Source organism: Streptomyces sp. NPDC002209 (genome assembly GCF_042890265.1).
Taxonomy (GTDB): Bacteria; Actinomycetota; Actinomycetes; order Streptomycetales; family Streptomycetaceae; genus Streptomyces.
The window spans coordinates 420,427-794,138 of sequence record NZ_JBIARX010000001.1 but is presented as its reverse complement, the minus strand read 5'-3'; the positions used below and the strand labels follow the sequence as shown (position 1 = coordinate 794,138).

Annotated in this window: 340 protein-coding genes, 6 tRNA genes, 1 other RNA gene, 5 pseudogenes and 1 riboswitch; of the genes and pseudogenes, 183 read left to right on the top strand and 169 right to left on the bottom strand. The window is 72.3% G+C overall.

Annotated features, from left to right (window positions below):
- The first annotated feature begins 370 nt into the window (after positions 1-370).
- The 5 genes from rplU (at position 371) to galE (ending at position 5,359) form a co-directional block, all read left to right on the top strand.
- Entirely contained in the window at positions 371-691 is a 321-nt protein-coding gene (gene rplU, locus ACFYXK_RS03720) for a 50S ribosomal protein L21 (protein WP_030159347.1), read from the top strand.
- 13 nt (positions 692-704) lie between these two features.
- A complete protein-coding gene (gene rpmA / locus ACFYXK_RS03715) occupies positions 705-959 on the top strand; it encodes a 50S ribosomal protein L27 (RefSeq protein WP_008738950.1) in 255 nt (84 codons plus the stop codon).
- Positions 960-1,136: 177 nt separating this feature from the next.
- Positions 1,137-2,582 (top strand): GTPase ObgE, encoded by a 1,446-nt coding sequence (gene obgE, locus ACFYXK_RS03710; RefSeq protein WP_389409645.1) that lies wholly within the window; start codon positions 1,137-1,139, stop codon positions 2,580-2,582.
- Positions 2,583-2,659: 77 nt separating this feature from the next.
- Positions 2,660-4,279, top strand: coding sequence for a glycosyltransferase family 2 protein (locus ACFYXK_RS03705; RefSeq protein WP_389409644.1), 1,620 nt, complete (start codon positions 2,660-2,662; stop codon positions 4,277-4,279).
- A 78-nt stretch (positions 4,280-4,357) separates the two neighbouring features.
- A complete protein-coding gene (galE, locus tag ACFYXK_RS03700; protein WP_389409643.1) occupies positions 4,358-5,359 on the top strand; it encodes a UDP-glucose 4-epimerase GalE in 1,002 nt (333 codons plus the stop codon).
- An 84-nt stretch (positions 5,360-5,443) separates the two neighbouring features.
- Here galE and ACFYXK_RS03695 read toward each other — a convergent pair whose 3' ends face one another.
- Entirely contained in the window at positions 5,444-6,637 is a 1,194-nt protein-coding gene (locus ACFYXK_RS03695; protein WP_389409642.1) for a glycosyltransferase, read from the bottom strand.
- The gene (locus ACFYXK_RS03690) at positions 6,634-9,522 is read right to left on the bottom strand and encodes a CDP-glycerol glycerophosphotransferase family protein (protein WP_389409641.1); all 2,889 of its coding nucleotides are present in this window, start codon (positions 9,520-9,522) and stop codon (positions 6,634-6,636) included. The genes ACFYXK_RS03695 and ACFYXK_RS03690 overlap by 4 nt, the downstream gene beginning before the upstream one ends.
- A 158-nt stretch (positions 9,523-9,680) precedes the next feature.
- Here ACFYXK_RS03690 and ACFYXK_RS03685 point away from each other — a divergent pair, with 158 nt between their 5' ends.
- The 7 genes from ACFYXK_RS03685 (at position 9,681) to ACFYXK_RS03655 (ending at position 16,048) form a co-directional block, all read left to right on the top strand.
- On the top strand, positions 9,681-10,709 hold the full coding sequence (locus tag ACFYXK_RS03685; protein ID WP_389409640.1) for a glycosyltransferase family 2 protein: 1,029 nt from the start codon (positions 9,681-9,683) through the stop codon (positions 10,707-10,709).
- 3 nt (positions 10,710-10,712) lie between these two features.
- Entirely contained in the window at positions 10,713-11,135 is a 423-nt protein-coding gene (locus ACFYXK_RS03680) for a GtrA family protein (RefSeq protein ID WP_383515622.1), read from the top strand.
- A gap of 89 nt (positions 11,136-11,224) precedes the next feature.
- Positions 11,225-12,352, top strand: coding sequence for a glutamate 5-kinase (gene proB, locus ACFYXK_RS03675; protein WP_389409639.1), 1,128 nt, complete (start codon positions 11,225-11,227; stop codon positions 12,350-12,352).
- Between the two features lie 61 nt (positions 12,353-12,413).
- Complete coding sequence (locus tag ACFYXK_RS03670; RefSeq protein WP_078613336.1) at positions 12,414-12,833, top strand: hypothetical protein; 420 nt, start codon at positions 12,414-12,416, stop codon at positions 12,831-12,833.
- A gap of 94 nt (positions 12,834-12,927) precedes the next feature.
- A complete protein-coding gene (locus tag ACFYXK_RS03665) occupies positions 12,928-14,205 on the top strand; it encodes a glutamate-5-semialdehyde dehydrogenase (RefSeq protein ID WP_389409638.1) in 1,278 nt (425 codons plus the stop codon).
- A gap of 77 nt (positions 14,206-14,282) precedes the next feature.
- A complete protein-coding gene (locus ACFYXK_RS03660) occupies positions 14,283-14,831 on the top strand; it encodes a hypothetical protein (protein ID WP_389409637.1) in 549 nt (182 codons plus the stop codon).
- Between the two features lie 68 nt (positions 14,832-14,899).
- Positions 14,900-16,048, top strand: coding sequence for a hypothetical protein (locus tag ACFYXK_RS03655; RefSeq protein WP_389409636.1), 1,149 nt, complete (start codon positions 14,900-14,902; stop codon positions 16,046-16,048).
- On the opposite strand, the gene ACFYXK_RS03650 is transcribed toward ACFYXK_RS03655, so the two are convergent.
- The gene (locus ACFYXK_RS03650; protein ID WP_389409635.1) at positions 16,032-17,123 is read right to left on the bottom strand and encodes a M48 family metallopeptidase; all 1,092 of its coding nucleotides are present in this window, start codon (positions 17,121-17,123) and stop codon (positions 16,032-16,034) included. The two genes, ACFYXK_RS03655 and ACFYXK_RS03650, sit on opposite strands and share 17 nt — an antisense overlap.
- 141 nt (positions 17,124-17,264) lie before the next feature.
- On the opposite strand from ACFYXK_RS03650, the gene ACFYXK_RS03645 reads away from it, so the two are divergent.
- The 14 genes and pseudogenes from ACFYXK_RS03645 to ACFYXK_RS03580 all read left to right on the top strand — a co-directional run bounded on the left by ACFYXK_RS03645 (position 17,265) and on the right by ACFYXK_RS03580 (position 31,360).
- A complete protein-coding gene (locus ACFYXK_RS03645; protein ID WP_389409634.1) occupies positions 17,265-17,432 on the top strand; it encodes a hypothetical protein in 168 nt (55 codons plus the stop codon).
- Between the two features lie 67 nt (positions 17,433-17,499).
- Positions 17,500-18,117, top strand: coding sequence for a nicotinate-nucleotide adenylyltransferase (gene nadD / locus ACFYXK_RS03640; protein WP_030297205.1), 618 nt, complete (start codon positions 17,500-17,502; stop codon positions 18,115-18,117).
- Positions 18,118-18,141: 24 nt separating this feature from the next.
- Positions 18,142-19,815, top strand: coding sequence for an LCP family protein (locus ACFYXK_RS03635; RefSeq protein WP_389409633.1), 1,674 nt, complete (start codon positions 18,142-18,144; stop codon positions 19,813-19,815).
- A gap of 119 nt (positions 19,816-19,934) precedes the next feature.
- The gene (rsfS, locus tag ACFYXK_RS03630) at positions 19,935-20,381 is read left to right on the top strand and encodes a ribosome silencing factor (RefSeq protein ID WP_053786810.1); all 447 of its coding nucleotides are present in this window, start codon (positions 19,935-19,937) and stop codon (positions 20,379-20,381) included.
- The gene (locus tag ACFYXK_RS03625; protein ID WP_389409843.1) at positions 20,378-21,034 is read left to right on the top strand and encodes a histidine phosphatase family protein; all 657 of its coding nucleotides are present in this window, start codon (positions 20,378-20,380) and stop codon (positions 21,032-21,034) included. Before rsfS ends, ACFYXK_RS03625 begins: the two co-directional genes overlap by 4 nt.
- Positions 21,035-21,146: 112 nt before the next feature.
- Positions 21,147-21,219: transfer RNA gene (locus tag ACFYXK_RS03620), tRNA-Ala, on the top strand.
- A 143-nt stretch (positions 21,220-21,362) separates the two neighbouring features.
- Complete coding sequence (locus ACFYXK_RS03615; RefSeq protein WP_008738908.1) at positions 21,363-21,596, top strand: hypothetical protein; 234 nt, start codon at positions 21,363-21,365, stop codon at positions 21,594-21,596.
- 173 nt (positions 21,597-21,769) lie between these two features.
- Positions 21,770-21,842 (top strand) — tRNA-Ala (locus tag ACFYXK_RS03610).
- A 248-nt stretch (positions 21,843-22,090) separates the two neighbouring features.
- Positions 22,091-24,961, top strand: coding sequence for a leucine--tRNA ligase (gene leuS, locus ACFYXK_RS03605; protein WP_389409632.1), 2,871 nt, complete (start codon positions 22,091-22,093; stop codon positions 24,959-24,961).
- A gap of 163 nt (positions 24,962-25,124) precedes the next feature.
- Positions 25,125-25,889, top strand: coding sequence for a hypothetical protein (locus tag ACFYXK_RS03600; RefSeq protein WP_389409631.1), 765 nt, complete (start codon positions 25,125-25,127; stop codon positions 25,887-25,889).
- Positions 25,890-26,051: 162 nt separating this feature from the next.
- Positions 26,052-26,897 (top strand): DegV family protein, encoded by an 846-nt coding sequence (locus tag ACFYXK_RS03595; RefSeq protein WP_383515649.1) that lies wholly within the window; start codon positions 26,052-26,054, stop codon positions 26,895-26,897.
- A 98-nt stretch (positions 26,898-26,995) separates the two neighbouring features.
- A complete protein-coding gene (locus ACFYXK_RS03590; RefSeq protein ID WP_389409630.1) occupies positions 26,996-27,973 on the top strand; it encodes a helix-hairpin-helix domain-containing protein in 978 nt (325 codons plus the stop codon).
- A pseudogene (locus ACFYXK_RS03585) lies at positions 27,970-30,342 on the top strand (ComEC/Rec2 family competence protein); the annotation flags it as partial. The gene ACFYXK_RS03590 and the pseudogene ACFYXK_RS03585, both read left to right, overlap by 4 nt.
- A 136-nt stretch (positions 30,343-30,478) precedes the next feature.
- Positions 30,479-31,360 carry a YceI family protein gene (locus tag ACFYXK_RS03580; RefSeq protein WP_389409629.1) on the top strand — a complete coding sequence of 294 codons (882 nt, stop codon included), beginning with the start codon at positions 30,479-30,481 and terminating at the stop codon, positions 31,358-31,360.
- Between the two features lie 27 nt (positions 31,361-31,387).
- Here ACFYXK_RS03580 and ACFYXK_RS03575 read toward each other — a convergent pair whose 3' ends face one another.
- Positions 31,388-31,630 (bottom strand): hypothetical protein, encoded by a 243-nt coding sequence (locus ACFYXK_RS03575; RefSeq protein ID WP_389409628.1) that lies wholly within the window; start codon positions 31,628-31,630, stop codon positions 31,388-31,390.
- Positions 31,631-31,706: 76 nt separating this feature from the next.
- On the opposite strand from ACFYXK_RS03575, the gene holA reads away from it, so the two are divergent.
- Positions 31,707-32,702 (top strand): DNA polymerase III subunit delta, encoded by a 996-nt coding sequence (gene holA, locus ACFYXK_RS03570; RefSeq protein WP_383515660.1) that lies wholly within the window; start codon positions 31,707-31,709, stop codon positions 32,700-32,702.
- 229 nt (positions 32,703-32,931) lie between these two features.
- On the opposite strand, the gene rpsT is transcribed toward holA, so the two are convergent.
- Positions 32,932-33,198 carry a 30S ribosomal protein S20 gene (gene rpsT, locus ACFYXK_RS03565; protein ID WP_030297183.1) on the bottom strand — a complete coding sequence of 89 codons (267 nt, stop codon included), beginning with the start codon at positions 33,196-33,198 and terminating at the stop codon, positions 32,932-32,934.
- 211 nt (positions 33,199-33,409) lie between these two features.
- On the opposite strand from rpsT, the gene lepA reads away from it, so the two are divergent.
- The 4 genes from lepA (at position 33,410) to ACFYXK_RS03545 (ending at position 39,381) form a co-directional block, all read left to right on the top strand.
- Complete coding sequence (gene lepA / locus ACFYXK_RS03560) at positions 33,410-35,275, top strand: translation elongation factor 4 (RefSeq protein WP_383515664.1); 1,866 nt, start codon at positions 33,410-33,412, stop codon at positions 35,273-35,275.
- Positions 35,276-35,523: 248 nt separating this feature from the next.
- The gene (locus tag ACFYXK_RS03555) at positions 35,524-37,413 is read left to right on the top strand and encodes an AMP-dependent synthetase/ligase (RefSeq protein ID WP_389409627.1); all 1,890 of its coding nucleotides are present in this window, start codon (positions 35,524-35,526) and stop codon (positions 37,411-37,413) included.
- An 80-nt stretch (positions 37,414-37,493) separates the two neighbouring features.
- Positions 37,494-38,726, top strand: a complete 1,233-nt coding sequence (gene hemW, locus ACFYXK_RS03550) for a radical SAM family heme chaperone HemW (protein WP_389409626.1) — start codon at positions 37,494-37,496, stop codon at positions 38,724-38,726.
- A gap of 100 nt (positions 38,727-38,826) precedes the next feature.
- Positions 38,827-39,381 carry a Uma2 family endonuclease gene (locus ACFYXK_RS03545; RefSeq protein WP_383515672.1) on the top strand — a complete coding sequence of 185 codons (555 nt, stop codon included), beginning with the start codon at positions 38,827-38,829 and terminating at the stop codon, positions 39,379-39,381.
- 6 nt (positions 39,382-39,387) lie between these two features.
- Here ACFYXK_RS03545 and ACFYXK_RS03540 read toward each other — a convergent pair whose 3' ends face one another.
- Together ACFYXK_RS03540 and ACFYXK_RS03535 are read right to left on the bottom strand one after the other, a co-directional pair.
- Complete coding sequence (locus ACFYXK_RS03540; protein ID WP_389409625.1) at positions 39,388-40,188, bottom strand: DUF3097 domain-containing protein; 801 nt, start codon at positions 40,186-40,188, stop codon at positions 39,388-39,390.
- Positions 40,189-40,216: 28 nt separating this feature from the next.
- Positions 40,217-40,942, bottom strand: a complete 726-nt coding sequence (locus tag ACFYXK_RS03535) for an MBL fold metallo-hydrolase (protein ID WP_389409624.1) — start codon at positions 40,940-40,942, stop codon at positions 40,217-40,219.
- A gap of 149 nt (positions 40,943-41,091) precedes the next feature.
- On the opposite strand from ACFYXK_RS03535, the gene hrcA reads away from it, so the two are divergent.
- From hrcA to ACFYXK_RS03505, 6 genes are all read left to right on the top strand, one after another.
- Complete coding sequence (hrcA, locus tag ACFYXK_RS03530; protein WP_383515680.1) at positions 41,092-42,108, top strand: heat-inducible transcriptional repressor HrcA; 1,017 nt, start codon at positions 41,092-41,094, stop codon at positions 42,106-42,108.
- Positions 42,109-43,248, top strand: a complete 1,140-nt coding sequence (gene dnaJ, locus ACFYXK_RS03525) for a molecular chaperone DnaJ (protein WP_030297168.1) — start codon at positions 42,109-42,111, stop codon at positions 43,246-43,248.
- 147 nt (positions 43,249-43,395) lie between these two features.
- Positions 43,396-44,487, top strand: coding sequence for a nitronate monooxygenase (locus tag ACFYXK_RS03520; protein ID WP_383515686.1), 1,092 nt, complete (start codon positions 43,396-43,398; stop codon positions 44,485-44,487).
- Complete coding sequence (locus ACFYXK_RS03515; RefSeq protein WP_389409623.1) at positions 44,484-45,230, top strand: 16S rRNA (uracil(1498)-N(3))-methyltransferase; 747 nt, start codon at positions 44,484-44,486, stop codon at positions 45,228-45,230. Before ACFYXK_RS03520 ends, ACFYXK_RS03515 begins: the two co-directional genes overlap by 4 nt.
- A 100-nt stretch (positions 45,231-45,330) precedes the next feature.
- Entirely contained in the window at positions 45,331-45,690 is a 360-nt protein-coding gene (locus ACFYXK_RS03510; protein WP_383515691.1) for a histidine triad nucleotide-binding protein, read from the top strand.
- A gap of 3 nt (positions 45,691-45,693) precedes the next feature.
- Positions 45,694-46,599, top strand: a complete 906-nt coding sequence (locus ACFYXK_RS03505) for a ribonuclease Z (RefSeq protein ID WP_389409622.1) — start codon at positions 45,694-45,696, stop codon at positions 46,597-46,599.
- An 11-nt stretch (positions 46,600-46,610) separates the two neighbouring features.
- Here the strand turns inward: ACFYXK_RS03505 and ACFYXK_RS03500 are convergent.
- Positions 46,611-47,825: pseudogene (locus ACFYXK_RS03500) on the bottom strand (MFS transporter); the annotation flags it as partial.
- Positions 47,826-48,036: 211 nt separating this feature from the next.
- Between ACFYXK_RS03500 and ACFYXK_RS03495 the strand changes: the two are divergent.
- From ACFYXK_RS03495 to ACFYXK_RS03470, 6 genes are all read left to right on the top strand, one after another.
- Complete coding sequence (locus ACFYXK_RS03495; protein WP_389409621.1) at positions 48,037-49,134, top strand: PfkB family carbohydrate kinase; 1,098 nt, start codon at positions 48,037-48,039, stop codon at positions 49,132-49,134.
- A 154-nt stretch (positions 49,135-49,288) separates the two neighbouring features.
- Positions 49,289-50,335, top strand: coding sequence for a PhoH family protein (locus ACFYXK_RS03490; protein ID WP_389409620.1), 1,047 nt, complete (start codon positions 49,289-49,291; stop codon positions 50,333-50,335).
- Between the two features lie 13 nt (positions 50,336-50,348).
- On the top strand, positions 50,349-50,846 hold the full coding sequence (gene ybeY, locus ACFYXK_RS03485) for an rRNA maturation RNase YbeY (RefSeq protein WP_384712571.1): 498 nt from the start codon (positions 50,349-50,351) through the stop codon (positions 50,844-50,846).
- Positions 50,843-52,147, top strand: coding sequence for a hemolysin family protein (locus ACFYXK_RS03480; RefSeq protein WP_389409619.1), 1,305 nt, complete (start codon positions 50,843-50,845; stop codon positions 52,145-52,147). Before ybeY ends, ACFYXK_RS03480 begins: the two co-directional genes overlap by 4 nt.
- Positions 52,144-52,497 (top strand): MmcQ/YjbR family DNA-binding protein, encoded by a 354-nt coding sequence (locus tag ACFYXK_RS03475; RefSeq protein WP_389409618.1) that lies wholly within the window; start codon positions 52,144-52,146, stop codon positions 52,495-52,497. Before ACFYXK_RS03480 ends, ACFYXK_RS03475 begins: the two co-directional genes overlap by 4 nt.
- An 82-nt stretch (positions 52,498-52,579) precedes the next feature.
- A complete protein-coding gene (locus ACFYXK_RS03470; protein WP_389409617.1) occupies positions 52,580-52,936 on the top strand; it encodes a cytidine deaminase in 357 nt (118 codons plus the stop codon).
- A gap of 31 nt (positions 52,937-52,967) precedes the next feature.
- On the opposite strand, the gene ACFYXK_RS03465 is transcribed toward ACFYXK_RS03470, so the two are convergent.
- Positions 52,968-54,272 carry an MFS transporter gene (locus ACFYXK_RS03465; RefSeq protein WP_389409616.1) on the bottom strand — a complete coding sequence of 435 codons (1,305 nt, stop codon included), beginning with the start codon at positions 54,270-54,272 and terminating at the stop codon, positions 52,968-52,970.
- 71 nt (positions 54,273-54,343) lie between these two features.
- On the opposite strand from ACFYXK_RS03465, the gene ACFYXK_RS03460 reads away from it, so the two are divergent.
- From ACFYXK_RS03460 to era, 4 genes and pseudogenes are all read left to right on the top strand, one after another.
- Entirely contained in the window at positions 54,344-55,336 is a 993-nt protein-coding gene (locus ACFYXK_RS03460) for a GlxA family transcriptional regulator (protein WP_389409615.1), read from the top strand.
- Positions 55,337-55,478: 142 nt separating this feature from the next.
- The gene (locus ACFYXK_RS03455) at positions 55,479-56,756 is read left to right on the top strand and encodes a beta-xylosidase (protein ID WP_389409842.1); all 1,278 of its coding nucleotides are present in this window, start codon (positions 55,479-55,481) and stop codon (positions 56,754-56,756) included.
- An 89-nt stretch (positions 56,757-56,845) separates the two neighbouring features.
- Positions 56,846-57,229, top strand: a pseudogene (locus ACFYXK_RS03450) (WxL protein peptidoglycan domain-containing protein); the annotation flags it as partial.
- Between the two features lie 501 nt (positions 57,230-57,730).
- Positions 57,731-58,681 (top strand): GTPase Era, encoded by a 951-nt coding sequence (gene era, locus ACFYXK_RS03445; RefSeq protein ID WP_037635384.1) that lies wholly within the window; start codon positions 57,731-57,733, stop codon positions 58,679-58,681.
- Between the two features lie 147 nt (positions 58,682-58,828).
- Here the strand turns inward: era and ACFYXK_RS03440 are convergent, their stop codons facing one another.
- From ACFYXK_RS03440 to ACFYXK_RS03430, 3 genes are all read right to left on the bottom strand, one after another.
- Complete coding sequence (locus ACFYXK_RS03440; RefSeq protein ID WP_389409614.1) at positions 58,829-59,500, bottom strand: class I SAM-dependent methyltransferase; 672 nt, start codon at positions 59,498-59,500, stop codon at positions 58,829-58,831.
- Positions 59,501-59,652: 152 nt separating this feature from the next.
- Complete coding sequence (locus tag ACFYXK_RS03435; protein WP_362628510.1) at positions 59,653-59,922, bottom strand: protealysin inhibitor emfourin; 270 nt, start codon at positions 59,920-59,922, stop codon at positions 59,653-59,655.
- A 27-nt stretch (positions 59,923-59,949) separates the two neighbouring features.
- Complete coding sequence (locus ACFYXK_RS03430; protein WP_389409613.1) at positions 59,950-61,014, bottom strand: M4 family metallopeptidase; 1,065 nt, start codon at positions 61,012-61,014, stop codon at positions 59,950-59,952.
- A 364-nt stretch (positions 61,015-61,378) separates the two neighbouring features.
- Between ACFYXK_RS03430 and leuA the strand changes: the two genes are divergently transcribed.
- Positions 61,379-63,142 (top strand): 2-isopropylmalate synthase, encoded by a 1,764-nt coding sequence (gene leuA, locus ACFYXK_RS03425; RefSeq protein ID WP_389409612.1) that lies wholly within the window; start codon positions 61,379-61,381, stop codon positions 63,140-63,142.
- A gap of 61 nt (positions 63,143-63,203) precedes the next feature.
- Here leuA and ACFYXK_RS03420 read toward each other — a convergent pair whose 3' ends face one another.
- Positions 63,204-63,962, bottom strand: coding sequence for an SDR family NAD(P)-dependent oxidoreductase (locus ACFYXK_RS03420; RefSeq protein ID WP_389409611.1), 759 nt, complete (start codon positions 63,960-63,962; stop codon positions 63,204-63,206).
- Between the two features lie 203 nt (positions 63,963-64,165).
- Between ACFYXK_RS03420 and ACFYXK_RS03415 the strand changes: the two genes are divergently transcribed.
- From ACFYXK_RS03415 to ACFYXK_RS03395, 5 genes are all read left to right on the top strand, one after another.
- The gene (locus ACFYXK_RS03415) at positions 64,166-64,861 is read left to right on the top strand and encodes a TerB family tellurite resistance protein (RefSeq protein ID WP_266667189.1); all 696 of its coding nucleotides are present in this window, start codon (positions 64,166-64,168) and stop codon (positions 64,859-64,861) included.
- Between the two features lie 474 nt (positions 64,862-65,335).
- Complete coding sequence (locus ACFYXK_RS03410; RefSeq protein WP_389409610.1) at positions 65,336-66,910, top strand: nucleobase:cation symporter-2 family protein; 1,575 nt, start codon at positions 65,336-65,338, stop codon at positions 66,908-66,910.
- Between the two features lie 85 nt (positions 66,911-66,995).
- Entirely contained in the window at positions 66,996-67,742 is a 747-nt protein-coding gene (gene recO, locus ACFYXK_RS03405; RefSeq protein WP_383515734.1) for a DNA repair protein RecO, read from the top strand.
- Between the two features lie 11 nt (positions 67,743-67,753).
- Positions 67,754-68,578 (top strand): isoprenyl transferase, encoded by an 825-nt coding sequence (locus tag ACFYXK_RS03400; protein ID WP_389409609.1) that lies wholly within the window; start codon positions 67,754-67,756, stop codon positions 68,576-68,578.
- Between the two features lie 78 nt (positions 68,579-68,656).
- A complete protein-coding gene (locus tag ACFYXK_RS03395; protein WP_389409608.1) occupies positions 68,657-69,226 on the top strand; it encodes a YcxB family protein in 570 nt (189 codons plus the stop codon).
- On the opposite strand, the gene ACFYXK_RS03390 is transcribed toward ACFYXK_RS03395, so the two are convergent.
- The 4 genes from ACFYXK_RS03390 to ACFYXK_RS03375 form a co-directional block, all read right to left on the bottom strand.
- Positions 69,223-69,657, bottom strand: coding sequence for a Fur family transcriptional regulator (locus ACFYXK_RS03390; RefSeq protein WP_383515741.1), 435 nt, complete (start codon positions 69,655-69,657; stop codon positions 69,223-69,225). The two genes, ACFYXK_RS03395 and ACFYXK_RS03390, sit on opposite strands and share 4 nt — an antisense overlap.
- Positions 69,658-69,759: 102 nt before the next feature.
- A complete protein-coding gene (locus tag ACFYXK_RS03385) occupies positions 69,760-70,626 on the bottom strand; it encodes a metal ABC transporter permease (RefSeq protein WP_389409607.1) in 867 nt (288 codons plus the stop codon).
- On the bottom strand, positions 70,626-71,417 hold the full coding sequence (locus ACFYXK_RS03380; protein WP_389409606.1) for a metal ABC transporter ATP-binding protein: 792 nt from the start codon (positions 71,415-71,417) through the stop codon (positions 70,626-70,628). The genes ACFYXK_RS03385 and ACFYXK_RS03380 overlap by 1 nt, the downstream gene beginning before the upstream one ends.
- Before the next feature lie 23 nt (positions 71,418-71,440).
- On the bottom strand, positions 71,441-72,433 hold the full coding sequence (locus tag ACFYXK_RS03375) for a metal ABC transporter substrate-binding protein (protein WP_389409605.1): 993 nt from the start codon (positions 72,431-72,433) through the stop codon (positions 71,441-71,443).
- Between the two features lie 156 nt (positions 72,434-72,589).
- Between ACFYXK_RS03375 and ACFYXK_RS03370 the strand changes: the two genes are divergently transcribed.
- Positions 72,590-73,972 (top strand): glycine--tRNA ligase, encoded by a 1,383-nt coding sequence (locus ACFYXK_RS03370; RefSeq protein ID WP_389409604.1) that lies wholly within the window; start codon positions 72,590-72,592, stop codon positions 73,970-73,972.
- Between the two features lie 101 nt (positions 73,973-74,073).
- On the opposite strand, the gene ACFYXK_RS03365 is transcribed toward ACFYXK_RS03370, so the two are convergent.
- From ACFYXK_RS03365 to ACFYXK_RS03350, 4 genes are all read right to left on the bottom strand, one after another.
- Positions 74,074-74,721: a VC0807 family protein gene (locus ACFYXK_RS03365; protein WP_389409603.1), complete on the bottom strand. Its 648-nt coding sequence runs from the start codon at positions 74,719-74,721 to the stop codon at positions 74,074-74,076.
- 219 nt (positions 74,722-74,940) lie between these two features.
- Positions 74,941-75,534, bottom strand: coding sequence for a TetR family transcriptional regulator (locus ACFYXK_RS03360; protein WP_389409602.1), 594 nt, complete (start codon positions 75,532-75,534; stop codon positions 74,941-74,943).
- Between the two features lie 21 nt (positions 75,535-75,555).
- Positions 75,556-76,584, bottom strand: a complete 1,029-nt coding sequence (locus ACFYXK_RS03355) for an aldo/keto reductase (RefSeq protein WP_389409601.1) — start codon at positions 76,582-76,584, stop codon at positions 75,556-75,558.
- A 57-nt stretch (positions 76,585-76,641) separates the two neighbouring features.
- Positions 76,642-76,986: a DoxX family protein gene (locus tag ACFYXK_RS03350; RefSeq protein ID WP_389409600.1), complete on the bottom strand. Its 345-nt coding sequence runs from the start codon at positions 76,984-76,986 to the stop codon at positions 76,642-76,644.
- 91 nt (positions 76,987-77,077) lie between these two features.
- On the opposite strand from ACFYXK_RS03350, the gene ACFYXK_RS03345 reads away from it, so the two are divergent.
- On the top strand, positions 77,078-77,533 hold the full coding sequence (locus ACFYXK_RS03345) for a MarR family winged helix-turn-helix transcriptional regulator (protein WP_389409599.1): 456 nt from the start codon (positions 77,078-77,080) through the stop codon (positions 77,531-77,533).
- A gap of 24 nt (positions 77,534-77,557) precedes the next feature.
- On the opposite strand, the gene ACFYXK_RS03340 is transcribed toward ACFYXK_RS03345, so the two are convergent.
- Complete coding sequence (locus ACFYXK_RS03340) at positions 77,558-79,012, bottom strand: MFS transporter (protein ID WP_389409598.1); 1,455 nt, start codon at positions 79,010-79,012, stop codon at positions 77,558-77,560.
- 64 nt (positions 79,013-79,076) lie between these two features.
- On the opposite strand from ACFYXK_RS03340, the gene dusB reads away from it, so the two are divergent.
- The 3 genes from dusB (at position 79,077) to ACFYXK_RS03325 (ending at position 84,747) form a co-directional block, all read left to right on the top strand.
- Positions 79,077-80,219 carry a tRNA dihydrouridine synthase DusB gene (gene dusB, locus ACFYXK_RS03335; RefSeq protein WP_389409597.1) on the top strand — a complete coding sequence of 381 codons (1,143 nt, stop codon included), beginning with the start codon at positions 79,077-79,079 and terminating at the stop codon, positions 80,217-80,219.
- Between the two features lie 376 nt (positions 80,220-80,595).
- Positions 80,596-83,304 (top strand): pyruvate, phosphate dikinase, encoded by a 2,709-nt coding sequence (ppdK, locus tag ACFYXK_RS03330; RefSeq protein WP_389409596.1) that lies wholly within the window; start codon positions 80,596-80,598, stop codon positions 83,302-83,304.
- Between the two features lie 390 nt (positions 83,305-83,694).
- A complete protein-coding gene (locus tag ACFYXK_RS03325; RefSeq protein ID WP_389409595.1) occupies positions 83,695-84,747 on the top strand; it encodes a helix-turn-helix domain-containing protein in 1,053 nt (350 codons plus the stop codon).
- A gap of 77 nt (positions 84,748-84,824) precedes the next feature.
- On the opposite strand, the gene ACFYXK_RS03320 is transcribed toward ACFYXK_RS03325, so the two are convergent.
- A complete protein-coding gene (locus ACFYXK_RS03320; protein WP_389409594.1) occupies positions 84,825-85,985 on the bottom strand; it encodes an alkaline phosphatase PhoX in 1,161 nt (386 codons plus the stop codon).
- Between the two features lie 218 nt (positions 85,986-86,203).
- On the opposite strand from ACFYXK_RS03320, the gene ACFYXK_RS03315 reads away from it, so the two are divergent.
- Together ACFYXK_RS03315 and ACFYXK_RS03310 are read left to right on the top strand one after the other, a co-directional pair.
- Positions 86,204-86,668, top strand: a complete 465-nt coding sequence (locus ACFYXK_RS03315) for a group III truncated hemoglobin (protein WP_389409593.1) — start codon at positions 86,204-86,206, stop codon at positions 86,666-86,668.
- Between the two features lie 131 nt (positions 86,669-86,799).
- Complete coding sequence (locus ACFYXK_RS03310) at positions 86,800-87,204, top strand: VOC family protein (protein WP_389409592.1); 405 nt, start codon at positions 86,800-86,802, stop codon at positions 87,202-87,204.
- A 37-nt stretch (positions 87,205-87,241) separates the two neighbouring features.
- Here ACFYXK_RS03310 and nirD read toward each other — a convergent pair whose 3' ends face one another.
- Genes nirD through ACFYXK_RS03295 form a run of 3 tightly spaced genes read right to left on the bottom strand, consistent with a single transcriptional unit; the run spans position 87,242 to position 91,457 of the window.
- Entirely contained in the window at positions 87,242-87,586 is a 345-nt protein-coding gene (nirD, locus tag ACFYXK_RS03305) for a nitrite reductase small subunit NirD (RefSeq protein ID WP_389409591.1), read from the bottom strand.
- On the bottom strand, positions 87,583-90,135 hold the full coding sequence (gene nirB, locus ACFYXK_RS03300; RefSeq protein WP_389409590.1) for a nitrite reductase large subunit NirB: 2,553 nt from the start codon (positions 90,133-90,135) through the stop codon (positions 87,583-87,585). Before nirB ends, nirD begins: the two co-directional genes overlap by 4 nt.
- 2 nt (positions 90,136-90,137) lie before the next feature.
- Positions 90,138-91,457: an NAD(P)/FAD-dependent oxidoreductase gene (locus ACFYXK_RS03295; protein WP_389409589.1), complete on the bottom strand. Its 1,320-nt coding sequence runs from the start codon at positions 91,455-91,457 to the stop codon at positions 90,138-90,140.
- A gap of 168 nt (positions 91,458-91,625) precedes the next feature.
- Here ACFYXK_RS03295 and ACFYXK_RS03290 point away from each other — a divergent pair, with 168 nt between their 5' ends.
- Together ACFYXK_RS03290 and ACFYXK_RS03285 are read left to right on the top strand one after the other, a co-directional pair.
- Positions 91,626-92,921 carry a ferric reductase-like transmembrane domain-containing protein gene (locus ACFYXK_RS03290; RefSeq protein WP_389409588.1) on the top strand — a complete coding sequence of 432 codons (1,296 nt, stop codon included), beginning with the start codon at positions 91,626-91,628 and terminating at the stop codon, positions 92,919-92,921.
- A 395-nt stretch (positions 92,922-93,316) separates the two neighbouring features.
- On the top strand, positions 93,317-94,093 hold the full coding sequence (locus tag ACFYXK_RS03285) for a sulfite exporter TauE/SafE family protein (protein ID WP_389409587.1): 777 nt from the start codon (positions 93,317-93,319) through the stop codon (positions 94,091-94,093).
- Positions 94,094-94,124: 31 nt separating this feature from the next.
- Here ACFYXK_RS03285 and ACFYXK_RS03280 read toward each other — a convergent pair whose 3' ends face one another.
- The 4 genes from ACFYXK_RS03280 to ACFYXK_RS03265 form a co-directional block, all read right to left on the bottom strand.
- Positions 94,125-94,745, bottom strand: coding sequence for a class F sortase (locus tag ACFYXK_RS03280; RefSeq protein ID WP_389409586.1), 621 nt, complete (start codon positions 94,743-94,745; stop codon positions 94,125-94,127).
- A 139-nt stretch (positions 94,746-94,884) separates the two neighbouring features.
- The gene (locus tag ACFYXK_RS03275; protein ID WP_389409585.1) at positions 94,885-95,427 is read right to left on the bottom strand and encodes a hypothetical protein; all 543 of its coding nucleotides are present in this window, start codon (positions 95,425-95,427) and stop codon (positions 94,885-94,887) included.
- Positions 95,428-95,602: 175 nt separating this feature from the next.
- The gene (locus ACFYXK_RS03270) at positions 95,603-96,877 is read right to left on the bottom strand and encodes an ATP-binding protein (RefSeq protein WP_389409584.1); all 1,275 of its coding nucleotides are present in this window, start codon (positions 96,875-96,877) and stop codon (positions 95,603-95,605) included.
- Positions 96,874-97,650: a hypothetical protein gene (locus ACFYXK_RS03265; protein ID WP_389409583.1), complete on the bottom strand. Its 777-nt coding sequence runs from the start codon at positions 97,648-97,650 to the stop codon at positions 96,874-96,876. Before ACFYXK_RS03265 ends, ACFYXK_RS03270 begins: the two co-directional genes overlap by 4 nt.
- Positions 97,651-97,793: 143 nt before the next feature.
- On the opposite strand from ACFYXK_RS03265, the gene cutA reads away from it, so the two are divergent.
- Positions 97,794-98,144, top strand: a complete 351-nt coding sequence (cutA, locus tag ACFYXK_RS03260; RefSeq protein WP_389409841.1) for a divalent-cation tolerance protein CutA — start codon at positions 97,794-97,796, stop codon at positions 98,142-98,144.
- Positions 98,141-98,560 carry a gamma-glutamylcyclotransferase family protein gene (locus ACFYXK_RS03255; RefSeq protein ID WP_389409582.1) on the top strand — a complete coding sequence of 140 codons (420 nt, stop codon included), beginning with the start codon at positions 98,141-98,143 and terminating at the stop codon, positions 98,558-98,560. Before cutA ends, ACFYXK_RS03255 begins: the two co-directional genes overlap by 4 nt.
- A 7-nt stretch (positions 98,561-98,567) precedes the next feature.
- Here the strand turns inward: ACFYXK_RS03255 and dnaG are convergent, their stop codons facing one another.
- The 4 genes from dnaG to ACFYXK_RS03235 all read right to left on the bottom strand — a co-directional run bounded on the left by dnaG (position 98,568) and on the right by ACFYXK_RS03235 (position 104,112).
- Positions 98,568-100,484, bottom strand: coding sequence for a DNA primase (gene dnaG / locus ACFYXK_RS03250; RefSeq protein WP_389409581.1), 1,917 nt, complete (start codon positions 100,482-100,484; stop codon positions 98,568-98,570).
- A 77-nt stretch (positions 100,485-100,561) separates the two neighbouring features.
- Positions 100,562-101,827: an NAD(P)/FAD-dependent oxidoreductase gene (locus ACFYXK_RS03245; protein ID WP_389409580.1), complete on the bottom strand. Its 1,266-nt coding sequence runs from the start codon at positions 101,825-101,827 to the stop codon at positions 100,562-100,564.
- A gap of 93 nt (positions 101,828-101,920) precedes the next feature.
- Positions 101,921-103,261 carry a deoxyguanosinetriphosphate triphosphohydrolase gene (locus ACFYXK_RS03240; RefSeq protein WP_389409579.1) on the bottom strand — a complete coding sequence of 447 codons (1,341 nt, stop codon included), beginning with the start codon at positions 103,259-103,261 and terminating at the stop codon, positions 101,921-101,923.
- 65 nt (positions 103,262-103,326) lie between these two features.
- Positions 103,327-104,112: a sirohydrochlorin chelatase gene (locus ACFYXK_RS03235; protein ID WP_389409578.1), complete on the bottom strand. Its 786-nt coding sequence runs from the start codon at positions 104,110-104,112 to the stop codon at positions 103,327-103,329.
- A gap of 291 nt (positions 104,113-104,403) precedes the next feature.
- On the opposite strand from ACFYXK_RS03235, the gene ACFYXK_RS03230 reads away from it, so the two are divergent.
- The 3 genes from ACFYXK_RS03230 to ACFYXK_RS03220 all read left to right on the top strand — a co-directional run bounded on the left by ACFYXK_RS03230 (position 104,404) and on the right by ACFYXK_RS03220 (position 108,162).
- Positions 104,404-105,093 carry a vancomycin high temperature exclusion protein gene (locus ACFYXK_RS03230; RefSeq protein WP_389409577.1) on the top strand — a complete coding sequence of 230 codons (690 nt, stop codon included), beginning with the start codon at positions 104,404-104,406 and terminating at the stop codon, positions 105,091-105,093.
- Between the two features lie 17 nt (positions 105,094-105,110).
- A complete protein-coding gene (locus ACFYXK_RS03225; RefSeq protein WP_389409576.1) occupies positions 105,111-105,935 on the top strand; it encodes an SDR family oxidoreductase in 825 nt (274 codons plus the stop codon).
- A gap of 148 nt (positions 105,936-106,083) precedes the next feature.
- On the top strand, positions 106,084-108,162 hold the full coding sequence (locus tag ACFYXK_RS03220; RefSeq protein ID WP_389409575.1) for a molybdopterin oxidoreductase family protein: 2,079 nt from the start codon (positions 106,084-106,086) through the stop codon (positions 108,160-108,162).
- Here ACFYXK_RS03220 and ACFYXK_RS03215 read toward each other — a convergent pair.
- Both ACFYXK_RS03215 and ACFYXK_RS03210 read right to left on the bottom strand, forming a co-directional pair.
- A complete protein-coding gene (locus ACFYXK_RS03215) occupies positions 108,128-109,135 on the bottom strand; it encodes a nucleotidyl transferase AbiEii/AbiGii toxin family protein (protein ID WP_389409574.1) in 1,008 nt (335 codons plus the stop codon). The two genes, ACFYXK_RS03220 and ACFYXK_RS03215, sit on opposite strands and share 35 nt — an antisense overlap.
- Complete coding sequence (locus ACFYXK_RS03210; protein ID WP_389409573.1) at positions 109,132-109,746, bottom strand: hypothetical protein; 615 nt, start codon at positions 109,744-109,746, stop codon at positions 109,132-109,134. Before ACFYXK_RS03210 ends, ACFYXK_RS03215 begins: the two co-directional genes overlap by 4 nt.
- A 174-nt stretch (positions 109,747-109,920) precedes the next feature.
- Between ACFYXK_RS03210 and ACFYXK_RS03205 the strand changes: the two genes are divergently transcribed.
- Positions 109,921-111,006, top strand: a complete 1,086-nt coding sequence (locus tag ACFYXK_RS03205) for an RNA polymerase sigma factor (protein ID WP_383515820.1) — start codon at positions 109,921-109,923, stop codon at positions 111,004-111,006.
- 61 nt (positions 111,007-111,067) lie between these two features.
- Here the strand turns inward: ACFYXK_RS03205 and ACFYXK_RS03200 are convergent, their stop codons facing one another.
- The 4 genes from ACFYXK_RS03200 to ACFYXK_RS03185 form a co-directional block, all read right to left on the bottom strand.
- On the bottom strand, positions 111,068-112,990 hold the full coding sequence (locus ACFYXK_RS03200; protein ID WP_389409572.1) for an ABC transporter ATP-binding protein: 1,923 nt from the start codon (positions 112,988-112,990) through the stop codon (positions 111,068-111,070).
- Positions 112,987-114,720 (bottom strand): ABC transporter ATP-binding protein, encoded by a 1,734-nt coding sequence (locus ACFYXK_RS03195; protein WP_389409571.1) that lies wholly within the window; start codon positions 114,718-114,720, stop codon positions 112,987-112,989. Before ACFYXK_RS03195 ends, ACFYXK_RS03200 begins: the two co-directional genes overlap by 4 nt.
- Before the next feature lie 189 nt (positions 114,721-114,909).
- Positions 114,910-116,364: an FGGY family carbohydrate kinase gene (locus ACFYXK_RS03190; protein WP_389409570.1), complete on the bottom strand. Its 1,455-nt coding sequence runs from the start codon at positions 116,362-116,364 to the stop codon at positions 114,910-114,912.
- Positions 116,365-116,447: 83 nt separating this feature from the next.
- Positions 116,448-116,750, bottom strand: coding sequence for a YtxH domain-containing protein (locus ACFYXK_RS03185; RefSeq protein ID WP_389409569.1), 303 nt, complete (start codon positions 116,748-116,750; stop codon positions 116,448-116,450).
- Between the two features lie 145 nt (positions 116,751-116,895).
- Here ACFYXK_RS03185 and ACFYXK_RS03180 point away from each other — a divergent pair.
- The 3 genes from ACFYXK_RS03180 (at position 116,896) to ACFYXK_RS03170 (ending at position 117,304) form a co-directional block, all read left to right on the top strand.
- Positions 116,896-116,968: transfer RNA gene (locus ACFYXK_RS03180), tRNA-Asn, on the top strand.
- A 5-nt stretch (positions 116,969-116,973) separates the two neighbouring features.
- Positions 116,974-117,046, top strand: a tRNA-Asn gene (locus ACFYXK_RS03175).
- Positions 117,047-117,230: 184 nt separating this feature from the next.
- Positions 117,231-117,304: transfer RNA gene (locus ACFYXK_RS03170), tRNA-Ile, on the top strand.
- 82 nt (positions 117,305-117,386) lie between these two features.
- Here the strand turns inward: ACFYXK_RS03170 and ACFYXK_RS03165 are convergent.
- A complete protein-coding gene (locus ACFYXK_RS03165) occupies positions 117,387-118,553 on the bottom strand; it encodes a glutamate--cysteine ligase (RefSeq protein WP_383515825.1) in 1,167 nt (388 codons plus the stop codon).
- Positions 118,554-118,787: 234 nt separating this feature from the next.
- Between ACFYXK_RS03165 and ACFYXK_RS03160 the strand changes: the two genes are divergently transcribed.
- Complete coding sequence (locus ACFYXK_RS03160; RefSeq protein ID WP_389409568.1) at positions 118,788-120,062, top strand: MFS transporter; 1,275 nt, start codon at positions 118,788-118,790, stop codon at positions 120,060-120,062.
- Between the two features lie 23 nt (positions 120,063-120,085).
- On the opposite strand, the gene ACFYXK_RS03155 is transcribed toward ACFYXK_RS03160, so the two are convergent.
- On the bottom strand, positions 120,086-120,457 hold the full coding sequence (locus ACFYXK_RS03155) for a cupin domain-containing protein (protein WP_389409567.1): 372 nt from the start codon (positions 120,455-120,457) through the stop codon (positions 120,086-120,088).
- 48 nt (positions 120,458-120,505) lie between these two features.
- Between ACFYXK_RS03155 and ACFYXK_RS03150 the strand changes: the two genes are divergently transcribed.
- On the top strand, positions 120,506-121,330 hold the full coding sequence (locus ACFYXK_RS03150; protein ID WP_389409566.1) for an AraC family transcriptional regulator: 825 nt from the start codon (positions 120,506-120,508) through the stop codon (positions 121,328-121,330).
- A gap of 62 nt (positions 121,331-121,392) precedes the next feature.
- Here the strand turns inward: ACFYXK_RS03150 and ACFYXK_RS03145 are convergent, their stop codons facing one another.
- Entirely contained in the window at positions 121,393-122,748 is a 1,356-nt protein-coding gene (locus ACFYXK_RS03145; protein ID WP_389409565.1) for a carboxyl transferase domain-containing protein, read from the bottom strand.
- Positions 122,749-122,818: 70 nt separating this feature from the next.
- Entirely contained in the window at positions 122,819-123,568 is a 750-nt protein-coding gene (locus ACFYXK_RS03140; protein WP_389409564.1) for a LysE family transporter, read from the bottom strand.
- A gap of 71 nt (positions 123,569-123,639) precedes the next feature.
- Here ACFYXK_RS03140 and ACFYXK_RS03135 point away from each other — a divergent pair, with 71 nt between their 5' ends.
- Positions 123,640-124,089, top strand: a complete 450-nt coding sequence (locus ACFYXK_RS03135) for an Lrp/AsnC family transcriptional regulator (protein WP_389409563.1) — start codon at positions 123,640-123,642, stop codon at positions 124,087-124,089.
- Here ACFYXK_RS03135 and ACFYXK_RS03130 read toward each other — a convergent pair.
- Complete coding sequence (locus tag ACFYXK_RS03130; protein WP_389409562.1) at positions 124,086-125,720, bottom strand: GAF domain-containing protein; 1,635 nt, start codon at positions 125,718-125,720, stop codon at positions 124,086-124,088. The two genes, ACFYXK_RS03135 and ACFYXK_RS03130, sit on opposite strands and share 4 nt — an antisense overlap.
- Positions 125,717-126,754, bottom strand: a complete 1,038-nt coding sequence (locus ACFYXK_RS03125; RefSeq protein ID WP_383515838.1) for a rod shape-determining protein — start codon at positions 126,752-126,754, stop codon at positions 125,717-125,719. Before ACFYXK_RS03125 ends, ACFYXK_RS03130 begins: the two co-directional genes overlap by 4 nt.
- A 220-nt stretch (positions 126,755-126,974) precedes the next feature.
- Here ACFYXK_RS03125 and ACFYXK_RS03120 point away from each other — a divergent pair, with 220 nt between their 5' ends.
- Positions 126,975-127,661 carry an esterase/lipase family protein gene (locus ACFYXK_RS03120; RefSeq protein ID WP_389409561.1) on the top strand — a complete coding sequence of 229 codons (687 nt, stop codon included), beginning with the start codon at positions 126,975-126,977 and terminating at the stop codon, positions 127,659-127,661.
- A 24-nt stretch (positions 127,662-127,685) separates the two neighbouring features.
- Here the strand turns inward: ACFYXK_RS03120 and ACFYXK_RS03115 are convergent, their stop codons facing one another.
- Positions 127,686-128,267 (bottom strand): hypothetical protein, encoded by a 582-nt coding sequence (locus tag ACFYXK_RS03115; RefSeq protein WP_389409560.1) that lies wholly within the window; start codon positions 128,265-128,267, stop codon positions 127,686-127,688.
- Positions 128,268-128,345: 78 nt separating this feature from the next.
- Here ACFYXK_RS03115 and ACFYXK_RS03110 point away from each other — a divergent pair, with 78 nt between their 5' ends.
- Positions 128,346-129,065, top strand: a complete 720-nt coding sequence (locus ACFYXK_RS03110) for a hypothetical protein (protein ID WP_389409559.1) — start codon at positions 128,346-128,348, stop codon at positions 129,063-129,065.
- A gap of 12 nt (positions 129,066-129,077) precedes the next feature.
- On the opposite strand, the gene ACFYXK_RS03105 is transcribed toward ACFYXK_RS03110, so the two are convergent.
- Positions 129,078-129,500, bottom strand: a complete 423-nt coding sequence (locus ACFYXK_RS03105) for a MarR family winged helix-turn-helix transcriptional regulator (RefSeq protein WP_053785306.1) — start codon at positions 129,498-129,500, stop codon at positions 129,078-129,080.
- Positions 129,501-129,615: 115 nt separating this feature from the next.
- On the opposite strand from ACFYXK_RS03105, the pseudogene ACFYXK_RS03100 reads away from it, so the two are divergent.
- The 3 genes and pseudogenes from ACFYXK_RS03100 to ACFYXK_RS03090 all read left to right on the top strand — a co-directional run bounded on the left by ACFYXK_RS03100 (position 129,616) and on the right by ACFYXK_RS03090 (position 132,078).
- Positions 129,616-130,634 (top strand): annotated as a pseudogene (locus ACFYXK_RS03100) (NADP-dependent oxidoreductase).
- A 64-nt stretch (positions 130,635-130,698) separates the two neighbouring features.
- The gene (locus ACFYXK_RS03095) at positions 130,699-131,121 is read left to right on the top strand and encodes an organic hydroperoxide resistance protein (protein ID WP_389409558.1); all 423 of its coding nucleotides are present in this window, start codon (positions 130,699-130,701) and stop codon (positions 131,119-131,121) included.
- An 81-nt stretch (positions 131,122-131,202) separates the two neighbouring features.
- Positions 131,203-132,078, top strand: coding sequence for an EI24 domain-containing protein (locus ACFYXK_RS03090; RefSeq protein ID WP_389409557.1), 876 nt, complete (start codon positions 131,203-131,205; stop codon positions 132,076-132,078).
- 6 nt (positions 132,079-132,084) lie between these two features.
- Here ACFYXK_RS03090 and ACFYXK_RS03085 read toward each other — a convergent pair whose 3' ends face one another.
- Positions 132,085-132,828, bottom strand: coding sequence for a hypothetical protein (locus ACFYXK_RS03085; protein ID WP_389409556.1), 744 nt, complete (start codon positions 132,826-132,828; stop codon positions 132,085-132,087).
- Positions 132,829-133,002: 174 nt separating this feature from the next.
- Between ACFYXK_RS03085 and ACFYXK_RS03080 the strand changes: the two genes are divergently transcribed.
- From ACFYXK_RS03080 to ACFYXK_RS03070, 3 genes are all read left to right on the top strand, one after another.
- The gene (locus ACFYXK_RS03080; protein ID WP_389409555.1) at positions 133,003-133,581 is read left to right on the top strand and encodes a DUF1707 and DUF4190 domain-containing protein; all 579 of its coding nucleotides are present in this window, start codon (positions 133,003-133,005) and stop codon (positions 133,579-133,581) included.
- 249 nt (positions 133,582-133,830) lie between these two features.
- The gene (locus ACFYXK_RS03075; protein ID WP_389409554.1) at positions 133,831-135,537 is read left to right on the top strand and encodes a hypothetical protein; all 1,707 of its coding nucleotides are present in this window, start codon (positions 133,831-133,833) and stop codon (positions 135,535-135,537) included.
- A 13-nt stretch (positions 135,538-135,550) separates the two neighbouring features.
- Entirely contained in the window at positions 135,551-137,143 is a 1,593-nt protein-coding gene (locus ACFYXK_RS03070) for a DUF2142 domain-containing protein (RefSeq protein ID WP_389409553.1), read from the top strand.
- 40 nt (positions 137,144-137,183) lie between these two features.
- On the opposite strand, the gene ACFYXK_RS03065 is transcribed toward ACFYXK_RS03070, so the two are convergent.
- Positions 137,184-137,897, bottom strand: coding sequence for a carbon-nitrogen hydrolase family protein (locus ACFYXK_RS03065; protein ID WP_389409552.1), 714 nt, complete (start codon positions 137,895-137,897; stop codon positions 137,184-137,186).
- A gap of 121 nt (positions 137,898-138,018) precedes the next feature.
- Here ACFYXK_RS03065 and ACFYXK_RS03060 point away from each other — a divergent pair, with 121 nt between their 5' ends.
- Positions 138,019-138,669 (top strand): hypothetical protein, encoded by a 651-nt coding sequence (locus tag ACFYXK_RS03060; protein ID WP_389409551.1) that lies wholly within the window; start codon positions 138,019-138,021, stop codon positions 138,667-138,669.
- A 7-nt stretch (positions 138,670-138,676) separates the two neighbouring features.
- On the opposite strand, the gene ACFYXK_RS03055 is transcribed toward ACFYXK_RS03060, so the two are convergent.
- Complete coding sequence (locus ACFYXK_RS03055; protein WP_328621579.1) at positions 138,677-139,255, bottom strand: TetR/AcrR family transcriptional regulator; 579 nt, start codon at positions 139,253-139,255, stop codon at positions 138,677-138,679.
- A 119-nt stretch (positions 139,256-139,374) separates the two neighbouring features.
- On the opposite strand from ACFYXK_RS03055, the gene ACFYXK_RS03050 reads away from it, so the two are divergent.
- The gene (locus tag ACFYXK_RS03050; protein WP_389409550.1) at positions 139,375-141,942 is read left to right on the top strand and encodes a beta-glucosidase; all 2,568 of its coding nucleotides are present in this window, start codon (positions 139,375-139,377) and stop codon (positions 141,940-141,942) included.
- 91 nt (positions 141,943-142,033) lie between these two features.
- Here ACFYXK_RS03050 and ACFYXK_RS03045 read toward each other — a convergent pair whose 3' ends face one another.
- Positions 142,034-142,930 carry an SGNH/GDSL hydrolase family protein gene (locus ACFYXK_RS03045; RefSeq protein ID WP_389409549.1) on the bottom strand — a complete coding sequence of 299 codons (897 nt, stop codon included), beginning with the start codon at positions 142,928-142,930 and terminating at the stop codon, positions 142,034-142,036.
- Positions 142,931-143,179: 249 nt separating this feature from the next.
- Here ACFYXK_RS03045 and ACFYXK_RS03040 point away from each other — a divergent pair, with 249 nt between their 5' ends.
- Complete coding sequence (locus tag ACFYXK_RS03040; RefSeq protein ID WP_389409548.1) at positions 143,180-143,674, top strand: DUF3145 domain-containing protein; 495 nt, start codon at positions 143,180-143,182, stop codon at positions 143,672-143,674.
- 72 nt (positions 143,675-143,746) lie between these two features.
- Here the strand turns inward: ACFYXK_RS03040 and fabF are convergent, their stop codons facing one another.
- From fabF to ACFYXK_RS03015, 5 genes are all read right to left on the bottom strand, one after another.
- On the bottom strand, positions 143,747-145,012 hold the full coding sequence (gene fabF, locus ACFYXK_RS03035; RefSeq protein ID WP_389409547.1) for a beta-ketoacyl-ACP synthase II: 1,266 nt from the start codon (positions 145,010-145,012) through the stop codon (positions 143,747-143,749).
- A 79-nt stretch (positions 145,013-145,091) separates the two neighbouring features.
- Entirely contained in the window at positions 145,092-145,340 is a 249-nt protein-coding gene (locus ACFYXK_RS03030; protein WP_030291417.1) for an acyl carrier protein, read from the bottom strand.
- A gap of 59 nt (positions 145,341-145,399) precedes the next feature.
- Positions 145,400-146,404, bottom strand: coding sequence for a ketoacyl-ACP synthase III (locus ACFYXK_RS03025; RefSeq protein ID WP_383515878.1), 1,005 nt, complete (start codon positions 146,402-146,404; stop codon positions 145,400-145,402).
- 19 nt (positions 146,405-146,423) lie between these two features.
- Complete coding sequence (locus ACFYXK_RS03020) at positions 146,424-147,341, bottom strand: ACP S-malonyltransferase (RefSeq protein ID WP_389409546.1); 918 nt, start codon at positions 147,339-147,341, stop codon at positions 146,424-146,426.
- 89 nt (positions 147,342-147,430) lie between these two features.
- On the bottom strand, positions 147,431-148,636 hold the full coding sequence (locus tag ACFYXK_RS03015) for a PucR family transcriptional regulator (RefSeq protein WP_389409545.1): 1,206 nt from the start codon (positions 148,634-148,636) through the stop codon (positions 147,431-147,433).
- Positions 148,637-148,717: 81 nt separating this feature from the next.
- Between ACFYXK_RS03015 and ACFYXK_RS03010 the strand changes: the two genes are divergently transcribed.
- Complete coding sequence (locus ACFYXK_RS03010; protein WP_389409544.1) at positions 148,718-149,371, top strand: pirin family protein; 654 nt, start codon at positions 148,718-148,720, stop codon at positions 149,369-149,371.
- 18 nt (positions 149,372-149,389) lie between these two features.
- On the opposite strand, the gene ACFYXK_RS03005 is transcribed toward ACFYXK_RS03010, so the two are convergent.
- Entirely contained in the window at positions 149,390-150,208 is an 819-nt protein-coding gene (locus ACFYXK_RS03005; RefSeq protein WP_389409840.1) for a serine hydrolase domain-containing protein, read from the bottom strand.
- A gap of 70 nt (positions 150,209-150,278) precedes the next feature.
- Between ACFYXK_RS03005 and ACFYXK_RS03000 the strand changes: the two genes are divergently transcribed.
- Positions 150,279-150,674: a MerR family transcriptional regulator gene (locus ACFYXK_RS03000; RefSeq protein WP_389409543.1), complete on the top strand. Its 396-nt coding sequence runs from the start codon at positions 150,279-150,281 to the stop codon at positions 150,672-150,674.
- A complete protein-coding gene (locus tag ACFYXK_RS02995) occupies positions 150,671-151,690 on the top strand; it encodes an aldo/keto reductase (RefSeq protein ID WP_389409542.1) in 1,020 nt (339 codons plus the stop codon). Before ACFYXK_RS03000 ends, ACFYXK_RS02995 begins: the two co-directional genes overlap by 4 nt.
- Positions 151,691-151,749: 59 nt before the next feature.
- Here ACFYXK_RS02995 and ACFYXK_RS02990 read toward each other — a convergent pair whose 3' ends face one another.
- The 3 genes from ACFYXK_RS02990 to ACFYXK_RS02980 all read right to left on the bottom strand — a co-directional run bounded on the left by ACFYXK_RS02990 (position 151,750) and on the right by ACFYXK_RS02980 (position 154,641).
- Entirely contained in the window at positions 151,750-152,610 is an 861-nt protein-coding gene (locus tag ACFYXK_RS02990) for a DUF4429 domain-containing protein (RefSeq protein WP_389409839.1), read from the bottom strand.
- A gap of 66 nt (positions 152,611-152,676) precedes the next feature.
- Positions 152,677-153,906: an alpha/beta hydrolase gene (locus ACFYXK_RS02985; RefSeq protein WP_389409838.1), complete on the bottom strand. Its 1,230-nt coding sequence runs from the start codon at positions 153,904-153,906 to the stop codon at positions 152,677-152,679.
- Positions 153,907-153,996: 90 nt separating this feature from the next.
- The gene (locus ACFYXK_RS02980) at positions 153,997-154,641 is read right to left on the bottom strand and encodes a TetR/AcrR family transcriptional regulator (RefSeq protein WP_389409541.1); all 645 of its coding nucleotides are present in this window, start codon (positions 154,639-154,641) and stop codon (positions 153,997-153,999) included.
- A gap of 379 nt (positions 154,642-155,020) precedes the next feature.
- Between ACFYXK_RS02980 and ACFYXK_RS02975 the strand changes: the two genes are divergently transcribed.
- Complete coding sequence (locus ACFYXK_RS02975; RefSeq protein WP_389409540.1) at positions 155,021-155,422, top strand: peptidase inhibitor family I36 protein; 402 nt, start codon at positions 155,021-155,023, stop codon at positions 155,420-155,422.
- A gap of 43 nt (positions 155,423-155,465) precedes the next feature.
- Here the strand turns inward: ACFYXK_RS02975 and ACFYXK_RS02970 are convergent, their stop codons facing one another.
- Both ACFYXK_RS02970 and aceE read right to left on the bottom strand, forming a co-directional pair.
- Positions 155,466-156,284, bottom strand: coding sequence for a potassium channel family protein (locus ACFYXK_RS02970; protein ID WP_389409539.1), 819 nt, complete (start codon positions 156,282-156,284; stop codon positions 155,466-155,468).
- Positions 156,285-156,446: 162 nt separating this feature from the next.
- A complete protein-coding gene (gene aceE / locus ACFYXK_RS02965; protein ID WP_389409538.1) occupies positions 156,447-159,179 on the bottom strand; it encodes a pyruvate dehydrogenase (acetyl-transferring), homodimeric type in 2,733 nt (910 codons plus the stop codon).
- Positions 159,180-159,627: 448 nt separating this feature from the next.
- Here aceE and ACFYXK_RS02960 point away from each other — a divergent pair, with 448 nt between their 5' ends.
- From ACFYXK_RS02960 to ACFYXK_RS02935, 6 genes are all read left to right on the top strand, one after another.
- Positions 159,628-160,053 (top strand): DUF3052 domain-containing protein, encoded by a 426-nt coding sequence (locus ACFYXK_RS02960; protein ID WP_383515902.1) that lies wholly within the window; start codon positions 159,628-159,630, stop codon positions 160,051-160,053.
- Positions 160,054-160,203: 150 nt separating this feature from the next.
- On the top strand, positions 160,204-160,662 hold the full coding sequence (locus ACFYXK_RS02955) for a peroxiredoxin (RefSeq protein ID WP_266633570.1): 459 nt from the start codon (positions 160,204-160,206) through the stop codon (positions 160,660-160,662).
- A 212-nt stretch (positions 160,663-160,874) separates the two neighbouring features.
- Positions 160,875-161,450 (top strand): TerD family protein, encoded by a 576-nt coding sequence (locus tag ACFYXK_RS02950; protein WP_030160471.1) that lies wholly within the window; start codon positions 160,875-160,877, stop codon positions 161,448-161,450.
- Positions 161,451-161,607: 157 nt separating this feature from the next.
- The gene (locus tag ACFYXK_RS02945; protein WP_053688414.1) at positions 161,608-162,183 is read left to right on the top strand and encodes a TerD family protein; all 576 of its coding nucleotides are present in this window, start codon (positions 161,608-161,610) and stop codon (positions 162,181-162,183) included.
- Positions 162,184-162,208: 25 nt separating this feature from the next.
- Positions 162,209-163,324 (top strand): DUF475 domain-containing protein, encoded by a 1,116-nt coding sequence (locus ACFYXK_RS02940; protein ID WP_389409537.1) that lies wholly within the window; start codon positions 162,209-162,211, stop codon positions 163,322-163,324.
- Between the two features lie 145 nt (positions 163,325-163,469).
- On the top strand, positions 163,470-164,210 hold the full coding sequence (locus ACFYXK_RS02935; protein WP_389409536.1) for a Tellurium resistance: 741 nt from the start codon (positions 163,470-163,472) through the stop codon (positions 164,208-164,210).
- A 74-nt stretch (positions 164,211-164,284) separates the two neighbouring features.
- On the opposite strand, the gene ACFYXK_RS02930 is transcribed toward ACFYXK_RS02935, so the two are convergent.
- Positions 164,285-165,067, bottom strand: coding sequence for a TerD family protein (locus ACFYXK_RS02930; RefSeq protein ID WP_389409535.1), 783 nt, complete (start codon positions 165,065-165,067; stop codon positions 164,285-164,287).
- A 204-nt stretch (positions 165,068-165,271) separates the two neighbouring features.
- On the opposite strand from ACFYXK_RS02930, the gene ACFYXK_RS02925 reads away from it, so the two are divergent.
- The 4 genes from ACFYXK_RS02925 to ACFYXK_RS02910 are packed head-to-tail and all read left to right on the top strand — an operon-like array spanning position 165,272 to position 170,488.
- On the top strand, positions 165,272-166,438 hold the full coding sequence (locus ACFYXK_RS02925; RefSeq protein WP_389409534.1) for an HpcH/HpaI aldolase/citrate lyase family protein: 1,167 nt from the start codon (positions 165,272-165,274) through the stop codon (positions 166,436-166,438).
- Between the two features lie 35 nt (positions 166,439-166,473).
- Positions 166,474-168,978 (top strand): phosphoribosyltransferase, encoded by a 2,505-nt coding sequence (locus ACFYXK_RS02920; RefSeq protein ID WP_389409533.1) that lies wholly within the window; start codon positions 166,474-166,476, stop codon positions 168,976-168,978.
- On the top strand, positions 168,975-169,829 hold the full coding sequence (locus tag ACFYXK_RS02915) for an HAD family hydrolase (protein WP_389409532.1): 855 nt from the start codon (positions 168,975-168,977) through the stop codon (positions 169,827-169,829). The genes ACFYXK_RS02920 and ACFYXK_RS02915 overlap by 4 nt, the downstream gene beginning before the upstream one ends.
- Positions 169,826-170,488 (top strand): O-methyltransferase, encoded by a 663-nt coding sequence (locus ACFYXK_RS02910; RefSeq protein ID WP_389409531.1) that lies wholly within the window; start codon positions 169,826-169,828, stop codon positions 170,486-170,488. The genes ACFYXK_RS02915 and ACFYXK_RS02910 overlap by 4 nt, the downstream gene beginning before the upstream one ends.
- A gap of 6 nt (positions 170,489-170,494) precedes the next feature.
- Here ACFYXK_RS02910 and ACFYXK_RS02905 read toward each other — a convergent pair whose 3' ends face one another.
- The 3 genes from ACFYXK_RS02905 to ACFYXK_RS02895 all read right to left on the bottom strand — a co-directional run bounded on the left by ACFYXK_RS02905 (position 170,495) and on the right by ACFYXK_RS02895 (position 172,811).
- The gene (locus tag ACFYXK_RS02905) at positions 170,495-170,698 is read right to left on the bottom strand and encodes a zinc ribbon domain-containing protein (protein WP_389409530.1); all 204 of its coding nucleotides are present in this window, start codon (positions 170,696-170,698) and stop codon (positions 170,495-170,497) included.
- 38 nt (positions 170,699-170,736) lie between these two features.
- On the bottom strand, positions 170,737-171,459 hold the full coding sequence (locus tag ACFYXK_RS02900) for a DUF4383 domain-containing protein (RefSeq protein WP_389409529.1): 723 nt from the start codon (positions 171,457-171,459) through the stop codon (positions 170,737-170,739).
- Positions 171,460-171,566: 107 nt separating this feature from the next.
- Positions 171,567-172,811 (bottom strand): hypothetical protein, encoded by a 1,245-nt coding sequence (locus tag ACFYXK_RS02895; RefSeq protein ID WP_389409528.1) that lies wholly within the window; start codon positions 172,809-172,811, stop codon positions 171,567-171,569.
- 105 nt (positions 172,812-172,916) lie between these two features.
- On the opposite strand from ACFYXK_RS02895, the gene ACFYXK_RS02890 reads away from it, so the two are divergent.
- Positions 172,917-172,991: transfer RNA gene (locus tag ACFYXK_RS02890), tRNA-Val, on the top strand.
- Positions 172,992-173,046: 55 nt separating this feature from the next.
- Here the strand turns inward: ACFYXK_RS02890 and ACFYXK_RS02885 are convergent.
- The 10 genes from ACFYXK_RS02885 to ACFYXK_RS02840 form a co-directional block, all read right to left on the bottom strand.
- Positions 173,047-174,216, bottom strand: a complete 1,170-nt coding sequence (locus ACFYXK_RS02885; RefSeq protein ID WP_389409527.1) for a tyrosine-type recombinase/integrase — start codon at positions 174,214-174,216, stop codon at positions 173,047-173,049.
- On the bottom strand, positions 174,216-174,404 hold the full coding sequence (locus ACFYXK_RS02880; protein ID WP_389409526.1) for a helix-turn-helix domain-containing protein: 189 nt from the start codon (positions 174,402-174,404) through the stop codon (positions 174,216-174,218). The genes ACFYXK_RS02885 and ACFYXK_RS02880 overlap by 1 nt, the downstream gene beginning before the upstream one ends.
- A complete protein-coding gene (gene repSA / locus ACFYXK_RS02875; protein WP_389409525.1) occupies positions 174,401-175,780 on the bottom strand; it encodes a replication initiator protein RepSA in 1,380 nt (459 codons plus the stop codon). Before repSA ends, ACFYXK_RS02880 begins: the two co-directional genes overlap by 4 nt.
- A 90-nt stretch (positions 175,781-175,870) precedes the next feature.
- Positions 175,871-176,203: a SpdD-like protein gene (locus ACFYXK_RS02870; protein ID WP_389409524.1), complete on the bottom strand. Its 333-nt coding sequence runs from the start codon at positions 176,201-176,203 to the stop codon at positions 175,871-175,873.
- A 21-nt stretch (positions 176,204-176,224) separates the two neighbouring features.
- Entirely contained in the window at positions 176,225-176,383 is a 159-nt protein-coding gene (locus ACFYXK_RS02865; RefSeq protein ID WP_107048169.1) for a hypothetical protein, read from the bottom strand.
- 18 nt (positions 176,384-176,401) lie between these two features.
- Positions 176,402-176,593 carry a mobile element transfer protein gene (locus tag ACFYXK_RS02860; RefSeq protein WP_030862311.1) on the bottom strand — a complete coding sequence of 64 codons (192 nt, stop codon included), beginning with the start codon at positions 176,591-176,593 and terminating at the stop codon, positions 176,402-176,404.
- Positions 176,594-176,605: 12 nt separating this feature from the next.
- Positions 176,606-177,247 carry a DUF2637 domain-containing protein gene (locus ACFYXK_RS02855; protein WP_389409523.1) on the bottom strand — a complete coding sequence of 214 codons (642 nt, stop codon included), beginning with the start codon at positions 177,245-177,247 and terminating at the stop codon, positions 176,606-176,608.
- A gap of 76 nt (positions 177,248-177,323) precedes the next feature.
- Positions 177,324-178,661, bottom strand: coding sequence for an FtsK/SpoIIIE domain-containing protein (locus ACFYXK_RS02850; protein WP_389409522.1), 1,338 nt, complete (start codon positions 178,659-178,661; stop codon positions 177,324-177,326).
- A gap of 2 nt (positions 178,662-178,663) precedes the next feature.
- Positions 178,664-179,020 (bottom strand): hypothetical protein, encoded by a 357-nt coding sequence (locus ACFYXK_RS02845; RefSeq protein WP_389409521.1) that lies wholly within the window; start codon positions 179,018-179,020, stop codon positions 178,664-178,666.
- A 139-nt stretch (positions 179,021-179,159) separates the two neighbouring features.
- On the bottom strand, positions 179,160-179,939 hold the full coding sequence (locus tag ACFYXK_RS02840; protein ID WP_389409520.1) for a GntR family transcriptional regulator: 780 nt from the start codon (positions 179,937-179,939) through the stop codon (positions 179,160-179,162).
- 18 nt (positions 179,940-179,957) lie between these two features.
- Between ACFYXK_RS02840 and ACFYXK_RS02835 the strand changes: the two genes are divergently transcribed.
- Positions 179,958-180,425, top strand: a complete 468-nt coding sequence (locus ACFYXK_RS02835; protein ID WP_389409519.1) for an NUDIX hydrolase — start codon at positions 179,958-179,960, stop codon at positions 180,423-180,425.
- A gap of 11 nt (positions 180,426-180,436) precedes the next feature.
- Positions 180,437-180,916, top strand: a complete 480-nt coding sequence (locus tag ACFYXK_RS02830; protein WP_389409518.1) for a hypothetical protein — start codon at positions 180,437-180,439, stop codon at positions 180,914-180,916.
- Positions 180,917-181,739: 823 nt separating this feature from the next.
- Here ACFYXK_RS02830 and ACFYXK_RS02825 read toward each other — a convergent pair.
- Positions 181,740-182,912: an AAA family ATPase gene (locus ACFYXK_RS02825; protein WP_389409517.1), complete on the bottom strand. Its 1,173-nt coding sequence runs from the start codon at positions 182,910-182,912 to the stop codon at positions 181,740-181,742.
- 298 nt (positions 182,913-183,210) lie between these two features.
- Here ACFYXK_RS02825 and ACFYXK_RS02820 point away from each other — a divergent pair, with 298 nt between their 5' ends.
- Positions 183,211-183,426: a hypothetical protein gene (locus ACFYXK_RS02820; protein WP_389409516.1), complete on the top strand. Its 216-nt coding sequence runs from the start codon at positions 183,211-183,213 to the stop codon at positions 183,424-183,426.
- 243 nt (positions 183,427-183,669) lie between these two features.
- Here ACFYXK_RS02820 and ACFYXK_RS02815 read toward each other — a convergent pair whose 3' ends face one another.
- Positions 183,670-184,533, bottom strand: coding sequence for an NgoMIV family type II restriction endonuclease (locus ACFYXK_RS02815; RefSeq protein ID WP_389409515.1), 864 nt, complete (start codon positions 184,531-184,533; stop codon positions 183,670-183,672).
- 51 nt (positions 184,534-184,584) lie between these two features.
- The gene (locus tag ACFYXK_RS02810; protein ID WP_389409514.1) at positions 184,585-185,772 is read right to left on the bottom strand and encodes a DNA cytosine methyltransferase; all 1,188 of its coding nucleotides are present in this window, start codon (positions 185,770-185,772) and stop codon (positions 184,585-184,587) included.
- Between the two features lie 139 nt (positions 185,773-185,911).
- On the opposite strand from ACFYXK_RS02810, the gene ACFYXK_RS02805 reads away from it, so the two are divergent.
- The gene (locus tag ACFYXK_RS02805) at positions 185,912-187,120 is read left to right on the top strand and encodes a restriction endonuclease (RefSeq protein ID WP_389409513.1); all 1,209 of its coding nucleotides are present in this window, start codon (positions 185,912-185,914) and stop codon (positions 187,118-187,120) included.
- 173 nt (positions 187,121-187,293) lie between these two features.
- On the opposite strand, the gene ACFYXK_RS02800 is transcribed toward ACFYXK_RS02805, so the two are convergent.
- From ACFYXK_RS02800 to ACFYXK_RS02785, 4 genes are all read right to left on the bottom strand, one after another.
- Positions 187,294-187,614, bottom strand: a complete 321-nt coding sequence (locus tag ACFYXK_RS02800) for a hypothetical protein (RefSeq protein WP_389409512.1) — start codon at positions 187,612-187,614, stop codon at positions 187,294-187,296.
- A complete protein-coding gene (locus ACFYXK_RS02795) occupies positions 187,611-188,315 on the bottom strand; it encodes a GntR family transcriptional regulator (protein ID WP_389409511.1) in 705 nt (234 codons plus the stop codon). The genes ACFYXK_RS02800 and ACFYXK_RS02795 overlap by 4 nt, the downstream gene beginning before the upstream one ends.
- A gap of 8 nt (positions 188,316-188,323) precedes the next feature.
- The gene (locus tag ACFYXK_RS02790; protein WP_389409510.1) at positions 188,324-188,542 is read right to left on the bottom strand and encodes a hypothetical protein; all 219 of its coding nucleotides are present in this window, start codon (positions 188,540-188,542) and stop codon (positions 188,324-188,326) included.
- 251 nt (positions 188,543-188,793) lie between these two features.
- A complete protein-coding gene (locus ACFYXK_RS02785) occupies positions 188,794-189,072 on the bottom strand; it encodes a hypothetical protein (protein ID WP_389409509.1) in 279 nt (92 codons plus the stop codon).
- A 76-nt stretch (positions 189,073-189,148) separates the two neighbouring features.
- Here ACFYXK_RS02785 and ACFYXK_RS02780 point away from each other — a divergent pair, with 76 nt between their 5' ends.
- The 4 genes from ACFYXK_RS02780 to ACFYXK_RS02765 all read left to right on the top strand — a co-directional run bounded on the left by ACFYXK_RS02780 (position 189,149) and on the right by ACFYXK_RS02765 (position 192,355).
- Complete coding sequence (locus tag ACFYXK_RS02780) at positions 189,149-189,904, top strand: GntR family transcriptional regulator (protein ID WP_389409508.1); 756 nt, start codon at positions 189,149-189,151, stop codon at positions 189,902-189,904.
- 127 nt (positions 189,905-190,031) lie between these two features.
- The gene (locus ACFYXK_RS02775; RefSeq protein WP_389409507.1) at positions 190,032-190,400 is read left to right on the top strand and encodes a hypothetical protein; all 369 of its coding nucleotides are present in this window, start codon (positions 190,032-190,034) and stop codon (positions 190,398-190,400) included.
- Positions 190,401-191,476: 1,076 nt separating this feature from the next.
- The gene (locus ACFYXK_RS02770; protein WP_389409506.1) at positions 191,477-192,106 is read left to right on the top strand and encodes a hypothetical protein; all 630 of its coding nucleotides are present in this window, start codon (positions 191,477-191,479) and stop codon (positions 192,104-192,106) included.
- 15 nt (positions 192,107-192,121) lie between these two features.
- A complete protein-coding gene (locus tag ACFYXK_RS02765) occupies positions 192,122-192,355 on the top strand; it encodes a DUF2277 domain-containing protein (RefSeq protein ID WP_389409505.1) in 234 nt (77 codons plus the stop codon).
- Positions 192,356-192,426: 71 nt separating this feature from the next.
- On the opposite strand, the gene ACFYXK_RS02760 is transcribed toward ACFYXK_RS02765, so the two are convergent.
- The 4 genes from ACFYXK_RS02760 to ACFYXK_RS02745 all read right to left on the bottom strand — a co-directional run bounded on the left by ACFYXK_RS02760 (position 192,427) and on the right by ACFYXK_RS02745 (position 196,393).
- Positions 192,427-192,936, bottom strand: coding sequence for a hypothetical protein (locus ACFYXK_RS02760; protein WP_389409504.1), 510 nt, complete (start codon positions 192,934-192,936; stop codon positions 192,427-192,429).
- A 174-nt stretch (positions 192,937-193,110) separates the two neighbouring features.
- Complete coding sequence (locus ACFYXK_RS02755; RefSeq protein WP_389409503.1) at positions 193,111-193,731, bottom strand: DedA family protein; 621 nt, start codon at positions 193,729-193,731, stop codon at positions 193,111-193,113.
- A 217-nt stretch (positions 193,732-193,948) separates the two neighbouring features.
- Positions 193,949-195,616 (bottom strand): alkaline phosphatase D family protein, encoded by a 1,668-nt coding sequence (locus ACFYXK_RS02750; RefSeq protein WP_389409502.1) that lies wholly within the window; start codon positions 195,614-195,616, stop codon positions 193,949-193,951.
- A 132-nt stretch (positions 195,617-195,748) separates the two neighbouring features.
- Positions 195,749-196,393: an HNH endonuclease family protein gene (locus ACFYXK_RS02745; RefSeq protein WP_389409837.1), complete on the bottom strand. Its 645-nt coding sequence runs from the start codon at positions 196,391-196,393 to the stop codon at positions 195,749-195,751.
- Positions 196,394-196,945: 552 nt separating this feature from the next.
- Between ACFYXK_RS02745 and ACFYXK_RS02740 the strand changes: the two genes are divergently transcribed.
- Positions 196,946-197,539, top strand: a complete 594-nt coding sequence (locus ACFYXK_RS02740) for a TMEM165/GDT1 family protein (protein WP_383515942.1) — start codon at positions 196,946-196,948, stop codon at positions 197,537-197,539.
- A 119-nt stretch (positions 197,540-197,658) separates the two neighbouring features.
- Complete coding sequence (locus ACFYXK_RS02735) at positions 197,659-198,180, top strand: DinB family protein (protein ID WP_389409836.1); 522 nt, start codon at positions 197,659-197,661, stop codon at positions 198,178-198,180.
- A gap of 516 nt (positions 198,181-198,696) precedes the next feature.
- Here the strand turns inward: ACFYXK_RS02735 and ACFYXK_RS02730 are convergent.
- The gene (locus tag ACFYXK_RS02730) at positions 198,697-199,380 is read right to left on the bottom strand and encodes an HAD-IA family hydrolase (protein ID WP_389409501.1); all 684 of its coding nucleotides are present in this window, start codon (positions 199,378-199,380) and stop codon (positions 198,697-198,699) included.
- A 128-nt stretch (positions 199,381-199,508) separates the two neighbouring features.
- Complete coding sequence (locus ACFYXK_RS02725; protein ID WP_389409500.1) at positions 199,509-200,357, bottom strand: peptidoglycan-binding protein; 849 nt, start codon at positions 200,355-200,357, stop codon at positions 199,509-199,511.
- 224 nt (positions 200,358-200,581) lie between these two features.
- On the opposite strand from ACFYXK_RS02725, the gene ACFYXK_RS02720 reads away from it, so the two are divergent.
- Positions 200,582-202,648, top strand: coding sequence for a DHA2 family efflux MFS transporter permease subunit (locus tag ACFYXK_RS02720; protein ID WP_389409499.1), 2,067 nt, complete (start codon positions 200,582-200,584; stop codon positions 202,646-202,648).
- Between the two features lie 46 nt (positions 202,649-202,694).
- Here the strand turns inward: ACFYXK_RS02720 and ACFYXK_RS02715 are convergent, their stop codons facing one another.
- A complete protein-coding gene (locus tag ACFYXK_RS02715) occupies positions 202,695-203,246 on the bottom strand; it encodes a GNAT family N-acetyltransferase (protein WP_389409498.1) in 552 nt (183 codons plus the stop codon).
- A gap of 106 nt (positions 203,247-203,352) precedes the next feature.
- Here ACFYXK_RS02715 and ACFYXK_RS02710 point away from each other — a divergent pair, with 106 nt between their 5' ends.
- Positions 203,353-203,748: a nuclear transport factor 2 family protein gene (locus tag ACFYXK_RS02710; protein WP_389409497.1), complete on the top strand. Its 396-nt coding sequence runs from the start codon at positions 203,353-203,355 to the stop codon at positions 203,746-203,748.
- A 69-nt stretch (positions 203,749-203,817) separates the two neighbouring features.
- Here the strand turns inward: ACFYXK_RS02710 and ACFYXK_RS02705 are convergent, their stop codons facing one another.
- Entirely contained in the window at positions 203,818-204,144 is a 327-nt protein-coding gene (locus ACFYXK_RS02705; RefSeq protein WP_389409496.1) for an antibiotic biosynthesis monooxygenase family protein, read from the bottom strand.
- A gap of 120 nt (positions 204,145-204,264) precedes the next feature.
- On the opposite strand from ACFYXK_RS02705, the gene ACFYXK_RS02700 reads away from it, so the two are divergent.
- Positions 204,265-206,283 (top strand): bifunctional glycosyltransferase 87/phosphatase PAP2 family protein, encoded by a 2,019-nt coding sequence (locus ACFYXK_RS02700; RefSeq protein ID WP_389409495.1) that lies wholly within the window; start codon positions 204,265-204,267, stop codon positions 206,281-206,283.
- A gap of 138 nt (positions 206,284-206,421) precedes the next feature.
- Here the strand turns inward: ACFYXK_RS02700 and ACFYXK_RS02695 are convergent, their stop codons facing one another.
- Positions 206,422-206,805, bottom strand: coding sequence for a DUF6193 family natural product biosynthesis protein (locus tag ACFYXK_RS02695; RefSeq protein WP_389409494.1), 384 nt, complete (start codon positions 206,803-206,805; stop codon positions 206,422-206,424).
- Between the two features lie 204 nt (positions 206,806-207,009).
- Positions 207,010-208,254: a cytochrome P450 gene (locus tag ACFYXK_RS02690; protein WP_383515958.1), complete on the bottom strand. Its 1,245-nt coding sequence runs from the start codon at positions 208,252-208,254 to the stop codon at positions 207,010-207,012.
- A 241-nt stretch (positions 208,255-208,495) separates the two neighbouring features.
- Here ACFYXK_RS02690 and ACFYXK_RS02685 point away from each other — a divergent pair, with 241 nt between their 5' ends.
- Positions 208,496-209,665: a steroid 3-ketoacyl-CoA thiolase gene (locus ACFYXK_RS02685; protein ID WP_363175330.1), complete on the top strand. Its 1,170-nt coding sequence runs from the start codon at positions 208,496-208,498 to the stop codon at positions 209,663-209,665.
- 121 nt (positions 209,666-209,786) lie between these two features.
- Here ACFYXK_RS02685 and ACFYXK_RS02680 read toward each other — a convergent pair whose 3' ends face one another.
- The 7 genes from ACFYXK_RS02680 to ACFYXK_RS02650 form a co-directional block, all read right to left on the bottom strand.
- On the bottom strand, positions 209,787-210,188 hold the full coding sequence (locus tag ACFYXK_RS02680; RefSeq protein WP_389409493.1) for a transglycosylase SLT domain-containing protein: 402 nt from the start codon (positions 210,186-210,188) through the stop codon (positions 209,787-209,789).
- A gap of 388 nt (positions 210,189-210,576) precedes the next feature.
- Entirely contained in the window at positions 210,577-211,425 is an 849-nt protein-coding gene (locus tag ACFYXK_RS02675) for an ECF transporter S component (protein ID WP_389409492.1), read from the bottom strand.
- Positions 211,422-213,365: an ABC transporter ATP-binding protein gene (locus ACFYXK_RS02670; protein ID WP_389409491.1), complete on the bottom strand. Its 1,944-nt coding sequence runs from the start codon at positions 213,363-213,365 to the stop codon at positions 211,422-211,424. Before ACFYXK_RS02670 ends, ACFYXK_RS02675 begins: the two co-directional genes overlap by 4 nt.
- Complete coding sequence (locus tag ACFYXK_RS02665; RefSeq protein ID WP_389409490.1) at positions 213,362-214,738, bottom strand: energy-coupling factor transporter transmembrane protein EcfT; 1,377 nt, start codon at positions 214,736-214,738, stop codon at positions 213,362-213,364. The genes ACFYXK_RS02670 and ACFYXK_RS02665 overlap by 4 nt, the downstream gene beginning before the upstream one ends.
- Positions 214,735-215,376 (bottom strand): SCO2322 family protein, encoded by a 642-nt coding sequence (locus ACFYXK_RS02660; RefSeq protein WP_389409489.1) that lies wholly within the window; start codon positions 215,374-215,376, stop codon positions 214,735-214,737. Before ACFYXK_RS02660 ends, ACFYXK_RS02665 begins: the two co-directional genes overlap by 4 nt.
- The gene (locus ACFYXK_RS02655) at positions 215,376-216,614 is read right to left on the bottom strand and encodes a prenyltransferase/squalene oxidase repeat-containing protein (RefSeq protein ID WP_389409488.1); all 1,239 of its coding nucleotides are present in this window, start codon (positions 216,612-216,614) and stop codon (positions 215,376-215,378) included. The genes ACFYXK_RS02660 and ACFYXK_RS02655 overlap by 1 nt, the downstream gene beginning before the upstream one ends.
- A gap of 136 nt (positions 216,615-216,750) precedes the next feature.
- A riboswitch (cobalamin riboswitch) is annotated at positions 216,751-216,817 on the bottom strand.
- A 121-nt stretch (positions 216,818-216,938) separates the two neighbouring features.
- Positions 216,939-218,051 carry an MBL fold metallo-hydrolase gene (locus ACFYXK_RS02650; RefSeq protein ID WP_389409487.1) on the bottom strand — a complete coding sequence of 371 codons (1,113 nt, stop codon included), beginning with the start codon at positions 218,049-218,051 and terminating at the stop codon, positions 216,939-216,941.
- Between the two features lie 214 nt (positions 218,052-218,265).
- On the opposite strand from ACFYXK_RS02650, the gene ACFYXK_RS02645 reads away from it, so the two are divergent.
- Both ACFYXK_RS02645 and ACFYXK_RS02640 read left to right on the top strand, forming a co-directional pair.
- Positions 218,266-219,729, top strand: coding sequence for an aldehyde dehydrogenase (locus tag ACFYXK_RS02645; protein ID WP_389409486.1), 1,464 nt, complete (start codon positions 218,266-218,268; stop codon positions 219,727-219,729).
- Positions 219,729-219,962, top strand: coding sequence for a ferredoxin (locus ACFYXK_RS02640; RefSeq protein WP_053785199.1), 234 nt, complete (start codon positions 219,729-219,731; stop codon positions 219,960-219,962). The genes ACFYXK_RS02645 and ACFYXK_RS02640 overlap by 1 nt, the downstream gene beginning before the upstream one ends.
- A gap of 91 nt (positions 219,963-220,053) precedes the next feature.
- Here the strand turns inward: ACFYXK_RS02640 and ACFYXK_RS02635 are convergent, their stop codons facing one another.
- Positions 220,054-220,716: a TetR family transcriptional regulator gene (locus ACFYXK_RS02635; RefSeq protein WP_389409485.1), complete on the bottom strand. Its 663-nt coding sequence runs from the start codon at positions 220,714-220,716 to the stop codon at positions 220,054-220,056.
- 260 nt (positions 220,717-220,976) lie between these two features.
- Between ACFYXK_RS02635 and ACFYXK_RS02630 the strand changes: the two genes are divergently transcribed.
- The 5 genes from ACFYXK_RS02630 to ACFYXK_RS02610 all read left to right on the top strand — a co-directional run bounded on the left by ACFYXK_RS02630 (position 220,977) and on the right by ACFYXK_RS02610 (position 225,508).
- Entirely contained in the window at positions 220,977-222,293 is a 1,317-nt protein-coding gene (locus ACFYXK_RS02630; protein WP_389409484.1) for a glycosyltransferase family 4 protein, read from the top strand.
- Between the two features lie 58 nt (positions 222,294-222,351).
- A complete protein-coding gene (locus ACFYXK_RS02625; protein ID WP_030291475.1) occupies positions 222,352-223,086 on the top strand; it encodes a class I SAM-dependent methyltransferase in 735 nt (244 codons plus the stop codon).
- Entirely contained in the window at positions 223,083-224,165 is a 1,083-nt protein-coding gene (locus tag ACFYXK_RS02620) for a prenyltransferase (protein ID WP_389409483.1), read from the top strand. The genes ACFYXK_RS02625 and ACFYXK_RS02620 overlap by 4 nt, the downstream gene beginning before the upstream one ends.
- A gap of 144 nt (positions 224,166-224,309) precedes the next feature.
- A complete protein-coding gene (locus tag ACFYXK_RS02615; RefSeq protein WP_389409482.1) occupies positions 224,310-225,005 on the top strand; it encodes a hypothetical protein in 696 nt (231 codons plus the stop codon).
- 77 nt (positions 225,006-225,082) lie between these two features.
- Positions 225,083-225,508, top strand: a complete 426-nt coding sequence (locus ACFYXK_RS02610) for a hypothetical protein (RefSeq protein ID WP_389409481.1) — start codon at positions 225,083-225,085, stop codon at positions 225,506-225,508.
- Between the two features lie 74 nt (positions 225,509-225,582).
- Here ACFYXK_RS02610 and ACFYXK_RS02605 read toward each other — a convergent pair whose 3' ends face one another.
- The 6 genes from ACFYXK_RS02605 to ACFYXK_RS02580 all read right to left on the bottom strand — a co-directional run bounded on the left by ACFYXK_RS02605 (position 225,583) and on the right by ACFYXK_RS02580 (position 233,487).
- Positions 225,583-228,321, bottom strand: coding sequence for a PKD domain-containing protein (locus ACFYXK_RS02605; protein WP_389409480.1), 2,739 nt, complete (start codon positions 228,319-228,321; stop codon positions 225,583-225,585).
- 176 nt (positions 228,322-228,497) lie between these two features.
- Positions 228,498-229,508 carry an LLM class F420-dependent oxidoreductase gene (locus ACFYXK_RS02600; RefSeq protein ID WP_389409479.1) on the bottom strand — a complete coding sequence of 337 codons (1,011 nt, stop codon included), beginning with the start codon at positions 229,506-229,508 and terminating at the stop codon, positions 228,498-228,500.
- A 156-nt stretch (positions 229,509-229,664) separates the two neighbouring features.
- Positions 229,665-230,474 (bottom strand): hypothetical protein, encoded by an 810-nt coding sequence (locus tag ACFYXK_RS02595; protein ID WP_389409478.1) that lies wholly within the window; start codon positions 230,472-230,474, stop codon positions 229,665-229,667.
- 134 nt (positions 230,475-230,608) lie between these two features.
- Positions 230,609-231,565: an N-acetylmuramoyl-L-alanine amidase gene (locus ACFYXK_RS02590; RefSeq protein WP_389409477.1), complete on the bottom strand. Its 957-nt coding sequence runs from the start codon at positions 231,563-231,565 to the stop codon at positions 230,609-230,611.
- A gap of 167 nt (positions 231,566-231,732) precedes the next feature.
- Entirely contained in the window at positions 231,733-232,374 is a 642-nt protein-coding gene (locus ACFYXK_RS02585) for a class I SAM-dependent methyltransferase (RefSeq protein WP_389409476.1), read from the bottom strand.
- Between the two features lie 282 nt (positions 232,375-232,656).
- Complete coding sequence (locus ACFYXK_RS02580; protein WP_389409835.1) at positions 232,657-233,487, bottom strand: polyprenyl synthetase family protein; 831 nt, start codon at positions 233,485-233,487, stop codon at positions 232,657-232,659.
- A gap of 503 nt (positions 233,488-233,990) precedes the next feature.
- On the opposite strand from ACFYXK_RS02580, the pseudogene ACFYXK_RS02575 reads away from it, so the two are divergent.
- The 7 genes and pseudogenes from ACFYXK_RS02575 to ACFYXK_RS02545 all read left to right on the top strand — a co-directional run.
- A pseudogene (locus ACFYXK_RS02575) lies at positions 233,991-234,347 on the top strand (Scr1 family TA system antitoxin-like transcriptional regulator); the annotation flags it as partial.
- On the top strand, positions 234,307-234,495 hold the full coding sequence (locus ACFYXK_RS02570; protein ID WP_389409475.1) for a DUF397 domain-containing protein: 189 nt from the start codon (positions 234,307-234,309) through the stop codon (positions 234,493-234,495). The pseudogene ACFYXK_RS02575 and the gene ACFYXK_RS02570, both read left to right, overlap by 41 nt.
- Positions 234,496-234,498: 3 nt before the next feature.
- Complete coding sequence (locus ACFYXK_RS02565; RefSeq protein ID WP_389409474.1) at positions 234,499-236,067, top strand: serine/threonine-protein kinase; 1,569 nt, start codon at positions 234,499-234,501, stop codon at positions 236,065-236,067.
- Positions 236,064-237,629, top strand: a complete 1,566-nt coding sequence (locus ACFYXK_RS02560) for a serine/threonine-protein kinase (RefSeq protein WP_389409473.1) — start codon at positions 236,064-236,066, stop codon at positions 237,627-237,629. The genes ACFYXK_RS02565 and ACFYXK_RS02560 overlap by 4 nt, the downstream gene beginning before the upstream one ends.
- Before the next feature lie 79 nt (positions 237,630-237,708).
- Positions 237,709-239,841 carry an acyl-CoA dehydrogenase gene (locus ACFYXK_RS02555; protein WP_389409472.1) on the top strand — a complete coding sequence of 711 codons (2,133 nt, stop codon included), beginning with the start codon at positions 237,709-237,711 and terminating at the stop codon, positions 239,839-239,841.
- 11 nt (positions 239,842-239,852) lie between these two features.
- On the top strand, positions 239,853-241,052 hold the full coding sequence (locus ACFYXK_RS02550; protein ID WP_389409471.1) for a lipid-transfer protein: 1,200 nt from the start codon (positions 239,853-239,855) through the stop codon (positions 241,050-241,052).
- A gap of 44 nt (positions 241,053-241,096) precedes the next feature.
- On the top strand, positions 241,097-241,690 hold the full coding sequence (locus ACFYXK_RS02545) for a hypothetical protein (RefSeq protein WP_389409470.1): 594 nt from the start codon (positions 241,097-241,099) through the stop codon (positions 241,688-241,690).
- On the opposite strand, the gene ACFYXK_RS02540 is transcribed toward ACFYXK_RS02545, so the two are convergent.
- Positions 241,623-242,051 (bottom strand): hypothetical protein, encoded by a 429-nt coding sequence (locus ACFYXK_RS02540; RefSeq protein WP_389409469.1) that lies wholly within the window; start codon positions 242,049-242,051, stop codon positions 241,623-241,625. The two genes, ACFYXK_RS02545 and ACFYXK_RS02540, sit on opposite strands and share 68 nt — an antisense overlap.
- A 118-nt stretch (positions 242,052-242,169) precedes the next feature.
- Entirely contained in the window at positions 242,170-242,586 is a 417-nt protein-coding gene (locus ACFYXK_RS02535) for a DNA-binding response regulator (protein WP_389409834.1), read from the bottom strand.
- A gap of 314 nt (positions 242,587-242,900) precedes the next feature.
- Between ACFYXK_RS02535 and ACFYXK_RS02530 the strand changes: the two genes are divergently transcribed.
- The 3 genes from ACFYXK_RS02530 to ACFYXK_RS02520 are packed head-to-tail and all read left to right on the top strand — an operon-like array spanning position 242,901 to position 245,852.
- Entirely contained in the window at positions 242,901-243,755 is an 855-nt protein-coding gene (locus ACFYXK_RS02530) for a MaoC/PaaZ C-terminal domain-containing protein (protein ID WP_389409468.1), read from the top strand.
- A gap of 34 nt (positions 243,756-243,789) precedes the next feature.
- Positions 243,790-244,869 carry a Zn-dependent alcohol dehydrogenase gene (locus ACFYXK_RS02525; protein ID WP_389409467.1) on the top strand — a complete coding sequence of 360 codons (1,080 nt, stop codon included), beginning with the start codon at positions 243,790-243,792 and terminating at the stop codon, positions 244,867-244,869.
- Between the two features lie 14 nt (positions 244,870-244,883).
- Complete coding sequence (locus ACFYXK_RS02520) at positions 244,884-245,852, top strand: 3-oxoacyl-ACP reductase (protein WP_389409466.1); 969 nt, start codon at positions 244,884-244,886, stop codon at positions 245,850-245,852.
- Here ACFYXK_RS02520 and ACFYXK_RS02515 read toward each other — a convergent pair.
- Together ACFYXK_RS02515 and ACFYXK_RS02510 are read right to left on the bottom strand one after the other, a co-directional pair.
- On the bottom strand, positions 245,849-246,451 hold the full coding sequence (locus tag ACFYXK_RS02515; protein WP_389409465.1) for a hypothetical protein: 603 nt from the start codon (positions 246,449-246,451) through the stop codon (positions 245,849-245,851). The two genes, ACFYXK_RS02520 and ACFYXK_RS02515, sit on opposite strands and share 4 nt — an antisense overlap.
- On the bottom strand, positions 246,448-246,729 hold the full coding sequence (locus ACFYXK_RS02510) for a hypothetical protein (protein WP_389409464.1): 282 nt from the start codon (positions 246,727-246,729) through the stop codon (positions 246,448-246,450). Before ACFYXK_RS02510 ends, ACFYXK_RS02515 begins: the two co-directional genes overlap by 4 nt.
- A gap of 149 nt (positions 246,730-246,878) precedes the next feature.
- On the opposite strand from ACFYXK_RS02510, the gene ACFYXK_RS02505 reads away from it, so the two are divergent.
- The gene (locus ACFYXK_RS02505; protein WP_389409463.1) at positions 246,879-248,057 is read left to right on the top strand and encodes an ROK family protein; all 1,179 of its coding nucleotides are present in this window, start codon (positions 246,879-246,881) and stop codon (positions 248,055-248,057) included.
- A 70-nt stretch (positions 248,058-248,127) separates the two neighbouring features.
- Here ACFYXK_RS02505 and ACFYXK_RS02500 read toward each other — a convergent pair whose 3' ends face one another.
- Positions 248,128-249,186, bottom strand: coding sequence for a hypothetical protein (locus ACFYXK_RS02500; RefSeq protein WP_389409462.1), 1,059 nt, complete (start codon positions 249,184-249,186; stop codon positions 248,128-248,130).
- A gap of 230 nt (positions 249,187-249,416) precedes the next feature.
- On the opposite strand from ACFYXK_RS02500, the gene ACFYXK_RS02495 reads away from it, so the two are divergent.
- The 3 genes from ACFYXK_RS02495 to ACFYXK_RS02485 are packed head-to-tail and all read left to right on the top strand — an operon-like array spanning position 249,417 to position 252,258.
- A complete protein-coding gene (locus ACFYXK_RS02495) occupies positions 249,417-250,274 on the top strand; it encodes a Nif3-like dinuclear metal center hexameric protein (RefSeq protein WP_389409461.1) in 858 nt (285 codons plus the stop codon).
- Positions 250,271-251,014 carry a zinc ribbon domain-containing protein gene (locus ACFYXK_RS02490; RefSeq protein WP_389409833.1) on the top strand — a complete coding sequence of 248 codons (744 nt, stop codon included), beginning with the start codon at positions 250,271-250,273 and terminating at the stop codon, positions 251,012-251,014. Before ACFYXK_RS02495 ends, ACFYXK_RS02490 begins: the two co-directional genes overlap by 4 nt.
- Positions 251,014-252,258 (top strand): bifunctional RNase H/acid phosphatase, encoded by a 1,245-nt coding sequence (locus ACFYXK_RS02485; protein WP_389409460.1) that lies wholly within the window; start codon positions 251,014-251,016, stop codon positions 252,256-252,258. Before ACFYXK_RS02490 ends, ACFYXK_RS02485 begins: the two co-directional genes overlap by 1 nt.
- Before the next feature lie 36 nt (positions 252,259-252,294).
- Here ACFYXK_RS02485 and ACFYXK_RS02480 read toward each other — a convergent pair whose 3' ends face one another.
- Complete coding sequence (locus ACFYXK_RS02480; RefSeq protein ID WP_389409459.1) at positions 252,295-252,495, bottom strand: hypothetical protein; 201 nt, start codon at positions 252,493-252,495, stop codon at positions 252,295-252,297.
- A gap of 83 nt (positions 252,496-252,578) precedes the next feature.
- Positions 252,579-252,980: RNase P RNA component class A (gene rnpB, locus ACFYXK_RS02475), an RNA gene on the bottom strand.
- Between the two features lie 79 nt (positions 252,981-253,059).
- Between rnpB and ACFYXK_RS02470 the strand changes: the two genes are divergently transcribed.
- On the top strand, positions 253,060-253,797 hold the full coding sequence (locus ACFYXK_RS02470; protein WP_389409458.1) for a MerR family transcriptional regulator: 738 nt from the start codon (positions 253,060-253,062) through the stop codon (positions 253,795-253,797).
- Positions 253,794-254,675, top strand: a complete 882-nt coding sequence (locus ACFYXK_RS02465) for a hypothetical protein (RefSeq protein ID WP_389409457.1) — start codon at positions 253,794-253,796, stop codon at positions 254,673-254,675. The genes ACFYXK_RS02470 and ACFYXK_RS02465 overlap by 4 nt, the downstream gene beginning before the upstream one ends.
- A 33-nt stretch (positions 254,676-254,708) precedes the next feature.
- Here the strand turns inward: ACFYXK_RS02465 and ACFYXK_RS02460 are convergent, their stop codons facing one another.
- Positions 254,709-254,975, bottom strand: coding sequence for a hypothetical protein (locus tag ACFYXK_RS02460; RefSeq protein ID WP_389409456.1), 267 nt, complete (start codon positions 254,973-254,975; stop codon positions 254,709-254,711).
- A 239-nt stretch (positions 254,976-255,214) separates the two neighbouring features.
- Here ACFYXK_RS02460 and yaaA point away from each other — a divergent pair, with 239 nt between their 5' ends.
- The gene (yaaA, locus tag ACFYXK_RS02455) at positions 255,215-256,015 is read left to right on the top strand and encodes a peroxide stress protein YaaA (protein WP_389409455.1); all 801 of its coding nucleotides are present in this window, start codon (positions 255,215-255,217) and stop codon (positions 256,013-256,015) included.
- Between the two features lie 100 nt (positions 256,016-256,115).
- On the opposite strand, the gene ACFYXK_RS02450 is transcribed toward yaaA, so the two are convergent.
- The gene (locus ACFYXK_RS02450) at positions 256,116-256,862 is read right to left on the bottom strand and encodes a bifunctional DNA primase/polymerase (RefSeq protein ID WP_383507628.1); all 747 of its coding nucleotides are present in this window, start codon (positions 256,860-256,862) and stop codon (positions 256,116-256,118) included.
- Between the two features lie 204 nt (positions 256,863-257,066).
- Positions 257,067-257,696 (bottom strand): TetR/AcrR family transcriptional regulator, encoded by a 630-nt coding sequence (locus ACFYXK_RS02445; protein ID WP_389409454.1) that lies wholly within the window; start codon positions 257,694-257,696, stop codon positions 257,067-257,069.
- 111 nt (positions 257,697-257,807) lie between these two features.
- Between ACFYXK_RS02445 and ddaH the strand changes: the two genes are divergently transcribed.
- Positions 257,808-258,638, top strand: a complete 831-nt coding sequence (ddaH, locus tag ACFYXK_RS02440; RefSeq protein WP_383507634.1) for a dimethylargininase — start codon at positions 257,808-257,810, stop codon at positions 258,636-258,638.
- 36 nt (positions 258,639-258,674) lie between these two features.
- Here ddaH and ACFYXK_RS02435 read toward each other — a convergent pair whose 3' ends face one another.
- The gene (locus tag ACFYXK_RS02435) at positions 258,675-259,682 is read right to left on the bottom strand and encodes a small ribosomal subunit Rsm22 family protein (RefSeq protein WP_389409453.1); all 1,008 of its coding nucleotides are present in this window, start codon (positions 259,680-259,682) and stop codon (positions 258,675-258,677) included.
- Positions 259,683-259,750: 68 nt separating this feature from the next.
- Complete coding sequence (locus tag ACFYXK_RS02430) at positions 259,751-261,106, bottom strand: Bcr/CflA family efflux MFS transporter (protein WP_389409452.1); 1,356 nt, start codon at positions 261,104-261,106, stop codon at positions 259,751-259,753.
- Between the two features lie 108 nt (positions 261,107-261,214).
- On the opposite strand from ACFYXK_RS02430, the gene ACFYXK_RS02425 reads away from it, so the two are divergent.
- From ACFYXK_RS02425 to ACFYXK_RS02410, 4 genes are all read left to right on the top strand, one after another.
- Complete coding sequence (locus tag ACFYXK_RS02425) at positions 261,215-261,976, top strand: SDR family oxidoreductase (protein WP_389409451.1); 762 nt, start codon at positions 261,215-261,217, stop codon at positions 261,974-261,976.
- Between the two features lie 58 nt (positions 261,977-262,034).
- Positions 262,035-262,895 (top strand): PhzF family phenazine biosynthesis protein, encoded by an 861-nt coding sequence (locus ACFYXK_RS02420; protein ID WP_389409450.1) that lies wholly within the window; start codon positions 262,035-262,037, stop codon positions 262,893-262,895.
- 154 nt (positions 262,896-263,049) lie between these two features.
- Positions 263,050-263,181, top strand: coding sequence for a hypothetical protein (locus tag ACFYXK_RS02415; protein WP_389409449.1), 132 nt, complete (start codon positions 263,050-263,052; stop codon positions 263,179-263,181).
- The gene (locus ACFYXK_RS02410) at positions 263,181-263,612 is read left to right on the top strand and encodes a GNAT family N-acetyltransferase (protein ID WP_389409448.1); all 432 of its coding nucleotides are present in this window, start codon (positions 263,181-263,183) and stop codon (positions 263,610-263,612) included. Before ACFYXK_RS02415 ends, ACFYXK_RS02410 begins: the two co-directional genes overlap by 1 nt.
- 60 nt (positions 263,613-263,672) lie before the next feature.
- Here ACFYXK_RS02410 and efeU read toward each other — a convergent pair whose 3' ends face one another.
- The 6 genes from efeU to ACFYXK_RS02380 form a co-directional block, all read right to left on the bottom strand.
- Positions 263,673-264,551, bottom strand: a complete 879-nt coding sequence (gene efeU / locus ACFYXK_RS02405) for an iron uptake transporter permease EfeU (RefSeq protein ID WP_389409447.1) — start codon at positions 264,549-264,551, stop codon at positions 263,673-263,675.
- 25 nt (positions 264,552-264,576) lie between these two features.
- Positions 264,577-265,884 carry an iron uptake transporter deferrochelatase/peroxidase subunit gene (gene efeB / locus ACFYXK_RS02400; RefSeq protein WP_389409446.1) on the bottom strand — a complete coding sequence of 436 codons (1,308 nt, stop codon included), beginning with the start codon at positions 265,882-265,884 and terminating at the stop codon, positions 264,577-264,579.
- Positions 265,885-265,906: 22 nt separating this feature from the next.
- Positions 265,907-267,055, bottom strand: a complete 1,149-nt coding sequence (gene efeO / locus ACFYXK_RS02395) for an iron uptake system protein EfeO (RefSeq protein WP_389409445.1) — start codon at positions 267,053-267,055, stop codon at positions 265,907-265,909.
- A gap of 196 nt (positions 267,056-267,251) precedes the next feature.
- Complete coding sequence (locus ACFYXK_RS02390) at positions 267,252-268,145, bottom strand: heme ABC transporter ATP-binding protein (RefSeq protein WP_389409832.1); 894 nt, start codon at positions 268,143-268,145, stop codon at positions 267,252-267,254.
- A complete protein-coding gene (locus ACFYXK_RS02385) occupies positions 268,136-269,275 on the bottom strand; it encodes a FecCD family ABC transporter permease (protein WP_389409444.1) in 1,140 nt (379 codons plus the stop codon). Before ACFYXK_RS02385 ends, ACFYXK_RS02390 begins: the two co-directional genes overlap by 10 nt.
- Position 269,276: 1 nt before the next feature.
- Entirely contained in the window at positions 269,277-270,314 is a 1,038-nt protein-coding gene (locus tag ACFYXK_RS02380; RefSeq protein ID WP_389409443.1) for a hemin ABC transporter substrate-binding protein, read from the bottom strand.
- Positions 270,315-270,439: 125 nt separating this feature from the next.
- Here ACFYXK_RS02380 and ACFYXK_RS02375 point away from each other — a divergent pair, with 125 nt between their 5' ends.
- The 3 genes from ACFYXK_RS02375 to ACFYXK_RS02365 all read left to right on the top strand — a co-directional run bounded on the left by ACFYXK_RS02375 (position 270,440) and on the right by ACFYXK_RS02365 (position 274,139).
- Positions 270,440-271,912, top strand: a complete 1,473-nt coding sequence (locus tag ACFYXK_RS02375; RefSeq protein WP_389409442.1) for an HtaA domain-containing protein — start codon at positions 270,440-270,442, stop codon at positions 271,910-271,912.
- Between the two features lie 75 nt (positions 271,913-271,987).
- The gene (locus ACFYXK_RS02370; RefSeq protein WP_389409441.1) at positions 271,988-273,448 is read left to right on the top strand and encodes an HtaA domain-containing protein; all 1,461 of its coding nucleotides are present in this window, start codon (positions 271,988-271,990) and stop codon (positions 273,446-273,448) included.
- Between the two features lie 19 nt (positions 273,449-273,467).
- Entirely contained in the window at positions 273,468-274,139 is a 672-nt protein-coding gene (locus ACFYXK_RS02365; protein WP_389409440.1) for a PhzF family phenazine biosynthesis protein, read from the top strand.
- A 67-nt stretch (positions 274,140-274,206) separates the two neighbouring features.
- On the opposite strand, the gene ACFYXK_RS02360 is transcribed toward ACFYXK_RS02365, so the two are convergent.
- Both ACFYXK_RS02360 and map read right to left on the bottom strand, forming a co-directional pair.
- The gene (locus ACFYXK_RS02360) at positions 274,207-274,854 is read right to left on the bottom strand and encodes a heme oxygenase (biliverdin-producing) (RefSeq protein ID WP_389409439.1); all 648 of its coding nucleotides are present in this window, start codon (positions 274,852-274,854) and stop codon (positions 274,207-274,209) included.
- Positions 274,855-275,075: 221 nt separating this feature from the next.
- Positions 275,076-275,933 (bottom strand): type I methionyl aminopeptidase, encoded by an 858-nt coding sequence (map, locus tag ACFYXK_RS02355; protein WP_030291553.1) that lies wholly within the window; start codon positions 275,931-275,933, stop codon positions 275,076-275,078.
- An 82-nt stretch (positions 275,934-276,015) separates the two neighbouring features.
- On the opposite strand from map, the gene ACFYXK_RS02350 reads away from it, so the two are divergent.
- Positions 276,016-276,255: a hypothetical protein gene (locus ACFYXK_RS02350; protein ID WP_389409438.1), complete on the top strand. Its 240-nt coding sequence runs from the start codon at positions 276,016-276,018 to the stop codon at positions 276,253-276,255.
- A 51-nt stretch (positions 276,256-276,306) separates the two neighbouring features.
- On the opposite strand, the gene ACFYXK_RS02345 is transcribed toward ACFYXK_RS02350, so the two are convergent.
- Complete coding sequence (locus ACFYXK_RS02345) at positions 276,307-276,912, bottom strand: hypothetical protein (RefSeq protein WP_389409437.1); 606 nt, start codon at positions 276,910-276,912, stop codon at positions 276,307-276,309.
- A gap of 115 nt (positions 276,913-277,027) precedes the next feature.
- Here ACFYXK_RS02345 and npdG point away from each other — a divergent pair, with 115 nt between their 5' ends.
- Positions 277,028-277,756 carry an NADPH-dependent F420 reductase gene (npdG, locus tag ACFYXK_RS02340; RefSeq protein WP_383507684.1) on the top strand — a complete coding sequence of 243 codons (729 nt, stop codon included), beginning with the start codon at positions 277,028-277,030 and terminating at the stop codon, positions 277,754-277,756.
- 52 nt (positions 277,757-277,808) lie between these two features.
- On the opposite strand, the gene ACFYXK_RS02335 is transcribed toward npdG, so the two are convergent.
- Positions 277,809-279,899 carry a TerD family protein gene (locus ACFYXK_RS02335; RefSeq protein WP_389409436.1) on the bottom strand — a complete coding sequence of 697 codons (2,091 nt, stop codon included), beginning with the start codon at positions 279,897-279,899 and terminating at the stop codon, positions 277,809-277,811.
- Between the two features lie 254 nt (positions 279,900-280,153).
- Here ACFYXK_RS02335 and ACFYXK_RS02330 point away from each other — a divergent pair, with 254 nt between their 5' ends.
- Positions 280,154-280,339 (top strand): hypothetical protein, encoded by a 186-nt coding sequence (locus ACFYXK_RS02330; RefSeq protein ID WP_266629765.1) that lies wholly within the window; start codon positions 280,154-280,156, stop codon positions 280,337-280,339.
- Here the strand turns inward: ACFYXK_RS02330 and ACFYXK_RS02325 are convergent.
- Entirely contained in the window at positions 280,336-281,136 is an 801-nt protein-coding gene (locus ACFYXK_RS02325; RefSeq protein ID WP_389409435.1) for a site-2 protease family protein, read from the bottom strand. The genes ACFYXK_RS02330 and ACFYXK_RS02325 overlap by 4 nt on opposite strands.
- Before the next feature lie 73 nt (positions 281,137-281,209).
- Here ACFYXK_RS02325 and ACFYXK_RS02320 point away from each other — a divergent pair, with 73 nt between their 5' ends.
- Positions 281,210-284,605 (top strand): BTAD domain-containing putative transcriptional regulator, encoded by a 3,396-nt coding sequence (locus ACFYXK_RS02320; RefSeq protein WP_389409434.1) that lies wholly within the window; start codon positions 281,210-281,212, stop codon positions 284,603-284,605.
- A gap of 59 nt (positions 284,606-284,664) precedes the next feature.
- Here the strand turns inward: ACFYXK_RS02320 and ACFYXK_RS02315 are convergent, their stop codons facing one another.
- From ACFYXK_RS02315 to panB, 3 genes are all read right to left on the bottom strand, one after another.
- Complete coding sequence (locus ACFYXK_RS02315) at positions 284,665-285,516, bottom strand: ABC transporter permease (RefSeq protein WP_389409433.1); 852 nt, start codon at positions 285,514-285,516, stop codon at positions 284,665-284,667.
- On the bottom strand, positions 285,513-286,547 hold the full coding sequence (locus tag ACFYXK_RS02310; protein ID WP_389409432.1) for an ATP-binding cassette domain-containing protein: 1,035 nt from the start codon (positions 286,545-286,547) through the stop codon (positions 285,513-285,515). The genes ACFYXK_RS02315 and ACFYXK_RS02310 overlap by 4 nt, the downstream gene beginning before the upstream one ends.
- Before the next feature lie 112 nt (positions 286,548-286,659).
- On the bottom strand, positions 286,660-287,520 hold the full coding sequence (gene panB, locus ACFYXK_RS02305; RefSeq protein WP_030291569.1) for a 3-methyl-2-oxobutanoate hydroxymethyltransferase: 861 nt from the start codon (positions 287,518-287,520) through the stop codon (positions 286,660-286,662).
- A 340-nt stretch (positions 287,521-287,860) separates the two neighbouring features.
- Between panB and ACFYXK_RS02300 the strand changes: the two genes are divergently transcribed.
- A complete protein-coding gene (locus tag ACFYXK_RS02300; protein ID WP_389409431.1) occupies positions 287,861-288,889 on the top strand; it encodes an endonuclease/exonuclease/phosphatase family protein in 1,029 nt (342 codons plus the stop codon).
- A 91-nt stretch (positions 288,890-288,980) separates the two neighbouring features.
- Here the strand turns inward: ACFYXK_RS02300 and ACFYXK_RS02295 are convergent, their stop codons facing one another.
- From ACFYXK_RS02295 to ACFYXK_RS02280, 4 genes are all read right to left on the bottom strand, one after another.
- Positions 288,981-290,735 (bottom strand): NAD+ synthase, encoded by a 1,755-nt coding sequence (locus ACFYXK_RS02295; RefSeq protein WP_389409430.1) that lies wholly within the window; start codon positions 290,733-290,735, stop codon positions 288,981-288,983.
- 64 nt (positions 290,736-290,799) lie between these two features.
- Positions 290,800-292,029, bottom strand: a complete 1,230-nt coding sequence (locus ACFYXK_RS02290) for a DUF4190 domain-containing protein (protein WP_389409429.1) — start codon at positions 292,027-292,029, stop codon at positions 290,800-290,802.
- Positions 292,030-292,155: 126 nt separating this feature from the next.
- Positions 292,156-293,775, bottom strand: coding sequence for a multicopper oxidase family protein (locus ACFYXK_RS02285; RefSeq protein ID WP_389409428.1), 1,620 nt, complete (start codon positions 293,773-293,775; stop codon positions 292,156-292,158).
- A gap of 112 nt (positions 293,776-293,887) precedes the next feature.
- On the bottom strand, positions 293,888-294,397 hold the full coding sequence (locus ACFYXK_RS02280; RefSeq protein WP_389409427.1) for a hypothetical protein: 510 nt from the start codon (positions 294,395-294,397) through the stop codon (positions 293,888-293,890).
- A 71-nt stretch (positions 294,398-294,468) separates the two neighbouring features.
- On the opposite strand from ACFYXK_RS02280, the gene ACFYXK_RS02275 reads away from it, so the two are divergent.
- Together ACFYXK_RS02275 and ACFYXK_RS02270 are read left to right on the top strand one after the other, a co-directional pair.
- The gene (locus tag ACFYXK_RS02275; protein WP_389409426.1) at positions 294,469-295,179 is read left to right on the top strand and encodes a DUF998 domain-containing protein; all 711 of its coding nucleotides are present in this window, start codon (positions 294,469-294,471) and stop codon (positions 295,177-295,179) included.
- Positions 295,176-296,174: an alpha/beta fold hydrolase gene (locus ACFYXK_RS02270; RefSeq protein ID WP_389409425.1), complete on the top strand. Its 999-nt coding sequence runs from the start codon at positions 295,176-295,178 to the stop codon at positions 296,172-296,174. Before ACFYXK_RS02275 ends, ACFYXK_RS02270 begins: the two co-directional genes overlap by 4 nt.
- Here the strand turns inward: ACFYXK_RS02270 and ACFYXK_RS02265 are convergent.
- From ACFYXK_RS02265 to ACFYXK_RS02250, 4 genes are all read right to left on the bottom strand, one after another.
- Entirely contained in the window at positions 296,159-296,578 is a 420-nt protein-coding gene (locus ACFYXK_RS02265; RefSeq protein WP_389409424.1) for a CBS domain-containing protein, read from the bottom strand. The genes ACFYXK_RS02270 and ACFYXK_RS02265 overlap by 16 nt on opposite strands.
- Positions 296,579-296,701: 123 nt before the next feature.
- Positions 296,702-297,445 (bottom strand): DUF305 domain-containing protein, encoded by a 744-nt coding sequence (locus tag ACFYXK_RS02260; protein WP_389409423.1) that lies wholly within the window; start codon positions 297,443-297,445, stop codon positions 296,702-296,704.
- Positions 297,442-298,095, bottom strand: a complete 654-nt coding sequence (locus tag ACFYXK_RS02255) for a DUF3105 domain-containing protein (protein WP_389409422.1) — start codon at positions 298,093-298,095, stop codon at positions 297,442-297,444. The genes ACFYXK_RS02260 and ACFYXK_RS02255 overlap by 4 nt, the downstream gene beginning before the upstream one ends.
- A 72-nt stretch (positions 298,096-298,167) precedes the next feature.
- A complete protein-coding gene (locus ACFYXK_RS02250) occupies positions 298,168-298,602 on the bottom strand; it encodes a hypothetical protein (RefSeq protein WP_389409421.1) in 435 nt (144 codons plus the stop codon).
- A 173-nt stretch (positions 298,603-298,775) separates the two neighbouring features.
- On the opposite strand from ACFYXK_RS02250, the gene ACFYXK_RS02245 reads away from it, so the two are divergent.
- From ACFYXK_RS02245 to ACFYXK_RS02235, 3 genes are all read left to right on the top strand, one after another.
- The gene (locus ACFYXK_RS02245; RefSeq protein WP_030291594.1) at positions 298,776-300,137 is read left to right on the top strand and encodes a glutamine synthetase family protein; all 1,362 of its coding nucleotides are present in this window, start codon (positions 298,776-298,778) and stop codon (positions 300,135-300,137) included.
- Between the two features lie 610 nt (positions 300,138-300,747).
- Positions 300,748-301,770: a pentapeptide repeat-containing protein gene (locus ACFYXK_RS02240; protein WP_389409420.1), complete on the top strand. Its 1,023-nt coding sequence runs from the start codon at positions 300,748-300,750 to the stop codon at positions 301,768-301,770.
- Between the two features lie 585 nt (positions 301,771-302,355).
- Positions 302,356-303,024: a histone deacetylase gene (locus ACFYXK_RS02235; RefSeq protein ID WP_389409419.1), complete on the top strand. Its 669-nt coding sequence runs from the start codon at positions 302,356-302,358 to the stop codon at positions 303,022-303,024.
- 46 nt (positions 303,025-303,070) lie between these two features.
- Here the strand turns inward: ACFYXK_RS02235 and ACFYXK_RS02230 are convergent, their stop codons facing one another.
- Together ACFYXK_RS02230 and ACFYXK_RS02225 are read right to left on the bottom strand one after the other, a co-directional pair.
- On the bottom strand, positions 303,071-305,161 hold the full coding sequence (locus ACFYXK_RS02230) for a PIG-L family deacetylase (protein WP_389409418.1): 2,091 nt from the start codon (positions 305,159-305,161) through the stop codon (positions 303,071-303,073).
- Between the two features lie 233 nt (positions 305,162-305,394).
- Positions 305,395-308,673 (bottom strand): PIG-L family deacetylase, encoded by a 3,279-nt coding sequence (locus ACFYXK_RS02225; RefSeq protein ID WP_389409417.1) that lies wholly within the window; start codon positions 308,671-308,673, stop codon positions 305,395-305,397.
- 205 nt (positions 308,674-308,878) lie between these two features.
- Here ACFYXK_RS02225 and ACFYXK_RS02220 point away from each other — a divergent pair, with 205 nt between their 5' ends.
- A complete protein-coding gene (locus tag ACFYXK_RS02220) occupies positions 308,879-311,896 on the top strand; it encodes a bifunctional [glutamine synthetase] adenylyltransferase/[glutamine synthetase]-adenylyl-L-tyrosine phosphorylase (RefSeq protein WP_389409416.1) in 3,018 nt (1,005 codons plus the stop codon).
- A 992-nt stretch (positions 311,897-312,888) separates the two neighbouring features.
- On the top strand, positions 312,889-313,992 hold the full coding sequence (locus ACFYXK_RS02215; protein ID WP_389409415.1) for a hypothetical protein: 1,104 nt from the start codon (positions 312,889-312,891) through the stop codon (positions 313,990-313,992).
- Positions 313,993-314,014: 22 nt separating this feature from the next.
- Here the strand turns inward: ACFYXK_RS02215 and ACFYXK_RS02210 are convergent, their stop codons facing one another.
- From ACFYXK_RS02210 to ACFYXK_RS02200, 3 genes are all read right to left on the bottom strand, one after another.
- The gene (locus tag ACFYXK_RS02210) at positions 314,015-315,457 is read right to left on the bottom strand and encodes a hypothetical protein (protein ID WP_389409414.1); all 1,443 of its coding nucleotides are present in this window, start codon (positions 315,455-315,457) and stop codon (positions 314,015-314,017) included.
- A 143-nt stretch (positions 315,458-315,600) separates the two neighbouring features.
- Complete coding sequence (locus tag ACFYXK_RS02205; RefSeq protein ID WP_389409413.1) at positions 315,601-316,830, bottom strand: esterase/lipase family protein; 1,230 nt, start codon at positions 316,828-316,830, stop codon at positions 315,601-315,603.
- A 176-nt stretch (positions 316,831-317,006) separates the two neighbouring features.
- Complete coding sequence (locus ACFYXK_RS02200) at positions 317,007-317,834, bottom strand: helix-turn-helix domain-containing protein (protein ID WP_389409412.1); 828 nt, start codon at positions 317,832-317,834, stop codon at positions 317,007-317,009.
- Between the two features lie 342 nt (positions 317,835-318,176).
- Here ACFYXK_RS02200 and ACFYXK_RS02195 point away from each other — a divergent pair, with 342 nt between their 5' ends.
- Genes ACFYXK_RS02195 through ACFYXK_RS02185 form a run of 3 tightly spaced genes read left to right on the top strand, consistent with a single transcriptional unit; the run spans position 318,177 to position 320,442 of the window.
- Positions 318,177-319,025 (top strand): helix-turn-helix domain-containing protein, encoded by an 849-nt coding sequence (locus ACFYXK_RS02195; protein ID WP_389409411.1) that lies wholly within the window; start codon positions 318,177-318,179, stop codon positions 319,023-319,025.
- Positions 319,022-319,279 (top strand): DUF397 domain-containing protein, encoded by a 258-nt coding sequence (locus tag ACFYXK_RS02190; protein ID WP_389409410.1) that lies wholly within the window; start codon positions 319,022-319,024, stop codon positions 319,277-319,279. The genes ACFYXK_RS02195 and ACFYXK_RS02190 overlap by 4 nt, the downstream gene beginning before the upstream one ends.
- Complete coding sequence (locus ACFYXK_RS02185) at positions 319,276-320,442, top strand: hypothetical protein (protein ID WP_389409409.1); 1,167 nt, start codon at positions 319,276-319,278, stop codon at positions 320,440-320,442. Before ACFYXK_RS02190 ends, ACFYXK_RS02185 begins: the two co-directional genes overlap by 4 nt.
- A 12-nt stretch (positions 320,443-320,454) precedes the next feature.
- Here the strand turns inward: ACFYXK_RS02185 and ACFYXK_RS02180 are convergent, their stop codons facing one another.
- On the bottom strand, positions 320,455-321,060 hold the full coding sequence (locus ACFYXK_RS02180; RefSeq protein WP_389409408.1) for a TetR/AcrR family transcriptional regulator: 606 nt from the start codon (positions 321,058-321,060) through the stop codon (positions 320,455-320,457).
- A 105-nt stretch (positions 321,061-321,165) separates the two neighbouring features.
- Here ACFYXK_RS02180 and ACFYXK_RS02175 point away from each other — a divergent pair, with 105 nt between their 5' ends.
- The 3 genes from ACFYXK_RS02175 (at position 321,166) to ACFYXK_RS02165 (ending at position 324,810) form a co-directional block, all read left to right on the top strand.
- The gene (locus ACFYXK_RS02175; RefSeq protein ID WP_389409407.1) at positions 321,166-322,722 is read left to right on the top strand and encodes an APC family permease; all 1,557 of its coding nucleotides are present in this window, start codon (positions 321,166-321,168) and stop codon (positions 322,720-322,722) included.
- Positions 322,644-324,224 carry an amidohydrolase gene (locus tag ACFYXK_RS02170; RefSeq protein ID WP_389409406.1) on the top strand — a complete coding sequence of 527 codons (1,581 nt, stop codon included), beginning with the start codon at positions 322,644-322,646 and terminating at the stop codon, positions 324,222-324,224. Before ACFYXK_RS02175 ends, ACFYXK_RS02170 begins: the two co-directional genes overlap by 79 nt.
- Positions 324,225-324,396: 172 nt before the next feature.
- A complete protein-coding gene (locus ACFYXK_RS02165) occupies positions 324,397-324,810 on the top strand; it encodes a peptidoglycan-binding protein (protein ID WP_389409405.1) in 414 nt (137 codons plus the stop codon).
- 54 nt (positions 324,811-324,864) lie between these two features.
- Here the strand turns inward: ACFYXK_RS02165 and ACFYXK_RS02160 are convergent, their stop codons facing one another.
- The 4 genes from ACFYXK_RS02160 to ACFYXK_RS02145 all read right to left on the bottom strand — a co-directional run bounded on the left by ACFYXK_RS02160 (position 324,865) and on the right by ACFYXK_RS02145 (position 329,549).
- On the bottom strand, positions 324,865-325,761 hold the full coding sequence (locus ACFYXK_RS02160) for an immunity 49 family protein (RefSeq protein WP_389409404.1): 897 nt from the start codon (positions 325,759-325,761) through the stop codon (positions 324,865-324,867).
- An 88-nt stretch (positions 325,762-325,849) separates the two neighbouring features.
- Complete coding sequence (locus ACFYXK_RS02155) at positions 325,850-326,740, bottom strand: phosphatase PAP2 family protein (protein ID WP_389409403.1); 891 nt, start codon at positions 326,738-326,740, stop codon at positions 325,850-325,852.
- A gap of 68 nt (positions 326,741-326,808) precedes the next feature.
- Positions 326,809-327,855 carry a LacI family DNA-binding transcriptional regulator gene (locus ACFYXK_RS02150; RefSeq protein WP_389409402.1) on the bottom strand — a complete coding sequence of 349 codons (1,047 nt, stop codon included), beginning with the start codon at positions 327,853-327,855 and terminating at the stop codon, positions 326,809-326,811.
- Positions 327,856-327,881: 26 nt separating this feature from the next.
- Positions 327,882-329,549, bottom strand: coding sequence for a glycoside hydrolase family 13 protein (locus ACFYXK_RS02145; protein WP_389409401.1), 1,668 nt, complete (start codon positions 329,547-329,549; stop codon positions 327,882-327,884).
- Between the two features lie 222 nt (positions 329,550-329,771).
- On the opposite strand from ACFYXK_RS02145, the gene ACFYXK_RS02140 reads away from it, so the two are divergent.
- From ACFYXK_RS02140 to ACFYXK_RS02120, 5 genes are all read left to right on the top strand, one after another.
- Positions 329,772-331,046, top strand: coding sequence for an extracellular solute-binding protein (locus ACFYXK_RS02140; protein ID WP_383507790.1), 1,275 nt, complete (start codon positions 329,772-329,774; stop codon positions 331,044-331,046).
- 8 nt (positions 331,047-331,054) lie between these two features.
- Complete coding sequence (locus ACFYXK_RS02135; RefSeq protein ID WP_389409400.1) at positions 331,055-332,083, top strand: carbohydrate ABC transporter permease; 1,029 nt, start codon at positions 331,055-331,057, stop codon at positions 332,081-332,083.
- Positions 332,084-332,085: 2 nt separating this feature from the next.
- Positions 332,086-332,982 carry a sugar ABC transporter permease gene (locus ACFYXK_RS02130; protein ID WP_389409399.1) on the top strand — a complete coding sequence of 299 codons (897 nt, stop codon included), beginning with the start codon at positions 332,086-332,088 and terminating at the stop codon, positions 332,980-332,982.
- 122 nt (positions 332,983-333,104) lie between these two features.
- Positions 333,105-334,772, top strand: a complete 1,668-nt coding sequence (locus ACFYXK_RS02125; RefSeq protein WP_389409398.1) for a glycoside hydrolase family 13 protein — start codon at positions 333,105-333,107, stop codon at positions 334,770-334,772.
- Positions 334,769-335,776 carry a LacI family DNA-binding transcriptional regulator gene (locus ACFYXK_RS02120; protein WP_389409397.1) on the top strand — a complete coding sequence of 336 codons (1,008 nt, stop codon included), beginning with the start codon at positions 334,769-334,771 and terminating at the stop codon, positions 335,774-335,776. The genes ACFYXK_RS02125 and ACFYXK_RS02120 overlap by 4 nt, the downstream gene beginning before the upstream one ends.
- A gap of 735 nt (positions 335,777-336,511) precedes the next feature.
- On the opposite strand, the gene ACFYXK_RS02115 is transcribed toward ACFYXK_RS02120, so the two are convergent.
- Complete coding sequence (locus tag ACFYXK_RS02115) at positions 336,512-337,669, bottom strand: hypothetical protein (RefSeq protein ID WP_389409396.1); 1,158 nt, start codon at positions 337,667-337,669, stop codon at positions 336,512-336,514.
- A gap of 39 nt (positions 337,670-337,708) precedes the next feature.
- Complete coding sequence (locus ACFYXK_RS02110; RefSeq protein WP_389409395.1) at positions 337,709-338,782, bottom strand: gluconolaconase; 1,074 nt, start codon at positions 338,780-338,782, stop codon at positions 337,709-337,711.
- 444 nt (positions 338,783-339,226) lie between these two features.
- Here ACFYXK_RS02110 and ACFYXK_RS02105 point away from each other — a divergent pair, with 444 nt between their 5' ends.
- Both ACFYXK_RS02105 and pulA read left to right on the top strand, forming a co-directional pair.
- Complete coding sequence (locus tag ACFYXK_RS02105) at positions 339,227-340,933, top strand: carbohydrate-binding module family 20 domain-containing protein (protein WP_389409394.1); 1,707 nt, start codon at positions 339,227-339,229, stop codon at positions 340,931-340,933.
- Positions 340,934-341,034: 101 nt separating this feature from the next.
- The gene (gene pulA, locus ACFYXK_RS02100) at positions 341,035-346,377 is read left to right on the top strand and encodes a pullulanase-type alpha-1,6-glucosidase (protein ID WP_389409393.1); all 5,343 of its coding nucleotides are present in this window, start codon (positions 341,035-341,037) and stop codon (positions 346,375-346,377) included.
- Here the strand turns inward: pulA and ACFYXK_RS02095 are convergent.
- From ACFYXK_RS02095 to ACFYXK_RS02060, 8 genes are all read right to left on the bottom strand, one after another.
- Entirely contained in the window at positions 346,364-346,900 is a 537-nt protein-coding gene (locus ACFYXK_RS02095) for a GNAT family N-acetyltransferase (protein WP_389409392.1), read from the bottom strand. The two genes, pulA and ACFYXK_RS02095, sit on opposite strands and share 14 nt — an antisense overlap.
- A 41-nt stretch (positions 346,901-346,941) precedes the next feature.
- Positions 346,942-347,664, bottom strand: coding sequence for a TetR/AcrR family transcriptional regulator (locus ACFYXK_RS02090; protein WP_383507820.1), 723 nt, complete (start codon positions 347,662-347,664; stop codon positions 346,942-346,944).
- 30 nt (positions 347,665-347,694) lie between these two features.
- Positions 347,695-348,741 carry a PDR/VanB family oxidoreductase gene (locus ACFYXK_RS02085; RefSeq protein WP_389409391.1) on the bottom strand — a complete coding sequence of 349 codons (1,047 nt, stop codon included), beginning with the start codon at positions 348,739-348,741 and terminating at the stop codon, positions 347,695-347,697.
- Positions 348,738-349,634 carry a metal-dependent hydrolase gene (locus ACFYXK_RS02080; RefSeq protein WP_389409390.1) on the bottom strand — a complete coding sequence of 299 codons (897 nt, stop codon included), beginning with the start codon at positions 349,632-349,634 and terminating at the stop codon, positions 348,738-348,740. Before ACFYXK_RS02080 ends, ACFYXK_RS02085 begins: the two co-directional genes overlap by 4 nt.
- A 101-nt stretch (positions 349,635-349,735) precedes the next feature.
- Positions 349,736-351,187, bottom strand: coding sequence for a hypothetical protein (locus ACFYXK_RS02075; RefSeq protein ID WP_389409389.1), 1,452 nt, complete (start codon positions 351,185-351,187; stop codon positions 349,736-349,738).
- Positions 351,188-351,345: 158 nt separating this feature from the next.
- Positions 351,346-353,286, bottom strand: coding sequence for a hypothetical protein (locus ACFYXK_RS02070; protein WP_389409388.1), 1,941 nt, complete (start codon positions 353,284-353,286; stop codon positions 351,346-351,348).
- 97 nt (positions 353,287-353,383) lie between these two features.
- Positions 353,384-354,181, bottom strand: coding sequence for a tyrosine-protein phosphatase (locus tag ACFYXK_RS02065; RefSeq protein ID WP_389409387.1), 798 nt, complete (start codon positions 354,179-354,181; stop codon positions 353,384-353,386).
- 86 nt (positions 354,182-354,267) lie between these two features.
- Entirely contained in the window at positions 354,268-354,870 is a 603-nt protein-coding gene (locus tag ACFYXK_RS02060) for a rhomboid-like protein (protein WP_389409386.1), read from the bottom strand.
- 155 nt (positions 354,871-355,025) lie between these two features.
- Here ACFYXK_RS02060 and ACFYXK_RS02055 point away from each other — a divergent pair, with 155 nt between their 5' ends.
- Positions 355,026-355,736, top strand: coding sequence for a hypothetical protein (locus ACFYXK_RS02055; protein WP_389409385.1), 711 nt, complete (start codon positions 355,026-355,028; stop codon positions 355,734-355,736).
- An 88-nt stretch (positions 355,737-355,824) separates the two neighbouring features.
- On the top strand, positions 355,825-357,354 hold the full coding sequence (locus ACFYXK_RS02050) for a PepSY-associated TM helix domain-containing protein (RefSeq protein ID WP_389409384.1): 1,530 nt from the start codon (positions 355,825-355,827) through the stop codon (positions 357,352-357,354).
- Positions 357,355-357,464: 110 nt separating this feature from the next.
- On the opposite strand, the gene ACFYXK_RS02045 is transcribed toward ACFYXK_RS02050, so the two are convergent.
- The gene (locus ACFYXK_RS02045) at positions 357,465-358,061 is read right to left on the bottom strand and encodes a winged helix-turn-helix domain-containing protein (protein WP_389409383.1); all 597 of its coding nucleotides are present in this window, start codon (positions 358,059-358,061) and stop codon (positions 357,465-357,467) included.
- Positions 358,062-358,595: 534 nt separating this feature from the next.
- Positions 358,596-359,615, bottom strand: a complete 1,020-nt coding sequence (gene glnII / locus ACFYXK_RS02040) for a glutamine synthetase (protein ID WP_383507849.1) — start codon at positions 359,613-359,615, stop codon at positions 358,596-358,598.
- A gap of 224 nt (positions 359,616-359,839) precedes the next feature.
- Here glnII and ACFYXK_RS02035 point away from each other — a divergent pair, with 224 nt between their 5' ends.
- Positions 359,840-360,796 carry a Gfo/Idh/MocA family protein gene (locus ACFYXK_RS02035; protein ID WP_389409831.1) on the top strand — a complete coding sequence of 319 codons (957 nt, stop codon included), beginning with the start codon at positions 359,840-359,842 and terminating at the stop codon, positions 360,794-360,796.
- A 16-nt stretch (positions 360,797-360,812) separates the two neighbouring features.
- Here the strand turns inward: ACFYXK_RS02035 and ACFYXK_RS02030 are convergent, their stop codons facing one another.
- The 3 genes from ACFYXK_RS02030 to ACFYXK_RS02020 all read right to left on the bottom strand — a co-directional run bounded on the left by ACFYXK_RS02030 (position 360,813) and on the right by ACFYXK_RS02020 (position 363,470).
- Entirely contained in the window at positions 360,813-361,433 is a 621-nt protein-coding gene (locus ACFYXK_RS02030; protein WP_389409382.1) for a hypothetical protein, read from the bottom strand.
- Positions 361,434-361,551: 118 nt separating this feature from the next.
- Positions 361,552-363,051 (bottom strand): PLP-dependent aminotransferase family protein, encoded by a 1,500-nt coding sequence (locus ACFYXK_RS02025; RefSeq protein WP_389409381.1) that lies wholly within the window; start codon positions 363,049-363,051, stop codon positions 361,552-361,554.
- A 53-nt stretch (positions 363,052-363,104) separates the two neighbouring features.
- The gene (locus tag ACFYXK_RS02020; RefSeq protein WP_383507858.1) at positions 363,105-363,470 is read right to left on the bottom strand and encodes an ArsC/Spx/MgsR family protein; all 366 of its coding nucleotides are present in this window, start codon (positions 363,468-363,470) and stop codon (positions 363,105-363,107) included.
- A 107-nt stretch (positions 363,471-363,577) separates the two neighbouring features.
- Between ACFYXK_RS02020 and ACFYXK_RS02015 the strand changes: the two genes are divergently transcribed.
- Positions 363,578-363,835, top strand: coding sequence for a hypothetical protein (locus ACFYXK_RS02015; protein ID WP_383507860.1), 258 nt, complete (start codon positions 363,578-363,580; stop codon positions 363,833-363,835).
- A gap of 197 nt (positions 363,836-364,032) precedes the next feature.
- Here the strand turns inward: ACFYXK_RS02015 and ACFYXK_RS02010 are convergent, their stop codons facing one another.
- Positions 364,033-365,193 carry a PP2C family protein-serine/threonine phosphatase gene (locus ACFYXK_RS02010; RefSeq protein ID WP_389409380.1) on the bottom strand — a complete coding sequence of 387 codons (1,161 nt, stop codon included), beginning with the start codon at positions 365,191-365,193 and terminating at the stop codon, positions 364,033-364,035.
- A gap of 90 nt (positions 365,194-365,283) precedes the next feature.
- Between ACFYXK_RS02010 and ACFYXK_RS02005 the strand changes: the two genes are divergently transcribed.
- The 3 genes from ACFYXK_RS02005 to ACFYXK_RS01995 all read left to right on the top strand — a co-directional run bounded on the left by ACFYXK_RS02005 (position 365,284) and on the right by ACFYXK_RS01995 (position 368,459).
- Positions 365,284-365,985, top strand: coding sequence for a VIT family protein (locus ACFYXK_RS02005; protein ID WP_389409379.1), 702 nt, complete (start codon positions 365,284-365,286; stop codon positions 365,983-365,985).
- 120 nt (positions 365,986-366,105) lie between these two features.
- The gene (locus ACFYXK_RS02000) at positions 366,106-366,999 is read left to right on the top strand and encodes a TIGR01777 family oxidoreductase (protein WP_389409378.1); all 894 of its coding nucleotides are present in this window, start codon (positions 366,106-366,108) and stop codon (positions 366,997-366,999) included.
- A gap of 203 nt (positions 367,000-367,202) precedes the next feature.
- Complete coding sequence (locus ACFYXK_RS01995; protein WP_389409377.1) at positions 367,203-368,459, top strand: FAD-dependent oxidoreductase; 1,257 nt, start codon at positions 367,203-367,205, stop codon at positions 368,457-368,459.
- Positions 368,460-368,543: 84 nt separating this feature from the next.
- On the opposite strand, the gene ACFYXK_RS01990 is transcribed toward ACFYXK_RS01995, so the two are convergent.
- A complete protein-coding gene (locus ACFYXK_RS01990) occupies positions 368,544-369,998 on the bottom strand; it encodes a regulator (RefSeq protein WP_389409376.1) in 1,455 nt (484 codons plus the stop codon).
- A gap of 173 nt (positions 369,999-370,171) precedes the next feature.
- Between ACFYXK_RS01990 and ACFYXK_RS01985 the strand changes: the two genes are divergently transcribed.
- From ACFYXK_RS01985 to ACFYXK_RS01965, 5 genes are all read left to right on the top strand, one after another.
- Positions 370,172-370,477: a hypothetical protein gene (locus tag ACFYXK_RS01985; RefSeq protein WP_389409375.1), complete on the top strand. Its 306-nt coding sequence runs from the start codon at positions 370,172-370,174 to the stop codon at positions 370,475-370,477.
- A 77-nt stretch (positions 370,478-370,554) separates the two neighbouring features.
- The gene (gene lipB / locus ACFYXK_RS01980) at positions 370,555-371,352 is read left to right on the top strand and encodes a lipoyl(octanoyl) transferase LipB (protein WP_389409374.1); all 798 of its coding nucleotides are present in this window, start codon (positions 370,555-370,557) and stop codon (positions 371,350-371,352) included.
- Between the two features lie 110 nt (positions 371,353-371,462).
- On the top strand, positions 371,463-372,410 hold the full coding sequence (gene lipA, locus ACFYXK_RS01975) for a lipoyl synthase (protein ID WP_389409373.1): 948 nt from the start codon (positions 371,463-371,465) through the stop codon (positions 372,408-372,410).
- A gap of 265 nt (positions 372,411-372,675) precedes the next feature.
- Positions 372,676-372,873 carry a hypothetical protein gene (locus ACFYXK_RS01970; protein WP_030291684.1) on the top strand — a complete coding sequence of 66 codons (198 nt, stop codon included), beginning with the start codon at positions 372,676-372,678 and terminating at the stop codon, positions 372,871-372,873.
- Positions 372,874-372,883: 10 nt separating this feature from the next.
- Positions 372,884-373,582, top strand: a complete 699-nt coding sequence (locus tag ACFYXK_RS01965; protein ID WP_053785114.1) for a DUF4191 domain-containing protein — start codon at positions 372,884-372,886, stop codon at positions 373,580-373,582.
- Positions 373,583-373,712 lie beyond the last annotated feature (130 nt).

Below are 373,712 nucleotides of genomic sequence, written 5' to 3'. Positions count from 1 at the left end.
CACCACCCCGGGGGCGAGGCGCGCCCCAAACACGCCCGGGGCGCCCGCCCCCCCCCCCCCCCCCGCGGCGGCGCCGCCCCCCCCCCCCCGGCCCCCCCCCGGGGGGGGGCCCCCGCCGGGGGGGGGGCCCCACGGCCGCGCGGGGCCCGGTTTGACCCTCCGGAACCGGCCCCGTAACCTAGACCGTCGGCATGTCCTAGATGGTTACGTCTAGTGCGCGTCGCGCTCCTGAGCACCTTCCTCCGGCCGGGCACCGCCCGCAGGAGAGGCCGCTCGTCCAATCCGGATCCGTGCGGACCCCGTCGAGAAGAGGGGCCCGTCTGAGCGGCTGGCTTCAGGAGCATCCGTCCCGAGTGAGAGAGAGATCCGCGTGTACGCCATCGTGCGCAGCGGTGGTCGCCAGCACAAGGTTGCTGTTGGTGACATCGTTGAGGTTGACAAGATTTCCACTGCCAAGGTTGGCGACACGGTCGAGCTCTCGACCCTGCTCGTTGTCGACGGCGACGCCGTGACCAGCGACCCGTGGGTGCTGGCCGGGATCAAGGTCCAGGCCGAGATCGTGGACCACCACAAGGGCGCCAAGATCGACATCCTGCGCTACAAGAACAAGACCGGCTACCGCCGTCGCCAGGGTCACCGCCAGCAGTACACGGCGATCAAGGTCACCGGTATCCCCACGGCTGCGAAGTAAGAGGGACTGAGACATGGCACACAAGAAGGGCGCATCGTCCACCCGGAACGGGCGCGACTCCAATGCCCAGCGGCTCGGCGTGAAGCGCTTCGGCGGTCAGGTCGTTTCCGCTGGTGAGATCCTCGTCCGCCAGCGCGGCACGCACTTCCACCCGGGCGCGGGCGTCGGCCGTGGCGGCGACGACACGCTGTTCGCGCTGCAGGCGGGTGCCGTGCAGTTCGGCACGCACCGTGGCCGCAAGGTCGTCAACATCGTTCCGGCCGCCTGATCCAGCTCCTGCTGATCAGCGGTACGTAACTTCCCGAGGGCGGATCTCAGCTCTTCCCGGCGCGAGCCGGGAAGAGAGGTCCGCCCTCGGCGCGTTGGCACATAGGCACGCTTAGGCACGTTTAATGGGCAGCAAGGCCTGCCTGGGACATTCCCGTATGTATCTGGAGGAACAACCATGACCACCTTCGTGGACCGCGTCGAGCTGCATGTCGCCGCGGGTAACGGGGGCCACGGCTGCGCCTCCGTTCACCGGGAGAAGTTCAAGCCGCTGGGCGGCCCCGACGGCGGCAACGGCGGCCGTGGCGGCGACGTGATCCTGGTCGTCGAGCAGGCGATCACCACCCTGCTGGACTACCACCACAGCCCCCACCGCAAGGCCACCAACGGCAAGCCCGGCGAGGGCGGCAACCGCTCCGGCAAGGACGGCCAGGACCTGGTCCTGCCCGTGCCGGACGGCACCGTCGTCCTCGACAAGGAGGGCAACGTCCTCGCCGACCTCGTCGGCCAGGGCACCACCTACGTGGCCGCCGAGGGCGGCCGTGGCGGCCTCGGCAACGCCGCGCTGTCCTCCGCCCGCCGCAAGGCCCCCGGCTTCGCGCTCCTCGGCGTCCCCGGCACCATGGGCGACATCGTCCTGGAGCTCAAGACCGTCGCCGACGTGGCCCTCGTGGGCTTCCCGAGCGCCGGCAAGTCCTCGCTGATCTCGGTGCTCTCCGCAGCCAAGCCGAAGATCGCGGACTACCCCTTCACCACCCTCGTCCCGAACCTGGGCGTCGTCACGGCCGGCTCGACCGTCTACACCATCGCCGACGTTCCCGGCCTGATCCCGGGCGCCAGCCAGGGCAAGGGCCTCGGCCTGGAGTTCCTGCGCCACGTCGAGCGCTGCTCGGTGCTCGTGCACGTCCTGGACACCGCCACCCTGGAGTCCGACCGCGACCCCGTCTCCGACCTCGACGTCATCGAGGAGGAGCTCAAGCAGTACGGCGGCGGCCTCGAGACCCGGCCGCGCCTCGTCGTCCTCAACAAGGTCGACATCCCGGACGGCCAGGACCTAGCCGACATGATCCGCCCCGACCTCGAGGCGCGCGGCTACAAGGTCTTCGAGATCTCCGCGGTCGCCCGGACGGGCCTCAAGGAGCTCTCCTACTTCCTCGCCGAGGTCGTCGCCAAGGCGCGCTCCCGCAAGCCGAAGCAGGAGGCGACCCGTATCGTCATCCGCCCGAAGGCCGTGGACGACGCCGGCTTCACCGTCACGTACGACGAGGTCGAGGACGTCTACACCGTGCGCGGCGAGAAGCCGGAGCGCTGGGTCCGCCAGACCGACTTCAACAACGACGAGGCCGTCGGCTACCTGGCCGACCGCCTCAACCGCCTCGGTGTCGAGGACGCGCTGAAGAAGGCCGGTGCCCGTGCGGGTGACGGCGTCGCCATCGGCTCCGACGAGAACGCGGTCGTCTTCGACTGGGAGCCGACCATGATGGCCGGCGCCGAGATGCTGGGCCGCCGAGGCGAGGACCACCGCCTGGAGGCCCCGCGTCCGGCCACCACCCGCCGCAAGGAGAAGGAAGCCAAGCGCGGGGACGCGGCGCAGCAGGAGTACGACGAATTCCGGCCCTTCTGATCTGCTGCTTTGCCGTTCTCGTGACCCGGACGGCGGAGTTGAAGTGATGTTTACCCCGGTCGCCTAGGATCCAACGGGTGAGCAGCACCAACACTCCCAGCGTTTCCGTCGTGGTGATCGCGTACAACGACGCCGTGCTCGTGGGCGAGGCCGTTACCTCGGCTCTCGCCCAGGGCCCGGTCGTCGCCGAGGTGATCGCCGTGAACGACGCCTCGTCCGACGGCACCGCGCGGGTGCTGGACGAGCTGGCCGCCGTCCACCCCCGCCTCAAGGTCGTGCACCGCACGGAGAACAGCGGCGGATGCGGCACCCCGCGCAACGACGGGATCGCGCGCGCGACATCGCCGTACGTCCTCTTCCTCGACAGTGACGACGTGCTGCCCCCGGGGGCGGCCGACGCCCTCGTGCGCGCCGCCGAGGAGCACCGCGCGCCGGTGACCGTCGGCGCGTGCGTACGCCGTGAGCTGCCGCAGTACCACGACGTGCCCTGGATGCCCGGGCTGTACACCGCGGGCGATGTGATCGAGCGGCCCGCGGACCGGCCCGAGCTGGTCCGCGACACCCTCTGCGTCAACAAGCTGTACGACCGGTCCTTCCTGGAAAAGCATGCGATCCGCTTTCCCGACGGCCGGTTCGTCTACGAGGACTTCGTCTTCACCGCGCGCGTGCTGGCCGCCGCGCCCCGCATCGCCGTCATCGGCGACCTCGTCTACGTCTGGCACGTGCGCCGCAGTGCCGCCCAGGTGTCGATCTCCCTGGACCGCAAGGACGTCGGCAACTGGCGCTCGCGGATCGAGGCCCACCGCACGGCCTGCCGGATCATCACCGACTCCTCCCCGCAGCTGGGCCTCGCCTGCCAGGTGAAGTTCCTGGAGTACGACCTGCGCATGTACCTGCGCGAGCTCGGCAAGGACCCCGAGTACCAGGCCGCCTGGTGGACGCTGACCCGCGACTACCTCGCCGGGTTCGACGAGGCCGCGATCGAGGCCGCCGGGGCGCACGCCCGCTGGATCGTCCGGCTGCTGCTGGCGACCCCGGCCCCGCCCGCCGACGTGGAGCGGCTCACCCGCTTCGCCGCCGAGCCGCCGCGGCTGCTGCCCCCGTACGCGACCGGCCCGGGCGGGCTGCCCGTGTGGAGCGATGAGCTCCCGGTGGTCCTGGACGGTCTGGCCGATCTGCCGGTGGCCGATCTGCCCGTCAGCATCGACGCCGAACCGGTCGGCGCGGGCCGGCTCCGGATCCGGGTGCGCGACCTGTACGGGCGCCTCACCGAGGCCGGACCGCGCACCGCCCGGCTGCGCTTCGTACCCCGCTCGGGCGGTGAGCCCGTCCTCGACCGGCCGGTGGAACTGCGCCCCGCCGCCGACGGGGACGGCTGGAGTGCCGCGCTGCCGTTCCGGCTCACCGGCGTGGCCGCCGCCGGGCGCCGCCAGGGCCGCCGCGGCATGCAGGCCTGGGGCGTCCAGGTGGGCGTGGAGTTCGCCGACGGGAGCTCCCTGGTCACCTCCCCGCGCCCCCTCGACGACCTCCTCCACCGCCGGGCGCTGCCCAGCAGCAGGTACGGTGTTCTGCTGGCGCAGCCGTTCCGCACGGGCGGAGGATCACTGGCCCTGCGGCTCGCGCCGGGTGCCGCGGGCGCGCTGAGCCTCGTACGCAACCGTCTCCACCGGGCCCGGGCAGGCCGCGGATCGGAGTAAGACAGGCGGCGATCGCAAGGTCGCCCGAGATTTCGGACAGGACCCCGGACCCGGTCCGGGGACCCCAGGGAGATACGCATGACTTTTCTGATCACTGGTGGCGCCGGCTACATCGGCTCCCACGTCGTCCGCGCGATGCTCGCCGCAGGTGAGAACGTCGTCGTCTTCGACGACCTCTCCACGGGCAACGAGGACCGCGTCCCGGAGGGCGTCCCGCTGGTGATCGGCTCGGTCCTGGACCGGCTGAACCTGGACGAGACCCTGCGGCGCTACAAGATCACCGGTGTGGTGCACCTGGCGGGCAAGAAGCAGGTCGGCGAGTCCGTCGAGAAGCCGCTGTTCTACTACCACGAGAACGTGGAGGGCCTTCAGGTCCTGCTGGGCGCGGTGGCCGCGGCCGGCGTCCGCAACTTCCTGTTCTCCTCCTCCGCCTCCGTGTACGGCATGCCCGACGTGGAGCTCGTCACCGAGGAGACCCCGTGCGCGCCGCTGAGCCCGTACGGCGAGACCAAGCTGGCCGGCGAGTGGCTGGTCCGCGCCGCCGGCAAGGCGCACGGCATCTCCACCGCCTGCCTGCGCTACTTCAACGTGGCCGGCGCGGCGGCGCCCGAGCTCGCGGACACCGGGGTCTTCAACCTGGTCCCGATGGTCTTCGAGCGCTTCGACAAGGGTGAGGGCGCCCGGATCTTCGGCGACGACTACGCGACCCCGGACGGCACCTGCATCCGCGACTACATCCACGTCGAGGACCTCGCCGAGGCCCACGTGGTGGCGGCCCGCAAGCTCGTCGAGTGGGGCGCGACCGGGGACTACAAGGACCTCACCGTCAACATCGGCCGCGGCGAGGGCGTCTCCGTACGGGAGATGGCGCAGCTGCTGAACGAGGGCACCGGGCACACCCACGAGCCCGTCGTCGTCCCGCGGCGCCCCGGTGACCCGGCGAAGGTCGTGGCCTCGGCCGACAAGATCGCCGCGGAGCTGGGCTGGAAGGCCAAGCACGACGTCCGAGAGATGATCACCTCGGCCTGGGCGGGCTGGGAGGCCAACCGCAAGGGCGAACTGCCGCACGTCGAGCGCTGAGCCCGTACGCCGCAGCGAACGACACGAAGCCGCCCGCCCCGGATGCGTTCCGGGGCGGGCGGCTTCGTGCTGCGGACGCGGGGCTCAGCGCTCCAGGAACGTGAAGAGCTCTTCCCAGCGGTCGGTGATCTCGGCGCTGGAGTAGCGCTGCACACTGCGGAAGGCGTTGTCGCCGAGCCGGTCGCGCAGCTCGCGGTCCGACATCAGCACGTCGAGGTGCCCGGCCAGCTCCATCGTGTTGCCCAGCCGGGCCAGCAGCCCGTCCTCGCCGTGCTCGACGATCTCCCGCACGCCCGGCGCGCAGTCGAAGGCCGCCACCGGCAGGCCCGTGGCCATCGCCTCCAGCAGGGTGATCGGGAAGCCCTCGGCCCGCGAGGCCTGCGCGAAGACCGAGGCCCCGCGCAGCGCGCCCAGCACGTCGTCGGTGCTGCCCATCCACTCCACGGAGGTGTCCAGCCCCAGTGCGGTCGCGTGCGCCCGCAGCGCCGGCTCCTCCACGCCCGCTCCGTAGATCCGCAGGACCCATTCGGGGTGCTGCGGGGCGGCCTCCGCCCACGCGTCGAGCAGCAGGTCCACGCCCTTCTCGAAGGCGAGGCGGCCGACGCTGGCGACGACCTTCTCCGTACGGGGGGCGGGGGAGTCCGGCATGAACGGCAGCGGGTTCGGCATGCTGCCCACGTTCTCCATGCCGGCCCGGATCCACAGGTCCGCATCCTCGGGGGTCAGCACCAGCAGGCGGTCGACCTCGGGGTAGTACCGGCGGACCCGCTCGCCGCGGGTGGACTTCTGGCTGGCCTCGAACGACTCGTGGCTCATGCCGACGACACCGAGCCCCTTGGTGTCGGCGAGCGCCACCCACTCCATCGCCCAGACCTGCGTGACGATCACGACGGCTCCGGGGCGGGCCGCACGCAGCAGCTCGTTCAGCGTCTCCGCCTTGGCCCGCATCTTCGCCCGCCGGGCCGCCTGGCGGCGCCGCTCGGGGGCGTTCAGCCGGCCCTTGATCCCGCGCAGGCGGCGGGCCTTCGGCGGGTGGGCGTCGTACAGGGTGGTCATCGCGTACGGCAGGTCCTGCGGCAGCTTCTGGCGGATCTCCTCGGCGACCGGGGCGATGCCGACGATGTGCACCCGGTGCCCGCGGTCGGTGAACAGCCGGGCCATCTGGTGCGACCAGGTCGTCACGCCGCCGAGCTCGTCGACGCTGTTGGAGACGATGAAGACGTCACGGCCGCCGGGCTGTTCGTCGCGCGGGCCGGACTCGGCGGTCTGCTGGCTCACTTGCCGCTCCTGGTGAAGAACTTCTCGACGATCTGGCGGGCCGCGTCCCCGCGGTCGTACTCGCCGAACTCGGTGAGGAAGCGCTGCCGCGCCTCCGCGTACTTGGCGTCCGCCTCGTCGAAGGCGGCCAGGGCCTGGAGGAGTTCGTCGGCCGTGGCCACCACCGGGCCGGGCGCCTTCTCCTTCAGGTCGAAGTACGTGCCGCGGATGTCGGTGGCGTACTTCTCGTAGTCGTACGCGAAGAACAGCATCGGCCGGTCCAGGACCGAGTAGTCGAACATCACGGACGAGTAGTCGGTGATCAGCCCGTCGGCGAGCGCCAGCAGCGGGGTGATGTCGTGGTGCCGGGACACGTCGATCACCCGGCCCGCGACCGAGGGCGGCAGCGTGACGCTGTTGAGGTAGTGGGTGCGCACCAGCAGCGTGAAGCGCTCGCCGAGCCGGTCGGCGAACTCCTCCACGTCGAAGGGGAACTCGAAGCCCTCCACCGCGCCGTCCGCGTTCGCCCGGAAGGTCGGCGCGTACAGCAGCACCTTCTTCTCCGGGTCGATGCCCAGCTCGGCGGCGAGCGGACCGCGCACCCGCTCCCCGCTCTGCGCCTCGGCCCGCTGCGCCTCGACCAGGGCGTCGTTGCGCGGGTAGCCCGTGCGCAGCAGCACCTCGTCGCGCAGCCGGAAGCCCTTGGCGAGGGTGCGGGTGTCGTGCTCGGAGCGGATCAGGAAGTGGTCGAAGCGGTTGACGGCCGCCTGGAACTTGTCCTGGCCGGCCTTGCCCTGCGCCTTGGTGCGGGGCTCGTGGAAGCCCATGCGCTTGAGCGCGGAGCCGTGCCAGGTCTGGATGTACGTGGTTCCCTCGCGCTTGGTCAGGGCGAGGGGGAAGCCCTGGTTGTCGACCCAGAACTCGGCCTGCGCCAGCGCGCGCAGGTAGGGCCAGCTCCAGCGGCGCACCAGGGTGGCCTCCTTGGGGAAGCCGGTGGGCTTGCCGCCCGCGTACGACCAGATCGCCTCGAACGGGACGCCCTGGCGGACCATTTCCTCGTAGATCGCCTTCGGGCTGTCGCTGTACTGCTTGCCCATGTGGCTCTCGAAGACGACCGTGCCCTTCTTGATCGGCAGCTTCGAGAAGACCTCGTGGTAGACCTTCACCTTCTGCTCGCCCGAGCCGAGGTTGCGGCGGGCCCGCAGGGCCTTGCGCAGGCCCCGCTTGACCACGCCGGCGGCCTTGCCGTGCATCGCGCTGCTGATCAGCGTCTGGGTGCGGACGGCGGCGGCGCCCTCGGCCGTCAGGACGTAGGAGAGGTTCCCCTTCTTGGTCACCTCCGGCTCGAAGCGGTCGGAGACCAGCCGGGTCAGCCGCGGGCGCACGCGCAGGCGGGCCGCGGATTCCAGGTCGACCCCGCCGACGGAGACCCGGGTGGTCAGGCGCTCGCCGCCGGCGGTCAGCTTCAGGCGGACGTCCCAGACGGCGTCGATGATGCCGAGGGGACGGACGGTGCCGGCGATGTCGGCCGTGGCGGTCCACTCGATCGTGTCACCGGCATGGCGCACGGTTGCCGCCGGGAAGCTGAAGGAGCGCACGCCGATCTGCCGGCGGGCCCGGAACTCCAGCGTGGCCCCCAGTTCCGCTTCCGGGCTGATCCGGCCCAGCGGGTTCACCACGGCGCCCGAGAGCGTGACGGTGCCGCGTCCGTCGTCCTCGTACGAGGTGAGCCGGTTGCCCAGCGAGAGGGAGGTGAGCGGGGTGGTGTGGAAGCCCTGCTCGGTGACGTCCAGTATCCGGCGGGCCTCGGCTGCCTCGGCGCCGTCGGGGTCGTCGATGTGCTGCGCGCACCAGTAGACGCGCCCGTCGCGCTCCGCGAGCGGCGAGGACAGCCGGCCCTTGTTGGTCATGGCGTCGGCGGCCGGGAGCAGGTTGTCCCAGTCCTCCTTGCCCAGCAGGTAGGCGCAGATCGCCTGGAGGTACGTGACGTGCTCGTACGCGGCCGGGTCGATGCCGGCCAGGTAGCCGTTGGCGAGGCGGGCGAACTCCTGGCGGTACGCGTCGCCCAGCAGGGGCAGGTCGCGCAGGTGCAGCACCAGGTCGTGCTTGAGGAACTTGGCGTCCTTGGCGGACTTGATGTCCGTGTAGCCCTTGGCGGCCAGCAGCTCGTCGACGCGGCGGTGGATCTCCATCCGGTGGACGAAGTTCGCGATCTCGTGGCGCCGGTTGCTGATCGATTTCGCCGCGGCCTTCTCGACCACGTTCCAGTAGTAGACGTGGTTCGGGATCAGCGTGATGCGGCGGGCGGCGACGTAGGCCTGCGCGGAGAACAGCAGGTCCTCGTAGTGGATGCCGACCGGGAACTCCAGGCCCTGCTCCAGCAGGAACGCGCGCCGGTAGCACTTGTTCGTGGAGAGGGTGTCGTAGACCAGCAGGTCGGGGTCCTCGGTGATCGACTCCAGCGTGCGGGTGCGGGAGTAGATCCACGGGTACCACTCGGTGGTCTTGCCCCACCGGTTGTCGAGGTGCACGCGCACGCACATGCCGGAGACCAGGTCGGAGCCGGTCCGCTCGGCCGCCGCCAGCATGTTCCGGCAGGCGTTCCGTTCGAGCACGTCGTCGCTGTCCAGGAACATGACGTACGTGCCGGTGGCCTGCTGGATGCCGTGGTTGCGCGGGGCGCCGCAGCCGCCGCTGTTCTCGGGCAGCCGGAAGGCGCGCACCCTCCCCGGGTGCGCAGCTTCGAGCTCCTGGGCGATCGCGTACGACCGGTCCTTGCTGCAGTCGTCGACGATCACGACTTCGACCCCGTGCAGGGTCTGGTCCAAAACCGACTGGACTGCTGTCGGCAGACGCTCTGCGTCGTTGTAGACGATGACGACCACGGAGACGTCAGGCACGTGCACCTCGATCCCTTCGTTCCATTCCGCTTAACCCGTCAAAGCTACCGTGTGCCGCGCTCGGATCCGGCAGGCCGACCCTCGGCGTGCATACTTCTAAGGAAGAGGTGTGTGGCGGGTCCGGTCGCCGACAATCACCCGTTCGGACCCAGCAGGAAGTGTTCATGACGAAGCTGTCCGTAGTCGTCCCTTGCTACAACGAAGAAGCCGTGATCGACAGCTTCGACGTGGAGATCCGCAGGGTCCTGGACTCCCTGCCCGTCGAGTACGAGGTCTGTTACGTCGACGACGGCAGCCGGGACGGGACCCTCGCCAAGCTCCGCAAGATCGCCGCCGAACACGGTGACCGTACCCGGTACGTCTCCTTCAGCCGCAACTTCGGCAAGGAGGCCGGCATGCTCGCCGGCCTGCGCGAAGCGACCGGCGACGCCGTCGTGATCATGGACGCCGACCTCCAGCACCCGCCGGAGCTCATCGCCACCATGCTCGACTACTACCGGCAGGGCCACGACCAGATCATCGCCCGCCGCACGCGCGAGGGCGACAAGAAGGTCCGCTCCGCGCTCAGCCGCCTCTACTACCGGGGCGTCAACCGCTGGGTCGACGTGGAGCTCACCGACGGCGTGGGGGACTTCCGCCTGCTGTCCCGGCCGGCCGTGGACGCGCTGCTGTCGCTGCCGGAGTACAACCGCTTCTCCAAGGGCCTCTTCTCCTGGATCGGCTTCGACACCGTCCACTTCGACTACCGCAACGCCCAGCGCGAGGCCGGCGAGACGAAGTGGAAGTTCGGCTCCCTGCTGAACTACGCCATGGACGGGCTGATCTCCTTCAACAACCGGCCGCTGCGCATCGGCATCTGGGCCGGCGTGTCCCTGGTCGCGCTGACCGCCCTGTACGCCCTGTACATCGCGGTCATGGCCATGACCCACGGGGTCGACGCCCCCGGTTACGTCACGCTCGTGGCGATCATCGTCGGCATCGGCGGCGTGCAGATGATCATGCTGGGTCTGATCGGCGAGTACATCGGCCGCATCTACTACGAGACCAAGCGCCGCCCGCACTTCCTGGTCAAGGAGGCGCACGGCGCGGACGCGCAGGCCCGGCCCGACACCACCCGGGTCCAGGCGGAACGCGAACGCGGCGGCCTGTCCGCCTCGCGCCTGACGGTCTCCGCCGAGCCCGAGGTGCGCTGAACCATGCGCACACAGCTGGGCCAGATCTTCCGCTTCGGCCTCGTCGGCGCGGTCAACACCGGCACGTTCTTCGCCATCTACCTGCTCCTGCACCCGTGGATGCCGTACTTCCTCGCCTACACCCTCGCCTTCCTGCTGGCGATGGTCGGCTCGTTCTTCATGAACACCTACTTCACCTACCGGACCAAGCCCACCTGGAAGAAGTTCCTCCTCTTCCCCCTGACGAACGTCACGAACTACGTGATCCAGTCCGCCGGGCTCTACGCCCTGGTGACCTGGGCCGGGCTCGACACCCGGATCGCCCCGCTCGTGGCCGCCGTCGTGGCCATCCCGTTCACCTTCCTGCTGTCCCGCAAGATCCTGGTTCCGGGCGCCGCCGCACAGACGGAGAACCCGGAGCCGGCCCGCAGCGGGTCCGCGGGCTGAGTCCACCGTCTGAAACCCCTGAGCGGCCGGTCCGGGGCACCCCGTAGATTGAGGTGGCAGACGTACCGGCAAGGGGCAAGGGGACAGACGTGTCAGCGGCTAGGCAAGGTGTCGTGGACGCCCGCAGGATCGTGGTCAAGGTCGGATCCTCCTCCTTGACCACCGCGGCCGGCGGACTCGACGCCGACCGGGTGGACGCCCTGGTCGACGTACTGGCCAAGGCCCGCAGCGGCGGCGAGAAGGAGATCGTCCTCGTCTCCAGCGGAGCCATCGCCGCCGGACTCTCCCCGCTCGGCCTGCGCCGCCGCCCGACCGACCTGGCCCGGCAGCAGGCCGCCGCCAGCGTCGGGCAGGGGCTGCTCGTCGCCCGGTACACCGCCTCCTTCGCCCGGTACGGAGTCCGCGTCGGCCAGGTACTGCTGACCAGCGACGACACCAGCAGGCGCGCCCACTACCGCAACGCGTACCGGACCCTGGACCAGCTCCTGGCCATGGGCGCCCTGCCGGTGGTCAACGAGAACGACACCGTCGCCACGGACGAGATCCGCTTCGGCGACAACGACCGGCTCGCGGCCCTCGTCGCCCACCTGGTCCGCGCCGACCTCCTCGTCCTCCTGTCCGACGTGGACGGCCTGTACGACGGCGACCCGTCGCTGCCCGGCACCACCCGCATCGACGAGGTGCACGGCCCCGAGGACATCGCGCACGTCTCCATCGGCAGCGCGGGCAAGGCGGGCGTGGGCACCGGCGGCATGGTCACCAAGGTCGAGGCCGCGCGGATCGCGGCGGCGGCCGGCATCCCGGTCGTCCTCACCTCGGCGAGCCAGGCCGCGGACGCCCTGGCCGGGCGGCCCACCGGCACGCACTTCCACGCCACCGGCCGCCGCTCGGCGGACCGGCTGCTGTGGCTCCAGCACGCCTCGACCCCGCAGGGGCACCTGGTCCTGGACGAGGGCGCCGTCCGCGCGGTGACCGAGCGCGGCAGCTCCCTGCTGCCCGCCGGGATCGCCGCCGTCGAGGGAGATTTCGTCGCCGGCGACCCGGTGGAACTGCGCGCGCCCGACGGCCGCGCCGTGGCCCGCGGGCTGGTCAACTTCGACGCCAAGGAACTCCCGCAGCTCCTCGGCCGCTCCACCCGCGAGCTCGCGAAGGAACTCGGCCCGGAGTACGAGCGCGAGGTCGTACACCGCGACGATCTGGTCCTGCTGCAGGGCTGAGGTTCGGTAAAACCGCCGCGCGGCGGGCCGGGGACTGGTCAACTGTGAGGGGCGGACAGGCATGGCGCAGACAGGAGGCGGGCTGGTGAGACGAGCGCTGACCAGCATCAGCGGTGGCGGGGACGGCGAGCAGGACGAAGCCTCCCGCCTCTGGCACGTCACCCTGAGCGTCTCGGGCAAGCCGGCGCCGCTGTCGGAGGTCCGGCGCGGGCTGGAACAGCTGGCCCACGACCACCCCTTCCTCCTCACCAGCCGGTACGCCGACGACCATGCCGAGATCCGGTACTGGGAGGAGGCCCGCGACCTCCACGACGCCGCGGCCGTCGCCCTGCGCCTGTGGGGCGAACACCGCTCCTCGGCGCAGCTCCCGCCGTGGGAGATCGTCGGCCTCGAGGTCATCGACCGCGCGACGTACCACCTCCGCGTGGCAGAGGGCTACGGCCCACCCCCGGCCCACCCGGTCGGGGTCCACCCGTACTAGCGGGGAGAGGCCCCGCGCAGCGGACCCCGCGGCCGTCGTCTCGCGGGGTGGAACCCCGTCGGCCGGGACCGGGCCGGGGATTACCCTGGGCGGCATGACCTCGCTCGACGCCTCCCCCTCGCCCGTGATCGCCACCGCGCAGGCGGCCCGCACCGCCGCCGCGGCCATCGCGCCCCTCCCGCGGTCCGCCAAGGACACCGCGCTGCTGGCCATCGCGGACGCCCTGGAGGCCCGTACGGCCGAGATCGTCGCCGCCAACGCCGTCGACACCGACAAGGCCCGCGCCGCCGGCACCAGCGAGACCGTCATCGACCGCCTCACGCTCACCCCCGAGCGCGTCCGCGCCATCGCCTCGGACGTCCGCGACGTCGCCGCCCTCCCCGACCCCGTCGGCGAGGTCGTCCGCGGCTCGACCCTCCCCAACGGGATCGACCTGCGCCAGATCCGCGTCCCGCTCGGCGTCGTCGGCATCATCTACGAGGCCCGCCCCAACGTCACCGTCGACGCCGCCGCCCTCTGCCTCAAGTCCGGCAACGCGGTCCTGCTGCGCGGCAGCTCCTCGGCGTACGCCTCCAACAGCGCCCTCGTCGCCATCCTGCGCGACGCCGTCGAGAGCGCGGGCCTGCCCGCCGACGCGATCCAGCTGGTCCCCGGCGAGTCGCGCGACTCCGTCCGCGAGCTGATGCGCGCCCGCGGCCTCGTCGACGTCCTCATCCCGCGCGGCGGCGCCTCCCTCATCAAGACCGTCGTCGAGGAGTCCATCGTCCCGGTCATCGAGACCGGTACCGGCAACTGCCACGTCTACGTGGACGCCCAGGCCGACCTCGACATGGCCGTGGACATCCTCATCAACTCCAAGGCGCAGCGGCCCTCCGTCTGCAACTCCGCCGAGACGCTCCTCGTCCACCGCGACATCGCAGACGCCTTCCTGCCGCGCGCCCTCGACGCCCTCGCCGACGCCGGCGTCACCGTCCACGGCGACGCCCGGGTCCTCGCGGCCGCCGAGAACTCCAAGGCCACCGCGCTCCCCGCCACCGACGAGGACTGGGCCGCCGAGTACCTCTCCTACGACATCGCCGCCGGCGTCGTGGACTCCCTCGACGACGCCGTCGCCCACATCCGCCGCTGGACCTCCGGCCACACCGAGGCGATCGTCACCACCTCGCAGGCCGCCGCCCGCCGCTTCACCCAGCTGGTCGACTCGACCACGGTCGCCGTAAATGCCTCCACCCGGTTCACCGACGGTGGCCAGTTCGGCTTCGGCGCCGAGATCGGGATCTCCACCCAGAAGCTGCACGCCCGCGGCCCGATGGGCCTCCCGGAGCTCACCTCCACCAAGTACATCGTCACGGGCGACGGTCACGTTCGGTAGTCGGAGCCGGAACACCGGGTGGCCGGATTTCGGCGGACACCCTGCCCAAAGCTGCCCCTCAGGTCTAGGCTGTTGCCGTGCCGGACGACGTGGGGGGCAAGTTCCCGGACGACGGGGAGCCCGACAGCGACGACCGCGGAGGCGCGGATCAGGACTTCGCCTCCGTGGTGTTCGACGAGGACTTCGTCCGGAACGCCGAGATTCATGAACCGAGCGCCGCAGAGCGCCAGCGGGCCGCCGACCGGGCGCGCGCGGAGGCGGAGGCCGCCCGCGCCGTCGCCGGCGGCTGGACCTCCGACGACGACTACGACGGCTACGGCTACGGCCGTCCCGACGGGTACGGCATCGACGAACCCGGCTGGGAACACGGCCCCGGGTACGCGGAAGGCCCGTACGGGGCCTACGGCGGCGCCCTGCGCCCCTACCGGGGCCGCTCGCCCTGGCTGCGCCCGGTCGCCTGGGTGCTCGCCTTCGTGATGGGCCTCGGCATGGTCGCCCTCGCCTTCAGCGCCGTCTACCGCAGCGCCTCGAGCGACGCGGACCACGCTCCCGCGCCCGCCAGCACCCCGCTGACGGAAGTCAGCGGCGCCGGAGCGTTTATGTACCCCGTCGGCCGCCAACCCTGAAGGTACGACCCCACTCGCGTTCGCCGGAGCTGGGGGCTTCTCTGAAGCGGGGACAGCGGGGAGAAGCAATGGCCGTGCCAGGAGATCCACCCGACGGCACCCCCGAGGGCATCGGCGGGGGCGACGAGGAGTTCCGGTCGGACGAGTACCGATCGGTGGTGTTCGACGAGGACTTCGTCCGGGCTGCCCGGCTCCAGGAGTTCTCCGCCCAGGAGCGGATGGGCGAGCACGCGCGGGCCGTCCGCAGCCGGTCCATCTGGTCCGGCGGCGGCTCCTCCCGGCCCCGGACCAGCACGCCCGGCCGGGGAGCCCGTCAGGGCATGCTGCTGGTGCTGCTCATCGCCGTGGCCTTCGCGGCGGCCGTCTACATGGGCCTGAGCAACCCGGCCGTCCCCCCGTCCAGCGACCGGACCGATCCGCTGAGCAGTACGGTCGTGCCGCTCGCGCCGAGCACCGTCGTGCCCGGCGGGCGGCCCGTCGACCTGTACGCGAAGAGCCCGGCGGCCGAGTACCGCGTCGGGGCGGCCGGGATCACCCTGCCGGCCGTGCGGCGCACCCACCACTTCACCGACGGGCAGGTCGTCACCGCCCTGTCCATCGCCAAGGACTACCTGGTGCAGTCCTCGCTCGACCCCGACGTCCTGGCGGGCGCGGCCACCCGGCCCGTGCGCGTCCTGCTCGATCCCGACCAGCTGGCGCAGTTCGACCGCAGCATGACCTCGCCCTCCGGCGACGGCCGGCACGCCTCCACCGGCTGGCTGGTCCGCTTCGACCCGGGCACGGCCGTCGTGGCCGACACCCGGGTCCGGGTGAGCGGAACCCTCTCCTTCGAGGAGGTCTCCGCGGACGTGCTGGAGGTGACCACCGACCACACCTTCGTGTACGCCGTGCGCCCCGCCACCGGATCCCCGGCCGCCGCCGACGGCGCCTCGCTCTTCACCGTCCGGCGCGAGCTGCGGCTGCGCTTCGACCGGGAAGACCTCGCGGCCCGGCGGGCGGAACTGGTCTCGGCCTACGTGATGGCCGGTCCGCAGGACTGCTCCACCGATCCCGCAGGGGGCTTCCGCCCGGTCCTGGCGGGGGCAGGACCGACCACGGTCGGCCCGGCCGCGAGCGACCCGTACGCCAGCGGCACCCCGCGGCGCACCGCCGGGCTGTGCGGGGTGCTCGCGCCGCCCACGGCCGCCGGGACCGACCCCGTCAGCCCTGCTCCGTAGCGGGGCCGCCCTTGTTCTCGGCGCTCGCGCCCGAGCCCGTACCGGCGCCGCCGGCCCCGCCCGTGAACTTGTCGCGCAGCTTGCCGCCGACGTCCGCCGCACCGCCCGCGATGTCGCCGACCAGCTTGAACAGCGGGTCCTTGCTGCTGCGCACCGCGTCCGCGTAGTGCGCGGCCGACTCCCGGAAGGAGTCCGTGACCGAGGTGTCCTTGTCCTCGTCCCGCCGCGGGTAGTGGCCGTCCATGATCCGCTGGTAGTCCCGGTTCTGCGACCACTTCTTCAGCTCGGCCGCCCGCACCGTGGTGAAGGGATGCGTCCGCGGCAGCATGTTGAGGATCTTCAGGACGGAGTCGCGCAGATCGCCGCTCGCCTCGTACTCCTCGGCCTGGGCCAGGAAGGAGTCCACGTTCATCTCGTGGAGGTGGTTGCCGCCCGCGATCTTCATCAGGCCCCGCATCGACGCGTGCACGTCCTGCCCGACCAGCAGCCCCGCCCGGTCCGCCGACAGCTCCGACTTGCGGAACCACTCCCGCAGCGCGGTCACGATCGCCATGATCGCCACATTGCCCAGCGGGATCCACGCCACCTTCAGCGCCAGCCCCGTCAGGAACAGCAGGATCGTGCGGTACACCGCGTGCCCCGACAGCGCGTGGCCCACCTCGTGGCCCACGACCGCCCGCATCTCCTCCTCGTCGAGCAGCTCGACCAGGCCCGTGGTCACCACGATGATCGGCTCGTCCAGCCCGATGCACATGGCGTTCGGCTTCGGGTCCTGCTGCACGTACATCTGCGGGACCTTCTCCAGGTCCAGGATGTAACAGGCGTCGCGCAGCATCTCGTACAGGTGCGGGAACTGCGTCTCGCCCACCCGGACGGACTCCGACAGGAAGAGCAGGCGCAGGCTCCGCTCCGGAAGCAGCCCGCTCAGGGCCTTGAAAACGGTGTCGAACCCGCTCAGCTTGCGCAGCGCCACCAGCGCCGAGCGGTCCGCCGGGTGCTCGTACGCGCGCGAGGAAATGCCGGGAAACCTCCTGCGGTCCCGCGCCGGCACCTTCTCGAACCCGGTCTCCGTCATAACGCCCTCCCCCTTGATCGGCCTGTGCGCTCGTGCGTCTATCCTCTCCAACGCCTGAGTCGGCGTGAGCGTGCCCCAGGCCCCCGCATACGATGTGAGCGAAGTCTCCGCCCGCTCCCCGACTCGATAGGTATCTGCCTGATGAGCCTCTCCACCACCGCCCACAACCTGGTCGTTCTCGCGTCGGAGGGCGCCGAGCAGCACGGCGGCAACCACGACAGCCTGAACCCGTTCCTGACCGGTGGCGGCGCGCTGTTCATCCTGCTGCTGATGCTCTGGGTGACCACGCGCCTGAACCGCGACCGCTGAACCGCGCTCGCGCACACGCTCGAATGCGGGTCCGCACCGCTCCGCCGGGCCAGTAGGCTCTGCGCTCATGGGAGAGCAGGAGATGCCTACCGGCCCGGTCAAGCGCCGGCTCGGCGTGATGGGCGGGACATTCGACCCGATCCACCACGGACACCTGGTGGCCGCCAGTGAAGTGGCCGCCCTGTTCCACCTCGACGAGGTGGTGTTCGTACCGACCGGCCAGCCGTGGCAGAAGTCGCAGCGCGCCGTGTCCCCCGCCGAGGACCGCTATCTGATGACGGTCATCGCGACGGCCTCGAACCCCCAGTTCTCGGTGAGCCGCATCGACATCGACCGCGGTGGCCCGACGTACACGATCGACACCCTGCGGGACCTGAGCGCGCTCAACGAAGACGCCGACCTCTTCTTCATCACCGGCGCCGACGCCCTCGCCCAGATCCTGACCTGGCGGAACGCCGACGAGCTCTTCTCGCTCGCCCACTTCATCGGAGTGACCCGGCCGGGCCACGTGCTCACCGACGACGGGCTCCCCGAGGACGGCGTCTCCCTGGTGCAGGTGCCCGCGCTGGCGATTTCGTCCACGGACTGCCGCGCACGGGTCGCCCAGGGGGATCCTGTCTGGTATTTGGTGCCCGACGGTGTGGTGCGCTACATCGACAAGCGTGAGCTGTACCGGGGAGCCTGAGCTTCCGGAGAGAGGGGCCCCGCGGTGAACGACCGACAGGATCCGTACGACCGGTACGATTCGGGCGCAGCACAGGAGCAGCAGCTCATCGGCTACGACGCGTACGGGCGGCCGGTGTACGGCCAGGTGCCCGCGCAGCCCGCCCAGTACGAGCAGTCGTACGAACAGCAGTACGGCTACGACCGGCAGGGCTACGGCCAGCAGGCGTACTACCCGCAGCAGCCGGCCACCCCGGACTACGGTCAGCAGGAGTACACCCAGGCCCCCGGCTACGGGTACGACGAGCAGCACGCGCAGCAGACCCAGCAGTGGATCCCGCAGCAGGCCGCCCCCGAGCCCCCCGCCCCGGCCCCCGCGGCGCAGCCGCAGCCGCAGCGCCCCGCCCAGGTCCCCGAACCGCGCAGGGCCGAGGGCGACGGGCAGGCCGCCCCCGACTACCGCACCGAGCAGTTCGCGTTCATCGACCAGCCGGACGAGGACTCCGAGGACGTCATCGACTGGCTCAAGTTCACCGAGAGCCGGACCGAGCGCCGCGAGGAGGCCCGCCGCCGCGGCCGCAACCGGGTGGTCGCCCTGATCGTCGTCCTCGCCCTCTTCGTCGTCGGCGGCGTCGGCTACCTCTGGTACGCGGGCAAGCTGCCGTTCCTCGACGGTCCGGGGCAGAAGAAGGACTCCGCGGCCGCCGCCGGACCGCAGAAGCGCGACATGATCGTCGTCCACCTGCACAACACCAAGAAGGGCGGCACCTCCACGGCGCTGCTCGTCGACAACGTCACCACGAAGAAGGGCGCCACCGTCCTGCTGCCGAACACGCTGGGCGTCCCCAAGGACGACGGCACCGCGGCGGCCCTCGGCAAGGCGGTCGAGGACGGCGGCGTGGGCGTACGGGACTCCCTCGACTCGGTGCTCGGCACCCACATCGGCGGCACCTGGCGCCTGGACACCCCCTTCCTGGAGAACCTGGTCGAACTGGTCGGCGGCATCGAGACCGACACCGACACCGCGGTCCCGGCCGACGACGCCGCCAAGACCCCGGCCGTGTCCCAGGGCGCCAAACAGCACCTCAGCGGTGCGATGGCCGTCGCCTACGCCACGTACCGCGGCCAGGGCGAGCCCGAGGCCAAGCAGCTGGACCGCCTCGGCAAGGTGCTCTACGGCGTGCTGCGCAAGGTCCCCGGCGACCCGAAGTCGGCGACCGTCACCGTCGAGAGCATGGGCCAGATCCTCGACCCCTCCCTGAACGCCCAGGCCCTCGGCGCCCTGCTGGCCAGGCTCGGCGAGCACGCCAAGGAGGGCACCGACGCGTACCGCACGGACGTCCTCGCGGTGAAGCCGGACGGCACGCTCACCGACGACGCCAACAAGAACGTCGTCAAGGAGGTGCTCGGCGGCAGCTTCACGGCGGCCCAGGCCGGCACCGCGCCGCGCGTCGGCCTCAAGGACGCCACCGGCGACGACAAGACGCAGGTCGCGGCGAAGGCGGCCCTGCTGAACGGCGGCTACACCTTCGTGGACGGCGGCAAGGCCGACAAGACCCAGCCGGCCACGCAGATCACGTACCAGGACGACGCGCAGCGGGCCAAGGCGGTCGAGGTCGCCAAGACGCTGGGCCTGCCGGAGACCGTCGTGAAGAAGGGCGAGAACGCCGTGAACGCCGACGTCGTGGTGACCCTGGGCAAGGACTACAAACCGTCCTGACCCCGGTCCGACCGGGCCCCGGGCGGTGCCCCGGCCCGCGCGCGACGCTGCGCGCGGGCGGGGTCGGCGGTACATGAGACCCTTGTAAGGATCTGCCCGCCAACCCGAAAGCATGGCCAGTGACCGCCACGGACCGCTCCATCGAGCTCATCACCGCCGCCGCCCAGGCCGCGGCCGACCGGCTCGCGCACGACATCATCGCGTACGACGTCAGCGACGTGCTGTCGATCACCGATGCCTTCCTGCTCGCCTCGGCGCCCAACGACCGTCAGGTCAAGTCGATCGTCGACGAGATCGAGGAGCGCCTGCTCAAGGAGCTCGGCGCCAAGCCGGTGCGCCGCGAGGGCGACCGCGACGCCCGCTGGATCCTGCTCGACTACATCGACATCGTCGTCCACGTGCAGCACAGCGAGGAGCGGGTCTTCTACGCGCTGGAGCGCCTGTGGAAGGACTGCCCCGAGATCGAGCTGCCCGAGGACGCCAAGCTCACCAAGGGCAAGGCGGAGGAGCACGCCAAGCTGCGCGAGGCGGCGGGCGACGACGACCTGGACGGTGATCTGTTCTGAGCGCGACCGCCACCGGGAAGACCGGCCGGAAGATCGTCCTCTGGCGACACGGCCAGACCTCGTGGAACCTGGAGCGCCGCTTCCAGGGCTCCACGGACATCGAGCTGACCGAGACGGGTGTGGCGCAGGCGCGCCGCGCCGCCCGGCTGCTCGCCTCGCTGAAGCCGGACGCCATCGTGGCCTCCGACCTGAAGCGGGCCGCCGCCACGGCCGCCGAGCTGGCCGCCGTCACGGGCCTGGACGTGACCCGCGACGCCGCGCTGCGCGAGACGTACGCCGGTGAGTGGCAGGGCCTCACGCACGACGAGATCATCGAGAAGTACGGCGAGCAGTACGCGGCGTGGAAGCGCGGCGAGCCGGTCCGCCGCGGCGGCGGCGAGCTGGAGACCGAGGTCGCCGACCGGGCGGCGCCGGTGGTGCTCGAGCACGCCGGTCGGCTGCCGCAGGGCGGCACGCTCGTCGTGGTCAGCCACGGCGGGACCATCCGTACGACCATCGGCCGGCTGCTGGGCCTGGCGGCCTACGACTGGGAGGGCCTGGGCGGGCTCTCCAACTGCTGCTGGTCCGTCCTCGGCGAGGGCGCGCGCGGCTGGCGTCTGCTGGAGCACAACGCCGGCACGCTGCCGGAACCGGTGCTCGGCGACGACGACTGAGCCCGCCTCAGGGCGGCTCCCACCCGGATTTCACTTTCCGGCTGGTCACAGGCTAGAGTTCTTCTTGTTCGCAGCGCAGAACACCGGAAACGGGGGGAGCGCAGCGGAGAGCGGGGCTATAGCTCAGTTGGTAGAGCGCCTGCATGGCATGCAGGAGGTCAGGAGTTCAATTCTCCTTAGCTCCACAATCAGGATCCCGTCCCCAACAGGGGGCGGGATCCTTCCGTTTGTTCCTTCGGTGCCTGCTGACCTGCCCCGTACCCGCGTGGCAGAATCGGACCGCCGGAGGGGGAGTCGACGGCCCGATGCGGGAGGGAGTCGCTGACGGATGGGTGCACACCGGCGGCGGTGCGACTGGTGCAACAACGGCACGCCGATCGTGCGGGACATGGACCCGGTCAACCCCGACTACCAGTACTGGTGCGAGGAATGCGCGCGGGCGCTGATCATAAAAGGCGACCCGATCGAGACCTACCGCGAGCTGGAGGGGGAGCCGATCTACGGCCGGCTGCTCGACGAGCACTGCACGCTCAAGCGGTTCTACCAGTTCGCCAGAGCCTAGGGCCGCGGCGCGGAACGGGGCTGAGGGGCAAGGTCCGGAAGGGGACGAACCGGGCAAAGCTAAACGCCCGGAAATCGATTTTTGGACCTGGGCCATGACCGTGTAATGTTCTCGATGTCGCCAGGGGGAACCGGCAAGGGAAACCGAGCAGGGGCCCGGCGGCAGAGAAGCAAGGGGCTATAGCTCAGTTGGTAGAGCGCCTGCATGGCATGCAGGAGGTCAGGAGTTCAATTCTCCTTAGCTCCACAGAAGAGAAGCGGGCCACCCGGATCGGGTGGCCCGCTTCTCGTTGTGCGGAACGGTCGAGCGGCTGCCGGACCCGCTGCGGTACCCTGGCGCCATGCGTGCCGTACGCCTTCTGCTTACCGAGCCGCGCTGATCAGTGCCGACCCTTCGAGACGGTCGGCATCGGCGCGGCGCCCCCTCCTGTGCGAGGGGTTTTTTCGTTTGGGCAGGCAGAGACGGCAGAGACGATCGATGGAGCTTCAGAAATCATGAGCGAGACGAACACCCCGGCCCCCGAGGCGGCCGAGGCGCACCGTTACACGGCTGCCATGGCCGCCGACATCGAGGCACGCTGGCAGGACGTATGGGACGCGCAGGGCACCTACGAGGCCCCCAACCCGACCGGTGACCTGGCCGGGGACGCGACGGTCGTCGCGCGGCCCAAGAAGTTCATCATGGACATGTTCCCGTACCCGTCCGGTGCGGGCCTGCACGTCGGTCACCCGCTGGGGTACATCGCCACCGACGTCTTCGCCCGCCACCAGCGGATGACGGGGCACAACGTCCTGCACACCCTGGGGTTCGACGCCTTCGGCCTGCCGGCCGAGCAGTACGCCGTGCAGACCGGCACGCACCCGCGCGTGTCCACCGAGGCGAACATCGAGAACATGAAGCTCCAGCTGCGCCGGCTGGGCCTGGGCCACGACCGGCGCCGCTCGTTCGCGACGATCGACCCGGACTACTACAAGTGGACCCAGTGGATCTTCCTGCAGGTCTACAACTCCTGGTACGACGCGGACGCGGCCAAGGCCCGCCCGATCACCGAGCTGGTCGCCGCCTTCGAGGACGGCTCCCGTGAGGTCCCCGGGGGCCGCGCCTGGGCCGACCTGACCGCGGGCGAACGCGCCGGCGTGCTGAACGAGCACCGGCTGGCGTACGCCTCGGACGCGCCCGTGAACTGGTGCCCCGGGCTGGGCACCGTGCTGGCCAACGAGGAGGTCACCGCGGACGGCCGCTCCGAGCGCGGCAACTTCCCGGTCTTCAAGGCCAAGCTGAGCCAGTGGAACATGCGGATCACCGCGTACGCCGACCGGCTGCTGGACGACCTGGACGCGCTGGACTGGCCCGAGGCCATCAAGCTGCAGCAGCGCAACTGGATCGGCCGCAGCGAGGGCGCACGCGTCGACTTCGCGGTCGGCGACGACGCCGTCACGGTGTTCACCACGCGCCCCGACACCCTGTTCGGCGCCACCTACATGGTGCTGGCGCCCGAGCACGAGCTGGTCGAGAAGATCGTCCCCGCCGAGTGGCCCGAGGGCACCCACCAGGTGTGGACCGGCGGCGCCGCGACCCCCGGCGAGGCCGTCGACGCGTACCGCAAGCAGGCCGCCGGGAAGTCGGACGTCGAGCGCCAGGCCGAGGCCAAGGACAAGACCGGTGTCTTCACCGGCGCGTACGCGGTCAACCCGGTCAGCGGCGACCAGGTCCCCGTCTTCATCGCGGACTACGTGCTGATGGGCTACGGCACCGGCGCGATCATGGCCGTCCCGGCCCACGACAGCCGCGACTTCGAGTTCGCGCGCGCCTTCGAGCTGCCGATGCGCTGCGTCGTGGAGCCCTCGGACGACCGCGACGCCGACCCGGCCGAGTGGGACGACGCGTTCTCCTCGTACGACGGCACCATCGTGAACTCGACGGGCGAGGGCGTCTCCCTGGACGGCCTGGGCGTCGTGGAGGCGAAGGCCGCCATCACCGCCTGGCTGGCCGAGCAGGGCATCGGCGAGCGCACCGTCAACTTCCGGCTGCGCGACTGGCTGTTCAGCCGCCAGCGCTACTGGGGCGAGCCCTTCCCGATCGTCTACGACGAGGACGGCGTCGCGCACCCCCTGCCCGAGTCGATGCTGCCGCTGGAACTGCCCGAGGTCGAGGACTACTCGCCGCGCACGTTCGAGCCGGACGACGCCACCTCCAAGCCGGAGACCCCGCTGTCGCGGAACGAAGAGTGGGTCAACGTCGAACTGGACCTGGGCGACGGGCGCGGGGTGCGCTCGTACCGCCGCGAGACCAACACCATGCCCAACTGGGCCGGTTCCTGCTGGTACGAGCTGCGCTACCTGGACCCGAACAACGCGTCGGCGCTGGTGGACCCGGAGATCGAGCAGTACTGGATGGGTCCGCGGGAGAGCGCGCCGCACGGCGGTGTCGACCTGTACGTCGGCGGCGCCGAACACGCCGTGCTGCACCTGCTGTACGCGCGCTTCTGGTCGAAGGTCCTGTTCGACCTGGGCCACGTCTCCTCCGCCGAGCCGTTCCACAAGCTGTTCAACCAGGGCATGATCCAGGCGTACGCGTACACCGACGCGCGCGGTGTGTACGTCCCGGCGGCCGAGGTCGAGGAGCGCGACGGCGGCTACTTCTACGAGGGTCAGCCGGTCAAGCGCGAGCACGGCAAGATGGGCAAGTCCCTGAAGAACGCCGTCACGCCGGACGAGATCTGCGAGGAGTACGGCGCGGACACCCTGCGCCTGTACGAGATGGCGATGGGCCCGCTGGACGTCTCGCGTCCGTGGGACACCCGGGCCGTGGTGGGCCAGTACCGGCTGCTGCAGCGCCTGTGGCGCAACATCGTGGACGAGGAGTCCGGCGCGGTCACCGTCGTGGACGGCGAGCCGGGCGAGGACACCCTGCGCGCGCTGCACAAGGCGATCGACGGGGCCGGCGCGGACATGGCGGGGCTGCGCTTCAACACCGCCATCGCGAAGATCACCGAGCTGAACAACGCGCTGACCAAGGCGGGCCGCCCGCTGGAGCGCTCGGTCGCGGAGCGGCTGGTCCTGCTGATCGCCCCGCTGGCCCCGCACATCGCGGAGGAGCTGTGGCACCGCCTGGGCCACAGCGACTCGGTGGTCCACCGGGACTTCCCGGTCGCGGACCCGGCGTACGTCGTGGACGAGAGCGTGACCTGCGTCGTCCAGATCAAGGGCAAGGTCAAGGCCCGCCTGGAGGTGCCGCCGACGATCTCCGACGGTGACCTGGAGCAGCTGGCGCTGGCCGACGCGGCGGTCGTGGCGGCGCTGGGCGGGGCCGAGATCCGCAAGGTGATCGTGCGCGCGCCGAAGCTGGTGAACATCGTCGTCTGAGGCGCCGTGCCGCCGGATACGGTCGATCCGAGCCGATCCGAGCCGATCCGGCTGATCTAGGGGTGTTCCCGTACGGGCAGGTTGGGGGTTCATTTGGAACCCCCCGCCTGCCCGTGGCGTTTACGGTGGAGGGGACGGTATCCGCAGGGGAAGGGAGCCTCTCATGGAGGCGGGCGCGTTGATCATCATCTTTGCCCTGTTGGTGCTGTTCGCCTTCCTGGGGCTGGGTGCCTGGGCCACGGTGAAGGTGGTCGGCGCGGCGAAGCGCGGCGTGGACCGCACCCTCACGCAGGCCCGCCGGACCGTGGAGGACACGGCGCTGAAGGCGAAGAGCTTCGGGCAGGTGGGCGTGGCGGGGGCGCTGGCGCAGCTGCGGCTGGACCTGCGGACGTCGATGCGGGCCACGCAGCAGGCGCTGTACCAGGGGGTTCAGGTGGACGCCTCGCTGAAGGAGTCGATCGGGCTGTTCGAGCGGCTGAGCGCGCACGGGCACGAGCTGGACGACGAGCTGAAGCGGCTGGAGCAGGAGCCGGACCGGGGGCGGATCGGCGGGATGCTGCCGGACCTGAAGGAGCGGACGGCCAAGATCACGCAGGCCGCGGACTCGCTGCGGTGGGCGGCCCGCGACCGGGCCCGGCGCTTCGCGGAGGACGACCTGTCGGCGCTGTCGGCGCAGATCGAGGTCGAATCGGGGGCGCTGCGGGACTGGTCCCGCGAATCGGTGGACGACCTCGCGGCGGCCGCGGCGGCCTGGGACGCCCGGCAGGCGCAGGACGCCCCGCAGGCGGAGTCCGCGGGGCGAGCCACGGAGCCCCCGGCGGGGCGTCCCGGGCGCACCCAGGACCCGCAGCCGGCGGCCCTGAACCCGTCGGCCCCGCCGACCCGCCACCCGTGGCAGAAGACCCCGCGGCCGGAGGCGACGACCTGAGCCACGGGCAGCCGCTCCCCGCCCCGTCCCCGAACGGGTGGGCGGGCGGGAGGCCGGCCCGGGGGCCGCGCGGGGCCCGAGCGGCGGCGCGGCGGCCACTGCGCTCCCTGCGGCCAGGGGCCGGGCTGCCGTCCCACCCCCACTGGCGGTAACCTCCGGCTCATGTCCCGCCATGTCGCGATCGTCACCGATTCCACGGCCTACCTGCCCCAACCGGCCATGTCGCGGCACGGAATCACCTCCGTCCCGCTGACCGTGGTGCTCGGCGACGAGGCCCTCGAGGAGGGCACCGAGATCTCGGCCCGCAGCCTCGCCCTGGCCCTGCAGAAGCGCCGCCCGGTCACCACCTCCCGGCCCAGCCCGGAGGAGTTCGTACGGGCCTACCGGGCGGCCGCAGAGGCCGGCGCGACCGGCATCGTCAGCCTGCACCTGTCCGCCGAGTTCTCCGGCACCTACGACGCCGCCGTGGTCGCCGCCAAGACCGCCCCGGTGCCCGTCCGCGTCGTCGACACCGGCATGGTCGCGATGGCCCTCGGGTTCTGCGCCCTCGCCGCCGCCGAGACGGCCGAAGCGGGGGGTTCCGTGGACGAGGCCGTGGCCGCCGCCGAGAAGCGGGCCGCGGACATGTCGGCGTACTTCTACGTGGACACCCTCGACTACCTGCGCCGCGGCGGCCGCATCGGGGCCGCCCAGGCCCTCCTGGGCTCGGCCCTCGCCGTCAAGCCGCTGCTCACGCTGCAGGGCGGGCGGATCGAGATGCTGGAGAAGGTCCGTACGGCCTCCAAGGCCATCGCCCGCCTCGAGGAGCTGGCCGTCGAGCGGGCCGGGGCGGGCAGCGTCGACGTGGCCGTGCACCACCTCGCGGCGCCCGAGCGGGCCGAGAAGCTCGCGGGGCGGCTCCGCGAGCGCATCCCCGGACTGGTCGAACTGCACGTCAGCGAGGTCGGCGCGGTGATCGGCGCACACACGGGGCCGGGGCTGCTGGCGGCGGTCGTCTCGCCCCGCTGATCACCGGAACGGGTGGCCCGGTCATCCACAACGACCGGGATATCCACCGGAATTGATAAATCCGGACCGCGGCCGGGATTCGTCCCTACCGTCGTGGCATGACTCTTCGCACGCGTACCCCGCACCCCTCCGGAGCCACCAGCGGACCGGGCCGTTCCCGTTTCTCCGACGGGCGGCTGCGCCACCGCCGGGGCCGCGCCCACCCGCACCACCCCGAGCCCGCGGCGGTGCGCCGCCGGGCCGAAGCCCTGCTCGGAGGCAGCGGTCCGCCGCAAGCCCCGCCGCCCGCGGAGGCGCAGCCACGGGAGGTGCCGCCTGCGGAGGCGGTGCCGGGGCCGGGGTCCGGGATCCGGTCCGTGGCCGATCCTCCGCCCGGGCAGACCCCGCTGTCCGGCCGGGTCGCGCTCCGGCTCGCCGTGCGGGAGCGGCTGCCGATGTGGGTGCAGGCCCGGTGCGGGGTGGAGCCGCGCACGGTGGCCGCCGTGGCGGTGGTGCTGGTCGCCGCCGTCGCCCTCGGCGCCCAGCAGTACTGGACGGCCCGGCCGGAGCCCGTGACCGCGCCCCCGGTGGTCACACCGGCGACGACGCCGGCGCCGTTGCCGAGCCCAGGACCTCCCGTCGCCGCCGGAGGCGCCGGCGGGCGCATCGTGGTGGACGTCAGCGGCAGGGTCCGCGATCCCGGCGTGCGGCGGCTGCCCGCCGGCTCGCGGGTCGAGGACGCGCTGGCCGCCGCCGGGGGAGTGCGGCCCGGTACGGACACCACCGGGCTCAACCGGGCCCGGGTCCTGCTCGACGGCGAGCAGGTGGTGGTGGGCGTCCCGGCGCAGCCCGGTCCGGGCGGTCCGGGCGGTCCGGGCTCCGGGGCCGGCCCCGGCTCCGCTGCCGGCCCGCTGAGCCTCGGCACGGCCACGGTGGAGCAGCTGGACGGCCTGCCCGGGGTCGGCCCGGTCCTGGCGCAGCACATCGTGGAGTTCCGGACGGCCCGCGGAGGCTTCCGCTCGGTGGAGGAGCTCCGGCAGGTCGACGGCATCGGCGAGCGGCGGTTCGCCGACCTGCGCAAGCTGGTCCGGCCGTGAACCGCCGCGGGGGCGCGGACCCGCTGGATCTGCGCCTTGCGGTACCGGCGCTGGCCGCCTGGGCGGCGGCCGCCCTGGCCCTCGACGCACCGCCCGGCTGGGCCGCCGCCGGGGCCGGGCTCGCGGTCCTCGGCGCGGGGCTGCTGCTCCTGGCCGGGTGCCGGCGTCCGGAGTCGCTGTGGCGGGTCGGCACGGCCGCGGCCGCCGTCCTGCTCTGCGCGGCCGCCGGTGCCGGGGTGGCGGGCCTCCAGCGGGCCGAGGCGCGGGCCGGGCCGGTCGTGGGCCTGGCCGGGGAGCACGCCCGGGTCCTCGCCGAGCTCACCGTCGGCTCCGACCCGCGGCCCGCGCGCAGCGGGAGCGGCCCGCCCGTGGTCGTCCTGGATGCGGTGGCGACCCGGGTGACCGGACCCGACGGGAGGCAGACCCGCGTCGAGACCCCCGTACGGGTGCTGGCCGGGCATCCGCAGTGGGCCCGGCTGCAGCCCTCCACCCGGGTCTCGGTCGTCGCCCGGCTGGCCCCGGGCCGGGGCGGGGAGCGGGCCGTGGCGCTGCTGCGGCCTGCCGGGGACACCCCGCCCCGGGTGACCGGCGGCCCCGACACCGTCCAGCGGCTGGCCGGGAGGCTGCGGGCCGGGCTGCGCGAGGCCACCGCCGGGCTCCCACCGGATGCCCGGGCCCTGCTGCCGGGGCTGGTGGTCGGGGACACCTCCCGGGTGCCGCCCGACCTGGAGGCGGCGTTCCGGTCCACCGACCTGCTGCACCTGCTGGCCGTGTCGGGGGCCAACCTGACCGTCGTGCTGTTCCTGCTCATCGGCCCGTCCGCCGCCGCGCAGCGCGCCGAGCGGGGCGGGCTCGCACCCCGTCTCGGGCTGTCGCTGCGGGCGACGGCCCTGTGCGGGACGGCGCTGACGCTGGCGTTCGTGGTGGTGTGCCGCCCGGAGCCGAGCGTGCTGCGGGCCGCGGCCTGCGGGGCGATCACCCTGCTGGCCATCGCCACCGGGCGGCGCAGGTCCCTGATCCCCGCCCTGGCGGCCGCCGTCCTGCTGCTGGTGCTCCACGACCCGTGGCTGGCCCGCAGCCCCGGCTTCCTGCTCTCGGTCCTGGCCACCGGGTCGCTGCTCACGCTCGGCCCGCGCTGGAGCGAGGCCCTGCAGCGGCGCGGGATGCGGCCCCGGTTCGCCGAGGCGCTGGGCGGCGCCGCGGCCGCGCAGGCGGTCTGTGCTCCGGTGGTCGCCGTGCTCTCGGCCCGGGTGAGCCTGGTGGCGGTGCCCTGCAACCTGCTCGCCGAGCTCGCGGCCGGTCCGGCGACCGTCCTCGGCTTCGCGGCGCTCGCCGCGGCGCCGCTGTCCCTGCCCGTCGCGGAGCTGCTCGCCCGCTGCGCGGGGGTGCCGGCCGGGTGGATCGCCGCCGTGGCGCGGACCGGGGCCCGGCTGCCCGGCGCGGAGCTGGCCTGGCCGGGCGGGCTCACCGGGGGACTGCTGCTGGCCGCCGCCACCCTGGCCGTGGTGGCGCTCGGCGCACGGATCCGGCACCGGCCGTGGGCGTGCTCGGCCCTGGCCGTGCTGCTGCTCCTGGCCGTGCTGCGGCCGCCGCAGCTCACCCGTACGCTCGCCCGCTGGCCGCCGCCCGACTGGAGCTACGTCCAGTGCGCGGTGGGCCAGGGCGACGCCGCCGTACTCGCCGCCGGGCCGGGCACGGCCGTGGTGGTGGACGCCGGTCCCGAACCGGGTCCGGTGGACGCGTGCCTGCGCGCCCTGGGGGTGAGCCGGGTGCCGCTGCTCCTGCTGACGCACTTTCACGCCGACCACGTCGGCGGCCTGTCCGGGGTGCTGCGGGGGCGGTCCGTGGGTGTGATTCAGACCACCACGCTGGAAGAGCCGGCCGGTCAGGCCGAGTTCGTCCGGCGGACCGCGGCGGCCGCCCGCGTACCGGTCGTGGCGGCCGCGGCAGGAGAGCGGCGCCGGGCCGGACCCCTGGGGTGGGAGGTGCTGTGGCCCCCGCCCGACGGCCCGCGGCCGGAGGGGCCCAACGACGCCAGCGTCGCCCTGCTGGTCCGCGGCGCAGGCCTGACCCTCCTCCTGCTCGGTGACCTCGAACCACCGTCGCAGCAGGCACTTCTGACGGCCCATCCGGAACTGGGGCCGGTCGACGTCCTCAAGGTCGCCCACCACGGCTCCGCGCACCAGGACCCCGGCCTGCAGGCGAAGGTCCGGCCCCGGCTCGCGATCGTCCCGGTCGGCGCGGGCAACCGCTACGGGCACCCCGCACCGGGGACGCTCGCGCACCTGCGGACCCTGGGCGCGACCGTGCTGCGCACCGACACCGACGGCTCGATCGCCGTCGCCGGGAGCGGTCCGCGGATACGGGCTTTCCCCTCCCGCCGACGGCGCCGCCGACACGGGCATACCGGACACCGTCCTTCTGTTTGCCCACAACCCGACAGCATGATCGAATGCCTCTTCGCCAGAGCGGTACGAGTCCACACAGCACGGGGGTGCACCAACCATGTTCGGTCGCCGAAGAGGGACGGAGACGGCCGGAAGCGCCGCTCCCCACACGTCCGCGACACTGACGCTGCCTCATACGGCGCGGCTGCTCAGCTGTCGTGTCCTCGATACCGTCCACCAGCCGGTCAGACAGGCCAAGTTCGAGGTGACCGACCCGATCGGCCGGCGCATCGTCAGCGGCGAGACCGACCCGTACGGCGGGTTCACCGCGGCCGTGCCGGAGGGCGAGTACCGGCTCTCCGTCACCGCCGAGGGCTACGCGCCCTTCCACGGGGCGACGCTGGTGGGGGACCCTGCGCAGCCCGGCACCGGGGAGATCGTCCTCGACGCCGTGGAGCCGCCGCTGCTGCCGGCGCCCGGCCACTGGGAACTCGACCCGACGCATTCGTCGATCGGGTTCACGGCCCAGCACATCGGCTTCGCCCGGATCCGCGGCCGGTTCAACACGTTCGCCGGGGCGGTGCGGATCGCCGACCGCATGGAGGACTCCTCCATGCACGTGATCATCGACGCGGCGAGCATCGACACCGGTGTGCGGTTGCGCGACGACCACCTGCGGTCCGGGGACTTCCTGGACGCGGCACGGCATTCGACCGTCGAGTTCTACAGCGAGCGGTTCATCCACCGCAGCGGCAGCCGGTGGACCGTCGCGGGCGCCCTGACCCTGCACGGGGTCAGCCGCTCGGTGACCCTGGACACCGAGTACCTGGGCCTCGGCACCGGGTTGGAGGGCGAACCGCGCGCGGCCTGCCGGGCCACCACCGAGCTGCACCGCGAGGACTTCACCCTGAACTGGCAGTCCGTGCTGGCCCACGGGATAGCCGCGATCGGCTCGAGCGTGGAAGTGGCGCTGGACATCCAGATCGTGCACAAGGCCTAGCCGTCCCGAGCGCGGGCCGGCCGCGTGCTACGGGGTTTCCAGCCAGCCCTCGTACTCGGCGGCGAGGGTGTCCAGCACCGTGGCGTCGAGCCGTTCCTGCGGGTCCTCGACGACCACCAGCCACTGGGCGTCCTCGGCGTCGTCCTCGCCGGCCAGCGCGTCGCGGACCAGCTGCGGCTCCTCCGGGAGGCCGAAGCGGTCGACGGCCTCCTGGGCCACCTCCTCGGCGGCGTCGCGGTCGGGCAGCACCAGTACATGTCGCACGTTCACGCGGCCATTCTCGGGTACGGGGCGAGGAGGCCCGCGGTGCGGGGGGCTGTCAGTGCGGCATGGGATGCTGGACGCGATGGCCACCAGGAAGAACCCCACCGACGATCCGCTCGCCCCGCTCACCCTCGCGGTGGGGCAGGAGGACCTGCTGCTCGACCGCGTCGTACGGGAGGTGGTGGCGGCCGCCCGGGCCGCCGACGCCGACACGGACGTGCGGGACCTCGCTCCCGAGCAGCTCCAGCCCGGCACGCTCGCCGAGCTGACCAGCCCGTCGCTCTTCTCCGAGCGCAAGGTGCTGGTCGTGCGCAATGCGCAGGACCTGTCCGCGGACACGGTCAAGGAGGTCAAGGCGTACCTCGCGGCGCCGTTCGAGGAGATCGTCCTCGTGCTCCTCCACGCGGGCGGAGTCAAGGGCAAGGGGCTGCTGGACGCGGCCCGCAAGGCCGGGGCGCGGGAGATCGCCTGCCCGAAGATGACCAAGGCGGCGGACCGCCTCGCGTTCGTGCGGGGCGAGTTCCGCACGCTGGGCCGGTCGGCGACCCCGGAGGCGTGCCAGACGCTGGTCGACGCGATCGGGAGCGATCTGCGGGAGCTGGCGAGCGCGGCCGCACAGCTGTGTGCGGACGTCGAGGGCACGATCGACGAGGCCGTGGTCGGCCGCTACTACACCGGCCGGGCGGAGGCCTCCAGCTTCACGGTCGCCGACCGGGCGGTCGAGGGCCGGGCGGCGGAGGCCCTCGAGGCGCTGCGGTGGTCGCTGTCCACCGGGGTGGCGCCCGTCCTGATCACCAGTGCGCTCGCACAGGCGGTCCGGGCGATCGGCAAGCTCGCCTCCGCGCCGCGGGGGGCCCGGCCGGGGGACCTGGCGCGGGACCTGGGCATGCCGCCGTGGAAGATCGACCGGGTGCGCCAGCAGATGCGGGGCTGGTCGGCGGACGGGGTCTCGGACGCGCTGCGGGCCGTGGCCGCGGCCGATGCCGGGGTCAAGGGCGGCGGCGACGACCCCGAGTACGCGCTCGAGAAGGCGGTCGTGGCGGTGGCCAGGGCAGCCCGCCCCCAGCAGCGCCGCTAGGCCGGTTCTCCGGCTTCCGGCCCGGACCCCGCGCCCCGAACGGCGGCGGGGCCGGTTCTAAAAAAGCGAAGGCCCCGGTGCCACCCTGGGGAAGGGCGGCACCGGGGCCTTCGGATACTTCTTGTTGCGCCGCACCCGCGTGGCGAACGCTTCGTGTGCGGCGCGGGGGGCCGGTCAGGAGCGGGAGAGAGGGCCCGCTGGATCCCTTCCGGCGATCACATCAGGGAGCTCAGCCCTGCAGGGAGGCAACCTTGGACGCCAGCGCCGACTTCTTGTTGGCGGCGGCGTTCTTGTGGATGACACCCTTCGAGACAGCCTTGTCGAGCGCACGCGAGGCGGCGCGAGAAGCCACGGTGGCCTTCTCGACGTCACCCGCGGCCACGGCCTCGCGGGCCTTGCGGATCGCGGTCTTGAGCGAAGACTTGACGGCCTTGTTGCGCAGGCGCGCCTTCTCGTTCGTCTTGTTCCGCTTGATCTGGGACTTGATGTTCGCCACGAAAGAGCCTTTTCAGGTTCAGAGTTTGATCTTCGGATTGTGTCCCGACAGCTGAGAGGGCATACGAGACACAGCTGCCCAGGCTACCAGGCACGCTCCGACCGGCCCAAACCGAGCGCATCGCCCCGTCCATGGGACCATGGGAACCTGCGTACAGATCCGACGAGAGCCGGAAACGCTTCCGACTGCGACCCGAGAATCAGGACACTGCGTGCCCGCGATCCCCAGCCACGTGCCCGAGCCGAGCCGTACCGACCCGGCGCTGATCCGCAATTTCTGCATCATCGCGCACATCGACCACGGCAAGTCGACGCTCGCCGACCGGATGCTCCAGCTCACCGGCGTCGTCGACCAGCGGCAGATGCGCGCCCAGTACCTCGACCGCATGGACATCGAGCGTGAGCGCGGCATCACGATCAAGTCCCAGGCGGTCCGACTGCCCTGGGCGCCCACCGTGGGCGAGGGTCAGGGCAAGACGCACATCCTCAACATGATCGACACCCCCGGGCACGTCGACTTCACGTACGAGGTCTCGCGCTCCCTCGCCGCCTGCGAGGGCACGGTCCTCCTGGTGGACGCCGCCCAGGGCATCGAGGCCCAGACCCTCGCCAACCTGTACCTGGCGATGGAGAACGACCTCGCGATCGTCCCCGTCCTGAACAAGATCGACCTGCCGGCCGCCCAGCCGGAGAAGTTCGCCGAGGAGCTCGCGAACCTGGTCGGCTGCCAGCCCGAGGACGTCCTGCGGGTCTCCGCCAAGACCGGCCTCGGCGTCGACGCCCTGCTCGACAAGGTCGTCGCCACCGTCCCGGCCCCGGTCGGCGTCAAGGACGCCCCCGCCCGCGCGATGATCTTCGACTCGGTCTACGACTCGTACCGCGGCGTCGTGACGTACGTCCGTGTGGTCGACGGCCAGCTCAACAAGCGCGAGCGCATCCGGATGATGTCCACCGGCGCCACGCACGAGCTGCTGGAGATCGGCGTCTCCTCCCCGGAGATGACCCCGGCCGACGGCATCGGCGTCGGCGAGGTGGGCTACATCATCACCGGCGTGAAGGACGTCCGTCAGTCCAAGGTCGGTGACACGATCACCAGCCTGCACAACGGTGCGACCGAGGCCCTCGGCGGCTACAAGGACCCGAAGCCGATGGTCTTCTCGGGCCTCTACCCGCTCGACGGCTCCGAGTACCCGGACCTGCGCGAGGCCCTGGACAAGCTCCAGCTCAACGACGCCGCGCTCGTCTACGAGCCGGAGACCTCGGCGGCACTGGGCTTCGGCTTCCGCGTCGGCTTCCTCGGCCTGCTGCACCTGGACGTGGTCCGCGAGCGCCTCGAGCGCGAGTTCGGCCTCGACCTGATCGCCACCGCGCCGAACGTGGTCTACCGCGTCGTCATGGAGGACGGCAAGGAAGTCACGGTCACCAACCCGAGCGAGTTCCCCGAGGGCAAGATCTCGGACGTGTTCGAGCCGGTCGTCCGGGCCACCGTGCTCGCGCCCACCGAGTTCATCGGCGCGATCATGGAGCTCTGCCAGACCCGCCGCGGCACCCTGCTCGGCATGGACTACCTCTCCGAGGACCGGGTCGAGATCCGCTACACCCTCCCCCTCGCGGAGATCGTCTTCGACTTCTTCGACCAGCTGAAGTCCAAGACGCGCGGTTACGCGTCCCTCGACTACGAGCCCACCGGCGAGCAGTCCGGCAGCCTGGTCAAGGTCGACATCCTGCTGCACGGCGACAAGGTCGACGCCTTCTCCGCCGTCACGCACAAGGACGCCGCGTACGCCTACGGCGTGCGGCTCGTCGCCAAGCTGCGCGAGCTCATCCCGCGGCAGGCCTTCGAGGTGCCGATCCAGGCGGCCGTCGGCTCGCGCGTCATCGCCCGCGAGACCATCCGTGCCATCCGCAAGGACGTCCTCGCCAAGTGCTACGGCGGTGACATCTCCCGTAAGCGGAAGCTGCTGGAGAAGCAGAAGGAAGGCAAGAAGCGGATGAAGATGGTCGGCTCGGTGGAGGTGCCCCAGGAGGCCTTCATCGCCGTCCTCTCCAGCGACGAGTCCGGCGGCAAGAAGAAGTAGCCCCAGGCGGTGAACGGTCTCGAATCGCCTTGATCCGTATACGGAACGGGCCCCCGTGCAGCAGCGCGGGGGCCTGTTTCGTTATGAATCGGCGTCTCAAGGGCCCTTACGCGCCAGGCGGAGGGCCCCTAGTCTGATCACTGCCCGTTGGTTACTCGCCAGTTACAAGCCCTGGTTGCAAGCCCTGTTGGAAGCCGTCATTCACCGCCTTGGATGACAGGCCCTGCCGCGTGGTCCGGAGGACGTCCGTGAGCGACACACAGACCTTGATCGAGAACCGCCCGCCCACCGTGGCGGCCCTCTTCCTTGAGCGTGTCGCCGCCACGCCGAACGCCGAGGCATACCGGTTCCCGGTGCCCGCGGCCGGCGGCAGCGGCCCCGACGACTGGAAGTCGCTGAGCTGGGGCCAGGCGGCCGAGCGGGTCTTCGGCATCGCGGCCGGCCTGCTGGACCTCGGCCTGCAGTCCGAGGAGCGTGTCGCGCTCGCCTCCAACACCCGCGTCGAGTGGATCCTCTCCGACCTGGGCGTCATGTGCGCCGGCGGCGCCGTGACCACGATCTACCCGAGCACCAACGCCGAGGAGTCGGCGTTCATCCTCTCCGACTCGGCCAGCCGCGTGCTGATCGCCGAGGACGCCGCCCAGCTGGCCAAGGCCCGCGAGCGCCGCGCCGACCTCCCCGAGCTCGCCCACGTGGTGGTCCTGGAGTCCGCCGACGCGGTACCGGCCGAGGGCGACCCGGAGGGCTGGGTGCTCTCCCTCGCCGACCTGGAGGCGCGCGGCAAGGAGTACCTCGCCAAGCACCCCGAGGCGATCAAGGAGCGGATCGCGGCCATCACCGCGGACCAGCTGGCCACGCTGATCTACACCTCCGGCACCACCGGCCGCCCCAAGGGCGTACGGCTGCCGCACGACAACTGGTCGTACATGGCCAAGGCCACCGTCGCCACCGGCATGATCTCCAGCGACGACGTCCAGTACCTGTGGCTGCCGCTCGCGCACGTCTTCGGCAAGGTCCTGACCTCCGGCCAGATCGAGGTCGGCCACGTCACCGCCGTCGACGGTCGCATCGACAAGATCATCGAGAACCTGCCGGTCGTCCAGCCCACCTACATGGCGGCCGTCCCGCGCATCTTCGAGAAGGTCTACAACGGGGTCGCGGCCAAGGCCCGGGCCGGCGGCGGCGCCAAGTACAAGATCTTCCAGTGGTCGGTGGGCGTGGCCCGCGAGTACGCCAAGGTCACCCAGGACAACTACCGGCGCACCGGCAGCGCCACGGCCCCCTTCGGCCTCGCCACCAAGCACAAGATCGCCGACACGCTCGTCTACTCCAAGCTCCGCGACGCCTTCGGCGGCCGGCTGCGCGCCGCCGTCTCCGGCGCCTCCGCCCTGGCCCCCGAGATCGGCTACTTCTTCGCCGGCGCCGGCATCCACATCCTCGAGGGCTACGGCCTCACCGAGTCCAGCGCCGCCTCCTTCGTCAACCCCGGCGAGGCCTACCGCACCGGCACCGTCGGCAAGCCGCTCCCCGGCACCGAGGTCCGCATCGCCGACGACGGCGAGATCCTGCTGCGCGGCCCCGGCATCATGCAGGGCTACCACCTGCAGCCGGAGAAGACCGCCGAGGTGCTGGAGGAGGACGGCTGGCTGCACACGGGGGACATCGGCGAGCTCTCGCCCGACGGCTACCTGCGCATCACGGACCGCAAGAAGGACCTGATCAAGACCTCGAACGGCAAGTACGTCGCCCCCGCCGAGATCGAGGGCCGCTTCAAGGCGATCTGCCCGTACGTGTCGAGCATCGTGGTGCACGGCGCCGACCGGAACTTCTGCGCCGCCCTGGTCGCGCTCGACGAGCCGTCGATCATGGGCTGGGCCGCCGAGAACGGGCTCGAGGGCAAGACGTACGCCGAGGTCCTGGCCGCGGCGGAGACGAACCGGCTGATCGAGACGTACGTCCAGACCCTCAACGAGGGCCTGCAGCGCTGGCAGACGGTCAAGAAGTTCCGGATCCTGCCCCGCGACCTCGACGTGGAACACGGCGACCTCACGCCCAGCCTGAAGCTGAAGCGGCCGGCCGTCGAGCGTGAGTTCAAGCACCTGATCGACGAGATGTACGAGGGCTCGCGCGAGGCGTAGCGCGGCGGGCGGCGGTACGAGGGGCCCGGGGGCGGCGGCGAGCGGCCGGGCCCCCGGCCGCGGTGCGGGACAATGGGGGCATGCCTTCCGCACTGCCCGACGGTGAACCCATGCCCGAAGACGGCTCGCTGCCGTCGCACGCCCTGGCGGGCGGCGGGGACCGGCCGCTCGGGTTCTACCTGCACGTCCCGTACTGCGCCACGCGGTGCGGGTACTGCGACTTCAACACGTACACCGCGACCGAGCTGCGCGGCACCGGCGGCGTGCTCGCCTCCCGGGAGAACTACGCCGACACCCTGATCGACGAGGTCCGCCTCGCCCGCAAGGTGCTCGGCGACGACCCGCGGGCCGTCCGCACGGTGTTCGTGGGCGGCGGTACGCCGACGCTGCTGCCGGCCGCGGACCTCGTACGGATGCTCGCGGCGATCCGGGACGAATTCGGCCTGGCCGAGGACGCCGAGATCACCACGGAGGCCAATCCCGAGTCGGTGAACCCGGAGTACCTCGCCGAGCTGCGGGCCGGGGGCTTCAACCGGGTCTCCTTCGGCATGCAGAGCGCGAAGCAGCACGTCCTGAAGGTGCTCGACCGCACGCACACACCGGGCCGGCCGGAGGCGTGCGTCGCGGAGGCGCGGGCGGCGGGCTTCGAGCACGTGAACCTCGACCTGATCTACGGCACCCCGGGGGAGACCGACGAGGACTGGCGCGCCTCCCTGGCCGCCGCCCTCGGTGCAGGCCCGGACCACATCAGCGCCTACGCGCTGATCGTCGAGGAGGGCACCCAGCTGGCGCGGCGGATCCGGCGGGGCGAGGTCCCGATGACCGACGACGACGTGCACGCCGACCGGTACCTGATCGCGGACTCGGTGATGGCCGAGGCCGGGTACTCCTGGTACGAGGTCTCGAACTGGGCCACCTCGGAGGCCGGCCGCTGCCTGCACAACGAGCTGTACTGGCGCGGGGCCGACTGGTGGGGCGCCGGGCCCGGCGCGCACAGCCACGTCGGCGGGGTCCGCTGGTGGAACGTGAAGCACCCCGGCGCCTACGCCGCCGCCCTCGCGGAGGGCCGCTCCCCGGGCGCGGGCCGCGAGCTCCTCTCCGAGGAGGACCGCCGGGTGGAGCGGATCCTGCTGGAGCTGCGCCTGGTGGACGGCGTCCCGCTGTCCCTGCTGGCCCCGGCCGGCCTCGCGGCCTCCCGCAAGGCCCTCGCGGACGGGCTGCTGGACGCCGCGCCCTACGAGGCCGGGCGGGCCGTCCTGACCCTGCGCGGCCGGCTGCTGGCCGACGCGGTGGTCCGGGACCTGGTGGACTGATCCCTCGACTGGGTGAATCGATGCGGATACGGGCAGGTGCGGCCTAGCCTGTTCGTAGCCTTCTGTCGCAAGCCCGGCGGCAGAAGTGGAGGGCACGGAGATGACCGCTGTGGACGATCGCCGGATGACCGAGTACTTCGAGAGCTTCGAGGCTCCTGAGGGGGTCAAGGTCGAGCTCCTCAGGGGGGAAATCGTGATGATGGCGGGGCCGGACGTGGTCCACAACCTGATCGTCATGTTCGTGCAGCGCCAGATTCCCGTGGACCGCTGGTACCCGCTCCAGACGCAGGACGTGGACATTCCGGCGGAGTCGTCCGAGCCGCAGCCGGACCTCGTGGTCCTGCCGGCCGACGCGGCGCCGGAATCGGGTCGTCTGCTGCCCGCGCGAACCCTGGCGATGGTGGTCGAGGTCGTCTCGAAGACCAGCAAGCTGCGCGACTACGTGACGAAGCGATCCATTTACGCGGCGGGCGCCATCCCTACGTATTTGATCATCGACCCCTTCCAGGCCAAGTGCGTGGTGCTCACGGAACCTTTCGGTACCGGAGAAGAGGCCGACTACAGGACTGAGCGGACCAGCAAGTTCGGTGAGCCGCTACCGCTTGACGTCCTTGGTGTCACGATCGACACCACGGAGTTCGGCACGTTGCCGTAGCCCGTGTCACGGGGCCGTGACGAAGTCGATCAGTTCCTCCACGCGGCCCAGCAGGACCGGCTCCAGGTCCTTGTAGGACGTCACGCGGGACAGGATGTGCTGCCAGGCGGCCCCGGTGTTCTCCGGCCAGCCCAGCGCCCTGCAGACGCCCGTCTTCCAGTCCTGGCCGCGCGGGACCACCGGCCACGCCCCGATGCCCAGCGCGGACGGCTTCACCGCCTGCCAGACGTCCACGTACGGGTGGCCGACGATCAGGACGTCCGACGACGTCACCGACGCCGCGATACGGGACTCCTTCGAGCCCGGGACCAGGTGGTCCACCAGGATCCCCAGGCGGGCGTCCGGGGCCGGGGCGAAGTCCGCCACGATGGCGGGGAGGTCGTCGATGCCCTCCAGGTACTCCACCACCACGCCCTCGATCCGCAGGTCGTCGCCCCAGACCCGCTCCACCAGCTCGGCGTCGTGCCGGCCCTCCACGTAGATCCGGCCCGCCCGGGCCACCCGGGCCCGGGCGCCCGGGACGGCGATCGAGCCGGAGGCCGTGCGCAACGGGCCCGCAGGGGCCCGTGAGGGGCGGGTCAGGGTCACCACGGCGCCCTCCAGCAGGAACCCCCGCGGCTCCAGCGGGAAGACCCGGCGCCTGCCGAAGCGGTCCTCCAGGGTCACCGTGCCCGCCTCGCAGGCCACCACCGCTCCGCAGAAGTCCGTACCGGCCACCTCGACCACCAGGTCCGGTTCGGCCGCCACCTCCGGTACGGCCTTGGGGCGCTTCCACTGCGGGGTCAGGTCGGGGGAGTACTCACGCATCCGGCCGACACTAGGAGAGGCGCGCCGATCACGCCTCCGACACGCCGAAACGGGCGGCCAGTGTGGCGCGTTGCGCACGCACGAAGCCCGCGTCGACCACCGCTCCGTGACCCGGCACGTACAGTGCGTCCTCCCCGCCCAGCGACAACAGCCGGTCCAGCGCGGCCGGCCACTGCGCCGGCAGCGCGTCGCTGCCCGCCTGCGGCTCGCCCGACTCCTCGACGAGGTCCCCGCAGAACACCGTCTCGCGCTCGCCCGGGACGAAGACGGCCAGGTCGTGCGGGGTGTGCCCGGGCCCGACGTTGGCCAGCAGCACCTGCACCCCGCCCAGCTCCAGCGTCCATTCGCCCGACACGGAATGCCTCGGCACCACCAGCAGGTCCACCGCCTCGGCGGCCTCGGCCTCCGCGAGCCCCTGCAGGACCGCACCGACGCGAAGCTCCTCCCGGCCCGTCGACAGCTCCGCGTCCAGCCCGACCGCTCCGTACACCTCGGCCCCGGCGAACGCCGCGGCGCCCAGTACGTGATCGAAATGACCGTGCGTGAATGCGATATGCGTCACGCGCCGGCCGGTCAGCCGCTCCACCTCGGCCCGCAGCTGTGTGCCTTCGCGTACGCACGAACCCGGGTCGATCAGGAGCACCGACTCGTCCCCCACCACCAGTCCCACGGTGCAGTCCCACACCGGGAGCCGTCGCCGTCCGGTCCGCCCGGTCAGCCGCTCCCAGCCCGCCTCTTCCCAATGCACGTCCATGCCGCGACGCTACCCTGGCGGGCCTCCCTTGCCAGGGTCTTAGTACCCGGCCGTACACTGAGCGGGGGATCTCTGGCACTCGAACGATCAGAGTGCCAGTCGACAGGCAACGACCAAGACAACGGACCAGAGCTGGAGGTGTGCGCGCGATGCTCAGCGAACGCAGACTCGAAGTGCTGCGCGCCATCGTCCAGGACTACGTCGGGACGGAGGAGCCGGTCGGCTCCAAGGCGCTCACCGAGCGGCACCGGCTCGGCGTCTCGCCCGCCACCGTGCGCAACGACATGGCCGTGCTGGAGGAGGAGGGCTACATCGCGCAGCCCCACACCAGCGCCGGCCGGATTCCCACGGACAAGGGCTACCGGCTCTTCGTCGACAGGCTGGCGGGGGTCAAGCCGCTGTCGACGCCCGAGCGCCGGGCCATCCAGAACTTCCTCGACGGGGCCGTCGACCTCGACGACGTGGTCGGCCGCACGGTGCGGCTGCTCGCGCAGCTCACCCGTCAGGTCGCCGTCGTCCAGTACCCGAGCCTGACCCGGTCGACGGTCCGCCACGTCGAGCTGCTGTCGCTCGCTCCGGCCCGGCTCATGCTCGTGCTGATCACCGATACAGGACGGGTCGAGCAGCGGCTCGTGGACTGCCAGACTCCGTTCGGCGAGACCTCGCTCGCCGATCTGCGGGCACGGCTCAACAGCCGGGTCGTCGGCCGCCGGTTCACGGACGTGCCGCAGCTCGTGCAGGACCTGCCGGAGTCGTTCGAGCCGGATGACCGCAGCACGGTGTCGACCGTGCTCGCGACCCTGCTGGAGACGCTGGTCGAGGAGGCCGAGGAGCGGCTGATGATCGGCGGGACCGCCAATCTCACGCGCTTCGGACACGATTTTCCCCTGACGATCAGGCCGGTGCTCGAGGCGCTGGAGGAGCAGGTCGTGCTCCTCAAGCTGCTCGGCGAGGCCAACGAGTCGGGAATGGCCGTAAGGATCGGGCATGAGAATGCCTACGAGGGACTGAACTCCACGTCCGTCGTCTCGGTCGGCTACGGTTCGGGCGGCGAAACTGTCGCCAAACTCGGCGTGGTCGGACCGACCCGCATGGACTACCCCGGAACGATGGGAGCGGTACGCGCAGTGGCACGTTACGTCGGACAGATCCTGGCGGAGTCGTAAGTGGCCACGGACTACTACGCCGTTCTCGGCGTGCGCCGCGACGCATCGCAGGACGAGATCAAGAAGGCCTTCCGCCGCCTCGCGCGTGAACTCCACCCGGACGTGAATCCGGACCCGAAGACGCAGGAGCGCTTCAAGGAGATCAACGCGGCCTACGAGGTGCTCTCGGACCCGCAGAAGAAGCAGGTCTACGACCTCGGCGGCGACCCGCTGTCCTCCTCGGGCGGCGGCGGAGGCGCGGGCGGCTTCGGTGCGGGCGGCTTCGGCAACTTCTCCGACATCATGGACGCCTTCTTCGGCCAGGCCTCGCAGCGCGGACCGCGCTCGCGGACCCGCCGCGGCCAGGACGCCATGATCCGCCTCGACCTGGAGCTGGACGAGGCGGCCTTCGGCACGACCAAGGACATCCAGGTCGACACGGCCGTCGTCTGCACCACCTGCTCCGGTGAGGGTGCCGCCCCCGGCACCTCGGCGCAGACGTGTGACATGTGCCGTGGCCGCGGTGAGGTCTCGCAGGTCACCCGGTCCTTCCTGGGCCAGGTCATGACCTCGCGCCCCTGCCCCCAGTGCCAGGGCTTCGGCACCGTGGTCCCGACCCCGTGCCCCGAGTGCGCGGGCGACGGCCGGGTCCGCTCCCGCCGCAGCCTCACGGTCAAGATCCCGGCGGGTGTCGAGAACGGCACCCGGATCCAGCTCGCGGGCGAGGGCGAGGTCGGCCCCGGCGGCGGCCCCGCCGGCGACCTGTACGTGGAGATCCACGAGCTGTCGCACCCGACCTTCCAGCGGCGCGGGGACGACCTGCACTGCACGGTGACCATCCCCATGACGGCCGCGGCCCTCGGCACCAAGTGCCCGCTGGAGACGCTGGACGGCATGGAGGAGATCGACATCCGCCCCGGCACCGGGTCGGGCCAGTCGATCCCGCTGCACGGGCGCGGCGTCACGCACCTGCGCGGCGGCGGCCGCGGCGACCTGATCGTCCACGTCGAGGTCACCACCCCGGGCAAGCTGGACGCCCAGCAGGAGGAGCTGCTGCGCCAGCTCGCCAAGCTGCGCGGCGAGGAGCGGCCCATGGGCCAGTTCGCGCCGGGTCAGCAGGGCCTGTTCAGCCGCTTGAAGGACGCCTTCAACGGCCGCTGACCGGCCCGCGAGCACGCGCACGAGCCCGGTCCGGGGACGCCCCGGACCGGGCTCGGCGCATGGATCCGGACGCGCCCGGCGGAGCGGACTATGCCAGGCGAATGCGGTGATTCGGCCCGGTGGTCGGGACGTGGCACGATGCAGTGCATGTCCTCCGCACCGAACGGTCTCTCCCCTTACCCGATCGTGCAGGCTCCCATGGCGGGCGGCGCCTCCTGTCCGCCGCTCGCCGCCGCCGTGTGCGAGGCGGGCGGGCTGGGCTTCCTGGCCGGCGGCTACAAGACCGCCGACGGCATGTACCAGGAGATCAAACGGCTGCGCGCGCTCACCCGGCGCCCGTTCGGCGTGAACCTCTTCATGCCGCAGACCGGCTACGTGGACCCGGCCGCCGTGGAGGCGTACCGCGGGCAGCTGGCCGGCGAGGCCAGCTGGTACGAGATCTCCCTGGCCGACGAGGACATCATCGGCACCAGCGACGACGGCTACGACGCCAAGCTCGCGATCCTCCTCGAAGACCCCGTTCCCGTCGTCTCGTTCACCTTCGGCTGCCCCACGCCCGTGGTCCTCGCCGCCCTGCGCAAGGCGGGCACGTACTCGGTCGTCACCGTCACCTCGGTCGACGAGGCCCGCGCCGCACAGGCCGCGGGGGCCGACTGCGTCTGCGTCCAGGGCGTGGAGGCCGGCGGCCACCAGGGCACACACCGCGACGACCCGCAGGCCGACGGCACGGCGGGCGTGGGCCTGCTCGCGCTCGTGGCGCAGGTACGGGAGGCCGTGGGCCTCCCGATCATCGCCGCGGGCGGTCTGATGCGCGGCTCGCAGATCGCGGCGCTGCTGGCGGCGGGCGCGGAGGCGGCGCAGCTCGGCACCGCGTTCCTGGCCTGCCCCGAGTCGGGCGCGCACCCGCTGCACAAGAAGGCGCTGACGGACCCCCTGTTCGCCCACACGGAGCTGACCAGGGCGTTCTCGGGGCGGCCGGCCCGGGGCCTGGTGAACCGGTTCATGCGGGAGCACGGGCCGTACGCCCCGGCCGCCTACCCGCAGATCCACCACATGACCGCCGGACTGCGCAAGGCCGCCGCCGCGGCCGGGGACCCGCAGGGCATGGCCCTGTGGGCGGGCCAGGGACACCGGCTGGCGCGGGCCCTGCCCGCGGGGGAGCTGGTGGAGGTGCTGGCGGCCGAACTGGCCGAGGCCCAGAGCGCGTTGAAGGCAATGCAGAAGAGGAGTACGTCATGACCGCCCCCGTGTTCGTGGTCGAAGAGGTCCCCGCGGGGCCGGAGTTCGTGCTCGACGGCCCGGAGGGCCGGCACGCGGTCTCCGTGAAACGGCTGAACCCGGGTGAGGACGTGGTCCTCACCGACGGGCGCGGTCACTGGACGGAAGGCGTGGTCAAGGCCGCCGAGGGCAAGGACCGGCTGCTCCTCACCGACCTGCACACGATCCAGGAGGAGCCGGAGCCGGCCGTCCGGATCACGGTCGTCCAGGCCCTGCCCAAGGGCGACCGCGGCGAGCTCGCCGTCGAGACCATGACCGAGACCGGCGTGGACGCGATCGTCCCCTGGCAGGCCTCGCGCTGCATCACCCAGTGGCGCGGCGACCGCGGAGCCAAGTCCCTGGCCAAGTGGCGGGCCACGGCCCGGGAGGCGGGCAAGCAGTCCCGCCGGGTCCGCTTCCCCGAGGTGGCCGAGGCCATGTCCACGAAGCAGGTCGCGGCGCTGCTGGCCGGCGCCGACCTGGCGATGGTCCTCCACGAGGACCGGGACGCGCCCTCGGGGGCCTTGGCCACGGCCGAGCTCCCGGCCGGGGGCTCGATCGTCCTGGTCGTCGGACCGGAGGGCGGGGTCTCCCCGGAGGAGCTGGCCGTCTTCGCGGAAGCCGGCGCCCACCCCTACCGCCTGGGCTCCTCGGTCCTGCGCACCTCCACCGCCGGCACCGCGGCGACGGCGGTCCTGCTGGCGCGCACCGGCCGCTGGTCCTGAAAACGCGTACGGGTCCGCCGACGGCGCCGGTTACGATGCCGGAGCTGATCAACATCGGCGTCGGCGGCCCGTCGACGCCTCTGTCACGGAAGGCGGAGCAATGGCCGGGGAACCGCAGGCGGACTGCCTGTTCTGCAAGATCGTCGCGGGGACCATCCCGGCGACCGTGGTCCGGGAGACCGAGACGACGTTCGCCTTCCGGGACATCAACCCGCAGGCGCCGACGCACGTCCTCGTGATCCCGCGCGTGCACTACCCGGACGCCGCCTCGCTCGCCGCCGCCGAGCCGGCCGTCGCCGCCGACCTGCTGCGCGTGGCCGGCGAGATCGCAGCCGAGGAGAAGATCGACGGCCACGGCTACCGGATCGTGTTCAACACCGGCGCCGGTGCCGGGCAGACCGTCTTCCACGCGCACGCGCACGTCCTCGGCGGGCGCGGCCTCCAGTGGCCCCCCGGATAAACCGTGTCCGCACGAGAGTTCGTGGTGCTGGGCACCGCCAGTCAGGTGCCCACCCGCCACCGCAACCACAACGGCTACCTCCTGCGCTGGGACGGCGAGGGCATCCTCTTCGACCCGGGCGAGGGCACCCAGCGCCAGATGCTCCGCGCCGGGGTGGCCGCGCACGACATCAACCGGATCTGCATCACCCACTTCCACGGTGACCACAGCCTCGGCCTCGCCGGGGTGATCCAGCGCATCAACCTGGACCGGGTCCCGCACCCCGTCACCGCGCACTACCCGGCCTCCGGGCAGAAGTTCTTCGAACGGCTCCGGTACGCCACCGCCTACCGGGAGACCGTCCCGCTCCGCGAGGAACCCGTGGCCGAGGACGGGACGCTGGCCCAGGGGCCCTCGTACGCCCTCGAGGCCCGCCGGCTCTCGCACCCGGTGGAGTCCTTCGGCTACCGGCTCACCGAGCCCGACGGGCGCCGGATGGTGCCCGAACTGCTCGCGCAGCACGGGATCAAGGGGCCCGACGTGGGCCGGATCCAGCGCGAGGGGCAGCTGGGCGGGGTCACGCTGGACGACGTCAGCGAGCACAAGCCGGGGCAGAGCTTCGCGTTCGTCATGGACACCCGGCTGTGCCCCGGCGTGGACGCGCTCGCCGCCGGCTGCGACATGCTGGTGATCGAGTCCACGTTCCTCGACGAGGACGAGGCGCTGGCCACCGACCACGGGCACCTCACCGCCGGGCAGGCGGCCCGGGTCGCGCGCGACGCGGGCGTACGGCACCTGGTGCTGACGCACTTCTCGCAGCGCTACACGGACCCGCAGGAGTTCGAACGCCAGGCCCGCGCGGCCGGTTTCGAGGGGGAACTGACGATCGCCGCGGACCTCGCACGGGTCCCCCTGCCGAAGCGGGGCTAGGTCCCGGTGGTCCCGGTGGTCCCGGCGGTCCCGGCCCGGACCGGCGTGGCCGGGGCGCCGCCGCGGAGCACCGGCTCCTCGGCCGCAGCCCGTCCCCGCCCGCCGGCGCGCAGCGCGACCGCGGTCATCGGGCCGGCCACCACCAGCAGCAGCCCGCCCAGCACCAGCCCCATGCCCCGGAAGCCGAACCCCTCGGCGAGCAGGCTGCCGGCGACGGGCCCGCAGGCCGTGCCCAGCGAGGAGGCGGAGCCGGCGAGCACCGCCCAGCGGCCGCGCGCGTCCAAGGCCGCCGCGAGGCCGATCAGGTACGAGAGGACGACCGGGTAGACCGCGTTCCACAGGATCTCCCCGGCGGCGAACCCGGCGAGCCCGTCCGCGGAGGCGGTCAGCACCACGCAGCCGGCAATGGCCGCCGTGCCCGCGCCGATCGGGACCGCCCGCCCCAGCCGGGCCCCGAACGCGGAGGCGGCCGTGACCCCGAGCAGGCCCGCGCCCAGCGCCACCGCGAAGACGACCCCGAGCGTGGCCTCGGGCAGGCCCGCCTGCTCGGCGCCGATCCGGCCGCTGACGCCCCACAGGGCCTCCTGGGTCAGCGACCACAGCAGCAGGCAGCCCGCCAGCACGGCCCCGGCGCGCGGGTGCGGCAGCCGCCCGGAGCCGCGTACGGCGGGACCCGGGCGGGTGGGCCCGCCGAGGCGGCCGGTCGCCGGCCAGGTCAGGGCCGCGACGAGGGCGATGGCGGCGAACGGCAGTGCGTGCCCGCCGCCGAGGCGCGGCAGGGTCAGGTACAGGGCCCCCGCGGTCGCCGAGACCGACAGCAGCCCGAGGGAGGAGGTGCGGTGCGGATCGCGCTGCCCGGCGATCCCCGAGGCGGCCACGGCGGTGGCGGTACCGGAGCCGAAGCCGCCGACCACCACGCCCGCGACCACCAGCGGGAGGAGCGTGGTCGCGGCCGCCGTGCCGTAGCCCAGGGCGGCGAGCAGCAGTCCGAGCCGGGCCAGCGGGCGCTGCCCGAGGCGGGGGATGCGGGAGGCCAGGGTGAGTCCGGCCGTGGCGGAGCCGAGCAGCAGGGCCGTGCCGACGAGCCCCGCCTGCGCGGGACTCAGCGGGAGATGGGCGTCGAGCCGTCCGACGACGGTGGGAAGCAGGTAGGGGGCGAGGTAGCCGGCCGTGAAGACGGCCACCAGGGGCCAGGCGGCGGGCGGCGCGGAGGTGTTGTCGGACACGGCTGTTCCCGGTGGTGCGCAGGTGCGGCGAGAGGATCCGCGGAGCCGCGGCGCCTTTGTCTATCAAGTGGTTCACGATGCGGAGAAGAGCGACCCGATCGTGATCTGCGACACACTGTGTTTGGGTGTGTCGGGGGAGGGCAAGGTTGGCAGCTTCCCGCCGCATGCCCGCGCGCAGAAACGACCCTTCGCATCAAACGGGGAGTACACCGTGACCAGTCGGGACAGCACCACCAGTCTCACCCCGGCCGTGGACCCGCTCGGCCCGCTGCGGGACCCGCAGGAGCCGTGGTGCGACGTGTTCCTGACCGGCACGGTCTTCCTGGACATCATCTTCACCGGCCTCGACTCGGCCCCGGTCCGCGGTACGGAGTCCTGGGCGCGCGGCATGGGCTCCAGCCCCGGGGGCGTGGCCAACATGGCCACCGCGCTGGCCCGGCTCGGCCTGCGGACCGCGCTGGCCGCGGCCTTCGGCGACGACCACTACGGCGAGTACTGCTGGGACACGCTCGAGCAGGGCGAGGGCATCGACCTGTCGATGTCGCGGACCATCCCCGGCTGGCACAGCCCGGTCACGGTCTCCATGGCGTACGAGGGCGAGCGCACGATGGTCTCGCACGGCCACGAGGCCCCGCCCCCGGCGGCCCCCGGGCCGTTCCCGCAGTGCCCGCCGCGCACCCGGGCGGCCGTGGCCTCGCTGGGCCCGGGGCGGACGGACCCGTGGATCGCGGAGGCGGCGCGGCGCGGATCGCGGATCTTCGCGGACGTGGGGTGGGACGAGAGCGGCCGCTGGGACCTGGGGGACCTGCCGGACCTGGAGCACTGCGAGGCCTTCCTGCCGAACGCGGGGGAGGCCATGCGGTACACGCGGACCGACTGCCCGAGGGCGGCGGCGCGGGCGCTGGGGCGGAGGGTGCCGCTCGCGGTGGTGACGATGGGCCCCGAGGGCGCGTACGCGGTGGACGGGCGGACCGGCGAGGAGGCGGAGGTCCCCGGGATCGTGGTGGACGCGCTGGACCCCACGGGGGCGGGGGACGTCTTCGTGGCGGGCTTCGTCACCGGCACCCTGGCGGGGTGGCCGCTGGCGGACCGGCTGGCCTTCGCGGGCCTGACGGCGGCCCTGTCGGTCCAGGAGTTCGGCGGCTCGCTGTCGGCCCCGGGCTGGCCGGAGGTGGCGCACTGGTGGCGCGCGGCCCCCGAGGTCCTGCGGCCGCGCTACGGCTTCCTGGACGCGCTGGTCCCGCCGGGCACCGAGCCGGCCTCCCGCCGCAGAGCGGTCCCGACCATCGGCTTCCGCCGCCCGGCGTAGGCGAGCTCCCGCGGGCAGGGCTCGGGGAGGGGCTCCGGGGGCGCCGGAAAACCCCTCGGGGATGGCGCGGCGGAGTCGTACCCTTGGTACTCCGGAGGTCGTCGATCGGCGCGGCCCCTCAGCGGGAGGTATGTGCAGGCCACAGTGCCGGCCCATGACTCAGACACCCACAGCCCAGACACCGGCGCCGGGGCAGGCGCGAGCCCACTTCACCGTTCCGGCCAGGCACCCGATGGTCGCGGTGCTCGGCTCTGGTGACGCCCTGTTGCGCGTGATCGAGAAGGCCTTCCCGAAGGCCGACATCCATGTTCGGGGCAATCAGGTCAGCGCGGTCGGCGATGCGACGGAAGTCGCCCTGATCCAGCGCTTGTTCGACGAGATGATGCTGGTGCTCCGCACCGGGCAGCCGATGACGGAGGACGCAGTGGAACGCTCGATCGCCATGCTCAAGGCGAGCGGCAACGGCAACGGTCCGGACGAGACGCCCGCAGAGGTGCTCACCCAGAACATCCTCTCCAGCCGCGGCCGCACCATCCGGCCCAAGACCCTCAACCAGAAGCGGTACGTCGACGCGATCGACAAGAACACGATCGTGTTCGGCATCGGCCCCGCCGGTACCGGCAAGACCTACCTCGCCATGGCCAAGGCGGTGCAGGCCCTGCAGTCCAAGCAGGTCAGCCGGATCATCCTGACCCGCCCCGCGGTCGAGGCCGGAGAGCGGCTCGGCTTCCTGCCCGGCACCCTCTTCGACAAGATCGACCCGTACCTGCGCCCGCTGTACGACGCGCTGCACGACATGATCGACCCGGACTCGATCCCGCGGCTCATGGCCGCCGGGACCATCGAGGTGGCCCCGCTGGCGTACATGCGCGGCCGGACGCTCAACGAGGCCTTCGTCGTCCTCGACGAGGCGCAGAACACGAGCCCGGAGCAGATGAAGATGTTCCTGACCCGGCTCGGCTTCGATTCGAAGATCGTCATCACCGGTGACATCACGCAGGTCGACCTTCCCGGCGGCACCAAGTCGGGCCTGCGCCAGGTCCAGACGATCCTCGAAGGCGTTCCCGACATCCACTTCTCGCGGCTCACGTCCGAGGATGTCGTCCGGCACAAGCTGGTCGGCCGTATCGTCGATGCGTACGAGAAGTACGACGACAGCCAGGACGCCCAGCAGTCCCGGAACGGCTACCAGCGGAAGTAGAACCCAGCGCACCATGTCGATCGACGTCAACAACGAGTCCGGAACCGAGGTCGACGAGCGGGCGATCCTCGACATCGCCCGCTACGCACTCACCCGGATGCGGATCCACCCGCTGTCCGAGCTCTCCGTCATCGTCGTCGACGAGGACGCCATGGAGCAGCTCCACATCCAGTGGATGGACCTGCCCGGACCCACCGACGTCATGTCCTTCCCGATGGACGAGCTCCGTCCGCCGACGAAGGACGACGAGGAGCCCCCGCAGGGGCTCCTCGGCGACATCGTGCTGTGCCCCGAGGTGGCGAAGAAGCAGGGCGAGGACGCCCCGACGCAGCACTCCATGGACGAGGAGCTCCAGCTCCTGACCGTCCACGGGGTGCTGCACCTGCTCGGGTACGACCACGAGGAGCCGGACGAGAAGGCCGAGATGTTCGGCCTCCAGGCGGCCATCGTCGACGGCTGGCGCGGTGAGCGCGGCATGACCGGTCCGTCCCCGGCCCCGACCGTCTCGTGACCGCCCCGCAGCTGATCACCGGCGCGGTGCTGCTGGTGGTGGTGGCCTGGTTCGCGGCGTGCGCCGAGTCCGGGATCGCCCGGATCTCGAGCTTCCGCGCCGAGCAGGCCGTACGGGAGGGCCGGCGCGGCAGCGCGAAGCTCGCGCAGGTCGCCGCCGACCCGACCCGCTACCTCAACGTGGCGCTGCTCGTGCGGGTCACCTGCGAGATGGCGGCCGGCGTGCTCGTCACGTACGTCTGCCTCGACGAGTTCGGCGACAACTGGAAGGCGCTGCTCATCGCGATCGCGGTGATGGTGCTCGTGTCCTTCGTGGCCGTCGGCGTCTCCCCGCGCACCATCGGCCGCCAGCACCCCCTCAACACGGCGACGGCGGCCTCGTACGTCCTGGTCCCGCTCGCCCGCGTCATGGGGCCCATCCCGCAGCTGCTGATCCTCATCGGCAACGCGCTCACGCCCGGAAAGGGCTTCCGCAAGGGGCCGTTCGCCTCCGAGGCCGAGCTGCGCGCGATGGTCGACCTGGCGGAGAAGGAGTCGCTGATCGAGGACGAGGAGCGCCGGATGGTGCACCAGGTCTTCGAGCTCGGCGACACCCTCGTGCGCGAGGTGATGGTGCCCCGCACCGACCTGGTCTGCATCGAGCGGTACAAGACGGTCCGTCAGGCGACGACGCTGGCGCTGCGGTCGGGTTTCTCGCGCATCCCGGTGACCGGGGAGAACGAGGACGACATCGTCGGCATCGTGTACCTGAAGGACCTGGTCCGCAAGACGCACATCAGCCGGGAGGCGGAGGCCGACCTGGTCACCACCGCGATGCGGCCCGCGGTGTTCGTACCGGACACCAAGAACGCGGGCGATCTGCTGCGGGAGATGCAGCAGGTGCGCAACCACGTGGCCGTGGTCATCGACGAGTACGGCGGCACGGCGGGCATCGTCACCATCGAGGACATCCTCGAGGAGATCGTCGGCGAGATCACCGACGAGTACGACCGCGAGCTCGCGCCCGTCGAGGACCTGGGCGAGGACCGCTACCGGGTGACGGCGCGGCTCGACATCACCGACCTCGGCGAGCTGTTCAAGGTCGAGGACTACGACGACGAGGACGTGGAGACGGTCGGCGGGCTGCTGGCGAAGGCGCTGGGCCGGGTGCCGATCGCGGGCGCCTCGGCGGTCGTGGAGCTGCCCGACGGGCGGCCGCTGCGGCTGACGGCCGAGTCCCCGGCGGGCCGGCGGAACAAGATCGTGACCGTGCTGGTGGAGCCGCTGGCTCCGGCGGCGGCCGAGGGCGAGGAGGGCGCATGACGCCGGCCGAGCTGCGCGCGTTCTGCCTGGATTTCAACGCGGCGGTGGAGGAGTTCCCCTTCACGCCCGAGACCTCGGTGTTCAAGGTGCTGGGGAAGATGTTCGCGCTGACCGCTCTGGACGCCGAACCGCTGAAGGTCAACCTCAAGTGCGAACCGGAGCTGGCGGTGCGGCTGCGGGAGGAGCACGAGGCGATCACGGCGGGCTGGCACATGAACAAGCGGCACTGGAACACGGTGACGGTCGGCGGGCTGCCGGACGCGCTGGTACGGGAGCTGATCGAGGACTCGTACGACCTGGTGGTCGCGGGCCTGCCGAGGGCGGAGCGGCTGCGGCTCGACCGGCCCTGAGGGCGCGGCGGGGGACGGAGCGGAGCGCGTCCCGGCAGGGCCGTCGTGCGGCCCTGCCGGGACCCTCCCTATGCTTTCGCCCATGACCGACACCACCGGGATCAACCCCGAGGACAGCAAGATCATCACGCTGGCTCGCAGCGCGCGGGCCCGCAACGGGGTGCCCGAGGGCGCGGCGGTGCGGGACGAGACGGGCCGTACGTACGTCGCAGGGACGGTGGAGCTCGAGTCCCTGAAGCTGAGCGCGCTGCAGACGGCGGTCGCGATGGCGGTGGCGAGCGGGGCCGAGTCCCTGGAGGCCGCAGCCGTGGTCAGCTCGGCGGAGGCGGTGGCCGACGCCGACCGCGCGGCGGTCCGCGACCTGGGCGGCCCGGACACCCCGGTCCTCCTGGCCGCCCCGGACGGCACCCTCAAGTCCGCCACCCCGGCAGGCGCCTGACCCGGCGGGCCCGCGGCCGCCCTGTCCACGCCTACGCCGCGGCGACGCCGGCGACAGCGGCAGGGCGGCGGCGGATCACCATGGCCATCAGCGCCGCCATCGCGCACAGCGCGCCCGACGCGTACCAGACCAGGTCGTACGAGCCGAAGGCGTCGCGGGCCAGGCCGCCCAGGAAGGCCACCATCGCCGCGCCCACCTGGTGCGAGGCCAGCACCCAGCCGAAGACGATCGCACTGTCCTCGCCGTAGTGCTCACGGCAGAGCGCGATGGTCGGCGGGACGGTCGCGACCCAGTCCAGCCCGTAGAAGACGATGAAGAAGACCATCGGCGGGTGTACGGACGGCGCCAGCAGCATCGGCAGGAACAGCAGCGAGATCCCGCGCAGGGCGTAGTACACCGCCAGCAGGCGGCGCGCCTCGAAGCGGTCGGTGAACCAGCCGGAGGCGATGGTGCCGATCACGTCGAAGACGCCGATCACCGCCAGCAGTCCGGCCGCTGCGGTCACCGGCATGCCGTGATCGTGCGCAGCCGGTACGAAGTGGGTCTTGACCAGCCCGTTCGTCGAGGCCCCGCAGATCGCGAAGGTGCCCGCCAGCAGCCAGAACGGGCCGGTGCGGGCCGCCTTGAACAGCACCGCCACCGTCCGCCGCGCCGCGCCCGCCACCGGCGCGGGCCTTTGCGCGTACGTGCCCCCGTACGGAGCGAGTCCCAGGTCCGCCGGGTGGTCGCGCAGCAGCAGCCACACGAACGGGACGACGGCCAGGGCCGCCAGGCAGACCGTCACCGCCGCCGGGCGCCAGCCGTGGTGCTCCACCAGCCAGGACAGCAGCGGCAGGAAGATCAGCTGACCGGAGGCCCCGGCCGCGGTCAGGATGCCGGTGACGAGCCCGCGCCGGGCGGTGAACCAGCGGTTGGTCACCGTCGCGGCGAAGGCCAGCGCCATGGAGCCGCTGCCCAGGCCCACCAGCACGCCCCAGAACAGCACCAGCTGCCAGGACTCCGTCATCCACAGGGTGGCCACGGTGCCGCCGGATATGACCAGCAGGGCCAGGGCCACCACCCTGCGGATGCCGAACCGGTCCATCAGGGCCGCGGCGAAGGGTGCGGTGAGCCCGTACAGCGCCAGGTTCACCGACACGGCGAGGCCGATCGTGCCGCGCGACCAGTCGAACTCCTCGTGCAGCGGCTCGATGAGCAGTCCGGGCAGGGAGGCGAAGGCGGCGGCGCCGATGATCGTCACGAAGGCGACGGCCGCGACGAACCAGGCGCGGTGGATGCGTCCCGGGGCGGCCGGAGGCGTGGTCGTGGGGGCGGGGATGGGGGCTGTCTGCGTCACGCAGAAAGCTTCCGGCCCGGAGGGCCCCGTACGACAGTGGCCTGACCGACACCCTTCGATACGATTGGGCCATGGCCCCTCACCGTGTCGTCGTCCTCGCGCTCACCGGGCTGCTGCCCTTCGAGCTCGGCATCCCGCACCGGATCTTCGGCCGTGCCAAGGATCCCGCCGGAGAGCCGCTGTACGAGATCCTCACCTGCGCCCTCGTCCCCGGGCCGGTGCGCACCGACGCCGACTTCGCGGTCCAGGTCGAGCACGGCCCCGAGCTGCTGGCCACGGCCGACACCGTGGTGGTGCCCGCCTCGTACGAGCTGGGCCCGGTGTACGAGGAGGGCAGGCTGAGCGACGGGCTCGCCGCGGCGCTCGCGCACATCCGGCCCGGGACGCGGCTCGTCTCCATCTGCACGGGCGGGTACGTGCTGGCCGCAGCCGGATTCCTGGACGGCCGCCCCGCCACCACGCACTGGGCCCACGCCGAGCACTTCCAGCGGCTCTTCCCGGCGGTACGGGTGGACGCCGGCGTGCTCTACACCGACGACGGGGACGTGCTGACCTCGGCCGGGGTCGCCGCCGGCATCGACCTGTGCCTGCACATCGTGCGCCGCGACCACGGCGCGGCCGTCGCCAACGACGTGGCCCGGCGGACCGTCGTACCGCCCCACCGGGACGGCGGGCAGGCCCAGTTCGTCGACCGCCCGGTGCCGCAGCCGCAGCTGGCCAGCACCGCGGCGGCCCGCGCGTGGGTGCTGGACCGGCTGCACGAGCCGGTACGGCTGGTCGACCTGGCCCGGCAGGAGGCCATGTCGGTACGGACGTTCACGCGCCGGTTCCGGGAGGAGTCCGGGGTCAGCCCCGGCGAGTGGATCGTCGGCCAGCGGGTGGAACGGGCCCGGCGGCTGCTGGAGCGGACGGACCTGCCGATGGAGCAGGTGGCCCGGGAGGCGGGGTTCGGGACGGCGCAGTCGCTGCGCAAGCACGTGCAGGCGGCACTGGGGGTGAGCCCGACGGCGTACCGGCGTACGTTCCGTGCGACCGGTGGACAGGGGGAGCCTGTCATCTCCTGATGGGCCATCAGTTGATGCCGGGTCCGTGCATTGACTTCTCCCGCCGCCCGCTCGTGAATGGCCCCCTGTCGGCGCGAGGGAACCCAGGGGGCGGGCCGTGCGAACACGGGCGGGCAGCAGGAGATGGTCGGTGGCCGTCGGCATGGCCGTGCTCGCGGCCACGGCCGGGGGCGCGCTGAGCGCGCCTGCCGCCGCCGAGGGGGAAGCGCCTGCGGGGCAGGTGGAGTTCCCGACGCACTGCCTGCCGCCGCAGGAGGCCGGACTCCCGCCCGCCGACGGGTCGACCACGGCCCGGATCACCGTCGACGACCCGGCGCCGAAGGTCGGCGACACGGTCACCGTGACGTACCAGGTGGTCCGGACGCCGGCCGTCAACCCGCTCGGCGCCGAACTCCCGGCCGATGTGCTGACCCCGACCGGGCGGGTCCTGCTGGGGGGTGCGCAGAGCGGTGAGGTCACCGTCGTGGGGGCGAAACGGAACGATCCCGTCCAGGCGGGTGCGGGGCTGCCGGCCGTCACCATGACCGGCACGTTCACCGTGACCGCGCCCGGCGGGATCACCCTGGCCCCGGGCGGCTACACCCTGCACACCGGCCACCTGCTGGACCTGGACACCGCCTGCGCCGTCACCGGGGCGCCGGTGTCCGAACGGCTCACCGCGACCCCGCTGCCCCGGGCCAACCTGCGGTCGGTCGCGCTGGGCACGGCGTACGGGAAGCCGGGCGCCAAGGTCAGGGTCACGGGCGTCGGCTTCGCCCCGGGCGCGGCCGTGACGGTGGCCGGCCGGGCGGGCGCCGCCGAGACCGCGGACCGGGTGGCGGCCACGGCGGACGGGCGGGGAGAGCTCCTGGCGGAGCTGCCGGTCACGGACGGGGCGACGACGGCGGTGGTGGCGTACGAGGGCACGGCGTGGTCGGCGCAGGAGGGCTCGGGGCCGGCGGCGTACACGGTGATCGCGGCCGCGCCTCCGGGTGCGCGCAAGATGACGGCGGTGGTGGAGCCGGGCGCCCTGTCCATGACCCAGGCGGGCGAGTCGATCGCGCTGGGAGCGGTCCCGTACGGGGAGGGCGGCGCGGCCCCCGGCCGGATCGGCACGGTCACGGTCAAGGACGCGCGGGGCGGACCGGCGGGGTGGTCACTGATCGGCAAGGTCACGGACTTCACCGGCCCCGGCGGGGTACGGATCCCGGGGGCCTCGCTGAGCTGGACCCCGTCGTGCACGGCCGCGGAGGGCAGCCCGAGCCGGTGCGTGGCGGGCAGCGCGGGGGTGGTCGGGCCGCAGGGCGCGGTGCTGGCGTCTTCGCCGGATGCGGAGCTGGTGGGCGGGACGTTCACGATCGACGCGACGGTCACCCTCACGGTCCCCCCGTACACCCCACCGGGCGCGTACACGGCAGTGCTGACCCTCACCCTCTCGTGAGGTCCGCCCCTGCCCCGCGGACACGGCCCGCACGCACCCGGCGCCATCCCGCCCGGGCCCCGGGCAGGGCCGTGGCCCGGGGCGCCGGAATGCTCGGGGCCCTCCTCCTCCTCCTCCTGCCCGCCGAAGCGGCGGCCGCCGCCGACAACGGGCAGTGGTCCGTCCTCCCCGCAGCCAACGCGGTGACCCGGCGGCCCGCCTTCTACCTCGCCGCCGCCCCCGGCCAGGCCGTCACCGACGCCGTCACCGTCACCAACCGCACCGACCGCCCCCGCACCTTCCGGCTCTACGCCGCCGACGCCTACAACACCGCCCGCGACGGCGGCTTCGCGCTCCGCGGCCCCGACGAGCCGCGCCGCGCCACCGCCGCCTGGGCGAAGCTCGCGCAGGAGCGGGTCACCGTCCCGGCCCGCGCGGCGGTGAGCGTCGGCTTCACCCTCACCGTCCCCGACCGGGCGGAACCGGGCGACCACCCCGGCGCCATCGTCGCCCTCGAGGAGAAGGAGGAGAGTGCCGCCGCCCCCGCCCAGGAAAACGGGATCGGCGTCCAACGGGCCGTCGCCGCCCGGCTGTACCTGCGGGTGGCCGGCCCCACCGCCCCCGCGCTGGCCGTCGAGGACCTGCGCGCCTCCGGGTCGGAGGTCTCGTACACGCTCCGCAACCTCGGCAACGTCACCCTGCGCCCCCGAGCCTCCCTCTCCGCCTCCGGGGCCCTCGGCCGGCGGCTCCTCGGCCGCGAGCTCACCGGCCTGCCCGCCGAGCTGCTGCCCGGCCAGGAAGTCCGGCTGAGCACCAGGTGGGAGCACCCGCCCGCCGTCGAATGGGCCGAGGTCACGGTGCGCGCCGAGGCCGCGGGAGCCGCCGCCCGGGCCGCCGCGCCCTACTCCGCCCGGCCCCCGCTGACGGCCGCGCTCGCGGGCGCCCTGGCCCTCGTCGCGGCAGCCTGGTCGGCGCTGGGACCCGCATCGGGGAGAATGGCCCGTATGAGCGATCGTTCCCCCGAGTCCACCAGCCCGCACCGTGCGGGCTTCGCCTGCTTCGTCGGCCGTCCCAACGCGGGGAAGTCGACCCTGACCAACGCACTCGTGGGCACCAAGGTCGCGATCACCTCCAACCGGCCGCAGACCACCCGCCACACCGTCCGCGGCATCGTGCACCGCCCCGACGCCCAGCTCGTACTGGTCGACACGCCCGGTCTGCACAAGCCGCGCACGCTCCTCGGCGAGCGCCTCAACGACGTCGTGCGGACCACTTGGGCCGAGGTCGACGTCATCGGCTTCTGCCTGCCGGCCGACCAGAAGCTCGGCCCCGGCGACAAGTTCATCGCGAAGGAGCTCGCGGGGATCAAGAAGACCCCCAAGATCGCCATCGTGACGAAGACCGACCTCGTCGACTCCAAGGCCCTGGCCGAGCAGCTGCTCGCGATCCACCAGCTCGGCGCGGAGCTCGGCATCGAGTGGGCCGAGATCGTCCCCGTCTCGGCGGTCGGCGACACCCAGGTCCAGCTGCTGGCCGACCTGATCGCGCCGCTGCTGCCCGAGAGCCCGCCGCTGTACCCGGAGGGCGACCTCACCGACGAGCCCGAGATGGTGATGGTCGCGGAGCTGATCCGCGAGGCCGCGCTGGAGGGCGTACGGGACGAGCTCCCGCACTCCATCGCCGTGGTCGTCGAGGAGATGATCCCGCGGGAGAACCGCCCGGCGGACCGCCCGCTGCTGGACATCCACGCGAACGTCTACATCGAGCGGCCGAGCCAGAAGGGCATCATCATCGGCCCGAAGGGCTCCCGGCTGAAGGAGGTCGGGATGAAGTCGCGCAAGCACATCGAGGCGCTGCTCGGCACCCCGGTCTTCCTCGACCTGCACGTGAAGGTCGCGAAGGACTGGCAGCGCGACCCCAAGCAGCTGCGCAAGCTCGGCTTCTGATCCTCTTGACGCGCCCCTCGCACCGCTCGGCGCCGGGGGCGCCTCCCGGGCTTCGGGCCGCTGCGCCGGACTCCGTCCGGCGGCGGCAAGGGGAGGCTCCGTCCGGCGATCCGGCCCGGCACCCCGGCAAGGGGCCGGGCCGTACTGCTACGCGGGGCGGCGCATCCGCACCACGTTGTCCGTGCGGGTCCCGGGCGTGCCGTCGGGCTGGTTCTGGATCCGTTCGGTCTCCTCGGCCCGCAGGACCTCCCAGCCCGCCGTGACCGGCTCCAGCTGCGCGACGACCTCCTGCGGCGTCGGGAAGTGCGCCTCCTGCCGGTCCTCCTGCCAGGGCGCCCAGCCCGCGTGCCCGACCACCAGCAGGGTGCCGCCGGGGGCCACCGCCGCGGCGGCGCTGCGCAGGACGCGGTCGCGGGGGAAGTCCCCGTAGTTGTGCAGGAAGCAGGCCGAGACGAGGTCGAACTCCCCTTCCGGGAAGGACTCGGTCAGGTCGTGCCGCGCCCAGGTGGCGCGGTCCGCGACCCCGGCGTCCGCCGCATGCTCGGCGGCCCGGCCGAGGGCGACCCCGGAGATGTCGGTCCCGGTGACGGTCCACCCGCGGCGGGCCAGCCAGACGGCGTCGGCGCCCTCCCCGCAGCCGAGGTCCAGGGCCCGCCCGGGGGCGAGGCCGGACACCTCGTGCACCAGCATGGCGTTGGCCTCGCCGCTCCAGATGCGGTCGCCCTCGCCGTAGCGGCCGTCCCAGAACTCCTCGCCCGCCGAGGCCCCGGCTGCGGGGGAGTGGGGGGAGTGCGTGTGTGCGTGCGCGTGCTCGGTCATGGCTTCCTCTTCCGGTACGGGTGCCGATGCGACCGATGCTGCGCCCGCCCGCGCCCGCCGGGCAAACCTTGTTGCCGATCCGGCAAACCGGGCGGGGGTCCGTGACCGCCGAGGCCGGTTCGGCCACCCGCCGGAGGGTGAAGGCGCCCGGCTCAGGCGCCTTCCTTCAGCAGCCGGGAGATCAGCGTCCGCTGCGCCTCCGACAGGTTCGGCTCCTGGCAGGAGACCGTCCGTCCGTCGACGGTGATCCGGTACGAGAACCCGTCCCGGATCCGGTCCGACCCGGGCGCGGCGGGGACGGGCCGCAGCGCCAGCCGGGCCAGGGCCCGCCACTCGTCCTCGTCGGGCCGGCCCGAGGTGTCCACCTCGGCCCGGCGCTCGATGCCCGCGAAGCCGCCCGTCCGCACCACCAGAATCCGCATGCCCGCCTTTCCGCCCCGGAGGGCCGGCTACCCGAGCCCGACCGTCGACCACGCCTTCTGCAGCGCCTGGTGCTCCGCGCCGCCGTCCCCGTACCGGGCCACCGCGGCGGCCACCGACAGCCGGGCGAAGTCCTTGAAGTCGGCGTCCGAGGCCAGCTCGCCGCCCGTCAGCGTGTCGTACCAGATCCGCCCGGCCCGCTCCCACGCCTTGCCGCCGAGTTCGGTGGCCACGAGGTAGAACGCGTGGTTCGGGATCCCGGAGTTGATGTGCACCCCGCCGTTGTCCCGTGCGGTGTCCACGTAGCCGTCCATCGTCGCCGGCTGCGGGTCCTTGCCGAGCTCGTCGTCGTCGTACGCCGTGCCCGGTGCCTTCATCGAGCGCAGCGCGACCCCGCCCACGTTCGGGCCCAGCAGTCCGGCGCCGATCAGCCAGTCCGCGTCCTCGGCCGTCTGGTCGAGCGAGTACTGCTTGATCAGCGAGCCGAAGACGTCGGACATCGACTCGTTCAGCGCGCCCGACTGCCCGTGGTACTCCAGGTTCGCCGTGTACTGGGTGACCCCGTGCGTGAGTTCGTGGCCGATGACGTCCACCGACACGGTGAAGTCGAGGAAGAGGTCCCCGTCACCGTCGCCGAAGACCATCTGCCGCCCGTCCCAGAAGGCGTTGTTGTAGTCCTCGCCGTAGTGGACGCTCGCGTCCAGCGCCAGCCCGGAATCGTCGATCGAGTGCCGGCCGAAACCCTTCAGGAACAGCTCGTAGGTGGCGCCGAGCCCCGCGTACGCGCGGTTGACGGTGGCGTCCTTGGACGCCGCCTCGCCCTCGCCGCGCACCTTCTTCCCGGGCAGCCGGGTGCGGTGCTGGACGTCGTAGATCGTCCGGCGGGGCTCGTCGGGGACGGGCGCCGCCGACGCAGGGGCGATCCCGCGGACGGTGGTGATCCGGCGCCGGGTGCGCAGCAGGGAGTCCTGCTCGAGGGTGCGCTGGGCGGCGTCGGCGCGCCGGGTGTCCTCGGACTGGGCGATCTTGTCGAGCAGGTGGGGCGGGACCACCGTGCAGAAGACGGGGTGGCGGTGAGCGTGGGAGGCATCCATCCCGGCAATGTGGCAGCGGGTCATCTCTGTGTCACTACCTGCAACCATGATTCATTCAGTTGTCTGAAAGCCGTCGCGCCGCGTTGACGGTTCGACCGGACCTGTAGTGGAGCAACGAGACGTACCTCACATTCGGTACAAATCGGACACCCAGGTCTTGCATACTGAAACAGGTCCTCGCGTTACGGGGCGGCTCGGTTAGGCTCGGCCCATCATGCGTTTCGGGCTGCTTCTCCTTAGCTGCCGCGGCGAGGGCCTGTAGTCGTAGGCCGACCCCCTCCCCGCGGAGTTTGGTGTTGCGGTTCTTACGACCGCCGTCGGCCGTTCAGCGAACTACACGCGGACACGCGAGGAGCCCAACGCCATGAGCCAGCAGCCTTTTGTCGGTCGCCCCACGCCCATCACGAACGCGACCCACACCCAGAAGACCTCCGGGATGCCGATCCACAAGTACGGCCGGTACGAGCAGGTCGACATCCAGGACCGCACCTGGCCGGACGCCCGCGTCACCAAGGCCCCCCGCTGGCTCTCCACCGACCTGCGCGACGGCAACCAGTCGCTGATCGACCCGATGACCCCCGCCCGCAAGCGCGAGATGTTCGACCTGCTGGTGCGCATGGGCTACAAGGAGATCGAGGTCGGCTTCCCGTCCTCCGGCGAGACCGACTTCGCCTTCGTGCGCTCCATCATCGAAGAGGGCGCGATCCCGGACGACGTCACCATCTCCGTCCTGACCCAGGCCCGCGAGGACCTGATCGAGCGGACCGTCGAGTCGCTGATCGGCGCCAGGCGCGCCACCGTGCACCTGTACAACGCGACCGCTCCCACCTTCCGCCGCGTGGTCTTCCGCGGCTCCAAGGAGCAGATCAAGCAGATCGCCGTCGACGGCACCCGCCTGGTCATGGAGTACGCCGACAAGCTGCTGGGCCCGGAGACCACCTTCGGCTACCAGTACAGCCCGGAGATCTTCACGGACACCGAGCTGGACTTCGCCCTGGAGGTCTGCGAGGCCGTCTGCGACGTGTGGCAGCCGTCCGAGGGCCGCGAGATCATCCTGAACCTGCCCGCCACCGTCGAGCGTTCGACGCCGTCCACGCACGCGGACCGCTTCGAGTGGATGGCCCGCAACCTGACCCGCCGCGAGCACATCTGCATCTCCGTGCACCCGCACAACGACCGCGGCACCGCCGTCGCCGCCGCCGAGCTGGCCCTGATGGCCGGCGCCGACCGCATCGAGGGCTGCCTGTTCGGGCAGGGCGAGCGCACCGGCAACGTCGACCTGATCACGCTGGGCATGAACCTGTTCTCCCAGGGCATCGACCCGCAGATCGACTTCTCGCAGATCGACGAGATCCGTCGTACCAGCGAGTACTGCAACCAGATGGAGGTCCACCCGCGCCACCCCTACGCGGGCGACCTGGTCTACACCGCCTTCTCCGGCTCCCACCAGGACGCCATCAAGAAGGGCTTCGACGCGATGGAGGCCGATGCGGCCGCCGCCGGCAAGACCGTCGACGACATCGAGTGGGCGGTCCCGTACCTGCCGATCGACCCGAAGGACGTCGGCCGCTCCTACGAGGCGGTCATCCGCGTCAACTCGCAGTCCGGCAAGGGCGGCATCGCGTACGTCCTGAAGAACGACCACAAGCTGGACCTGCCGCGCCGCATGCAGATCGAGTTCTCGCGGATCATCCAGGCCAAGACCGACGCCGAGGGCGGCGAGGTCACGCCGAAGGCGATCTGGGACGTCTTCAGCGACGAGTACCTGCCCAACCCCGAGAACCCGTGGGGCCGCATCCAGCTGCGCTCGGGCTCGACGGCCACCGACAAGGACGGTACGGACACCCTGACCGTCGAGGCGGTCGTGGACGGCGTGGAGGCGGTCCTGAACGGCACCGGCAACGGTCCGATCTCGGCCTTCTTCGACGCGCTGGCCGGCATCGGCGTCGACGCCCGCCTGCTGGACTACACCGAGCACACGATGAGCGAGGGCGCCTCCGCCGTCGCCGCCTCGTACATCGAGTGCGCCATCGACGGCCGCGTCCTGTGGGGCATCGGCATCGACGCCAACACCACCCGCGCCTCCCTGAAGGCGGTCATCTCCGCCGTCAACCGCGCGGGCCGCTGATCGTTCGTACGGGCTGCCCCGTCCCTCCCTGCGGAGGGGCGGGGCAGCGCCGTTCCCGGATTCAGCGGGCCAGGTAGCCGCCGTCCACCGGCAGGATCGCGCCCGTCACGAACGAGGCCGCGTCGGAGGCCAGGAAGGCGATGACGCGGGCCACCTCCTCCGGCTCGCCGAGGCGGCCCATCGGATGGGCCGCGGAGACCTCCGCCAGGTACTCGGGGCCGCCCGGCTCGTCCTTCAGCGCCAGCACCCGCTCCGTACGGATGGTGCCGGGGGCCACCGCGTTGACGCGGATCCCGTGCGCCGCCCATTCCACCGCCAGGTGCTTGGTCAGCCCCGACGCCACGAACTTCGCCGGCCCGTACGCCGCCTGCCGGGCCTGCCCGGCCACCCCCGACACCGAGGACACGCAGACCAGCGCCCCGCCGGGGTCCGGCTGCGCCAGCATCGCCTCGATGGCGTACTTGCAGGTCAGGAACATCCCCCGGCCGTCGATCGCCATGACCCGGTCCCAGTCGTCCGGGCCGGTCTCCCGTACATCCGAAAGAGGGAGCACTCCGGCGTTCGCAACGGCGACGTCGAGCCGTCCGTACGCCCCGAGCGCGGCCCCGACCATCGCGCGGTTGGCCTCCGGATCGGCGACGTCACCGGCCACGGCCGTGATGTCGTACCCCTCGGCGGCCAGTTCCGTACGCAGTTCCCCAACGCCGGGGCCATTGATGTCAGCCGCGGTCACGAGGGCGCCGGAGCGGGCCAGCAGCCGGGCGGTGGCCCGGCCGATCCCGCTCGCCGCGCCCGTGACCAGACAGGATTTGTTCTTCACGCGGGCGAGCGTAGGGAAAACGCGACGTCCGCGGGTGCGGCGGCAGGGATGCAGACCGGCCAACTGCGGGCCGCGGGACATGTTGTCTTGTCACACGACTGACGCATCCTCACCGATGTGGCTAACATCACGCCAACCCGGCGAAGCTGCCTGGGGTTCCCGCCCGTGCCCGCAGGGCCACGGGGGAGTGACGGAGGTGCGACGTGCTGCCAGTTCGGGGTGGGGACGGCCGGAAGCTGACGGTCTGGGGCATCCGTACCACCTGGAGCACCGTGGGCGACGGGGAGTTCTTCTGCCCCGACTGCGGTGGCGACCGCAACTACCGCAGGCGCACCGGGCGCCGCCGGTTCACCGTCCTCGGGGTCCCGCTGCTGCCGCGCGGGGCGGCCGGGCCCGTCATCGAGTGCCAGGGCTGCCGGGAGCGCTTCGAGACGGAGGTCCTCGACCACCTGACCACCACCCGCTTCTCGGCGCTGCTGCGCGACGCCGTGCACACCGTGACGCTGGCCGTCCTCGCGGCGGGCGGGACCGCCTCGCGCGGCGCGCTGGAGGCCGCCGTGTCGGCCGTACGGGCCGCGGGCTTCCAGGACTGTACGGAGGAGCAGCTGGAGTCCCTGGTGGAGGCGCTCGCCACCGACGAGGGCCGGCTCGGGCTGTACGACGGCCCCGAGTGCTGCGGCGCCGCGCTGGCGATAGAGCTCCACGAGGCACTGGAACCGCTGGCTCCGCACCTGGCCGCACCCGGCCGCGAATCGATCCTGCTGCAGGGCGCCCGGATCGCCCTCGCGGACGGCCCGTACACCCCCGCCGAGCGAGAGGTGCTCGCCACGGTGGGCGCCGCACTGCGGATGGCCTCCGACGAGGTGACCCGGCTGCTGTCGGCGGTGCGGGCGCCGTGACCTGACCGAAACGGCCTCGATACGGCCTCGGAAAGGCCTCGGTAGGCCTTCGTCGAGGTAACGATCCGGCCTCGTGCGACTGAATCCACCCCCCTTCACACGCTGCGTGAAGGGGGGATTCTTGCGTTCCGGCCCCGGCCGTCCACCCATTGGACACCCGCACGACCCTGTGACCTGCGCGTACGGGATTCGCGGCCGCCGGCTTTACGCCCTCGCGGAGACATCCGCCACTGGAGATACCTACAGATCTGACATCTCCAGACGTCAACACTTTGTGGAAGTCCACGATATCTGTGAGCACGCCCACAGGCGTTCAATTCCGGTCACACGACGAGACGCCGCCAGTAACACAGCGGGGCTTCGATTCACGTGAACGCACTGACAACCCTGGCGGACCAACGGGATAGCGACCCACTTCGCCCAGGGATCACCAGATTCCTCTCGTTTACCTACCTCTTGAAGGGCAAGGCAGAGATGGCACGTGTCGCCGCCCGGCTCACCGACAGCGGAGAGCCCAGCACGCACCCGGTCGACGAGGTGCTCCCCCTCCCCAAGCTCGCGCTGTACGGCTTCCAGCACGTACTCGCGTTCTACGCCGGCGCGGTGATCGTCCCGATCATCGTGGGCGGTGCCCTCGGCCTGACCACCGAGCAGCTGGTCTACCTGATCAACGCCGACCTGTTCACCTGCGGTATCGCCTCGATCATCCAGGCGTGGGGCATCGGCCGGATCGGTGCGCGCCTGCCCCTGATCCAGGGCGTCACCTTCACCGCGGTCTCCCCGATGATCGCCATCGGGCTCGGAGCGGGCGGCGGGACGGCGGGCCTGCTCGTCATCTACGGCGCGGTCATCACGGCCGGCATCGCCACCTTCGCCTTCGCCTGGCTGCCCCCCAAGGCCTTCCGTACGGTCATGAGGCTCTTCCCGCCGGTCGTCACCGGCACGGTGATCACCGTCCTCGGCATCGTGCTGATCCCCGTCGGACTGAACGACGCCGCGGGCGGCGTGGGCAGCCCCGACTTCGGCGACCCGAAGAACTTCGCGTACGCCGGCGGCACGATGCTCTTCATCCTCGTCCTGATGAAGCTCGGCAAGCCCTTCCTCTCCAGCATCTCCATCCTGCTCGGCCTGGTCGGCGGCACCGCCGTCGCCTTCCTGCTGGGCGACGCCAAGTTCGGCGACGTGGGCAACTCGGACTGGATCGGCATCACCACCCCGTTCCACTACGGAGCACCGAAGTTCGCCTGGTTCCCGATCCTGCTGATGCTCATCGTCATGCTGATCACCATGGTCGAGACCACCGGTGACACCTACGCCGTCGGCGACATCGTCGGCAAGGAGATCGACAGCGAGACCGTGGCCCGCGCGCTGCGCGCCGACGGCGCCGCCACCGCCCTGGGCGGTGTCCTCAACTCCTTCCCGTACGTGGCCTTCGCCGAGAACGTCGGCCTGGTCCGCATGACCAAGGTCAAGAGCCGGTTCGTCGTGGTCGCGGCGGGCGTCTTCATGATCGTGCTCGGGCTGATCCCGAAGGCGGCCGCGATCGTCGCCGCGGTCCCGCACGGAGTGCTCGGCGGCGCGGCGACGGTGATGTTCGCGATGGTGGCCCTGGCGGGCATCCAGACCCTGGCCAAGGTCGACCTCAAGGAGGAGAAGAACGCGCTGGTCGTGGGTGTCTCCCTGGCCTTCGCGCTGCTGCCGGCCACCGTCCCGGTGCTCTTCAAGGACCACATGGACGCGGACCTCTCCTCGCTCCTCAACAGCGGTGTGACGCTCGGTGCCACGGCCGCGATCGTGCTCAACCTGATCTTCAACGGTCTGGGCAAGGACGATGCGCACAGCGCCGTGGCGGCCACGGTGCCCGCCCAGGCGGTGGGCCCTGCCGACGTCGCGGCGGACGCGGCGTCCGAGGCCCCCGAGGCCTCTGGGGCGAAGACGGCGGGTGAGGCCGAAACGGTGGCCGAGGCCACGGTCGGCGCCGCCGTGACCGCAGTCGCCGCCGGTGCACCGAAGGCGGACGCGGACGAGCAGGCCCCGCCCGCCTCCTGACCCTCCCAAGGGATGACGGCCCTGCGTCCGGACCCGTGTCCGGGCGGAGGGCCGTCGCCGTGCCCGCACAGGCGACAATGGGCGCATGAGTCTGTTCCGCGACGACGGCATCGTGCTGCGCACCCAGAAGCTGGGTGAGGCGGACCGCATCATCACGCTCCTCACCCGGGGCCACGGCCGGGTGCGGGCCGTCGCCCGCGGCGTGCGCCGGACGAAGTCCAAGTTCGGCGCCGGGCTGGAACCTTTCTCCCACGCCGACGTGCAGTTCTTCGCCCGGGGCAGCGAGCTGATCGGCCGCAGCCTCCCGCTGTGCACCCAGACCGAGATCATCGCCCCGTACGGCAACGGCATCGTCACCGACTACGGCCGCTACACCGCCGGCACCGCGATGCTGGAGACCGCCGAGCGGTTCACCGAGAACGAGGGCGAGCCCGCCGTCCAGCAGTACCTGCTGCTGATCGGCGCCCTGCGCACGCTCTCGCGCGGGGAGCACGAGCCGAACCTCATCCTCGATGCGTTCCTGCTGCGCTCCCTCGCCGTCAACGGCTACGCGCCCAGCTTCACGGACTGTGCGAAGTGCGGGATCCACGGCCCCAACCGGCACTTCTCCGTCGCCGCGGGCGGGGTCGTGTGCGGGGACTGCCGGGTGGCCGGCAGCGTCGTACCCTCGTCTGAGGCCATCGCCCTGCTCAGTGCGCTGCTGACGGGCGACTGGGGGCACGCGGACGCCTGCGAGGCGCGGTACGTGCGGGAGGGCAGCGGGCTGGTCTCCGCCTATTTGCACTGGCATCTGGAGCGCGGGCTACGCTCCCTGCGATACGTCGAGAAATAGGAGCTGGACACATGGCACGACGCGGGATTCTGGGGCGCTCTCGCCGGGAGTACAAGGTGCCCGAGCCGCACCCGTCCGGTGAGCGCCCGCCGAAGATCCCCGGCGAGCTCGTCCCGAACCACGTCGCCGTGGTCATGGACGGCAACGGCCGCTGGGCCAAGGAGCGCGGCCTGCCGCGCACCGAGGGCCACAAGGTCGGCGAGGGCGTCGTACTCGACGTGCTCAAGGGCTGCCTGGAGATGGGCGTCAAGAACCTCTCCCTGTACGCCTTCTCGACGGAGAACTGGAAGCGCTCGCCCGACGAGGTCCGCTTCCTGATGAACTTCAACCGCGACGTCATCCGGCGCCGCCGCGACGAGATGAACGAGCTGGGCATCCGGATCCGCTGGGTCGGCCGCATGCCGAAGATGTGGAAGTCGGTCGTCCAGGAGCTCCAGGTCGCCCAGGAGCAGACCGTCGACAACGACGCGATGACCCTGTACTTCTGCGTGAACTACGGCGGCCGCGCGGAGATCGCGGACGCGGCGCAGGCGATCGCGCGCGACGTGGCGGCCGGCAAGCTCGACCCGTCGAAGGTCAACGAGAAGACCTTCGCCAAGTACATCTACTACCCGGACATGCCGGACGTGGACCTGTTCCTGCGCCCGAGCGGCGAGCAGCGCACCTCCAACTACCTGCTCTGGCAGAGCGCGTACGCCGAGATGGTCTTCCAGGACGTGCTGTGGCCGGACTTCGACCGCCGCGACCTGTGGGCGGCCTGCCTGGAGTACGCCCAGCGCGACCGCCGCTTCGGGGGCGCCGTCCCGAACCAGGCGGAGCCGGGCCCCAAGGCCTGACCCGACGGCCTCACCCGGCGGGCCGAGCCGGTGCCTGCGACCGGCTCGGCGCCCCGGCGGGCGATAGGGTCCGATGTCATGGACATTGTTGAACACCCGGACGGGCGGCAGGGCGGCGCAGCCGGGGCGGACGGCCCGGCGGTCGAGCTCGTCTACCAGAACACCGTGGCCGACTTCGCCGGCGCGCTGCGGGCGCGGGCCGCCCGCACGGGGGCGGCGCGCCGCAAGAAATGGCTGTTCAGCTTCACCGGGACGCTGTCCCTGATCGGCGGCGCCGCGCTGCTCGCGGGCAACGAACCCGATGTCGGCCGGGCCGTGGCCTTCCTCGTCGGCGGCGTGCTCCTGTGGGTCATCGGCCCCCTCGGCCCGCGTCTGCAGGCCCGGGCCCTGCGCGGACTGCTGGAGAAGACGGGAGAGACCCGGGCCGTCATCGACGGCACCGGGGTCCGGTTGACGGCGACCGCCTGCGACACCCGCATCGGCTGGTCGGCGCAGCCCACGTACGCGGAGACGGACGAGCTGTTCGTCATGCTCAGCGAGGACAAGCGGGCCGTGGCCATGACCGTGCTGCCGAAGCGCGGGGCCGGGAGCCCGGCGGACATCGACCGGCTGCGGGCGATCCTGGACGCGAACCTGAGGCGGCTCTAGGAGGCGGCCGCGGCCGCGCAGTCGGCGCAGGTGCCGAAGATCTCCACCGTGTGGGCGACGTTCACGTATCCGTGTTCCGCCGCGATCGACTCCGCCCACTTCTCCACCGCCGGGCCCTCGACCTCGACGGCCTTGCCGCACTTGCGGCAGACCAGGTGGTGGTGGTGGTCCCCGGTCGAGCAGCGCCGGTAGACCGACTCGCCGTCGCTGGTGCGCAGCACGTCGACCTCGCCGGCGTCGGCGAGCGACTGGAGGGTGCGGTACACGGTCGTCAGGCCCACGGAATCACCGCGGTGCTTGAGCATGTCGTGCAGCTCCTGGGCGCTGCGGAACTCGTCCACCTCGTCCAGCGCCGCCGCCACGGCTGCCCGCTGCCGGGTGGATCGTCCTCGTACTGGCGCGGTATTCATCTCGCCAGGCGCAGTCGCCACCGGTTCCTCCTCGTATCGGCCTCGGCCCATTGTGCCAGGCGGCCGACTCCCTCAGGGGGTGGCCGGCGGATCATGGCCGGGTCCGGGCCCGCCGGACGCCCCCTAGACCTTCACATCATCGCGCGTGCAGACCTCTTCGGCGGCGCGGGCCGCATTCGCCCGTCGCCGGGCCAGCGGGGTGGACAGTGCGGTCATCACCATGAAGACGCCGATGGCGAGCAGGACGATGGTGCCGCCGGAAGGGGCGTCGATGTAGTACGTCGCGACGGTGCCGGAGAGCGAGACCAGCACGCCGATGACCATCGCCACGGACAGGGTGGCGGTGAACCCGCGGGTGACGCGCTGCGCCGCCGCGACCGGGATCACCATCATGGCGCTGACCAGCAGCAGGCCGACGATCCGCATGGCCACGGTCACGGTGACGGCGGCGGTGACCGCGATCAGCAGGTTCAGGAAGCGCACCGGCAGGCCGGTGACCCGGGCGAACTCCTCGTCCTGGCAGACGGCGAACAGCTGGCGGCGCAGGCCGAGGGTGACGGCGATCACGAACGCCGCGAGGATCACGACCGCGGTGACGTCCTCGGCGGAGACCGTGGTGATCGAGCCGAAGAGGTAGCTGGTCAGATTGGCGGTCGAACCGCCCGGCGCCAGGTTGATGATCATCACGCCGCCGGCCAGGCCGCCGTAGAAGAGCATGGCGAGCGCGATGTCGCCGCTGGTCTTGCCGCGGGATCGGATCAGCTCCATGCCGACCGCGCCGATGACCGCGACCAGGGTCGCCATCCACACCGGGCTCGCGTTGAGCAGGAAGCCGAGCGCGACACCGGTCATGGCCACGTGCCCGATGCCGTCGCCCATGACGGCCTGGCGGCGCTGCACGAGGTACGTGCCGATCGCGGGGGCGGTGACGCCGACCAGGACGGCCGCGAGCAGGGCCCGCTGCATGAAGGCGTAGGTGAGGAGGTCCATCAGCTCAGCAGTCCCGTCCGGAGCGGCTCGGTGTCGTGCGCCGCGTGGGGGTGTACGTGGTCGTGGCCGGGCAGGGCGTGCTGGCCCACGGCCTCCGGGGGTGCGCCGTCGTGGACGACGCAGCCGTCGCGCAGGACGACGGCGCGGTCGATCAGCGGCTCCAGCGGGCCCAGCTCGTGCAGGACGAGCAGAACGGTCGTGCCGGCGGCGACCTGCTCGCGCAGGGCGTTCGCGAGGACCTCCTGGTTGGCGAGGTCCACGCCGGCCATCGGCTCGTCCATGATCAGCAGTTCGGGTTCCACGGCGAGCGCCCGTGCGATGAGCACGCGCTGGTGCTGGCCGCCGGAGAGGGCGTTGACGGAGGCGTCGGCGTACGGGCCCATGTCGACGAGGGCCAGGGCCCGATCCACGGCGGCCTTGTCGGCCTTGCGGAGGATGCCGAAGCGGGAGCGGGCGAGCCGCCCGGAGGAGACGACCTCGCGGACGGTGGCCGGGACGCCGCTGGCGGCGGTGGTGCGCTGCGGGACGTACCCGATGCGCGACCAGGCGCGGAAGCGCTTGAAGTCGGTGCCGAACAACGCCAGCTCGCCGTCGGACAGCGGGACCTGGCCGACGACGGCGCGCACGGCCGTGGACTTGCCGGAGCCGTTGGCGCCGAGCAGGGCGACGACCTCGCCGCGCCGGACGGTGAGGTCGACCCCGCGCAGCACGGGGCGCGAGCCGAGCGAGGCGGTGGCCCCGCGCAGGGATATGACGGGCTGGTCCGCTGCCTCGGCGGGCTGGAACTCCATGGCACGCGCCTCCGTTACTGCCATTACTTGCTACCGAGTGCCTTCTGCAGGTTCTTCAGGTTGGACCGCATGACCTCGAGGTAGTCAGCGCCCTGGGACTTGTCGGTGATTCCCTCGAGCGGGTCGAGGACGTCGGTCTTCAGGCCCGTGTCGGTGGCGAGCGTCCTGGCCGTCTTGTCGCTGGCCAGTGTCTCGAAGAACACGGTCGAGACATTGTCCTTCTTCGCGACGGCCTGGAGTTCCTTCATCCGGGCCGGGCTCGGCTCGGACTCGGGGTCGACGCCGGAGATGCCCTCCTGGTCGAGGCCGTAGCGCTCGGCGAGGTAACCGAAGGCGGAGTGCGTGGTGATGAAGGTCTTGGAGGCGGTGTTCTTCAGGCCGTCCTTGAACTCCGCATCGAGCGCGGTCAGCTTGCCCACCAGCTCGTCGGTGTTCTTGCGGTAGTCCGCCGCGTGCTCCGGGTCCGCCTTCTCCAGGGCCGCGCCGACGCCCTTGGCGACCTCGGCGTACTTCACCGGGTCGAGCCAGATGTGGGGGTCCTCGCCGGCCTCGCCGTGGCCGTGGGCGTGGCCCTCGGCCGCCTCGCCTTCGGAGTGGCCCTCCTCGCCCTCGTGGGCGTGGTCGTGGCCGGACGAGCCGTGGACCTCGAGCTTCGTGAGGGTGGCGGCGTCGACCACGTGCTTCACGCCGGACTGGGCGACGGCCTTGTCGACGGCGGGCTGGAGGCCCTTGAGGTAGAGGACCACGTCGGACTCGCCGAGCTGCCCGGTCTGCTTCGGGGTGATCTCCAGGTCGTGCGGTTCGACGCCCGGCTTGGTGAGGGTGGCGGCCTTCACGTGGTCCTTGCCGATCTGTTCGGCCAGGAACTGCATCGGGTAGAACGACGCCATGACCTGGAGCTTGCCGTCCCCGGCGCCGCCGGCGGCCGAGGCTCCGGAGCAGGCGGTGAGGGCCGTGGCGCCGAGGGCGACGGCTCCGGCGAGGGCGGCTGCGGGTATGAGGCGTCGTACGTTCATGACATCCATTTTCATCAAAAATGGAAACGGTTGTCAAAAACCCTGGTGGGGAGCCCTGGGGAGGGGCCGTGGAAGGGGGTCCCGATTTGAAAGGGGGGGTGCGGGCGCCGGTAACCTTGAGTCTTCGCCGTTCGTCCTCGTAATGAAGAGAGCACCGTGGCCGCCGACAAGATCGAAACCATCGTCAGCCTGAGCAAGCGCCGTGGCTTCGTTTTCCCGTGCAGTGAGATCTACGGCGGCTCCAGGGCTGCCTGGGACTACGGCCCGCTCGGTGTCGAGCTCAAGGAGAACATCAAGCGCCAGTGGTGGAAGGCGATGGTCACCGGACGTGAGGACATCGTCGGCATCGACTCGTCCGTGATCCTGGCCCCCGAGGTCTGGGTGGCCTCCGGCCACGTCGCGACCTTCTCGGACCCGCTGACCGAGTGCACCTCCTGCCACAAGCGCCACCGCGCCGACCACCTGGAAGAGGCGTACGAGGCCAAGCACGGCCGTCTGCCCGCCAACGGTCTCGCCGACATCAACTGCCCCAACTGCGGTGTGAAGGGCCAGTTCACCGAGCCGAAGCAGTTCTCCGGCATGCTGGAGACCCACCTCGGCCCGACCCAGGACACCGGCTCGAAGGCGTACCTGCGCCCCGAGACCGCCCAGGGCATCTTCACCAACTTCGCCCAGGTGCAGACCACCTCGCGCAAGAAGCCCCCGTTCGGCATCGCGCAGATGGGCAAGTCCTTCCGCAACGAGATCACCCCGGGCAACTTCATCTTCCGCACGCGCGAGTTCGAGCAGATGGAGATGGAGTTCTTCGTCAAGCCGGGCGAGGACGAGCAGTGGCAGGAGTACTGGATGGCCGAGCGGTGGAACTGGTACCGCGACCTCGGCATCCGCGAGGAGAACATCCGCTGGTACGAGCACCCGAAGGAGAAGCTGTCCCACTACTCGAAGCGCACCGCCGACATCGAGTACCGCTTCAACTTCGGCGGCAACGAGTTCTCCGAGCTCGAGGGTGTGGCCAACCGCACCGACTTCGACCTCAAGGCCCACTCCGCCGCCTCGGGCCAGGACCTCACGTACTTCGACCAGGAAGCCGGTGAGCGCTACACCCCGTACGTCATCGAGCCGGCGGCCGGCGTCAACCGCGCCATGCTCGCCTTCATGCTCGACGCGTTCAACGAGGACGAGGCCCCGAACGCCAAGGGCGTCATGGAGAAGCGCACCGTGATGCGCTTCGACCCGCGCCTGGCCCCGATCAAGGTCGCCGTCCTGCCGCTGTCCCGCAACGTGCAGCTGTCGCCGAAGGCCAAGGGCCTCGCCGCCGACCTGCGCAAGAACTGGAACATCGAGTTCGACGACGCGGGCGCCATCGGCCGCCGCTACCGCCGCCAGGACGAGATCGGTACGCCGTTCTGCGTCACCGTCGACTTCGACACCCTGGACGACAACGCGGTGACCGTGCGCGAGCGCGACACCATGAAGCAGGAGCGCGTCTCCCTGGACCAGATCCAGAGCTACCTCGGCAGCCGCCTGCTCGGCTGCTAGGTCCCGCCTGGCTGCTTGTTTCGCTTGAACGACCGGTGGCCCGGTGCGCGGATCGCGCACCGGGCCACCGGTCTTTTCACGTGTGACGCGGGCGGGCCCGGTCAGGCCGCGGAGCCCTCGGCCTGCGCGGCCGCGGCGGCTGCGGCCCGCTTCTCGCCCTCCGCCTTGGCGCGCTTGACGAAGCGGGCCGTCCAGAGGGCCAGGCCGCCGAGCGTCCCGTAGATCATGAAGGGGCTGAGGGCCACCATGGTGGAGGTGTCCAGGACGAACGACAGGACGATCCGGACCGCCGCCTCGATGAGGTAGACCACGCCCCAGACCAGGGTCATGCGGCGCTGGGTGTTGCGGAAGCCCTCGAACCGCCACAGGTCGTTGTAGTACGCCACGCCTGCCGGGGTGCCGTCCGTGCCGAACTTACGGCCGAAGTAGAACATCAGCGGCCGCGGCGCGAGCAGCGTGGCCAGGCACAGGAGCCCGAACAGGCCCGTGACGACGGAGTCCTTGACCAGCAGGGCCTGGGCGGACTGGGCGCCCACGAGGGGGACCATGGCTGTGATCACCAGGAACACCAGGGTGACGATGGCGAATTCGTCGAGCTTGCGCCGCCAGGCCACCATGATGGCGCTTTCGAGCACCGGCCAGGCGCCACTGGCCAGCAGGGCCGAGGTCTCGCTCCAACCGTGGTCGTGGACGAGCGTGTTGTAGGTGATGATCGGGGCGGCCACGTTGAGTGCGATGGTCAGGATCAAGCCGATCGCCGCGGCACCGCCCGAACGGGCCGGAGCTGCGGGCGGTGCTGCCTGAGTGGGTTGAGCGGACAAGGTTCCCCCTGGAACGTGCCTGATGAAGTGCGGTAGGGGGACCGTATGGAATTGACGGGGTACAGACAAGGAAGACGCGCCCAAAATGATCATCAAGCTGTCCGGAGTGGCTTATTCCGGACGTTGTCGTGGGCGTTGCCGACCCCGTCAGGCGCGCAGGCCCCGGATCACGAGGGCGGTGACGGCCTCGAACTCCGTGATGATCGTGGGCGAGAGCCAGTCGGCCGCGTACTGCGGATCGTGGAAGCGGCCGGTGGCGTCGAACACCGCCCGGGCGGCGGCCGGCACATCGGGCGCACTGAGCGAGCCCGCCGCGACGCCCTCGGAGATGATCCGGTCCAGCTGGTCGATCAGCTGGCTCAGGTGGTGGTCCACCACACCGCTGTTCTCTGCGAGCAGCACCGTGTACGTCGCGAACAGCTCGGGGTCGTCACCCGCCTTGTGCCGCTTGGCCTCGAAGAGTGCCTCGAGCCAGGCCTCCAGCTTGGAGGGCGCGGCCGCGCCCGGGTCGGAGGCGATCTCCTCCAGGCGGACGACGTTCTTGGCGAGCCAGCGGTCCGTGACCGCCTCGCGCAGCGCCGCCTTCGACGGGAAGTGCCGGTACACGCTGCCGTGGCTGACGCCCAGGGCGCGGGCCACATCCACGACGGTCGCCTTGGTGGGGCCGTAGCGGCGCAGCACCTCCTCGGTGGTCTCGAGGATGCGCTCGGGTGTCAGGGGCTCGGCAGCAGCGGGGGGCATGAGTACGACCGTACCGCCCGCTCAGTGCTCGCTGTCGAGGTGGGCCATCTGCGCCGCCGGGTACCGCTCGCCGGCCGCGGCTCCCGCAGGGACCGCCTCCTCGATGGCCGCCAGGTCCGCAGGGGTCAGCTCCAGGTCCATGGCACCCAGTGCCTCGGACAGCCGGTCCCGGCGGCGGGCGCCCACCAGCGGCACGATGTCCTCGCCGCGCGAGAGCACCCAGGCGATGGCGGTCTGGGCGACGCTGACCCCCTTGCCCTCCGCGACCTTGCGCAGGGCCTCGACCAGGTCGAGGTTGCGCTGCAGGTTGTCGCCCTGGAAGCGCGGGCTCATCCCGCGGAAGTCGCCCGGCGCCAGCTCCCGGTCGCGGCTGAAGTGCCCGCTGATCAGACCGCGGCTCAGCACCCCGTACGCCGTGACCCCGATGCCCAGCTCGCGGGCGGTCGGCAGGATCTCCTCCTCGATCCCGCGGGAGATGAGCGAGTACTCGATCTGGAGGTCCGCGATCGGGGCCACGGCCGCGGCTCTGCGCAGCGTGTCCGCGCCGACCTCGGAGAGGCCGATGTGCCGCACGTGCCCGGCTTCGACGGCCTCGGCGATGGCGCCGACGGTCTCCTCGATCGGGACGGCCGGGTCGACACGGGCGATCCGGTAGATGTCGATGTGGTCCCGGCCGAGGCGCTGGAGCGAGTAGGCCAGGAAGTTCCTGACGGCCTCGGGGCGGCCGTCGTATCCGGTGAAACCGCCCTCGACCGTGCGCAGGGCGCCGAACTTCACGCTGATCAGGGCTTGTTCGCGGGCCGCGGCGGGCGCGGTGCGAAGGGCCTCGCCGATGAGCATCTCGTTGTGCCCCATGCCGTAGAAGTCGCCGGTGTCGAGCAGCGCACCGCCGCCCTCGGGGACGGCGTCCAGGTAGGCGTGGATGGTCGCGAGCGACTCCGTGCGGTCGGCCTCCCCGTACAGGGCGGACATGCCCATGCAGCCCAGCCCCAGGGGGAAGACGGAGGGGCCGGTCGAGCCGAGGGTGCGGGTGTTCTCGTTCTTGGTCATGGAACAACCATGGCATGACGGGTGACAGATTTCAATATCTGTCACCCGTCAGGGTGGCTATGCCGCCATCCGCAGGGCGAGCGCCGCCGCCGCGACCAGGGCGAGGACGGCCGCCGGCGCCAGTTCGGAGTCCTTCACGCGCAGGTGGCTGATGACCGCGCCGATGAAGTAGAGGGTCACGCCGACGGCGGCGGCCACGCCGAGCGGGGTCACCCACAGGCCTGCGACCAGGCCCATTGCGCCGGCCGCCTTCAGGGTGGCCAGCCGGGGCAGCCAGCTGTCGGGGACCTGGACCTTCTGCATGCTCGCCACGATCGCGTCGTTGCGCCGGAGCGTGAGCGTGGCGGACGCGGCCAGGACGAGGGCGAGCAGGCCGGCGACGACGGCGTACGCGATGAACATGATGGACTCCAACGATCGGGGGTGTGAAATCATTGAATAGCATCAACGATCTAATCTGAGCAACCATTCCCGGATTGTTACGATGTCTGATATGACGGCAGCTCAGGAGTCTCCGCACCCGCCGCAGCGGCTCGGCCTGCTGCTGGCCTGGCACGGCTCGATCACCGAGACCCGCATGAAGAAGGCGCTCAGCGCGGCCGGGCTCCCCCCGCGGCACGCGATGACGCTGATGCGCCTGGAAGAAGGCCCCATCAGCCAGCGGGCACTCGCCGAGGGGCTCGAGGTGGACCCGAGCGTGCTGGTCGGCATCCTCAACGACCTGGAGGGCGAGGGCCTCGCCCTGCGGCGCCGGGATCCGGCCGACCGCCGCCGCCACAACGTGGCCATCACCGAGGCGGGATCGGCCGCCCTCGCCAAGACGAACGCCGCCCTCGACGAGGTCGAACTCTCCCTGTTCGCCGCGCTCTCGCAGCAGGACCAGGACGCACTGCGCAGCCTGTTGGCCCGGATCGACTCGAACGCCGACGACTTCAACTGCGGCGAGTAGCCGCGTGGGCGGCCCGCCCGGCCGTCAGCCGCGCGGCGGGGCCCCGGCCGCCTGCGAGGAGGCCGTGGCCGTCTGCTCCAGCCGGCGGGCGGTCCGCGCCGCCGTCCCCATGGCCCACCGGCCACTGGTCGCGGCGCCCACCACGAGTACGAGCAGTCCGCAGCCCGTGATGATCCACCAGGCCGGCCGCGTCGCCTCGACGAAATCGGCGCCGGCCGCCGTCCCGGCAGCCAGGACCGCGCCGATCACGGCCACGCCCAGCGTGCCGCCGGTCTGCCTGCTGGTGGAGGCGACCGCGGCCGCCACCCCCGCCTGGGACCGGGGCATCCCGGAGACGGCCGTGTTGGTGATGGGCGCGTTCACCATGCCGAACCCGAGCCCGAACAGCACGTACGCGGTGAAGAGCAGCGACGTCGAGGTCTCCGCCGAGAACGCGGCGAACAGCACCCCGCTCGCCGCCATGGCCGTCCCCGCGATCAGCAGCGATGGCCGCGGCCCCCGGTTGCCGACCAGCCGGCCCGACAGCGGCGCGCACAGGAAGGTCATCAGAGCCATCGGCAGCATGTAGAGCCCCGCGTCGAGCGCGCTGAGCCCCCGTACCTCCTGCAGGTACAGGGTGTTCAGGAACAGGAACCCGGACAGCGCGGCGAAGGCACCGATCGCGATCACCGTCGCGCCGCTGAAGGGGGCGCTGCGGAAGAACCGCGGATCGATCAGCGGCTCCGTCCGCCGCGGCTCGTAGACCAGCAGGCCCGTGAGCGAGGCCACGGCCAGGGCCGCGCAGCCGAGGATGACCGGGGAGTCCCAGCCCGCGCTCGGCGCCTCGATGATCCCGTACGTCACGGAGCCGAGCAGGGCCATGACCAGCAGCTGGCCCACCGGGTCCGGGCGACGCGGGCGCGCGGCCCGCGACTCCGGGACGAACCGCAGGGTCAGTGCCAGGGCCAGCAGCCCGACCGGGAGGTTGATCCAGAAGATGGAGCGCCAGCCGACGGACTCCACCAGCAGGCCGCCGATCAGCGGGCCCACGGCCATGGATATGCCCACCACCGCGCCCCAGGCGCCGATGGCGCGGGCCCGCTCGCGCGGTTCGGTGAAGGTGTTGGTGATGATCGACATGGCGACCGGGTTGAGCATCGAGCCGCCCACGGCCTGGACCATCCGGAAGGCGATCAGCCATTCCAGGGTCGGCGCCAGCGAGCAGAGCAGCGAACCCGCCGTGAAGACGACGAGTCCCGCGGTGAAGACCCTGCGGCGCCCGATCCGGTCCGCGGTGGAGCCCGCCAGCATCAGCAGCGAGGCCAGGACCAGCGTGTACGCGTCGATCGTCCACTGCATGCCGGAGACCGAGGCGCCCAGCTCACGGCGCATCGAGGGCAGGGCGACGTTCAGGACGGTCACGTCGAGGCTGACGATGAGCAGGCTCATGCAGCAGATCGCCAGGATCAGCATCCTGCGGCGGCGGCTCGGCTCGGGCATGCTTCCGATAGTACGCCTAACTAAAGAGATGCGTGCTCCGGTTCGGCTGGGCGACAATGGGGGGATGACCACGCTCCCCCCGCCGCTCGCGATCGGCCCGCACACCGTGCAGCCCCCCGTGGTGCTCGCCCCCATGGCCGGCATCACCAATGCCCCGTTCCGCACCCTCTGCCGCGAGTTCAGCGGCGGCAAGGGGCTGTTCGTGAGCGAGATGATCACGACCCGCGCCCTGGTCGAGCGCAACGAGAAGACCATGCAGCTGATCCACTTCGACGAGACCGAGAAGCCTCGTTCGATCCAGCTGTACGGAGTCGACCCGGCGACGGTCGGCAAGGCGGTCCGCATGATCGTCGAGGAGGACCGGGCCGACCACATCGACCTGAACTTCGGCTGCCCGGTCCCCAAGGTGACCCGCAAGGGCGGCGGCTCCGCGCTCCCGTACAAGCGGAACCTGCTGCGCGCGATCCTGCGCGAGGCCGTCGCGGGCGCCGGCGACCTGCCGGTCACGATGAAGATGCGCAAGGGCATCAACGACGACCACCTCACCTACCTGGACGCCGGCCGGATCGCCGTCGAGGAGGGCGTCACCGCCATCGCCCTGCACGGGCGCACCACCGCCCAGCACTACGGCGGCACCGCCGACTGGGACGCCATCGCGCGGCTCAAGGAGCACGTGCCGGAGATCCCCGTGCTCGGCAACGGCGACATCTGGTGCGCCGAGGACGCGCTGCGCATGGTCCGCGAGACCGGCTGCGACGGCGTGGTCGTCGGGCGCGGCTGCCTGGGCCGCCCCTGGCTGTTCAACGACCTGGTGGCGGCCTTCGAGGGGCGTCCCGAAGACTTCCACAAGCCCACGCTGCGCGAGGTCGCGGCCACCATGCACCGGCATGCCGAGCTGCTGGGGCAGTGGATCGGCGACGAGGCGCGCGGGGTGATCGACTTCCGTAAGCACGTGGCCTGGTACCTCAAGGGCTTCTCGGTGGGTTCCGAGATGCGGAAGAAGCTGGCGGTGACCTCGTCGCTGGCCGAGCTGGATGCTCATCTGAGCGAGCTCGACCTGGACCAGCCGTGGCCCGACAGTGCGGACGGCCCGCGCGGCCGGACGTCCGGAAACAACCGGGTTGTCCTGCCCGACGGCTGGCTGAAGGATCCGTACGACTGTGCCGGGGTGAGCGAGGACGCCGAACTGGACACGTCCGGAGGCTGAGAAACAGCTGACAAATTATGCCGCCGGCGGCGTGACATACACCACGCATGGGTGGGGTTGCGCTCACATGAGCGCGAAAATCACGGGTAAGACTTCCAAAGGGTGGCACTGGGTGCCACCCTTTGTGCGTTCAAGACTTGAACGCAAATGTATCGATGATCGCTCATCCGAGCGCAAACAAGCCTCAGGAGGCCCTTGATCCTTCGGGAGGTGAACGCTCTTCGTAGGTTCTGGCTACTGATCGGTTACTTTCGATCTGCTGGCGCACGAGTGGTTACAGCCGTATGACGACCAAGTGGACGTACCCAGAAGCCTTCGATCTGGGTATGTTCCTGGCCGTCAGGGCAGCCACCGAGTCCTCGAGGAGTCGAGACCCGTGTCGGAAAACAAAGATCAGAAGTTCGTCTACGACTTCACCGAGGGAAACCGCGACCTCAAGGACCTTCTCGGCGGCAAGGGGGCCAACCTCGCCGAGATGACCAACCTGGGTCTGCCGGTCCCTCCCGGCTTCACCATCACCACCGAGGCCTGCAAGGTCTACCTCGCCAGCGGTGAGGCCCCGGCCGCGCTGCGCGACGAGGTCAGCGCCCACCTGGCCGCCCTCGAGGCGAAGATGGGCAAGAAGCTCGGCCAGTCGGACGACCCGCTGCTGGTCTCCGTGCGCTCCGGTGCCAAGTTCTCCATGCCCGGCATGATGGACACGGTCCTCAACATCGGCCTCTCCGACGAGTCGGTCGTCGGCCTCGCCGCCCAGGCCGGCAACGAGCGCTTCGCCTGGGACTCGTACCGCCGCCTCATCCAGATGTTCGGCAAGACCGTCCTCGGCGTCGAGGGCGAGCTCTTCGAGGAAGCCCTCGACGAGGCCAAGGCCGCCAAGAAGGTCGCCGTCGACACCGACCTCGACGCCGCCGACCTGAAGAAGCTGGTCACCCGCTTCAAGAAGATCGTCGCCAAGCAGGCCGGCCGCGAGTTCCCGCAGGACGCCCGCGAGCAGCTCGACCTCGCCGTCGAGGCCGTCTTCAACTCGTGGAACACCGACCGCGCCAAGCTCTACCGCCGCCAGGAGCGCATCCCGAGCGACCTGGGCACCGCGGTCAACATCTGCTCCATGGTCTTCGGCAACCTCGGCCCCGACTCCGGCACCGGCGTCGCCTTCACCCGCGACCCCGCCAGCGGCCACGCCGGCGTCTACGGCGACTACCTGCAGAACGCCCAGGGCGAGGACGTCGTCGCGGGCATCCGCAACACCGTCCCGCTGGCGGACCTCGAGGCGATCGACAAGGCCTCGTACGACCAGCTCATGACGATCATGACGACGCTGGAGACCCACTACAAGGATCTCTGCGACATCGAGTTCACCATCGAGCGCGGCCAGCTGTGGATGCTCCAGACCCGCGTCGGCAAGCGCACCGCCGGTGCCGCCTTCCGCATCGCCACCCAGCTCGTCGACCAGGGCCTGATCGACGAGGCCGAGGCCCTCCAGCGCGTCAACGGCGCCCAGCTGGCGCAGCTGATGTTCCCGCGCTTCGACGAGGGCGCCACGACCACGCTGCTGGGCCGCGGCATCGCCGCCTCCCCGGGCGCGGCCGTCGGCAAGGCCGTCTTCGACTCCTACACGGCCGTCAAGTGGTCCCGCTCCGGCGAGAAGGTCATCCTGATCCGCCGCGAGACCAACCCCGACGACCTGGACGGCATGATCGCCTCCGAGGGCATCCTGACCTCGCGCGGCGGCAAGACCTCGCACGCCGCCGTCGTCGCCCGCGGCATGGGCAAGACCTGCGTCTGCGGCGCCGAGGACCTCGAGGTCGACACCAAGCGCCGCCGCATGACGGTCGGCGGGACGGTCGTCGAAGAGGGCGACGTCGTCTCCATCGACGGCTCCACCGGCAAGGTCTACCTCGGTGAGGTACCCGTCGTACCGTCCCCGGTCGTCGAGTACTTCGAGGGCCGCATGCACGCCGGCGCCGACGACGCCGACGAGCTGGTCGCCGCCGTGCACCGGATCATGGCGTACGCGGACCGCGTCCGGCGCCTGCGGGTGCGCGCCAACGCCGACAACGCCGAGGACGCGCTGCGCGCCCGCCGCTTCGGCGCCCAGGGCATCGGCCTGTGCCGCACCGAGCACATGTTCCTCGGCGAGCGCCGCGAGCTGGTCGAGCACCTGATCCTCGCGGACACCGACAAGGAGCGCGAGGAGGCACTGAGTGCCCTCCTGCCGCTGCAGAAGAAGGACTTCGTCGAGCTGTTCGAGGCGATGGACGGACTGCCCGTCACCGTCCGCCTCCTGGACCCGCCGCTCCACGAGTTCCTGCCCGACATCACCGAGCTGTCGGTGCGCGTCGCCCTCGCCGAGGCCCGCAAGGACGCCAACGAGAACGACCTGCGCCTGCTCCAGGCCGTGCACAAGCTGCACGAGCAGAACCCGATGCTGGGTCTGCGCGGTGTCCGTCTCGGCCTGGTCATCCCCGGTCTGTTCGCCATGCAGGTCCGGGCGATCGCCGAGGCCGCCGCCGAGCGCAAGAACGCCAAGGGCGACCCGCGCGCCGAGATCATGGTCCCGCTCGTGGGCACCGTCCAGGAGCTGGAGATCGTCCGCGAGGAGGCCGACGCGGTCATCGCCGAGGTCGAGGCCGCGACCGGCACCAGCCTCAAGCTGACCATCGGCACGATGATCGAGCTGCCCCGCGCCGCCCTCACGGCCGGGCAGATCGCCGAGGCCGCGCAGTTCTTCTCCTTCGGTACGAACGACCTGACCCAGACGGTGTGGGGCTTCTCCCGCGACGACGTCGAGGCCAGCTTCTTCACCGCGTACCTGGAGAAGGGCATCTTCGGGGTCTCGCCGTTCGAGACCATCGACAAGGACGGCGTCGGCTCGCTGGTCCGCAGCGCGGTCCAGGCCGGCCGGGCCACCCGCCCCGACCTCAAGCTCGGCGTCTGCGGCGAGCACGGCGGCGACCCGGAGTCCGTCCACTTCTTCCACGAGGTGGGCCTCGACTACGTCTCCTGCTCGCCCTTCCGGATTCCGGTGGCGCGCCTGGAGGCCGGCCGTGCCGCCGCCGAGGCGAAGGGCAGCGACAGCCGCTGACCCCTCCACGGCCCTGACAGGGCCTGCCGACTGCGCGTCCGCCCCCGGGTTCCCTGACCCCCGAGGGCGGACGCGCCCATTTTTTGTTGTTCAACAAATCTTTACGCCAGCAGGCGGTGGACGGATCCCCACCCGTCCACCGCCTGCTGTCAATCTGCCAGGCACGTCGGCGCTTCCCGGTGCGACCGACCGCCAGGCCCCGCAAAGCCCCCCACGGCCTTCACGGAGCGTTTCGGTCGCACCGGAGTGTGCCTGGCGGAGTACAGGATTTCGGTTGTCACGCCCCCGCCGAAAGGGGTTTCAACTGTGGCCGAAAGGGCGTGGTGACGTCGTGTGACGGCGTGCATACTCATGGGGCGGGGGGATTGCGGTTGCACAGGTGGGGGTTCGGTGCTGCGTATCCATTTCACTGGAGTGGACCTGGCACGCGTACGGATGGCAGGGCGTCCCGATGCGTTGTGGGAAACGATTCTGAGTTTTCACCGCTTAAGAGACCGGCGCGATGCCCGGCTCTTCGGTGAATGGCGTACGGAAACCCGGAGCAGGTTGAATAGTGAAACACGTTTGCTTGGTGCGCTCATACCGAGTCGCGGTTATTTTCCCGATTTCCTGACCCCTGTGGAGGGGCAGTACGGGTGGGACGTGGGACTCGACGCCCTGCGCGGGATCCGCCCCGAGCGGATGCGGCGCGAGCTGACGCTGCTGGGCGCGGGCACGGGCGTGGGAGCCGCGTTCGGCATGCCCTCGGCCGTGAGCGGAGGCGCCGACGCGTCGGTCCCGCGGCGGCTGCGGGACTTCATGGACGGCGGCACCAAGCACCTGCCGAGGCTGCTGGGCGAGCTGCGCGGCTACCACCGGGCGGCCGTGGAACCGTACTGGACGCACATCCAGGCCCAGATCGAGGCCGAGCGGGCCGCGCGCGGCCGGGCCCTGCTCGACGGCGGCGCCGACGAGCTGCTGGCCTCGCTGCCGCCGATGCTGCGCTGGCGGGCCCCGGTCCTGGAGTGCGACTACCCCGTGGACCGCGACGTACGGCTGCGGGGGCGCGGGCTGCTGCTCCAGCCGTCGTTCTTCTGCCGGAAGACGGCGGTGACCCTGCACGACCCGGAGCTGCCCCCGGTGCTGGTCTACCCGGCCGCCGCGCAGCTTGCCTCGGCGCCCACCGGCGGCGAATCGATTCGGCCCCTGGAGGAGCAGCGCCAGCGCACGCTGGGCAAGCTCGTCGGGCACACCCGCTCGGTGGTGCTGCGGGCCATCGGCGACGGCGCCACCACCAGCGAGCTGGCCCGCCGGGCCGGGGTCTCGCTGGCCTCCGCGAGCCAGCACGCCTGCGTGATGCGCGAGGCGGGTCTGGTCACCACCCTGCGCCGGGGCAACGCCGTCCTGCACACGGTGACCCCGCTGGGGGCCGCGCTCCTCAAGGGCGGCGCGGTGGCCTCGTAGCCGCCCACGGGCCCCGGACCGGGAATCGCGGTCCGGGGCCCCGGGGAGCGCGGTCCGGGCCCCGGCGAGCGCCGCCGTCACACCCGGAAGGGCCCGGTCACCTCGTACGTGATGCCGCCGGAGGAGCTGCCCGTCGTGCCGCGCTGGCTCGAGAAGTACAGCCGGGTGCCGTCGGGGGAGAAGGCCGGGCCGGTGATCTCCGAGGAGGACTGGCCGGTGATCCGCAGGAACGGGGCGACCACGTCGTCCGGGGTGATCACGCAGATCTCCATGTTGCCGCCGTCCTCGGCCACGTACAGGTCCCCATAGGAGGAGCCGGTGACGTTGTCCACGCCCGTCAGCGGGGCCGCGCCGCCGGGCACGAGCGAGTCGTCGTAGGCCAGCTCGTACGTGCCGTTCGCCAGGTCGACCTGCCAGACCCGGTTGTCGCCCTTGGTGGTGAACCAGACGGTGTCGCCGGCGTAGTGGCAGCCCTCGCCGCCGTTGAAGTGCTTGGCGCCGGAGACCTGGGTGCGGGTCGTGGTCGGCGAGCCGTCCGGGTCGGGCACGTCGGCCCAGGTGAAGGAGCCGGAGGAGGCGGAGCCGGCCACCAGCACCTGGAGGGTGCCGGAGGACAGGTCGCCCCAGGTCGTGGGCAGGAACCGGTAGAAGCAGCCGTTCGTCTCGTCCTCGGTCAGGTAGATCGCCCGGCGCACCGGGTCGGCGGCCGCGGCCTCGTGTTTGAACCGGCCCAGCGCCGGCCGCTGCACGGCCGCGTTCACCCCGTAAGGGTCGGTCTCGTAGACGTGCCCCAGGCTCACCTCCTCGCAGGACAGCCACGTGTTCCACGGGGTCCGGCCGCCCGCGCAGTTCTGCCGGGTGCCGGAGAGGATCCGGTAGGCGCCGGTGACCGCCCCGGAGGAGTCCAGCTTCACCGCGCTCGCGCCGCCGGACGGGTTGATCTCGGAGTTGGAGACGTAGATCCAGCCGGTGCCGTCCGGGAAACAGGCGCCGCCGTCGGGCGCGCTGTGCCACTTGTAGCCCGTGGGCCCGACGTTCTGGCCGGACCGGGCGATCACGCGGCTGCTGAAGCCCGCCGGCAGCCGGATGCCGTTCGCGTCCGCAGCGCCGAGGGCCCCGTAGGGCCCGGCACCGGGCTGGGCGGGTGCCGCGTAGGCGGCCCCGTGCGTCAGCGTGCCGCCGAAGGCGGCGGCCGAGGAACCGATCACGGCGCCGCGCAGGAAGGTACGACGTTCCACGGTCACTCCTGTCGGAGGAGAGGCTCCGCATCCGGGCAGGCGCGGAGTCGCACGCGCAGAGGACGCTACGAGCGCCGCATTGCCGCAGTCTCAACGCGGCATGACGCGGGGGCGACCGGTTCGCGTGCGATCGGCACGGTGTTTCGGTCCGCACGATGTGACGAACCGCGGGACTTTCCGCCCTGGGGGGACTCCGCTTCGGCGAGGATGGTGAAGCAATGAACCAGTTCGCCGCGGACAACGACATCTCCGGCCGCGCCGACCTCGCCGTCGTGCTGCGCCGCTTCTACACCGCCGCCTTCGCCGACCGGCGCATCGGGCCGTTCTTCACCGAGGTCGCCGGGACGGACCTCGAGGTCCACCTGTCCCGGATCACCGACTTCTGGGAGCGGGCCCTGTTCCGCACGGCCGACTACCGGCGCGACGCCTTCGCTCCGCACGCCGCCCTGCACGCGGCGCGCGCGCTGACCGCCGAGGACTTCGGGCGCTGGGTGCAGCTGTGGCACGCCACCGTCGACGGCCTGCACCGGGGGCCGACCGCGGAGCGGGCGAAGGCGACCGGCGAGCGCATCGCGCTGGCCCTGCACCGGCGGCTGGCCGGGCCGGATCCCGCGCTGCTGCGGGGGGAGGACGCCCGCGGGTTCGTACCGCTGGCCGTGCTGGAGCTCCGGTCCACGGCCTGACCTGCGATGACGGATCCCGGTCGGTGGGCCCCGCGGAGATCTCCGGAGAATTTTCCGCAGGAGCGATGAGTTTTCCCGGCGCCCCCGGTCCATCTCTCGAAAGCACACCACGCGAGAGAAGAGGAACCGAGATGCCCACCATGATCTTCGTCAACCTGCCGGTCAAGGACATCGATGCCGCCAAGGCGTTCTGGGGCAAGCTCGGCTACTCCTTCAACCCCCGGTTCAGCGACGAGAACACCGGCTGCCTCGTCATCAGCGACACGATCTTCGCGATGCTGATGACCGAGGCCCGGTTCAAGGACTTCGCCACCAAGGAGGTGGCGGACGCCACCAAGAGCACCGAGGTCATGCTCGCCCTGAGCGCGGACAGCCGGGAGAAGGTCGACGAGGTGGTCGACGCCGCCCTCGCGGCGGGCGGCACCGAGCCCCGCCCGGCCCAGGACCTCGGCTTCATGTACGGACGCGCCTTCGAGGACCTGGAGGGCCACGTCTGGGAGTACGTCTGGATGGACCCGGCGGCCGTCCAGGGCTGACGCCCCGGCGCGCCCGCCGGCCTGCGCCGCTCCCTCGCTACGCCACCGCGCCGGAGGTCACGGCGGTCCGCACCGGATAGGTCCGGACCGCCGCCTCCTCGTCGTCCAGGCAGCGACCCGACGCGAGGTCGAAGCGCTGCTTCAGCAGCGGCGAGGCCACGAACGGCTTGCCGTCGATGCAGCCGACCAGCCCCCGCGAGAGCACGGCCGCCCCGGTGAACGGGTCCTGGTTGTCGATGGCGTACATGCCGCCCGAGCGGCCGATGAACACCGCGGCCTGGCTCCCGTCGGGCAGCAGGACCGCCACCCCCCGCCCGGGGGTCAGGTCGGACAGCTCGCACACCGTCAGCCAGCCTTCGGCCACGTGCAGTTCCACGGTCATCGGGTGCCTCCCACGGCCTCCAGCGGCCGGATGTTGAGAATGGTCAGGTCGGGCTTGACCTGGTCGCGTTCGGGGACGAACTTCACGGTCGGGTCGGGGGCGCCCGGCGCGTTGACGAAGGACACGAACCGGCGCAGCCGCTCCGGGTCCTGGAGCGTCTCGGCCCATTCGTCGCGGTAGTGCGACACGTGGTCGGCCATGAGCGACTCCAGCTCCGCACACAGCCCGAGCGAGTCGTGCACGACCACGTCCCGCAGGTGGTCCAGGCCGCCCTCCAGCCGGTCCAGCCAGGTCGAGGTGCGTTCCAGCCGGTCCGCCGTGCGGATGTAGAACATCAGGAACCGGTCGATGAGCCGCACCAGTTCGGCGTCGGACAGGTCCTGCGCCAGCAGGTCCGCGTGGCGCGGGGTGGCCCCGCCGTTCCCGCCGACGTACAGGTTCCAGCCGTTCGCCGTCGCGATCACCCCGAAGTCCTTGCTCTGCGCCTCCGCGCACTCGCGCGCGCAGCCGGACACCGCCGACTTGAGCTTGTGCGGGGCGCGCAGGCCCCGGTAGCGCAGCTCCAGGTCGATGGCCATCCGCACGCTGTCCTGCACCCCGTAGCGGCACCAGGTCTGGCCCACGCAGGACTTCACCGTCCGCAGCGCCTTCCCGTACGCGTGGCCGGACTCGAACCCGGCCTCGACGAGCCGGGCCCAGATCCGCGGGAGCTGGTCGACGCTGGCGCCGAAGAGGTCGATGCGCTGCCCGCCGGTGATCTTCGTGTAGAGGCCGAAGTCGCGGGCGACCTCGCCGATCACGATGAGCTTGTCGGGGGTGATCTCGCCGCCGGGGATGCGCGGGACGACCGAGTACGAGCCGTTGCGCTGGAGGTTCGCGAGGAAGTGGTCGTTGGTGTCCTGCAGGGCGGCCTGCTCCCCGTCGAGGACGTAGCCGCTCGCGCCGAGGGTGGGGGCGAGCGAGGCGATGATCGAGCCGACGGTCGGCTTGCAGACCTCGCAGCCGTCGCCGCCGCGGGCCGCTTCCCGGCCGTGGCCGTCGAGGAGCTGCTCGTACGAGGTCAGCCGACGGGTACGGACGATCTCGTAGAGCTCGGCGCGGGTGAAGGGGAAGCAGTCGCACAGCCCTTTGTCGGCGGGCGCGGGCAGCAGCTGGCCGATCACCTTGAGGCAGCTGCCGCAGCCGGTGCCCGCCTTCGTGCACTGCTTGACCTCGGGGAGCGTGGCGCAGGCGGTGATCGCCTTCTTGGTGACGTTGTGGCAGGAGCAGATCACCGCGGAGTCGGGCAGCGCCGACGGGCCGAGCGCGACGGGCGCGCCGAGGCCGGCGGGCAGGACCAGCTGGTCGGGGCTGACGGGCGGGACGCTGCCGGTGAGCGGGCGCAGCAGGCCGTACGAGTCGGCGTCGCCGACCAGGACCCCGCCGAGCAGCACCCCGTCGGGGGAGACGACCAGCTTCTTGTAGACGCCGGAGCGGGAGTCGGAGTAGACGACGTCGAGGCTGCCCTGCGTGGCGCCGTGGGCGTCGCCGAAGGAGGCCACGTCGACGCCGAGCAGCTTGAGCTTGGTGGAGAGGTCGGCTCCGGTGAACTCCTTGTCGCGGCCCAGGAGGTCCTCGGCGGCGGTCTCGGCCATCTCGTAGCCGGGGGCGACCAGTCCGTAGACGCGGCCGTCGGTGGCCAGCGCGCACTCGCCGATGGCGTAGACGCGCGGGTCGGACGTGCGGCAGCGGGCGTCGACGCCGATGCCGCCGCGCTCGCCGACGGTCAGGCCCGCGTCGCGGGCGAGCTGGTCGCGGGGGCGGACCCCGGCGGAGAAGACGACGAGGTCGGTGTCGACGGTGGAGCCGTCGGAGAGCCGCATTCCGCTGACGTGGCCGTCCTCTGCGGTGACGACCTCCTGGGTGCCGACGCCGGTGTGGACCGTCAGCCCCATCGACTCGATGGTGCGCAGCAGGGCCGCGCCGCCGCCGTCGTCGACCTGGACGGGCATCAGGCGCGGGGCGAACTCCACGATGCGGGTGGCGAGGCCGAGGCCCTGGAGGGCGCCGGCGGCTTCGAGCCCGAGGAGACCGCCGCCGACGACCGCGCCACTGGTGCGGGTCTTGGCGTACTCCTCGATCGCGAGGAGGTCCTCGATGGTGCGGTAGACGAAGCAGCCGGGGGCGTCCTTGCCGGGGACCGGCGGCACGAAGGGGTAGCTGCCGGTCGCCAGGACGAGCACGTCGTACGGGAACACCCGCCCGGAGCGGGAGGTGACGGTACGGGCCTCGCGGTCGATGCTCTCGGCGGGGTCGCCCAGGTGCAGGTCGATCCCGTGCTGCTCCATGAATCCGGCGGGGGTGAGGGAGAGGTCCTCGGGGGTGCTTCCGGAGAAGTACGAGGTGAGGTGCACGCGGTCGTAGGCCGGCCGGGGCTCCTCGCAGAGCACGGTGATGCGGTGCGTGGCGGTGGCCCCGCGCTCGGCGAGTGCCTCGAGGTAGCGCTGGCCGACCATGCCGTGGCCGATGAGCACGATGGCGGGAGTGGGCGTGGGCGTGGCTGCGGCCATGATCAGGAGCCTCCGTCGTCGGTGAGCAGGTGGAACAGGTCGGTCAGGTCCTCCTCGTCCTCCCAGCTGCGGGCGAGGGCGCCCACGCTGGAGAGTTCGCCGAGCAGGACGCCGCCCACGAGGCGGTCGCCGCGGACGACGACCTTCCGATAGGTCCGGCGGGTGGCGTCGGCGAGGCGGACCACGTCGTCGCCGGGGAGCGGGGTGGTCTCGCCGAAGGCGGCGAGATCGAGGGGGCCGGTGCCGGTTCCGGTGCCTGCGGCGGTGGTGAGGGTGAGGCGGGTGAGAGCGCGGGTTCCGGTGTAACCGGGGGCGGGGGTGGTGGCAGCGGCGGTGCCGGTGAGCTGCGCGGCGAGGGCGTCGGCCTGCTCCAGCGCGGGGCCCGCGAGGCCGTACACCCGGCCGGCGTGCTCGGCGCAGTCGCCGATGGCGTGGATGCGGGGGTCGCCGGTCCGCAGCCGGTCGTCCACGACGACCCCGGTGCGCACCTCGAGCCCGGCGGCGAGCGCGAGCCCGGTCCGGGGCCGCACGCCGCACGCGAGCACGACGACATCGGCATCGAGCCGGTACCCGTCGGCGAACTCGACCCCGGTGACCTGCCGCCGGCCGGTGTCCTGCGCCGTCGTCAGCCCGCGGACCCGGCAGTCCGTGTGGATCTCGATGCCGAGGGCGGTGAGGTGGGTGTGCAGCAGCGCCGAGGCGTCCGCGTCCAGCTGGCGTTCCATCAGCCGTTCGCCCTGCTGGGCCAGGACCACCTGGGCGCCGCGTTCGGCCAGGGCGCGGGCCGCGGAGACGCCGAGGAGGCCGCCGCCGATCACCACCGCGCGCACGCCCTGCCGTACGGCCACGGCGGCCGACAGGGCCAGGCAGTCGTCCATGGTGCGGAACGCGTGGACCCCGTCGGGCAGTTCCCGGCCCTCCGGCTCGAACAGCCCGCGCAGCGGCGGGAGGACCGCATTGGAGCCCGTGGCCAGGACCAGCGTGTCGTACCGCTCCGTGCTGCCGTCGTCGCAGTGGACCGTCCGGTCGGCGCGGTCGATGCGGACCGCCCGGACACCGCGCCGCAGCGCCGGACCGGGGGCCGGGAGGGCGGTCACGTCCGGTGCGTAACGGCCCGCCAGCACGTCCGCCAGCAGGACCCGGTTGTACGGGACGTGCGACTCCTCACCGAGGACCGTCACATCCGTACCGCCACCGCCACCGCCACCGCCACCGCCACCGAGGTCGGCTCCCGCACCCGTACCCGCGCCCAGCCGCGCAGCGAGCCGCAGGCCCGCCAGGCCGCCGCCGATCACCACCACACGCTGCTGCTCCGATGTCATGGCAAGAGCGTGCGCGGCCGCTGTTTCCCCGCCGCATCGCCTCTGTTACCCGGACGGAACGCGCACCTCAGCGCCCGGGTTAAGGGTCGGTGAGGCGTCCCTCAAGGGCGGCTTAAGGATCGGTTCGGGCAGCTCAGCGGCGCTCGGGCCGCCCTTAGCGTGATCCGCATGCGAGATGCGGCGATGCGGGTGAGGGGCGGGATGCTCGGCGGGGCGGGGGTGGTGGCGCTGCTGTGGGCGGCCCAGGTCCGTCCCTCCGCCCGGCTCGACGCGCTGTTCGCGACCGCCGCCCACCTGACGGGCCTGCTCGCCGGGTACGGGGTGCTGGTGCTGCTCTTCCTGATGGCCCGGGTGCCCGCCGTCGAGCACGGCGTCGGCGCCGACCGGCTCGCCCGCTGGCACGCGCGGGGCGGCCGGCACGTGCTGCTGCTCTGCTTCGGGCACGCGCTCTTCGCCCTGTGCGGATACGCCGTCCACCAGGGCGTCGACGTGGTCCGCGCCGTCCGGGAGCTGTTCGGCTATCCCGCGGTGGCCGCCGCCTTCGCCGGGACGGCCCTGCTGGCCGCCGTCGGGGTGAGCTCCGCCCGGGCCGTACGCCGCCGGGTCAGCCACGAAACCTGGCGCGGGGTCCACCTCCTCGTCTATCTCGCCGCCTCCCTGGCCTTCGGCCACCAGCTCGCCGGGCCCGATCTCGCCCTGGCCGGCTGGTTCTGGGCCCTCGCCCACGCCACCGTCGCCGTCCTGCTGCTCTGGTACCGGGCCGTGGTCCCCGTACGGCAGGCCCTGCGGCATGCGCTGCGGGTGGGCGAGGTGCGGGTGGAGGGGCCCGGGGTGGTTTCCGTCGTCGTGTACGGGGAGCACCTGGCGGAACTGCGCGCGGAGCCGGGCCAGTTCCTGCGCTGGCGGTTCCTCCAGCGGCGGCTGTGGCACACCGCCCTGCCGTTCTCGCTGTCCGCGCCGGTCCGAGGCCACGCCCTGCGGATCACGGTGAAGGCGCTCGGCGGGCACTCGCGGCGGATCCGCCGGCTGCGCCCCGGGACCAGGGTCATCGCCACCGGGCCGTTCGGGGCGCTCACCGCCGCGCGGCGGACCCGGACCAAGGTGCTGCTGATCGCGGGCGGGGTCGGCATCACCCCGATGCGGGCCCTGTTCGAGACGCTGCCCGGCGGGCCCGGGGAGATCACCCTGCTCTACCGGGCCGGGGCCGAGGAGCACCTCGTACTGCGCTCCGAGCTGGAGGCCATCGCCGCCGAGCGGCGGGCCGGGCTGCACTACCTGCTCGGGTCCTCGGATGCCGCATACGATCCGCTGGCCCCGCAGGCGCTGCTCGCGCTGGTGCCGGACCTGGCCGAGCACGACGTGTACCTGTGCGGGCCGCCGGGGATGGCCGAGGCGACGCAGAGCGCGCTGCTGCGGGCCGGGGTGCCGGCCGGACGCGTTCATTCCGAGTGCTTCAGCTTCTGACCCCGACCTGCTTCCGAGAGGCCGCCGCGCCATGCGCCATCCGCTGCACGTTCCCCTGTCCGTACCCGTCGGGGCCGCCGCCCCCGGGCCCGCCGCCCCCGGGCCCGCCGCCCCCGGGCCCGCCGCCCCCGCACCCGCCGCCCGGCACCGGGGGCCCCGCCGGCGCTCCGCGCTGCGGGCGGGCGCGGCCGCGCTGGCCCGCGTACCTCCGGCGGGGCGCCTAGCGGCCGGGCTGGGGCTGGCCAGTGTGCTGGCCGCGACCGTGCTGACGGCGACGGTGGACCCGACGGCTCCGGTGGCTCCGGACCGGGTGCCGGCCCGGGAAAGCTCAACCTTTGCGCAAGTTTCCGGGGATTGATGGGTCGTGCACCGATCGGCTCCATAGGGTCGTGGGCGTGCCTGACATATCAATGACCATGATCATCGTGCTGTGCGTGGCCGCCGCCGCGGCCGGCTGGATCGACGCGGTGGTGGGCGGCGGCGGGCTGCTGCTCCTGCCCGCCCTGCTCCTCGGCCTGCCGAACGCCCACCCCGCCGCCGTGCTCGGCACCAACAAGGCCGTGGCCATCGTGGGCACCACGGGCGCGGCGGTGACGTACGTGCGCAAGGCCCCGGTGGACGTGAAACTCGCCGTCCGGATCGGGCTGGCCGCGCTCGCCGGATCCATGGGCGGTGCCGCGCTGGCCGGCGGGATCAGCAAGGACGCCCTGCGCCCGCTGATCATGGGGGTGCTCGTGGTCGTCGCGGGCGTCGTGATCTTCAAGCCGGGCTTCGGCACCGCCCCCTCGGCCGCACCCGTCAGCCGACAGCGGGTGCTGCTCGCCATCGGGCTCGCGGGCCTCGGCATCGGTTTCTACGACGGGCTCATCGGGCCCGGCACCGGCACCTTCCTGGTGCTCGCCCTCACCGCGCTGCTCCACCTCGACCTGGTCACCGCCTCCGCCACCGCCAAGATCGTCAACTGCTGCACGAACGCCGGGGCGCTCGCGATGTTCGCGTACCAGGGCATGGTGCTGTGGCAGCTGGCCGCGCTGATGGCGGTGTTCAACCTGGCCGGCGGCATGATCGGGGCCCGGATGGCGCTGAAGAAGGGGAGCGGGTTCGTGCGTGGTGTGCTGCTGACCGTGGTCGGCGCGCTGGTGATCAAGCTCGGTCTGGAGCAGTGGGGCTGACCGCTCCCGGCCCTGCGCCCACCGCTCCCTGCTAGTACGTGCCGGTGAGGTGGGCGAAGACGACCACGTTGCCCCGGTAGCCGGTCCGGGGCGAGAAGCCCCCGCCGCAGGTGATCACCCGGAGCTCGGCGCGCGGCGAGGGCCCGTACACGCGGTCGTCCGGAAAGTGCTCGGCCTCGTAGACCTCGACCGCGTGGACGGTGAACACGGCCGTACGTCCGTCCGCGCGCGGCACCTCGATCGCGGCTCCGCGGTGCAGTGCGCCCAGGTGGTAGAAGACCGCCGGGCCGGCGGCGTGGTCGACGTGCCCGACGACCACGGCGGTGCCGACGGCGCCGGGGGTGGTGCCGTCCCGATACCAGCCCGCCAGGTCGCGGCGGGCGGGCGGGGGCACCTCGATGCTGCCGTCCTGCCCCAGGCCCAGCCCGGTCAGCGGGGCGTCGACCCGGATGGACGGGATCCGGATCCGGGTCGGCGGTGATCCGGGGAGCGGGGCGATGCTGCCCGGGTAGCTCGCCCGGCCGCTCAGTGCCTCTGCGGGGGAGGGCAGCGGGGGCCCGACGGACTGGCCGGATCCGCTGCCGACGAGCCAGATGCCGACACAGGCGGTGAGCGCGACGAGCCCGCCGCGGCCGGCCTGGCCTGTGCCCATGGGTGCCCCCTGGCTGTGTTCCGGGTCCGTGTTCCGTGTGGCAGGCCGTCGCCCGGCCCCGCGAACGGGGGGACCTCGCGGGGCGGGCGACGGGGGACGGTACCGGTCGGACCGCGGCCGCAGCCGCGGTGGGCGCCCGTCAGCTCCGCGTGCCGCTCGCCCGGCGACGCAGGAGCCAGGTACCGCCGACGGCGGCCGCGGCCAGCACGGCCGCTCCCGCCGTGATCTTGGTGGGGTCGACGGTGGTGGTCGTCCCGCCACCCACCCCGCTGCGGACGTGGCCCTGCGGGCCGCGTTCGGTGACGACCAGGTCGCCGGAGGCGAACTTGCCGTCGGCGCAGGTCGCGCCGATGTTGTAGGTGCCCGGGCGGGTGTCGCGGGCGACCTGGAACTGCCCGATGACCACCTCTTTGTGGGTGCCGGGCACCAGCTTGAAGCGGCCGCCGCCGACCGTGGTGGCATCGCCGTCGGCATGGCTGCCCGGGCCGCACGCGGTGGTGTTGACGGTGATGCTCGCCCCGGGAACGGCGGTTTTCGGCCACACCTCCAGCTTCGCGAAGTCGCCGGGCGCGAAGCGGGCCGTGCCGAGTTCCTCGGCGGCCACCGCGCCGGCGACCGGGCCCGTGAACGCGGCGGCGGTCAGCGCGGTGGCGGTGAGCACGTGGGCGGTGCGGCGGCGCATGGGGACTCCTGGAGACGCGGGTCGTGTTCCCGAGGAAACCCGGCCGGGCCGCGGCCCGCCTGCTGATGTTCCGTCAGATCTGCTCGGTGGGAGATCGTTGCCGCAGGTCACGGCCCCTTGCTTGGGCCGTTCAGGTGACCCACCCCGTCCGGGTGAGGCCGGGCCCCGGCCGGCCTCAGCCCGCGGGAAGCGTCACCGTCGCCGCCGCGCCCGCCGGGGCCGGGTTGGACAGGGTCACCCGGGCGCCGATCACCTGCGCCTGGCCGAAGGCGATGGTCAGGCCCAGCCCCGTCCCCTGGCCCCGTTCCGCCGCACCCGTCAGGAACCGCTGCGGTCCCTCCCGCAGCAGCTTCGCGGGGAAGCCCGGACCGCAGTCCCGTACCGTCACCGTGTTCCCGCAGACCTCGACCGTGACCGGGTCACCGCCGTGGCGACGGGCGTTGACCAGCAGGTTCGCCAGGATCCGCTCCAGGCGGCGGACATCCGTACGGACCGGGGCCGGGCAGTCCGCCCCGACCACCTCCGCCGCCACCCCCGCCCGCCGCGTGATCGTCGCGACCAGCGGCCCCAGCGCATGCACCCCCAGCTGAGCCTCCTCCCGGCGCGCGTCCAGCCGCGCGACCTCCAGCAGGTCCTCGGTCAGCGTCCGCAGCGCCGCCACCCGGTCCCGGACCAGCTCCGTGGGCCGCCCCGCCGGCAGCAGCTCGGCCGCGGTGTGCAGCCCCGTCAGCGGTGTCCGCAGCTCGTGCGCCACATCGGCCGTGAACCGCTGCTCCGCCTCCAGCCGCTGCTGCAGACTGGCGGCCATCGTGTCGACCGCCGAGGACAGCTCGGCGACCTCGTTGCGGGACCCCGGCACGCCCGATCCCCCGATCCGCGCGTCCAGTTCGCCCTCGCTGATCCGGCGGGCCGTCTCGGCCGCCGTCCGCAGGTCCTTGCTCAGCCGGCTCGCCAGCAGCGCCCCGCCGATCGCCGCGAGCGTCACGACCCCGGCCCCGGAAGCCATCAGCTGCTTCTCCAGGTCGGCCAGTTCGGCCTGCTCACCGGCCAACGACCGGCGTACGGACAGCACGTGGTCGCCGCCGACCGGGCGCGCGGCCCACACCGCCGGATCGGACCCGGCCAGGTCGAGGTAGGTGGTGCGCTGCCCCGCGAGGGCCGCCCGGCGCAGCGGCTCCGGCAGACCGGGGCAGTCGATCCACGCATCGGCCTCGCCGACCTTGTCGTCGTCCAGCCGCCCGGTGAGCTCGTACACCTGGCGCACGCGGATCAGCTGCGCGACGGCGCTCTCCCGCGCCGCCTCGCCGACCTGGCGGGCCCGCGCATCGTGGATCAGCACGCCGATGGTCACCGCGACGAGCGAGCAGCCGGCCGCGAGCAGGGCGGAGATCTTCCAGCGCAGGCCGAGGGCCCGCAACAGGTGGCGGCAGCGGATCCGGCGCGGCTTCACTCACACACCTGCCCGAACCTGTCGGTGCGCTTCGGCTGCGGGCCCTGCCCGCTGTTGCAGTCACCCAAGGACTTGTTGTACCGCCGCTCGTCGCTGACGACCCGCATCCGCTCGCCGTCCCAGTGGTAGCGCACGGCCTGCTCGGAACCGTCGTCGGCGGCGGTGCGCAGCAACAGGTCGCCGCCGATGGCCTCGGCGGCCATCCGCCGGCCGACGGTGAAGAGGACGGGGACGATCCGGGTGCCTTCCGCGGTGTACACGGTCAGCGCGGTGCGCCCCGTCTGCGCGTCGGCGGCCACGATCAGCTCGGGCTTCCCGTCGCCCGTGAGGTCGCGGTACAGGGGCGGGCGGATCCCGACCATGCCGGGTGCGTCGATCCACCCCTTCGCGGCGAACGGCTTCATCTGCCGGTCGGCTCGTACGACGTCCTTCACGTCCACCGACGGCAGCCCGCCGGGCCCCACCTCCGGCGCGTCCTTCAGCGGCTGCGGCGGGGGCTCCCGGGTGCCGACCGGCTTGCCGGGCGCCGCCGGGGCGGTGCCGTCGGTCCACAGCGGCCACAGCGACTCGGGCTGCGGCTGCGCCGACACGGGCGGCGCGGGCTCACCGGCGCCGAGCCCTCCGGGCGCGGCGCAGCCGCCGACGGCGAGTGCGCAGGTACAGGCGCACAGGAGGACGGCGGTGAGCTGTCGGGCGGGTCGCTTCATGAGGGGCCGGGCCAAAGGGGTCTGGGGGAGGACGAACCGACGGTAGACGGCGACGGTCACGGCCACCGGGAGGTTGTGTAACAGCGGTGCGTACGGTGGGAGGGCGCAGGCAGACTCGGGACCAAAGTCCCGGACCGCGTGCTGTCCGCCGTAACCGAGGGAGGGCTCCCGTGACATCAGCCGATCGGCCATCGCCGCCGCAGCCGCCACTGGACCCGGCGGATCCGGTGCATCCGGCGCTCGGGGTGCTCACCGTGCTGACCACGGTCGACTCGGCGGAGGCGGCCGCGGCGCTCGCCCGCGCCGCGGTGGAGGCGCGGCTGGCCGCCTGCGCGCAGATATCCGGGCCGGTGACGTCCGTCTACCACTGGAAGGACGCGCTGGAGACCTCGCAGGAGTGGCAGGTGCTGTTCAAGACCACCTCGGCCGCCTACCCGGCCCTGGAGGCGCGGCTGGCCGCCGGGCACCCGTACGGCACGCCGGAGATCATCGCCACCCCGGTGGTGCGCGGCGGCGCGGACTACCTGGCGTGGGTCGCGCAGGAGGTGGCGGCCGGATGACCGCCGAGCTCCCCTTCTTCGTCTACGGGACCCTGCGCCCCGGGGAGGTCAACCACGACCTGTTCCTGCGGGGCCGCACCGCCGCCGAGGAGCCCGCGCGGCTCCCGGACGCACTCCTCTACGACGGTCCCGGCTACCCGTACGCCGTCCAGCACCCGGGATCGGAGATCGTCGGCGAGCTGATCACCCCGGCGCCCGGCGCGTACGGGAGGCTGCTGGCCGAACTGGACCGGCTGGAGGAGTACCACGGCCCCGACCGGCCGCTGAACGTGTACGACCGGGTCCGCCGGGACGCGGTCCGCCCGGACGGCACGCGGACCGCCGCCTGGGTCTACCTGGCGGCCCCGCTGCTGGCCCGCCGGCTGCGCGAGTCCGGCACCGAGATACCGGGCGGCGACTGGTTCGCACGGCGCTGAGGGAGACCTACAGCCCCTCGGCTCCGCGGTTGCGCAGGCGCTGGCCGTACTGCTGGAGCACCCAGAGCTCCTCCTGGACCGCCGCCAGTTGCTCCGGCGGGGCCTGGGGGCCCAGGCGCGACATCGTGCCCTGGATCTCGTGGACCCGGCGGTCGACCGCGCGCAGCCGGACCTGGACCAGCTGGACCCCCGCGTACACCTCGTCCACCGTCTTGGCGTGGATCGCCTCGACCGCCAGCTCGGTGACGAGCGCGCGGACCGTGTCGTTCGGCGCGGCGTCGCGGACCCGGGCCAGATAGTCGTCGGTGCCCAGGGAGGCGCCGCCCGCGGCCTGGATGGCCTCGCGGACCGCCGCGTACGGCGGGGCGGTGAACTCGTCCACCCCGTACGCGTCGAAGGCCGGCGAGACCAGGGCCGGCCGCTGCAGCGCGAGCTTGAGCAGCTCGCGCTCGGTGCGGTGCGCCGGGCTGCGCAGGTTCAGCGCCGGTCCGCCCGCCGCCGGGGCGGAGGGCGCCGCCGCGGCCTCGTACGAAGCGTGCGAGGAGCGGCCGCGGCCCTGCTGCTGCCCGCCGGGCTGGTTGCCCCGCTCCCGTGCCCAGCGCGCCAGCTGCGCGACCCGCTTGACCACGAACTGCTCGTCCCGGATGCCCAGCATCCCCGCGAGCTGGACCGCCGACTCGTGCTGGATCGCGATGTTCTTGATGTTGGCGACGACCGGGGCCGCCTCGTCCAGCGCGGCCGCCCGGCCCGCCGGGTTCTCCAGGTTGTGCCGGGCCACGATGTGCCGCAGCGCGAACTCGAACAGCGGGGTCCGCGCCTCCACGAGCCCGGACACCGCCGTGTCCCCGTGCGCCAGGCGCAGGTCGCACGGGTCCATGCCGCCGGGGGCGATGGTGATGGAGGTTTCGGCGGCGAACTTCTGGTCGTCCTCGAAGGCGCGCAGCGCGGCCTTCTGGCCGGCCGCGTCGCCGTCGAAGGTGAAGATCACCTCGGCCGTCGCGTTGTCCATCAGCAGGCGGCGCAGGATCTTGATGTGGTCGCCGCCGAAGGCGGTGCCACAGGTCGCGATCGCGGTGGTGACCCCGGCCATGTGGCAGGCCATCACGTCCGTGTAGCCCTCGACCACCACGGCCCGCGAGGTCTTCGCGATCTCCTTCTTCGCCAGGTCGATGCCGTACAGCACCTGGGACTTCTTGTAGATCGCCGTCTCGGGGGTGTTCAGGTACTTCGGCCCGTTGTCGTCGTCGCGCAGTTTGCGCGCGCCGAAGCCGACCACCTCGCCGCTGATGTCGCGGATCGGCCACATCAGCCGGCCGCGGAAGCGGTCGATGGGCTTGCCGCTGCGGCTGTCCTGGGCCAGGCCGGAGGTGATCAGCTCCTTGTCGCTGAAGCCCTTGCCGCGCAGGAAGCGCGTCAGGTGGTCCCAGCCGGCCGGGCTGTACCCGACGCTGAAGTGCTCGGCGGCGGCCTGGTCGAAGCCGCGCTCCGCCAGGAACCTGCGGCCGATCTCCGCCTCGGCGCTGCCCAGCTGCTCGACGTAGAACTGGGCGGCCGCCTTGTGCGCCTCGACGAGCCGGATGCGCTCGCCGCGGCCGCTGGTGCCGGCGGTGTAGCCGCCTTCCTCGTACCGCAGGGTGATGCCGGCCTGCCCCGCGAGGCGCTCGACCGCCTCCGAGAACGACAGGTGGTCGATCTTCATGATGAAGTCGAGGGTGTCCCCGCCCGCCTGGCAGCCGAAGCAGTGGTAGAGACCCTTGCTGGGGCTGACCTGGAAGGACGGGGACTTCTCGTCGTGGAAGGGGCAGAGGCCCTTGAGGTTGCCGCCGCCCGCGTTGCGCAGCTGGAGGTAGTCGGAGACCACGGCGTCGATCGGGACCGCGTCCCGTACCGCCTTCACGTCGTCGTCGTTGATCCGTCCTGCCACCCGTGAAGTCTACGGCCGGGCGCCGGCAAACCCGTCACCCCCCGGGGGGTGTGCGGCGGGTCAGGGCCGCATGCCCTCTAGCCCTCCAGCAGGGAGTCGAGCGGAATCGACGGGTCCGCCAGCGCCTCGCGGTTGACCTGCGCCTTCGACCGGATCAGGGCCTGGATGTGCTCGGTCACATCCCATACGTTCACGTTCATTCCGGCCAGCACCCGCCCTTCCGACAGCCAGAACGCGATGAACTCCCGCTTGGCCACGTCGCCGCGGATCAGCACCTGGTCGTAGCCGCCCACCGGGGCGTACCCGGAGTACTCCAGGCCCACGTCGTACTGGTCGGAGAAGAAGTACGGAACCCGGTCGTACGACACCTCCTGCCCCAGCATCGCCCGCGCCGCGGCGGGGCCGCCGTTGAGCGCGTTCGCCCAGTGCTCGACCCGCAGCCGGGTCCCGAGCAGCGGGTGGTGCGCGGCGGCCACGTCCCCGACGGCGAACACGTCCGGGTCGCTGGTCCGCAGCGAGGCGTCCACGGCGATGCCGCCGCCGTGCTGCCGGTCGACCAGGGCCAGCCCGGACGTCTCGGCGAGCGCGGTCCGCGGCGCCGCCCCGATCGCCGCGAGCACGGCGTGCGCCGGGTGCTCCTCCCCGTCGTCGGTCCGGGCCGCGAGCACCATGCCGTCGTGCCCGACGATCTCGGTGAGCCGCGCACCGAAGTGGAAGCGGACCCCGTGCTCCGCGTGCAGGTCCCCGAAGAGCCGGCCGATCTCCGGGCCGAGCACCGCGTGCAGCGGGGTGGCCAGCGGCTCGACCACGGTGACCTCGGCCCCGTACCCGCGGGCCGCGGCGGCCACCTCGAGGCCGATCCAGCCGGCTCCCGCGATCAGCAGATGGCCGTTGTCCCGGCCGAGGGTGGCCAGTACGCCCTTCAGCCGCTCGGCGTGGGCGAGCCGGCGCAGGTGGTGCACCCCGGCCAGGCCCGTGCCCGGGATGTCGAGGCGGCGCGGCTCGGCGCCGGTGGCCAGCAGCAGCTTGTCGTAGTGCAGCGCCGTGCCGTCGCCGAGGACCACCTTCCTGGCCTCCCGGTCCAGGTGGACCGCGGGCTGGCCGAGGTGCAGCTCGACGTCGGCCCGGGCGTACCAGGACGGCTCGTGGACGAAGACGCTGTCGCGCTCCTCCTTGCCCTGGAGGTACCCCTTGGACAGCGGGGGCCGTTCGTAGGGATGGTCGCGCTCGTCGCCGATCAGGATCACCCGCCCCGTGAACCCCTCGGACCTCAGCGTCTCGGCCGCCTTAGCTCCGGCAAGCCCTGCGCCGACGATGACGAATGTCCGGTGTGCGTCGACCACCTGATGCCTCCTCATAACCTCTCCGCCACATGCGACCACATGCGAGCGTCCCGCACTGAGCCTGCCGCGTGAAGGGGGAGTGGCCCGATCGGCTCACCCTTCGGACCGGCGCGCGCGCCGTGTGAGCCGGGCGTGCAGGGAGCGCGCAGAGGCGTCCGTGAGCGCCGCGATCTGGTCGATGACCGCGCGTTTGCGGGCCCTGTCGTCGGGCGCGGTGTCGAAGATCGCCCGGAACTGCGGGTCCAGCCCCTCGGGTGCGCGGGCGCTGAGCGCCTCGGCGAGTTCGGCCAGGACGATGCGCTGGTCGGCGCGCAGCCGCTCCTGCTCGTCGCGCTGCATCACGTACAGGTCGGCGACGGCCTTGAGGACCGCGCACTCGTTGCGCGCCTCGCGCGGGACGACCAGCTCGGCCGCGTACCGGGTCAGCCGGCCGGAGCCGTACGCCTCGCGGGTGGCGCCCTCGGCGGCCAGGCAGAACCGGCCGATCAGCTGGCTGGTGGCGTCCTTGAGGCGGGCCTGGGCGACGGCCGACCCGTCGTACCCGTGCGGCCACCACTCCTGCTCCATCAGCCGGTCGAGGGCCTCGCGCAGCTCCTCCGGCTCGGTGTCGGCCGGCACGTACCGGCCGATCGCGACCCGCCAGATGGCGGTGCGCTCGGGTTCGGCGAAGAGCAGGTTGGGGTCGAGGTGCCCGGCGTGCAGGCCGTCCTCGAAGTCGTGGACGGAGTACGCGACGTCGTCCGACCAGTCCATCACCTGGGCCTCGAAGCACTTGCGGTCCGCGGGCGCGCCGCGCCGCAGCCACTCGAAGACCGGCAGGTCGTCGTCGTACGCGCCGAACTTGACCGAGTCGGGGTCGGTGGGGTGGCCGCCGCGGGCCCACGGGTACTTGGTCGCGGCGTCCAGGCAGGCCCGGGTGAGGTTGAGGCCGACGCTGACGGGCTCGCCGCCGCCCGGGTCCGGCACGAAACGCTTCGGCTCCAGGCGCGTCAGCAGGCGCAGCGACTGGGCGTTGCCCTCGAAGCCGCCGCAGTCCTTGGCGAACTCGTTCAGCGCCTCCTCGCCGTTGTGCCCGAAGGGCGGGTGGCCCATGTCGTGCGAGAGGCAGGCGGCCTCGACGAGGTCGGGATCGCAGCCGAGTGCCGCGCCGAGCTCGCGCCCGACCTGGGCGCACTCCAGGGAGTGCGTCAGCCGGGTGCGGGGGCTCGCGTCCCAGTCGTACGAGCGGCTGCCGGGGGTGACCACCTGGGTCTTGCCGGCGAGGCGGCGCAGCGCGGCGGAGTGCAGGACACGGGCCCGGTCGCGCTGGAAGGCGGTCCGGCCGGGGCGTTTGTCGGGCTCGGCGGCCCAGCGCTCGGTGTCGCTAGCGTCGTAAGGGCCGTTCGGGTCGAGGTGGCGGACGGGTGCGCTGGCGGTGCCTTCCATGCCTTCCATGCTCAGACGGTAACCGGAAGCACCGACAATGCGACCAATCTGAGCAATCCGCGTCAACCGGGTCCTTATGCGGTGGCCAGTTTCAGGTCGGCCGGCGGAGCCGGGGAGGCCAGGGAGGTCCGCTGCCGGGCCAGCGCCTCGTCGTAGCGCTGGAGTACGAGGCGGGCCAGGGCCGGGTGGTCGCCGAGCGGGGCCGCCGCCGGACCGGGCGCGGCGGCGGCGCTCTGCGCGGCGAAGCGGCCGGGGGCGGTGAAGTACGAGGCCACCGCGATCCGGTGGTGGCCGCGGGCGGCGAGGGCGCGGACCGCGTCGGGGACGGTGGGGGCCGCGGCGGAGGCGTAGGCCGGTACGACGGCCGCGCCGCCGAGGCGTTCGGAGAGCAGGGCGGCGGTGCGGCGGGTGTCGGCCGCCGAGTCGGGGTCGCGGGAGCCGGCGGCGGCGAGTACGACGGCGGTACTCGCACCGGGGGCCCAGCCGGCCTCGAGGAGGCGGTCGTACAGGGCCTCGACCAGCAGCGGATGCGGGCCGAGCGGGGCGGCGACGCGGGTGTCCAGGTGGGCGGCGCGGGCGGCCGCCGCGGGGAGGTCCCGCTTGACGTGGTGGCCGCGGCCGAGGAGCAGCGGGACGAGCACGGCCGCGCCGGCGCTGTCCGCGAGGGTGTCGCCGAGCAGCGGCCGGTTCAGCTCGACGTGTCCGAGCCGGACGCCGAGACGGGGGCGGAGCTCGCGGATCCGGTCGAGGAGGGCCAGGACGGTGGGGAGGGCGCGGGGGTCGCGGCTGCCGTGGGCGACGGCGACGAGGGTGGGCTGCATGGGCGGACTCCGTCGGACCGGTCCCCCGCGGTGTGCCATGGGCGCAGTCCGCTGAGCTGCATGCCGAGTTGGGTGGTGATCCGGGTCAGCAGCTCCGTGGCCGTGGCGGGGGGAAAGGGGAGGGACAGGGACTCGGGAGGGTGCACCAGCTCCGTCATGAACCGATCCTGCGGGCCGGAGGTTGCGTGGGCATTGCGCGGGGGTGACGGGTGTTTTCCGGGTGCTCACCCGCTCGTTCGTCCGAGTGAAAGGCGGGGGAGGGGGAACTGGGGGCCGGGCGCAGATCGTCAATGTGTGCGAACGGTGTGTGGTGCAACGGGGGGATCGACCATGAAGCTCAAGCTCAAGCCGGTGCCGGGCTGGACGGGGACGGTGGCGGGGCGGCGGCGGGCCGTCCAGGCGGTGGCGGCCGCGTTCGTGCTGGCGCTGCTGCCGTCGGCGTGGACGCATGCGGTGGCCGCGGACCGGCTGCGGAGCACGGCCGATGCGCCGGCCACCGAGGTGGCGGTGGTGTTCGGGGCGGGGCTGTGGAACGGGCGGCCGACCCCGTACCTGGCCAGGCGGCTCGATGCGGCGGCCGAGTTGTACCGCACCGGCAAGGCCAAGGTCGTCCTCGTCACCGGGGACAACAGCCGCACCGAGTACGACGAGCCCGACGCGATGCGCACGTACCTGACCGCCCACGGGGTGCCGGGCGACCGGATCGTCAGCGACTACGCCGGGTTCGACACGTGGGACTCCTGCGTCCGGGCCAAGGAGATCTTCGGGGTGAAGCGGGCCGTGCTGATCAGCCAGGGCTTCCACATACGCCGGGCCGTCGCCCTGTGCGATGCGGCGGGCGTGGAGTCGTACGGGGTCGGGGTCGACGACGAGCACGACTCGACCTGGTACTACGGCGGCACGCGCGAGGTCTTCGCGGCAGGCAAGGCGGCACTGGACGCGGCCTTCAAGCCGGAACCGCGCTTCATGGGACCGAAGGAACCGGGGGTGTCGCGGGCCCTGGGCGCTCTGGCACACTGACGCGCCGTCGGCTGTCTATGCCGATTAGTCATATACCCGTGTGTCCGTCTCGCTGTCAGGGGTGTGGAACCGTGGCTGTTGTGGATCTGAGCGGCAAGGCCGTCGTCATCACCGGGGGAGCCCGGGGGCTGGGCGCGGCGGCGGCGCAGGCCGTCGTGGACGGCGGCGGCAGCGTGCTGATCACCGACGTGCTGGAGGCGGAGGGCGCGCAGACGGCCGAGAAGCTGGGCGCCGCGGCGCGGTTCCTGCGGCACGACGTCACGAGCGAGGCCGACTGGCAGACCGCCCTCGACCACGCGGTGGCCGAGTTCGGCCGGATCGACGGGCTCGTGAACAATGCCGGCATACCCACCGGGCAGCTCCTGGAGCACGAGAGCGTCGAACACTTCCGCCGGGTCGTCGAGGTCAACCTGGTCGGCACCTTCATCGGCATCAAGACCGCGATACCGCTGCTGCGGGCGAACGGCGGCGGCTCCGTCGTCAACATCTCGTCCGCGGCCGGTCTCACCGGCCTGGCGCTCACCGCCGGGTACGGGGCCTCCAAGTGGGGCGTGCGCGGCCTGTCGAAGATCGGCGCGGTCGAGCTCGCCGAGGCGCGGATCCGCGTCAACTCGGTGCACCCGGGCATGACGCTGACCCCGATGACCGCCCCGGTCGGCATCCGGCCGGGCGAGGGCAACTTCCCCGGCGCCCCGATGGGCCGTGTGGGAGCCCCGGAGGAGACGGCCGCGGCGGTCGCCTTCCTCCTGTCCGACGCCGCCGCGTACATGACGGGCGCCGAACTCGCGGTGGACGGCGGCTGGACGGCCGGACCGACCGTCCGGACCCTCACCGGCCGGTAGCACCGGGCCGCACCGGACGCCGCGGGGACCGGACGCCGCCCGGACCGGCGGGCCTCACCGGGCGTCCGCGGGCCCGCTGAGGCGCCCGTACGGGAGGTGTAACCGGAGGCGGCGGCCCGCGTAACACCGCGGCCGCAGGCTGGGCCGTATGCACACCCCGGACTCCGCCACCGCCACGCACTGCCCGTACTGCGCGCTGCAGTGCGGGATGAACCTCCGCCCTGAGCCGGGCGGCGCGAGCGTCGTGGTGGAGGAGCGGGCGGATTTCCCCGTGAACCGGGGTGCGCTGTGCGGCAAGGGGCGCACCGCCCCGGCCGTGCTCTCCTCCCGGGTGCGCCTGACCGGGCCGCTCGTCCGCACCCACGCCGGACGGCTGGAGCCGGCCACCTGGGAGGAGGCCCTCGACACCGTCGCCGAGGGCCTCGCCCGCACGGGCCGTACGCACGGGCCCGACGCCGTCGGCGTGTTCGGCGGCGGCGGGCTCACCAACGAGAAGGCCTACGCGCTCGGCAAGTTCGCCCGGGTCGCCCTGCGGACCTCGCAGATCGACTACAACGGCCGCTTCTGCATGTCCTCGGCCGCAGCCGCCCACCAGCGGGCCTTCGGGCTCGACCGCGGACTCCCCTTCCCCCTGGAGGACATCCCGCGGACCGGCTGCGTCGTCCTCGTCGGCTCCAACCTGGCCGAGACCATGCCACCCGCCCTGCGCTACCTCACCGAGCTCAAGGCGAACGGCGGCACCCTGATCGTCATCGACCCGCGCCGGACCCGGACCGCCGAGCAGGCGGACCTGCACCTCGCCCCCCGCCCCGGGACCGACCTCGCCCTCGCGCTGGGCCTGCTGCACCTGGTCGTCGCCGAAGGCCGCACCGACGAGGAGTTCATCGCCGGCCGCACCACCGGCTGGGAGGAGGCCCGGGCCGCGGCGATGGCGCACTGGCCGGAGCTGGTGGAGCGGATCACCGGCGTGCCCGTCCCGAAACTCCGCGAGGCGGTCTCCCTGTTCTGCGCGCCGTCCTCCGCGATGGTCCTGACCGCCCGCGGGCCCGAGCAGCAGTCCAAGGGCACCGACACCGTCGGCGCGTGGATCAACCTGTGCCTGGCCACCGGCCGCGCCGGCCGGCCGCTGTCCGGGTACGGCTGCCTCACCGGCCAGGGCAACGGCCAGGGCGGCCGGGAGCACGGCCAGAAGGCCGACCAGCTCCCGGGCTACCGCAAACTCACCGACCCCGCGGCGCGGGCGCACGTGGCCGAGGTCTGGGGCGTCGACCCCGACAGCCTGCCGGCCCCCGGGCGCAGCGCGTACGAACTCCTCGACGCCCTCGGCACGGAGGTGAAGGCCCTCCTCCTCATGGGCTCCAACCCGGTGGTCTCGGCCCCCCGCGCCGCCCACGTCGAGGACCGCATCCGCTCCCTGGACTTCCTGGCGGTGGCGGACGTGGTCCTCTCCGAGACGGCGGCCCTCGCCGACGTGGTCCTCCCCGTCACCCAGTGGGCGGAGGAGACCGGCACCACCACCAACCTGGAGGGCCGCGTCCTGCTGCGCCGCCGCGCCCTGACCCCGCCGCCGGGGGTGCGCACCGACCTCGAGGTCCTGCACGGGCTGGCCGCCCGCCTCGGCATCGAGAAGGGCTTCCCCACCGCCCCCGAAGAGGTCTTCGAGGAGCTCCGCCGCGCCTCGGCCGGCGGCCCGGCGGACTACTCGGGCATCTCCTACGCCCGCATCGAGGCCGAACAGGGCGTCTTCTGGCCCTGCCCGGACGACTCCCACGCCGGCACCCCCCGCCTCTTCCTCGACCGGTTCGCCACCGACGACGGCCGGGCCCGCTTCGTCCCCGTCTCCCACCGCGACGCGGCCGAGATCCCGGACGCCGAGTACCCGGTCCTGCTCACCACCGGCCGCGTGGTCGCCCAGTACCAGTCGGGCGCCCAGACCCGCCGCGTGGACGAGCTCAACGCGGCCGCCCCCGGGGCCTTCGTGGAACTCCACCCGCGCCTCGCGTCCCGCATCGGCGCGGTCGAGGGCGCCCCGCTCGCGGTCGTCTCGCGCCGCGGCCGAGCCGTGGCCCCGGCCCGCATCACGGACACCATCCGCGCGGACACGGTCTTCATGCCGTTCCACTGGCCGGGCGAGGGCCGCGCCAACTCCCTGACCAACCCGGCACTGGACCCGGTGTCCCGGATGCCGGAGTTCAAGGTCTGCGCGGTCCGCGTCGAGCCGGCCTAGGCGTCTGCGGAGCCTGCGCGAAGGTCGGGACCAGCGCCGCCACCAGGCGCCGGGCGTAGTCCTGTTCGGAGCCGGAGAGCTGCGGGTACTCGGCCGTGAAGTGGTTCCACTCATGGCCGACGTTCCCGTACGCGGCGATGTCCGCCGCGGTCACCCCCGGGTTCGGCAGCGGCTGCTCGGGCGCCAGCCGGAACACCTGGTCCAGCAGCTCGTACGACAGCGGGTACCGCTCGGCGAGCAGGACGGCGTCGTAGAGGTCCTTCCCCTGCGGGTGGGCGTCGCTCACCAGCCACAACAGCTTCCAGGCCAGGGACAAGGCGGGCGAGGCGGCCAACACCAGGGCCCCGCAGGCGAGCTCGACCGGCTCGGGCTCCTCGGGAAGCCGTTCGTTGAACACGAAGTCGAGCTGGACGTGCCCGGCCGGCAGCCCGGGTACCTGCCAGGGCAGCACCATCCGCATCCCCGGTACCCGGTCGTACGTCCAGATGTCCTCGCAGACGGCTCCGGAGTCCTTGATCCCGGCCCGGCCGGCCGCGCCGGCGGCGATCTCGTCCAGCATCCGTGCCGTACGCCCGTCGTCGATGTTCCAGCTCCGCGGTACGACCACGAAGTCCAGGTCGCCGGGCTCCCGCGCCGCATCCCCGAACCAGTCGGCGAGCAGCACGCTCCCGCGCAGCACCAGCGAGTACCCCCACTGCGACTCCGACACCGCGAGAAGTACGGCGTCCAGCGCCGCCCGCCGCGCCGCCAGCCATGCGGCGGTTCGCGAGGGGTCGTCGAAGACCGGGTCACCGGCCCGGTAGGCCCGCCGGAAATGCTTCAGCGAGGGGTCGAAGAGGGCGCGCTGGCGTACGTCGTCCCCCGCCACCGGCCGCAGGGTGCGCGGCAGTTCCCGCTCGGCCCGGGTGGTCTCCTCCAGCGGCTCCCGGGGCAGTTCAGTGGCTTGCCAGTCGAAGCCGCTCCACGTGCTCATCGGGCGCCCGCTCCCACAACCCCGCCGCTCATGGCCGCTGCCCCCTCCGCGATCCAGCCGTCGTCCACCGACAGGTCACTGTCGTACAGCACGAACTCCCGCTCCTCCGAGCGGATTTCGTACCCCGCCGAGCCGAGCGCAGCGGCCAGCGCGTCGCAGGCCGCCGTCGCCCCCGCCGCCGTGCCGCGCCACCGCTGGGTCACGAACCGTTCGTGCGCGCCCCCGGCCAAGGCCCTGCGGGCGTTCCAGGACAGGTGGGCGCCGTGCGGGACGACCAGGGACTCCAGGGCCGTGCGGTCGAAGTCCGCCGGCAGGAGCAGCTTCAGGTGGTGCTCGAAGTAGCCGCCGCCGGGGCCCGGCCGGTCCGTGGTCCACGGAACCGTCTCCACCTTCACCCGCACCGGGTCGAAGCCCGCCGACCGCAGCCGGGGCACCAGGGTCTCGTGGCCCGTGCGGTCCCGCAGCGTCAGCATCGGCTGCGACACCATCCGCCCGCGGGCCAGCAGGATGTGCGTCACCTTCAACCCCCGGCCCCCGGCCCACGCTTCGAGCCGCGCCAGCTCCCCCGGGTCCGGGCAGCGCACCGTCACGTGGGTTTCGTACTCAGACATGGCATCGATCTTCTCGGACATGCGTCCGATCCGCATCGGGATTCCCGGCGGGGGGTAACCATCCGGTCACGCGCCGGACTCAGAAAGTGCTCGCACGCCCCTCGTGGCAGCGATGTGTCGTACCCCACACTGAGGTGCGGTGCCCCCGTCCTCGGAGCCCTGGAGGTCGCCCCCGTGCAGACCCAGATCCTGACCGTCAACGTGAGCCCGCCCGTCCATGACACCGAGGCCACTGCGGGCGAAGAGCCCGAGGTCGACTCCGTGGACGAGGAGCCCGAAGAGCCCGAGGTGCTGGAGCTGATCGAGCAGGTGCCCGAACAGCGCCGGCGCGCGGACAGCGGCGGAGCGGGCCCTTCCGCCGACCTGTTCCGGCAGTACCTGCGCGAGATAGGCAGGATCCCGCTGCTCTCCGCAGCCGAGGAGGTCGAGCTCGCGCGCCGCGTCGAAGCCGGACTCTTCGCCGAGGAGAAGCTCGGCAACACCCCCGACCTCGACCTGCGGCTCGCCCTCGACCTCGACAAGCTCGTCGTCATGGGGCGGATGGCCAAGAGGCGCCTCATCGAGTCGAACCTGCGGCTCGTCGTCTCCGTCGCGAAGCGCTACGTGGGCCGCGGGCTCACCATGCTCGACCTCGTGCAGGAGGGGAACCTCGGGCTCATCCGGGCCGTTGAGAAGTTCGACTACGCCCGCGGGTACAAGTTCTCCACCTACGCCACCTGGTGGATCCGGCAGGCCATGTCGCGGGCCCTCGCCGACCAGGCCCGCACCATCCGCGTGCCCGTGCATGTCGTGGAGCTGATCAACCGCGTCGTGCGCGTACAGCGCCGCATGCTCCAGGAACGCGGGTACGAGCCCACCGCCGAAGAGGTCGCCGTCCACCTCGAGCTGACCCCCGAGCGGGTTCTCGAGGTGCTGCGCCTCGCCCAGGAGCCGGTCTCGCTCCACGCACCGGTCGGCGAGGAGGACGATGTCGCCCTCGGCGACCTGATCGAGGACGGGGACGCGGCCTCGCCCATGGAGTCCGCCGCGTTCTTCCTGCTCCGCGAGCACCTGGAAGCCGTGCTGTCGACCCTCGGCGAGCGCGAGCGCAAGGTCGTGCAGCTGCGCTACGGCCTCGCCGACGGCCGGCCCCGCACCCTGGAGGAGATCGGGCGGATCTTCGGCGTGACGCGCGAGCGGATCCGGCAGATCGAGTCCAAGACGCTCAACAAGCTGCGCGACCACGCCTTCGCCGACCAGCTCCGCGGCTACCTGGACTGAGTACGGAGAAGGGGTGCCCTCTGCCGAGAGGGCACCCCCACGCCAAGCCGATGCGCCGACGCTAGTCGACCTCGGCCACCGCCTGCGCGAACTGCGCCGCGTACAGCCGCGCGTACGCGCCGTCCGCCGCCAACAGCTCCTCGTGCGTGCCCTGCTCCACGATCGAGCCGTTCTCCATCACCAGGATCACGTCCGCATCGCGGATCGTGGACAGCCGGTGCGCGATCACGAAGGACGTACGGCCGTGCGCGAGGCGGGCCATCGCCTTCTGGATCAGCACCTCGGTACGGGTGTCCACCGAACTCGTCGCCTCGTCGAGCACCAGGATCACCGGGTCCGACAGGAACGCCCGGGCGATGGTGATCAGCTGCTTCTCGCCCGCGCTGACGCCCGCGCCCTCGTCGTCCAGCACCGTGTCGTAGCCGTCCGGCAGGGTGCGGACGAACCGGTCCGCGTGGGCGGCCCGCGCCGCCTCCTCGATCTCGGCGCGCGTGACCTCGCGCGCCGCACCGTAGGCGATGTTCTCCGCGATCGTGCCGCCGAACAGCCACGTGTCCTGGAGCACCATGCCGATCCCGCTGCGCAGTTCCTCGCGGGTCATCTTCGCGATGTCCACGCCGTCGAGGGCGATCTCCCCGCCCGTGACCTCGTAGAACCGCATCAGCAGATTGACCAGCGTGGTCTTGCCGGCGCCCGTCGGGCCGACGATCGCGACCGTGTGGCCGGGCTCGACGGACAGCGACAGGTTCTCGATCAGCGGCTTGTCCGGCTCGTAGCGGAAGGCCACCTTGTCGAGCGTGACCTGGCCGCGCAGCCGCTCCGGCCGCTCCGGCACCTCGGCGTCCGGCTCCTGCTCCTGCGCGTCCAGCAGCTCGTACACCCGCTCCGCCGAGGCGACGCCGGACTGCACCAGGTTCGCCATCGACGCGACCTGCGTCAGCGGCATCGAGAACTGGCGCGAGTACTGGATGAAGGCCTGCACGTCACCGATCGACAGGCTGCCCGAGGCCACCCGCAGACCGCCGACGACCGCCACCAGCACGTAGTTGATGTTCGAGATGAAGAACATCACCGGCTGCATGATCCCGCTGACCAGCTGCGCCTTGAACGAGGCCCGGTACAGCGCCTCGTTCTGCTCGGCGAAGACGGCCGCGGACTCCTTCTGCCGGCCGAAGACCTTGACCAGCGCGTGACCCGAGTACATCTCCTCGATGTGCGCGTTGAGCGCACCCGTGGACTTCCACTGCGCCACGAACTGGGGCTGCGACTTCTTGCCGATCTTCGCCGCGACGAAGACCGAGACCGGAATGGTCAGCAGGGCGACCAGCGCCAGCAGCGGAGAGATCCAGAGCATCATCGCCAGCACGCCGACGATCGTCAGCAGCGAGTTGAGCAGCTGCCCCATCGTCTGCTGCAGCGTCTGCCCGATGTTGTCGATGTCGTTGGTGGCCCGGCTGAGCACCTCACCGCGCTTCTGCCGGTCGAAGTACGACAGCGGCAGCCGCGACAGCTTCCCCTGCAGTTCCTCGCGCATCCGGTACACGGTGCCGTTCATGATGTGGTTCGACAGCCGCGTCGCCACCAGCATCAGCAGGCCGGCGAGCGTGAAGACCACCAGCGCCCAGATCGCCACGACCCCGACGGCACCGAAGTCGATGCCCTCGCCGGGGGTGAAGTCGGTGCCGGACAGCATGTCCGCCATGCCGCCCTCGCCCTTGGCGCGCAGCCCGTCGAGGGCCTGCTGCTTGGTGATCCCGGCCGGCATCTGCCGGCCGACGATCCCCGCGAACACCAGGTCGGTGGCCTCACCGAGGATCTTCGGGCCGATGACCGAGCAGCCGACGCTGCCGACGACGGCGGCGACCATGCCCCACAGCTTGGCCCGGTCGTGCGCGATCTGGCGCAGCAGCCGTTTGCCCGAGCCCTTGAAATCCAGGGACCGCTCGGCCGGCCCCATCATCATCCGTCCTCCGGGCCCGCTCATGCGGCCTCCGCCTCCGTCAGCTGGGAGAGCACGATCTCCCGGTAGGTCTCGTTGTCGGCCATCAGCTCGTGGTGGCGTCCCTCGCCCACGACCTGGCCCTCGTCCAGCACGATGATCCGGTCGGCGTCACGGATGGTGGAGACCCGCTGCGCGACGATGACCACCGTCGCGTCCTCGGTCTCGCGGGCGAGCGCAGCGCGCAGCGCCGCGTCCGTCGCGTAGTCCAGGGCCGAGAAGGAGTCGTCGAAGAGGTAGATCTCCGGGCTCTGCACCAGCGTGCGGGCGATGGCCAGGCGCTGGCGCTGGCCTCCGGAGACGTTCGTTCCGCCCTGGGTGACGGGCGCGTTCAGACCGCCCTCCAGCGCGGACACGAAGTCCTTGGCCTGCGCCACCTCGAGTGCGTGCCACAGTTCCTCGTCGGTGGCGTCGGGACGCCCGTACCGCAGGTTGGAGGCGACGGTTCCGGAGAAGAGGTACGGCTTCTGCGGGACCATGCCCACCGTCTTGGCCAGCAGCTCCGGCTCGATGCGGCGTACGTCCTCCCCGTCGACCAGCACATGGCCGCCGGTCGCGTCGAACAGCCGGGGCACCAGGCCCAGCAGCGTGGACTTGCCGCTTCCGGTGGAGCCGATCACCGCCGTGGTCTCGCCGGGGCGGGCCACCAGGTCCACCCCGCGCAGCACCGGGGCCTCGGCGCCCGGGTAGCGGAAGTCGGCGCCGCGCAGCTCCAGCCGTCCGCGGGCGAGGAGCTTTCGGACGGGGTCGACGGGCGGGACCACGCTGGACTCGGTGTCCAGGACCTCCTGGACGCGCTCGGCGCAGACCTCGGCGCGCGGCACCATCATGAACATGAAGGTGGCCATCATCACGGACATGACGATCTGCATCAGGTAGGCGAGGAAGGCCGTCAGCTGGCCGATCTCCATGCCGCCGCTGTCGATGCGCATCGCGCCGAACCAGATGACGGCGACGCTGGAGATGTTCACGACGACGATCACGGTCGGGAACATCAGCGCGAGCAGCTTGCCGGCTGCGAGGGAGACCCCGGTCAGGTCCGCGTTGGCCTCCCGGAACCGGTCCTTCTCGTACTCGTCGCGGACGAACGCGCGGATGACGCGGTTGCCGGTGATCTGCTCGCGCAGCACCCGGTTCACGGTGTCCAGGCGGACCTGCATCTTCCGGAACAGCGGCCGCGTCTTGAACACGATCGCGCCGACCGACAGGCCGAGGACGGGGACCACGGCCAGCAGGACGCCCGACAGCTTCACGTCGAGCGAGAGCGCCATGGCGATGCCGCCGATGCACATGATCGGCGCGGAGACCATCAGCGTGAAGGTCATCAGCACCAGCATCTGGATCTGCTGCACGTCGTTGGTCGTACGGGTGATCAGCGAGGGCGCGCCGAACTGGCCGAGCTCCCGCGCGGAGAAGCTCTGCACCCGGTCGAAGACGGAGGCGCGGATGTCGCGGCCGACGGCGGCCGCGGTACGGGCGCCGAAGTAGACGGCGCCGATGTTGCACCCGAGCTGGACGAGGGAGACGCCGAGCATCAGGGCGCCGAAGCGCAGGATGTAGCCGGTGTCACCGCTGACGACACCGTTGTCGATGATGTCCGCGTTCAGCGTGGGGAGGTAGAGGCTCGCGCTGGTCTGCAGGAGTTGCAGCAGGACCAGGAGGGCGATCGGTTTCCGGTACGGACTCAGATGGGTCCGCAGAAGTCGTATGAGCACGCGCAGGCTCCGGTCGGCAGTTCGTGGGGTTCACCCCATCTTCGGCCACCCCGGCTTCGATCCCCACCGCTTTTCGCAAAGGCAGGTCAAAAGGAGTAGACCGGCCGCGGGGCCTACTGCGACGGCAGTAGGTCCTGCGCCCGAGAGGAGGAAGGGCCCTGCCCCTGGACGGAAAAGGGCCGACACCCCCTAGCCCTGGAACGCCCCGGGGTGGATCTGCTCCCGCGTCGCGATGTACTGCTGGCGCACCGCCTGCCAGGCCGGGAACTCCTCGCCCGGCTCGAAGACCTGCGCCGCCGGGCCCGGCCACACCGGCGGGGTGTGCGGGGCCAGCGTGCCCTGCTGCACCCCGAGCGCCCAGGCCGCCTGGCGCGCCGCACCCAGCGCCGCGTAGTCGGCGGGCGCCGGCACGACGATCTGCGTGCCGAACAGCCCCGGCGCCGCGGCCTGTACGGCGGGCAGCTCGGCCGCCGCGCCCAGCAGGAACACCCGGCGGATCTCGACCCCGCGCAGACGCAGCACGTCGAGCGCGTCCACCAGCCCGCACAGCATGCCCTCGAACGCGGCCCGGGCCAGGTGCTCCGGCTTCATCGAGTCGCGCCGCAGCCCGGACAGGGTCCCGGCGGTGTGCGGCAGGTTCGGTGTGCGCTCACCCTCCAGGTACGGGAGGAGCACCAGGCCGTGCGCGCCCGGCGTCGACTTCAGTGCGAGCGCGGACAGCCCCTCGAGATCGGTGCCCAGCAGCTCGGCGGTGCCGCGCAGGGCCCGTACGGCATTGGAGGTGTTCACCACCGGCAGGTGCATGCCGCTGGCGTCGGCCAGCGAGGTGATCAGCCCGCCCGGCTCCGACAGCGCCTCGTGGTGCACGGCCATCACCGAGCCGGAGGCGCCCAGCGAGACCACTGCGTCGCCGGGCCCGAGGCCCAGACCGAGCGCGGCGGCCATGGTCTCCCCGGTGCCGGCGGAGATCAGCAGCCCCTCCGGGGTCATCCCGGCGGCCTCGGCCGGCCCGAGCACCTCGGGCAGCAGCGCCATGTGCCCGAGCGCCAGCTCGACCAGGTCGGGACGGTACGAGCCGGTGGCCGCCGACCAGTACCCGGTGCCCGAGGCGCCGCCCCGGTCGGTGGTCCGCCGGGCGGGCCGGCCCAGCAGCTGCCAGACCAGCCAGTCGTGCGCGGACATCAGCACGGCCACCCGCCGGGCCGCCTCGGGCTCGGCGCGGGCCAGCCAGGCCAGCTTCGCCACGGGCTGCGCGGACTGCGGGACGGACCCGACGGCCTCGGCCCAGGCGTGCCGGCCGCCGAGCGCTTCGATGAGGTCGGCGGCGGCGACCTGGCCGCGCTTGTCGTTGCCGACCAGGGCCGGACGTACCAGGGCGCCCTGCTGGTCCAGGGGCAGCAGTCCGTGCTGCTGCGCGGAGACCCCTATGGCCTGGACCCCTTCGAGGAGCCCGCCGCCGGCGGCCTCGCCGAGGGAGAGCAGCCAGGCCTGCGGGTCGGTCTCGTGGGGGTGGACGCTCTCGGGATCGCCCGCGGGCTGCGGATGGGGGGCGTACCCCTGGCGCAGCACGGCACCCGTGTCGGTGTCACAGACGACGATGCGAGTGAAGGCGGAAGAACTGTCCAGCCCGGCGACTATCCCCATGCGGAGAATTCTGCCGCACGCCGGGCTTGGATCCGCCGCCCGCAGGCGCCGGATCCAGGCCGGCTCCAGGGGAACCTTCCGGCTCAGGTGTTGCTGGTGCCCCAGTCGTCCTCGGAGCCGCCGCCGGCCCGGTCGCGCAGACCCCGTACCCGCCCGGCCACGGAGGCGGGGACCGCGTTGCCGACCTTGTCGCTCACGACGGCGAAGGCCTTCCCGGCGTACTCGCGGCCCGTCTGGCCGGCGGTCTCGGCGGCATTGCGCACCGCCGGGTTCTGCGCGATCCCGCGCGCGGATTTCTTCATCTGCTCGTAGCGCTCGCGCCCCGCGCGCGTTCCGAGCACGTACCCGAGGGCCAGTCCGACCACGAACGTGACCTTGTAGCGCATGCCTGCCACCCTTCGTCGTGTGGTGCCCGGCCTGCTGGCGATACCGATTGGCGGAGCACCCCCCTGCTTGCGCTAATCTATGACTCGCAACGGGCGCTCGCCCCCCGGCAAGGCCGGAGGTGGGCTGTTCGGCGCACCGCAGCAATCCCCTGTAGCTCAATTGGCAGAGCAGCCGGCTGTTAACCGGCAGGTTACTGGTTCGAGTCCAGTCGGGGGAGCGCAGTCCCCTGTAGCTCAATTGGCAGAGCAGCCGGCTGTTAACCGGCAGGTTACTGGTTCGAGTCCAGTCGGGGGAGCGTGAAAGAAGAGGACCTCGTGCGGGTCCTCTTTCTTTTTGCCCTGGTCCTGGAACCGGGCAGCCCTCAGAACGGTCTCCCTCAGCAGGCGAAGCCGATCATGCGAGGCATCCGAGGCAGGAGATCGTATGAGCGGCTATGCTGCGGCAGACGGCGCGCACACATGTACGCGCCACGCCGTGAAGGGGCGGTAGCTCAGCCGGTTAGAGCAGCGGACTCATAATCCGTCGGCCGTGGGTTCGAGTCCCACCCGCCCCACTGCGAGCCGCAGGCGAAGAAACGTTCTCGCCTGCGGCTTTGGCGTATCCGGGGCTGTCCCGGTCGTCCGGGACGGCCGGGGCTAGAAGTTCTCCGTCTCGTCCGCCAAGTGGCGCAGTACGTCGTTCAGGTCCTGGCGGCGGGCGAACGCCGCGCGTTGGCGGTGGGCGCCCGAGCCGTCGCGCAGGAGGCCTCCCAGGGTCTTGGCCGCGTGGTCGAGCTCGCCCGAGGCCGCCAGTTCCGGGGCGACCAGGTCCAGCAGGGCCTCCGCAAGGTCCGCCGCCGGGAGTTCGGCCCCGGTGTACGGGTCGAGGCCGAAGCCCTCCAGTCCGTCGTGGGCCGCCCGCCAGCGCGCGAGGCGCAGTACGTCGTCCCGCAGCGCCGGTTCGGGACGCTGCTCCGCGATGTCCCGCAGGATGGTCGCCACCAGGGCGCGGACCAGCTCGGCCTGGAGGATCGCCGTGTCGATGTCCGGGGACATGTCGGGCGCCCGGATCTCGAGCGTCGGCCAGTGCCCGGACGGGCGGAGGTCCCAATAGACCATCTTCGTGTCCAGGGCCGCCCCGGAGCCGAGCAGGGTCTGCACCGAGCGCCGGAAGTGGGACGTGGACGTGAAGTGCGGGGGCAGGCCCGCCGAGGGCCAGCCCGACCAGGCCATCGCCCGCCAGCTGGCGTGACCGGTGTCACGGCCGCCCCAGAACGGCGAGTTGGCGGCCAGCGCGATCAGCGTGGGCAGCCATGGTCTGACCCGGTTCGAGACCGCCACCGCCGTGTCCACGTCGAGGGTGCCGATGTGGATGTGGCGGCCGCAGCTGACGAGGGTGTCGGTGAGCGCGCCGAAGCGGCGGTGCTGCTCGCGCTGGCGCGGCTCGTCGTCGGTCAGGTGCAGCGGGCCTTCCACGGCCACGACCGGCGAGGGCGCGGCCAGCAGCCGGCAGCCGTGGGCGCGGGCCGCCCGGGCGAGGGTGCGCCGCAGGACGGCGAGCTCCTCGCGCAGCATGGGCGCCGAGTCGGCGACCGGGGTGGAGATCTCCACCTGGTAGCGGGTGCCCTCGGGGTGCACTTCGTGGGGCAGGCCCGCGGCGGTGGCCAGGACGAGCGGGGCGGCCGGGACCACCCGGAAGGTGCGGGCGTCGACGAGGAGGAACTCCTCCTCGACGCCGACGGTCAGCGGGGCGGTGAGAGGGGTCGCGTGGACGCCGTTGTCCGCGCTGCCGGTGCTCGTGGTGCTGTTGCCAGGTTCGATCACTACGCCTCCCTGGACATACGAGTCTTTTCATCATGAGCTGAACACGAGGCGAGGAGCGCACGACGATTCAGTCAAATGTCCTGTGACGGTGGCGAGTTACCGGCAAGGACCGGCCCGGTCTGCGACCGCGGATCCGGGTGGGGCGACTGGTGCGCGTGCGGGCACCGGACCGGGCGCGGGCTCCGGGCCGATTAACGGCTGGGGCCGCCGAACGCCCGCTGGTTATCATCCGCTGTGACCGGTACGAGCACCCCCACGCCCACCCCCACCCGACGCGCGACACGGATATTCGCGGACCTGACCCCACTGCGCACGTCCCCGGACTACCGGCGGCTGTGGGTCGGCAGCACCATCTCCTGGATGGGCCAGGCGATGACCGCCCTCGCGATCTCGCTCCAGGTCTACGACATCACCCGGTCCAGCTTCGCGGTCGGGCTCGTCGGACTCTTCTCCCTCGTCCCGCTCGTCGTCTTCGGGCTCTACGGCGGGGCCATCGCCGACACCGTGGACCGGCGCAAGCTCGGCCTGTACAGCTCCCTCGGCCTGGCGGCCCTGTCGATCGCGCTCGCCGGCGCCGCGCTGCTCGACTACCACCGGGTCTGGCTGCTGTACACGGTCGTCGCGCTCCAGGCGGTCTGCGGCGCCCTCAACGGGCCCGCCCGATCCGCGATGATCCCGCGGCTGCTGCCGCCCGAGCAGTTGCCCGCCGCCAACGCGCTGAACTCGGTGACGATGACCTCCGGGACGATGATCGGCCCGGTGCTCGGCGGGCTCGTCGTCGGCTGGTGGGGCTACCAGGCCGCGTACCTGGTCGACGCCGTCACGTTCTGCGCAGCCCTCTACGCGGTGTGGCGGCTGCCGGCGATGCTGCCCGAGCGGGAGGGCGGCAAGCGGGGGCGGGCCTCGGTACTGGACGGGCTGCGCTTCCTCGGGACGCGGCCGAACATCCGGATGACCTTCTTCTCCGACATGGCCGCCATGGTGCTGGCCCAGCCGAAGGCGCTGTTCCCGGCCATCGCCGTGCTCTGGTACGGGGGCGACGCCAAGACCGTCGGCCTGCTGGTGGCCGCGCCGGCCGTCGGGGCACTGCTGGGCGGGCTGTTCTCCGGCTGGCAGGGCCGCATCCGCCGGCACGGGCTGGCGATCCTGATCTCCGTGGCCGCCTGGGGGCTGGCCATCGCCGTCTTCGGGCTCACCCGGAACCTGTGGCTCGGGCTGTTGTTCCTGGCCCTGGCCGGCTGCGCCGACACCATCTCCATGGTGTTCCGGTCCACGATGATGCAGGCCGCGACCCCGGACGAGATGCGCGGCCGTCTGCAGGGCGTGTTCATCGTGGTCGTCGCGGGCGGGCCCCGGCTCGGGGACTTCCTCGCCGGGACCGTCGCCGACCGGACCTCCCCGACCGTGGCGATCACGGGCGGCGGGCTCGGGTGCGTGCTGGTGCTGCTCCTGCTGGCGCTGCGCTGGCGCGGGTTCGCCCGGTACGACGCGAGGTCGCCGCAGGCCTGAGGCACGTGGGGTGCCGGGACGGCTCAGGCGTCGACCGGCTCCCGGGTGCGCTCGCCGCCCGCATCGCCCGTATTGGCCGTACCGGCCGGCTCGAACAGCAGGATCGAGACCTCTTCGTCCGCCGCCGGGCAGTGCTCGACACCGCGCGGGACGACGTACAGCTCGCCGGGGCCGACGACCACGTCCCCGTCGCGGAGGCGGATCGTGAGGGTCCCGCTGACGACGAGGAACAGCTCGTCGGTGTCCTCGTGGGTGTGCCACACGAACTCGCCCTGGAGCTTGGCGGCCTTGACCTCGTAGTCGTTGATCCGGGCGATGCGGCGCGGGGCCCACTGCTCGTCGAACGCGGACAGCTTCCGCGCGATGTTCACGGGGTGCATCGGGTGCGTGGTCATGAGGAGAGGCTGCCGCAGGGGGCGGGGGCCGTCTTGTACGTTCCTGGCATGGCCGCGATCCGTCCGCGCAGCACCGTCTCCGCCTGGCAGCCGCCGGTTGCCGGCATCGCCGAGGTCTTCCACGCCCGTTTCACCGACCACGCGTACCCGGCCCATGTCCACGACACCTGGGCGCTGATGATCCTGGACGGCGGCCGCGTCGACTTCGCGCTCGAGCGGGAGCGGCACGGCGTCGGGGTCTCGGACGCGGTGGTCCTGCTGCCGCCCGGCGTCGTACACGACGGACGGACCGTCACCGAGGCCGGATTCCGCAAGCGGGTGCTCTACCTCGACACCTCCGTCCTCCCGGAGCACCTGGCCGGCGCCGCCGTCGACACGCCGCTGCTGTTCGACCGCGCGCTGCTGGAGCGCGTCCACGGGCTGCACCTCGCGCTGGGCTCGCGGCAGTCGCCGGCCGAGGTCTTCGAGGCGCAATCGCGGCTGGCGTTCGTCGGGGAGCGGCTGCGGATGCGGCTGGCGGGCCGGGAGGCCGCCCCCGGCGGTGCGCCGGACGCGGGGCTCGCCGTACGGCTGCGCGAACTGCTCGACGCGCGGGTGGTCGAGGGGATCACCCTGGAGGAGGCGTCGGCGGTGCTGGGACACGTACATCCCACGCACCTGATCCGCAGCTTCCGGAAGGCGTACGGGCTGCCGCCGCACGCGTACCTGACCGGGCGGCGGGTGGCCCGGGCGCGCCGGCTGCTGCTGGCCGGGATGCGTCCGGCCGCGGCGGCCACGGCCGCCGGGTTCTACGACCAGGCGCATCTGACACGGCACTTCGGGCGGTACGTGGGGACCAGTCCGGCACGGTTCGCGCGATCCGGGCGGATGTGAACGGGAGCCGGCGGACGTCATGACCGGTGCCCCTGACGACGCGGGGCCGGGGAAGGGCCCCTTCAGGAGGGGTCGGCCACGGGCCCGACCACTCCGCGGGCGACGCCGAGGGCGACCAGGTCCTGGGGGCGGATGCGGAGCTGGTCCGCCGTGGCCGGCGCCTCGGACGGGGGACGCTTGAGGATCGCCGCCGCCAGTTCGGGGGCGATCACCGAGAAGTAGCTGTCCGGGGTGACCCACGTGTTCCCCGGCGCGGCCAGTGCCAGGGCGCCGCCCGAGCCCCCCTCGCCGATCAGGAGGGTGGTCACCGGGACCCCGGCCGCAGCGACCGCCGCGAAGGTGTCCGCGATGGCCGCTCCGGCGCCCGCGCGTTCCGCCGCGGCGTCGTTGGCCGCGCCGGGGGTGTCCACCAGGGTGAGTACGGGGACGCCGAGACGGTCCGCGAGGCGGATCACGCGGGCCGCCGTACGGTAGCCCGCCGGGCGGGTCGCGGTGCCGCACTGGGCGGCGTACGCGACGGCCCGCCCCTCCCGCAGCCCGAATCCGCACAGCATCCCCGGGTCGGTGCCGCCCGCCCGGTCCCCCGAGAGGGGCAGGCGGAGCGCGAAGTACGCGTCCAGGTGGGCCTCGGCGCGCGGCCGGTCCGGGTGGCGGGCCTGCCGTACGGCGTCCCAGCCGGTGGCCGGGGGCGGTACGTCCGACAGCGCCGCCGGCGGCTCGACCGGTTCGGCGGAGCGGGGCGCGGCCAGCACGCGGAGCCAGTCGGCCAGGGTCGCGGGCAGCCCGTCGGCGGGGACCACGGCGTCGACGTGCCCGGCGGCGTACTGGCCCTCGGCGGTGTACGCCGCCGGGTCCGCGTCCGCCGGCCGGACCCGGGAGCCCGCGAAGCCGACCTGCGCACCCGCAAGCGCCAGCACGACGTCCGCCCCGGCGCCGAGCGTGGCCCAGCCGCCGCCGGTGGTGGGATCGCGCAGGACGGCGATCTGCGGGAGTCCGGCGGCGCGGGTCAGGACGGACTGGCGTGCCACGCGCTGGAGTTGGGTCAGCGCCAGCATGCCCTCCTGCATCCGGGAGCCGCCGGTGGCGATCAGGGACACGAGGGGGAGGCGGTGTTCGCGGGCGTACGTGTAGGCGGCTTCGAGCCGGTCTCCGGTGCGTTCGCCGAGGGAACCGCCGAGGAAGCCGAACTCGAAGGAGATCAGGGCGGCTTGGCGGCCCCCGACGAGGGCGGTCCCGGTGACGACGGACTCCTCTTCGCCCGTCCGTGCGGCGGCGCGGGCGCGGGAGTCGTCGTAGCCGGCCCAGGTGAGGGGGCCGTCGGGGGCCGATTCCCGTTGCGGGGCGGGGAGTTCGGCGAAGCTGCCGGGGTCGGTCACGGAGGCGATGGCTGCGCGGGCCGAGAGGCGGGTCGTCGTCACGGAATCACCCTAGGGGGTGACGGTCGGGCGGGCGCGGGTCGCGCGGGGCGGGGGCGGCGGGCAGGGACGGTCATGTCAGGTGGGGGAGGGGGAGGGCGATCTTCAGGGCGTAGGCCACGACGAGGCCGTAGCCGAGGCGGAAGGTCCAGGTGCGCGCGGCGGGGGAGACCTTGCGGCCGGCGAAGGCGCCGAGGGCGACGAGGGTCTGCTGCCAGAGGAGCGAGGCGGCGGCGACGCCAGCGAGGAACACGGCGGCGGTGGTGGGGGTGGTGAGGGTGGCGGCCTGGGCGGTGGTGAGGGCGGCGAAGTAGAGGGCGGTGGTGGGATTGACGGCGGTGAGCCCGACGAACCGCCCGAACGCCGTGACGGCTCCGCCCCCGGCCCGCGGCTCGACCCCGGTCCCAGGCCCCGGCGCCCGGAGCGCCGCCGGGGCCGATGGACCGGGACTGCGCCCCGGGGCCTGTGCGCCGAGCGGCGGCGGGACGGGGGCGTGCCCCGGGTCCTGTGCGCCGAGCGGCGGTGGGGTGGACGCCGCGGAGTTGCGAAGGCCGTGGGCCGCGATCGCGAGGAGGATCGCCGCCGAGGCCAGGCGGATCCAGGCCTCGACCGGGGTGACGTGGGAGGCCACCCAGGGGCCCAGCGCAGTGGCCAGGGCCGCGTAGGCGAGGTCGACCACGGCGATGCCCGCCGCCGCGGCCATCGCCGTGCGGCGGCTCCGCATCGCCTCCTGGAGCAGCAGCACGCTCATCGCACCCATCGGCATCGCCACGCCCAGGCCCGCGACCGCACCCGACAAGGCGGGGGAGAGGATTTCGCTCATGGAACGGGAGGGTGAGGGGTGGGGGCCTCCGCGCAGCGGCGTATATCGGCCCGGACTGCGAGAATCGCGGTATGGACCGCCTCGACAGGGAAATCCTCGGCATCCTGCAGCAGGATGCGCGGATCTCGTACCGCGATCTCGGCGTCCGCGTCGGGCTCAGTGCCAACGCCACCGCCGACCGGGTGCGCCGGATGCGGCGGGACGGGGTGATCCGCGGGTTCACCGTCATCGTGGACCCGGCGGCCGACACCCGGGGCGGGCTCGTGGTCTTCATCGATCTGAGCCTGCGGCAGGACACGTCCAACGACGAGTTCGAGCGGAAGGTCGCCACGCTCCCCGGGATCACCGAAGTGGTGCACGTGACCGGGGAGTACGACTACCTGGTACGCGCCCGGGCCGCCGACCCCGCCGCGCTCGACACGCTGCTGCGCCGGCTCAAGCGGGAGGCCGGGGTGGCCCAGTCCAGCACCCGGATCGCCTTGCGGGCCGCCGGCCGGCCGGCGGGGGTCCAAGGGATCTAGAGCGCCGACTCCCAGCGCAGGGTCGTTCCCCGCGGGCCCGAATCCGTGCGTCCGTCGTCCGTGACCTTCAGGCGGGCCCGGGTCGGGGTGGCTTCCACCTCGACCAGGATCGAGGTGACCTCCGAGCGGCGGTGGGCCGCGGCCAGGGCGCCGCGAAGCGCGGAGAGGAGGTCGCCGGCCACCGGCTCGCGGAGCAGGGCGTCGACCGCGCCCGCGAAGCGGACCGACGGCTGGAAGCCCAGCAGGACCGCCGCCCCGCCCGTTTCGCGCAGGACCCGGCCGCGGAACGTCGTCGGGGCGTCCGTCGGCGGCTGCTGGAGGGCGAAGATCGCGGTGCGGACCTCCTGGATGGTGGAGTCGAGCTCGTCCACCGCCCGGCCGAGTTCGTCGCCCACCGTGTCCCCGGACGGCGCGGCGGCCGACCGCTTCTTCGTGCTCTCCAGCATCATCTCCGTCGCGAACAGCCGCTGGACCACCAGATCGTGCAGGTCCCGCGCGATCCGGTCGCGGTCCTCGTAGACCGCCAGCTGCTCCCGGTCGTGCTGCGCGTCCGCCAGTACGAGGGCCAGCGCGGCCTGGGAGGCGAACTGCGAGGCCAGCAGCCGGTCCACGGCGTCGTACGGGCGCCCGCCCCGGGCGCGCGGCAGGGCGAGGGTGCCGATCAGCTGGCCGCCGCTCTGGAGCGGGAGCATCATGCTCGGGCCGAAGCGCTCGCGGACGTGCGTGGTCATCCGGGGGTCGGTGGCCGAGTCCTCTATGAAGACCGGTTCCCCGCCGAGGAGTTGTTCCAGCACCGGCGAACCGGGGGCGATCGCCGTCCCGAGCAGGTCCCCGGGGTCCCCGTGCGTGGAGGCGGCCACGATCTCCATGCCGCCCTCGGGAGTCGGCTGGAGGACCACTCCGGCCGCCGCGTCCGCGAGCAGCCGGGCCCGCTCGGCCACGCACATCAGCGCGTCCATGGCCGGCCGGCCCGCCAGCAGGGTCGTGGTGACGGCGGCGGCGCCCTCGATCCAGCGCTCCCGGCGGCGCGCGGTCTCGTACAGCCGGGCGTTGCCGATCGCTATCCCCGCCTGCGAGGCCAGGACGCGTACGAGGGCGAGGTCCTCCTCGGTGAACGGCCCGCCGCCCGCCTTCTCGGTGAGGTAGAGGTTGCCGAACACCTCGTTGTGGACCCGGATCGGGACGCCCAGGAAGCTGCGCATGGGGGGATGGCCCGGCGGGAACCCGGCCGAGCGCGGGTCCTTCGACAGGTCCTCCAGCATCAGCGGGCGCGGATCGGTGACCAGTGCGCCGATCAGGCCCGAACGCCCGTCGGGCAGGTGGTGGATCGCGGCGCGCTCCGCCTCGCTCAGTCCGGCCGTGTACAGCTCGGTCAGCCGGAGGCGCTCGGGGTCGACGACCCCGAGCGCTCCGTACCGGGCCGTGCACAGCTCGGTCGCCGAGTCCACGATGTGCTGGAGGGTGGCCTGCCGCTCCAGTTCGGAGCCGACGCTGAGCACTGCCTCCAGGAGTACGGGCAGCCGGGCCCGTTGCCCGGGAGCGACCGGAGCTGCCGCAGCGGCCACAGCGTCCGGGGCGGCCGGGGCGGCAAGAGCGTCCGGACCGGCCGGCTCGGGCGCCGCGTTCGTCATTCGGCCAGCGGGTTGAGGACCATCGGGGCGATCTTCCCTTCGAGCATCATGCCGAGACCGAGCACGGCGCACACGTCCGGCCGTTCCGCGATGGCGACGGGCATGCCGGTGGCGTCGCGCAGCATCTGGTCCAGGCCCGGCAGCAGGGCGCTGCCTCCCACCATCATGATCCCCCGGTCCGTCAGGTCGGCGACCAGGTCCGGCGGGCAGTCCCGCAGCACCTTGCCGATGCCGTCGAGCACGGCGGTCAGCGGGGTGTGGATGGCGTCCCGTACGGCGGCGGTGTCGACGTGGACGGAACGGGCCAGTCCGGTGGCCACGTCGCGGCCGTGGATGAGGGTGGAGGTGGGGCCCCCGCCGGTGATGCCGTTGCCGTGCAGGGCGACCTGGAGCGGGCGGACGGCCTGGCTGGGCAGCATCAGCTCGTGCGCGTGGCGCAGGTGCTGGACGACGGCGTGGTCGATGGCCTCGCCGCCGACCGGGATCCGCTGGGCGGTGACGATCGAGCCGAGGGAGAGGACGGCGATCTGGGTGGCGGCGGCCCCGCACACCATGATCATCGTCGCGGTCGGCTGCTCCACGGGCAGGCCGCAGCCGACGGCCGCCGCGATCAGGGTGTCGACGAGTTCGACGCGCCGGGCCCCGAGCCCGACCATCGTCTCCACGGCGGCCCGCTGGGCGAGCGGGTCGGCGTCGTGCGGGGTGCAGGCGGCGGCCCGCAGCCGGGGCTTGCGGCGCAGGGCGCGCCGCAGCTTCTCGCCGAGCAGGTGGCGCAGCATCCGCTGGGCCATCTCGATGTCGACGACGGTGCCGCCGGAGACGGGTCGTACGACCCGGATGTAGTCGGGCGTGCGGCCCGTCATCCGTTCGGCGAAGGTGCCGACCGCGATGAGGGCACCGGTGCGGGTGTTGACGGCGGCGACGCTGGGCTCGTCGACGACCAGGCCGGCGCCCTTGACGTACACGCGGGTCCTGGCCGCTCCCAGGTCGACGGCGACGTGGCAGCGGCGCAACTGCTCAAGACTGACGGTCACGGCAGATCCTCCCGAGAGCGCTGACGCAAGAAGACCGGCGGCTGCCGGTTGCACTTCATATCTTCTCGGGCGAATGGGGTATATCGCCCGTTGGGCTGCTCCGGCCGGGTGTGACGCACGGGGTGAGGGGTGCTGCACGGGGGTGGATTTCTGTACCGACAGGCACCACGATGCCCGCACCGTCCGCGCTACTCGTGCGTAACAAGGTAAAGGGGACCCCATGCTGACGCCCCGCCAGAGACTGTTGGCGCTCCTGACGCTCTGCCTGGCACTCCTCGCGCCCGTCCCGGCGCAGGCCGCCGCCGGTGTGCAGCCGCACAACCCGGTGGTCTTCGTCCACGGTTACAACGCCGACCCCGGCGTCTGGGGCGGCCTGCGCGAGGACCTGCGCGCCGCCGGGTACGCCGACTCGGAGCTCTTCTCCTGGGGGTACGACACCCACCGGTCCGTCAACGAGGTGCTGGCCGGGCAGCTCGGCGCGTACGTCGACCAGGTCCGCCGGCAGACCGGCGCCGCCCGGGTCGACATCGTGGCGCACTCCTTCGGCTCGCTCGTCGGCCGCTGGTACGTGAAGTTCGGCGGCGGCGCCGCGACCGTGGACCACTGGGTCTCGCTGGCCGGCCCCAACCACGGCACCTCCACCGCGTGGGCCTGCGCCCTGTGGGACCAGGCGTGCCGGGACATGACGCCCGGTTCGTACGTCGTGAAGAACCTGAACGCGGGCGACGAGACCCCGGGCGAGGTGAAGTACGCGACCTTCTGGTCGAACTGCGACGAGGTCATCAACCCGGACGGCAGCGTCCCGCTCGCCGGGGCGGCCAACACGCCGGTCGGCTGCCTCGAGCACAACGACCTGCTGGGGGACGACGCCACCTCGGCGGGCGTCCGGTCCTTCCTCGCCTCGTAGGTCGCGCGGCCCGGACCCCGCCGCTCAGACCTCGACCCCGTCGACCGCGACCCGCTGGAGCAGGCCGTACGTGAACTCCGCCACGCACGGCCGGCCCTGCGCGGTGAACGCGAGCCGCCAGCGGGTCGGCGCGGTGCCCTCCATCGGGCGCACCGGCGCGAACGCCCGGGCCACCTCGTCCACCGTGGCCGACCACGGCCGCAGGTCCTCGGGCGTCTCCAGTACGGGCCCCGGGGCGCCCGGGGCCCGTACCAGCCACTCGTTCCACACCGCCCCGTCCGGCGCGGCCAGCACCTCGAAGCGCAGGTCCGGCCAGAGCGGCAGCGGCCACAGCAGGGCCTCGCACTCCAGGTCGCCGATGGTGCGGGCGGCCGTGGACTCAGGCGGGCCGAGCACCGAGCGGTAGCGGGCCAGCGCCCCGCGGGCGCGGGGGGAGCGGACCATCGCCTGCCAGCGCTTGTTCGCCTCCCGCTGCTCGGCGAGCGAGGCGCCCAGCCGCCGCCGCGCCTCCTCGGCGAGGTCCGGCCGGAAGTCCGCCATCCGGCGCAGCAGCACCAGCTGGAAGGCGGCCGGACCGAAGGGTCCCGGGGGTGCCGACGCAGTCATGGAGGCCACGATTCCACACAGGACCTCCACGAACCCGCGATACGGATGTTGCGCGGAACCACGTAGCGTGCGGACGTCATGGACTACTGCCACGCCTGCCGGAGGCACCTCAACGGCGCTCTGGCGTGCGCCGGGTGCGGAACCCCCGCCGAGTACCTGCCGCCCGCCGCCGCCGGTGGGCCCCCCGTGCCCGCGGCCCCGTACGGCTCCGCACGGCCGGAGGAGCCCGCCGACCCGTTCGCGGACTCGATCGTCGTGCTGTCCGGAGCGCACAGCGGCCGGTCCGGTGCGCGGCGCCGCGCCACGCACCGCCGGCGCCGCCGGACCATGCTGACGGTCGGGCTGGGCCTGGTGCTCGCGGTCGGGGGCACGTTCGCGCTCGCCCGGATCGTCACCGAGGGGCAGAAGACCGACCGGGCCGCCGAGGTGGTGCTCACCGACGGGAACGGCCCGCAGGACCCGGCTCCGCTGCCGAGCGGCAAAGGGACTCCCGGTGCGCCTGCGGCGCTGAAGCCGGTGAAGGCCTCCGGGGCCGCGAAGGCCACCGCGGGCGGAACGCAGTCGGCCGGACCCGGGGCGTCCGCCGAGGGGGCGCCGGAGCCGGGCGCGTCGGCGTCGGCCTCCGCATCGGGCAAGACGGGGCCGACGAAGGGTGCCACCGGGAACGGGCCGTCCGTAAAGCCCGGTCAGTCGAAGAAGCCATCGCCGAGCGCTTCCGGGACGGCGCAGCCGCCGTCCCCGACGCCGAGCCCGAGCCCGTCGCCGACCCAGGGCTGCTTCCTCTGGTTCTTCTGCTGAGCGGCCGGGCCCCTAGCCCAGCATCCGCTTGAGCAGGTCCCGCAGGACCGCCCGCTCCGCCGTGGACAGCCCGGCCAGCGGTTCGCGCGCGAAGTCCAGCGACTCGCGCAGCCGGTCCGCGGTCTGCAGGCCCTCCTCCGTCGGCGCGGCGAGCTTGACCCGGCGGTCGGCCGGGTCCGGCCTGCGCTCGACCAGGCCGCGCGACTCCAGCCGGTCCACGATGCCCGTGATGTTCGAGGGCTCGCACTTCAGCTGCTGTGCGATCCGCCGCATCGGCATCGGCTCCAGGGACAGCAGGTTCAGCACGCGGGCCTGGGCGCCGGTGAGCTGGTGGCTGGCTGCCGCGTGCTCGTACTCCTCGTGGTAGCGGGCCACGACGGTGCCGATGAGCTCGACAACCTCAAGGGTCAGGGGATCTGCGCGACGACTGGGCATGGATCCAGAGTACCCATTTACTTGACAACATGAAATATCCAGGCGCATGGTTGTTTCACTTACTGAAGTATTCGTCGACGCCTCGATGTCGACACCTCGATTCGGGAGCACACCCATGTCTCAGATCCCCGCCGTCAGCCGCGAGTGGCACCTCGTCCGCCGTCCGCAGGGCTGGCCCGTAGCCGAGGACTTCGCCCTGCGTGAGGTCGAGGTCGCGCCCCGGCCCCGGGCCGGATCCTGGTACGCAACCTGCACATGTCCGTGGACCCCTACATGCGCGGCCGGATGAACGACGTGAAGTCGTACGTCCCGCCCTTCCAGCTGGACAAGCCGATGGACGGCGGCGCGGTCGGCGAGATCGTGGCCTCCGCCGCCGAGGGCTTCGAGGTCGGCGACCACGTGCTGCACGGCCTGGGCTGGCGCGAGTACGCCGACCTGGACGCCAAGCACGCCACCAAGGTCGACGCCTCGCTCGCGCCGCTCTCCGCCTACCTCGGCGTGCTCGGCATGCCGGGCCTGACCGCCTACGCCGGCCTCTTCGAGGTGGCCTCCTTCAAGGAGGGCGACTCCGTCTTCGTCTCCGGCGCCGCCGGTGCGGTCGGCAGCCTCGTCGGCCAGTTCGCGAAGATCAAGGGCGCCTCCCGGGTGATCGGCTCGGCCGGCTCGGACGAGAAGGTGACGCTCCTCACGGAGAAGTACGGCTTCGACGCCGCCTTCAACTACAAGAACGGCCCCGTCGGCGAGCAGCTGAAGGAGGCCGCCCCCGAGGGCATCGACGTCTACTTCGACAACGTCGGCGGAGACCACCTCGAGGCCGCGATCTCCTCGATGAAGGTCAACGGCCGGGCCACCCTGTGCGGGGCGATCGCCCAGTACAACGACACCGAGCCCGCCCCCGGCCCGCGCAACCTGGTCCAGGTCATCGGCAAGCGGCTGCGCCTGCAGGGCATCCTCGTCAACGACCACGCCGGACTCCAGCAGCAGTTCGTCCAGGACGTCGCCGGCTGGCTGCGCTCCGGCGAGCTCGTGGCCGACGAGACCGTGGTCGAGGGCGTGGAGAACGCGACCGAGGCCTTCCTCGGCATGCTGCGCGGCGACAACACCGGAAAGATGATCGTTTCCTTCACCGGTTAGGCTCACTGCACACCGTCGTGATCGTGGGCGCGAGTCACGGCGATTACCAGGAGGATCTCTTTACATGTCCATCCAGCAGACCGACGTTCTGTACACCGCCGTCGCCACCGCCGAGAATGGCCGTGACGGCCGCGTCGCGACCAACGACGGCCAGCTCGACGTCGTCGTGAACCCGCCGAAGGAGATGGGCGGCAGCGGCGCCGGCACCAACCCGGAGCAGCTGTTCGCCGCCGGCTACAGCGCCTGCTTCCAGGGCGCCCTCGGCGTCGTCGCCCGCAACGAGAACGCGGACGTCTCCGGTTCCACCGTCACCGCCGAGGTCGGCATCGGCAAGAACGACGAGGGCTTCGGCATCATCGTCAAGATCTCCGCCGTGATCCCGAACGTGGACGCCGCCACCGCCAAGGACCTGATCGAGAAGGCCCACCAGGTCTGCCCGTACTCCAAGGCGACCCGCGGCAACATCACGGTCGAGCTCGCCGTCTGATCCGGCTCGCGCTCCGCGAAGGCCGCACCCCGACCCCGGGGTGCGGCCTTCGCCGTGTGCGGCCGGTCCTAGACTGGGCCCATGCGTGATCTTGCGGGGGGATTCGGCTACCTGCTGGCCGGACAGAGATGGGTGCTGCGACACGGCCGCTGGCTGGGCTTCGGCCTGCTGCCGGGGCTGGTCTCGCTGGTGCTGTACGCCGGCGCACTGGTCGGGCTCGGCTACGGCGCCGACGACCTGACCGCCTGGGCCACCCCCTTCGCCGACGGCTGGTCCTCGCCGTGGCTCGGCCTGTTCCGCGGCTTCCTCACCGGCCTGGTCTTCTGCCTCGGGCTCTTCGTCGCGGTCATCACCTTCACCGCCGTGACCCTGCTGATCGGCCAGCCGTTCTACGAGTCCCTCTCGGAGCAGGTCGACCGCAGCGAGGGCGGCGACGCCCCGCAGTCCGGGCTCCCGCTCTGGCGGGAGCTGTGGATCTCGGCCCGGGACAGCCTGAAGGTGCTGGGCCGGGTGCTGCTGTACGGGATCCTGCTCTTCGCCCTCGGGTTCATCCCGGTGATCGGGCAGACCGTGATCCCGGCGATCGGGTTCTGCGTGTCCGGGTTCTTCCTCGCCGAGGAGCTCACCGCCGTCGCGCTGCAGCGGCGCCGGGTGGAGTTCACCGACCGGCTCGCCCTGCTGCGGACGCGGCGGATGCTGGTGCTCGGCTTCGGCGTCCCGCTGGTGCTGGCGTTCCTGGTGCCTCTGGTGGCGGTGTTCCTGATGCCCGGTGCGGTGGCCGGGGCGACGCTGATGGTCCGGGACCTGACCCGGGAGGACGAGGCCCGGGACGAGGCCCCGGAGGCCGGGGCCGCCGACCCGAAGGCCGACACCGACACGGCCGCCCCCGGGGGCGCACAGGCTCCGGGCCAGGCTGCGGCCGGAGGTTTCGGACCGCCGCCGTCCGCGTACGCGTAGACCGCGCTAAGCCCGGGTCCCGCTCCGGTCCTCGGTGCGGGGTTCCACCCACAGGGCCTCGCCGACCGCGCACAGATCGCCCCCGGCGGTGGCCAGGGCCGTGCCCACGCGGTACTTGCGGCCCTCGCCGCCGAGCATCCAGGCGTACGAGACGAGGCCCGCGCCGACCGGCACCGGCCGCAGCAGCCGCGCGGTCAGCGAGGCCGTGACCGCACCGGCCCGCCGGTCGTCGAGCAGCCGGCCGGCCGCGTTGCCCGGGCAGTCCAGCGCGCCCCACACCAGCTCGGGCGGCAGCAGCCCGTCCGCGCCGCCGAGTTCGGGACCGGGGGTCCAGGCGGCGGCCACCAGGGCGCTGCCGGGCACCCGGCCGCAGTGCAGACGCAGACCCGTGGCGGGCGTGCGGTGCAGACCGCAGCCGAAGCAGTCGACCATCCCGTCCGGGGGAGCCGCCCGGTAGGCGTCGGCCGCGGCCTGCGCCTGCTCCCAGGCCGGCGGCTCGGGGGCCTCGGCGGCCGGTTCGGCGGGGGTCGCCGCCGCCAGCAGGAGCTCGCCGTCCACCAGCTGCACGCCGCCGTCGGCGGTCGGGGCGAGCCGGACCGGGGCGTCCGTGGGCACCGGCCGGCGGAAGTCCACCCGTACGGTCCTCGCGGCGGACCGCGCGGCCAGCACCCCGGCCACGTAGCCGCCGAAGGCCACCCCGGGATATCCGCACAGGTGGGCCGGAACCGTGATCGTCTCGAAGTCGGTCATGCCCGCCACCTCATCACACCCGCCGTCACGCCCGCCGCCGCACCCGCCGCCCGGCGCGGGCATCGGTCTCGTCACAGCTGCCGGGGCCGCGGGCACCGCAACTATCGCCGTTCCCCGTTCGTCCTCCATCCTGGACGAACGCGCACCGCGCGCAGGGGCTTCGGAGGTGGCCGGATGGCAGAACAGCCGTGGGGGCAGCCGTACCCGGTCCGCCCCCAGCAGCAGTCGTACGGGCAGCCGTGGCAGCCCGCGCACACCCCGCAGTCCGCGATGCGCGCCTCGCACACCGACCGCGACCGGACGGTGGACGTGCTCAAGGCCGCCTTCGCGGAGGGCCGGCTCTCCCGCGAGGAGTACGGGCAGCGCTTCGACGCGGCGTACAAGGCGCAGACGTACGGGCAGCTCGCGCAGCTGGTCGCGGACCTGCCGGCCGGGCCGATGGTGGCCCCGTTCGGAGCCGCAGTGCCGGTGCTGCCGCCCGCCTTCGGTCCGGCGCCGCTGCCCATGCCCGTGCCGCCCCGCCCGGTCAACGGGATGGCGATCACCTCGCTCGCGCTGGGCGTCCTCAGCCTGCCGACGCTCGGCGCCGCGGGCCTGGGCGCCGTGATCACCGGCCACATCGCCAAGGCGCAGATCCGTGCGCGCGGCGACGAGGGCGCCGGGCCCGCGACGATCGGGCTGGTGCTCGGCTGGCTGTCGTTGGGCGGCTGGGTGCTGCTCTTCCTGCTCGCCGGATTCGGGGTCCTCGACTGACCTGCGCCTTCTTGCGCCGGGCCGCGGGCCGGGCCCGGGCGGTCCCGGCCGCCTTCCCGGGACCCCCGCCCGCCACGGGCGGCCCGATAGTATGCGTGGCGGCAAGAGCCGAGGCTGTCCCACACCGTCCTTGAGTCCGCCGCCCGCGTCCGAGCAACCGGACCTGTGGGCCCGGAGCCGGACAGTGGCTTGCCGAGAACGACGACCGGCCGTCGCGCCGAGCACCGACCAGCAGTAGGGACACCGTCAGTGACAGTCAGTACCGAGGGGTCGGCGGCCGTGCGCCCGGGCTCCCCGAGCGGACCGGCCGCGTACGCCCCCGGCAGCTCCGGATCCTCGGACCCGGCCCCGCGGCGCGCCCTGCGCTCCCGCGGGGGGCTCCTGCTGCTGGAGGCAGCCGTGGCGTTCGCCGCGGCACTGGTCCTCCCGCTCCTGGCACGCGGCCTCAAGCTCAACCCGCTCAACCGGATCGCGCAGGTCAGCGGCCTGGCCGCGATCCAGCTGCGGTTCGCGCTGATCGGGCTGCTGTGCGTCGCCGCCGTGGTGCTCGCGATGCGGCTGCGCGGCGGACGCCACTTCGACCTGGCCACCCGGCTGGCGGCCGCGGCCATCGCGGGCCTGGCCAGCGGTTTCGTCGCGGCGGGCGCGGTCGTCGCGCTGCTGGGCACGCCGTGGCCGATGTTCGGCCTCAACGGTGACAGCGGCCGGATCGTCGAATGGGCCCACGCCGTCGCGAACGGGCAGCCCTCGGGCTCGCCGGTCTACCCCCCGATGCCGCTCTACACCCTCGGCTACTACGCCGAGTGGTTCCACGGCGGCAACACCGCGTACGCCTTCAAGGACCTGCAGATCCTCGGAGCCGCCGCCTTCGGGCCGCTGGTCTACCTCGCCTGGCGGATGCTGCTGAGCCCGGTCCGGGCGCTCGCCTTCGGTGTCGTGCCCGCGTTCGCGCTGATCGACTCGTACAAGCCGTACAGCCAGACCGTGCTCGTGCTGCTGGTCCCGGTGCTGGTGGCGATGGTGGTGGCACTGCGCCGCAGCGGCACGGAGGGCTGGCGGCCGCTGCTGCTCAAGGGCGCCGGGTTCGGCGTGCTGCTGGGCGTGCTGTTCCTCACGTACTCGGGCTGGTTCCTGTGGAGTGCGGCCGGCGTGCTGTTCGCCGCCCTGCTGTACTTCCCCTGGAAGAGCGGCCGGCTCAAGGGCGCGGCCTTCATGGGCACGGCCCTGGCGGCGTTCCTCGTGGTGGCCGGGCGCTACCTGATGGTCATGCTCAAGGAGGGGCAGACCACCAAGGACTACAACTTCCGCTTCGACAACTTCACCGACCCGGCCTACTACCTGATGTGGCGCACCGACATGCCCGGCAAGGTGGGCGACTGGCCGCCGCCGGGGGAGTTCGGCGGGGTCGGGCTGTTCGCCCTCGTGACCTTCCTGTGCCTGGGCGCCGCGATCTGGCTCGGTCTGCGCAAGCCGCTGGTCGTCACCATCGCCGCGATGTTCATCAGCGCGTGGGTGATGCGCATGTACATCGCCTCGCACATGTACGAGACGCAGACGGTCCAGCTGTACACGCGCACCAACAACCAGCTGCTCTACTGCGGTCTGATCCTGTGCGCGCTGGTGGCGCACCTGGTCTCGCTGAAGCTGGCCGAGCGGCGCACGGCGCCCGGGGCGACCGCACCGGCGTCCGGAGCAGCCGCGCCCGCCGCCGGCCCCACCGGCTTCCCCGGCCGCGAGGGCGCGGTGATCGGAACCCTCTGCGCCCTCCTGCTGCTGCTCGGCACGGTCTCCTCCTCGATGTCCGACCGCTACATGCCGGCCCAGGACGGCACCTACCGGATCCTGCCCTGGGTGTCTCACACCATCCGGCAGCAGGACGGGAAGTGCCCGAAGTTCGCGCCCAAGGGCGAGTGCTCCAAGGACGGCGACCAGAGCTGGCTGAGCTACGTCCGATGATCAGAAGGAAGCGATGATCTCCGCACTGACGCGCCTGGCCGACTGGTCGGCCCGGACCCCCAAGCGGCTCTGGGCCATCGCCTTCGCGCTGTTCTTCACGCTCGCGGCCTCCTGGTCCGCAGCCACCCCGCTCGGCGGCTCCCCCGACGAGCACGCCCACTTCATCCGCGCGGCCGCCGTCGCCCGGGGCCAGATCGGCGGCCCCGAGGTGATGGTTCCGCACATGGTGGCCGGCATCGAGGGCGAGTTCGCCGAGACCGGGGTGCAGCTCCCCGAGTGGTACAAGCAGCTCCCCAAGCAGCACGAGTGCTACGCCTGGCACGAGGAGAAGCCCGCCTCCTGCGCCCCGAAGTTCGGGCACTCCGAGAAGACCGTCCAGGTCACCACCGCGGCCGGCCGCTACCACCCGGCCTACTACCTGGCGACCGGCTGGCCGAGCCTGCTGGTCAAGGGCCCGCACGGGCTGTACCTGATGCGGCTGATGTCGGCCGCGCTGTGCTCGGCCCTGCTGGCCGGCGCCGTGGTCACGGCGGCCGAGTGGCGGCGCCGGCGCGCGGTGGCGCTGCTCGGCGTGTTCACCGCGGCCACGCCGATGACCCTGTACATGGCCGGCATGGTCAACCCCAGCGGCGGTGAGATCGCCGCCGGGATCCTCGTGTGGACCGCCCTGCTGTCGATCCTGATGTCGCCCGATGCACGGCTGCTGAACCGGCGGCTGGCCCGAGTGGGCATCGGCGGACTGGTGCTGATCAACATCCGCCCGCTCGGGCTGATCTGGTTCGCCGGCGCGGTCTTCTTCGGCCTGCTGCTCGCGCACCGCGGAGTCCTGCCCTCGGTGCTGCGCCGCAAGGCCCTGTGGGTCTGGACGGCGCTGCTCGGCGCGGCCACGGCCGGTGCGCTGCTGTGGGCCGGTGCGCACCCCGACAACTCGGTGATCAACACGCCCAGGACGCTCACCGCGAAGGAAGCCGCCCGGCAGACCTTCGGCAACGCCGAGACGTACGTCCACCAGATGCTCGGCTACTTCGGCTGGCTGGACACCCCCGCACCCGCCTTCACCTGGCTGGTCTGGCTCGGCGTGATCGCGGTGCTCACCGCGCTGGGACTGGCGTACGGCCGGCTGCGCGAGGCGGTGGCGCTGATCGGCATGCTGGTGGCGATCGTCGTGGTGCCCGTGGTCGCCCAGGCCTCGCAGGCGGAGAAGCTCGGCATGGTCTGGCAGGGCCGCTACCTGCTGCCGTTCGCCGTGGGCCTGCCGCTGATGGCGGTGCTGATCTGCGCGAGCCGGGCGCCCGAGCAGGGGTTCCCGTGGCGCAGGCTGGTCGGCTTCGGCGCGGCCGGGCTCGCGCTGGCGAACGCGGCGGCGTTCTTCTGGACGCTGCGGCGCTTCGCGGTCGGCACCAGCGGCTCCTGGGTGCCGTTCTCGGCGCACTGGGCCCCGCCCGGCGGCTGGCTGCTGTGGACCGGCGTGTACACGGCAGGGGCGTTCGCCCTGGTGCTGCCGGCGCTGGTACGGGACCGCGAGCCCGCTGCTCCGCAGGATCCTGCGGAGCGGGACGACAGCAGGCGCCCGGGACGGCATTCGAAGGTGCCGGCGATCGGCTGACCCCGGTCGACCCGGGGTGGCGGGGCCGGCTGCCGGGCCGTCAGGCGCCGACCTCGGCCGTCACCACGCAGGGCGTACGGTCGTCCGCCTCGGCCAGCAGCGTGCCGCCCGGGGCCCAGAGCGCGGCCCGGCCGCAGCCGGTCCACGGGCCCGCCGGCCCCACGTGGTTGCCGAGGACGACGTACAGGCCGTGCTCCTCGGCGATCCCCGGGTACACGGTGGCCCGCTCCCGGATCCCGTCGCCCGTCCCGTACAGGGAGCTCGCCAGGTGCACCCGGCAGCCGTCCGCCGCCGCGCGGCCGGTGAGCTGCGCGAAGTGGTTGTCGTAGCAGACGCCGAGGGAGAAGCGGATCCCGCCGAGCTCGAAGCGGCCCTGGATCCCGCCGGCCGCGAAACCGCCCTGCTCGTGCCCGTACAGGTGCTGCTTGGCGTACGTCGTCAGGTGCCGGCCGTCCGCGCCGTAGACCAGGGTCGCGATGGCGGGCAGCGGGCCGCCGGTGCGCAGCGCGACATTGACCGCGACGGCGATGCCGGCGGAGCGCAGCGGATCCAGGCGGGGGTCGTCGGCGTCCGCCATCCACAGGCCGGGGTCGGCGGCCAGCGCCTCCAGCTCGTAGCCGGTGAGCGTGAACTCGGGGAACACGACGAGCTCGGCGCCCTGCTCCCGGGCCTCGGCGGCGAGGGCGACGCTCTGCTCCGTGTTGGCGGGTATGTCGGCCGGGATGCAGGTGAGCTGGGCTGCGGCGATCTTCACCGGTCCAGGATGCCAGCCCGGCCGCCCGCTCCTGCGGCCGCCCGGGGGTCGACGCCGGAGCGGGGCCGGGGTGATGCTGTAACGGCCCGCTTGCTCACCGGAGTTGACGGAGGACCGGCTGATGCCCGACTGGATCCGGCCGGTCCTCGCCGGCGTCTTCCTGGTCGTGTCCTACCGCGTGGTCCGCACGAGCGGGGCCGGACTGCGGGTGGCGGTGCTCCTCCTGGCCGCTGTGAACGCGGGCGTGCTGTGGCTGCTCGCGGCCACCGGCCCGCCCTGGGGCGTGGTCGCCGTCGCCCTCGTGTCCCTGGTGGCCGCCGTCCACAGCCTGTTCGCGGCGATGCGGACCCTGGTGGCCCGTATCCAGCGGGTCGACGCCGAAGCCTTCCGCGGCCTGGTCCGGCAGGCGGCGAACGCCCCCGGCCCCCAGGTGATGGGCGTGTGCGTGATGTTCAGCGGCTCCCTCGCCCTCACCGCCTTCGCCGACGACGCCCACCCCGAGGGCCGCCAGTTCCACGTCCTGCCGGGACCGGACTGCCCGTTCTGCCTGGTGGAGGATCAGATCCGGGACTTCCTCGGCCCCGCGGACCCGCTGCTCGACGCCTACCGCAGCCACCTGGAGGCGGGCAGCAGCCGCCACCTCCTGGTCAAGCGGCGCTCGGAGCGGGAGCCCTGGACGGGACGCCTGCGCGACCGGGTCCACTACCGGGTCCCCGGCCCGGCCCGGCGCCCGCCCTGCGCCGTCCACGACCCGCTCCTGGGCCGCCCGTAGGCGGAGGTCAGCCCGCTTCCGGTCCCCGCAGCAGGGTCAGGAACGAGCGGAACGCGGCGGGCATGTCCACCGATTCCGGCGCGAGCAGCCACTGGTACTGGAGGCCGTCCATGACCGCGGTCAGCAGCGGGGCGGCCTGCTCCGGGGTCAGGCCCGAGGGCAGCCGGTCGCCGAACTCGGCGCGCAGCACCTGCGTCATCTCGGCGCGTACCTGGGCGTAGCGCTCGGTGAAGAACTCCCGCGCCGGATGCCCGTCGGTGACGCTCTCGCCCAGCAGCGCCGAAAAGGTCTGCACGATCCCGGGGCGCATGGCGTTGTACTCCACCAGCGAGGCCAGCAGGTCCAGGCGCCAGGCGCCGGCCGAGGCGCGCGAGCCGCCGCCGGTGTCCCAGCGGTCGCGCTCCTCCAGCACCGCGACCAGCAGCGCCTCCTTGGTGGGGAAGTAGTGCAGCAGCCCCTGCTGGGTCAGGCCGACGCGCTCGGCCACCGCGCCCAGCGACGCACCGCGGTAGCCGCGCTCCGCGATCACCTCGACCGCCGCGCGCACGATGTCGCCGCGCCGCTCCTCGCTCCTCGCCCTGGCCATCGCCCCGGCACCTCTCCCGTTCACGCCGTGCCCCGCCTCGCCGGCAGCGCCCTCCGTACGTTATCGGAATATCACGAACACATTACGAACCCTACCGCTCTACCGGTAACGGGTCCACGATGGGGGACACCCCCGCGGCACCCGCACTGCAATCCGCCGCATGCACCCGCAGGCATGCACCCGCACGCACCCAACGAGGAGGCACGGCCGTGACCGATGCCGATCAGGTCCGCAACGACGCCGTAGAGGCGGCGCTCGGCAAACTCGACCTCGACACCAAGGCCCGGCTGCTGGCCGGCCAGGACATGTGGTCCCTGCCCGCCGTCCCCGGGATCGGGCTCGAGTCCCTCGTCATGTCCGACGGACCCATCGGCGTCCGCGGCGTGCGCTGGACCGCCGACGACCCCTCGATCGCCCTGCCCTCCCCGACCGCGCTCGCCGCCGCCTGGGACCCCGCGCTCGCCCGCCGCGCCGGGCGCCTCCTCGCCCAGGAGGCCCGCCGCAAGGGCGTCCACGTCCTGCTCGCACCCACCGTCAACCTGCACCGCTCCCCGCTCGGCGGCCGGCACTTCGAGTGCTACTCCGAGGACCCGTACCTCACCGGCGCCATCGGCACCGGCTACGTGAACGGCGTCCAGGACGGCGGCGTCGGCACCACCGTCAAGCACTTCGTCGGCAACGACGCCGAGACCGAGCGGTTCACCGTCGACAGCGTCATCGCCCCGCGCCCGCTGCGCGAGCTGTACCTGGCCCCGTTCGAGGCGATCGTCGCGGGCGCCCACCCCTGGGGCATCATGACGGCGTACAACCAGGTCAACGGCACGACGATGAGCGAGCACCGCCACCTCGTCAACGAAGTCCTGCGCGGCGAATGGGGCTTCGACGGCTACAACGTCTCCGACTGGATGGCCGCCCGCTCCACCACCGGCGACATCCTCGGCGGCCTCGACGTCGCCATGCCCGGACCGCAGACCGTCTACGGGCCCGCCCTCGCCGAGGCCGTCCGGGCCGGCGAGGTCCCCGAGTCCGCCGTGGACGAGGCCGTGCGCAACGTACTGCGCCTCGCCGCCCGCGTCGGGATCCTGGAGGGCGCCCCCGCCGCCGTCACCGAGACCCCGGCCCCGATCGACGGCCAGGCGCTGGCCCGGGAGATCGCCGCCCGCGGCTTCGTCCTCGTCCGCAACGCGACCCTGTCCGGCGGGCGGCCCGCCCTGCCGCTGGACGCCGCCCCCGGCCGCACCCTCGCCCTGATCGGGGCCGCCGCCCGCGACGCCCGCGTCCTCGGCGGCGGCTCGGCCACCGTGTTCCCCGAGCGGATCGTCGCGCCGCTGGACGGCCTGACCGCCGCCCTTCCGGAAGGGGCCCTGACCTTCACCGTCGGAGCCGACCCCAGCGAGGAAGCCGTCCCCGCCGACAAGGGCTTCGAGCTCCGCGCGATCTGCCGCGACGCCTCCGGCGCCGTCCTCGGCGAGGGCAGCCTGCCGACCGGCCAGGTCCAGTGGATCGGCGACGACCTGCCCGACGGCGTCTCGTACGAGACCATGGCGAGCATCGAGGTCACGGGTACGTTCGTGCCGCGCGAGAGCGGCGAGCACACCTTCGGCACCCGCGGACTCGGCGCCTTCGCCCTCGCCGTCGGCGGCGAGATCCGCTGGGAGGGCGTCCAGGCCATGGGCAACGAGGCCGACCCGTTCGAGGCCTTCTTCGGCGCCCCCAGCGAGCGCGCCCGCGTCGATCTCACCGAGGGCGAGGCCGTCGAGGTCTCGCTGACCTTCCAGGTCCCCGACGTGACCACCCTGCCGCTCAAGGCGATCATGTTCTCGCTGCTCCACCTCGGCCCGCGACGCGACGCCGACGAGCTGATCGCCGAGGCCGTGGCCGCCGCCCGGGCCGCGGACACCGCCGTCGTGGTCGTCGCCACCACCGAGCGCGTGGAGTCCGAGGGCTTCGACCGCCGGGACCTCGACCTGCCGGGCCGTCAGGACGACCTCGTGCGCGCCGTCGCCGCCGCCAACCCCAACACCGTGGTCGTCGTCAACGCCGGATCCCCGGTGGAGCTGCCGTGGCGGGACGAGGTGGCCGCCGTACTGCTGACCTGGTTCCCCGGGCAGGAGGGCGGGGCCGCGCTGGCCGACGTACTGCTCGGGCACGCGGAGCCCGGCGGCCGGCTGCCCACCACCTGGCCCGCACGGTTCTCCGACGCACCCGTCACCGAGGTCACCCCGACCGACGGCCGGCTGGAGTACCGCGAGGGGCTCTTCATCGGCTACCGGGCGTACGAGGCCCGGGGCATCGCCCCCGCCTTCCCGTTCGGGCACGGCCTCGGCTACACCGACTGGGCGTACGAGTCCCTCGAGGTCACCGGCACCACGGCCCGGGTCCGCGTCACCAACACCGGCACCCGGCCCGGCCGCGAGGTCGTCCAGCTCTACCTCGCCCCCGTCGCCGCGGAGTCCGGCAGCGCCCGGAGCGCGGCCGTGGAGCGCCCGGCGAGCTGGCTGGCGGCCTTCGCGGGCGTCGAGGCGGGCCCGGGGGAGAGCGTCGAGGCCGAGATCGCCCTGCCCGCCCGGGCCTTCGAGATCTGGGACGAGGAGGCCCGCGGCTGGCAGCGGATCGGCGGCGCGTACGAGGTCCGCGCGAGCCGCGCCCACGGCGACACGCGGCTGACGGCGACCCTGGAGGTCTAGAACCTTCGGGCCGGCCGGAAAACACCCATGAACCGGACCGGGGGCGGGCCCTGACACCCGCCCCCGGTCCCCGGCCGTCCCTGCCGGTCCGTCAGCGCGGCGGCTCGGCCGCCGTCACCTGGCGGTGCGCCAGCTCCGCGAGCCGGGCCTGCCCGTCCTTGCCCGGGTGGAACCAGTCCCAGCGGCTCAACTGGTCGGCGGCGAAGGGGTACTGGAACACCGCACCGCCGTCGTAGCGGCACAGCGCGTCCTTCTTGCAGACCTCGCGGAGCACCTCGTTGTACTCGACCACCCGCGCCCGCACCTGCTCGCGCCGGGCCGTCGCCCCGGACGCCGCCGAGAGCGGATCGGCCAGCATGGACTGACAGATCCCCAGCTTCCAGATCTGCCGCACCATCGGGCTGTCCTTGCCCTGCTCCCACAGGCGCTGCAGGTCCGGCACGCTGGAGACGTACACCTGGGAGGAGGGGGACGCCGCCCGCAGACCGGCGAGGGCCTTCTCGAAGGCGGTACGGAACTCCGCCACCGGCGTCATCGACGAAGCCGACGGGCGGCAGGCGTCGTTCGAGCCCACCATCACCGTGACCAGGTCCGGCTTGTGCTCCGCGGCCGCGGTCAGCTGACCTGCCAGATCCGCCATCCGCGAGCCCGTCACCGCGTAGTTCCAGCTGCGCGCCGGCACCCCGGCCTCCCCGAGCAGCCGGGTGGCGAGGGAGTGGACGGCGGGGTCGTTGCCGGTGGACCAGGAGACCTCCGGGCAGTCCGCCAGCACCGAACAGGCGTCGAAACCCCGCGTGATGGAGTCGCCGACGGCGGCGATCGACGCCGGTGCGGTGTTCCAGCGCGGCCCGGCCTGCGCCCCCTGCTCACCCTCCGTGCCCGACCCGCCCGACTGACACCCGGTCAGCGCCCCGATCAGGAGGACCGTCGCCGCGCCCGCGCCCGCGAGGGTCCGGCGCGCGCGGCGGCGCAGGGCGGTGGTGCACATCGGGTGGTCCCCTCCTCGTCGCCCCACGTCCTGCGGGGGCGTCCTGCTGAGTGAATGCTCTGGGTTTGGCAGCCTCGGACCGACCGTACGTCACACCATGACCCCTGGCGCACGGTAGCTTTTTCCCGTGGCGTTTCGGCCGCAGGTCCCGCAGCGCATTGTCAAATAATTTCCGTTACATTACATCACGTCACATACTGTCCGTTTTCTGGAGTTTATTCCCGACCTCGTCCCACACTGGAGGTCCCGGTGACGACACGTGGAGTTCTGTACGTGCATTCCGCACCGCGCGCGCTCTGCCCGCACGTGGAATGGGCTGTTGCGGGCGTGCTCGGGGTGCGGGTGAACCTCGACTGGATCAGGCAGCCCGCCTCCCCCGGCACCTGGAGAGCCGAGTTCTCCTGGCAGGCCGAAGCGGGCACCGCGTCGAAGCTCGCCTCCGCGCTGCGCGGCTGGCGCCTGCTGCGCTTCGAGGTGACCGCGGAACCCTGCCCGACCGCCGAGGGCGAGCGCTACAGCTCCACCCCGGAGCTCGGCATCTTCCACGCCGTCACCGGTATGCACGGCGACATCCTGATCCCCGAGGACCGGCTGCGCGCCGCCCTCGCCCGGTCCGCGAGCGGTGAGACCGATCTGGAGGCGGAGATCACCAAACTGCTCGGCAAGCCCTGGGACGACGAGCTGGAGCCCTTCCGCTACGCGGGCGAGGGCGCCCCGGTCCGCTGGCTCCACCAGGTGGTCTGAGAGTGCGGTGGATACGAAAGGGCCCGCCCGGCGAGTGCCGGGCGGGCCCTTTCGTACGTACTGCCCCGCGGACTAGACGGTCCGGAAGGCCAGGGTCACGTTGTGGCCGCCGAAGCCGAACGAGTTGTTGATCGCGGAGATCGGGCCGTCGGCCGGCAGCTTGCGCGGCTCGCCGACGACGATGTCCGCGTCGATGTCCTCGTCGAGCTCGTCGACGTTGATGGTCGCCGGGGCGATCCGGTGGTACAGCGCCAGCACGGTCGCGACGGTCTCGATACCGCCGGCGCCGCCCAGCAGGTGGCCGGTCATCGACTTGGTCGCGGAGATCGCGATGTGGTCGAGGTCGTCGCCCAGGACCTTGCGCAGGGCCTTCAGCTCGGCCGTGTCACCCTGCGGGGTCGACGTGGCGTGCGCGTTCAGGTGGACCAGCTCGGCCGGGTCCAGACCGGTGTTGTCCAGCAGGTTCTGCACCGCGGCCGCGACACCGCGGCCGGTCGGCTCCGGCTGCGCGATGTGGTGGCTGTCCGCGGACAGGCCCTGGCCCAGCACCTCGCAGTAGACCCGGGCGCCGCGCGCGGCGGCGTGCTCGGCGGACTCCAGGACGACGACGCCCGCGCCCTCGCCGAGGACGAAGCCGTCACGGGCCTTGTCGTACGGGCGGGAGGCCTGCTGGGGGTTCTCGTTGTTCTTGGACATCGCCATCATGTTGGCGAACGCGGCGATCGGCAGCGGGTGGATCGCCGCCTCGGTGCCGCCCGCGACGACCACGTCGGCGCGGCCGGTACGGATCATCTCGACGGCGTAGCCGATGGCCTCGGCGCCCGAGGCGCACGCGCTGACCGGAGTGTGCACGCCCGCCTGGGCGTTGACCTCCAGGCCGACGTTGGCCGACGGGCCGTTCGGCATGAGCATGGGGACGGTGTGCGGGGAGACCCGGCGCACGCCCTTTTCCTTCAGTACGTCGTACTGGTCGAGCAGGGTGGTGACGCCGCCGATACCGGAGGCGATCACGGTGCCCAGGCGTTCGGGCATGATGGCCGCGTCCTCGCCCGCCGGGGCGGTGTAGCCGGCGTCGGCCCAGGCCTCGCGGGCGGCGATGACGGCGAACTGGGCCGAGCGGTCCAGCTTGCGGGCCAGCGGGCGCGGCAGGACCTCACTGGGGTCCACGGCGACCGGGGCGGCGATACGGACCGGGAGTTCGGCGAAGCGCTCGCCCTCGAGGGGCTTGACGCCGGAACGACCGGCGAGCAGACCTTCCCAGGTCGAAGCGCTGTCGCCACCCAGCGGAGTGGTTGCGCCGATACCGGTGACGACCACGGTGCGATTGGTCGGGCTCACAGGAATTCTTTCTCCACGTCTCAGGGGGTGCTGAATTGTCACGGCGCCACCGCAGGGTGGCGACAAACGCTCGTCAGGCTCAGGCCTGGTGCTTCAGGATGTAGTCCGCGGCGTCGCCGACCGTCTTGAGGTTCTTGACGTCCTCGTCCGGGATCTTGACGTCGAAGCGCTCTTCGGCGGCGACGACGACCTCGACCATGGAGAGCGAGTCGACGTCCAGGTCGTCCGTGAAGGACTTCTCGGACTCGACGTCCTCGACGGGGATGCCGGCGATCTCGTTGACGATCTCCGCGAGACCCTCGATGATCTCTTCCTGCGTGGCGGCCATGTGGCGCTCCTTCTATAGCTAACTGGGGTGAAGCAGGGTCGGGATGTGGATCCCGGACCCTAGGGGAGGGTAACGACCGTCGCGGCGTAGACGAGTCCCGCCCCGAAGCCGATGACGAGCGCGGTGTCGCCGCTCTTCGCCGCTCCGGTCGCCAGGAGCCGCTCCATAGCGAGCGGGATCGAGGCGGCCGACGTGTTGCCGGTGGTCTCCACGTCACGGGCGACCGTGACGTGCTCCGGCAGCTTCAGAGTCTTCACCATCGAGTCGATGATCCGCATGTTTGCCTGGTGCGGGATGAAGACGTCCAGGTCCTCCGCGGTGATCCCGGCCGCGTCGAGCGCCTGCTGGGCCACCTTGGCCATCTCGAAGACGGCCCAGCGGAAGACCGCCTGACCCTCCTGCGTGATGGCCGGAAACTTCTCGCCGCCGTCCTTGCCGAGGTACTCGTCCCACGGCACGGTCTGCTTGATCGTCTCGGACTTGTCGCCCTCCGAACCCCACACCGTGGGGCCTATGGCCGGCTCGTCCGAGGGGCCGACGACCACGGCGCCGGCACCGTCGCCGAACAGGAAGGCCGTCGCGCGGTCCTCCAGGTCGGTCAGGTCCGACAGCCGCTCCACGCCGATGACGAGGACGTACTGGGCGGAACCTTCCACCACGAGGCCCTTGGCGAGCGTCAGTCCGTATCCGAATCCGGCGCAGCCGGCGGAGATGTCGAACGCGGCGGGCTTGACCGCTCCGACCCGGTGCGCGATCTCGGTCGCGACGGCCGGGGTCTGCTTGAAGTGCGAGACCGTCGAGACGATCACGGCGCCGATCTGCTCCGGCGAGATGCCCGCATCGGCCAGCGCCTTGCCCGAGGCCTCCACGGACATCGCGGCGACCGTCTCCTGGGGCGAGGCCCAGTGCCGGGTCGCGATGCCGGACCGGGAGCGGATCCACTCGTCCGACGAGTCGATCGTCTCGAGGATGACCTCGTTGGAGACCACGCGGGTCGGGCGGTAGCCGCCGACGCCGAGGATGCGGGCGTACGGGGAGCCCTTGGCAGGCTTGATCTTCGACATGCTGTGTGGGCTCCTTCTCTCAGACCGCGTGCTCGGCGATGAGTGCCGCGGCCTTTTCGAGATCGTCCGGCGTCTTCAGGGCCACGTTCGGCACGCCCTTGAGCGCACGCTTGGCCAGACCCGTCAGAGTGCCACCCGGGCTGAGCTCGATGATCCCGGTGACGCCCAGTTCGCTGAACCTCTCCATGCACAGGTCCCAGCGGACCGGGTTCGCGACCTGGCCGACCAGGCGGGCGACGACGTCGGCGCCCGCGGTGACGACGTGGCCGTCCTTGTTCGAGACGTACGTCAGCTCGGGGTCGGCCGGGGTGAGGGCCTGCGCGGCCTTCTCCAGCGTGGCGACCGCAGGAGCCATGTGGTGCGTGTGGAAGGCGCCCGCGACCTTGAGGGCGACGACCTTCATGGAGCCTTCGGGCTTCTCGGCCACCAGGGCCTCGATCTGCTCCACCGTGCCCGCGGCCGCGATCTGGCCGGCACCGTTGATGTTGGCCGGGGTCAGCCCCAGCTTCTCCAGGTGCGCGACGACCACGTCCTGGTCGCCGCCGAGCACCGCGGCCATGCCCGTCTCGGTGACGGCGGCGGCCTCGGCCATGGCCAGGCCGCGGGTGCGTACGAACGACAGCGCGTCCACGTCGGACAGCACACCGGCGTAAGCGGCGGCGGTGATCTCGCCGACGCTGTGGCCCGCGACGGCACCGAAGGCCGCACGGGAGCCGAGGGCGGAAGCGGACAGCAGACCGGCGGCCACCAGCAGGGGCTGGGCCACCGCCGTGTCGCGGATCTCGTCCGCGTCGGCCTTCGTGCCGTAGTGGGCAAGGTCGAGCCCGATGGCGTCGGACCACTCGGCGACGCGGTCAGCGGCGCCGGGAAGGTCGAGCCAGGGAGTCAGGAAGCCGGGCGTCTGTGCGCCTTGGCCGGGAGCGACGAGTACGAGCACCCTCACACTCTCTCTTGTGGATGGTCCCGCCCGCCCGTGGGGACAGGGACGAAGAACCGTCGGGGTAATTGTTGATGTCCGACAAAAGTCTAGGACTGCTGATCGCCGTCGGCCAGACGCCCGAGGATCAAGGCGATCCGCAGCGTGAACGCGGAGCGGACATCGGACGGTGACCAGCCGGTGACGTCGGTCACACGTCGGAGCCGGTAGCGCACCGTGTTCGGGTGCACGAACAACATCCGCGCCGCCCCTTCCAGGCTGCTCGCCTGCTCCAGATACACGCTCAGCGTCTCCAGCAGCGCCGACCCCGCCTCTTCCAGCGGTCTGTAGATCTCCTCCACCAGCTGCTCCCGGGCGGAGGGATCCGAGGCGATCGCTCGCTCGGGCAGGAGATCGTCCGCGAGGACCGGCCGCGGGGCGTCCTGCCAGGCCGTGCACGCCTTCAGCCCCGCCGCCGCGGCCTGCGCGGACTTGGTGGCGTTCAGCAGGTCCGGAACCACCGGACCGGCCACCACGGGACCCGCCGCGAACGGCCCGATCAGCGACTTCGCCACCTGGATCGGGTTGTCGCTGCCGCCCGCGATCACGACCAGGCGGTCCCCGAGCACACCGGTGAGGACCTGCAGCTTGTGGTGCCGGGCCGCGCGACGGATCGCCTCGACCGTCAGCTCGCTGTCGCCCTCCGGCGCGGTGCCGAGCACCACGCACACGTGCTCCGGCGAGTTCCAGCCCAGCGCCGCGGCCCGCGACAGCGCGCCCTCGTCGGCTTCGCCCGACAGCACCGCGTTCACGACGAGGGACTCCAGGCGGGCGTCCCACGCCCCCCGCGCCTCGGCGGCCTGTGCGTACACCTGGGCCGTCGCGAAGGCGATCTCCCGGGCGTACACGAGCAGCGCCTCGCGCAGGATCGACTCGTCGCCCGGAGCCGCGACCTCCTCGATCGCGGTCTCCATGACCTCGATCGTCGTACGGACCATCTCCACGGTCTGGCGCAGCGTGATCGCCCGGGTCAGCTCGCGCGGAGCCGTCCCGAAGACGTCCGTCGAGATCGCCTGCGGGGTCTCCGGGTGCCGGAACCACTCCGTGAACGCGGCGATGCCGGCCTGGGCGACCAAGCCGATCCAGGACCGGTTCTCCGGGGGCATCGCCCGGTACCACGGCAGGGTCTCGTCCATGCGGGCGATCGCGTTGGCGGCGAGCCGGCCGGAGGACTTCTCCAGTCGGCGCAGCGTCGCGGCGTGCGGATGGGCAGGAGCGGGATGCGCGGGGGAATGCTCACGTTCGGCTTGGGGCACGGGACAAGACTGCCTTATCGGGACGGCGGCGCGGAGTCCGGTCCCACGGCGGTCTTCCGCCGGGGGGCTACGGTGACCCCCATGATTGACGTACGCCGCGGGGCCGACCGGTACGGGGGCGGGGATCCGGACGCCGGGATCACCACCTTGCACGCCTTCTCCTTCGGCGGGTTCTACGACCCGGACAACCTGCGCTTCGGCCCGGTCCTGGCCTGCAACGAGGAGACCCTCGCCCCGGGCGCCGGCTTCGACGAGCACCCGCACAGCCACACCGAGATCGTCACGTGGGTCGTCCAGGGCGAACTCACGCACAAGGGCAGCACCGGCGAGAGCACCCTGGTCCGGCCCGGCGACGTGCAGCACCTCGGCGCCGGATCCGGCGCCCGGCACATCGAGCGCAACGACGGCGCGGTGCCGGTGCGCTTCGTGCAGATGTGGCTCGCGCCCCTCGCCGCCGGCGGGGAGCCCTCGTACACGCTCGTCGACGGGATCCGCGACGACACCCCGTACGAGGTCCCCGCGGCCGGCGCCGTCCTGCACGTCCGCAGGCCCGGCGCGGGCGAGCGGGTCGCCGTACCGGCGGCGGAGCGGGTCTACCTGCACGTGGTCCGCGGGGACCTGCGCCTGGACGGGGAGGAGCTCGGGCCCGGCGACGCGGCGCGGATCACCGGCGAACAGGGCCTGGAGATCGTCGCCGGGTCCCCGGGGGAGCTGCTGATCTGGGAGCTGCCCTAGCCGGCCTGCGGTCGGCGGTCAGCGGCCGGCGAGCTCGGCGAGGACCGCGTCGGTGAACGGGGGCCAGGCCTCCACGGCCCACGGGCCGAAGGCGCGGTCGGCCAGCGCCACGCACGCGGCGCGGGCGTCCGGGTCCACCCACAGGAAGGTGCCGGCCTGCCCGAAGTGGCCGAACGTGCGCGGCGAGGACGAGGCGCCCGTCCAGTGCGGGGCCTTGCCGTCGCGGATCTCCAGGCCGAGCCCCCAGTCGTTGGGGGACTGGATCCCGTACCCCGGGAGCACGCCCTTGAGGCCCGGGTGGACGACGGACGTGGCCTCCGCGACCGTACGGACGTCGAGCAGCCGGGGCGCCTGGAGCTCGGCGGCGAACCGGACCAGGTCGCGGACGGTCGAGACGCCGTCCTTGGCGGGCGAGCCCTCCAGCACGGTCGACGTCATGCCGAGCGGCTCGAAAACCGCCTGGTGCACGTACTGCGCGAAGGGGATGCCGGTGGCCTTGGTGATGTGGTCGCCCAGCACCTCGAATCCGGCGTTCGAGTACAGCCGGCGCGTGCCGGGCGCGGCCATCGCGCGGTGCTCGTCGAAGGCCAGCCCGCTGGTGTGCGCGAGCAGGTGACGGACCGTCGAACCCTCGGGCCCGGCCGGCTCGTCCAGCTCGATCGCCCCCTCCTCGTACGCGACGAGGGCGGCGTACGCGGCGAGCGGCTTGGTCACCGAGGCCAGCGCGAAGCGGTGGTCGAGGGGACCGTGGGAGCCGGCCAGGCTCCCGTCGGCGCGTACGACGGCCGCCGCGGCGGTCGGAACCGGCCAGTTCTCGATGATCCGCAGACTCTGCAGGGTTTCCACGCTCTCCATGCGGCCGAGCCTACTTGCTTGGAGTGCACTCCAAGGTTTTAGCGTGGTCGCCATGAGCCTGACGCAGACGCGGTACACGATCAGCGAGGTCGAGGCCCGGACCGGTCTGACCCAGCACACCCTGCGCTGGTACGAGCGGATCGGCCTGATGCCGCACGTGGACCGCTCGCACTCGGGACAGCGCCGGTTCACCGACAAGGACCTGCACTGGCTGGCCTTCGTGGGCAAGCTGCGCGCCACCGGGATGTCGGTGGCCGACATGGTCCGCTACGCGGAACTCGTGCGCGAGGGCGAGCACACCGTCGACCAGCGCCGCGAACTGCTGGAGCAGACGCGGCGCGAGGTGCGCACGCGCATCACGGAGCTGACCGACGCGCTCGCCGTACTGGACTTCAAGATCGGCATGTATGCCACGGTCACGACCGCGGGGAAGGCGAACCAACAATGACGGACAACACCACCATCGAGCAGGTCGAACTCGGCAAGGGCGGCCCGCGGGTCGGCGTCCAGGGCCTCGGCTGCATGGGCATGAGCGAGTTCTACGGGGACACCGACGAGGCGGCGGCCCGCGAGACCCTGGACGCGGCCCTGGCCGCCGGGGTCACCCTCTTCGACACCGCGGACGTCTACGGGCGCGGCCGCAACGAGGAGTTCCTCGCGCCGTTCGTGGCCGCGCACCGGGACGGGATCACCCTCGCCACCAAGTTCGCCATCGAGCGCACCGACGACCCGCAGTACCGGGGCATCCGCAACGACCGCGCGTACATCCGCGGGGCCGTGGAGGACAGCCTGCGCAGGCTGGGGACCGAGGTGATCGACCTCTACTACATGCACCGGCGCGACCCGGCCGTGCCGTTCGCCGAGTCGGTGGGCGCGATGGCCGAGCTGGTGCAGGAGGGGAAGGTGCGCCACCTGGGGCTCAGCGAGGTCACCGGCGCCGAACTGCGCGAGGCGTACGCGGTGCACCCGATCGCGGCGCTCCAGTCGGAGTGGTCGCTGTTCAGCCGGGACGTGGAGCGCAGCGCGGTGGGCGCGGCGGCGGAGCTGGGCGTGGCCTTCGTGCCGTACTCCCCGCTCGGGCGCGGCTTCCTGACCGGAGCGTTCGCGGACGCGGCGACCGACCTGTCGGCGGCGGACTTCCGCCGCTTCCAGCCCCGGTTCACCGGCGACAACGCCAAGGCCAACGCGGCGCTGCTGGAGCCGGTGCGGCAGATCGCGCAGGCGCACGGGGCGACCCCGGCGCAGATCGCGCTGGCCTGGGTGCACCAGCAGGCACAGGTGCACGGGCTGACGGTGGTCCCGATCCCCGGCACCCGCAAGCCGAGCCGCCTCGCGGAGAACACCGCCGCGACCCGGATCACCCTGACGCCGGCGGAGCTGGCCCTGCTGGAGCCGATCGCCGCCCAGGTCGCGGGCGACCGCTACCCGGACATGAGCTCGACGTCGGCGGCCCGCGAGGACTAGGGGGCGTCTTGCAGTGCCGTCACCGCGCCGGGGCACCCCCGGCGCGGTGACGGCGCAGGTCAGGCCTCGGCGGCGAAGCGGTCGCGCAGGGTCGCGTACTCCGCGTCCGTCAGCAGGCCCGCGCTGTACAGCTCGCTCAAGTGGTGCAGGCGTTCGTCCGTGCGGGCCGCCGGGACCGAGGCCACCGGGGTGCGGCTGCGCAGTGCGGCGAGGACGGCCGCCGCGAACGGCAGCGACTCGTGCACCGCCCCGTACCCGACGCCGAACACCGCGGCCGCCAGGTCGTGGTCGGGCCGCGGGTCGCCGGTCGCGTCCCGCCGGAGCAGCCGCAGGTGGCCGCCCGGCCCCTCCGGCGAGCTCCACTCGACGCCGGTCAGCGCGGACAGCGGGTAACGCTGGTCGCCCGCCTTCCACTTGGTGCTCGTGGCGCCCGTGCGCGACCAGTGGAAGGTGACGGCCGAGCCGTCGAAGCCCAGCCGCGCGTCGTACGCCTTCAGCTGCAGCGGCGGCTGCGGCACCTGGACGAGGAAACGTTCCGCCGGCTCGGCCGCATCCGGGCCGAGCCGGGCCCGCACGGCGTCGGCGAACTCGGCCGCCTGCGCGGACCGGTCCCCGGGCAGCACCAGCCGGTACGGGTCGCAGACCGCCCGCAACTGCCCGGCGGCGGCCTCCATCAGCGGATCCGCGCCCGTCCGCGGCACGGCATGCAGGACCACCGCGTCCCGTTTCCCCCCGGACCCGGTCGCGTTCACGGTCACCCCCGACAACGCCTCGAAGGGGATCCGCCGCGCCCCGAGGGCGTGCAGGAGTCTCGGAGTCCTCGGCGTTCTTATCCCCCGTGCGAAGCGGATGAGCACCGAGTCCGAGTCGAACTCCCAGACGGCATGGTTTCCGGCCAGTACGTCACCCATGCGGCACATCGTAAGGGGACGCACCCCCGTGCGTCCCCCTCGATGCAAAGCCCGTTTTCCGAGGCTCTACACGTGTCAGTCCCCGTCTGTCCCGGAAATTCCACGGCGGCACGCATCGTCGCCGGTCGCACACACAACGGAACCGAACGCACCGGTTCCGATTTTGGCGAAGTTGTCCAGGGATCCCGTACCTGGCTCGAAATAGCCGGTGTGGAGCTTCGCCCCGGCCGAGGACAGCAGCCGCGACCCGAAGTCCGGCGACACCGGGTCCGCGCCGTGGCCGACCCCGCCGACCTCCAGGTGCGGTACGTCCGCGATCCAGTCACCGGTGTCCCGCGTCGCCCACACCCGCGCCGACGTGTGCAGTTCGGCCACCGATCCCGCGCGCATCCCGGGACTGCCCGCCACCACCACGTCCGTCACCCGCTCCGGCAGCGCGTGCGCGGCGACCCCGCACACCACCGAGCCGTAGCTGTGGCAGAACAGCGCCACGCTCGCGTCGCCGGGCAGCGCAGCGGCCAGCGACTCCAGCCGTACGGCCCCGTCCACCGCCATCCGGCCGGTTGCCGCGTCCATGCCGACCCCGCTGGGCGCGGTGTAGCCGGCCCAGGCGATGACCGCGGTCCGGCTGTCGGGAGCCGCCGCGCGCTGGGCCTCGTACAGCGACTGCGCCATGCCGGCGGGTGCGATGAGGCGGCGCTGCGTGCGCTCGAAGGTGAGCGCGTCGGTGTCGACGCCCGGGACGACCACCGAGATCCGGCCGGCCCGGTCGAGGTCGCCGAACACCTCGGCGACGCGGCCGCCGCCGGTGGGGTCGAAGGCGAGGATCTGCCGGCCCGGCTGGGCCAGGGACGCGAAGCGGTGGGAGCGCCGGCCGGCCGTGGTGCGGTCGGCCGGGGTCAGGCTGACGTCCCGGCTGCGGGCCTCCTCCACGCGCTCGGCCTGCTCCAGGCCCCGCAGGTTGGCCCGGTAGCGCAGCGCGGCCGGCGCCCCGTCGAGGTTCCCGACCACCAGGGGGTACCCCTCGGCGAGCCGGGCCCGCTGGGATCCGTCGAGCTCGGCGAAGAACCGGGCCACGGTCCGTACGGGGGCGTCGGCGGGCGGCACCGGCCGGCCGTCGATCCGCGCCGTGGACCAGGAGGCGAGCGCGGCGGCGCGCAGGGAGGTCCCCGCGTCGGGCCGGTGCACGGCGGTCCAGCCGGTGGTCGCCAGCATGATGAAGACCACCGCGAGCGCGAGCAGGGTGCGCAGGGCGGCGGGGCGCGGGTCGGCGCCGAAGGCGGTGGAGTGGGCGAGGCCGGGCAGGTTCACTGGGACCAGCGTAGGAGACCGGATCCGGGGACGGTGCCCAGGGTGACGGGGTTCACGGCCGACCGTGCGACCCCGTACGGGGGTTCAGCGCCAGTCCGCGGCCAGCGCCGGACCGATCTGGTCAAGGCAGGCCTCGGTCATCCGCCGGATCGAGGCCACGCTGGCGTCCTCTCCCTGCCCCCACAGGCGCCCGGTGACCCTCATCACTCCGTAGAACGCGGCGACCGCCAGCCGGGGCCGCGGGTCGGTGTCCACGTCCAGCCCCTCGCGCTCGGCGATCAGCCGGGCGATCCGCTCCTCCAGCCCGGTGGAGCGGCGCAGGTGGACGGCGAGCAGCGCCGGGGTCGACTCGATGAGCCGGTACGTGCGCATGTACAGGTCGACCGGGACCACGTCGCACAGGGCCTCCTCGAGGGTGTCCCAGGCGCCGAGCACGGCGCCCCGCAGCGCCTCCAGCGGGCCCTCGGCGGGCGGCCGGGAGCGCAGCGCGGCGACGAAGTGCGACTCGACCAGGTCCTGGACGGCGAAGGCGGCCTCCTCCTTGTTCGCGAAGTACCGGAAGAAGGTCCGCTGGGAGACGTCCACGGCGTCGGTGATCTCGTCGACGGTGGTGCGCTCGTACCCCTGCGCGACGAAGAGGAGGAGGGCGGCGCGCAGCAGCGCGTCCCGGGTGCGCCGCTTCTTGCGTTCGCGCAGCCCGGGCGCCGTCACCGGCCGCTCGTCGGTCATCACCGGGGGTGTCCTTCCCGCATGCTCCGCATGCCGAATCCGACGCCGAGTGAGCGGTCAGGTTACCCGTGACGGACCTGGCGGCCACCGTCCCGTTAACCCGTTGGTGAGGGCCGTGGCCGCCGCGGCCGCCCCGCCCGGCAACCCGATCGGGGACAGCCGGGGGCAGCCGGCGCCGCCCCGCTCGCCGCAGCTCACCCCACGGGCGTCAACCTTGCCCGCACGAGAGCCCCGCCGGGCGGTTCCGGCGGGGCCGTCGCCTATCAGGGTGGACCCGCCCGCGACCCCTTCCGCCCGGCCGTCCTCGCAGGTCAGCGTGGGTTCCGAGGCGCTCCGGAACCGGTCCGGGGAGCCCTGGTCCACAAGGAGTTGACCTGTCATGCGTACGAGTTCACCCGCACGGTCCACCACCGTCCTCGCCGCGACCGTCCTGGCCCTCGCCGCGTTCGTCCCGAGCACGGCGGGCACCGCACACGCCGCCGGCCCGCCGCCGGGCAAGGCCCCCGCCTGCGCCACCGGGCAGCTGTGCCTGTGGGCGAAGCCGGATTTCAAGGGCACCCGCCACGCCCACGAGCTGAGCACCATGGACATCAACAGCTGCACGGCACTGCCCGCCGGGACCAGCGCCCAGTCGCTGGTCAACCGCACCGGGCGGCCGGTGACCACCTACCAGTCGGCCGAGTGCGCCGAGACCGGCGAGTTCCAGACCTACCCGGGCGACGGGGTCCAGCTGCCCCAATCGCTCTACCTGGTCCGGGCCTTCAAGGTGTGGGAGCGCTAGGCCGTCCATTTCGGATCTTGCCGGTCAAGCCAGACGGCGCGGGTCAGGCAAGATCCGGAAGAGACGGCCTGGCGGCGCCCGCCGCCGGGGCCGCTTCGGGCACCCGGGCCGGTACGTCGGCCCCGGCGCCCGGGGCGGCCGCCCCGCCGAGGCGCCCGATCTCGGCGCGCAGCGCCCGTACCTCCGCGGCCAGTTCGGCGATCGCGGCGGTCTGCGCCCGCTCCACCCGGTCGTCGCGCTCGAAGCGGGAGATGAACCAGGCCGCGATGTTGGCGGTGACCACACCGAGCAGGGCGATCCCCGACAGCATCAGCCCCACCGCGAGCACCCGGCCGAGCCCGGTGGTGGGGGAGTGGTCCCCGTACCCGACGGTCGTCATGGTGGTGAAGCTCCACCACACGGCATCGCCCAGGTTCTTGATGTTGCCGTCGGGCGCGTCCCGCTCCACGCTCAGCACGGCGAGCGAGCCGAACATCAGCAGCCCGACCACCGCCCCCGCCACGTACGTGGTCAGCCGGATCTGCGGGGCCATCCGGGCCCGCCGGCCCACCAGCAGCAGCGTGGACACCAGCCGCAGCAGCCGCAGCGGCTGGAGCATCGGCAGCAGCACCGCGCCCAGGTCCAGCCAGTGGGTCCGGACGAACGCCTTCTTCGCCGTCGACAGGCCCAGCCGCATCAGGTAGTCGGCGGCGAACGCGCCCCACACCACCCACTCGGTGAGCGTGCAGGCCCGGTGCACGACCGCGTCCGCGTCGGGCGCGACGATCGGTACGGCGTAGGCGACGGTGAAGGCCGCGGCGAGCACGAGCAGCGGGGTCTGGCTCCGCCGCTCCCACCGCAGCTGGCGGGAGGGTTCCTTCATACGGAGCATGTTAAGGAACAGGTAAAGCGGAACGGGACCGCGCACTGCTGCGGCCCTCCGCGCAGCGCCGCAGCGACCGGCGCAACGGCGGCGGGCCGGGGCGCACTCCCGCACGCCCCGGCCCGCCGCCGCCGGTCATCCGCCCCGCGGGGCGCCACAGTGCTACGCGTCGCCGCCCGCCGCGCCCGGGTCGGCCGCCGAGACGTCCAGCAGCCGGTACCGGTCCACGGCCTGCTTCAGCGCGGAACGGTCGATCTTGCCCTCCTTGGCCAGCTCGGTCAGCACCGCCAGCACCACCGACTGCGCGTCGATGTGGAAGAAGCGCCGGGCCGCGCCGCGCGTGTCCGCGAAGCCGAAGCCGTCCGCACCCAGCGAGGTGTACGCGCCGGGCACCCACCGCGAGATCTGGTCCGGGACGGACCGCATCCAGTCCGAGACCGCCACGAACGGCCCCTCCGCACCCGACAGCTTCCGCGTCACGTACGGAACGCGCTGCTCCTCCTCCGGGTGGAGCAGGTTGTGCTCCTCCACCTCGACGGCCTCGCGGCGCAGCTCGTTCCAGGAGGTCGCCGACCAGACGTCCGCCCGGACGTTCCACTCCTCGGCCAGGATCCGCTGGGCCTCCAGCGCCCACGGCACCGCCACGCCCGAGGCCATGATCTGCGCCCCGATGGCGCCGGCCGAGCCCGCGGACACCCGGTGGATGCCCTTGAGGATCCCGTCCGCGTCCACGTCGGCCGGCTCGGCCGGGTGCTGGATCGGCTCGTTGTAGACGGTCAGGTAGTAGAAGACGTCCTCGGCCTCCGGGCCGTACATCCGCCGCAGACCGTCCTTGACGATGTGCGCGATCTCGTACCCGTACGCCGGGTCGTACGCCACACAGCCCGGGTTCGTCGAGGCCAGCAGCTGGGAGTGACCGTCGGCGTGCTGCAGGCCCTCACCCGTCAGGGTGGTCCGGCCGGCGGTCGCACCCAGGACGAAACCGCGCGCCAGCTGATCGGCCATCTGCCAGAACTGGTCACCCGTGCGCTGGAAACCGAACATCGAGTAGAAGACGTAGACCGGGATCAGCGGCTCGCCGTGCGTCGCGTACGCCGAACCCGCGGCGATCAGCGAGGCCGTGCAGCCCGCCTCCGAGATGCCGTCGTGCAGCATCTGGCCGGTCGGGGACTCCTTGTACGCGAGCAGCAGGTCGCGGTCGACCGCCTCGTACTGCTGGCCCAGCGGGTTGTAGATCTTGGCGCTCGGGAAGAACGCGTCCATGCCGAAGGTGCGGTACTCGTCCGGGGCGATCAGCACGAAGCGCCTGCCGATCTCCTTGTCCCGCATCAGGTCCTTCAGGATGCGCACGAACGCCATGGTCGTGGCGATCGACTGCTGGCCCGAGCCCTTCTTGGCCGCCGCGTACGCCTTGTCGTCCGGCAGCTGCAGCGGCTTCGCGCGCACCACGCGGGTCGGCACGTAGCCGCCCAGCGAGCTGCGGCGGTCGTGCATGTACTGGATCTCCGGCGAGTTGCGACCCGGGTGGTAGTACGGCGGGGCGCCGTCCTCCAGCTGCGCGTCCGTGATCGGGATGTGCAGGCGGTCGCGGAAGCGCTTGAGGTCGTCGACCGTCAGCTTCTTCATCTGGTGCGTCGCGTTGCGGCCCTCGAAGTTCGGGCCGAGCGTCCAGCCCTTGACCGTCTGCGCCAGGATCACCGTCGGCTGGCCCTTGTGCGCCTTGGCCGCCGCGTACGCCGCGTAGATCTTCTTGTGGTCGTGGCCGCCGCGCCCCAGGTGCAGCAGCTGCTGGTCGCTCATGTTCTCGACCATCGCCCGCAGCCGCTGGTCGTCGCCGAAGAAGTGGTCGCGGATGTACGCGCCCGTCTCGGTGGCGTACGTCTGGAACTGGCCGTCCGGCGTCGAGTTCATCTTGTTGACCAGGATGCCGTCGCGGTCCTGTGCCAGCAGCGGGTCCCAGGAGCGGTCCCAGATGAGCTTGATGACGTTCCAGCCGGCACCGCGGAACTGCGACTCCAGCTCCTGGATGATCTTGCCGTTGCCGCGCACCGGGCCGTCGAGCCGCTGCAGGTTGCAGTTCACGACGAAGGTCAGGTTGTCCAGGCCCTCGCGCGCCGCGATCGACAGCTGGCCGAGCGACTCCGGCTCGTCCATCTCGCCGTCGCCGAGATACGCCCAAACGTGTGACTTGGAGGTGTCGGCGATCCCGCGCGCCTCCATGTACCGGTTCATCCGGGCCTGGTAGATCGCGCCGAGCGGGCCGAGGCCCATCGAGACGGTCGGGAACTCCCAGAAGTCCGGCATCAGCCGCGGGTGCGGGTAGCTGGACAGGCCGTACGGGGCCTTCGACTTCTCCTGCCGGAACGCGTCGAGCTGCTGCTCGGAGAGCCGGTCCAGGAGGTAGGCGCGCGCGTAGATGCCGGGGGAGGCGTGGCCCTGGAAGAAGATCTGGTCGCCGCCGTCGCCCTCGTCCTTGCCCCGGAAGAAGTGGTTGAAGCCCACGTCGTAGAGCGAGGCGGAGGAGGCGAACGTGGCGATGTGGCCGCCGACGCCGATCCCCGGACGCTGGGCGCGCGAGACCATGACGGCCGCGTTCCACCGGGTGGCGTTCAGGACCTTGCGCTCGATCTCCTCGTTGCCGGGGAAGAAAGGCTCGTCCTTGGTGGCGATCGTGTTGACGTAGTCCGAGCTGCGCATCTCGGGCACGGCCACGCGCTTCTCGCGGGCCCGCTCGATCAGCCGCAGCATCAGGTAGCGGGCGCGCTCACGGCCCCGCTCGTCGACGGCTGCGTCCAGGGAGTCGAGCCACTCCTGCGTCTCCTCCGGATCGAAGTCCGGGACCTGGCTCGGCAGGCCGCCAATGATGATCGGATTGCGATCGGATGCGGAAGCCACGCTGTTCCTTCGCTGTCAGGGGAGTCGTGCCATGGGGTTTCGCCGCCTCCCATCGTCTTACTCTCGGTCGGAATCGTCACCTGTACCACTGGGTAATCACCGGAGTCCGCGATGATTCGGAGCGCAGTAGGCGGCCGGTCCGGCCGAACCGCAACCCTACGCCCAAGATGATCAGCGGGTTCGTAAGGACGTTCGTCCCTCAAACAGGTAGGAAAGCCGTCGAGCGTCGCCGATGATGCCGAATGAGCTGGAATGGTGTGGGATGAATCACCGGACGTACGCACGGGAAGGCTGAAAGTTGCGGCGAGACGGCCGTAATCGTCACCGTTTCGACGGTCTCGGCGGCCGGGTACTTGCGCGATCCGCCGCGCCCGTGTGGACTACGCCCAATGCTGCGCGTACGCGCGCCGCCAGAAGACATTCACCGAACATGAGCAGGAGGCACCCCGTGAGCGCGACCGCGGACCACGCGGAGAGCCTGGCCGCCCGGCTGGGTTTCCAGTCCGAACAGGTGGTCCAGGAGATCGGCTACGACGAGGACGTCGATCAGGAATTCCGTGATGCCGTCGAGAAGCTCGTCAGCGAGCTCGCCGACGAGGACTACGACGACGTCGCCGACGCGGTGTTGCTGTGGTTCCGCGACGAGGACGGCGATCTGACGGACGCCCTGGTCGACGCGACCGAGCTGGTCGAGGAAGGCGCACTGATCCTGCTGCTGACCCCCAAGACGGGCCGTGACGGCTTCGTCGAGGCCAGCGACATCAGCGAGGCCGCCGAGACCGCCGGCCTCTCCCTCGCCAAGGGTCTGCCCGTCGGCAAGGAGTGGACCTCCACCAAGCTGGTGACGCCGAAGGCCGCCAAGTCCAAGCGCTGAGCCGCGCCCCGCAGCCAAGCGGACACGCACCCCGTCGGCCGGATTCCCACCCGGTCGGCGGGGTGCGTGCGTTCCGGGCCCCTGATCCCCATAGGCTGGACCCACCCGAACAGCCCAATGCAGGAATGCAGGAACGAAGGGATGCGAAAGATGGCGATCGAGGTCGGCAGCAAGGCCCCGGACTTCGAGCTCAAGGACAACCACGGCGCCACCGTGCGGCTCTCCGACTTCCGGGGGGAGAAGGCCGTGGTGCTGCTCTTCTACCCGTTCGCCTTCACGGGGGTCTGCACCGGCGAGCTGTGCGAGCTGCGCGACCAGCTTCCGCGGTTCCAGAACGAGGACGTCCAGCTCCTCGCGGTCTCCAACGACTCCGTGCCGACCCTGCGGGTCTTCGGCGAGCAGGAGAACCTGGACTACCCGCTGCTGTCGGACTTCTGGCCGCACGGCGAGACCTCCCGCGCCTACGGCGTCTTCGACGAGCAGAAGGGCTGCGCGGTCCGCGGCACCTTCATCATCGACAAGGACGGCATCGTGCGCTGGACCGTCGTCAACGGTCTGCCCGACGCGCGTGACCTGAACGAGTACATCAAGGCCCTCGACAGCCTCTGAGCCGGCCTCGAGCCGGCCTCGAGCCCGGCTCCGGGCCGGGCTCCGAGGACGGTCGGGGACCTCGGCACCCGGTGCACTTCCAGCGGGTTCCGGCAACTGTTCACCGGGAAAGACGCCGGCAGGCGGGAACCCGTCACTAGGATCGAAGCGTTGATCCCGGTAGAAACCGCACGACGGGGCACCGCCCCACACATGAACCCAATGGAGGACCCGTGGGAGTCAGCCTCAGCAAGGGCGGAAACGTCTCGCTGACCAAGGCCGCGCCGAATCTGACGGCGGTCATCGTCGGTCTGGGCTGGGACGCTCGCACCACCACCGGCGTCGACTTCGACCTCGACGCCAGCGCGATCCTGACCAACGACCAGGGCAAGGTCGCCAACGACTCGAACTTCGTGTTCTTCAACAACCTGAAGAGCCCGGACGGCTCGGTCGAGCACACCGGTGACAACACCACCGGTGAGGGCGAGGGCGACGACGAGGCCATCAAGGTGAACCTGGCCGGCGTCCCGGCCGATGTCGCCAAGATCGTCTTCCCGGTCTCGATCTACGAGGCCGAGAGCCGTCAGCAGAGCTTCGGCCAGGTCCGCAACGCGTACATCCGCGTGGTGAACCAGGCCGACAACTCCGAGCTCGCCCGCTACGACCTCTCCGAGGACGCCTCGACCGAGACCGCCATGGTCTTCGGCGAGCTGTACCGCAACGGTGCGGAGTGGAAGTTCCGCGCCATCGGCCAGGGCTACGCCTCCGGCCTGCGCGGCATCGCCCAGGACTTCGGCGTCAACGTCTGAGCCTGCCAGCAGTCACCCGTCCGGCGCCGTGCACTGTGTGTACGGCGCCGGACGTGCTTTGCACCGATCCACCGGCCGGGATCACCGACCGGGTTTCACCGCCGGCCCGCCATGCGGGCGCGCCGCGATCACCACGTCGTCCGGGGAGGACCACAACATGGGCGTCACACTCGCCAAGGGGGGCAACGTCTCCCTTTCCAAGGCCGCACCGAACCTCACCCGGGTCCTGGTCGGTCTCGGTTGGGACGCGCGCTCGACCACGGGGGCCGATTTCGACCTCGACGCCAGCGCGCTGCTGTGCCGCGACGGCCGGGTCCTGGGGGACGCGTACTTCGTCTTCTACAACAATCTGAAGAGCCCCGAGGGCTCCGTCGAACACACGGGGGACAACCTCACCGGCGAGGGTGAGGGCGACGACGAATCGATCATCATCGACCTGACCAAGGTGCCGGTCGAGGTCGACAAGATCGTCTTTCCGGTTTCGATCCACGAGGCGGAGGCCCGCCGCCAGAGCTTCGGCCAGGTCAGCAATGCCTTCATCCGGGTGGTGAACGAATCGGACGGCCAGGAGCTGGCCCGGTACGACCTCACCGAGGATGCCTCCAGCGAGACCGCGATGATCTTCGGCGAGGTCTACCGGTACGGCGGCGAATGGAAGTTCCGAGCGGTGGGGCAGGGGTACGCGTCGGGGCTCCGGGGCATCGCTCTAGACTTCGGGGTCAACGTTTCGTAAAGCCGTACAAGACGATGGGGTGCCAGTGGTTCTCAAAACCTTCGGCTGGTCGTTCGCAGTCACTGCGCTCGGTCTGGTCGCAGCGGGGTTCTACGGGGGAATGACCGGACTCGGGATCGTCGCGATCCTGTCCATCCTTGAGATCTCGCTGTCCTTCGACAATGCGGTGGTCAACGCCGGAATCCTGAAGAAGATGAATGCCTTCTGGCAGAAGATCTTCCTCACCATCGGTGTGCTCATCGCCGTGTTCGGCATGCGCCTGGTCTTCCCCGTCGTGATCGTCGCCGTCACCGCCGGCATCGGGCCCATTGAGGCCGTCGATCTGGCGCTCAATGACAAGGACATGTACCAGCAGCTGGTCACGGACGCCCACCCGGCGATCGCGGCCTTCGGCGGCATGTTCCTTCTGATGATCTTCCTCGACTTCATCTTCGAGGACCGGGACATCAAGTGGCTCGCATGGCTGGAGCGGCCGCTCGCCAAGCTCGGCAAGATCGACATGCTGTCGGCGTGCATTGCGCTGATCGTCCTGCTGGTCACGTCCGCGACCTTCGCCGCCAATGCCCACCAGCACGGCGGCGCCCACGTGGACAAGGCGCAGACCGTCCTGGTCTCCGGCATCGCCGGCCTGATCACCTACATGATCGTCGGCGGTCTCTCCGGCTACTTCGAGAACCGCCTCGAAGAAGAGGAGGAGGCCGAGCACGAAGCCGAGGAAGAGGCCAAGAAGAGCGGCAAGCCCGTCTCGGCCGTCGCCATGGCCGGCAAGGCCGCCTTCTTCATGTTCCTCTACCTCGAAGTCCTCGACGCCTCCTTCTCCTTCGACGGGGTCATCGGCGCCTTCGCCATCACCAACGACATCGTGCTGATGGCCCTCGGCCTCGGCATCGGTGCCATGTACGTCCGGTCGCTCACGGTCTACCTGGTCCGCCAGGGCACCCTCGACGACTACGTCTACCTGGAGCACGGCGCGCACTACGCCATCGGCGCGCTCGCCGTGATCCTGCTCGTCACCATCCAGTACGAGATCCACGAGGTCATCACGGGCCTCGTCGGCGTGCTGCTCATCGCCTGGTCCTTCTGGTCCTCGGTGCGCCGCAACAAGCGGTTGGAACTGGAGGGTTCCGCCGCCGAGGCATGATCACGGCGGTAATGCGGAACGCTCCATCTGCGGGGCGGCCGGGCTGGTCTGCGGACCTTCCGGGCCGCCCCGTCCGCGTAGGCGGCGCTCTGAGCAGAGCGCTGTCCGCAGAGGGCTGTCCGCACCGCACGAGGGGGGTAGGGGAATGGGATTCTTCGACGGGATCAGGGGCAGCCGGGCCCTGCAGTTCGACTCGGGCGGCGCTTCGGCGGCGATCGAGCTGACCAAGCGGCATCCGACGGTGTCGCTCACCAAACAGGGGGCGGTCCACGGGAACCTCCGGGTCAACCTGTCCTGGCGCATGCGCAGCTCGGACATCGGCAGCCGCAGCGGCGGCGAGGGCGGCAGGCTCCTGCGCCACCCGTTCAAGCTGTTCAAGCCCGACATGGTGCAGGCGCACACGCAGGGCATGGTCAACGTCGACCTGGACCTCGGCTGCCTCTACGAGCTGGCCGACGGCACCCGGGGCGTCGTCCAGCCGCTGGGCAACCTGCACGGCGACATCAACAGCCCGCCGTACGTGAAGCTCAGCGGCGACGACCGGTTCGGGGCGCCCTCCGGGGAGACGGTCTTCGTCAACCTCGACCACGCCGACGAGATCAAGCGGCTGCTGGTGTTCGTCTACATCTACGACCAGACCCCGGCCTTCGACCGGACGCACGCCATGATCACCCTGTACCCGATCACCGGGCCACGGATCGAGATCCCGCTGGAGGAGCGGCACCCGCAGGCCCGCTCCTGCGCGGTGCTCACCCTGGAGCACGTCAAGGGGGAGCTGATCGTGCGGCGCGAGGTGAAGTTCGTGTACGGGTTCCAGGCCGAGCTGGACCGGCTGTACGGGTGGGGCCTGCAGTGGGGGCGGGGCTACAAGAGCACCAAGGCCTGACCGGAGCCCGGCCGGAGCCCGGCAGGAGCCCGGCCGGGGCCTGACCGGAGCCCGGCGCGGGCCCCGGCCCGGCGTCAGCGTCGGATGAACTGCGGGCCCTGCACCGGCAGCCGGAACGCCGGGTCGCCGCCCGGCACCGGCACCGGGGCCGGGGACACCGGCTGCGGGTACCCGTACGCCGGCTGCGCGGCCGGCGGGGCCTGCGTCAGCGGCGCCGGCGGGGTCGGCGGAGCCGGCGGGCGCATCGCGGCCGTCTGCTCGGCGGTCGGCCCGGCGGCGGGGGCGGCGGCTGCGGACGAGGCCTCGGCGGCGTTCTCGTCCACGGAGATCCCGTGGTCGGTCGCCAGCCCGACGAGGCCGTTCGAGTAGCCCTCGCCGAGTGCACGGAACTTCCACCCGTCGCCGCGGCGGTACAGCTCCCCGCAGATCAGGGCCGTCTCGGCGCCGGTCTCGGGCCGTACGTCGAAGTAGGCCAGCGGCTCGGAGCCGCCGGTCGCCGTGGCGTCGTACAGCAGGATCCGCAGGTCCCGGACCCGCTCGAACGGCACGTCCTCGGCCGAGGCCACCACCAGGATCCGGTCCACGACCGGCGGCACGGCACGCAGGTCCGCCTGCACGGCGTCGGTGATCCCGTCGCCGACCTGCTTCTTGCCGAGCCGCCAGACGGCCCCCGAGGGGTGCCGGGGCTGGTTGTAGAACACGAAGTCCTCGTCCGAGCGCACCCGCCCGTCCGGGCCCACGAGCAGCGCCGAGGCATCGACGTCCGGCACCTCGGGGCCGCCGGTCCAGCGCAGCACCGCCCGGACCGCCACGGCGGTCACCGGGATGTTCGAGCCCTTCTGCATCGCGTGCGTCATGCCCGTCATCCTGCCCTCCCGGGGCGGCGCGGAACAACGCGGCCCCCCGCAGGGCCTTGTCCCGGACGAAAGACCTGGGCATGGTGCAAGAGGGTTACCTGAACTTCATGTGCTTGAGGAACTCTTGACTCATATTCGTACGTACTATTACCGGCTATTACCGGCCACGCCAGTTGGGCCGCCGAGGCAGTACGGGGGAAGCACATGCGTCACTTTGGGCACGTATCGCCCACCGTCCGTAAGGACCTCTTCCACCTGGAGCCGGCCGAGTTCACCGCCGCCTCGCCCGCCCGCATTCTCGCCGCCGCCCTCGGAGCCACCCTCTACAGCCCCGCCACCCGCCCGAACCTCGCCGGCGACGTCCACAAGCAGGCCGGCCGCGGAGTCGTCTCCATGGTCCTCTGCCTGGAGGATTCCATCAGCGACGCCGAGGTCGCGGACGCCGAGGACAACCTCGTCCGGCAGTTCGCCGCCCTCGACGCCGAGGGCGGGGAGCTCCCGCTCCTGTTCATCCGGGTCCGCACCCCCGAGCAGATACCCGACCTCGTGCGCCGCCTCGGCGGCTCCGCACGAAGACTGGCCGGATTCGTACTCCCCAAATTCACCGAGAACCGCGGGACCGCCTTTCTCGACGCCGTCGCCCAGGCCGAGGCGGAAAGCGGACAGCACCCGCTGTACGCGATGCCCGTCCTGGAGACCCCCGACCTCCTCCACCTCGAAACCCGCGTCGAAGCCCTCGCCGGCATCTCCCGCACCGTCGGCCGGTACCGCGACCGCGTCCTGGCCCTGCGCCTCGGCGTCACCGACTTCTGCTCGGTCTACGGACTGCGCCGCACCCCGGACATGACCGCCTATGACGTCCAGATCGTCGCCGGAGTGATCGCGGACGTGGTGAACGTGCTCAGCCGCGCCGACGGCACCGGCTTCACGGTGACCGGACCCGTCTGGGAGTACTTCCGCAGCCAGCAGCGCCTCTTCAAGCCCCAGCTGCGCCGCAGCCCCTTCCTCCAGGAAGGCGCCGAGGAACTGCGCACCACCCTCATCGAGCACGACCTCGACGGGCTGCTGCGCGAGATCGAACTGGACCGGGCCAACGGGCTCCTCGGCAAGACCTGCATCCACCCCGCCCACGTCACGCCCGTCCACGCGCTGTCGGTGGTCTCCCACGAGGAGTTCAGTGACGCCCAGGACATCCTGCGCCCCGAGCGCGGCGGCGGCGGGGTCATGCGCTCCGCCTACACGAACAAGATGAACGAAGTGAAGCCCCACCGGGCCTGGGCCGAGCGCACCATGCTGCGCGCCGAGGTCTTCGGTGTGGCGAAGGAGGAGGTCGGCTTCGTCGACCTGCTCACGGCCGGGCTCCAGGTGTGAGCCCGCCCCCGGATCCCTCGGATCGCTCGAAGAGCGTGAACGGCTCGAACACGGAGAGAGGCAAGACGATCGACGCGGTGTGGTCGGGAACCTGGGTCGCGGACCGGCTGGGCGTACGCCTGGAGGAGGCCGGCGACCCGGGATCCCCACGGCTGGACGAGCTGCTCGGGCTGGCGCTGCGGCGCAACCCGAAGCGGGCCCACCTGCTGGTCTCGCAGGTGCTGGGCAAGCACGTCCCGCAGTCCCCGGAGGCCGTCTACGCCGCCGGACGCGGACTCGGCGAGCGCGTCCGCGCCCTGCTGGGCGACGACGCCGCCTCCGCGGTGGTCCTCGGGTACGCCGAGACCGCGACCGGGCTGGGCCACTGCGTGGCCGACGGCCTCGGCGCGGCCCCCTACCTGCACTCCACCCGCCGCCCCGTACCGGGCGTGGAGCCCGCCGGCGGGTTCGAGGAGGCCCACTCGCACGCCACCTCGCACCTGCTGCTGCCGGAGGACCCGAAGCTGCTGGCCGGCAGCGGGCCGCTGGTCCTCGTCGACGACGAGTTCTCCACCGGCAACACGGTCCTGAACACCATCCGCGACCTGCACGCCCGCCACCCCCGCGGGCACTACGTGGTCGTCGCCCTCGTCGACATGCGCTCCCCGGCCGACCGCGACCGGCTCACCGCCTTCGCCGCCGAGCTCGGCGCGCGCGTCGACCTGGTGGCCCTGGCCTCCGGCACGGTGCACCTCCCCGAGGGGGTCCTGGCCAAGGGGCAGGCGCTGGTCGAGGAGTACGAGGAGCAGGATGCGGGGGCTGCCCCGTCCGCTTCGGCTCCGGCCGCGGCCCCCGCCCGGCGGGTCGAGCTGGACTGGCCCGACGGGGTCCCCGACGGCGGCCGGCACGGGTTCACCCCCGAGCACCGCGCCCGGCTCGAGGCAGCCCTGCCCGCGCTGGCCCGGCAGCTCGCCGACGCACTCGGAGCCGAGGCCGGGAGGGTCCTCGTACTCGGCAACGAGGAGCTTATGTACGCGCCGCTGCGCCTCGCGCGCGCCCTGGAGGAGTCGGGTGCCGCGGCCGAGGTCCGGTTCTCGACCACCACCCGCTCGCCCGTGCTCGCCGTCGACGACCCCGGCTACGCCATCCGCACCCGGCTCGTCTTCCCCGCCCACGACGCTCCCGCCGACGGGCCCGGCGACCGGTACGCCTACAACATCGCGGGCGCCGGCTTCGACACCGTCGTCGCCGTCGTCGACAGCCACGGGGACACCGGCGCGCTGCACGCCCCGGGCGGGCTGCTCGCCCGCCTGGCCCCGCACGCCGGCCGGGTCCTGCTCGCGGTGGTCCCCTCGTACGCCCCCGACGTTTCCTGCGACGTTTCCTCCGACCGGCGGGAGCCGATCATGCCCGAGCCGATCCTGCCCGAGCCCCTGCGCGGACCCGCCTTCTCCTCGTACGCGGCCGAAGACTGCGGCTGGCTGCTCCAGGACCTCTCCGACGTGGCGCTCGAGGCCCCGACCGAGGAGCGCGAGGAGGCCATCCAGGCGGGCGGCGCGCACTACGCCGAGTCGCTGCCCGTCGAGTACCAGCCGTCCCCCCAGTACCAGGAGCTGTACCGGAGCGCGCTGGCCGCGTCCGCCGCCCGCATCGCCCGGGCCGTCGGCACGGTCACCGAGACGGTCCTCGCCGAGCGGTCCCCCTCCCCGGTCCTCGTCTCCCTCGCCCGCGCCGGCACCCCCGTCGGCGTCCTCATGCGCCGCTGGGCCCGGGCCCGGCACGGCCTGGACCTGCCCCACTACGCCGTTTCCATCGTGCGCGGCCGCGGCATCGACCCCAACGCGCTGCGCTGGCTGGCCGCCCACCACGACCCCGCCGACGTGGTTTTCGTCGACGGCTGGACGGGCAAGGGCGCCATCACGCGGGAGCTGGCGGCCGCCCTTCGCGAGTTCCCGGGCTTCGATCCGGAGATCGTGGTCCTCGCCGACCCCGGCTCCTGCGTGCGCACGTACGGCACCCGCGAGGACTTCCTGATCCCCTCCGCCTGCCTCAATTCCACCGTTTCCGGACTGATCTCGCGTACGGTGCTCAGGTCCGACCTGGTCGGGCCCGCCGACTTCCACGGCGCGAAGTTCTACCGCGAGCTCGCCGCAGCCGATGTCTCCACCGGCTTCATCGACACCGTCGCCGCCCGCTTCGACGAGGTGGCCGAGACCGTCGACGCCGAGGTCAAGGAGCTCCTCGCCGCCGACCGCTCACCCACCTGGGAGGGCTGGGCGGCGGTCGAGCGCATCAGCGAGGAGTACGGCATCCACGACGTGAACCTGGTCAAGCCCGGCGTCGGCGAGACGACGCGGGTGCTGCTGCGGCGCGTGCCGTGGAAGATCCTGGCGCAGCGCGGCGCCGGGGCCGACCTCGACCACGTACGGCTGCTCGCCGAGCAGCGGGGCGTGCCGGTGGAAGAGGTCGACGGGCTCCCGTACACGTGTGTAGGACTCATCCACCCCCGCTTCACGCGCGGCGCCACGGGCGCCGACGGAAAGGCTGTGGCCTCCAAGTGACTGTCCTGGTAGCCAGTGATCTCGACCGCACGCTCATCTACTCGGCGGCCGCCCTCGGCCTGACCATGCCCGACCCGGTGGCCCCGCGGCTGCTGTGCGTCGAGGTGCACGAGAGCAAGCCGCTGTCGTACATGACGGAGACGGCTGCGGCGCTGCTGGCCGAGCTGACCGCCGATCCCGCGGTGGTCTTCGTCCCGACCACGACCCGTACGCGCAAGCAGTACCAGCGCATCCGCTTCCCCGGGCGCCCGGCGCCGTACGCGATCTGCGCCAACGGCGGGCAGCTGCTGGTCGACGGCGTCCCGGACCGGGACTGGCGGCGCCGGGTGGCGGCGCGGCTGGCCGAGGAGTGCGCCCCGCTGGAGGAGGTGCACGGGCACCTGCTGGCCACGGCGGACCCGGCATGGCTGCGCAAGGCGCGGGTCGCGGAGGACCTGTTCGCGTACCTGGTCGTCGAACGCGCCCTGGTCCCGCAGGAGTGGGTCAAGGCGCTGACGGAATGGGCCGACGGGCGCGGCTGGACCGTCTCCCTCCAGGGCCGCAAGATCTACGCCGTGCCGCGCCCGCTCACCAAGAGCGCCGCCATGCACGAGGTGGCCCGCCGTACCGGCGCGTCCACGACCCTCGCCGCCGGCGACTCCCTGCTGGACGCGGACCTGCTGCTGGCGGCGGACGCGGCCTGGCGCCCGGGCCACGGCGAACTGGCCGACGCGGGCTGGACCGCGCCGACGGTCACGCCCCTGGCCGCGGCGGGCGTCCTGGCCGGCGAGGAAATCGTGCGCGCATTCGCCCGCGCGGTCGCCCAGGAAGCCGTCCGTCCGGACGGTGGAGTCGGCACACTGGGCGCATGACCAAGGGCAACAGCACCAAGATCACCGACGAGCTGTACCGCTACGTGCTCGACCACAACCCCCCGCTGGACGAGGTCCAGCGGGGGCTGGTGGCGACGACGTACGAGAAGTTCCCGGACGTGGCCGGCATGCAGTCGGCGGAGGAGCAGGGCCCGCTGCTGGCCTTCCTGGTCCGCCTGACCGGCGCCCGGCACATCGTCGAGATCGGCACCTTCACCGGCTTCTCGACCCTGTCGATGGCGCAGGCCCTGCCGGCGGACGGCACGCTCGTCGCCTGCGACGTCTCGGAGGAGTGGACCGCGTACGGCCGCGAGGCCTGGAAGGCGGCGGGCGTCGCCGACCGGATCGACCTGCGGATCGCCCCGGCGCTGGACACCCTGCGCGCCATGCCGCAGGAACCGCACATCGACATGGCGTACGTGGACGCCGACAAGGAAAGCCAGATCGCGTACTGGGAGGAGCTCGTTCCGCGGCTGCGCCCGGGCGGGCTGATCGTCACGGACAACACGCTGTTCCACGGCACGGTCCTGGACGAGTCCGCCAAGGGCTCGGCCGCAGGGGTGCGCGCCTACAACGAGCACGTCGCGGCCGACTCCCGCATGGAGTCGGTCCTGCTGGCGATCTCGGACGGCATCACCCTGTCGCGCAAGCGCCGCTAGGTCGGGTCAGCAGCAGCCGCCACCACCGCAGCAGCCCCCGCCGGACGGGGCGGGGGCGCTGCTGGTCCCGCCCACGGCGACGGCGGACAGCAGCTTGACGGTGTCGTCGTGCCCGGCGGGGCAGTCGGCGGGAGCGGACGACTCGGCCATGGGCCGGCTGACCTCAAAGGTGTCGTCGCAGGTCCGGCAGCGGAATTCGTAACGAGGCATGGCCCCAGGCTACAGAGCGGTACGGCCCCGCCACAGCCTCAGATCCCGTGCAGGGCGGCGGCGCGTGCCCGGTCCTCCCGTGCGGCCTGCTCGGGGTTGCGGGCGCGCCAGTACGGATTGTCGTGCGGCAGGGCGCTGCCCACCCGCCCGTACATCCCGAACCACATCAGCATCACGCCGACGATGAAGCTGAACAGCACGTTCTGGATCTCGAAGGCCAGGAAGTTCAGGCTCGTGTCCAGCAGGGCGAGATTCACGAACCCGCTGGCGATGAAGGCCAGCCCCAGCACGATGTTGAGGGTGGAGGCGAAGTTCCCGCCGATCACCATCCCGACGAACAGCAGCACCCCGATGCAGATCGACAGGACGCTCAGCGCGCCGTTGGTGTTCAGCGCGAGCACCGTCGCGCCGCCGGTGTCGAAGAACCCGATCTGGTCGATGAGCCCGAGGATCCCGAAGACGACCAGCAGCAGACCCGTCAGACCCGCGCCCACCCGGTACACCTTGCTGAGCTTGTGGTCGGTGGGCAGGTGCTCGTCGAGCCGGGCATTGACGGGATGCGCGACGCGCCGCACCAGGTAGGGGACGTGCGGTGCGGGGACCTCGATCGGAGCATGGGCCACGTACGGCGCGTAATGCTCATGGGGCTCGTGGCACCCGTAGGCCGCATGCGGTGCGGTCACGGGGGGTGCGGGCTCGGGGGGTGCGCTCGCGCGGGGTGCGGCGGACGCACGAGAGGTATGCGAAACATGGGCAGCCATCACGCCCTCCTAGGCTCTGTTCCAGCCACCTCCCAGCATCCGCCCATGCCCACCCCGCGACAAGCGCGTGCCTCGGCCGCTTCCCCGCCTGCGGCGGATGTCGGGCCTCAGCCGCCCCCGCGCCTGCCGCGGATGTCGGAGACGACCCGCCCCACGTCCCCCCGCACCTGCTCCATCTCCTGAAGGAAATGCCAGTAGTCGGGATGCCGCTCCTCCAGCCCGGCGAGCGCCCGCTCCATCCGGGCCACCGACTCGTCCAGCGGCCGCGCATGCCGCGGATCGGGCACACTGCGGCCCTCCATCGCCAGCCGCTGCGCATCCCGGATCGCGAACCGGGTCCGCTGCACCTCCGCCTGCGGGTCCCGCGCCACCGCCTCCAGCCGCGACAGCCGGTCCTGCGCGGCCGACACCGCCTCGTCGGTCGCATCCAGCGCACCGCGGACCGACTCGACCAGCGCCCCGACGTCCGCCCAGCGCTGCTCCTCCCGCGCCCGCGCGGCCTCGCTCAGCTGCTCCTCGGCCCGCGCCACGTCCCGTACGGCCTGGTCCGGCACCTGCTGCAGGTCCTGCCAGCACGCGGCACTGAACCGCCGGCGCAGCTCACTGAGAACCGGATCCACCCGGTCCGCCCGATTGCGCAGCGCCTGGGCACGGGTCCGCAGGCTCACCAGGCGCCGGTCGATCTCCGCGGCCCGCTCCGGGAGCCGCGCCACCTCGGCCCGTATCGCCTCCGCGTCACGCAGGATCCGGTCGGCGCGCTGCACGGTCTCCTGCACCCCGTGCTGGGCGGCACCCTGGTTCAGCAGGGTCAGCTCCGGCCCCAGCGCGGCCAGCCGCGCCGCGAACTCGTCGGCCCGCATCCCCTTGCCGCGCACCTCGTCCAGCGCCGTGCTCGCCGCGAGCAGCGCGGCCCTGGCCCGCTCCCGGGCGGGCGCCACCCGCGCCAGCTGCGTCTCGGCCTTGTCCAGCAACGGCTGCAGGCCCTGCGCGAACCGGTCCAGCTCGCCCTTGACCCGCACGAGCTCGTCCCGCGCCCGCGTCAGCTGCTCCCGCGCCCGCGAGGCGACGGACCCCTCGAGGTCGACGCGGTCGAGGTCGTGCGCATCGACCGCCTCGATGTAGACATGGCTGACCTGGTCGATCCTCTGCCCGAGCGCGGCGAACCCCTCCCCGGCCTGCCGCGCCGCGGGCGACCCGTCGGCGGCCGCGATGGTCTCCATGGAAATCCGCAGATCCCGCTGCGCGGTGTCCAGCTCGTAGAACGCGGCCGCGGCGGCATCCTTCGCCGCCTGCGCATCCGCCCGCCGACTCTCGTCCCGCCCGCCGAACCACCGCCGGGATGCCGTCGTCACAATCCCTCTCCCGTACCGCCTCCGCCATGCCCCGGTCCATTCTCTCCCACGGATGCGGGTTTGCGTGGGGGGTGCGCCCGCCATGTAGGCTGTCCACTCATCCACGGGTGTGTAGCTCAGGGGTAGAGCGCTGCTCTTACAAAGCAGATGTCGGCGGTTCGAAACCGTCCACGCCCACCAGCACAAAGGCCCCCAACCGATCACGGTTGGGGGCCTTTGACATCTCTGTCTGACATCAACGGGCATGTTCAGGGACGGCCGTGCGCCGGGTCCTGAGCAGCCGGTCCATGTGCCCGACCGCCTCGCGCTGCGTGTCCTGGACGACGTGCGCGTACACGTTCATGGTGACCGCGATCTGCGAGTGCCCGAGGATCTCCATTACCACTCGGGGCGGGACACCGGCGGCGGTCAGCAAAGTCGCCGTCCCGTGCCGCGCGTCGTGCAGTCGAATCACCCTCAAACCGGCGTCCTTGGCTACTCGAGTGAAAGACCGGTACACATTCCGCGGCTCGACGGGCCGCCCGTTCCGCGTCGTGAAGACGTACCCGGTCTCCTGCCACGTTTCCCCGGCCTTGGCCCGCATCTCCGTCTGCTTCATCCGCTGCCACCGCAGGGGAGCGACACATATCCCGGGCAGGGGGAGAGTCTGTCGGCGGCGGCGCCCCTTGGGGTCGTCCTCGTAGGCCTCTCCACGAACACGCTGTCGCTGGCTCCGAACCCGGATCTCCCGCTTCTCCAGGTCCACGTTCTCCCACCGGAGCCCGACGAGTTCACCGCGTCGCAGGCCGAGGGCAATGGCGAGGACGAAGGCGGGATACAGCGGGTCCTTGCGTGCGGCGGCGAGGAAGTCGAGGGTCTCGCCCAGCTCCCAGGGCGACATCTCGCGGGACTGGACCTTGGGCGGCTCGACGAGTGACACCACGTTCCGGCTGATCAGTTCCTCTCGGCAGGCGGCGGCGAGGGCCGTCCGCAGCACCCGGTGCGACTCCTTGGTGGTCGCCGCGCTGGTCTGCTTCTGCAGCTGCACCAGGGCCCGCCGTACGTCGGCGACGCTCAGGGACTCCAGCCGCTTGGTGCCGAGCATCGGCACCAGGTAGAGCCGGACATGGGTCTCGTACTTGGCGTAGGTCGTGCGCTTGCGGTGCGGCTGCACGATGTTCTCCAGCCAGTACGGCAGCCACTCGGCGAGCTTGGCCGACCGGGTGGGCACGGGCACGCCCTGGTCCACCTTGGCGAGCAGCTCGCGGCGCTTGGCATCGCACTCGGCCCAGGTCTTGCCGTAGGCGAACTTCCGGGCCCGGGTGCCATCGGGCTGGAGGACGTACACGGCCGCCTGATACCGCCCGTCCTTCCGCTGGGTGATGGTGCCAGCTCCATTGGGATTGCGCTTGCGCTGGGCGGCCATCAGGCAGCCTCCTCGATTTCGTGGTCGATGAACTCCCGGACGGCGTCCGCGGGGATACGGCGGGCCCGGCCGATGGTGATGGACACGAGCCGCCGGGACCGGATGAGGTCGTAGACGGTCGAGCGCCCGAGCTTGAGCCGCCCCATGACCTCGGGCACGGTCAGCAGTTCGGCAATGGGGGTGGTCATGACTCGGCTCCTTCCAGGGCGAGTTGGTCGTGCAGGGCCTCTCTGGCCGTCTGCCGGTTGAGCTGGATGTCGCGGGCGATGGACGCGGCGAGGACTGACTCACCGGGGGAGTGGCCGTGGCCGGCGTACTGCCAGGAAGCGAGGACAAGAACGGTGTCCGGCTCGATGTCGCCGAGGCCGCGGGCTTCGCGCTCTTGGGCTGCGCGGTAGTCGGCGCGGGTCTGGCGGAGGGCGCCGAGGGTGGTGGAGTACTGGCGGGACTTGGTGGAGAAATGGCCGCGGAAGCCGAGCATGTGGGACCAGGCAGCAAGGCGGCGGTCCGGGTAGAGCGGGTCCAGGTCGAGGCAGGCCGCGATGAGCCGGGCCGTGTGCTCGGACACGTCCAGGAGCACCAGGGCCTCGCGGTTGCCGATGGGTCGGTCGAGAGTGCCCGTGTTCTCCGCCGCCTTGGTGGCGTACTTGGCGACGTACGAGGCGACTGCCTGCTCGGTGATGTTGGATCCGTCTCCGAACGCCTTGATGGGGCGTACGTCGAGCTGAGTGCCCCACCGGAACGTACGGGTGGGCTGGTCTCCGGCGCCGGGGAGGCTCACCGAGGTGTAGGAGTGGGCGACAGCGGCCCGGATCGAGCGATCAAGGAGTTCCGTACTGGCCCAGTGCGGTGGAGGGCTGGACGGGCCATCTGCTCCATCGATGCGGATCACTGCGTGGAAGTGGATGGCTCCGCGCTTTTGGAATTCGGCGACCTTGCCGTAGGAGATCCGGGCTTCCTCCTTCAGCTCGCGTTGGGTCAGTCCGGCGTAGGCGGCGATCTCTCGGCGCAGGCGGGTGGTGAAGCGCTGCCAGAGCTGCCCGGCGTGGTTGTTGAAGAGCACTGCGGCGGCGTAGTCATAGGTGTTCGGGGCGAGGGCAGTACCGAGTTCGGGCGCGTCCTCCTGGTGGTGCTTGCCGCAGCGGCACGGGCGGCCAGCGGGGCGGTTGTGGACCGGACCGAAGGAGGGTGCGGTGAGGGTGGCGAAGACCCGGGGGTGTTCGCGCACCGTGGCAGGGATCTCCCGGCGTTCGTCCCCCGCGAGACCGGCCCGGATCAGGTGGTACGTGTCTCCGGCGTACGTCCAGGCACAGGCCGGGCAGCGGGAGGCGCGGCGGTTGCCGCAGGCGATCCGCAGTCGGCCACCGGGCTCGTTCTGAGTGGAGTAGCGGTGCAGGGTCTCGCCGGAGGTCTTGTCCTTGGAGACGGTCCAGCCGGTGATGTGGATCGGGTCGGAGCAGCCGCCCGTACGGCGGATCTGGTCCTCCCAGCGGGCGTAATCGGGGGCCGCGGCCACCTTCAGCATTTCACCGAGGATGCCCGGGGCGGGGTGGTGCCGGGACATGATGGAGCTTCCTTCCGGATCTTCTGGTTCGGGCAGGAGCACGGCGCCGGGACGGCGGAGACTTGGCGGTTGAGGCCGTCCCGGGGCCGGTCAGTGGTGGTGCTGGCCGTTGAGGAGCGAACGCAGGACGACGGCGCAGACGGCGACCGAGGCGCCGGTGATGGCGACGGCCAGGAGCATCGAGACCAGGACCGCGCCGATGACGAGGACCAGGCCCGCACCACCGGCGACGGCGGCGACGAGGCCGACCGGAGTGAGGCGGACGGCGGGCAGCTGCACACGGGACGTCGGCTGAACTGGGGCGTGGTGGCAGTCGCAGGCGGGAGCCGTACCCGTGTGGGGTTCAACGGCGGTGGTCGGCTGGTCGAGCGGGATGACGAGGCCGGTCGGGAGCGGGTTGACCGGGATCTTGGGCCGGATCATGTGGTTCTCCTTCCGGGCGGGTTACTTGTTGATCGCGGTGTCGATGGCCGGGGCGAGGAAGCTGTCCGCGAGGAGGAAGCCGCCGAGGAGGATCACGGCGACGAGCCACAGCGGCGGGCGGATGAGCTTGTAGCCGAGAACTCCGACGACGATCAGGGCGAGCCAGAGCGGTACATCCACGGCGGTGTGTCCTTCAGGTCAGTTGATGCGGCAGCGGTGGGAGCGGGCGGCGAGCTGGGCGGCGGCGGAGCTCGCGTAGTCGGCGGACCAGCCGCAGCCGTCGGCAGTGCACACGGCGGCGTGCTTGGTGCGGCCGCGGTTGTCGCGGTAGGTGCCGATCTGGACCGGGCCGATCTTCATGAGCGAGTGGAACGAGTTCCGGACGGGCATCGAGGTCTCCCCTCAGACGAGCTGGACGGCGATGGCCTCTGCCATCGGGAGCGGTACGCCGAGCCGGGCGCGCAGAGTCTCGGTGTCGATCTCCGAGCCGGTGCGGGTGCGGTGATCGGCGGCGAGCTTCTGGGCGTGAGCGACGAGGGCGGGCGGAGCGATGACAGTCGGCACCTCCTGAACCGGCGCGGGCAGTGCCGGAGCGGGTTCAGGCTCGTCGGGCGGTTTCCGCACAAGCACGGGACCAGGCACAGAAGCCGACTCAGGCTCGGCGGACGGTGCCGTGTGCGGGTGGACGAGCAGAGTCCCGCCGAGGAATGCGAGCGCCGGCCATCCGGCGACGAGGATCCGGAGCCAGTCCGGGACGTGGGCCAGGTCGAGGAGTCCGGCGGTGGCGACGTTCGCGCCGAGCGACGCGGCCAGGGCGATGGTGAACCAGGTCCACGCGGGCCCGGTCGCCTCCCCCGCGTCCCGGAGGCAGCGAAGTCGGCGCCAGGCGGCGACGAGGAGCAGGTCCACGCTGACCGGGTAGGCCCAGGCTTTCCATCCCTCCTGTCCAGCCGCTTCGGCAAGGTCGTGCAGGTGGGCGAAGGACAGGGCCCCCGCGATGACTGCTTGGACGAGTACGGCGTCCGGGCGGACGAGGCGGGCCACGTGCTTCACCTCCTTTCAGGCATGGGTCGGGTAGGGACCTGGCGTGAGAGGTCACGCCGACCGAGTGGGGCAGGTGCTACGGCAGGACAGTCCCGGTGAGGACGCGGGCGGGCAGCACGGGCCGGAAGGGATCCAGCTCCGGGATCTGCGGCGTGCGATACGCGTGGGCGTTGCAGACGTCCACGGCCTGGCGGAGCGTGGTGTGCGGCGTACGGATGCGGGTCCAGCCGCCAGAGGAGTCGCCGACTACGGCGGTGCCGGGCCGGTCCTTGTCGATCTGGATGGCGGCGAGCACGGCCTCGGAGGAGATGTCACCGAAGGCCATGTTGGCCGAGGTCTCGTCGTTGACGCGGTGGGCGGTGCGGCCGGTGAGCTGGGCGCGGAGCATGGTGATGCCCTTGCCGAGTTCGGATCCGAAGCGCTGGCCGCAAATCTCCAGGTGGATGCCGGCGGCGCGACCGAGCTGGGAAAGCCGTACGAGGTGGGTGACGATCTGGTCCCTCCGGACCTCCTCCTTCTTGTTCGCGGCGAGGGCCAGCTCAGCGACCTCATCCACGAGGACCACGACAGGTGTGGGGCGCAGGTGTTCGGGTAGGTCCCAGATATCGGCGGTGATGTCCGCGTCTGGCAGATCGGCGCTGACCCGCTGCTCAGCACGTATGACCTGGTAGACGCGATCCATGTACTGGACGAGGGCGGCGAGCAGGTCAGCAGCCGTGTCCGGGTTGTCGGCCAGAGCTGTGAACCGCCGCGCAAGGGGAGCGAGTTCGACTCCGTTCTTGCAGTCGATCCCAACCAGGGCGACGTCACACGGCGCAAGACCGGTGACCAGGTTGCGCTGGTAGACGGACTTCCCAGACTTCGTGGCGCCCACGTTCAACGCGTGCGGGACCGACAGATAGTCGCGATGATGCACGGTCCCGTCCTCGCGCAGAGCAACCGGAATCCGAAGGACTCCAGAAGCCGGAGGAGAGGCGGGCATCCGAACCTCCCGCAGGACGTCGTAGCCGGTCATCCGCAGTTCGACGACTCCCGAGCGAATCTCCTGCGCGGTGACGGCGTGCAGGACGAAGGAGTGCCGGAGGCGGTCCGAGGCTGCCGAGAAGTCGAACGCGTCCTGACCGGACCGAATCTTGAGGCGGAGTACCAGGCCGGTACGGGTGGGGCGGATCCACAGGATCCGGGGCGACCGGGATTCCGGCGCGGGACGGTCAGTCAGCCGGGCCAGTGCCAGGCGCCAGCGCGAGGGCGGGACGGTGAGCCCGCAGGCATCCATCACCGACCGGTAGCGGGCCAAGACGCGAACCGCAGCGCAGGTGACCCCGAAGGTCACCCAGTACCAGCCCGGACGGTACCGCCGCAGGACAAGTGCGACGACGAGCAGCAGCGGCAGGACGACCCATAAGACGTCCATGATCAGGCAGTCTTCGGCGCGGAGGCGGCCTGGACGAGCGAGGTCACGGCGACGGCGCGGAAGCTGATGCCGTGGCGCTTCTGGCCGTTGAACTCGTTCTCCCACGGGCGGGCGACGAGTCCGGTCAGTCCGACCGGCGTGCCCATCACGAGCTCACCGGTGATGCCGGTCTCGGGGACGGTGACGGAGAGGACCTCGGCCTCGCCGTAGGCGGCGAAGAGCACGTCCACGGTCATCATGCGGACGCCGGTCTCGGGGTCGGTGGCGATCTCGCCGGTACGGCGGTCCTTGACCTTGGCGGCCGGCGGCTGGGCCACCATCACCATGGCGGCGGAGGTGTCGACGGGGATCTGACGCACTGAAGATCACTCCTCTATAGGGGTAGAACTCCTCCACTCATGTACATGAGTGACATGAAGAAGAGTGCCCGACTCCTATACATGAGTCAACCCGCTGCGGAAGAAAACTCGCAGCGGGCTGTGGGGAGTTGAGGAGTCGTCAGTCGCGCGCTGGGATCCGGTACTCGAAAACGAACTGGTCAGCGGCCATGAGGGTGTCGCAGACCTCCACCACGCGACCCGCCTCAGTCACCGCATCTCGCACCAGATGCACGACAGGCGCGCCAGGACTCAGCGCCAGCTCGGACGTCTCAGCCTTCGAGGCCGGCCGGGCCTGCAAGGTCTCCACGAACTCGACAAAGACATGGCCGTGTTCCTCAAGCCGGGCATAGATCCCACCGCCACCAGGATTCTCGGCGAACAGCTCAGGGATGTCCTTCACGACGTCCCACGGCAGGTACGAGGTCGCGGTCTCCACCGGGGTCCCGTTCCGGAAGTACAGCCGCCGCCGGGCAAGCACCTGAGTGCCGGCCTCAACCCCAAGCCGTCCGGCAATGTCCTCCGGGGCCTCCATGGGCCCGATGAACAGCACGCTCACCTTGGCCTCGGCGCCGGACTGTGCGGACTCGGCAAGGTAGGCCGCTCGCCCCTCCTGCCGATGAGTACGCCGAAACCGCTCAGACGACCGGTGCCGCACGGGCGGCCGGGCCTTAACAATCGACCCCTTGCCGTGCCGAGTCTCCACGAGCCCACTCGCCCGCACCTCGACCATGGCCTTACGAATGGTCCCGCCAGAGACGCCATACCGATCCACGAGCTCAGACTCGCTCGGCACCATGTCGCCGGCACCCAGCACCCCGGCCCGGATCTGCTGAACGATCTCGTCGGCGATCTGGACGTACCGCGGTACGGCCTTGCCACCTCCCACTGCGGTTCCCATAGTCCTTCTCTTCCTCCTATGCTCCTGTACATGAGTACGGGTTCCCCGCAGCACAAGTCAACGCCACTGCATTCCGTGTCCGTGGCCGGGGCCGTGCTACGCGAGGACGGCCGGCTCCTGGCGATCCGCCGAGCGGACAACGGAACTTGGGAGCTCCCGGGCGGAGTCCTCGAACTCACCGAGTCCCCAGAAGCCGGCGTCCGCCGCGAGGTCCTGGAGGAAACAGGCATCGAGGTCGAAGTCCAGGAGCTCACCGGGGTCTACAAGAACACCACCCGGGGCATCGTCGCCCTGGTCTTCCGCTGCAAGCCCTCCGGCGGCACGGAACGCACCTCCAACGAGTCGACCGCAGTCGCCTGGCTGACCCCGGAAGAGGTAGCGGCCCGCATGTCCGAGGTCTACGCGATCCGTCTGCTGGACGCCCTGGACGACGAGGGCCCCCACGTCCGCAGCCACGATGGCCGAACCCTCACCCCTGCCCACTGAATGCGGACACGTTGACCACGAACCTCGCCCTGAACCTCGAACGCACCTCCACACGCGGAGACCACAGCGATCTCCGGCTGAGCATCGCCACCCATCGACACGTCTGCGATTCGTACTACTTCGCCATCGACGCGTCCCCAGCAGCCGCAGGCGCAGACCTCGGAACCAAACTCGGACGCTTGTTGGAGCAGTGGAACGAGCAGGTCTCCGACCTCATGGGGTCCGGCGGCACTGCCTACCTGCCCTACGACTTCTCGGACCAGTGCACGGCATGGCTCCGCGTCTCATCGCCGGACGGACAGGCAGCCCTCGTTCAGGCCGGCTGGAGCCACATCGAGGCCTGGGGCATCGAGCCGTCCAACTACGCCACCACTGCCCCCAAAGTCACCGACTTCGCCCCGATCAAAGGCGCCCAGATCGAGTGCTCACTAACCGACTTGATCACACACATCGAAGCGAACCGCGCTGCCCTGATAGACACAGGTCCGTAGCGCGGTAAGAGTTTCCCTACTTCATCAAGGCACGCGCCGCGCACGCGCGGCGCGTGCGGCCCGGCGCCCGGGCCTGCGCTCCTGTCTGCGCCCCGCTCCAGCCCGGCCGCCGTCCGCACGCCTACGGCTCGGATTGATAGGCAGCGCTTCAGGCGGGCGTTCAGGCACGGCAACCGTCACATGGCATGCGTGGCCTCGAGCGCTGCCGACTGCGACCGGGACGGGGTGCCAAAAGACGGCCAGCGGCGAGGGAGGGGTGGCCTCTTGCGCAAGGCCGGCCGACTGCCGGGCCTGGGTTGGGCCGGGCGCCGTACCCCCGCCGTCACGGATGACGGGAGCGTGAGGCGACCGCACCACCGGGAATGGGCTGGCGGGGAGCAGCTGCTGCCGCGATGTGGCGGCGGCCGGTGTGGTCGCTCCGCGTCGGTACCGGTCTCGTTGTGGCTGATGAGCATGTCGTCTCGGCGAGGGCTGATGGAGGCACTTACCTGTAGCACTGATGAGGGAAGCGCCCGGGCTACCTGCAGTGAGTCAGTACACCTCAGAACGATGCCTCCGGTGGGGGCGCTACGACTCCGGGATGGACGGGGCGTCGTACGCGGGTGCAGGTACGTCGTGGCGAGCGTCGGAGGCTCCCATCCGTCTGCCGTCGCCAGGCAAGCCGAGCAGGCACGGGCCCGGGCGTCCAGGTCGTTCGTACAGTGGTGCGCTCCACGTGGACGCCAGGGCATGCGCCCGCTCCACATGCGTGTGGGGCGACGGCAGACGGGATGGGAGTTACGGGTCCATCCGGCCGCGCTTTCGACTTACCGACGCTCGGCAACTAGTCAAATATTTCCGCAGCATACCCTTCAGGGATTTCTCCATCGGCAAGCGAAGTAAGGATGGCAAACGACTGCAAGAGGGGATTATTAAATCGGTAAGTATACCGACGCTCCGTGCCCTCCCGGCGCAGAACCGAGCCGCGATCCATCTCGGTAAAAGCCTTTAGGTGGGTCGCGAAGGCGGGAATTTCGTACGGACGCCCCATGATCTTGCTCATCGGGTCGCGTACTGCGCTGGCAGTGAACTGACCGAGCCGGTTCTTTTCCGCAAGAGCACACGCCGCCAGCACGCGCGAAAACAAGGTTCCGGGACGAGGGCTCTGAATTGCCATCTGATATTCTCGCACAAGTGAATGTTTTTCGATGGCCTGATTAATCGCCGCATTGACGTCAGCTTTGGTAACGGCTAGACGGTCGTCGGACACCGCATGCTGTCCAGCGTAGAGGCTAAGTAGGTGCACGTAATGCGGAAAGCCTTCAGAGAGTCGACTGATGCGCTGCCGCGCGACATCTTCGATTCCCATTTCTGCGGCCTTAAGGCCGGTGTCTACGATGTCTGCTAGCTCAGGCTGCGACATCCTGGGCATCCGAACTTCTTGTACGGCTCGCTGAATCGACTGATGCTCGCCGAAGAGCTGGTCAATAGAGTCGGCCACTCCCACAATGACGAGCTTCGTGGATACCAGGTGATCAGACAAACTCTTGATCAAGTCTGCCATCAGCGAGAGCGAATCATCGTCCTCGATTCGGTCGTATTCATCTAGAATGACTACGCTCGCCTTAGGGAAGTGCTGAAGCTGAACACGGACACTATCCGGATCGGGGGTGCCATATTTCCAGGATTCCGGAACATCCCGCTCGGCAGCCTCCAAGACCTTTACCCAAAGGGTACGGAACGTATCTTGAGTACTGCAGTTAATCCGTACAACGACTCCAAATTCTGGAGCAATTGGCTCCAGAATTTCTCTCAGAATATTGGCCAAGGAGGTCTTTCCGACACCGCGCTCTCCATATAGCATCACATGCCGTCCCGGTTGCGCAATCGCGCCGGTCACTTCCAGAATCTGCTCAACGCGTCCTGCGAAGAAGCTTCGGCTTGCCACTGGAGCGCTTGGTGTGAAGACTTGCGCCAATTTAAAGAAGCGCTGCATCTTTGGTGCGTCCTCGACCATTCGGGCCCGCCTCTGCCTAGATCGCCAACTAGCGCACCATTGAAGCACTCACGCCCTACAGGTGGGACTAGTTTCGCGGAACTGGGGGGGTCGGCGATGGTCAGAGTCCTGAGAGCACCGTCGCTGGATCAGGGCTCTACGGAAGAAGTGGCGCTTGCGAGGCGCATTGCGGGTCTGCGGATTGGGGTGCCGGTGTGGTGGCTGCCGGTCGGCACCGCTGTCCTGATCCCGAGGGCAGCACGGTTGTGGGAGGGCGGTGCCCATCAGGACAACCGCCCCGACCTCGGAGGAGCGCACCATGGCCTGCACCGACCCCCAGTGCGACAGCGGCATCATCCCCAACCCGTACGCCGACGACCCCGAAGACCTCACCCTCTGCCCCACCTGCAACCACGGCTACAACCTCCGCGAGCACTACGACTACGCCGGCTGGCGGCTCCCGAGCCCCGGCGCGAGTCGGGGCCCTGGGGCTGAGCAGCAACGACTCAGGCCGTGCCCTTCCCGTGCCCGTTAGAGGGGAACAGCGGTCGCTGGCAGGTGGTGCTCACGCGAACGGCCCCTGGCCATTATTGCTAGTCAAAGGCCGTTCAAGGTGCGGTGGATGTGAGATTTGAACCCACGGTGACTCGCGCCACGACGGTTTTCAAGACAGGGCAGCGCGAGCAGGCGACAGGGCAGGAAGGCTACCAGCGGCACACGCGCTTCACTGAGATGCGGTCCAGGATCGGCCAGCTTCCCAGGTGAGTGAAATCCGCCGCTAGATTGCCAAATCGAGAGGCAGGTCGCTGATGTCTCTAAGCCGCCTACCGGAAGTCAATGTATACAGCATGTTGACGGCCTCGTCATTCTGGGATTCAAGGACAGCCTTCATAAGCTCCGGCAGAGCGAAATGATAGACAGTGTCGATATCGCCTGTACCGAGTGCCAGAGACGCCAATCTGGATGGCGAAGGCTCGCCAGTGACGACCGCGATATGCGGAGTCCGCCCCTTACGGTTGCGGATTATATTGAGGGCCTCGGAACGGGCATTCTGGGCCCGATCGCTCCGAAGTGTCCATTTACAAGAAACTATGGCGTGAACGATCGGGTGGTTCTGGTTGGACTCCCTGATGATGGCATACCTGCCTGAATCCGCATCCACGAGGTTCCAGTCTCGATTAATTACACTGTCCGGTTCGGGGTGTCGGAGCACCAAAATATCAGGGCTGATCTCATATGAGTTTCCCAGGATAGAAGCGAGGTCCGGGTTACGTTCGACCGCTATCGCAAGATCGGCCAAGTGGCTATAGGGCTCATATTTAGAGATCTGATATTCGGCACGCGATCCGCCAACGTTTTCAACTACCCATTTCCCTGGGCGGAGAGACTGGAGGAGAGGGAAAGTGCGCTTCAGGAACCCTTCCACGGCTTCCTCGAACTGCTTTCCGGCGCGCTGCCCTGTGAGCTTCTTTTCGATTACCTGCGCCGAAAGATCTTTCGCAATGCTCAGCGCTATTCCCACGCTGGTCTTTTGGCCGCTATCGGCATTCGAAGCTACACCATCGGGCGCCAGTGAAAGTGTTTTTCTGTCAACAAGGTCCCTGTGAAAATCCATCCTGGCTTCAGTAAGCACCGCTGGCACGTGAGAAATACCCCCAAACTAGAGCCCGACATCGCTGGGTGCGAGCCAGGGTTAGCAGACCGCGGCCTGGTCCAGGCCCCCGGCGCCGAGCTCAAGCCGCTCATGGATGACGCCAGCGAGTGCGCAGGCGAGGCCGACCGGGACAGCGTTGCCGATCTGCTTCGCAATGTCGATCTTCGTCCCGTGCCACAGGTAGTCCTCGGGAAAGCCCTGAATGAGGGCGGCCTCGTAGTGAGTGATCGGGCGGTGCTCCACGGGGTGAAGGTACCGGCCCTTCTCCGGCTTGAAGAACTCGGTCCGAATGGTGACCGAAGGACGGCCCAGTCTCAGGCGCCCCATGACGTCTCCCGATCCGGTGGTGTGCCGGTCCCAGCTCTCCGTACTGAGGTACTGCTCTCGGCCGTCGACCAGCGCATGCTTCCCGCGCAGATTCTTCCGGTTGCCGCCCGCCGGGATAGCCTTGTACCGCTCCATCGACAACGCCTGAGGCACACGCCCTATGTGCAGCTCGGTCGTCCGGAACGGGCCGGCCACACCATCGGCACGGAAGCGTTCTGGAAGCGCCGTCCCTTTGATCGCCAGGCGGCCCGAGCGGTCGAACACGTCGTCTACGGGCTCCCACGGCCAGAGCGTCGTCCCACCGTCGAACGGCAGGAAGCCAGCATCCTGCTGGAAGGCGCGCTGACTGTGGGTCGGTGTGGGCAGCAGGATGGGCGCACCGAGTGCCCGGTGCGTGCCAATGATGATCGTCCGCTTCCGGGCCTGCGGTACCCCGTAGTCGGCCGCGTTGAGCAGGCCCTCGACAAGGGTGTAGTCGCCGAGCGGTCCACCAGGCTTAACCGTCTCCAGAAGCCCTGCGTACTCGTGCGACGTTTTGAAGCGGTCTACGTTCTCCATGACGAAGACCTTCGGCCGAACGGTGCTGACGACCCGGACGTACTCTCGCCAGAGGCTATTGCGCGGATCGTCCCAGTACCCCTTGTTCAAGCCCGAGAAGCCCTGGCAGGGCGGCCCTCCGGTGATGACGTCGACGCGGTCCGTGAAGTGAGCGGGGGCGAAGTCCTCGATGCTCATTTCCATCACCTGGGCCGAGGGGTGATTGGCCTGGAACGTAGCAAGCGCTGCGCGATCGAAGTCCACTGCTGCAATGGTTTCAAACGCCACTCGAGACCCGTCACCACCCGCGGCGTAGGAGCGGAAGCCCTCTGAGAATCCGCCGCACCCGGCGAAGAGGTCCATCACTCGCAACGGCTCCATCAACCATCCCCCAAGATCGTCCGGCAGTGGGCAAGGATCCTACGTTCCCCCACTGACAGCCCGGACTTGAAAGGGGCTGCCAGCCGATCCCCTGTCAGCGGAGCCTGGTAGACCTAGGAACATGACCCTCCCTGTCGAAGCTGTGCCGCAGGTGGCGTTCTCCGACTTGGAGACCGCCGACCTTCAAGTCGATGCGCTCTATGCCGGCGGGACGAGCGGCAACTCCGGTGACGACCCGATGTCCAGGCTCATAAAGGGGATCGGCAACCAAGGCGGCTTCCGGTACGCCGGCTCCCCGGCCAATCGCACGGTGAAGCTGGCCGTCCTCTACACCAGCGGCCGAGAGGTGGACTGGCCCGACTACTTGGATGTGCAGACCGGGACCTTCACCTACTACGGCGACAATAGGAAGCCGGGGCAGCGTCTTCACGAGACCTCGCGCTCGGGCAACGTTCTGCTGCGCGATGTCTTCGCTGCCTCCCACGAGACCCCAGCCGTCAGGGCCAAGGTGCCCCCGTTCCTCCTGTTCGAGAAGGCTGCTAGGACGGGGCGTTCAGTGCTCTTTCGCGGGCTCCTGGCGCCCGGCGGTCCTACGATGACCTCGGACGACGAGCTCGCCGCCATCTGGAGGGCCACCGCGGGCAAGCGCTTCCAGAACTACCGCGCCCACTTCACCGTGCTTGACGTGGACCGGGTTCCGCGCAGCTGGATCCAGCACTTGCTGGCCGGCGGGGATCCACTGGACGGTGACTGCCCCGCTGCGTGGCAAACCTGGGCTGAAAGCCGGGTCTACCGCCCCCTCCTGGCTCCTACAACGACCACGATCCGCTCCAAGGCGGACCAGCTGCCGGAAGACGCTGCTGGCAGGGCCATGCTGGAGGCGATCCGGGAGTACTTCCGCGGCCGCGAGTACGATTTCGAAGCTTGTGCGGTAGCGATCTGGCGGCTCATCGCACCGAGCACGGGCGCAGTTGACGTGACCCGGCCGAGCCGTGACGGTGGTCGGGACGCCATCGGTACCTACGTCCTGGGACCTGTGGCGAACCGGATAGCGATCGACTTTGCCCTTGAGGCCAAGTGCTATGCCGCGGACAACTCCGTGGGAGTCCGTGAGGTCTCCCGGCTGATCTCCCGGATCCGACACCGGAACTTCGGCGTGTTGGTCACTACTTCGTTCTTCAACAAGCAGGTGCAGGACGAAGTCCACGAGGACGGCCACCCCATTGCCCTGGTGTGCGGGCGGGACATCATCGACGCGCTCCGCCAGCAGGGACGAACGACGGTGGACTCCGTACAGCAGTGGCTCAAGCAAAGTTTCCCTCATGCGTAGAGCGCAGCGGAAGCCGCGGCCCCTTTGTGGACCGACGAGACCGGCTCTGACTGGTTCGAGTCCCTGACCTGCCGAAACGCGCGGGACGCACGGGGCCTCCGGAGCCGTGTGCGTCATATGAGAGCGGCCCCAGATTGACTCTGGGGCCGCTTCGTTGTCTCGTGCGAGTTCTGTTAGCTGAGGTGCGCTGGGAGTCCTTCGGGGTGGGCTGGGTGGAGGAGGCGGTCGCCGCGGCTGGTAGCTACGCGGAGAGTGTCTCGGAGGGCTACGGTCAGGTCTGTTGCCAGGAGGCGGAGTTCCTCTGGGTCTGAGTCCGCATCGGATAGGACTTCAACGGCATGGTCCAGGAACTCGGCCCCTAGCTCGAGCTGCATGTCTTCGGCGTGGTCGGCCAGGCGGGACAGGTATCCGGCGGTGTCATCGGTGCTCAGGTAACAGGGCTTGTCGTCGGGGCCCGTCCAGGGGAGCAGGCGCAGTCCGTTGCTCGGAGTCATTCCGTTGGGGTCCCCTCGTCGGTCGTGAGGCGGGTGGTAAAGAGAGCGTCCGCTCTGTCGCCGGGGAGGACTATGCGGGCTACCTCGACCACGCGGCCGGTGGTGTCGGTTGCCACGCGGGTGAGCGAGAGGACCGGCAGGGACGTGCTGATCCGAAGGGCCGTTGACTCGTCTTGGGTTGGGAGGCGGGCGCCGAGTCGTTCTTGGATCTCGGACAGCGGTGGGTGGAGGTCTGCCAAGCGCGCTCGCATCTGCTCGGGCGAGGGACAGCCGACTGGCGCCAGCTCTCGAGGGACGTAGATGCGGGCCAGGCTGTGAGGCGCCTTCCCGTCGTGGGTCACGTAGAAGAGCTCAGTCAGTGGGCTGAGGGCTGGGACGTTCAGAAGGGCGGGCAGTTCGCCGTGCGCTTCGAGGTTCGTGGTGCGGACGGTTGCTCGTAGGGGCGGGATTGGTGACGTGCCGACGCCGCCGACGTACGTGGTCCTGCGGAGGGGGCGGCGGACGAAGTTGCCGCTGCCGTGGATCTTCTCGACCAGGCCTTCGCCTTGGAGGAGTGCGAGGGCGCAGCGGAGGGTTGGCGTGCTGACCGTGTAGCGGGTGGCGAGTTGGGCCTCGGAGGGGAGGCGTTCGCCGGGTTGGAAATGGCCCGATGAGATCTGGTGGCGGAGATCGTCGGCGATGGCGTGGCGGCGGGAAGGCATGGGCCGGGTCACCACTTCCTCATCATTCGGAGGGCGATGAGTCGGCTCCCTGCGTGCATCGTGAGTGTCTCACCCGTCTCGAAGAACAGCCGCTTTGCACCGGCGGGGAGTTGGACGAGGTCGGCTACGCGGCACGGCTGGCCGCCGATCTGGATAACGTCGCCGCGCTGGACGCTGTCTGAGGTGATCTCGATGTTCGTGGCGAGTGCGCCGCTGGGGGCCCTCACTGGTTCACCTGCCGCGGTTCCGACGGTTTGTTCGGGGTGTGGCAGGAGCAGGCGCAGGCCTCGTAGATCACAGGGACGCCAACGGGCGCCGTTGCGGGGGACGACTGGGCGCATTCGGAGTGTGTGCCGATCGCGCACGAGCTCGACCTGAAGGTGGTCCTCGCGTGCGTGGCATAGGAGAGTGCGAGGAATTGCGGCCCACTGGTGCGGGCGGTGGTGGGGCCCATACGGTTGTGCACGCTGATCAGCTCCTATCGCTGACGGCCAGGTCCCCGGACATCGCCCGTCGCGGGGACCGCTTTGTTTATGGCGGCCCAGAGGGTGCGGCCGGTCAAGCTGCTGGCGACGAGACCGAATCGGTCGGCCTCCGCCACCACTTCCAAGACCTCCCGCCACGATTCGGCGGGCAGCGCTTCCGGTACCTCCGCTTCGATCGACGTGTAGTTGGCGTGCGGCTCCACGCGTGTTGTCAGGCCGAGGGCCGACAACCGGGCGGCGAGATCCTTTGCCCTTGCTTCTGAAGCGGGCACAGGGCCTCCGTCGCCGACTGATCACGTTGAGTGAAGCTAGTTAACTAGATTAGAGCTAGTGGACTAGATTTTCCACATGCTTGAGCAGCCGCCTTATCTCCGCATCGCCGACGTCCTGCGGCAGCGGATCGCGGAGCACGTGTGGACGGCCGGAGATCGGCTTCCGTCGCGTGCCCAGATCGCTGAGGAGTGCGGTGTCGGCGAGAACGTGGTCCGCAGGGCACAGGAGCTCCTGATTTCCCAGGGAGTGCTGGAGGGGCGTGCGGGGTCCGGGACGTATGTGGCCGAGCCGCGGCAGCGCGTACGGGTGGTCCGGTCCTCTGCCAGGGAGCAGCCGGACGGTTCACCGTTCCGCGCGGACATGCGGGCGCTGGGCAAGCAGGGGAACTGGGAGAGCCGGACCGAGGCGAAGGTGCCGGCTCCGGCCGAGATCGCGGCGCGACTTGGTATCGCCGAGGGTGACCTGTGCGTGCGCACGGTCTACGAGTTTCTGGGTGATGGTCGGCCGGTGCAGTTGTCGACGAGTTGGGAGCCGTACGGGCTGACCGGCGGCACAGTCGTCGTGCTGCCAGAGGGCGGGCCGCATGCGGGGGCCGGCGTCGTGAACCGGATGGCCGAGATCGGGATCACGGTCAGCCACGCCGTGGAGCAGCCGGAGCCTCGGCCGGCGAGCGCCGAGGAGGCATCGCTTCTCGGGATCCAGAAGGCCGCTCTGGTCACGCACATCCGGCGGACTTACTACAGCGACCAAGGGCGGCCCGTGGAGACGGCTGACATCGTCATCCCCACCGCGTTGTGCGAGATCGTCTACGAGATCCCTGTCGATCGCTAGAGCGGCGGGCGGAGGATATCGCTGGGGACGTGGAGCGGACGGCCCGCAAAACCGAGCTACTGAACTTGATCGGGCGATGTCGGGTGATTACCTGACAGGTGAGGGATGGGTCCGGTAGATGTGTGCCGTGAATGACTCCACGCCCGAGGATGGCGAACCCACCACCTTCGTCGAGAAGACGAAGAATCTGTACGGGAAGCACAAGGGGAAGGTCCTCGCCGCAGGCATCGCCCTGGGCGGCATGGCCCTGGCCGTCGTTGTCGTGGTCGCCAGGAAGGCCATGGAACAGAACGCCACTGAGGATGCCGAGGACACCGGGTCGGTCGCCGACCCTGCGGCCGTGGACGAGCCACGGAAATCCCCCGTCAAGCACCCGGTAGTCGGGCACACGCGGACCCTTGCTGACGGGCGCGTTGTTCCCGTTGCAGGTTACGAGCGGGGCGGCTCCTCGGATGACGAGGATGAGGACGAGAACCCCGGCGAAGTCGCAGCCTGAGCGCCTGGGGGAAGGGCGCCGCGGCCTCTCACGGCCCACCGTCACTACCTCCCTCAAGGCCCGTCGGGCCGTGTCCCCCGCGTGCCCGTGCAGGAGGCCTTTGACGGGGAATCTCGGGGAGGGGCGGGGAGGCGGGTGGGAACGTGCAGGTCAGTGGGGTGGCTGCTCGGTGGGTAGGTGCGTAAGCGATCTTCCAAACTAGTGCTCTGAGTCGGCTGTGTGTGCCCCTCGTACTCCTGGCGCGTCCCTGTGCGCCCTTCCTGCCACTTGGCACTTCCGGCAGCGTGCGTGAGGTGTCCACGTTGAGGGAGCGGGAGGGAGCCAGGTGACGCAACCGAGGTGCGGCGCGGTGACTAAGCGCGGAGGTCGATGTCGGAACAAGGCGATCGTCGGGAGCGGCCAGTGCGCCAAGCATCAGGGCCGCTGGACTCGACAGGGTGGCGCGCAGGTGCAGGCAAAGGAAGCTCAAGCCAAAATGCGGGAGCTGCGCAAGAAGAAGTGGGCCTGGTGGTGAGCGGTCGTCTGACATCCATGGCTGACATCAACGCGGGTGGCCACTGACAGTTTCGGGTGGCCACGCAGAGGCGTCGTGGCCTTGGGCCGGCGGGTGGCTGGTGGGGGCCGGGCGAGCTTACAAAGCAGATGTCGGCGGTTCGAAACCGTCCACGCCCACCAGCACGAAGGCCCCTCGCCGATCATGGCGGGGGGCCTTCGTCGTGCGTGGCGTGGGTTCGTGGGGTACCGCGATTGCGTGGCGCGGGGGTTGGCCGGGGGGGGCTCGTGGTGGTGTCGGGTGAGGTTGCCCGCGCAGGGGGTTCTGCCGAGCCGCGTCCGACCCTCATGCACTGCTGCCGATGACCATCACGGGCCGGCCCTGTAGCCGTAGAGCCAGATGCCTCCCGTGTGCGCGTGCGGACCTTTTCGTGGGCTCGGCGCGCCCTTGCGTGGGCGTTCACGTGGCAGGGCGGCATCGTTTCGGTCAGCCGGGTGGCCATGGGAACGGCCCGCTGTGGACGGGCAGTTCGTTGGGTTGTGGGGGCCTTGACGGGGTGTGGGGGCGCGGGGATCGTCGGGGGATGGGCGAGTGGGTGGTGGGGGGTGTCGTGTTGCTGGCGATCGCGGCCGGCGGCGCGGCGTACGTCGTACTGGACCGCAGGGCCAGGGAGGAGTTCGAGCGGCGGCGGGATGATGAGCGGGCCCGGTTGCTGGCGCGGGTGGCGGAGCCGGCGGCGGAGGGCGGGGACCCGAAGTACGCCGATGTCGGGGGGATGCCGGCCGGGCGGGAGGGGCGCGGGGACGCCGAGTTCACGTCCGTGCTCGTGGAGTACTACGCGTACGGGCTGACGCAGGCGCGCAGCAGCTTCGCCACCAGCCAGCGGTTCGCCGGGGCCGGCGCCGCCATACTGCTGCTCGGGGTGGCACTGGCCGTGTGGAAGGCCGAGAGCAGCGGGGATCTCTACCTCGGCGTGGTCATGAGCTCGGTCGGCGTCGTCGTCACACTCGTCGGGCAGCTGTTTCACCGGCGCGCCGACATCGCGCTCAGGCACATGGCCGATCAGACCGCCTCCCTGCGGGAGGACCGGCGGGCCGCCGCCGCCCTGCAGCAGGCCGTCGAGCTGCTCGACGAGGTCACGGATCCCGTGCTGCGGGCGCGACTGCAAGCCGGTTTGATCATGAAATTGTCCGGGGCCGAGCTGCCCCGGTAGCGGGATAGTGGGGGTATGTGCCGTTCCATTAAGACCCTGCGCCCGCCCGCCATCCCCGCCAAGGCCACCGAGGAGGAGATCCGCGCCGCCGCACTGCAGTACGTGCGCAAGGTGTCCGGGTTCCGGGCGCCCGCCGCGCACAATCAGGAGGTCTTCGAGGCCGCCGTGGAGGCGATCGCCGAGGCCACGCGGGACCTGCTGGACGGGCTGCAGGTCAGGGGCGCGGCCACCGCCACCGCCACCGCCTAGGTTCGCTCCGTTCTGTGCTGGGGTCCCGGTACGGCCGCCCCCCCGGGGGGCTCGTGCGGCGGCTCGGCCCGTCAGGACATGCGGGAGCGGCGGCGCAGTACCCAGACGCCGGTGCCCAGTGCGCCTGCGGCCATCGTGCCGCCCAGGGCGATCTGACCGGGGCTCATCGCGCCGATGCTGCCGCCCAGCCCGCCGCGGGCCGCGCCCGTGGTGACCTGGAGGGAGACGGTGACGCGCTGGCCGCCGGCGCCACCGCACTCGAAGGTGACCGAGTGCGCGCCCGCGTTGGCGTTGCCGAACACGGTGGCGTTGCCGAACAGGTTGGTGGCCTCGAGGTTGCCCGGGGTCAGACGCACGTCGCCGAAGGCGGTGGACGAGGCAAGGCCGGTCTTGGTCCCGCAGCCGGTGACGTTCAGGCTGACCCTGCCCCCGGGTGCGACGGCGGTGGGGGAGACGCCGGCGGACGGGGATGCGGCGTGGGCGAGCGTGAGCGGAGCGGCAGCGCTGAGCACGAGGGTCGCGGCCGCGACCCTGGCAAGGAGGCGGCGGTTCGGCAGCTGGGCGAGCGGCTTGGCGGGCATGGAGAGAACTCCTCGGGCTCCTCGAAACGGCACGACCAGGCCACGGATGTGACGCGGATTCGGTGCGCACCGTGTGGTGGACGCTAGGAGCCCTGGCCCGGGGCGGCGATCGGGGCCGGGTGAACGGGTGAGCCGCTGCTCCGCCCGGGGGAATCGGTACGGGAGGGCTGCGCGCTACGCCGGTGTCGCAGCGGGGCGGCGGACGACGAAGGCCGCCAGAGCACCCGCGGCGAAGAGGGCGATCACGGAGACCGCCGTGCCGAGCCAGGCGGCGCCGAGCCACTGGGTGCCGAAATAGCCCAGGGCCACGCTGTACCCGGCCCAGGCCATACCGGCCAGCACTGACCAGGGCAGGAACTCCATGACCTTGCGGTGGGTCTTGCCCGCACCCAGGGACACCACCGAGCGGCCGGCCGGGGCGAAGCGGGCGATCACCACGAGGGCGCCGCCGCCGCGGGCCAGGGCCGCGCCCAGGCGTTCCTGGGCCCGGGTCAGCCGCCGGGACCGGGCGATGGCGCGGTCCAGCCGGGCCCCACCGCGCCGGGCCAGCCGGAACGCGGCCATGTCACCCAGTACCGACGAGGTCGTGGCGATCACCAGCAGAGCCAGGATGTCCGGCACCTGCGCCGGAACCGGCACCGGCCCGGCCGCCCCGGCGGCCGCCGCAGCCGCAGCAGCGGTGATCACCAGAACCCCGCTCGGCAGCACCGGCAGGAAGACGTCGAGCACGACGGACAGCGCCACCACGGCGTAGATCCATGGGCTCGTGGTCAGCGACCCCAGAGTCTCAAACAAAGCGGGACTCCCCAGTCCGATTGACGTGCTTCGGCATGAAGCGCCGCGACGTCGCGGGGGAGCGGCAGGGGCGGCTTGACAGCCATACAGCGTACGCCTGGCGTTGGTGCGCCGTATGCCCGGGGGTTTCCCGGGCCCACAGTGTGTCAGTCCCGTCCGTCCGCCTGAGTTGTGGTGTGCGGCTTTCGCGTCCGTCGTGCCACCCGCCCTGTTTCGCTCAGTCCGCCGCCGTCAGCTCGCGGTCCAGCACCGTCACCAGCCGGGCCCGCTGCTGTCCCTTCCGGGCCTTGTGCGCCTGGTCCAGCCGCAGCCGGGCCGACCGGCCCGCCAGCGCCAGCGTCATCAGCTGGTTCCCGAACCACGGCCCATCCGTACGGCGCCAGCTCAGCGGCGGACGCCCGGTCCGCCCGTGCCGCGAGAACCCGCGCCCCAGCCACCGCCCCACCCGCGACCAGCCCAGCCGGAAGCCCCACTTCACCACCGTGTGGATCGAGTTGTGCACCGGCGAGCACGTCAACTGGAACACCCGCGCCGTACTGGGTATTCGGGGCTCGGCCACGTACGCGTGATGCACGTCCCCGGACAGTACGCACACCGTCGCCGGAGCCCGCGGCCCCGTCCCGACCTCCTCGATCAGATCACTGAGCGCCGCGAACGAGGCCGGGAACGCCGCCCAGTGCTCCAGATCGCTGCGCCGCCGCAGATCCTCCCCGATGCGCGCCCACCGAGGCCCCCGCTCACCGCGGCACAGCGCGGCATTCCACACCTCCGCGTCGTGTATCAGCGGCGGCATCAGCCACGGCAGTGACGAACCGATGAGGAGGTGGTCGTAACCGCCGTGCCCGGCCAGGGCGTTGTCGCGGAGCCACTGCTGCTCCGCCGGATCGAGCATGGCCCGCCCGTCCTCCGCGAGCACACGCGCCGCACGCGTGTCCACCATCAGCAGCCGCGACCGGCCGAAGTCACGCCGGTAGCTCCAGCGCACCGAGCCCGGATCCGCATCCGCCGCGGCGGCGAAGGCCCGCAGCGCATCCGTACCGTCCGGGGCCTTGCGCACGGCCGCGTACAGCGGGTCGGCCGCGAGCTCGGTCGGCGAGAGATTGCCCAGGTGCTGGTACACCCAGTACGACATCAGCCCGCTGAGCACCCGCTCCTGCCACCACGGCGTCGCCCGCATCTGCGCCAGCCAGGCCGCGCTGGTGTTCCAGTCGTCCACGACATCGTGGTCGTCGAATATCTGCAGGCTGGGGACGGTGGAGAGCAGCCAGCGGATCTCCGGGTCGAGCCAGGACTCGTAGTACAGCCGCGTGTACTCCTCGTAGTCCGCGACCTGCGCGCCGGGCGCATCCCGTAGGTCCCGGCGGGCCGCGATCCACTTTCTGGTCTCGCGGGACAGCTGGTCCGCATACACCTGGTCGCCCAGCAGGAGCAGCACATCCGGCCGCACCTCGTCCGGATCGGCGGCCAGTCGCGCCGCGAGGGTGTCGAGGGCGTCCGGACCGTGCGGCCCGTGCCGGCCGGCCGGCGGCGCAGCCTGCCGGCACGACCCGAACGTCACCCGCAGCCCCGGGGCCGGCCGCCCGGCCGCCGCGACGGCGGGCGTCGTGATCGTGCTCGGCGGGAAGGCCGTCCCCGCCGGCGGCCAGACCTGCACGCCGTCGAGCAGCACCTCGTACGCCGTGGTGCTCCCCGGGGTCAGGCCCGTCACCGGCACCAGGGCGTAGTGGTGCCCGGCGACCTGGAAGGTACGCACGCTGCCGGCGGCCCCGTCGGCGCAGCGCACTTCGGCCGTGCACGGACGGTCGGCCTCGACCCATATCGTGGCCGAACCGCCCGTGTCCCAGTCGACATAGCGAAGCAGCGGCCCCAGACGCAATCCGGCCATGCAACTCCCCCTCCTCCGTAGCCCCTTCGATCACGGTACGACGGGGAAGGGGGACGCGGCCTCCCCCTGGCGGGGGAAAGGCCGGGTGAAGGGGCAGGGGCCGGCCGGGCCGCCGGGCCGGCCCGGGGCGGATCAGCAGCCGTTGAGGATGTTCACCAGGGCCGTCTTCTCGCCCGAGTCCATGCTCAGAGCCCAGTACTGCTTCACCTGGACCCACATGCGGGCGTACGTGCAGCGGTAGGCGGTCCGCGGCGGCAGCCACTTGCCCGGGTCGAGGTCGCCCTTGGCCTGGTTGACGTTGTCGGTGACCGCGATGAGCTGCGGGCGGGTGAGGTCGTTGGCGAACTGCTGGCGCTGGGAGGTGGTCCAGGAGCTGGCCCCGGAGCGCCAGGCCTCGGCGAGCGGAACGACGTGGTCGATGTCGAGGTCGGCGGCGGCGGTCCAGGTGGCGCCGTCGTACTCGGAGTACCAGCTGCCGCTCACGGAGGCGCAGGCCGAGTCGGTGACGACGTTGACGCCGTCGCGCTTGAGGACCGTCTCGCGGGTGTTGCAGGTGCCGGAGACGGTGCTCCAGTGCGGGAAGAGGCTGCGGCTGTAGCCGCTGAGGGAGCCTTCGGTCTTCGGGGTGACCGTGGCGAGGTAGGAGCGGGCTGCCGCGGCGCTGATGGGGGTCGGCGGGGCGGCCTGGGCGACGGGCGCGGTCACGAGGGAGGTGAGGGCGGCGAGCGTGGCTGCTGACGCGAGCATGCCGATTCGACGCGCGTAGACAGTGGATATGAGGGCCATGAGGGGGCTCCCTGGGTGGGGGGGGTGTGGCCGGTCAGCCCCGGAGGGGCGCGGCCATGGTGGCGGCGCCAGATTGCGTGGCGGCGGGCGCAAGGTTACAGGCTTGCGACATGAGCACGTCACATGCGTGCGCGGACAACTCCCCGGAATTAATCGGAAGTTGCACTTCCGCAAGAAGGTGGGGCAGGCGCGGCCGGGCGGGCGGGCCGGGTGCGGCGATCACGGCGGAACCACGACAGGACCAAGGGCCTATTTCGGGCGATGGGGGCCGTCGCGTATTCTGGGGGAGCAGAAGGGGAGTAGCTCTTCGCCGGACCGTCGACATACTGCTGGGTCACCCCAGCCGGCGCCCGGAGGCAGGCCGCGCGCAGCGGCCGGCCAGCGAGACCTTCGGCCGCAGTGTCCTGTTCCGGTCCATCTGCACCCGCCACACACGGGTGCGTGGACCCAGTCAGGGCGCCGTCGAGCCGAAGCGACCCCTGAAACACCCCAGGTCTCTCGGTATCGATGGCGTCCTGCCCGACCGATTGAGGTTCCGCCCCCGTGTTCAGCAGCACCTTCAGCATCACCGTCACGGCGATCGCCTTCGGAGTCGTCTTCCTCGCGGAGCTCCCCGACAAGACGGCCCTCGCCGGCCTGATGCTCGGCACCCGCTACCGCGCCTCGTACGTCTTCGCCGGCGTCGCCGCCGCCTTCGCCGTACACGTCGCGCTCGCCATCGCCGCCGGCAGCGTGCTGACCCTCCTCCCGCACCGGCTCGTCCAGGCCGTCGTCGGTGTCCTCTTCCTCGCGGGCGCGGCCATGCTCCTCCTGAAGAAGAGCGACGGGGACGACGAGGTCAAGGCACCTGCCGACCAGTCCTTCTGGAAGGTCTCCGGGGCCGGATTCATGCTGATCCTGGTGGCCGAGTTCGGCGACCTGACCCAGATCATGACCGCCAACCTCGCCGCACGCTACGACAACCCCGTCTCGGTCGGCATCGGCGCCGTCCTCGCCCTCTGGGCCGTCGCGGGCATCGGCATCCTGGGCGGCAAGACCCTCATGAAGTACGTGCCGCTGCGCCTGATCACGAAGGTCGCGGCGGGTGTGATGGCGGCGCTGGCGGCGTTCTCGCTGTACGAGGCCATCGCGGGCTGACGGGAGTGCGGACCGGGCGCGGGGATATCCCGTTGCGTGAGGCGGACGCACGGGGCACGCTCGCGGGCGTGACCGACAGTACTGACTCCGCGCCCGAACGACGCTTCGGCTGGTCCAACATGTTCGTCCACCCCGACGAGGACACCCGCACCGATGGCGGCTTCCGGGGCGAACGCGCCGTCCTCGCCGGTTACCTGCGCGACCAGCGGCTGACGCTGGAGCTGAAGTGCTCCGGACTCGACGCCGAGGCGATGGCCCGCCGCTCGGTGGAGCCGTCGAACCTCTCCCTGCTGGGGCTCGTACGGCACCTGGCAGGAGTGGAGCAGTACTGGTTCCGCCAGGTGATGGCGGGCGAGGACGTACGACGCCACTACCGCTCGGCTCAGGACCCGGCGGCCGACTTCACGCAGGCAGTGGCCGACCCGGCGGTGGTCGCGGACGCCTGGGCCACCTGGCGGGCCGAGGTCGCCTTCGCGGAACGGCTGGTGGCCGAGGCTCCCGACCTGGACGTCGCGGGCGACAGCGACGGACAGCCGATGGAGCTCCGCGAGGTCCTGGTCCACATGATCGAGGAGTACGCCCGCCACAACGGCCATGCCGATTTCCTGCGCGAGCGGATCGACGGGCGGGTGGGGCAGTAGGGGGGCGGGCAGCCGACCAGCGGACGCCAATCCGGGAGCACCGCGTACCGACGGGGCACGTCCGCGGCCCCACGGCCACCGGAACGGGCATCTGCTCACCGTCTGGTGCAGGTTGACCCTGCCCGGACCCGGGACGGGGGTCATACGGACCCTAGATGGGGCGGTGCCCCTCCCCACAACCCGCTCACCGGCCCGGACCGGTGCCCCTGCCGGGCCGGGGTGTGGCTGGACACAGACTGCCGGCCGGGATCTCTGATCGGACCTGCTCGGAACATGAACCCCCTGACCGTTCCTTCGGGGGCTTCCCGGCAGTCTTATGGCGTTCCGGGGCGGGCCGGTCGGTCAAGGGTGGCCGAAGGCCATCGCGAAGCGACGCGACCGCAGGGAGCGCCCTTGAGGGACCGGCACGACACGGAAGGACAGTGGACTGCCGGGAAGCCCCCGGACGCCCTCCCGACGCGGAGTACAAAGCCCCCGCTCCGCTCCGCCCTGAGCTCGCCCCCGCCCCGAGCCCCCTCAGGCCCCCGGCGTCAGCGTCAGGTGGATCGAGCCCTCGACGGTGGCGGTCACGCGCACCGAGGTGAGGTCGGGGACGTGGGCCGTCGGGGCGTGGGCCGCGGCCCGGGGGCCTATGCCGATCACGCGCATGCCCGCAGCCAGGCCCGCGGCGATGCCTGCTGCGGAGTCCTCGAAGACGACGCAGTCGGCGGGGTCCACGCCCAGTTCGGCGGCGCCCTTGAGGAACCCCTCGGGGTCGGGCTTGCTGGCCTGGACCGACTCGGCCGTGACCCTCACCTCGGGCATCGGCAGGGCCGCGGCGGTCATCCGGGCCGTGGCCAGGGCCGCGCCGGCGGAGGTGACCAGAGCGTGCGGCAGCCCGCCGATCGCCGCCATGAACTCCGCGGCTCCGCCGACCGGGACCACACCGTCGGTGTCGGCGGTCTCGCGGGCCAGCATCTCGATGTTCTCGGCGTAATTGAGCTCCATCGGGCGCTCCGGCAGGAGGATGGCCATCGTGGCGTACCCCTGGCGGCCGTGGACCACCTTGAGGGCCTCCTGCGGATCCAGCCCGTGCGACACCGCCCAGTCGCGCCAGCAGCGCTCGACCACCGCGTCGGAGTTGACGATGGTGCCGTCCATGTCCAGGAGCAGGGCCTTGGCGGTGAGGACGACGGGTGCGGTGGTGGTGCTGGCCGACATCGGCGGTGCTCCAGACGGGGCGGGAAAGAGAACAAGCGGCTCCGCCCACCGGTCAGGGAGTGCGGGCGGAACCACTTTGTTTCTATACGATACAAAACATTGGGCGGTCTGCGCCACTCCGTGAGGAATCAGCCCGTGCCCTCCAGCGCCCGACGGGTCGCCGGACCGTAGACGCCCCAGTCCTCGTCGATCTCGTTCTGCCACTGGAAATCCGAGACGGCCCTCTCCGTCCGGTCGTCGAACTTTCCGTTGAACTTCCCGCGGTAGTAGCCCCGCGCCGCCAACAGCCGCTGCATCTTCTCCACCTCCGGACCCGAGTCCCCGTAGCGCAGCGTCGGCGCAGGCGGGGGTGGTGCCGGGGCGCTCGGCTTGCTGCTGCTGGTGCTCCCCGACGGGGTCGGGGACGGGGGTGCCGAGCTGCGGGAGGCGGTGGGCGAGGCGGAGGTGGACGCCGACTTGGAGGCGCTCGGTGACGGCGAAGCCGAGGCCGAGGCCGAGCGGGACGGGCTGCTCGTGGCGGCCGGCTGCGTCGGGCCGGCCGGAGCCAGGCTCGCGGCGGGCGCGGTGGGCTTGGCGTCCAGCAGGACGGTGTCGCTGTCACCGGAGCGCGGGAGCATCCCCAGCGCCAGGGCCGCCGTGCCGACGGCGACCACCGTGCCGGCGCCGGCCAGGACCGTCGGGAGCCGACGTCGGCGGGACGGGCCGGTCCGCTTCTCGGGGCCCCCTCCCCCTCCCCTCCCCCCGCCCCTCGGGCCGGCTGCCGGGGTGGCCGCCCGGAGCTGGACCGTCTCGGCCGGCCAGAGCGCCTGCGGCGGCGTGTCCGGCCAGGCCACGGGTATGCCGTACGCGGGGGTGTCGTCCCCCGGCGGCGCCTCGGCAGGACGGGCGTACCCGCCCGTCCCGGCACCGGCCACCACGCCCCGCACCGGCTGCGGGGGCGGCGGGTCGTCGGACTGGCCGGGGTGGGGAAGCGTCACGTACGGACGGATGCGCAGTGGCTCGAAACCGGCCACCGGCGCGCACCCGCAGTCGACGCCCACGGCGCCGCATTCTGGACAGCGCTCAGCGCTCAACTGGAATCCCTCCCTGGCCATTGCCTGCGATTATGCAGACCCTCCGGGGCCTGCCCAACCCGCCCGAGAGGCCATATCCGGCCACACCGCTCAGGATGGACATGTTGATCCGGCCCGAGGAGGAACGGATGGCTCAGGACGTGACCACGGACGCCGCGGAACCCGCTCCCCAACCGCAGAAGTCCGGCCCGGCCGCCGAACACACCTCCCGCGAGGTCCTCGTCTCCATCGGCGCGCTGCTGCTCGGCCTGCTCCTCGCCGCCCTCGACCAGACCATCGTCTCCACGGCCCTGCCGACGATCGTCAGCGAGCTGGGCGGCATGGCCCACCTGTCCTGGGTCGTCACCGCCTACATGCTCGCCTCCACCGCCGCCACACCGCTGTGGGGCAAGCTCGGCGACCAGTACGGACGCAAGAAGCTGTACCAGGGCGCCATCGTGCTCTTCCTCATCGGATCGGCGCTGTGCGGGATCGCCCAGGACATGCCGCAGCTCATCGGGTTCCGCGCCCTGCAGGGCCTGGGCGGCGGCGGACTGATCGTGCTGTCGATGGCGATCGTCGGCGACATCGTCCCGCCCCGCGAGCGCGGCAAGTACCAGGGGCTCTTCGGCGCCGTCTTCGGCGCGACCAGCGTCCTCGGACCGCTGCTGGGCGGCCTGTTCGTCGACAACCTGTCCTGGCGCTGGGTCTTCTACATCAACCTCCCCATCGGTCTCGTCGCGCTCGCCGTCATCGCCGCGGCCCTGCACATCCCGGCGCGCCGCTCGAAGCACACCATCGACTACCTCGGCACGTTCCTCATCGCCTGCGTCGCCACCTGCCTCGTGCTCGTCGCCTCCCTCGGCGGCACCTGGGGCTGGGGCTCGACCCGGATCATCGGCCTGGCCGTCCTCGGCGCCGGGCTGCTCGCCGCCTTCCTCCTCGTCGAGCGGCGGGCCGTCGAACCCGTCCTGCCGCTGGGGCTGTTCAGGATCCGCACCTTCACCCTCTGCTCGGTGATCAGCTTCGTCGTCGGTTTCGCGATGTTCGGCGCGATGGTCTACCTGCCGACCTTCCTCCAGGTGGTCCAGGGCGTCTCGCCCACCATGTCCGGCGTGCACATGCTGCCGATGGTGCTCGGCATGCTGATCTCCTCCACCGCCTCCGGCCAGATCGTCAGCCGCACCGGACGGTGGAAGGTCTTCCCGATCGCGGGCACGGCCGTGACCGCGATCGGGCTGCTCCTGCTGCACCAGCTGGAGCGCACCAGCGGCACCTGGGAGATGAGCATCTGCTTCTTCGTGTTCGGTACCGGGCTGGGTCTGGTCATGCAGGTGCTGGTGCTGGTCGTGCAGAACGCCGTCAGCTACGCCGATCTCGGCGTCGCCACCTCCGGTGCCACGTTCTTCCGCTCCATCGGCGCCTCCTTCGGTGTTGCGATCTTCGGCACGGTGTTCACCAACCGGCTCGACGGAAAGCTCGCCACCGCCTTCGCCGGGCTTCCGGTTCCGCCCGGTTCGGCCGCGCTGGTGGAGGCCGATCCACGGGCCATCGAACGGCTGCCCGCCGCTCTGCAGCCCCGCGTGCTCGACGCGTACGCCTCTTCCATCACCGACGTCTTCCTCTACGCCGTGCCCGTCGTCCTCATCGCCTTCGTCGTCGCCTGGTTCCTCAAGGAGGACGTGCTCCGCGGCTCGGTCACCGCCCCCGACGTCACCGAGACCCTCGCCTCCAACCCCGTCCACCGCTCCTCCCGCGACGAGGTCGCCCGCGCGCTGACCGTCCTCGGGACCCGTGAGGGGCGCCGCCACGTCTACGAGAAGATCACCGCAAAGGCCGGCTTCGACCTGCTGCCCGCGGCCAGCTGGCTGCTGCTGCGGATCAAGAAGTACGGCTCGGCCGAGCCTTCGATGCTCGCGGAACGGACCACCGTGCCGCTGAAGGTGATCACGGACGCCGCCCGCCAGGTCGAGGAGCGCGGACTGGCCGTTCGGGAGGGACTGCCGCTCGTCCTGACCGCGCGCGGTCAGGAGTACGCCGAGAAGCTGGCCGAGGCCCGCGAGGAGTCGCTGGCCGAGCTGCTCGGCGACTGGTGGGGCCCGGACCGCCCGACCGACCTGGTCAAGCTGGTCAAGGAGATCAACGCGGAGCTCTGCGGATCCGACGCCGAGGAGCCCTACGACTCCGCGCCGCGCCGGGACCACGCCGCGCACTGACCCCGACGGGCGGGCAGGAAGGACTCGGGCCGGGCTCAGACGAGGCTCAGACCAGGGGCTTTTCGAACCAGTGCTCCGCGTACTGGCCCGCGTTGTACGCCGGTATCTCCGCGTACCCGTGCCGCGCGTACAACGCCCGGGCCTCCACCAGGTCCGACCGGGTGTCGAGCCGGACCCGCTCGGCGCCCAGCGCGCGGGCCTCGTCCTCCAGGACGGCGAGCAGCGCCGCCCCGCCGCCGGTTCCGCGGGCGGCAGGGTCCACGTACACCCTGGTGAGCTCGGCGGTGACGGGGTCGAGCAGCCGTATGCCGCCGCACGCCAGGGGCCTGCCGTCCAGGCGGCCGACGACGAACCGGCCCGTCGGCGGGACGAGCCCGTCGTCCGGGTCGTCCCGCAGGCCCTCGTCGATCTCGGCCTCGGTGACGGACCGTTTCCAGTACCGGCCGGCGACTTCCGCGTAGTACGCGCGGCGCAGTGCGGTGGCGTCGGCGGTGGCGAAGTGCTCGGCGACGACGGCCCACTCGCCCGCCTTGCCTGCCTCGCCTGCCTCGCGGGGCGCGGGGACGGTGGAGCTGCTGCTCGTGCTGTTGATGTTCATGGCGCCATTGTGGAGTCCGTGCGCGTCCCGCCGCGTGGAATATCCACAGGTACAGGCCGATGATAGGAAAAGACGCATATCACTCACATGGAGGGCGTGAAACGCCATGTCCGAGCACCCTGACGCTGCCCTGATCCGCCGCGGTTACGAGGCCTTCGGCAAGGGCGACATGGAGACGCTGGGCTCGCTGATGACGGCCGACGTCATCCACCACGTGCCCGGCAGCAACCCGCTCTCGGGGCACCACAAGGGCCGTGAAGCCGTCCTCGACATGTACCGGCGGCTCGGCGAGGAGACGAACGGCACCTTCCAGGCCGACCTGCACTCGGTGCTGGTCGACGGGCGCGGCCACGTCATGGCCTTCCACACGGCGCGCGGCGACCGCGGCGACCACGGGATCGAGATCCAGGAGGGCCTCTTCTTCACGATCGTCGGCGGGAAGATCACCGACATTGACGAGTGCACGCAGGACATCGACGAGGCGGACCGTTTCTGGGGCTGATCCCCAACCTGCCGACCCCGGCCCGGACCCGGACCGACCGGGCCCGGACCTCCTCGTCCCGCCCCCGGCTCAGCCCTGCGGCCTCGGCGCCGCCTGCTGCACGACCTCGAAGGACCACACCGTCGAACCCGAAGCGGCCGGCTTCGGGCGCTCACCCGCACCGCCGCCCTGGTGGGCGGCCTTCATGGGCCCCTCCATCCACGCCTGGAAGTCCTCCTCCGACCGCCACCGCGTGTACACCAGGTACTGGTCCGTCCCCTCGACGGGACGCAGCAGCTCGAACCACTCGAACCCGTCCGAACCCTCCACGGCGCCCGCCCGCGAGGCGAACCGCTGCTCCAGTACTTCCCGCTGCTCGGCGGGCACGGTCAGTGCGTTGATCTTCACGATGCTCATGCCCGCCATCCTAGGGATCCCGTGCGGGATATCGTCCTCCCAGGTAATGAAGTGGTGCATGAAACGCGGCAGCCAGGCGAAGTCAAGGTTGCGGTCAACAGGGCGGGAGGCCGGCGAGGCGTGGCTAACGCGGCAGAGCACGGTGGTGCGAACGGACATGCCGGGGTCATAGGCGGTAGCGGCAGGCTGGGGGCGGCACGGTTCCTCCTGTGGGCGCTGGCCGGTGTCCTCGCCGTCAGACAGGCCGCCGCAGTGCTGCGCGTGCCACCGGGCGAGTGGCTCAGCGAGTTCCAGCTCCCCAGCAGTTTTCCCGGCTCGCTCTACGACGGCGGCCAGTTCACCGGGACCCCCTTCGCCGGGATGGTCCTGAGGCCGTTCCTCGGTCTTGCGGCGCCCTCCCTGGAGGTGGCCTGGACCTGTGTGACGCTGCTGTTCGTCGCCGCCGTCGGGCTGGTCGCCGCGCGCGGCCTGCCCGACCCCGTGCCGCGGCGCACCGCGCTGCTCGCCGCGCCCGTGCTGGTCGGCCTGATGATGGTGTCGCTGCCCGTCCGGGCGGCCGCCTCGCCGGGCCAGACCGCCGTCCTGCCCGTGCTGCTGGTGCTGCTGGCCGTGTTCCGCGTGCCCGGCGAGCGCCCGGCCGGCTTCCTCGTCGGCCTCGCCGCCGCGCTCCAGCCGGCCCTGCTGCTGTTCGCGCCGCTGCTGTGGCTCACCGGCCGCCGCCCCACCGCCAAGACCGCCGCCGTGACGTTCGCCGGAGCCACCGCGCTGTCCTGGGCGGCCCTGCCGCGCGACTCCTGGACGTACTGGGTCCACCACCTGGCCGGCACCGGTCTCGGCGGCGCCCCCGACAGCCTCGCCAACCAGTCCGTGCACGGCGCGCTGCTGCGGCTCGGCCTGGGCGGCCCGCTCGAGATCCTGCTGTACGTGGCCCTCGCGGCCGGGATCGCCTGGGTCGGCCTGCGCCGCGCGGCCCGCTACGCCCGCGACGGCCAGCTGCTGCTCGCCGTGGCCGTCACCGGCTGCGTGGCCGTCGCCGTGGCGCCGACCGGCTGGCGCCACCAGCTGCTGTGGGTGCTGCTCGCGGTGGCCGGCAAGGTCGGCAAGCGGGCGGCGGACCGCCCCGTGTGGCCGGTGGCCGTGGTGCTCGCCATGACGCTGCCCAGCGATGTGCTGCTGCCCAACCTGGCCGCGCTGGCCCCCGTACGGGACAACGTGCTGCTGCTCGCCGCGCTGGCGGCGGCCTGCGCGGTGCCGTTCCTGCCGAGCTCCTCGCCGTACTGGCGCGAGCCCGTCGCGACGGAGTACAGCCGGCCGGCCGCCGCCCGGTGGGCGCGGGTGCCGCTGCTGCCGTTCTGGCGGCGCGTGCTGTCGCGCCCCAACCTGCTGCTGGAGCTGCTGCTGATACGGGTGGGGTACTCGCTGTACTCGCACATCCGGGCCGCCGCGCCGAGCAGCCGCAGTGTCGCCGAGGGCCACGGGAGTCAGATCCACGCCGTCGAGCGGGCGCTGGGCATCGACGTCGAGCACGCCGTCAACCACGCCGTCGTGAACCTGCCCTGGCTGGAGAAGTTCTTCAACTTCTACTACACGTCGTTCCACTTCGTGGTGCCGCTGACGATCCTGGCGGTCCTGTACTGGCGCAGGCCGGGCGACTACCGCTGGGCCCGCGCCTCCCTGGGCCTGGCCACCGTCCTCGCGCTCGTCGGCTTCTGGCTGTACCCGCTGGCGCCGCCGCGGCTGATGCCCGCGCTCGGCTTCATCGACACCGTGCACGGACCGCAGGATCTGGCCCATCCGCAGTACGGGGCGATGACCGCGATCTCCAACCAGTACGCGGCGATGCCCTCGCTGCACTTCGGCTGGTCGCTGTGGTGCGGGATCGTGATCATCACGCTCGCGCCGAAGGGCTGGCAGAAGCTCCTCGGGGCGCTCCACCCGCTGATCACGGTGTGCGCGATCGTCGCCACCGCCAACCACTGGGTGCTCGACGCGGTCGGCGGCGCGGTCGTCATCGGCGCCGGGTTCGGGCTCGTGTACGTACTGTCGGGGCCGCGCGGCGCCGCCTTGCCGGCCGGGCTGAGCGTGCCGCGGCCGCGCGAGCCGGAGCGCGCGGGCGCCGCCACGCGCAGCCGGGCCTGAGCAGCCGCGCCTGACGGCCGGATTCCGCAGCGCGAAGGGGTGCCGGGGCAGGCCGTGTGCCCGTCCCGGCACCCCTTCGGTGGATCGCCGCGTGCTGTCAGGATCCGCCGTCGGCGGCCCCTGCGCCACCCGGGGCGATCAGCGGGCCCCCGCCTCGCCCGCGCAGAGCCGGTCCACGACGAGCGCGATGGCGGCCTCGGCGGTGTCGGTCTCGGCGATGACGGTGTTCAGGCTGGGGCTGCGCACCCGGAAGCGGCCGTCGGGCGTGGGCTCGACGGCCGGTGCCTCCACCTCGAAGGGGTGGCGGGTGCGGGAGCTGAACCACAGGGTCCACTGGCGGGTGAACGGGTACAGCCGGCGCAGCTGCGGCTGCGCGGCGGCGGCCTCGATGAGGTCGATGACGCCGCGGCACAGCGTCTCGGGCCCGCCGCGCTCCAGGATCAGCTGCCACGTCGTGGGCAGCCGCTGCCAGCGGGCATCCACCCGGTGAGCGGTGTCTGTGTCGGCAGCGTGAAGGTTCATCCGCGCAGTGTGACGCCCCGCCGGTCTCAGGACAATGGTCCGGAAGTCAACGATCCGGCATACGTGCGCCCCCGATGCGCCCCACCCGCACGCCGGGCGTGCCCCGGCGCGTGTTCCCCGGCGCCATTCCAGGGGACGGCAGGGGCCGGGGCGTGGGAGGAGCGGCCCCTGCCGCCGTGGACCGGTACGGCCACGGACACGTGCTCAACCGTGGCTGACCCGGAGCTCCTTGATGCCGTTGAGCCAGGCGGCGCGCAGCCGGCGCGGTTCCTCGCCGGTCAGCCGCAGGTCGGGCAGGGTGTCGGCCAGCGCGTTGAAGATCAGGTCGATCTCCATGATGGCCAGGGACTTGCCCAGGCAGAAGTGCGGGCCGCCGCCGCCGAAGCCCAGGTGCGGGTTCGGGTCGCGGGTGATGTCGAAGCGGTCGGGGTCGGTGAAGACCTCGGGGTCGTGGTTGGCGGAGGAGTAGAAGAGCCCCACCCGGTCGCCCGCCTTGATCTTCTGCCCGCCCAGTTCGGTGTCCTGGGTGGCGGTGCGCTGGAAGGACACCACGGGGGTGGCCCAGCGGACGATCTCCTCGGCGGCCGTCGCCGGCCGGGTCGCCTTGTACAGCTCCCACTGGTCGGGGTGGGTCAGGAAGGCGTGCATGCCGTGGCTGATGGCGTTGCGCGTGGTCTCGTTGCCGGCGACCGCCAGGAGCAGCACGAAGAAGCCGAACTCGTCGGAGCCCAGGTTGCCCTGGCCCTCGGCCGCCACCAGCTGCGTGACGATGTCCTTGGCCGGGCACTCCTTGCGGGCGGCGGAGAGGTTCATGGCGTAGCCGATGAGCTCCACGGCCGCGTTGGAGCCGACCTCCTCGGTGATCGCGTACTCGGGGTCGTCGTACGCGATCATCTTGTTCGACCAGTCGAAGATGCGCAGGCGGTCCTCCTGCGGTACGCCGATCAGTTCGGCGATGGCCTGCAGCGGGAGCTCGCAGGCGACCTGCGTGACGAAGTCGAAGCTGCCGTCGGCCGAGGCCTCCAGGGCCTGCGCGACGATCTTCCGGGCCCGGTCGCGCAGGGCCTCCTCCAGGCCGCGGATGGCCCGCGGGGTGAAACCGCGCTGCACGATCTGGCGTACGCGGGTGTGTTCCGGCGGATCCATGTTCAGCATGATCAGGCGCTGGGCATCTATCTGCTCGCGCTGGATGTGCTCGTTGAAGCGGATGATCGCCGTATTGGTGGTGGAGGAGAACAACTCCGGGTGCGTGGAGACGTACTTGACGTCCGCGTGCCGGGTCACGACCCAGTAGCCCTCGTCGTCGAAGCCGGTGATGCCGCGCTGCTGGGAGCACCACCACACGGGTGCGGTCTGCCGCAGCTGTGCGAACTCGGGGAAGGGGACCCGGTCCTGGAGGAGGTCGGGGTCGGTGGCGTCGAAGCCTTCGGGCAGCGCGGGACAGGGCATCGGGCGACTCCAAAGTCTGACGGCCCATCAGAAGTTGGCTTGAAGGTAGTAACGAGTTCTAGAAGTGACAAGGGTCCTCGCGTCAACTGTTGCGTGTGGAATCCGTGTAAGCCGCGTGCAAGACCCTTGCGTGCCGGGCCTCCGGGTCATAAGACTGCGAGGAGAACTAGAACGCGTACTAGTTCGGGCGGGGCGCCGGGACGGCCCGCCGCGCCGGCACAGTGCAGGAGAGGACGAGCTCATGGCCGCGGAACCCGTCATCGTCGAAGCCGTACGCACCCCGATCGGCAAGCGCGGGGGCGCGCTCGCCAACCTCCATCCCGCCTACCTGCTCGGCGAGACGTACCGCGAACTCCTCGCCCGTACCGGAATCCAGCCCGACTGCGTCGAGCAGATCGTCGGCGGCACCGTCACCCACGCCGGCGAGCAGTCCATGAACCCGGCGCGCAACGCCTGGCTCGCCATGGGCCTGCCGTACGAGACCGCCGCGACCACCGTGGACTGCCAGTGCGGCAGCTCCCAGCAGGCCAACCACATGGTCGCCAACATGATCTCCGGCGGTGTCATGGACATCGGCATCGCCTGCGGCGTCGAGGCGATGAGCCGGGTGCCGCTGGGCTCCGGCTCCAAGCACGGCCCCGGCAAGCCCTTCCCGGACGAGTGGAACGTCGACCTCCCCAACCAGTTCGAGGCCGCCGAGCGGATCGCCCGCCACCGGGGCCTGACCCGCGAGGACGTCGACCGGCTCGGGCTGCTCTCCCAGGAGCGGGCCGCGACCGCATGGGCCGAGGAGCGGTTCAAGAGGGAGACCTTCGCCGTCCAGGTCCCGACGACGGAGGAGGAGCAGGCCGCCGGGCAGGGCATGTGGCGGCTGGTCGACCGCGACGAGGGCCTGCGCGACACCAGCATGGAGGCGCTGGCCCGGCTCAAGCCGGTCATGCCGACCGCCGTGCACACCGCCGGGAACTCCTCGCAGATATCCGACGGGGCCGCCGCGGTGATGTGGGCCTCGCGGAAGATGGCCCGCGCGCTCAAGCTCAAGCCGCGCGCCCGGATCGTCGCCCAGACCCTGGTCGGCGCCGACCCGCACTACCACCTCGACGGGCCGATCGACGCGACGCGGGCCGTGCTCGGCAAGGCCGGGATGTCCCTCAAGGACATCGACCTGGTCGAGATCAACGAGGCCTTCGCGTCCGTCGTCCTCAGCTGGGCCCAGGTCTTCGAACAGGACCTGGAGAAGGTCAACGTCAACGGCGGCGGCATCGCGCTCGGCCACCCCGTCGGCGCGACCGGAGCCCGGCTGATCACCACCGCGCTGCACGAGCTCGAGCGCCGCGACAAGGAATTCGCGCTGATCACCATGTGCGCGGGAGGCGCGCTGGCGACCGGGACGATCATCCAGCGGCTGTGAGCGGGCGCGGCGTCCACCGAACCCTGTGGGATGGGAAACAGAAGGCCCCGGTGGCCGGACCTGGGGAGGTCCGGCCACCGGGGCCTTCGCACTGCTCGTGCGCCGAGCGGCTACCGCTGGCTTAGTACCAGTGGTTGGCCTGCCAGAAGTTCCAGGCGCCGACCGGGCTGCCGTAGCGGGAGTTCATGTAGTCCAGGCCCCACTTGATCTGGGTGGCCGGGTTGGTCTTCCAGTCCGCACCCGCGGAGGCCATCTTCGAGGCCGGCAGGGCCTGGGCCAGGCCGTAGGCGCCCGAGGAGGCGTTGGTGGCGGTGTGGTCCCAGCCGCTCTCGTGGGAAATGATCTTGTCGAAGGCGGCGAACTGGGCCGGGTCCTTGATCATCTGGTGCGCGATCGCCTTGGCGCTCGTCGGGGCCGCCTGGGCGGGAACCGTGGCGAGCATGGTGCCGGCGACGCCCAGGGCGACGATGGAGCCGGCGAGGGTCTTCTTGGAGGCGGCGATGCGACGGATGACGTGGGACACGGATGAAACCTTCCGCAGGGGACAAGGGCGGTCGCGGGCATGTCGGGGACATGCGTGAGCCACTCACGCAGAGGAGAGGGGTTCGTCGGGCGGGGGGCGAAGGCCCCGCTGCCGTGGCGACAACACCAGTTAGCCAGCTCCCCGGGGCCCTGGCAACGACCCCGGCTACTAGCCGCCCTCGCAGCCGGGGCCCCGCGGACCCGCGCCGGGGGCGCTCGTGTTCTTGCAGGTGAGGATCGGCTTCCGGGCCGCGGGGGCGGGCCTGCGAGGGCTACTATCCCGCGTCGTATGTGACGTGGGTCCTATGGGGTGAGTCACCGGGAGAGGGTCCGAATGTCACCTTCTGTGGCGGTTCGTTACACGGAATGGGGTGTGCGCCGGGCGGCTTTCAACCCGAACCGAAGGAAACGGGCGCCTCGAACGCCGCTTTTCGCACCGCCCGGCGCAACGCCTTCAGCAGGGTGCCGCCGACCGCGAGGGTCAGTACGACGGTCAGCACCGCCCGGCCCAGGTCCCAGCCCAGCGAGGTCGCCGCGCAGTACGCGAGGAAGCGAGCCAGGTTGGAGGCCACCGGATCCCCCGGGTGGAAGGAGATGCCCTGGCCCATGCCTTGCAGCAGCACCCAGCCCTGCAGGTTCATGATCGTGCCGTACGCGAACGAGCCCACGAAGCCGTACGCCGCCAGCATCAGCAGCTCCGCCCGGCCCCGGATCCTCCCCCAAGCCCTCGGCTTCGCTCGAGCAGGGGAGACCCCCGTCGCGCCGGGCAGCAGCCCGGCGCCCAGCGAGAACCAGCCCATCGCCAGCATCTGGAACGGCATCCACGGCCCGACCCCGCCCGTGAGCAGGGCGGAGGCGAACATCGTGACCGAGCCGAGGACGAAGCCGAAGCCCGGGCCGAGGACGCGGCCGCTGAGCACCATCAGGAAGAACATCGGCTCCAGGCCGGCGGTGCCGGCGCCCAGCGGCCTGAGGGCGGCCCCGACCGCGGCGAGTACCCCGAGCATCGCCACCGCCTTGGCGTCCATGCCCTGGTCGGCGATGGTCGCGACGACGACGGCGACGAGGAGGGGCAGCAGCGCCGCGAAGAGCCAGGGGGCGTCCTGGGAGTGGGCGAGGCCGGACTGGCGGCCGGCGAGCAGCGGCCAGCCGAAGGCCGCGATGCCGATGAGGGTGACGAGGACCAGGGCGACGGCGGCCCGGGGGCCGATGCGCAGGGGGCGGGCGGAGTGGTTCACGCGGCGCCCCCGGCGGCGGGCGGGGTGGCCGGCGGCGTGCCCTCGGCGGTGGCCAGGGCGTTCGCGACCTGGGTCACCGTGAGCCAGTGGCCCGGGGCCAGGATCTTGGCCACCTGCGGGGCGAAGGCCGGGGACGACACGACGACCTCGGCGGTCGGGCCGTCCGCGACGATCTCGCCGCCGGCGAGGATCACCACCCGGTGGGCCAGCTCGGCGGCGAGCTCCACGTCGTGGGTGGCGAGGACGATGGCGTGCCCGTCGGCGGCGAGGCCGCGCAGGATCTCGATCAGGCGGGCCTTGGCGGCGTAGTCGAGACCGCGGGTGGGTTCGTCGAGCAGGAGCAGCGCGGGGCGGCCGGTGAGTACGAGGGCCAGGGCGAGGGCCAGGCGCTGCCCCTCGGAGAGGTCCCGGGGGTGGGTGTCGTCGGGGACGTCCGGGAGCAGGGCGCAGACGAGGTCCCGGCAGGTGCCGGGGGCCGCGCCGGCGTCGGCGTCGGCGGCGGAGCACTCGGCGGCGACGGTGTCGGCGTAGAGGAGGTCGCGGGGTTCCTGCGGGACGAGGCCGACGCGGCGGACCATCTCCTGCGGGGCGGTGCGGTGGGGGGTGCGGCCGCCGACGGTCACCGTGCCGGTGGTGGGGGCGAGCGTGCCGATGAGGGTGGCGAGGAGGGTGGACTTGCCGGCGCCGTTGCGGCCCATGAGGGCGATGGTCTCGCCGGGGGCCACGGAGAGGTCGATGCCGTGGAGGACTTCGGCGCGGCCGCGGCGGAGCGAGAGGGCGGTTGCCCTGGCCACGGGTCCCGGGGTGCTGGTGCCGGCGCCTCCGCCTCCGCCTGCTTCGGTCGCGGTCGAGCTGCCGGCTCCGGTTCGGGTACCGGTCCCGGCGGTGGTCGCGGGGCCGGGGGTCGGCTCGCTCCGGCGGAGCAGGCGGGCCAGGAGGCCGGGGCCGCTGCGCGGGGCTTCTTCCCCACCCCGCCCCTTCCCGATCCCGGGGCTCCGCCCCAGACCCCGCACCTCCAACGCCGGCGGGGCTGGGTGGTGCGGCGTGGCCTGGGCCTGGGCCTGGGCCGGTACGGAGGAGGGGGTGCTGCCGCCGGCCCCCGGCGCCCTGAACGCGGACGGGGTGAGGGACAGGCGGGTCAGGAGCGGAGCGGACCGGCGGCGGGCGTCGCGGACGGACAAGGGGAGGGGGGACCACTGCGCCAGGCGGCCCAGGGCCACCACCGGGGGGTGGACAGGGGAGACCGCCATGATCGACGCGGGGCTGCCGAGGACCGGCGGCGCACCCGGGGCCGGGAGGAGGAGGACCTGGTCGGCGTACTGGACGACGCGTTCCAGGCGGTGCTCCGCCATCAAGACCGTCGTGCCCAGATCGTGGACCAGGCGCTGGAGGACCGCCAGGACCTCCTCGGCCGCCGCCGGATCCAGCGCCGACGTCGGCTCGTCCAGGACCAGGACCTTCGGGTGCGGGGTCAGGACCGAGCCGATCGCGACCCGCTGCTGCTGGCCGCCGGAGAGGGTGGCGATGGGGCGGTCGCGCAGTTCGTTCAGGCCCAGCAGGTCCAGGGTCTCCTCGACCCGGCGGCGCATGACGGCCGGGGCCAGGCCCAGGGACTCCATGCCGTAGGCGAGCTCGTCCTCGACCACGTCCGTCACGAAGTGCGCGAGCGGATCCTGGCCGACCGTGCCCACGACATCGGCGAGCTCGCGCGGCTTGTGGGTGCGGGTGTCACGGCCGGCGACGGTGACGCGGCCCCGCAGCGTGCCCCCGGTGAAATGCGGGACCAGGCCGGAGACCGCACCGAGGAGGGTCGACTTGCCGACACCCGACGGGCCGACCAGGAGCGTGAGCTCGCCCTCCGGGATCACCAGGTCGGCGTCGCGCAGGGCGGGCTGCGCGGCGCCGTCGTACGTGACCGACACCTGCTCGAAGCGGATCACTGCGATGCCTCCTTCGGAGGTGCGGACGGTGCGGACGGTGCGGACGGCGCCGACGGCGCCGACGGTACGGGCGCCACGAAGGCGGGGAGCAGGCCGATCAGGATCGCCGCCGCCGGCCACAGCGGGAGCGTGGGCGCCACCAGGGGGACGACGCCGGGGAGCAGCGCGTCCGGGTCGACGGCCGCGGCGCGGATCAGCACGGCCGCGACCGCCGCGCCGGACCCGGAGACCACCCACGCACGCCACCCCCAGCGGTCGGGCCGGTAGCGGGTCCGGATGCTGCGCCGACCGCCCAGGCGCAGGCCCGCGAGGGCCAGGACGAGGCCGATGAGCAGGACCGGCAGCCCGTACGCGGCGCCCTCGGCGGCGAGCAGCCCGTACGTGCCCGCGCACATGCCGAGCAGGCCGCCGAGGGTGAGGACGTTGGTGGTGTGCCGCACGGCGGGCGGGACCTGCGCGCTGCGGCCGTAGCCGCGGGCGTCCATCGAGGCGGCGACGGCGACGGAGCGCTCGAGGGCGCCCTCCAGGACGGGCAGGCCGATCTGGAGGATCGCCTTGACGCCGCCGGTGGGGCGGCCGCGCAGGCGGCGGGCGGTCCGCAGGCGGGCGACGTCGGCGACCATGTTCGGCGCGAAGGTCATGGCGACGACGACGGCGACGCCGGCCTCGTAGAGGGCGGCCGGGAGGGATTTCAGCAGGCGCGCCGGGTTGGCGAGGGCGTTCGCGGCGCCGACGCAGACGAGGAGGGTGGCCAGCTTGGCGCCGTCGTAGAAGGCGAAGACGAGCTGCTCGGCGGTGACGTGGCCGCCGATGCGGATGCCCTGGGCCGCCCAGGCGGGGAGCGGGAGCTCGGGGAGGGTGAGCAGCACGTGCGCGCCGGGGATCGGGGAGCCGAGCAGCACGGAGAAGAGGAGGCGGAGCCCGACGACGAAGAGGCCGAGCTTGAGGAAGGCGCCGTAGGACCGTGCCCAGGGGGCGGAGGTCCGGCGGGCGGCCACGACGTAGCCGGCCACGCCGACGATCAGGCCGAGGAGAAGGGGATTGGTGGTGCGGGAGGCGGCCGTGGCGAGGCCGAGCGCCCAGAGCCACCAGGCTCCCGCGTGCAGGGCGTTCCCCCGGCGGGCCTGCGGCGCCGCGATGCGGCGGACCCGGCTCTTCTCGTACGCCGGCCAGGACCCGGGGTCGCCCGCCCCGGCGGGTCCGGGCCCGGCCGGGGTCCCGTCGCCGGCTGCGGGCCGGCGGGTCCCGGCGGTCCCCGGCTGCGCCGGGCGGGGTGCCCCGGCGCGGCCGGGGACCGTCAGCGGCGCGGGGGCGGTGGGCGGAGTGGGGCGCGGGATCTCCGCGAGGTGGGGATCCGTGGGATCGGGGGTCATCGCCGGCGGCGGGATTGCCAGACCGCGGCTGCCGCCAGGGCGGCCACCGCCGCCGCGCCCGCCAGGAGGCCCGTCGACGGGCCCCCGCCCTTGGGCGCTGCGTGCGTCGGCCCGGGGGCCGCGTCGGCGATCTGTTCGCCGCAACCCTGCTTCGGGTAGCCCGACACCGCGCACAGCAGCGCCGCGCTGTTGTAGCGGAGCGGCTTGGCGGCCTCCGCCAGGGCCTCGGCCGCCGTGGCGTCCGGGGCGACCTGGACGCAGGCCGTGCGGGGGGTGTCCTGCGGCGGGGTGTCGCCCGCCGGGGCGTCCGCCGGGACGCCGAAGTCGACGACCACGGCGATCCGCTTGCGGCCCTCCACGGCCGCAGTGGCTGCGCAGACCGACGCGAAGTCGGCCGCCGCGCGCGGCTTCGCGGCCTCGGCCGCCGCGTCCTGACTCACCGCGAAACGGAACCCCAGGGCCGAGCCGTCCGCCGGGCGGGCCGTGGAGGGGCCCTGCGTGGCGTACTGCCACTGGCCTCCCGGACCCTCCCAGAACGACCAGTAGCGGTAGCCCGCCGCCAGCGCGGGCGAGGCCGCCAGGAGGGTGAGGAGGATGCCGAACGCGAGGACCGACGGAGTCAGGATGCGGCGGCGCATCAGAGCTGGTTCTTCTTCCGGCGGCCGCTGAGGAGGACGCCGATGCCCATGCCGGCCGCCAGGCCCGCGCCCACGATCCACCACACGTTCCGGTTCGACGACTTCGAGTCCTCCTTGGGCTTCGGCGCCGCCGACTCACCCGTCTGCGGGGCCGGGCCCGTTGCGTTCAGGGCCGTCACCAGGTCCGTGCCGCCGAACGACTTCGGGTCCGTGCCCGTCGCGTGCGCGGCCAGCACCAGGGTGCCGAGTGCCGCCGGGCTGCCCTTGGCCCAATCCGCCGAGTTGGCCTTCAGCCACTCCAGCGCGCCCGCCGCCGACTGCGTGTGCCCGGCCGCGGCCAGCGCGATCACCGCGTCGGCGGTGTTGCCGGTGTCCGCGGTCGGCTGGTCGGCGCCGGGGGTGACGGCCGTGAGGTGGCCGTCCTTCTTCAGCGTCTCGGCCAGGTAGCCGGCCGCGCCCTGGGCGGCGGTTGCCGGGTCGGTGGCGGCTGCCGGGCAGGCCAGTGTGGCTGCGGGGGTGTCCGTCGGGGCAGGGGGCACGACCGACCCCTGGCCGAGGCCGGCCAGGACCGCGGCGGCCGTGGCGTCGGCGTTGGCCGGGAGCTTGCCGTCGGCCGGCTGGTACCCGAAGGCACCCCGGTCGGCGGCCGGCTCGGCGGCGCAGCCCAGCTGGAAGGCGAGCAGGCCCTCGTACGCGGACTTGCCCGCCTTCGACTTCACCTCGGCCGGCGTCTCGCCCGCCACGGCCAGCGCGCTGATGACGATGGAGGTGGAGTTGCCCTCGCTCGGGGTGCCGGGGACGAAGGCCCAGCCGCCGTCCTCGTTCTGGACGGACTTCAGCCAGTCGACGCCCTTCTTCACCGCCGCGTCCTGGCCGCCCAGCGCCTTCAGCGCCTGCACGGCCATCGCGGTGGCGTTGGTGTCGAACATCGTCTTGTCGTCGCAGGCGGCGCCCGCGTCCGCGCGGAAGGAGGCGAAGCCGCCGTTCGCGCACTGCTGGCCGGCGAGCCAGGCGACGGCTTCCTTGGCCGGCTTGACGCCGACCGTGTGCTGGGCGAGCAGCGCGAAGGACTGCCGCCACACGCCGTCGTACGTCGGGTCGGTTTTGCCGTACAGCCCGGACGGGATCACCGGGGCCGGCGGGGCGGAGGGGGAGGGCGCGGCGAGGGCTGCGGGGGCGGCACCCACGCAGAGCACGGCGGAGGCGGCGAGCGCGGCGGCGCTGCGGCGGACGTTCATGGGGGCGGGTGCCTCTCGTGCTGGGGAGCAGGAGGCAGGCGCGCACAGGGCACCGGGCTCCGGCTCCGTTTACCTCGACGGTGCCGGCCGCCGGGGGCTCCGGCGGCGCGAGCCGCGCACCTCGCGTACGGGGCGGTCCGGCTCCCCGCCCGGCGGGGCCGGGGCGGGTCACGGTTGCGGGTCAGCGCCGGGATTTCACCGGCTTCTTCCCGTACGGAAGGGTGGACGACGGGCTTACTGTACCGGCCCGTAGCAGTCCGGAAGGGTGGCGTCCGGCCTTGGCGCCCCTTACCGGCGGGGCCGCCGGGACCGGCGGGCCCGCCGTCACAGTGCGCGGTACGTGACGGGGTCGCTGCCCGGGACCGCCTCGGCCCGGCCCTGCTTCACCAGCCGCCGCAGATGGGCCTCCGCTTCCGAGACGGCGATGTTGCGGGAGCCGTACGGGATCTGCTCCCAGGGCCGGTTCCACTCCATGCGCTCCGCCAGCCCCCACGGGGTCAGCGGCTCGGCCAGCAGCTCCCAGAGGCCGGTCAGCCGCTCCTCGTGGTGGTCCAGCAGTTCGCGGACCCGGGCGGGGGCGTCGGTGAAGGCGTGCTGGTGGGCCGGGAGCACCTCGGCGGGGTCGAGGCGGCCGATGCGTTCGAGGGAGTCGAGGTAGTCGCCGAGGGGGTCGGTGACCCGGGTGTCCTCCGGGTCCTCGTAGAGCCCGATGTGCGGGGAGATGCCGGGCAGCAGGTGGTCCCCGGAGAAGAGGCGGCCGTTGCCGGGGAGGTTCGCCGGGTGCCGTTCCTCCAGGTGCAGGCAGACGTGGCCGGGGGTGTGCCCCGGGGTCCAGATGGCGCGCAGCCGCCGCCCGGCGAGGGGGAGCAGCTCGCCGGGGACGATCTCCCGGTCGGGGACGGCGGCCCGCAGCCCGGGCAGGGTGCGGATGCGGCCGCTCTCGCGGGCGGCCCGCAGGGGGGCGAGGTGCTCCTCGGGGGCTCCGGCGGTGGCGAGCTTCCCGCTCATGTAGTCGAACCAGGTGCCGGGCTCGGCGGAGCGGGTCCGTACGACGACCTCGGTGTCGGCGGCGTGCATCGCGATCCAGGCTCCGGAGGCCTCGCGGACCCTGCCGGACAGGCCGTGGTGGTCGGGGTGGTGGTGGGTGATGACCACGCCGTGGACGTCGGCGACCGCGATGCCGAGGGCGCCGAGGCCGGCGACGAGGGTGTCCCACGACTCGGGGTCGTCCCAGCCGGTGTCGACGAGGACGGGTCCGCGGTCGGTGTCGAGGACGTGGACGAGGGTGTGGCCGAGCGGGTTGTCGGGGATCGGGACCTTGATCCCGTGGACACCGCCGCCGTGATCGGTGACGTGCGGGGTGACGGCCGGGGTGACGGGGGGCGTGGCCCCGGGTTCGGTGGGCGCTGCGGCCTGCGGCGGCGTGTCCTGCGGCATGAGGGCTCCCTGTCTGCGCCCGGCCGCGCCTGCGCCGCCCGGCTCACTCTCACGAGAACGTGTTGCAGTAGTCGCCCAAGTCGACCATCTGCGGCCCGTTCTGACTAGTCGTAACCGCCCGTTGGATCTTCCGGGCCGTTCCGTCCTGGCCGTGGACTCCTAGAACTAGAACTGGTATCAGTTCGGGAACGCCAAGCCGCAGGAGGCAGCAGCCATGACCGAGCTCGTGGAACACGGACACCTGTTCATCGGCGGGGAGTGGACGGATCCGCTGGGCACCGACACGATCGAGATCGTCTCCCCCCACACCGAGCAGGTCATCGGCAGCGTCCCGCACGCCTCCCGCGCGGACGTGGACCGTGCCGTCGCCGTCGCCCGGCGGGCCTTCGACGAGGGCCCCTGGCCCCGGATGTCCCTCGACGAGCGGATCGCCGTCGTCACCCGGATCAAGGACGCGATCGCCGTCCGGCACGAGGAGATCGCCCGGTCGATCAGCTCCCAGAACGGTTCCCCCTACTCCTGGAGCGTCCTCGCGCAGGCGCTCGGCCCGATGATGGTCTACGACGCCGCGATCCAGGTCGCCCGCGCCTACCCGTACGAGGAGCACCGCCAGGGGGTGCTCGGGCCGATCCTGGTGCGCCGGGAGCCGGTGGGCGTGGTCGCGGCCGTCATCCCGTGGAACGTGCCGCAGTTCGTGGCCGCCGCCAAGCTCGCGCCGGCGCTGCTGACGGGCTCGACGGTGATCCTGAAGCCGTCCCCCGAGTCGCCGCTCGACTCGTACATCCTCGCCGACATCGCGCGGGAGGCCGGGCTGCCGGAGGGCGTGCTGTCGATCCTGCCCGCCGACCGGGAGGTCAGCGAGTACCTGGTCGGCCACCCCGGCGTCGACAAGGTGGCGTTCACCGGCTCGGTCGCGGCCGGCCGGCGCGTGATGGAGGTCGCCGCCCGCAACCTGACCCGGGTCACCCTCGAACTCGGCGGCAAGTCCGCCGCCGTGATCCTGCCGGACGCCGACCTGGAGTCCACCATCGCCGGGATCGTCCCGGCGGCCTGGATGAACAACGGGCAGGCCTGCGTGGCCCAGACCCGGGTGCTCGCACCGCGCAGCCGGTACGAGGAGGTCGCCGAGGCGCTCGCGGCCGCGGCCGGCGCGCTGGTGGTCGGCGACCCGCTCGACCCTGCGACGCAGCTCGGGCCGCTGGTGGCCCGCCGGCAGCAGCAGCGGTCGCTGGACTACATCCGGATCGGCCAGGAGGAGGGCGCGAAGGTCCTGGCGGGCGGCGGCCGCCCGGCCGGGCTGGAGCAGGGCTGGTACGTGGAGCCGACGCTGTTCGGGGACGTGGACAACTCGATGCGGATCGCCCGCGAGGAGATCTTCGGCCCGGTCGTCTGCCTGATCCCGTACGGGGACGAGGCGGAGGCGCTGCGGGTCGCCAACGACTCGGAGTTCGGACTGAGCGGCAGCGTCTGGACGGGGGACGTCGAGCACGGCATCGACTTCGCCCGGCAGGTGCGGACGGGCACGTTCAACGTGAACACCTTCAGCCTGGACATGCTGGGGCCGTTCGGCGGCTACAAGAACAGCGGTGTGGGGCGGGAGTTCGGGCCCGAGGGGCTGAGCGAGTACCTGGAGCACAAGATGATCCACCTGCCGGCGGGCTACGCGGCGGGTGCCTGATGGGCGACCGCTGGGTGGTGGAGGTGGACCGGGGGGTCTGCATCGGCTCGGGGATGTGCGTCAACCACGCGCCGGAGGGCTTCGCGCTGGACTCGGCGCGCCAGTCGCATCCGCGGGATCCGGAGACGGACGCGAACGAGCCGGTCCTGGCGGCGGCGGAGGGCTGCCCGGTGGAGGCCATCATGATCACCCTGGCGGCCACCGGCGAGGCGGTGTTCCCCCCGGAGGAATGACCGGAGGGGAGCCGGGCGGCGGCCTCGGCGGGGCGGCCCGGGCGGCGCCGGACACCGGCCGCCGCCGGGCCGCTGCCCGCGTACGGCGGGATCAGGCCTTTCGCGCGGTCCCGGCAGCCCCCGCGGAACCGCCGGCGGCCGGCGGCGCCGTCATGTCGATCAGGCGGCAGACCGTCTCGATGTCGATCTTGACCTGGGCGATCGAGGCGCGCCCCGAGAGCCAGGTGATCAGTGCCGAGTGCCAGGTGTGCTCGATCACCCGGACCGCGGAGAGCTGCTCCGCCGTCGGCGGGGCGTCCAGGCCCATCGCGTCCAGGATGATCGCCGTGGTCAGCCGGGACACCGTGTCCACCTCGGGGCTCACGCTGCGGTCCGCGAACGTCAGGGCACGGACCATCGCATCGGCGAGCTGCGGCTCCCGCTGCAGCGCGCGGAAGGCCCGCATCAGCGTCTCCGCGACCCGCGCCGCCGGGTCCTCGCCCGCCGGGGGCCGCTTGCGGAGCGTCGTGTGCATGTGCTGGAGCTGGTCCTGCATCGTCGCGACGAGCAGGTGCACCTTGGACGGGAAGTACCGGTACAGGGTGCCCAGCGCGACCCCGGCGGCCTCCGCGACCTCCCGCATCTGGACGGCGTCGAAACCGCCCCGGCTGGCCAGCTGGGCGCTGGCGTGCAGGATCCGGCGGCGGCGCGCCTCCTGGCGCTCCGTCAGGGGAGGGGACGCCGTCGTGGCGACGGCTTTCGCATCCGCTGTCATCTGTCCCGTTCCATGGCGTTCCGTGTCGTTGCGGTGCTGATTTCCGGGCTGTTCACGTCGTGATCGGCAGGCGATCGGCCGGTGATCGACGGCCAGCATGTCAGGCGCCGAAGCCGTGGCGCGAATCACCTGCTCCGCCTCTTACGGTGTGGTTTCCGGCCGGTAGATTCAATGGTCTCAACGGATCAAGTCTGAAACTTGTTCTACATTATCCGAGCGGTTACGCTCCGGCGAAAGTGCAGGGATGAAGGGGGCCAGGAGTGACCGCTGAGGCCATGGTGACGAGCCCTTTCCCGGGTTCCGCCACCGACGGCGACCGCCCGCTGCGCATCGCGCTCCTCACCTATAAGGGGAACCCGTTCTGCGGTGGCCAGGGCGTCTACGTCCGCCACCTCTCGCGGGAGCTCGTACGCCTGGGGCACTCCGTCGAGGTCATCGGCGCGCAGCCGTACCCGGTCCTCGACACCGGCGCCACGCTCACCGAGCTGCCGAGCCTCGACCTGTACCGGCAGCCCGACCCGTTCCGTACGCCGAAGCGCGACGAGTACCGGGACTGGATCGACGCGCTCGAGGTCGCCACCATGTGGACCGGCGGATTCCCCGAGCCGCTGACCTTCTCGCTGCGGGCCCGGCGCCACCTCGCCGCCCGCGCGGGCGAGTTCGACGTCATCCACGACAACCAGACGCTCGGCTACGGCCTGCTGGCCGACCTCGGCGCACCGCTGGTCACCACCATCCACCACCCCATCACCGTGGACCGGCAGCTCGACCTCGATGCGGCCACCGACCGCACGAAGCGGCTCTCCGTCCGGCGCTGGTACGCCTTCACGCGGATGCAGGGGCGCGTCGCCCGCCGGCTGCCCTCCGTGCTGACCGTCTCCGGATCCTCCCGGCAGGAGATCGCCGAGCACCTGGGCGTGCGGGACGAGTGCATCCACGTCGTCCACATCGGCGCCGACACCGACCTGTGGTCGCCCGACGCGTCCGTCGCCGAGGTACCGGGGCGGATCGTCACCACCTCCAGCGCCGACGTCCCGCTCAAGGGCCTCGTGCACCTCGTCGAGGCGCTCGCGAAGCTGCGGACCGAGCAGCCCGACGCGCACCTCGTCGTCGTCGGCAAGCGCGCCGAGCAGGGTCCGGTCGCCCGCGCGATCGACTCGTACGGGCTCCAGGACGCGGTCCGCTTCGTCAAGGGCGTCACCGACGCCGAGCTCGTCGACCTGGTGCGCAGCGCACAGGTCGCCTGCGTGCCGTCGCTGTACGAGGGCTTCTCGCTGCCCGCCGCCGAGGCCATGGCCACCGGCACCCCCCTGGTCGCCACCACCGGCGGCGCGATCCCCGAGGTCGCGGGCCCCGACGGCGAGACCTGCCTCGCGGTGCCGCCCGGCGACGCGGGCGCGCTGGCCGGCGCACTGGGCCGGCTGCTGGGCGATGCGCAGCTGCGGGCCCGCCTCGGCGCCGCCGGACGCGAGCGGGTGCTGGCCCGGTTCACCTGGGCCAGAGCCGCCGAGGGCACCGCCGCGCACTACCGCGCCGCCATCGAGCAGGCAGCCGGCCGCACCCGCAGCGCGCGGTGACCTTCCGCCCTTTCCACACCACCCCCGATCACCCCCGCGACCGCGAAGGCAGGACCCCGTGCTGACCGTCGATTTCTCCCGGTTCCCGCTCGCCGCAGGCGACCGTGTGCTCGATCTGGGCTGCGGCGCCGGCCGGCACGCCTTCGAGTGCTACCGGCGCGGCGCCCAGGTGGTCGCAGTCGACCGCAACGGCGAGGAGATCCGCGAGGTCGCCAAGTGGTTCGCCGCCATGAAGGAGGCCGGTGAGGCGCCGGCCGGCGCCACCGCCACCGCCATGGAGGGCGACGCGCTGGCCCTGCCCTTCCCCGACGAGTCCTTCGACGTCGTCATCATCTCCGAGGTGATGGAGCACATCCCCGACGACAAGGGCGTGCTCGCCGAGATGGTCCGCGTCCTCAAGCCGGGCGGCCGCATCGCCATCACCGTGCCGCGCTACGGCCCGGAGAAGATCTGCTGGGCGCTCTCCGACGCGTACCACGAGGTCGAGGGCGGCCACATCCGCATCTACAAGGCCGACGAACTGCTCGGCAAGATGAAGGCCGCGGGCCTCAAGCCGTACGGCACGCACCACGCCCACGGGCTGCACTCCCCGTACTGGTGGCTCAAGTGCGCCTTCGGCGTGGACAACGACCAGGCGCTGCCGGTGAAGGCGTACCACAAGCTGCTGGTCTGGGACATCATGAAGAAGCCGCTGGCCACACGGCTCGCGGAGCAGGCGCTCAACCCGCTCATCGGCAAGAGCTTCGTGGCGTACGCGACGAAGCCGCACCTGCCCGTCGGCGCGGCGAAGTGAGCTCGCCCGGGCGCACCGAACGCCTGGTCCTGGACGGGGTGCTGACCGCCGAGGAGGCCGCCGGCACCGTGGCCGGCATCCTCGCCGCGCAGCGCTCCGACGGGGCCATCCCGTGGTTCCGCGGGCACCACCTCGACCCGTGGGACCACACCGAGGCCGCGATGGCGCTGGACGCGGCCGGCGAGCACGAGGCCGCGGAGCGGGCCTACGACTGGCTGGCCCGGCACCAGAACGCCGACGGCTCCTGGTACGCGGCCTACGCCGACCGGCCGGACGGGGTGGACACCGCCGAGCCGCAGGACGCGAGCCGGGAGTCCAACTTCGTCGCGTACATAGCCGTCGGGGTCTGGCACCACTACCTGGCCACCGGCGACGACCCGTTCCTGGACCGCATGTGGCCCGTCGTCTACGCGGCGACCGAGTTCGTCCTCGGGCTCCAGCAGCCGGGCGGCGAGATCGGCTGGAAGCGGGAGGCCGACGGCACGGCCGTCACGGACGCGCTGCTCACCGGTTCCTCCTCGATCCACCAGGCGCTGCGGTGCGCGCTGGCGATCGCCGAGCACCGCGAGGAGCCCCAGCCGGACTGGGAGCTGGCGGCAGGGTCCCTCGGGCACGCGATCCGGCGGCACCCGGAGCGGTTCCTGGACAAGTCCCGCTACTCGATGGACTGGTACTACCCGGTGCTGGGCGGCGCCCTGACCGGCGCGGACGCGAAGGCCCGGCTCGAGGAGCGCTGGGACGAGTTCGTCGTCCCGGACCTCGGAGTGCGCTGCGTCCTGCCGAACCCGTGGGTGACGGGCGGGGAGTCCTGCGAGCTCGCCCTCGCCCTGTGGGCGACGGGCGAGTCGGACCGGGCGCTGGACATCCTGCGCTCCATCACGCACCTGCGCGCCGACAACGGCATGTACTGGACGGGCTACGTCTTCGACGACGAGGCGGTGTGGCCCGTCGAGCAGACGACCTGGACGGCCGGGTCACTGCTGCTGGCCGTGGCCGCGCTGGGCGGCGACGAGCCCACCGGGGCGGTGTTCGGGGGGCTGGAGCTGCCGTCCGGACTCGAGCCGGACTGCTGCCGCTGAGCGGTACGGCGGCCCGTCGGGCCGGATGATGCGGGCGGGCCGCACGGCGCGCCACCCGGGAGAGCCGATCGGGTTTCCCGAGTGGCGCACCCCGGGGCCCCGGGTGACGCTGCGGGGGAGACACCCCACTCCCCGGAGGCCACCGTGTCCGAACCCAGCGTGTCCATACCCGGAACTGCCCGACTCCGCCGCGCCGTCACGGCGCTGCTCGTGTCCACCGCGCTGGTCGCAGGAGGAACCGCGTGCAGCAGCAGTGGCGCCGGCGGCAGCAGGGGCCAGCGCGAGACCGTTCCCGTATCCGTGGCCGCGCAGCAGGCCGTTGCCGACGAGGCGCTCGCCGCGCAGGTGCACGCCGCGGAGGCGGTTGCCGCTCGGGAGGTCACCGACGAGGTGCCGGCCGCCGAGCCGACGCCCAGCACCACCGTGGAGAAGCAGAAGTTCTCCAAGGCGCGCTTCGTCGCCAACGCGGGGCTCGCGGCCGGGGCCACGTACCAGTGGATCATCAAGCCCTACAAAGCGGGCAAGTTCAAGAAGGGCGCCAAGGGCCGTACCTTCGCGCTCATCAAGGCGGGCCTCGCGGGCGCCTTCGCGTACAACCGCCTGAAGGCGGCGGTGGACAACGCCAAGGGCGACCCGCTGCTGTCGAAGGCGGTGGCCCCGCTGACGGCGGGCATCGCGTCCCTCAAGGGCCTGGGCAGCAAGCTGCGCAAGGGCGATGCGGGCGACGCCGACATCAGCTCCTACGAGGACGTCATCAACGGGGTCAAGGACGCCGGCAAGAGCGCGGGCGCCACGGTGACCGACAAGGTCCCGAGCCTCTCCCAGCTGAACGGCGGATAGGTCTTCTCACGCCGCAGGCCGGCCGGGCAGCGCCGCCCGTCCGGCCTGCCGGTCTGCCCGCCTGCTTCAATGGGCGGATGATCGAGTTCCTGGCCCTCGCGGCCGCCGCCGCCGGCGTCGGGTGGCTCTTCCGGCGCAGACACCGGCAGCGGGTCGCCGCCGGGAGCCCGGACGGCATCCCGTGCATGGCCCGGCATCCGGCCGGCGCGGGCCGCTGGCGGACGGGCCGGGTGTTCCCCGGCCCGGGCGGGGCCCGCTGGGTGCCCCGGCGCGGTGAGCCCGTACCGCTGCCCGGCGGCCGGGCCACCGGGGTGCGGGCGCCGTCCGTGAAGGAGGGCATGTCCATCAACCCCGGATCGCGGATCGTGGCCTGCACGTACGGGACCGGCGAGGCCGGCGGGGGCGGCGGGAGCATCGAGATCGCCGTCATGCCGCTGGATCTGCGAGAGCTCCTGGAGGCCGTGCCCCAGGCCGCCCCGGACAGCGACACCCCGTCCCCCTGAAACGCCGGAGCCCCGGCCACCGCGGTGTGCGCGGTGGCCGGGGCTCCGGTGTGCTGCGGGCGCTGCGGGTCGGGTCAGCCCTGGGTGAAGTAGCCGAACAGGTCCGTGATCACGTGGTTGCTGCCGCCGTAGCTGTTCCAGACGGTGACGCGGCCGTCGGCCACCGGGGTGGTGACGTGGTTGGGGACGGTTTCACCGGCCCGGGTGTTGAGGCTGCTGGCCTCGGGGCGGGCGCCGCCGTGTCCGTACACGGTGAGGAAGCCGGGGCCGGTGGTCTCGGTGGCGGTGACGTTCAGGGCCGCACCGACCGCGTTCGCCGGGATCCCGGCGACGGTGGTCGTCGCGCCGGGGGCCAGCTTCCCGGTGGCGCGGGTGTCGGCGAGGCGCTGCGGGACGACGGGCGTGAAGAGGGCCTTGCCGTCCTTGCCGTACCAGCCGACGGCGTCCAGCACCAGGTGGGTGGAGCCGGTGTTGGTGTAGAGGGTGATGGTGCCGTTCGGGCCGACGGGGACGATGGCCTGGTTGGACTTGTCCTTGCCGGGTTCGAGGTTGAGGTTCGAGGTGGTCGGGCGCTTGTCTGCCTCCGGGTAGGCGATGACGTGGCTGTTCTCGGTCGCGCCGGTGCCGGTGAGGTTGAGGGCGACGGCCGTGGCGTCGGCCGGGATGCCGTTGACGCCGGCGACCTTGACGGTGCGGGTCTGACCGCCGCCCAGCGCGCCGCCGGTGGTGCGGGTGTCGACGACGCGGGTCGGGGCGAGCGGGGTGAACCGCTGCCCGGTGTTCGGCTGGTAGTAGCCGACGAAGTCCACGATGAGCGCGGCCTTGCCGGAGTTGAGCTGCGCGGAGACCTTGCCGTCGGCGCCGATGGGCACGGTGACGGTGTTGGAGGAGGTGCCGCCCGCCTTGACGTTGACGTTCGAGGTGACCGGGCGGGGCTGGCCGGAGGGCCAGACGCTGAGGTGGGTTTCCTCGGTGGCTCCGGTGACGGTCACGTTCAGGACCACGGCTGACGCGCCGGCCGTGTGGTGCGGGCCGGAGCCGTAGTAGTGGACGGGAACGTCGACCGGGGTGGCGGTACCGCCCTGGACGGGGGAGCCGGTGGTCCGCGTGTCCAGGATGCGCTGCGGGGCGACCGCGACGTAGCCGGCCGGGGTGTAGGCGACCTGCACCGTCCGCTCGGCGGTGGAGGTGGCGCCCTTGATGTCCGTGAGGGTCACGGTCACCTTGTACGTGCCGGGCTGCTTGTAGGCGTGCTGGACCGGGTCCAGACCCCCGTGCAGGTCCCGTGCGCCGTCACCGAAGTCCACGTCCGTCTGCACGACCGGCCAGGGCGCGGCGGCGGTCCGCGGGTCGACCTCGATGGACAGCGGGGTCACGAGCTGGTTCGGGTCGCTCGCGCTCGGCAGGTACGGCTGCGCAGTGAAGGCCGTGGTCAGCGGAGCGGCCGGGGTCACCTTGACCGGCTGCTGGCGGTAGGCCTCCTTGCCCGCGGCGGTGATCGCCTTCACGCTGACCGTGCAGGCGCAGGGCGACTGGTAGACGTGCTCGGCGGTGGCCGACTTGGTGACGACCGGAGCCGTCCCGTCACCGAAGTCGTAGCGGTAGGTCAGCGTTCCGGGCCAGTCGTTGTCCGGTACGGCCTTCACCTGGACGGTGGTGCCGACCGGGGCCCAGCTCTGGGGGATGTCCAGCTGGACGCCGCGCACCTCGTCCTGGGACTCGTGGGCGCCGCGGTCTATGAAACCGCCGTCCTTGCCCGTGTTGGGCACGCGCGGGTCGTCCGTCGTCGGGTACCCGTTGTAGTCGGTGGGCAGGACGCCCGGCGCCGTCGGGTCACCGGAGTCGACGGTGGGCGAGCGCATCCACGGGCCGACGTCCGAGGTCGTCGGGGTCAGGATGTCGTGCCCGCCCTGGCCGGTCGCGGCATGGAACGCCGCCGCGGTGGTGTGGACGGTCTCGGCCCACTTGTACGGGACCACCCCGTCCGCCGGGAAGCCGGCCAGCAGGTTGTGGTCGGCGCGGGTGCCGCTCGTGGAGTCCTGGCCCACCAGGATGCCGCTGCGCGGGCCGGGGTTGTTGCAGGACCTGGGGGTGGTGCTGAAGATCAGGTTGTTGAACGCCCCGGAACCGGTGGAAGCGCCGCGGAAGGAGACGCCCGCATCACAGCTGAGGTAGAGGGTGTTGTTGGTGACGATGGTGCCCGGGCCCCAGACCGCGTCGACCGCCGCCGTGATGCCGCCGCGGATCTGGTTGCGGCTCAGCACGGTGTTCCGGGAGCCGCCCTCGATCTGGACGGGGTTGTGCAGGTAGCTCCTGCTCATGCGTACGTCGGCACTGCCCCAGCCGATGACGACGGAGGCGGGGTCGGTCGTCGAGATGCTGGTGATCCGGTCCAGCTCGACGTCGGTGGAGCGGTTGACCCGGACCCCTCCGGTGGAACGCAGTCCGCGCACCACCACGTGGGAGGCGCCTTGGACGTCGAGGCCCTTGACCTGGGAGAGGCTGCCGGGGTTCGGCCCGGCGACGATGGTGACGGGCTTGCCCGGCTCCCCGGAGCGGTCGATGGTGACCGCTTCGTCGTACGGCTTGTACGCGGCGATCCGCACGGTCTGGCCGGGCTGCACGATCTTGGTGGCCGCCGCGATCGTGCAGAACGGAGTGTCTTCGGAACCGGGTCCGGTATCGGAGCAGTTGGGGAGGTAGGAGTTGTCCACGTAGAGCGTGGACGGGGTGTCGGCCGCGGCGGCGGCCGGCATCCCGAGAACAGCGACGAGACCCGCGGTCAGCAGGACGGTCGCGCGAGTGGCACGCACCAGGAGGGTTCCTTCGAGCAGATGACGAGATGGTTCGCCACGGGTGCGGCGCTTCGCGACCTGTATGCGGCCAGTTCCCCCGGGCGGCAGTCGGGCGCACGCGAAACCCGTAGCGGCATGGATCATCATCCACTTTCGGCCAGTCGCTGTCATCTCCGATCGTCACATCGGAGCCCCTAGTTGTTGAGGTCGGCCAGGACGCGGAGGGTGTGGGGGTCCGGGGCCGTCAGGAGGAGGTCCGTGACCGGGCCCTTGCGCCACAGGTCGAGGCGTTCGGCGATCCGCTCGCGGGGGCCGATCAGGGAGATCTCGTCGGCGAACTCGTCGGGGACGGTGAGGACTGCCTCCTCCCGGCGGCCGGCGAGGAACAGCTCCTGGATGCGGCGGGCCTCCTCCTCGTAGCCCATCCGCGCCATCAGGTCGGCGTGGAAGTTGCGGGCCGCGTGGCCCATCCCGCCGATGTAGAAGCCGAGCATCGCCTTGACGGGGAGGAGGCCTTCCGCGACGTCGTCGCAGACCTTGGCGCGGGCCATCGGGGCGATCATGAAGCCCTCGGGGAGGTCGGCCAGAGAGGCCTGGTAGACGTCCGTGCGGGTCGGCGACCAGTACAGGGGCAGCCAGCCGTCCGCGATCCGGGTCGTCTGGGCGATGTTCTTCGGGCCCTCCGCGCCCAGCAGGAGCGGCAGGTCCGCGCGCAGCGGGTGGGTGATGGGCTTCAGCGGTTTGCCGATGCCGGTGCCGTCCTCCCCGCGGTACGGGTGCTGGTGGAAGCGGCCGTCGAGAGCGACGGGGGCCTCGCGGCGCAGCACCTGGCGGACGACGTCGACGTACTCGCGGGTCGCGGTGAGCGGGCTCGCGGGGAAGGGGCGCCCGTACCAGCCCTCGACCACCTGGGGGCCGGAGAGGCCCAGGCCCAGCATCATCCGGCCGCCGGAGAGGTGGTCCAGGGTCAGGGCGTGCATGGCGGTGGCGGTGGGGGAGCGGGCGGCCATCTGCGCGATGGCGGTGCCGAGGCGGATCCGCGAGGTGTGCGCGGCGATCCAGGTGAGCGGGGTGAAGGCGTCCGAACCCCAGGCCTCGGCGGTCCACACGGAGTCGTAGCCGAGGCTCTCGGCCTCGATGGCGAGGTCGAGGTGGGCCGGGTCGGGGCCGCGGCCCCAGTAGCCGAGTGCGAGTCCGAGGCGCATGTACGTCCCCTCCGCGATGCCGTGGTGGCGTGGTGGCGCCGTGCGCGCCGCGCCACAGCCGTATCTGACGATGCGTCAGGCGACTGTAGGGCAACGGCCCCCCGCCCGGAAGGGCGGGGGGCCGTCGGAGCGCTGCACCGGCCGTCGGGCGCGGGGTCAGCCGCGCTGGATGCCCGAGGTGTCGTTCAGGACGCCGCGGCGTCCGTCCTGGGTCTGGGCGATCAGCGTGGCGGGGCCGCGCTGATCCACGGCCAGGTACCAGGTGCCCGGCGCGAGTTCGGCGATCGGGGTGGGGGAGCCGTCCTCGGGGAAGAGGGGGCGGGCCACCGGGACGGCGAACCAGAAGGGGGTGAAGTCCCCCGCCGGGGCGGGCGCCTGGTCCTGCGGGGCCGGGGCCGGAGCCGGGACCGCGTTGCCGCCGTAGGGCGGGACCGGCTGCGGGGTGGCCCCGTACGGCTGCGGCTGCTGGCCGCCCGGGTAGCCGTACCCGGTGCCGGGCTGGGGCTGCGCCCCGTACGGCGCGGGGGCGACGGGCTTGGCCTCCGGCACCAGCGGGCCGGCGAGCGCCGGGACCTTGGCGCCCGCGACGGCCACACCGGCCAGCGCGAGGGTGGCCAGGAAGGCGATGATGCAGCCGGCGCCGAGGTCGGCGCCGCTCGGGCTGGTGATCAGGGACCAGAGGGAGGACCAGGCCGCCGCAACCGCGAGAACCGTCCCCCACGCGCCCAGGGGCAGGCCCGCGAGCTTCCGGGTCTCCGGCTGGAAGCGGGCCGCGATGATCAGACCGGCCGCGATGAAGCCGAGCAGGAAGATGGTGGGAAGCGCCAGACGGTAGACGTCGGTGTCCCACACGCTCGGCAGGTCGAGGCCGGTCGCGGAGTAGAAATCGAGGAACGAGGCGATGAACAGCAGCGCCGCTGCTCCGATCACCACGCCGTCGCCTCGAGTGAGGGAGCGGATGTTCACGTCTTAGGTGTCCTTCTCGGTCTCGGTCGTCTCGTGGTGCCGCGGTCGCACGTTCAGGAGCGGGGCGGGCGGGACCATGGTACGGAGGTTCCCCGCGGCCGAGAGGATCGGGGCGGCAGGCTGTCCCGGTGGGACTACCCGCCCAAGAAGCCGACGATGCCGTCCGCGATGCCCTGCGCTGCCTTCTGTCGCCACTCCGGACTCGTCAGCAATGCCGCGTCCTTGGTGTCACGCATGTTGCCGCATTCGATGAACACCTTGGGCCGTGTCGAGAGATTGAGTCCGCCGAGATCGTCGCGGACGACCAATCCGGTTCCGCTGCCGAGGTAGTTGGCGGGGGCCGAGCCGGTGGTCCGGGCGAAGTTCGAGGCGATCCGCTCGCCGAGGTCGCGCGAGGGGACGACGATCTTGGCGGTGTCCGCGGCGCCGCCCTTGACCTTGGCCGGGAGGATGATGTGGTAGCCCCGGTTGCCCTCGGAGACGCCGTCCGCGTGGACCGAGACCACGGCGTCGGCTGCGGCCTCGTTGCCGATGCGGGCGCGCTCGTCGATGCAGGGGCCGAAGGGGCGGTCGGCCTGGTGGGTGAGGACCACCTTCAGGCCCTTGGCCTCCAGGACGGTCCGCAGCCGGCGGGACACGTCGAGGGTGAACTCCGCCTCCATGTAGCCGGAGTTCGTGGTGGTGCCGGTGGTGTCGCACTCCTTGCGGTTGGTTCCGATGTCGACCTTCTTGTCGATCTCGGAGGTGTGCTTGAAGTTGCCGGTGTTGTGGCCGGGGTCGATGACCACGGTCTTGCCGGCGAGCGGGCCCTTGGTGGGGCTCTGGCTCGTGGTGGGGCCTTCGGCGGGGGTGGAGCTCGGGGTCGCCGCCGCGGCGTCCGTGGGGGAGGCGGCCGGCATCACGATCCGGGGCGGGCGGGCGTCGTCCGCCCCCGCTCCGGTCGTCACCTGTACGAGGACCCACCCCGCCAGGGCGGTCGGGGCGAGCACGGCGGCTCCGACGGCGAGGCCGGAGCGGCGTGCGAACCACCGCCGCTCCGGGCTGACCGAGGAGGCGGACTCGGGGGATGGGGGACTGTCGTCGTAGGGCACGTCGCGATGCTAGACCGGCCGCCGGCCGGCGGCGCGGACCGTGGGCCATCCGGGGGCGTGGTGTGGTTATCCCGTTATATGCCTGGATGTCCCCCGGGGCTCTGCCGTGCCGCCGACCCGGCACTTCGGCCCCCGGCCCCCCCCCCGGGGCTGCGGGTCCGGCCGCGTCAGATGCCGGGGGCGGTACGGCGCAGGACGCGGAGGGAGTCGGTCACCGAGACCTCCTCGAAGGAGCCGGAGGCGAGGGCGCGCAGGTAGATCCGGTACGGGGCCTGGCCGCCGTCGGCCGGGTCCGGGAACACGTCGTGGATGACGAGCGTGCCGCCCTCGGCGACGTGCGGGGCCCAGCCCTCGTAGTCGCCCGTGGCGTGCTCGTCGGTGTGGCCGCCGTCGATGAAGACCAGGCCGAGCTTGCCGCCCCACGCCGCGGCGACCTGCGGGGAGCGGCCCACGATCGCGATGACGTGGTCCTCGAGGCCCGCCCGGTGGAGGGTGCGGCGGAAGGTCGGGAGGGTGTCCATCAGCCCGACCTCCGGGTCCACCACGGTCGGGTCGTGGTACTCCCAGCCGGGCTGCTGCTCCTCGCTGCCGCGGTGGTGGTCGACCGTGACGGCGGCCACACCGGCCTCGCGGGCGGCGTCGGCCAGCAGGATGGTGGAGCGGCCGCAGTACGTGCCGACCTCGAGGAGGGGCAGCCCCAGGGCCGCAGCCGCGGCGGCGGCCTCGTACAGGGCCAGGCCCTCGCGGACGGGCATGAACCCCTTGGCGGCCTCGAAGGCGGCGAGGGTCTCCGGCTTGGGGGTGGCCATGTGTTCCTCCGGGGGCGGGGTGGGGGTGGGCTGGGCTTGGGCGGCCCATGGTGCCTTACCGGCTGGTAGGGCACCATGCCGGGGCCCTCCGGGGGCGGGGTGGTGCCGCTGCGCGGGGCCGTCTCCCCGCCCCGCCCTTTCACCGTCTCCCCGGGCCCGGCCCGGACCCCGGCCGGTGCGTCCCCTGGGGACGCACCCTTCAGACGCTGTACGACGTGGTGCACACCGCCCCCGACCTCAGGCCGTGCGGCATCGATCCGACCGGGACGGCGGCCTGCAGGCCTACACGGCGGCCGGGACGAGGTGCGTCCGCAGGAGCATCCGCGCCGCGTGGTCCACGAGATGCCGCATGCCCGGTACGTGGTGCTCGTCGCCGCCCAGGGCGGTGAGCAGGCGGTGCGCCTCGATGCGGAACCCGTCCAGGTCCGCGGCGTACCTCTCGAGCGCGGCCGGCGCGAGGAGGAGGCGGGTCAGCTCGGCGCGCGCCTCCTCGGAATTCCGCGCGGCGGCGCACCAGCCGAGGACTTCCCGCCGGGCCCGGGGCGTGGCGGCGTCATCGAGGACGCAGGTGAGGAGATAAGTGACCGTCCCGTTGAGGAGATCCTCATTGCGGCCGGACAGGATGTCTTCCTGATCGTTGAACAACTGCCACAGGATGCCGAATATGTAGCCGAACTCCCGCCACAGTTCTACTCTTTCGTCACTCGCGCCCGACAATAACGCCGCCATCGCCGTGATCATCGAGAACGGCCCGCCGGATTTCCCGCGGTAGGCCTCGATCACCGAGTTCCGGGTGGCGCCGTCGGCATCTCCGTCGATGTCGTTCAGCTGCCCCTCGGTGCCCACCACCCAGCCGGTCGCGATCTCGGCCGTCAAGGCGCCCTGGACCGCCGCCGGCACCGGGAGGGACCGGACGATCTGCATCGGGAGCACTGCCCCGCTGAGCATCGCGGCGAGCAGCGCCTCGTTCTGGCTCAGGCTGGCGGAGGCGGTCGTGCCGTGCCCGTCGGCCAGGTCATCGAGGTAGCAGGCCGAGGTCCACCACAGCACGTGCACGGCGGACAGCGGGACGGCCGGCCCGGGATCCCCCGTCTCGATGGCATGCACCATCATCGGGAGCACGGACAGGGGATGCCTCAGTTTTTGATGCCGCAGGAGTCTGCTCACCGCGCTCCTGGCGGCGCCCTTACCCGAGGCCGGGGCAAGGCGTAAGAGGGCGGTCGCCAATTCCGCCTCGATGTCCAAGGAGACTTGCCGGTGCAGGTCCGCGTACGTTACGCAATTCACAGGCGATTTCCTTCCTGAGTGAAATGGGGTCGGCGTTAACGCCCCAGATTGGATCATTTGGTACTGAGGGGATCTAGAGCGATTTCCGGACTTGGCCGGTTTTGGCTCGCGCCGGTTCGGTGCGGAGTCCGTCGCATTCGAACCACACCGTTTTCCCGGTGGCCGTCGGCTCCGCCACCTCGACCCGCAGCCCGCCCGGCCCGCCCGGCCCGCACAGGATGAGCACCGAGCAGGCCCGGCCGGGGACGTGCCGGACGACATCGGAGACGAGCTCGGTCAGCGCCAGCTCGGCGGCGTGGGCCAGCCCGGCCAGGCCCCGACTGGCCAGGTATCAGGAGATCGGCGGCCGGGAGGTCGTGCGGAACCAACTCGCCCATTTGTTGGACCTGAGGAGGCGAGAGTGGGTGAAGGTGCAGATCCTGTCCTTCGAGGCGGGCGCCCATGCGGGTCTGATGGGCTCGTTCAACGTGCTGCGCTTCGACGACGACCCGGACATCGTCTACGCCGAGGACTTCGCGCAGGGCCATGTGACGGCCAATCCGCAGGCTCTCAGGGAGGGTTCGCTCCGTTACGATCATTTGCAGGCCGCCGCTCTCTCCGTGGAGGACTCGGCGGCACGGATCGCCCGCGTAATGGAGGAGCGTTATGGACACCATCCAGGAGCTGACGGGCGCGCGGTGGCGTAAGTCCTCGTACGGCGCTGACACGGGTGGCGAGTGCGTCGAGGTCGCCTCGCAGCCCTGCCGGATCGCCGTCCGGGACTCCAAGAACCCCGAAGGCCCCGCCTTCACCGTGGGTCCCGTCGCCTTCGCTGCGTTCGTCGGCGCGCTCTAGCGAGTGGAGCAGCGCATAGGGCCGTTCCGGACGGTCGCAGTGCTCGGCCAGGGCGGGATGGGCCGGGTGGTGCTGGGGGTGGGGCCGGACGGGCGGTACGTCGCGGTCAAGCAGGTGCATGCCGAGCTGGCCGGGGACGAGGGGTTCCGGGCTCGGTTCCGCCGCGAGGTGGACGCCTCGCGGCGGGTGGCCGGCGGCTACACCGCGGCCGTGATCGACGCCGACCCGGACGCGGAGACGCCGTGGCTGGCCTCGCAGTTCGTGCCGGGGCCCTCGCTGAACCAGGCCCTGGAGGCCGCCGGGCCGCTGCCCGAGGAGGCGGTGCGCCGGCTGGCCGCCGGGCTCGCGCACGCCCTGGCCGACGTACACGGGGCCGGCCTGATCCACCGGGACCTCAAGCCGTCCAACGTGCTGCTCGCCGAGGACGGCGTACGGGTCATCGACTTCGGCATCGTGCGGGCGGTCGGCGACCAGACGCGGATCACGCACGACGGCTCGCTCATGGGCTCGCCCGCGTTCATGTCGCCCGAGCAGGTGCTGGGGCAGGAACTCACCCCGGCCAGCGACGTGTTCTCGCTCGGGGCGACCCTCGTCATGGCCTGTACGGGCAAGGCGCCGTTCGCCGCGGGCTCGGTGCCGCGGATCCTGCACGAGGTCGTGCACGCCGAGCCGGACCTGAGCGGGGTACCGCCCCGCCTGCGCGAGGTCATCGCGTGGTGCCTGGCCAAGGACCCGGCAGACCGGCCGACCCCGCGCGAGCTGCTGAGCAGGGTCGGCGGGCTGACGCCGTCGGCGCGGCCGTGGCCGGAGGCGGTGAACACGCTGATCCACGACCAGCTGGTCGTGATGGGCGCGCTGCTGCGCCAGGCCACGGCTCCCGACACAGCTCCCGGCACGGGTCCCGAAACGGGGCCCGGAACGGCTCCGGGAACGGCTCCCGAAGCGGTCCCCCTGTGGCGCCGCCGCTGGCCGCGGCCGCTGATCGTGGCGGTTGCCGTGGCGGGCGTCGTGGCCGTGGCCGGGCTGACCGTGGGGCGGCCGTACCTCGTGGACACCTACCGCGACTTCATATCGGACGTCCGGTCGGCAGGGCTGGCGCAGAAGCAGGACAAGTACCCGGCCAAGCCCCCGTCCTGTGAACAGGTCCGGGACAAGGTGCGCGTGCCGTCCGGTTTCGACCAACCGGCCGGGTTCGGGCCGGTCGACGAGTCCGGCTCGGGCTATGCCCGCTGCACCTGGACCAACCGGACCGGTGACGAGATCGAAGCGGAGTGGACGTTCTTCTCGACCGAGGAGGGTGGGCGCACCGGGGCCGAGCGGGCGAAGAAGCGCCTCGAGATCTTCCACGAACCCGGCAAGACCCGGCGTGACATCGACCTCGGGTTCGCCGACGAGGGTCTGTGGCAGCCGCCGCCCAAGGACGACAGGTTTCCGAACTGCCGTCTGTACGTACGGGACGTCAACATGGTGCTCCACGTCTCCGTGACGGGCCCCCGCTACCCGACCGGCACGTGTGCGGCCGTCACCCGGGAGCTCGCCGCCTCGGTCGTGGAGTCGGTGGGGAGCCGATGAGACCGCTCAAGGAGTCCGATCCGGCCACCGCGGGACCGTACCGGCTGCTCGCCGAGCTCGGCCGGGGCGGCATGGGCCGCGTGCTGCTCGGCGCCGCACCGGACGGGCGGCTCGTCGCCGTCAAGCAGGTGCACGCCCGGCTCGCCGACGACGACGGTTTCCGCGTCCGGTTCCGGCGGGAGGTCGCCGCCTCGCGCAGGGTGTCCGGCGCCTTCACGGCCGCGGTCCTGGATGCCGACGCGGACGCGGAGGCGCCGTGGCTGGCCTCGGTGTTCGTGACCGGGCCCTCGCTGGGGGCCGCGGTGGAGAGCGCCGGATCGCTGCCCGAGGAGACCGTACGCAGGCTCGCCGCCGGGCTGGCGACGGCCCTCGCCGAGATCCACCGGGCGGGGCTGGTGCACCGGGACGTCAAGCCCGACAACGTGCTGCTCGCCCGGGACGGGGTGCGGGTGATCGACTTCGGGATCGCGCGGGTGGCCCGGCCCGGCGAGGTCACCGAGCTGACCCGGGCCGGGACGGTGATCGGCTCGCCCGCGTTCATGTCGCCCGAGCAGGCCGAGGGCGGTGAACTGGGCCCGGCGAGCGACGTGTTCTCCCTCGGGTCCGTCCTGGCGCTGGCCGCGACGGGCCGCAGCCCCTTCGCGGCGGCGACGGTGGTGCTGACCCTGTACAACGTCGTGCACGCCGAACCCGACCTCCTCGGCCTCCCGCCGGGTCTGCGCGAGCTCGTCACCCGGTGCCTGGCCAAGGACCCGTCGGCCCGGCCGTCCCCGGCCGAGATCCTGGGTCTGACCGGCGCGGCCGGCGCCGCGCGGTGGCCGCCCGCGGTCGAGCGGATGGCCGCCGCCCAGCAGGAGGAGATCGACGCCCTGCTCCGGGACCCGGACGGCGCGGCCCGCGCGCCCGGGGGCCCGGGCGTGGACCCGGACGCTGCGACCGCGACCGCCACCGCGGCGGCGGTCCGCCCGGAGCGGGCCCACGCGCCGCGCGGCGGGCGGCTGCGCCTGCGCCCGCGGAACCTGCTGCTGGCCGCGGGCGTCCTCGTGGCGGCCGGAGCCGGGCTGACGTACGGGTTGCGCGCGCTGGAGGAGCCGCCGCCGGCCGAGGCGGACCGGTACCTGAGCGTGCCGCTCTGCTCGGAGACGGCCGGGAAGCTGCCGCTGCCGCAGCAGGAAATGCGCCGGGGCGGCGACAACGACTCACCCGTGAAGTCGTACGTGGCCTGTGACTGGGTCGCGGCCTTCGACGCGTTCGCCGGCGAGGAGGAGCCGAAGCCGCACGCGTCCGTCAGCTGGTCCGTGGAGCGCAGCGGCCGCGTCGCGGGCAGCGGGACGGAGCGCACGCGGTTCAACCTGAGCAGCGGGCGGCCCGAGACCGGTCTCGGGGTGGGGGACGGGGCCTCCTGGTCGCCTCCGGGGGCCGCGCACACCTGCGCGCTGGGCGTGAGCGACGGCAACCTCCTGGTGCGGGTGACCCTCGCAGGTCCGCAGCATCCCGCCGCGACCTGCGAGACCGAGGCGAAGGAGATCGCCCGGGCCGCGCTGGCGGCCGTACCGCGCTGAGCCGGCCGGTTCCATCGAGGGAGAACACGTTCTCGTTCTGACCTTCCGTCAGAATGGAACGTGTTCTAGCCTGCCGCGCATGGGCATCGGAATCACTGGGGAACAGCGGGAGTTGGCCGGGGCCGTACGGGGCTGGGTGGCGCGGGCCGTGCCACCCGAGGAAGTGCGCAAGCTGCTCGACACCCCGCCGCAGACCGGAGCGCGGCCCGCCTACTGGGACGCGATGGCCGCGCAGGGGCTGCTCGAGCCGCACCTGGAGGGCGGCACCCTGCTCGACCTGGCCGTGGTCGTCGAGGAGGCCGCCCGGGCGGCGCTGCCCGGGGCGTTCCTGCCGAGCGCACTGGCCTCCGTACTGCTCGACCGGGCCGGGGCCGAACCCCTCGCGGGGCGGGTCGGCGCGGTCGCCCTCGGCCCGGGGACCCTGACCGCCGTCGCCGCCCCGGGCGGCGGGTACCTGCTCGACGGCGAGGCACCCCCCGTGCTCGGCGCCGGGGAGGCCGACCTCGTCCTGCTCGCCGCCGAGGCCGCGCACGGCACGTGCTGGTTCGCCGTGGACGCCGCCGCACTGGACATCCGTACGCACGACAGCGCCGACCCGACCCGGCCCACCGCCCAGGTGCGGGCCCGCGCCGTCACCGTGCCGCCCGGCCGGCTGCTCGGCCTGGACGCGGCCCTGGTCCGGGACCTGGCCTGCGCCCTGTTCGCAGCCGACGCCTGCGGCACCGCCGCCTGGGCGCTGCACACCGCCGCCGAGTACGCCAAGGTGCGCGAGCAGTTCGGCCGGCCCATCGGGCAGTTCCAGGGGGTCAAGCACCTGTGCGCCGACATGCTGGTGCGCCTGGAACAGGCCCGCGCCCTGGCCTGGGACGCCGCCCAGGTGATGGACGAGCCGGCCCCGGTGCGCTCGCTCGTGGCCGCACTGGCCGCCGGGAGCGCGCTCGACGCCGCCTACTCCTGCGCCAAGGACTGCATCCAGGTCCTCGGCGGGATCGGCTTCACCTGGGAGCACGACGCGCACATCCACCTCCGCCGGGCCCTCGTCGCCCGCCAGCTCCTCGGGCCCGGCGACGGGCACCGCCTGCGGGCCGTCCGCCTGGCGGCGGCCGGAGCCCGGCGCGAGCTGCGCCTGGACCTGCCCGCGGAGGCGGAGGCCCACCGCGCGAAGGCCCGTACCGCCGTCGAGGACGCGCGCGGTCTCGACCCGGCGGCCGCCCGCCGGATCCTGGCCCCCACCGGGTACGCGGCCCCGTACCTGCCGCCGCCCTACGGGCTCGGCGCCGGGCCCGTCGAGCAGCTCGTCGTCCAGCAGGAACTGCGCGCGGCCGGGGTCAGGCTCGCCGACCTCGGGATCGCCACCTGGGTCGTGCCCTCGCTGCTCGCCTACGGGAGCGACGCGCAGCGGGAGCGCTACCTGCCGGCGACCCTGCACGGGGACATCACCTGGTGCCAGCTCTTCTCCGAGCCGGGGGCGGGCTCGGACCTGGCCTCGCTGCGGACCAGGGCGGAGCGGGCGGCGGACGGTTCCTGGAAGGTGAACGGACAGAAGGTGTGGACGAGTTCCGCGCACAGCGCCGACTTCGGGATCCTGCTGGCCCGGACCGACCCGGCCGCCCCCAAGCACAAGGGGCTCGGCTACTTCGTGGTCGACATGAAGAACACCGCGGGGATCGACGTGCGCCCGCTCAAGGAGATCACCGGCGAGGCCCTCTTCAACGAGGTCTGGTTCGACGACGTCGTGCTGCCCGCGGACGCCCTCGTCGGCGCGCCCGGCGACGGGTGGAAGGTCGCCCGCAACACGCTCGGCAACGAGCGCGTCCACATGGCCGACCAGATGACCTTCGACACGGGGCTGGAGGCGCTGATCGCCCGCTCGGCGGAGCTCGACGGCGCGTACCGGGCGCGGATCGGGGCGCTCACCGCCGAGGCGCACGCCCTGGCCTGCATCGGGCTGCGCACCACGCTCCAGCAGGTGTCGGGGCTGGAGCCGGGCGCGGGTGCGTCCGTACGCAAGCTCGTCCAGACCCCGCACCAGCAGCGGACCGCCGAGCTCGCGCTCGAACTGCTGGGCCCGGCGGGCGCGGTACGGGAGGGGGCGGGGGAGCGGGCCGTGCACGGGATGCTCATGTCCCGCTGCCTGACCATCGCCGGGGGCACCACACAGGTCCAGCTCAACGTCGTCGCCGAGCGGATCCTCGGCCTCCCCAGGGACTGAAGGGCACAGTGATGAAGTCGTACATCGTGGGCGTCGGCATGACGAAGTTCGAGAAGCCGGAGTCGAGGGACTGGCAGTACTGGGACATGGCGAAGGAGGCCGGCACCGCGGCGCTCGCGGACGCGGGGATCTCGTACGCGGAGGTCGAACAGGTGCCGGTGGGGTACTGCTTCCAGGCCTCCACGGCCGGGCAGCGGGCCGCGTACGAGCTGGGGCTGAGCGGGGTCCCGGTCTACAACGTGAACAACAACTGCGCGACGGGGTCGACGGCGCTGATGATGGCGCGGCAGTTCGTGGAGGGCGGGATCAGCGACTGCGTGCTGGCGCTCGGCTTCGAGAAGATGAAGCGCGGGGCGCTGGGCGGCGGTGCGGACGGCGGAGCCGCTGACGATTCCTTCAAGACCTCGCCGGTGGCCCGGCACTACGGGATCATGGCCGCCGCGCACGGCTTCGAGATGTCACCGCCGACCGCGCAGATCTTCGGGAACGCGGCACGCGAGCACATGGAGCGGTACGGGACCACGGCCGCGCAGCTGGCGGCGGTGGGCGCGAAGAACCACCGGCACTCGGCGAACAATCCGAACGCGCAGTTCCAGGACGTGTACACGGTCGAGGAGATCCTGGCGGCGAAGCCGATCCACGAGCCGCTGACGAAGCTGCAGTGCTCGCCGACGTCGGACGGGGCGGCGGCCGCGGTGGTCGTCTCGGAGCGGTTCGTCGTCCGGCACGGCCTGCACGACGAGGCGGTGGAGATCGTCGCGCAGGCGATGACGACGGACACGCAGGAGTCGTTCGCCTCGGGCTCGTGCATCGACGTGGTCGGCAAGCCGATGACGGCGGCGGCGGGGCGGGCGGTGTTCTCGTCCTCCGGGCTCGGCATCGAGGACGTGGACGTCATCGAGCTGCACGACTGCTTCTCGATCAACGAGCTGCTGACGTACGAGGCGCTGGGCATGTGCGAGGAGGGCGGCGGCGGGAAGCTGGTGGAGTCGGGCGCGACGACGTACGGCGGGCGGTGGGTGGTGAACCCCTCGGGCGGCCTGATCTCGAAGGGCCACCCCCTGGGAGCCACCGGGCTGGCGCAGGCGGCGGAGCTGGTCTGGCAGCTGCGCGGCCAGGCCGGCCCCCGCCAGGTCCCGCAGGCCCGGGTCGCCCTGGCCCACAACATCGGCCTGGGCGGCGCGGCGGTGGTGACCCTGCTGCGCCGCTGACCGCTTCCGCGGCCCACGGGGGTGGAGGGATAGGCTCCGCCCCCGTGAGCGACATACGCGAGACGTCCTTCAGCGTCACCGGCAACGTGACCCGGGACGAGTACAACGAGGCCGCCAAGGCCGCCGGGCTGCTCCGCAGGGGGCGCGCGGTGGCCGCTCTCGGCACGGTCTTCCTGGCCGCGGCGAGCGTGTCGCCGTCCCCGGACGGCCTGACCGTGCACCCCGTCTCCCTCGGCATGGCGGTGGCGTACGGCCTGGTCGTGCTGCTGGTCCTGCCGCGACTGACGGTGGCCCTGGGCTTCCGCTCCGGCCGGGCCGCCGAGCAGAAGCGGGCCGTGGTGGACCGGGAGGGCATCACGGCGTTCCGCGGCGGGGAGTCGATGCGGCTCGCGTGGGACGAGGTCCGCTGGTACCACGAGACGCCGCGGCTGCACGTGTTCGTGGGCCGCGCGCGCCGCCGGACCTGCCTCGTGGTGCTGCCCAAGCGCCTGTTCGCGGTCCCGGGCGAGAGCGACCTGCTGGCCGCCCTCGCCCGCGCGCGCCGGCGACCGCTCGTAGCGCCCGGGCCGGTCAGAGCTTCTCGACGTCCTTGTGCACCAGGTCGGAGCCGGGGTGGGTGGCGGTCAGGCGCACCTTGAGCGGATGGCCGGCCGGCGCCTTGATGATCCGGTCGGGCGACTCGCCCAGGCCGGTGCCGTTGCAGGACGGCTCGCTGGTCAGGTTGGACCAGCCGTTCGGGTCGTGCGGGTCGTTCCACGACACCCAGGCGCAGTCGCGCTCGCCGCTGGTGATGCTGACCGAGATGATCCTGACCGAGTTCACCTCGCCGTCGACGCGCTCGTAGACCACCGTTCCGGTGTTGCGGTGGAGGCCGCTGCCGGCCTCCAGCGGGACACTGAGGACCGGGCCGGCCGGGGCGTCGGCGATGGCCGGGGCGGCGCCCGCGGTGAGCGCGGCGGCGACCAGTACGACGGTGGCGGACAGGGCGGATACGCGCATGATTCCGTCTCCACGCAGCTAGGTTGAAGGGCGTCCCATCCTGGTCCGGCACCCGGAGGGCGCGCTGCGGTGGAATCCGTCAATCGGTGGCCGGGAACGACCGCCCCGCCCGGCCGCGCTACGGTTCGAACGTCGGGTCCGTGACCGCCTCGCCCGTCACGGCGCGGCGGACTGCGTCGGCCAGCGCTCCGGGAGGGCCGTCCCGCAGCACCACCCCCGCCGCCCCCGAGGCGAGCGCCCCCTCGACCAGGCCCGGCCGGGCCGACCCGGCCAGCAGCAGTACCCGGCACTCCGGGGCCTCGCCGCACACCGCCGCCACCTCGGCTAGCACGTCGGGCCGGTCCGCGTCCAACAGCGCCACCGCCGGGCAGGCCGTCAGCGCCGCCGCGCCCACGTCTGCACCGGGCGCGACCCGGGCGACCACGTCGAGGTCCGGCTCCAGCCCGAGCAGGACCGCCAGCGCGCCGGCCGACGTGCCCGGACCCTCCGCCAGCAGGACCCGCAACGACCTCGTCGTACGGAAATTCCGGGGCATCTCGTCCACCCCGTCACCCTAAGCGGCCTGGGGGAAGTGGGGCACGCCTCCACGCCGCCCGCCACCGCACCTCGCCGCGCCCGCCCTCCGAGGCTTCGGCAACACGCCCCGTCGAACGTCATCCTGACGTGGAGTCAGGAGTCTTCCCAACTGCTGGGGCGTGCGTTATACATTCCCTCACCGGTCCGACCTAGAACGCGTTCTAGAAGGTGGCCGGTCCCGCAAACGACCTCGGTGCGGCCGACGGTGCGGACGACCGCACCGAGGTCTTCCACGCAGAAACAACGGGAACCGAACAAGGAGCAGCATCCTCAATGCCGATCGATGCCGCCAGGGCCCTCGCCGCAGACCCCCGCCAGGGGAGCATCGCCTGGGACCACAAGGACATCCAGCTCTACCACCTCGGCCTCGGCGCAGGCATCCCTGCCACCGACCCCGACGAGCTGCGCTACACCCTCGAGTCCAAACTCCACGTACTCCCCAGCTTCGCGACCGTCGCCGGTGCCGGGATGGCCATGATGGGCGGCCTCGCCGCCCCCGGGATCGAGGTCAACCTCGCCCACGTCCTGCACGGCGGCCAGTCCATCGAGCTGCACCGGCCCATCCCCGTCAAGGGCAGCGCCACCTCCTCCGCCAAGGTCGCCGCCCTCTACGACAAGGGCAAGGCCGCGGTGATCGTGCTGCGCACCGAAGTCGCGGACGCCGACGGGCCGCTGTGGACGAGCGACGCGCAGATCTTCGTACGGGGAGAAGGCGGGTTCGGCGGCGAGCGCGGACCCTCCGTCACGTCCGAGCTGCCCGAGCGGGCGCCCGACCGGGTCGAGGAGCGGCACATCCGTGAGGAGCAGGCGCTCCTGTACCGGCTCTCCGGCGACTGGAACCCCCTGCACGCCGACCCCGAGTTCGCCAAGCTGGCCGGCTTCGACCGGCCGATCCTGCACGGCCTGTGCTCGTACGGGATGACCCTCAAGGCCGTCGTCGACACGGCGCTCGGCGGGGACGTCTCGCGGGTCCGCGCCTACCGCACGCGCTTCGCCGGGATCGTCTTCCCCGGCGAGACCCTGCGGATCCGGATGTGGCAGGAGCCGGGCCGGGTCCGGGTCTCGGTGACCGCCGTCGAACGGGACGACGCGCCGGTCCTCGCCGACACCGTCGTCGAACACGCGTAACGCCCGACCTTCGCGACACACAAGGAGCCGCACCGTGCGCGCAGCACTGCAGAGCGAGATAGGCCAGGACAAGCTCGAGGTCGTCGACGACATGGAAACCGCGGGCTTCGGCCCCGGCAAGGTCAAGATCCGCATCAAGGCCACCGGCCTGTGCCACTCGGACCTCTCCGCGATGAGCGGCGTGCTGCCGCAGCCCGCCCCCTTCGTACCCGGCCACGAGGGCTCGGGCGAGATCGTCGACGTCGGCGACGGGGTGACCACCCACGCCATCGGCGACCGGGTCCTCGTCTGCTGGCTGCCGCCGTGCGGGCACTGTCCCGCCTGCAAGCGCGGCCAGGGCCACCTGTGCCTGGAGTCCTTCGCGAACGTGGCCACGCCCAACTTCCGCCGCGCGGGCGGCGGGGACATCTTCGGCTTCGCCGGCACGGGCACCTTCGCCGAGGAGATGGTGGTGCCCGCCGCGTGCGCCGTACCGATCCCCGACGACCTGCCGTACGACATCGCCGCGCTGATCGGCTGCGGGGTGACCACCGGCCTCGGCGCGGCCGTCAACACCGCCAAGGTGGAGGCCGGGTCCTCGGTCGCCGTCATCGGCTGCGGCGGAGTCGGCATCTCCGTCATCCAGGGCGCCAAGGTGCAGGGCGCGGCGCAGATCGTCGCCGTGGACCCGGTGGCCTCGCGGCGCGAGGCGGCGCTGCGCTTCGGTGCGACCGAGGGGGTCGCACCGGAGGCCTTCGCCGACGCCAGGAACCGGATCACGGCCGGCGAGGGCTTCGACTACGTCTTCGAGGTCGTCGGCAAGTCCGCGACCACGCAGACCGCGTACGAGATGACCCGGCGCGGCGGCTCCGTCGTCGTGGTCGGCGCGGGCGCGCTCGACGACAACTACTCGATCAACATGTTCTCGCTGTTCTTCGACGAGAAGAAGATCCTGCCGTCGATGTACGGGGGCGGGGACGTGCTCCGCTCGTACGAACGCACCATCGCGCTGTGGCGGGCGGGCCGGGTGGACCTGGCGGGCCTGATCACCCACAGGGTGCACCTCGCCGAGATCAACGACGCCCTCGACCAGATGCGTACGGGCGTCGCCCTGCGCACCTGCATCGAACTCTGAGAGGAATCCGGTAGATGTCACTGCCACTTGAGGGGCTCTGCGCCATCGTCACCGGCGCGGGCCGCGGGCTCGGCCGGGCCGAGGCGATCGAGCTCGCGCGGCTCGGGGCGAGCGTGGTCGTCAATGACTTCGGCCAGAGCGGACGCGACGGCTCGGGGGAGGCCTCGGCCGCCCCGGCGGAGGAGGTGGCCGCCGAGATCCGGGCCGCGGGCGGGCAGGCGGTGGCGCACCTCGGTGACGTGGCCGACTTCGAGCAGGCGCGCGAGCTGGTCGAGCTGGCGGTCGGCAGCTTCGGGAAGCTCGACGTCCTGGTCAACAACGCGGGCATCCTGCGCGACCGGATGGTCTTCTCCATGTCGGAGGAGGAGTGGGACTCGGTCATCCGGGTCCATCTCAAGGGCCACTTCAACACCACGCACTTCGCCTCCGTGCACTGGCGCGAACGCTCGAAGGCGGCGGGCGGCCCGGTCTACGGCCGGATCGTCAACACCTCCTCCGAGGCCTTCCTCGGCGGTTCGGCCGGCCAGCCGAACTACGCGGCGGCCAAGGGCGGCATCGTGGGCCTGACGACCTCGACCGCCCTGGCCCTCGCCAAGTACGGGGTGACGGCCAACGCCATCTGCCCGCGCGCCCGGACCCGGATGACGGAGGACGTGTTCGCGGGCTTCCAGGTCCCGGAGGAGGGCGAGCTCGACCCGCTGGCCCCCGAGCACGTCGCCCCGCTGGTCGGCTACCTGGCCTCGCCGGCCTCGGCGAGGGCCAACGGACAGCTGTTCGTCGTGCACGGCGGGATCGTGGTCGTGATGGACCGGCCCAAGGTGGCCGCCAAGTTCGACACCACCAAGGAGGCCTTCTCCTTCGAGGAGCTGGACGAGGTCCTGACCCCGCACTACGCGTCCCGCCCGGCGAACGAGACCTTCGCGGCGGTGGAGGTCCTGGCCCTCAAGCACGACCAGGGGGTTCGCGCCGCCGGCCAGGCCTAGGTGCCGGCGGTACCAGGGGCGGCGGGCCGCTTGTAGTAGCGCCACGGGAACCAGCCGACGCCGACCGGAATCCAGCCTTCGGATTCCATCCGCCGGTGCCGCGCGCCGGAGGGGAGCGTCATCCGGCAGTGTTCCCAGGGGTGGCCGGACGCCTCCACCTCGTGGAAGAAGGGGCCGTAGCCGACCATGTGCCAGCCGTCGCGGCCGGCCTCGTCCAGGGCGGCCATCTCGTTGAACGCGGTCAGCCCGCCGAGGATGCGGCGCTTCGGGGCGTTCGGTCCCTCGGCGGGCGGTGCCGACCGGCCCGCGCCCGCGGCCTTGGCCGCGAAGCGCTGCTGGGCGGCCTGGCGGCTCACCCCCAGGACGCGGCCCACCGTGTCCCAGCTGTGGCCGGCGGCCCTGGCGCCCTGGACGGCCTCGCGCAGCAGCCGGCTCGCCTCCTCGGCTCCGACGCGCGAGGCGTCCACCAGGCGCAGGTAGCCGTGCGCGTCGTGCTCGAGCGAGTCGGCCAGTCCCTCGGGCGCGCCGAGGACGGCTGCGGCGATCCCTTCCCGGATCCGGGCGGTCTCCACCGGGTTCAGCAGCGGTTCGTTGCTCATCGGTGCAGTCCGGCAAGGGGTTCGAGGGCGTCGAGTACTTCCTCGTCGCGGCGTACGCGCTCGGCGTCGCGGGCCGCCGCTCGGGCGGACAGGCCGGCCGTGCAGGCGATGAGCGCGAGGCCCGCGACGGTCAGGGCGGCGGTGGCGGCGCTGCCGAACCGGTCGCCGAACATCACCGTCGTGGCCGGCAGGCTCACGGCGAGCGGCAGTGCGGCGGCCATGGACGGGGTGGCGGGAAAGGCGACCCGGTGCCGGGCCTTCACGTTCAAGATCGACATGCGTCAAGAAAACCTTGACGAAGCCGAGTTGTCAAGAATTCCTTGACGCCCCTTCCCCGGTCTGCCGCACCGCCCGGCCCGGCAGATGTCGCCCGTCGGTGCGTCCCGCAGAGCGGCTGCGGCGCTCCCGGCTGCGCGAGAATGACCTGATGACCAGCAGCGACGAGGGCGCCGAGCAGCCCTGGAACCCGCGACGGCAGCGCAGCGCCAACGAGCGGCTGCTGTGGGACCGGCTGCGGTCCGGCGGGGCCGCCTCGCGGGCGCAGCTCGCGCGCGAGACGGGGCTGTCCAAGCCCACCGTCTCCAGTGCTCTCGCCGCCCTGGAACAGGCCGGCCTGGTCCGGGAGGCCGGTACGCACGCACCCGAGCGGGGCCGGATCGCCGTCCTGTACGCCCCCGATCCGACGGCCGGTTACGCCCTCGGGCTCGACATCGGCCGGAGCCGGCTGCGCGTGGCGCTGGCCGACCTCGACGGCACCGTCGTCGCCCGCTCCGACGTCCGCAACCAGGCCCGCACCGCGAACGGCGTGGCCGACCTCGCCGTGTCCGCCGCCCGCGGGCTCGTCGCCGACTCGGGGCTGGACCCGGACAAGGTCACCCGGGCCGTCGTCGGCACGCCCGGCGTCTACGACGAGGGCGAGCGCCGGGTCCGGTACGCCCGGCAACTGCCCGGCTGGGGCCGCCCGGGGCTGCTCGACCGGATCCGCGACGGGCTCGGCCTGCCCGTCGCCGTCCAGAACGACGCCAACCTCGCGGCGCTCGGCGAGTACGCGTACGGCGTCGGCGCGGGCAGCCGGCTCTTCGTCTACGTGATGATCGGGACCGGCCTCGGCATGGGCATCGTCAGCGAGGGCCGGCTGTTCACCGGGGCGCACGGCGGGGCCGGCGAGATCGGCTTCCTGCCGTGGGCGGGCCGCCGGGAGCCGGAGCCCGAAGCCGACAGCATGGAGGACGCCGTCTCGGCCGAGGCCGTGGTCCGGACGGCCCGCGCCCAGGGGATGACCGGCCCCCTCACCGCCAAGGACGTCTTCGACGCCGCCCGGGCGGGAGACGCGGCCGCCGCCCGGGCGGTGGAACTCGAGGGCGAACGCCTCGCCCACACCGTCGCGGCGGTCTCGGCCGTCCTCGACCCGGACCTCGTCGTCCTCGGCGGCGGCGTCGGCCACAACGCCGACCTGCTGCTGCGCACGGTCCGGCAGACGCTGCGCACCCTCACGCCGCTGCGGCCGAAGGTGGCGGCCAGCAGCCTGGGGGAGGACGCGGTCCTGCTGGGCGCGGTGGCCACGGCGCTCGGCGCGGCCCGCGACCTGGCCTTCGAAGGCCGCTGAGCGTTCGGAGGGCCGCCGGGCCTTCGGAAGGCGCCGGGCCTTCGCACGGCGGCCGACCTGCGGAGCTCCGCTACAGCGGGGCCTGCTGCAGCGGTACGGGCCGCGGCGCCGGCGGCGGGTCCAGCCTGACCGGCGGCGGCGGGGACACCGGCAGGCCCAGGCTCGTGATCCCGCACGGGACCTCGGGGGTGGCGTACGGGAGGTGCAGACGCCCCTCCCGGCTCCACAGCCCGGTGCCGAGCCAGCCGTCGGGGGCGCCGAGACGGAAGACGTGCCGGTCGGCGGGCCGCCACAGGCCGATCCCGCCCTCCTCCAGCCGGAGCGCGACCCCGCAGGTCTCCGGCATCAGAGCCTGGCCCGGCTGCACCGCGAACGGGGTCCCCGCCTCCCCGCGCAGGCACTCCGGGAAGCGCACCGGGAGGGAGCTGCCCAGCACCCCCCAGCCCAGGCGCGGTTCGCCCGGGGCGTCCGAGCGGATCAGCAGCAGCCCGCTGTCGGGGTCGGCCAGCAGCAGCCGGTCGTCGCTGCCCTCCGCGATCTGGAGCAGCGGGGAGACCTCGCCGCCGCGGCCCAGGTCCACCGCGACGGCCTTGGTGGTGCCGTCGAGCTCGCGGTCCAGCGCCAGCATCCGGCCGCCCCGGTCGAGCCACACGCCGCCGGAGCACCGGCCCGGGATCCGGGCGACCTGCCCGAAGACGCCCCCGGTCACCTGCCAGACCGTGGTCCCGGCGGCCGAGGCGGCCAGGGCGAAGGCGCCGCATCCGTCCGGGGACGGGGGCAGCAGGGACACCCGTGCCCCGTCGTCCCCGGGCTCCACCGAGCCCAGCGGGAGCTCCCCGGTCCGCGGCCCGGCCGCGGCGCCGCCCGTCGGGTACAGCAGCGCGAAGGCGTGTCGCCGGGCGACCCGACGGTGGATCAGCACCCGCCCGTCGGCCAGCGCCAGCAGCTCGCTGTCGGCCTCCTCGGGCTGCGCGAGCGGCAGCGGCACCGCGTACGGCTCGGGCCCGTCCAGCGTCCAGCGCTCGGGGTAGCGGGCCTCACCCTCCCCGGCCAGCCGGGCTGCGTACGACCCGTCCGCGGCGATGGTGAACGGGGCCGTCGTCGTGATCTCGATGGCACAGACAGTCATCCGTGCGTCACCTCCGGGGAGGAAGCTAGTTTTCGCACGTCGGCCCGAACGGTACGACCTTCCGCGCTTCACACATACGGGTGGCCGCCCGGCGGTTCGGCCGTGGTGGCGGGGGCGATTGTGCTGTGCGATACCGGGGCGTCCTTCCCGGAGCAGACGTACGGGGGGTCCCGGGCGGCCGGGACCCTTGTACGGACCTGCCGCTCCCGTGCGGACGGTAGCCTTGGCCTGTGCCACGTCTCTCTGAAGTCATCGCCGCGCTGGACGCTCTCTGGCCCCCCTCGCGGGCCGAGCAGTGGGACGCCGTCGGAACCGTCTGCGGCGATCCCGACGCCGAGGTCTCCCGGGTCCTGTTCGCCGTCGACCCCGTGCAGGAGATCGTCGACGAGGCCGTGAAGCTGGGCGCCGACCTGGTCGTCACCCACCACCCCCTCTACCTGCGCGGCACCACCACGGTCGAGGCCGGCACCTTCAAGGGCCGCGTCGTGCACACGCTGATCAAGAACGACATCGCGCTGCACGTAGCCCACACCAACGCGGACACCGCCGACCCCGGCGTCTCCGACGCCCTCGCCGGCGCCCTCGACCTGCGGATCACCGGCCCGCTGGTCCCCGATCCGAGCGACCCCGAAGGCCGCCGCGGCCTCGGCCGGATCTGCGAGCTGGACCACCCCGAGACGCTGCGCGAGTTCGCCGCCCGCGCCGCCGCCCGGCTGCCGCAGACCGCGCAGGGAATCCGCGTCGCGGGCGACCCCGACATGCCCGTCCGTACCGTCGCCGTCAGCGGCGGCTCCGGCGACGGGAACTTCGCGGCCGTCCGCGCCGCCGGCGTGGACGTCTACCTCACCGCGGACCTGCGCCACCACCCCGTCTCCGAGGCCCGCGAGCAGAGCCCGCTGGCCCTCGTCGACGCCGCGCACTGGGCCACCGAGTGGCCCTGGTGCGAGCAGGCGGCAGCGCAGCTCGACGCGATCTCCGAGCGCCACGGCTGGGGTCTTCGCACCCACGTCTCGCGCACGGTCACCGACCCGTGGACGGTGCACGCGCCGTCCGTCACACCCCCTTCTATCCCTGGAGCCCCCAACTGAACGCCGAGCCCGCCGACCAGATCCGACTTCTCGACGTCCAGGCCCTGGACGTCCGGCTGTCTCAGCTCGCCCACAAGCGCAAGTCGCTGCCGGAGCACACCGAGGTCGAGTCCCTGAGCAAGGACCTGACGCAGCAGCGCGACCTGCTCGTGGCGGCCCAGACGCAGGCGAGCGACGCCGCCCGCGAGCAGACCAAGGCGGAGCAGGACGTCGACCAGGTGCGCCAGCGCGCGGCCCGCGACCAGCAGCGGCTCGACTCCGGCGCCGGCATCTCGGCCCGCGACCTGGCGAACCTGCAGAGCGAGGTCGTCTCCCTCGCCAAGCGCCAGGCCGACCTGGAGGACGTCGTCCTCGAGGTGATGGAGCGCCTGGAGGGTGCGCAGGAGCGGGTCACCGAGCTCACCGAGCGCGTCTCCGCCCTCGAGGCCAAGCTGGCCGACGCCACCGCCCGCCGTGACGCGGCGACCACCGAGCTCGACGCCGAGGCCGCGAAGGTCACCAAGGACCGCGAGGTCATCGTCGCCTCGATGCCGGTCGACCTGATGGCCCTGTACGAGAAGATCCGCGTCAAGCAGGGCGGCGTCGGCGCCGCCCGCCTGTACCAGCGCCGCTGCGAGGGCTGCCGCCTGGAGCTCGACATGGCCGAGGTCAACGAGATCAAGGCCGCGGCCCGCGACCAGGTCGTACGTCACGAGAACTGCGGCCGCATCCTGGTCCGTACGGCCGACTCGGGCATCTGATGCAGGGGCCTGTCCGGTTCGTCGTGGAAGCGGACGGCGGATCCCGGGGCAACCCGGGGCCCGCCGGCTACGGCGCGGTCGTCCTCGACCCGGCGACGGGCGAGACGCTGGCCGAGCGCGCCGAGTACATCGGCGTCGCGACGAACAACGTGGCCGAGTACAAGGGGCTGATCGCCGGCCTCAGGGCCGCCCGCGAGCTGTCCCCGGACGCCGTGGTCCAGGTCCGCATGGACTCCAAGCTGGTCGTCGAGCAGATGTCCGGCCGCTGGAAGATCAAGCACCCGGACATGAAGCCCCTCGCGGCGGAGGCGGCGACGATCCTGCCCCGCGGGCAGGTCACGTACGAGTGGATCCCGCGCGAGCGGAACAAGCACGCCGACCGGCTCGCCAACGAGGCCATGGACGCGGGCAAGCGCGGCAGGCAGTGGGAGCCGTCGGCGTCCACGGCGGCCCTGGACACCTCGGCGGCGCGCGCCCTGGCCACCCCGCAGGGTCCTCCGGGGGATGCGGCGAAGGGGGCGGCGGCGGTCCGCGCGGCCCTGGCATCCGCCTCCGGCGGGAGCGCCGGGGCCGGTACGGCCACAGCGCCCGCCAAAGGCCAGGGCTGGGGCCCCGACATGGGGACCCCGGCGACCTTCGTACTGCTGCGCCACGGGGAGACGGCCCTCACCCCGCAGAAGCGCTTCTCCGGCAGAGGCGGCGCCGACCCGGAACTGTCCCCGGCCGGCCGCCGCCAGGCTTCGGCGGTGGCCGAGGCGCTGGCCGCCCGCGGCACCGTCCAGACGATCGTCAGCTCCCCGCTGCGCCGCTGCCGGGAGACCGCGCAGGCCGTCGCGGACCGCCTCGGGCTGGAGGTCACCGTCGAGGAGGGCCTGCGCGAGGTGGACTTCGGTGCCTGGGAGGGCCTGACCTTCGCCGAGGTGAAGGAGCGCTTCCCGGACGACCTCCAGGCCTGGCTGGACTCCCCGAAGGCGGCCCCGACGGGCGGCGGCGAGAGCTTCGCGGCGGCCACCCGCCGGATCTCGGCCACCCGGGACCGGCTGCTGGCCGCGCACGCGGGCCGCACGGTGCTGCTGGTCACGCACGTGACGCCGGTCAAGATGCTGGTGCGCCTGGCGCTCGGCGCCCCGCCGGAGTCGCTGTTCCGGATGGAGCTTTCCGCAGCCTCCCTCTCGGCGGTGGCGTACTACGCCGACGGCAACGCCTCGGTCCGCCTGCTCAACGACACCTCGCACCTGCGCTAAGGAGTGTCGGGCCCGGAGCGGCGCGGGCGGCCGGCCCTATTCGTCGCCGTCGCTGTTCGCGCTGCTCCGGCTGCCGCCCCGCCGTCCGCTCCTGTGGAGGCCGCGCACCACCGCCGCGATGCCGAGCGTCACGCTCGCCACGATGCGGACCCAGCGCGGCCCGCCGCGTTCCGCCCACACCACGCAGACGGCCCCGCCGGCGGCGGCAGCCACGAGCACCAGGAGTACGAAGGTCATTTTCCCCACCTCTTGTACGTGTCGAGGGCGCGCACGCTACAGAACCGCCCCGGACCGGTGAAAGCGGTTCGGGGCGGAAGCGGCAGACGAGCCGGCCTGTACGCCGGGTTCTGTCTCCCGGTGACCTCGCGGTCGCCGGGGAGACGGCCATCCATCTAGGACCGGCGTTGCCGCCGGCCTCGTGCGGTCTACCCGCGAACTCGGGCGGGCAGCCCTCGAGCGTTCGCGCAGAGCCGTCCGAAGACGGCTCCTCTTGACCTTGCTCCGGGTGGGGTTTACCTAGCCGCCTGGGTCACCCCAGGCGCTGGTGGTCTCTTACACCACCGTTTCACCCTTACCGAGGACCGAAGCCCCCGGCGGTCTGTTTTCTGTGGCACTGTCCCGCGGGTCACCCCGGGTGGGCGTTACCCACCACCCTGCCCTGTGGAGCCCGGACGTTCCTCGGCGGGATCCGGGGATCCCGACGCGGCCGCCCGGCCGACTCGTCTGCCGTGGCGACCATGTTACCGGCTGTGCCGCCCACGGCTTGACCTTGACGCAGCGGCAGGGTTTCTACTGGACGGCATGCGGATCGGAGAGATCGCCGCGCTGGTCGGGGTCACCACCCGGGCCATCCGGCACTACCACCATGTCGGCCTGCTCCCGGAGCCGGAGCGCAGGTCCAACGGCTATCGCGCCTACAGCGTGCGCGACGCCGTCCTGCTGGCGCGCGTACGCCGGCTGACCGAGCTCGGGCTGAGCCTCGACGAGGTGCGCGACGTCCTCGCGGACGACGCCGGGCGCGAGCTGGCCGACGTACTCGAGGAGCTCGACGCCGACTTGGCCCGGCAGGAGGCCGAGCTGGCCGAGCGCCGGCGCCGGCTCGCCGTCCTGCTGGCCGCGCCGCCCGGGGAGGGCGAACCGGTCTCGCCCGCGCTCGCCGCGCTGCTCGCCAAGGCGCCGAAGACGGCCTCGCCGAGCGCCGCGATGGACCGTGAGCACCTGACGCTGCTCGACGTGTCCGGCGCCGCCGGTGAGGAGCTCTACGCCGCGCTCGCCCCGCTGGCCGCCGATCCGTCCGTCCTCGCGCTGTACGAGCGGCTGGACGAGCTGGCCGGGGCGCCGGTCGACGACCCGCGGATCCCGGCGCTCGCCGCCGAACTCGTGGCGGCCGTTCCCGACGAGGCGTTCGCTGCGATCCCGGCCGACGGGCGGCCCGTCGGGGAGGGGTTCACGCAGGCGCTGCTCGCCGCGTACGCCCCCGCGCAGGCGGAGGTCGTACGCCGGGTGATGGAGGCGTTCGTGGAAAGGGGCCGGGGATGAGCGGCGTGCGCGCGGCGCGGTGGGCGGCCGGAGCCGTCGTACCGGGGGAGCTGGTCCTGCTGGTGTGCGGGGTCGCCGGGGTGCGGCTGCCCGGCTGGGCGCTCGCCGTCGCCCAGGCGCTGGTGCTCTGCGTGCTGCTGCTCGAAGGCTGGGTGCTGGGCAGGCTGTACGCCGACCGGCGCGGCCACGGCGCCGGCCCCGGGACGGCCTTGCGGGAGGCCGTGCGCGCCGTCGTACCCGTGGCCGTGCGGAAACTGCTGCTGCACGAGCTGCGCGCCATGGCCTCGCTGGGGCGGTGGGTGCTGCGGCGGCCGCCGCACGGGGTGGGCGCGGGCGAGCTGGCCGCCGGGTACACCGGACCGCAGACGGCCATGATGTACGGCTTGCTGTTCGTATCGGTCATCGAGACCGTGGCGCTGGCCTTCCTGATCCCGTGGCCGGCCGTGCACCGGGTGGTGCTGGTCCTCGACGTGTACGGGGTGCTGCTGGTGCTGGCGATGCACGCCGCCTGCGTGACCCGGCCGCACGTGGTCCGCCGGGACGGCTCCCTGCGGATCCGCTACGGGGCCCTGTTCGACCTCACCGTCCCGCCGGACGCGGTGGCCTCGGCCCGGGTGGACCGGCGCTACCCGGAGGGCCGGCTCGCCTCCCTCTCCGCGGACGGGGTGCTCGACCTGGCCGTGGGCAGCCAGACCACGGTGACCCTGGAGCTGACCCGTCCGCTCGCGTTCGTCCGGCCGCTCGGCTCCCGGGCGCAGGCCCGCACCATCCGCTTCCACGCCGACGACCCGCGCACGCTGGTGGCCGCACTGCGCCGGTCCGGCCCGGAGGGGCCCCCACCAGCGGCGGGGACGGATGCCGGCGCCGGGGCCCGGTGACGACGGGCTCCTACTGCACCACGAGGCGGCCGGTCACCTGGGCGGGCTGGCCGCCATCCGGCAGGCGCCGTTCGCGGCGCCGCCCGCCACGCCGGCCGCGGTCAGGGCGCCCACACAGCCGTCCAGGTCGTTGTGCACACCCTGGACACAGGCCGATGTGACGGCGTCCGAGACGGCGACGCCCGACTGCGCGACCAGGTTCGTGCAGGCCGGGATGTCCGCGTGGGCGGTGAAGGCACCGCCGCCGAGTACGAGGGTCAGACCGGTGAGGACACCGGCGATGGGGACCGACATGCGCATGGGAGGCACCTGCTCTCCGGGCGGTCGGGGACTCGCGGATCCGGTCGATCGCGGATCCGGTCGGGGCGCCGGACGGCTGCCCCTCTCCTTCCGACGCTAGGGCAGCCCGCCGCCGCACGCACGCCGGCCCCGCGCCGGACACCGCTCGGGCCGTCGCGGGCGCCGGGGGTGCTGCGAGAGCCTTACCCTGGCTCGGGGGCCGCACCCCCTGCGCCGTGTCGTACTGAAGGAGAACCACCGTGCTCGTGCTGCTGCCGCCGTCCGAGGGAAAGGCCGCCGGCGGTTCCGGCGCGCCCCTGGAGCCGGAGACGCTGTCACTGCCCGGACTGGCCGGGGCGCGGGCGGCCGTGCTGGCGGAACTGGTCGAGCTGTGTGCGGGGGACGAGCTGAAGGCCCGCGAGGTGCTCGGCCTGAGCGAGGGGCTGCGCGGCGAGGTGGCGAAGAACGCGGGGCTGCGGTCCGCGGTGGCGCGGCCGGCGGGGGAGATCTACACCGGCGTGCTGTACGACGCGCTCGGCCTGGCGGACCTGCCGGCGGGCGCGCGGGCGCTGGCGGAGCGGTCGCTGCTGGTGTTCTCGGGGCTGTGGGGCGCGGTCCGCGTGACGGACCGGATCCCCTCGTACCGCTGCTCGATGGGCGTGAAGCTGCCGGCGCTGGGTGCGCTCGGGGCGTACTGGCGGGAGCCGATGGCGGCGGTGATGCCGGCCGCGGCGGGGGACGGGCTGGTGCTGGACCTGCGGTCGTCGGCGTACGGGTCGGCGTGGAAGCCCAAGGGTGAGGTGGCGGGGCGGACGGCGACGGTGCGGGTGCTGCACGCGCAGGTCGTGGACGGGGTGGAGAAGCGGTCGGTGGTGAGCCACTTCAACAAGGCGACGAAGGGGCGGCTGGTGCGGGACCTGCTCCTCGCGGGCGCCGTCCCCGCGACCCCCGCCGACCTGGTCACGGCGCTGCGAGACCTGGGCTACACGGTGGAGGTCGAACCCCCGGCCAAGCCGGCCAAGGCCTGGTCCCTGGACGTGGTGGTCAGCCAGATCCACTGACCGCCCGGCCGGGTCCCCTTCCCCCGCCGCGCGCCGCGTGCCACCGGTCCCGCCGCTGAGGCGTGCAACCGGTCCCGCTGCGCCCGGCGGTCCGCCGGGGTCAGCGGCTCAGGGGCCAGGCCGCCGAGGGGGTCCGGTCGGACGCGCCCGCGTACGTGGCGCAGGCGTCCGTCAGCGTTTCCAGGAGCGTGAGGGGGTCCGGGAGCGGGTGCTCCATGCCGCGGATCCAGGTCACCGCCAGGTCACCGGGGAGGGCGGCCGGGGGAACCAGGACGTAGCTGCCACGGCAGTGCCACCGCAGCCCCGGGTGCTCGTCCATGGTCTCCGGGTGGCAGTCCAGCTCGCACGGCCACCACTCGTCCTCGTCCTCGGGGGTTCCGCGCGTCGCCGTGAAGAAGAGCATCCGGGCCTGGTCGCCCGTACCGCCGGATTCCGCGACCGGGCCGACCTCGACGCCCGCCGCCAGCAGGCGGGCCAGTGCACTCGCCCCGGCCTCGAGCGGGACGTCGAGTACGTCGTGGACCATGCCCGTCGCGGTGATGAAGTTCGCCTGCGGCTGGTTGCGTGCCCAGCGTTCGATCTGCGCGCGGTCGGTCGACGACTGCGTCTGCCAGGCGAAGGAGAGGGGGTGCCGCGCCGGCGTGGGACAGCCGATCCGCTCGCACGAACACCGGTAGCCGGCGGGGTGGGCGGCGGGGGCGAGCGGCAGACCTGCGGCGGCCACGGCCAGCAGAAGGGCCTCGCGTACGCGCTCGGGATCTTCGGGGGAGGGTTTGGGCCGCCGGCGCAGCCACTGGGAAATCCTGCTCTGCTCGCCGCGTTTGACGCGGCCTGACTCAGACCCCATCTATCCCCTCACCTCACCGTTTCCCCGGCAGACCCTCACATGGTCCCACCATCCTGCGGTCCGGGTGACCGCCCTCCCCCACCGGGGGGTGGCGGAAAGGTGTACGGAGCGTTCGGAATGGCAGGCGGAATACCGTCACATTCCGGTGAAATTCGGCCAATTGTGCCCGCCGTCACCCGCCGAACACCGGCCGGTCGCCGCTGCTCAGGCGTCGGTGACGTTCGCCACCCCGCCCAGCACCCGGTCCACCAAACCGTCCGTGAACGCGTGCGTCAGCGGCCCCGTCTGCATCAGCCAGCGGTACGTCAGCGGCCCGACCAGCATCTCCACCGTCAGGCGCAGGTCCACGTCCGCCGCGAGCTGCCCGGCCTCCCGGGCCGCCCTCAACCGTGCCTCGTACAGGGCGAGCTGCGGCTCCAGCAGCTGCTCGGTGAAGCGCTTGCCCAGCTCGGGGTCGGTCGCCCCGGCGGCGGTCAGGGCGCGCACGGGGGCCTCGTACTTCTCGTCGTTGAACTGGTCCACCGTCGCCCGCAGCACGAGCTTGAGGTCCGCCGCGAGGTCACCGGTGTCCGGGAAGCCGGTCCAGCCCCCTTCCGTCTCCGCGTCCCCGGCGAGGGCGAGCGAGGCGTCCAGCAGGACCGCCGCCTTCGACGGCCACCAGCGGTAGATCGTCTGCTTGCCGACGCCCGCGCGGGCGGCGATGGCCTCGATGGTCAGCTTGTTGTAGCCGACCTCCCCGACCAGTGCGAGCGCCGCGTCGAGGATGGCGCGCCGGGAGCGGTCGCTGCGGCGGGCGGGGTCTGGGGCTTTGCCGTCGGACGTTCTGCTGCTCATTCGGACAAATTATCAACGCGAGACGTCTCGTCTTTGTGTCATTCCGTAAACCACCCAATCAGTTCACTGCGCGGTCTGCGAAGAGGAGAGACGATTCTCTCCACATCTCCCGTGAGTCGTGAGGAGCCTTCTTTGCGCAGAGACGCCACACCCCGGCGCTACTTGATGTGCCCACCCGCACACTTCAAGGTCACGTACTCCATCAACCCGTGGATGGATCCCACGAAACCGGTGGACCTGCCCCTCGCACACGCCCAGTGGGAAGACCTCCGGGACCGCTACCGCTCCCTCGGCCACACCGTCGAGACGCTCGTACCGGACCCCGAGCTGCCCGACATGGTCTTCGCCGCGAACGGCGCCCTCGTCGTCGACGGCCGGGTGCTCGGCGCCCGGTTCGCCTACCCGGAGCGCGCCGCCGAGGCGGAGATCCACCTCGACTGGTTCCGGACCCACGGCTTCCAGGACGTCCACGAGCCGTCCCATGTCAACGAGGGCGAGGGCGATTTCGCGGTCACCGCGAGCTACATCCTGGCCGGCCGGGGCTTCCGCTCCAGCCCGCTCTCGCACGACGAGGCGCAGGAGTTCTTCGGCCGGCCGGTCATCGGCCTCGACCTGGTGGACCCGCGGTACTACCACCTGGACACGGCGCTGTGCGTGCTCGACGGCGACGAGGTCATGTACTACCCGCCCGCCTTCTCGCCCGGCAGCCAGGCGGTGCTCCGCCGGCTGTTCCCGGACGCGCTGATCGCCGGCGCCGAGGACGCGGCGGCCCTCGGCCTGAACGCCGTCTCGGACGGCCGCCACGTCCTGCTCCCGCAGGCGGCGGCCGGGCTGTTCGCGCCCCTGCGGGACCGGGGCTTCGAGCCGGTCCCGATGGACCTGGGCGAGCTGCTCAAGGGCGGCGGCAGCGTGAAGTGCTGCACCCAGGAGCTGCGGATGTAGCAGCGGCCGCTGCGCGCTGCGGTCGCGGCTGCGCAGCTACGGGGTGGCCGGCGGCCACTCCTGGCCCCAGTCGGCGTCCCGCGCCGCCTTGTACAGGTCACCGTGGCGCTTGGTCACGTTGACCCGGGTCAGGCCCTCGTCCTGCGGACCGCACAGGTCCAGCAGGACGAGCCCCTTCCGGATCTGCGGCCTGCGCGTGATCCGGGAGGGGGCCGGCTCCACCGGGAAGCGGGTCGCGGCCACGTAGCTGAACTTCTCGTCCTCGTACGGGAGGGACCCTCCCTTGACCTGCCGGTGCAGGGAGGACCGGCTGACCCGCGCCGAGAAGTGGCACCAGTCCTTCCCGACCTCGATCGGGCAGGTGCCGTCGTGCGGGCACGGGGCGGCGACCTTCAGCCCCGCCCCGATCAGCTGGTCGCGGGCCTCGCGGATGCGCAGGTACCCCTCGGGCGTGCCCGGCTCGATCAGCACCACGGCCTGAGCGGCGCGGGCCGCCTCGGCGACCACGGCCCGGCGCGCCTCCGGCGTCAGCTCGCCCAGTACGTACGACACCGTCACGAGGTCCGCATCGGGCAGGGCCAGCCCGGATCCGATGACGGCCCTGCGCCACTCGGCGGCGCGCAGCACCTCCGACCCGGAGGACGCCGCGAGCTCCTTGCCGAGGGCCAGCGCCGGCTCCGCCCAGTCCAGGACCGTGGTGCCGCGCGGGCCTTCCCAGACGGCGTCCACCGCCCAGGTCGCCGCGCCCGTGCCGCCGCCCACGTCGACGTGGGAGGCCGGGGACCACTGCGGCGCGGCCTCGGCGAGCGCGTCCAGGGCGGAGCGCACGGCCTCGAAGGTGGCCGGCATCCGGTACGCCGCGTACGCCGCCACGTCGGAGCGGTCCCGCAGGACGGGCGCGTCGGTCGGGGTCCGGCCGCGGTAGTTGGCGATCAGCCGGTCGACGGCGGCGGTGGCCTGCTTCGGCGGGAGCCCGTCGAGCAGCCCGCCGAGCGCGGACCGCAGGGTTTCGGCGGTGGTGGGGACGGAGGCGGAGGCGTTCACCCGCGAAGTTTACGGCGCCCGGGACACCCTCCGGACGCCGTGCCGGCGCCCCCGCCCGGGCGTCCGGCTCAGACCGCGGACTCCCGGTTCTGCCAGGGCCGGCACATGCCGGCGAAGCAGGCGGCCGCCAGCAGCGAGCACACCAGCTGGACCACCGCCATCGGCACCGCCGTGCCCTCGCCCGCGATGCCGACCAGCGGCGAGGCGATCGCCCCGACCAGGAAGGAGGAGGTGCCCAGCAGCGCCGAGGCCGACCCGGCCGCGTGCGGGGTGCGCATCAGCGCCAGCGCGTTGGTGTTCGGCAGCACCACGCCCATCGCCGACATCAGGACGAACAGCGCCGCGGCGATCGGGACCAGTCCGACCTCCCCGAACACCCCGGCCGCCATCAGCAGCAGCGCCACCGAGGCGGCGGTGATGACGGCGATGCCGCCCGCCAGCACCTTGTCCAGGCGGACCCGGCCGACCAGCAGCTTGCCGTTGACCTGCCCGGCGGCGATCAGGCCGACCGAGTTGAGGCCGAACAGCAGGCTGAAGGCCTGCGGCGAAGCCCCGTAGATCTCCTGCACCACGAAGGGCGAGGCGGAGATGTAGGAGAAGAGCGTGGCGAAGGCGAAGCCGCCGGCCAGGGTGTACCCGGCGAAGCCCCGGTCGGCGAGCAGCCCGCGCATGGTCCGCAGCGCGGAGCCCACGCCGCCGGTCTGCCGCTGCCCGGGCGGCAGGGTTTCGCCGAGGCTGCGCCAGACGACGAGGGTGAGCAGGGCGCCGACGGCGGTGAGGACGACGAACACCCCGCGCCAGTCGGAGAAGCGGAGCACCTGGCCGCCGATGAGCGGGGCGACGACCGGGGCCACGCCGGATATGAGCATCAGCGTGGAGAAGAACCGGGCCATCTCGACCCCGTCGTACAGGTCGCGTACGACGGCCCGGGCGATGACGACCGCGGCGGACCCGGCCAGGCCCTGGAGCAGCCGGAAGCCGATCAGCAGCTCGGCGGTCGGGGCGAGGGCGCAGATCGCGGTGGCGAGCACGTAGACGACCATGCCGATCAGCAGGGGCCGGCGGCGGCCCCACTTGTCGCTCATCGGGCCGATGACGAGCTGGCCCAGCGCCATGCCGGCGAGGCAGGCGGTGAGGGTGACCTGGATGGTGGCGGCCGGGCTGTCCAGGGCGTCGGTGACCTCCGGCAGGGCCGGCAGGTACATGTCCATGGACAGCGGGGGGAGGGCGCTGAGCCCGCCGAGTATGAAAGTGACGAGCAGTCCGGTACGGCGGGCGGACGTCAGCGGGGCGGAAGCGGGCCCCGGCGCGGAAGGGGTCTGCGGTGCGGAAGCGGTCTGCGGTGCGGAAGCGGTCTGCGGTGCGGAGGGCGTCTCGGGCGACGGCTCGTGCGAGGGGGCCGTCGCGGGGCCTCTCTCCGGCATGCGGAACTCCAGTCTTTTCGTCGTCTTTTCACACCCCCGACCGACCCATGCTCTCAGCTGTCGGAACGTCCGTGGACCGATGCGACATGTGACGTACCCTGCGGCCCCATGAACGCAAGTGGGAAGAAGATCGCCCTGGTCACCGGAGCGGGCTCCGGCATCGGCCGCTCCGTGGCGCTGGCCCTGGCCGCCGCCGGCTGGTCGGTGGCCGTCGCCGGCCGCCGGACCGAACCGCTGGAGGAGACGGCGAAGGCGGCCGGGGCCGGCGCGGACGTGCTGTGCGTACGGGCGGACGTGAGCGATCCGGACGACGTGGCCGCGCTGTTCGCCGCGGTCCGCGAGCACTACGGGCGCCTCGATCTCCTCTTCAACAACGCCGGGACCTTCGGCCCGGGCGGCGTCCCGCTGGAGGACCTCACGTACGAGGCCTGGCGCTCGGTGGTCGACGTCAACCTGACCGGGTCCTTCCTGTGCGCGCAGGCGGCCTTCCGGCAGATGAAGGCTCAGGACCCGCAGGGCGGCCGGATCATCAACAACGGCTCGATCTCCGCGCACGTGCCGCGGCCGAACTCGGTCGCCTACACCGCGACCAAGCACGCGATGACGGGCCTGACGAAGTCGCTGTCGCTGGACGGGCGGCCGTACCGGATCGCCTGCGGGCAGATCGACATCGGCAACGCGGCCACCGAGATGACCGAGCGGATGCAGACCGGGATCCTCCAGGCGAACGGGCAGCTGGCGGTCGAGCCGGTGATGGACGCCGCCGACGTGGCGCGCACGGTGCTGCACATGGCGCAGCTGCCGCTGGAGGCGAACGTGCAGTTCGCGACGGTGATGGCGACGACGATGCCGTACATCGGGCGCGGCTGATCCCAGGCCGGGCCGGAGCCGCGGGAATGCCCGTGCAGGGCCGGGAGTTGGGGTGATCATGACTGACGTGTTGCGTTACACCGCCTTCTCTGACGACCCGGCCGGCGGCAATCCCGCCGGGGTCGTGCTCGATGCGACCGGACTGGACGAGGCCGGCATGCTCCGGATCGCCGCCGAGCTGGGCTACAGCGAGACGGCCTTCCTCACCGACCCGCCCGAGGGCCTGGGCGGGGAGCCCGGACGGGCCTTCACCGTGCGGTACTTCAGCCCGAAGGCGGAGGTCCCCTTCTGCGGGCACGCCACCGTGGCCACCGCCGTCGCGCTGGGCGAGCGGATCGGGCCGGGCGAGCTGGTCTTCGCGACCCGCGCGGGCACGGTGCCGGTGTCGGTGACCGCGGACGGGCAGGGCGGCCTGCGGGCCGTCCTGACCAGCGTCGAGCCGCACGTCGAGGACGTCGACCCGGCCGACCTCGCGGAGGCGCTGGCCGCGCTGGACTGGCCGCAGGCCGACCTGGACCCGGCCATCCCGCCCCGGATCGCCTACGCCGGAGCCCGCCACCTGGTGCTCGGCGCCGCCACCCGGGCCCGGCTCGCGGACCTCGCGTACGACTTCCCCCGGCTGGAGGCGCTGATGCGGCGCCTGGACCTGACCACCGTCCAGCTGGTGCACCGGGCGGGTCCGGCGCTGTTCGACGTACGGGACCCCTTCCCGGTCGGCGGCGTCGTGGAGGACCCGGCGACCGGAGCCGCCGCGGCCGCCTTCGGGGCGTACGCGCGCGAGCTCGGCCTGGCCCCGGCGGACGCGGTGCTCACCCTCCGCCAGGGCGAGGACATGGGCCGTCCGGGCGTTTTGACGGTGGAACTCCGTGCCGGCGACTCCCGGGTGCGGGTCGGCGGCGGCGGGGTCCGTATCGGATGAGCCAGGGCCTGCGGCCGGCGGTGGCACCCGTCGCCCGTGCCGGTGCCCGGCCGGCCGGCACGGGCCGGGCGCCCGCGCGGCCGGAGCACCCGTCCGCGCGGGACGCGGCCCCGGCTCGCGGCAGGAACCCGCGGTTCGAAGCGGAGGCCCGCACGTGACGAGGGTGCTGGCGTACGAGGAGGCCGGGCTCCCGGTCGGCCTGGCCGAGCAGATCGCGGACTTGGAGGCGCAGGCCTGGCCCGGCTCCGGTGCCGGGCACGACCCGGCGCTCGCCCCCCCCGCGTGATGGCACTCGTCGACGACGACGGCACGGTGGCCGCCTCCCTCGCGCTGCTGTTCAAGGAAATGCGGCACGCGGGGCGCACGTACCGGGCCGCCGGGCTGAGCGCGGTGGTGACCCGGCACACCGCGCGGGGCCGCGGGTACGGCGGCCGGCTGGTGGCGGCCGCCCGCGCGGCGCTGGCCGCCGACCCGGCCGTGGACCTCGTGCTGTTCAGCTGCGACCGGCCCCTCGTCCCCTTCTACGAGGCGGCCGGCTTCACCCGGCTGCCCGGGACCGTACTGGTCGGCGGGACGCCCGAGGAGCCGCTGGCCACGGACGCGCCCGGCTTCGACAAGGAGGTCCTGGCCGACTTCCCCGGCCCGGACACCGCCCCCGCGGCCTTCGCGGGGGCGCGGATCGCCTTGTACCCGGGGCTCGTCGACCGCCTCTGGTGACCCGGCCCGGACATGCGGAAGGGGCCCGGATCATTTCGATCCGGGCCCCTTCCGCATGCCTTACGAGCCGCTGGTCTCGGCCTCCGCGGAGACCGCCTTCGCCGGCGCTGCCGGCGCTGCCGGGGCCGCCGCAGCCGTCGTACGGCCGAACACCCCGAAGAACAGGAGCAGCGTCGGGACCAGGTACAGCCCCCACACCGCGACCTGGAGCCAGGTCGGGTCCGGCTGGAAGTTGAACGTGCCCTTCAGCAGCGTCCCGTACCAGCTGTCCGGCGGGACCGCCGAGGAGACGTCGAAGGCCTTGTTCATGAGGCCGGGCAGGAACTCGGCCTCCTGGAGGTCGTGGACCCCGTACGCGAGCACGCCCGCGGCGACCACGACCAGCATGCCGCCGGTCCACGTGAAGAACTTGGACAGGTTGATCTTCAGCGCGCCGCGGTAGAACAGCCAGCCCAGCACGATCGACGAACCGATGCCCAGCAGCACGCCCACCAGCGGACCCGCGCCGTCACCGGCCGCGTGGACCGACCGCCACACGAACAGCGAGGTCTCCAGGCCCTCCCGGCCGACGGCCAGGAACGCCGTCGTCACCAGGGCGCCCGTGCCCATCGCGAGGGCCGCGTCGAGCTTGCCCTGCAGCTCGCTCTTCATGTGCCGCGCGGTGCGCTTCATCCAGAAGACCATCCACGTCACCAGGCCCACCGAGACGATGGACAGGCTGCCGCCGATCGCCTCCTGCGCCTGGAACGTGAGCTCCGAGGTGCCGAACTCGAGCGCCGCGCCGAAGGCCAGGCTGAGCGCGGCCGCGAGGCCGACGCCGAGCCACAGCGGTCCCAGCTTGTCCTTGTTCCCGGTCTTCACCAGGTACGCGATGAGGATGCAGACGACCAGACTGGCCTCGAGCCCCTCGCGCAGGCCGATCAGATAGTTGCTGAACACGTCGGTTCCTTTCCTTGCCGGGGAACTACGCGAACAGCGCCCGGCCCCACCAGTCGTCCTTGTTCTGGACGCCCGGCGGGACGGCGAAGACGGCCGAGCCCACGTGCTGGATGTACTCGTTCAGCGCGTCGTTCTTGGACAGGTTGCGCTGGAGCGGGACGAAGCCCTTGCGGACGTCGCGCTGGTAGGCGAGGAAGAACAGGCCCGCGTCGAGCCGGCCCAGTCCGTCCGTGCCGTCGGTGAACGAGTAGCCGCGGCGCAGGATCGTCACGCCGTTGTTGCTGTCGGGGTGCGCGAGGCGGACGTGCGCCTCCGGCTTCATCGCCTTGAGGAACGGCTCGTCGCGCTCCTTGGACTTGCCGACCGGCGCGCCCTCGGCCTTGTCGCGGCCGAAGATGTCCTCCTGCTCCTGGAGCGGAGTGCGGTCCCAGGTCTCGATGTGCATCCGGATCCGGCGGGCGACCAGGTACGAGCCGCCGGCCATCCACGCCGAGTCGCCCTTGGCCTCGTCCGCGACCCACACGTGCTTGTCGAGGGCGGCGGTGTCGGTGCCCGCGATGTTCCGGGTGCCGTCCTTGAAGCCCATCATGTTGCGCGGGGTCTGCTGGTCCGGGGTGGTGGACGAGGTCTTGCCGAAGCCGAGCTGCGACCAGCGCACCGCCGCCTTGCCGAAGCCGATGCGGGCGAGCTGGCGGATCGCGTGCACCGCGACCTGCGGGTCGTCCGCGCAGGCCTGCACGCAGAGGTCGCCGCCGCTCTTGGCCGGGTCCAGGTTGTCGCCGGGGAACTGCTCGAGGTCGACCAGGGCCTCGGGGCGCCTGCCCTCCAGGCCGAACCGGTCCTTGGCGAAGAGCGAGGGGCCGAAACCGATGGTCAGCGTCAGCCGGGACGGCTTGAGGCCGAGCGCCTCACCGGTGTCGTCCGGCGGGGCCTCGGGGAGGCCGCCGACCGCGCCCTCGCCGACGGGGAGACCGGCGGTCATCCGCTCGGCCGCCCGCGTCCAGTCCTTGAGGAGCTGGACGAGCTCCGCGCGGTCCTTCGTCTTCACGTCGAACGCGGCGAAGTGCAGCCGGTCCTGGACGGCGGAGGCGATACCGGCCTGGTGCGCGCCGTGGAACGGCACGGCGGAGCCGCTGAGCGCAGCCGGAACGGCGTCCGAGGTGCTGGTGAGCGCGGCGACCGTACCGCCCGCCGCGGCCGCGCCGAGCGCGAGCCCGGCACCGCCCCAGCCGAGCAGGGCCCGGCGGGACGGCCCGCCGGTGGTCTCACCGGCGGCGTCGCCGGCGGCGGCGGCCTCGGTGGCCCCTGCGGTGGTGCTGGTGTCGTCAGACATGTCCGTTACCCCTGATACGCGATTACTTGGCGACGGCGGCGGCGAGCTTGGACAGCGGCTCCCCGAGGGCGCTGACCGCGTCCGAGAGCTCCTTGCGCTGCTCCGGGCCGACGGTCTCGTACGACGCGAAGTCGTAGCCGTTCTTGTCGGCGCGGTACTTGTCGAGCAGCGTGTTCATCGCGGCGAACTGCTTGTCCAGCTCCGCGGACAGGGCCGGGTCGTTCTTCGCGGCGACCGGCTTGAGCAGCTCGTAGGCCTTCTGGGCGCCCTCGACGTTGGCCTTGAAGTCGACCAGGTCGGTGTGGCTGTAGCGCTCTTCCTCACCGGTGACCTTGCCGCTGGCGACCTCGTCCAGCAGCTCCTTGGCACCGTTCGCCATCGAGGTGGGGGTGATCTCCGCCTGGCCGACCTTCTTCTGCCAGTCGGTGAGGTCGGTGATCAGCTGGTCGGCCAGCTTCTTCTCGTCGTCGCCGATCTTCTTGTCGGCGAACAGGGCCTTCTCCAGGCGGTGCCAGCCGGTCCAGTCCTTCGCCGGGTCCTGGCCGGCCTCCAGGCCGTCCTCGCGGACGTCGACCTTCGGGTCGATGTCACCGAAGGACTCGGCGACCGGCTCGGTGCGCTCCCAGCCGATGCGCGACGCGGCGTACGCCTTCTTGGCGGCCTCGAGGTCGCCGGCCTTGACCGCGTCCGCGAAGGCCTGCGCCTTGGGGAGGGTCTCGTCGGCCTGCTCCTGCACGTACTTGCGGTACTCGGCGACCGCGGCGTCCAGCTCGGGGCTGCGCTTCTCGGCGGCACCGTTGCCCGTGGCCTTGACCTTCTGGCGGATGCCGTCGCCCTTCATACCGGGCTTGCACGAGATCTCGTAGTCGCCGGCCTTGATCTCCGCGGTGATGGAGGCCTTGGTGCCGGGGCCGATGTTCTCGCGCTCGGCGACGATGCGGTCGTCCGGGAAGAGGACGTAGACCTCGGTGACCTTGGAGCCCTTGTTCTCGACCTCGAGGGTGACCTTTCCGGCCGGGAACTCGGTCTTGGAGACCTCGCACGCGCTGTCGGAGGCGGCGACCTTGACCGCCCCGTCGCCGGCGCCGCTCTTCTCGGCGCAGCCGGTGACGGCGGTGAGCGCGGCAACGGCGGCGACCGCGGTGAGGACGGTGAGGCGGGCGGGACGCATGCGGGCTCCTGGCTGTCTGGCGTTCGGCAGACGGCCGCCCCGATCAGGAGGGGCGGCCGGTGAGGCGGACCTAACTTAACCGAGGCTTACCTGACCCATACCCGCGCGTCCAGTGATTCAGCCCACACGTCCGACCGCCGGACACGGGGTCGTCACGGCCCTTCCAGGAGCAGACCACGGGATGGTCAAGCCCAGGTCAAGCCGAGGTGACCGTTCCGTACGGCGGAAGGGCCGCCGTCATGGCGCAGCTGCCGTCGTCCCGTACGGGGACCACGAGCGGGATCCCGGTCCGCGGATGCGGGAGGACCTCCACGGCCTGCCGGTAGACCCGGCTCAGCAGCTCGTCCCCGAAGACCTCGGCCGGCGGACCGTACGCCGCGATCCGCCCCTCGTGCAGTACGGCGGCCCGGTCGGCGTACGCGGCGGCCAGGCCCAGGTCGTGCAGGACGACCACCACCGCGTCACCGGCCGCGGCCCGCTCCCGGCAGATCCGCAGCACCAGCTCCTGGTGGCGCAGGTCCAGGGCCGCGGTCGGCTCGTCGAGCAGCAGCAGCGGGGCCTGCTGGGCCAGCACCCGGGCCAGCGCGACCCGGGCCCGTTCACCGCCGGAGAGCGCGGAGAAGGGGCGGGCGGCGAAGCCGGCCACCTCCGTCGCGGCCATGGCGGCGGCCACCGCCTCCTCGTCGGTGTCGGCGAGCGGTGTGCCCGCCCAGGGGGCGCGGCCCATCCGTACGACGTCCCCCACCGGGAAGGGGAAGGACATCTCCGCGGACTGGGGGAGCACGGACCGGCGCAGGGCCAGATCCGGGGCCGCCCAGTCGCCCACCGGGCACCCGTCGATCCGTACGAGGCCCTCGGCAGCGGGCAGATCGGCCGCGAGGGCGGCCAGCAGGGTGGACTTGCCGGCGCCGTTCGGGCCGACCAGGGCCAGCACCTCGCCGGCCCGCGCGGTCAGGTCGATCCCGGCCAGCACCTCGCGCCCGCCGAGCCGGACACGCAGGCCGACGGCCTCGGCGAAGGCGGCGCCGGGGGCCGGCCGGGCGGGGACACCGCGCCTGCTGCGCCGCAAGGAGGGGAGGTTCACGCCCAGCCTCCCTGCTTGCGGCGGGTGCGGCGCAGCAGCAGGAAGAAGAACGGGCTGCCGATCAGGGCGGTCAGCACACCGAGCGGCAGCTCGGCGGGCCGGGCGATGGTCCGGGCGGCCAGATCGCCCCCGAGCAGGACCACGGCGCCGGCGAGGGCGCTGCCCGGGACCAGGAAGCGGTGGCCGGGGCCGTTCGCCATGCGCAGCAGGTGCGGGACGAGCAGCCCGACGAAGGTGATGACGCCGGCCACGGCGACGGCGGCCGCGGTCAGCAGCGCGACGACGAGGATGAGCGCGAGGCGCAGCCGCTCCACGTCCACGCCGAGATGGCGGGCGGGCCGCTCGCCCAGCGAGAGCAGGTCCAGCTTGCGGGCGTAGAAGGGGGCGACCAGCAGGCCGGCGAGCGCGCAGGGCAGGACGGCGAGCACCTTGGGCCAGGTGGCCTGGGCGAGGGAGCCGAGCTGCCAGAAGGTGATCTGGTTGACCTGCCCGCTGTCCGCGAAGAAGACGAACAGGCCGATCAGGGCGCCGGCGAAGGCGTTGACGGCGATGCCGGTGAGGATGAGGGTGACGACCTCGGTCCTGCCGCCGTTGCGGGAGAGGAGGTAGACGGAGCCGACGGTGACGAGTCCCGCGACGAACGCGCAGGCGGTGACGGTCCAGTTGCCGAGGAAGCTGAGCCCGAGCCCGATGGCGGCCACCGCGCCGACGGCGGCGCCCGCGGAGATCCCGATGACGCCGGGCTCGGCGAGCGGATTGCCGAACACCCCCTGCATCAGGGCCCCCGCGCAGCCCAGGCTCGCGCCGACGAGCAGGGCGAGGACCACCCGGGGGAGCCGTACGTTCCACAGCACGCTCTCGCCGACCCGGTCGAGCGCGGCCCCGCCGAGCCCCAGCCGGTGCTGCGCGGAGCCGAGCACGTCCCCGACGGGAATCCCGTAGGCCCCGACCCCGGCGGACACCAGCGCCAGCCCGCCGAGCACGAGGACCAGCCCCACGGTCAACCAGCCACCGCTGCGGCGGGGCGCCCTGCCCGCCCGGGGCGGATCCGGCTCCGCCGGCGTTCGCGGCGCCGCGGTCCCCGGGGCCGCCCCCGTCAACGCGGCCGTGGCCGCGCCCGTGTCCTGTCCCGTCACGTCACGCGGTCTTTCCGTACAGCTGGGAGATCAGCGAGCTCAACACCTGGTCGGTCCGGGGGCCGTAGTTCAACAGCACGCCGTCGTCGACGCTGACGACCCGCCGGTCCATCCCCGCCGGGGTCTGCGCGACGCCCGGGATCTTCACCAGGCCGTCCGTACCGCCCACGGACTCCAGCCCCTTGGACATCACCAGGATCGCGTCGGGCGCGGCAGCCGCCAGCGCCTCGCTCGTGATCGGCGTGAAGTCCTTGCCGAGCCCCGACTCCTTGCCCGTGTCCACGGCGCCGGCCGCTTCGAGCAGCGAGGCCGCGCCCGAGTCGGAGCCGCCCATCAGGTACACGGACGCGGTGCCGCGCAGGTAGAGGAACGCCACCCGCGGCTTCCTCCCGGTGGCCGCATCGGCGGGGATGCCCTTGCGGGCGGCGGAGATCCGGTCCGCGGTGCGCCGGTTCAGCTGCGCCCCGGCGTCCCGCACGCCCAGCGCGCCGGCCACCGTCTCGATCCGCTTCGGTACGTCCTCCAGCGACTTGGCCGGGGCCACCACCAGCAGCGGGATGCCCGCGTCGCGGATCTGCCCGATCGCCTCGGCCGGGCCGGAGGTGGTCTCGGCCAGCACCAGCGTCGGGCGCAGCGAGAGCACGCTCTCCGCCGAGACGTCGTGGCCCCGCGTCACCACCGGCAGTTGCGCGGCCTGTTCGAAGGTGGCCGTGATGTCGCGGGCGACGACCCGGGGGCCGAGGCCCAGCGTCTGGACGATCTCGTTGAGGCTGCCCGTCAGCGGGACCACCCGCTCCGCCGAGGTCACCGTCACCTGGCGGCCGTCGGCCGAGGGCACGGTCACCGGGAGCGCCGGCAGCGGCGCCGGGGTGAGCGGCTCCACCCGGTCCGGCGCGGCGGCCGGGCGGGCGGCGGCGCCGGGTCCGGTGGCGGACGTGCCCGCACAACCCGTCAGGGCGGCCAGAGCCAGCGCGGAGAAGGTCAGCGCGAGGGCAAGGGCGCGGCGGGGGAGGCGGGTTGACGCGGCGGGCGTAGGCACGAAGGCACCGTCCTGATCGTCCGGCTGGAGGTCGGGCTGAGGTTCCGGGGAGCCGGGGGTTCCCCTCCGGCTGGAGGTAGCTTAGGTTAGCCTAACCTTATTAACCAGACCCGGAAGGGGCATTCATGCCCTCGCGACCCGCCCGCGCATCCGCAGTCGCCCTGTTGGCAGCCCTGGCGGCCTTGGCGGCCCTGTTGGGCGCCCTGCTCCCGGCCACCGCCGCCCATGCGGCCGGCCGCACCGTGCAGGGAGGGCGGCTCGACTGGGGCATCAAATCGTCCTTCCAGAGTTATGTCACCGGCCCGGTCGCAAAAGGCTCTTTCCAGCTGAAGAACGGTGCCGCCACGGCCGGCGGCAGCCTCTTCCGCTTTCATTCGGCCACCGGCTCCTACGATCCGGACACCGGTGCCTTCGAGGCCGCCTTCACCGGCGGCGTCGGCTTCCAGGGCCACCGGAAGCCGGACGGCTCGTACGAACTGGACCTGACGGTCAGCCGCCCCACCATCAAGATCAACGGCGGCAGCGGCACCCTGTACGCGGACGTCTCCAGCAAGGCCAAGGACACCGGCGCGGTCACCACCCGGACCCAGGTGCCCTTCGCCACCCTCGGCCTCGGTGGCGTCAACATGAAGGGCGGCGGCAGCCCGATCGCCCTGACCGACATCCCGGCCACCCTCACCGACCAGGGCGCCGAGGCCTTCGCGGGCTACTACTCGGCGGGCGCGCAGCTCGACCCCGTCTCGCTCTCCGCCGACGTCAAGGCCGCCCCGGCCGCCGAGGCCCCGCCGTCCCCGAGCACCCCGGCCCAGGCCCCGCAGGCCCCGCAGGCCGCGCAGGGGGCGTTCACCGACGCCGCCGTCGACTGGGGTGTGCGGCGCACGTTCCGCGAGTACGTCACCGGCTCCGTCGGCCAGGGCAGGTGGACCCTCGCCGAGGGGGCCCAGGACGGCGGCGCGCTGTTCCGCTTCCCGCAGGGCAAGGGCACGTACGACGGCCGGAAGGGGACCCTCGACGCCGTCTTCGCCGGCACGGTCCACTTCACCGGCGCCCATCTGGACCTGACGCTCGGCAAGCCGAGCGTCAAGGTGGAGAACGGCAAGGGCGTCCTGTCCGCCGACGTCACCACCGGCAGCGAGACGAAGAACGCCGTCGCGCTCGTCGAGTTCGACGCCAGGGGACTGAAGACCGAGGGCGCCCTCGCCACCCTCACCGAAGCCCCGGCCGCCCTCACCGAAGGCGGCTCGCAGGCCTTCGGCTCCATGTACGCGGCGGGCACCGAGATGGACCCCGTCTCGCTCGCCGTCGCACTCGACGCCACTGCCAAGCTGCCGGCCCTGCCCGACCTGGGCTCCACGGCCTCGCCCGCCGCGCCTGCGGCCCCCGGCGCGTCCGCCGCTCCCGCCGCGAAGGAGGGGGAGTCCTCGAACACCGGGCTGTACGCCGCCCTCGGGGTGGCCGTCCTCGTCCTGGCCGGCGGCGCGGCCTCCCTCGTGCTGCACCGCAACCGCCGGACGCAGGCCGCCGCGGCAGACCAGGCCGCCGCGGCGGACCCGGCCGCACCTGCCGGAGCCGCGGACGCGCAGCAGTCCAAGTCCTGACCGCTCACCCGCCGACAGCCCTTGCACCTCACCCCCCGTCAGCCACCCCCCGTCGCCTTTCAGGAGGCCCCCGCCATGTCCTCGTCCCGCCGCCGTCCGCTCGCCCTCGCGGCCGCCGTCGCCACCGCCGCCGCGCTCGGCGCCACCGCCTTCGTCCTGCCCGCCACGGCGGTGGGCGGCGGCGGGCAGGCCCCCGCGGCCGTCGCCGCCGCGCCGATACCGATCGTGAACGGCACCCTCGACTGGGGCGTCCTGGCGAGCTACCGCTCGTACGTCTTCACCATCGCCAAGGGCACGATCACCCCGGCGGACGGGGCCACGCTGAACGCGGACGGCACCTTCCGCTTCGGTTCGGCGACCGGGCGGTACGACAAGGACGGCGGACACGTCGTGACGGCCGCCTTCAAGGGCAGCGTCACCTTCGACGCGCCCGCCCACGGCTTCAAGGTGACCCTCGCCGACTTCCGCTTCGACACGGGGACGAAGAAGCTGACCGCCGACGTCACCAAGAACGGCACCCTCACCGCCGGCGTCCCGATGGCGGACGTGGCCTTCGGCGGGCCCGCGATGGACAAGCTGGGCACCACCCTCACCAAGGAGGCTGCGGAGCAGCTGGGTTCGGACAAGTACGTCGGCCTGGCCGGCGACCCGCTCACGGCAGCCCTGCAGTTCGCGCAGCCGTCCCCCTCTCCCTCCGTGTCCGTGACGACGTCGGCGCCGGCTTCCACCGGCCCGTCCCCGTCCCCGTCGTCCCCGGCGAACTCCTCGACCCCCTCGCAGGGCGCGGGCTCCCCGGCGGCCGACGGCCCGCAGCAGCTCCTCGGCGGCCGGCTGACCTGGGGCGTCAAGGACTCCTTCCGCTCGTACGTGGGGAAGGGCGGCGGCTCGGTCGCCCCGGCGGGCGGAGCCGTCGCGAGCGGCGACACCTTCGCCTTCCCCCTCGGCAAGGGCGAGCTCGACGCCAAGAAGCAGAAGCTGACCGCCTCCTTCGCGGGCAACCTGCGCTTCCAGCGGGCCGACCACGGCATCGACATGACCTTCGGGAACCTGCGCATCAACGCCGAGGGCACGAAGGGCACCCTCGTCCTGGACGTCAAGACGCCCACCGCCACCAAGGCGGACGTCCCCTTCGCCACGCTCGACCTGTCGAAGAGCGAGTACCGGACCTCGGGCGGCCTGCTCACCCTGAACGCCGTCCCGGCCGCCTTCACCGCCGAGGGCGCCGCCGCCATCGGCGCCCCGAGCCCGGACTACGCCGAGGGCAAGCCGGCCGACCCCGTCACCCTCTCCGTGTCCGTCGACAAGGACGTCGCCATCCCCACCACGGCGCCCACCGCCACCCCCACGACGGCCACCGCCGGCGGGACCGGCGGCACGGGCGGCGCCGTGGGCGGCGGTGGCAGCGTGGGCGGCAACCTCGCCAGCACCGGAGCCGAAATCCCGGCCGGAGCCCTGCTCGCCACCTCGGGTGCGGTCGTCGCGGCGGGTGCCGGCGCGGTCCTCCTCGCGCGCAGGCGGCGCGCCGTCCGGATCTGAACCGTGTTTCAATTCCCGCGTGAACGATCTCGATGTGCTCAAGGTCTTCTGCGCGGGCGACGGACGGCACGGCAACCTGCTGGGCGTCGTACGTGACGGCCGGACCTGCCCCGACGACGCGTCGCGGCAGGCGCTGGCCGCCGAACTCGGCTACAGCGAGACGGTGTTCGTCGACGACCCCGAGCGCGGGGTCGTCGACATCCGCACACCCGGGACGCGGATGTCCTTCGCCGGGCATCCGCTGGTCGGGGTCGCGTGGCTGCTCGACATCGAGGAGCTCCAGCCGCCGGCCGGTTCCGTATGGGCCCGTGACGACGGGGAGTTCACCTGGATCACGGCCCTCCCCGAGTGGGTCGAGGGCAAGCGCACCGAGCAGTACGCGAGCCCCGCCGAGGTCGACGCGCTGCCCGCGCCGCCGCCCGGCGAGGGCTGGCTGTACGCCTGGGCCTGGGAGGACGAGACCGCGGGCCGCATCCGGGCCCGCGGCTTCCCGCGCCGCCCCGACGGGGTCATCGCCGAGGACGAGGCCACCGGATCGGCCGCGATACTGCTGACCGCCGAGCTGAACCGCGCCCTGAACATCACCCAGGGCGCGGGCTCCCAGATCCTCACCGCGCCCGGCCCGGACGGCACCGTCGAGATCGGCGGCCGCGTCCGCTTCGCGAGGCTCCCCGAGGCGCGGACCGAGTAGGCGCGCACCGCGGGGCCCGCGCCGAGCCGGTGCGGACCCCTCGGGGGGAGAGGGGGACCGGAGCGCGTCAGGCGCTCAGCGGGAACTCCCGGCCCAGCTCGCGGAAGACCGCGCCGTTGAAGTCGAAGGCGCGCTTGCACTCGTCGATGATGCGCTGCTTCTCCAGGTCGTCCGCGGCGATCGCGTCCAGCAGCTCGCGGTAGGTGCGCTTGAAGGCCGCGGGGTTGGCGATGTCCGCGAAGACGTAGAAGCGGACACCGTCGCCCTTGCGCGTGAAGCCCCACGTCCGCTCCGCCTTGTCGCGGATGATCTGGCCGCCGGAGAGGTCGCCCAGGTAGCGGGTGTAGTGGTGGGCGACGTACCCGCCGGGCCAGGTGGCCGCGCACTCGGCCACACGGCCCGCGTAGGTCTCGGTGGCGGGCAGCGCGATCAGGCTCTCGCGCCAGGACGGCCCGCGCAGGTGCGCCAGGTCCCGCTCGATCTCGGCGACGCGCATGAGCTCGGGCTGTATGAACGGGCCGGCCACCGGGTCGTCCTTCAGGGACTCGGCCGCGTCCTCCAGGGCCCGGTACACGAACCACAGCTGCTCGGTGTAGCGCGTGTACGCGTCCACCCCGAGCCGGCCGCCGAGCAGGTCGCTCATGAAGGTCGAGGTCTCTGCCTCGGTGTGCTGCTCGTGCGACGCGACACGGATGACCGTAGAGAAGGCGTCCAAGACAATCCTCCGGAGACAGGACGAGGAGCGGGCGGGCCCGCCGGGCGTGACGGCACGTCCGCCACGCCCGATCCTCGTGCTTAGGCTTACCTAAGTCAATGTCTTCCCGACGCCTTGTCGGTAAAACACCTCCGGGGAAGATTCTCCGACGGGTACTGCGGTTTTTCGCGGCTGTACGGCTGTACGGCTGTACGGCTGTACGGCCGCACGGCCATGCGGCTCTACGGCAGGGTGAGGATCTCGGCTCCCGTGTCCGTCACCACCAGTGTGTGCTCGAACTGCGCGGTGCGCTTGCGGTCCTTCGTCACGACGGTCCAGCCGTCGGCCCACATGTCGTACTCGTGCGTGCCCAGGGTCAGCATCGGCTCGATCGTGAAGGTCATCCCGGGCTCGATGACCGTCGTGGCGTGCGGGCTGTCGTAGTGCGGGATGATCAGGCCGGAGTGGAACGACGAGTTGATGCCGTGCCCGGTGAAGTCCCGGACCACGCCGTAGCCGAAGCGCTTGGCGTACGACTCGATGACCCGGCCGATCACGTTGATCTGGCGGCCCGGCTTGACGGCCTTGATCGCCCGGTTCAGGGCCTCGCGGGTGCGCTCCACCAGCAGCCGCGACTCCTCGTCCACCTCGCCGCACAGGTACGTGGCGTTGTTGTCGCCGTGCACGCCGCCGATGAACGCGGTGACGTCGAGGTTCACGATGTCGCCGTCGCGCAGGACGGTGGAGTCGGGGATGCCGTGGCAGATGACCTCGTTGACCGAGGAGCACAGGGACTTCGGGAAGCCCCGGTAGCCCAGCGTCGACGGGTAGGCGCCGTGGTCGCACATGTACTCGTGCGCTACCCGGTCCAGCTCGTCGGTGGTCACCCCCGGGGCGATCAGCTTGGCGGCCTCTTCCATCGCCTGGGCGGCGATCCGGCCGGCGATGCGCATGGCCTCGATGGTCGCGGCGGACTGCACCTCCGGTCCGGTGTACGGAGTGGGCGCGGGCCTGCCCACGTACTCGGGCCGGCGGATGTTTCCGGGAACGGAACGGGCGGGAGAGAGCTCGCCTGGTACGAGCAGCGACTGGCCAGACATGCAAGCGAGTGTATCCAGCGGGGATGGGGCAGCATGGCGGCAGAGAGCGGTATCGAGAGGTATCGAGAGGAGCCCGAGGACGATGGCCCTGTTCAAGAAGCGTCAGGTGGGCAAACCCGGCGAGTGGTACTACTGCCTGGTCCACCACAAGGTCGAGGAAGGCCCGGAGTGCCCGGCGAAGGACCGTTTCGGCCCGTACGCGACGCCGGAGGAGGCGAGCCACGCCATGGAGACGGCGGAGGAACGCAACCTCGAATGGCAGAACGACCCCAAGTGGAACGACAAGTCCCGCGACGAGGGCGAGGGCACGGTCGCCCCGTAGGGCCGTAGGGCCCGGCCTCGTGGGGCCGTGGGGCTCCGGGCCTCGCGGGGCCTACCAGCGGCTGGGCGGCGGTGCGGTCAGCTGGTCGGCCAGCCGCGCCAGCCGGTCCCGCAGCCGCCGCGGCCCGCGCTGCACCGGCAGGCCGTTCTCCCCGGCCGCCGCGCTGACCAGGTGCTGCACGGTGTCCAGATCGAGCTCCCCGGCCCCCTCCCGTACGGACAGGGCGTCGTGCGCGAGCGCGGCGAGATCCGGATCCCCGCCGTCCAGGGACAGTACGGTCGCCCCCGCGCGCCGGGCGTCGTGCACCCGCTCCAGCAGCCCCGCCCCGGGCTCCTGCGGCGCCACCACCAGCAGGGTGTGCCCGCGCCGGGCCGCCTCCAGCCGGCCCAGCCCCACCGACAGGTGCGCCGGCTCCCCGGGCAGCACGCGGTGGCGTACGAGCGTCGGCGCCAGCTCCGGCAGCCCGGACCAGGCGGCCTCGTCCACCAGGTGCGCCGCCAGGTGCCAGGGCTCGTACTGCTCGGTCCCCACCAGCAGCAGATTCCCCCCGGCCGGTGCGACGGAGCGCCGCAGCGATCCGGCGAAGCGGCGCGCGGCACCGGGCCACTGCGTACCGGCGAGCACCTCGCGCAGCAGCGCGACCCTCACGGCGTCCATATCGGCATCCTGCCGCATGGAAGGGACATACGGGAGCGCTTCGCCCCGCACCGCCCGGCCGGGCGCAGCCGCGTTCCCGTTCGACTCTGCGGATCCCGGCATTACCCTCGCCCCCATGACCTCCTCAGACAGCACTCAGACTTCCCCCGCGACGGCGCCGGCCAAGGCACCGGCCAAGGACCCGTGGGACCTGCCGGACGTCTCCGGCCTCGTCGTCGGCGTCCTCGGCGGCACCGGCGACCAGGGCCGGGGCCTGGCCTACCGGCTCGCCCGGGCCGGCCAGAAGGTGATCATCGGCTCCCGCGCCGCCGACCGCGCGCAGAGCGCAGCCGACGAACTGGGCCTCGGCGTGGAGGGCGCGGACAACGCCGAGTGCGCGCGCCGCAGCGACATCGTGATCATCGCGGTGCCGTGGGAGGGCCACGCCAAGACCCTCGAAGCCCTGCGCGAGGACCTCGCGGGCAAGCTCGTGGTGGACTGCGTCAACCCGCTCGGCTTCGACAAGCAGGGCGCGTACGCCCTCCACGTCGAAGAGGGCAGCGCGGCCCAGCAGGCCGCGGCCCTGCTCCCCGACTCCCGGGTGACGGCGGCCTTCCACCACCTCTCGGCCGTCCTGCTCCAGGACGAGTCCGTCGAGGAGATCGACACCGACGTGATGGTCCTCGGCGAATCCCGCGCCGACACGGACATCGTGCAGGCCCTGGCCGGCCGCATCCCGGGCATGCGCGGGGTCTTCGCGGGCCGCCTGCGCAACGCCCACCAGGTGGAGTCCCTGGTCGCCAACCTGATCTCCGCGAACCGCCGCTACAAGGCCCACACGGGCCTGCGCGTCACGGACGTCTGAACCCGCCCGTTCCCCTGCCCGGCGCCGAAGCGGCCGCCGGGCAGGAAGCGCGTCACCCCCGACGGCTCCCGGCACGCGCCCCCACGGGGCCCAGGTGCGCCACCACCCCCTGGTAGAAGCGGTCCACGGCCTCGTCGACACTGCGGATGAACCCGGACTCGGTGTTGCCGCGGGTGTTGCCCATGCCCTTGATCAGCGACAGCCGGAACCCGCCGAGCGGCGCGCCGCCCTTGGGCACCAGGTCGCCCGGCTCGGGACGCAGCCGCTCGAGGGTGCCGCGCGGCCCGGTCCCGCCCTCGACGAGGGTCTCCACGTGCAGGTCCGCCGGCGCCCCGGCCAGCAGCCGCACCAGCCGCTTGACGGTGGTCAGCGGATACGAGCCCTCCGGCGCCGGTACGTCGACCGTGGTGCGGACCTTCCCCGTCCGCAGATCGGCCGTCACCGCGATGACGCTGCTCGTCCCGTCGATGCGCAGCTCCGCCGAGAGCCGCCCGTCGCGGCACAGCTTCTGGGCCGCGGCGGAGCGGCGCGCCTGCGGATCGCTGCCGCGCCGGACCCGCTGCACCGGGAGCGCCTTCTGGCCGAGCTCCCCGCCCAGGCGCAGGCAGACCTGGCGGATCAGCCGCTCCCAGCTCTCGACCACCTCGACGGCACGCGCATCGTCGGGGGCGAGGGTTTCGTCCTCGATCCCCTTGCGTACGGGCACCCAGGCGGCCCCCATGTTCTGAAACCCGTGGCAGCCCGACTGCTCGTGCTGGAGGTACTCCAGCAGCTCCTGCAGCAGCCAGGCGTGCGCGGCGTTGCCCACGCCCTCGTGGCGGATCAGCATCTGGGCCTGGTGGGCCACCTCGGCCCAGGACAGGTGCCAGAGGCTGACCTTGTGCTTGCGGCGCCCGTCGATCTTGACGTCCACCATGGCGGTGCCCTCGAGGGCGACGTCGTTGGAGAGCGTGATCACGGCCTCGTAGCCGCGGCGTGCGGCGATGTCCATGTACTGCTGGACCTGCTCGGCCTTGAGCGGGTTGCCGTTCGTCTTCGTCTCCACCAGCGCGGTCCAGAGCTTCCCGGCGCGCTCGACCCGGATCACCCCGTCCGGGCGCCGCGGGGTCTCGCCGTGCGGGAGGGACACCTCGGTGAAGGTCTGCATGCGTCCGGCAGGGGCCCCGAACGCCGCCGTGAGGCGCCGGCCGAACTCCGGCACCTGCGCCATGACGGACAGCAGCACGGAGGTGGCGCGCACCTCGCGCTCCTTGTCGCTCTTCAGCGTCGGGACGGGGAACAGCCGGGCCGGGCGCCAGGAGTCGTTCTCTGCGAGCGAGTTCCCGGCCACCTTGGGCAGGGTGACCTTCTTCCTGGTCGTACGGGGGCCCCGGCCGCGGGCCTGGGCGGGCACGGCCGCGGTGCCGCCGCCCGCCGGGGCGAGGGGCTCGGCCGGGACCGGAGCCGGGACCGGAGCCGGGACCGGGGCTGCGGGCGGCGCCGGCTCGGCCTGCGCCGCGGGCGCGCCCTGGGCGGCGGGGCCCGCCTCGGTGGCGCTCACGTCACCGCCCGCCCCCTCGCCGCCCCCGCTGTCCCCGGTCTCTTCGGCCTCCTCGGTCTCCTCGAGGACGGAGATGCCGAAATCCGTGGCCAGACCGGCCAGTCCGGTCTCGTAGCCCTGCCCGACCGCGCGGAACTTCCACTCTTCGCCGCGCCGGTACAGCTCGCCGAAGATGAACGCGGTCTCCACGCTCGCGTCGCGGATGGAGAACCCGACGAGCGGTTCGCCGCCCCGGTCCGCGACGGTCATCCGCAGGTCGTCCAGGTCCCCGAAACGCGCGCCGCCGTACTGACTGGCCGCCACCACGATCCGGGCGACCCCCTCGGGGACGGCGGTGAGGTCCACGCTGATCCGGTCCTCGTCGCCACTGCCGGTCGGCGTCTTCCCCAGCAGCTGCACGCTTCCGTCGGCGGCGGCGGGGTTGTTGTAGAAGTAGAAGTCGTTCTCGCTGCGGACCTTGCCGTCCCCGTCGACGAGGAGCACAGAGACGTCGGCGTCGCCGGCTCCCGACGCGCTGCTCCAGCTCAGGCTCACGACCACGGCCCCGGCGTCCTCGCTGAGGGCGGTCAGGCTGACGTTCGCACCCTTGGAGATCTCCTGCATGTCCATCCCCCAGTCGCCCGGCAGCGTCCGTATCGGACCGAGCAGGCCGGACTGTCGTTCCGTCGTTCCGTCGTGCGCGTCGCGCGAGATGTGCGGCGCGCCCCCGGCGAACCGTAGCGGCGCGGTGCTTGGGAGATCGGGGAACGGCGAAAAAGGGCGAAGCGGAGGGCGCGGGGCTTTACGGGAGCACTGCGGGGCATGGGGGACACTGGAGGGGCTCGACCCCGTTCCGTGTCGCCGAGGAGCTGTTCCCCATGCCCCGCCTTGCCCTGTTCGCCATCGTCGTCTGCGTGCTGTCCGTGGCCGCGGCCGTGGTCGCCTTCGTGGAGGGCAGCTTCCTGGGCATCGTGTGGGTGCTGCTGGCCGGGCTCACGTCCAACATGGCCTGGTACTACCTGCGCAAGGCGAAGGCCGAGAAGGCCGCCCGCTCCGCGGGCTAGGACTGCGGGCCCGCGCAGAAGCCGTTCGTGTCCTGCCAGAAGCGGTACAGGTCGCGGCCGCAGTAGGTCTCCAGGTCCGACACGCCCAGCGAGGCCAGCAGATCGCGCACCACGTCGAAGAAGAACGCGTTGACCTCCGGGACCCACAGCAGCGCGAAGACGGCGATCAGCCCGAACGGCGCCAGCGGCGCCACCTCGCGGCGGATCCGGTACGAGAGCCAGGGCTCGATGATCCCGTAGCCGTCCAGGCCCGGGACCGGCAGGAAGTTCAGGATCGCCGCCGAGACCTGGAGCAGCGCGAGGAAGGCGAGCGCGAAGCGGAACGGCATCGGGACGCCGTCGAGGGCGTCCAGCCAGAACGGCGCCGTGCAGACGATCGCGAAGGCCACGTTGGTCAGCGGGCCCGCCGCCGAGATCAGGCTGTGCTTCCAGCGGCCCTGGATCCGGTCCCGCTCGATGTAGACGGCGCCGCCGGGCAGACCCAGCCCGCCCATGATCACGAAGATCACCGGCAGGACGATGCTGAGCAGCGCGTGCGTGTACTTCAGCGGATTCAGCGTCAGGTAGCCCTTGGCCCCGACGGTGAGGTCGCCGCCGTGCAGGGCGGTGCGGGCGTGCGCGTACTCGTGCAGGCAGAGCGAGACGATCCAGGCCGAGGTCACGAAGAGGAACACGGCGAGCCCGGTGCTCGTCGAGTACCCCGTCCACACGGCCCACCCGGTGACCGCCATGACGGCGGCGATACCGAGGAATACGGAACTGATCTGCCGCTCGCTGCGGCTGCCCTGATGACCCATGCGGCGAAACCTACCCCGGGCACAGGGCCAAAAGGAGTACGGGTCCGCAGGCGGAGCCAGGGACAATGGGCCGGTGCGCTACGCGATTCTCGGGACGGCCCAGGCGATCCGCGACGACGGGACCCCCGTCGCCGTCGGCGGAGCACGCCTGCGGGCGCTGCTGACGGCGCTCGCGCTGCGCCCGGGGCGGGCGGTGCCGGTGCACCTGCTCGTGGCCGAGGTGTGGGACGGGGACCGGCCGGCGGATGCGCCGGCCGCGCTGCAGGCGCTGGTGGCCCGGCTGCGCAGGGCGCTGGGACACGGCGCGGTGCGCTCGGCGGAGGGCGGATACCAGCTGGTCGCGGCCCGCGAGGACGTCGACCTGTACCGCTTCGAGCAGCTCGCGCGGGCCGCGGCCGCGGCGCAGGACCCGGCCGAGGCGGCCGCCCTGTACGACGAGGCCCTGGCGCTGTGGCGCGGCCCGGCGCTGGCGGATCTGCCGGACCCGGCGGCCGAGTCCGCCCGGTGGGAGGCCGTACGTCTGGACGCGCGCCGGGGCCGGCTCGCGGCGGCGCTGGCCCTGGGCGAGGCCGAGCGCGCCCTCCCGGAGCTGACCGCCCTGTGCGAGCAGCGCCCGCTGGACGAGCCGCTCCAGGCCCTGCGGATCCGCGCGCTGCGGGACGCGGGCCGTCCGGCGGAGGCGCTGGCCGCCTACGACACCGTCCGCCGCACCCTCGCCACCCGCCTGGGCACGGACCCGGGCCCGGCCCTCCGGGCCCTCCACGCATCCCTCCTGGCCCCGCAGTCCGCCCCGGGCGCCCCGGCTGCCCCCGGGCAGCACCGCGCCCCCGGCGGCCCGGCCGAAGCCGCACAGCCGGGCCCGGCCCCGGCCTCCGCCCCAGGCGATCCGGGGCAGGGCGCGCAGCCGCCGGACTCCGGTCCGGCGGGCGGGCTCGAATCCCCCCGGCCGGGGAACCTGCGGGTGCGGCTGACCAGTTTCGTGGGGCGGGAGGGCGATATCCGGGTCATCCGGGAGGACCTGTCGCGGGCCCGGCTGGTGACGCTGCTCGGGCCCGGCGGGGCGGGGAAGACGCGGCTGTCCCAGGAGGCCGCCGAGCGCGCCGCCGAGGCCTGGCCCGACGGGGTGTGGTTCGTGGAGCTGGCTCCCGTGGACGATCCCGAGGACGTCGCCGAGGCCGCGCTCACCGCGCTGGGCGCGCGGGAGACCAAGCTGCGCGGCGCCGCCGCCGAGGAGCTGCGGGCGCTGACCGACCGGGCCGGGGCCGGCGACCAGCCCCTCGACCGGCTCGCGGAGCACTGCGCGCGACGGCGGCTGCTGATGATCCTGGACAACTGCGAGCACGTCGTCGGCGCCGCCGCCGAGCTGGCCGAGGAGCTCCTCGCACGCTGCCCCGGCGTCCGGATCCTCGCCACCAGCCGCGAACCCCTCGGTGTGCCGGGGGAGTTGATGCGGCCGGTGGAACCGCTGCCCGACCCCGTCGCGCTCCGTCTCCTGGGAGACCGGGGAGCCGCCGCCCGGCCCGGGTTCGACGTCGAGGACGACCCGGCCGCCGCCGCCGAGATCTGCCGCCGCCTCGACGGGCTGCCGCTCGCCATCGAGCTGGCCGCGGCCCGGCTGCGGCTGCTCACCCCGCGCCAGATCGCCGACCGCCTCGACGACCGCTTCCGCCTCCTGACCAGCGGCGCCCGTACCGTCCTGCCCCGCCAGCAGACCCTGCGCGCCGTCGTCGACTGGTCCTGGGACCTGCTGGACGAGCCCGAGCGCGCCGTCCTGCGCCGCCTCTCCGTCTTCGCCGGCGGCTGCGACGTGGCCGCCGCCGAAGCCGTGTGCGCCGACCCCGACACCCTCGACCTCCTCGGCTCCCTCGTCGACAAGTCCCTCGTCGTCGCCGCCCCCGGCCAGGGCGGTGACGGCGGCGGCATGCGCTACCGGCTCCTCGAGACCGTCGCCGAGTACGCCGCCGAGCGGCTGACCGAGGCCGCCGGGGACCGCGCCGACACCGAGCGGCGCCACCTCACGTACTACCGCGAACTCGCCCGCACCACCGAGCCGTTGCTGCGCGGCCGCGGCCAGCGCGAGGCCAGGCGGCGGTTCGCCGCCGAGTACGAGAACCTCCGTTCCGCCCTGCGCCGAGCCGTTGCCGCCCGCGACACCGACGAGGTGCTCTGCCTGGTCCACTCCCTCGCCTGGTACTGGCAGATGCACGACCTGCGCGCCGAGTCCCGGCACTGGTCCAACGCCGCCGGCGCGCTCGGCCCCGACCCGTTCGCCGCGCCCGTCACCCCCGCCGAGCCGGTGTACGCACAGCTCGTGGACACGCCCCCGCCGTACGGCGGGGAACTGCTCACCGAGGCCTGGCGCGGCATCCGGCTGATCCAGCTCGCCTCCCGCGACCAGACCAACGAGAGCTGGACCGCGCCCGAGATCCGGGACCAGATCGAGGGGGTACTCGCCGCCTACCGGCCCGGCCTGCCGCAGACCTGCCGGACCCCGGCCGGCCTGTGGATCTACGCCGTGATGATCGCCGGGAAGCCCGAACTGCTCCAGCAGGTCCTCGACACCACGGTCGACACCGCCCGGAAGCTGGACTACCGCTGGGAGCTGGCCGCCGCCCTCCAGGTACGGGCCAACTGGCTCGCCAACCGGGCCGCCTGGTCCGGGGACGCGGCCCGCGACGCCGACGAGAGCCACGCCCTCTTCGAGTCGCTGGGCGACGACTGGGGCTGCGCCGAGGCCCTCTCCGCCCGCGCCGAAGCACGCGAGAAGCGGGGCGAGTACGCGGCCGCCGCCGAGGACTACCGGTCCGCGATCGAGCACGCCGAGCGGCTCGGCGCCCCGTCCCAGGTCACGGTCCTGCGCGTGCGGATGGCCGGGACCCTCGTCGAGAACGGCGAGCTCGCCGAGGCCGAGGAGACCCTCACCGCAATCCTCGGCACCCCCTTGACCTACGGCAACGAGGCGATGCCGGCCGCCCTGATGTTCCTCGCGGGGATCTACGGCCGCACCGGCCGCATCCCCGAGGCCCGGCGCCAGCTCCAGCTGCTGCGCGAAGAGTTCGCGTTCGGTGCGTTCGCCATCTTCGACGGGTTCCTGCTCGGCACGATGGCCTGGCTGGAGAACCGGGAGGGCGCGTACACGGAGGCCCTCGCCATGCTCCGGCAGGCCATGGGGACCGCCCGGGACCCCCTCGCCCTGATGGTCGCCCCGCAGATGCCCGCCGTGTACCTGATGTCGGCGGCCCTCTCGCACGCCGGCCTCGGCGGCGAGCGGCACGCCCACGACGCCGCGCGACTGCTCGGCGCGTACCGGGCCCACCTGCCGCCCCAGCACTTCCCGGTCAGCACGGAACGCGAGGACGCCGCCCGGGCCGAGGAGCTGACGCGCGCAGCGCTCGGCGAGGCCGCGTACGGGGCCGCGTACGCCGAAGGCGGCGGCCTCACCCTGGAGGAGGCCACCGCCCTCATCTGACCCGGCCCCCCGTGCGGGGCCCGTCCGGGACGCGATCCGGAACGGACCGTCGTCCCGGATCAGGTCTTCTGGCGGAACTTGCGGACCGCGAGCGGCATGGTGACCGCCGTGATGGCCACCGACCAGATCAGGGTCACGGTCACCGGGTGGGCGATCGCACCGCCGTTGATCAGACCGCGGGCCGCGTCCGCCAGGTTGGACAGCGGGTTGTAGTCCGTGAAGGTCTGCAGCCAGCCGGGCATCGTCGACGGCGGGGCGAAGATCGAGCTGCCGAACTGCAGCGGCATCAGGACCAGCATCGCCATGCCCTGGACGGCCTGCGCGGTCTTCATGGTCAGACCGAGCAGGATGAAGATCCACATCAGCGAGGCGCCGAAGACCGCCGACAGGCCGATGGACAGCAGCAGGTCGAACACCGAGGTCTTGATCGACAGGCCGAGCATGAAGCCCACGGTGAGCAGGATCGCGATGGCGACCATCATCCGGCCGAGCTCGACGACGATCTTGGCGATCAGGACGGACGACCGGGCGATCGGCATGGACCGGAAGCGGTCCATCACGCCCTTCTTGAAGTCGTCGTTGACGCCGGTGCCGACGCCCATGGCGATGTTCATGCCCATCATGGCCATCAGGCCCGGGACGACGTAGTTGACGTACGCCTCCTGCTGGCCCTTGCCGGAGATCGCGCCGCCGAAGACGAACACGAACAGCAGCGTGAAGATGATCGGCATGAACAGGACGTCGAACATCGACTCGGGGTCCTGCTTGATCTGCAGGGCGTTGCGGCGCACCAGGGCGCCGATGTGCCGCAGGTTGGCCCGCAGGCCGATCCGGCCCTCGCCGGAGCGGTCGTCCACCGGGGCCGGAGCGGGCGCGGCGGGGGCGGGCTTCGTCGTGGTTACGGTGCTCATGCCGCGACCTCCTCGGTCTTCTCGGTGGGAACGGAGTCCTCGACGGAGGTGGGCCGCTGGCCGGTGATGGCCAGGAACACCTCGTCCAGGCTGGGCAGGTACGTGCCGAGGTCGGCGATCGCGTACCCGCGGGCGGCCAGCAGGCCGACCACGGCGGTCAGCTGCTCGTCGCTCAGGATCGGGACCAGCAGCACGCCCTCGTCCGGCACGGCCTGCGAACCGGCCACGCCGTCGAGCCCGGCCTCCGCCAGCGCACGGGCCATGCCCGGCAGGTCGGACGCCGCGACGGGGCGGATCTTCAGGGTCCGGCCGCCGACCCGGGCCTTCAGTTCGTCGACCTTGCCCTTGGCGATGACCTTGCCCTTGTCGATGACCGTCAGCTCGCTCGCGAGCTGCTCGGCCTCCTCCATGTACTGGGTGGTGAGCAGGACGGTGGCCCCCTCGGCGACCATCCGCTGCACCTCGTCCCACACCTCGTTGCGGGTACGGGGGTCGAGGCCGGTGGTCGGCTCGTCCAGGTACAGCACGGCCGGGCGGCCGATCATGGAGGCGGCCAGGTCGAGCCGGCGGCGCATGCCGCCGGAGTAGTTCATCGCGGCCTTCTTGGCGGCGTCGGTGAGCGAGAAGCGCTCCAGCAGCTCGTCGGCACGCGACCGGGCGTCCTTGCGGGACAGGTCGAGCAGCCGGCCGATCATGTAGAGGTTCTCCCAGCCGGAGAGCTTCTCGTCGACCGAGGCGTACTGGCCGGTGAGGCCTATGGTGCGGCGCAGCTGCCGCGGCTGGCGGACCACGTCGTAGCCGGCGACGGTCGCGGTCCCGGCGTCCGGGACGATCAGGGTGGAGAGGCAGCGCACGAGGGTGGTCTTGCCGGCGCCGTTGGGCCCGAGGACCCCGAGGACGGTGCCCTCGCGGACGTCCAGGTCGACACCGTCCAGAGCTTTGGTCTCGCCGTAGTGCTTGACCAGTCCCCGTACCTCGACGGCGTTCGAGCCGTTCAGGGGATTCTTGTCGTTTCGCGTCATGGGCAACATGGGACCATCCGCCACCGACAACGCACCGACAGCGGACCGACAGGCGACCGACAGGATGACGACAGCCCGCCGACGACGGGTCGGCGGGCTGTCGGACGGGGTGCCGGTTCGATCAGTGGAAGCTGTGCTCGGCCTGCGGGAACGTTCCGCCGACCACGTCCTCGGCGAAGGCCTTGGCCGCGTCGCCCATGGTCGCGCGGAGATTCGCGTACTGCTTCACGAACTTCGGCATCTTCCCGCCGGTCAGGCCCATCATGTCGGTCCACACCAGCACCTGCGCGTCGCACTCCGCGCCGGCGCCGATGCCGACCGTCGGGATGTGCAGGGACCGGGTGACCTCGGCGGCCAGCTCGGCCGGGACCAGCTCCAGCACCACCGCGAAGGCGCCCGCGTCCTGCGCCGCCTTGGCATCGCGCAGCAGCTGGTGCGCGGCCTCGTCGCCGCGGCCCTGCACCCGGTAGCCCATGGCGTTCACGGACTGCGGGGTCAGGCCCAGGTGGGACATGACGGGGATGCCGGACTGCACGATCAGCTCGGTCTGGTGCAGCGAGCGCTCGCCGCCCTCCAGCTTCACGGCCCCGACGCCGGCCTCCTTCACGAGGCGGGTGGCACTGCGCAGCGCCTGCACGGCGCCTTCCTGGTACGAGCCGAACGGCAGGTCGCCGATGACCAGGGCCCTGCTCGTGCCCCGTACGACGGCAGCCGACAGCAGGGTCATCTCGTCCATCGTCACGGGGACGGTGGTCTCGTAGCCGAGGTGACAGTTGCCCATGGAGTCGCCGACGAGGATGACCGGGATGCCGGCCTCGTCGAAGACGGACGCGGTCATCGCGTCGTAGGCGGTGAGCATGGGCCACTTCTCGCCGCGTTCCTTGGCGAGGGTGAGGTCGCGGACGGTGATCCGCCGGGTGCCCGTGCCTCCGTACAGGGTGGGGGAGGCGGCTTCGCGGGCAGGCGAAACGGCATGCGTCATTGCAACTGCTCCTTGATGTCATCTCGAGGCGCCCTCACGGCGTCCCCGGACTCACCCACCATGGTGGCACCTGCCCGGGCCGTGGCGAAAGTGGCGCGAAGGCCTGTGCGTCACACTCCTGGCTCACACCAGGACCACTCCTGGCCCCTTCATGGTCCCCTCCGCGGCGGTTCGACGCGCGCGAGAGGCAATGTGCGCGTTTCGTGACAAGCGGAACCTCGGCCACACGGCCGTTCGTCCTCCCGGACGTACGGCCGGAACAACGGCACGGAAGGCTGCGTCCATCGCCTAGGGTCAAGGAGCGGGGACGGAGCGCAAGCACGGCAGCGAGGGCAGTGGCATGGCACAGGCGTACATGACGGAGACGGGGAACGGCGGCTCGGAGCCCGAGCCCTCCGGATCCCGCCTCCGGCGCCGACTGGCCGGGCTGCGCCGGGACCGGGGCATCTGGCGGCGCGGGATCGTGACCGCGGCCCTGGCCGCCCTGGTCTCGCTGGTCATGATCTTCCACGCCGAGCTGCCGAACGACGTGGGCAACCTCGGCAGCCTCACCGAGACCTTCCTGCCCTGGCTGGGGCTGGCCGTGCCGCTCCTGCTCGTCGCTGCCGTCGTCCGCAAGTCCGCGACCGCGCTGATCGCGATACTGCTGACGGCCGTCGTATGGGTGAACCTCTTCGGCAGCCTCGTCCTCGACAAGTCCGGCTCCGGCGGCAACCTGATGGTCGCCACCCACAACGTCGACGCCGACAACCCCGACCCGCGCGGCACCGCGGCCCGGGTCGCGAAGTCCGGGGCGGACGTCCTGGCCCTGACCGAGCTCAAGGGCAGCGTCGTCCCCGTCTACGAGGAGGCCCTGGCGGGCACGTACAAGTACCACTCCGTCGAGGGCACGGTCGGCGTGTGGAGCAAGTACCCGCTGAGCGCCAGCTCGCCCGTCGACATCAAGATGGGCTGGACGCGGGCCATGCGCACCACCGTGGACAGCCCGTACGGCCCCATCGCCGTCTTCGCCGCCCACCTGCCCTCCGTCCGGGTCAAGCTCAACGCCGGCTTCACCGCCAACCAGCGCGACAACAGCGCGGGGGCCCTGGGCGCCGCGCTCGCCGCCGAACCGCTGAAGAAGGTCATCCTGCTCGGCGACCTCAACGGCACCATGAACGACCGTTCCCTGTCCGAGGTCACCTCGCAGATGCGCTCCACCCAGGGTGCGGCGGGCGACGGATTCGGGTTCAGCTGGCCGGCCCAGTTCCCGATGGCCCGCATCGACCAGATCATGGTCCGCGGGATCACGCCGGAGGCCTCCTGGACCCTCCCGCGCACCGGCAGCGACCACCTGCCGATCGCCGCGCGGCTGACGGTCAAGAAGTAGTCCGGCCGGTCGGGCCGGTCCGCACCGGTCCGCACCGGTTTCGCAAGGGGCCTCGCCGCATCGGCGGCGGGGCCCCTTCGCCGGACACGCCCTACGCGTGTTCGCGCCAGCCGTTCGTGATGGGCAGCCGGCGGTCCTTGCCGAAGCCCTTCGCGGAGATCTTCGTGCCCGGCGGGTACTGGCGGCGCTTGTACTCCGCCGTGTCGACCATCCGCAGGGTCTTCGCGACGAGCTCCGCGTCGAAACCGGCCGCGACGATCGCGTCCAGGCCCTGGTCGCGGTCCACGTACAGCTCCAGGATCGCGTCGAGCACCGGGTAGTCCGGCAGCGAGTCCGTGTCCACCTGGCCCGGGCGCAGTTCGGCGCTCGGCGGCTTGACGATGGAGTTCTCCGGGATCGGCGGGGTCTCGCCGCGCTCGGCCGCGGCCCGGTTGCGGTACTGCGCGAGCCGGAACACGTCCGACTTGTACACGTCCTTGATCGGCCCGTACGCGCCCACCGAGTCGCCGTACAGGGTGGAGTAGCCGACGGCCAGCTCCGACTTGTTGCCCGGGGCCAGCACGATGTGGCCCTCCTGGTTGGACACCGCCATCAGCATCGTGCCGCGCAGCCGGGACTGGAGGTTCTCCTCCGCCAGGCCGGTCAGGCCCAGCGAGCCCATGTACGCGTCGAACATCGGCTCGATCGGCACCGTACGGAAGTTCAGGCCGGTCCGGTCGGCCAGATCGGCCGCATCGCCCTTGGAGTGGTCCGAGGAGTACTTCGAGGGCATCGAGATGCCGTACACGTTCTGCGCGCCGATCGCGTCGCAGGCGATGGCGGCGACCAGCGCGGAGTCGATGCCGCCGGAGAGCCCGATCAGGACGGAGCGGAACCCGTTCTTCCTGACGTACGCGCGCAGGCCCACGACCAGCGCGTCGTAGACCTCCTCGTCGTCGTCCAGGCGGTCGGCGTAACCGCCGGTGACCACCGGCTCGTACGGCTCCACGGGCTCCTCGGAGAGGACCACGCGGTCGATCCGCAGGCCGTCGTCGACCACGCCCTCGGGGGCGTCGGCCCGTGCCGCGGGCAGGTCGAGGTCGACGAGGACGCAGCCCTCGGAGAACTGCGGGGCGCGCGCGATGACCTCGCCGCTGCCGTCGACGACGATCGAGTCCCCGTCGAAGACCAGCTCGTCCTGGCCGCCGATCATGGCCAGGTAGGCGAGGGTGCAGCCGGCCTCCTGGGCGCGCTTGCGGACCAGTTCGAGGCGCAGGTCGTCCTTGTTGCGCTCGTACGGGGAGGCGTTGACGGAGATCAGCAGGCCGGCCCCGGCGGAGCGGGTGGCCGGGACGCGGCCGCCCTCCTGCCAGAGGTCCTCGCAGATCGCCAGGGCCACGTCGACGCCGCGCACCCGGATCACCGGCTGCGTGTCGCCCGGGACGAAGTACCGGAACTCGTCGAACACGCCGTAGTTGGGGAGGTGGTGCTTGGCGAAGCGGAGGGCGACCTTCCCGCCGTACAGCACGGCGGCCGCGTTCTCCGGGGAGCCGGCGGGGCGGCCGAGCCGCGGGGCGGCCTTCTCCGAGCGGTCGAGGTAGCCGACGACGACCGGCAGTTCGCCGAAGCCCTCGGCCGCCAGCCGCTGCGCGAGTTCGAGCAGCGCCGTGCGGGAGGCGTCGACGAAGGAGCCGCGCAGGGCGAGGTCCTCGACGGGGTACCCGGTCAGCATCATCTCCGGGAACGCCACCAGGTGGGCGCCCTGCTCGGCGGAGTGCCGGGTCCAGTGGACGACCGAGTCGGCGTTGGCGGCGATGTTGCCGACCTGCGAGTCGATCTGATTCAGAGCGAGGCGAAGTTGAGGCACGGGGCCCAGTCTAATCGTCTTTCTGACGCGATGTCCTGGGCCCCGGGCTTCTCGTGCGTTTCCGTCAGCCGATCGAGCCGCTGAACTTCGCGTTCGGCATCATGATTCCGGGCGAGATGTCGGCGCTGATGCGCTCGGTGCCCTCGGGCACCTCGAAGGCCACGACCCCGCTGGCGGACTCGCCCGGCAGGATGTCGCCCTTGATCATCTTCGGGACGTCGCCGTCGAAGACGAGCTTGGCGGTCATCCCCTTCTCGTCACGGACGTTGGGCATCGCGTAGATGACGTTGTGCGCGGCGGACGAGCCGTTGGTGATGGTGAGCGTCATCTCCACCGCATTGCCGACCTGGGAGTACTTGTTCTTCGTGACGTACTTCTTCGGCGTCGACAGGGTCACCTTGATGCCGTTCGGGTACGTGTACGTCTCGCCGAACGGCAGCGGGGTCGTCATGCCGGGGACCTGCGAGGGCGAAGGCGTGGGCGAGGCCTTCGGGATCGGCGGCATGCTGCGGCGGAGGTCGGCCGGGGGGTTCCAGTCGTCGTCGAGCCCCTTGTCGGCCACCTTCTCGATGACGAGGCCGGTGAGGAGGAAACCGCCGACCGAGGCGCCGAGGCCGAGTACGGCGAGGACCGTGCCGACGACGGCCATCGTCTTGCGCCCGGCGCCGCCCGAGGCGCGGACGAGGGCGCCGATGCCGATGCCGATGCCGACGACGGCGAGGAGGCCGCCCGCCCAGAAGACGAACGGGATCAGGCCTATGAGCACGGCGGCGATGCCGATGACGAGGGCGGCGACGGCCAGGCCGTTGGTGGCGGGCCGGGCGGGCGTGCCCCACGGGTTGCCGGGGCCGGCGCCGGGGCCGGCGTGGGCGCCCCAGGGGTTGGCGGGCGGTACGGGCGCACTGGGACCGCCGGGCGGCACGGGCGGTACGGGCGCGCCGAAGGAGGGGGCCGGGGGAGCCGCGTACGGGGGCGCGGTCGGCGGCGCGAAGGCGTCGGTGGACGCGGGCGGCGCGAAGGCGTCGGCGGGCGCGGGGGCCGGCTGCGGCGCAGGCTCAGCCGCAGGCTCCGGGGCCGGCTGCGGCTCGGGCGCGGCGGCCGGCGCGGGTTCCGGCGTCGGCTCGGGCTGCGCTTCGGGTTCCGGCGTCGGCTCGGGTTCCGGGGACTTCCGGAGGGACAGCGGCTGCGCCGGCTCGGGCACGGACGGCGCGGCGGCCGGCTCCGGTATGGGCGTGCCCGCGGGCTCCGTCGGCGGACCGGACGGGCTGCTGGGCGGGTTCGGGGGCGTGCTCATACCTGGCGGAAGTCCTCACGGGGGGTGGTGTGCGCGGTGATCACCAAGCCTGCCATGCGCCCCGCACCGCTCCAAGGGGGTTTGGCCCCCGGGCCCGCAGGCCGGGGGCCGAACCACGTGCGGGGGCTACCGCCGGTACCCGAGCACCGTCATCATCCCGGCCTCCGCGTGGTACACGTTGTGGCAATGCACCATCCACAGACCGGGGTTGTCGGCGTCGAAGTCCACCGTCAGCGTCCCGTTCGGCAGGATCAGCGCGGTGTCCTTGCGCGCGCCGCCCCGACCGCCGCCGAGCGCGAAGGTGTGCCCGTGCAGGTGCAGCGGGTGCCACATCGTTGTCGAGTTGTTGAACTCCAGCCGGACCCGCTCGCCCGCTTTCACCGGGTGCCGCTGGTCGGCCGTGTACGGCTTGCCGTCGAAGGCCCAGTCGTACTTCTCCATCCCCCCGGTCAGCTTGATCCCGATCCTGCGGTCCGGCTCGCGGGCCGCCAGTGCGGCGGGCTCCGCGGCGCGCAGCCGGTCCGCCGTCAGCGGTTTCCCGGCCAGTTCGGCGGGCCGGGTCGCGGCGGTGGGTGCCGCCCCAGCCCCCGTGCGCAGCAGGGCGAGCGCGGATGCCGGCCCGCCCTTGCCCTCCTTGCCCTCGGCGAGCGCGGTCAGGGGGAACACCCCGTCCTGCGCCGTGACCAGTACGTCGTACCGCTCGCCCATGCCGAGCAGCAGCGAGCCGGTCTTCGCGTGCTCCACCGGGTAGCCGTCGGTGTGGGTGACCGTCAGTTCGTGGCCGCCGAGGGCGATCCGGAAGGCGGTGTCCCCGCCCGCGTTGACGATCCGCAGCCGGATCCGGTCGCCGGGCCTGGCCGTGAAGACCGACGGGTCCTGCGCCGTCCGGCCGTTGACCAGGTAGTGCGGGTAGGCGACATCGCCCGGGTCCTTGCCGAGGACGTCGCTCTCCCCGCCCATGAGCAGGCGCGAGGGCCCGCCGGCTGCCGGGTTCTGCGGGGCTGCGCCGCCGTGGCCCGCGTGCCCGCCGCCCGACGGCATGTCCATGCCCTTGCGGAGTTCGGCCAGGACCGCGTCCGGGGTGGAGCCGTCGACTCCGTCGAGCCAGTCGTCCAGGACCACCACCCACTCCTTGTCGTACGACAGGGGCTCCTTCGGGTCCTCGACGATGAGCGGGGCGTACAGGCCGCGGTCCTGCTGGACCCCCGAATGCGGGTGGAACCAGTAGGTCCCCGGATGCGGGACGGCGAACCTGTACGTGAAGGACCCGCCCGGCGCGACGTCCCGCTGGGTCAGGCCCGGGACCCCGTCCATGTCGTTGCGCAGGGCGAGGCCGTGCCAGTGCAGGGAGGTGGCCTGCGGGAGGTTGTTGGCCAGGGTCAGGGCGAGGGTGCCGCCCGCGGTGACCCGGACCTCCTGGCCGGGCAGCCGGTCCCCGTACGCCCAGGAGCGGACGGTGAGCCCGCCGCCCAGGTCGAGCGGGGTCGCGGTGGCGGTCAGCTTGACCTCGGAGACCGGTCCGGCGGCCTTGCGGGCCGCCTCGGCGGCCTGGACCTCGGGCCCGGCGGGGTCGACGTAGCCGCCCGGCGAGGCGGCGGGGGAGGAACCGCCGTGGTTCATGGAGCCGTGGTCCGGGCCGGAGCCGCCGGAGCCCTCGGAGCAGGCGGCCAGCAGCGCCGAACCGGCGAGGGCGGCGGAGGCGCCGAGAACGGCGCGGCGGGTGGGACGGCTGGGAAGAGAGCGCATGGAAGCACCTCGTGGTGTGGTCGTACGAGCAGATGGGCGCCGTCTGCTGCCGCCGTTCGGGCCCGGCACGCGGGGCGCGTGCGGGCATGCGGAGGCGGCAGCGGGCCCGTCGCTATACGCGCAGTACCGCCAGCCTCGTGAGGAGTTCGCGGGGTGAGGGCGGGTCCGGCCCGCCGGACCGGCCCGGCCCGCGGGCCGCGCCCCCGAGCGGCGCGGCGTAGCGGAGGCCGGCCGGTCCGGCGCCCAGGATCAGCAGGGTGAGTCCGCCGAGTACGGCCAGGCACACCGACATGGGGTCCATGCCGGAGCCGGGCGGCGGGATCTCGGCGGCGGGCCCCCGGTCGTGGGAAGCGTGCGCCGGGACGGTGACCGCGCCCGCGTGGCCGGGCGTGCCGGAGGGGGCGTGGCCTGGCGTGTCGGCGGGCGTGTCGGAGGGGGTGTGGCCGGGCGCGTGGGCGGCCGAGGCAACGGCGACGGCCGGAAGCGCGTCCTCCATGGCGTGGGACCGACTCGGATGGCCCAGGGTGTGCATGGTGACGATGCCCAGGAGCAGCGCAGCGAGCAGCGGCAGCCGGGGCCACCGGGCCGCTCGCCGGTCGGTGCGCAGGGCAGGGCGCGTCATGGGCGGAACCCTACCCCGGGTGGGTATCTGATCGTAGGACCGGGTCCGCCGTGTTGAGGATGATGCGCAGTATGTCCACAAAAGCCGAAAAGGGGCTCTTTGCGAGCAATGCCCTGCCGGTCGCCCTCCTCATCGGCCTGGGCGCCGCCGCGTACACCGCGTGGGTGCTCGAGGTCGTCCTCTCGACCGGCCTGAACCCCATCGAGACGTACGTCAGCGAGCTCGCCGCCCAGGACCAGCCGCTCGGCGGCCTGTTCCGGGCCACCGACTTCACCGCCGGACTGCTCGCCTTCGCGGGCGGCCTGCTGGCCCTGGCCGGGCTGCTGCGCAGCGGTGGATCCCGCCGCCCCTGGTCGGTCGTGGGCTGGGCCGGCGTCACCCTCTTCGGTGCGGCCACCGCCGCCGACGCATGGCTCCCGCTGAGCTGCACCCCCACCGTGGACCCCGTGTGCGCCGCCCGGGAGACCGCCGGGCTGGTCCCCGCCACGCACCAGGCGCACGCCGTCAGCAGCAGCCTCGCCATGACCGGCGCCCTCGTCGGGATCGTCGCCCTCACCGTCGCCGCCCGCCGCTACGGCCGGCTCGCCCCGCTCGCCCGCTACGGGCCCGTCCTGGTCGGGCTGGAACTGCTCGCCACCGTGTGGACCCTGTCCGCCATCGCGCTCTTCACCGCCGGGCGCGGAACCTGGGCGCTCGGCGCCGGGCAGCGGCTGCAGGTGCTGTTCGTGGCGCTCTGGCTGGGCCTGCTCGCGTACTCGGTCCACAAGGAGCGCCGCACATGACACCGCCCAGGACATCGCGCAGGCCACCGCGCACGGCCGCACACGGCACCGGCACCGCGCGGACCGGCCGCTTCGTCCGGGTGGACGGCGCCGCGCTGCACGTCCTCGTGGAGGGGGGCGGGGCGGAGGGGAGCGGGCCGCCCGTGGTGCTGAGCGCCGGGCTCGCCATGGCCTGGTTCGACTGGGACCCCGTGGCCGCCCTGCTCGTCGCGCACGGCCGCACCGTGGTCCGCTTCGACCGCCCCGGGCACGGGCTGAGCGCCCCCGCCACCGCCCCGGCGACCGCCGCCGGGGAGGCCCGCCGCATCGCCGGGCTGCTCGACGCGCTCGGCCTGCCCGGCCCGGTCACCGTCGCCGGGCACTCGATCGCCGGGTTCCACGCCGAGGCCTTCGCCCGCCTGTACCCCGAGCGCACCGCCGCCCTGGTCCTGGTCGACACCAGCATCGAGGAGGACCCCCGTACGGTCTGGCCCGCCGGGCTGCGCACCGCCGCCGCCCGCGTGCTCGGCCGGGCCCTGCCCGCCGCCGGGCTGCCCGCCGCACTGGGTCCGCTCGCCCGCCGCGCCGCCGTACGGGCCTCCCGGGCCGGCGGCCCCGACACGGCGGCGCGGGACCTGGTACGCCGCTGCTACCGCACCGGCCGGGTCTGGCGCGGCGCCCTGCTGGAGAACTCCCGCTACCCCGACACCGCCGCCGAGGTCCTCGCGCTGCGGACCGGGCGCCCGCCGGCCGTGCCCGTCACCGTGCTCACGGGGTACGACGGTTCGGCCGGGCGGGGGGCCCTGCGCTGGTGTGAGCGCCAGGCGGAGCTGGCCGACCGGCTCGGCGCACGCTTCGAGGTCGCCGAACCGGCGGGGCACCTGGTCATGCTGGACCGCCCGGGCCGGGTGGCACGGGCGATCCTGGACGCTGCGGAAAGGAAGCCGGGCGGGGACGGGCCCGGCCGGGCGGATCGGCCGGATCGGCCGGATCGGCCGGGTCAGCGCCTCGCGTAGACCTTCTCCACGAAGCCCGCCAGCTGGTGTTCGTCGAGGTGCTGGGCCAGGTCGGCCTCGCTGATCATGCCGACCAGCTTCTTGTCCTTGATGACCGGAAGCCGCTTGATCCGGTGGCTCTCCATCTCGTCCAGCACGTCGGTGACGTCCGCGCCCGCGTCGATCCAGCGCGGGGTGCCCTGGGCCATGTCGCCGCAGGTCATCTCGGACGGGTTAAGACCCTGGGCCACACAGTTCACGACGATGTCGCGGTCGGTGATGATGCCGCAGAGCCGCTCCGCGGCGTCGCTGATGGGCAGAGCGCCCACGTTGAGCCGGCTCATCAGCTGAGCGGCCTTGTCCAGAGTCGCGGTGGCGGGGATCCACTGGGCCCCGGGGTGCATGATGTCTCCCGCGGTGGTCATTGCCTACCTCCTGCGCATGCCGGTGCGGCCGGGCGCGGATGCGCCCGCCTCGGCACCCTCGGGAGGCCGGTGGGGAGAGGGCCTGATGAGGGCGCCCTCCCACCACCGTACGGGCGGGGCCCGTCACCCGCGCGGCGCAGCTCCCCGCTGTTTCAGCATGTCCGCCATGAGGGTGAGCTCCGACTGCTGCGCCTCGACCATCCCCCGGGCCAGATCCCGCTCGGCGGGGGTCTTGCACTGCGTCGCGCAGCCCTGGGCCATCGCGACGCCGCCCTTGTGGTGGTCGGTCATCAGCTGGAGGTAGAGCACCTCCGCGTCCCGGCCCTCGGCGGCGCCGAGCTGCGCGAGCTCCTCCTTGGTGGCCATCCCGGCCATCAGCGCGCCGGGCTTGGCGGCGGCACCGCCCATCTCGTGCCCGGCCGTGTCGTGCCCGCTCGCGCCGTGCCCGGCCGTGTCGTGCCCGCTCGTACCGTGGCCGCCCGTGCCGTGGCCGGCGTGCTGGTCGGCGGACCCCATCCAGGACATCGGCGGCTCGTCGGCCACCACCTTCGGCAGCCCCCACAGGTCCAGCCAGCCCAGCAGCATGCCCCGCTGGTTGGCCTGCGTGTTGGCGATGTCGTACGCGAGCCCGCGCACGGGCTCGTCCTTGGTGCGGTCCCGCACGATGAACGACATCTCCACCGCCTGCTGGTGGTGCACGGCCATGTCCCGCGCGAAGCCCGCGTCCGCCGAGTAGAGGCCCGGCGCACGGGCCGGCGTGCGGGAGCCGTCGCCGTCGCTGTCGCTCGCGGCGGTGACCGTGGCCGCCGCCGCGAACAGCAGCGCGAGCACGACGGCGCTCCCGGCCGCCCAGTACGTACGGGTCACTTCTCGGCCAGCCCGCTGGTGCAGGCCGCGCCCGGCTCGGGGGTCTGCGGGCCCTGCACGTACTTGGTGAAGAACTGCGCGACGCGGGGGTCGTCCGCCTTGTCCACCGTCAGCTGCTTGCCCCAGGCGCTCAGCATGATCGTGCCGGCCTGCTCCTTGACCGGGCTCATCAGCGTGTACGGGGTCTTGGCCACCTTCCCGGCGAGCTGGTCGACGTCGCCCTTGGCGGCCTTCTCGTTGTACGTCACCCAGACCGCGCCGTGCTCCAGCGAGTGGACGGCGTTCACCTCCGGGACCGGGTTCTTGTAGACGTCGCCGTTGCAGTTCATCCAGCGGGGGCTGTGGTCGCCGCCGACCGGCGGGTTCATCGGGTACTTCACCGGGGTCTCGACGTGGTTGCGGCCCAGCGCCTTCGCGTCCCAGGTCTGCTCGCCGTTCACCGGGGCCTTGCGGGCCGCCACCTCGGCGTCCTTCTTCTCCTGCTTGTCGATCAGCACCCACGCGCCGAAGCCGATCAGACCGGCGGCGACGGCCACCGAGACCGTGATCGCGATGGCCGCGTTGCGCCGGTCGCGGGCCCGCTCGGCGCGGCGCATCTCGGCTATGCGGGCCTGGGGGGAGTTGCTGTCGTACGGGGTCCTGCTGGCCATGTGCCCTGAATCCTTCTGCTGAGGGGGGTGGAGGGATGGATCCGGTGGAGCGCGGTACGGCGCCCGGACCCGTCAGGTCCGCAGCACTTGGAGGGCATGGAGGTCGGGGGCCCGGGCGAGCGTCCCGTGCGGCCGGGCCGGCCCGCCGCCGGGGGCGCGCCCGGCGGGATCCGGGGCGGAGCCCGCCACGGTCACGGCGGGCGGCGGGGCGGGCAGTACGCCGGGGGCCACGTGCGAGAAGGGGGAGCAGCCGGGCGGCTCGTCGGGGGACACGCAGACGGCGGGCGCCCCTTGCCCGCCGGCGGGCCCTCGTACCCCGAACACGCCGGACACGCCGGACACGCCGGACACGCCGGTCGGGCCGGCGGCGGTGGTGGCGTGCGGCTCGCCCGGCCGTACGCACAGGAAGAGCGCTCCGAGCAGCACGCAGAGGGCGACCGCGATGACGGCACGCCGAGGCGTCCGGCGCCCTGCGCGCCCGCGCCGCGTGTGCTCCCAGCCCCCCATGGGCGCAGATGGTAATGCTCATGACGGGCCCGAGGTCAGTGCGGGGGTGCCGCGAGGTTTCAGGGGTGCGTAATGTGGCGGAAACCGCGGCTGGCGATACTGGGCCCGCCCGACTGTGCCCCCGCCCACGGGGGAGGTGGTGCACAGGCCGTCTGAACTGCGAGGATGAAGGCATGGACAAGCAGCAGGAATTCGTCCTCCGGACGCTCGAGGAGCGCGACATCCGGTTCGTGCGCCTGTGGTTCACCGACGTACTGGGCTTCCTGAAGTCCGTCGCGGTCGCCCCCGCCGAGCTGGAGCAGGCCTTCGACGAGGGCATCGGCTTCGACGGATCGGCCATCGAGGGCTTCGCGCGGGTCTACGAATCCGACATGATCGCCAAGCCGGACCCCAGCACGTTCCAGATACTGCCGTGGCGCGCCGAGGCCCCCGGGACCGCCCGGATGTTCTGCGACATCCTGATGCCGGACGGGTCGCCGTCCTTCGCGGACCCGCGGTACGTCCTCAAGCGCATCCTGAACAAGACCTCCGACCTGGGCTTCACCTTCTACACCCACCCCGAGATCGAGTTCTTCCTGCTGAAGGACAAGCCGCTGGACGGGACCCGCCCGGTACCGGCGGACAACTCCGGCTATTTCGACCACACTCCGCAGAACGTCGGCATGGACTTCCGCCGCCAGGCGATCACCATGCTCGAATCCATGGGCATCTCGGTCGAGTTCAGCCACCACGAGGGCGCCCCGGGCCAGCAGGAGATCGACCTCCGCTACGCGGACGCGCTCTCCACGGCGGACAACATCATGACCTTCCGCCTCGTCATGAAGCAGGTCGCGCTGGAGCAGGGAGTCCAGGCCACCTTCATGCCGAAGCCGTTCTCCGAGTACCCCGGCTCGGGCATGCACACCCACCTCTCCCTCTTCGAGGGGGACCGCAACGCCTTCTACGAGTCGGGCGCCGAGTACCAGCTCTCCAAGGTCGGCCGCTCCTTCATCGCTGGCCTCCTGAAGCACGCGGCGGAGACGGCCGCGGTCACCAACCAGTGGGTCAACTCCTACAAGCGCATCTGGGGCGGCTCCTCCCGCACGGCCGGCTCCGGCGGCGAGGCCCCTTCGTACATCTGCTGGGGCCACAACAACCGCTCGGCCCTGATCCGCGTCCCGATGTACAAGCCGGGCAAGACGGGCTCCTCCCGGGTCGAGGTCCGCTCGATCGACTCGGGCGCCAACCCGTACCTGACCTACGCGGTGCTCCTCGCGGCGGGCCTCAAGGGCATCGAGGAGGGCTACGAACTCCCGGCGGGCGCCGACGACGACGTCTGGGCCCTCTCCGACGCGGAACGCCGCGCGATGGGCATCGAACCCCTCCCGCAGAACCTCGGCGAGGCCATCTCCCTGATGGAGCGCAGCGAACTGGTCGCCGAAACCCTCGGCGAGCACGTCTTCGACTTCTTCCTCCGCAACAAGAAGCAGGAGTGGGAGGAGTACCGCTCGGAGGTCACGGCCTTCGAACTCCGCAAGAACCTCCCGGTGCTGTAAGCCCAGGTCAAAGCCCCACCGGGGCATGTACGCCCCTCCGGGCCGGTGGTCACTGACCACCGGCCCGGAGCCGTCTCACTGGCCCTGGGCCGTCTGCCGCAGAACGGCGACTACCAGGCCGGGGAGCGCCTGCCTCAGCCGTCAGCCTCGTCCAGGCGTCGACGGCTGTCGCCGAGGCCCACGCGGCAAAAGGGGTCACGTAGGCGACGAGAAGCGTTGCTCCGGCCAGAGCTGTGCGCGGAGTTTTGCGCCCTTCCTTGCCTGAGTCGGTTTCCGTGGCTTCACGGCCGCCGACGTGTGGCCAAGAAATGACGATTCAACCGGATGGCCGCACTTCACGGATTTTCTACTGAGGTGTGGCCGCCGCGAGCGGACGGCATCTCGCGCCTCGATCGAGCGGGAGTGCGGAGGTGCTTCACCATTCAAGCATGCGAGAGGCAGGCGTTTCGCTTGTAGTGGGGTAATGAACATCAAGCGGCCGCGGCTGAGACATTGGATAGAGCGCCGACGGGCAACGAAACGGCGGCGGCGAATCCGTGATAGAGGTCGGCGCCAGAACGGAGGTCGAAGCGGAACGTCTTGGCAGGCGTTGGTCGCAAGCTTGCCTGGAGTGACGGCGCTGGTCGCGCTTGCCTTCACTTGGATGTCGGTGGCGCAGAGCCGGTCAGAACTCCGGCTCTCCGAACAGGACCAGATCACGAACCGTTTCATTGCGGCAGTGGCGCATCTCGGGGAGCATTCGCCCGACGTTCAGGTCGGCGGAATCTATGCGTTGGAACGCATCATGCAGGACTCGCCACCCGACCAGCCCAGAATCATCGCAGTACTGTCAGCCTACGTGCGAAAGCACGCACCTGTTCGCGGCCAACGGTGGGCGAACATGCCGCAGGACGGTTCCATTCCGACCGTCACCGCGGAGGTGGCGGCCGTAACAGAGGTGCTGGCCGAGCGTCCACACGGCCGGGATGGGCGAGCACGGGTCGATTGGCGTCGCGCAGACCTGCGCGGTTTGACACTGCAATCCCGCAACTTCGAAGCTGTGTTTGGTGGCGATCCATCGGCACCCAAGTACCTCGATTTCAACTCCGCAAAGCTGGGGCATGCGGACTTGCGGTTCGTCTTCCTGGAAGACGTGAAACTGCAGAATGCATGGTGTAGTGAGGTGAATCTGACTGACGCCACTCTCCGTCACGTAAGCCTGGTCGGCGCGAAGATGGTAGCGGCAGATCTAACTCGCGCAAAACTGGAAAGCAACTCAAGTCTGGGAGGAGCGGACTTGCGGGACGCAATCTTGATTGACTCCGAACTGATCGGCGTGGACATGAGGTTGGCTAACCTCGGGCCTCTTGGGGAGTGGGACAAGATCGGCGCTAACCTGACTCGCGCCAACCTGACGGGAGCGGACCTGGGGCCGGTTAGAAACGGGCAACCCGGCGCGGATTTGACCGGCGCGATCCTGAAGGACGCAAATCTGACGGGTGCAATCCTGACAGGTGCGATTCTGAAGGACGCGGATCTCACGGGTGCGATTCTGGCGAAAACGGACCTGACCGGTACCCACGTGACGAGGGAACAGCTCGCCAGTGCGAAGACCTACGAGGGGGCGATCGGGCTCCCCAGTGGCCTTCACTGAAGCGTCCCCTCATGTCCCCGGTCGTGCCTCAGCGCTGCCATCGGAACTGTGGTGATCCCTATGGTGGAGGCCCATCGCAGACACGGAGGTCTCTCGTGGCCGACTACGCCGCACACGCTCACAAGGCGCAAGAACTGCTGGACGCCGGCGAGAAGTGGGCAAAGGGTCGGCTCAGTGCCGATCAGCTCATAGCCAGCGCTCAGGTCGAGGCCCTGCTTGCACTCGCTGCGGCAGTCGCGAACCGGAGTGACACAGCGGGTGCGTCAACGAGGACCTGATGACGCGACCGGCGGGTCTGCGCAGGCGGCCCACCGGCTGTCGCCGCTGGTGCTGGTGACGACCACGCTCCACGCCGCGGGGCGGGAGCAGGGGGCCGCCCAGGTGCACTCGCGAAGCGGAGGCGCGTACAACCTCGGCGCCGGACGAGCTGATTTCACCCGGGCCGGCCAGGGTGGGCGGCGACGGGCAATGAGGGCCTTTCCGGTGCCGGTTGGCGGGCGGGTGGAGCGGGGTTTGGCTGGTGGGGCGGGTGGGGCATGACTTCCTGCGCAGCAAGAAGCAGGGCCCGAGGTGCGAGGACACCGTATGACCGTGCACACCGCGACTCCGCTCGACGGGGCGCTGCCCGTGCCCGAGCGGGTCTGGTACGCCTCCTACGGCTCCAACATGCACATGGACCGCCTGGCCGCGTACATCGCCGGGGGTACTCCGGCCGGCGCTGCGCGTGCCTATCCGGGCTGCCGGGACCGGCGGGCGCCGGAGCGGTCGCTCGCGGTCGAGCTGCAGGGCCGTCTGTACTTCGCCACGGAGTCCGTCGTGTGGGGCGGGGGCCGCGGGCTGTACGACCCGACGGCTCCGGGGCGGATGCGCGGGCGGGCGCACCTGGTGACGGTCGGCCAGGTGTCCGACATCGCCGCTCAGGAGATGGGCAACGCGCCCGGGGCGGACCTCGACCTCACAACAACCCTGCGGCACGGCCGCGATCAACTCGGGCCGGGGCGGTACGAGACGCTGATCTGCCCCGGCACGATCGAGGACATCCCCGTCCTGACGTTCACCGCGCCGTGGACGCTCGGCGAGGTCGACGTGCTCCCGCCCTCTGCCGTGTACCTGCGCTACCTGGCCGGCGGTCTGCTGGAGTCCGGCCCCTGGGAGGAGCAGGACATCGCCGAGTACCTGGCCGCCTGCCCGGGCGCCGCCGGTCACTGGACGCCCGAGCAGGTACGGGAGTTGCTGGTGTCCGGCGGTTGCTGACCTCCGCGAGCGGCTGACCTGAGGCCTCGAGCGGTTGCGGGCGGGGTTACGCCGGCGGGACCGCCCGGTGCCAGACGGTGCGGGAGGGGTGGGCGGGGTCCGGGACGGCGGGCGGGGTCGTGGTGACGTGGAGTTCGGCGTCCAGGCCCAGGACCGCGGTCGTCGTCGCGCCGGCCGGTTCGACGATGCCGGCCGGGGCGCCGGCGAAGAGCATCTTCGACTCCGTCCACGCCGGCGGCCCGCCGAGGCCCGTCGTGCCGACCGTGCCCGTGTCCGCGCGGCCCGACAGGAGGCGGCCCGCGACGCCGACCGCGCCGTAGCCGGCCCGGCCGCCGGCCTCCGAGACGCTGGAGACCTGCGGCTTGCCGGGAGCTGCCGTGACCAGGGCCGTACGGACGACCCCCGAGTCGGGGCGGCGGAAGTAGAGCCGGATGCCCGCCCCCTCCGGGGCCGCCGAGAGCGGGACCGTGGTGGCCGGCAGGCCCGTCTGGAACGGTCCCTCGAGCGGGGCCCCCGGGGCGGGCTGGGTCCAGGCCAGGACCGACTTGGTGGTGGTCGCGTACACCTGGCGCCGCCCGGCGGCGTCGACCGCGGTCACCGGGTCGCTCTGCAGGTCCTCGCCGCCCAGGCGCTGCCAGGGGCCGAAGGCGCCGTCCGGCTGCTGTTCGCGGGCGCGCAGCGTGCGGCGCGAGTCGCGGACGTAGACGGTCATCCGGCCGTCCGGGGCCACGGCCGCCGAGGGCGCGCTGATGGAGGAGGTGCCCTCCTCGTCGGCCCCCTCGGGGGTGCCGAGCGACTGCCACGGCCCGAACGGGCCGTCCGGCGCGGACTGGACCGCGTACACGATCTCGCGCCGGTAGTCCGCGGGCGCCGGGCCGAAGACCGTACGGGTGGCGAGGACCGCTGTCCGGCCGTCGGGGAGGCGGGCGGTGCTCGCGCCCGGGTCGATGCCGGTACCGGGGAGCAGGACCGGGCCGGTCCAGCCGGCCGGGCCCTCCTGCCGGGTCCAGACGGCCATCTGGCCGTCCAGCGCGGCGAAGGCGTAGAGCCGGCCGGGGGCCCCCGCCACCAGCCAGGAGGTGGTGTCGGCGCGGGCGTAGCGCAGCGACTGGGCCCAGTTGCGGCCGGTGGGGCTGCTCGCGACCTTGCGGTCGCCGCAACCGGAGGGGCTGCCGCAGTAGTTCTCGTGGTCGAGCCAGGCGTAGGTCTTGAGGAAGCCGATCTTCGTCTCGGCCGTCTGCGGGTCCAGGGCGTGCGGGAGGGTGCCGTTGTGGTAGCCGAGGTAGTTCTGCACCGAGAACCGCGGGCGGTCGGTGACCTGGGCGGCGTACGCGGTGGTGGCGGCCTGCACGAAGCGGGCGCCGTACATGTGGTCCTGGTGGTCGGTGTACTTGCCGGTGTCGTGGTAGCGGCCCGGCGTCGGGTCCTGCATGCGTATCGTCGTCGGCTTGTAGACCCCGAGCAGCCCGGCTATCGCCTGTATCACCTGGTCCTTGGTGTACGTGTACGACTGCTTGACCGGGCTTCCGGAGGACAGCTGGGCACCGAGCGCGGGTATCTTGCCGTTCCACAGGCCCCGCAGGCTGTCCGGGTTCTCCGCGGTGGGGTTGCGGGCCTCGCGCAGCTGCAGCCAGACCAGGTTGACCTGCGGCCGGGCGATCAGCACGTCGAGCTCGGCCTGGCCGCCGCCCGCGGTGGGTATGACCGTGCGCTTCCAGGCGCTGGTGCGGTCCCCGGTGGCCATCTGGGCGTACGCGGAGCGGATGCCGTTCTGCCGGGCCTCGGCGTAGTGGGCGCGGTCGGCGGGCTGCTCCGGGTCCTTGGCGCCGGCCCCGTTGGCCTCGTTGCGGCCGTCGGCCTCGCCGGAGGTCAGGTAGACGGTGGTGAGCTGGAGTCCGGCCGTCAGCGACCGGCTGAGGTCCGGGTTCATGAAGAACAGGTCGTCGTCGGGGTGGGCGACGACCTGGACGACCGATCCCGCCGTGGTGCTCGCCGGGAGCGCGACGGCCGGGTTCTTCTCCTGGGTGGCTTCCGCGGACGTCTGCTGGCCGGTGGCGACGGCGAGCACGCCGGTGGCACCGACGGTGAGTACGGGAAGGAGGGCAGCGAGGAGGAAACGGCGACGGGCAATCGGCATCGGTCACGCCTTGGGGTCGTTCCGGGCGGGAAGAACGGCAGTTCGGTCAGTTCAGTCAGTTCGGTCGGCTCAGTCAGCTCAGTCAGTGAGAGGCCAAATCGGGGGACTTGGTTCACCGATGTGCCCGATGACTCCTGCTTTCCGAAAACGACCGGATGCGATTGTGGCGTGTGCGCTCCCGATCGGCGCATGTGCCCGGGATGTGGACGCACTTGGCCCGTCGGGGAGGATCCTCAGCGGCCCGTGTTCCGCGGCCCCACCGGCAGCCACGGCGCCAGGTGCGCGTTCGCGTCGTCCGCCGAGGAGGTCACGTACAGCCGCGCGTCGAGCCCCACCACCGCCAGGCTGACCGTGTTCCTGCCGGTCGTCGTGGAGGACGGCGCCCCCACGAACATCAGCGGCGACCGCTCCCACGGCCGGCCCGACCCGAGGTCCGAGCCCAGCTGACCGCCCGCCGAACGGCCGGCCAGTACGTGCCCGCTCGCCGCCACCGAGCCGAAGCCCCGGAGCCCGCCGAGGTCGGTGAGGCGGTCCACCTTCAGCCCGCCGTCGCCCGTCACCAGGGCGGTACGGACGTCGCCCGAGCCCGGCTTGCGGAACCACAGCCGCACCCCGCCCTCGCGCCCCTCCACGGTGAGCGGGAGCGTCGTGTCCGGCAGCCCCGTGGGCGTGGCCGGGCCCAGCGCCGCGCCCGGCTTCGGCTGCGCCCAGCCCAGCACCGACTTCGTCGTGGCCGCGAACACCATGCGCCGTCCGGCGCCGTCCGTGGCGGTGACCGGCGTTCCGTGCACGTCCGCGCCGCCGAACTGCGCCCAGGGGCCCCAGGTGCCGTTCGCGAGCTGCACCCGCCCGCGCAGGGTGGACGCGCCGTCGCGGACGTACGCCGCCAACTGACCGGTGCCGTCGACCGAGACGGCGGGGGCGCTGATGTCGGAGGTCCAGTTCTCGTCGGCGGCCTCGGGCGTGCCCAGCGACTGCCAGTCCCCGAACTCCTCCGTGCCGGGGGCCTTCTGGACGGCGTACACGACCTCGCGCCGGTAGTCCGCCGGTCGCGCGCCGAAGGAGGTACGGGTGCCGAAGGCGGCGATCCGCCCGTCCGGCAGGGTGACGGTGGAGATGCCCGGGTCCATTCCGGTGCCGGGCAGCAGGCGCGGCCCGTTCCAGGCGCCGATCGGGCCGGACCGGTGCCAGACGGCGACCTGGCCGTCGAGCACCTTGAAGGCCCACAGGCCGTGCTCCTTGTCGGAGGTGAGCCAGGAAGTGCCGGTGCCGCGGGCGTAGTTGACGGTCGAGGTCCAGCCGTTGCCGGCGGGGTGGTCGGCCACCTTGAGGTCGCCGCAGCCGGCGTCGCTGCCGCAGTGGTTCTGCCGGTCCAGCCAGGCGTAGGTGTCCAGGATGTCCAGCTTCGCCTTGGCCTCGTCCGGGTCAAGGGCGCTGGGGAGGGAGCCGTTGGAGTAGCCGAGGTAGTTCTGCACCGCGAAGTGCGGGCGGTCCTTGGCGTCGACGTCCTTCGCGTACGCGGCCAGGGCGGCCTGGACGAAGCGGGCCCCGTAGAAGTGGTCCTGGTGGTCGGTGTACCGCTTGTCCTGGAACCGGCCGGGGGTGGGGTCCTGGGCGCGCACGGTGGTCGGCTTGTACTGCGCCAGGACGCCGGCGATGGTCTGGACGACCTGCTCCTTCGAGTACGAGAACCGCTGCTTGACGGGGGTGCCGGAGGCCAGCTGGGAGCCGAGCGCGGATATCTTGCCGTCCCACAGGCCGTGGAGGCTGTCGGGGGCGCTGTCGTAGACCGTGCCGGCCTCGCGCAGCTGCAGCCAGACGAGGTTGACCTCGGGCTTGGCGGCGAGGACGTCGACCTCGGCGTGACCGCCGCCCTTGGTGGGGACGACGGTGCGCTTCCAGGCACTGCTGCGGTCGCCGGTGGCCATCTTGGCGTAGGCGGCCCGGATGCCGTTCTGGCGGGCCTCGGCGTAGGCGGGCTTGTTGGGCGGGGTGGAGGCCTGCTTGCCTTCGGTGGCGTTGATGCCGTCCGCCTCGCCGGCGGTGAGGTAGACCGTGGTGACGGGGTGGCCGGCGGCTATGGAGTACCGCAGGTCCGGGTTCATGAAGTACAGGTCGTCGTCGGGGTGGGCGACGATCTGCAGCACCCGACCGGGGTCGGGCGCGTCGGCGGTGGCCGCGGGGGCGGCCTTCCCGTCGGCGATGCCGCCGCGCGCTTCGCCGGCGCGCAGCACGAACACGCCGCAGGCAGCGATGGCGGCGATGAGCCCCACCCCCTTGACGATCCGCCGCCCATTGCGCGGCCTGCGGTTCGCCGAGGATCCGGCGCCGGCGGCACGGCGCGAGGCGCGGCCGCCGCCCGGTTCGGCGCCGTCCTGCCGGCCGGTGGCCGCGTCCGCGGGCTCGGCGGTACGGGAGCGCCGGGCGGTCCGGCGGCCGCCGGGAGCGGGCGGCCGGTCGGCGCCGGAACGGCGCGAAGCACGTCCGGTGGCCCGGCCGTCGGAGGCGGGCGCGGGGTGCGGGGCCGGGCCGTCCCCGGTCTGAGCCTGACCGGCGGAGGGCGTGCCGGGGCCGGGCCGCGCGTACGCGCCGTCCGCGGTGGCTCCGGACGGGTGGTCCTGCCGGGCGGCTTCCGGCCCCGCCGGGCCGGGCCGTCCGGACCAGGCCTCGGCCGGGCCCGCCGGGCCTGCCGGGCCGGGGTGCAGGCCGGCCCCGCTGCCGGGCGGGGCGGACGGTACGTCAGATCCGGCTGCACCGGGCGGGAACCGCGCCGGGTCCGAGGCCGGCCCGCCTGCGTACGGCTGAACCGGGTGCGAGCCTGGCCCGCCTGCGTGCGGCTGAGCCGGGTGCGAGCCTGGCCCGCCTGGGAACCGCGCCGGGTCCCAGGTCGGCCCGCTGGCATAGGGCTGCGCCGGGTCCCAGGTCGGCCCGCTGGCATAGGGCTGCGCCGGATTGGAGATCGGCCCGCTGGCATAGGGCTGCGCCGGATTGGAGATCGGCCCGCCTGCGTACGGCTGCGCCGGGTTCCACGTCGGCTCGCCCGGCTGCGGGCGTGACGGGTCCCAGCCGGTGCCGGCGGCCGCCTGCGAAGGCCCGTCCGACGGCGGCTGCGAGGGGTCCCAAGGCCCTGCGTACGGTGGGCCGGACGGACCACCGGCCATGGCGGCATACGAACCTGCGCCCGGTCCGCCCGCCGGGGCCGGGGAGGGGTCCCACGTCGGGCCGCCCGCCGGTGGCTGCGCATACGGCGCCGCCGCCGGGTTCCCGACGGCTCCGGTCGCCGGGTGCCACGGCACTTCGCCAGACCAGGGCTGCGACGGGGTCGGGGCCGGGGCCGGTCCGGCCGCCGGGTCCCAACCCGGTCCGGCCGCCGGGCTCCAGGCCTGTCCCGTCGCCGGGACCCAGCCCGGTCCCACCGCCGGGGCCCACGGTCCGCCGGCCTGTCCCGGGTGCGGTGAGGCTCCCGGGTCGTCGGGGAGCCAGGGGCCCGGGGCGGCGGGTCCGTCGGGCATGTGGTTCCTTGGGGGCGGTCGGGCACGAGCGGGCCAACGAAGGGCAGGCAAGCGGAATAGGGCGTTCCGAATAAATATTCAGATAATCCGATAATCCGCCCCATGATACGTGTCCACTCACGCCGGTGAGTCGAACGCCTGCTCCGGCTAGGCTCCTTCCAGGCACGCTTGGGCAGTGGCGGCGACGTACGCGGGAGGCGGCGGGATGACAGTCCCGGGACGCAGGAGCAGCACCTTCATCCGGCTGCTGCGCAGCGGTTTCACCGATCCCTCGGCCGCGGGCCGGCTGCTCGACTCCGACGCGCTGGCCTCCGTACGCACCGACCCGGTGCTCCTCGACGCCCTCGGGGCCACCGCCGATCCGGACCTCGCCCTCCTCGGGCTCGTCCGGCTCGCCGAGGCGCAGAGCGACGACGAACGGCCCGTACTCCTCGACACCCTCGTCAGCGCCAAACCGCTCCGCGACCGCCTCCTCGGCGTGCTCGGCGCGTCCGAGGCGCTCGCCGACCACCTCGCCCGCCACCCCCGCGACTGGCACGCGCTCGTCACGTACGAGGCCGCCGACCTGCATCCCGGACTCGCCGAGTTCGAGCAGGGGCTGAGCCAGGCCCACGACCCCATCGCCCTGCGCGTGGCCTACCGCCGCTGCCTGCTCTCCATCGCCGCCCGCGACGTCTGCGGCACGATCGACGTCGCCCAGACCGCCGCCGAGCTCGCCGACCTCGCCACCGCAACCCTCCGTGCCGCCCTGCGGATCGCGTCCGCCGCCTCCCCCGACGACGCCGCCGCCTGCCGCCTCGCCGTCATCGCCATGGGCAAGTGCGGCGGCAACGAACTGAACTACGTCTCCGACGTCGACGTCATCTTCGTCGGCGACGCGCCAGTGGGGCCTCCCCGCGGCGGAGCCGTAGGGGACGGTGCCGACGAGGCCAAGGCCGTCCAGGCCGCCACCCGCCTCGCCTCCCACCTCATGCGCATCTGCTCCGAGACCACCATCGAGGGCACCATCTGGCCCGTCGACGCCAACCTGCGCCCCGAGGGCCGCAACGGCCCCCTCGTCCGCACCCTCTCCTCCCACCTCGCCTACTACCAGCGCTGGGCCAAGACCTGGGAGTTCCAGGCCCTGCTCAAGGCCCGCGCCGTGGCCGGCGACCCGGACCTCGGCGCCCAGTACATCGACGCCATAACGCCCCTCGTCTGGCAGGCCGCCGAACGCGAGAACTTCGTCGCCGACGTCCAGAAGATGCGCCGCCGCGTCGTCGACAACATCCCCGCCTCCCAGGTCGACCGCGAGCTCAAGCTCGGCCCCGGCGGCCTGCGCGACGTCGAGTTCGCCGTCCAGCTGCTCCAGCTGGTCCACGGCCGCAGCGACGCCGGCCTGCACTCCGGCACCACCCTCGACGCCCTGCACGCCCTCGCCGCCGGCGGCTACGTCGGCCGCACCGACGCCGCCCAGCTGAACGACGCGTACCGCTTCCTGCGCGCCATGGAACACCGCATCCAGCTCTACCGGCTGCGCCGCACCCACCTCGTCCCCGAGGACGAGGCCGACCTGCGCCGCCTCGGCCGCTCCCTCGGCCTGCGCACCGAACCCGTCGCCGAGCTCAACAAGGCCTGGCGCAGGCACGCCTCCGTGGTCCGGCGCCTGCACGAGAAGCTCTTCTACCGGCCGCTGCTCGACGCCGTCGCCCAGCTCACCCCCGGCGAGACCCGGCTCTCACCCCGCGCCGCCGGCCAGCGCCTCGAGGCCCTCGGCTACGCCGACCCGGCCTCGGCCCTGCGCCACCTCGAAGCCCTCGCCTCCGGCGTCACCCGCAAGGCCGCCATCCAGCGCACCCTGCTCCCCGTCATGCTCGGCTGGTTCGCCGACTCCGCCGACCCGGACGCCGGCCTGCTGAACTTCCGCAAGGTCTCCGACGCCCTCGGCAAGACCCCCTGGTACCTGCGGCTGCTCCGCGACGAGGGCGCCGCCGCCGAGAACCTGGCCCGCGTCCTGTCCGCCGGCCGGCTCGCCCCCGACCTGCTCATGCGCGCCCCCGAGGCCGTCGCCCTGCTCGGCGACCCCGAAGGACTGCAACCCCGTACGCACGAGGCCCTGGAGCAGGAGGTACTCGCCGCCGTCGGCCGGGCCGACAGCCCCGAGGCCGGCGTCGCCGCCGCCCGCGGGGTCCGCCGCCGCGAGCTGTTCCGCACCGCCGCCGCCGACATCATCCGCTCGTACGGTACGGAGGACAGCCCGGCCGAAGAGGACCCGGGCGCCCTCGTCGACCGGGTCGGCGACGCCGTCTCCGACCTCACGGCCGCCACCATCGCCGGAGCCCTGCGCGCCGCCGTCCGCGACCACTGGGGCGAGACGCTGCCGACCCGCTTCGCGATCATCGGCGTCGGCCGCTTCGGCGGCCACGAGCTGGGCTACGGATCCGACGCCGACGTCCTGTTCGTCCACGAACCCCGCGAGGGCGTCGACGAACAGGAAGCCGCGAAGGCCGCCCAGACCGTCATCGCCGAAATGCGCAGGCTGCTCCAACTCCCCACCGCCGACCCGCCGCTGCTCATCGACGCCGACCTGCGCCCCGAGGGCCGCTCCGGGCCGCTCGTACGCACCCTGTCCTCGTACGCCGCGTACTACCGCCGCTGGTCGCTGACCTGGGAGAGCCAGGCCCTGCTGCGCGCCGAACCGGTCGCCGGCGACGCCGAGCTCGGCGCCCGCTTCATCGAGCTGATCGACCCGCTGCGCTACCCGACGGAGGGCCTCGGCGAGGACGCGGTCCGCGAGATCCGCCGTCTGAAGGCCCGCATGGAGTCCGAGCGCCTCCCGCGCGGCGCCGACCCCACCCTCCACACCAAACTGGGCCGCGGCGGCCTCAGCGACGTCGAGTGGACCGTCCAGCTGATGCAGATGCAGCACGCGTGGTCGCAGCCAGGCCTGCGCACCACCCGGACCCGCGAGGCCCTGGCCGCCGCCCACGCGGCCGGGCTGATCCCGGCCGAGGAGGCGCAGATCCTGGACGAGGCCTGGGTGCTCGCCACCCGGGTCCGCAACGCGGTGATGCTGGTCCGCGGCCGGGCCGGGGACACCTTCCCGTCGGAGGCCCGCGAACTGGCGGCCGTGGGCCGCTACCTCGGCTACGCGGAGGGCACGGTCGGCGAGATGCTCGACGACTACCGCCGCATCACGCGCCGCGCCCGGGCGGTCGTGGACGACCTGTTCTACGGGGCCTGAGCGCTGTCCCGTGCCGGGGCGGGGGCGGGGATCAGTGACAGCCGTGTCCCAATTTCCGGATGCTGTTGGTGATCTTCAGGTGGGCAGGCGCTGGCCGGATCGGGTCGGTCCCATTGCTGCGGCTTGCACACGGCTCTACGCTCGTCCGGTGTCCGGAGGGTTCTCAGTCAGGCTGCAGTGCCGTTTCCAGGGGAGAGCGTGGACGTCCCGACGTTGATTCTCCTGGGCGCGGCGGGTGGCTTGCTGCGTGGTCTCTTGGACTTCTACACCCGGTTCGTGTCCTGGCAGGCCGATCGCCGCGTCCACCGGCAGTTGGCCGCCGAAGGGACGGTACAGGGGTTACCCCCGCAGTTCCGAACGTACTTCGACCCCGCCGTCGACGTCGTCGCGGCTGTCCTGCACAGCGTGATGGGTGCCGGGGCCGCGGTGCTCTTCGGTACCACGGGACAGATCAGCGGTGAGTACGCCGCCCTCGTGGTCGGAATGTCGGCGCCCATACTGCTCACCCAACTCAGCCGTATCCAGACGGTGAACGAGGCGCTGACGGGCCCCCAGCAGCCGGCTGGGGCGGCGGAGGCAGCCACGGAGGCCGGGACACCTTCGACTGCCGGTGCCATGGGCGTCGGCGGTGCGGACGGCCCCGGTGCGCACGGCCCCGCTGCTGCCGCAGCGCCGTCGGCTGTTCCGCCTCGAACGGACCGCCCGCCCTCCGTGTCCCCCGCCGCACAGGCCCAGCCTCCCCTCCCCCCTGAACGTCGGCCGTTCCGCTCGCGACCGATGCCTTCCCCCAGGCCGGCTGCCGCGTCCGCGGAAGCTCGCACGCCGAATCCCACACCCGGTGAGATGCCCGCGGGCCGGACACAGCTCCCGGAACCCACGCGCTCCGGGGACATGCCCGTGCCCGCGGACCCCGTCGACGGAACGGGATCTGGCTTCGACGGTCGAGGCGCGCCACCATGGCAGCAGCGACCGGCGATCGGGCAGGAGGGGCTGTGAGCGCTCACCTGCTGACAGAGGACCGCCCGGAGTACGAGCGGCTCCTCGACGAGGCATTGCGCTCGGCCACCGAGCGCCCGGAACTGGCCACCATGGGAGAACGGCTCACGGCGGAGCAACTGCGCACCATGGCGCTTGGTGCGAGGGCACTCCTCACGGCGGCCGCAGCGGCCGAGTACGACCACTATGTGAAGGTCCGCGACGAACGCCGTTACTCGGTGTCGTCGCCGGCGGCCGCCTCCGCCCCGTCCGCCCTTGCCCGCTCCGGCACCCTCCCGGCGGCCACCGGCCACCGTGTACGGGCAGGTCTGGGCCGGCGGTTCGGCGCGGCCGTCCTGGGTGCCGGACAACCGGGCGGCCGCCGGATCAGCGGCGGAGTCGCTGCGCCACGGTGGGCCGGGATGTCCTACGGCCGCCGTCTGCTGGCAGCGTTGCTGGGCCTGCACGTACGCCCAGAGGTACCGTCGGCGGCGGGGGCGCGGCCGCCGCGTACGCCCGCGCCGCCGCCGTCGGCCGCCCGCACGCGCCCGACCAGCAGCGGAACACCGGCCCTGGAAACGACCGAGGCGGCCGGAGCCGGGTTGCTCAGCGTCTTCGCCGTCCTCGCCCCCGTCTTCTCGGCAACCGCCGCCGCGTTGTTCTTCCTCATCGGCCTCGTCCTCAAGATGTTCGGCGCCGAGTCGGGGTCCGGCCGGACCATGTTCGCCGCTGGATGGCTGTTCGTAGCCGTGACCGTGGGCGCTATCGCCGTCTGTGCGGTCGGCCTGGTGGTTACTGCTCTGCGCAGCAGCCCCGACCGGCCCACGCCGGAGGCCGCGCGCGGCCACGAACCGAGCGAGGAGGTGGCCCGGGCCAGAGAAGCCTGGCGGAATGCCCTGCTGGAACGGGGCATCATGCCCTTCCTGAGGGATGCGCTCGCCGACCCGGGCTTTCCGCTCTCGGACGCCCCTTCCCGCGCCCCCGCCCCCGACCGCATACCGAACCTCGGCTACACCGCTCCGGACTTCACCTCCCCCAGGTCCAGATCCAATCCCGCTCCGGGCACCCGCCCGGGCTACACCAGCCCTGACCTCGCGGGCCCGGAACGCCGGCCGGAGTGAGGCGTCGACGGCCCAGCCGGACTCAGGAGCGCTTCGCGGCCAGCAGCGAGGCGTAGGGGATCGCAGTGTTCCCCGAGAAGTACTCGTCGACGCCGTACCTCTCTGCGGACTCGGCGTCGGACGACAGATGGCCCCTGGAATCGAACGAGGAAATCCTGATGGCGAAGCCGCTGTCCGTCTTGGTGATCCATCGGTCCGAACTGATGTAGCGCGGCCTGCGTGTCACGTTGAGGATGTTGTTGTTGTGGCGCACCCTCGCGTGGTTCATGACGTAGTCGGGGCAGGGGGTGGCGGAGCAATCGAAGAACCTGTCCGTCTTCTCGCGCCATGAGAAGATCGGAAACTTGAATCTTTCGTCCATCTTTCCGCGGTCCGCCCTCAGGAATGCGACCGATGCGGAGGTCGAGACGAGGTCGTACGTCGCGTCCGTGGGGATGTGGACCACTCGCTCGGTGGTGAAGGTGGTTCCGGGCGCGATCCAGGCGCCTGTCGGGGCGACCGGTCCGGCATCGACATTCCGGTACCCGACGGGCCGCACGTGAAGCTCCGTGTTGATCCCCAGCTCCGCATCGGCACGCCAATCCTTTTGGTCCGGCTCGGTCTTCTTCCCGTCGAATACGGACTGCTGTCCCTGAACCCGGTAGTTGCTGTTGAGGATGTAGGCGGGAACGACCCCGTCGTTCACCACGCGGAGCTTGACCGGAAGGTAGACGAGCGGGAGTTCCGGATCCCGGGTCGGCGTCCCGAATTTCGCCTCCACCTTGAAATGGAAGAGCGCCGCGTAAGGCTGGTACAAGGCCGAGTAGGAGAAGTTGGCCAGGGTCAGCAGCGCGGTGGCCACCACACCCGCGGTGAAACTCTTCGGGTGGGTGATCCCCTTCCAGGCCCGCTCCCGCCAGATCGCCCACACCGCCCACAGACACCAGAGCGAGAGGGAGACGAACACCGGCAGGTACGGAGTCCACTCCCGCTCTTCGAACCACACGGCCAGCAGCAGGGACTCCGTCGCCACCGCGATGATCACGCCCACCATCACCAACGCGCCCGAGTACCGCAGCGTCCGCTTCCCCCAGAAGTCGAACACCGCAGCCGCCGCGACCGCCTGCACGGCTCCCGAGAGCACGAACAGGAACCCGGTCAGACGCCCCGAGAAGGTCAGTGCCCCCAGCGCGTCCACCATGCCGATGTCGGCGAGCAGGAGCGCGGAGGCGAGCAGTCCGGCAACCAGCAGTGCGATCGTGGCGCGCCGGCGTCCCGCGTGGTCGGGCCAGACGGAGCTGTCCGCCCCGCGCCAGGACACGGCGGCCCGGTCCTCCAGGTCCATGTCGCCAGGCAGTCCCGCGCGGCGCAGCTGCCTGCGCAGATCACGCTGCGACCAGGCGCTGCCCGCCGGTGCGCCGTCGACGGTGACCTGACGCAGACCGCGCTCGTCGGGCGCCTGCACGACCACCCTGCGCGTGCTCATGCACCCACCCTCACGGCCCCGCCCGGGGAGTGCACCCGGGGATACTCCAACCGCCCACACGCCCGGCCGCCCGCCCGGCCGCAGGGAGAGCCGGGGCGGGCGGCTGGAACACCGGTGGGATCAGCGGTGATGACGTTGCGTCACTACGGAAGCCGCTCGATGATCCACTCGCACAGTTCCCGGGTGATCGCGGTGTGCGGGGTGGTGGCAGAGGACCAGAGGAAGTCGTCCAGCTCGCTTTCGCCCGGGTCGAGCGAGGCGACCTTCGCGTACAGGTCCTCCTGCTTGTCGATGTCGCGGATCGCCACCGCGCTGACGGTCGGGACGAAGCAGACGGCCTCGTGCCGCAGGTCGACCTTGCCGCCCTTCGCCACCAGCTCGTCCGCCATGATCTTGTAGGAGGCGAGGGTGCCGCCCGGCGCGCCGTCCAGCTCGGGGTATCCGCTGGTGGTGACCGGCTTCGAGGCGGGCGGGAACAGCCGCTTCAGCTCGGCGACCGTGACGTTGTTGCCGGTGGCCTGGGTGTAGAAGGTCGTGCCGGGGAAGGCGATCAGGCCGGTGCTCTTCAGTGCCACGTCGCCGGGCGGGATGCTGAGGCCCATGCCGTCGCCGGTGCCGTTGGCCACCGCGATCGTGCGCGGGATCCGCGGCCAGCCGCCCATGCGGCGCAGGTCCTCCAGCAGCTTGGTGCGCAGCGGGTCGATCTCGTCCTTGTCGGTCTCGCTGTTGTAGTGGCGCCAGAGCATCTGCCGGGCCGCCGGGCTGTTCATCTGCCGTGCGAAGTCGTTGTCCATCGGGATGAAGTGCGCGAACGCCTGCAGGCCGATCGGGATCACGGCGCCGCGGTGCGGGGTGTCGTAGGAGAAGTACAGCGCGGTCTGGTGGTCCATCCGCTGCGTCTCCATCTTGGCCAGCGCGTAGCGGGTGATCAGGCCGCCCATGCTGAAGCCGCCGACGGTCAGCCGGTCGTCACCGACGCGCTCCGCGATGGTCCTGAGGATCGCCGCGGTCACGGTCTCGGCGTTCTCCTGGATCGGCGCGGTGCGCTCGTCGAATCCGACCAGGATCACGGTGCGCCCCTGCTTGCGCAGGGCGGTCAGGAACTTGTACTCCCCGCCGTCCAGGCCCTGGGCGAGCCACTGCAGATCGCTTCGGCCGAGGTTGAACCCGTCGGCCATGATCACCGGGTTGTGGACGTAGTTGGCGCCCTCGCCGTAGTAGACCCAGGCGAAGCCGTTCGGCAGCTCCCACTCCGTGTCGCGCTGATGTACGGGGACCGTGATGGGCGGCGGCGAACTCAGCGGGGCCGCCGCGATCAGCTTGCCGCTGATCTGTTCCGACTGGGCGTCCTTGCCGCTCGGGGTTCCGGGCACGGGTGTCTCCTTCTGGCTGCGCGCACGGCTCCGCAGCCCGGCCGGGCCGGACGCACGGAGGTGCAGGGTGAGGGGTGATGACGACCCATCATCTGCACACGCAATGTAATATTCCGGTTACGCAGCGCAACATTCGCTCGTTAGGGGGGATCCTCGCCGGCCACGTTTGGATCGCGCTAAGCGGCGTCCGCCGACGGGGTGCAGCCCTGGCAGCGGCCGGGGGTGGGGGAGCGGAAGGCGCGGTCGCAGCCGTCGCAGGTGCGGAGGGGATGGATCTCGCGGTCCGGGGGTACGGGGTGTGCCGGGGCGGGGTCCCGCAGCCGGGGCGGGAGCAGCTCCCGCAGGCGGTGGGCGAGCAGTGCCGCCGGGGAGTGGATGGCGGTCGTCGGCAGAGAGCGGGTCAGGGCGGCGGCGACGGCGCTCGGGGTCACCCCGCGCTCCAGCCAGAGCGCCGCGGCGGGCGCCAGCCGTACGGTGTCCCGCTCGGACAGCACGAGCCGGGGATCCCGCAGCCGCAGCCGGGCCAGCAACTCGCGGGCCTGGAGCTCTGTTTCGGAGACGGCGGCCGGGGCGGTGTCCGCCTCCGGCTCGGGGTCCGGTTCGGGAACCGGCTTCCGCTCGGCCGCGGTGGGCTCGGCGCGCCGTTCGCGAGCCGCTGCCGCCATCGCGGGCGGGTTGTTGTACGAGACCGTGCAGGTCACGATCTGGCCGGTGGGGAGCCTCTCGCGGTACCGGGCCAGGTAGCCGTGCTCCTCCAGCTCGCGCAGGGTGGCCGCGATGCGTACCTCGCCCTCGGGGAAGCGTTCGGCGAGGGCCTTGATGGTGACCTTCGCGCCCGCCGGGAGGGACTGGATGTGCGTGGCCAGACCGATCGCGCCCATGCTCAACTCGCGGTGCTGGGCGAGGTGGTTGCCGATCTTGACGTAGCCGCGGCGGTGGTCGTGATTGATGTGCCGGATGCCCGACGAGACGCGCGAGGGCGCGCTAAACTGCTGGTCAGCCATGGAAGGGAGATGCCTTCTCTTGGTCAGGCCCTCGGCGGGATTGGCGTCCCGCACGAGGGCCGAATTGCGTTTATGGGGTTGTCGGGGGTTAGCGTGCCGGACGGATTGGCATATGCGCCAGCCGGGTTGGGGTGATTCACCCGTCCGAGTGAGAGGGGGAGGGGGAGGTGAGGAGAGGTCATTTCCCCCGGTTGTTTGTCTTTAGACGTCGAGCGTCACCAGCTATCGCCCCACCGGACCGTGGAAACCTCGATCCGGCGAAATCGGACTTTCCGATTCCCGTGCCTCGGTGCGGCCACCCGTGCGTAGCCTGACGGGAGTTGCAGGCCAACGGAGGTGGCAGTGAGCGCAGAGGGCACCGACGAGTCCAGCTGGGCACTCGACCCGGAGGACGAATCCGGGGCGGTCGTCGCGGCGGTGGGGCGCCAGTTGAAAATGTGGCGGGAAGCGGCCGGATTCGACCGGTCCACTTTTGCTGAACGGATGGGCTACGGGGCGGACCTGACCCGCAAGATCGAAAGTGGCACCCGTATTCCGCGTCCGGAGTTCCTGGACAAGGCGGACGAGGTTCTCGGTGCGGGCGGGAAGATCGCCGCGATGAAGGTGGACGTCGAAAAGGCCCGCTATCCCAAGAAGGTTCGGGATCTGGCCAAGTTGGAATCCGAGGCGGTGGAGATCGGGTCCTACGACAACGGCGTGGTTCCGGGCTTGCTTCAGACCGAGGAGTACATCCGCGCCCTCTACGCGGTCAGGCGCCCGGCCTACTCGGAGGATCAGACCGAGCGTCTGGTCGCGGCGAGGGTGGCGCGCCACGACATCCTCCGGCGACATCCGGCCCCGTTGCTGACCGTCGTGCAGGAAGAGGCTGTTCTCCGACGGCCCGTCGGGGGCAAGATGGTGCTGCGCCGCCAACTGGAGCACCTGCTGGAGGTCGGCCAGTTGCGCAACGTGGAGATCCAGGTGATGCCCACTGCGGTGGAGGAGCATGCCGGTCTCGCGGGATCACTGAAGATCATGCGCCTCAATGACGGAACGACAGTCGGGCACAACGAAGTTCAGCTGGTCAGTCGCTTGATCACTGAACCCAAAGAGGTCCAGATCCTGGACATGCGCTATGGCATGATCCGAGCGCAGGCTCTGACGCCTCGCGAATCTCTGACGTTCATCGAGAAGGTACTGGGGGAGACATGAGCATCAAGCAGTCGGCTGAGGGCTTCTCCGCACTGACGTGGGTCAAGAGCAGCTACAGCACCAACGACGGACCCGACTGCGTCGAAGTCGCCTGGACCAAGAGCAGCTACAGCACGAACGACGGGCCTAACTGCGTCGAGGTCGCCCGGACCCCCGGCACCGTCCTCGTCCGGGACTCCAAGCGGCCCGACGGTGACCGGCTGGCCGTCGCCCCCGCCGCCTGGGTCGGGTTCGTCACTCACGCCACCACGTGAGAAGCACGGGTTCGGCCGTCAAGGCCGTCATCCGCTACCGGCGGCCGGATCCGGAGTGCTGGGCGGTCGTCGTCAGGGCCGCCTGCAATCCGCTGGGCAGCAGCTGGGACGCGGCCAAGGCGGTGGCCCAGGCCGGCCCCGCCGTCTCCGGGCACGCCGACCGGCTGGCCAAGGCCCTCGCCACGCGGCTCGGGAACGTCGAGGAGCTCGCGGTCGCCCTCGCCGGTACGGGGGACCTCCGCGCGCTGCCCGCCCTCCGGCGCATCGCGGAGGGCAACCGGATCCCGCTGAACGTCCCCTGGGTCCCCCACCTGGCCGCGCTGCCCGCCGCGGAACTGCTTCCGACGATGCGGGCGGTGCTGCGCCTGGATCCGGCGAAGTACCACGCGAGCACCGCCGCCCTCGAACTCCTCGCGCTCTGGGGCCCGGCCGCCGCGCCCGCCGTACCCGAGGTGCTCCCGTACCTGGAGGGCCCGTACGCCTACGGCGCCCTGCGCGTCCTGGGCCGGATCGGCCGGGCCGCGGCCGTCGCCGCCGACCGGCTGGCCGACTTCGCCACCGGCCGTGCCCCGAAGGCGGCCCGCCACCATCCGCGGCTGGCAGCCTGGGCGCACTGGAGGGCCACCGGCGACCCGGAGCTGGCCCTCGACGTGTGCGGTGCGGCCCTGGGGTCCGGGACCGCCAGCCACGGCCTGCCCTTCCTCGCCGATCTAGGCCCCCTGGCCGCCGCCCACGCGGACACCGTGCGCGGCCTGATGGAATCGCCCGGCGCCTGGACCCGGGTCGCCGCGGCCCACGCGTACGCGCGGATCACCGGGGACTCGGAGCCCGCCATGGCGGTGCTGCTGGCCGAGGTGGACCCCGACTGGACCGGGAACCCCGCCCTGCCGACCCGGGAAGCCGTCCGCCGACTCGGCGGGATCGGGGCATCCGCTGCCGCCGCGGCGCCCCTGCTGCGCCGGATCCTGGCGGCGGAGGAGCGGCTGAGCCACCCGTACGAGCACGTCCGGATCATGGCCGACGAGGCCTACGTCCGCACCCTCACCGAGGCGTTGGCCCGGATCGGCGCGAGCGCGGACGGCCCGGCGCCGGTGGCCGCGCCCGCCGCCCGGCGCGGGGTGCTGGAGCGATGGCTGGGCCCGCGCGCAGCGCGTCCCCGCTGACCGGCCGAATCCTCAGCCCGCTTCGCCCAGCAGGGTACGCGCGTACGTCAGGAACGCCGCCAGGCCCAGGTCGAAGGCGGCGTCCGCGCGGCCCGGGCCGACGGCCGCCAGGGCGTCCGCGAGCAGCGGGGTGTCGGCGGACGGCTCCCACATGGCCTCGGGTGCGGCCAGGTCCAGGGCCGAGCCGAGGACCAGGTTCTCCAGCGCCGTCAACAGCGGCATCACCTGGACGCGGGTGAAACCCGCCGCCAGCAGCATGCCGACCGCGCGCTCGTACTGCGCCAGCACCCGCGGGGCCCGCACCGGCGTGGTCATCAGCAGCGGGATGGCCCGCGGGGAGGCCGCGAAGGCGGCCCGGTACGAGCGCGCCCAGGCCTCCAGGGCGCGGTCCCACGGCTCCAGGTCCAGCGTTTCGCCGCCGATCCGGTCGCATACGAGCTCCCGCACCAGCTCCACCACCCCCGCCCGGCCGTCCACGTGGTGGTACACCGACGCGGTCTGCACCCCGAGCGCCCGGGCGATCTGCGGAACGCTGAACTCGCCCTGCTCCGCGACCAGTTGCAGTGCGGTCGTGGCGATCCGCTCCCGGTCGAGCAGGGGGGTGCGCGGCCGTGCCATCGATTTCTCCCGCCGTGAGGTCTTCCCGTACGCCAAAACCGGAGGCTACATTGCCGCGAACCTAAAGCCTTTAGATTCTGGTCTCCCCGAAGGGTGCATCTCCGCATGCCCGAAACGCCGGAACCGACAGCAGCCAGACCCACCCTCCGCCGCGCCACGCTCGGCACCGCGGACATCTCCTTCTTCGTGGTCTCCGCCGCAGCCCCGCTCACCGTCATGGCCGGCGTCGCCCCCGTGGCGATCCTGCTCGGCGGGATCGGCGCGCCCGCCGGGTACCTCCTCGCCGGCCTCACCCTCGCCGTCTTCGCCGTCGGGTTCACCACCATGAGCCGCCACGTCCGCAGCGGCGGCGCCTTCTACGCGTACATCACCCGCGGCCTCGGCAAGCGCGTCGGCATCGGCGCCGCCCTGCTCGCCCTGATCGGCTACAACGGCATGGAGATCGGCGTCTACGGGCTCCTCGGCACCACCAGCGCCGACACCGCCCGCGCCCTCGGCGGCCTCGACGTCCCCTGGCTGCCCGTCTCCCTCGCCGGCCTCGGCCTCATCTGGTACGGCGGCTTCCGCTCGATCGACTTCGGCGCCAAGGTGCTCGGCGTCCTGCTCGTCGCCGAGACGGGGATACTCGTCCTGCTCGCGGGCGGTGTCCTGCTCGAGGGCGGCGCCCACGGCCTCTCCGCCGGCTCCTTCGCCCCCGGAGCGGTCCTCGTCCCCGGCACCGCAGCCGTCCTGGCCTTCGCCTTCGCCGCGTTCACCGGCTTCGAGTCCACCGTCATCTACCGCCGCGAGGCCCGCGACCCCGACCGGACCATCCCGCGCGCCACCTACATCGCCGTCGCCTTCCTCGGCCTCTTCTACGCCTTCGTCGTCTGGACCGTCATCCAGGCCTTCGGCGCCGAGGAGGTCGTAGCGGCCGCCGCCGAGGACCCCGGCGGCCTCTTCTTCGCCGCGATCACCACGTACGTCGGCCCCTGGGCGGCCGACCTGATGCACCTGTTCATCGTCACCAGCGTCATCGCCTCCCTCCTCGCCTTCCACAACGCCATCAACCGGTACGCGCTCGCCCTCGCCGAGGAGGGCGTCCTGCCCGCCGCCCTCGGCCGGATCCACCCGCGCCACCGCTCCCCGTACCTGGCCGGCCTCGCCCAGACCGCCCTCGGCGCCGTCGTCGTCCTCGGCTTCGCGCTGGCCGGCGCCGACCCGTACCAGCAGCTCCTGCTCTGGGTGAACACGCCCGGCATGATCGGCCTCATGGCGCTGATGCTGCTCGCCGCGATCGCCGTACCCGTCTACTTCCGGCGCATCGCGCACACCGAGGGCCCCTGGCGGACCGTGGTCGCGCCCGTCGCCGCAGCCGTGCTGCTCGCCGTGGCGATCGTGCTGGTCATCGCCAAGGTCGGCCTCTTCACCATGGCCTCCACCACCGTCAACACCGTCCTCGTCGCCCTCGTGCCCGCCGTCTTCCTGGCCGGGCTCGGCCTCGCCCGGCGCCTGGAGACCCGCCGCCCCGAGACCTACGCCCGATTCGCCGCCGAGCCCGAGCCCGAGCCCGAAGCCGCACCCGAACCCGAAGGAGAAGAGCCGTGCCCGCTGCCGACACCGTCCTCACCGGAGCCCGCGTCCGCACCCTCGACCCCGGCCGCCCCGAGGCCCGCGCGGTAGCGGTCCGCGGCGGCGGGATCCTCGCCGTCGGCGACGAGGCCGACGTACGCGACTGGCGCGGACCCGCCACGGAGGTGATCGACCTCGGTGGCGCCACCCTCAGCCCCGGTCTGACCGACGCCCACAGCCACCCCGTCTGGGGCATCGAGATGGCCACCGGAACCGACCTCTCCGCCGTCCGGGACCTCGACCAGCTGCGCGCCGCCCTCCGAGGCGCCCCCCGCAGCGGGGGCTGGGTCATCGGATACGGCCTCGACCACAACGCCTTCGGCGGCCGCCCCGTCGACAAGGCCCTGGTCGAGGAGGCCCTGGCCGGCGCCCCCGCGTTCCTGCGCCTGTACGACGGCCACTCCGCGCTGGCCTCCGGCGCGGCCCTGGACGCCGCGGGCATCACCGGCCCGCGTACCTTCGACCAGCGCTCGGAGATCGTCTGCGACCGGGACGGACGCCCGACCGGCCACCTCGTCGAGCACGCCGCGATGGCCCTGGTGGGCGCCCTCGCCCCGAAGCCCTCGTCCGCCGAGCGGCGCAGCCGCCTCACGGCCCTGCTCGGCGACATGGCCGCCACCGGCCTGACCGGGGCCCACGTGATGGACCTCGGCGACGGCGACGTACCGGCCCTGCTCGCCGGCGTCGAGTACGAGGGCGACCTGCCGCTGCGGCTGAACCTGGCACCCTGGTGCATGCCCGGCGCCACCGGGCAGGAGCTGGCCGAGCTGATCGCGCTCCAAGGGCTGTGCGGGCGCCACTGGCAGGTCGGCGGCGTGAAGTTCTTCATGGACGGCACCGTCGAGGGCGGCACCGCCTGGCTCGAGCACGCCGACTGCCACGGCCGCGGCACGGACGCCTTCTGGCCCGACCCCGAGGCCTACTCGGCGGCCGTGCGGACCCTCGACGCGGCCGGGGTGCGTACGGCGACCCACGCCATCGGCGACGCGGCGGTCCGGCACGTCCTGGACACGGTGGCCTCGCTGGGCGGGCAGGCCCGGATGCGGCACCGGATCGAGCACATCGAGACCGTCCCGGACGACCAGCTGAAGCGGTTCGCCGAGCTCGGGGTGATCGCCTCGATGCAGCCGCCGCACACCGCGTACACCCGGGCCGACCACAGCGACGAGTGGTCGAAGCGACTGGGCGCGACCCGCGCGGCCCGGGCCTGGCGCTGCCGGGACCTGCGGGACGCGGGGGCCGTACTCGCCCTGGGCTCGGACTGGCCGATCGCCCACCACGACGCCCGCCGGGTCCTGGCCATCGCCCGCAGCCCGCTCGGCGCGGCCGCCGGCGGGCCCGCGCTGACGGGATCGATGGCCCTGGAGGGCATGACCTCGCACGCCGCACTCGCGGCAGGGGAGCAGCAGGTGGCGGGCCGGATCGCGGCCGGCTTCCGGGCGGATCTGACGGCCTTCGCGCTCGACCCGGTGGACGCCGCCCCCGACGAACTGGCCGAGGCCCCGATCCGGCTCACGATGTCGGGCGGCCGGATCACCCACCGCGGGGTCTAGGGGGTGCCTTCCACGGGCTCCGGGGCTCGCGACACGCCAACACGCGCAGCTTGCTTGTCAGTTCAAAATTCATCCATATGATGATCGCGATTCGGCCATCGGCCGGAACCATCCGGGATGCCGCGGGGGCGTTCCGGACCGCTCATTTACGACCCCGTCACGGGAGTACCTCATGAAGCGACGCATCGCCGCACTCGGCCTCACGGCCGCATCGATCGCCGCAACCCTCATCGGCTTCGCCCCGGCCGCCAACGCGGCAACCCCTTCCTGCACCTCCGAGACGCGGATCTGGCAGGGCGAGTTCTACACCGACGTCCCCTCGACGTCCGGCGGCTCGACCAACTGCGTCCTGCGCGTGGGCGCCAACAATCCCGCCGTCTACCGGCTCCAGTACACGCTCTACATATGCAACGGCGCCAACAGCCTCGGCCTCGACGGCATCTACGGCCGCGAGACGGCGGGTGCGGTGCGGGCCTTCCAGGAGCTGATGCACATCGGCGTCGACGGCACGTACGGCCCGCAGACCCGCAACGCCATGTACTGGTCCTTCAACTCGAAGACGCAGTACTACTGCGGCAAGATCTGACCCCGCCGCCCGCCCCCGGCGCCATCGCCCCACTCCGGCGCCGGGGCCGGGGGGTCAGGCGTGCAGCAGGCTCTGCGGGAGGTACGCGGAGGTGACGCCGAGCCGCCAGCCGTGGACCTGGACGGCGAGCGCGGCCACGGCGATCGTGCCGGCCGGGAACAGGGTGCGGGGGGCCGGGTCCGGGCCTGCGCCCTCGCGGAGGCCGGCGAGGTTCCCGGCAAGGGCGCGTTCGAAGGCGGGCTGGTCGTCGTCGAGCAGGACGCGCAGCAGCCGCTGGTCCGGCGTGAGCACGCCGAGGCCGTCCAGCCGGCGGGCCGCCTCCGCGCGTTCGGCGGCGTCCGGCTTGCACAGGGTCGCGTCCGGCCAGTCCCGCGGCAGGTGCCCGGCCGCCCGGGTGAGGTAGAGGCACAGCGCGTCCATCTCGGCGAGCTCGGCCGGGTCGGAGTGCGAGTCGAGCGGCGAGTAGGGCACGCCGTCGTGGAGGGCGGGCGCGAAGTCGTTGCGCAGCAGCAGCCCGATGACGCGGTCCCGCTCCCGCACCGCCCCGCTGACCACGCACAACGCGAAGGCGTCCAGCCAGGTCCGGGCGGTGGGCGCCCGGTCGACGGCGTCGCCGAAGGAGATGTCCATGCTGCTGAGCTCTTCATCGAGCAGGGGGAACGGCACCTCGAAGTCGCCGTCGGGGCAGCAGCCGAGGGTGAGTTCCCCGAGCGCGCATTCGGCGGCCGTCCGCAGTGCACGGCGCACGACGGCTCCGCTCAGCTCGGGGTCCGCCTGCGTCTGCGCGCCGACGTGGTCGAGCAGGTCGTCGCGGGTCTCTTGGAGCCCCTTGAGGGACAGCAGCCCCCCGTACCGCAGCCCGTGCCAGTGGTCGTAGACCCGTCCGGTGACGTCCTCCAGTGCCCGGGACATCCGGTGCCCGCTGACCTCGTGCCGCATCACGTCCTGCACGCCGCCGCCTCCTTGATCGTTTGGCCTTGCGACGCGCACGCTAACAACACCCACTGACACCGCCCCTGAGGGCGCGGGCGGGCTGCGGTCAGCGGCCGGTGCGGAAGCGGTTCAGCAGGGCCGACGCCGGGTGCGGTCCCGCGTATTCGGGCTCGCGGGGCAGCCGGTGCGGCAGCGAGCCGTACCAGCTGCGCGAGACCGTGTAGCCGAACGCCAGGCAGAGCATGCCGCCCACGGCGTCCAGCCAGAAGTGATTGGCGGTGGCCACGATCACCACGAGGGTGGCCACCGGGTAGAGCAGACCCAGGATCCGGGCCCACGGGGCGGAGGCGACCGCGAAGATCGTCAGCCCGCACCAGAGCGACCACCCTATGTGCATGGAGGGCATGGCCGCGTACTGGTTCGACATGTGCTTGAGGTTGCCGGAGGCCATCGAGCCCCAGGTGTGGTGGACCAGCACGGTGTCGACGAAGCTCTGCCCGTTCATCAGCCGGGGCGGCGCGAGCGGGAAGAAGTAGTAGCCGACCAGGGCCACGCCCGTGGTGGCGAAGAGGACCAGGCGCGTGGCCGCGTAGCGCCCCGGATGGAAGCGGTAGATCCAGACCAGGACGCCGACGGTCACGATGAAGTGGAGCGTGGCGTAGTAGTAGTTCATGCCGACGATCAGCCACGTCACCGAGTTCACGGCGTGGTTGACCGATTGCTCCACCGCGATCCCGAGGGTGCGCTCGAGGTCCCACAGCCAGTCGGCGTTCGCCAGGGCGTCCGCCTTCTGCTCGGGCACCGCGTTGCGAATGAGCGAGTACGTCCAGTAACTGACCCCGATGAGCAGGACCTCGAACCAGATCCGAGGCCGGCGCGGAGCTCGCAACCGGGACAAATGGGTGCGCTGATCCCCCGGACGAGTCTGGCTCTCGGTCACGTGGGGTGACGAGACTTCCGTCCGGGTTTCCAGTGTCTTCACGCTCGATTCACCCATGGGGAAAGAGTCTGCCAGATGGCTTCTCGCCTTCGATCATCCCTCGGGAGGGTCTCCGGCGCAGCCGCTCACCCCTGGGGACGAGACGGTCCCCTACGTTGCCCCGGACCGGAGGCGGTGGATCCGCGGACCACCAGTTCGGGCAGGAAGACGAACTCGCTGTGCGGGGCCGGCGTACCGCCGATCTCCTCCAGGAGCGTGCGGACCGCAGCCTGCCCCATGGCCTGCACGGGCTGCCGGATCGTGGTGAGCGGCGGATCGGTGAACGCTATGAGAGGGGAGTCGTCGAAGCCGACGACCGACACGTCCTGCGGCACGCGCAGCCCCTGCTGCCGGGCCGCCCGGATCGCACCGAGCGCCATCATGTCGCTCGCACACACGATGGCCGTGCAGCCTCGCGCGATGAGCGCGGCCGCGGCGGCCTGCCCGCCCTCCAGTGAATAGAGGGAGTGCTGGATGAGCTCCTCGACCTCGGACTCGTCCAGGCCGAGCCGCTCCTGCATCCCCAGCCGGAAGCCCTCGATCTTGCGCAGGACCGGCACGAACCGCTTGGGTCCGACCGCGAGCCCGATCCGGGTGTGCCCGAGCGCGGTCAGGTGGGTCACGGCGAGCTGCATCGCGGCGCGGTCGTCGGGGGAGACGAAGGGGGCCTGCACCTTGTCGGAGAACCCGTTGATGAGGACGTACGGAACGCCCTGCCCGCGGAGTTGGTCGTAGCGGCCCATGTCGGCCGTGGTGTCGGCGTGCAGCCCGGAGACGAAGATGATGCCGGAGACCCCGCGGTCGACCAGCATCTCGGTGAGCTCGTCCTCGGTGGACCCGCCGGGCGTCTGCGTGGCCAGCACCGGCGTGTACCCCTGCCGGGTCAGCGCCTGGCCGATGACCTGGGCGAGCGCCGGGAAGATGGGGTTGTCCAGCTCGGGGGTTATCAGGCCGACGAGCCCCGCGCTGCGCTGGCGCAGTTTGACGGGACGCTCGTAGCCGAGCACGTCGAGCGCGGCCAGCACGGACTCGCGGGTGCCTGCGGCCACACCGGGCTTGCCGTTGAGCACGCGGCTGACTGTGGCTTCGCTGACCCCCGCCTGGGCTGCGATGTCGGCTAGCCGTGCGGTCACGGGATTGGACTGTACCGGTCCATGGCTCACAACGCCCACCACGTGCACGAATCCGGGGGCAGCAGTACGGTCCGGCCGTCCGTCTCGACCGGCGCGCTGGAGAGTACGGGGCGCCCCGGCGAGGACATTTCGAGCGGATCGGACCGGCCGTTGAGGGTGCACGCGAAGCCGGGCCGGGTGAAGAGGAGGACGTCCGCGGGAGCGGGCAGCCAGGTCAGCGGGCCCGCATCGGGGGAGCCGAGGCCGGGCAGTGCGCGGCGCAGCTCCAGGGCGGCGCGGTACAGCTCGAGGGTGGAGTGCGGGTCGCCGGTCTGGGCGGCGACGCTCAGCGGGGCCCAGTCCGCGGGCTGCGGGAGCCAGCTGCCGGCCGGCCCGAAACCGTACGGGGGCTGCTCACCGGACCAGGGCAGCGGGATCCGGCAGCCGTCGCGCAGGCCGTCCTGCCCGGCCGTGCGCAGGAAGGCGGGGTCCTGGCGTACGGCGTCGGGGAGGTCCGCGACCTCGGGCAGGCCGAGCTCCTCGCCCTGGTAGAGGTACGCCGACCCGGGCAGGGCGAGCATCAGCAGGGCGGCGGCCCGGGCCCGGGCCAGGCCCTGCGCGCCGCCGCCGTAGCGGGTGACGTGGCGTACGACGTCGTGGTTGGACAGCACCCAGGTGGTGGGGGCGCCGACGGAGGCGGTGGCGGCGAGGGACTCGTCGATGACGGTCCGCATCGCCCGGGTGTCCCACGGGCAGTTCAGGAAGCGGAAGTTGAAGGCCTGGTGCAGCTCGTCGGGCCGGACGTACAGGGCGAGCCGCTCGGAGGTCGGCGCCCAGGCCTCGGCGACACCGATGCGCGGGCCCGGGTAGGAGTCGAGCAGCCGCCGCCAGGAGCGGTGGATCTCGTGGACGCCGTCCTGGTCGAAGAAGGGGAGGGGCTCGGTGCCGATCAGGGTGGCCTGGGCGCCGCGGCCGATGTCGGGCAGGCCGGAGGCCTTGACCATGCCGTGGGCGACGTCGATGCGGAAGCCGTCCACGCCGAGGTCGAGCCAGAAGCGCAGGACGGAGGCGAACTCCTCCGCGACCTCGGGATGCTCCCAGTTCAGGTCGGGCTGCTCGGGCGCGAAGAGGTGCAGGTACCACGCTCCCCCGGCCTCCGGCCGGGAGGTGCCCCCATCGCCTGCCGGCGCCGGGATCCGGGTCCAGGCGGGCCCGCCGAAGACGGACTCCCAGTCGTTGGGCGGCCGCTCCCCGAGCGGTCCGCGCCCGGGGCGGAAGTGGTACCGGGCCCGGGCCGGGCTCCCCGGCTCCGCGGCGAGGGCCTCCCGGAACCAGGCGTGGCGGTCGGAGGTGTGGTTGGGCACCACGTCCACGATGACCCGCAGGCCCAGCGCGTGGGCGGCCCGGACGAGCTCGTCGGCGTCGGAGAGGTCCCCGAAGAGCGGATCGACGGCCCGGTAGTCGGCGACGTCGTAGCCGCCGTCGGCCTGCGGGGAGACGTAGAAGGGGGTGAGCCACACGGCGTCGACCCCGAGCCGGGCCAGGTGGGGCAGGCGCGTGCGCACCCCGCGGAGGTCGCCGATGCCGTCGCCGTCGCTGTCCGCGAAGGACCGTACGTACACCTGGTAGATGACGGCATCGCGCCACCAGCCGCCGCTTGCGGTGGTCTTGCTGGAAGCGCTTGCAAGCCGGGATGCGGTCAGCTCATGGGTCATATCGGGGTCAACGCGAGTACATGCCCCCTGGTTGCGGGCCCGGTCACCCGAAGACCGTTCGAACTAACAGCAAGCTGCGGCAACCGTCAGGACACACGGATGTAACGATCACCGTCTCTTGCAGAAAATTGCCGCAAGCTCTTTCGGTCAGCTTTCAGGCTTGTTACGTTCCCTGCAACTCGGGACCGCGAGGGCGCGGCCGGGATCATCGAAGGAGTTCATATGCGGCGTGGCATAGCGGCCACCGCGCTGGTCGCGACCCTGGCGCTCGCGGCGACGGCTTGCGGTGGGGACGACAAGGGCGCGGCCGGCGAGACCAAGGCAGGCGGCGAGCTTTCCGGCACGGTCACGTGGTGGGACACCTCGAACGACGCCGAGAAGGCCAGCTTCCAGAAGATCGCCGAGGCGTTCACCGCGAAGCACCCGAAGGTCACCGTCAAGTACGTCAACGTCCCGTACGGCGACGCGCAGAACAAGGTCAAGAACGCCTTCAGCAGCGGTTCCGAAGCCCCTGACGTCATCCGCGCCGACGTCGGCTGGGTCGCCGACTTCGCCTCCCTCGGCTACCTCGACGAGGTTCCGGCCGAGACGGCCAAGAAGGTCGACGCCGAGTTCCTGCCCCAGGCCGCGGCCAGCGGCAAGTACGAGGGCAAGACCTACGCGGTCCCGCAGGTCATCGACACCCTCGGCCTCTTCTACAACAAGAAGATGCTCGCCGACGCCGGCGTCCAGCCCCCCAAGACGCTGGAAGAGGTGAAGACCGCCGCCGCCGCCATCAAGGCGAAGACCGGCAAGGCCGGCCTCTACCTGCGCGGCGACGACTCGTACTGGTTCCTCCCCCTCATCTACGGCGAGGGCGGCGACCTGGTCGACGCGAAGAACAAGACGGTCACCGTGGACAACGCGGCGGGCGTCAAGGCGTTCAAGACCGCCCGTGACCTGGTCACCTCGGGCGCGGCGATCACCAACGCCACCGACGGCTGGGTCAACATGCAGACCGCCTTCAAGTCGGGCGAAGCCGCGATGATGATCAACGGCCCGTGGGCCGTCGCCGACACCTACGCCGGCGACCAGTTCAAGGACAAGGCCAACCTCGGCGTCGCCGCCGTCCCGGCCGGCTCCGCCAAGGCCGGCGCCCCGCAGGGCGGCCACGACCTCGCCGTCTACGCCGGTTCCAAGAACCGCGCCGCCGCGCACGCCTTCGTCGAGTACATGACCTCGCAGGACGTGCAGGTGCAGTCCACCAAGGAGCTCAGCCTGCTCCCGACGCGGACCGCCGCCTACGAGCAGCCCGACGTCAAGTCCAGCGAGATGGTCCAGTTCTTCAAGCCGGCGGTGGACAAGGCCGTCGAGCGCGCCTGGATCCCGGAGAACGGCTCCCTCTTCGAGCCGCTGAAGGTCGAGTACACCAAGGCGATCACCGGGGCCTCGAGCCCGGAGGACGCGGCCAAGGCGGCCGGCGTCGAGTTCCGCAAGATCCTCAAGGGCTGGAAGTAGAAAAGACAATGGCTGCTCACACCAGCCAGTCGGTGGCGAAGGCCGCGGGCAGCGACGGGGAGGACACCGTCGCCGCCCGCGGCCGGAGCCGCAGGACTGACAGCGCGAAGCGCGGTGGACTGGGGCGCGCCCTGGCCACCCACTGGTACGCCTGGGCCATGGTCGCCCCGGTGGTGCTCGTCCTCGGCGTGATCATCGGCTGGCCGCTCGTCCGCGGCATCTACCTGTCGCTGACCGACGCCAACGAGCGCAACGTCGCCCGTACCATCGGCGCCAACCACATCGAGGCCACGTACAAGTTCGTCGGCCTCGACAACTACGCGGACGTCCTGGCCGACCCGGTGTTCCTGCAGCGGCTGGTGTGGACGGTGATGTGGACCGTCCTGTGCGTGTCGATCACCTTCACGCTCGGACTGGCCCTCGCCACCATGCTCAACCGGGACTTCCGGGGCCGCGCCGCCTACCGGATGGCGCTCATCCTGCCCTGGGCGGTCCCCGGCTTCGTCTCCGTCTTCGCCTGGCGGTTCCTCTTCAACCGCGACAGCGGCATCCTCAACAAGATCCTCGACGGTGGCGGCATCTCCGCGATCCCGTGGCTCGACGACCCGACGTGGGCGAAGTTCTCCGTCGTCGCCGTCAACGTCTGGCTCGGCGTCCCCTTCATGATGGTCGCCCTCCTCGGCGGGCTGCAGTCGATTCCGGGCGAGCTCTACGAGGCTGCCGAGATGGACGGCGCCACGGCCTGGCAGCGGTTCCGGCACATCACCCTGCCCGGGCTGCGCACGGTGAGCATGACCGTGATCCTGCTCTCCACCATCTGGACCTTCAACATGTTCCCGGTGATCTTCCTGCTGACGCGGGGCGGACCGGGCGACTCCACCGAGATCCTGGTGACCCAGGCCTTCCGCGAGGCCTTCGTGGCCAGCCCGCGCGACTTCGCCGGCTCCGCGACCTGGGGCGTGCTCATCCTCGCCCTGCTCATGATCTTCGCGCTGGTCTACCGGCGCTCGCTGCGCAAGCAGGGAGAGGTGTGGTGACCATGACGACCGACACCGTGACGACCAACCCCGCCACGACCGACACCGCGACGACGGGCGTCTCCGTGCGCAAGCGGGGCGAGCGCTCCCCGCTCGCCTCCGCCGGACTGCACGCCACCCTGATCGTCGCGTCCGTGATCGCCGTCTTCCCGGTGCTGTGGGTCCTGCTGACCTCGATCAAGCCCGCGAAGCACGCCATCTCCACGGACTTCGTGAAGGAACCGACCCTCGACAACTACCGCTACCTGGTGGAGTCGACCTCCTTCTTCACCTGGTTCGGCAACTCCGTGCTCGTCGCCGGCATCACCACCGTCCTCGGTGTGTTCATCGCCGCCACGACGGGCTACGCGGTCAGCCGGTTCAAGTTCCCCGGCATGAAGCCGCTGATGTGGACCCTGCTCATCACGCAGATGTTCCCGATGGCCATCCTCATCGTCCCGCTCTACAACCTGATGGGAGAGCTGGGGCTGCTCAACCAGCCGCTCGGCCTGATCATCACGTACCTCACCATCGCGGTGCCGTTCTGCGCCTGGATGATGAAGGGCTTCTTCGACACCATCCCGGTCGAGATCGACGAATCGGGCCGCGTCGACGGGCTCAACCCCTTCGGCACCTTCTGGCGCCTGATCCTTCCGCTGGCCAAGCCCGGCCTCGCCGTCACCGGCTTCTACTCGTTCATCACCGCCTGGGGCGAAGTCGCGTACGCCTCCGCCTTCATGGTCGGCGACGAACACCTCACCCTGGCCGGGGGCCTGCAGACCTTCGTCACGCAGTACACCTCCAACTGGGGTGCGATGAGTGCCGCTTCGGTCCTCATCGCCATCCCCGCGGCCATCTTCTTCCTCTTCGCCCAGCGTCACCTCGTCGCCGGGATGACGGCAGGCGCGACCAAGGGCTGAGCCCCTCGCGGAGCGCGGGCCGACCGCCCGCGCGACGACCGAGGACCCACCCCTTGCGAGCACGGGTTGACCACCCGGCGCCCGCCCCCACACACCCCCGGCCCGATCTCTCCAAGGACGACATGACCCAGCACCTCGCCGACGCACTGACTTCGGACAGTGGCCTTCCCGCCCCGACCGGCACCCGGCCCGGTTGGTGGAGAGAAGCGGTGATCTACCAGGTCTATCCGCGCAGCTTCGCCGACTCCAACGGGGACGGCATGGGGGACCTCGAAGGCATCCGCAGCCGACTGCCCTACCTCAAGGAGCTGGGCGTCGACGCCGTCTGGCTCAGCCCGTTCTACGCCTCCCCGCAGGCCGACGCCGGCTACGACGTCGCCGACTACCGGGCCATCGACCCCATGTTCGGCACCCTGCACGACGCCGACGCCGTGATCCGCGAAGCCCATGGGCTGGGCCTGCGGATCATCGTGGACCTCGTCCCGAACCACTGCTCCGACCAGCACGAATGGTTCAAGCAGGCACTGCGCGAAGGCCCCGGCTCCCGGCTGCGGGAGCGCTTCCACTTCCGTCCCGGCAAGGGCGAGAACGGCGAACTGCCGCCCAACGACTGGGAGTCGATCTTCGGCGGGCCCGCCTGGACCCGGGTCGCGGACGGAGAGTGGTACCTGCACCTCTTCGCACCCGAGCAGCCCGACTTCAACTGGGAGCACCCGGCCGTCCAGGACGAGTTCCGCTCCATCCTGCGCTTCTGGCTCGACCTCGGCGCCGACGGCTTCCGCGTCGACGTCGCCCACGGCCTGGTCAAGGCGCCCGGCCTGCCCGACCTCGGTGCCAGGGACCAGCTCAAGCTGCTCGGCAACGACGTCATGCCCTTCTTCGACCAGGACGGCGTCCACGAGATATACCGCTCCTGGCGCCGGATCCTCGACGAGTACGAGGGCGACCGCGTCCTGGTCGCCGAGGCATGGACCCCGACCCTCGAACGCACGGCCCGCTACGTCCGCCCCGACGAGATGCAGCAGGCGTTCAACTTCCAGTACCTGACCAGCGACTGGGAGGCAACGGCGCTCCGCGAGGTCATCGACGGTTCGCTGGCCGCGATGCGACCCGTCGGCGCCCCCACCACCTGGGTGCTGTCCAACCACGACGTCACCCGGCACGCCACCCGCTTCGCCAACCCCGCCGGCCTCGGCACCCAGCTGCGCGAGCCCGGCGACCGCGAGCTCGGTCTGCGGCGAGCCCGCGCGGCGAGCCTGCTGATGCTGGCGCTGCCCGGTTCGGCGTACGTCTACCAGGGCGAAGAGCTCGGCCTGCCCGACGTCACCGACCTGCCGGACGAGGTCCGCCAGGACCCGTCGTTCTTCCGCGCGGCGGGACAGGACGGCTTCCGCGACGGCTGCCGGGTCCCCATCCCGTGGTCGGGTACGCAGGCCCCGTACGGCTTCGGCACCGGCGGCAGCTGGCTCCCGCAGCCGGACTCCTGGGCGGAGCTGAGCGTGGAGGCGCAGACCGGCGACCCGTCCTCCACCCTGGAGCTGTACCGGGCCGCCCTGCGGCTGCGCCGCCAGCGCCCGGAGCTGGGCGCGGGCGAGTCCGTGGAGTGGCAGGAGGCTCCCGCCGGCGTCCTGGCCTTCCGCCGCGGGGACTTCCTCTGCACCGCCAACACCACCGGCACGGCGGTACGGCTCCCCGTCGTCGGCGAGGCCCTGCTGTCCAGCGGCGAGGCGGTCGAGGACGGCGTGCTGCCGGCCGACACCACGGTGTGGTGGCAGGTGACGGCGGGGTGACCTCCCCCCTCCGGCTGACGGACATCGCCGCGCAGGCCCAGGTCAGCGAGGCGACGGTCAGCCGTGTGCTCAACGGCAAGGCGGGCGTGGCGGCCGGCACCCGGCACAAGGTGCTGGCCGCCATGGACCTGCTCGGCTACGAGCGGCCCGTGCGGCTGCGCCGGCGCAGCAACGGGCTGGTGGGGCTCCTGATCCCGGAGCTCACCAACCCGATCTTCCCGGCGTTCGCGCAGGTCATAGAGCAGGCGCTGGCCGGCCACGGGTACACGCCGGTGCTGTGCACGCAGACGCCGGGCGGCGCCACGGAGGACGAGCTGGTGGAGCAGCTCGAGGAGCGGGGGGTCACGGGGATCGTCTTCCTGTCCGGCCTGCACGCGGACTCGACGCTGGACCCGTCCCGCTACCAGCGGCTGTCCGCGAGGAACGTCCCCTTCGTCCTGATCAACGGCTTCAACGAGCACGTGAACGCCCCGTTCATCTCCCCTGACGACCGGGCCGCGGCGGACATGGCGGTACGCCACCTCGCGGACCTGGGGCACCGGCGGATCGGCCTGGCCATAGGGCCGACGCGCTACGTCCCCTCGGCCCGCAAGGAGCAGGGGTTCGTCGCCGCCGTGCCGGACGCCGAGTCGGAGGGGCTCATCCAGCGCACCCTGTTCACGGTGGAGGGCGGCCACGCGGCGGGCGGAGCCCTGCTGGACCGCGGCTGCACCGGCATCGTGTGCGGCAGCGACCCGATGGCGCTCGGCGTGATCCGCGCGGTGCGCGAGCGGGGGCTGCGGGTACCGGAGGACGTCTCGGTGGTCGGCTTCGACGACTCTCCGCTGATCGCCTTCACGGACCCGCCGCTGACGACGATCCGCCAGCCGGTCCGCGCGATGGCGACGGCGGCCGTCGGAGCCCTCCTCGAGGCGGTCGGCGGCACCCCGGTCCAGCGCACGGAGTACGTGTTCCAGCCGGAACTGGTGGTCCGGGGCTCGACGGGACAGGGTCCGGGGGAGTAGGGGGCGGGGCGGGGCGGGGCGGGGTGAGTACGGGTTTCCGCGCGGCCCGCTTCCACCCCCCCGAGCGGCACCAGGCCCGGCCGGTGGTTGCCCACCCTCCCCCTCGCGGCTGCGAGGGCGGGGCGGGAGGCGGCTGGACGAGGGCCTTGTCCAATGCGTGAGCCCTGCTTCGGTCAGCCTTGGGGCGGCCGCAGCCGGGCGGCGGCGGGAGTGCGTCCCGGGGGCTTCCCGGCAGTCCACTGTCCTTCCGGTGCGGTCCGGGCCGTCAAGGGCGCTCCCTGCGGTCGCGTCGCTTCGCGATGGCCTTCGGCCACCCTTGACTGCCCGGCCCGCCCCGGAAAGACAACAGACTGCCGGGAAGCCCCCGAAGGATGGCCAGGGGGTTCGGATTCAGGTGAGAGTCCGTCGGAGATGCCGCTCGGGAGCCCCTGTCATCCGGAGTCGGGCCAGCGGAACCACCGTTCCCTGCCCGGGATGCGTCCCAAGCAGGGGCCTGACTCCCTCAAGGGCCCATGGCCCAGCGGTCCCGGGACGGGGGCGGGGTCCAAGCCGCAGCAGACAGCGGCCAGATGCTCATGGGGCTCCGGCTGGGCCGTGGACGGGTTGGGGGCCGGGACCTTGACCAGCGGTTCGGCGCTCCCGTTCGGACCTGCCCCCTGACCCCGCGCTGACGGCGGGGGTCCCCGGGGTGGGGTCCCCGCCGTCCTGTGTTCACCCGCGGGGCCGGATGCCGTCCTATGCCACGACCTTGCCGACGCCGCCCAGGGGCTGCGTGGCCCGTTGGGAGATCTGCCAGAGCTGGCTTTCGCGGTTGCTGACGTAGATCTGGCCGTTGGCGGTGTCCAGGGCGAGGCCTTCGCACGTCGCCAGACCGCTGGCCACCACGCGCTGCGCGCCGTCGGCCAGGGTGATCTCGTACAGGCGCCCGTTGAGATGGTCGATCGCGTACGCCTTGCCGTCGCCGGTGAGCTCCACCCGCATGGCGCTCGCCCCGGGAAGGTTGGTCACCAGGCGCTTGGCGCCGTCGGCCAGGTTGACCTCGTAGAGGTTGCCGCCGTGGTCCTTCTGGCCGACGTACGCCTTGCCCTTCCCGTCCAGTGCCACGGCGGCGATGCCGACCGGCAGGCCGGCGGCGACCGTGGTCTTCTGTCCGCTCTGCAGGTCGACCGCGGTCAGCTTCCCTTCGCTGTGGCTGACGACGTAGGCCTTGCCCGCGCCGTCCAGCGCGAGGCCGTACGCGCCCGGTACGGCGGCGACCACGCTGGAGGTGCCGCCGGACAGGTTCACCGCGAGCAGGCGCCCGGCGGCGTAGTCGGTGGTGTAGGCCTTGCCCTTCCCGTCCAGCTTCACGTCGCCGATGTCGCCGAGGCCGCTCGCGACCACGCGCTGGGCGCCGGTGGAGATCTTCACCGCGGACAGCTTCACGCCGCTTCGGTCGGCGACGTACGCCGTGTCCTGCGACGGGTCCACCGCGAGGCCTTCGGACGTGCCCAGGCCCGTCGTGATCAGGGCGAAGCCCCTCCTGTTGCCGATGAGCTTCGACAAGTCCTCGAGCTTCGGCATGTCTTCGTCGCCGATGCTCGGCCGAGGCGGTCCGGAGGCCTTCAGGGTCGACGAGGCCATGGCGGACGTGGAGCCGGGGTTCTCGGCGACCTGGCGCTGTCCGGCGGACGTTTCGTTGATCTTCTGGAAGAGGGGGGTGAGGAAACCCATCACGTCGAACGCCCCGTGCGCCGTCTGACGTACGAGCCAGGGGTCGCGCTCACTCTCCAGTTTGCGTACTGCCTCCGAGACGTCCCCCGCCCCGGGAGTGTCCTTGTCGAGGGATTCGGCGGACTGTCCGGCGGAGTTCGCTTCGCTTCCGCCACTGCCGAAGATGTTTTCAAAAGACATGGGTCTTCCTCCTGATCTGGCCGGCTGATGGAGAGTCGGTCACGCCTTGTAGAGAGGCTGCTTCTGGCTCTCGTAATCAAGGGTTTCCGGCTGGAAGACCCGGTGCTCCCCGGTGCGGACGGCGACGATTTCGGCGGCGCCCCTCTGCATGAATCGCCTGCCCTCGTCCGCCAGGTCGAAATTGCTGCCGTCCTCGACGGAGTCGCCGAGTTTCCATGCGATGACCTGTGAGTACTTCGGGTCCTTGGCCTGAGGGGGAGTTTCCTTTACCGCCACCGGCCTGGGGTAGTACAGGGCGACCCACCCGCCGAACGTGACCGGGAATTCGTAGTCGAACTGCCTCACCTGGCGCCGGGTGGTGGCCATGACGTCCGCCCGGCTCATGACTTCCAGGCTGACGGATGACTGGTGTTTCCATTCGGTGGTCAGCGAACCGCTGACGGAGCCCGTGATACCGAGCGCCAGATCCGCCCATAGTTCCCCGGTGCCCGTGGCGGAACTCGTGGCGGTCGTCGTGCTCGTCGCATCCGTCTGGGACTCGGTGTCGACGCCCTGATTGTCCTTGCTGTTCTTCAGGGTGGTCTTCTGGTACTGGTGCATCGCCATGCTCTTCTCCAGCTGCTGCTGGAGCGATGCGGTGGACTTCGCCCCGAAGGTGAGCTTCACCTCCCCCTGGAGCGACCAGCTGACGGTGTTCGAAACGGAGAATTCGACCGTGTCCGTCACCGTGATCTTTACGGGGTCGGTTCCATTGATGTACGTCTGCTTGGAGATCATGTCCGGTGGGGGCTGGGTGATATCGCTTCGCTCTTCGATCACCGGTACGCCCATGTTCATGTACGCGCGCCACCCGCGCTCGTGCGCCGTCTGCACTTCCTGGGGGAATCCGCCGTAGCGGACCTTGTTCAAGGAGAACCCGATGGGGCTGATCGGTTCGCCCCCTCCTTCGGGGGTCCTTTTCAGTACGTTCCTCAGTTGATTCCGCTTCAGGATGGACTCGGCCCTTGCGGAAATTTCCAGCTCCTCCTGGTTCCGCGTGGTGAGCGGGTGGCGCATGAATACATCGTTGATATAAGCCTTGCCCACGTCGCTCTTCATGCTGTTCGCCGACATGCTCTTGAGGCCTCCTTACGTTGCAGAACCGAATGATTTCCTTACGGCACCTCTGGGTGCAGGGTGAAACTACGTGGGTGACGCCGGGTAACCGGTGCGCCGAAATGGCCATGCTGGCGAAAACTGGACAGATCCCGTTGACCACCTGCTCGATGGATCTTCGAGCGGGCGTCTGACCGGCCCCTCCGCTGTCACCTGCACGGCTGCGGACGCGGCAGGTGGCCGGATCCATCGCTTTGGACGCTCCGCGCGGCTGCGGAGTGTGAGGAAGTGGCGGGGATGTGGCGCCCGTCCGGGCGGTCCCTGGCCCCTACACGACGCGGCTGTCCGGCAGGACACGCCCTGGAAACAATTCTGCAATCTCTTGCGCAAACTCTTGCAGGGCTCCTACCTGGCCCCTACGGTCGCTGCCATCCCCACCTCTTCCGCCAGGAGGCCCCCCGCATGCCTGCCAGAGCCGTCAGAGCTGCAACTCTTTTCGCCACGACTGCACTCGCCTCCGCCGCCCTCACCGGCCCGGCACCGCAGGCCGTCGCCGCGGCGCCCGGCGACAAGGACGTCACCGCCGTGCTGTTCGAGTGGCGCTTCGAGTCCGTGGCCAAGGCCTGCACCGATTCGCTCGGGCCCGCCGGGTACGGGTACGTCCAGGTCTCGCCGCCCCAGGAGCACATCCAGGGCCCGCAGTGGTGGACCTCGTACCAGCCCGTCAGCTACAAGATCGCCGGGCGGCTCGGGGACCGGGCCGCGTTCAAGGCCATGGTCGACACCTGCCACGCCGCCGGGGTGAAGGTCGTCGCCGACTCCGTGATCAACCACATGGCCGCGGCCGACGGGGTGGGGACCGGGGGGTCTTCGTACACGAAGTACGGCTACCCCGGGATCTATTCGGGTTCCGACATGGACGACTGCCGGGCGACCATCTCCAACTACCAGGACCGGGCCAACGTCCAGAACTGCGAGCTCGTGCAGCTCGCCGATCTGGACACCGGCGAGGACTACGTGCGCGGGCGGATCGCCGGGTACCTGAACGACCTGCTGTCGCTGGGCGTCGACGGCTTCCGGATCGACGCCGCCAAGCACATGCCCGCCGCCGACCTCGCCAACATCAAGTCCCGGATGGCGAATCCTTCCGTCTACTGGAAGCAGGAGGCGATCTACGGGGCCGGCGAGGCCGTCTCGCCCTCCGAGTACCTCGGCAACGGCGACGTGCAGGAGTTCCGCTACGCACGCGACCTCAAGCGGGTCTTCCAGAACGAGAACCTCGCCTACCTGAAGAACTTCGGCGAGGCCTGGGGGTACATGCCGAGCGGACAGGCAGGGGTCTTCGTCGACAACCACGACACCGAGCGCGGCGGCGACACCCTCAACTACAAGGACGGCTCCGCCTACACCCTCGCCGGCGTCTTCATGCTGGCCTGGCCGTACGGGTCCCCCGACGTGCACTCCGGGTACGAGTGGACCGACAAGGACGCCGGCCCGCCGAACGGCGGCACCGTGAACGCCTGTTACGCGGACGGGTGGAAGTGCCAGCACGCCTGGCGGGAGATCTCCTCCATGGTCGCCTTCCGCAACGCGGCCCGCGGCCAGGCCGTCACCAACTGGTGGGACAACGGCGGCGACCAGATCGCCTTCGGGCGCGGAGCCAAGGCGTACGTCGCCATCAACCACGAGGGCGCGTCCCTCACCCGTACCTTCCAGAGCTCGCTCCCGGCCGGCGACTACTGCGACGTGCAGAGCGGGCGTACGGTCAGCGTGAATCCGGCCGGGCAGTTCACCGCCACCCTCGGGGCCGGCACCGCCCTCGCCCTGCACGTGAACGCCCGTACCTGCAGCGGCGGGAGCACGCCGCCGCCGGCGACCGCGGGCGCCTCGTTCGCCGTCAACGCCACCACCGTCCCCGGGCAGAACATCTACGTCACCGGGGACCGCGCCGAGCTCGGCGGCTGGAACACCGGCAGCGCCTTCAAGCTCGACCCGGCGGCCTACCCCGTCTGGAAGCTCGACGTGTCGCTCCCCGCCGGGACCGCGTTCTCGTACAAGTACCTCCGCAAGGACGCCGCCGGCAACGTCACCTGGGAGAGCGGTGCCAACCGCACCGCCACCGTCCCGGCGAGCGGCAAGACCGTGCTGAACGACACCTGGCGCAACTGACCCGCACCCCACCCCACCGACCAGGGCCGCCCGGCATCCGCAGAACCCGCCATCCGCCGGGCGGCCCTCATCCACGCGACACGTAACCAAGGAGATCCGCCTTGATACGCCCCGCCGCAGGAGTCCTCGCCGCCGCCCTGGCCGTGACGCTCCTGCCCGCCCTCCCGGCCGTGGCCGCCGCGCCGCCCGCCCCGCCCTCGGACGCGAAACTCGCCGCCGAGCCCGCGCGGCACGATCTGACACGGGAGCAGTTCTACTTCGTCCTCCCGGACCGGTTCGCGAACGGCGACCCGCGCAACGACACCGGCGGCCTGACCGGCAGCCGGCTGGAAACCGGGCTGGACCCCACGGACAAGGGCTTCTACCAGGGCGGCGACCTCAAGGGGCTGACCGACCGGCTCGACTACATCAAGGGGCTCGGGACCACCGCCATCTGGATGGCGCCGATCTTCAAGAACCAGCCGGTGCAGGGGAAGGGAGCCGACGTCTCCGCCGGGTACCACGGGTACTGGATCACCGACTTCACGCAGGTCGACCCGCACTTCGGCACCAACGCCGACCTGGAACGGCTGATCGACAAGGCGCACGCGAAGGGGATGAAGGTCTTCTTCGACGTCATCACCAACCACACCGCCGACGTCGTCGACTACCGGGAGCAGTCCTACTCCTACCTGTCGAAGGGAGCCTTCCCCTACCTGACGAAGGACGGGGTGCCGTTCGAGGACTCCGACTACGCGGACGGGAAGCGGAAGTTCCCCGCCGTGGACGCCGAGTCCTTCCCGCGGACCCCCTTCGTGCCCGACGCGAAGAAGAACCTGAAGGCTCCCGCCTGGCTCAACGACCCGACGATGTACCACAACCGGGGCGATTCCACCTTCGCCGGGGAATCCTCCGACCAGGGCGACTTCTTCGGCCTCGACGACCTGTGGACCGAGCGTCCCGAGGTCGTCAGCGGGATGGAGAAGATCTACGAGAAGTGGGTCAAGGACTTCTCGATCGACGGCTTCCGCATCGACACGGTCAAGCACGTCAACACCGGGTTCTGGACGCAGTGGGCCACCGCCCTCGACAAGTACGCCGCCCAGCGCGGCCGCAAGAACTTCTTCATGTTCGGCGAGGTCTACTCCGCCGACACGGCCGTCACCTCCCCGTACGTGACGCGCGGGCGCCTCGACGCCACCCTCGACTTCCCGCTCCAGGACGCGATCCGCGCGTACGCCTCCCAGGGCGCGGCGGCCTCGCGGCTGGGCTCCGTACTGGCCGACGACTACCGGTACACCACGGACAAGGCCAACGCGTACGAGCAGGTCACCTTCCTCGGCAACCACGACATGGGCCGCTTCGGGAGCTTCCTGAAGCAGGACCGGCCGGGGGCGGGGGAGCAGGAGCTGCTGGACCGCTACCGGCTCGCCAACGAGCTGATGTTCTTCTCCCGGGGCAACCCGGTCGTCTACTCCGGCGACGAGCAGGGCTTCACGGGCGCGGGCGGCGACAAGGACGCCCGGCAGCCGCTGTTCGCCACGAAGGTCGCCGACTACCTGGACGACGACCAGCTCGGAACGGTGCGCACGCATGCGAGCGACGCCTACGATCCGGGACACCCGCTCTACAAGCAGATCAGTGCTCTCTCGAAGCTGACCAAGGACCACCCGGCGCTGCGCGACGGCGTCCAGACCGAGCGGCTCGCCCGCGACTCCGTCTATGCGTTCACGCGCACCGACGCCCGGTCCAAGGCGGAGTACGCGGTCGCGGTGAACAACGCTCCCGAGCCGGTCACCGTCGACATGCCGGTCGGCAGCGCGCCGGGTACCGAGTTCACTGCCCTGTACGGGGGTTCGGGCTCGTCACGGGCCACGCCCGCCGGCATCCGTGTGGTCGTCCCGGCCCTCGGATCCGTCGTGCTGCGCGCGGGCGCGCCCATCGCCAAGCCCGCCACGGCTCCCGCGATCGCCCTCAAAGCCCCGGCGGCAGCCACCGGCACCGTCGAGCTCTCCGCCGACGTCACCGGCGGCGGCCTGAACCGGGTCGTCTTCGCCGCCCAGACCGGCACCGGGAAGTGGCAGGTCCTCGGCTCCGCCGACCACGCCCCGTACAAGGTCACCCAGCACATCACCGCCCCGGCCGGCACCCCCCTGCGCTACAAGGCCGTCGCCGTGGACGCCGCCGGCCGCACCGCGAGCGCCCTCGCCGAGTCCGTCGCCGGCCAGGTCCCGCCCGTGCAGCCCCCGACCGCCACCCAGCGCGACTACGCGGTCGTCCACTACCGCCGCCCCGACGGCGACTACACGAACTGGCGGCTGTACGCCTGGGGCGACCTGGCGGACGGCGAGGCCACTCCCTGGCCGGCCGGGCACGACTTCACCGGCCGCGACGCGTACGGCGCCTTCGCCTACGTAAGGCTCAAGGCCGGCGCCTCCTCCGTCGGCTACCTCGTCATCGACAAGGACGGCAACAAGGACGTCGCCACCGACCGCACGCTCGACGTGACGAAGAGCGGTGAGGTCTGGCTGGAGCAGGGCAAGGAAGCGGCCACCACCGACCGCCCCGCGTACCCGCCCCAGGACCAGGCCAAGGCCGTCCTGCACCACCAGCGCGCCGACGGCGCCTACGACGGCTGGGGCCTGCACGTCTGGACCGGCGCCGCGAACCCGACCGACTGGTCAAAGCCGCTGATGCCGGCCCGCACCGACTCCTTCGGCGCCGTGTACGAGGTCCCGCTCGCCGCCGGCGCCACCAGCCTGAGCTACATCCTCCACAAGGGCGACGAGAAGGACCTCCCCACCGACCAGTCCCTCGACCTGAAGGCCACCGGCCACGAGGTCTGGATGCTGGGCGGCCGGGCCCCGTACCTCCTCCCGCAGCCCGCCGGCTCCTCCGCCGCCCTGGACCTCACCAAGGCCCAGGCCGTCTGGATCGACCGCGACACCCTCGCCTGGAACGCCCCCGCGGCCGCCGCCTCCGTCCAGCTCCTCGCCTCCCGCGACGGCACGGTCACCGCGGAGAACGGCATCCTGCACGCGGACGGCGCCCAGTGGCTGCGCCTGTCCAAGACCGAGCTCACCGCCGCCCAGAAGCAGAAGTTCCCGCACCTCGCGGCGTACGCCGCCTACTCCGTCGACCCCCGCGACCGGGACCGCGTACGGGAGGCCCTGCGCGGCCAGCTCGTCGCGAGCGCCCACGCCGCGAACGGCGCCGTCCTGGCCGCGACCGGAGTGCAGCTCGCCGGCGTGCTCGACGACCTGTACGCGAACACGGCCGCGCTCGGCCCCGTCTTCAAGGACGGCCGCCCCACCCTCTCCGTCTGGGCCCCCACCGCCCGGCAGGTCGCCCTCGAGCTCGACGGCCGCACCGTCGCCATGCACCGCGACGACACCACCGGCGTCTGGTCGGTGCGCGGCGAGCGCAACTGGACCGGCAAGCCGTACCGCTACGACGTGACCGTGTGGGCGCCGAGCACCCGCCAGATGGTCCGCAACCTGGTCACCGACCCGTACTCCACCGCCCTGACCACCGATTCCACCCACAGCCTGGCCGTCGACCTGGCCGACCCGAAGCTGGCCCCGCCCGGCTGGCGCGACCTGCGCAAGCCCGCGGCCGTCCCCTTCACCTCCGCGCAGATCCAGGAGCTCCACATCCGCGACTTCTCGGTCGCGGACCGCACCAGCACCCACCCCGGCCAGTACCTGGCCTTCACCGACACCGGCTCGGCGGGCATGGCGCACCTGCGCGCGCTGGCCGCGTCCGGCACCTCGTACGTCCACCTCCTGCCCGCCTTCGACATCGGGACCATCCCGGAGAAGGCCTCCGACCGCACCGAGCCCGCCTGCGACCTGAAGGTGTACGCGCCGGACTCGCCGGAGCAGCAGGCCTGCGTGGCCGCCGCGGCCGCGAAGGACGCCTACAACTGGGGCTACGACCCGCTGCACTACACCGTGCCGGAGGGTTCGTACGCGAGCGACCCCAACGGCACGGCCCGTACGGTCGAGTTCCGCAGGATGGTCCAGTCGCTGAACGGGGCCGGGCTGCGGACCGTCATGGACGTGGTCTACAACCACACCGTGGCGTCGGGCCAGTCCGACAAGTCGGTGCTGGACCGCATCGTGCCCGGCTACTACCAGCGGCTGCTGGCGGACGGCTCGGTCGCCAACTCCACCTGCTGCGCCAACACGGCCCCCGAGAACGCCATGATGGGCCGGCTCGTGGTGGACTCGATCGTCACCTGGGCCAAGGAGTACAAGGTCGACGGCTTCCGCTTCGACCTGATGGGCCACCACCCGAAGGCGAACATCCTGGCCGTACGGAAGGCCCTGGACGCGCTGACCCCCGCCAAGGACGGCGTCGACGGCAAGAAGATCATCCTGTACGGGGAGGGCTGGAACTTCGGCGAGGTCGCGGACGACGCCCGCTTCGTCCAGGCCACGCAGAAGAACATGGCCGGCACCGGCATCGCCACCTTCTCGGACCGCTCGCGCGACGCGGTCCGCGGCGGCGGCCCCTTCGACGAGGACCCGCGCGTCCAGGGCTTCGCCTCGGGCCTGTTCACGGCCCCGAACGCCTCGCCCGCGAACGGCACCGCCGAGCAGCAGCGGGCCCGGCTCCTGCACGCCCAGGACCTGATCAAGGTCGGGCTTTCCGGCAACCTCGCCTCGTACGCCTTCACGGACACCGCGGGCCGGCGCACCAAGGGCTCCGAGGTGGACTACAACGGCTCCCCGGCCGGCTACGCGGCGGCTCCGGGCGACGCCCTCGCCTACGCCGACGCCCACGACAACGAAACCCTGGCCGACGCCCTGGCGTACAAGCTCCCGGACGGCACCTCCACCGCCGACCAGGCCCGTATGCAGGTCCTGGCGATGGCCGTGGGCACCCTCTCCCAGGGCCCGTCGCTGTCCCAGGCGGGTACGGACCTGCTCCGCTCGAAGTCCCTGGACCGCAACTCGTACGACAGCGGCGACTGGTTCAACGCCGTCCACTGGGACTGCCGCGACGGCAACGGCTTCGGCCGCGGGCTGCCGCCGGCCGCCGACAACGGCTCCAAGTGGCTCTACGCGAAGCCCCTGCTGGCCGGCCGCCCGGCACCCGGCTGCGCCGACATCACCGGAGCCTCGGCGGCCTACCGCGACCTGCTGCGGATCCGTACGACGGAACCGGCCTTCGCCCTCACCACACCGGAGGCGGTCCAGGCCGCGCTGGCCTTCCCGCTCTCCGGCAAGGACGAGACCCCCGGGGTGATCACCATGACCCTCGGCGACCTGGTGGTGGTCTTCAACGCCACGCCCGCCGCCCAGCCCCAGCGCATCCCGGCCCTCGCGGGCACCGCCTACGCCCTGCACCCGGTCCAGGCGGCCGGATCCGACCCCGCGGTCAAGCAGGCGACGTACGACGCACGGACAGGAGAGTTCACGACCCCGGCCCGCACGGTGTCGGTCTTCACACGACGGTGAGCTGATCGAGGCGCTTCTCGAGCAGGATCACCCCGTACACCCGGCCGTCCTTGCCCTCCTTGTGGGGGAACTCCCCGACCACCCGGTAGCCCGCACCCCGGTAGTACGCGAGCAGCCGGGGGTTGGTGGAGACGCAGTCCAGCCGCGCCCGCGGCAGTCCTGACCCGGCGATCCGGCGCTCGGCATGTTCGAGCAGCCGGCGCCCGGCTCCCGCGGGCGCGGTTTCGCGTTCCACCATCAGCCGGTGCAGGTAGCCGGCGACCGGCGGCTGCACGCCCCAGGCCTCCTCGTCGGACCACCACAGCTCGTACGCGCCGATGATCCGCCCGTCGCTGTCCCCGGCGAGCCACACCTCGCCCTCGCGCATCTTCGCCAGGAAGTGCGCGGCGTCCTTGTCCCCGGGCTTCCACTGGTCGATCCCGTGCTTGCGCATCCAGCGGGCGGCCTGGTCGTACAGGGCCACCAGCGTGGGGGCGTCCTTCTCCACGGCCCGCCGGAACAAGATCCCGTCATCAATGATCACGCGGGTATTATCACGCGGATGATCACCGGGGGCGGGTCGGGTCAGCGGGGGCCGGGCACCGCGTGCCCGGTGCCGGCGGGGACGAGTCCCCCGAGCCGCCCGACCAGCTCGCCGAAGGGCCCGTCGGCCGGCTCGTCGGCGAGGATCCGGCCGAGGACGGCGGCCATCTCCGCGTCGTACGCGGCCGATACGGCGGCCAGCGCGGCGAAGTCGTGCACGAGCTGCAGCTCCAGCTCGGCCCGCGGGATCTTCCGCCCCTCCAGCCAGATCAGCGCGGTGGACTCCGCCAGCGACACCCAGGACCGCACCACGAGCTCCAGCCGGGCCGGCGGCTTCTCGATCCCGATGTGCGTGAGGATCTGCTCGTAGGCGGCCTGCCGGACCTCGTCGATCATCGCGTTGGTCCGGTTGCTCCCGACCGCCGGTCCGCCGCGCATCAACGCCGAGAACCCGGGCCCGTGGTCGTCGACGAACGCGAAGAACCGGCCCATGACGCGCAGCAGCCGCGCCCCGAGCGGACCTTCCTGCGGCTCCACGAACCGCTGCGCGAGCTCGTCGGCGGCCCGCCGCAGCGCAGCCTCGTACAGGCTCAACTTGCCCGGAAAGTAGTGGTAGACGAGCGGCCGGGATATCCCCGCGGCCGCCGCGATCTCGTCGATCGACACGTCGTCGGGCGACCTGTGGCTGAACAGCTCCAGGGCCACCCCGATCAGCTGCTGCCGCCGCTCCTCGACACCCATCCTGCGCCGCGTCCCGGTAGTCATGCGGACACCCTACTGGGCCCGCAGCAGGGCTCAGAGATCCAGGACCAGCTGGTCGTCCTCGGCGCGGGAGACGCACAGGAGCATCGAGTCCTCGCGTTCCCGGTCCGTGAGGAGGGTGTCGCGGTGGTCGACCCGGCCTGCCAGGACGCGGTGTTGGCAGGTGCCGCAGAAGCCCTGTTCGCAGGAGTACGGGGTGTCGGGGAGTGCCCGGCGGACGGCGGTCAGGGTGGATTCGTCCGCCGCCACCTCGATCGTGCGGCCCGAGCGGTGCAGTTCCAGCGTGAAGGGGCGGGAGGTCCCGGCGGCGGGAGTCGCGGTGAAGCGTTCCAGGTGCACCGGGGTGGTGGGTGGGGCCGCTTCCCGGACCGCCTTCGTCAAGGGGGCCGGGCCGCAGCAGTAGATCAGGGTGTCCGGGCCCGCTTCGGTGAGCGGGGACAGGTCGGGGAGGCCCGCCTCGTCCTCAGGGGTGATGGTGACCCGGGAGCCGTGGGTCCCGAGTTCGCCGACGAACGGCATCGAGGATCGCGTGCGGCCGCCGTAGATCAGGGTCCAGTCCGCGCCCGCCGCCGTGGCCTCGCGCAGCATCGGGAGGATGGGCGTGATGCCGATGCCGCCCGCGACGAAGAGGTACGAGGAAGCCGGCTCCAGTTCGAAGCGGTTGCGGGGCGGGCGCACGGCCAGTTCCGCGCCTTCCGACAGCTCGGCGTGCGCCTCGCGCGAGCCCCCGCGGCCGTCCTCGATCAGGCGGATCGCGATCGTGTAGCGGCCCGCGTCGGCCGGGTCGCCGCAGAGGCTGTACTGGCGGACCAGGCCCGAGGGGAGCCGTACGTCCACGTGCGCGCCCGGGGTCCACGGCGGGAGCTCCGGGGATTCGAGGGTCAGCATCAGGACCCCGTCCGCGGGCTCCGTACGGGACACGACCCGGGTGGGCAGCCAACGCCGCGGGGAGTGGCCCGAGATCGGGGTCTCCAGCGCCGGGAGGGGCCACAGCGGGGAGCGGGCGATGCGCCCCCGCAGGGCGCGGCGGGTCAGCAGGGCCGCGCCCGCCAGCGCCGCCGCTTTCAGGGCGCGGCTCATGCGGCGGCACCGCCGTTCGCGCCGGGGGACGAGGCCAGGTAGGCCACGGCCTGGGCCGTCGACCCCTCCTGGGAGGGGTGGTACGTACGGGAGAGGTACGTCGGGATCGACTTCAGCATGGCGCCCGTCGAGGGGAGCGTCCCCTGCCGGCCCGCGCGGAAGAACTGGCCGAGGGAGGCCTTGGCGCCGGTCAGCTCCGGGTCGTTCTCCATGAAGAAGCGGGCGCCCCGCTGCCACAGGAAGACGAGGGCCGTGAACGCGGTGGCCCAGGTCCGGGCCCGCCGGCGGTAGCCGCCGTCCACGTGCATGAAGAGGTCGAAGGCCACCGAGCGGTGCTCCACCTCCTCCGCGCCGTGCCAGCGCAGCAGGTCCAGCATCGTCGGGTCCGCGCCCCGGCGGTCCAGTTCGTCCGCGTTGAGCACCCAGTTCCCGAGGAACGCCGTGTAGTGCTCGATCGCCGCGATCATCGCGACCCGCTCCATGAGCCACCAGTGCCGGGCCTTGCCCGGGGGCAGCGTCCGGTCGCCGAGCAGCTTCTCGAAGAGCCAGTCCACCTGCGCCGTGTACGGCGTCGGGTCGAGGCCCAGCCGCTTCAGGTGGGGGAGCACGTCGTCGTGCGCGGCGGCGTGCATGGCCTCCTGGCCGATGAACCCGACGACGTCCGCCCGCAGTTGCTCGTCCTTGATGTACGGGAGCACCTGCTTGTAGACGTGTACGAACCAGCGCTCGCCCGCGGGCAGCAGCAGGTGCAGCACGTTGATGGTGTGCGTGGCGAACGGGTCGCCGGGCAGCCAGTGGAGCGGGGTGTCCTCCCAGCCGAAGGACACGTTCCGCGCCTTGAGCTCCATGTGTTCCGACGCCACGGGGGCGGGCGCGAGCGGCGTATTAGACATGGCGTCAATGTACTGAGGGGTAGGAGAGAGGAAAACCCCTCTGCACCATCAACTTCGGCGGCCCCCGGGCGCGCCGCGCCCGGGGGCCGCCGACGCGCCGGCTACCGCTCCGCGTGTCCGCTCGCGAGGGCCCACTCGCGGTTCAGGGCGCCCAGCGGGATCTTGCGCTCGAAGATCGGCGTGCCGAACAGGGAGAGCTGCAGGTGCAGGTTCCCGCTCAGGTCGAAGCCGCCGTACAGCGCCCAGGAGCCGCTGAGGGAGGTCTTGCCGTCGCTGGACGCGCTCGCCTTGGCCTCGGCCTCGCCGCGCAGGTACGGGGCGAAGTCCGCGCTGACGCCGACGGCGCCGTACAGGCCGACGGAGGCCTCGGCGCCGAGCGCGCCCTTGACCTTGCCGGAGGCGGTGACGGTCGCCGTGACCGGCGTGCTCTTGACGTTGGACTGGCTGACCGGCGTCCAGCCCTTGCCCGTCGCGTAGCTGCCGCCGACCTTGAAGTCGCCCTTGACGTCCTGCTGGACGTCGAGGGTCACGCGGCCGTCGGCCTCCACCTGGACGTAGCAGGTCAGGTCGAGGTTGACGACGACCGGCACGGGGCCGACCTGGATGACCGGAGCGCTGTGCAGCTTGGCGAACGGGATCCGCTTGGCCGCCCCGGTGCTCGCGGCGGCGCGGCCCTGGAGCTTCCACTGCGAGGACCAGTCGCCGCTCATGCCGAGGAAGGCGGACCGCGGACCGCCGCCCGTGCTGCCGTCGTACTTGAACTCCACCTGGGGGGCGAGCTGGACGAACCCGGAGACCGAGGCTCCGGCCGAGGCGGGGGCGTCCGGGGCGGTGTCGACGGCGGCGTTCACGTCGAGCCGCAGGTTGCCCAGGGGCAGCTTGGCGCCCTCGGGGCCGAACTTGACGCCCCCGGTCTTGGCCCAGGAGAAGGTGACGCCCTTCATCAGGGGCTCGACGGTGACCGACGACGGGTCGACGGGAACCTTGCCGTCGGCCTTGTCGTCGTTCAGGACGGAGGCCAGCGTCGTGGAGGCGGTCTTGACCTCGGTGCCGCGGTCGGTCTTGCCGATGACCTCGGTGACCTTGGCGAGCAGGCCGTTGGGGGCGCCGGGCGCCGGTGCGCTGGCGATGACGTCGCCCACGGCCACGGGCTTGTCGGCCCCGGGGGGCGTGCCCGCGTCGGACGACGCGCCCGCGGCGGGGGACTTGCCCGCCTCCGGCTTCTTGCCCGGCGCGGGGGACTGGGCGGACCCCTGCGGGGCCTTGGCTATGACGGCCCGTCCGCTCGCCTGGTCGTAGGAGGCGACCTTCAGCGAGGACTTCTCGGTCTTGCCCTTCCCGTCGGCGCGGGCCACGGCCGCCGGTGTGGGGGTCCCCTGCGGCGCCGCGGCCACGTCGAGCTGCTGCGACGTGCCGTCGCCGGCGGGCGCGAGGGTGGCGGGGGCGGCCGCGTCGGCGGCGGTGGTGGTGTGCGGTGTCGAGGAGCAGCCGGTGGCGGTGAGCGCCAGGGTTGTGAGGCCGGGGAGGAGGAGCCGTCGGGCGAGCGTGCGCACGTGGGTGAACCTTCAGTACGTGAGGGGGGTGTTGGCGGGTTACCGCGTGGTAACCGGAATCCGATCATGCCATGTGCGCACCGCGGCAGTCATGTCCGGATCCCGCCAACTCCCCGACCGTTCTTGACGGTTGAAGATTCACCCACCCTGCTGTGCGGCTACCGGAGCACCCCCGCCTTCGTACCGTCCGTGAGCTTGCCCGCCAGCTCCACCTGCGCTCCCGCCGGCGCCTTCACCGCCAGCCGGTTGCCGTTCGCCGACCCGTTCACCCCGCCGCCCGACACCGACAGCGACGCGAACTGCGCACTGCCCGCCGCCAGCACGTACCACTGGCCCGCCTTCGACTTCCACAGCACGCCCGCCAGCACCCGCGGCTCCCGCGGCCCGCACGCCGGCGAGCCCTCCGCCTTCGCCGCCTGCGCCGCCAGCGGGGCGCCCGGGGTCAGGAACTGCGCCTGCACCCGGTCCTCCGTGCCCGCCCAGGTCTCCGCCCGGGTGCACAGCCACGTCGCCGTGCCGTCGGCCTCGGGCAGCGGCTGCTTCGCGTACGTCCAGGCGTTCACGCTGCGGACGCCGTGCGAGCGGACCGACGGCAGCAGGCACGCGATCCGCGACCAGTCGCCGAGCTCCGCGGCCTCCGCCACATCCCGCTCCGCGCCCGGTGCACCCGAGGTCAGCCGGGCCGGGGTCAGCTCGCCGAGGTCGGTGACCAGCCGGGTGGAGCCGTTGCCGGTCAGCGCCAGGGCGTTCCAGCCGGTGCAGTTGCCCGAAGGCGCGGGGCTCGCCACCGGCGGGGTGATCCCGTCCTGGCTCAGCTTCAGCGGCGCCGGGGCGTCACCGGGCTTCAGCAGGTCCCGCAGCCCCGCCCCGGTCACCCACGGCGCGGTCAGGTAGCGGACGTTGCCGTCGACCCGGCTCAGTACGAGCGCGGTCGAGTTCTCCGCCGAGGCCCCGTCGGTCCGGGCGAAGTCGAGGGCGGCGACCGAGGTCCCGGTGCGCGGTTCGGCGTACCGGACCACGCGCAGGCCGTCGTACAGCAGGACCACGACCGCCTGGTCGACGGTGCCCGCGAACAGCAGCTGCGGCGGTCCCATCGGCGGCCCGGGCTGCGTGTCGGGGGTGGCCGACGCGACGACCGCCCGGCCCGGCCGGGCCCAGACGGCCAGCGCCCGGCGCAGCAGTTCGGCGTCGTCGGCGCGGTCGCCGCGCGCGGGCCAGGTGGAGAAGCCCGTACGGGAGGACGTGCGCCACAGCGTGGGCGCGACCCGGACCAGCCTGCCCGGGTCCAGGGCCTGTTCCGCCGCCGCGTTGCGCGCGTACGGCGGGGCGGCGGCCCCGTCCGCACCCCATCCGCCGCCGGGCAGCGCCAGCAGCGCCCCGCACACGGCGAGGGCGGCCGCGGCGGCGAGCCCGGCCCGGACGAACCGGCGCCGGCGCAGCAGGTCGGTGGGCCGTGCCTGGAGTACGCACGGATCGAACTCGGGGGAGGCGAACAGGGCGTCGTTGGCCGGATCCCCCGATTCCGCGACCGCGGCGGCGGGGTTCGCGACCCCGGCCTCGGTGAGCACCCGGAGCACCTCGGGCTCCGGCAGCCCCTCGAGGGCGCGCAGGACGCAGGCCGCCCGGCCGGGCCCGTCGAGGGTGGCCAGCCACTGGTCCAGGGCCAGCTCCTCGGCCCCGCCCGAGCGCGGGAACAGCCGAAGCCCCCACACCTGGGGGAGCAGCGGAGGCAGCTGCGCCCGCCGGGGCAGCGCCCGGAAGGTCAGCGGAATCCCGGCCTCCAGGGCGGCGCGCAGCACCCTCAGCCGTACGTACGCGTACCCCGACTCGGCGCCCGGGGTCCCGCGCTGGCCCGGGACCCCGCCCTGTACGGCGGCTGCGGCGGCCTGCGCACCGGCGCCGCGCCGCCCGCGCGGGAGCGCCCGCTGGGCCAGCGAATGGGCGGTGAGCACCCGCCGGTTGCGGCCGAGGGCGGGCGGCAGCACCAGATAGGCGAGCCGCACCAGCCGCGGGTAGTGCTCGACGATGGCGGCCTCGGCCAGCTCGACGTCGGGCGGCACGGGAGACGGGGGGCGGGTGGCGGTATCCGGCGCAGTCACGTTCAGCAGAACGAGCGAATCGTCGGATGGTCACCCGTCCCCAGGTCACACGTTCGGGTCGAATGCCGGCCGGGGCGGGGGTCGGGCCGGGTGCGGATCAGGCCGTGAGGCGGGCGCGGAGCGCCTCGACCGTCTCGTCGGGGACGCCGAGGCCCTCGCGCACGTACTTCTCCATCGAGCCGTACCGCGTGCTCACCTCGTCGAGCGCGGCCTCCAGGTACGAGGGGAAGACTCCGATCAGGCCCAGCGCGATGTCCGGGTCGCCGCCGGCGACGGTGAAGCCCTCGATCAGCGGTGCGAAGGCCTGCTTGACCGCCGGATTGACGGAGAGGTACTCGGCCATCAGGGTCTCGTCGTCCGCGCCGAGCAGCGACAGGACGACGGTCGCGCCCCAGCCCGTACGGTCCTTGCCGGCCGTGCAGTGGAACAGCAGCGGGCCCGCCTCCGGGTCCGCGAGCTCGGTGAGCAGGGTCCGGTACGCGGCCTGCGCGGAGGGGGTGTTCACGAAGGACCGGTAGGTGTCGGCGAACAGCTTCTGCACCTTGCCGCCGCCCAGGTGCTCCTCCGCCATCGCCGGGTCGGACAGCAGGTCCTTGAGCTGCGTGGCGGCCGGCATCTTGCCGGAGCTCAGCTTGTCGGCGAGGACGTCGCCGATCAGGAGGCGGACGCCCGCCGGTATCCGGTCCGGGTGGTCGGCGCGCTCGGCGTCGGTCCGGAAGTCGATGACCGTGCGCAGGCCCAGCGCGGCCACGACCGGGTCGGCGTCGATGTCGAGCCGGTCGAGCTGGCCGGAGCGCAGGGCCAGCCCCGGGCGGACGGTGCGCCCGCCGGAGAGGGGGGTGCCGCCGAGGTCGCGCAGGTTGGCGACGGTGGTGGAGGGGGTGGTGGTGGTCATCGTGGCGGCTCCAGCGGTGTGCGGGCGGTGCGAGCGGTGCAGAGGGCGGTGCAGAGGGTCGTGCAGGTGATGCGGATGGTGCGTGTTCACCCGATTTTCGGATGTTTCGTCCCGGATAGGTAATCGAAGGCGAGCGAGAGTCCCACTCCGATTCCCAGGGCCGCGAGGTGTCCGGCGTCCGTGAAGGTCCGGTCCCGCCTGAGCACCGGCCCCGCGGCGAGCGCCAGCAGCCCCACCCGGGCGGCCGTACGGACCGGCCCGCGCGGCAGTGCGGAGGTCAGCGTGCCGAGCGCGGCGTTGAACCCGTAGCTGGTTCCCACGTCCAGGGCCCGCCGGGCCTGCGGATCGGCCGTCCGGCGCATGGCGCCGTAGACGAGGAGCGTGGCCGTGGCGTGCCCGAACGCGAACACCGCGGCCGTCCACCAGGCCCCGTACGCGTACTCCGCGTACCCGAGGACGGCGACCAGCAGCAGCGCGTACGGCAGCGGCATGGGCTCCTCGACGACGAAGGCACTGCTCAGCAGGGTCTCCCAGCGGCCGGCGGCGAGGTTGTCGACATTCGTCGAGCAGCTGCGCAGCACCCGGTCCCGCTCCGCCGCCCCCAGCCGGTCCAGTGCGTACGCGCCGAACTGGACCCCGCCCGCATACACCACACCGAGCGTCGGCGGCGGCCATGGCAGTGAATTCATCTGATCATGATCGGATACGGCCCCCGGACTGGCGGAACCGGGTCCCGTGCGAGCATGTTCCTGCCATGTCTGAAATCCCCCCGCCGATGCGCACCGCACGGGCCGCGATGTTCGCGGCGATGTGCACCGCATTGGGCGCTGTGGGGCATTCGTACATGTCTGGCACAGATATCCCGATGATGGGCCTTCTGGGTGCTTTCGTGGTGACCGGTGGGCTTGCCCGGCTCGCCGCCGGGCGCCGCCGCGGGCCCCTCGGGATCAGTGCGGCGCTGCTCGCCGTCCAGGGCGTACTGCACCTGGTCTTCTCCGGCAGCCAGGCAGGTCACGGCGGCCACGCCGGCCACGCCGGCCACACCGCGACGTCCGTGCCCACCCCCCTGCCCCTGCCCCTGTCCCTGCCCGAGCCGATGCCCGGGCACCACCACCTGGCGGGCACGGCGCTGCCGGAGGCGGCGGCCGGCGCCGCCGGTGCGGGCGGCACGGACGGCATGGCCGGGATGGCGGACATGAGCGGGATGGCTGGCATGGCCGACATGGCCGGGCACGGCGGCCTCGGCATGATCGCCGCGCACGTGCTCGCCGGGCTGTTCTGCGCCGCCTGGCTGGCGTGGGGCGAGGCCGCCGTGTTCCGGCTGGCCGCGGTCCTCGGCTCCGCCGCGCTGCTGGCGGCCCGGCCGCTCGCCCGCGCGGTGGCCCTGGTCCGGGCCCGTGTGGCCCCCGTACCGCCGCGGCCCGCGCCCCGCCCCGCGTACCTGCCCCCGCGCAGGCTGCGCGGGGCCCTGCCCGCGCACGCCCTGGTGCGCCGCGGCCCGCCCGGGTGGCGAGACATCCGCGCCACGGCCCCCGGCCGTCCTGCCTGCGCCTGACCGGCGCACCTCCTTCATCGGCGAGGTGGCGGGACCCGGGGCCGGTTCACCCGAGTCTTCGCCCACAGGGCCAACACCTAGGACCCACATGTCCCTTGAAGAGGTTCAGGACGTCCGCACGCCGGACGCCGACACATCCGCCGCATCCGCCGCACCCGACACATCGGCCGCACCAGCCGCACCCGGAACGCCCGACGCGGGCGCCCCGGCCGGGGCGGCCTCGAAGCCCGGCACCTGGGCCGCGCTGCGGCCGCTGCTCCTGCGCATGCACTTCTACGCCGGGATCCTCATAGCCCCGCTGCTGTTCCTCGCCGCCGCCACCGGCCTGCTCTACGCCGCCTCCTGGCAGGCCGAGAAGATCATCTACTCCGACGAACTGACCGTCACCCAGGTCCGCGACAGCACGGTGCCGCTCAGCGCCCAGGTCACGGCCGCCCGAGCCACCGTCCCCGAGGGCAAGGTCGTGGGCGTGTGGCCCGCGCCCGACGCCGAGGCGACCACCCGCGTGATCATGGAGGTCCCCGGGCTGGAGGAGGGCCAGACGCGGACCGTGTTCGTGGATCCGTATACGGCCCACGTCAACGGGCAGCTGACCACCGAGGGCGATGCACTGCCGCTGCGCGCCTGGCTCAGCGAGTTCCACTCCAGCCTCCAGCTGGGCGAGTTCGGCCGGAACTACAGCGAGCTCGCCGCGAGCTGGCTGTGGGTCGTCGCACTCGGCGGACTGGCCCTGTGGATCGGCCGCCGCCGGTCGCGCAAGGCCCTGCTCGTCCTGCCCGACCGCGCCGCCACCGGCCGCCGAAAGACCCTCTCCTGGCACGGGGCCGTCGGCCTGTGGGCCGTCGCCGGGCTCGTCGCGCTGTCCGCCACCGGCCTGACCTGGTCGAAGTACGCGGGCGAGAACATCGGGCAGCTCCAGGACGGCCTCGGCGGCGCCACCCCGTCCCTGTCCGCGGCCCTCGCGCCCGGTTCGGATTCCGGTGACGCCTCCGGCTCCGGCGAGCACGCCGGGCACGGGATGCCCGACGGCATGGAGATGCCCCACGCGGCCCCCGCCGCGGACATCGGCATCGACAGGGCCGTGGCCGCCGCCCGCGCCGCCGGGGTCACCGAGGAACTGCGCATCACCCTGCCCGCCAAGGGCAAGGGCTACATGATCAAGGAGCAGGACAAGCAGCTGCCGGTCCACCTGGACTCCGTGGCCGTGGACCCCGCCGACGGCCGGATCATCGACGAACTGCGCTTCGCCGACTACCCCGTCCTCGCGCAGCTGACGCGCTTCGGCATCGACCTGCACATGGGGAAGACCTTCGGGCTCGCCAACCAGATCGCGCTCGCCGCGCTCGCGGTCGCGCTGATGTTCCTGGTCTTCTGGGGCTACCGGATGTGGTGGCTGCGCCGGCCCACCAAGGACCGCACCCTCTCGGTCGGCCGCGCCCAGCCGCGCGGGGCCTGGCGCAAGGTGCCGCTGACGATGCTGCTCCCGCTGGCCGCCGTGATCGCCGTGGTCGGGTGGTTCGTACCGCTGCTCGGCATCAGCCTCGTCGCCTTCCTGACGGTCGACGTGCTGCTGGGGCTGATCGCTGCGCGCCGCACGAAGGCGGCCGCCGCGGTCTAGCCCGGACGGTCCGTCCCGACGCGCACGGTGGGCCCGTACTCCTCCGCGGAGTACGGGCCCACCGTCGTGCGCGGTGCAGCGCAGTGTGCCGTGGCGTGCCGAACCGGCACTCAGGGCGCGTACTTGTAGCCCACGCGGCGCACCGTCTGGATCGCGCCGCGGTGCGCCGCGCCCAGCTTGCGGCGCAGGCGGGCGACGTGGACGTCCACGGTCCGGCCGTCGCCGACGTGGCCGTAGCCCCAGACCGTGGTCACCAGCCGGTCCCGGCTGTGCACCCGGTGCGGGTGCGCCACCAGATGGGCCAGCAGCTCGAACTCCAGGTACGTCAGGTCGAGTACCCGGCCGTCGACCTCGGCGGTGCGCTGCGCCGCGTCGATGCGGACGAGCTCGTCCCCGGTGGTCGCCGGGGCGGGCCGGGGCGCGGCCGGGGCGGGAACGGATTGGGGGGCGAAGGCGATCGGCGGCTGCTGGTCCGCAGGTACGAGGACCAGGTAGCCGACCATCGGCGGCTGGCCCGGCAGCGCCGGCAGGGTGTGCTGCGGCGCGGGCAGCCAGGTGGCGCCGGGCGGCAGGAGGTCGACCACGCGGGCGACCTCGTCGCGGTCCACGGCACGCAGCCGGTGGCGCGGACTGGGCGGATAGGCGAAGGGCGAGGTCGCAGCGGTCGCGGTGGAGGCGGCGGACGTCAGGGAACGGGTGTGGGACATGAGTGGTCAGCTCTTTCACGCGCAGTGGTCGGCAGGAGACGTACGTACGTCATCGCGTTCCGCGCAGACCGAAGGCCTCGGGGAAGGTCCGGTGGGAGGTCCCGGGAGGCTTTAGAGGGTCGGCGCGTTCTTCACGCGGCGACACACCCGGTCGAAATCGTGGTCCTGACGGGAGGGCCAGAACGGCTCGAGGTCGCTGCGACCGTTCGAGGTGTGCGAGTGGCTGGCCATGAGCTCATTGAAGCAGACGCGGAGGGTGCGGGGCAGGTCATGTCTCAAGTGGTGGAGCGGAATCTCAAATTCCGCGATCATTCCTCGACTTGGGCTGGACAATGCCGGACAAAACCTCAGCGGAAGATGCCGGCCCGGATGTCCGTACCGGCGCCCCGTATCGCATGCTGGTCGGTTGTGTGGACACGCGACGCACGGCGCACGGTGCACGACGCACGACGCCCGCCGGGCCACGGGGGCTCGGCGGGCGTCGCGCGTCGTGTCGCAGTGTCGGCTGCGGGAGGTGGGACCGGAGGCCGGGTCTCAGACCAGGCCCTCCTTCTGCAGGCCCGTGCAGCAGGTGTCCGTGATCAGGCGGGTCACCACGTACGGGTCCACGTTCGCGTTCGGGCGGCGGTCCTCGATGTAGCCCTTGCCGTCCTTCTCCACCTGCCACGGGATGCGGACCGAGGCGCCGCGGTCGGAGACGCCGTAGCTGAACTCGTTCCACGGGGCGGTCTCATGCAGGCCCGTCAGGCGCTCGTCGATGCCGGCGCCGTAGTTCTTGACGTGGTCGAGCGGCTTCGAGCCCTCGCCCAGCGACTCGCACGCGGTGATGATGGCGCGGTAGTCCTCGCGCATCGCCTTCGTGGAGAAGTTGGTGTGCGCGCCCGCGCCGTTCCAGTCGCCCTTCACCGGCTTCGGGTTCAGCGTCGCGGAGACGTTGAAGTCCTCGGCGGTGCGGTAGAGCAGCCAGCGCGCGATCCACAGCTGGTCGGAGACCTCCAGCGGGCCGACGGGGCCGACCTGGAACTCCCACTGGCCGGGCATGACCTCGGCGTTGATGCCGGAGATGCTCAGGCCCGCCGCGAGGCAGTGGTCCAGGTGCTTCTCGACGATCTCGCGGCCGAAGATCTCGTCCGAGCCGACGCCGCAGTAGTAGCCGCCCTGAGCGGCCGGGAACCCGCCCACCGGGAAGCCGAGCGGCCGGATGCCGTCGAAGAAGGTGTACTCCTGCTCGATGCCGAAGATCGGCTCCTGGTCCGCGAACTGCTCGGCGATCGGACGCAGCAGCGCGCGGGTGTTCGACTCGTGCGGGGTCATGTCGATGTTCATGACCTCGCAGAGCACGAGGAGGTTGTCCCCGCCGCGGATCGGGTCCGGGCAGGAGAACACCGGCTGCAGCACGCGGTCGGAGGCGTGGCCCTCGGCCTGGTTGGTGCTCGATCCGTCGAAGCCCCAGATCGGCAGAGCGTCGCCGTCGGCCAGGATCTTCGTCTTGGAGCGCAGCTTCGCCGTCGGCTCGGTGCCGTCGATCCAGATGTACTCAGCCTTGTAGCTCACGGGCCCCATCCTTCGGTGCGTCGCTCCGGCGCAGACTCTGCGGGTGCTGCGGTCGTGGTGTTGCGATGTCGCTGCGGTGTAGACCGCAGCGTGCCCGCTCGCGATTTCTCTTCCGTTGCCCGGGTGTGAACCCCGTGTTACCGAGGTTTACTCCGCAGGTCGAGTGGGTTGTGCGGGTTGGTGGCAGCACACCCGTCCGAGTGGGGCAGACTGAGCAGGTGAGCATTTCGTACGATTTGACCTCGGCCGCCGCCCCCACGGACTCCCCCCGCCTGCCGGACCGCCCCAGGGTCGGCCTGCTGGGTACCGGCCCCTGGGCCCACCGCACCCATGCCCCCGCCCTTGCCGCGCACGCCGCCTCCGAATTCGCCGGCTCCGAGTTCGCCGGAGTGTGGGGCCGCCGCCCCGAAGCCGCCGCCGAGCTGGCCGACGCGTACGGCGTGAAGGTGTACGAAGACCCCGACGCGCTGTTCGCCGACTGTGACGTCGTGGCCTTCGCCCTGCCGCCCGACGTACAGGCCCCGCTCGCCGTGCGCGCCGCCGCGGCCGGCTGCCAGCTGCTGCTCGACAAGCCCGTCGCCACCACCGCCCGGGACGCCCGGGCCGTGGCCGACGCCGCCGCCCGGCACGGCGTCGCCTCCGTCGTCTTCCTCACCCTGCGCTTCGCCGAGCCCGCGGCCGGCTGGGTCGCCGAGCAGGCGGGCCGCTCCGGCTGGTTCACGGCGAGCGCCCACTGGCTCGGCGCGGTCTTCCCGCCCGACGGCGCGCCCAGCGCGTACGCCGCCTCGCCGTGGCGCAAGGCCAAGGGCGGGCTCTGGGACGTCGGCCCGCACGCCCTGTCCGTCCTGATCCCGGTCCTGGGCGACGTCACGTCCGTCACCGCCACCCGCGGGCCCTCCGACGTGGTCCAGCTCGCCCTGCGCCACGCCTCGGGCGCCGCCAGCACCGCCGTGCTCAGCCTCGGCGCGCCGACCGCGGCGGCCGGGGTGGGGCTGGAGCTGCGCGGGGCCGAAGGGGTCTTCTCGCTGCCCAACTGGACCGACGTACCCGGCGCGTACGGCCGCGCCCTGGACGCGCTGCTCACCGCGGCCCGGACGGGGGTCGCGGACCCGCGCGACGCGGAGTTCGCGGCCCGGCTGACGGAGATCCTGGCGGAGGCGGAGGCGCAGCTGCCGGGCTGAGGGGGCCGGGGCAGGGCTACTTGATGACGGCGTTGGCCACGATGATGGCCAGCCCGATGGTCGCGTCCGCGAGACCCATCAGCACCGCCGGACCGATCCGGTAGCCGACGCGGAGCGCCACGAAGGAGCCCCAGGCGAACAGCAGCGCGGTGTTCAGGCCGAGCCCGACGGCGGTCGCCCCGTACGCGTCCCAGTCGGTGAGCCCGGCGACGACCAGCAGCAGGACGGTGGGAAGGGTGGCCGCGATCATCGGCCACTCGTTCCACAGCGCCCGTGAGAGCACCCGCCAGTGGTGGGCGGCGGAGCCGGCCTGATGGCTGGTCATGTGGTGCGAGTAGCCGTGCGCGAGCCCGGCCGTGCAGGCGGTGACCAGCACCCAGCTGGCGTCGTAGAACGGGGTGAACGCGTCGCCCTCCTGGTTGAGCGCGGCCAGCAGCCCGGACGCGAGCACGGTCCCGTAGACCCCGCCGAACATCCAGTCGGCCCCCCGGCGCGGCGGGGGCAGCCGGGGCGCGGCGGCGGGTTGCTGCGACGGGGCATCGGACCGGGGATCGGACCGCGGGCCGGCCGGGAGGGGCCGCGTCTGCTGCCGGATCGCCTCGTGCTCTTCCTTCGGATCGTCCTGTCCGTGGTTCATCCCGGTCCTTTGGTCTGATACATCCCATTTGCCTGGGTTCCCACCCTAGGGGGTGAGCAGGTGAGGGCGAGATGAGTGCGAGCTCGGCCCCCGCGCCCACCGCTCGAGGCGCACGCGGCTAACGCCTCGTCGCGCCGGCGGGCCCGATCGCCTCCGCCAGCGCTTCCACCGCCCGGCCGAACGCCGCCTCCGGTGGGGCCGCGTACCCCACCACCAGCCCCTCCCTGCCCGTCCCGGCCGCGGCCGGGTGCCGGTATCCCGACAGGCCGTCCAGTGCCAGGCCTGCCGCGCGGGCCGCCTCCAGCGCCGCGGCCTCCCTCCCGGGCGGGAGCTCCAGGACCGCGTGCAGCCCCGCCGAGATGCCCGTCACCCGCAACTCCGGGGCGCGGGCGGCCAGTACGGAGACCAGCCGGTCGCGACGGCCGCGGTAGCGGTGGCGCATGCGGCGGATGTGGCGGTCGTACGCACCGCACGCGATGAAGTCGGCCAGTGCCAGCTGGTCCAGGGCGCTCGCCCAGGACTCCCGCAGCCCCTTCGCCGCCAGGATCCGGTCGACCAGGTGGTCCGGCAGCACGAGCCAGCCCAGGCGGATGGCGGGGGAGAGGGACTTGCTCAGCGAGCCCGCGTAGACGACGTGCTCGGGGTCCAGGCCCTGTACGGCGCCGACCGCCTTGCGGTCGTAGCGGAACTCCCCGTCGTAGTCGTCCTCCACGATCAGCCCGCCCGTCGTACGGGCCCACTCCACGGCGGCGGCCCGCCGCGCCGGAAGCAGCGCGGCGCCCGTCGGGAACTGGTGCGCCGGGGTCAGCAGCAGGGTGCGCGCCCGGGCCGGGATCTCGTCCGGGCGGGCGCCGTCCTCGTCGACGGGGACGGGGTGCGGGCGGACCCCGGCGGCCTCGAGGATGCCGCGGTGGAAGGGGAGTCCGTACTCCTCCACGGCCCAGTCGCGGGGCCGCAGCGACGCGAGGAGCCGCAGGCCGTTCGCGAAGCCGGAGCAGACGACGACGTTCTCCGGGCCGGTACGCACGCCGCGCGCCCGGGACAGGTATGCGGCCAGCGCCTGCCGCAGCTCCGGGCGGCCCCGGGGATCGCCCGGCCCGAAGGCCTCGGTGGGGGCCCCGGCCAGGGCCCGCCGGGCACTCGCGGACCAGGCGCCCCGCGGGAAGGAGGCGGGGTCGGGCTTGCCCTGGAGCAGGTCGTGGCGGGGGCCCTCGGGGGCGGCCGGGACCGGGGCGGCCGGCACGGCGGCGGTGGCCGCCCCCTCGGCGACCCGGGTGCCCGAGCCCTGCCGGGCGGTGAACCAGCCCTCGGCGACGAGCTCGGCGTAGGCGTCGGCGACGGCGTTGCGGGCCAGCCCGAGGTCGGCGGCCAGCGCACGGTAGGGCGGCAGCCGGGTCCCGCCGACGAGCCGCCCGCTGCGCACGGCTTCGCGGAGGGCCTGGGCGAGGGCGGTGCGCCGGGCGCCGTGCGGGGACAGCTCGAGATGCAGGTCGCTGCCGGTGCTTGCGCTGTCACCGGTGCCCGGGCCTGCGCCCCGGCCGGCGCCGGGTCCGGCGGTGGTGGCGCCGGCGCCCGTGCCGGATGCGGTGGCGGCGGGGGCCGCGTGGTCGGACGTCATACCGGGAGCGTAGGCGGGCACGCCGAACCGCCGACGCGGCCGCCCGGACCCCCCTAGCGGGACAGGGCCTCGCGGACGGCCTCCTCCGAGCGGGCGATGACCGCCGTGCCGTCCTGCGCCGTGATGATCGGGCGCTGGATGAGCTTCGGGTGCGCCGCCAGGTGGGCGATCCAGCGGCCCCGGGCCTCGTCCGTCTCCTCGCGCGGCAGGTCCCGTACGCCGGTCTCCTTCGCGAGCGGGTCCGAGGTGCGCGTGATGTCCCACGGCTCCAGGCCGAGCCGGCCCAGGACCTCGCGGATCTCGTCCTCGGACGGCACGTCCTCCAGGTAGCGGCGCACGGTGTACTCGGCGCCCTCCGCGTCCAGCAGGGTCAGCGCGCTGCGGCACTTCGAACAGGCGGGATTGATCCAGATCTCCATGGCCCACAGCCTAGCCAGAGCCTGTCTGGCCAGGGGCTTTTGTCAGTGGCCCCCGGTAAAATCGAGGGAGAACGACAGGAAGCCAACTACCGTTTGGGAGGCTGTAGATGGCCACTGCCACGACCATTGGGCCCGTCAAGAAGAAGCCGCTGCCTGCGGGGCTGCCCCGCGAGTGGTACGAGAGCCACAACCGCCGTCTGAAGGCGATGCGGCTGGCGATATCCCTGCTCGATTCGGGGACGTACGACGCCCGTCGCGCCACCAACCGGAAGATCCGCACGATGGCCGTCCGCACGGGCATCCACCGCCCGTCGAACGTCACGTGCAAGATGGTCCGCGCCTTCATCATCAGCAACGGAGCCTGAGCGGCCGACAGGGCCGAAGGTCGACCGCGTCGGGCCGGGCGTTCTCGGACGCCCGGCCCGACGCCGCGGAACTGCCCGGGACGGCGAGAGGGGGCTCAGTACGGCCGCCGTGTGGGGACGGGCCCGCGCCCGGGCCGTTCGGGGCGTCGGCCTCCGTCCCGGCCCCCGCCCCGGCCGCCGCTCTCGCGAGCGCCCGGTCATCCAGGGGCGCGCGCCCCGTCCGGGAGGGACAGCACCAGCAGGGCCACGTCGTCGCGCGGGCCGCCGTCGGTGAACGCCACCAGGTCCTGCCACACCGCCTCCACCAGCTCGGCCGGGTCTTTGGCCAGGGCCGGGATCCGGGTGGCCAGGGGGTAGAAGTCGCCCGCCGCGTCCCGGGCCTCCGTCACCCCGTCCGTGTGCACGAGCAGCCGGTCGCCCGGCAGCAGCGGTACGTCGGCCACCACCGCGAGGTCCGCTCCGGCGAGCCCGAGCCCCAGCGGAGGGCCGGGTTCCACGGCCACCTCCGACACCGTGGACGCCCGCAGCAGCAGCACCGGCGGATGCCCGCACGAAACGATCCGTACGAGGTCCAGCCCGGGCGGGAACTCCAGCAGCAGCGCCGTCGCGAACAGCTCCGGATGCTCGACGGCGGCGACGGCGTCGGCCGGGCCGGCCGAGCCGACCGATCCCGCCGCCTCCGTGACGGCCCCCGCCGCCCCCGCCGTGTCCGCCAGCAGCCTGCGGTCCAGCCGGGCGGCCACGTCCGCGAGCTCCGGATCGTCCAGCACCCCCTCCCGGAAGGCGCCGAGCAGCGCCGCCACCGTGCCGACCGCCGCCAGGCCGTGCCCCTGCACGTCCCCGACCAGCGCCCGCACCCCGTACGGCCCGACCCGTACGTCGTACAGGTCGCCGCCGACGAGCGTGCCGCGCTGGGCGGCCCGGTACAGCCCGGCGCAACGCACCGGACCGACCCGTTCCGGCACCGGCGGCAGCACGGCCAGTTGCGCGGCCTCCGCCACGGTCCGCACGCTGACCAGCTGCGCATCGCGGCGCCGCCGGACCCAGGCGATCACCACGCTGAGCAGCGCCACCACGGCCACGGTGGCCAGGTCGGCGCCCTGGGCGTGCCCGACCCCGAGCGAGGACACGCCGAGCAGCAGCAGCACGATCCCGGCGAAGACGGCGGTGCCGGCCGCCCCGTACGCGAAGGCCGCGACCGGGGGCAGGCCGGCCAGGAAGTAGCCCAGCTCGATGTCGCCCGGGGTGGCGCTCTGTGCGAGCACCAGCAACACCAGCGCCACGGGCGGAGCGAGCCGCGCCCAGCGTGGTGGCGGCTTCCCGTGCAGCCAGCCGGGCTCCTCGCGTCGGCGTCTCACCCCTCCACCCTGGTACCGGGGCCCGGGCGGCGCACGCCGGACCGGCCCGCCGGGTGGACCTGCGGGGTCCGGGCGCCGACAGTGGGTCCCGTGACGCACACGGACGGGGTGGAGCAGAGCGCGGCGATCAGCACGCGGCTGAACTGGCTGCGCGCGGGGGTGCTCGGCGCGAACGACGGGATCATCTCCACGGCCGGCCTGGTGGTGGGCGTGGCCGGGGCCACCACCTCGCGGGGCTCGATCCTGGCGGCGGGCGTGGCCGGGCTGCTGGCGGGGTCGCTGTCGATGGCGGCGGGGGAGTACGTCTCGGTGAGCTCCCAGCGGGACTCGGAGCGGGCCGCGCTGGAGACGGAGCGGCAGGAGCTGGCGCAGGAGCCGGAGGCGGAGCTGGCGGAACTCACGGAGCTGCTCGAGGCCAGGGGGCTGAGCCGGGAGCTGGCGAGGGAGGCGGCGGAGCAGCTGACGGAGCGGGACGCACTGAAGGCGCACGCGAGGGTGGAGCTCGGGATCGATCCCGACGTGCTGGTCAACCCCTGGCACGCGGCGTTCGCGAGCCTGGTCGCGTTCACGGTGGGGGCGCTGCTCCCGCTGCTGGCGATCGTGCTGCCGGGGCCGTCGCAGCGGGTGCCGGTGACGGTGGCGGCAGTGCTGGCGGCGCTGACGCTGTGCGGGGTGATCAGCGCCCGCCTCGGCGGGGCACCTCCCGTGCGGGCGGTCCTGCGCAACGTCGCCGGCGGCGCCCTGGCGATGACGGTCACCTACGCGGTGGGCACCTGGCTCGGCACGTCCTGACCCCCTGGGCCGTCTCTTCCGGATCTTGCCCGACCCGCGCCGCGACTTGACCGGCAAGATCCGAAAGAGACGACCTGGCGGTGCCGGTCGCACCGCGCCGCGGACCTGCATCATGGGCCCATGCGCATCGCCATCACCGGATCCACCGGCCTCATCGGCCAGGCCCTCGTCCGCTCCCTGCGCGCGGACGGCCACGACGTCGTCCGCTTCGTGCGCCGCAGGCCCGCCGCGCCCGACGAGGCGGCCTGGGACCCGCGGCGCGGATACGTCGACCCCGCCGGACTCGCCGGCTGCGGGGCCGTCGTCCACCTCGCCGGGGCCGGTGTCGGCGAACACCGGTGGACCGCCGCGTACAAGAAGGAGATCCGGGACAGCCGGGTGGCGGGGACCGGGGCGATGGCCCGGGCGATCGCCGCACTCGACGCGCCGCCCGCCGTCTTCGTCTGCGGCTCCGCCATCGGCTACTACGGCGACACCGGCGACCGCGCCGTCGACGAGCACGCCCCGGCCGGGCAGGGCTTCCTGCCCGAGGTGTGCATCGAGTGGGAGGCGGCCGCCGCCCCCGCCCAGGAGGCCGGAGTACGGACGGTCTTCGCCCGTACCGGACTGGTCGTCGCCGCCGAGGGCGGGGCCTGGGGCAAGCTGTTCCCGATCTTCCGCGCCGGGATCGGCGGCCGGCTCGGCAACGGCCGGCAGTACTGGTCCTTCATCTCCGTGCACGACGAGATCGCCGCCCTGCGGCACGCCATCGACACCCCGGAGCTGTCCGGCCCCGTCAACCTGACCGCCCCCGGGCCGCTGACCAACCGTGAGGTCACCGCCGCGATGGGCCGCGTACTGCACCGGCCGACGCTGTTCGCCGTACCGGCGCCCGCCCTGCGCGTGGTGCTGGGGGAGTTCGCCGGGGACGTGCTCGGCAGTCAGCGGGTGCGGCCCGCCCGGCTGTTGGAGACGGGGTTCACGTTCCGGTACCCGGGCATCGACGAGGCGATCCGCGCCGCGCTCGCCCGCTGACCCCGCCCCGCCGCGGCGGCCCCCGCCACCCCCCGAAACCCCACCGCGGCGCGCGGTTCGGCGGCGTGCGACCGGTTGTGACCCGGATGCGACCGGTGTGCGACCGGAGTTGGGCGTAATACGCCACCGAACTCGGGTTCCCCTGGAGCTCGTTGGGGGAAGGAGGATCCCCACACAGCCGCGCCGACCTCGGGGAGGGGCACGTGCTCAGCAGCTCACACCGCGCCGCACAGCATGCGGACGTCGTCATCGTAGGAGCCGGGGTCTCAGGACTCGCGGCCGCACACCACCTGATCGCGGCAGGCGTCACGGTCACCGTTCTGGAGGCCGCCGACGATCCCGGCGGCCGGATGGCCACCGAGCACGTCGACGGATTCCGGCTGGACCGGATCGGGCAGCTGCTCAACACCTCGTACACGGAGCTCGACCGGACCCCCGGCCTGGCCGGCCTGGTCCTGCGGTCCTTCGCTCCGGGGGTGCTCGTCCACACGGACGGCAGGCAGCTGCGCGCCGGGGCGCTGACCCCGGCCCGCGCGCTGGCCAGCGGCTCCTTCGACCAGGCCCGGCTCAGCGCCTACCTCGGCCGGCTCGCCGCCGTGCCCGTGGAACGCGTACTGGCCCGCCCCGAGCGCACGGCACTGGCCGCCCTGCGCTCCCGGGCCCACGGCACGACCCTGCGGCCCCTGCTCGCCGCCCTGCTGCGCGATCCGGAGCTCACCACCTCCAGCCGGGTCGCCGACCTCGCCCTGCGCACCTTCGCCCGCGGCCGGCTCGCCGTGCCCGAGGGCGGCGCCGCCACCCTGCCCGGGCTGCTCGCAGCCACCCTGCCGCCCGGCACGGTGCGCACCGGGGTCCGGGTCCGCTCGGTGGCGACCAACCTGGTCACCACCGAGGAGCACGGCGACTTCAGCTGCCGCTCCGCCGTCCTGGCCACCGGCGCGCGGGCCGCCGCCGAACTGCTGCCGGGGCTGCGGGTGCCGAAGTTCCACGAGGTCACCGTCATCCACCACGCCACCGCCGCCCCGCTCCCGTGGGACGGCTCGCTGCTGCTCGACGGCGATCCCCGGTGGCCCGTCGCCCACACCGCCGTGATGAGCGCGGTCGACCCGACGCGGGCCCCGGCCGGCCGGAGCCTGGTCACCACCACCGTGCTCGGCCCGCCGCCGCCCGCGCGCACGGTCGCCTCGCGCCTCGCCCGGCTGTACGAGACCGGCACCCGGGACTGGGAGCTGCTGGCCGTCCACCACGCCCCGGAGGCCGTCCCCGCGATGCCGCCGCCCTACGACCTGCGCCGTCCGGTCCGGGTCCTGGCCGGGCTGTACGTGTGCGGCGACCACCGCGACTCCAACACGGTCCAGGGGGCGCTGCACTCGGCCCGCCGCGCCGCCACGGCCGCCCTGCGCGACTTCGGCATCCGGCTCCCGGCGAGCGCGGAGCCGTCCCTTCCGGCGGTGGCCTGAGAACCACGGTGCCAGGGCCCGGTTCCGCCCCGCGGAACCGGGCCCACGCCTGACCCCCCGAGCCGCTGAGCCCGTATCAGCGGCTCACGACAGTGCCGCCACCCGGTCCCGGTACGTCCGCACCGCCGAGGCGTCCCGGTACGGCTCCAGCCGGCGCTCGAAGTCCCGTACGTACTCCACCGCGCGCACCGACCGCATCTCCATCGCCTGCTGCGCCGCCTCCGCACCCAGCGCGCACGCCTGGTCCAGCTCGCCCAGCCCCAGCCGCGCGGTGGCCAGCACCACCCGGCAGAACAGCCGCGAGCGCGCGAACCCGGGCGCCCGCAGCTGCAGGGACCGCTCCGCGTGCTGCGCCGAGGCCCGGTACTGCTGGAGGTCCCGGTGGCAGTGCCCGAACTCGTCCGCGAGCTGCGCCTCGTCGAACAGCCGCGCCCAGTGCGGTACGTCGTCCCCCGGCCGGGCCGCGCCCAGCGCGCGCTCGGCCCGCACCAGCGAGGCCGTCGCCGCCCGGACCTCGCCGAGCACCGCGTGCCCGCGCGCCTCCGCCGAGTGCAGCAGCGCCTGCACCACCGGCGGCGGCCCGGAGCCGACGCCCTGCTGCGCGACGCGGGCCAGCTGCACGGCCTCCCGGCCGTGGCCGAGGTACACCGCCTGCCGGCTCATGGTCACCAGCACGTACGAGCCGTACGGCCGGTCCCCGGCGGCCTGCGCGAGGCGCAGCGCCTGCACGAAGTAGCGCTGGGCGAGCCCGTGCGCGGCGATGTCGTACGAGGTCCAGCCCGCGAGCCGGGTCAGGTCGGCGGCGGCCGAGAACAGCCGCCGCCCGGTGGTCTCCCCGTACGTGCCGCGGAGCATGGGCTCGGCCTCGTGCTCGAGGTAGCGCACCAGGGCCTGCCGGGCGTGCCCGCCGCCGTAGGTCTGGTCCAGGGTCCGGAACAGCTCGCCCACCGACCGCAGCGCCGCGATGTCCCCGCTGGTCACCCGCTGGCCGGGACCCCGGTCGATCTGCCGCTGCCGGGGCACCGAGCTGCGCCCCTGCACCGGGACGCGGGCGGCGGCAGCGGCCGCGGCCGCCGGGTCCGCGCCGCGGCCCACGCGCTCGTCGGCCCGCCCGATGAGCCAGTCCCGGCTGGGCACGACCAGCCCGGCCGGGGTGAAGGCGATCTTCCGCAGCTCGGCGTGGGAGCCGGAGTCCTTGCGCCAGAGCCCGCTGGCGATGTCCACGGCCTCCTCCGGGGTGGCCGCGAACTCCAGACCGGCGTAGACGGGCGCGCAGGCGTCCAGGCCCAGGTCCTGGGCGGAGAGCCGCCGGCCCAGGCGCCGGGTGAAGACCTCGGCGATCAGGGCCGGGGTGGTGCCGCGCGGCTGCTGCCCGCGCAGCCACCGGGTCACGGAGGTCTTGTCGTACCGCAGATCGAGACCGTGCTCCAGGCCGAGCTGGTCGACGCGGCGGGCGAGACCGGCGTTGGAGAACCCGGCTTCCGCGATCAGCGCCGCGAGCTGCCGGTTGGGGACGCGCTGGGCAGGTCGTTCCGTCATCGGCTCCACGGTTTCCTGACGTGACGGACCGGAGTCCCGGCCCTGTGAACGGCGTGAATGTAGCGGCGAACTCCGCTCACGCCGCCCTCTCTGTCCCACATTCATCCGATCGTGTGCAGAATCGGTAGGGCCCTTTACGGACCGGCCCCTTCCGTCCGCGTACGCTGCGCGACATGACCCGCAGGCCCACCGCGGCGGAGCCCTCCGCCGAAGCCACCGCGCCACCGACCGCGCCCGAGCTGCCCGCGCCGCTGACCGCGCCCGAGCTGACCGAGGCCGAGTGCCGCCGGTGCGGCACGTACATCGCGGGTCTGGACGGCCGGTACGCGTGCGGGGTCTGCGGCTGGGTCAACGACCACTCGGAGGGCCACCGGCGGCTGCCGCGGGCGGACGAGGACCCGGACCGGCCGCCCCGGGGCCGCAGGCGGCCCAGGCCGCTGCCGCCGGGCCCCGAGGACGGGCCCCGGACGGGCGACTGAGGGGTCGGAAACCGGCCGCCGTACTCTTGGCCGGGTGCGATACGTGCACACGGCAGGTTCAACGAGGAGGCGCTGCGGTGGCTGAGCTTGGGTTTGTCCATCTGGGCTTCGGACCCGATTACGTCGAGTACACCCAGGCCTGGGAGGAGCAGCGGCGGGTTCACGCCGCACGCTTCGCGGACGAGATCGGCGACACCTGCCTCCTGCTGGAGCACGAGCCCGTCTACACCGCCGGCCGGCGCACCGCCGAAAACGAGCGGCCGCTGGACGGCACCCCCGTCGTGGACGTGGACCGCGGCGGCAAGATCACCTGGCACGGACCGGGCCAGCTGGTCGGCTACCCGATCATGAAGCTGCCCCGCCCGGTCGACGTCGTCGCGCACGTGCGCCGCCTGGAAGAGGCGCTGATCCGCACCGCCGCCGAGTTCGGCCTCGAGACCACCCGGGTCGAGGGCCGCTCCGGCGTGTGGGTGCTCGGCGACCCGATCGAGGAGCGTCCGAAGATCGGCGGCCTCTCCCTCGACTTCGACCCGCGGCTGACGGACGACGAGTTCGACCCGCGCCTGAACGGCCCCGAGTACGCCCCCTCCAACGCCGGCCAGCGCCGCGAGGACCGCAAGCTCGCCGCGATCGGCATCCGCGTCGCCAAGGGCGTCACCATGCACGGCTTCGCGATCAACGTGAACCCGGACAGCACCTGGTTCGACCGGATCATCCCGTGCGGGATCCGGGACGCCGGTGTGACCTCGCTCTCGTACGAACTGGGCCGGGAGATCACCATCGCCGAGGTGCTGCCGGTCGTGGAACGCCACCTGAAGGACGTACTGGAGCAGGCCGAGCTGCGGCCCCGGGAGATCGAGCCGGCCGCCGGCTGACAGCCGGGGGAATGCGTCCGACCGCCCCCAGGTTGGCGGACGTAAGAGCGTATGAAATTACGGGCGTACCCTGGTGGGCGCCGAAGAATCGAAGTCACAGGGAGCCGGTCGTGTCCGCAGTCGCACCCGACGGACGCAAGATGCTGCGCCTCGAGGTCCGTAACGCCCAGACGCCCATCGAGCGCAAGCCCGAGTGGATCAAGACCCGGGCGAAGATGGGTCCCGAGTACACGAAGATGCAGGCCCTGGTGAAGGGCGAAGGACTGCACACCGTGTGCCAGGAGGCCGGCTGTCCCAACATCTACGAATGCTGGGAGGACCGCGAGGCCACCTTCCTCATCGGTGGCGACCAGTGCACCCGGCGCTGTGACTTCTGCCAGATCGACACGGGCAAGCCCGAGGCCCTGGACCGGGACGAGCCGCGCCGCGTCGGCGAGTCGGTCGTCACGATGGACCTGAACTACGCCACCATCACCGGCGTCGCGCGCGACGACCTGGCCGACGGCGGCGCCTGGCTGTACGCGGAGACCGTGCGCCAGATCCACCAGCAGACGGCGGGCCGCGAGGCCGGCCACACCAAGGTGGAGCTGCTGGCCCCCGACTTCAACGCGGTCCCGGAGCTGCTGGAGGAGGTCTTCGCCTCCCGCCCCGAGGTGTTCGCGCACAACGTCGAGACGGTGCCGCGGATCTTCAAGCGGATCCGCCCCGGTTTCCGCTACGAGCGCTCGCTCGACGTGATCCGGCAGGCCCGCGCCTACGGCCTCGTCACCAAGTCCAACCTGATCCTGGGCATGGGCGAGGAGCGCGAGGAGGTCTCGGAGGCGCTGAAGGAGCTGCACGAGGCCGGCTGCGAGCTCATCACCATCACGCAGTACCTGCGGCCCTCGCCGCGCCACCACCCCGTGGAGCGCTGGGTGAAGCCGGCCGAGTTCGTGGAGCTGGCGAAGGAGGCCGAGGAGATCGGCTTCTCCGGTGTGATGTCCGGCCCGCTGGTCCGTTCCTCGTACCGTGCCGGTCGCCTGTACCAGCAGGCGATGGAGAAGCGCGCGACGGTGTGACGCGCGCTACCGCACGGACTGTGTGAACTCACGCACAAAGTCTTACCAACGGGTAACACCGCATCGACGCGGCCCCTAGGCTCTTTTGTAACGAAGAGCCCGGCGGGCCGCGTAAATGTTTCATCACCGTTTGACCGACCGGTCATGCCCTGGTAACACCAGTCAGTGACGATGGGTCCACGCACCGCGCACACCGTCGCACACCGCCGGCGCACGCCCCCCGCGCACCAGGACCGACTTGAGCACCGTGAAAGGGATCGACATCATGCAGGCCGCGCCCGTACGCGCCATTGCCATTCCGTCGTTCACCGACGCCTTCCGGGGCATCGAGTCGCTGCTCATGAGCGGCGCCCGCCGCAACGCCTGGACCGCCGTCCTCGAGGACCGCCGCAGAGCCAAGGACCGGGTCGAAACCGAGCACGTACTCGAGGCCGCGGCGACCCGGACCTCGCAGGCCACGTAAACTTCGCTGTATGGCGAGGAAGTCAAACGCAGAGACTGCTGCGAACCCCGGGCGACTGAAGCAGATCGCCCTGACGTACAAGATGACGCGCAAGGCCGACCCGAAGGTCGGTCTGATCGTCGCGGGCGTGGGAATCGTCACCTTCGGTGTCTTTCTTGCGATCGGCTTCCTGATCGACCACCCGGTCTACCTGGGCATCCTGGGCTTCCTGGTGGCGTTCCTCGCGATGGCGATCGTCTTCGGACGGCGGGCCGAGCGGGCTGCCTTCGGGCAGATGGAGGGACAGCCGGGCGCGGCCGCGGCCGTACTGGACAACGTGGGACGGGGCTGGACGACCACCCCGGCCGTCGCGATGAACCGGAGCCAGGACATCGTCCACCGGGCCGTCGGCAAGGCGGGCATCGTCCTGATCGCCGAGGGCAACGCGAACCGGCTGAAGCCGATGCTCGCGGCCGAGAAGAAGAAGCTGGCCCGGATCATGCCGGACATCCCGGTGTACGACTTCATCGTGGGCACCGGCGAGGGCGAGGTCCCGCTGAAGAAGCTGCGCACGACGCTGCTCAAGCTGCCGCGCACGCTGGCCGGCCCGCAGATCACCCAGGTCAACGACAAGCTGCGTGCCATGGGTGACCTCATGAGCAACATGCCGCTGCCGAAGGGTCCGATGCCGAAGGGCATGCGGATGCCGCGCGGCGGAAAGATGCGCTGACCCGCTCAGCTGATTTTCGTATACGAACGAGGGGCGGCCCCCCCCCCCGGGGGCGGGGGGGGCCCCCCGGGGGGGGGCGGGGGGGGGGGGTGGGGGCGGGGGCCGGGGCGGGGGGCGGGGGGGGGCCGGC

Excerpts from the sequence above, each read along its gene's own strand:
- rpmA (WP_008738950.1), top strand. The coding sequence starts at position 705 with ATGGCACACAAGAAGGGCGCATCGTCCACCCGGAACGGGCGCGACTCC.
- obgE (WP_389409645.1), top strand. The coding sequence starts at position 1,137 with ATGACCACCTTCGTGGACCGCGTCGAGCTGCATGTCGCCGCGGGTAAC.
- galE (WP_389409643.1), top strand. The coding sequence starts at position 4,358 with ATGACTTTTCTGATCACTGGTGGCGCCGGCTACATCGGCTCCCACGTC.
- ACFYXK_RS03685 (WP_389409640.1), top strand. The coding sequence starts at position 9,681 with ATGACGAAGCTGTCCGTAGTCGTCCCTTGCTACAACGAAGAAGCCGTG.
- ACFYXK_RS03680 (WP_383515622.1), top strand. The coding sequence starts at position 10,713 with ATGCGCACACAGCTGGGCCAGATCTTCCGCTTCGGCCTCGTCGGCGCG.
- ACFYXK_RS03670 (WP_078613336.1), top strand. The coding sequence starts at position 12,414 with ATGGCGCAGACAGGAGGCGGGCTGGTGAGACGAGCGCTGACCAGCATC.
- ACFYXK_RS03665 (WP_389409638.1), top strand. The coding sequence starts at position 12,928 with ATGACCTCGCTCGACGCCTCCCCCTCGCCCGTGATCGCCACCGCGCAG.
- ACFYXK_RS03655 (WP_389409636.1), top strand. The coding sequence starts at position 14,900 with ATGGCCGTGCCAGGAGATCCACCCGACGGCACCCCCGAGGGCATCGGC.
- ACFYXK_RS03650 (WP_389409635.1), bottom strand. The coding sequence starts at position 17,123 with ATGACGGAGACCGGGTTCGAGAAGGTGCCGGCGCGGGACCGCAGGAGG.
- ACFYXK_RS03645 (WP_389409634.1), top strand. The coding sequence starts at position 17,265 with ATGAGCCTCTCCACCACCGCCCACAACCTGGTCGTTCTCGCGTCGGAG.
- nadD (WP_030297205.1), top strand. The coding sequence starts at position 17,500 with ATGGGAGAGCAGGAGATGCCTACCGGCCCGGTCAAGCGCCGGCTCGGC.
- ACFYXK_RS03615 (WP_008738908.1), top strand. The coding sequence starts at position 21,363 with ATGGGTGCACACCGGCGGCGGTGCGACTGGTGCAACAACGGCACGCCG.
- leuS (WP_389409632.1), top strand. The coding sequence starts at position 22,091 with ATGAGCGAGACGAACACCCCGGCCCCCGAGGCGGCCGAGGCGCACCGT.
- ACFYXK_RS03600 (WP_389409631.1), top strand. The coding sequence starts at position 25,125 with ATGGAGGCGGGCGCGTTGATCATCATCTTTGCCCTGTTGGTGCTGTTC.
- ACFYXK_RS03595 (WP_383515649.1), top strand. The coding sequence starts at position 26,052 with ATGTCCCGCCATGTCGCGATCGTCACCGATTCCACGGCCTACCTGCCC.
- ACFYXK_RS03590 (WP_389409630.1), top strand. The coding sequence starts at position 26,996 with ATGACTCTTCGCACGCGTACCCCGCACCCCTCCGGAGCCACCAGCGGA.
- ACFYXK_RS03580 (WP_389409629.1), top strand. The coding sequence starts at position 30,479 with ATGTTCGGTCGCCGAAGAGGGACGGAGACGGCCGGAAGCGCCGCTCCC.
- holA (WP_383515660.1), top strand. The coding sequence starts at position 31,707 with ATGGCCACCAGGAAGAACCCCACCGACGATCCGCTCGCCCCGCTCACC.
- hemW (WP_389409626.1), top strand. The coding sequence starts at position 37,494 with ATGCCTTCCGCACTGCCCGACGGTGAACCCATGCCCGAAGACGGCTCG.
- ACFYXK_RS03545 (WP_383515672.1), top strand. The coding sequence starts at position 38,827 with ATGACCGCTGTGGACGATCGCCGGATGACCGAGTACTTCGAGAGCTTC.
- ACFYXK_RS03540 (WP_389409625.1), bottom strand. The coding sequence starts at position 40,188 with ATGCGTGAGTACTCCCCCGACCTGACCCCGCAGTGGAAGCGCCCCAAG.
- ACFYXK_RS03535 (WP_389409624.1), bottom strand. The coding sequence starts at position 40,942 with ATGGACGTGCATTGGGAAGAGGCGGGCTGGGAGCGGCTGACCGGGCGG.
- hrcA (WP_383515680.1), top strand. The coding sequence starts at position 41,092 with ATGCTCAGCGAACGCAGACTCGAAGTGCTGCGCGCCATCGTCCAGGAC.
- ACFYXK_RS03520 (WP_383515686.1), top strand. The coding sequence starts at position 43,396 with ATGTCCTCCGCACCGAACGGTCTCTCCCCTTACCCGATCGTGCAGGCT.
- ACFYXK_RS03515 (WP_389409623.1), top strand. The coding sequence starts at position 44,484 with ATGACCGCCCCCGTGTTCGTGGTCGAAGAGGTCCCCGCGGGGCCGGAG.
- ACFYXK_RS03510 (WP_383515691.1), top strand. The coding sequence starts at position 45,331 with ATGGCCGGGGAACCGCAGGCGGACTGCCTGTTCTGCAAGATCGTCGCG.
- ACFYXK_RS03490 (WP_389409620.1), top strand. The coding sequence starts at position 49,289 with ATGACTCAGACACCCACAGCCCAGACACCGGCGCCGGGGCAGGCGCGA.
- ybeY (WP_384712571.1), top strand. The coding sequence starts at position 50,349 with ATGTCGATCGACGTCAACAACGAGTCCGGAACCGAGGTCGACGAGCGG.
- ACFYXK_RS03475 (WP_389409618.1), top strand. The coding sequence starts at position 52,144 with ATGACGCCGGCCGAGCTGCGCGCGTTCTGCCTGGATTTCAACGCGGCG.
- ACFYXK_RS03470 (WP_389409617.1), top strand. The coding sequence starts at position 52,580 with ATGACCGACACCACCGGGATCAACCCCGAGGACAGCAAGATCATCACG.
- ACFYXK_RS03460 (WP_389409615.1), top strand. The coding sequence starts at position 54,344 with ATGGCCCCTCACCGTGTCGTCGTCCTCGCGCTCACCGGGCTGCTGCCC.
- ACFYXK_RS03455 (WP_389409842.1), top strand. The coding sequence starts at position 55,479 with ATGGCCGTGCTCGCGGCCACGGCCGGGGGCGCGCTGAGCGCGCCTGCC.
- era (WP_037635384.1), top strand. The coding sequence starts at position 57,731 with ATGGCCCGTATGAGCGATCGTTCCCCCGAGTCCACCAGCCCGCACCGT.
- ACFYXK_RS03440 (WP_389409614.1), bottom strand. The coding sequence starts at position 59,500 with ATGACCGAGCACGCGCACGCACACACGCACTCCCCCCACTCCCCCGCA.
- ACFYXK_RS03435 (WP_362628510.1), bottom strand. The coding sequence starts at position 59,922 with ATGCGGATTCTGGTGGTGCGGACGGGCGGCTTCGCGGGCATCGAGCGC.
- ACFYXK_RS03430 (WP_389409613.1), bottom strand. The coding sequence starts at position 61,014 with ATGGATGCCTCCCACGCTCACCGCCACCCCGTCTTCTGCACGGTGGTC.
- leuA (WP_389409612.1), top strand. The coding sequence starts at position 61,379 with ATGAGCCAGCAGCCTTTTGTCGGTCGCCCCACGCCCATCACGAACGCG.
- ACFYXK_RS03410 (WP_389409610.1), top strand. The coding sequence starts at position 65,336 with ATGGCACGTGTCGCCGCCCGGCTCACCGACAGCGGAGAGCCCAGCACG.
- recO (WP_383515734.1), top strand. The coding sequence starts at position 66,996 with ATGAGTCTGTTCCGCGACGACGGCATCGTGCTGCGCACCCAGAAGCTG.
- ACFYXK_RS03400 (WP_389409609.1), top strand. The coding sequence starts at position 67,754 with ATGGCACGACGCGGGATTCTGGGGCGCTCTCGCCGGGAGTACAAGGTG.
- ACFYXK_RS03395 (WP_389409608.1), top strand. The coding sequence starts at position 68,657 with ATGGACATTGTTGAACACCCGGACGGGCGGCAGGGCGGCGCAGCCGGG.
- ACFYXK_RS03385 (WP_389409607.1), bottom strand. The coding sequence starts at position 70,626 with ATGGACCTCCTCACCTACGCCTTCATGCAGCGGGCCCTGCTCGCGGCC.
- ACFYXK_RS03380 (WP_389409606.1), bottom strand. The coding sequence starts at position 71,417 with ATGGAGTTCCAGCCCGCCGAGGCAGCGGACCAGCCCGTCATATCCCTG.
- ACFYXK_RS03375 (WP_389409605.1), bottom strand. The coding sequence starts at position 72,433 with ATGAACGTACGACGCCTCATACCCGCAGCCGCCCTCGCCGGAGCCGTC.
- ACFYXK_RS03360 (WP_389409602.1), bottom strand. The coding sequence starts at position 75,534 with ATGCCCCCCGCTGCTGCCGAGCCCCTGACACCCGAGCGCATCCTCGAG.
- ACFYXK_RS03355 (WP_389409601.1), bottom strand. The coding sequence starts at position 76,584 with ATGACCAAGAACGAGAACACCCGCACCCTCGGCTCGACCGGCCCCTCC.
- ACFYXK_RS03350 (WP_389409600.1), bottom strand. The coding sequence starts at position 76,986 with ATGTTCATCGCGTACGCCGTCGTCGCCGGCCTGCTCGCCCTCGTCCTG.
- ACFYXK_RS03345 (WP_389409599.1), top strand. The coding sequence starts at position 77,078 with ATGACGGCAGCTCAGGAGTCTCCGCACCCGCCGCAGCGGCTCGGCCTG.
- ACFYXK_RS03340 (WP_389409598.1), bottom strand. The coding sequence starts at position 79,012 with ATGCCCGAGCCGAGCCGCCGCCGCAGGATGCTGATCCTGGCGATCTGC.
- dusB (WP_389409597.1), top strand. The coding sequence starts at position 79,077 with ATGACCACGCTCCCCCCGCCGCTCGCGATCGGCCCGCACACCGTGCAG.
- ACFYXK_RS03315 (WP_389409593.1), top strand. The coding sequence starts at position 86,204 with ATGAACCAGTTCGCCGCGGACAACGACATCTCCGGCCGCGCCGACCTC.
- ACFYXK_RS03310 (WP_389409592.1), top strand. The coding sequence starts at position 86,800 with ATGCCCACCATGATCTTCGTCAACCTGCCGGTCAAGGACATCGATGCC.
- nirD (WP_389409591.1), bottom strand. The coding sequence starts at position 87,586 with ATGACCGTGGAACTGCACGTGGCCGAAGGCTGGCTGACGGTGTGCGAG.
- nirB (WP_389409590.1), bottom strand. The coding sequence starts at position 90,135 with ATGGCCGCAGCCACGCCCACGCCCACTCCCGCCATCGTGCTCATCGGC.
- ACFYXK_RS03295 (WP_389409589.1), bottom strand. The coding sequence starts at position 91,457 with ATGACATCGGAGCAGCAGCGTGTGGTGGTGATCGGCGGCGGCCTGGCG.
- ACFYXK_RS03290 (WP_389409588.1), top strand. The coding sequence starts at position 91,626 with ATGCGAGATGCGGCGATGCGGGTGAGGGGCGGGATGCTCGGCGGGGCG.
- ACFYXK_RS03280 (WP_389409586.1), bottom strand. The coding sequence starts at position 94,745 with ATGGGCACAGGCCAGGCCGGCCGCGGCGGGCTCGTCGCGCTCACCGCC.
- ACFYXK_RS03275 (WP_389409585.1), bottom strand. The coding sequence starts at position 95,427 with ATGCGCCGCCGCACCGCCCACGTGCTCACCGCCACCGCGCTGACCGCC.
- ACFYXK_RS03255 (WP_389409582.1), top strand. The coding sequence starts at position 98,141 with ATGACCGCCGAGCTCCCCTTCTTCGTCTACGGGACCCTGCGCCCCGGG.
- ACFYXK_RS03240 (WP_389409579.1), bottom strand. The coding sequence starts at position 103,261 with ATGGAAGGCATGGAAGGCACCGCCAGCGCACCCGTCCGCCACCTCGAC.
- ACFYXK_RS03235 (WP_389409578.1), bottom strand. The coding sequence starts at position 104,112 with ATGGCACACCGCGGGGGACCGGTCCGACGGAGTCCGCCCATGCAGCCC.
- ACFYXK_RS03230 (WP_389409577.1), top strand. The coding sequence starts at position 104,404 with ATGAAGCTCAAGCTCAAGCCGGTGCCGGGCTGGACGGGGACGGTGGCG.
- ACFYXK_RS03225 (WP_389409576.1), top strand. The coding sequence starts at position 105,111 with ATGCCGATTAGTCATATACCCGTGTGTCCGTCTCGCTGTCAGGGGTGT.
- ACFYXK_RS03220 (WP_389409575.1), top strand. The coding sequence starts at position 106,084 with ATGCACACCCCGGACTCCGCCACCGCCACGCACTGCCCGTACTGCGCG.
- ACFYXK_RS03215 (WP_389409574.1), bottom strand. The coding sequence starts at position 109,135 with ATGAGCACGTGGAGCGGCTTCGACTGGCAAGCCACTGAACTGCCCCGG.
- ACFYXK_RS03210 (WP_389409573.1), bottom strand. The coding sequence starts at position 109,746 with ATGTCTGAGTACGAAACCCACGTGACGGTGCGCTGCCCGGACCCGGGG.
- ACFYXK_RS03200 (WP_389409572.1), bottom strand. The coding sequence starts at position 112,990 with ATGAGCGGGCCCGGAGGACGGATGATGATGGGGCCGGCCGAGCGGTCC.
- ACFYXK_RS03190 (WP_389409570.1), bottom strand. The coding sequence starts at position 116,364 with ATGGGGATAGTCGCCGGGCTGGACAGTTCTTCCGCCTTCACTCGCATC.
- ACFYXK_RS03185 (WP_389409569.1), bottom strand. The coding sequence starts at position 116,750 with ATGCGCTACAAGGTCACGTTCGTGGTCGGACTGGCCCTCGGGTACGTG.
- ACFYXK_RS03155 (WP_389409567.1), bottom strand. The coding sequence starts at position 120,457 with ATGACCACGCACCCGATGCACCCCGTGAACATCGCGCGGAAGCTGTCC.
- ACFYXK_RS03150 (WP_389409566.1), top strand. The coding sequence starts at position 120,506 with ATGGCCGCGATCCGTCCGCGCAGCACCGTCTCCGCCTGGCAGCCGCCG.
- ACFYXK_RS03140 (WP_389409564.1), bottom strand. The coding sequence starts at position 123,568 with ATGAGCGAAATCCTCTCCCCCGCCTTGTCGGGTGCGGTCGCGGGCCTG.
- ACFYXK_RS03135 (WP_389409563.1), top strand. The coding sequence starts at position 123,640 with ATGGACCGCCTCGACAGGGAAATCCTCGGCATCCTGCAGCAGGATGCG.
- ACFYXK_RS03130 (WP_389409562.1), bottom strand. The coding sequence starts at position 125,720 with ATGACGAACGCGGCGCCCGAGCCGGCCGGTCCGGACGCTCTTGCCGCC.
- ACFYXK_RS03120 (WP_389409561.1), top strand. The coding sequence starts at position 126,975 with ATGCTGACGCCCCGCCAGAGACTGTTGGCGCTCCTGACGCTCTGCCTG.
- ACFYXK_RS03115 (WP_389409560.1), bottom strand. The coding sequence starts at position 128,267 with ATGACTGCGTCGGCACCCCCGGGACCCTTCGGTCCGGCCGCCTTCCAG.
- ACFYXK_RS03110 (WP_389409559.1), top strand. The coding sequence starts at position 128,346 with ATGGACTACTGCCACGCCTGCCGGAGGCACCTCAACGGCGCTCTGGCG.
- ACFYXK_RS03105 (WP_053785306.1), bottom strand. The coding sequence starts at position 129,500 with ATGCCCAGTCGTCGCGCAGATCCCCTGACCCTTGAGGTTGTCGAGCTC.
- ACFYXK_RS03095 (WP_389409558.1), top strand. The coding sequence starts at position 130,699 with ATGTCCATCCAGCAGACCGACGTTCTGTACACCGCCGTCGCCACCGCC.
- ACFYXK_RS03090 (WP_389409557.1), top strand. The coding sequence starts at position 131,203 with ATGCGTGATCTTGCGGGGGGATTCGGCTACCTGCTGGCCGGACAGAGA.
- ACFYXK_RS03085 (WP_389409556.1), bottom strand. The coding sequence starts at position 132,828 with ATGACCGACTTCGAGACGATCACGGTTCCGGCCCACCTGTGCGGATAT.
- ACFYXK_RS03080 (WP_389409555.1), top strand. The coding sequence starts at position 133,003 with ATGGCAGAACAGCCGTGGGGGCAGCCGTACCCGGTCCGCCCCCAGCAG.
- ACFYXK_RS03070 (WP_389409553.1), top strand. The coding sequence starts at position 135,551 with ATGATCTCCGCACTGACGCGCCTGGCCGACTGGTCGGCCCGGACCCCC.
- ACFYXK_RS03060 (WP_389409551.1), top strand. The coding sequence starts at position 138,019 with ATGCCCGACTGGATCCGGCCGGTCCTCGCCGGCGTCTTCCTGGTCGTG.
- ACFYXK_RS03055 (WP_328621579.1), bottom strand. The coding sequence starts at position 139,255 with ATGGCCAGGGCGAGGAGCGAGGAGCGGCGCGGCGACATCGTGCGCGCG.
- ACFYXK_RS03050 (WP_389409550.1), top strand. The coding sequence starts at position 139,375 with ATGGGGGACACCCCCGCGGCACCCGCACTGCAATCCGCCGCATGCACC.
- ACFYXK_RS03045 (WP_389409549.1), bottom strand. The coding sequence starts at position 142,930 with ATGTGCACCACCGCCCTGCGCCGCCGCGCGCGCCGGACCCTCGCGGGC.
- ACFYXK_RS03030 (WP_030291417.1), bottom strand. The coding sequence starts at position 145,340 with ATGGCCGCCACGCAGGAAGAGATCATCGAGGGTCTCGCGGAGATCGTC.
- ACFYXK_RS03025 (WP_383515878.1), bottom strand. The coding sequence starts at position 146,404 with ATGTCGAAGATCAAGCCTGCCAAGGGCTCCCCGTACGCCCGCATCCTC.
- ACFYXK_RS03010 (WP_389409544.1), top strand. The coding sequence starts at position 148,718 with ATGATTGACGTACGCCGCGGGGCCGACCGGTACGGGGGCGGGGATCCG.
- ACFYXK_RS03000 (WP_389409543.1), top strand. The coding sequence starts at position 150,279 with ATGAGCCTGACGCAGACGCGGTACACGATCAGCGAGGTCGAGGCCCGG.
- ACFYXK_RS02995 (WP_389409542.1), top strand. The coding sequence starts at position 150,671 with ATGACGGACAACACCACCATCGAGCAGGTCGAACTCGGCAAGGGCGGC.
- ACFYXK_RS02990 (WP_389409839.1), bottom strand. The coding sequence starts at position 152,610 with ATGTGCCGCATGGGTGACGTACTGGCCGGAAACCATGCCGTCTGGGAG.
- ACFYXK_RS02980 (WP_389409541.1), bottom strand. The coding sequence starts at position 154,641 with ATGACCGACGAGCGGCCGGTGACGGCGCCCGGGCTGCGCGAACGCAAG.
- ACFYXK_RS02975 (WP_389409540.1), top strand. The coding sequence starts at position 155,021 with ATGCGTACGAGTTCACCCGCACGGTCCACCACCGTCCTCGCCGCGACC.
- ACFYXK_RS02970 (WP_389409539.1), bottom strand. The coding sequence starts at position 156,284 with ATGAAGGAACCCTCCCGCCAGCTGCGGTGGGAGCGGCGGAGCCAGACC.
- ACFYXK_RS02955 (WP_266633570.1), top strand. The coding sequence starts at position 160,204 with ATGGCGATCGAGGTCGGCAGCAAGGCCCCGGACTTCGAGCTCAAGGAC.
- ACFYXK_RS02945 (WP_053688414.1), top strand. The coding sequence starts at position 161,608 with ATGGGCGTCACACTCGCCAAGGGGGGCAACGTCTCCCTTTCCAAGGCC.
- ACFYXK_RS02935 (WP_389409536.1), top strand. The coding sequence starts at position 163,470 with ATGGGATTCTTCGACGGGATCAGGGGCAGCCGGGCCCTGCAGTTCGAC.
- ACFYXK_RS02930 (WP_389409535.1), bottom strand. The coding sequence starts at position 165,067 with ATGACGCACGCGATGCAGAAGGGCTCGAACATCCCGGTGACCGCCGTG.
- ACFYXK_RS02925 (WP_389409534.1), top strand. The coding sequence starts at position 165,272 with ATGCGTCACTTTGGGCACGTATCGCCCACCGTCCGTAAGGACCTCTTC.
- ACFYXK_RS02910 (WP_389409531.1), top strand. The coding sequence starts at position 169,826 with ATGACCAAGGGCAACAGCACCAAGATCACCGACGAGCTGTACCGCTAC.
- ACFYXK_RS02905 (WP_389409530.1), bottom strand. The coding sequence starts at position 170,698 with ATGCCTCGTTACGAATTCCGCTGCCGGACCTGCGACGACACCTTTGAG.
- ACFYXK_RS02900 (WP_389409529.1), bottom strand. The coding sequence starts at position 171,459 with ATGGCTGCCCATGTTTCGCATACCTCTCGTGCGTCCGCCGCACCCCGC.
- ACFYXK_RS02885 (WP_389409527.1), bottom strand. The coding sequence starts at position 174,216 with ATGGCCGCCCAGCGCAAGCGCAATCCCAATGGAGCTGGCACCATCACC.
- ACFYXK_RS02880 (WP_389409526.1), bottom strand. The coding sequence starts at position 174,404 with ATGACCACCCCCATTGCCGAACTGCTGACCGTGCCCGAGGTCATGGGG.
- repSA (WP_389409525.1), bottom strand. The coding sequence starts at position 175,780 with ATGTCCCGGCACCACCCCGCCCCGGGCATCCTCGGTGAAATGCTGAAG.
- ACFYXK_RS02870 (WP_389409524.1), bottom strand. The coding sequence starts at position 176,203 with ATGATCCGGCCCAAGATCCCGGTCAACCCGCTCCCGACCGGCCTCGTC.
- ACFYXK_RS02860 (WP_030862311.1), bottom strand. The coding sequence starts at position 176,593 with ATGCCCGTCCGGAACTCGTTCCACTCGCTCATGAAGATCGGCCCGGTC.
- ACFYXK_RS02850 (WP_389409522.1), bottom strand. The coding sequence starts at position 178,661 with ATGGACGTCTTATGGGTCGTCCTGCCGCTGCTGCTCGTCGTCGCACTT.
- ACFYXK_RS02840 (WP_389409520.1), bottom strand. The coding sequence starts at position 179,939 with ATGGGAACCGCAGTGGGAGGTGGCAAGGCCGTACCGCGGTACGTCCAG.
- ACFYXK_RS02835 (WP_389409519.1), top strand. The coding sequence starts at position 179,958 with ATGCTCCTGTACATGAGTACGGGTTCCCCGCAGCACAAGTCAACGCCA.
- ACFYXK_RS02825 (WP_389409517.1), bottom strand. The coding sequence starts at position 182,912 with ATGGTCGAGGACGCACCAAAGATGCAGCGCTTCTTTAAATTGGCGCAA.
- ACFYXK_RS02820 (WP_389409516.1), top strand. The coding sequence starts at position 183,211 with ATGGCCTGCACCGACCCCCAGTGCGACAGCGGCATCATCCCCAACCCG.
- ACFYXK_RS02810 (WP_389409514.1), bottom strand. The coding sequence starts at position 185,772 with ATGGACCTCTTCGCCGGGTGCGGCGGATTCTCAGAGGGCTTCCGCTCC.
- ACFYXK_RS02805 (WP_389409513.1), top strand. The coding sequence starts at position 185,912 with ATGACCCTCCCTGTCGAAGCTGTGCCGCAGGTGGCGTTCTCCGACTTG.
- ACFYXK_RS02800 (WP_389409512.1), bottom strand. The coding sequence starts at position 187,614 with ATGACTCCGAGCAACGGACTGCGCCTGCTCCCCTGGACGGGCCCCGAC.
- ACFYXK_RS02795 (WP_389409511.1), bottom strand. The coding sequence starts at position 188,315 with ATGCCTTCCCGCCGCCACGCCATCGCCGACGATCTCCGCCACCAGATC.
- ACFYXK_RS02780 (WP_389409508.1), top strand. The coding sequence starts at position 189,149 with ATGCTTGAGCAGCCGCCTTATCTCCGCATCGCCGACGTCCTGCGGCAG.
- ACFYXK_RS02770 (WP_389409506.1), top strand. The coding sequence starts at position 191,477 with ATGGGCGAGTGGGTGGTGGGGGGTGTCGTGTTGCTGGCGATCGCGGCC.
- ACFYXK_RS02765 (WP_389409505.1), top strand. The coding sequence starts at position 192,122 with ATGTGCCGTTCCATTAAGACCCTGCGCCCGCCCGCCATCCCCGCCAAG.
- ACFYXK_RS02760 (WP_389409504.1), bottom strand. The coding sequence starts at position 192,936 with ATGCCCGCCAAGCCGCTCGCCCAGCTGCCGAACCGCCGCCTCCTTGCC.
- ACFYXK_RS02750 (WP_389409502.1), bottom strand. The coding sequence starts at position 195,616 with ATGGCCGGATTGCGTCTGGGGCCGCTGCTTCGCTATGTCGACTGGGAC.
- ACFYXK_RS02735 (WP_389409836.1), top strand. The coding sequence starts at position 197,659 with ATGTTCGTCCACCCCGACGAGGACACCCGCACCGATGGCGGCTTCCGG.
- ACFYXK_RS02730 (WP_389409501.1), bottom strand. The coding sequence starts at position 199,380 with ATGTCGGCCAGCACCACCACCGCACCCGTCGTCCTCACCGCCAAGGCC.
- ACFYXK_RS02720 (WP_389409499.1), top strand. The coding sequence starts at position 200,582 with ATGGCTCAGGACGTGACCACGGACGCCGCGGAACCCGCTCCCCAACCG.
- ACFYXK_RS02715 (WP_389409498.1), bottom strand. The coding sequence starts at position 203,246 with ATGAACATCAACAGCACGAGCAGCAGCTCCACCGTCCCCGCGCCCCGC.
- ACFYXK_RS02710 (WP_389409497.1), top strand. The coding sequence starts at position 203,353 with ATGTCCGAGCACCCTGACGCTGCCCTGATCCGCCGCGGTTACGAGGCC.
- ACFYXK_RS02705 (WP_389409496.1), bottom strand. The coding sequence starts at position 204,144 with ATGAGCATCGTGAAGATCAACGCACTGACCGTGCCCGCCGAGCAGCGG.
- ACFYXK_RS02695 (WP_389409494.1), bottom strand. The coding sequence starts at position 206,805 with ATGAACCTTCACGCTGCCGACACAGACACCGCTCACCGGGTGGATGCC.
- ACFYXK_RS02690 (WP_383515958.1), bottom strand. The coding sequence starts at position 208,254 with ATGCCCTGTCCCGCGCTGCCCGAAGGCTTCGACGCCACCGACCCCGAC.
- ACFYXK_RS02685 (WP_363175330.1), top strand. The coding sequence starts at position 208,496 with ATGGCCGCGGAACCCGTCATCGTCGAAGCCGTACGCACCCCGATCGGC.
- ACFYXK_RS02665 (WP_389409490.1), bottom strand. The coding sequence starts at position 214,738 with ATGACCCCCGATCCCACGGATCCCCACCTCGCGGAGATCCCGCGCCCC.
- ACFYXK_RS02660 (WP_389409489.1), bottom strand. The coding sequence starts at position 215,376 with ATGCGCCGCCGCATCCTGACTCCGTCGGTCCTCGCGTTCGGCATCCTC.
- ACFYXK_RS02655 (WP_389409488.1), bottom strand. The coding sequence starts at position 216,614 with ATGAACGTCCGCCGCAGCGCCGCCGCGCTCGCCGCCTCCGCCGTGCTC.
- ACFYXK_RS02650 (WP_389409487.1), bottom strand. The coding sequence starts at position 218,051 with ATGCCGCAGGACACGCCGCCGCAGGCCGCAGCGCCCACCGAACCCGGG.
- ACFYXK_RS02645 (WP_389409486.1), top strand. The coding sequence starts at position 218,266 with ATGACCGAGCTCGTGGAACACGGACACCTGTTCATCGGCGGGGAGTGG.
- ACFYXK_RS02640 (WP_053785199.1), top strand. The coding sequence starts at position 219,729 with ATGGGCGACCGCTGGGTGGTGGAGGTGGACCGGGGGGTCTGCATCGGC.
- ACFYXK_RS02635 (WP_389409485.1), bottom strand. The coding sequence starts at position 220,716 with ATGACAGCGGATGCGAAAGCCGTCGCCACGACGGCGTCCCCTCCCCTG.
- ACFYXK_RS02610 (WP_389409481.1), top strand. The coding sequence starts at position 225,083 with ATGATCGAGTTCCTGGCCCTCGCGGCCGCCGCCGCCGGCGTCGGGTGG.
- ACFYXK_RS02600 (WP_389409479.1), bottom strand. The coding sequence starts at position 229,508 with ATGCGCCTCGGACTCGCACTCGGCTACTGGGGCCGCGGCCCCGACCCG.
- ACFYXK_RS02585 (WP_389409476.1), bottom strand. The coding sequence starts at position 232,374 with ATGGCCACCCCCAAGCCGGAGACCCTCGCCGCCTTCGAGGCCGCCAAG.
- ACFYXK_RS02580 (WP_389409835.1), bottom strand. The coding sequence starts at position 233,487 with ATGATGGTGCATGCCATCGAGACGGGGGATCCCGGGCCGGCCGTCCCG.
- ACFYXK_RS02570 (WP_389409475.1), top strand. The coding sequence starts at position 234,307 with ATGGACACCATCCAGGAGCTGACGGGCGCGCGGTGGCGTAAGTCCTCG.
- ACFYXK_RS02560 (WP_389409473.1), top strand. The coding sequence starts at position 236,064 with ATGAGACCGCTCAAGGAGTCCGATCCGGCCACCGCGGGACCGTACCGG.
- ACFYXK_RS02555 (WP_389409472.1), top strand. The coding sequence starts at position 237,709 with ATGGGCATCGGAATCACTGGGGAACAGCGGGAGTTGGCCGGGGCCGTA.
- ACFYXK_RS02550 (WP_389409471.1), top strand. The coding sequence starts at position 239,853 with ATGAAGTCGTACATCGTGGGCGTCGGCATGACGAAGTTCGAGAAGCCG.
- ACFYXK_RS02540 (WP_389409469.1), bottom strand. The coding sequence starts at position 242,051 with ATGCGCGTATCCGCCCTGTCCGCCACCGTCGTACTGGTCGCCGCCGCG.
- ACFYXK_RS02535 (WP_389409834.1), bottom strand. The coding sequence starts at position 242,586 with ATGCCCCGGAATTTCCGTACGACGAGGTCGTTGCGGGTCCTGCTGGCG.
- ACFYXK_RS02530 (WP_389409468.1), top strand. The coding sequence starts at position 242,901 with ATGCCGATCGATGCCGCCAGGGCCCTCGCCGCAGACCCCCGCCAGGGG.
- ACFYXK_RS02520 (WP_389409466.1), top strand. The coding sequence starts at position 244,884 with ATGTCACTGCCACTTGAGGGGCTCTGCGCCATCGTCACCGGCGCGGGC.
- ACFYXK_RS02515 (WP_389409465.1), bottom strand. The coding sequence starts at position 246,451 with ATGAGCAACGAACCGCTGCTGAACCCGGTGGAGACCGCCCGGATCCGG.
- ACFYXK_RS02510 (WP_389409464.1), bottom strand. The coding sequence starts at position 246,729 with ATGTCGATCTTGAACGTGAAGGCCCGGCACCGGGTCGCCTTTCCCGCC.
- ACFYXK_RS02505 (WP_389409463.1), top strand. The coding sequence starts at position 246,879 with ATGACCAGCAGCGACGAGGGCGCCGAGCAGCCCTGGAACCCGCGACGG.
- ACFYXK_RS02500 (WP_389409462.1), bottom strand. The coding sequence starts at position 249,186 with ATGACTGTCTGTGCCATCGAGATCACGACGACGGCCCCGTTCACCATC.
- ACFYXK_RS02485 (WP_389409460.1), top strand. The coding sequence starts at position 251,014 with ATGCAGGGGCCTGTCCGGTTCGTCGTGGAAGCGGACGGCGGATCCCGG.
- ACFYXK_RS02480 (WP_389409459.1), bottom strand. The coding sequence starts at position 252,495 with ATGACCTTCGTACTCCTGGTGCTCGTGGCTGCCGCCGCCGGCGGGGCC.
- ACFYXK_RS02470 (WP_389409458.1), top strand. The coding sequence starts at position 253,060 with ATGCGGATCGGAGAGATCGCCGCGCTGGTCGGGGTCACCACCCGGGCC.
- ACFYXK_RS02465 (WP_389409457.1), top strand. The coding sequence starts at position 253,794 with ATGAGCGGCGTGCGCGCGGCGCGGTGGGCGGCCGGAGCCGTCGTACCG.
- ACFYXK_RS02460 (WP_389409456.1), bottom strand. The coding sequence starts at position 254,975 with ATGCGCATGTCGGTCCCCATCGCCGGTGTCCTCACCGGTCTGACCCTC.
- ACFYXK_RS02450 (WP_383507628.1), bottom strand. The coding sequence starts at position 256,862 with ATGGGGTCTGAGTCAGGCCGCGTCAAACGCGGCGAGCAGAGCAGGATT.
- ACFYXK_RS02445 (WP_389409454.1), bottom strand. The coding sequence starts at position 257,696 with ATGAGCAGCAGAACGTCCGACGGCAAAGCCCCAGACCCCGCCCGCCGC.
- ACFYXK_RS02430 (WP_389409452.1), bottom strand. The coding sequence starts at position 261,106 with ATGCCGGAGAGAGGCCCCGCGACGGCCCCCTCGCACGAGCCGTCGCCC.
- ACFYXK_RS02425 (WP_389409451.1), top strand. The coding sequence starts at position 261,215 with ATGAACGCAAGTGGGAAGAAGATCGCCCTGGTCACCGGAGCGGGCTCC.
- ACFYXK_RS02420 (WP_389409450.1), top strand. The coding sequence starts at position 262,035 with ATGACTGACGTGTTGCGTTACACCGCCTTCTCTGACGACCCGGCCGGC.
- ACFYXK_RS02410 (WP_389409448.1), top strand. The coding sequence starts at position 263,181 with ATGGCACTCGTCGACGACGACGGCACGGTGGCCGCCTCCCTCGCGCTG.
- efeB (WP_389409446.1), bottom strand. The coding sequence starts at position 265,884 with ATGTCTGACGACACCAGCACCACCGCAGGGGCCACCGAGGCCGCCGCC.
- efeO (WP_389409445.1), bottom strand. The coding sequence starts at position 267,055 with ATGCGTCCCGCCCGCCTCACCGTCCTCACCGCGGTCGCCGCCGTTGCC.
- ACFYXK_RS02375 (WP_389409442.1), top strand. The coding sequence starts at position 270,440 with ATGCCCTCGCGACCCGCCCGCGCATCCGCAGTCGCCCTGTTGGCAGCC.
- ACFYXK_RS02370 (WP_389409441.1), top strand. The coding sequence starts at position 271,988 with ATGTCCTCGTCCCGCCGCCGTCCGCTCGCCCTCGCGGCCGCCGTCGCC.
- map (WP_030291553.1), bottom strand. The coding sequence starts at position 275,933 with ATGTCTGGCCAGTCGCTGCTCGTACCAGGCGAGCTCTCTCCCGCCCGT.
- ACFYXK_RS02350 (WP_389409438.1), top strand. The coding sequence starts at position 276,016 with ATGGCCCTGTTCAAGAAGCGTCAGGTGGGCAAACCCGGCGAGTGGTAC.
- ACFYXK_RS02345 (WP_389409437.1), bottom strand. The coding sequence starts at position 276,912 with ATGGACGCCGTGAGGGTCGCGCTGCTGCGCGAGGTGCTCGCCGGTACG.
- npdG (WP_383507684.1), top strand. The coding sequence starts at position 277,028 with ATGACCTCCTCAGACAGCACTCAGACTTCCCCCGCGACGGCGCCGGCC.
- ACFYXK_RS02335 (WP_389409436.1), bottom strand. The coding sequence starts at position 279,899 with ATGCAGGAGATCTCCAAGGGTGCGAACGTCAGCCTGACCGCCCTCAGC.
- ACFYXK_RS02330 (WP_266629765.1), top strand. The coding sequence starts at position 280,154 with ATGCCCCGCCTTGCCCTGTTCGCCATCGTCGTCTGCGTGCTGTCCGTG.
- ACFYXK_RS02325 (WP_389409435.1), bottom strand. The coding sequence starts at position 281,136 with ATGGGTCATCAGGGCAGCCGCAGCGAGCGGCAGATCAGTTCCGTATTC.
- ACFYXK_RS02315 (WP_389409433.1), bottom strand. The coding sequence starts at position 285,516 with ATGAGCACCGTAACCACGACGAAGCCCGCCCCCGCCGCGCCCGCTCCG.
- ACFYXK_RS02310 (WP_389409432.1), bottom strand. The coding sequence starts at position 286,547 with ATGTTGCCCATGACGCGAAACGACAAGAATCCCCTGAACGGCTCGAAC.
- panB (WP_030291569.1), bottom strand. The coding sequence starts at position 287,520 with ATGACGCATGCCGTTTCGCCTGCCCGCGAAGCCGCCTCCCCCACCCTG.
- ACFYXK_RS02300 (WP_389409431.1), top strand. The coding sequence starts at position 287,861 with ATGGCACAGGCGTACATGACGGAGACGGGGAACGGCGGCTCGGAGCCC.
- ACFYXK_RS02290 (WP_389409429.1), bottom strand. The coding sequence starts at position 292,029 with ATGAGCACGCCCCCGAACCCGCCCAGCAGCCCGTCCGGTCCGCCGACG.
- ACFYXK_RS02285 (WP_389409428.1), bottom strand. The coding sequence starts at position 293,775 with ATGCGCTCTCTTCCCAGCCGTCCCACCCGCCGCGCCGTTCTCGGCGCC.
- ACFYXK_RS02280 (WP_389409427.1), bottom strand. The coding sequence starts at position 294,397 with ATGACGCGCCCTGCCCTGCGCACCGACCGGCGAGCGGCCCGGTGGCCC.
- ACFYXK_RS02275 (WP_389409426.1), top strand. The coding sequence starts at position 294,469 with ATGTCCACAAAAGCCGAAAAGGGGCTCTTTGCGAGCAATGCCCTGCCG.
- ACFYXK_RS02270 (WP_389409425.1), top strand. The coding sequence starts at position 295,176 with ATGACACCGCCCAGGACATCGCGCAGGCCACCGCGCACGGCCGCACAC.
- ACFYXK_RS02265 (WP_389409424.1), bottom strand. The coding sequence starts at position 296,578 with ATGACCACCGCGGGAGACATCATGCACCCCGGGGCCCAGTGGATCCCC.
- ACFYXK_RS02255 (WP_389409422.1), bottom strand. The coding sequence starts at position 298,095 with ATGGCCAGCAGGACCCCGTACGACAGCAACTCCCCCCAGGCCCGCATA.
- ACFYXK_RS02250 (WP_389409421.1), bottom strand. The coding sequence starts at position 298,602 with ATGGGGGGCTGGGAGCACACGCGGCGCGGGCGCGCAGGGCGCCGGACG.
- ACFYXK_RS02245 (WP_030291594.1), top strand. The coding sequence starts at position 298,776 with ATGGACAAGCAGCAGGAATTCGTCCTCCGGACGCTCGAGGAGCGCGAC.
- ACFYXK_RS02235 (WP_389409419.1), top strand. The coding sequence starts at position 302,356 with ATGACCGTGCACACCGCGACTCCGCTCGACGGGGCGCTGCCCGTGCCC.
- ACFYXK_RS02230 (WP_389409418.1), bottom strand. The coding sequence starts at position 305,161 with ATGCCGATTGCCCGTCGCCGTTTCCTCCTCGCTGCCCTCCTTCCCGTA.
- ACFYXK_RS02225 (WP_389409417.1), bottom strand. The coding sequence starts at position 308,673 with ATGCCCGACGGACCCGCCGCCCCGGGCCCCTGGCTCCCCGACGACCCG.
- ACFYXK_RS02220 (WP_389409416.1), top strand. The coding sequence starts at position 308,879 with ATGACAGTCCCGGGACGCAGGAGCAGCACCTTCATCCGGCTGCTGCGC.
- ACFYXK_RS02210 (WP_389409414.1), bottom strand. The coding sequence starts at position 315,457 with ATGAGCACGCGCAGGGTGGTCGTGCAGGCGCCCGACGAGCGCGGTCTG.
- ACFYXK_RS02200 (WP_389409412.1), bottom strand. The coding sequence starts at position 317,834 with ATGGCTGACCAGCAGTTTAGCGCGCCCTCGCGCGTCTCGTCGGGCATC.
- ACFYXK_RS02190 (WP_389409410.1), top strand. The coding sequence starts at position 319,022 with ATGAGCATCAAGCAGTCGGCTGAGGGCTTCTCCGCACTGACGTGGGTC.
- ACFYXK_RS02180 (WP_389409408.1), bottom strand. The coding sequence starts at position 321,060 with ATGGCACGGCCGCGCACCCCCCTGCTCGACCGGGAGCGGATCGCCACG.
- ACFYXK_RS02175 (WP_389409407.1), top strand. The coding sequence starts at position 321,166 with ATGCCCGAAACGCCGGAACCGACAGCAGCCAGACCCACCCTCCGCCGC.
- ACFYXK_RS02165 (WP_389409405.1), top strand. The coding sequence starts at position 324,397 with ATGAAGCGACGCATCGCCGCACTCGGCCTCACGGCCGCATCGATCGCC.
- ACFYXK_RS02155 (WP_389409403.1), bottom strand. The coding sequence starts at position 326,740 with ATGGGTGAATCGAGCGTGAAGACACTGGAAACCCGGACGGAAGTCTCG.
- ACFYXK_RS02145 (WP_389409401.1), bottom strand. The coding sequence starts at position 329,549 with ATGACCCATGAGCTGACCGCATCCCGGCTTGCAAGCGCTTCCAGCAAG.
- ACFYXK_RS02140 (WP_383507790.1), top strand. The coding sequence starts at position 329,772 with ATGCGGCGTGGCATAGCGGCCACCGCGCTGGTCGCGACCCTGGCGCTC.
- ACFYXK_RS02135 (WP_389409400.1), top strand. The coding sequence starts at position 331,055 with ATGGCTGCTCACACCAGCCAGTCGGTGGCGAAGGCCGCGGGCAGCGAC.
- ACFYXK_RS02130 (WP_389409399.1), top strand. The coding sequence starts at position 332,086 with ATGACGACCGACACCGTGACGACCAACCCCGCCACGACCGACACCGCG.
- ACFYXK_RS02125 (WP_389409398.1), top strand. The coding sequence starts at position 333,105 with ATGACCCAGCACCTCGCCGACGCACTGACTTCGGACAGTGGCCTTCCC.
- ACFYXK_RS02115 (WP_389409396.1), bottom strand. The coding sequence starts at position 337,669 with ATGTCTTTTGAAAACATCTTCGGCAGTGGCGGAAGCGAAGCGAACTCC.
- ACFYXK_RS02110 (WP_389409395.1), bottom strand. The coding sequence starts at position 338,782 with ATGTCGGCGAACAGCATGAAGAGCGACGTGGGCAAGGCTTATATCAAC.
- ACFYXK_RS02105 (WP_389409394.1), top strand. The coding sequence starts at position 339,227 with ATGCCTGCCAGAGCCGTCAGAGCTGCAACTCTTTTCGCCACGACTGCA.
- ACFYXK_RS02090 (WP_383507820.1), bottom strand. The coding sequence starts at position 347,664 with ATGACTACCGGGACGCGGCGCAGGATGGGTGTCGAGGAGCGGCGGCAG.
- ACFYXK_RS02085 (WP_389409391.1), bottom strand. The coding sequence starts at position 348,741 with ATGAGCCGCGCCCTGAAAGCGGCGGCGCTGGCGGGCGCGGCCCTGCTG.
- ACFYXK_RS02080 (WP_389409390.1), bottom strand. The coding sequence starts at position 349,634 with ATGTCTAATACGCCGCTCGCGCCCGCCCCCGTGGCGTCGGAACACATG.
- ACFYXK_RS02065 (WP_389409387.1), bottom strand. The coding sequence starts at position 354,181 with ATGACCACCACCACCCCCTCCACCACCGTCGCCAACCTGCGCGACCTC.
- ACFYXK_RS02060 (WP_389409386.1), bottom strand. The coding sequence starts at position 354,870 with ATGAATTCACTGCCATGGCCGCCGCCGACGCTCGGTGTGGTGTATGCG.
- ACFYXK_RS02055 (WP_389409385.1), top strand. The coding sequence starts at position 355,026 with ATGTCTGGCACAGATATCCCGATGATGGGCCTTCTGGGTGCTTTCGTG.
- ACFYXK_RS02050 (WP_389409384.1), top strand. The coding sequence starts at position 355,825 with ATGTCCCTTGAAGAGGTTCAGGACGTCCGCACGCCGGACGCCGACACA.
- ACFYXK_RS02045 (WP_389409383.1), bottom strand. The coding sequence starts at position 358,061 with ATGTCCCACACCCGTTCCCTGACGTCCGCCGCCTCCACCGCGACCGCT.
- ACFYXK_RS02030 (WP_389409382.1), bottom strand. The coding sequence starts at position 361,433 with ATGAACCACGGACAGGACGATCCGAAGGAAGAGCACGAGGCGATCCGG.
- ACFYXK_RS02025 (WP_389409381.1), bottom strand. The coding sequence starts at position 363,051 with ATGACGTCCGACCACGCGGCCCCCGCCGCCACCGCATCCGGCACGGGC.
- ACFYXK_RS02020 (WP_383507858.1), bottom strand. The coding sequence starts at position 363,470 with ATGGAGATCTGGATCAATCCCGCCTGTTCGAAGTGCCGCAGCGCGCTG.
- ACFYXK_RS02015 (WP_383507860.1), top strand. The coding sequence starts at position 363,578 with ATGGCCACTGCCACGACCATTGGGCCCGTCAAGAAGAAGCCGCTGCCT.
- ACFYXK_RS02000 (WP_389409378.1), top strand. The coding sequence starts at position 366,106 with ATGCGCATCGCCATCACCGGATCCACCGGCCTCATCGGCCAGGCCCTC.
- ACFYXK_RS01990 (WP_389409376.1), bottom strand. The coding sequence starts at position 369,998 with ATGACGGAACGACCTGCCCAGCGCGTCCCCAACCGGCAGCTCGCGGCG.
- ACFYXK_RS01985 (WP_389409375.1), top strand. The coding sequence starts at position 370,172 with ATGACCCGCAGGCCCACCGCGGCGGAGCCCTCCGCCGAAGCCACCGCG.
- ACFYXK_RS01970 (WP_030291684.1), top strand. The coding sequence starts at position 372,676 with ATGCAGGCCGCGCCCGTACGCGCCATTGCCATTCCGTCGTTCACCGAC.
- ACFYXK_RS01965 (WP_053785114.1), top strand. The coding sequence starts at position 372,884 with ATGGCGAGGAAGTCAAACGCAGAGACTGCTGCGAACCCCGGGCGACTG.